Here is a 461373-nt window from a genome sequence, read left to right as displayed (position 1 = left end):
GGCCGCAGGTGATGACGCACGCCGTCTGCCCGGGCTGGGTGCCCACCCGGATGGGCGGCCCTTCCGCGACGGACGACCTCACCGAAGGCCATCGCACTCAGGAATGGCTCGCCACCGCCGCGCCCGGCGACATCACTCCACGCACCGGCGGCTACTGGCACCACCTGACCGTCCGGAATCCGCATCCGGCTACGCTGGAACGCCGCGTCCAAGACGAACTCATCGATGCCCTCGAGAAGCGGACCGGGCTGGTTCTACCTGGCTGAGTGCCTTTGTTCGGTCAGTTGCGTGGCAGTGGGACCCCGGTCCGCTGCGCGTAGGCGTCGAGAAGAGCTTCTTGCGCATCGATGTCGCGCACGGCTCGGTGCACACGAGACTCCGGTTCCCGCTGAAAGAGGAACTCACCCTCGAACTGGGCCACCGGATCGGCGCCTTCGGCGAGCAGAGTTTGGGTCATATATCCCTCACGCAGGTCGTCAGGAGCGTACGGCCCGTTGTGGACGCCCATCAGCGTCGGCACCCATCCCGGCGCGACCGCGTTCACGCGGCAATCGGGCCAGCGCCGGCCGATCGCCATGGCCAGCGTAGCCAGGTGCAGCTTGCTGTCGTGGTAGTTGACGCGAGTGCCTCCGGTGCGCAGTTCGTCGAGTTTGAGGTCGCCACCGAGGTGCAGATCGGAGGTGAGATAGGTCAGCTGCTGAGGCGGTTCCACCAAACTGGTGAGCAGATAGGGCGACAGCGAGTTCGCGTTCAGGATCTCGGCGTCCGGCAGGCCGTACTCGCCGGAATTATGGATGATGACGTCGAAGGTTCCGAGCACGTTGATCTGGGACGCAAGCACCTGCGTCTCCTGCAGATTCAGCAGGTCGCCGACAACGACATCATCGATCTCAGGAAGATCGCGTCGCATATCCGCCGCCCGTTGCTCGTTCCGCGCATGACCGACCACACGATGTCCTCGCCGCAGCAGATACGTGGCGGCGAGCTGGCCGAGCCCACCGGTGGAGCGGGTGATCAGGATGCGCCGACGGCTCCGGCTGAAAACAGCAGAGTCCGTCGGGTCAGCTTGGTCACGCGACGTAGCCCCCGTCGACGGGCAACGCGACGCCGGTAACGAACGCCACCTTTCCGGTGAAGTCATAGGTCACGGTGTCTGTCATCTCTTCCTCGTTTCCATCGTGTGGAGATTTCCCGTCGTTGGGACTCCGGGTCTATTCGGCGAGCTCGATGGTGACCGCACGCGATCCGCTCCAGCCCTTCAGGATCGACACGTCACCATCGATGTGACCGAGCCGGACGATGCCGTTGAAGCGACCGACGTTCGTGTAATACAGAACGAGGACGCCGCCGGGCGCGTAGTAGCCGATCGTTCCGGTCGGTGCGCTCTCCCCCGCGGGCATCCCGGTCATCGTGATCGGCGCAGGCGGTGCGGCGGTCACCTCCTGGCGTCCGTAGTCGGAGAAGTCGAGCGTCAGCGGCAACTGCTCAATCAGCGACCGCGCCGCCGGGTTGTCCGACAACGTCCCATCCAAGGTCTGATCACCGATCACGATGCGGATAGAGGTCCTGCTCATGGTGTCTCCTGACGGTTCAGCGGTGGGCTCAGCTGTGGTCGGCGCCTCGGATGCCGCCGGGGCGGACGTGCTGTTCGCAGAAGGCGCCGGAACCGGGGCATTTGCCGAGCAGGCCGCCAGGCCGAGGAATATGAGCACGAGGGCGAAAGCACCCATGCCCCGCGCCGTCGCCTCCCGCATGCGAAGGAAAGGTCTGCTCATCAGTGGACGACTCCTCATCTGGGGACGACAGCGAGCGCAAGCATGTTTCAACGCTACGGTCACCAGGCACCGCGAGGGAGTCCCTGTCAATACCCCTCTTTCCCAGGTCTCCCTCCTTCAGGTGCCGCGTGCTTCGCTGAACGTTCGGGGAAAACAAAAAAGAAGAGGATCGACAGATGAAGCGCAAGAACCCCCTCAAAATGATGCCCGCAGTGATCACCCTCACGCTCGCGGCCACCCTTGGCTTGTCCGCCTGCACGACCAACTCTCCGGAGGGCCCAAGCCAACCGACAGCGAGCGTTCAACCGCAGGACTCCGGGCTCACCTTCGCCCTCAACGCCGACGTGACACGGACGCCCGTCCGCTACAAGAACCGCTACGGCATCGAGATCGCCGGCGATCTGTACGCGCCGACCGATCTCGATTCATCGGCCAAGCTTCCGGCTGTCGTGATCGGTCCGCCCTACGGCGGTGTCAAGGAACAAGGCCCCGGCGTCTATGCCAATGAACTGGCCCGGCGCGGCTTCGTCGCCCTCGCCTTCGACCCCTCCTACAACGGGGAAAGCGGAGGCGAACCCCGTCACGTCGCGTCCCCGGAGATCTTCACCGAAGACTTCAGCGCCGGCGTCGACCACCTGGGCACCCTTCTCTACGTCGATCGGGAGAAGATCGGCGCGGTCGGCATCTGTGGCAGCGGCGGGTTCTCCCTGAACGCTGCGCAGGTGGACCAGAGGATCAAGGCCGTCGTGACCTCGGCCATGTACGACATCAGCCGTGCTCAGCGCAACGGCTGGGAGGACGTCACCACCGACGCGGAACGGCGCGAGCAGCTTGCCGGTTTCGCGGAACAGCGTTGGGCCGATGTGGACGCGGGACAGCCCGCACTCACTCCGGCGTTCCCGGCTGATTTCAATCCCGAGGGGCTCGACCCGATCACCGCCGAGTTCCACGAGTACTACGTGACCGACCGCGGCCACCATCCTCGCTCGATCGGCGCATTCACGGTGACCAGCTCGATGGCGCACTACAACCACGGAGCCTTGGCGCACGTCGCCGACATCGCGCCGCGTCCGATCATGCTGATCACCGGTGAGAACGCCCATTCCCGCTACTTCAGCGATTCGGTCTACCAGCAGGCCGCCGAGCCGAAGGAACTGGTGGTGGTTCCCGGAGCACGGCACATCGACCTGTACGACCGCACCGACATGATCCCGTTCGACACCATCGAGCGGTTCCTCAACCAGCACCTCAACTGACAACGAGCCGACAAGACCCAAGGTGGCAGGTAGGGGCTACCCGCGTACTTGCGGTTGTAGGCCGTATCGATCCTCTCGTTGAGGGCAGCGTCCGCGATCGGGGCGAACTCGACCTCGTAGGCACGTCCGCCCGCAGTGATCCGTCCGGTGCGCTGGGCGATCGCCGACCGGTACCAGCGCCCACGCGTGTCGTCTATGAACCCCTCCACTACATCAGCCACGGCCTTCACGTGAGAGACCCGGGCGAGAGGGGTATCAAGAGGGACTCCCTGCCCGCGGATCTGATGCCTAACGTGGCGAGCATGAGTGAGAAGACGATGGGGTACGCGCATCTGGGACGTTCGGGTCTGCTGGTCAGCAGGATCGGGCTCGGCTGCATGAACTTCGGCGACGCCACCGGCGAGGCCGACGCGTTCGCGATCATGGATCGCGCCGTCGCGTTGGGCGTGAACTTCTTCGATACCGCAGACGTGTACGGAGGCCCGCAGAGCGCCGGCATGCTGAAGGGATTCGGCACGTCGGAGGAGATCATCGGACGCTGGCTGAAGAAGTCCGGACGCCGCGACGACATCGTGCTCGCCACCAAGGCGTACCAGCCGATGGGGCTCGGCCCGAACGACCGGCGGCTGTCGGCCTACCATCTCAAGCGCGCATGCGAGGCGAGCCTGCGCCGCCTGCAGACCGATCACATCGACGTCTACCAGATGCACCATGTCGACCGCGCCACTCCGTTCGAGGAGATCTGGCAGGCGATGCAACAGCTGGTGACCGAGGGCAAGATCACCTACGTCGGCTCCTCGAACTTCGCCGGCTGGGACGTCGCCACCGCGCAATTGACCGCCCAGCATCGCCACTTCCTCGGCCTGGTGTCCGAGCAGAGCCTGTACAACCTGACCAACCGCGCGATCGAGCAGGAACTCATTCCCGCGCTGCGGCACTTCGGCATCGGCCTGATCCCGTGGAGCCCGCTCGCGATGGGTGTCCTGGCGGGAACGCAGGTGGAACCGGACGCGGTCCGCCGCAAGAGTTCCGGAGCACAGAAGCAGTTGCGTGCTTACGCCGGGCAACTCGCCGCGTTCGAGGCCGTGTGCGCCGGCATTGGTCACTCCCCCGCTGAAGTCGCCCAGGCATGGCTTCTGCACCAGCCGGCGGTATCCACCGTCCTGGCCGGTCCACGCACCGTCGCCCAGCTCGAGGCTGCCGTCAACGCCGCCTCGATCACCCTCGGCACCGACGTCCTGGCCGAGATCGACCGCATCTGGCCCGGCCCCGGCGAAGCCCCTCGGTCCTACGCCTGGTGACCATGACCTCAGACCTACGCATCATCGACCAGCAAGTCCTCACCGGCGAACGTGCCTTGTTCGGCGCCGTCAACACGGTGGTGCGCGACTGCGTCTTCCGCGATGGCGAATCGCCGTTGAAACAGAGCCGGGGCGTCCGAATCAGCGGCAGCCGCTTCGAATGGAAGTACCCGCTCTGGTACGCCACCGACATCGGCCTCACCGGCAGCGCGCTGCTGGACACCGCGCGCTCGGGTATCTGGTACGCCCGCGACCTGCATATCACTCATAGCTCCATCGCCGCCCCCAAGACCTTCCGGCGCTCGACGGGCATCCGCCTGCACGACGTGGACATGCCCCACGCACAAGAGACCCTGTGGTGGTGTGAGGACGTCGATCTCGACCGTGTCTCGGCGCAGGGCGACTACTTCGGCATGCAGAGCCGGCGCGTTCGCGCCCGTTCTCTCCGGCTGAACGGCAACTACGCCTTCGACGGCGCATCCGGCGTCACGGTCGAGAACTCGACGCTGATCTCGAAGGACGCCTTCTGGAACACGACCGACGTGATCGTGCGTGATTCGACGATCGTCGGTGAGTACCTCGGCTGGAACTCCCGCAACCTGACCTTCGTCAACTGCACGATCGAGAGCCTGCAGGGCCTGTGCTACATCGACAACCTGCGGCTGATCGACTGCCGGGTCATCGACACCACCCTCGCATTCGAGTATTCAACCGTCGACGCCACGGTCGACAGCCACATCGACTCGGTATTCAACCCGAGCGGCGGCCGTATCCGCGCCCGGTCGATCGGCGAGTTGACCGTCGATCCCCAGCGGGTCGATCCGGCCGCGACGCGGATCGAGACACCGGAGTTCTCGGATGCCCTCTGAGTTCGACGAGGCACCCGATCGCTTCGGGACGAACTCGATGAAGTGGCAGGTGGGTGAGGGCGAACTGCCGATGTGGGTGGCCGACATGGACTTCCGTACCGCGCCGGTGATCATGGACGCTCTGCGCCGCACGGTCGATCACGGTGTGCTCGGCTACACCATCGTCCCGCGCGCCTACGGCCGCGCCGTCGCCTCCTGGTGGCGCAACCGCCACGGCTGGGACATCGACGAGCGGTGGATCGCTCTGACGACGGGCGTGGTGCCGGCCATCTCCTCCATGGTCCGCACCCTGACCCAACCCGGCGACCAGGTCGCCGTGCTGACCCCGGTCTACAACATCTTCTTCAACTGCATCCGCAACAGCGGACGCGTCCCGGTCTCGAGCCCGCTGGTCACCCGCGACGACGGCGACGAGGTCAACTGGGCCGGACTGGAGGGCGTGCTCGCTCAGCCGCGCACCACGCTGCTGTTGTTGTGCAACCCGCAGAATCCCACCGGAACGATCTGGAGTGCGAGGATGCTCGCGCGGCTTGGGGCGCTGTGCGCCACACACGGCGTCCGCGTCATCTCCGACGAGGTGCACGGTGATCTGACCGCGCCCGGCACACGCTACATCCCGTTCGCGACGGCGTCCGCCACCTGTGAGCGGATCGGGGTGACCTGCCTGGCACCCACCAAGGCGTTCAACATTGCCGGTCTGCAGACCGCGGCCATCGTTGCTGCGGACCCAGAACTCAGGGCGTCCGTCGTGCGCGGGATCAATCGCGACGAGGTGGCCGAGCCGAATGCCTTCGCCGTCGCGGCAACCATCGCTGCGTTCGAGCACGGCAGTCCGTGGCTGGACGAGCTACGGGCCTACTTGTTCGCCAACAAGGCGCATGCGGCGGCGTCCGTCAGCGCGATCCCCGGGCTGAGCGCCTTGGCGACTCCGGCGACCTATCTCCTCTGGATCAAGGCGACCGGCTTCGGCCTGACCGGTATCGAGTTGGCCGAAGCGATCCGTCGGCACAGTGGCCTGGTGCTATCGGACGGTGAGGCCTATGGAGCCGGCCCGGGAACATACCTGCGCATGAACGTCGCCTGTCCTCGCCGCCGCCTCGACGAAGGTCTTGCGCGGCTACGCCGGGCGGTCGACGCCATCCCGCGGCCCTGAAGTACGCTCCGCGTAATGCCGGTGAGTGACCGGGCCCGCCGGTGACCGGTCGCGTCCGGCGACGAATGCGCGGACGCCCTCGGCGGACGGCATGAGGAGGGCATCGTGGAATCGTTACCGCTGATCCTGCAGTTGATCGTTCGCGAGCAATGGCGTGGCCAGTCGCTCCGGGTGGAGCCGGATGCGGTCGTGCCGGGCATTCCGCCGGACGAGGTCCCGTTCGTCGCCGTCGCGGCGGCGCTGGGAGCGGGCGAACCGAAACGCGCCGTCGGGATCCTCGACGCACTCGATGCACACGATGCCCCGGACGACGGTGACCGCGCGGCCGTCCGGCGCGTGCTCCGCAGGTTCGCGATGATGCTGGAGCACAACTGGTTCCCCGGCGGGGCATGTGCGGTGCTGGAACCGGGCCAGGGGGGCCAGTTCGGCGTGCCGGTGCTGCCCGCGGAATCCGGCCGGGTGGGGTTGTACGTCGATGTGATGGACTTCTTCTCGATATTGCCGTTCCTGCGTGCCATGGCGACGAGCAGCCGCCGCGGGTTCGACGAGCCCGGGCAATCGCCCATCGCCGAAGCCGAGTCTCTTCTGCGCCGGCTCCTCGACGCCGAGGAGCAGGCCGCGGCGGCTGCGGTGGCGCTCGCGACCGCGGACCTCCATGTGCAGGCCGGACTCGTGGACCAGGCGATGGCTCCGCTGAACACGGCGCTCCAGCTCTTCACCGAGCTTCAGGACGCGGTGGGAGTCGCAAGCGGCGCGCTCGCGAAGGGCGACTGGTTCGCGCTGCCGCTGTCCCATCCCGAGCTGTTGGGAGAGACCCCGGACTGGCCGCTGGCCGAATCACCGGTCCGCCCGCCGGATCCGGCTCTCGCCGCGGCCCAGTACGCCGAGGAGTTGGCCCGATGCCGCCGTCTCGCCGCCGAGACCGGTGACGGCGCCCTGGCCGCGCTCGCCCTCGTGCACGATGCGCTCAACCGTGTCGATGAGGGCTCCCCGGTCTCGATGGACGCCGTGGCCGACGAGGTGGGCCGGTGGAGCACCTCGGTGGGCAGCCGCAGCTTCGTGCGCGGGCTCGGGCGGCTCTGCGTTGCCCGAGCGCAGCGGCTTCGCGACGCCACACCCCGGGCGCGCCGCGTCCTGCTTCTCGCCGAGGCCCTCAACGACCGGGTCGAGGCCGTCACCGAACCCGCGCTGGTGCGTCGCGAACTCGCGGAACAGTACGGATCGGTCAACTACCGGCGGGCGGCGTTCGTGCTGGCCCACCTCGACCTGGAAGAACTCGGCCACGCCGAAGCGCCGACGATGCCGGAATGGGCCAGAAGGGCCGACCTCGCGATCAGCCTCAGCGATGACGGAATAGCGCTCAAGGATCCGGACGCCCTGGACCAGACACTCCAGCACCTGACCCGGTGCGCGGGCGTGGAACCGGCCGACGGCGATCCGGAGCAGATCTCGTTCCTGCGCAAATTGCTCACCCACCAGGTGAACACCTCGACGGTATTGGCCGACCTCTACCGGGGCGTCAAGGCAGGCGAACGCGGCCACGACGAGTCGGCCGCCACTCGCTTCGAGGCGGCGCTCGCCCTCAGCGAATCGCTCGGCCCCGGAATGAACCCGCTCCGCGTGATCGTGCTGGGCACGATGCGCCGGACGGCCGAGGCTCGCGAACTGGCCGAGAGCATGATCGCCGCCGGGGATCTGCCGCCCGGGCAGGCCGCGTCCCTCCTCACCCGCCTGAAGGCCTACGACCAGGCCGAACGACAGCTGGCCCTGCACGAACGACAAGATCCCGGGCCGGCGCCACAGGATCCTCCCTGGGAACCGCTCGCTCTGCGTGCGGAGATTCTGCTCGGCACCCATCGCGCCGCGCAGGCCGTGCCGATCGCCGAGCAGGCCATCGCCGCCTTCGAGGAGCACCTGGCCTCCCTCTCCCGGGATGTGCTGCGGACGATGGCCAGCGACAGCCCGACGGTCGCCGGTCTCTACACCACCGCGGTGCGCGCGCATTCCGCGCTCGCCGCGCAGGGTGCCGACGGTCACGTCGAGGCCGGTTTCACCCTGTCCGACCGCAGCCGTGGGATCGTGCTCACCGACCTGATCGAACTCGACAAGGACGCCGGCGACGATGACGGCGCCGTCGCCGCGGCGCGGGCGTGGTTGCGGGCGGGGGCAGCCCTGGCCCGGACGATCGAGGGCGTCGACCGCAAGCGCAGCCCGGTGGCGGCCGCGGACGTCCGGCAGCGGATCCGCGACGCCGAACGCGATCTCGATGACGCCGAGGAGGCGCTCACCACCGTCGCCCCCGCGATCCTCACCCGGCGACGCAGCATCCCGCTGACGCGCTCGCTCGCCCAGACCCAGGAACACCTGGACGCCGAAACGCTCCTGATCCAATACCACGCCCACGACGACCAACTCCTCATCTGGGCGGTGACCCGGGACTCGGCCCGCGTCGTGGTCCGCGAACAGGACACCACCTCCCTGACCTCGCAGGTATGGCGTTGTCACCGGACGATCGCCGATCAGTACTCCACCCCGGCCGAGCAGGCGCAGGCGGCCGGACCGCTGGCGGCCCTACTGCTCGACCCGGTCGCCGACGAACTCGCCGCGCACCGGCGCGTGGTGTTCGTGCCCTACGGAGGCCTCGCCGTCCTTCCCCTCCACGTGCTGCCCTTCGCCGGCGCGGACCTGTCCTCCACGCACGAGGTGTCCTACCTGCCGGCCGCGAGCGCGGCGCGCCCGACCGGGGCACGGAAAGTGGGCCAGGACGCGCGTGCTCTGATCGTCGGCGATCCCGACTACGGTGAGCTCAGCACGCTCGGCGCACTCCCCGGCGCCCGCGCCGAAGCGATGGCCATCGCCGGCCTGCGCGGAACCGAACCACTGATCGGCCCGACCGCGACCCGGCAGAACGTGCTCACCGCACTGACCGAGGCGGACGTCGTGCACCTGGCGACGCACGGCCTGTTCTCCGAAGGCCGCCCCGGCACCGGGCGCGAGGCGTCCTAACCCTGCGGCGGCAGGGCCGCGATGAACGGGGCGTCGAAGGTCTGCGGGCCGGTGCGGGCGGCACCGCCGGGCGATCCGAGATCGTCGAAGAACTTGACGTTGGCGTCGTAGTACTCCGACCATTCCTGGGGCAGATCGTCCTCGTAGTAGATGGCCTCAACCGGGCAGACCGGCTCGCACGCACCACAGTCCACGCATTCGTCGGGCTGGATGTACAGCGAACGCCCTCCCTCGTAGATGCAGTCCACCGGGCATTCCTCGACGCACGCCCGGTCCTTGACGTCGACGCAGGGCTGCGCGATCACGTAGGTCATCAATCACCTTTCGGTCGGTACTCGCCCACCACGGTAGAATCTCAAGTGCACTTGAGGTCAAGCCGGGAGGAGGACGTGTGCCATCCAACCGCGACCCCGACGATCTGCTGACCATCGGCGAGATGAGCCGCCGCACCGGCGTGGCCGTCTCGGCGCTGCGCTACTACGAGGACCTCGGCCTGATCGCCTCGCAGCGCTCGGCCGGCAACCAGCGCCGCTTTCCCCGGCACATGCTGCGCCGGGTGTCGCTGATCACGGTCGCGAAGAACCTCGGCATCTCCCTCGACGACGTGCACGAGGCGTTCGAGTCGGTGCCGCTGGACCGCACGCCCAGCCACGAGGACTGGCAGCGGGCCTCGCGCGCCTGGAAACGGCAACTGGAGGAGCGCCGCCGCCGGCTCGAACGCCTGGAGAACGAGCTGACCGGCTGCATCGGTTGCGGATGCCTCGCGCTGAAGGCCTGCACGCTGCTGAATCCCGGCGACGCCCTGGGCGCGACCGGCCCCGGGCCTCGCCGCCTCGAAGAGGTTCCCGACGAATGACCCGGCCGAGACGAACGACACGACCACGGCGATCGGCCGCGCATTTGACCTCGAGTCGGCTTGAGGTCCTACGGTGAGCGTCGACGCGATGAAAGGAACGCCGTGAGTTTCTTCCCCTTTCCCGGCCACCGATCCTCCTCGCCGAGGCGCTGACCGCATGGCCCCGTCGGTCTCCCCGCTCTACGGCAGCTTCGCGCTCTACCCCAGCGGCGTCACGCTGGTCACCGTGCGCGACGGCGACGACCATCAGTTCTTCGTGGCGGCGTCCGTGCTGACCGCATCGGTCGAACCGTTCGCACTGGCGGTCTCCGTCGCGCGGCACCGCATCGGCGCGGACGCGATGATCGCCGGCAAGACCTGGGCGCTGTCAATCCTGGCGACACGGCATCTTCCGCTGGTGCGCAGCATCACCGGGCTGACGCCGCGCACCGACCGTCTGCGCGCCCTGTTCACCGCCGGCGCCGAAGAATCCCCCGAGGGGCCACTGTGGCTGCCGGACGCCCTGGTCACCTTCTGGTGCACCACCCTGTCGGTCACCCCGGTCAACGATCAGCTCCTGATCGCCGGCGGTGTGCTCCGCGGCAGCCCACACCGCGACGGCGATCCGCTGCTGCGCTGGCAGCACAGCTTCCGGGGCATCGGCGACGCGCAGTAGCCGGATCGGCCGGCGTTCGCGCACCCGGGCCGGGCTCGACGCCGTCCGTAGTCACACCGCACTCGCGTTCGTGTTCAACGCGTTCGTCGTCGCCTTGGTGGTCTCGCAGATCGCCACCCTGGTCGCCGCATCCTGACCGCGCCGGCGGCGTCCGTTCTGGAACCACCGCCTCGTACTAGAACGGACGTTCTAGTAAGGTGTGCCTACCGCACCGCGGACGCCGTGCGGACACGACTCGGAGGTACGGGTGACCCACACTCCCTCTCGCGCACGCCAGGCGCCGGCCCTGCCGGACGGCTACGTCGACGGACGGTTGTTCTCCGTGGCCGGCGAAACCATCACCCTGCTCACCGATTTCGACGTGGACGCCTACACGCGTGCGGCGCGCGGTCGGATCCGGGTGAACCCCGCCGAGGTCGACCTCAGCGGCATGGACGTTCGCGACGACCTGGCCTTCCTGTGGCGCCTCGACAGCGCGGCCCTGTCCGAGGCGCGGGCATTCCTGGCCACCTGGACCGGCAACGAGGCGCGGATCACCGCCTTCGTCGCCACCTGGGCCTACGAGCGGCTGTGGCTCGGTCATGCGGTGCGCGACCTGCTCACCGCCGACGGCTCACCGCTACCCGAACCGCTACGCCGCGCCTCGGTGCGCGCCCGCGTCCGTGGCTTCTACGTCGAGCGCGGGCTGCCCTTCATCGCCCCGGTGTGGACCTCCATCGTCGGCGAAGCGGTGACCGTGGGGCACATGGCGCGCCTGGCCATTCAGGAGCGGGCCTTCCAGGCCGCCTATGCGGCGCTGCTCCCCCGGCTCGGCGGCGAGGCCCGCCGGGTCGTCGAAGAGATCATCGGACGCCGCGACGAGATGATCCGGTTCTTCACCCTCGAAGCGACCGCCCGGATCACCCGCTCACCCCAAGAGGCCCGGATGGCGAAACTGTTCCTGCAGCCGTCGTGGCAGCCGTTGCGCATCGTCGGCGTCCCCGACCCGGACGAGGCGCGCGCGCTGGCGTCCGTTTTCCGCACCACCCAGGACCGTGCCCGGCTGCTCGCCGCCGACCGTCCGATCCGCGACCTGCTGGCCATCCGCCCGACCGGGTGGAGTCACGGCGCGTCCGCCCCCACCCCCGGCCTATGGAAGAAGCAGCATCGTGGCGTTCGATCTTGAGAAGTACGCGGAGACCTCGGAGCGGGTGAAGTGGGAGGATCTCGACTTCGAGACCTTCCGCGATAACCCCCTGGACCCCGGTGTGCTGCGCGCGCTGCGCTACATGTGCGATGTCGAATACCACACGTCCTGCTATCTGCGTGACCTGCTGGTCACCCGCTCGCACCGCAAGGACGAGGCGCGCGGCTTCATGACCACCTGGAACCGCGAGGAATTCTGGCACGGCGAAGCGCTGTCGGCCGTCCTGAAAGAGCACGGCATCTTCGTCGACTACGACGAACTCAAAGCCAAGCGAATCAAACTGGGCTGGCAGCTCGCCCTGGGCACCGTCACCCAGGCGGCCGGGTCGAGCATGGTCGGCAACGACTTCATCGCCGTGCACATGACCTGGGGTGCCGCCAACGAACTGTCGGCGGTCGCCGCCTACCGGCGCCTGGCCGGCATGGTCGAGCACCCGGCCCTGTCGCCGCTGCTGGAACGCATCGCCCAGCAGGAGACCCGGCACGTCGCCTTCTACACCACCCAGGCGCGGGCCAAGCTCGACGACAACGAGCGCGCCCAGAAGCTGGTCCGCTTCGCGATGACCAAGCTGTGGAAGCCCGTCGGCTCAGGCGTGATGGACGACGCCGAGGTCGCCCACGCGATGAACCACCTCTTCGCCGGTCAATCCGACGCCGTCGACAAACTCGACCAGCGCGTCCAGAAGTTCCCCGGCATGGAAGACACCACCATCTTCCGCACCGCCTTCGAGCGAATCGGCGTCCCGCTGTAGGGAGTCTGGTCAGCTGCGCGCGTCGAGCGTCGTGTACTCAGAACCAAGCAGGTATCCGTCCGCGGTCAGCAAACACGACTGATCCACGCTTGCTTGAGCGACGAGCATCGCGTCGAAAGGATCGCGGTGCGGGAGCGCCACGTTAGGCAACGCGAGCAGATGCCGGTGCTCGATGGGCAACTCTCGAACACCGAGCGCAGCCACACCCGCCATCAACTCGGTCGCATCGTGCGGGAGTTTCCCCTTGGCGCTCTTCAAGGTCAGTTCCCACAGACTGACCGTGGAGAGCAGCACCTCATCGGCGTCGTCGAGTGCACGCAACGCCTCACGCCCCAGCGACTCCGGAGCGAACAACAACCACAAATACACGTGAGAGTCGATCAACAGCTTCATCGCGGGACAGCCTCATCGATCGACTCTTCGAAGACCTCAGCCAGATCGGCGTCCGGACCAATCACACCGTCGGCGTCGTAGACGAAGTCAGCGTGCCGACGATCCTTCCACACGCCGACCGCGATCCGAGGCCGGGCAGGCACCGGCGCGAGAACCGCTTCAGCCTGCCCGTAGGCACCGAGATAGATGACCTCACCAGTGCTGGCTCGCTTGACCAGCTTGCTCAGGTTGGCCTTCGCTTCTGAGATCGACACGACGTTGGACATGATCCCATCATACGAGTCTGACCAGGACCAGACCAGGTTTGATGCCGGATGCATCAACGCGCTGGCTTCGCGCGCACGACGAAGAATGAACCCCGGCTCGGGTCTACCGGACGAGGGCGCGGCCCCACTCCTGGGCAGCTTCGAGTTCGCCTGGCTTGAGCGGGCCCTTCAGGCCCTCGACCACGAAGGTCTGGGTCTCCACGGTGACGCCGGGGTGGGTCTTCGCGATCAGCTTGGCCGCCCCCTTGGCGGCCGATCCGCTGAGCACGGTGCGGCTACTGGCGGTCGCGAACGCGGCAACCCGCAGGCCCGCGCGGAGGCGTCCGTTGCTCAACCATTCCCGGACGCCGTCGCCGCTGGGCTCGGCGCCGAGGGAGACCGCCTGCTCGCGCGTCGACGGGGTCGGCAGGGTGCGATTGTGGGTCGGCGCGCCGACCACCACCAGGTCGATATCGTCAGGAATGCTCGCCGGGGCATCGTCAGATCCGACGACGGTCACCTCGGCGCCGCGCTCCTCCAGGCCCGCGACCACCGCCTGCGCAACCGCACGAGAGTTGCCGAAGCGCGACTCGACCACGACCAGGACTTTCATCTCCACCTCTCCGCGGGCTCCCGCCCGAACCACACCCGCGCAAGCCTACGCGTGAAAGCACCCGCCCGGACGCCCGGTCGAAGGACGGTCCATTCGGGCCGGCCCTACCGGTAGGCGTGCTCGTTGATCAGCGCCGCGACCTTCTCGGGGGCGGCGAACATGGTGGCGTGCGGGCCTGGGACGGTGGCGAACCAGCCCTCGCGGAACTCGGACGCCAACTGGCGTCCCCACTCCACGGGAACGATCGGGTCGTCCTCGCCGCAGATCACCAGGGTCTTGGCGTGGACGCGTCCGGCGATCTCTTCGAGATCGGTGCCGAGCACGTGCGGGGTCTGTTTGATCATGTAGGGAATGCCCGCGCGCACCACATAGTCGTAGATGGCGATCGCCGACACCTTCGGCGGCTCCTTGAGCCCGTTGGCGAGCAGCAGCGCCGCGACCTTCGGCAGCTCCCGCGCGCTCGGCACCACCACGGGCGCGATCAGCACGATGTGGTCGAGTTCCTCGGGGTGCGCGGCGGCCAGTTCGGCGACCACCTGCGTGCCCATCGAATGCCCGACCACGACCGGATGGTCGAGTTCCTTGTCCTTGAGGTAGCGCGCGATCAGGGCGGCGTGATCCTCGATGGTGAGGTCGCGGTCCGGACGCGGTGAGCGCCCGTAGCCGGCCATGTCGATCAGGTGGACGTCCCCGCGCTTGGCCAACTCGACCGCGGTCGGTCCGTAGGAGCGGGCCGACACCCCGATGCCGTGCACGAGCACGAAGTCCGGCCCGGACTTCTGCGGCACCTGGCACGGGAACCGGTAGGCGACCAGCGAAGCATCGTCGTAGCCGCTGCGGCTGGTGTGGTATTCGACCGTGCCGATGTAGCGCCGCTTGTAGCGAACCTCTTCCCGGGAGACATGACGACGTGCCGACATGCTCCCAGCGTAGTCACACGGTCACGCGGTTGGTGCTTCGCAGACTTGCTGCCTGGGGTGGCCCCGGTCACGCCCCTACGCGGGAACGTTCCTTCAGCAGGAGCAGCAGACGGGCCAGCTGAGTGCCGGCCACGTCGGGATGTTCGGGATGCCATTGGACGCCGATCACCGGCGCGGTCTCGTGCACGACCGCCTCGATGACCCCGTCCGCGGCGCGGGCGGCCACCTTGAGCCCTGATCCGGGGCGGTCGACGGCCTGGTGATGCGAGCAAAGGACCGGCTCGGCGACCAGTTCGGCCGGCAGTCCGGCGTCCGGATCGAGAACCGGACAGGTACCCACGAACCCCGTGCTGATGCCGGAGTGCGAGCCCCGGTGCTGGTCGACGGTGGGCAGATGCTGGACGAGTGATCCGCCGAGCGCCACGTTGATGATCTGGACGCCCCGGCACAGCCCCAGCAGCGGCTGCCCCCGGTCGATCGCGGCGTGCACCACCGCGATCTGGGCGGCATCGGCGTCCGGCTCGTGACGGCCACCACCGGGGTAGTCGGCGCGGCCGCCGTACAGGTAGGGGGTGACGTCCTCGCCGCCCATGATCACCACCACGTCCACCTCGGCGGTCGCCTCCAGCGCGGCCTGCACGGGCAGGCCTCCGCAGGCGATCAGCACCGGCTCCCAGCCGAGTCCGCGCACGGTCGCGACGGTGGCGTCGTTGAGCGCGTCGAGTTCGGCCTGGTAATCGGGATCGTGAGGACGCTCGTCCCGGATGTAGAGGAGCGCTACTCGCATCGGTTCCTCCCTGAGGTGCGCGGGTGAAGCACCCAGAGTGGCGCACGCGGATTACACGCGTGTTTCCGCCTCGGGCTCGATGCGTAGCATGACGCTCATGACCATGCCGGACGCCCCCAGTCACGCACACCAGGCACCGCCGGACGCCTCACCTCGGCTGCTGTTCGTCACCGACCTGAACTATGCCGCCGCCGGACGCCGCTATTGCGACGAAGACATCGCCTTGTCCGGCCGGCTCCGGGAGCATTTTCATGTCGCGCTGTGCCATCCGCGCGACGCCGTGGCGTTCATGAAGGACGCCGACGTGATGCTGGTGCGCAACACCGGCCCGGCCGCGGGGCATCTCGACGCCTACCACGCCTACCGGGCGCAGGCGATCGCCTGGGGCGTCCCAGTGTTCACCGAGTTGACCGGAAAGGCCGACCAGATCGGCAAGCAGTACCTGATCGACCTGTGCGCTGCCGGCTATCCGGTCATTCCGACCATCGACGATCCTGCCCATCTCGGCCGGCTTCCCGAAACGGGCCAGTACGTCGTCAAGCCGAAGCAGGGCGCTGATTCGGTGGGAATGCGCTTCGTGACCCGCGCCGAGGCGTCCGCCGTGCAGGAGCCGGACGTGCTGATCCAGCCCCGGATCGATTTCGCCTACGAAGTCTCGTTCTACTACGTCGATCACGATTTTCAGTACGCCCTCTACGCCCCCGATCCGGACCGGCGCTGGGAGTTGCAGCCCTACGATCCCAGCCCATCCGATCTGGCTTTCGCGCAACGGTTCATCGACTGGAACACCATCGACCACGGCATTCAGCGCGTCGACGCTTGCCGCACCGCCGACGGACGGCTGCTGCTGGTCGAGCTCGAAGACCTCAATCCGTATCTCTCCCTCGACCGCACCACCCCCGATCGCCGGGAGGCGATGCTGGCCGCAATGGTCAGGTCACTCACCGGGTTGAGCGGCGGCCGGGCACCAGCCGCGCGGAGTTGAGGATGAACGCGGTCTCGGAGCCGACGTGGATGAAGGCGGCCAGCACGGGGCCGATCAGCCCGAACGCGGCCAGGGCCATGCCGAGCAGATCGACGGCGATAGTGCCGGCGAAGTTGACCATGACGATGCGCCGGGCCCGCTTCGCGATGTGAAGGGTGCGGGCCAGGTCGTTCAAGTCGGAGCTGATCAACACCACGTCCGCGCTCTCGCGGGCGATGTCGGTGCCGGAACCCATCGCGATGCCCACATCGGCGCGGGCCAGGGCAGGGGCATCGTTGACGCCGTCGCCGACCATCGCGAGGGTGTGGCCGGCCGCGCGTTCAGCGTCGATGACGGCGAGTTTCTGCTCGGGTAGCAGTCCTGCGCGGACGTCCTCGATGCCGAGTTGCGCGGCGACCGCGCGGGCGGTGGCATCTTGGTCGCCAGTGATGATCACCGTGCGCAGCCCGCGGCGGTGCAGGCCGGCGACGGCGTCCTTGGCGGTGTCGCGAATCGTGTCCGACAACAGGATCGTGCCCGCATGGCTGCCGTCGATCCCGATGTGCACCGCGGTCGCGATGCCCTGGCCCTCGACCGTGCGGGGCGCATCCACGACCAGGCCCCGGCTGCCCGCGGCGACGGCCTTTCCGGCGACGGTCGCGGTGACGCCGAGGCCGGGCCGGTAGCCGAAGGCGTCCGCGAGACCGACCGGTAGCCCGCGCTCGCGGGCGTGGGCGACGATCGCCTGCCCGAGCGGGTGTTCGGAGTAGGCCTCGGCGGACGCCGCGAGGATCAGCAGATCGTCCTGGCTGACGTCACCCACGGTGCGGACGCCCGTCACGGCCGGCGTCCCGGCGGTGAGGGTGCCCGTCTTGTCGAACACGACGGTGTCGACCGCCGACAGCACCTCGAGGTGGGCGCCGTCTTTGACGAACGCCCCGGACCGGGCGATCCGGGCGATGGCGGCGAGCACCGCCAGCGGGGTGCCGGCCGCGACACCGCACGCTCCGGCCACCACGACGACCGAGATGGTGGCGGTGAGGTCGCGGGTCAGCAGGTAGGTGATCAGCGCACCACCGAGTGCGAGATAGACCAGCCAGGCGGCAAGACGGTCCGCGAGCCGCTGGACGGGTGGCTCGGACTCCTGCGCCCGCCGCACGGCCTCGACGATCCGGCCGTAGGACGAGGCCTGCCCCACGCGTTCGGCGCGCACCTCCACCGCGCCGACCTGGTTGATGGAACCGGCGAGCACCTCGCTACCCGGACAAATGTCGACCGGCAGCGACTCGCCGGTGATCCGCGACTGGTCCGCCGTCGATTCACCCGCCACCACGACGCCGTCGACCGGGACGCGCCCGCCCGGGCCGACCACGACCACCTGCCCCGGCGCCACCTCGGCCAGCGGCACCGTCACGATGTCGCCACCGCGCCGCACCTGCACCCGCTCGGGCAGGAACGCCATCAGATCGGTGAGCGCGTCACGGCCGCGATCCATCGACAGGTCTTCCAGAATCTCGGCCGCGAGCACGAACGTGGTGATCAGCAGAGAGGTCACCCATTCGCCGATCACCGCGGCGGCGACGATGGCGAGGAGCATCGACAACTCCATGCTCATCCGCCGCTGGCGCGCGTCGTGCCAGGCCTCGGTCAGGATCGGCCAGCAGCCGACGGCCAGGCCCACGATCGCGACAGCCGGCACGGTCGGCCACGGCCAGGTCAGCCCGAGCACGACCGCGAGGGTGCAGGCGGCGACGAACAGCGTCCGGGCCAGATCGCCGCGGTCGACCTTCCGCCACAGACTCGCCGCGCCGACCGGCGCCTGGTCGACAGCGGGTACCGCGGTGGTGCTCATTGCCCTGTGCCGGCGTCGCCAGTACCGGGTGCGGCTTGGTTGATTCCGGGATGGGCGGTGATGGTGCCATCCGCGCCACGATGATGCACCGGGACGCCGCCCACCACATGCTCGGCCTGGAACACGGCATGCTGCACCAACTCGCGGGCGTGCTCGTCGATCAGGCTGTAGAAGACGCGGGTTCCCTCCTGGCGGGCGCTGACGATCTTTCCCCAACGCAGCTTCGCGAGGTGCTGCGACACCACGGTGGGCGACTTGCCCACGCGCTCGGCCAACTCGCTCACCGCGCGTTCCCCGTCCCGCAGCGCCAGGATGATCCTGATGCGCGTCGGATCCGACAGCAGCGAGAACACTTCGGCCGCCAGCTCGACGTACTGGCTCTCGACGCCGAAGCTGCACATCTTCTTACCTTCACGCATACGCAGATATTAAGCTGGTGCGGTCTCGCGCACAAGGGCGGGACGCCACCTCTGGTAGATCGGCACGTTTTCGGGGTCGCTGCACACCGGAACAACCCGTCCTGCCATGAGCGAGGACGACCATGAAAGGGAAAACCACATGAGGCGGCTCCCACTGAGAGCCGACGAGGACGCCGAGTTGGGGACGATCCCCCAGGACGCTACGCGAGCATGACTGCGATCAGGGTTTCGTTGAGGGCGGGGTCGCCGCCCGGCTCGGGTTCGGTGAGGTACTGCTCGAAGGCGACATCACCCGGGGTGTGACCGTGCGCCATCACCCAACCGTAGAGATGCTCGTAGGCTGCGGACAGCAGCGAGAAGTCACCGCGCACCAGCAAGGTGGCGGCGCGTCCGGCCGGAAGGCGCTCGCCCACCACCTCGCCGGCACCGCTGAACGGTTCGGCGACGGGAACGGCGACCGACAGATCGAGTCCCTCGCTCATGTCGCCGTGCATGACGCCCATCGGGGCGGCGGCCGGGGTGATACCCGCCTCAGCGAGGGCCCCGAAGATCAGCGGATAGGCCCGGTCGTAGAGCTGAGGGATCGCGTCGAAGGCGACCTTCTCACGCACCACGGCGAGGTGCTGCGCCTCAAGGTCTTGGATGGTCGGCTCGTCGAACTGGTGCTCAGTCATCACATCAATCTCCCTGTCGTCGGTGCACAGCGTGCCACAACCACTCGACCCTGCACGAGGGGCGCGACTCCCCTCCCCCACCGGCTTCGGCGAAGGCCACCGGAACCCGCCCGCGGCGAGGCGTCCCTTGATAGCCTGACAAAGGCTCCAGGCGAGGAACCCGGTGAGATTCCGGGACGGTCGCGCCACTGTGAAGCGTTCCGCGAGGAACGCTCAGTCAGACCCTCCGCGGGCCGCTGTTCACCACGGACGCGTCATCCGACGGGGCAGGCCTGCACCCGCAAGCACCTCCTCTTTTTCGCGTCCCCGTTCGATGCGAAAGAAGAAGTAATGAGACGACACTCCCGGGCATTGGCCGCCATCGGCGTGCTGATGGCCCTGCTGGTCGGGGGGTGCACACCCGCTGCCGCGCCGAGCCCGAGCGCTCCTGCCACCGACGACACGCTCACCATCTACAACTCCTACAAGATCGCCAGCCTCGATCCGACCCAGTCGGGCACCAACTGGCTGTTCGACTGGGGCGTGGCCGAGAACCTGCTGCAGGTCGACGAGAAGGGCGACATCCAGCCGTGGCTGGCCGAGAAGGTCGAGCGTGTCTCCGACACGCATTGGGCGATCGCGCTGCGCCCGAATGTCACCTTCCAGAACGGCAAGAAGCTGAACGCCACCATCGCGGCCAAGGCGCTCAACCGTCAGGTGACCACCTCGAAGTCGAGCCAGGTGTACATGGATCCGGCGTCGAAGTTCCAGGCGACCGGTGATCTCACCCTCACCTTGACCACGCCCGAGCCGAACGCGATGGTGCCGGCGGCGCTGTCGTCGCGCGACAACTCGTTCCAGATCTACGACGTGGACGCCGTCGAGGCGGCCCAGGGTGATTCGTCGAGGATCGCCGGCGCGGGCGCCTTCACCGGCCCGTACGCGATCACCGCGTGGGATCCCGAAAACCTGGAATCGGTCCGCTACGAGCAGTATTGGGCGGGCAAGCCGGCCATGTCGACGGTCAGCGTGAAGGTCGTCGCCGATGAGCAGGCCCGGATCGCCGGCGTCCAGAGCGGCCAGGCCGACCTGGCCTTCTACCCCTCGCCGGACGCGAAACTGGCGCTGGCCAACGCGACGGACGCCGTCTTCCTCGAGTCCGAGCTCGCGCTGCAGGCGCTGCTGGTCGACATGAACCTGACCGCGCCGCCGTTCGACGACGCGGCCGTCCGCAAGGCCTTCCTGGCCTCGGTCGACTATGCCGAGCTCGCCGATCAGGTCGCCAATGGCGTGTTCGACAAGGCCGAGGGCCTTTACCCGGTCTCGATGCCGTACGCGCTGAAGAATCAGGCCACCGACATCACCCGCGCCAAGACGCTGCTGGACGAGGCCGGCTGGGCCGAGGGACCCGACGGCTACCGCACCAAGAACGACGCCAAGCTGACCGTCCGCTTCGTCACCCAGGCCCAAGGACCGGAGACGCTGGCGCTGGCCAGCGCCATGCAGGCGCAGGTCAAGCAGGCGGGCTTCGATCTGCAGATCAACAACGCCGAGGATTCGGCGAAGGTCAAGGCCGACATGGCAGCGTGGGATTCGTCCATCGGCCTGAACGGGTCGCTGTCGGGCACCGCCGATCCGATCCAGCCGTTCCTGAGCCGGTGGACGACCGGCGGTTCGGCGAACGCGCAGAAGCTGTCCAACCCTGAGATCGACGCGATCGGGCAGCAGCTGAAGGTCACCTTCGACGAGGCCAAGCGGGCCGAACTGCTCCAGTCGGCGCAGAAGATCATCGTCGAGGACAACGCCTACGTGTTCGCGGGCACGTACAAGCGCTTCCTGGTGATCGCCTCGCCGGCCTGGAAGAACTACCGGGTGTCCAACGTCCGCGCCCACCTGCGGTGGAACACGGCCCCGTGATCCACACCTCCTGGTGGCGGCAGTGGTGGTCGCGCCTGATCTTCCGGCGCACCGCCACCGCCGTCGCCGTGGCTTTGGGGGCGAGCGTCTTCATCTGGGCGCTCGTCCCGTTGATGGACGGCGATCCCGCGCGCCTGACCCTGATCGCCCGCGGCGTGAGCGAACCGCCGCCCGCGCAGGTCGAGGCGATGCGGCAGGAACTCGGCCTCGACCGTCCGCTCATCCTGCAATACCTGCACTGGCTGACCGGCGTGGTCACCGGCGACTTCGGTGCCTCCTGGCAGTCCGGACGCCCGGTGCTCGCCGAGTTCGCCGCGCGGCTCGCACCGACGGTGCGCCTCTCGGTGGCCGCCATCGTGCTGAGCCTGGCGGTCGCCCTGCCCGCCGGGCTGATCGCGGCCCGCTACGAGGGCCGCTGGCCCGATCAGGTGCTGCGCGGCGCCGCGATCCTGAGCGCCGCGACACCATCGTTCCTGGTGGGCCTGCTGCTGATCTCGTATGTGGTCGTGCCGCTGGGCTGGAAGACCGTCGTCCTCAACGGGCAGTGGAGCCAGGTGTGGCTGCCGGCCGCCTGCCTGTGCTTCGGCCTGTTCGACGTCTGGTCGCGGGTGTGGCGCGGTGGTCTGGTCAAGGGACTCCATTCCGGTTACGCGCACGTCCTGCACGCCCGCGGCGCGCGTCCCCGCCGCGTCCTGCTGCGGCATGCCGCACCGAACGCGGTCACGCCACTGATTCACATCGTCGCGGTCTCGACCGGCGGGCTGCTCGGCGGTGCGGCGATCATCGAGACCGTGTTCACCTGGCCGGGCATCGGCGCCTACGTGGTCTCCTCGGTGCTGGCCCGCGACCTTCCGGTGGTGCAGGCGTTCACCGTGCTCGCCACCCTCGTCTACGTGCTGTCCAGCCTGGTCGCCGATCTGGCGACCGTCGCCCTCGACCCGCGCCTGCGCGCCCGAGCGGCATGAGGCGTCCCCAAGGCGCGGTGCGCGCCGGTCTCCGCACCCCACTGGGACGCCTCGGGCTCACCATCGTGGCCGTGCTCGCGCTCCTGGTGGCGGTCTCCCCGCTGCTCGGGCTGCCGTCGCCCTCCGCGCAGAACCTGGCCGCCAAACTCGCGGCACCGTCGGCCGAGCATTGGCTGGGCGCCGACCATCTGGGCCGCGACGTGCTCGCGCGCACCATCGAGGCGATCATGCGGTCGTCGCTGGCGGCGGTGCTGGTGCTCGTGGGCGCGCTGACGATCAGCATCGTCGTCGGGGTGGTCGCAGCCGCCGCGGGCGGCGTGGTGGACGCGGTGCTGATGCGGATCGTCGACGTCGTGCTGGCCGTGCCGAGCCTGATCCTCGCGCTGGCCATCGTCGGCCTGCTCGGCCCCGGATTCACCCATCTGTTGATCGCGCTGATCGTCTCCTCGTGGGCGGGCAATGCGCGCCTGGCTCGCGCTTATGCCCTCGGCATCGCCGAACGCCCCTACGTGCAAGCCGCACGGCTGGCCGGTGTCGGACGCCTGCGCATCCTCGGCACGCACGTCGTCGGCGGGGTGGTGCCGCAGATGCTGGTGGTGGCCACCCTCGACCTGGGCGGCGTGGTCGTCCGGCTGGCCGGGCTGTCCTTCCTCGGGCTGGGACCGATGCCGCCCGCCGCCGAACTGGGCGCGATGCTCGGCGAATCCCGCAGCTACCTGACCAACGCGCCCTGGCTGTTCGCGGTGCCGACCATCGCGATCATCGCCCTCACCCTGGCGGCGAACCTGATCGGCGAAGCCATCAGCGACGCCGTGCAGCACCGGGGGCTGACATGACGGTGCTGCACGTGCGCGGCCTGACGGTGCGCTATCCGCAGGGAGTGCGGGCGGTGCGTGGCATCGACCTCACCGTCGCGCCCGGCGAACTGGTGGCGCTGGTCGGCGAGTCGGGTTGCGGCAAGTCGAGCGTCGCCAAGGCGCTGCTGGGCGCGCTGCCCCCGGGAACGCACACCGGCGGCACCCTCGATGTGGACGAGGTCCGGCTCAGCGAAGCGGACGAGGCGACGTGGCGCCGCGTCCGGGGCGAACGGATCAGCTACGTGAGCCAGAATCCCTTCGACGCGATGAATCCCCTGATCCGGGTCGGCGCCAACGTTGCCGAAGCCTGGCGGATCAAGGGCGTCCGGCCTGGGCCCGCGCAGGTGGCGGACGCCCTCGCGCGGGTCGGCATCGATGACGCGGAACGCCGTCTGCGGCAGTACCCGCACGCGTGGTCGGGCGGCATGCTGCAGCGCGCGGAGATCGCGGCGGCCAGCGCCTGGGAGCCCGCCTTCATCGTCGCCGACGAGCCCACCGCGGCCCTGGACGCGGACCTCGCCGACGCGATCATCGTCCGGCTGCGCGAGGCGGCGTCCGCGGTGCTGCTGATCAGCCACGATCTGGCCCTGGTCGCCCGCCATGCCGACCGGGTACTCGTCATGTACGGCGGGCGAGTGGTCGAAGAGGGCACCTGCGCCGACGTGCTGCAACGGCCACGTCACCCCTACTCACGGGCACTGCTCGCGGCGATCCCGCGCCCGGGGCATGGGTTGCCGGTCCCGCTGGAGGGTGCGCCACCCGACCTGTCGCTCGACCTGGCCGGGTGTTCGTTCGCACCGCGGTGCGCGCTCGCCCGGTCCGACTGCGGCGTCCGTGCGCCCGAATTGGTCGGCGGCATCGCCTGCCCGGTCACCGGAGGTGAGCAGCGATGACCCTGTCGGTGACCGACCTGACCTTCGCCTACCCCGGCCAGCCGCCGATCCTGGAGGGAGTGTCGCTCGAGGTGGCCGCCGGCGAGATCGTCGGCATCCGGGGACGTTCGGGCTGCGGAAAATCGACCCTGCTCAAGCTGCTGGCCGGCGTCCTCACCCCCACCGCGGGAACGATCGCCTGGCAACGGCAAACACGCCCCGAGCCCGGCTCGGTCGGCATGGTGTTCCAGGACGCCTCGGGCAGCCTCAACCCGCGCTGGCCGATCGGGCGCAGCGTCGCCGAACCGCTGCTGCGCTGTTCGCCGGCTGAGCGCCGGCAACGGGTGCGGGACGCTCTCGCGGCGGTGCGGCTCGCCGACCTGGACCCGCGTGCGCTGCCCGGGCAACTGTCCGGCGGGCAGTGCCAGCGGGTCGCGATCGCGCGCATCCATGCCAGCCGTCCGCGGCTGTTGCTGGCCGACGAACCCACCAGTGCCCTGGACGCCTCGGTGGGCGCCGGCATCATCCGGCTGCTGCGCGAGCTGGCCGACCAAGGAACCGCCATCGTGCTGGTCAGCCACGACCCCGCGGTGCTGCGCGTGCTGTCGGACCGCCTGTTCATCCTGGACGGCGGCCGGCTTCAGGAGGAACGGATATGAACCAGACCCATCCCACGAGCACCCCCACCGTCCCCGCTGCCCCGACTGGCCCGGCCGCACCGACTGCGCACGACGGGACGGGGGTGCTCGCTCCGGCCGAGGCGCTCACCGCGCTGCGCACCCTCTCCCCCGGCTTCGGGCTCGACATCGGCGGTGTCTGGTACGAGTCGTCCACTCTGATCGACGATCCCGAGACGGTCGCATCCCTGGTCAGCGGGCATGCGGCGTACCGCTCGATCGAAGCCCCGCGCGTGGCGGCGTCCCTGTTCTTCCAGCGCTACTGCCACCGGATGAGCACGGCGGTGATCGGGTCGTGGGTGCTGACCGGGCGCGCCCTGGACGCCTCGGCCGCGCAGGTGCGCCTGTGCGTGCGGGACGCCAGTCCGGTCAGCGTGCACCTGTCCGGGACCTACCGCGACGAGGATTCGCCCGAAGAACTCGTCCGTGGCCTGGTCGACGAGCATCTGCTGCCGCTGGCCCAGCGCTTCGGTGCGCACGGCGTCGGCCTGCCGAACCTGTGGGGCAATATGGCCGCCAGCATGGGCATGGCCGCGCGCCAACTCTCCCGGATCCGGGACGCCAACCTCGTGAGGGCCGCGGTCGAACCCGTCCTCGCGACCCGCCCCCAGCTGAACCGTCTCGGTTCGTTCCGGATCTTGGAAGGCCCGCAGGGACCCCGGTTGTTCTACGACCGCCGCACCTGCTGCCACTGGCATCTGGTCCCCGACGGCGCCTACTGTGGCTACTGCTCACTGCTCAGCGACGACGAAAGGACCGCACGCTACGTCGCTTCCATGCAAGCCGAGTGACCACACTCACCAGCACCCCCGACTCGCGCGATGACCTTGGCGCCGAGTGACCACGCTCACCAGCGCCCTCGACGCGCGCGATGACCTTGGCGGCGCGCTCGGCGGAGGGCCGAACTCACCCCGCGACCGATCGGCGGCGTGTTCGCCCTCGTTCCGCTGCGCTGACCCGGCCAATTTTCGGCAGGTGCCGCCTGCCGATGAGGTGAGGGAGCCTCTCGGACCAAGATATTGTCGTTATGAGCGCGTGCATCGGCGCCCAATGCGGCTTGGACCAAGAAATGGTCGTTATGCGCCCCCTCCACACCCCTCATAAAGACCATTCGCTAGCCCTAAGCCAGTTTCTCTCCGCCCAGTGCCGTGAAAACGACAATTCCTTAGTCCAACCCAACCAGGGGGTGCCCGCATGGCCGCAAAGCGGCCGGATCTGGCTCAGGCTCCTCTCCGGATGGTGCGGGGAGGTCAAAAACCCGGCGAGATGTAGCTCGGTCACCAGAACCAGCACTCCACCGGGACCTCTGTTTCCGAATAGCTCGCACATCCACCCAGCGCGATCAGCGGAAGTCGCGCGAGGTGTGCGGAACCCGGACGTGCAGGGGTTCCAGCTTGTCGGCGATCAGGTTCACCACTCCCTCGGGGGAGCGCTCCAGCTTGCCGCGCACGACCAAGGCGCTCGACTCGCGGGCGACCCGGCGATAACGGGCCCACACCCCGCGCGAGCAGACCACATTGATCAGGCCGTGTTCGTCTTCGAGGTTCACGAACGTGATGCCGGACGCCGTGGACGGCCGCTGGCGGTGGGTCACCACGCCGGCGGCCTCGACCCGTGAATCCGGATCGGCGGTGCGCAGCCCCGCCGAGGTGAGCACGCCGCGCTCGTTCAACGCGGCACGCACGTGCGACAAGGGGTGATCGTCGGTCGAGATCCCGGTCGCCCACAGGTCATCGATCAGGGTCTCCAGCGCGGTCGGCTCGGTGAACAGCGGCGGCTGAATCTCGATCGCGGTGCCGGGCAGGAACTCCTCCTGGTCGAGCGCCGCCGACCCGGCCCGCCACAGCGCCTCGCGCCGGGTCAGCCCGAGGCTTTCCAACGCACCGGACGCCGCCAGCGCCTCCAGCTGAGCGGCGGAGAGCCCCGCCCGCCGGGCCAGATCCTCCATGGAGGTGAATGCTGCCTGGGTTCGGGCGTTCACGATCTTCGCGGCGACCTTGCCGCCGATGCCTCGGACGCCGGCCAGTCCGAGCCGCACCGCGACGTTACCGTCGCGGCGGTGCCGCGCCGACTCGTCCGGTGCCGTCAGGTCGAACTCCCCCACCAGTGGTTGAATCCGCGTGAGGCAAGCCTCCATACCGGTCGTCTCCACCAGCCCCGAGGAACCCCCACTCTCCAGCGGTTCCAAGACGGCGTCCACACCCGAACGGAGCAGACAAGGACGCAAGACGGTGACGCCGTGACGGCGGGCGTCCGCGGTGAGAGTCGCCGACGAATAGAACCCCATCGGCTGAGCCCGCAACAATCCAGCCAGGAATGCCGCCGGGTAGTGCAGTTTGAGCCACGAGCTCGCGTACACGAGCAGCGCGAACGACAGCGAATGCGATTCGGCGAAACCGAAGTTCGCGAACGCCTGGATCTGCTGATAGATCCCATCAGCGGCCGCGCCGGTGAGCCCGTTGCGCGCCATGCCCGCGTACAGCTTGTCCTTCAACGATTCGATCCGCTCGACCCCGCGCTTGGATCCCATCGCCCGGCGCAGCAGGTCGGCGTCCTCACCGGTGCAGTCGCCGATCGCCATCGCCATCTGCATCAGCTGCTCTTGAAACACGGGGACGCCCAGCGTGCGTTTCAGGGCGGGTTCCAGTTTGGGGTGCGGGTAGGTGACCGTCTCGGCCCCGAGCTTGCGGCGCACGAACGGGTGCACCGCGCCGCCCTGAATCGGGCCGGGACGGATCAGTGCGATCTGCACGACCAGGTCGTAGAAGCGGCGCGGCTGCAGCCGGGGCAGCAATCCCATCTGGGCACGCGACTCCACCTGGAACACCCCGATCGAGTCGGCGCGGCAGAGCATGTCGTAGACGGCGGCCTCTTCTTTGGGCAGGGTGGCCAGTTCCCATACTTCACCGGTGGCGTCCCGGATCAGGTCGAACATGTGCTGTAGCGCGGCGAGCATGCCCAAGCCGAGCAGGTCGAATTTGACCAGGCCCATCCAGGCGGCGTCGTCTTTGTCCCATTGGATGACGGTGCGTTTCTCCATCCGGGCATGCTCAATGGGCACCACTTCGCCGACCGGGCGTTCGGTGAGCACCATGCCGCCGGAGTGAATGCCCAGGTGACGAGGGGCTTTGAGCAATTGCATCGCCAACTCGGCGACCTCGTCCGGCAGGCCGTCCTCGGCGCTCACCCCTCCCCAGCGTTCGATGCGCCGCGCGAAGGCGTCCTGCTGGCCGGGACCGTAGCCCAACGCCCGAGCGATGTCGCGCACCGCATTCTTGGGCCGGTACTGGATCACGTTGCACACCTGCGCGGCTCGGTCGCGGCCGTAGCGGTCGTACACGTATTGAATGATCTCTTCACGCCGGTCGGAGTCGAAGTCGACGTCGATATCGGGCTCCTCATCACGCAGCGACGACAGGAAGCGCTCGAACGGCAACTCGTAGTGAATCGAGTCGACCGCGGTGATGCCCAGCAGATAGCAGACGGCACTGTTGGCGGCCGAGCCGCGCCCTTGGCACAGGATGCCGCGGCGGCGGGCTTCGGCGACGATGTCGTGCACGATCAGGAAGTAGCCCGGAAAGTCCTTGGCCTCGATCACGGCCAGTTCGCGCTCGATGCGGGCGGCGTCCGCTTCGCTCAGGTCGGGGTAGCGTTCGGGCACCGCCTGCCACACCAGATGGCGTAGCCAGCTCATCGGGGTGTGCCCGGGCGGCACCTCTTGTGTGGGCAGCGCGGGTTTGGCTCGGCGCAGCGGGAACGCCAGGTCGTCGGCCAGTTCGACACTGCGTTCGAGCGCGCCCGGATAGCGGGCGAACCGGCGCCGCATTTCGGCTCCCGAACGCAGGAATGCCTCCCCCGCCGCGGGCAGCCAGCCGTCGAGGTCGTCCATGCTGCGGTTGGCGCGCACCGCCGCGACCGCCTGGGCGAGCAGGTGCTGGCGCGGGGTCGCGTAGTGCACGTTGCCGGTGGCGACGACCGGCAGTTTCCGGGACGCCGCGAGCGCGGCCAGGGCGTCGTTGTGGGTCGAGTCGAGCGGACCACCATGGTCGGTCAGCTCGACGGTGACCGCCTCGCGGCCGAAGAGGCCGACGAGTTCGTCGAGGGCGCGACCCGCGGCGTCCGGGCCCTCGTTGAGAAGCGCCTGCCGGACGGTGCCCTTGCGGCAGCCGGTCAGGATCGCCCACTGCCCGTCCGCGCGCGCGGCAAGATCGGCCAGGTCGTAGACCGGACGCCCCTTCTCACCCCCGCCGAGTTGCGCGTGGGTGAGCGCGGACGCCAGCCGGTGGTAGCCGTCTTGGCCGCGCGCGAGCACGAGCAGATGGCTGCCGACCGGATCGGGTTCACCGGTTTGCGGGGAGGGCAGTTCCAGCGACAATTCGGCGCCGAACACGGTCTTCACCGCCGTCGTTTCGGCGGCCTCCGCGAACCGGACCACCCCGTAGAACCCGTCGTGGTCGGTGAGCGCCAGGCCGTGCAGGCCGAGCCGCTCGGCCTCCTCGACGAGCGCCTCCGGCGAGGAGGCCCCGTCCAGGAACGAGAACGACGAGTGCGCGTGCAGTTCGGCGTACGGCACGCTCGCTTCCGGGCGTTCGATCGCCGGCGCCTGGTAGGGGCTGCGTTTGCGCGACAGCGGCAGGTCCGCCGCCATGGCCTCGGCTGCCGCACCGGGACCGCTCAGCGTGCGTTCGAGTTGCCGCCAGGTGATCGGCGGATTCGAGAATCCCACTAGTCGTACCTCCCCTCGGCCCACCACACGTCGCGTTCCAGCACCACCAGCCAGGCGGTCTGGTCGGCGTCCAGCACCTGAAAGCGGTAGGCGACGCGGGCGCGCTCCGGATCCCAGATGCGTTCGGCGATCGGCCACGGCCCGGCCCACGCCTCGATCGGGGTCTGCTTGCGCCCCTCGGCGAGCACCGCGGGCGCCGCCGAGATCTCACCGCGCTCGCTCACCCGCACCGGCTGCCCTGCGGCGTCCAGGACGGACACCTCACGCCTGGTCCCGAACACGGTCGCCGGCGACGGCACCGGCGGCGCCCCCGGCCAGGGCCGCGCCCGCGGGGTGACGGACGCCGCCCGCTCCCCCCACGGCACCCAGACTTGGCGCTCGGCCAGCCAGCGCCCACCGGCGAGCACCGGGGTGACGACGCCCTCGTGACCCAGCACCGCTTGCAGGCGTGACAAGGTGTGATGCATCCGGTCGTCGACGCCGGAGTGGAACAGTCCCGGCTCGTGGTGCGCGGCGGCGTCCACCGCGACGGGTTCGAGCCGGACCTGCGCGATCGCCCCGCGCAGATGCTCGGCGGCGGCCAGCTGCCAGCGCACCCGGTCGACCACCGAGGCGGCATCGAAGGACGCCGTGTGCAGCCACACCCGTTCGCTGATCTGCCCGAACTCGTCGGTGCAGCCCACCCGCAACTCGGTGCACACCAACTGGACCGCGCGCAGCCCCGACACGAACGAGTCCGCCATCGTCCGGATCGAGAACGCCACCTGGTCGACCAGTTCCAGCGGCGGCTCGAAGGCCGTCTCGCGGACCAGATCCGGCGGCGGCGTCCGGGCCGCATGCATGCGCTCGTCGCGCCCCGAGGCCAGCGCGTGCAACCGGACCCCGTGCTCGCCCAGCCGTGCCCGCACCCGCGCGACGTCGAGCGCCGCGAACGCACCCAGAGTACGGACGCCGAGGCGATGCAGCAGCGTGGTCAACGCCTCATCCTGTAGGCATGTCACCGGTAGTGGGGCCAAGAATGCGGACGCCTCACCAGGCGGAACAATCCGGATGCTGCCGGCCTGGAACGCAGACGACTGATTCGGCAGGGCGCTCTCGATGCCGCCGGCCTGGCGGGGCGTCGCGGCGGCTCCCACCAAGGTGCGGCTGCTGGCCCGCTGGGCGGCTTGTTCGGCGGTGAACAGGTCGTCGGCGATCCCGACCGTGACCCGCTCGATGCCGAGCCCGGCGACGCCGTTCAGCAACACCTGGGCCGCCTCGTGTTCACCGCCGTAGTAGCGGGCGATGCCGCGTGCGGGCACCGCGCCCGACCCCGGCCGCACACATTGGAACCCCGGGGTGAGCTGTTCCAGATGGTCGAGGACGCCGGCGAACACCCGGCCGTCACGATCCGGATCGGCCGGGACGGTCAACAACTCCGGGCAGCACCCCTGGGCCTCGCGCTTGCGCTGACCCGCACTCACCCCCTCGGCCGCAGCCGCCTCCGAGCAGGCGACCACCCGGCCGGCGTCCATGATGGCCACCGACCCGGACGCCGCCCCCTCGCCCCCTTTGGTGCGCGCCCACGCCGTCACCGCCCACTCGGGGAACCACACCACCAGGCGTCGCGCAGCCCCGGACATCAGACCGCTCCCTTGGTGCTGGTGACGACCGGGAGCAACATACACACGATGTTCGAACTCATGTTCGAATCATGTCAAGGGGGTCTGACAGTTTCCGTCCGCCTCGGATGACCCAGCCACCTGAGATCATGGTGGCCATGAGTTCTGAGGCCACCACATCGCGGAGGGCGGAGGTCGCGGCTGGGGTGAAGGCTTCGCTCGCGGCCGGGCTGGGGATGTTCCCGCTCGGGATCGCGTTCGGGCTGCTCGTCCTGCAGGCGGGCTTGCCGTGGTGGATCGCGCCGGCGCTGTCGGTGACCGCGTACGCCGGATCGCTGGAGTTGCTGCTGGTCGGGATGATGGTCGCAACCACGCCGTTGGCGACGATCGCGCTGACGACGTTCCTGGTGAACTTCCGGCACGTCTTCTACGCCTTCACTTTCCCTTTGAACGTCGTGCGTAACCCGATCGCTCGCGCCTATTCGGTGTACGCGCTCACCGACGAGTCCTACGCGGTCACCGCGGCCGCCCCACGTGAATGGACCTCATGGCGCCTACTGTCGACGCAAATCGCGTTCCAGGCCTATTGGGTCGGCGGCGGCCTGGCCGGCGTGGCGATCGGATCGCTCCTCCCTCAACGAATCGAAGGACTCGAGTTCGCCCTGTGCGCCCTCTTCGTCACCTTGACCTTGGACGCCTGCCGCACGAAGGCACAAGTACCCTCGCTCCTCTTGGCCGGCGCAAGCTTCTCTCTCGCGGTAGTCGCTACCCCCGATTCCGCCTTGTTCACTGGACTATTGCTCTTCGTCGCCACCCTCGCGGTCCGCTACCTGATCAACGGACGCCGAAAGGCCACCGATGCTTGATCCCTGGTACGTCGCAGCCGTCCTGGCGATCGCCTTCATCATCGACCTGGCATTACGCGCACTGCCCTTCGCGATTCTCGAACCGCTGCGCGAGTCACGATTCGTCCGGGCGATGGCGCTGTGGATGCCCGCCGGCCTTCTCGCCATCCTGGCCGCCAGCACTTTCCTCACCTCAGCCGGGGACGGCCACCATCTGATTCACGCCACGATCGCGGTCGTCGTCACTGCCGCGGTCCATCTGGGCGCCGGACGCCGCACGCTCCTCAGCGTCGGAGCCGGAACCCTCACCTACGTCGCACTGATCGCCTTCCTCTAAACCGCCCCGGACGCGCACACCCTCACGCGCACGAGTTGCACCGTCGCGCACGAGTTCTCACTGAAACGTCCGGCCATGAAACCCTTGCGCACGAGTTGCACCGTTACGCACGAAATTTCGTAGGCAACGGTGCAACTCGTGCGCATGGACAGCGCATCACGCGGAGGCGAGCAGGCACATCCAGCCCTTGGGGTGGCGATGCACCTCCACCGACTGGTAACCGATGCGCAGGAGGCGCTGCTTCAAGTCGGCACCGGAGTAGACGGCCATCCCCTCGATGCGATCGGTCCAGGTGGTGTTGGACGGGTCGTCCGCCTCGCAGCAGATGAAGAATGTGCCTCCCGGTTTCAGCACGCGGCGGATTTCCTCGAAGGCGGCATCCACGTCCGGCCAGAAATAGACGGTCTCGAACGCGGTGACACAATCGAGACTGCGATCCGGATAGGGCAGGGCAGCAACATCACCCTGGTGAATGGTGCAGCGCTTCCCGAGATGGGCCGCGTTCGCCTTCCGGCTGTAGGCGACGCTCTCGGCCGAATAGTCCAGGCCGTCGACGGTACTTTCGGGCACGTCCTTCAGCATCGTGGCGATATTCGCGCCACCGCCGCAGCCCACGTCCAAGATGCGATCGCCGCGACGCAAGGTCAGATGCGTGAACCCCCACGCGGCCAACTTCGCATGGCCATGATTCATGCCTCTCAACATCATCTGACCAAGAAACCCCTCGGGCTTCCTCGTGTTCTGAATGACCCGACTGAACATCGACAACGCCTCCTTGGCTGACAAGCAAGAAGTGCGGACGCCGGATCCCCGCGAGCAGCATCGCCCCCACAGACCGGGCACTGACATTCGGGAGCCTCAGCAACACTTTCCGCACCACGACTAAGGCTACCCTAAGTTTTTCGCGGAAGGGGCGCTTGAGCGACGCCACACCGCGGGCCGCATGCCACCCGACCAACAGCTCCGGAGCGTTCTCATGACACCTCCATCCGAACCCGGCGAGGCATCGGCGTCCGCTTCGAGGTGACGGTCACCAGCATCTCGCAGGTGCGCAGGCAGCCGTGCCCTTGACCCAAACCGGACCAGCGTGACTCCGTCGCGCGCAGCGTCGCCTCGGCGCGCGGCCACGCACCGACCGTCAGCATCACCGTCTTACTGTCGCGCAACCGGGCGGCCAGGCGGGCGGCATCGGCGTCCCTGACCCGGCCTGCCGGACGGACGGCGACCAGCGCCATCACGTCAACGAGCGCGGCCGTCGCGCTGAACCAGCGCTCCCCGGGGTGGGGCACGAGCGCCAGCCGCTCGAGGTTCACCCCGGCCTGCGCGGCCGCCTCGGCGCCGAGTTCGGGCATGCCCACGACCCCGCACCACAGGCCCGCGCGCGACGGCTCGGCGAGCAGCGACAGCAGCAACAAACCGCCGCTGGCGAGCGAATACACCGATCCGGGAACGAGCCCTCCGCCGGGTAACGCCTCGGCCAGCACCTCAGGCGTGGGCAGCGGCTTCTCGGCCCAGGGCGTCGACCAGCGCGGGTCGGCTTGGACACGGCGCAGCGCCTCCAGGCGCGCGTCCGCACCTTCGGGAGAGACCGCGGCGAGAGACACCCCTCGATGGTCGAACACATGTTCTAATCGTGTCAAGCTTGCCCCTCCCGCACACGCCACCCCGCAGACACCTACACTCCGGACGGGGCCAGACGTCCCGAGCACGATCCGAAAGGGAACTCCATGGGTGCGGTCTTCGTGACCGGGGCGACGGGAACCGTCGGCTCCGCGGTGGTCGAGCATCTGCTGCGCCACGGCGAGAAGGTGGTGGCCGGCGTCCGGAATGAATCAGACCGCGACCGGCTGCCTTCTCACGTCGAGACCAGGGCCTTCGCATTCACCGCGAAGCGTCCTTCGGCGACGCTGTTCGCCGGCGCCGACCGGCTGTTCCTGATGCGACCACCGGCGATCGCGGATGTGCGCACCTTCCTGTTCCCGCTGATCGACGCCGCGCGCGAGGCCGGCCTCCGGCAGATCGTGTTCCTGTCGCTGCAAGGCGTCCAGGCCAACCGGCGGACGCCACACCACGCCGTCGAGACGTACCTGCGTGACCAGAGCGCGCCGTACACCTTGCTGCGGCCGAACTTCTTCATGCAGAACCTGTCCACGACCTACGCCGCCCAGATCCGCGACCGCGGCGAGATCACCGTCCCGGCCGGACGGTCACGCACGGCTTTCATCGACGCCCGCGACATCGGCCGGGTCGCGGCCGCCGTGTTCACCCAACCCGGACACCTCCGGCGCGCCTACACGCTGTCCGGCGAACAGAGCCTCAGCTACCGCGACGTCGCCCACATCATGACCGAGGTTCTCGGGCGTCCGATCACCTACACCCGCCCCAGCGAGGACGCCTACCTCGCAGCGCTCGCCGCCCAGGGCTACCCCGACGACTATCTCGCCGTACAGAAGATGATCTACCGCGTCGTCCGGCTCAACGTATCGGCCTTCCCCAACCGTGCGATCCGGGAACTGACCGGCCGCCCGGCCACTTCATTCGCCCGGTTCGTCCACGATCATCGCGCCACCTGGACGCCCCCGCCCGGCTCGTCAACGTCACCTGAAAATTGACCGGGCCTCTTCGTCCCGCCCGGGAACCACACCGACGCCCGGGTTACGCACGGTTGGGGGCTATCGCGCTCACGGGATCCCAGGGCGCGCCGCCGGCTCGCCCGGCCCGGTCGTCAGCGCACGTAGCGTCCGCTCACCCGAAACCAACTCGTCGACGAACGCAGGAACGTCCTCGGCGCGGAGCGGCCCGTGCCAGACCATGTCGGGCTGGACCGCCACCACCGGGGCGCGGTTGCATGGGAACAGGCATCCGGTCTGGGTGAGCAGCACCTCGTCGTCGAGCATGCCGCGTGCATACAGTTCGGCGCCGAGGGCGTCGATCACCCGTTCGGCACCCTTGGCTGTGCACCGCGGACCGCGGCAGACCAGCAGATGGCAGCGGACGGGCGGGGCGTCCTGCCAGGTGGGGTTCGTCAGGCCACCCTCCCGCGGCACCAGGGGACGCAGCCCGTCGGCAGACGGCAACGCGGACGGCAGGCCGCGAACGGCGTCCGGGCTGAACAGCACCGTCATCTCACGCTCGCCGACGGCCAGCCACCAGCGCGCGACCCGGCCGATCCAGGACGCGGGAACGCCGTGCGCGCCGAAGGTCACCCCGACCAGGTGCACCGCCGTCACCCCTTCGCCGGACAGGCGCGACAGCCGGTCGGCCAGCGAAGGTCCCTCGCCTTGCAGCACCGCGGCGGCCGCACCGAGTTCGCGGGCGCGCCGGACCAGCGCGGGCCAGTGTTCGGCGTCCGCGTAGGTGAGCGCGACGAACAGGGTCAGCGAGGTCATGGAGTCTCCCGGGGCAATCGTCATGGTGACGTTACAAGCGGACGCGGAGCGGTCGCCAACTCGCACCGACGGGCGGGCTGGCACAATGAGCCCGTGCCGAACGACCTGAGGAAGCGCGCCACCCCCGCGCCCCTGCCCCTCACCACTCGCCTGCGCCTGCGCACGGGCACCCTCGTCGGGGACGCCGCCGCGCTGGCCTCCCGGCTGGCCGGCAAGGGGTCGGGGGCCTCGATCCGCGGGCAGATCCTCACCCGGGTCTGCCCGGACGCCTTCGCCGCCCTGGTGAAGGGACGCCGCATCGCGTCGGTGACCGGCACCAACGGCAAGACCACCACCACCCACCTGCTGGCGGCGGCGGTCCGTGAAGGCCTCGGCCCGGACGCCGCACGCCTGGTCACCAACGCCGACGGCGCGAACCTGCACTACGGCATCGCCTCGGCCCTGGCGAAGGCGCCGACGGCGGACGTCGCCGTCATCGAGACCGACGAGCGGGTGGTGGCGTCCATGCTGGAACACGGGCGCCCCGAGATCCTGGTGCTGCTCAACTTCAGCCGCGACCAGCTCGACCGCAACCACGAGATCAAGTTCCTGGGCCGGGCCTGGCGCCAGGCGCTCGAGCGCGCCGGTGAGGACGGCCCGGTGGTGATCGCCAACTCCGACGATCCGCTGATCACCTGGGCCGCACAGACAGCGCGCAAGGTGATCTGGGTCGACACGGCGTCCACCTGGACCGCCGACGCCGCCCTGTGCCCGGCCTGCGGCGATCTGCTGCGCCGGGACAACCCGGCCGAAGGGTCCACCGGAAGCTGGGACTGCCCCGGCTGCGATCTCACCGAAGCGGCCGCCGACTATGTGGTTCAGCCGGGCGGCGTCCGGCTGCCCGATGGCAGCATCGTGCCGCTGGAACTCAACGTTCCCGGCAAGTTCAACGTCGCCAATGCCGCGATGGCGCTGGCCGCCGCCGTCGAGATGGGCGTCGAAGTGCCGTACGCGCTGCGCGGCTTCTCGACGGTGCGCTCGCCTGCGGGCCGGTTCTCGATCGCCGAATTCGGCGCCACCTCGGCCCGGCTGGTGCTCAGCAAGAACCCGGCCGGCTGGGCGGAATCACTGCCACTGCTGGACACCCCGACGGTCGTGCTCGCCATCGACTCGGTCGCCGCCGACGGCAAGGACGTCTCCTGGCTGTGGGATGTCGACTTCGAGCAGCTGGCCGGCAAACACGTGGTGTGCACCGGCCCGCGCGCCTACGACCTGGCCGTCCGGCTGGAATACGCCGAAGTCGACCATGAGGTCGTCGTCGACTTGGACGATGCGCTGCGCGCGGTCAAGGACGCGCCTCAGCCGGTCGACCTGATCGCGACCTACACACCGTTCCAGAAGCTGCTGAAGAAGGCGGGGCTGCGATGAGCGTCAAGATCGTGCTGGTCTACCAGTCGCTGCTCGGCATCTACGGCGACCAGGGCAACTCGAAGGTGCTCGCCAAGCGCCTCGCCTGGCGCGGCATCGACTCCGAGGTGGTCCTGGTCGAACCGGGTTCGCCACTGCCCGCCGACGGGGCCATCTACCTGCTCGGCGGCGGCGAGGACAATGCGCAGACCACGGCCGTGCGTGAACTGCGCAAGGACGGCGCCCTGTTCTCGGCGCTGGACGAGGGCGCGGTGCTGTTCGCGGTGTGCGCCGGCTACCAGATCTGCGGGCACACGTTCACGATCGGCGAGAACGACGAGGTGCGCGAAGGCCTCGGACTGCTCGACGTCGAGACCCGCCGCGGCGCCCAGCGCGCGGTCGGCGAGATCCTCACCCGATGGACGAAACCGGACGGCACCACCTCGTTGATCACCGGTTTCGAGAACCACGGCGGCTACACCACCCTGGGCCCGGACGCCGCCCCGCTCGCCCAGGTCGAGGTGGGCATCGGCAACGACGGCCAGGGCACCGAGGGTGCCGTCCAGGGCCGGGTGATCGGCACCTACCCGCACGGCCCGGTGCTCGCGCGCAACCCCGAACTGACCGACCATCTGCTCGAGTTGGCACTCGGACGCCGCCTCGACCCCCTGGAGAGGGGCGTCGAGCAGCACGAAGGACTCCGCCGGGAGCGGATCGCGTTCGTCCGCCGCTGAGCCCCGATTCGCGTTCGGGCGGCGGATGGTCTAAAGTTTCTTCCCGCGCACCGCTAGCTCAACTGGCAGAGCAGCTGACTCTTAATCAGCGGGTTCAGGGTTCGAGTCCCTGGCGGTGTACCCCTGTACGAGGCTCTCGACCGTAACGTCGAGGGCCTCTGCCACATCTTGAAGGTCTGAGAGGCTCCACTCGCGACGCCCTCGCCACTTGAGGCTGACAGCCGCCTGTGTGACACCAAGCGCCGCCGCGAGCTCCTTCTGCCGCCACCCTTTCCGGGTCACCTCCACCCGCACGTTCGCCGCCACCCGCGCAGCCAGGCTGTCATCGTCACGATAGATCGCCGAAACCGAAGTCATGTGCCCATGATCGCAACGGCGTAACGATTCGACAACTAAGTTGACCACTTCTCGGCGTGTCGTTACGTCAGATCGCGAATCGTTACGCGAGTGTCCTGCGCATGGATACCTTGACGGCTGCGGCCGATGACCCACGTCCCGACGACCCGGCGGACCGTCCTGCCGAGATCTTCCGTCACCGGCAGGACGGCGACCCGCCCTCGCTCTACTCAGCGTCGCTCGCGCAGCTCGGCGACCTCGAGCTGAAGGGCCTCGAGTTCCCGCACTACCGCCCCGAGGGCGTTGAAGGTGTGGGCGAGCCCGCAGGCGAGGAGCCGCGTCGGGTTGGGGTCGCTCTCGAGGTCGAAGGGCTCGACGGCGCTGCTGTCGCCCTTGAGCGCGGCGTTGATGAGGTTGGTCTGGGTTCGGGCCTTCTCGATGTTCATGGTTCGTCCCTTTCGGTGTCTGAGGGCGCTGGTACGCCCGTCGACGGCACCGTAGGGGCCGCCGCCGACAGTTCGGCGGGCAGCGCGTGCGGGGCGGGTCTCCTTTCCCCGTCCCGCACGCCGGCGGACGTTCCACCGGCGCGGTATCACCGTGAGGCCGCACGGCTGGCGGCGTGCGCGGCCGATCTCCTCGAGGTCGCGCTCGAGCTGTCGCTCGACGATCCGGGCTTCTACCCGCGGATCAACGCCGCGCAGGCTGCCGCTGAGACCTCGCTGGCGTTCTCAGAGCTGGCGCCCCGCGTTCGGGTTGGCTCGCGCCCGCAGCTGGACGCCCGGATCAAGGCCGGCGTCGCGGCCGCGCTGGTCGATCGGGACAAGGCCCGCGTCCGGCAGGCGACAGTGCGGACGGTGGACCTGGCGCCGCCGGCGGCTGTGCCGGATGTCGACTTGCAGCTGACGCTCTCCGACATCTTGATGGCGACGCCGTGGGCGGGCGCTCCGGGGGCGCCTGACTCCAGTAAGCCGCCGTTGATCCTGGCCACGGTTCCGGCTCTCGCCGAGGCGGTCGCCCACGGTCTCGCCCGTCTCGGCTATCGGGTGGTGCGTACCTCATGAGCCTGTTCGACGTCTTCAACGTCGTGGCCGTGGTGCTCGTCGTGGTGTTGGCGTTGCCGGCGCTCGCTGTGGGTGTGGCGGAGCTGTTGGCTTGGGTGTTCGGGCGTGGCGGTCGGCCGTGATCCCGCATGATCAGGTCCGCTATGCCCGCCAGGTGTCCCGGACGGCGACCCGGACGGTGTCCTGTTTGGGCGGCACGGTGTGGTGCACGCAGGTGATCACACCGCGCCAGCCGTACACGGCGTTGCTGGTCGACGGCCGGTTCGTCGGCGCGTGGTGTGGCGAGTGCGCGCGTGTCCTCGGGAGGTCACTGTGACCACGACGACGCCATGTCGTGTGCTGTGGGCGCAACTAGAGGGCATCGAGTCCTACGGCGTCCTGGACGGCCGCCAGTACCGCGGCGTCCGCGACGTCCTCCGCTGCCTGGTGCATCTCCAGTCTGATCGGGCCGTGATCATCACGGCCCGGCAGCTCGCCACCAGGGTCGGGCTCTCGCCGCGGTGGACACGCCGGTGCTTGCACATCCTCGAGGCGCTCCGGCTGATCCGGTGGACACGCGGCCACATCGAGGCCGGACGCCCGCGCCCGGGCTGGATCAAGGTCTACGCCGGCCAGCTCGCCCGCGTCGTCGAGGACGCCCGCCGCCAAGCCCGCTCGGCGCGACGTGAGCACCGCACGTCGACGGCCCACCGCATCCGCCACACAGTGCGGAATCACACGCTATGGCCCCGCAAGACGCATCGCCCCTTGTCAGATCAAGGGGAACTGAGTGCAAGCCTTCCCCTCAGAGAGGGAAAGGAGGACGCCGCCCCACCTGTCCGGCGGCGTCTCCCAGCCGTCGACATACCGCCACGAAAGGAAACCGCGGCCATGCAAGTGTGCATCCACGACATCCCAATCCCGCGACCGGGCGAAGTGCACCCGTGTCCCGCTTGCCGCACCATCCTGCGCCGCAACCCATCGAGGACGGCGGCGTCCCTGATCAGGGAAGTCCCCACCGGGAGCACCGAGGTCGTGGCGGCCGGGCTCGCCGCGACACGCGCAGCACTGCGCGCCGCCCAACTCACCCAGGACGCCCTCGTATGACCCGCCCTCCTGCGCTGAACGTGCTGGCCATCATTCAATGGCTCGTCGTGCTCGGCCTCGTCGCGATGATCGCCGCTGGCCTCGTCCCGGCCATCTGGGCCTGGGTGGTGCTCGTGCCCGTCTCCGGCCTCGTCATCGCGGTCACCCATGAGTAGCGGCTGGATCGGCAGCCAGGGCCCAGCGCTCGCCGCACGCGTCGTCGAGCGCTGGGGCTCGACCTGCTGGCTGTGCCACAAGCCGATCGACCTGACTCTCCCACGCACCCACAAGCAGGGCCTCACTATCGACCACGTCATCCCCCGCGTCCGCCTCCGCCCCCTCCCAGCCGACGAGCGACGTCGCATGGAGCGCGACCTCGGCTACCTCCGGCCAGCACACAAGCGCTGCAACAGCCGCCGACAGGCCAAGCCACACCTCACCCGCGAGCCCTACCTCGCCCCTGCCCTCGCGTTTCTTCGCGACGGCACCCATCCAGGAGACCCCGCGGGCTCTTCTCTCTCTCGGAACCCAGGAAAAAATGGATAGATCGACAAAAATGCGGGAGGTTCAGCCCGATTTGATCCCCGACCCGCGGCCTCGGCCCGGACTCGAGGGGAAAGCCGAGGAACACCTGCGGGCGCTCGTCGAAGAGGGCCTCATCGACGACCCGATCGCCGATGGGGCGCTGTTGCGTTGGTTGGCCGGCGCCGCCGAGCACACGTTCGCCGGTCACGCGGTCGCGAAGCTCGCTGCCGCGATCCTCGAGGAGCTTGAGGCGCTGCCCGCGCCTGCCGCTGAGGACGACGGGATCGCCGACATCCTCGCCGCGGCGTTCGCTCAGCTTCAGGGGGAGTCGTGAGTTTGCGACACGACACCGAGCGGCGTGTCACGCGGCTGCGGGACGCCGGCGCGATCGGCCCGCTGAACGAACTCGTCGTCGCGGTCATCTTGTGGATCTCGGATGCCGCCGACCGTACCCGCGGCGGGTACGCCGCGCAGCTGCTCGCCAAGGTGTACGCCGCCGCCCGCGAGCTGCTGCCCACCCCACCGCCGGTCGACGGCGACCCTCGCCGCGACCTCATCGAGCAGTCCCTCGCCGTCGCCGGCGAACCCGACCCCGAACAGATCGCCGTCCCGCTCCGGTCGACGGCGCCGACCCCCGGCGCCCGGCACGAGGTACGGCTGGTCAAGTTCGTCGGCTGGCTGCTCGGCATCCGGTTCATGCGCTGGCAGATCGACGCCGCCCGCATCCTCACCGAGATCGATCCCAGCGGCGTCGGCTGGCGGTGGAAGACCGTGGTGATCACCGTGCCCCGCCAGTCGGGGAAGACGCTGCTGCTCGCCGTGCTGATGATCCAACGCTGCCTCACCCGCGCCGGCCACCTGTGCCGCTACACCGCGCAGACCGGGAAAGACGCCCGCCTCCGCTGGCTCGAGTGGGTGCGCTGGTTCACCGGCGCCCACCTGCCCCGCAGCGGCGTCCGGAACTTCCTCGCCGGCCTGCTCGTGGGCCGCTCCGCCGAGAAGGGCATCTACCGCGGCGCCGGCAGCCCGGCGATGTTCTTCGCCAACGGCGCCGAGCTCGGCCCGTTCACGCCGTCACCGGCCGGCCTGGACGGCGGGCAGGCCGACACCCTCGTCGTAGACGAATGCTTCGTGCACACCCTCGAGGAGGGAGAGGCGATCCTCGGCTCGATCAGCCCCACCCAGATCACCCGCCCCTGGCGGCAGACGATCATCGTGAGCACGCGCGGCACCGCCGCGAGCACGTTCCTCATCGACTGGATCAACCGCGCCATCGTCGCTCTCGGCGACCCGACCAGCCGGGTCGCGATCATCGACTACAGCGTCGCCGACGACGAGGACCCCTACGACGAGGCCGTGCTCACCCGGCGCCATCCCGCGTTCCATAACCCCGTCATCCGCGAGGCCATCCTTGAGCACCGCTCCGGGCCGTCCAGTCTGTGGCTGCGAGCGTTCTGCAACCGGCAGATCACCCTCGGCGGCGACCTGGTCGTCGACCCCGACGTGTGGGTCGACCAGGAACTCCCCACCACCACCGAACCCGGCACCATCCTCGCGATCGCGCTGTCGGTGGCCCGCGACCGCACCGCCAGCTCGATCGCGGCCAGCTGGCGCGTCGGCGACCACATCCACGCCCAGATCATCGCGACCGCGGCCGGCAGCCACTGGCTGGCCGACACCCTCGCCAGCATCCCCGCCGGCGTCCCCATTGTCGCGATGCCCGCCGGCCCCACCCTCACCGTTCTCGACGCGCTTCCCGCGTACCTCGGCGAACGTGTTCAACGACTCAGCACTCGCGACTACGCCACCTACTGCCAATCCTGGCTTGACTACACGTGGTCCGGCCTCGCCCGACATGTGCAGTCCGCCCACCTCGACGACCAGCTCGCCGGCGCCGTCACCAAAGCCGCCATGGGCTGCCTCGTCCTCGACCCCGACCGCAGCGCCGGCCCCCTCGACCAACTCGAGGCCCTCGCGCTCGCCACCGCGGCCGCCACCCAACCGGCCATCGAACTTCAGGCGTTCTGATGTCCTACTCGATCGACAGCTCTGCCCGCACCCACATCGCGATCTGTGGCGACTGCGGGTACCGGTCCGATCCCGAACCGTCCCGCCTCGACGCGCTCGCCGCTCAAGCCCGCCACGAGCGGCGAGCGCACCCCGGCACGAACGGCGCCTACGAGAGACTCCGCGCCGCGACACGCCGTCGCGACCGATGATGCCGCCCGAACGCGGGTATACCGGGCTGAACATCTCAGGTGTGAGGAACTCGACCGTGCGAGCGTTGCAGCGCCTCGGCCTCGTCCGCGTCACGCGCTCGACGATGCCGGCCGCGATCGCGCCGCCCACCCGTCAGAACGCCAGCCCGATCACCACCCGTGAGTCCGTGGCCGTGCCCGCCATGTACCGCGCCCTCCAGGTCCTCGCGACCTCGGCCTCTCAGCTCGCCCTCGACGTCAAACGCGGCGGCGTCCTGGTCCACCAGGTGCCCAGCATCATCACCAAGCCCGACACCGAGATGAGCCGCGAGGACTGGATCGAGCTGGCCGTCATGAGCCTCGCCGCGACCGGCAAGCTGTTCGTGTACGCGCCCACCGCGCCCGACGGCACCCGCCTCGAACTCACCATCTTGCCGCCGCACGAGGTCTACCTCGTCCAGGAACGCGACCAGCGCGGCATCGTGCGGCTGCGTGGTTTCGACTACGCCGGCGTCCGGTACACCGCCGAAGAGGTGCTCTACGCGCCGCTGCTGAGGCTCCCCGGCGACCACAACGGCCTCGGCCCTATCCAAGCCGCCCAGGCCGGCCTCACCAGCGTCAAGCACATGCGCGCCTACATGGAGCAGTGGTTCGACAACGCCGGCCAGCCGTCCGGCCTCCTCACCAGCGACCAGCCCCTTACCTCCGCTGACGCCCGCACCGCCCGCAACCGGTGGAACGGCCTCGACGACAGCGGCAACCCCATCGACGGAGACACCCCCAACCCGTCACGCATCAAGGTCCTCGGCAAAGGCATGCATTACGACCCGATCTTCCTCTCACCCAAAGACGCCCTGTGGCTCGACGCCCAGGGCTACAACCGACTCGAGGTCGCCCAGCTGATGGGCATCCCCGGAAGCCTCATGCTCGTCGCCCCCGAAGGCGGTTCACGCAGCTACCAGAACGTCGAGCAAGAGTGGATCGGGTTCACCCGCTACACCCTCACCTGGTACCTGTCCAAGCTCGAAGCGCTCCTCACCCGTGTCCTTGTCCGCGGCCAAGCCGCCCGGTTTCGCATAGAGACCCTGCTGCGGTCCGACACCAAGACCCGCTACGAGGCCCACGACATGGCCCTGTCCGGCGGCTGGATGACCCCCGCCGAAGTCCGCGACATCGAGGGCCTAGCACCGCACGCCGACATTCCCGACGCCCCGCGGCCCATCTCCGCCCCCCACCTCGACCAGGAGCAGCCCGCATGACCACCGCCATTGAACGCGCCCAGACCGCCATCGCTGAGCGCACCATCCTCACCCGGAACATCGAAATCCGCGCACTCGCCACCACCGCCCGCGAGTTCGACGGCCTCGGCGTCCCCTGGGACACCGTCGTCGAGCACTGGTTCGGCCCCGAGTGCTTCGACGTCGGCAGCGTCGAGCTCGCCGACCCCGCCCTCGTCATGTGGCGCCACGACGCGCCCATCGGCCGCATCACCGCCGGCGCCGACATCGACACCGGCTACCACATCACCGGCCGGCTCTCCGACACCACCCTCGGCCGCGAAGCCGCCACCCTCCTCGACGACGGCGTCATCACCCGCCTGTCCATCGGCTTCGAACCCGTCGAGTACCGCGTCGACGAAGACGACGTCCTGCACTGGACTCGCGTCATCGCCTGCGAGTTCAGCCTCGTGCCCTTCCCCGCCTACGACACCGCCCGCATCGACACCATCCGCAACCGCAAGGAGACCCAGACCGTGACCACCACGCCCACCGACACCGACCCGGTCACCCGCGCCGACATCACCGCGCTCAACACCGGCCTCGACGAACTCACCCGCCGCATCGCCACCATCAACGCCGGCGGAGCCACCGCCCGGCAGGGGCACCAGTGGCGCACCATGGGCGACTACCTCAAGGCCCTCGCCGCCGGCGATACCGCCGCCGCCGACTTCCACCGCGCCTACACCGGCGGCACCCTCGACGACGCCGCCCTGACCGACACGTTCATCGGCGACTTCATCAAGCTCGTCACCGACCGCCGGTTCTTCGTCAACATGTTCACCACCGGCGCCCTGCCCGACAAGGGCAACAGCGTCGACTACCGCCAGCTCGACACCAACACGATCACTGTCGCCGAGCAGACCGACGAAGGCGACGACCTCACCGGCCCCGGCAAGATCAAGCTCAAGCGCGCCAACGCGCCCGTCAAGACCGACGGCGGATGGTTCCAACTCACTCTCCAAGAGATCCTTCGCGGCAGCGGCATCGAGCTCACCACCAGCTGGGAAGCCGCCGCGATCGCCTACGCCAAGCGAACCAACGAACGCGTCAAGGCGACCTTCCTCGCCCGGATCGCCGCGCTGATCTCGTCCCCCACCACCGGCAGCACCCTCGCCCTGCCGGCCGCGGCAACCGCCGACCAGTGGCTCGACGCCCTCGTCGACGCCGTCGAGACGTTCGACGACCGCGGCTTCAACCTCACCGGCCTGGCCACCAGCAAGGCCGTGTTCAAGACGCTGCTGAAGCTCAAGGACGGCGACCGCCGCCTCATGAACGTCTACGGCGACGGCGTCAACCAGGTCGGAGAAATCAATATCCCCGGCCTGTCCGGCGACATCGCCCGCGTCGGCGTCCGCATGATGCCCAAGGTGGCAGGCGACGTCGCATCGCTCTACGACCAGGTCGCCATCAAGTTCCTCGAGGCGCCCGGCAGCCCCGCCCACCTCCAGGACGACAACATCATCAACCTGTCCAAGAGCTTCAGCCTCTACGGATTCAACGCCACGCTCGAGCCCTTCCCGTCCGCGATCCTGCCCATCGAGTTCGGAGCCTGACCACGATGACGACCGGCACGCCCGAAACCCCGCCGCCCGACCTGGGCCGCTACGTCAAGGCCCCCGCCGGCGACGCCTACGTCGCCGACTGCCTCGCCGAAGCCACCCAGCTCGTCGCCGACCTCATCGGCAGCGTCGAAGGCGTGCCGGACGTCATCCGCCGACGCGCGATCCTCGAGACCGGCGCCGAGCTGTACCACCGCCGGCAGGCCCGCCTCGGCGTCGCCCAGCTCGGCAACGAGGACACCGCACCGATCCGCATCGCCCGCGACCCCAACCTGACCGCCCGCGCCATCCTCGGCGCCTACCTCGGCCCAGGCCTCGCATGAGGACCAAGGCCGCGGCCCTCGCCCTCGCCGCCACAATCACCACCCTGATCGCCCAAGACGACACCCTCGCCGGCTACCAGCCGCTGGTGACCCTCGACCCTGAGGCCGCCGCCGGCGCACTCTCGGCCGACAGCCAGCTCGTCGCCCTCGTCGTCGCACCGACGCTCACCTACACGACCTGGACGTCACTCGACGCCCGGTTCGACGTCCACCTCATCGCCGGGCAGCCCGGCGACATGCTCGCCGCCTGGGACATCCTCGACAACGCCCTCGACGCCCTCGCCACCCCGCTTGGCGCCGACGAAGCCGAACCGGCCAGCTACCCGAACCCGGCCGGCCCACCCTGGCCCGCCTACACCCTGACCCTCACCCAGCCCTACCAACCCTGACGAGAGGACCACTATGCCCACCCAAGCCGATCGGCTCGGCCCCGGACACCTCGTGTTCGGCCAGACCGGCACACTCAAGGAATTCGGCTCCCAAGTCACCAAGGTCGCGCTCGAGCCCGACACCGAAGAAGGCGAAGTCACCACCGTCCTGTCCGGCGAAGAGGTCCGCGACGACGACACCGACAGCTTCAAGCTGACCGGCGAGTTTTTCCAGGACTACACCTCCGGCCTCACCAGCCTCATCGTGTGGTGCAAGACACACAACAACCAGGTGATCGACTTCGAGTTCATCCCGGCCGCCGCCGGAAACCTAGGCGTCCGCGGAAAGTGCCGCATCAAGCCGGTCAAGACCGGCGGCGACGTGAAGAGCCGCAACACCACCGAGTTCAGCTTCCCCGGTGTCGGCGACTACACCTACTTCGAGCCCGACGGAGACTGATGCCCGCCCCGCTGGTGAAAGTCGAGGGCGCTGCACAACTGCGCCGCACCCTCCGCAAAGCCGGCATCGACATCAGCACCCTCAAGGCCGCGCACGCCCAAGCCGGCAAGATCGCCGCCGGCGGTGGCCAAGACCAGGCTCCACGCCGCACCGGACGCCTCGCCAGCACCATCCGGTCCTCCGGCACCTCCACCGGCTCCATCATCCGGGCCGGCTACGCCAGAGTCCCCTACGCCAACCCCATCCACTGGGGATGGCCACGACGCAACATCTCGCCCAACCCGTTCCTCACCGACGGCGCCCAGCAGACCGAACCCGAATGGATCGAGGTCTACCAAGCCGCCATCGACGAGGCACTCAACCAAGTCAAAGGAATCTGAAGATGGCCCTCAACAAGGCATACGCCAACGTCGAACTCCAAGACGGCCGCACCTACACCGACCTGCGCGTCACGTTCACCGACCGCAAGCGCTGGGAAGTCGCCGCCAAGGCCCGCGGCTGGGACGCCGAGCGCCAGCCCGTCACCCTCGCCGCGTTCCTGTCCTGGGCCGCCATGGTGCGCCTGGGCCACTTCACGGGCACCTTCGACGACTTCGTCAACCAGCTCGTTGACGCCCAGCTCGACGCCACCGCCGCCCAGGAGGACCGCGCCGACGACCCTTCCCAGACGGGAGCCTGACCCGCGCAGTGATCGCACTCGCGATCCGCACAGGCATCCCGCCCACCACCTGGTTCGCCCAGCCGCCCGGCTACCTCGCCACCGCCCTCGACCTCCTCACCGACTGAACGGAGCACCCGCTGATGAGCAAGACCGCCATCCTCGCGATCAAGATCATCGGCGACTCCACCGGCGCCACCAAGGCGCTCGGCGTCACCGAGCAGAAAACGAGCAAGCTCGGCGCAGGAATGAAGATCCTCGGCGGCGCCGCCCTCGTCGGCGGCGCCGCCCTGGTCGCCTACGGCGTCCAAGCCGTCAAGGCCGGCGGAAACCTCGAACAATCGATCGGTGCGGTTGACACCGTGTTCAAAGCCAGCGCTGGCCAGATGCACGAGTGGGGCAAGAACTCGGCCGTGAGCGTCGGTCTGGCCCGCACCGAGTTCAACGAGCTGGGAACCCTGATCGGCACCCAGCTGAAAAACGGCGGCACCGCCATGGACCAGCTGGCGCCCAAGACCCACGAACTCATCACCCTCGGCGCTGACCTGTCCAGCATGTTCGGTGGCACCACCGCCGACGCCGTCGGCGCCCTCAGCTCCGCCCTGAAGGGCGAGCGTGACCCGATCGAACGCTATGGCGTGTCCCTCACCCAAGCAGCGATCGACGCCAAAGCGGCCGAGCTCGGATTCCGGAAGGTCGGTGGTGCACTGTCCGCCGAGGCCAACCAGGCCGCGACCCTGGCGCTGATCATGGCCCAGACCACCGACGCACATGGCAACTTCGCCCGCGAATCCAACACTTGGAACCATCAGGTCGAGGTCCTCAAAGCCGGGTTCGGGTCGTTCACCAGCGAACTCGGCCTCAAGCTGCTGCCGGCCTTCACCATGATCGTGGGATTCATCGTCGGTCAGCTCCTGCCCGGGTTCGACCAGGTCCTCACCGGCATCGATCCACTCATCGCCGCTATCAGCTCGCTGGCCAGTGGATTCGGCAGTGCCGCTACCGCCGGCACCCCCCTCACCGCGTTCATCGCGGCCCTGGTCGGTTGGGTCACCGGCCAGCTCATGCCAACCCTGACCGGCCTCGGCGCCACCGTCACCGACGTGTTCACCACCGCGTCCGGGATCATCGGCGGCTTCGTGACCGGCGCCGCGGCCCAGCTCGCACCCCTGCTGCCGACCTTCACCGCCGTGTTCACGACTGCTGGCCAGATCGTGACCAGCAGCATCGACCTGATCGACAGCATCATCCGCCTCGGCCTCGGCGCCGTGCAAGCGTTCTGGTCGACCTGGGGCTCCAGCATCATCAGCATGGTCGGTGTGGTGTTCGGCGCGGTCCTCGGCGTGATCCGTCCCGCCCTCGCCACGATCCAACACATCATCGGGTTTGCCCTCGCCGTCATCCGCGGCGACTGGGGGTCCGCGTGGGATCACCTCCTCGGCGTCGCCCGCGGGTTCCTCGACACCCTGCTCGGCATCTTCGGCGGCGCTAAAGACCTCCTCGTCGGCGCAGGCAAGGCCATCATCGACGGGTTCGTACGCGGCCTCAAGCAGGCCTGGCAAGCGGGCCAGGACTTCATCAGTGGCATCGGCGACTGGATCGCCGCGAACAAGGGGCCGCTCAGCTACGATCGCCGACTCCTCCGACCGGCCGGCACCGCAATCATGACCGGGCTCACCACCTCACTTCAGGCAGGTATGCCGGCCCTCGCCGGCGTGCTCGACGACATCACCGGCCGCATCACAGCCCTGGACGCCAACCCACGCGTCACCCTCCGCGCCACCGCCGGCAGCACCACACCGACGCCTACCACGCGGCCGCTGGTGAACATCACCGTGAACGGCGCTCTCGATCCTCGCGCGGTCGCCGCACAGATCCGCGCGCTCCTCACCAGCGACGCCCGCATCCGCGGCGTCCTGGACCTCACCCAAGGCCTGGCCGTATGAGCGGCCACCCATGGTCGATACCCGTCGACGTCACGCTCACCCTGGGCACCCTTACCATCAACACCACCAGCGCAGACGCCGCACACGAGGGCACGCTCACGGCCGTGGAATCCCTCACCGTGGACTGGGCCCGTCCCAGTCTCCGCGGCCACGAAGAGCCCGGCACACTCACCCTGACACTGCGCCACCCCCGGCCCGGGCTCATCGCGCTGGGCGACCGCATCGCCGCCTGGTGCACCCCCACCGCCACGGCGCCCCTCAGCCTCGGCGCATGGTGGGTCGAGTCCTGCACCTGGGCCCAGGCCCCCTCTGGCGCCTGGATTTATGAAGTGACCGCGACCAACGCCATCGGCCGCGCCTCCGGCGTCCGGCTCGCCGCCTCGCCCTGGCCGTCCGGCTGGGTGCGTCTCGCTGACCGGATCGCGTCGATCAACGCCGCCTCGCCCTTCACCCTCGTCGCCCACGACACCTCGGCCGACACCGCGGTGCTCCTCGGCCGCGACGTCGATTCCGCTGACGCCCTCGACATCATCCAGCGCACCGCCATGTCCTACGGACGGTTCGCGGTCGCCGGCCCCCACAGCATCGCCCTCGCCCGCCCCGCCGCGACCCACGTCCGCATGCCGCGCTACGAGCCGCCACGCCCCCCAGCTGTCCTCGTCGACCGCGGCCGCCCACCGGCGCCGCTGCCCGCATCCCGCGTCGAGAACAGCGGCCGCGAGCTGTCCCGCCGCGGCCTCGTCACCGCCGTCAAAGTCTCATACCACCTCCTCGACCTCGACAGCGGTGACACCACCGAGGAAGCCCGGTCGTGGCGATCGCCGGCCGCACACCTGCCGCCCGCGGCACTGGCGTTCGACACCGACCTCCTCGTCGAAACCTCCGCAGCCGACCCGCTCGACCCTGCCACAGTGCACCTCGGCGCACCCGGCAGCATCGCCGCCGGGATCGCCGCCGAAGGCACCACCCCGCGCCCTCTCCTCGCGCCAGCCCGGTGCGCGGTCGGCCTCGGCGGCCTGCCGCTCACCGACCTCATCGAGATCGGGCACCGCGCCAGCGCCATCCTCACCCTCGACGGCGCGCCGGCCGACCTCGAACGCCTCGTGCACATCGCCGCCAGCACCATCCACATCGCCCGCGGCCGCCTCGCCCTCAGCGTCACCCTGGCCCCCGCCGCGACCGCCGGCGTCCGGCCGCTGCGCTGGACCGACTTCCCGACCCCCACCGACGTGCCCTACCAGCCCGCCACCCTCGACCTCGTCGCGGCACGGTTCGCGCACTGTGGCCCGCTATCAGACCCATTCCCCCCCGCCGACCAACTCCGGATCGGCGACACCGCCGCCGTCGACGCACCCACATTCTGGAAGGCACAGATATGACCATCACCCAACCACCCGGTGACGACACCATCGGCCGGATCGATCCCGGCGGCTGGCCCCTCCTCGGCCCCACCAACTACCTGTACCTCCTGCCCGAGTACACCCGGCTCCTCGCCGAGAAACTCACCTCGGCGTCCGACGCCTCCACCACATGGCTCGCGCAACTCCCGGCCCTGATCGCCGCCGGCCAGCAGATGCAAACCGCGCTGTCCACCGCCGAAGCCATCATGGGCCTCACCGGCGAAGACGACACCGTCGCGCACCTGGTCAACACCGACGCCACCCAGACCGCCACCGCCGTCGGCGACCGCATCAACGCCGTCACCCGACGGCTCCCGATCAACGTCGCGCTCCGCGGCATCTTCGGCGACGGCAGCGACGTCACCGACGCGCTCAACACCCTCTTCACCAGCCTCGAAGAAGGCGACGCCGTCTACTTCCCCCGCGGCAGCTACCTCCACCGCGGCCTGAGCATCATCGGCCAACGCCAATTCGCGCTCCTCGGCGACGGCGCCGAACTCGTCTGCACCAACACCAACAAGCAATACCTCCAGATCTCCGGATGCCGCGACTTCGCCATCAGCGGCATCATCTCCCGCGCCCTCAACCCCACCACCCGCCGCGGCCCCACCCGAGGCATCTCCATCGAATCCTCCGACAGATGGGCCGTCTCACGCTGCTCCACCACCGGCACCGAAGGCGTCGGGATCTACGTCGGATTCGGCAGCACCGCCGGCCGAATCGAAGGCTGCCACATCCGCGACAGCAAAGCCGACGGCATCCACATCACCGGCGAATCCCGCGACATCGCCGTCGTCGGCAACCAGATCGAAACCACAGGAGACGACGGAATCGCCGTAGTCTCCTACCTCACCGACACCGGAATATGCCAATCCGTCAGCATCACCGGAAACACCATCCGACACTCACACAGCCGCGGAATCGCCGTCGTCGGCGGAAACACCATCACCATCGGCGCTAACTCCATCGACACCACCCGCAACGCAGGAATCTACATCGCCGAAGAAAGCTCCTACGGCATCCGCTCAACGACCAACGTCAGCATCACCGGCAACACGATCAACCGCGCCAACACCTACAACGCCACCACCAACTACGCCGGCATCCAAGTCGTCGGCTCCTCACCCGCCAACCCCGTGCGCGCCATCACGATCACCGGCAACACCGTCGTCGGCGCCGCATGGCACGGCATCATGGCCGGCTCCGGCACACCCGGATGCTCCGCCATCACGATCACCGGCAACACCGTCATCGGCGCCGGCGTCACAGGCATCCTCGTCCAAGCCGTCAAAGACACCCTCATCACCAACAACCTGATCAGCAGCTCCGGCAGCTCCGGCCTGCTCCTCACCGGCACCCTGGGCGCCATCATCACCGCGCTCAACGTCATCACCGACTCCTGGACGACCAACACCGCCACCACTCGCCGGTCCATGGCGATCCTCGCCCCGGCCGCCAGCCGAGTCGTCGCGATCGCCAACACCATCACCGACGACGCCACCAGAGCTACCGAACAACTCTCATTCGCGACCACCCCAGCCGTGCTCGCTGTCGCGAACTCGCATCCCGGCCCCGTCGCGAACTACTCGGCCGCAGACGGTCTACCGCTCATCGTGCCCGGCTCAGCACTCATCGCCGGCGCACACGAATCATCCGGACTCGGCGGCGGGAAAGGCGTCCTCGGAATCCGCAACGCCCACACCATCCCATCCGTGAACCCCGCCAGCGGCGGAATCATCTACGTCGAAGCCGGCGCCCTGAAGTTCCGCGGCGCCAACGGAACCATCACCACCATCGCCAACCCCTAAAAGGGAAAGAACACCGAAATGCGCTACGACTACCAACGCGCCGACTGGGGCGCACGACCGGCCAAAAGCCGCACCCTGCTCACCTGGTCACGCGTCCGTAAAATCGTGATCCACTGGCCCGCCTCCATCACCCCAATCGGCGCCACCCCCGAGGCGATCGCCAGCTACCTGCGCGCCTGGCAGCGCTATCACCAGGCCGTCCAAGGCTGGACCGACATCGCCTACGCGGTCGGCGTCGACCAAGCCGGCCGAGTCTGGGAACTCCGCGGCGCCGACGTCCGCGACGGAGCCACCGCCGGCCAAGGCGGCACCACCCAATCCATCCTCGCCATCCTCGCCATCGACGAGACCCCCACCCCCGCCATGCTCACCACCCTGCGCCACATCGCCCACGAGCTCGCCGGCAAGGCAGCCAAGGGCTGCACCATCGTCGGCCACGGCGACGCCGGCAGCACCCGCACCGACTGCCCAGGTCCGCAGCTACGCGCCTGGGTCCGCGCCGGCCTGCCGGCACCCACCCACACCCAGCCCAAGGAAGACATCATGGCCACCAAAGACGAACTCCGCACCATCATCCGCGAAGAGATCACAGCCTTCATGCACGCCCCCATCCCCGCCGGCACCACCGACCGGCCATGGACCACCACCGCCACCGATGCCCTCGCCGCAGCGGCCGAGCTCGAATACATCGCACTCGCCGACGGCACCCGTGTCCGCACCGACGACGCGATCGCCGCGATCTACGAGCGCATCACCAAGACCGCGGCCGGCGAGGAGCCCGCACTGTGAACGCCGACAAGACCATGCCGCTACGCTCCCTCGTCGCCGGCATCATCATGACCGGCCTGTTCCTCGGCGCCTGGCTGGTCGCCGAACAATCCGGCGTCGATTCCTCACCCATCTGGGTCATCGCCGGCCCCGTCATCCTCGGACTCCTCATCGGCGAAGTCGTCGGCAGCGCCGGCCGCCACGCCGCCCAGGCAGCCAACCAGACCAACGGCCAGCTCGACGCCCGTATCAAGGCCGCCGTCGCCGCCGCCCTCGCTGACAGGGACTCCGCCCGCACCCGCCAAGCCCAAGGCGACATCAACTCTGATTCGCCATTCACCGGCATCACCAGTGTGACCGCCAAGCACGGCACCGAGATCGCCAAGAGCGGCGCGTAGCGTCGGCGTCAAGCGGCCCAGCTGACCGCCCCTCGTAGCACGTCCTGCCCGAGACCGATGTAGCCCATCGTGGTCTCGGGCTTGGCGTGCCCAAGCAGCCGCTGCACAGCGATGATGTCGCGCGTGGCGGCGTAGGTCCGAGTCGCGAAGTAGTGCCGCAGCGTGTGACATGTCCAGTGAGCCGGCAGGAGCTCGCTCACGAGCTCGCCGACCCGCGCCGGCGAGAGATGGCCGTCGACGTCGCCCGGGAACGCCCACCCCGGCCCTCGCCGGCGCAGCAGGAAAGCGACGTCGTCGACGAGCGGCACCAGGCGCTCACGGCCACCCTTGCCCCGGACGATCAGCGACCAACCGACGAGATCTCGCATGAGGTCGTCCGAGTACACGCGCGCTATCTCGCCGCGGCGTAGGCCGGCCTTCGAGGCGAGTAGCAGCATCAGCCGTCGCCGCTCGTCTGCTCGAGCGATCGCCGCCTCGACGATATCGGCCAGCGCCGGCCGCGCGACGCGGGCCGGTACTCGCACCTGGACGAGCGTCGCAGCCGGCGACTCCACGAGGCGCCTAGTGGCGACGGCCCAGCTGTAGAAGCTCCGCACCGCGTCGCAGTGGCTCTTGAGGGTCGAGACGGCCCACTCGTGGCCCGCGAGCCACTCCGTCAGTGCGTCGCCATCGACCATGAGGAGATCGCCGACGTCAGCGGCGAGACGAGAAAGCTGGTGCCGGCGCAGTGAGACGGTCTGATCGGTGCGTCCGGACGCCGTGAGCCAGGCACACCACTCCGTCACAAGGAGGTGGGACATGGGTCAGGACGCTAGAGAGTCGACCCATGACCACGTTGCATAAGCCGCCTGCCGCGAGATGCCCAGGCCCCGGCCGATGTCGGCCCAGGACGCCCCACGCGCCCGCTGTCCACGGATGCCTTCAGCGATCGCCGCCTCGACCACCTGTCGCATGTCGCGCAACTCCGACAGGTCCTCCGGATCGGCCTCACCGACCCGACGCCCGTGGGCCATGATCACCCGCCGCACCATGCCGGCATACTCCGGCGTCTCCCGTTCCCTCCGCCGATTGCGCGTCAAGCCAGGTTTGACACTCATGACGCGACCTCGAAGCGCCGCATCCGTTCGCCGCATGCCCGCGCCATCGAGGCCGCCGCGAACGACCAGACCACGGCGTTGTTGCCCACAAGGCCTTCTCCGTAATCAGCGGGTTCAGGGTTCGAGTCCCTGGCGGTGTACCACCGATCACCCGGGCCATCAGGCCCGGGTGATTCACTTTTCGGGCCTGATGGCGACGTCGCGATCAGGAGAGACCCTTCTCCGCGAGCCACACCTTGGCGACGCGGGCCGGGGCGCGGACCAGCCAGGCGTCCACGAGGATCTCCTCCAGGCGATCGGGAGCGATCGCCTCCACGTGCACCAGGACGGCCGGATAGCCATCGAAGTGCGGGATCGTGAAGAAGGCCTCGGGTTCGGCGGCCAACAGGACGTCCTTGGCGTCCAGGCTCTCGACGCGGACGCCGATCACCTCACCGTCGGGCCAGGACCGGCCGAGAGCGGCGAGTTGCTCCAGGTCGCGTCCGCTCGGCCCCCGCACCCAGACGACATCACCCCGAGCGACCCGCCAGGCGGGGGCGCCGGTGTGGCCGCCGACCCGCTCCTCGACCCCGGGCAGTTTCCCGAGGATCCGCCGCACATCATCGATCGTGGGCATCCGCCGCTCCCTCACCTCCGGCCCCTCCGGGCGTTTCGTTCATGGACGCATCTAATGTCATGCGGGATCGCCGCGTCGAGACCACGAGGTTGACGCTGGTGAAGGTGCCGAAGACAGAGGCGGGCACCCGCCGCAGCGCGGGGAGGCCGGCCGCATAGAGAACGATCGATGACATCAGCCCGCATGCGACCGCGAAGCCGAGCACCGTCACGGTCGGGGAGGATGAAGCGTGAACCAGACGATCGCCACAGGCACCCACACCGCCGTGGTGACGATGCTGGCCATCGCGATGCCGAGAGCGGCGCTGGCCGGCCCCGGGTTGGTGGCGAACGCCGCACCGGTCTGATCGAAGCGGAACTGGCGAGCATCAATGCGCTGCCGCACCGCGTCCGCCCGGCGTCGCGGGGTCCGATGCCGACACCGAGGACCGCCCGGCAGGTGCTGCCTCATGCCCGCCGCCTTCTGCACGAGGCGTCCCGATTCACGATAGTTCTGGACGCCGTCATCGTGGCCACGTCGCTGCCGTTCGCCCCGCCGCAGGCCGTGCTGCTGTCGGCCGCGGGCGTCCTGATGGTCGGCCTCAGCGGCGAGCAGAAACAGGTGGTGGCCGGACTCCGAAGAGCCCGGCCACCACCGCTATCAGATCACGACAAGCGTGACTATCCGAGCGTCACATCCGTGATCTGACCCGGCTGAGGTGTGACGGTCCGTTGCGAGCCGTTCTTCATCCGCAGCGTCACCTGCGAGGGCAGCACCTCGACACCGTCGGCCGGGAAGGGCTTCCAGGCGTTGGTGTAATAGCTCTCCACCGAGGCGTCCGGCGACACCAGCTTGCCGGTCTGGAACGCGACGGACGGGACCGAGGCGTTCGGGTTGACCTGCTGACGGGTACCGTCGTACCACATCGCGAAGCTGTGCTTGACCGGCAGCAGCTCCTTGGTGACCGAACCGTCGTCGTTGGTGGTGCCGAACGACTGCCACGATGTCGCGTAGAACTCCGCCGAGCCGCCCTGGATCGGCCGGCCCGCATGATCGGCCAGAGTCAGCGTCACCGGCGCGGTCTGGAAGTAGGCCACCGACTTGCTGGCAAGGTTCTGCTGGGCCAGCTGCTGCTGCGCACCGGAGTAGGTCAGCGCGAACGTAATGGTGGTGGGAGCACCGTCGAACAGCGTCACCCAGGTTCCACCGGGACCGTCGGTCGCGGCGTCCGCCGGCTTGTTCCAGCCGCCCTTGTAGTAGGACACAGCCCCCTGCGAGACTCCGTTGCCCTTGCTGTCGGTGAACCGGACGGCGGCCGCGGTCTTGACCACCTGACCGGGTTCGAGGGTGAGCTTCAGGCCCGGGAAGGTGGCCTTGGCGGTGCCGAGCTTCTTGTCGGGCACCTGGAACTGGAAGCTGTACTCACCGGGGAACAACTCCATGCCGCTCTTGGTCAGCCAGAAGTGCGTCTGGCCCGTCTCCGGGGTGCCGCCCTGGCGGTACTGCACCAGATGGTTGTAGTTCATCACCACATTGGCGGTCTGGAAGCTGCCGTGCGTCTGCGTCGCGGTGTCGTAGGTAGCGCGGGCCGAGGTGTTGTTGATGCTGACCAGCTGGGTGACCTGAGGCGCATTGCCCTCGATCCCATAAGCGAGCAGACCGTTCTCGTCGGTCTTGCGCACCTTGCCGTCGGTATCCTTGACCCAGAACGTATTCGGGCCACCGTCGGTGTTGTAACGAACCGAGACATCCGGCAGACCATTGCCGGCGCCATTCTTGACCTCGGCCACGGCGATGGTTCGAACCGCCGACTTGCCCGTCGTCTGCGTCACCGGCCACGAGACCGGAGCGCTGACCTTACGCCCACCGTCCAACTCCACCCAGAACGTAATGGGGGGGCCGTAGCTGAACAGTTCCATCGAAGGCTTGGCGAACGTTCGGATATCTTCCTTGAGGAGGCCTTGGTAGGTGACCTCACCCGCGGACTTCACCGACACGTTCGTCGTGTAGTAGTCCATCCTCAGCGTCTCACCGGCGGGCACGGTGACCGTTTTCCAGTCGCTGCCCGTTCCGTCCTTGATGACAGCCACGTGAACCTCGGTCCCGGCAGGCAGCACGGACTCGCGGCAGCCGCTCTCCCCCACCGGCCCGACGAAGCCATCGCTGTCCTTGGTCGAGTACAGGGCCTCCTCGCGCACGGGCACAAAGCTCGCCCCCGTGCTCTCGGTGACACAGACGGCGATCCTGCCCTCGTCAGCAGCGTGAGCGACGGCCGGCAGGCCGGCCAGTACGAGCGCGCCGACGCCGAGCGCCACCGCTCCCATGCGAAGCACGCGCAGAGCACCGCGCGTGCGGTGTGTTGTATTCATCGTTCTCCCTCACAGTTACTCAATGTTCGGGATGTGGCCGTCAACGGCCACGAGCAAGCCACCGCGCGCAGTGCTCCCCCCAGTCATATGACTGCGGCCAGCGTTCGGCGACAAAGGTACCGACATGGCGACAGATGTCATCACCATGAATATCGCTCCAATCCGGCCAACCTCGGCCGCGATCAGAGACTCCCCCGGCATCTTCGATGGTGCCCATTCATCCCCCTAGATACGCGGGAGCGACACCAACGATCCCGCGCAAAAGTGAAACTAGCACGAGCCGGATCGGCGGTGGGTTAACTATCACAAAGCCGTCCGGAATGCGGGCAAATCGTCTCCGGACGCCAAAGTCGGGGTCAGCGGCGCGTGAGCGAACGCACTACCGCGAGGAAAGCGATGCTCCCCACGACCGCCACGGCCACGGCGGCGATCTTGGTCACGCGGGGCGTGCCATCAGGTTCGACGAATTGAGCCTTGGCGGCACCAATCTCGCCGGCCACGAACGTTTTGGCGTCCTGAATGCTGCGCGCGGCGATCGCCTTGGGATGGACCTGCAGGATCAGCCCCTCCACATTGCTGGCCAGCCGTGCTCGCGCTGCGGCGACCTCGGCCTGGATCTGCTCCTTGGAGCGGGTGCCGTCTGCCACGGTCGGTCCTCTCTCATTACCGGTTGAGCTCTCGCACACACCCTATGCCATGTGGATAGGCTGGCGGGCATGGCCAGACTCAAGGCGGGCGATCCCGCGCCGAGCTTCTCCCTCACCGACGCCGACGGCGGCAAGGTCACGCTGTCCGACTTCGCCGGACGGCGGGTGATCGTCTACTTCTACCCCGCAGCGATGACCCCCGGCTGCACGACGCAGGCCGTCGATTTCACCACCAACGCGGACGCCATCGGCGACGCCGGCTACGAGGTGGTCGGCATCTCCCCCGACCTGCCCGACAAGCTGGCGGCCTTCCGCGCGAAGGAGGCGATCACCCCCACGCTGCTGTCCGATCCGAGCAAGGACGTGATGAAGGCCTACGGCGCCTACGGCACGAAGATGCTCTACGGCAAGCAGATCGAGGGCGTGATCCGCTCGACCTTCGTGGTTGATGTGGACGCCGCGGGCGCGGGCACCGTCTCGGTGGCGCAGTACAACGTGAAGGCCACCGGGCACGTCAACAAGCTGCGTCGCGATCTGGGTATCTGAGGTAGCCGCAAGCACCTTCGTTCGCCCGCGAGCCGGGTTGAAACCTAGTTGAGCGTGGTACACTCAACTAGGTAACGGCCACCCGCTCACGAAAGGAAAACGAACATGGCTGCTTTCGATCCGTTCCGCGACATGGACCGGCTCCTGGGCGATATCACCCGCACCCCGGCGTCCGTGGCGATGCCGATGGATCTGTACCGCACGGGCGACGACTACATCGCACACATCGACCTGCCCGGCGTCGATCCGTCCAGCATCGACATCGATATGGACGGTGCGACGATCACGATCCGCGCCGAGCGCAAGACCCCGGTCAACGGCGACGCCCAGTGGCTGACCCGCGAGCGGGCGTCCGGCACCTTCGCGCGCCAGCTCACCCTCGGCCGCGGGCTGGCCACCGACAAGATCAGCGCCGACTACTCCGACGGCGTCCTCACCCTGACCATCCCGGTCGCCGAGGCCGCCAAGCCGCGCAAGATCGAGGTGCAGCACTCCGCGCAGACGCGTGAGATCTCCGGCAGCGTCGAGGAGCCGGTGCACGCCTGACCCGCCTCGCCCGCGAACCCCACGAGGGGGTCACCATGTCGGCGGACCTGATTAGGCTGCCCGCATGACGACCACCATCGGCGCGGACGATCTTCTTCGCCTGCGCATGCACACCCAACGCCTGGGCGCGGACGCCGTCGCCGGTCAGATCGGCGGCGGCGTCCCCGAGGCGCGGCCCGCGGAGCGCGTGGCGGCGTCGGTGCGGCACATGCTGGCGATGCAGGGGCAAGACTGGAAAGCGTCACGCTGGGCGGTCGGGATCCGGACGCCGGGCAGCGCCGTCGCCGATGTGGCGGCTGCTTTCAATGAGGGCCTGATCGTGCGGTCCTGGCCGGTGCGCGGCACGATCCACATCGTCGCGGCCGAGGATGTCGGCTGGATGCAGGACGCCACCAACGCGGGGCCGCTCGTCGGGGCGCCGAAGCGACGCGCCTATCTGGGCATCACCGACGCCATGCTGGACCGGCTGGTCGAGGTCTCGATCGAGGCGTTGACGACGCACGACAGCCTCGATCGCGACGAGATCTCCACCTTCTGGGACGAGGCCGGCCTGGAGTGGAAACCGAATTGGCGCTACCACCTGGTCTGGTGGCTGTGCCAGAACGGGCACGCGACGTTCGGCCCGATCGGTGAGACGGGTGAACCGCGGCTCGTGCTCGCCTCCCGCTGGATCCGCTCGCCGCGCTCGCTGACCGGCGATGAGGCCTTCTCCGAACTCGCGGCCCGCTACGCCGCGCCACGCGGCGCCGTCCGTGCCACCGATCTCGCCTGGTGGGCGGGCATCAGCGTCCCGGACGCCCGCCGCGCCCTCACGCTGGCGGTCGAGCGCGGCAGCCTGGTGCCGCTGGTTCTTGACGGGGCCCGCGGCGCGGCGTCCCAATTGTGGGCCGACCCCGAGGCTCTCGACTCCGCCGGCGCGGTACCGGATTGGCTGCTACTGCCGGGATTCGACGAGCATCTGCTCGGCTACAAGGACCGCGACCCGCAGTTCGACGCGGCTGCGCACCTGAACCTCGTGGTTCCGGGGCGCAACGGCGTGTTCCGCGCCACGGTCGTCCGCGACGGCCGCGCCGTCGGCACCTGGCAGCGCAGCACCCGCAAGCGCGAGGGCGTAGCGATCACTCCTTTCCCGGGCGAGCACGTCGATCCGGACGCCCTGCGCCCCCACGTCGATCGCTGGACCGCCTTCCACGACGAACCCGGCATCCCGATCACGATCCGGGAGTTGGACGCGCCCCGCGAGGTCGCTGCTCGGCGTGGACATCAGCGCGCAGCCGCAGAGGCGTCCGCCGAGGCTCGGGAGCGTTACGCCGGAGTGCTCGATCGACTGGGGCAGTGAACGCGCTCAGGTTTGGGATGCGACCAGGCTGGTGACCTCGGCTTCCTTCGGGGGGCCTGGGCGCTTGTGGCGGCGCTCCAGGCGCATGCCCGCAACGGCGACGGCGAACACCGAGGTCAGGATGAGGGCGGACGCCGGCGCGAGCGTCGTCCAGGGGGCGCGCTCGACGTAGTCGATGCCCTCGCTGAGCAGCAGGCCCCATTCGGGGACCGGCGGTTGCGCGCCCAGGCCGAGGAAGCCCAGCGCCGCCAGTGCCAGCGCCACGCCGGGCAGGCGCAGCATGCCGTGACGCAACAACGGTCCCAGGGTGGCGGGCAGCACGTGCCGCAGCCAGATCTCGAGTTTGCCGACGCCGGCCAGCGGCAGCCAGCGCACATGTGGCATCGCGGTCGCCTCATCGATCAGGGACGCCGCGTGCGTGGTCAGCGGCGGCCAGGTCACCCACAGCACGGCGAGCGCGGCGCCGCCGACCGAGGGTCCCATCAGGGCGGCGATGATCACCCCGGCCAGGATGGTCGGGGTCGCGTTGGCGATCTCGGCGGGACCACGGGCGATCTCGCCGAGCACGGCCAGCAGCAGGCCGACGACGACCGCGATCAGCACGATCACCAGCGCGGGCATCAGGGTGCCGATGGTGCCGTGCGCGACGCGGCCGAGCAGGTCGCGACCGGAGGCGTCCGCCCCGAAGGGCAGGGCCAGGCTGGGTGCGGCCAAGCGGGGGTGCGCGATGGCGTAGGGGTTGCGTGGCAGGCCGAAGGCGAGGATGGCCAGCAGTAACGCCAGCGAGATCCCGGCCGTCCAGCGGGCCGCGCGGGCGTCCGAGCGGGCCTCGGGTGGGGGCGGCAGGGCTCCGGGTGGCAGCGGTCCGCCCCGCAGGGCGCGGCGCGCGACGCTGGTGAGCACGCCGACCAGCACCGCGGCCAGCGCCATCAGCAACACGCCCGCCTGCAGCGCGGGCAGGTCCTGGGAGTTGGCCGCACCGAGCAGGTAGCGCCCGAGCCCCGGAATGGCGAAGACCTGCTCGACCGCGACCGCGCCGCCGAGGATGCCGATGAACACCAACCCGAGCTGATCGATGACCGCGGCCGCGGCCCGGCGAAAGACCCCGCCGAGGATCACTGCGGGCGGGGTATCGGCCAGCCGCCACACCATCACCCAGCGTTCCTCGGCGACGCCGGCGATCGCGTCCGACAACAGGCGCCCGAGCAGGCCGCCGGCCGGAATGCCCAGCGACAGAGCCGGCAGGATCGCGGTGTCGAGCCCGGTCCAGCCATAGGGCGGCAGCCACTGCAATTGCACGGCCACCACCACCAACAGGGCGCTGGCCAGCAGGAACTCCGGCAGCGCGGTGAGCGCCACCCCGACCGGGCCGGAGCCCTTCTGCGGCTGGTCACGCAGCACGCGCAGCGATGCGGGCACGACCAGCGCCAGCGTGATCGCCAGCGCGACGATCAGGGCGAACAGGGTCAGCGTCGCCGAGACGCCGAGCGCGTTCCACACGCCGGCGCCGATGGGGCGTCCGCTCACCCAGGACGTGCCCAGGTCGCCGCGCAGCACGCCCGACCACCAGCGCAGGCTGGTCGGAATCGGTCCGCCGGCCAGGCCGAGTTCGGCGCGGATCGCGTCGAGGGCCTCGGGGGTCGGTTCGAGTTCGGCGTAGCGGGCCCGCAGCACGGACGCCGCGGGATCGCGCTGCGACAACCAGGGCAGCGCCCCGGCGACGATCAGCAGCACGACCCCGCTGACGATCCGGGAGACGATCCCGAGCAGGTTACCGTGGCGCATCGAGGTGGGTCTCCGCGGTGATCAGGATGCGCTCGCGCGGATCGCGCGCGGCCTGGTGGACGCCGGCGGCCTCGCCCTGGATCACTCGCTCGTGCAGCATCGGCAGCGCGGCGTCGGTGGCGAGCACCTGCGCCTCGGCGAGCATGATCGCCTGCTGGCGAGCGGGGCCGGCCTCGGTCTCGGACGCGACGCGAATCGCCTCGTCAACCTTCGGATCGCACAGCTGAGCGATGGAGAAGCCGCCCTCGCAGGTGAAGTCGGAGGCCAGGTAGGCGACCGGGTCACCGGAGTCGAGCACGGTGGCGCGGGACAGGATGAACGCGTCGAACTTGCCGTCGAGGGCGTCCGCCTCGATGAACTGGTATTCGCGGACGTCCTGCTTCACCACGAAGCCGACCGCCTCCAGTTGCTGCTGCACCATGACGGCGACCTCGGGCAGTTCGGCCCGGTCGGTGAAGGTGCCCAGCGTGATGGTGACGCCGTCCACCTTCGCGGGCGCGGGACGGGCGGCGAGCACGTCGCGGTAGGCCGATTCCGAGCGCAGCCCGGCGGCCCACGGCACCGCGGGACCGAGCAGGCCCTCGGCCACGTCGGCGCGGCCCTCGTAGACCGAGGCGACGATGGAGGCGCGCTCCAGCGCCTCGCGGGCGGCGGCGCGCACCGCCGGGTCGGCGAACGGCCCGGTCTCGGTGTTCAGGTAGAGCGTGTTGGTGCGCGGCATCGGCACCTCGACGATCCGCTCGGGATCGATCGAGGCCGCCTGCCCGGCCGGGATCGCCTCGACGACGTGCGCCCCACCGGTGCGCAGCGCGGCCGCGCGCGCGGTGCCGTCGGGCACGAAGGCCACATCGATGCCGGACGCCTGCGCCTTCTCACCCCAGTAGCCGTCGTAGCGATCCAGGGTGGCGCCCACGATGCCGTTGACGCTGGTGATCTTGAACGGCCCGGTTCCGGTGCCGACCGGGCTCACCCCGGATTCGGTGTAGGCGTCGGCGTCCAGGATGGCCAACTGCGGGCTGGACAGCCGGTGCGGCAGGAGCGGATCAGGGGTCGCGGTGGTGATCACCACGCCGTCGCCGTCGGAGCGCACGGTGAGCTTGGTGCCGTTGAGGATGCGCGGCACCGGAGTGGCGTCGATGGCGTGCTGCAGCGAGTTGACCACCGATGCGGGCGTGAGCGGATGCCCGTTGTGGAACGTCACCCCTGGCCGGATCGAGAATCGCCAGGTGAGCGTGTCGACACGCTCCCACTCGGTCGCCAGCCCCGGCAGCGCGTTGCCGTCGGCGTCCAGCACGACGAGGGTCTCTGCGGTCGACCAGCGCGACAGCTTGAACGCGTCGTCGCTGAGCGGGGTGAGGCCCGAGCGCGGGGGCTGCAGCATCGCGATCGAGAGGCGGGCGTCCGTCCCCTCGTGCTGATTCGCAGAAGGGGCGGGCGAGGCGAAACAGCCGGTGAGCAGCACGGCGACGGACAGCGGGAGGGCCGCGAGTCCGAGCCGGCGGGAGCGCGCCGAAACGGTCATGAACAGGTTCCTTTCCTTGCAGGACGAGGGGCGGCGCACGGGCGCCGGTCAAGCGGGGTGGGGGCGGGCGAAGCGAAGGGGCGAGGGACGGCGCTAGTGCGCGACGGGCGTGAGCGTCACCGTGCGCGTGCAGCGCCGGGCGAACGCCGGGTCGTGGGTCACCAGCAGCAGCGCCACCTCGGAATGTTCGACGATCCCGAGCAGGGCGGACGACACGGCCTCGGCGGTCGCGCCGTCGAGGGCGCTGGTCGGCTCGTCGGCGACGATCACCGCCGGTCCGGCCGCGATGGCGCGGGCAATGGCCGCGCGCTGGGCCTGGCCACCGGAGACCTCGCTCGGGCGCCGGTCGAGCAATTCCCGCTCCAGGCAGGCGAGTTCGGCGGCCCGGTGGAGTGCGCGCTCGGTGGCGTTCTCCCCCGTCAAGCGCCGGACGGCAAGCTCGATGGAATGGCGCAGCGTCCAGCGCGGCACGAAGGCGGCCGCCGGATCCTGCGGGACGCCCTGCACCAGATGGCGCTTGGCGCGGGCGGGCCGGACGCGGTGCGAGCACCAGTGCTCGCCGCCGACAATGACGTGCCCGCCCTCGGGCGGACGCAACCCCAGCACCACCTCGGCCAGCGTCGACTTGCCGGCGCCGGAGCGCCCGACCACCGCCACGGACTCGCCGCGGTGAATGTCGAAGGTGGTGGGCGCGAGGGTGCGGCGGGCCTGCGCGCCGCGTCCGTGCACGGCCGACACCTCGACCAGCTCGATGACGGGATCGGTGGCGGTCATCCGCGGACCTCCTCGCGGGCGCGGCCGGCGGGAAGTTCGGTGAGGACGCCCCGGCGCACCGCGATCCGGCGGGTGGCCAGGCGTTCGGCGACGGCGCCGTCGTGGGTGGCGACGACGAGCACCTGGTCGGCGTCCACAATGCCCAACAGCAGTTCGAGCACCTGGTCGCGGGTGTCGTGGTCGAGGGCGCTGGTCGGCTCGTCGGCGAGGATCAGCGGCGCGCGGGTCAGCGCCGCCAGCGCGACCGCCGCACGCTGCTGCTGGCCGCCGGACATCTCGGTCGGACGCCGCCGGTGCAGCGCCGGATCGGTGAGCCCGGTTGCGTGCAGCACCTCGGTGACCCGCGCCGGCGTGGCCCCGGTTACGCGGTGCAGCTGGCGCGCGAGCCCGATCAGCGGGTGCAGCGCGTCCAGTCCGCGCTGGGGCACGAAGCCGACCCGGTCGAAGGACGCCGTGCGCTCGCCGGTGAACCGCAACCCCGCGGCCCAACGCCCGGTGAGGGTGCTGAGCAGCATCGACTTGCCGCTGCCGGACGGGCCGGTGACCACGACGCGATCGCCGGGGTATAGCGCGAGATTCGGCACGCTCAGCAGGGTGGTGTCGGCACGGACCACGCTGACCCGGGCGTCGCGCAGGGTGATGACCGGGGCGTCCGGCGCGTGGCCGACGACGGCCGCGCCGGACGCGTGCGGCGCCGGCGAGGGCGCAAAGCTAGGATTTACACTCATACTGATAATCATTTTCAGCGAGAAGGGGCGTGAGTGCAAGTCGAGGACCATCACGGCGAGTCCCGGGCGCCCGGCGCACCCCGGCGAACAGCCGCCGCCCCCTCTCGGACAGCCGCTACCCCGACCCTCCTCGGCGCGCAGTTGCTGTTCAACATCGGCTTCTACGGGGTGGTGCCGTTTCTCGCCCTCGTGCTTACCGATGATTTCGCGCTGGCCGGCACCGCGGTGGGGGTGATCCTCGGCGTCCGCACCTTCGCCCAACAGGGCTTGTTCCTGGTCGGCGGCACCCTGACCGACCGCTTCGGCGCCCGCGGTGTGATCGTGGTGGGCTGCGGCGTCCGGACGGCCGGGTTCCTCACCCTCGCAGCCTCGCTGGAGAGCGCCCCGCCGTCACTGCCCCTGTTCGTCGCGGGCACGGTGCTGACCGGACTGGGAGGCGCCCTGTTCTCGCCGGCGCTCAACACCCTGGTCGCCGCGGCCGACCTGCGCACGACCACGCGTGACCGACGCCGTCCGGCGTCATCGGCCGACGCGACCAGCCGCAGCCCGCGCGCGACGCTGTTCGCCTGGCTCACCGTCACCGGCGAGGTCGGGGCGGCGATCGGTCCCTTGCTGGGGGCGGCACTGCTGGGCTGGGGATTCGCGACCGTCGCCGCGTCCGGGGCCGCGCTCTTCGCCGCGATCGGGGCGATCCTCTGGCACCTCCTCCCCGGAGCGGACCGGCCCACGACACCCCCGGCCATCCACTCACCCCCACCCGAGCCCCACGACTCCGCCGCCACCTCGCCCCCACCCGAGCCCTGCAACTCCGCAACCACCTCGGTGGCGCCCCAGCCCGGCGGCTCCGCCACTACCTCGGCCCGCACTTCGGGCTTGGTCGTGACTCGCACGGCCACACCGCACCGTCGGCTCTGGGCGTCCCTGCACGATCGCCGCTTCGTGAGGTTCGCGGCGCTGCACGCGGTCGATCTGGTCGCCTACAACCAGCTCTACCTATCGCTGCCGCTCGCCCTGGGCCGGGCCGACGAAGGGGCCGCGCTGGTCGGTTGGCTGTTCGCGTGGGTCTCGGTCCTCACCCTCACCCTGCAGTTGCCGCTGGCGCGCGGGTGCGCCCGGTTGGGCCCGGGCCGGTCGCTGCGGATCGGCTACGCGCTGTCGGCGTCCGCCTTCGCGACCCTTGCTCTCGCGGCGATCCTGTCACCCGAGGAGTGGCCGGCCTGGCTGCCGATGCTGGCGGCGTCCCTGATGATCACCGGGCACTTGATCGCCCAGCCGACCGCGCTGAGCACGGTGCCGGCCTTCGCCGCCGGGCGTCCGACGGGATCCTTCTTCGGGCTGCTGTCGACGATGGGCGGCGTGGCGGTCCTGCTCGGCAATCTGGTGGTCGGCTCACTCCTGGACGCCGGCGCGGCCTGGCCACTCGGCGCTGCTCTGCCCTGGGTGGCGCTCGCCCTGCTTCCGCTGATCTCGGCGATCGGGATCGGCCGGGTGATCCCGGCGACGACGCACTCCACCACGGCGCACTGACCACCGCCACGCGCTCGCCCCCGCGGCACACCGATCACCGCCTCACCCCCCTCGCCGCGGCACACCGGTCACCGGCGCGCCCCTCACCGCGCCACGCCGCCCCCCACACCATCCCCCGCATCCCTTGACAGCACCACCACCCGCGTTGCATGGTTAGTTACCCAAGTAAGTAACCATGCAACCGGAGGGGCCATGATCGAAGAAGGCCGCCCCCTGTTCCTGCAGATCGCGGAGAACGTGGAGGACTCGATCATCGACGGCAGCCTCGCCGAAGAGGCGCAGGCACCGTCGACCAACGAACTCGCGGCGTTCTACCGGATCAACCCGGCCACCGCGGCGAAGGGAATCGCCATGCTCACCGACAAGGGAATCCTCACCAAGCGGCGCGGAATCGGCATGTTCGTCACCCCCGGCGCCCGCGAGCTGCTGCTCGCCGAGCGCCGCACCGCGTTCGGCGTCCGCTACCTCGACCCACTGCTCGCCGAGGCCCGCAAGATCGGCCTGGGCCCCGATGACCTCGCCCGCCTGCTGACCGAGCGGGCCGGACAGACCAGCACGGAAGGAGCCACCCGATGACCACCGTGATCGAGGTCCACCACCTCACCAAGCGCTACCGCGACGTGCTCGCGGCCGACGATGTCAGCTTCACCGTCGAGCAGAACACCATCTGCGGGCTGCTCGGCCGCAACGGCGCCGGCAAGACGACCGTCATGTCGATCCTGACCGCCCAGAACTTCGCCACCAGCGGCCAGGTGCGCGTCTTCGGCGAGGACCCGTACGAGAACGCCCGCGTGCTGTCCCGGATGTGCTTCGTGCGGGAGAGCCAGAAGTATCCCGAGGACGCCACCCCCACCCACGCGTTCAGGATCGCGCGGCTGTTCTACCCGCGCTGGGATCAGGCCTTCGCCGACCGGCTCATCGCCGACTTCCGGCTGCCGGTCACCAAGACGATCAAGAAGCTGTCCCGCGGCCAGCTGAGCGCGGTCGGGGTGATCATCGGCCTGGCTTCGCGCGCCGAGATCACCTTCTTCGACGAGCCCTACCTGGGCCTGGACGCCGTCGCGCGGCAGATCTTCTACGACCGGCTGCTCGCCGACTACGCCGAACACCCGCGCACCATCATCCTGTCCAGCCACCTGATCGACGAGGTGGCCAACCTGCTCGAGCGGGTGATCGTCCTCGACGCCGGCCGGATCATCATGGACGCCGCAACCGACGACGTCCGCGATCAGGCGGTGGCCATCGTCGGCGACACCGCCGCGGTGGACGCCTTTACCGCCGGCCGCGAGGTGATTCACCACGAAAGCCTCGGCCGGGTGTCCAGCGTCACCGTGCTCGGACGCCTCGACGCCGCCGACCGCGCCCGGCTGGCCGAGGCCGGCCTCGACGTCGCCCCCGTGTCGCTGCAGCAGCTGATCGTCCGGCTGACCCAGCGCGCCTCGGGGCAGCCCTCCCCGACCGTAGAAGGAGCACTGCGATGAACCGCACCCTGAACGTCGTCCGCATGCAGCTGGTCAACCGGCAGACCTTCATCTGGATCCCGCTGATCGTGCTGGCCGGCGCCTTCGCGATCACGATGGCGATCCATCTGGCCATCACCAGCCTGGGCGGTGAAGTGCAGATCTATCTCGGTGCCCAGACCCCGATGTGGTACTTCGCGATCGTGGGCGCCCAGTCGCTCACCCTCACCTTCCCGTTCGCCCAGGCAATGAGCGTGACCCGGCGCGAGTTCCACCTCGGCACCCTGCTCACGACCGCACTCACCACGCTGGTGCTGACCGCGCTGATGATGGCCGGTGCCCTGGTGGAACTGGCGACCGGCGGCTGGGGCATGGACGCCTTCTTCTTCTACACCCCCGCGTTGTGGGGCGGGCACGTCCTGGTCGCCGGCCTGGGCTATTTCACCTTGACGATGCTGTTCTTCTCGTTCGGTTTCTGGGGCGCGACGATCTACAAGCGCTTCGGCGGTGTCGCGCTCACCACCACCCTGGTCGCCCTCGCGCTGGCGATCGTCGGCGGCCTATGGGTGGCCGGACGCCTGAACGCCTGGTCGCAGCTCGGGGCCTGGTTCGTCGCCCAGGGCGTCCTGGGGCTGTCGCTATGGGGGCTACTGCTCATCGCGGCGCTGGCGGCGATCTCCTCCGTCTCGCTGCGCCGCGCCGTCCCCTGACCACTTCACCAGAAAGCGATCCAGGAGGGTTGTTCGTAACCCCTGGACATGCCCCAGACGATGAGGTTTCCGCGTCACGGCGGTTGGTCGACATGTTCTCGCCGGCATCACCGGCTTCCTGATGATGCTGTTCGGCTTCGTGGCCATCGCCCGGGTCGTGTGACGCAGAAGTTCACCATGACTCAAACGGTGCTCGAGGTTTCCGCATCACGGGGGTTGGTGGGGCGTCGGTGGCCTCATCGAAGGTGGTGCACCGGGCGTCCGCTGACCGAAGCCGACCAGCGCGGCGACGACCCGGTGATCGGCGGAAGGATCGGGCCTGAACACGGGCCCGATCCTTCCCACTTCATCCTCGCTACATCGCCTAGGCCCCCGAATCCGGGGACGTGAGAACAAGCGGGCTGGACTACCAACCCGATCCTTCTCTCATCTCCGCCGGACGCCAGAACTGACAGAGAGATCAGATGCCAGGAGGCACCATCCTTTGGCGCGCAGAAGCCGTCAATGTAGAGACGTGGCGAGTAGACGCACCACGATTTTGCATTGATGGCGCGGACGCCCCCGTGAGGGCGCGGTCTTGCCTGCTTCCCGGCTTAGCCGGTGGCGCTGGCGTCCTGGTGCGGCATGGTGTCGCAATTCATACCTTGCCAGGTAGGTGATGCAGCACCAGACCGCACAGGCAATGACGGATCGGTTCGCCCGCAGGCAACGAGCACTTCTGCTTCTCCGTTCCCGGGGATCGGTGCCGCTGGAACTTTGGTCGGTGAGTCGTTTGTAGCGCTCGACGGGGCTCCAGGGCTGGTTTTCGGGCGTCGAGTGCTACAAACGACTCCCCCGCAGACCCATGTGGCCGAGATTCCACGATATAGCGCCATGTCGCCCAGGCCGCCGGAGGCGGCTGCCCATCGCGATCCACGCGCCGCCTCCGCTTCCACGACATCGCCTCGCGCATCACCTCTCGGAGCCAGTCGTGTTCCGCGCCCGGTCGATCGCGAGAATCAGCCACTCGAGGTCACCCAAGCGGGGGGACAGGACCCTCGAGTGGCAGATTCTTGCGACCCCAGAGGCTAACGCTTCGGCGATTGCCGGCACTGACGCACGGCTCGCAGCGCGAGTCGCCCATAACGGCGTTCACGCATACCCACACCAAACACCAGCCCCTCGGGCTGCGTTCACACCAACCTGCCTCAGCGAGGGTGACGGAGCACACACTCGCTGACGTAGCTCTGCTTACTCGGTGTGGCGCGTGCTGCAGCATGCGCCCGGTGCTCCTTCCTCACGCGCGGCGACCGAGCCTACGCTCCATCACCGGTCAATCAGGTGGACGCGACCACGGCGGCAGCAAGGGCGGCGTCCCCGACGCTGACGCTCTGGTCGGAGGTGCCGCACGCCGCCCGGTTTCCGGACTGTCGCCCTGTTTCCTACCCGGGCGACTGTGACTACACCGGGCGACAGGACGGGCGAACGTGACTAACCCGGGCAACAGCGACCAACCCGGGCGAACGTGAACAGCGCGGGCGGCGAAGGCGGACCACCTTCCCCAGACAGAGTTCCGGGAACCCTTCAGATCTGGCCATCGCGCCCCTCCCGGATCTGAGTGGAGTCGGCCAGAGTGCCGCGTCCCCCGCTCCGGGTTCAACCGGAACGGGGGACGCGGCACTCCAGGATGGCGCGATCAGGCGTCGGCGTCCGCCGGCTTGCGCAGGAAGAAGGACGTGATCACCGCGGCCGTCCACACCGCGCCGGCGCCCAGGAAGGCCCAGTGCGAGCCGGCCAGCAGCGCGGCACCCTCGGCGGCTCCCGCGTCGCGAGCCACCTGGGTCTGCATGGCGAAGACCGTGACGAACAGGGCTGTCCCGGCGGCGCCCGCCACCTGCTGCACCGTGCCGACCGTCGCCGAGCCGTGCGAGTAGAACCGCTTGGGCAGCGATCCGAGCGCGACCGTGAACAGCGGCGTGAAGACGAACGCGAACGACAGGCTCATCGCGACGTGCCCGGCCGTGACGGCCCACCAGGGCGTCGACGGCGCCAGCGTCGAGAAGAACAGGAACACCGCCAGCACCACGAAGCTCGCCGGGATCACCAGCGGGCGCGGCCCGAAGCGGTCGAAGAGGCGTCCCACGATCGGGCCCAGAACACCCATCGCCAAGCCGCCGGGCAGCATCATCAGCCCGACGTGCAGCGGCTCCATCCCGTAGGACCGCTGCAGCAGCAGCGGCAGCATGATGATCGTGCCGAACAGCGCCATCATCGCCAGGGCCATCATCAGCAGCGCGATGGTGAAGGTGGGGTAGGTGAAGGTGCGCAGATCGAGCAGGGCGGCGTCCGACTTCTGCAAGGCGAGCTGGCGGGCGACGAACCCGATCAGGCCGGCCAGGCCGATGCCGACGGCGAGCGGCGCTTCCCAGAAGGGCGCGTTCGCGTCGCCGAACATGCTCAGGCCGTAGATGAGCGGGCCGAAACCGAGGACGGTGAGCAGCACCGACCAGACGTCCAGCGGGGTGTTCTTGGTCTCGCCTGCGTTGCGCAGCTTCCACAGCCCGAGCGCGAGCATGGACAGCGCGATCGGGAGCATGGTGGCGAAGATGAGCCGCCACGAGCCGAGCTGCAGCAGGACGCCGGACAGCGTCGGCCCGACCGCGGGCGCCACCGAGATCACCATCGAGATGGTGCCCATGATGGCGCCGCGGTGCTTGGGGTCGACCAGCCGCATGATGGTGGTCATCAGCAGCGGCATCATGATCGCGGTGCCGGACGCCTGCACGACCCGGCCGGCCAGGAGCAGTTCGAACACCGGAGCGACCGCGCACAGCGCAGTGCCGAGGCTGAACAGGGTCATCGCCGCGGTGAACAGCGCCCGGATCGGCAGCCGGTCGAGCAGCCAGCCGGTGATCGGGATCACCACCGCCATGGTCAGCATGAACCCGGTGGTGAGCCACTGCGCGAGGCGTTCGGTGATGCCGAAGTCGGCCATGATGTTGGACAGTGCCACGTTCATGGTCGTCTCGTTGAGGATGACGACGAACGCGGCCACCAGCAGGATCGCGATGATCGAGCGGTGCGGGTTCTGCGCCTTGCCGACAGCGGACGCCGCGGCGTCCGCTGCGCGGGCTGCGTCGGAGCCCGCCGAGGCGAGGGGTTCTGTGCTGGTGGACACGAGGAGGTCCTTCCGGGAGATCGACCGATGTTGCAGGTCGCCGTCGACCAGACGTTCCATGATACGGCACGGTCCGGCGTGTGACGCCCCCGTGTGTCGCAGGGTTGCGACACGGCTGCGATGGAACCAGCACCACTGCGACGAGGGCGTGCATTAGCGTCGAGGCGACCCCATGAAAGGTACCGATGATGATGCTTCGCCTTGTCACCTGCTGTGCTGCGGCAGCGGCGGCGCCGCGCGCCTGCTCGCCGTCGGCGCACGCCACCACCGTGCGGGGCGACGGTCATGTCGAGTGATCAGGTGATCTCCCCATCGATCCGCCTGCTCCTGGTGGACGACGATGAGGCGATCACCGGGGGCCTCGCGCCGCTGCTGGGCCGCGAAGGCTTCGGCGTCGAGATCGCCGCGGACGGAGGCGCGGCGCTCGCCCGTCTCGCGTCCGGCGGGATCGACATCGTCGTGCTCGACATCATGATGCCGGGCATGGACGGCCGCGAGACATTGCGCCGGCTGCGGGCCTCCGGTTCCTCGGTGCCCGTGGTGCTGCTGACCTCGGTCGGCGAGGCGTCCGAACGGGCGCGGGCGCTCGACGAGGGGGCCGACGACTACCTCAACAAGCCCTTCGACGCCGGCGAACTGATCTCGCGGGTACGCGCGGTACTGCGGCGCGCACGCCCGGGGCGTCCGACGCTGGCCAGCGCGCAGACGCTCGCCGCCGGGCCGCTCACCTGGGACCGGGTCGGACGCCGCGCGCACCTGGCCGGGCGCGAGATCACCCTGACCCCGAAAGCGATGGCGCTGCTCGACTACCTGATGACGCACCCGGACGAACTCATCACCCGGCAGCGGCTGCTCGAGGTGGTGTGGGGATTCGACGACCTCATCGGTACGCGCGCGGTCGATCACCGGATCGCCGAACTGCGCCGCGTACTGGGCGAGGATTCCGCCAACCCGCACTGGATCCAGACGGTCCCGGGCGCGGGATACCGGTTCGTCGCGCCCGTGACGGACGGGCGGTAGACCATGCCGGGTTATGCGCGGACCGCGTTCGGTACCGCACTGGCAGGCACCGTCGTGTCGCTGCTGGTGTGGTGGATGACGCCGGATCTGGTCATCACCGTCACCGCGAATCCCGCGGTGGTCGTTGCGCTGATCGCCGTCGCCGCCGTGATCGCGGTGGCCATTCCCGGCTGGTGGCGTGCGGTGCGCCGCCGCCACGCCGAGGCCCTGGAGCGGCAGCGTGCCGACCTGTGGGCGTGGGCGGGCGCCCGCGAGGCGGCGGCCCGTGACAGCGTCGAGCAGACGCTCACCGCCGAACGTGCCCGCCTGCTCGGCCGCATCGACCACGAACTCAAGAACCCCGTGATGGCGACCAATCTGGCGCTCGACCGGCTGCGCGGCGCCGAGCCGGGCTCAGCCGAGGCGTCCGAGGCGCTGGAGGTGATCGCCACCCAGTCGGAGCGGTTCGCCACGCTATTGCAGAGCCTGCGCAAGATCACCGATGTCGAGCACCGCGAACTCGACCTCGAAAGCGTCGACCTCGCGGCGATCCTCACCGTCGTCCAGGCCGAAGCGGAAGCGACCAGCGCGGGGGCGGCCCGCACGTGGGCGCTCGCCGTGCCTCAAGCGCCGTGGCCGCTGCCTCACGTGACCGGCGACCACGACCTTCTCTATCTGGCCGTGCACAACGTCGTCGACAACGCGATCAAGTACACCCGCCCCGGCGACCGGATCGAGATCCGCGCCGCCGAAGCGGACGGCGGTGTGACCGTCGAGGTCGCCGACACCGGTGCGGGCATCCCCGACGGTGAGATCGCCGGCGTCTGGGATGAACTCTCCCGCGCCTCGACCTCCCGCGGCGTTGCCGGCCAGGGGCTCGGGCTCGCGCTCGTGCGCTCCGTCGTCCAGCGGCATGGCGGACGGGTGTCGCTGCGCTCGCGCGTCGATCAAGGCACCTCCGCCGCCATGTGGCTGCCTTTCGGCGGCCCGACCACCGCACGTCCCGTCCTTCCCTGAACCGTCCCGACCCATCCTTGAGAGGAACCGTCATGAAACGTCTCGCCCCACTCGCGCTGGTCGCGGGCCTCGTCCTGACCGGCTGCACCATCAGCATCGGTGGCACCGCCTCGTCGGCACCGCCCGCGCCCGATACTTCCGTAGGGGCCGGGGCCGCCGGCAAGACGTCCTTCGATCCTGGCCAGGTCGTGCCCGGCTACGCCCCGGGCCAGTTCCCGCCCGTCCCGATGTTCCCGCTCCCCGACACCGCCGTGGTGTCCGAGGGTATGGAGAAGGTGCGCGCCGAGCTCGAGGCGAACCTGCCCGACCTGCCCGGTGTCAAAGTGACGGCGGTCCAGTGCGGCGCCGACGGCAACTATCTCAACCCTGACTCGTCGTTGGTGCTCTACGGCGACGGATCGGGCAGCTACGTCGGTCCGGACGGCAGCTACACCCGGGGTCCGGACGGCTCCGGAACCTCGGTGGGCGGCGAGGTGGTGATCATGCGCGACGGCAACGGTGGCGGTCAGTACGTCAACGGCGATCTGTCGATCACCAGTGACGGCAGCGGATCGGGCGCCTACGTCGACGGCAATGTGACCATCACGCTGGACGGTGAGGGGCCGGCACCTACACCGGACCGCTGGGGTCGATCGGGAACATGGGCAACGGCTCGGGCAGCTACTCCTTCGGCGATGTCGTGATCATCGTCGAGGCCGACGGGTCAGGAAGCTACGTCGACAGCCGGATCACCATCACCAACGACGGCAAGGGAACCGCACACGTGGTCAGCCCCACGTTCGTCGGCGATGTCAAGGCCGATCCCGTGCCGCCGGTTCCGCCGCTCGGCAAGTTCCCGCCGATCGAGCAGTTGCTGCCCACGTCAGACGCGTGCGGTTTCGTCGTGACGGTTGCCGACGGTGTCATGTTCGACTTCGACGATTCCGACATCCGGCCGGACGCCTCCGGCGTTCTGGACGACCTGGCCGCCGCCATGAAGGCGATCAACGCCTCCACCGCCGACGTGAGCGGCCACACCGATTCGGTCGGCTCCGACTCCTACAACCTGGATCTGTCGGAGCGCCGGGCCCAGTCGGTCGTCACGGCGCTGGTCCAGCGTGGTGTGACCACGGCGATGAACCCCAAGGGCTACGGCGAAGCACGCCCGGTGGCACCGAACGAGCTGAACGGCAAGGACAACCCTGCCGGCCGTCAGCTCAATCGGCGGGTCGAGGTCTTCGTCCGGTCCTGACCGGCATCCCGGCGGCGGTCCTCGTTCGAGGGTTCCGCCGCCGGCGTCTCGTCTGCGGCCGGCCGATCAGCCCGATCGTCAGTTCAGCCGATCGCCCAGGTGAGCGTGTTCGAGCAGGCGATCAGGGTGATCACCAGGCCGTTGATCAGGCCTCCTAGGTACGGGTTGTTGGTGACCCGGTAGATCTTGCGCGAGATCACCGTGCTGACCGGCAGGAACACCAGCAGCGGGAACAGCCACACGATGTACATGTTCGGCAGCGGCAGATGCCCGGTGTTGACGAAAGGCACATACTGGGCCAGCAGCAGGATCACCGCCGGCAGCGTGGCGAACACGGCAAGGATCGTGGTGTTCAGCCCTTCGCGCTCGTTCGCGTCGTTGGTCACCTTCACGAAGTTGATCGCATTGGCCGCGATCGAGGCGACGACGTAGAACGATCCGATCAGCAGCATCGGCAGAAGGGATCCCCACACGATATTCGCCGAGAAAGCCTTGACCGGCACCACCCAGATGCGGAAGTCCGTCTTGAAGAAGTAGTCGGCGACGAAGACGGTGGTGTACGCGGCCGCGACCACGAGGACCGCCAGCAGCACGGTCTTGCCGGCCTGCGGCCACGGCATCGCGAGGCCGCGCTCGGCCAGCCCGAGGCCGCGCCTGTTCATGTACGCCGCATAGAAGACACCGAGCACCACCAGGGTGAAGGCGGCGTTGGTGGCCGCCCAGACGCCGATACCGAACGGCGACGTCTGCGCGATGCCCTCGGCCTTGGTGATGTGACCGTGCGCCGCCGTCAGTAACGGCAGATAGACCGCGACCGAGAAGGCCGCACCCAGCACGAGCGTCGCCCACAGCCACACCTTGCCTGCGCGGTCGGTGGTGCGGATCGCCACCGGCTCGGGCGCACGCAGCGAGCCGAAGAACCGCGTCCGGAGCATGGTCTTGGTGAACGCCACCAGGAAGATGCCGAACCCGATCAGGCCGAGGGTGTTGAACGCCACCTTCCCTTGCCAGACCTGATCGCCCCCGGGCAGCGGGGACGGCGCGCCGAGCGCCTGTTCGAAGAACTCGATGGTGGCGTGGGTGGACTGGGCGGAAAAGTGCGACCACGGGTGGATGATCGACGGGTTGTAGATGACGCGCATCGCCTCTGCGCCGTCGACGGTCTGGGTGTAGACGGTCTCGGCGACCCGGGCGTCCTTGCCGGCGGGATCGACGCCGAAATGCAGGAACGACTGGGCGTTGCTGTTCTTGAGGAAGTCACGCGGCGCGGTCTTGTTGCCGTTGGCGTCCGTCTGTGTGAAGAACCACTCGTCGTACTGGCCGGCGACGATGCCCGCGTCGCGGGAGCCGTAGATGTCAGTCCAGACCTTGGTCTTGGAGTCGACGTAGGTCGCGTCGGCCGAGTTGAGCAGCACCGCCGCGATGTAGCGGGTGCCTGCCGCATTGTCCATCGCCACCGCCGCATTGCTCGACATACCGCCGAGCGAGTGCCCGGTGATGCCGATGCGGGTGGCGTCCACGTAGTCGAGCCCGGCGAGCATCTTGGCCGCCTGGTACATGCCTGTGACGATCTCGGTGGTGTTCGTCACGTTGTCGGAGTAGCCGTGGGAGTACATGTCCATCGACAGCACCACGAACCCACGACGGGACAGTTCGACGAAGTTGAGATCCTGCATCTCACGGTTGTTGTACATACCGTGGCTGACGACGACCGCGGGCACCTTGGACTCGGCGCTCACCCCGTCCGGCACGAATAGCAGACCGCTCATCTTGAGCCCGGGCGAGGTCTCCCACTTGAGATCCTTCACGGTGACCCGGCCGCCCGAGGTCTGGATCACCGACGCCCCGATCATGCCGATCAGCATCAGGATGAGGGCACCAACGAGCCACGCCTGTGGTCGCTTGCGCACGCTGTTCATCGTCTCGCCTCCTTGCGACGACTGTCTGGGCTCGGTGCCGCCTGAGACGACGCTGCCCTGTTGGCCTACCCCGTCAGTCAACCGCGCGGACGCCGTCCTCGCCACGGTCCACGACCAGACTGAGAATCTGTCCGGTTGACCGAACAGATCGTGCACGAACGTTCATGGGTGGTGCGCGCCGTGCCGGGATCCGCAGGCACGGACGGCCCCGTCCCAGCGGGCGAGATCGACTCGACCCAGGACGCCCAATAAGACAACCTATCCATGTCGTAATTGAGTAAGGGTTGCCTTACTCTTTCAGCTGCCGGCCCCCTCGGGCCGGACGAGGAACAGGAGAAGCCCCCATGGACATGTCGTTCGAAGTGCCCATGGCGGCCTGCGACCAGCGGATGCGGTCGCTGGTGCATCGGATGCTGGGCGGCTCCGCCGCGGCGTCGCTCGAGGCGTACCAGCTGAACGAGTGGCTGTCCTTCGTGGCGCACGGCACGACACCGCAGGGCTCGCTGGTGATCGCGGCGGCACCGCAGGAGATCCTCGGCACCATCCCGCCGGGGTTCCACGTCGAGGTGCGGCTCGACCTGATCAAGCAGACCCTCGATCCGTCGGTCACCATCCTCGCCGCCGCCGCCCACGTGCTGGGCACGCTCACCTGGGCGACCCCAGGCGAGGCCGCCGAGCACCTCGCCTCCGGACTACTGCCGGAGCGGGTGGTGGAAACCCTCACGGTTCCCGGCGCCCGCCTCGGGTTCATCGAGGTCGACCAGCTGATGCTGCGCGACATGACCGGCGCCGCCTGGCTGCCCGTCGAACTGCTCGACAGGCACACACCGACGGCGATCGAGGACGAGCACGACGCGTTCGGCGTCGTCGCCGAGTACGACAACGAGGCACTCAAAGACCTGTGCCGCGCCGTGATGGGCGGCAGCATCCCGGGCATCGTCACCTACGACCACCCGCTGGCCGGCATCTGCGCCCACACCGCAGGCCGCGTGTTCTGCCTCGACGTCGATACCACCGGCATCACCGTGATGCTGATCAGCCCCCACGAGACCTTGCGGGTGTTCGCCCAGTTCCCCGAGCCGGCCACTTCCCAGTCCGAACTCCCCCACCTGATCGGTTCGGTGATGAGGGCCGCCGCGTCCGTGTGACCTCAGGTCCGGACGCTCCCGGCCCAACGCATCCGTGCGACGCCACCGGCGGCTTCGTCGTGATCCATGCACTGCGATGTGCAGTTTGATGCTGCACAAGCCGGACGCCCCGTCAGGCGACCACCACATCGTCGGGAGCATCTCCCATGCTCGGCAGAACGACCGCGCTCAAGGCGGAGGAATCCGTTCAGATTGTCAGTCAGCGTGCGCGGGGGATACCGGAACCACCGTCAGGCCATGCTCTGGTAGACGAGGTCTCTCTCCAACGTCACCGCGAGGCGATCGTGACCGTCGGCGTCCACACCGTCATGGAAGACGCGCGAATGAACCTGAACCACCACCCCCGCATCGGGAAAGTAGCCGTCGGGTATACCGATGCGGCGTCCGTCGGTCGTGGTCAACGTGGGATTGGCCAGCATGACCGACAGCGAGGAGCCGCCCACCTGGCGGGTTGGGCGGCCGCCTACGCCTGATACTTCAGCGCCGTCGGCCGGGGCGAGGATTCACCACGATGACTTGGTGATGCCCGGCAGTTCGCCGCGGTGGGCCATCTCGCGGAACCGGATCCGGGAGATGCCGGCGACGCGGAGGAATCCGCGCGGGCGTCCGTCGACGGCGTCCCGGTTGCGGATGCGGACCGGGCTCGCGTCGCGCGGCAGTCGGCCGAGTTGGCGCTGGGCGTCCTCGCGCTCGTCGATGCTCGACGCGGTGCGGATGGTTTCGCGCAGCGCGGCGCGGCGCTCGGCGTAGCGGGCCACGGTGGCCTTGCGGCGTTCATTGGCGACGATCTTGGATCGCTTGGCCATCAGCGGGCCTCCTTGAATTCGACGTGCTGGCGGATGACCGGGTCGAACTTGCGCAGGCTCATCCGGTCGGGGTCGTTGCGGCGGTTCTTGCGGGTGACGTAGGTGTACCCGGTGCCCGCGGTGGAGCGCAGCTTGATGATCGGACGGTTGTCCTTGCCCTTCTTCGCCATCAGAGCTTCACCCCTCGTGCGATCAGGTCGCGGACGACCGCATCAATGCCGCGCCGGTCGATGGTGCGGATGCCGCGCGGGCTGACCGTGAGCGTCACCCAGCGGCCCAGCGACGGCACCCAGTACCGCTTGGACTGGACGTTGACGTTCCAGCGGCGGCGGGTGCGCCGGTGCGAATGCGACACGTTGTTGCCAAACGCGGGCTTCGCGCCGGTGACCTGACAGGTGCGGGACATGTCCCTCCTCATGCTAATGTTGATAATCGTTATCAACTAGAGTAGCAGGAGTCATGGCGAACACCGATCCCACCTACCGGCCGGTCGTCTTCCGCGACAAGTCGGCCGGCCTCACCTTCCGGACCCGCTCGACCGTCCAGACCGACGCGACCATCGAGTTCGACGGCGCGACCTATCCCCTGGTCGATGTCGAGATCTCCAGCGCCAGCCATCCGTTCTGGACCGGCCGCGACCGCGTCCTCGACACCGAGGGCCGCGTCGAACGCTTCCAGCGCCGCTACGGGCGCACCGACACCACGTCCACCAGGAGGAATGCACGATGAAGGTCCGCAATTCACTGCGCGCGCTCAAGATGCAGCCAGGCGCCCAGGTCGTCCGCCGCCGCGGGCGCGTCTTCGTGATCAACAAGCGCAACCCGCGGATGAAGGCACGGCAGGGGTGAGCGATGAGTGACGTCTCTGCTCTGAAGGTGCCGGTGATCCTCGTCTCGGGCGTGGACGCCGACACCATGGCCGTCGCATCGGCGGCGCTCGGCTGGGATCTGCCCGACGCCGTCGCCGTCCGCCACGACCTCGACCCGGCGCGCGACGTGCTGGTCCGCACGGTGTCGGACGCCTCCGGCCTGCTCGAGCGTGAGGAGCTCGAACTCGATCACGCCTGCGTCAGCTGCGCGATCCGCGAGGACGTCATTCCCGCCCTGCAGCGCCTGGCCTCCACCGGCCGCTGGTCGGCGATCGTCGCGCAACTGCCCGCCACCGCCAACGCGGCGCAGGTGTGCCGCGTCGCCAGTTGGGAGTCGGCTCGCCTGCCGCATGTGCGGGTCAGCGCCGTCGTCACGGCCGTGGACGCCGCCACGCTCGGCGACGACCTGCTCGGTGAGGAACTGCTCACCGAACTCGAACTGCCGGTGCGCGACGACGACGGCCGTGGCCTCGCCGAAACCCTGTGCGGCATGGTCGAATACACCGACGTGCTGTTCTGCTCCGCAGCACTGGACGCCGACGTCGCCGACCTGATCGGCGTCCTGATGCGCCCCGGCGCGCGCGTGGTCGACTCGGTGTCGCTGCTGGACGCCTCCGCGCTCGTCGGTGGCGTCCACGACTGCGAGGTCAGCGACGCCTGGGTCTGCGAGGTGCGCCGCGGCGCCCTGCCCGAGGCGACCGGTGCGGCGTGGGTGCTCGATGTGCGCTCCGACCGTCCGTTCCACCCCGACCGGCTCAACGAGTTCGTGGAGATCCTCGGCGGCGGGCCGCGCCGCTCCCGCGGCTGCTTCTGGCTGCCGAGCCGCCCCCATCAGGTCTGCGTCTGGGACGGCGCCGGCGGACAGCTCAGCATCGGCGCCGACGACACCTGGGACCGCGACGAGCAACCGCTCACCCGCATCGTGGTCGTGGGCATCGACGGCGGACGCGACGCGCTCGCCGCCGCCTTCCAAGCCTGCCTGCTGACCGACGCCGAACTCGCCGAACGCGGCAAGTACTGGGAGGTCTTCGAGGACGGCTACGAGCCCTGGCTCGGACCGATCCGCCGCGCCGCCTGATCCGCCGCACGCACGGCACCACTCCCCCACCAAGCCCGCACCCGCCCACCGGGTGCCGAAAGAGAAGGACACCATGGCCGTCCCCAAGCGCAAGATGTCGCGCAGCAACACCCGTCACCGCCGCTCGAACTGGAAGGCGACGCCCGCCGACCTGGTGCCGATCACGGTGCGCGGACAGGAGTTCCGCGTGCCACGCCGCCTGGTCCGCGCCGTCCAGCGCGGCCTGATCGACCCGTCCAGCTTGTAACGTGGACTAAGCCCGGAAACCCGCCAGCCGCTGGGCGGCCTCGTCGATCACGGCGTCCGTCTTGCAGGCGGCGAACCGGAGCAGGCTCGCCGCGGACCGGTCGCGCGGATCGGCGAGGAAGGCGCTCACCGGGATCGCCACCACACCGACCTCGTCGGCCAGGCGGTGACAAGCGGCGACGGCGTCGGTCAGCCCCAGGGGTGAGCCGTCGGCGATCTGGAAGTAGCTTCCGTCGGGGCGGTTGACCACGAAACCGGCCGTCTCGAGGGCCGTCGTGATCCGGGCACGGCGGCCGTCCAGACGCGCGGCGGCCGCGGCGAACCAGTCGTCGGGCAGGCCGAGACCGAGCGCCACCGCGGGCTGGAACGGCGCCCCGTTGACGAAGGTGAGGAACTGCTTGACCGCGAGCACCGCCTCCAGCAGTTCGGGGCGGGCGGTGATCCAGCCGATCTTCCAGCCGGTCACGTTGAGCGACTTGGCGGCCGAGGAGATAGTGAGACCGCGCTCGCGTCCGCCCGGGAACGTCGCCAGGCTGCGGTGCGGCCGGGTGAAGGTGAGGTGCTCATAGACCTCGTCGGCCACCACCAGGGCGTCGTGGCGTTCGGCGCGTTCCAGCACGAGTTCGATCGTCGCGTCGGGGAGCATCGCGCCGGTCGGGTTGTGCGGGGTGTTCAGCAGCACCACCGCGGTGCGGTCGGTGATCGCCGCGGCCAGGCGTTCCGGGTCGGGCAGGAAGTCGGGGGCGCGCGCCGGGACGGGCACGAGGCGTCCGCCGGCCAGGCCGACGAGCGCGGCGTAGGCGTCGTAGTAGGGCTCGACCACGACCACCTCGTCGCCGGCGTTCACGAACGCCAACAAGGTGGCGGCCAGCGCCTCGGTCGCGCCGGCGGTGACGAGCACCTCGGTGCCGGCGTCCCAGGACAGGCCGTACCAGTGCCGCTGGTGGGTGGCGATCGCCTCGCGGAGCACGGCCATGCCGCGTCCGGGCGGGTACTGATTCACCCCGCGCGCGATCGCCTCGCGTGCCGCCTCGGCCACCTCGGCGGGCGGATCCTCGTCGGGAAACCCCTGCCCGAGGTTGATCGCGCCACGCTCGGTGGCCAGCGCCGACATCGCCGCGAAGATGGTGGGCGCCATGGTTCCGTCGGCGCCGAGCAGGCCTGCGGCGCGCGCGGTGCGCTGCCAGGGACCGGTCACAGTCATGCGCTCACCCTAGTGGGACGCCACGAAGCGGTTCGCGTCAGCCCACGCCGGCGAGGAACCCTCCGATCGCGTCCGCGATCTGCGCTTCGGCCTGGGCCCGCGAAACCTGCGGGATTCCGTCACCGCTCTGCGGGCCGTAGCGCCCGAAGAAACTGTGCGGCGCACCGTCGATCACCTCCACCCGGGTCGCCGACGGCAGCCGGGTGACCCCGGCCTCGACCTTGTCGGCCGCCGCGATCGCGTCGTCGCCGCCGCGCAGCACCAGCGCGTCGAAGGTCGCGGCGGTGAGGTCGGTGGAGTCCTCGGAATAGGCACCCATCAGGATCAGCCCTTCCACGGCGTCCGGGTGCGCCGCGGCGTAGCGCGCGGCCATCACCCCGCCCAGGGAATGCCCACCGACCACCACCGGCAGTCCGGGCGCGAGCGTGCCCGCGACCGCCTCGGCCCGGTCGGCGCCGGTGACGGCCAGGTCAGCGAGGAACTCAGGGATGAGGGTCCGGACGCCGCGCGCGGCCAGCGCGTGACCGAGCCACTCGTAGGCCTGCGGCCGGACCAGGCCGCCGGGGTAGAGCACGAACGCGGTGGTCACCGGCCGGTTGGTGGGCTCGATCACGAGCACCCGTCCCCCGGCCTCAGCGACAAACGCGCGCGTGCTACCCGCGGGAACACCGTCGACCACGGCGTCCTGCCCCACCACGAGCGGCGAGCGCAGCACGATCGGCTGCGCGACGCCGATCCCGTACCCGAGCAGCCCGACGAGCAGCGCGAGGAGGACGGCCGGCCAGCGCCGGCGTGGGCGCGAGGTGTTCTTGGCGGTCACCGCGCACACGCTACCCCGAGGGCCTACACCGCCGGTACGGTCGGTCGCAGCGCAAGGGTGCGCATTTTGTACTGCTCGTCCCCGGGCATTGTCAGTGGCACTGATGTTCTTGGCGGCGTCTCGCCGTTGAGCAGTACGAAATACCCCTTCAGGGCGGCGCCCACCCTCCCTATAGAATCCGCACCGTGCATGAACAGCCTCACGACGCAGCCCCTGCCACGCGCCCTAGAACCGGACGGTCGATCTTCATCGACGTCGACGGCACCCTGATCGACCATCACGGCCACATTCCGGACAGCGCCAAGGCCGCCGTGCGCGCCGCCAGCGCGAACGGGCACTGGGTCTTCCTGTGCACCGGGCGTTCTCGCCCCGAGTTGTGGCCCGAGATCACCGACCTCGGCTTCGACGGCATGGTCGCCGGTGCCGGTGCCTTCGCGGCGGTGGGCGACACCGAACTGCTGCACCAGCATCTGGACGCCGATCAGATCAACCGCCTGGCCGACTTCTTCACCGGCCAGGGCATCGCCTACACCTTCGAGGGCGCCTACGGGCTTTTCGGCACCCGCACCTTCCGCGATCAACTCGTCAGCAAGATCGCCGAGGAGTACCCGGATCCGGATCGGCTCGCCGAGATGCGCCGCGGCATCCTGTCCTTCATCGACCGGCTCGAGGACGACCCGCGCCCGACGCGTCCGGTCAGCAAGGCGATGTTCATGTTCGAGGGCGGCATCACCTTCGACGAGATCCGCGAAGAGTTGAGCGATTTCCACATCATCGGTTCCTCGATGCCGTCCTACGGCTACTACTCGGGCGAACTGCAGATGGTCGGCGTGCACAAGGCCGCCGGCATGGAGGCCGTCCTGAACCATCTCGGTCTCGATCCGGCGGACTCGGTTGCCATCGGTGACAGCGACAACGATGTGGAGATGATGGGCTACGCGGGCCTGGGCATCGCGATGGGCAACGCCACGCCGCGCATCAAGGAGATCGCCGACGACATCACCGCCTCGGTCACCGAGGACGGCATCGCCAAGGCGCTCCTGCGTCACGGTCTCATCGACTGATCGTGGTGCGATCCCCCTCCTCGCCTCCCGTGACGGGGCGTCGCGCGATCTTCATCGACGTCGACGGCACCCTGATCGGGCGCGACGGACGCGTGCCCGGCAGTGCCCGGGACGCGATCCGCGAGGCCCGCGCGCGCGGCCATCTGGCGTTCCTGTGCACCGGGCGTTCCGGCGCCAAGCTGTGGGACGAGGTCACCGAGGTCGGTTTCGACGGCATGGTCGCGGCCTCGGGCGCGTACGCCGAGGTGGGCGGCGTCGAACTCTTCCATCGGTCGATGAGCGCCGAGCAGATCGACCGGGCCGCCGATTTCTTCGACGCCCACGGGGTCGACTACGGGTTCGAGGGATTGACCGGGGTGTTCGGCACCCGCGCGTTCCGCGACCAGCTCGAGAGCAAGGTGCACGAGCAGTACCCGGACGCCGTCCGCCTCGCCGAGATGCGCCGCGGCATCCTGTCCTTCCTGAACCGGATCGACATCGACCCACGGCCTCGGCGCGAGGTCAGCATGGCCCGGTTCATGTTCGAGGGCGGCATCACCTTCGATGAGATCCGCGCCGAACTCACCGGCTTCCGGGTCGTGGCGTCCTCGATGCCCTACTACGGCTATCACAGCGGCGAGCTCCTGATGCCGGACGTGCACAAGGCGACCGCCATGCAGGTGGTCCTCGCCCATCTCGGCCTGTCGAGCGCGGTCGCCGTCGCCCTCGGCGACAGCGACAACGATCTGGAGATGCTCGCCTATGCGGGGCTGGGGATCGCGATGGGCAACGCGCCGCAGCACGTCAAGGACGCCGCGGACGAGGTGACCGCCTCCGTCGGGGAGGACGGGCTCCGTCTGGCGCTGGCGCGCCACGGTCTGATCTCCTGACGCCTCCGGGACTCACCCGCCCCGTCCCACCGACGCAGCACCCGGGAGCCGATCAAGGTGAGCCACCGGGACGGCTCCCCCTCGGCCGCGTCCACGTCGAACCAGACCCGTCGATGGTCCTCATGCACGCACGTCACGCCCGCGGGCGATTCAGCCTTCACCTACGTCCTTGAGAGCGGCGACGATGCGGGCCTCCTCATCGCTGCCGGTGGTGGCCAGCCTCAGCACGGGCAGGCCAATGGCCGCGCAGAGAGCATCCTTGGTCGCGTCGCGGGCAAGCTGGACCGGATCATTCGCGTGGTGGGCGAAGCCATCGACCTCAATGGCGAGCACCGGGCGGTTGGTGATCCGGTTGTAGATGACGAAGTCGAGGTGCGCGATGGTTCTGACGAAGGCCCGCTGCTCGGCCGAGAGCCGGTCGAGGGAGGCGATGAGGTTGCGGAGCATGACGTGCGACCCGACCTCCAGGTACGCATACTCAGGCTGGTCGAGAAGGTCGCCGAGCAGCGTCCAGACAATGTCTTCCGACCGGTACCGCATGTCGCCGCGGAGCCGCGCGGCGAGCGGCCGGAGATGGTGGGAGTACTCCTGGTAGAGAAGATCGAACACCGACAGGAGGGTGTGGTCGACCTTGACCTCTGCGGGGTAGCGATAGCCGATGTAGCCGGCCAGATCGCGGAGATTGCGTGCACGCGGCAGGTCCTCGTGGTGGGTGACCAGCACTAACTGTTGGACCGCCCGGGACACCGCCACGTTGATCAGGTGCTCGTCGTCGGCGAACTTGGAGGCGATGGCGCCCTGCCGTGTTCCGTCCAGGACGGCGGACATGATCACGATGTCCTTCTCCCGGCCCTGGAACTTGTGCACGGTGTCGACCTGCGATCCCTGGTCGAGAAGCTCGTCGCCGAGCGCGGCAGTGATCGTGCCGACCTGCCGCCGGTAGGGGGTGACGATGCCGATCCGTTCGGGCTCGACGCCGGCGAAGTGCTCGGGGATCACCCGGCGAGCGACGAGTTCGGCCTCCCGCTGGTTGATATTCCCACCGCCGCTGTAGCGCCGCATGTGGTTCCCCGGTGAGGTGCGAATGAGGCGCAGCGGCGTGTCCCCCGGGTTACCCCGGGTGAAAGGGACGAGTTGGTCACGGTAGAACTTCTTGTTGCAGAAGCCGATGATGTCGGGATGGCAGCGGTAGTGCTCGCGCAGCATCGTCCGGGGCAAGGTGTTGCCGTAGAGCGCGACCAGCGAGGTGAGGATGCTGTGCCGCTGGTAGTCGTAGGCGGAATGAGGCGCCTGGCCGGCGTACCGCAGGGCTTCCGTGTTCGAGATCTGTGGGAGTTGCCGTTCGTCCCCGACGACGATCAAAGTGCGGCACACCGACATCGCCAAGGACGCCGTGAGCAGGTCCACTTGGGAGGCCTCATCGATGATCAGGTAGTCCAGCAGGTAGCCATCGGGCAGGTTCCTGCGCAGCGAATGGCACGTGCTCAAGATGACGGGATAGTCGGCGGAGAACCGGGCGAATCGCCTCTTGTACCCTCGCGAGTCGTGCTCGGTCAGCCGCACCTCGCGGTAGCGCTGGTCCAGCGCGGAATACAGGGCACGTAACGACAGCGCACGATGCCGTTCAGCCAGCGTCTCGTAGTCCTCGCGCGCCAGCCGTGTCTCACCCTCCACGATCTCGGCGGTGATCTCTTCGATGCGCTTGCGGTAGAAGACGCGCTGCAACTGCAGCACGGTCTGGATGTCCTCGGGGTCGAGCATGCGCGTCGAACCGAAGAGGAAGTACCCCTTGATCCGCCCGACAAGGCGATCGAAGGCCGTGCCCGCATCGGCATAGTCGGATTCGGCGAGGTAGCGGATGATCCGCTCGGGTGACCGCTTCAGCAGCGGGATCCCGTCCAGTTCGGGGAGGCCTTCGGCCGGGAGGTGCGCCTCGAAATACCGTTGCTCAACGATGTGGGCCGACAGCCGCTCGCGGGCGCGTGCAACGCTGCAGTCGAGTTTTTGGAGAGCGAGCAGGCGTCCTGCCTCCGCAGCGAGTTCGCGCGAATCAACCTCATCGGGTGGTTCCTGAGCGAGGAACTCCCTCACCTGCCGGTTGCGCCCGGACTGAGCCCCGAAGAAGGTCTCGCGCTTGTCCTTGTTCCCCAGCCAAGCGGTGACGAAGCCGAGACCTTCGGCGTCCAGTTTGCTGCGCACGTTGTCGACCGCGGCATTGTTGAACGACACCACGCCGACGGTGGCGCCCGGGATGAGCAGGATGTTCGCCACCAGATTGAGGATGGTCTGGGTCTTGCCCGTGCCGGGTGGGCCGTCGATCACCGACAGCGGGTGCTCCAGCGCCTTCTCGACAGCCTCACGCTGGCTGGGGTTGAACGAGAAGGGGAACACCGGCGACGACGGCGCTTCCTTCGGGACCGAATTGCGCTCGATGGTCCGGGCCTCCAGGTAGCGCACGAGCGCGCTGTCATCGTGGAGGAAGCGCATCTCCCGATAGGGAGGCCGCAGCGGGTCGTCCCCGGGCAGGCCGCCGACGAGGCGCCGGAGGTAGCCGAGCACCTCCGCACCGGCGCCGAGGTGGGCCCTGGGCAGCAGTTCCACCTCGTCGTCCGGGTAGGTGCGGTACGTCTCGGCGCCGTCGCTCAGAATAAACACCCGGAGCCAGGACGCGCCCGCCCCGTCGAAGCGCCAGACCTCGGACGCGTCCTCCTCGACCCGGCCGTTGACGATCACGAGATGGCTCGTAGCGGTGGCGACGGGGGCCGGGTTCTGGAGCAGGAGGAACCCGTCCGCACGGACCGGATATTCCTCGGCCCCTCCCCCTTTGGGCAGGGTCACCCGAACGACGCTGCCCTCGACGCGATAGCCCTGACAGACGCCGGTCTTGTCCTCGAAGGCGGGCCTGCTCCCGAACTTGACCAGGATGGCCACCTGACGCGGGTCATACACCGTCCGACCTCCTGACGGATCGACAGGATGATCTTCACCCTAACCCGGGAACGCCCTGGCCGGGGTCAGGCGCGGAATCGGTAGCCGGCGCCGCGGACGGTCTCGATCCGGTCCTCGCCCACCTTGGCGCGCAGGTAGCGGATGTAGACGTTGACGACGTTGGTTCCCGGGCTGAAGTCGAGCCCCCACACACCGCTGAGCAGTTGCTCGCGGGAGACCACCTGATCGGGGTGGCGCATCAGGTATTCGGCGAGGGCGAACTCGCGCGCGGTCAGGTCGATCCAGCGGCCGTTCACGAGCAGGCGGCGGGTGAGCAGGTTGAGCGTGATGCCGCCGGCGGTGAGCTCGGGGTCTTCCGCGGGCAGGCCGGTGCCGCCGCGCAGCCGCAGCCGGACCCGGGCGAGCAGTTCCTCGAACGCGAACGGCTTGCGCAGGTAGTCGTCCGCGCCGCCCTTCAGGCCTGCGACCGTGTCGGCCACCGTGTCTCGCGCGGACAGGATGATCACCGGCATCGCCGAGCCGCTGCGGCGTAGCTCGGCCAGCACTGCCATCCCGTCCAGGCCGGGCAGGCCGAGATCGAGCACCATCAGGTCGTGCTCGCCGCGTGCCGCATGGGCGAGAGCCGCTGGACCGTCGTGCACCACGTCGACGACGAATCCGGACGCGGTCAGCCCGCGGTGGACGAACTCGGCGATGCGTGGCTCGTCCTCGGCCAGAAGGATGCGTGTCATGCGGCGTCCTCCTCGGGCGAGCTGTGCGCGAACGTCGGGTCCAGCGTAGTCAACGGCAGGCTGATCACGAACGCAGCCCCGCCCAGCGCCGAGTCCTCGATGGCGATGCCGCCGCCGTGCGCCTGCACGATCGAGCGGACGATGGACAGCCCCAGGCCGGTCGAGGTCGACGCCACCCCGCCGTGGTGGAACCGCTCGAAGACGCGCTCACGGTGCTCGGGCGCGATTCCGGGACCGCTGTCCTCCACGATCAGCTGGAGCGCGTCACCGTCGACCCGCGACCAGACATGCACCGCGTCGCCCGCAGCGGTCGAGTCAACCGCGTTGGCGACCAGTTGCATCAGCGCCTGGGTGAGCCGTTGGCCGTCCGCGGTGACGTCGCCGTCGACGGCGAACGGGACGTCCCAGCGGCGGTCGCCCAGCAGTTGCGCCTTGGCGACGACGCCGATGACCAGGTCGGTCAGGTCGACCCGCTCGAAGGTGAGGAAGTCTGGTTTCTCGGCGCGGGCCAGCAGCAACAGGTCGTCGACCAGGCGGTTCATCCGGTCGACCTCCTCCAGCATCAGCAGCCGGTCCTCCTCGGTGCGTTCCGCGCTGGGCAGTTCCAGGTGCCCGCGGATCACCGTGAGCGGCGTCCGGAGCTCGTGCGCGGCGTCGTCGAGCCATTCCCGTTGGGTGTCGAAGGCACGCTGGAGGCGTCCGAGCATGCGGTTGAACGTGCCCGCCAGCAGCGCCACGTCGTCGTGGGGCGCCCCGGACCGGACCGGAATGCGGCGGCTCAGATCGCCCGAATGGATCTCCTCGGCGGTCTCGCGCACCTGGCGCAGCGGTGCCAGCAGCCGGCCGGCGATGAACCAGGACGCCGCGGCGGCCAGCAGCAAAGCGCCCGCGAAGGTGAGCCCCAGGATCCGCACCGTCCACCAGGCCTGGTCGATGCCCCGCTGCGCGTGCTCGACCAGCACCAGGCTGCTGCCGGGCCGGCCGTCGGCGGTGAGCACCGGCACGATCGCGTAGGCCACCGCTCCCATCTCGGACTGCACCTCGCCGGAAACGGGCACGGTCGTGCTGGCGGCCCGGCGCACTACCTCCTGGTCCCGGTCGAGGCGCAGCGCGGTCTGTCCGTGAGTGCGGACGCCGGGGCGACCGTCGACCACGCTGAACAGCAGTTCGCCGTCGTTGGGGGTGACGCCCGCCAAGTAGGCCTCGATCAGCGGCCCGGGCGCGGAGTAGGGCGCTCCGGTGGCGGGCTCAACGGCACGCTCGGTGAACGTGCGGAACTTGGCGATCTCGTGGGTCAGTTCGCCCTCGACCTCGGCCCGCGCCGAGGACAGCAGGATCTCGGCGGTGATCAGCAGCGTTCCCAGCAGCGCGGTGGCCATCACCCCGCTGAACCAGGCCAGAACGCGGGCGCGGGTGGTGAGCGTCCGCCGGCGACGGATGCGGCGGCCGCGCGTTCCGTCAGTCGTCATCGTCGTCATCATCCTCGTCGCCGTCGTCATCGTCGTCGCGGTCGTCGTCATCGTCGTCGTGCAGGCCCGCGGTCGGCCAGGAGGGGCGCGGCAGCTCGCTGGCGCCCGGCCGGGAGGGGGGCGACGAACGGGTCGGTGGCACCTCCACCGGCGGCACTTCGACCGGCGGCGGATCGGACGTGGGCGCCACCGACGGCGTGGGTTCCTCCGACGGGATCGGCTCCACCGAGGGGGCAGCGGTCGGCGTGCCCAGGACGACGGCGTCGCCGAGCGCCGGCGCGTAGCCGCGCGGCCCCTGGCACCCCGCGACGCCCAGCAGCAGGAGCAGGCCGCCGGCCAGACCGATCAAGGTGCGGAGCATCCTTCCACTGTGCCTCATCATGCGCTCCCGGTCACGATCGTGCCGGCCGGCAGAAGGGCCGGTACCCGAGGGCGCCAGCGGGGACGCATCGCGTAGACGCAGCTCAGCCGCAGCAGGGCGGCGTCCTGGAATACCAGCACCCGCTCGGGCGCACAGCCGGCACCCAGCGAGACGGCGTCGATGTGACCGGTCACCCGGGTGGTCTGCTCGGCGGTCCACAGGCCTTGCAGGTGCCGCCACCGGGCATGGGCGCGCAGGTTGCCCAGGTCGATCGCCGGTTCGCCGGCGCACGCCGTGTCGACGTCGAGAAGGCCGGGCCCGGCCACGGCGTCCCAGAGCAGTTGCTTGTCGTGTAGATCGCGGTGGATCGGGCGGGCACCTGCCGGGGATGGCCCGAGGCGGAGCAGGCGGGTGATCGTGCGCTCGCATGCCTCCCTCCACCCGGGAGCCGGGGCTCCGTAGGGGGCTGCCCGGTCGACCCATTCGCTCAGCACGCGGGCCTCGGATTCGGCGTCGTGCACCGGCCAGCCGTCGATGCGGACGCCGCGGGCGACGGCCTCCGCCCAGGCGGCGAGCACCTCGCCCCAGGCGCGGTCCCATTCAGCGAGGGACCAGCCCTCGCCCTCGTGCAGGCTCCGTCCGGGCAGGGCGGCGAAGGCGACCACGGCGTCGTTGTGATCCAGGACGGCCGGCATCCGGAAGGGGCCGTCGAAGGCCGCGGCCCGGGACACTCCCGCGAGCACGCTCGCCGCCCGGCCCGGGCGCACCACCTTGCGGTAGGCGCCGTCTCCCCCGCGGACCACGGCGCGGCGTCCCGGGCGATGCGACACCACCACCCCGGGGGCGCCGCCACGCCGGCAGGCCTCGCCGAGCGCCGGAAGGCGGCCATCGGCGTCCGGTGGCAGCACGGTGAACCGGACGCCGTCCCAGTAGCCGCCGCGCACCCGGCCGTCGCGGCGCAACTCGACCGGCATCGAACCGCGCTCGGCGGCCCAGGCACGGTGGACGGTCCAGCGCGCGCCGTCGAGGTCGGCGGCGAGGGGTGGCAGCACGGCGGTCATCACATCTCCTGGGGCGGGTCGGTCAGGTGGGGCGGGTCGGTCAGGGCTTGGCGGGCGGCACGGACGCGGAAGGCGACCTCGGCTTCCCAGTCCGCGTGCGCGTGCCGGAACGGGTCGATCGCGCAGGCGAGCAGGGCCCGGGCGATCCACGGGCGCAGGTCGGGGACGGGAGCGACCGTCCGGTAGCCGGCCAGGAAGGCCGCGGCGAGATCCGCGGCATCGTGGAGCCGGCACCAGGCGAGCCAGGTGCCGGCGTCGAGCCCGGGATGGCCCGGGCCGGCCCGGTCGAGATCGATGATGCGCAGATCGTCACCGTCGCTCAACACCTGATCGGGCGACAGATCACCGTGGCACGGCACGACGGGCGCCGCGGGCAGATCACGCAGCGCCACGCGCAGCGCCGCGACCTCACCGGTGAGGTGAGGGAGCAGGCCGGTGATCGCGCCCGTCCCCGAGGGGATGGCCGGACAACGGGAGGCCGGGGCGAGAGCGGGAGGTAACTCGTGCGGCGGAACCGCGGCGACCGCGCAGGCGGCCCCCGGGGCGTGAGGGCCGGTGAAGGCGGCCTGCCACGGCAGCGCATGAAGCCGGGCGGTCGCTACACCGGCCGCGCAGGCGATCTTCGTGCTGGGGACGGCGGCCAGATCGCCCTCGCCCCAGAAGTCGGCTGCGGCCGCGGTGGCACGCCGCGCACCGGCCGCGCCGGAGGGCCGGTGCCACCAGCGGTGCGGAAGGGTCGGCACGCCGGCGTCCGCCCAGCGCCGGCTGATCGCGACCAGTCCGGTGAGCGGGCGCGCGGCGATCCGCAGCACGACCGCGCCGTGGGCGTCCTCGGCGGCCAGGATCAGCCGCCGGCCTGGGTTGTAGCGCAGCACCCGGCCCATCGAGGTGACCGGTCGCGCGCCGAGCGCATGCCGGACCGGTGTCGCCAGCCGAGGGTCGGTGCTGAGGTCGCCGCTGAACAGGCCGCCGCCGTGGTCGCGCACCGAACCGGACGCCCGGTCGGCGCGGCGCAGCAGTCCGGCCACCTTGTCGGGGTCGTCGAGGAGCATCGCCCACCCGTGGTCGGCGTCGTCGCCGCGCGGTCGGGTGCGGTCCCAGGACACCAGCAGGCTGCGTCCCGGCTTGGCCCGCACCCGCCGCACCGCCACGGATTCACCGAGCAGGCCCGACAGCCGCTCGGCATCGAGGAGCAGATCGGCGCGCGGCAAGGCGAGCCGCTCGCCAACACTCGGCGAACTCGGGCGCAGGGCGGTCATCGTGCACCCTCGGTCTGAGCGCTGACCCACCGGGCGAACCGGCTGGTGGGATCGGCGGCCAGGTCGGCGGGCGTGCCGTCCTCGACCACCCGGCCACCCTCGATCCAGAGGACGCGGTCGAGGCCGGCGATCATCGCCAGATCGTGCGTGATCGCGATCGTGGTGCGGTCCCGGGTGAGCTCCTGCAGCGAGTCGACCACCTGCGCCTTCACCACCGGGTCGAGCCCGGCGGTAGCCTCGTCGAGCACCACGATGGGCGCGCGCCGGACGATCGCCCGCGCGAGGGCGATCCGTTGCCGCTGGCCTCCTGACAGGGTGTCTCCGCGCTGGCCGAGCACGGTGTCGTAGCCCTCGGGCAGGGTGCGCAGGAAGCCGTCGATGCCGGCGCGCCGGGCGGCGTCCTCAACCTCGGCGTCGGTGGCGTCGAGGCGTCCGAACCGGATGTTCTCCCGCACCGTGGTGGCGAACAGCACCGACTCCTGCAGCAGTACCGACACCTGCTGCCGCAGGCTGGCCTGGGTGGTGCTGGTCACCGGGATTCCGTCGATGAACACCCGGCCGTAGTCGGGCTCGGCGAGCCGGAGCAGGTAGGAGACCAGCGTGGTCTTGCCCGCGCCGGAAGGCCCCAGCACGCCCACCTGCTGGCCGGCAGGAATACGCAGCCCGAGCCGGTCGAACAGGGGACGCCCATGCCCGTCGCGCGCGCTGACCCGGTCGAACCACACCTCGCCACGGACCCGGTACAGCGGCCGGGCCCAGGGGTGATCGGCGATCTCGACGGGCTCGTCGAGCAGGTCGGCGATCCTCTCCCCGGACGCCGCGGCGCGCGCGATCCGCCCGGTGTATTTGGCCACGTCGCGCAGCGGCTTCATCGCGATCTTGAGGTACATCAGGAACAACACCAGGTCGCCGGGCGTCATCTGCTGATGCAGCACCTGCCAGCTTCCGAAGCCCAGCACCACTGCCTGTGCGACACCGACCATGATGTCGGTGGAACGCTCCAGGGCCGCCGCGAGGCGCCGGGCGCGGACACCGGCCTTGAGCGCTTGGGCGTTGCCGTCGGCGAAGCCGTGCGCCACCTCGTTCTCCAGACCGTAGGACTTCACCACCCGGATCGCCGCCAGCGCTTCGGCCGCCGAGCTGACCAGGGCACCCTCACCCTTGCGGGTGGCGCGCGAGGCCCGGGTGATCCGCGGCGAGGCGATCATCGACAGCAGCAGGTAACCGGCGGCCGCGGCGGCGATGACGAGGGTGAGGGCCGGGTCGAGCACGGCCATCACCCCGACGAGGACGCCGATCGTCACGACGTTGCCGACCAGGGGCAGGCCCGCGGTGACTGCGACCTCCTGCAGGCGTCCGATGTCGCCGACGAGCCGCTGCGCGGTGTCGCCCACCGAGGCGCGCGCGTGGTAGCGCATCGACAGCGACTGGACGTGGTGGAAGACGGCCGAACGCAGCTCGGTGGCGACCCGGGCGCCCACCTTGGCGAAGGCGATCGTGGACGCGTAGTTGCCGGCCGCGCGGCCCGCGACGATCACCGCGGTGGCGACCGCGGCGGTGATGATGGTGACGGTCAGGTCCGTGCCCAGCCCGACGGTGTGCGCGATCTCGGCGCCGAGCGCCTGGGTGACGGCGTCGAGGGCGATCTTGAGCGGCCAGGGTTCCAGCACCCGGAAGACGACGTCGAGCAGCATCGCGATCAGCCCGAATACGCACAGTCCGAGGTGGCGCCGCAGATGGGGTGTGAGGACGCCGAGGGTGCGCCGCAGCGGCGAGGAGGCCGAGGGTTTCGTCCGCTTGGTCGCGGCGGACGCCGTGCCTGGGTCAGGAGCGGTGGCCGTGTTGGTGTCGGCGGTCATCGGCCGAGCTCCTCACAGGCAGTGACGATCATCGCGTGGCGTTGCCGCCAGTCGTGTTCGGCGACGGCGATGCGGCGTCCGGCCTCACCGAGCGCACGGCGCCGGGCGGGGTCGGCGGCCAGGGCGGCGAGCGCGGCGCCGAGGGCGTCCTCGTCGCCGGGCGGCACCAGGACGCCGCACTCGGCCAGCAGGCCGAGCAGGCTGCCGATCGCGGAGGCGACGACGGGCAGGCCGGCGGCCAGGTACTCGTACACCTTCAGCGGTGAGAAGTAGTGGTCGCCGGGCGGGTAGGGCGCGACGGCCAGATCGAGGCCGGCGAGCACGGACGGAACCGACTCGGGCGCGACCGCCCCCAAGAACCGGACGCGTTCGGCGACGCCACGCTCGGCGGCCAGCGCGCGCAAGGCGTCCTCTTGCGGCCCGGTGCCGCAGATCACCAGCTCGACCTGGGGTGCGTGAGCGAGGGCGCGCACCAGCACCTCAGTGCCGTGCCACGGCTTCAGCGTGCCGACGAATCCGGCCCGGACGCGTCCGGCCTGCTCCCCCACCGCCGGCGCTGGGGCCTGCCCGGGCTCGACGGCGTCCTCATTCTGATCCGAGCGGAGGGAAGGGCCCACCCGGAAGCGGTCGGTGTTCACGCCGTTCGGCACCACGAGCACCCGCTCGCGGGGGATGCCGTAGCCGGCCACCCAGTCGGCGACCGCGGGGCTCACGCAGGCGATCACGGTGGCGGCGGCGAACTGCGCGGTGGTGGCGTCCTCGGCGTCGGCGGCATTCACCAGCACCCGATGGGCGGCCTGCTCGCTGATCAGCGGAGCGTTCACCTCGAGCACGCACGGCAGCCCACCGGCGACCAGCGCCAGCGTCCGGCTGAACAGCGAGTAGCGCTCGTAGACGCCGTCGAATCCCTCGTCATCGATGAGTGCGGCGATCCGGGCGCTCGCCTCGGCGATGGCGGCCTCGCGGCCGGCGGCGTCGGTGCGCGGCAGCCGGATGCGCCGGACGTCCAGGTCGGCCAGATCGGCGGGAACCTGATCGTCGGCGCGGGTGCAGAACACGGTCACCTGCTGGCCCGCGGCGCGCATCGCGCGGATCATTTCCTGGACGTGAACCGATGCTCCCTTGGTCCCGAACACCCCGATGCCGGGGTCGAGCAACACGTAGGCGATCCTCATGCGGACACCTCCATCGGCGCGCGATCGATCTGGCCGCAAGCCGGGGGAGGATCGGTGACCAGGACGCGCAACGTGGCCGCCTGGGCGCGGGAGTCGTGCATCCGGCGGACCAGGCGCTGGGCGGCATCGGTGATCCTGGCGCTCTCGGCGCCGGCGTTCAGCGCTGCGATGAGGGCGTCGGTGAGGGCGTCGACATCGCCGGTGGGCACCAGCCATCCGGTCTCGCCGTCGCGGATCACCTCGGGCACCGCGGTCACGGCCGCGGCCACGCAGGGGATGCCGCTGGCCATCGCCTCGAGCAGCACGGTGGGCAGACCATCGGCGTTGCCGTCGGAGCCGACCACGAAGGGGGCGACGAACAGGTCGTGCCCGCGCAGCATCGCGCCCACCTCCGACTGGGTGCGCGGCCCGCGCAACCAGACCCGGTCGCTGAGATCCAGCCGGGCGATCTGCTCGGCCAGCGGCTCGCGCAGCGGGCCGTCCCCGACGATGTCGAGGGTGCAGACGATGCCTCGGTCGCGGAGGCGGGCGACGGCGTCCACGAGCAGGGCGAAGCCCTTCTTCTCGACGAGGCGTCCGACCGCGAGCAGTCGCGGAACCGGCGCCGGCTGGGTGCGGGGCAGGTAGGGGAACCGGTCGAGTTCCAGCCCGTTGCGCACCAGGCGCAGCCGCGCGCAGGCGTCCGGGCCGAAGGTGGAGCGCAGATGGCGGCGGTTGTAGTCGCTGATCGTGACGGCGTGATGGGCGTCGCGGAGCTTCGCCTGCAGGTCGGCCGGGTCGACGCCGGCGTGGAAGATGTCCTTGGCGTGTGCGGTGAACGAGTACGGCAGCCCGGCGATCGCCGCCGCCAGCCGGGCGACGGTGGTGGCGGTGGACGCGAAATGGGCGTGCAGATGGGTGACGCCGTGGGCGAGCGCCATCCGGGCCACCGCGATCGCCTGCTCGGCATCATCATGGGCGGCGGCCAGCAACAGGGGCAGCGCGCGGGAGATCCCCGTAGCCAGCGCCGGGTCGTCGCCCGCAGACGCCCAGCTCGCCCAGAACCCGCGGGCGCTGGAGGCACGCGGCACCTGATGGGCGGGCGCCTGCACCCGGGCGAGTTCGGCATGGAACCGGGTACCGGCGGGCGGGCGCAGCGAGTAGACGACGATCTGCTCGCCGGCAGCCTCGCGGGCCAGGATCTCCGACACGATGAAGGTCTCGGAGAAGCGCGGATACATCTTGAGGACGTAGCCGATCTTGGGCGTGGCGGGGGCATCACTGGGCATGGCAGCGCTTCCTGGTGTGGGCGACGGGGGTGCGGTCGAGGAGTGCGGCGGCCAGCTGAGGAACCCGCCGCAGGCCGTCCAGGTCCAAGTGGTGCCGGGTGGTGCGGCGTCCGACGGCGCCGGCCAGCCAGCCGGACAGGTCGTCCGGTGTGACGGCGGCCAGCGGCCGATGGTCGAGAGCGCCGACCGAGGCCAGCCCGCGGGCGCGCAGCTCCTGCTCCAGGCGCCGCTGGGTGCGGGGCAGCACCAGCGCGGGCGTGCTGGACGCCATGATCTCGGTGGCGGTGTTGTAGCCGCACATCGACACCACCGCGGACGCCCGCGCGATCAACTCGGGAACGTTCGGCGCGGTGCGGACGATGGTGGTCCCCCGGCCCCCGGTGGCCTGACGGGCACTCAGTGCGTTGAGGTGCGCAGCATGCTCCGGCGGCAGTTGAGGACCGGTCACCACCAGATGCTCATGCCCCTCCGGGACCTCGGCGGCCACCGCCAGCTCGGCGAGATCACGCCCGTCCGATCCGCCGCCCAACAAGGTGAGCACGTACGGACCCCGCGGAGCCCCACCGGTGGCCGGCGGACGCCCCCGGGCAAGATAGCCGGTGGGAATGGCCTTGTCAGCGAGCACTCCGGGAAGTTCGCCGGTGGTCCGGGCGTCATGGACGCCAGTGTCGCCGTAAAGCCAGACGGCGTCGAAGGCGTCCGCGAGCCGGCGTGCGTCGCCGAGGCGGGCCCATTCGGCGGCGGCCGCGCCGGGGGCGTCCAGGACGTCGCGTAGGCCGAGCACCGTGCGGCATCCGTTATCGCGGAGCCGGTCGAGGACGCCGGCGAGTTCCCGGTCGGCGCCGTAGGGATGCCGGTCGACGACGAACAGATCCGGGTCGAGCGCATCCACGGCGGCCCGCACCACCGAACCGCGCAGTGCCCGCATCCGCGCCGGGCCGGCGTCCAAGGCGCGAGCGACATAGCCACGCGCACCCGTTGAGGTGGTGCCGTGCGTCACCCCGGGCAGCACCAGCCAGTCCCAGCCCGGCGGCAGCGAGTCGCGCGAGGCGTCCGGATGGCCGGCGATCAGCAGCCCGCGAACCGGCTCGCCGATCAAGGCCGGCAATGCGGACGCCAGCGTGAACGCGAGTGCACGATTGCGGCGTGCATGCCCCAGCCCCACGGAGTCGTGCGAGTACAAGACAACGGTCGTCATGGCGGTCACCTCCCTTCCCGCACCAGTCTCGAAGGCGCGGGTGAGATGACGGTGAGGCGTTGGTGAGAAAGCTCTTCGTTAGGACGATCGGGGCTGGTCGCACGCCTAATGTCCCGGCTCATGAAGATTGCAGTGATCGGTGCCGGCTATGTCGGCGCAGCCCTCGCCGTGCTGCTCTCGCAGCGCCATCACGTCGCGGTGCTCGATATCGATGCCGCCCGCGTCGATCGCCTCAACCATCGCCTGCCGCCGGTCGAGGATGCCGGGCTGGCGTCCTTCTTGCGCCACGCCCCGCTGAATCTGCGCGCCTCCACGAGCGCCGCGAGCGCCCTGGCCGGTGCCCGGTTCGTGGTGATCGCGACGCCCACCGACTACGACGAGCGGGCCGGATCCTTCGACACCTCGGCCGTGGAGAGCGCGGCCGCCCAGGTGGCGCGCTGGGCGCCGTCGGCGACGGTGGTCATCCGGTCGACGATCCCGGTCGGCTACACCGAGGACCTCGCCCGGCGCTCCGGCCTGCAGGTGCTGTTCAGCCCGGAGTTCCTGCGCGAGGGCCGCGCGTTGCACGACAACCTGCACCCCTCGCGCGTCATCGTCAGCCCCGACGTGCCAGCCGCGCACGCGTTCGCGTCGCTGCTGGTCGAGGTGTCGGCCCACGCCGAGGTGCCGGTGCGATTCATGTCGTGCGCCGAGGCGGAGTCGGTGAAGCTGTTCGCGAACACCTACCTCGCGCTGCGGGTGGCGTTCCACAACGAGTTGGACACCTACGCGGCCTCGCACGGGCTCAACGCTCGTGCAATCATCGAAGGCGTCGGGCTCGACCCGCGAATCGGCACCCACTACAACAACCCGAGCTTCGGCTACGGCGGCTACTGCCTGCCGAAGGACACCCGGCAGCTGCTGGCCACCTACGACGACGTGCCGCAGACCCTGATCCGCGCCGTGGTGGACTCCAACGAGTTGCGGATGGATTTCATCGTCTCCGAGATCCTTGCCCTGCGTCCATCCGTGGTCGGCGTCCATCGGCTGGCGATGAAAGCCGGCTCGGACAACTTCCGCTCCTCGTCGGTGCAAGGCGTGATGCGGCGCCTGATCGAGCGCGGCTGCCGGGTGATCGTCTATGAGCCGCTGCTGGACGAGCCGCGGTTCTCCGGGGCTCCGGTGGTCGGCAGCCTGGCCGCGTTCAAGGCGCTGGCGGACGTGATCGTCGCCAACCGGATCACCGACGACCTGGCCGATGTCGCCGGCAAGGTCTACAGCCGCGACATCTTCGGCGCCGACTGACGACGGCCCGATCCGGGATTCCGGCCTCCGCGAGCCTTGCGTGGGGCGTCCACGCAAGGACGCCGTGGAAAAGTACCCCGTCGCGCCGTCTCAATCGACGCCAGCACCGGCCATGTTAGAGTCGATCCACCATGCATCCGCCCGCGCCGCCGCCGCAGAAAAAACACTCGAAATGGCCGTATGCCATTCTCCTCTTCGCCATGGTCGCAGGCGTATCAATGGTGGCCTTCGTCATTTTTTCTCTCGCCGGACCGAGCATCAGGATGCGCGCCAGTCAAGGCCAGGTCGAGGCGAACGTGGCGGCGGTCGCCGGCGTGGAAAGCGTGCAGACCGAGACGCGCACCGATGCCGTATCGCGACTGGTCGTGACGGTGACAGGCACGCCCGACCAGAGCATTGAGGACGCCTACGCGACGGTGCGCCAGATCAAGGAAATCGCCGAACCTCTTCGCTCGACCCTTGTTTTCAGGCAGGAATACCACGGCGGCACCATCGAGGCGAGCATCAATCTGGACAGTTCGTTCGATGTGTCAGAAATCCCCCTCGCCGCACTCGCCTCCGAAATCGAAGCCGGAGCCTCGTCCGCCACCACACGCAACGGCTATACCCCCGAGTTCTTCTGCTCGTCGGAATACTCATCCTCCTTGCAGGAATTCGACACGCTGTGGCGGGTGCTTTCCCGACCCGACGGCGGCTGCCCCAACCTGACCCGCGCCGCGACCCTCGACACGCACGCGATCTCGGTCGCCCCCGGCGACACCCTGGCCAGTGTGCCTTCTCGCCAACTCGGCGGCCTGCTGCCTCACACCACGGACCTGGCCGTCGATGCGGTCGGCAACGATCAGGTGCGCTACCACGTGACGCTGGCGGAGATGCCGAGCGCCGAGGCGATCAGCCTGTCCGACCCGGCCATCGCGGCACTCGTATCGTTCCTGGAGGGCGTGCAATACGCCGGCGGCGCGGGCGAGCGCAGCGTCGTCCTCGAGTGGCCGCTCAGCGGACGCCACCACACACTCAGGTTCAGCGGTTCCTCCCTGGACGCCAGCGGCATCTCGTCCGACCAGTACACACCCTCCGATTCAACCGAGAAGATGCGCATGATCATCTCGTTGATGCGCTAGGCGGCCGCACATCGTGACCGATCGGCGTCCAGACTCTGCTCGGCCGGGCACGTCAACTCGCGTGACCAGTGGAGCCGGCCTCCCCCCACGAGCGCAACACAGTGTCGAGAGCATCGATGACTCGATCGAGTGTGGTGGCCAGCGGACGCGGCTGCTTGAACCCTCCGGACAGTTCCAGCGAGATGAACCCGTGCGTCGTGCTGCGAATGAGGCGGACCGCGTCGGTGAGGTCGTCCCCCGACAACGCGTAGGCCCGCAACGCGGACGCGATCACCGCGAGGATCTCACCGGCCGCCGCCTGCCCTTCGGCGTCGTCGAGGTCGGGCGCGACCTGGAGCGCGGCGTAGCGCCCCGGATGGTCGTTCGCCCAGCCGCGCAGCGCCGCGATGATGCCGCTCAGCGCCTCGCGCCCGGAGAGTCCCGCGCAGGCTTTCGACACCACGACGGACGCCTCGTGCGCGGCCAGTTGCCCGATCGCGCCACGCAGATCGGCGACGTCGGTGACATGGCGGTACACCCCGGGTGGGGCGATGCCGAGCGAGCGGCCCAGTCGGGTGAAGGTGACCTGTTCGAGTCCGAGTTCGTCGGCGAGGTCGGCGGCGTACGCGACGACCTTGGCGCGGGTGAGCCGCTCAGCCATGAGCGCCCTCCTCCGCGAGGAACGCCAGCACCTCGGCGAGCACGGCGTCCGCCTGTTCGGCTTGCGGATAGTGCCCGGCACCCGGAATCATCCGGTGCTGACCGCGCAGGGCCTGCGCGATCCAGACGGCTTCGGCCTCGGGATCGCGGAAGTCGGGATCGCGCTCGCCCATGACCACCAGCGCCGGCGACGCCACCCGACCGAGCATCGCTTCGGCGGGAGCATGCGAGGTGCGCGCGGTCTGCTGGAACGCCCGCCACCGCCCCGGACGCCGCAGCAGCGCGTGCGTGCGGCGCAGCTGCTCGTCGTGGTCGTCCGGACGCCGCTCGCCGAACAGCGACGCGTGGTACCTGCTCCACACCGCCGGGCCCCATGGCTTCGCCAGCAGCGCCCGCATCACCCCGCGCATCGCGGCCGGGCCGTGGTCGCGCACGAACGGCCCGATCAGCACCAGGCGACCGACGGCGTCCGGGTTTTCGGCGGCGGCGATCACGGCCGCGGCGGCCCCCATCGAGTTGCCGATCACGGCCGCTGCCCGGCCGCCGAGCGCCTCGATGACAGCCAGGATGTCGCGCGCGGTGGCCGGATCGTCGTAGGCATCGAACTCCACCGCACTGTCGCCGTGACCGCGCAGATCCATCGCGGCGGCGCGATAGCCGGCCGCGGCCAGGCCGGGCAGCAGGTGCCGGAACGACGCCCGCGACTCCCCCATTCCCGGCACGCACACCACCAGCGGGCCATTGCCCTCCACCTCGACAGCGACCTGCCCGAACTCCTGGGAAACTCTCACCACATCCATAGTTATTGATCATAACATTTCGCTACTCATCATAACCATAGGGGGCCGGCGCCTGGGTCTGAGTGCGACGGCCCACTCCGCAACGGCGAAGCCGGCCGAGCGTCCACCATGCTCGGCCGGCTTCGCCGTTTCACGAGTTCCTACTTCAGCATCCACTCATCGGAGACGTAGTCGGTGCGGCCGTCCGCCGCGGTGAAGTCGGTGTAGACGTAGAAGCGCAGGTAGGTGCGCCCCCAGTACTGATAGGTCTTCACCCAGACGGTCTTGGTCGCCCAGCTGTGCACGTACCGCGTCATGTACCAGCCGTCGGACTGCCGGGTCAGCCGACTCGTCCCCCAGTCGCAGTCACTCGGGTGGCACTTGCCGAACGGACGAATGTAGAGCTGGCTGCCACCGCCGCCGGTGCACGGCTCACCGACCGGGCAGAGCACGACATCGTCGCAGCTCTGGCTGACGACCGCCTTGGTCACCGACCTGGTATTCGGATCGACGTTGCTCCACGTACCGGCCAGCGGCGAGGTGATGCAGAGCGCGTGAGCCGGCACCGCGTTGACGACGGTCGCTCCCGCGGCACCGACCACGGCGAGCATGAACGCGATCAGCATCCGCAGCGGAGCGCGCAATGTGGATTTCCCGGTCATGGGTCTCTCCCTTGGTTGACGGCCGTCCTCTCCGGACGCCCTATTGGCAAAGAAGAGGCCACGCCCGCCGTCCGTGATACCTCGGACGCGAGCCACCAGCGGCCACCACCAAGAACGACGCCGACAAGAGGTGAGAACTTTCGGGTCGGACTACCAGCCCGATTCTTCCCACATCAGCCTCGTGACCACGATGTCGCCGCCCCATAGCCCAGCCGGCACCTCCGCCACTAGAGCATCGAAACATCTGCTACATCTCACCCCACCCGAGGCCTACTCCCCTGCCACGCCACTAATCCTCACGCAATGCGACCGAGAGTTGGGCGAAATAGTTGCACTTTTCCCGGCGTGGCGGTCGCCGATCACGTAGAGCCTCCGCTGGGCGCGGCTGACGGCCACGTTAACCAGGTTCACGCTCCCGGATGCCCACGCCTTGGCGCCAGGCTTCGCCGGGTCGCCACCGAGGAGAAGGATCACCACAGGCGCTTCGCGCCCTTGAGCCGTATGGATCGTTCCGGCGCGCAGTCCGGGGTAGCTTGGCGCCATCGCCCGCAGAGCGTCGGCGATCGCCCGAAACGGGGAGATGACGATGATCTTCGATGCCGGGATGAGACTCCGGTAAATGAGGTCGTCCAATATCATTTTCAGCCGAACGATCTCCTCTTTTTGAAGGTGAGTTCCGGGCGTTCGGGCAGGCAGGTGTATCCATCGACTCGTCGCGATGAGCGGACCCATTGACCCGTCGAACAGATCGGGGTTGCCAGGGTCATCAAGACGGCGGATCACACCGTTCACCATGATCCCGTCATAAGCAATCTCGTTGCACAACGAGAACATCGGATCGTCGCAACGGCGGTGGACGCGCAGGGGCGCACTGACCCACATGTCTGCATCTCCTTGCGGAAGCGTCGTACCATAGACGGAGACACGGTCTGCAAGAGTCTGGACAGACGCTTGTGGCGGTATCCACGTCGGTAAGACACCGTAGGTCGCTGCGATATCCCGCTGCACCTTACGCGGGATCGTCACGACAGGTTGCAATTGGAGCGGATCCCCAACCGCAACGACACGGCGGGCACGCCAGATCCCACCAACGGCGTACTGCGGAGAAGCCTGGCCGGCCTCGTCAATGAGCAGCCATCCGATTGACTCTTGTCCGATGTCACCGAACATGCGCCCGAGCGAGGCGAATGTCGTTGACACCATCGGCACAACGAGAAAGAACAACCGCCACGCTGCGACACGTTTCTCGGGAGATAGATCATGGGGCACTATCCCCGCGACCACCTCGGTGGCTGCGCGCAACCAGTCCCGCATCTTCTCCGCGGTACAAGTCAGGAAATCTCGATGAAGCTGAAGCGCGGCAAGGAAAAGTTCCGATCGTGCGGCATCCAGTTCTGAATCAAGCCAAGGGGCGCGCAACTCGCGCTGGTCTCCACCCCCACTCTCGTCCGGATATGCGGCACCAAATCTCTGCCTATCTCCGTCGCAGTCCGCGCTGATCTGAGTCCGGACTTTTCGCGTGTGCGCGAGATCTGATTCGACACCGGAAATAGCGGCCATACTTCCATTTATTTGATCCCGAAGGAGGAGACCATCCGCAACTGACTTTTTGTAGGAACCTTCGGAACGCGACAGGATATCGGACAGCGCTACCGACTTCTCACGCCACTCGATTCGAGCACGACCGAACGTGAGAACGGCCTCAATGACCCCTGACTTGCTTTCCCTATGCCGCTCATAGCGTCCCGCCGCTCGTTCACATTCGGCTCGCAACGAAACTTCCCCTAGCTGATGTGACGCAAGCTCATCTTCGAGACGACGGTAGGTTCCGTTCAGTTGGTCGAGCCACCCCAACAACTGATTTTCGTGGGCGACGGCCTCCATCAGTTGTCGCCTGCGTTGTTGGGCCTGATGTCGCTCATCAATCAGTGCCTGAACCTTCGCTTCGGCTTTCGCGAAGGCACTGCGCGCGTCTGCCCAATTGGTGCGTTCGCCTTCCTTTCCAACCCACGTCTCAAGCGTTGCGTACATGCCTGGCGTACGACCGGCCGCTGAATCATCCGCCTTGTCGGTGGTATCGAACCAGAACCGCCGGCGAAAGTTCGAGCGGTTCCGCTTGTTGCCGAGCCTGGCTGCGACAAGCCCCCAGGCGCGTAACGGCTCACCCTCGCCAGAAACTGGGGCACTGCCTCCAGCACGGAGCACCTCAGTGGCGATATCGGCAAAGTAGTCGACCCCACCCGGCCACCGGCTATCAATCGCTGCGGTGGAGGGAATCTCAACGGTGACGTTGTCGACGGCCGCATTGTTGGCTGATGCCACCACCATTTCGAAGCCGGTCAAATCAGCACGAAGTTCGGGGACTTCCCTCAGATACCCTCCTTGATTCCAGCGGTGCTGCCCGGAGACGAACGCATCATCTGGGCGTCGGAGCGAGGAAAGCCGCCGGGCACGCTCAACCACATTGCCGGCCAGAATATCGCGCAGCATGGTTGTCTTTCCCGTGCCGGGTGGACCATTAACGCCCATCAGCCCACCCGCACCGGCGAGGTCTTTGAGCGCATGATTCACCGCAAACTGCTGGCTCAGCGCAAGAGTGTGCTCAGGGTCAGACGGCCAACGACCCAGCGGGAGTCGGTCGATCGAGACACTGGCGTCCACGACGGAGGGAACTTTAATCACATCAACCCGTCTAGCCACGTCAAGGGAGGCGTCGCCGGTGAGGTACATATTGAGTGCACTACCGCCGCCGTCGTCCGAAATCCGCGATCGAACCAGATTGAGATCTTCAAGGAAGAAGCTGTTAAGGAAGTCCATATCGATCTCATCGTCTGGACGATCCGCAGGCACCATCACACTCTTGATGATCACCCGCTGAGTCGCGAGGTTCTCGACGCCATCAATTCCGGCAGACGCGTGCGCTAGCCGTGTCAACGCATACATCGAGTCCGCGTCAAGAGCAGACTGCTCGGCAGCATCCTCTGCCCGTTCGACCTCGTGGGCATCGAGCATCTTGACGAAGGCATCCTGTGCCGCACTGAATCCATCGGCCCAACCGAGATTCCGCGGACCCAGCGAACGTATCCGCGACACAGCCCACAAAGCGGAGGACAGCACCGCCGAACCCACCGCTATACGACCGTCTTGATCGACAAGAACACCGGCACACGCGCTGGTTCCCCCGGGCCGTTCGTCGTATGCATCCCGGTCATCGTGGAAGAACTGGTGCAATATCTCGTAGGTGTCCTCAAGCTGATAGACACCTAGATACAGCGTGTGTTCCCACACCCACCGCTTTCCGTCACGGAGCTTGGGTGGCTCCAGGCGCTCCCACGGCAACCGCGCGTCGCGTCCCTTTCCCGGCCATTCGATGACCCGCTGATCTGAACCCACCGCCGCAGCCGATGTCGGCTTCGGCACCGGCTGCGGACTGAACAGTTCCAACATCCACCAGAACCGCAGAATGCGCTGCTGTTCGTCAAGCCTTGAGACTGCACCCATGACCCCATCCTGCACTCCGCCACCGACAATGCGCACCACCACAGCGATACTCAGCCAACCGGTCCGGAGACCTCGTCCGATGGATGTGGCAGGATTCGGCCGTGGACTGGCGGGAACGCACCTCCCCCGACCAGGCGCTGGAAGGCGGCGGTGTCACCTCGGGCTGGCCCTCGCCCTTCTACCTACCTGAGGCACGTCCCTTTCAACCTCGGCTGGCCAACCAGCCAAGGTTCTCCACCACGACACCAAGCACCAGGTTCGTCGGGTCGATCAGCTCGTAGTGGCCCACACCGGGGACCCTGACCAGCTTCACCGGGGAACCGGCACGCGCGGCCTTCGCGGCGTAGGACCCACTCACCGACCAAGGGACCTCGTCGTCATCGTCGCCGTGGATCAGCACCACCGGAACAGGGGTTGGCAAGCGGCGGGACGGGTCGGCGTCCGTGTATCGCTCGGGAAACTCCTCGGGCGAACCGCCGATGAACTCGGCCAGCGCGCCGTCACCCAGGTTCAACTCGGCAACCAACCCGAGGTCGACGCAGCCGGCCAACGACACCGCACCCGCGAAGCCCGGCAGCTCCGACAGCGCCCACACCGCCAACTGCCCTCCGGCCGAATGCCCCACCACGACCCGCGGCTCGGGAAACCGCCCATCGGCCACCACAGCGGCCAATCCAATGCGGATGTCGTCCAGCGTGCCGGGGTATCCCCCGCCCGGCATGCCGGTCCGCCGGTATTCGAGCACGGCCGTCGGGTGCCCACGCTCGGCGAATCCCTGAGCTTGGGCGGCCGCATGCGACCGGTCGTAGCAAGCCCGCCAGAAGCCGCCGTGAATCACGACCACGCTCGGCACCCCATCCCCCACCTCAGCAGGGAGACGCACATCGTAGACCTGTGCAGCGTCCGGACCGTAGCTCACCGTGTCGGCGGGTGCACACGCCTGCGACATCGCGGCATCGGGCTCGTCTTTCGCGGACATGCCACCACTGTGCCGCCCCGGTCCTATTGTTCATAACCGGACGAAGGGATCAATGATGACGACGATGACCACCCGCGACGACTGTGTGCTCGCCGATGAGCGCGACCCGCTGGCGGGATTCCGGAGCAGGTTCGTGATGCCCGCGGGCGTCATCTATCTGGACGGCAACTCACTGGGACCGATGCCCACCGACGCTGCACGCCGCGCCGCCGAGGTGGTCACCGAGGAGTGGGGCCAGCAGCTGATCCGGGCCTGGAACACCCGCGGCTGGTTCGACCTGCCCGCCCGGCTGGGTGATCTGCTGTCGCCGCTGATCGGCGGTTCCGAGGGCCAGACCGTGGTCACCGACAGCACCTCGATCAACCTGTTCAAGGCGCTCGCCGCCGCGCTCACCATCCAGGACGCCGACCGTCCCGGCCGCCGGGTGATCGTCTCGGAGCGGGAGAATTTCCCCACCGACCTGTACATCATGCAGGGCATGAGCGCGTTCCTCGACCGGGGCTACGAACTCAAGCTGATCGACGACGACACCACCCTCGCCGAGGTGCTCGATGAGCAGGTCGCCGTCGTCGCGCTCTCGCACGTCAACTACCGCACCGGCGCATTGCACGATATGGACGCCGTCACCACCGCCGCCCACCGGGCCGGCGCGCTGATGATCTGGGACCTGTGCCACACCGCCGGTGCCCTACCGATCGAGTTGTCCGCCTGCGATGTCGATTTCGCGGTGGGCTGCACCTACAAGTACCTCAACGCCGGACCGGGCGCGCCCGCGTTCATCTGGGTCAACGACCGTCACCAGAACCGGTTCTGGCAGCCGCTGTCGGGCTGGTGGAGCCACCAGGCGCCGTTCGCGATGGCGCCCGACTACGCGCCGGCGTCCGGCATTCAACGGTTCCTGTGCGGAACGCAACCCATCGCGTCGATGAGTATCGCCGAGTGCGGGCTGCGGATCGCCGCCGAGGCCGACCTGGACGAGGTGCGCCGCAAGTCGCTGGCCCTGGCCGACCTGTTGATCGACCTGGTCGAGACCCGGTGCGCCGGGCACGACCTCACCCTGGTCACCCCGCGCGAGCACGAACGCCGCGGCAGCCATGTCAGTTTCCGGCACCCCGACGGGTATGCGATCGTGCAGGCGCTGATCGCCCGCGGCGTGATCGGCGACTACCGCGAGCCCGAGATCATCCGGCTCGGCCTCACCCCGCTCTACCTGGGCTATGCCGACATCTGGGACGCCGTCGACATCCTGGCCGGCATCCTCGACACCCGCGCCTGGGATCGTCCCGAATACCGCACCCGCGGCGCCGTCACCTGAGCGGGCCACGTCCGCCACCACGTGACGGGCGCCCCGGCACCGACCGGACGCCCCACTCCTCCCTCCCCCGCACAAAGGAATCTCCGTGAGCAGTTTCGACAAAATCCAACGCCGCGAACAGGGGTTGAGCCGTAGCCTCACCTCGCGCCAGATCGGCATGATCGCGCTCGGCGGCGCGATCGGCACCGGGCTGTTCCTCGGCTCGAAGTTCGCGATCAGCTACGCCGGGCCGTCGGTCATCATCAGCTACGCGATCGGCGCGCTCGTCGCGCTGCTGCTGATGGCAGCACTCGCCGAGATGACCATCCAGCACCCGACGTCCGGCTCGTTCGGCGCCTATGCCGAGCATTACATCGGGCCGATGGCGGGCTTCCTGGTCCGGGTCTCCTACTGGTCGTGCATCGTGCTGGCGGTCGGCACCGAGGTGACCGCGATCGGCACCTATATGGCCTTCTGGCTACCGGATGTGCCCGGACTGGTCTGGATTCTGGGTTTCTCGGCGGCGCTGATCGGCGTCAACATGTTCAACGTGCACACCTTCGGCACGCTCGAGTACTGGCTGTCGTCGATCAAGGTGTTCGCGATCATCGCGTTCATCGCGATGGCGGCCGTCGCGGTGTTCGGGCAGGCCAGCCCGGAGTTCGGGTTCCACAATTACACCGCCGAGGGCGGCTTCATGCCCAACGGTCTGTGGGGCACCTGGGTGGCGGTGATCGTGTCGATCTTCAGCTATCTGAGTGTCGAGATGATCGCGGTCGCGGCCGGCGAAGCCGAAGAGCCCGAGGTGGCCACCCGCAAGGCGTTCCGGACGGTGGTGCTGCGGCTGTTCCTGTTCTACATCTGCACGCTGGCGCTGGTGGTGGCGATCGCGCCCACCAGCAGGATCCTCGAAGGCGGCAGCCCGTTCGTGACCGTGATGACGGTGCTCGGCGTCCCGCTGGCCGACAGCATCCTCAATTTCGTGGTGATCATCGCGGCCCTGTCGGCGATGAACAGCCAGCTCTACACCTCGACCCGGATGGCGTTCAGCCTGTCGCGCAGCGGGGACGCCCCGCCGTTCGTCGGCAAGGTCGCCGCGAACGGCGCGCCGACGAACGCGCTCGTCCTGTCCGCTGTCGGGATCGCGGTCGCGACCATCGTCTACGTGATCAACCCCGAGCAGGCGTTCACCGTGATGATGGCGATCTCGATGTTCGGCGCGATGTTCACCTGGCTGATGATCTTCGTGTCGCACATCTTCTTCCGCCGTGCTCTCGCCGCCAGCGGCGAGCCGCTGAAGTACCGGCTGCCGTTCTACCCGGCCGGCACCTATCTGGGCGCCGGGCTGATGGTGGCGATCCTGATCACGACCGTCTTCACCGACTCGTCGTTCAACATGACGCTGGTCTTCGGCGTCCCGTTCCTGGCGATCGTCAGCGTCTGGTACTGGGTGCGGGTGCGTCCGCGCAAGCTGGCCGAGTCGGCCGACCACGCCGGGCAGGATTAGGCGTCCGCGAGAAAATCCGAACAACAAAGAGAAGAGGAGCGGCACCGTCGGTGTCGCTCCTCTTACTCGAATGGTGGCCGTGGGACCAGCCCGACCATTTCCCGGCTACATCGAGACCTCCGGGATCCCTGGCTGTTCACCGGCCGCTCGTGGGAACGACCGGAGAGAACAGTGCGACAGCGAGCGCCATCGCGGTGGCGACGAGACCAGTGCTGAGCAGCACGACGGCGGACGAGGTGACCGCGCCGTAAACGGCACCGACGAGGACGAGCGGCATCAGGGCGACGGCGATGTTGCCGGCGCGATCGCGGCCGACGATCCTCTTGGAGGCGGCCTCGGTGGCGCGGACGAGAGTGGTGGTGCTCATATGAGTGCTCCTTGACATGTGATGTGCAGGAACACCGACCGTGCCCTGCACGGCTGTGTGCACCCCCAGCGGGGTACCTGCTCAATTATAGTAATAAGGACTACAAATAGGCAAGGGGTGGCCCCGATACCCCATGAGCAGCGGGCCGGCTCGGCGGGTGGGCGTCCGCTGTGCTACAGTCTTCAAAGTCCTACTAAATAGGGCGGCATTAAAGGAGAACCGGATGCTCGTGATACGCCACCGTGCGCAGTCCCCGCTCCCCTCCGCCGACCGCTGTTGTTGTCGCCGGAGCCAGTGAGCCGGACGCCGCACCGCCCCCTGGGGCGTTCTCACGACATTGATCTTCCAGATAGAGAAGGTCGCTCAGCGCTGGAGAATCACGTTTCCCCTCACCCGGACCCTGTTCAGCCTGCCCTGACGAATCCTTCGTCGCCCAGCTGAACCACACCCCATCCCATACCCGCGCGTCCGTACGGCGTGTTCCGCCGGCTGCGCACGCCTGCCCATCCACCAGACCAACCTGGAAGAGACCGATGAAGAAACCCCCGCGGATCCTGTCCGCCCTCGTGATCGCCGTCCTCGCCTCAGCGGGCCTGACCGCATGCGGAAGCACCGGCGCGCCCACCAAGAACGAGCAGACCACGATCCGCTACCAGAGCTATCCGGTGACGCTCGATCCATTCCTGCTGGCCGACGCCATGGGCGAGTTCGAGGGTCTCACCCTTGAGCGGGTCGGTGACATCACCGGCGGACCGCAGGCGCTGCAGGCCCTCGCCTCGAACCAGACCGATATCGGCGGGTCGGCGTTCTACGGCGCGATCGCGCAGTTGGTCGCGACCGGTGCCCCGATCAAGGCGGTGATTCCCTTCTACGGGTCGAACGAGCAGACCAATAGCAAGCTCGTGGTGCTGGAAAGCTCGGGCATCCATTCCGCGCGTGACCTGATCGGCAAGACCATCGCGGTCAACACGCTCGGCGCGAACTCCGAGGCGGTTCTCGACACGTGGTTCGCCCAGCAGGGGCTCACCCCAGCCGAGCAGGACCAGATCACGCTCGTGCCGCTGCCACCGCTCAACACGCCCGAGGCGCTCAGCAAGGGCCAGGTGGACGCCGCGGTGCTCAGCTTCCTCGCCTACCAGCACACCGCGACGCGCTATCCGATCCGGGAGTTGGTGAACGATGTCGAGGTGATCGGCGGGCCTTATGCAGGCGGGGCGATCACATTGCGCACCAGCTTCATCGAGCAGAACCCGAACACCAGCCGCCAGTTGGTGGCCGGCGTCGCCAAAGCGATCGAGTTCATCGAAACCCATGACAAGCAAGAGGTCTTCGATCTCTACTTCCCCTACCTGGAAAAGCACGGCTTCACCGACTACATCGAGCCGATCAGGGCGAACTACCCCGGCACCCTGGGGCTCGCACCCAAGGCGACGATCTCGGACGAGGACATCCAGCGCTGGGTCGACTGGCTGGGCCAGCGCGGCGATATCGATGCCCGCGCACTCGACGTCTCGCGCGTCTACACCAACGATCTCAACCCGAATGCCTGAGGTGACGACCATGAGTTCGCGGATCGCATTGAGCGGCGTCCGGCACACCTTCTGGGTGCGCGGCGATCATGACAAGCAGTTGCGCGAGTTCGTCGCGCTCGATGGGCTGGACCTGGAGGTCGGTGCCGGCGAGTTTCTCACCGTCGTCGGCCCGTCCGGCTGCGGCAAGTCGACCGTGCTCGACCTGATCGCCGGGCTGGCCACGCCAAGAGCCGGACGCCTCACCATCGACGGCCGTCCGATCAGCGGCCCCGGCCTGGACCGTAGCGTGGTGTTCCAGCAGTACACCTTGCTGCCGTGGCGGACGGCGTCCGCCAACGTCGAGTTCGCGCTCGAGGCCAAGGGTGGGTTGTCCAAGTCCCAGCGGCGGGAGGTTGCCCGCGAGTACCTGGAGCTCGTCGGCCTGGCCGAGTTCGCGAACCGGTACCCGCATGAGTTGTCCGGCGGGATGAAGCAGCGGGTGGCGATCGCGCGCAGCCTGTCCTATCAACCCGAGGTGCTGTTGATGGACGAGCCGTTCGGCGCCTTGGACGCCCAAACGCGCGAGCGGCTGCAGGAGGAGTTGCTGGCCATCTGGGCACGCACCGGCACCACGGTCGTCTTCATCACCCACGACATCGAGGAGGCGGTGTTCCTCGGACAGCGCGTCGCGGTGATGAGCGCACGTCCCGGACGGATCAGACAGGTCGTCGATGTCGATCTCGACCGGTCGAGTGCGCAGGAGAGCGATCTGCGCGCTACGCCGGAGTTCGCCCGCTACCGCCACGAGATCTGGTCGTTGCTGCGGGAGCAGCACACCACCACGCACTCCAAGGAGCTTGCCCATGCCTAGCCTGACGGTGGTCGACGAGAAGACCGAGGCCCGCCCGAATCCGCGCCAAGAGGCGTCCGTTCATGCCAAAGGCGTGTCGCTGCGGCGGCGCCGGGCGGTCACCGTCGGACGCGGCATCTCCGGTGTGGTCGCACTGGCGCTGATCTGGGAGTTCGCTCCGCTGATCGGCCTGGTGGACGCCTATTTCATTCCGCCGTTGCATGTGGTGCTCGCCGAGGGGTGGCGCATGGTGAATAGCGGTGAGTTGTGGCAGCACGTCTCGGCCAGCCTGACCCGGTCGGTGATCGGGTTCTCGCTGGCGATCGCCACCGCGATCCCACTCGGCGCGGCCATCGCGTGGTACCGGCCGGCGCGCGAGTTCTTCACGCCCGTGCTGGAGCTTTTCCGCAACACCGCTGCTTTGGCGATCCTGCCGGTGTTCATGCTGATCCTGGGCATCGGCGAGACCTCGAAGATCGCGATCGTGCTGTTCGCCTGCTTCTTCCCCATCCTGCTGGCCACCATCTCCGGCGTCGCGACCGTGGACGCCCACCTGGTGCGTTCGGCGAAAGTGCTCGGGCTGTCACCAGTGGCGACCTTCCGCAAGGTCGTCTTCCCGGCGGCCGTGTCGACGATCTTCACCGGCGTCCGGATCTCGGGTGCCGCAGCCATCCTGGTCCTGATCGCCGCCGAGATGATCGGCGCGACCGCAGGCCTGGGATTCCTCATCAACTACGCGCAATACAACTTCCTCATCCCGAAGATGTACGCCGCAATCCTGACCACCTCCCTCATCGGCGTTGCCGTCAACTACGGCCTCGTCGCCCTTGAGCGTCGCTTCTCGCAGTGGCGCGCCTGACCTCCAAGGAGCCAACCATGTCCTCTTCCTCTACTTCTTCCTCCCCGCGGCAGCTGCACCTCAACGCCTTCCTGATGGAGGCCGGCCACCACGAGGCCGCCTGGCGACTGCCCGAATCCAACCCCCGCGCCGGCCTCGATGTCGCGCACTACATCGAACTGGCCCGGATCGCCGAGGCCGCGAAGTTCGACTCGATCTTCTTCGCCGACGGCGTCGCCGCCCAGGGATCGGGCGCGTTCCGGGTGCCCGGTCAACTCGAACCCTTGACGCTGTTGACCGCGGTGGCGGGCGCGACCGAGCGGATCGGGCTGATCGCGACGGCGTCCACCACCTACAACGAGCCGTATGCCCTGGCGCGCCGGTTCGCGACCGTCGACCATGTCTCGGGCGGACGCGCGGGCTGGAACATCGTCACGTCGGCGTCCGAAGCAGAGGCCGCGAACTTCTCGCTGGCCGAGCGCCCACTTCAGGCGACGCGCTACGACCGGGCCGACGAGTTCGTGCAGGTCGCGAAGAAGCTGTGGGACTCCTGGTCGGATGAGGTGTACCTCGGCGACAAGGAGCACGGCCGATGGGGTGACCCGTCCGGGCTGCGGCCGATCAACCACCGCGGCACCTATTTCCAGGTGGACGGCGCTCTCAACGTGCCGCGCCCGCCGCAGGGCTACCCGCTACTCGTACAGGCCGGGGCTTCGGCGACCGGCAAGGCGTTCGCGGCCCGGTACGCCGAGGCGATCTTCGTCGCCCACCAGACGCTCGCCGAAGCTCAGGCGTTCTACGCCGAGATCAAGCGTCTCGCCGCGGACGCCGGGCGCGACCCGGACACCGTACTGGTGCTGCCCGGGATCGTGCCGATCATCGGTGCCACCGAAAAGGAGGCAGCCGCGCTCGCCGCACAGCTCGATGACCTGCGCGTGCCGGAGTTCGGGTTGCAGATCCTGGCGCACGTCCTGGAGGCGGACCCCTCGGAACTCGTGCTCGACCAAGGGCTGCCGCCGTCGGTCACCCAGCGCACCCACCGAGAAGGGTTCGACTCCCGGTCACGGCTGGTGATCGACCTCGCGCAACGGGAGCAGCTGACCGTCCGCCAGATCCTCGCCCGGCTCGGCGGCGGGCGAGGCCATCACGTGGTCGTCGGGACGCCCGCGCAGATCGCGGACACCATCGAAACCTGGTTCACCACGGGTGCCGCGGACGGCTTCAACATCATGGGAGCCGCCCTGCCGAGTGGTTTGGTCACCTTCGCCGAGACGGTCGTGCCGATTTTGCAGCAGCGTGAGCTATTCCGCACCGAGTACACCGGGACCACCCTGCGCGACCATTACGGCCTCGCCAAGCCCGCCAACCAGTTCGAGGTGAAGGAGGTCGCCGGTGTCTGATTCCACCACCGGACGCCCCCGCGTCGCCGTCGTCGTCGGCAACCCGAAACCCGCATCGCGCACCCTCACGACCGCGCTGTACGTCGCCCGCGAACTATCCGGCGTCGAGCCAGCCGTGGTGGTCGATCTGACCACACTCGGTTCAGGGTTGCTGGACTGGTCGTCGCCCCAGGTCGCCGACCTGGTGACACGCGTGGGGGCGTCCGACCTTGTCGTGGTCGCGTCACCGACGTACAAGGGCACCTACACGGGATTGCTCAAGCTGTTCCTGGACCGATTCCCCGCCCGGATCGGCCTGCGCGGACTCGCCGTGCCCCTGCTCGTCGGCGGTTCACCCCATCATGCGCTCGCGCCGGAACTGACGCTGCGCCCGATCCTGACCGAGTTGGGCGCGACGGTGCCCGGCCGGGGGCTGTACGTGCTCGACACCGAACACGACGACCCGGACGCCTACGAGCACTGGCTCTCGGCGACGCGTCCGCTCGTGCAGACCTGGATCGAGAAGGCAGCATGACCATCGCGTTTCCGACCAACCAGGACCTCGACCCGATCCGGCTCCGGGAGGCGTTCGGCGCCTTCCCGACCGGCGTGGTCGCGGTCGCCGCCCAGGTCGACGGATACCCCGTCGGCCTCGCCGCCAGCAGTTTCACCAGCGTCAGCCTCGATCCACCGCTGGTCTCGATCAACCTTGCCAGCGCGTCCAAGACCTGGCCCGACCTACGCCGGGCCCGCCACTTGGGGCTCACCGTCCTCGCCCACCATCACGGTCCGCTGTGCCGGCAACTTGCCGGTGCCGTGGAACACCGGTTCGACGATGTGGCGGTGACGCTCACCCCTGAAGGCGCGATCCTGATCGACGACGGTCTGGCCCACTTCGACACCACGATCTACCGCGAGGTCGAAGCCGGCGACCACATCCTGGTGCTGCTGGAACTGCATGCGGTCGACCACACCAACGAACTGTCTCCCCTGGTCTTCCACCGCAGCGCATTCGGACGCCTCGCATGAGGGTGCCGCGGACGTTCGTCGTCCAAGTGGCGGACGCGGCACCGATCGGCACCACTTGCACCTCACCGCCGACGATGGTCAATTCGCCTTGCTGGGCGCCGGTGGGCGCTGAGGCCACAGCGCCCCGCTGCGCGTCGGTCAGGCCGTCCTGCGGCCGGGTCAGTTCCTCCGCGAGGGCATGATTCCATGGAGCCAGGAAGAAGGAGGGGCCATGCTGCTCATGCTCAGGTCGTTGTCGCTGGTCACTGCGGGAATGTTGATCGCGGGCTGCACGCTGGCGCCCGCTGGCCCCGACACGCCCCCTGCATCCCTGCCGCGCATGGAACGCCATGCGTCCGGGGGGATGTGCCCGGCCGGGCCGTGTTCGTCCGACCTCGTGGTCACCCCGGACGGCAGCTGGACCCTCGTCACCCAGGAAGGTGAGACCCGGGGGCAGCTATCGCCGGCGCAGAAGTCGCGGCTGGCCTCGGCCTACTCCGCCTCCCCACGACAGGTGACAGCAAACCCTCAGCCGCCCTGCGCGGACGCGCGAGACGGAATCCTCATCATTTACCGGTGGGAGTCCGATGGCATCGCCGGTTCGGCGTCCACCTGCGACCCGGCGCTGGACAGGAGCGATCCCCTGCTACGCGCCTTGGACGAGCTGGCGGATTCGCCGCGCTGAGCCACGGGAGTGGGGCCGCGAGCGCCGGAGTGATTTTTCTCATCGCAGCACTTTCATTGACCCGAGGCGTCCCGGACGCGGTGATGCCCCGATTAGCCGATCCATTCATGGACGCCGCCAGCGAACATGTGCACGTAGCCGCAGCGGCTGCAGATCACCCCGTCAGCGGAACGGTTCAGCCAGTCGAGGTCGAGGAAGGTCAACCCGGTGGTTTGCATCTTGATCTCGCGCTGGATGAATCGGTCATGACCGCAGACACGACAGACGAACGGCGTGCCGAACAGATGGACAGCGCTCCCGGAGACGGTCATGCCTTCATCGTGGCACAACCCGACCTTGACGACACCCTGGCTATCAACCATGCACCAGTTGCGAGACACGCCCCCGGGATACGCCCATGATGGCCGCAGCGTCGGTCACCGAATAGCCGGCCTCACGAAGCTGCCGCGCGACCTCCCGAGATCTGCGAGCGGCGTCCAGACTCGCCGCAGCCGCTTCTTCTGTGGCCTTCCTCGCCGCCACCACTTCCCTACCGAGGGCACCGAGCTCGGGCACGACCGTGATCACCCACTCGGAATGGTCGACATCGGGAACCTCCGTGTCGAGATAGTCCCGAACCTGCTGCTCCGCATCCGCGAGAGTCGAAAACTGAGTCACGTGATCATCGTCAAGCCAAAGCTCCCAGCCACGCTCCCAACGACGCGCAGTCACCGTGACCTCTTTCTTCACGAAGCTCACTCGGCTACCCGGCTCAAGACCAAGGTCGTCCCGGACACCCTTCGGAATGGTGATCTGCCCTCTGCTGGTGACGCTGCCAGTAGCCATGACTTCCTCCTTGCTACCAAGGTAAGGAGGAAGGTACGCCGGATCAACCAGACGACCCGACGGAACGGGCGAGACGGGACTGACAAGATGAGCGCATGGACGATCGCTTCGAGTTGGTCCGGGCTTCCTACGGCGCACGAGCACGCGAGTACATCGACGCACTCGGGAACATCGACCACGCGGACGCCTCCGACCTGGCGCTCATCGAGACTTGGGCGCGCGGCCTCAACGGCCCGGTGCTCGACGTGGGGTGCGGTCCCGGCCAATGGACGCACTTCCTCACCGGTCTCGGGATCGAGACCGAGGGCGTCGATCCGGTGCCCCAGTTCATCGCGAGTGCCAAAACAACCTATCCCGGGGAGCGTTACCGGCTCGGCCGCGCTGAATCACTCGGTGTGGCCGACGGCTCACTTGGCGGAATCCTCGCCTGGTACTCGCTCATCCACACCGAACCCGAGAAAATCGGCACAGCCCTCACCGAGTTCGCGCGCACCATCCGCCCAGGTGGCGGTCTCGCGCTCGGGTTCTTCACCGGACCCCGCCTCGTGCCGTTCGCCCACGCGGTCACCACGGCGTACTCCTGGCCGCTCGACCTCCTCACGACAAAGGTTGAGGACGCCGGCTTCGTCATCACGCATACCGAATCACGACCACTCTCCCCCACCCGGACGCACGGCGCGATCCTCGCTCAACGCGCTTAACCTCGGACCACGACAACTTCGACCGAATACCAAAGCGGATGCACCTAGTACGGCAGCCGTACTAGACCGTCAGCCCGGCGCCTCTGAGATCCTTGAGCACGCCCCGGACCTGGCTCATACACAATCTCAGTCGCACCCCTTGCGGGAGCTTAACAACCGTGCGAATTTCTCCGGGTGGCTCACATCTCGGGTTTCGATCAGCCAGGGCAACCTGTGGGAGCATAGCCTCGGCAACATTGATCGGTGGTCACGGTCCGTAACGGCGCGCCTTGGACACAATGGGAGGAGTTCTTAGTGAAGACGGGGTTGACCTTCTTTCTCCCGGTCACACCGGTGCGCCTACTTGCGACAAGGGCTCACTTCACCGACCGCCTAGATCCGGCGAGCAGCTTCGCCGAGGCCTCCGCCTGGTCAGGTGAGTCGGCGACAGTGCTCGATACGAGCCAGTCACGAACGATCGCCGTGACGGACGGGACCCTGCGAGACCACGGACTTAAGCCATCCCTAACCGATCACCACGGCACACCGTGGTCGACCGAAGATCGGAACCAGTTGATCACGGACGTTGTCTGCTCGGAGGTGAAGTCGCCGCTGCCAGAGTCCTGGCTGGCCCAGACGAAACTGGGTGATGGCTGATGCCTGAGGAGATTCGTGAAGTAGAAGCAAGGATCGCGGCCCAGTTGGCGCAGTTCACATCGCCCGATGCGGTAGCGCGTCGCACGCCGGCACCGTACGTGCGCCGGCACGCGGTGGAGCATGCCGCAGCAGGTCGACGGCTTGATGAGCGCTTCGTGAATACTGCCTTCTTGCCGTTTGTTGACGCCGAACGGCTGCGCTCTATACCGCCCGGAGAGTGGTCGGGGAAGGAGGATGGCGGGCGGTTGCTGGGTGCTTGGCGTCAGATCGCGCATGGCACCCTCTGGGACGATCCAGAGCGGAACCGGGATGCGCTGGCCTACTGGGGTGGAATTCAGCATCTGGATCAGGCATCCCTGCCGACCAAGCGAGTACAGATCTGTTGGGCCAACAGGACTCGCCCACAGGGTGAGATCCTCTGCCACACACATGCGAATGCACTAGCGAACGCCGTGCTGCCCGATGACCGAGTCGTCGTAATCACCGGTGGCAAGGACGGGAGCATTCAGGTATGGGACCTCACTTCTGGCGCCCGCGTCGACCTTCCCGACTTTGGTCACGCCGGCCCCGTGTTGGCGGTAGCCAGCGCGAGACTGCCCGACGGCAGAGTCGTCGCAATCACCGGAAGTGAGGATGGCACCGTTCGAGTATGGGACCTCATTGCCGGCGCTCCTATCGGCGACCCGCTCGTCGGCCACACCGATTGGGTGGAATCTATAACCACGGCGGTGTTGCCCGACGCCCGAGTCGTAGCAGTCGCCGGAGGCCGCGATGGCACAGCTTGGGTGTGGGACCTTCAGACGGGCACCCTCATTGCAAGCCCGCATACGGGTCACACTGGCTGTGTGTGGGCGATTACCACCGCGGTGCTGCCTGATAATCGAGACCGAGTTATCGCAATCACAGGAAGTGAGGATTGCACCGTCCGAGTATGGGACGTAATTACCGGCACACCTATCGGCAATCCGCTTACCGGCCACTTCGGCGAGGTACGGACGATTGCCACCGCGGTGTTGCCAGAAGACGGGGGCCGAGTCGTCGCAATCACCGGAAGCTTTGATGGCACGATGCGAGTGTGGGATCTCTCCACCGGCAAGCCCAGCAGTAGCCAGACCACCGGCTGGGTAGGAGCCATAACCAGCGCGGAACTGCCCGACGGCCGAGTCGTCGCAATCACAGGAGGTGAAGATTCCACCATACGAGTATGGGACGTCTTCACAGGCGCCCCCATCGGCAACCCATTCTCCGGCCATGCTGGCTGGGTAGAGGCGATGACCAGCGCGGAACTGCCCGACGGCCGAGTCGTCGCAATCACAGGAAGCAGCAACGGCACTGTTCAGATGTGGCCCCTCCTCACCAACACTCCACTCACCGCCAACGATTACTCTGCGGAGGCACTGACAGGCGCGGTGCTACCCGACGGTCGCGACGTTGCAATCACAGGCAGCCGGGACGGCACTGTGCGCGTGTGGGATCTTGCCACTGGCGCTCTCACCGGAGATCCACTCACAGAACACATCACCTGGGTTGGGGCGGTAACCAGCGTACGTTTGCCCGACGGTGAGGTCTTTGCCATTACCGGGAGCTATGATCGCACCGTTCGCGTGTGGGACCTGACTACGCGCGAGCCCGTCGGTAGTCCACTTTCCGGACAAGTCGGCGCAGTGGTAGCGGTGGCGAGCGAGGTCCTGCCCGATGGTCGAATCGTTGCAGTCGCGGGCAGCGTCGACGGCACCGTTCAGGTATGGGACCTCACCACCGGAAACCCCATCGGAAACCCACTCACAGGCCACACCGGAAGAGTGCGGGCAGTGTCCAGCGCAGCGCTGCCCAATGGTGAAGTAATCGCCATCACCGGCAGCGACGACGGCACCGTCCAGATATGGGACCTCACCACCGGAAACCCCATCGGCAACCCACTCACAGGCCACACCGGAAGAGTGCGGGCAGTGTCCAGCGCAGCGCTGCCCAATGGTGAAGTAATCGCCATCACCGGCAGCGACGACGGCACCGTCCAGATATGGGACCTCACCACCGGAAGCCCCATCGGCAACCCACTCACAGGCCACACCGGTAAAGTGGAGGCGGTGGACAGCGCGGCCCTGCCCAGTGGTGAGGTTATCGCCATCACCGGCAGCGACGACGGCACGGTAAGAGGATGGGATCTCACGACGATGCAGCCGCGGTTTGTGATTCCTACGAATGATCCAGTGACTGCGGTGGTTACTTGCAAAGTCCGCAACAGCGCAGTGGATGTCCTATTGCTCTCAAACGGGCTTGTTTACATGACCCTGGCCCTTGAAGGCGAGTGAAGGAGTTCCCGGGCGACCCCGCGGCGCGTAGAGCAACCTCCCATTTCGGTGCTTCTCCAGCGATATCGTGACCGCTCACCCTGCCGGTATAGCTCTTACGTCAACATGCGCAATACGAGCGATTCTCTCGGAGATCAATTCCTGACGCCCCCTTCGGCGTGTGATCGGAGCCTTGGACGCGAAAAGTTCTCTCGAATCTTCGGTGCCTGGCTGAGGATGCGCACCGCCACGATCGCTGGCCGACTGGCCGTCGCACTCGACGGCAAAACCGTACGCGGAGCTGGCGACGGTGACGCCCAGCCACCTCACCTGGTCGCCGCCCACACCCATGTCGATGGTCTCATGCTCGACCAAACCCAAGTCGGCCAGAAAATCCAACGAAATCCCCGCCACCCAGCATCTACTAGGCCTGATGAGAATTCAAAGGGGTGGTCGTGACGATGGACACCATGCGCAACCAACGCGATACCGCCCAACAGCTCCTCGACCAAGGCGGCCACTGCTTGCTCACCGCGAAGGGCAATCAGCCGAGCGAGCCTCCGCATCTTCTCAGGTCGTACTCGAGTTGGTCACGGCAGGGGTCGGTGATCGCTACTCACCGTCGAGGAGTTCGCGCCAATGCTCACGCAGGTTGGTGCGGAGGTCGTCGTGGAAGAGGCGGTACACGGTGACATCGTCTTCGCGGTCGGTGACCAGGTATCCACCCATCCTTGTGGAGAGCAGCCACGCGATGTCTCCGTTGCCGTAATGGATCTCGTCGTCGTCAGCGACGGCGTTCGCGACAACCGGCCAAATCTGTCCCCACGGCAGGCCACGGCCATAGGAGAACGCCACGGCTCGCAGCAGATGGATGGCCCGTTCCCGATCATGCCGTTCCGGCAATGTGTGATGCAGATCCTCGCGAAACACGCCGAGGACACCGCGGTGAATGGCGTCCTGCCAAGACGTGTCATCGGGGTCAACGACACTGCGTGCGGCCAGTTGGTTCGCGGCGAGCTTTGCCACCAGGAACGACTTCCCAGCCCCCTCGGTAACACGACGAGCGACGGCATCGACCGCGTCGGGGCGGTCAGGGTAGGGAGAGTCCTCGGTGCCGAGCAAGATACTGGCCACGTACTCCTCCACATCGCCGGAGTCCCACCACGGAGCTTCGTCGACCTGGACCCGATCCTGGACAGGGTCAGCGCCCAGAGTCGCCTGGAGGAGTGCGACGACCTGGCGGTTATGCCCGTCGCGAGGTGTGTCGGCTGGCGTGGCGCCACCGGTGCAGCGGACGCCCACCAGCAGCCGAATCGGATGCATTCGTGAGCCAGCAAGCAGAGGCTGCAGCGCTCCGGTAACCACCTCAGCCGGGTTAGTTGCCTCATCGAGGGCATCAACGACGATGGTTACCGGGTCGGTACGGGCGGCGATCCATGCGTCCCAGGATGTCTTAGCCTCGGCGATCGTCGACGGTGTAGCCGCGGCCGGGATGGCGCCCACCGCCTGACAGACTTGGGTGAAAATCTCAAGTGCGTTCTTGCCTGTGGCGAGCACGGCAACATCAACGACACCCTCCGCCGGAAGCAGGTCAGGATCAACCGCAGCAACCTCAACGGCGTAGTCGTCGCGGAAGGCAGCATCCGACAAAGTGACCAAGCGAGACAACACCGCAGACTTCCCGCTACCGGCACCACCGGTGACCAGCAGCACACCGCTACCGTCCTGAGTGAAATCGATCAGTCGGCGCATGAGCGTGCGACGGCCACTGAACAGCCATCCCGGCTCGTCCGCTCCGGTCACCCCTCGCGCCCGAGGACCCCAATGAGTCGACAGATCCTCCTTGAGTAGCGCTAGGTCACGACGTGCAGGATTGCTCAGAGCAGCCGAGGAGGGCTTGTAATGGGGATTCGGGAGGCATGGGTGAGGCTCCGACTGGGCTGTCGGATACAGTGCTCCGGCGAACTGATCCTCCCCAATATGTTTCTCGATCCCCTGAACGAAATCACCAACAGTTAAGTAGGGACCCCGCCCGTACTGGGCGCCCTCAGGGGAGCGCAACTCTTTCAAGAACGCTGCAATAGCCCCCGACAGGACACCGACACCTGCCTCCTCGTCCTCGGTGGCGCTGGGAAGGATGATCCACGAGATGTCCTTCGGAAGACTCATATCCGACCCGATTCGCCCCGCATGACAAGTGTCAAGGATCAACATGAGATGTTTGATGTCGGTCTCGCGCAGAATTTCGACGAGATGGCTAGTCCCCAGCGCTGTCGTACTAGGTTTCACCTTGTTGGTCCCGTGGAACGCCAACCAATGCTTACCATGCACCCACCCATGCGTCGAGACGAACACTACGGCCGCTGCTGCTTCCGACCAGTCAGTTTCGCCAAGGCTCTGGATGACCTCGTCGAGCGGGGGATCATTCGAGAAGTGTGGATGGGTATTGGCGAAGGCCCGATCGCCCAGCGACGGGTCACACAACCAGTCACGCAGGGCAGCTACCTCGTCTTTGATCCCCTCGAGGATGCCGAAGTTGCTGCTGTCACTGAACGTGGATGTGGCGATCGCTACGAAGTCACGACGCTTCTGAACTGGATCTCGCTGGGCCATCAATCGACTCCCACCTCATCAGTATCGAAGATTAGGGTCGCATAGATGAGCCCCTTTGAGACCAGCAATAGGTCCACCGCTGATTCGCGGACACCACAGACCGCAACCGCAGTTACGGGATCATTGGTAGGAACCACGAGGAGTTGCCTCAGTGCAGTGAGATCCCAAATCCTCAATGTTCGATCCCTGCTGCCGGTAATCGCGATAACTCGGCCATCCGGCAAAACAGCACTAGCTACAGCCTCCACCGCGCGGGTGTGACCCGCTAGTGGGTTCCCGACGGGGATGCCTGTGGCGAGGTCCCAAACCTGAACAGTTCCGTTGTCGCTTCCAGTGATAGAAATGACCTTGCTATCAGGCAACATAGCGCTCGCAATCGCCAGCACCCGGCCTGCGTGGTCGGCGCGTGGATTGCCGACGAGGTTGCCAGTGCCGAGATCCCATACCCGGACAGTGCGGTCCTCGCCTCCGGTGACGGCGATGACCTGACCGTCGGGCAACACCGCGCTGGCCATCGCTCTTACTTTGCCTGCGTGGCCGTTGGGCATGTTGCCGATGGTATTCCCGGTGGTGAGGTCCCAAACCTCAACGACGCCATCATTGCTTCCGGTAACTACAACGACCCGACCGTCGGGCAACACCGCGCTGGCTATGCTATCGACGGCGCGACCGTAGCGAGTGAGTGAGCTGCTGGCGGGAATACCGCCAGTCAGGTCCCATACTCGGATCGTGCGATCGTAGCTTCCGGTGACGGCGATAACCCCACCGTCGGGTAAGACAACGCTTGTGATCGCCTGCACCCAGCCAACGTGGCCCGTGAGTGGGTCGCCGATGGGATCGCCGGTGGCGAGATCCCACACTTGAACAGCGCCGTCGTCGTCTCCCGTGATAGCGACGCCCCGGCCGTCGGGCAACACCGCACTGTCTACCGCTTGTACGCTGCCCGCGTGGTCGGCAAAAGGACTTCCGGTCAGGTTGCCAGGGGCAAGATCCCACACTCGAACGGTGCCGTCATCACTCCCAGTGATAGCGACAACTCGCCCGTCGGGCAACACCGCACTCGCCACTTTCTCTACCCAGTCGGTGTGGCCGATAAGCGGGCTGCTGATAGGCTGACCAGTCACGAGATCCCACACTTGCACCGTGTGGTCTTCGCTTCCGGTGATGGCAACGACTCGATCGTCGGGCAGCACAGCGCTGGTCACAGCCCGCACCTTGCCCGTTCGGCTAGTGAGTATTTTGCCAGCGAGGAGATCCCACACTCGAATGGTGCGATCAAGGCCGCTGGTGATAGCAATGACCTGGCCGTCAGGCTGAACTACTACAGAGACTTCCTCTACCCAGCTCATGTGACCGGTGAGCGGGCCTCTGATCGGCTTGCCGGTCGCGAGATCCCAGACCTGAACGGTGCAATCTTCACCTCCAGCAATTGCTACGACTCGCCCATCCGGAAGCATGGCGCTCGCCACAGCCCGTACTCGGCCAGTGTGACCGGTGAGCGGATCGCACGCGGGCTCTCCAGTCGAGAGATCCCAGACCTGCACACTGCAATTGTCGCGTCCAGCGATAGCGACGACTCGCCCATCAGGCAGTACGGCACTGACCAGATCCCGCACGAGGCCGGTGTGGCCCGTCAGTAGGTCATGGATGAGGTTGCCGGTGCTGAGGTCCCACACTCTCACGGTCTGGTCACCACTCGCGACGACCGCGACCACCCGGTCGTCGGGCAGTAGTGCGCTGGTCAGCGCCTCCACATAACTGACATCGTCAGCGATCGGGTCGCCAACAAGAGTTCCAGCAGCTAGATCCCACATCTGCACGGTGCCGTCATCGCCTCCGATGACCGCCACGACCCGGCCATCGGGCAACACGGCGCTCGCCAGTGCGTTGGCGTAGGTACGACACAAGACCTCTCCTTGAGCTTGAGTCCGCCTCGCCCAGTGGACCTGGACGGCGTCCGTAGGTAGAGGCTCCGCTCCAAGATTCTGAACGCCACCCCAATAGGCTAAAGCGGCCCTGTTCAACTCTGGATTGTCCCAGGTGTTGCGATGCGCGACCTGACGCCATACGGCTAAGAGCCTCCTGCCCTCCTTGCTTCCCGCCCACTGGCCAGGCGGGACGGCGCGGAGTCGCTCAGCGTCCACAAACGGCAAGAACTCGGCATTGATGAAACGCTCGTCCAGCACCCTGCCGGCTGCGGCGTGCTCAACCGAATGTCGACGTATATATGGCACAGGCGTGCGGCGCCCTACCGCACTGGGTGACGTGTAGTGAGCCAGTTGATCCGCGATTCGTGCCTCCACCTCGCGAATCTCGTCGGTCATCAGCCATCACCCAGCTTCGCTTCGGCGTCCGCTATAGCGACTTGCTGCTTCAGCCACTCCAACCGCGCAAAATCAGACGCCGTCGCCGCTAGCCCTGCCGCCAACAATCGTTGCTCGGCAATCGCTGCCTCGCGCCGCAAGCGCGCTAGCTCGTCTTCCTCGCCAGCAGCAACCAGCCCCGACAACGTCGTCCGGGTCCGCTGCGCCGACTCCAATGCAGCCACGGCAGTCGCACCCGCACCGGCAATGCTTCGGGCTGTCGCCGCACCGGTGGCTTCACCGCCGAGTTCCACCCCAGTCAACGCGCCCAGCGGCGACAACTCCACCGCGGTCTTCCGGCGTGCCAGCCACGACTTCCGCAACGGCAAATTCACCTCAATGCAGGCGGCATCCATGATCAGTTCACGCCGCTCACCGGTCATCCACAACTCGCCTTTGTCGTCCTGGTGCACGGTCGCTAGTCCCACCAACCTGGGGCGACGGACCCGCAGCGCCGCACCCGTGGACGGTTCGCCGGGATCCGCTGATGGTCCTGGCCATTCTTCTTCGTTCACACGGGCCAGGACATGCTTGGTGCGCTCGAAAAACTGTTGCACCTCGGCGCCATCGGGGGTCCAAGTCAGTGTCAGACCTCCGTTGTTGGCGACGGAAACCACCGGCAGTGCCGACACCTCCACTGTCACCGCTTCGACGTAGTCAGTCCGGTTCTGGTGCGAGTGCCGCCATGCGTCGAACAACGCCTTTGCCCGCGTGAGCTCCTCAGCCACGTCGGCCACCAGCCGAACTATCCGCCGGTAGTGCGTCCATGCCTCACTCCGGCCAGTCGCGTCGACAGCCAGGTACTGACGACGCGTTTCCGAAAGCCGCGACTGAACGGTGGCGTGCTCATCCTGCAGATCAGCCAACCGCTTCGCCTCGGCGGGATGCTCTGCAGCGTATCGCTGCTCTGCCGCGGAAACCGTCCGCGTCGCGCCAGTGTCGGCCGGGGCGCGGCTAACCCCCTTGGTCACGACTGGGGGAGGCGAAGGTGCCACAAGCGGCATTGGAAGCCGGAACATCACGGCCGCGGCCACGCTCGTCGCCAAACCCGCAGCCGAAGCAAGGACCGTGCCCACCTGTCCGGTCGACTCCACCGAGGCAGAAGCCAACCGGCCGTCGTCGGTCAGAGACAGCTTCAATCCATAGTCCCGCAGGATGCCGCTCTCCACAGCGATCGTGCGCGGCTGGCTCGTGTCGGCCACCGTTACCAGTTCCGCCGACCAAGCAGCGACCTCCGTGATGTTCCTCCCCGGTTCCAATTCGTCCGTGAGCTGAATCATCGCCGCAGATAGGCGCACCCGCGTGACCGGAAGAAAGAAGGTCAACTCCGTCCTCATCACGAACTCCTCCCCATTGCGCCCAAGGTGCAATGCCACCGACCACGGCGACCGCTCGACGCAACCGAGGCCATGCTCCCACAAGCTGCCCTAGCCGATCGAAAGTTGAGCCGTGAAGCCGGCTGCGGTGGGACTGCCCCGGGGAGAATCCTGAGCATCACGTGAACGAGGTGGATGCATGCTATGCCAGGCACCGCGAGTCCATTCCGCCGGTTGGCGCGTTGTAATCAGCTCAACCCGGTGTCAATCAGGATCACGGACGCGCCCGTCCGAACCCTTCGGCAAGAAGATCATCGACCCGGGTCGCGTTGTCGGTACGGCCGTTGGTTGCCGGGCCAGCACCGATCCAGGCAAAAGCATCATCGGAGGGGACCGGGCGGGGCTCGACCCTTCGACGCAACTCCGTCAGCACTTGGTCAATCTGCTCATCAGGCAGCGCATCAATGAGGTTGCGCAGTTCCTCACGGTTCACTGTCATGCCCCCACTGTAAGCGCCAATCCGGTCCCTCGAAACCACCGAAGCTCCCCACCTCGGATCGGTCGGTGCCGGAGAAGGGACTCGAACCCTCACACCTCTCGGTACTGGTACCTAAAACCAGCGTGTCTGCCAATTCCACCACTCCGGCCGGAGCCTGGTCAGTCTATCGGCTCAGGCGCTACGTGCTCGCCCAGCCGGGGCCGGACGGATCGCCGACTGGCCCGGCGGCGTCCGCCAAACTCAACGCGGGGTCGTCGAGGGTGAAGGTGCGCACCGGACCAGGCCCTGACAAGGCCGTTTCGAAGCGGACGGTGACGCGTCCGAGGCCGACGCCCCAGACCCAGCCGCGTCCGTGTTCGGTGTGCTCGACGTCGGCTCCCGGCGAGAACGAGGGCTCGCGCCGGCGCGGGACCGGCGCCTCCCGCTCCTCCACGACCACGCTGGCTTCGGCGTCCGGTTCGAACAACTCCTCTTGGGCGGCCTCGGCGAAACCGGCCACACCCACACCCAGCAGGCGGAAGCCGACATCGATGCCCAGTCCTGCCAGCAGCGAGCGCGCCACGCGGGCGACCACCTCGGCGCGGTCGGTGGCTCCGTTGAGCGTCTGTGAGCGCGACACGATCGTGAAGTCGGGACGTTTCACCTTCAACGTGATCGTCCGCGCGAACAGGCGGTGACGCACCAGCTTGTCGGCGACGATCCGGGCATCCCGGTCGATGATCGCGCCCAACTCGGCGACGTCGGCGATGTCGTGCTCGAAGGTGTCCTCGACCGAGATCGACTTCGCCTCACGCTCAGGCTCCACCGGGCGGTCGTCGCGCGCGAACGCGAGCGCGTACACCCACTCCCCCGACGCCTTGCCCAACTCGCGCAACAACTCGCCATGGCTGAGCGCGCGAATGTCGGCGACCGTCCGGACGCCGAGGCGCGTCAGCCGCTCCATCGTCGCCGGTCCCACTCCCGGGATCGCCCGCGCGGGCAGGTCGGCGATCGTGTCCAGTTCGGTGCCGGGCACGACGACGCGCAGCCCGTTCGGCTTGGCCATCTCGGTGGCCACTTTCGCCATGAACTTGCTCGTCCCCACGCCGATGGACGCCGTCAGCCCACCCGTCCGCTCGACCACCTTCGCCCGCACCTGAGCAGCCAACGCCGCCGCCAAGTCGGCGTCGCGGGCGGCCTCCGCCACCTCACCCGAACCCGCCGCCAGGTCGACGAACGCCTCATCGAGGCTCAGCGGCTCCACCAGCGGCGACAACTCGCGCAGAATGCCCATCACGATCGCCGAACTCGCCCGGTACGCCGAGAATCGTCCCGACAGGTAGGCCGCGTTCGGGCACAGCCAGGCGCGCCTCATGGGTCGGCATCGCCGAATGGACGCCGAACACCCGCGCCTCATACGACGCGGTCGACACCACCCCGCGCGAACCGATGCCGCCGACGATCACCGGCTTGCCGCGCAACGAGGGTTTGTCGCGCTGCTCGACCGCGGCGAAGAACGCATCCAGGTCGAGATGCAGAATGCTGGCGGTCGCCCTCACGCGTGCCCCACCACCGTCACGGCCGCCTACCGGCGCCGGTAGCCGACGAAGTCGAACTCGCCGCGCGGCTCGCGGCGATACTCCTGCCACACCTGGGGATCGACCTCGGGAAACACGACCGAGCCCTCGGCGTCCGCGTGCACCTCGGTGAGGTCGAGTTCATCGAGCGCGTCCCAGGCGGCCCGGTAGATCTGGCCTCCGCCGGCGACGTAGACGGTGTCGTCCAGTGAGCGAGCCAACTCCAGCGCGTCCTCGACCGAACCGACTACGTGCGCCCTCACGCGCGGGTCGTCCGGCAGTTCGACCGAATCGGGGTTGCGGGTGACGATGATCGTCGTCCGGCCGGGCAACCAGCGCCCGATCGCGTCGTGCGTCGCCCGGCCCATGACCATCGGATGGCCCAGCGTCACCTTCTTGTAGCGCGCCCAGTCCTCGGCGAACTCGAACGGCTGCTTCTCGCCGTCCCCCAGCACGCCGTTGCGCGCCACGATAGCGATGGCGATCACACTCATCGGTCCCCCTCGAACAAGGATTCACTACGGCGAACGCCCCTCGGCGACACCGGCGTGGACCACGGTCTCCACCGTGCTCCACGCTGAAGGTGATCGTACTCGGAGCGCCCGACAGTACAGACCAACCAGCCGACACGGCCGAACCGGCGATTGATTGAGCGAGCATGCGCAACTAAAGTTGCGCCCCGATGAGAGGTGCCACGTTCAGCAGAACTCTCCGGGGAGGCAACCATGACGAGTGATGCCGAGATCCTGGCCCGTATCGAGGCCGACGCCGACGAGATCAGGGGAGGCCCTTACTCCGCTGCTCCGCTGCGTGCACTTCGCGCCGCAGCGGCGAACCGGCGCGCCGCTGAAGAGGCCGTCGCTGCTGCGGTCGCAGCCGCCAAAGAGGCGGGAGCTTCGTGGGCGGCGATCGGTTCCGCGATCGGAGTCTCTCGGCAGGCGGCGGTCAAGCGCTACGGACACTAGAGGATCCTTGACGGACCGGCGCCTCCGGCGTCCGATGTGCGGCACAGAGGGGCACGGCGATGATCGGCGACTCCGCCTCAAAACGGCAGTCGCCCCGTAGTCTGCTGTCATGTCGTCGCCGTTTTTCAAAGACCCGCACGCTCAGGCGTTGGCGCAAGCGGGCATCGTCCATCAACCTGGCTGACCGGCTCAGATGCCGACTGACCGGACGCCGCGTGTGCGGTCTGGTGCTGCTTTTCATACCCGGCGGAGTATGTAATGCAGCACCGAAGTGCACACGGCGCCATGCACGGGCGATTGATTAAACGATGAGCCAAGGTGCCCCTGCTGGGGCGCCTGTTCGGGGCGGAGAATGGTTCATTCTCGGACGAGGAGCCACGAACGGTGCACCGCGATCATGGCTGTCGCCACTGGCGACCTCTTTGCGCCGGGCGACCCCACAGCGAACGGCGAGACGCGACTATCGGTCACCGGTGACGAAGCGGTCGATCTCGGTGTGCACCAGATCGGCGACGCCAGCGTCCGCGACCGGGAGGAAGTGACCCTCCATCTGCAGGGTGATGTTGCGCGCGCCCATCAGGGCGCTGCCTTCGGGGATCATCTCGTCCCAGGCGGCGCCGATCGAGGTGATCCGGGCGTTGACGACGCGCTCGGCCGCCAGCGCCAGCAGCACCGCGCCGCGCGGTGAGAACAGGCCCAGCGGCGTCCGCGCGAAGATCGGCCAGGCGAGCTTCGAGCCCGCGAACGGCGTGCACACCGTCACCATGCCGCGCACCCGGGCGACAACGTCCGGCAACAACATGGCCTGTTTGCCGACTAATCCGCCCTTGCTGTGCGCGACCAGCACCACACCGGTCAGGTCGTGCTCGTCCAACACGTACGCCACCACCTCGGCGGACGCGGCCAGGTCGTCGCCGTTGAACCGCAAGCCCGGTACCGGGAACACCGGATGCCCCCTCGCATGCAGCCGCTCGGCAAGAGGACGCAGATAGCGCCACGGTTCCCAGATTCCCGGCAGCATCACCACGGGCACCCCGTCGCCGGACGCCCACGCGTCCACGGGAGTCCGGTCAACGACCGATGCCGGCCAGCGGACGCCGACATGCGCCCAATCGCGCGCGACCAATCCGGCACGCGCTAACCAGCCCCTCACACCGCGATCGGGGCCTTGATGCCCGGGTGGGGGTCGTAGCCCTCGACGGTGATGTCGGACAACTCGAACGCATCGAGCGCGGTCACGGCGGGATTCAGCACCAGCTTCGGCAGCGGACGCGGTTCGCGGGTGAGTTGCAGGCGTGCCTGTTCGAGGTGGTTGGAGTACAGGTGGGCGTCGCCGAAGGTGTGCACGAAGTCGCCGACCTGAAGGCCGACCACCTGGGCGACCATGTGGGTGAGCAGCGCGTAGCTGGCGATGTTGAACGGCACGCCGAGGAACACGTCCGCCGAACGCTGGTACATCTGGCAGGACAGGCGTCCGTCGGCGACGTAGAACTGGAACATCATGTGGCACGGCGGCAGCGCCATCTCGTCGACCTGGGCCGGGTTCCAGGCCACGACGACGTGCCGGCGGCTGTCGGGATTCGTGTGCAGTTGTTCGATCACTTGGGCGAGCTGGTCGATATGCCCGCCGCCGGGGGCCGGCCACGAACGCCACTGCGCCCCGTACACCGGGCCGAGGTCGCCGTTCTCATCGGCCCATTCGTCCCAGATGCTGATGCCGTTGGCGTGCAGCCAGCGGACGTTGGTGTCGCCGCGCAGGAACCACAGCAGCTCACCGAAGATCGACCGGGTGTGCAGCCGCTTGGTGGTCAGCAGCGGGAACCCCTGCGACAGGTCGAAGCGCATCTGGTGCCCGAACACGCTCAGCGTGCCGGTGCCGGTGCGGTCGCTCTTGACCGCGCCCTCGTCGAGAATCCGGGTCAGCAGGTCCAGGTATTGCTTCACGCCCGCGCCTCCTGCTGCGGTGCCGGCGAGGAATCGGGCCCCGCTACCGACCCGGAACCTCCCGCGTCCTGCCGTTGGCCGGCGTTGAGTTCGGCGACCAGCGCCAGCATGGCGCGCACCGCCTTGCCACGATGGCTGATCGCGTCCTTGGCGTCCGGATCCAGCTCGCCGGTGGTCTGCTGGTACCCCTCGGGAATGAACGCCGGGTCGTAGCCGAACCCGTGGTCACCCCGCTTGTCGCGGCCGACGCGCCCCTCCATCGTCCCGCGCAGCACATGTTCGCTGCCATCAGGCAGCACCAGCGCCATCGCGCACACGAACCGGCCGGTGCGTTCGGCGTCCGGCACATCGTCGATCTGGCGCAGCAGCAGGTCGAGGTTGTCGGCATCGGACGCCCCGGGCCCGGCCCAGCGTGCCGAACGCACCCCGGGCATCCGGTTGAGCACGTCGACCTCGATGCCGGAATCATCAGCCAGCGCAGGCATTCCGGTGGCGGACGCCGCGGCGCGCGCCTTGATCAGCGCGTTGCCCTCGAAGGTGCGCTCGGTCTCGGCGGGTTCGGGATAGGACGCGACATCGCCGAGCCCGAGGACGGTGATATCCAGCCCGGCGGCGAGCGTGATGCGCTGCAGTTCGCGGAGCTTCTTGGCGTTGTGCGTGGCGAGCACGAGGGTGTCGATCACCCGCTCACCCTACCCCGGTCCACGCTCCACTCCGCGGCTCCGCCGAGCGCGGCTCAGGCGTACCGCGTCCGGAACTGCTCTTCGAGCTCTTCCAGGCTGTGGTGCTTGGTCTCGGGGACGACCTTCAGGTAGAACAGCAGCGCCACCACGTTGATCGCGCCGAAGATGGCATACGTCCAGGCCGGACCGAGCCGGGCGATCATCAACGGGAACGCGAACGTGACGATCGCGTTCATGATCCAGCCCGCGCCGACGGCGACGCCCTGGACCGAACCGCGGATCCGGGCCGGGAAGATCTCCGAGACCAGCACCCAGTTCACCGTGCCGGACTGCTTCACGAACACGAACACGCCGACCAGGATGAGCACCAGCCAGGGCAGGAATGCGGGCACCGTCGAGGCGATCGCCCCCGATTCGTCCAGGTGCGGCGCGATGCCGAACCCGAACACCAGCGCCAGCGAGAACAGCGCGATCACGATGCCCGTCTCCTGGTAGATGCCCACCTGGCGGCGGGCGAGGCGTCCGACCAGGTAGATGCCGACCGCGGCGCCGATCGTCGAGGCGAGGCCGGTGAACACGTTGAGCGTGATCGCGGACGCCGACGAGAAGCCGGCCGCGGTGAGGATCTTCGGCAGGTAGTACATGGCGGTGTTGATGCCGGTGAGCTGATCGAAGAAGCCCAAGCAGCAGCCGATCACGATCAGCCGGCGCGACCAGCGCACCGACAACGCCTTGCTCAACGACCAGGTCGTCTGGTTCGCCTCCAGGCGCCGCAATTCGACCATGTGGTTGATCTCGTAGGCGACGTTGTCGCGTTCGGGATCGCGGATGCGCTTGAGCGAACCGATCGCCTCCTCGTAGCGCTGCCGGGCGGCATACCAGCGGCTCGACTCGGGCATCATCCGCATGCCCATCCACAGCGCGATCGCCGGCAGCGTGCCGATCACCAGCATCGCCCGCCAGGCATCGCCGTTACCGGCGGCCACCACGAGGTCGTCGATCGTGCGCGCGACATCCCACGGCACCCAGGTTCCGGGCGCGAAGTGCCCGGTCGGGTCGTGCTCGACCTGCACTTGCGGTCCGCCCCGGGACGCCGACACGGCCGCGTTCGCCGAATAGGCCATCAGCTGGCCGAAGACGATCATGAACTGATCGAGCGCCACCAAAGGCCCCCGGATGCGCTGCGGCGCGCTCTCGGACAGGTACATGGGCACAATCGAGGACGCCCCGCCCACCGCGAAGCCGAGAATGAACCGGAACGCGTACAACCAGCCGATGTGCGGGGAATAGGTGCAGCCGAGGGTGCCGATGACGAAGACGACGGCGAGCAGCATGATGTTGTGCCGGCGTCCGTACCGGTCGGCGAGGCGTCCGCCGACGACCGCGCCGGTGGCCGCGCCGAGGGCGAGCAGCCCGCCGACGAGTCCCTCCTCGACGTCGGTGAGCCCCAGCCCGCCCCCCGCACCGGGCATGTACATGAACGGCAGCGCGCCGGCGATCACCCCGGTGTCGTAGCCGAACAGCAGCGCGCCAAACGTCGCGGTGGCGGCGAGCAGGCCGATCGGACGCCGCTTGCCCGACGGTGGTGTTGCGGCGACGAGCGCCTCGATCTCGGCACGCGTCGGCTCGGTGACGCCCTCGACGGGGCGGGAATCGTCCGCATCGTCGCGGAGGGGATCATTCGCCATCGGTGAGCACCTGCCTGCCCGGGTCGTTGCGCCGGGTCAGACCCCGAGCGCGTCTTTCTGCAGTTGGGTGAGTTCGGCGCATCCGGCCTGGCCGAGGTCGACCAACGCATCGAGCACGGCGCGGTCGAACGGCTCGCCCTCGGCGGTACCCTGCACCTCGATCAGTTTGCCCGACCCGGTGCACACCACGTTCATGTCGACCTCGGCGGCCGAATCCTCCTCATAAGGCAGGTCGAGGACGACCTGGCCGTCGACGACGCCGACCGAGATGGCGGCCACCGAGTCCTTCAGCGGCTCGCCGGCCAGTGCGCCGCGGTCGCGGAGGTAGGACACGGCATCCGCGAGGGCGACGTAGGCGCCGGTGATGGACGCCGTGCGCGTGCCGCCGTCGGCCTGCAGCACGTCGCAGTCGATCACGATGGTGTTCTCGCCGAGGGCGGAGTAGTCGATGACGGCGCGCAACGCGCGGCCGATCAGGCGGGAGATCTCGTGGGTGCGGCCGCCGATCTTACCCCGGCGGGATTCGCGGTCCGAACGCGTGTGCGTCGAGCGCGGCAGCATCTCGTATTCGGCGGTGACCCAGCCCAGGCCGCTGCCCTTGCGCCAGCGCGGCACGCCTTCGGTGACGGACGCCGCGACGAGCACGCGCGTCTTCCCGAACTCCACCAGGACCGATCCTTCGGCATGGTCCAGCCAGTTGCGGGTGATCCGCACCTCGCGAAGTTGGTCAGCGTTCCGTCCGTCAGCGCGTCGTTGAGTCACCGCGTCAGTGTAGGGCCTCCGGTCAAGGCGGCCGGCCGTGGTTCAGCGCCCCACGAGCCCCGATTCGGACGTGTCGTCAGGATGAACCCTCAAGGCGATGATTCCCGGGCTGCTTCCAAGAAGCAGGGACACCACTAAGCGCCCATGGTGACGGGCCACGCATGTGGTCTGCCGTCTCTCCGTTGGCCCGGAGCGCTGACGGCTCCGGGCCAACGTGGCGTGCTTGCCCCACGCGGCACCGCGTGCGTGACCTCTCCCATGAATCCTGCGCAAGACTTCCTCCCCAAGAATCGCGCGCAAGCGTCATCCTTCAATGCGCTGCCCGTGAGCGGCACCTCCCCCGAGGCCGCCTACCTAGGAAGACACGGCGATCACGGATCGATGACGCGAACTCCGAAAAGTTTTTCCGGAGATTTTTCCAGGCCCGCGCCGTCGGGTCAGACGGTCACTCGGGTGCCGCCATCGGCGTGACCTCGATGGTGCGGGTGACGCCATCACGGACCACCGTGAGCGTCATCACCTCACCCACGCGTCCTTGACGCACCAGGGACACCAACGAATTCGCCGACGTGACGGGGCGGCCGTCCAGCGCGGTGATCACATCATCGGCGCGCATGCCAGCAGCCTGGGCCGGCGAGGCGTTGTTCACGCCGGTGACACGAGCCCCGGCCGGCTGGTTGCTGTCGGTCACCGTGATGCCGAGCAGCGGACGCCCCACCGGCGGTGCCGGAGTCGGCGTGGGCGTCGGCGACGGGGCCGGGGTGGGCGTCGGCGACGGAGCCGGAGTCGGGCTCGGTGCCGGAGTCGGCGTGGGAATCGGAGTCGGCGTCGGCGTGGGACTCGGAATCGGCGGCGGGGTCGGCGTCGGCGTGGAACTGGGCGTCGGCGTCGGCGTCGGCGACACGGTGGGCGTCGGAGTCGGAAGCACCGGCGTCGGGCTCGGCGAGGGCTCCACGGTCGGCACCACCGACGGCGGAACACTGGGCACGACCGACGGCAGCACGCTGGGCAGCACCGACGGCGGCACGCTGGGCTCCGGCGAGGTCGGGTTGACCGGGACCGGCGCTGCAGACTCGGACGGCGCGATGCGCGCCCCGATCGGCCGAGCCGGGCGCGGTTGGAGTCCAGGAACGATCACGGCCGGAGCCCAGGGCTGCGGCGAAGCCGAGACCGACGGAGCCGGTGCGGGTGCCGGCGCACTCGCGGACGCGCTCGCCGCGGGAACCGGCACGACCGCCGGCGGCGGCGCCACCGTGGCGGGCGACAGCGAGTTGGCCGCGATCACGGCGATCGCCGCCACGGCCACGACTCCCGCTCCTGCACCGGCGACGGTCCGGGCCGAGGTGCGCACCGCGGCACCACCGGCCTTCACCCCCGCCGACGCGCTCTCGCCGCCGATCATCGCGCCCGCGGCACCAGCCGCGTCACCACCGGCGGGAACGAACGCAGCGCCGCCCGCGGCTCCTGCCGCGGTTCCACCGGCAGCACCCGACGCAACGGATCCACCGGAGCCTGCCCCACCGGCCGCACCCGCAGCGGATCCACCCGCGGCACCGGCGCCAGCCGAGCCGCTCGCGACGGCGGTCCCGCCCACGGCCGTTCCGCCGGCAGCACCCGAGGCCGTCCCGCCCGCGCCGCCTGCGGCGGACACCGGGTCGATCCCCGCCGCATGCGTCGCGGCCGCAGCCGTCGTGCCGTCCAGCATGAGCATGGCGGCGAGCGAACCCGCGGAGCCGATGCCGATGAGGCCGGCGATACGCAGCGATACGGCGAGATGGGCGATGCGATGCGTGGCGCGTTCACAGGAGTCACACTCGTCGAGGTGACGGCGAACCCGCTGTTCCTGGGCGGTGCTGAGCGAATGGCGCACGAAGCCGCTGATGTGATCGAGCACCCATTCGCACTCCGGGTCCTCGCTCCGGGAGTCCACGTGCGCCTGCAGCCAGGCGCGTCCGAGCGCGGCACGCGCGCGCTTGGTCAGCGCAGCGGTGCTGTTGGGCGTCAGGTGCAGGCGCTGGGCGACATCGGACGTGCCGTGCCCCTCGACGTCGATCATCCACAGCACGGACCGCCAGCGCTCCGGCAGCGTGTCGAACGCCTGGGAGACCACCTCGTGCTCGGCCATGGCGGCGCTGAAGCCGTCATCGCTGACCGTCGCCGTGCGGCGCATCCAGTGCTCGAGGTGATCGTCCTCGGAGACCTCCTCGCGCTTGCGGGTGGCCTGGTTCGTGGCGATATTGCGCATCGTCGTGCGCAGGTACGGCCCGAACGCCTGATCCGGTCCGCCACCGCCTCGCAGCGCCGACCACGTCCGGGCGAAAGCCTCCGAAGCCAGGTCGTCAGGATCGATGACGCTGGTGATATGCGCCGCGAAGCGCAACGCCCCGGCATGATGCGCCCGGAACAGCAGGTCGAAGGCCTCTTGATCGCCCTCTCGGCAGCGGTCGAGCAGCTCCGTCTCATCCGGTTGGTCGATGACGTCGGGCGTTTCGTCGTCGTACGTGGCCATGCGTGATTTCCCCCAGCGAGCAGACGATCAGAACAGCAGCGGGTCGACGGCCGCTGCGATGAAGACCAAGGACAGGTAACTGTTGGACCAGTGGAACAAGCGCATCGGCGCCAACGCCGCGTCGCGCATGCCTGCGTTCGCGCGCTGCAGCAGCGCGAGCGACTCCCACAACAGCCAGGCGCCCGCGATACCGGCGACCACCGGATACAGCCAGCCGGTGCCCGCCACCGGCCAGAGCGCGAGGCTCGTGACGACGGTGAGCACCGAATAGGCGAGGATGCGGCGCGTGACGTAGGGCGCTTCCTTGACGACCGGCAGCATCGGGACGTCGACCTGCGCGTAGTCCTCGCGGTAACGCAGGGCGAGCGCCCAGGTGTGCGGAGGCGTCCAGAAGAAGACGATCAGGAACAGGATGAGCGGCGGCCAGGCCACCGACCCGGTCACGGCCGTCCACCCGATCAGCGGCGGAAAGCAGCCCGCGACGCCGCCCCACACGATGTTCTGCGCCGTACGGCGCTTGAGCCACAGCGTGTAAATGAAAACGTAATACAGGATTGCGACCACCGACAGCGCCGCCGCCAGCCAGTTCGCGCCGAATCCGAGCATGAGCGTCGACACGATGCCCAGCACGACTCCGAACACGTAGGCCGCCGGGCGGCCCACCTGCTCGCGCACCATCGGACGCCGCCGCGTCCGGCGCATCTGCTCGTCGATGTCGGCATCCAGGATCGAGTTGAACACGTTCGCGGACGCCGCCGACAGCGTGCCGCCCACGAACGTGACGAACGCCAGGATCGGATCGGGGAAACCCCCCGCGGCAAGGAACATCGCCGGGATCGTGGTCACCAGGAGCAACTCGATGATGCGCGGCTTGGTCAGCCCCACGTAGGCTTTCACGGCACCCCACGGGCCGGAGACAGGGGTGGCCGGAGCCTCCGTCCTGACTGAGCGCATCATCGAACCTCCGGCATCCGAGAGTGCAGCCGCGCGCCGATTCAGCGCAGGCCTTCCGCCCATAGTAGTCCACGTCACCGACAACACCCGCCTGGGACTCGTGGGGCGAGGGCCCTCCCCCGGCCTTGATCGGTGCGGCACGCACGAACAGCACGAACCGGGATATCCGTCAAGGCGCCGTACACCACGTGACCACTGTCTCGATGTCGTGGGAGGCGACCTAGGATCGCGCCGTGACCGATGCCCCGTATGTGAACCCGCTGCGCGACGAGACCGATCGCCGGTTGCCGCGCGTCGCCGGGCCGTGCGCCCTGGTGCTGTTCGGAGTGACCGGCGATCTCGCGCGCAAGAAGCTGCTGCCCGCGATCTACGATCTCGCCAACCGCGGTCTGCTGCCCCCCAGCTTCGGGCTGGTCGGCTACGGACGCCGCGACTGGGACGATGAGCAGTTCGCCGACTACGTCTTGGAGTCGGTGCGCGAGCGGGCCCGGACGCCGTTCCGGGCCGAGGTGTGGCGCCAGCTCGCCGAGGGCATCCGCTTCGTGACGGGGGCCTTCGATTCCGACGAGGGATTCACCCGCCTGGCCGACACCCTCAAAGAACTGGACAATGACCAGGGAACCGAGGGCAACCACGCTTTCTACCTGTCGATCCCGCCGGCTGGGTTCGACCAGGTCATCGAGCAGCTCAACCGCCACCAGCTGGTCGACAAACAGCGGCGCAAGCCCTGGAGCCGCGTGGTGATCGAGAAGCCGTTCGGCCACGATCTGGCCAGCGCCCGCGCGCTGGAGGAGAAGGTGTCCAGCGTCTTCAGTTCCGATTCGGTGTTCCGGATCGACCACTATCTGGGCAAGGAGACGGTCCAGAACATGATGGCGCTGCGGTTCGCCAACCAGCTGTTCGAGCCGGTGTGGAACCGCAACTACGTCAGCCACGTGCAGATCACCATGGCCGAGGACATCGGCATCGAGGGACGCGCCGGCTACTACGACGGCATCGGGCAGGCCCGCGACGTCATCCAGAACCACCTGCTGCAGCTCCTGGCGCTGGTCGCCATGGAGGAACCGGCCTCGTTCGAGGCCGGCAACCTGCGCGCGGAGAAGGAGAAGGTGCTCGCGGCCGCTCGCGCCCCCCGCAACCTCAAGTCGCACACCGCGCGCGGCCAGTACACGGCCGGCTGGGCTTCCGGCGAGAAGGTCAAGGGATATCTGGAGGAGGACGGGATCGACCCGTCCACCCACACCGAGACCTACGCCGCGTTCCGGGTCGACATCGACAACCGCCGCTGGGCCGGCGTCCCGTTCTACCTGCGGGCCGCCAAGCGGATGCCGCGCCGGGTCACCGAGATCGCGCTGATGCTGCGCCCGGCGCCGCACCTGCCGTTCAACCTGAACGACACCGAGCAGCTGGGCACCAACGCGCTCGTGATGCGCATCCAGCCCGACGAGGGCATCACGCTGCGCTTCGGCGCGAAGGTGCCGGCGACACCGATGGAGATCCGTGACGTCAGCATGGACTTCAACTACGGCACCAGCTTCGCCGAGTCCAGCCCCGAGGCGTACGAGCGGCTCATCCTCGATGTGCTGCTCGGCGACCCGCCGTTGTTCCCGCAGCACACCGAGGTGGAGTTGTCGTGGAAGATCCTCGATCCGATCCTCGAGTACTGGGCCCGCAAGAAGAACCCGCCCGAGGGCTATCCGGCCGGCACCTGGGGCCCGCCGTCGGGCCACACGATGCTCGAGCTGGACGGCTTCACCTGGCGGCGTCCGTAACCACCGGCGGCAAGGAAAAACATGATCACCACACTCAAGGGCACCACCGCCCGCGACATCCAGAACGCCATCACGCATGCCCGCCAGAGCGTGGGCGTGGCCTCCGGCCTGGTCTTCACGCTGATCGTCGTGGCGCCGGCGTCCGACTACGACGAGGTATTCGATGCCTGCGTCGAGGCCGGCCGCGAGCACCCCTCCCGCATCATCGTGGTCACCGACGGCTCGGCGCGCGCCACCCGGCTGGACGCCGAACTGCACGTCGGCGACGAGGTCCCGGGCGAGATCGTCGCGCTGCGCTTCCATGGCGAGTTGCGCGAGCACAAGGACTCCACCCTGCTACCCCTGCTGCTGTCGGATTCGCCGGTGATCGCCTGGTGGCCGCGCGAGGCGCCCGAGCCGGTCGCGTCCGACCCGATCGGCGCCTTGGCCGGGCGCCGGGTGACCGACGCGATGGGCTGCGCCGATCCGCTCCGCCGGCTGCTGTCGCGCGCGCAAGGCCTCGCCCCCGGCGACACCGACCTGACCTGGACGCGGCTGACGCCGTGGCGGGCGATGCTGGCCTCGGCCCTCGACATCCACCAGCTGCCGGTCACCGCCGCGTCGGTGCATGCCGCCAAGGACAACGCCGCCGGCCTGCTGCTTGCCTCCTGGCTGGGCTCGCGGCTCGGCCTGGACGCCGAGTTCGTCGCCAACGCCGGCCCCGGCATCACCCAGGTGACGCTCACCACGCAGGAGGGCGACATCACCCTGAGCCGCACCGACGGACGGATGGCCACCCTGTCCGCCCCGGGCGCTCCCACGCGCGCCGTCGCGTTGCGCCGCCGCGAGATGAGCGCCTTGATCACCGAAGAACTTCGCCGCCTCGACAGCGATCAGGTCTTCATGACTACGATGAATCATCTGACCGCTTCACAGGTGCCCCAGGGGGACGCCGCGAAGGAGTGATATGGACACCGTCGCGCGCTACGCCACCAGCTCCGACCTGGCCCTCGGCGTCGCCGAGCGGCTCATGCGCCGGCTGGAGGAACTGCAGATCGCCTCGGACGGCCCCGTCCATCTCTGCCTGACCGGCGGCAACATCGCCAACCGGATCTACGAGTCGTTCACCGAGATGATCGCGGGCTCCGGGCTGGACCCGGACCGGATCGTGCTGTGGTGGGGCGACGAGCGGTTCGTGCCCACCGAGGATCCCGACCGGCACGCGGGGCGCACCTTGTCGATCCTGGCGCGCACTTTTGCACTGGCGCCCGGGCAGACCCACCCGATGCCGGCCGCCGACGGCGTGGCCGACAACGACGCCGCGGCAGCCACCTACGCCAAAGAACTCGGCGACACGGCCTTCGACATCTGCCTGATGGGCATCGGCAAGGACGGTCACACGGCGTCGCTGTTCCCGAACCATCCCTCGTTCGACATCGCCACCACGCACACCGTGATCGGCGTCAGCGACTCCCCCAAGCCGCCCGCGGAGCGGATCAGCCTCACCGTGCCGGCCTTCAACCGCAGCCGGGAGGTCTGGTACCTGGTCAGCGGCGCCAACAAGGCGAATGCGGTCGCTCGAGCGCATTCGGGCGACCCGTCGATCCCCAGCGGTGTGATCCGGGGCGCAGAGCGGACGCTGTGGCTGCTCGACCGCGAGGCCGCGGCGAAATTCCCCTACCACGAGTGCAGCTTCTGACCTCGCCCTTGGCCGGGTCCGGCGGCTTCGGTCAGGCCTGAGCGTCCAGGGCACCACGCACCAAGCGCATGGCGTCGGTAGCCGGAAGGCCCAGCTGCCGGATCAGCGCCACGTAGTCGCGTGCCGCCGCGGCGGCCGCCTTCTCGGTCGACTCGGTCGTGCCGGTCACGAACGATCCGGCCCGGCCGCGGGTCTCGATCACCCCGGACGCCTCCAACTCGCGATAGGCCCGCGCCACGGTGTTCGGTGCCAGCCCGAGTTCGGCGGCCAGATGCCGCACCGGCGGCAGCCTGTGGTTGGCCGGGAACTCACCCGAAGTGCGGGCGTCGGTGATCTGCTGTTTGAGTTGCTCGTACGGCGGCGTCGCCAGCGATGGATCAACGATCAGCATCCGCCACCTCCAGCGGCGCCCACAACCGGCGCCGCATCCGGTGCACGCTGCTCAGTTCCAGCGCCAGGAAGACGACAAAGGCCAGTCCGCACAGGGCCAGCCTGACCGCCAGGTCGGCGAAACCGGCGACCGAGAACACGACGTAGCTGGCCATGATGCCGATCGCGAGTAGGCCCACCACGTCCTCGCGGCGGACGGCGTCCGCCCAGGCCAGTTCGATGCCGGACGCCGCGGCCTGCGGCTGGCTGGCCAGCCAGGATGCCATCACCGTGCCTCCGATCGCCACGATGACGACCACCGCCACCACCCACGGCCACCAGGGGGCGCCGTCGGCCAGCAGCACCGTGGCCACGACGGCCACGATCTGGGTGAGGATCACCGCCAGCACCGCCCAGACCGGCACGAAGTCGGCCAGCGTCACCCGCCGGCCACGCGACACCCTGACGCCGGTTCCTGCGGTCCACGCATCCCGGGCGCCGAGCACCGCCGACGCCACCGACCGTCCCAGCAGCCCGGCGATGAACAGGGTGACCAGGGTGGTGTTGATGTTGATCCGGATCAGGACGATGGCCACCACGGCGACCGCCAACGCCACCGCGCTGACCCGGACCGCCGCCCGCTCACGAACGGCCACCCTGGCCTGGAACTCCTCGGGTGCATCGGAGTCGGGGAAGGCCTGGCCCTTGAGGATGCCGTGGCGCAGGAACCGTTCGCTGCGCATATAGTCCGGCAGCAGGGCGCGGTTGTTCATCATCAGGAAGACGAACACCGCCTGCATCGACGTGAACAACCATGCTTCCCAGCTCATGATGCACCGCCCTTCGTACCTACCTTTGTATCAAATGTAGCAGTACAAAGAGCGGCGATCCACCCTCAGCGACGGGCGATCAGGAGATCAGTAGATGACCTCGCCCGCGGCACGGCGGGCCCGCAGGCCGGCGAGCGCCTCGGCCAGGATCGCCTCGGCCTCCTCGTCGGAGCGGCGCTCCTTCACGTACGCGAGGTGCGTCTTGTACGGGGTGATCTTCGGCGGGGGCGGCGGGTTCTCCGAATCGAGATTGGCCGGCAGACCACAACGCATGCAATCCCACACTTCGGGGACCACTGCTTCGGCCGCGAAGGCCGGACGGGTCTCGTGCCCGTTGCTGCAGAAGAACGAGACGTACAGCCGCGGCGCGGAGTCCCCCCGCTCGGCCTCACCCATCGGACCTGCGCCGACGCGGCTGCCTCGGATCGCGCTACCACCAGCCACTGAATGAACTCCTCAGATCAAGAAACGAAGAAGGTGTGAGAGGTGCCGCGCTCAGCCGACCGTGGGTGCCCAGCGATACAACGCGAGCAGGGTCAGGATGCAGACGATCCACAACAGGCCGACGATGATCGTGAGCCGGTCCAAGTTGCGCTCGGCGACCGACGAACCGCCCATCGAACTCGACATGCCGCCGCCGAACAGGTCGGACATGCCGCCGCCCCGGTTCTTGTGCAACAGCACGAACATCGACAGGGCCAGCGACAAGATCACCAGCAGGATCGACACGGTCATGATCGGCCATGTCATCAGGGGCGCAACAATCACCGGGTTAGTCTAACCCACCACAACGCAGGCACCACCACGAGGTGTCCCACGCCGCCTGAGCCCCCCCTTCCCCGGGTAGAACAAGACCGCACGACAAGACCGGGGCCGGCACAAGGCCGACCCCGGTCGAGGTTCGAATCCCCCGAGGGGGAATCAGCTCAGCGCTGGTAGAACAGCACGATCTTGGCGAACTCCTCGGGATCGAGGCTCGCGCCACCGACCAGAGCGCCGTCGACGTCCGGCTTCGCCATCAGCTCGACGACGTTGCCCGACTTGACCGAGCCGCCGTACTGGATGCGCACCGCGTCCGCGGCCTCGGCGCCGACCAGTTCGGCCACGCGGGCGCGAATCGCACCGCAGACCTCCTGGGCGTCCTCGGGGGTGGCGACCTCGCCGGTGCCGATGGCCCACACGGGCTCATAGGCGATCACCAGCGAGCCGACCTGCTCGGCGGACAGATCCGCGAGCACCTTGTCGACCTGCGCGAGCACGAACGGAACCTGCTCGCCCGCCTTGCGGACGTCCAGCTTCTCGCCGACGCAGATGATCGGGATCATGCCTGCGGCCAAGACGACCTTCGCCTTCTCGTTGATGATCTCGTCGGTCTCGCCGTGGTAGTCGCGGCGCTCGGAGTGACCCACGACCACGTAGGCGCAGTTCAGCTTCGCGAGCATGTCGGCGGAGATCTCACCGGTGTAGGCGCCCGAGGCGTGCACCGAGATGTCCTGCGCACCGTAGCTGAGCGGGAGCTTGTCGCCCTCGACCAGGGTCTGCACCGTGCGCAGATCGGTGAACGGCACCATCACGGAGGCCTCGGACTGGGCCGGGTCGTGCTTGGCGTCCTTCAGGCTCCACGCCAGCTTCTGGACCACGCCAGCAGCCTCGACGTGGTTGAGGTTCATCTTCCAGTTACCCGCCATCAGCGGGACACGGTTCGCCACGATTCAGTTCCCTTCGAGAACATCCAGACCCGGGAGCGTCTTGCCCTCCAGGTACTCCAGTGAAGCGCCGCCGCCGGTCGAGATGTGCCCGAAGGCGTCATCGGCGAAGCCGAGCGTACGGACGGCCGCGGCGGAATCGCCGCCGCCCACGACGGTGAAAGCGCCGGTGTCGGCCAGCGCCTGCGCGACAGCCTTGGTACCGTCGGCGAAATCGGCGACCTCGAACACACCCATCGGGCCGTTCCAGAACACCGTCTTGGCGCCCAGGATCGCCTCCGCGTAGGCGGCAGCGGTCGCCGGACCGACATCGAGACCCATCTGGTCGGCCGGAATGGCGTCCGCCGCCACCACGGTCTTCTCGAAGGGGCCGTCACCGGACGGGAAGGCCGGGGACACGACGGCATCGGTCGGGATGAGCAGCTGCTTGCCCGCGGCGGTCGCCTGCTCCATGTACTCCTTGACGACGTCGATCTTCGTGTCGTCGACCAGCGAGGTGCCGATCTCGAGGCCGTTGGCCTTGAGGAAGGTGTAGCCCATGCCGCCGCCGATGATCAGCGTGTCGGCGACCTTGAGCAGGTTGTCGATGACCGACAGCTTGTCGGCCACCTTCGCGCCGCCGAGGACGACGACGTAGGGGCGCTCGGGGGTCTCGGTCAGCTTCTTCAGGACGTCGACCTCCTTCGCCACGAGATGACCGGCCGCGTTCGGCAGCAGCTTGGCCACGTCGTAGACGGACGCCTGCTTGCGGTGCACCACGCCGAAGCCGTCGGAGACGAAGACGTCACCGAAGGCGGCGTACTTGGCCGCGAGGGCCTCGCGCTCGGCGTCCACCTTGGACTCCTCGGCGGGCTCGTAGCGGACGTTCTCAAGCAGGAGGATCTCGCCGTCGGCCAGCCCTGCCACAGCTTCGGTGGCGGCGGGGCCCACCACGTCGCCGGCCAGGGTGACCTTGGCGTCGATCAGCTCACCCAGCCGCTTGGCGGCCGGAGCGAGCGAGTACTTCGGGTTCACCTCGCCCTTCGGGCGACCCAGGTGAGCCATCACCACAACCTTGGCACCGGCCTCCGTGAGCTGCTTGAGCGTGGGCAATGCAGCGCGGATGCGCCCGTCGTCGGTGATCGTCTCGCCATCGAGCGGGACGTTGAAATCGCAGCGGATGAGGACACGCTTGCCCTGCAGATCCCCCAGATCGTTGATGGACTTCACCTGGTTTCGCCTTTCAGGATTCGGATGGTTGGGTGAGGATCAGAGCTTGGACGCGACCAGCGAGGTCAGGTCGACCAGGCGGTTGGAGTAGCCCCACTCGTTGTCGTACCAGGACAGGACCTTCACCAGGTTGCCGATGACCTTGGTCTCGGCGGCATCGAAGATGCTGGAGGCCGGGTCGCCCACGATGTCGGCGGACACGATCGGGTCGGCCTGGTACACCAGGACGCCCTTCAGCGGGCCCTCGGCGGCGGCCTTGACCGCAGCCTGCACGGCCTCGACGGTGACCTCCTTCTCGGCGATGAAGGTCAGGTCGGTCAGCGAGCCGGTCGGGGTGGGAACGCGCACGGCGAGGCCGTCGAACTTGCCCTTGAGCTCGGGGAGGACCAGGGACACGGCCTGAGCCGCACCGGTCTTGGTGGGGATCATGCTGAGGGCCGCGGCGCGGGCGCGACGCAGGTCGCTGTGCGGCGCGTCCAGCAGGCGCTGGTCACCGGTGTAGGAGTGGATGGTGGTCATGATGCCGCGGACGATGCCGAACTCGTCGTTGAGCACCTTGGCCAGCGGCGCGAGGCAGTTGGTGGTGCAGGACGCGTTCGAGATGATGTGGTGCGCGGCCGGGTCGTAGTCGCCGTCGTTGACGCCGATGACGAAGGTCGCGTCGATGTTCTTCGCCGGAGCGGAGATGATGACCTTCTTGGCGCCGCCCTGGATGTGGGCGCCGGCGGACGGGCCGTCGGTGAAGAAGCCGGTGGACTCGATCACGATCTCGACGCCGAGCTCGCCCCAGGGCAGGTCGGCCGGGTTGCGCTGAGCGAGCACCTTGATGTGCTTGCCGTCGACGGTGATGCCGTCGTCGTCATGGGTGACCTCGCCGGAGAAGCGGCCGAGGATCGAGTCGTACTTGAGCAGGTGCGCGAGCGTCTTGGTGTCGGTGAGGTCGTTGACCGCCACCACCTCAAGGTCAGCGCCCTGCTGCAGCAAGGCGCGGAAGAAGTTGCGACCGATACGGCCGAAGCCGTTGATGCCAACCTTGACAGTCATTGAACAGGGTCTCCTTCGTGGGGTCGTCTCGCCCGACGCCGGGCGAGAACTGGACGCCACCCACACTAGCGAAAAAGCCAACGTTACGAAGGTGTTATGACCCGGCTCTGGGACGGATGAACCGCACTCCTAGCCGGAGCGCGTTTCAGTCCCCATCGTCGAGCATGTCAGGGCTGAGGTTCGCCTCGGTACCAGGGATGCCGAGCTCGACCGCCCGCCGGTCGGCGGTCGCCAGCAACCGGCGGATCCGGCCCGCCACGGCGTCCTTGGTCAACGGCGGATCGTGCAGCTGGCCGAGCTCTTCGAGGCTGGCCTGCTTGTGCTCCAGCCGGAGCAGTCCCGCGGTGCGCAGGTGCTCGGGCACCTCCTCGCCGAGGATGGTGAGCGCCCGCTCGACCCGCGCGCCGGCGGCTACCGCGGCCCGCGCCGAACGGCGCAGGTTGGCGTCGTCGAAGTTGGCCAGCCGGTTCGCGGACGCCTTGATCTCGCGGCGCATGCGCCGCTCTTCCCAGGTCAGCAGCGTTTCGTGCGCGCCGAGCCGGGTCAGCATGGTGGCGATCGCGTCGCCGTCGCGGATCACCACGCGGTCGATCCCGCGCACCTCCCGCGCCTTCGCCTGGACGCCGAGGCGCCGGGCGGTGCCCACCAGCGCGAGCGCGGCCTCCGATCCGGGGCAGGTGACCTCCAGCGCCATCGACCGGCCCGGTTCGGTCAGCGACCCGTGCGCGAGGAAGGCGCCGCGCCACACCGCGGTGGCGATATCGGGGCCGCCGGAGATCACCGAGGCGGGCAGGCCGCGCACCGGGCGTCCGCGCGCGTCGATGAGACCGGTCTGGCGGGCCAGCGAATCGCCGTTGCGGATCAACCGCACCACGTAGCGCGTGCCACGGCGCAAGCCGCTCGGCGTCACCACCACGAACTCGCAGGTGAAGCCGAACAGGTCGTCGATCGCGGTGCGCAACCGGCGGGCGGCGGCCCCGGTGTCCAAGTCGGCCTCGACCATGATCGCGCCCCCGGCGATGTGCAGGCTTCCGGCGAAACGCAGCAGCGCCGTCACCTCTGCCTTGCGGCAGGCCGGCTTCGTGACCGGCACCGCGGCCAACTCTGCCTTCACCTCTGCGGTCAATGCCATAACGGCCAGCCTACTCATCAGGCCAACGGTCGGCGATGCGTCACCGTGCCATCAGGTCGGCGAAAAGCACAGCGAGACGGTTCACATCATGGCGGGGGCTGCCGTCGAGCGCCCGCACCGGGGCCACGATCAACTCCGCCCCCAAGGCGGCGGCGTAGCGGGCCAACTGCGGATCGTCCTGTGCGAACGACGGATCGCACAGAATCGCCTCCAGCCGCAGCCGCGGCGCATGGTCGGCGAGCACCTCCAGATGATGGGACGCCGTGAAACCGGCCGTCTCATCGGCCGGCACCAGATTGAGGCACAGCACGCGACGAGCCTGGGTGGAGACGATCGCCTCGGCCAGATCCGGGACGAGCAGGTGCGGGATCACCGAGGTGAACCATGAGCCGGGGCCGAGCACCACATGATCGGCGGTGCGGATGGCGTCCAGTGCCTCCGGGCAGGCCGGCGGATCGGCCGGCAGCAGCCGCACCTCATGCACCGCCCCCGGCGAGCCCGCCACGCGCGCCTGTCCGCGCACCTGGCGCAGTTCGTCGGGATGATCGGGATCCAGGCCCGAGATATCCGCCTCGATTTCCAGCGGCACCGCAGCCATCGGCAGCACCCGTCCGCGGACGCCGAGCAGCTTCGCCACCATGTCGAGCCCGGCCACCGGATCGCCCAGCCGCTCCCAGATGCCGGCGATCAGCAGATTGCCGATGGCGTGCCCGGCCAGCGGGCCCTCGCCGCCGAACCGCGACTGCAGCACGTCGGCCCACACCCGGCCTTCGGAGTCGTCGGAGCATAGCGCCGCCAGCGCCATCCGCAGGTCGCCGGGCGGCAGGATGTCGAACTGGTCGCGCAGGCGTCCGGACGAACCGCCGTCATCGGCGACCGTCACCACCGCGGTGAGCCGGTCGGTCACCCGCCGCAGCGCGCGCAGGGACGCCGCCAGACCATGGCCGCCGCCCAGCGCGACGACCGCCGGCGGATCGTCGTGCGGCCCGCTCATTCCATCCCCAGGTCGCGGTGCACGACATGCACGGCCCGGCCGTCGGCGCGCAGACGCGCGGCCAACTCCTCGGTCATCGCCGTCGAGCGGTGCTTGCCTCCCGTGCAGCCGATCGCGACCGTGGCCAGCCGCTTGCCCTCGCGCTCGTAGCCGGGCGCGAGCACGTCGATCATGTTCTTGACCGCCTCCAGCCACGGGTCCGCGGCAGCCTGGCCGAGCACGTAGCCAGACACTGCTTGCGACAGACCGGTCTGCGGGCGCAGCTCGGGGACCCAGTGCGGGTTCGGCAGGAAGCGCACGTCCAGCACGATGTCGGCGTCGACCGGGATGCCGTTCTTGAACCCGAACGACATCAGCGTCAACCGGAGCGCCCGGTCGTCGGGGGTGTTGAACGCGTGCGCGACCCGGTCGGCGAACTGGTGCACGTGCAGATCGGAGGTGTCGACGACCATGTCGGCGGCCGCGCGCAGCGTGGCCAGTAACTCGCGCTCGCGGCGGATGCCGTCCAGCAGCGGGCCGTCCTCCTGCAACGGGTGCGGGCGCCGCACCGACTCCTGGCGGCGGACGATCACCTCATCGGACGCCTCGATGAACAGGATCTGCGGCCAGATGCCGCGCGCGCCCAACTCGTCGAACGCCGCCGGGATGTCTTCGAACTCCGACCGGGTCCGCACGTCGAGCACGACCGCGACCTTGTCGTAGCCCGATTCCCGTGCCACCTCCAGCAGGTTGGGCAGCAGCGTCGGCGGCAGATTGTCCACGACGTACCAGCCCAGGTCCTCCAGCGTGTGGGCGGCGGTACGGCGTCCGGCCCCCGACATTCCGGTGATCGCGACGAAGCGGGTGGTGGGTGCGCTCATGGCGCCATTATGTCGGTTGGATCTCGCCCGTGGCAGTGTTCAGCGCCTCGGTTGCCTCACGCCCTTCGAGCGCCACCTTGACCGCCTCGGCGGTCTTGCGGCCGATGCCGGGCACCAGCGCGATGTCGTCCACCCCGGCGGCGCGCAGTTTGCGCATGCTGCCGAAGTGCGTCAGCAGGGCTTTGCGGCGCAGCTCCCCCAGCCCGGGAACGCCGTCGAGCATGCTGTCGACCATCGTCTTGCTGCGGCGTCCGCGATGATGCGAGATGGCGAACCGGTGCGCCTCGTCGCGGGCCCGCTGCAGCAGGTAGAGACCCTCACTGCTGCGCGGCAGGATCAGCGGATATTCCTCGTTCGGCAGCCAGACCTCCTCCAGCCGCTTGGCCAGCCCGATCAGCGGAATGTCGCCCACGCCGAGCGCGTCCAGCGCCGCCTGCGCCGCCGCCACCTGGGGGGCGCCGCCGTCGACGACGATCAGGCTCGGCTTGTAGGCGAACTTGCGCGCCACCCCTGTGGTGGCGTCGATCAGCACGGCGTCCTCACCGGTGAGCGAGGCCTGGTCGTCGAGATAGCGGCGCATCCGGCGGGTGATCACCTCATGCATCGCGCCCACATCGTTACTGCCCTCGACCGTCCGGATCAGGAAGCGGCGATACTCCGACTTGCGGGCCAGGCCGTCCTCGAAGACGACCATCGAGGCGACCACCTCGGTGCCCTGCAGATGGGAGATGTCGAAGCACTCGATCCGCAGCGGCGGGGTGTCCAGGCCGAGGGCGTCCTGGAGTTCCTCCAGCGCCCGGTTGCGGGTGGACAGATCCGAGGCCCGCTTGGTCTTGTGCAGCGCGAGCGCCTCGGCAGCGTTGCGGGCGACCGTGTCGAGCAGCACCCGTTTGTCACCACGCTGCGGCACGCTCACCTTCACCTTGGTGCCGCGCACCTCGCTGAGCAGATTGGCCAGTGCGTCGCCGGACGCCGGGGAGACCGGCAGCAGCACCTGGCGCGGGATGCCGCCGGAGATCTCGGCGAGGTCGGGATCGGCGTACAACTGCAGGCAGAAGTTCTCGGCCACTTCCTCCAGCGTCGAGTCGTCGGCCCGGTCGGCGACCCAGCCGCGTTCACCGCGCACCCGCCCGTGCCGGACGTGGAACACCTGGATCGCGACTTCCAACTCGTCGGCGGCCAGGGCGATCACATCGGCGTCGGTCGCGTCGCCCAGCACGATGGCGTTCCGTTCGGTGGCCGACTCGAGCGCGGCCAGCTGATCGCGCAGCACGGCGGCCTTCTCGAACTCGAGCTCCTCGGAGGCGGCCAGCATCTGGGTGCGGATCCGGCGGACCAGGTGGTTGGTGTTGCCGGCCAGGAAATCGCAGACGTCCTCGACGATGGCGCGATGATGGTCGGCGTCGATGCGGCCCACGCAGGGCGCCGAACACTTGCCGATGTAGCCGAGCAGGCAGGGGCGTCCGGACGCCGCAGCGTTGCGGAAGGCGCCATTGCTGCACGAGCGCATCGGGAAGACCCGCAGCAGCGAGTCGATCGTGTCGCGGATCGCCCACGCCTGCGCGTACGGCCCGTAGTAGCGGTTGCCCTTGCGCTTGGCGCCCCGGCCCACGAAGACCCGCGGGAACTCGTCGCCCCAGGTGACGCACACCCACGGGTAGGACTTGTCGTCGCGGTACTTGATGTTGAACCGTGGGTCGTACTGCTTGATCCAGGTGTATTCGAGCTGGAGCGACTCCAGTTCGTTCTGCACCACCGTCCACTCCACCTTGGCGGCCGTGCGCACCATCGTCTGGGTGCGGAAGTGCAGGTTGGCCGGGTCGGCGAAATAGGAGTTGAGCCGCTGGCGCAGGTTTTTGGCCTTGCCGACGTAGATGACCGTGCCCGCCGGATCGCTGAAGCGGTAGACACCCGGCTGGGTGGGGATCGTCCCCGGTGCGGGACGGTAGCTCGCCGGATCAGCCATGCTTTCCAGCCTAACGCGAGGGTCCGACCCTTTTCGCGGGCTCCCGTGCCGCGGGGCGGCTCGGCCGCGGGAGTAAATCACTGCACTCGTCTGGGCGGCGGCCTGGACAACATCAGTCCCACTGATCTTTCCGGGAGCACTGCGGCGACGAGTGCAGTGATTTGCTCTCGCCCCGGACTCCTTCTCTCTAGGCTGCTAGGCATGACGCCCGATCGACGCCAGTTCTTCACCACCGCCGGACTCGCCGCCCTCGCCGTCGGCACCGGAGCGATCACCGGCTGCAGCAGCGGCTCGTCGGCGCCCGCAGGACCTGCGACCCTGTCGATCCCGGCGTCGAGCATCCCCGTCGGCGGCGCGCGCATCCTCGACAACGCCAACTTCGTGATCACCCAGCCCGAGGCGGGCGTGTTCAAGGCGTTCAACAAGATGTGCACCCATCAGGGGTGCCCGGTGTCGGAGGTGGTCGGCACCAACCTGCACTGCACCTGCCACGGCGCCAAGTTCTCGATCGCCGACGGTTCGGTCACCCAGGGCCCGGCGACCAAGCCGCTGCGCGAGGCGAAAGCCGTGCTGGAGGGCGAGGACGTCGTCGTCTCAGCGTCCTGAGGACGCCGGTCACTTCTTGCGCGCCCACGCCACGCTGCCTACCCAGACCGCGGCAATCACCACCAGCGTCAGATAGTGGTGCCATGCAACCGCGCTGCCCGCGGAGAGCATCCTGACGATGTCGATGCCCTTGAAGATCAGGATGATCCCGATCAGGATCGGCGCCATCCCACGGTTGCGTGGATCGGACATGTCGAGGACCTCCGTCGTGACCAGTTGCTCCGGGACACCTCCCGGTCGCCCCAAGGTACCGGGTCGGGCTGAGGGTGATCGGACCCTGTTTGTCGAGTGGAGTCCAGCCACTGCGCCCGGCGCCGTCACCTTGACCCGGGTTAGTCACGTTCGCCCGGGTTACTCACGAAGAACAGGGGCGTTGCGACCATGCGCGGGGCAAAACGTACTGCTCAATCTCGGCCGCGCATCAGGAACATCAGTCCGACTGGCGTTTTTCTGGTCGTACCCGAATTGAGCAGTACGTTTTGCTCCGACCAGCGCATCATCGGCAATCTCGGTCTGGGACGATACGGTCACCAGGGAAAGGCCGGGCATGAGCAGCGCGAAACAGTACGCCGATGAGCTCAGCACTCTGCCGAGCGAGCAGTGGCCCTCCTACCTGAACGAGCACAGCGGACTGCCGGGACGTCGCGCCAATCTCACCCTCATGCAGACGGTCGCGGACACCGGACAGCGGGCGATCTTCGACGACCTGATCCGCAGCGGCGAGGAATACCTGGTGTGTTGCGGCGTGGTCGGACTGGGCGCCGCCCTGGCTGAGGGGGACGACGTCGAGGCGGCGCTCCGGCAACACGCGGCCGACCATCGGTGGCGCGTGCGCGAAGCCGTCGCGATGGCGTTGCAGCGTCTCGGCGACGTGGACGCCTCGCGCCTCACCGCGCTCGTGTTCGACTGGGTCGATGATGACCACCCTCTCGTGCAGCGCGCGGCCGTCGCCGGGATCTGCGAGCCTCGGCTGCTCACGAACGACCGAACGGCCACCGCCGCACGACAGGCGTGTCGCCGGGCGACCGATCACCTTGCCGCGCTGCCGCGCGAGCGGCGCACCGACCCGGATGTGCGCACGCTGCGCCAGGCTCTCGGCTACTGCTGGAGCGTGGCCGTGGCCGCCGCCCCCGAGCCCGGGATTCCGGCATTTCTCGCTCTCGGCGATGCCCCCGACGCCGACGTGGCCTGGATCGTGCGCGAGAACCGGAAGAAGAAGCGCCTGGCGAAACTCCTGGACGCCGGGGCCTCGCCCACCTCAGCACTGCGACCAACCGCTGACAGGTGAGAAGGGGTCAGGCGAGCAGGGGCGCCAGGAACTGGCCGGTGTGGCTGGCCGGGTTGGCGGCGACATCCTCGGGGGTGCCGATCGCGACCACCTGGCCGCCGCCGGATCCGCCCTCGGGGCCCATGTCGATCACCCAATCCGAGGTCTTGATCACGTCGAGGTTGTGCTCGATCACGATCACCGAGTTGCCCTGGTCGACGAGGCGTCCGAGCACGCCGAGCAGCTTGTTGATGTCTTCGAAGTGCAGGCCCGTGGTCGGCTCGTCGAGGATGTAGACCGTCTTGCCGGTCGAGCGGCGCTGCAGCTCGGTGGCGAGCTTGACGCGCTGCGCCTCGCCACCGGACAGGGTGGTGGCGGGCTGGCCGAGCCGGACGTAGCCCAGGCCGACGTCGACGAGGGTGTCCATGTAGCGGCGGATCGCGTTGATCGGCGCGAAGAACTCCGCAGCCTCCTCGATCGGCATGTCGAGCACCTCGGCGATCGTCTTGCCCTTGTAGCGCACCTCGAGGGTCTCGCGGTTGTAGCGCGCCCCGTGGCAGACCTCGCAGGGCACGTACACGTCGGGCAGGAAGTTCATCTCGATCTTGATCGTGCCGTCACCGGCGCAGTTCTCGCAGCGCCCGCCCTTGACGTTGAACGAGAACCGGCCCGGCTGGTAGCCGCGCGCCTTCGCCTCGGGGGTCTCGGCGAACAACTTCCGCACCCGGTCGAAGACACCGGTGTAGGTGGCCGGGTTGGACCGCGGCGTCCGGCCGATCGGCGACTGGTCGACGTGAATTGCCTTGTCGACGTGCTCCAGACCGGTGATCTTGCGGTGGTGGCCGGGCACGTCCTTGGCGTTGTACAGGTGCCGCGCCAAGGCCTTGGACAGGATGTGGTTGACCAGCGAGCTCTTGCCCGACCCGGACACGCCGGTGACCGCCACCGCGCAGCCGAGCGGGAACTCGACGGTGACGTCGCGCAGGTTGTTCTCGGTCGCGCCCACCACGATGAGTTTGTTGCCGTTGCCCGGACGCCGCACCGCCGGCACCGGGATGCTGCGGCGTCCGGAGAGGTAGGCGCCCGTCAGCGAGCGCTCGTTGGCGAGCAGTTCGGCGACGGTGCCCGACACCACGACCTCACCGCCGCGCTCGCCGGCGCCGGGACCGATGTCGACCACATGGTCGGCGGTCCGGATCGTGTCTTCGTCGTGCTCGACGACGATGAGCGTGTTGCCCAGGTTGCGCAGCCGCACCAGCGTGTCGATCAGGCGCCGGTTGTCGCGCTGGTGCAGGCCGATGCTCGGCTCGTCCAGCACGTAGAGGACGCCGACCAGACCCGACCCGATCTGGGTCGCCAGCCGGATTCGCTGCGCCTCGCCACCGGACAGGCTGCCAGCCGCACGCGACAAGGTGAGGTAGTCCAGGCCGACATCGAGCAGGAAGCGCAGTCGCTCGTTGATCTCCTTCACCACGCGGTGCGCGATCGCCGCCTCGCGCTCGGTGAGGGTCAGGGTGCGCATGAAGTCGAGGCAGTGCGCGATCGACAGATCGGCCACCTCGGCGATGTTGCGGCCCGCGATCGTTACTGCGAGCGAGGTCGGCTTGAGCCGCGCGCCGCTGCAGCCGTCACAGGGGGCCTCCCGCATGAAGCCGCCGAAACGATCACGGGCATTGTCGCTCTCGGCTTCGGCGAAGCGGCGGCGCACGTACGGCAGCGCGCCCTCGAACGAGGCGTTGTAGCTGGTGGTGCGGCCGTGCCGGTTCGTGTGCGATACCCGCAGCGTGCCGCGGACGCCGTTGAGGATGAGCGCCTGGATCTTGGCGGGCAGATCCTCCCAGGGGGTATCGAGGGAGAAGTCGTACATGTCGGCCAGCGTGCGGAAGATCGTCTGGAAGTAGCCCGACACGTACACCGAACTCCACACGGCGACCGCGTTCTCCGACAGCGACTTGCTGCGGTCGGGGATGACGAGATCGACGTCGACCTCCATCTTCGTGCCCAGCCCCGAACACACCGGGCAGGCACCCCACGGAGCGTTGAAGGAGAACTGCCGGGGCTCCAGCTCCTCCAGCGAGATGTCGTGGTTGTTCGGGCAGGCCATCTTCTCCGAGTAGCGGCGGTGCCGCTTCGGGTCATCGGCCTCACGGTCGACGAACTCGATCTCGACCACACCGGACGCCAGCACGAGCGCCGTCTCGATCGAGTCGGTGAGCCGCTGCTTGATGGTCGGCTTCACCGCGAGCCGGTCGACGACCACCTCAATGTTGTGCCGGATCTGCTTGTCGAGCACCGGCGGGTTGGTCAGCTGGTGGATCTCGCCGTCCACCCGCACCCGGGTGAAGCCTTGGGTCACATAGGACCGCATCAGGTCGACGTGTTCGCCCTTGCGCCCGCGCACCACCGGGGCGAGCACCATGAACCGGGTGCCCTCGTCGAGTTCGAGCAGCCGGTCGACGATCTGCTGCGGCGACTGCTTGCTGATCGGCTCGCCGCATTCGGGACAGTGCGGACGCCCGATGCGCGCGTACAGCAGGCGCAGGTAGTCGTACACCTCGGTGATCGTGCCGACCGTCGAACGCGGGTTGCGGCTGGTCGACTTCTGGTCGATGGCGACCGCCGGGGACAGGCCTTCGATGAAGTCGACGTCCGGCTTGTCCATCTGGCCGAGGAACTGGCGGGCATAGGCCGACAGTGATTCGACGTAGCGACGCTGGCCTTCGGCGAAGATCGTGTCGAACGCCAGCGACGACTTGCCCGACCCGGACAACCCGGTGAAAACGATGAGGGCATCGCGCGGCAGCTCCAGCCCCACGTTGCGCAGATTGTGCTCGCGAGCACCCGCCACGATCAGTCGTTCAGTCACCCGCACCATGGTAGGTGCGGGGTCCGACAGTTTTTTCGCGCACCGCTCACCGCGACCATTGAACGTTCCAGTACGCCCGTTCGTCCCCCCGGCGCACAGGCTTCGGCGTTACTGTTGCCTCATGCTCGCGATCCTCAACCAGGGCCAGGTCGGACCGGTCCGCAAACGCATCGCGATCGCGACCCAAAGTCTGCTGCGTGACACCCTCACCCTCGACGACGCCGACTGGCGGGCCCCGTCGCTGCTTCCCGGCTGGTCACGAGCGCACGTGGCGACCCATGTCGCCCGCAACGCCGACGCCCTGCGCCGGGTGATCGCGGCCGCCCGCAGCGGCGACCCCGCCCCCCTTTACCCGTCGGCGAACACCAAGTACAACGACATCGAACGCGGCGCCGAGCGCAGCGGCATCGACCTCCAGGTCGACCTGGACACCTCGGCCGGCGAACTGGTCAACCTGGCCGACCGGGTCGAGGACTGGCTCACCCCCGTGCGCTTCCTCGGCGGCGAGTTCCCGCTCTCGGTGATCACGCTGGTGCGCCTGCAAGAGCTGACGATTCACCATCTCGACCTCGACTGTGGGTTCACCTGGGAGGACATCGAGCCCGTGCCCGCGCGGTGGCTGCTGCAGTGGATGCTGCTGCTCATGCGCGACGACCCGATGCTGCCCGCCGTCAACCTGGTCTCCGACACCGGTGAGACCGCCGAGATCGGCGGCGTCGGGGTGCCCCGCGAAGTCAGCGGCCCGGACGCCGCCCTGTGGGCCTGGCTGACCGGGCGCACCTCCGGCGACGGCGTCACCGGCGCCGAGGGCATCACGTTCCCGCTCGCGGGCTGACCTTCGCGGTCGTCGGCGGAGCCGTCCCGCTCGGCGGCTGACACCGCGCGCCGGAACGGGTTGGGCCCGAACGCTTGCGGGTGGCGGCGTCCGAGGCGTAGACACAAGCATGGAGATCACCAGCACCGTCGTCGGCCCGATGTCCAACAACGCTTATCTGCTCACCGATTCCGGCGAGGGTCTTCTCGTGGACGCCCCCGCCGACGCTCTCGCTCTGCTCGCGCTGATCGGTGATACCCCGATCGGCACGCTCGTCACCACGCATCGCCACCACGACCACCTCGGCGCCCTCGCGGAGATCGCCTCGCACACCGGCGCGCGTCTGGTCGCCGGCGCACCAGACGCCGCCGCGATCGAGGCCGCCACTGGGGTGAGCATCGACGACCGGGTCTGGGACGGCGACCACGTCCATGTCGGCGCGGTGAGGCTGGAAGTGATCGGTCTGGTCGGGCACACCCCCGGCTCGGTCACCCTCGCCTGGACGCCCGAGCACGGCGCCGCGCACCTGTTCGTCGGCGACTCCCTGTTCCCCGGCGGCGCCGGGAAAACCACCACGCCGGAGGACTTCCGCTCCCTGATGACCGATCTGGAGGCCAAGATCTTCGGCCGCTTCGGCGACGACACCGTGGTGCATCCCGGTCACGGCGACCCAACCACGCTCGGCAAGGAGCGCCCGCACCTGCGGGAGTGGTGGGACCGCGGTTGGTGAGCGGCGCCGGCGCCACGCCACCTCACTTGGTGGCCTCCACGATCTGGCGGATCGTCTTCTTGAGTTCGGCGATCTCGTCGCGCAGGCGCGCGGCCGTCTCGAACTGCAGTTCCCGCGCCGCCTCGTGCATCTGATCGGACAGTTCGTGGACCAGTTTCGCCAACTCCGAGGTAGGCAACGCCGACAGATCGCGTTCACCGCGCTTGGTGGGCACCGGTGAGGTCGGTTTGCCGCCGCCGAACTCGCCGACCACGTTCCAGGTGTCGGCGTCCTCGCGGGCGAGCATGTCGGTGATGTCGGCGATCTTCTTGCGCAGCGGCTGCGGGTCGATGCCGTGCTCGGTGTTGTAGGCGATCTGCTTGGCGCGGCGACGGTTGGTCTCGTCGATGGCGGCCTCCATCGACGGTGTCATCTTGTCGGCGTACATGTGCACCTGGCCGGCGACGTTGCGGGCCGCGCGGCCGATGGTCTGGATCAGTGAGCGCTCCGAGCGCAGGAAGCCCTCCTTGTCGGCGTCCAGGATCGCCACCAGCGACACCTCGGGCAGGTCGAGACCCTCGCGCAGCAGGTTGATCCCGACCAGCACGTCGTACTCGCCCAGGCGCAGCTCGCGCAGCAGCTCGATCCGGCGCAGCGTGTCGACCTCCGAATGCAGGTAGCGGGTGCGGACGCCGTGCTCCATCAGGTAGTCGGTGAGGTCTTCGGCCATCTTCTTGGTCAGCGTGGTGACCAGCACCCGCTCGTTGCGCGCCACCCGCTCGCGGATCTCACCCATCAGGTCGTCGATCTGCCCGGTGGTCGGTTTCACGATCACCTCGGGATCGATCAGGCCGGTCGGGCGGATCACCTGCTCGACGAATCCGTCCGCCTTCGCCTGCTCGTACGGCCCCGGGGTCGCCGACAGGTAGACGGTCTGCCCGATCCGCTCCACGAACTCCTCGAACCGCAGCGGACGGTTGTCCATCGCGCTCGGCAGCCGGAACCCGTGCTCGACCAGGGTGCGCTTGCGGCTCATGTCTCCCTCGTACATGCCGCCGATCTGCGGAATGCTCACGTGCGACTCGTCCACGACGAGCAGGAAGTCTTCGGGAAAGTAGTCGATCAGACAGTTCGGCGGGGTGCCCGGGCCGCGTCCGTCGATGTGCCGGGAGTAGTTCTCGATGCCCGAGCAGGTGCCGATCTGGCGCATCATCTCGATGTCGTAGCCGGTGCGCATCCGCAGCCGCTGCGCCTCCAGCAGCTTGTTGGACGCCTCGAGCTCGCTCAACCGCTCGCCCAGTTCGGTCTCGATGCCACCGATCGCGCGCTCCATCCGCTCGGGGCCTGCCACGTAGTGGGACGCCGGGAAGACGTACACCTCTTCGTCCTCGCTGAGCACCTCGCCGGTGAGCGGGTGCAGCGTGGACAGCGCCTCGATCTCGTCGCCGAAGAACTCCACCCGGACGGCGTTCTCCTCATACATCGGGAAGATCTCCATCGTGTCGCCACGCACCCGGAAGGTGCCGCGGGTCGGCGACAGATCGTTGCGCGCGTACTGGATCGACACCAGCGAGCGGGCGAGGGCGTCCATGTCGTGACTGTCCCCCACTCGCAGCCGGACCATCCGGTCCACGTACTCCTGCGGGGTGCCCAGGCCGTAGATGGCCGACACGGTCGCCACCACGATCACGTCGCGCCTGGTCAGCAGCGAGTTGGTCGCCGAGTGGCGGAGCCGTTCGACCTCCTCGTTGAGCGAGGAGTCCTTCTCGATGTAGGTGTCGGTCTGTGGGACGTACGCCTCGGGCTGGTAGTAGTCGTAATAGCTGACGAAGTACTCCACCGCGTTGTCGGGGAAGAACTGCCGCAGTTCGTTGGCGAACTGCGCCGCCAGGGTCTTGTTGGGCTGCATCACCAGCATCGGGCGCTGCAGCCGCTCGGCCAGCCAGGCCACCGTCGCGGTCTTGCCGGTACCGGTCGCGCCGAGCAGGACGACGTCGTTCTCCCCCGCCTCGATGCGCCGTTCCAGTTCGTCGATGGCGGCCGGCTGGTCGCCGGCCGGCTCGAAGTCCGCGTGCACCTGGAAGGGGGCCACGCGTCGGGTGATGTCACTGACCGGTCGCATGCGTTCAGCTTAGAAGGGGGCTCCGACAATTCTTCTCCACGCAGGTCTGCGCGCGGGGTCGGTCAGTGCGCGACCAGGACGACCTCGACGCCGGCGTCCCGTGCGGCGAGCACCGAGCGGTTCCCAGCCTCCCCGTCGGTCACCAGGACGTCGACCTCGGCGAACGCGGCCACGTTGGTGAGGAAGACCTTGTCGAGCTTGCTCGCGTCCACGCAGACGATGACGCGATCGGACGCCGCGACCGCGGCCCGCTTGGTGGCGGCCTCGCTGACGTTGTAGTCGGAGATGCCCCGTTCGGCGTCCACTCCCGCCACCGACATCACGTAGGTGTCGAGGTTGTAGGCGGTCAGCGACTGCACCGTCGCCGGGCCGATCAGGCTCATCTCGCCCTGGCGTAGCTCCCCGCCGGTGAGGAACACCGAGGTGTCGGGTTCGTCGACCAGTTGCATGGCGACCAGCAGGTTGGGGGTGAGCACGGTCAGCCCGAGCCCGCGCCCGCGGACGGCCTTGGCGACGGCGAGCCCGGTGCTGCCGGTGTCGATCATCACCCGTGATCCGGGCACCAGCAGGTCGGCGACCGCCCGGGCGATATCCGCCTTCTCGCGTGCCTGCGTCATCACGCGCGAGGAGAACGGCGGCTCGTAGCCGTTGCCCCCGCGGATGCTCATCATCCCGCCCGGCACCCGGCGGACACGGCCCTGCGCCTCGAGCGCCTCGACGTCCCGGCGGATCGTCATCTCGGACACGCCGAACATCGCGGCGGCGTCCGCGAACCCGAGTTCGCCCCCTTCGGCGACACGGTCGGCGAGCAGGAGCCGTCGCTGTTGCCTGTTCACACCGCGCACTCTAGCGGCGCGCCGCCGATGGCGCTCACGAAGCGCCCGACAACGACGGACACCCCGCCGGCACTGCCCGCAGCCCCGCCGCGGTAGGCCCCACCCCACACGTCTGCGAATTTTTCACGTATCTCTTGTGACTCTATCTCACTGATTGCTACAGTCCGTCGTAGACGCCAGCCAACGCGGGCTGGACGACCGGCTCCGGCCTGGCCGTCGGCTCGCCCGAGGAACGCGCCACCGCCATCCCGCTGACCAAAGGAGGCCAGATTTATGCAACGCGACATGATCAAACGGGAGCTGATCCAGTTCGACCTGGAGACCGCGGACCAGCACGACTTCTTCGACCACGCCGTCGACGAACTCCTTCGCCTGGGTTATGTCAAGGAGTCGTTCCGTGAGGCGATCAAGGCGCGCGAGGCACGGTTCCCCACCGCCCTGCCGCTGCAGCCCGAGGCCGTGGCCATCCCGCATTCGGATCCCGAGCACCTGAACGAGCCGTTCATCCTGGCCGCCCGCCTCGCCGCGCCGGTGACCTGGAACGAGATGGGCCGCAACGAGGCCGAGCATCCCGTCCGGCTCATCTTCATGCTCGGGTTCACCCGGTCCGACGGGCACGTCAAGCTGCTGCAGGTGCTGCTGCAGAACCTGCAGGACGCCGAATTCATGAAGGCACTCTCCGACGCCACCACGGCCCAGGAGTATTTCGACATCGTCCACGCCATGCGTGGGTTCGAAGAATAAACAAGAACAATCGAAAGGAAACAACAATGGCTGCCAAGGTTATCGTCGCGTGCGGAAGCGGAGTCGCTACGTCCCAGACCGTCGCGAGCAAGGTCAACCGCATGCTCAAGGAGGCCAAGATCGAGGCCGAGGTCGAGGCCGTCGACCTGAAGTCGGTTGACCGCCATCTCTCCGGCGCCGCCGCCTACATCACCATCGTGCGTGAGGGCAAGGAGCGCGAGATCCCGATGATCAACGGGATCGCTTTCCTCACCGGCATGGGCCAGGACGCCGAGTTCGCCAAGCTCGTGGACGCCATCAAGGCGTTCAACGCCAAGCAGCGGTAGTCGCTCACTTCCCATCGGACGGACAACTAACCATGGAAATTCTCCAGAATTCTATTGACTTCCTCCTGTCACTGGGTGCGGCGATCTTCGTCCCGATCATCATCATCATCGCGGGCCTCATCGTCCGGATGAAGGTCAAGGACGCGATTTCTTCCGGCATCACGCTGGGCGTGGCGTTCTCGGGCATGACGATGCTGATCAGCTACATGAGCGAGGCCATCACCCCGGCCGCGCAGAGCATGGTCGAGACGATCGGCGTGAACCTGCCGATCACCGACGGCGGCTGGACCACCATGTCGACGATCTCCTGGTCGTGGCCGTGGGCGTTCCTGATGTTCCCGCTGGTCATCGGCATCAACGTGCTGCTGATCATCCTCAAGCAGACCAACACGTTCAACGCGGACCTGTGGAACGTCTGGGGCAAGATCTTCACCGCGGTCGCGGTGTACTACATCACCAACAGCGTCGCCTTCGCGTTCGTGATCGCCGGAATCCAGGCCATCTTCGAGCTGAAGAGCGCCGACTTCCACCAGCATCGCATCGAGAAGATGACCGGCATCCCGGGCGTGACCGTCACCCACAAGATGGTCTTCCTGGCCGCGCCGATGTACCCGGTCGACTGGCTGCTGCGCAAGATCCCGGCCCTGAACAAGTCGTTCAACGCCGCCGACCTGCGCGACCGGATCGGCATCTTCGCCGAGAACCACATTCTCGGCTTCATCCTCGGCATCGTGTTCGGCCTGCTGGCCCGCTTCGACGTGGCACAGACCCTCACCCTCGCCATCCAGGCGGCGACCGCGCTCACCCTGTTCCCGGTCATCTCCAAGTACTTCATGCAGGCGCTGGAGCCGATCTCGGCGGCCGTCTCCGACTTCATGCGCAAGCGCTTCGGCGATCGTCAGCTGTTCGTCGGCCTCGACTGGCCGTTCCTGGGCGGCTCGAACGAGATCTGGCTGGCCGTGATCTGGACCGTCCCGGTCACCCTGCTGTTCTCATTCATCCTGCCGGGCAACGGGATCCTTCCGTTCGCTGGCATCATCAACATCGCCATCGCGGTTCCGGCCTACTTCGCGTGCCGTGGCAACATCATCCGCATGCTGATCACCTGCACGGTGTTCGTCCCGGTGTTCCTCTACGTCGGCACGGCCTTCGCCCCGTTCATGACGGAACTGGCCAACTCGACCCAGGCGGTCACCCTCAACCCCGGCCAGCTGATCTCCAATTCGAGCATCGACGGACCGGTCTTCACCTACGCCTTCTCGCACTTCATGAAGGTCACCGAAGGCAACTGGCTGCCGCTGGCGATCATGATCGTGTGGATCGTCTGCTTCGTGTTCTACGCGCGCAGCCTGGTCAAGGAACAGCGTGAGGACGCCGCCGCGCTCGTCACCGCCGCCGCCGAGTAATCCACCCCACCAACGGAAGAGAGTCATCGAACCATGTTGGAAACTCTGAAGAAGGACGTCTGCGTCATCGCCAAGCGTGCCCAGCACGACGGCCTGTGCAAGCACAAGTCCGGCAACTTCAGCGCGCGCGATCCCGAGACCGGTCTCATCGCGGTGACACCGACCGGCCTGGACCGCGACGAGATGAGCCCGCGCGACATCGTCGTGATGGACCTGGACGCGAACGTGCTGGAGAACGAATCCGGCCTGCGGCCGACCAGCGAGGTGCTGATGCACATCGCGCTGTACACGTCGCGTCCGGAGATCAGGGCGATCGCGCACACGCACTCGCCCTATGCCACCGCGTTCGCCGTGCTGAACAAGCCGATCCCGGCCATCGTGTACGAGGTCGCCAACCTCGGACTCACCAAGGCCCGCGTCCCGGTCGCGCCGTACGCCCGTCCTGGCACCCCGGGTCTGGCGGTCAGCGTGTCGCAGGCCGCGGCCGAAGCCGACTGCATCCTGCTGGAGAAGCACGGCGCGGTCGCGGTCGACTCCCGGGACATCTACGAGGCGTTCCTCAAGGCGGCCTACATCGAGGAGTTGGCGGAGTTGTACCACCACTCCCTGACCGCCAACGCCGGCGCGGAGCCGGATTCGTTCCCGCAGGAGGAACTGCAGCGGTGGGCCTACCCGGCCGAGATCAAGTTCCCGAATCGCTGAGCGAAGGAGAGTCCTGATGCGTGTCTTCCTCATCCGTCACGGCCGGCAGAGCGATGCCCGGTGCAACGTCGATGTCGGCCTGGCCGAGGAGGGCAGGCAGCAGGCAGCCCTGACCGGGCATCGGATGAGCGACTGGGGGATCCGCAGGATCATCTCCAGCGATCTCATCCGCGCCCGGCAGACCGCCGAGATCATGAACGAGCATCTCGGCGTCCCCCACCAGATCGTCCCGGAGCTGCGCGAGATCAGCTTCGGCGAGATGGAGGGCCTCACCGACGCCGAGATCGCCGTCCGGTTCGCCGGTTTCAAGCGCCGCCAGGACGCCCTGGATCTCGACCTGCGCTATCCCGGCGGTGAGAACGCGGCCGACCTGCTGCAGCGGGTCGTCCCGGCGGTGAAGGCGATCGTCGAGGCGGGCGAGGGTCCCGTCGCGATCGCCACCCACGGCGGGGTGATCCGGACGCTCGTCTCCTACGTGACCCAGGCCCCGCTCGCCCGCTGGCGCCTGGTGGGCACCAGCCTGGAGAACGGCAGCATCACCGAGCTGGCCTGGAAACCCGGCGCGGGCACGTTCAGCCTGGAACGATTCAATGACCACGCACACCTCGAGGCGTACCCCGCACTGCTGCGGGCCGCCTGGGGCGTCGACGAGAACTGAGCATCACAAGCTTTCGAATGGAGAACAACGTGAAGAAGATCATGAACAGCGCCGACGAGTTCGTGCGCGAAACCATGGAGGGGATCGTCGCCGCGTACGGCGACAAGGTGAAACTCCTCAACGACGACTTCCGCGTCCTCGTGTCGAACTATCCGGCCCGCGAGGGCAAGGTCGGCATCGTGACCGCCGGCGGCTCGGGCCACCTGCCGCTGTTCCTGGGCTACGTCGGCCAGGGCCTGCTGGACGGCTGTGCGGTCGGCGAGGTGTTCGCCTCCCCCGCCGCCGAGAAGATGACCGACATGATCCGCGCCTGCGACCGCGGCGCCGGCGTCCTGTGCCTGTACGGCAACTACAACGGCGACAAGTTCAACTTCGCGATGGCCTGCGAAGAGGTCGAATTCGACGACATCGAGACCCGGCAGGTGCTCGGACGCGACGACGTCGCCAGCTCGCCGAAGGAGAACGCCGACAAGCGCCGCGGCGTCGCGGGCCTGATCTTCGGCTTCAAGATCGCCGGCGCCGCCGCCGACAAGGGGATGAACCTCGACGAGGTCACCGCGATCACGCAGCGCGCGCTCGACAACACCCGCTCGATGGGCGTGGCCATGTCGCCGTGCATCGTTCCGCGCGTCGGCAAGCCGACCTTCTCGATCGAGGACGGCCAGATCGAGGTCGGCATGGGCATCCACGGCGAGGCCGGCATCGAGGTGCGCCCGATGATGACCGCCGACGAGATCGCCGAGGTGATCCTCACCACCATCACTGCCGACATGCCGCTGGCGGCCGGCGACGAGGTGTCGGTGATGATCAACGGCCTGGGCGCCACCCCGCTGGAGGAGCAGCTCATCGTCTACCGCGCGGTGAACGCGATCCTGTCCGATCAGGGCGTCACCGTGGTGATGCCGCACATCGGCGAGTTCGCCACCTCGATGGAGATGGCCGGTGCGTCCATCACGGTGTTCAAGCTGGACGCCGAGCTGAAGGAGCTGCTGCTGGCCCCGGCCAGCACGCCCTTCTACACCAACGCGAACAAGTAGGAGGGATCGATGTTCTCACGCACCACGCTCGCCGGAGCCGTCGCGAGCATCAGCACGCTGATGACGCAGAACCGCGACTATCTGGTTCAGCTCGACCAGGTCAACGGCGACGGCGATCTGGGCATCTCGATGGACGACGGCTTCCGCGCCCTGTCCGCCTCGCTCGAGGCGTCCACCGAGGACGATCTCGGCCAGCTGCTGCGGGCATCGGCGAAGGTGTTCAACCAGTCCGCGCCGTCCTCGCTGGGCACCATCATCAGCTTCGCCCTGATGGGGATGGCCAAGGCGCTGCGCGGCAAGACCGAGGCCGAGTTCGCCGAAATCGCCCAAGCCCTGCTGGAGGGCGTCCACAACATCATGGTCAAGGCCGAGTCGAAGCCGGGTGAGAAGACCATCCTCGACGCGCTGGTTCCCGGTGCCGAGGCGCTCCTCGCCCATGTCGGCCTGGCACCGGCCGAGGCCGCGAAGCTGGCCGCGGACGCCGCCGCCGAGGGCTCGGAGGCGACCAAGCAGATGGTGGCCGTGCACGGGCGCGCCGCCTATTCCGCGGCACGTAGCGTCGGCATCCTCGACGGAGGATCGGTCGTCGGACGCCTCATCTTCGAGGGCATCGCCGACTACCTGAACGCCTGAGAAGGAGCACCATCATGGCGACCACGCACACCGTCACCACCCCGCGCGATCTCGCGATGGCCCAGACCTACGTTGCCTATCGCAACGAGGTGCTGTGGCCGACCCGCAAGCTCCAGCGGGTACTGATGGCCGCGTGCGTGGTCGCCGCCGGCTTCGTCTTCACCCCCGGCACGCTGCGCTACGCGCTCTGGGCCGTGGCTGGCCTGATCCTGGTCTGGACCTTCCTCGGCGATCAGGTCACCGCACGGGTGCGCGCGGCCCGCGCCCGGGGCGGCGACCTCAGCTACGCGTTCTCAACCCAGGGGTTCCGGGACGCCACCTCCGCCGGGGGCTGGCACGACTACGGCCAGATCGTCGCGCTCTACTCCACCGACGCGCACTGGGTGCTGCGGCTGCGCATCGGTGCGGTGGCGATCCTGGCCCGTGACGGCGTCGACGGCGGCGCGATGACGCCGGCCGGATTCGAGCAGTTCCTCACCACCAAGACGAAGCTACGCCCCGAACCGCTGAAGAAGTCGGTCTCGGCCAAGGTCAAGCAGACCCAGGAGGCCCGCCGCGGCTACCTGGAGGAGAACCCGGGCCTGATCGCCCGCACCCTCCGCCAGCGCGCACCCCGCACACCGGACGCCCAGGACTCCTGAGCCCGGTGAGGCGGGGCCAGTACTTCTCCACCTGCGCCTCCAGCCAGGCGAGGTCGCGGTCGTTGGTGATCACCACATCGGCGGCCGCGAGGCGGTCGGCGCGGGTCGCCTGGGCGTTGATCCTCGCGTCCGCCTCCTCGGCGGTGAAGCCGTTGCGGGCCATCAGCCGGCTGCGCTGAAGCTCGACGGGGGCGTCCACCACCACGATCAGGTCGAAGGGGTCGAGGCGTCCGCTCTCGACCAGCAGCGGGATCACCTCGACCACCACCGCGCCGGGGTCGGACGCCAGCGCGGCGGCCCCGCGTGCGGCGGCCAGTTCGCGCACGCGCGGGTGGACGATCGCATTGAGGTCGGCGCGCGCGTCGGCGTCCGCGAAGACGATCGACGCCAACCGCGGGCGGTCGAGGCGTCCGTCGGCGCCGATCACCGCCTCACCGAACCGTGCCCGGATCGCCTCCAGGCCGGGGGTGCCCGGCTCCACGACCTCGCGGGCCAGCACGTCGGCGTCCACGATCACCGCCCCGCGTGCGCGCAGCAGTTCCGCCACCGCGCTCTTGCCGGACGCGATGCCGCCCGTCAGCCCGATCACCGTCACGGCCTTCAGCCTAACCGCCCCCACCGTGATGACCGCCGATGCCGCACCTGGGCATCGTGGGAAAAACGTACTGCCCATTCCGGTGCACGAGCTCAGAACATCAGTGCGACTGAGCTTCCAGGCGGCGCCCGGTGATTGAGCAGCACGATTCGGTCATCTGGTGCCCGAACGAGCTCACAGTCTGCCCACAGGTACCGACCACCTCCGGCACAGGTGGGTCCGCGAGCCTGAGGTCGTTCCCGACGCGACGGAAGGCAGCAGGCGTGAGAAGCCCTATGTCAAGCCGCCTCGGTTTTTGGGGTGAGGTAGGGCTGGAGTGCGCGGTGTTTGGCGGGGTTGTAGGGGGCGTGGTCTTGCCAGCAGTGCCAGATGATGTGCAGCCATGCTCTGGCGAGGATGCGGACGGCGTGGGGGTGGTCGCATCCGCGGTCTCTGGCTCGCTGGTAGAGGTGCGCGGCCCAGGGGTTGGTTTTGACGGTGTCGGCGGCGAAGTCGGTGACGGCGTCGCGGAGTTGCTTGTCGCAGGACCATCGGAAGCCGACGATGTGGGAGCGCCCGGACTGTCTGGTCGAGGGTGCGGCTCCGGCGAGGCAGGTCAGCGACTCGGGGGTGGGGAATCTGGCTCGGCAGTCACCGATCTCGGCGAGCAGGCGGGCGGCGCGGACGCGGCCCGCGCGGGGCAGGCTGGTGAAGATGTGCGCATCGGCGTGGGCGTCCAGCTGCCGGTCGATCTCCTCGGCGAGAGCTTTGATCTGGTCGGTGAGGGTGCGCAGCACGGCGACGTAGCCGGCGGTGATGGGCGCGTGGGTGGTGCCGTGGGCGCCGGTGGCTCCTCGGGGCGCGTCCAGGATGCGCTGGTGCAGCACGGTCGGGCTGACTTTCCCGGAGTAGCCCTGGGCCGCCAGCCAGTGGCCGAGGCGTTTCGGGGAGAGCCAGTCGACCTTGTCTTGGGTGTCGAATCGTTCCAGGAACGTGAGGCTGATCTGCGAGTCGATGTCCTTGAACAGGCCGACCGCGGCGGGCAGTGCGCCCCGCAGGTGCGCGCGGAGCTGGTTCGCGGCGGTGACGCGCTGGTTCACCAGGTCTTTGCGGGCCCGAACGAGGTGACGCAACGCGACCGTGGGATCGGTATCGGGAATCAGCGGCCGCAGCCGTGCCCGGTCGGTGCGAAGCGTGTCGGCGAGAACGTAGGCGTCGAACCTATCGTCCTTGTTGCCTGCCGAACCGTATCGGCCACGGAGGTTCTTGACCTGGTTCGGGGAGATCACCACGACGGTGACGCCCGCGGCCAGCAGCGTGTCGACGACCGGCCCATCGGGGCGTTCGATCGCGACCTCGGCGGCGCCATGACGAGCCAGGAACCCGGTCAGCTCCCGCAGTCCCTGGGCCGTGTGTTCCACGATGGTGCGGGCGATCTCACGTCCACGGCCGTCGACGATGCTCACGGCGTGGTCGTCACGAGCCCAGTCCAGGCCCGCCGTCACATCACGGGGCGGAACGTCCGGCAGAGCCGTGGTTTGCGGGTGTTCGGGTTGTTCGGTGTTCGGTGTGTTGGCAGACTTCATGTCAGCCTCCTCGCTGCTAGTCCCAGTGGGGAGGCACCCTCGTCTCTGGGTGCCGCAGGTGCCGGGACGTGTCTGCCGGTTCGCTCACTGACAGGCGCTCGCCCCCACGCTCGGGTTTGGCGCTCAGCCCTATCGACGGTCCACACGTCCCGGACAACCACCAGACCTCGCGGATCTCACGCTGGACGTCCGAAGCGTCAAGCGAGCAGGGCGATGACCTGGCGGCACCCGGGGTGCATCGACGCTCCATCCGGGAACGCCGACACAAGGAAGGTAGTCCAGTGAGCGACAGCACTGGCGGGACGGTCCCTGAGGCGGACGATGCCGAGACCAGACGAAGCCGACCCCGCCCACGGCGCGGACGCCTGCGCGGGCTGATCCCGGCGAGCCGCCGACGCCGCATCCTCATCGCCGCCGTCGCGGTGCTCGCCGTCACCGCCCTCGGGGTGTGGTTCGTGTTCGGACGCCCGCAGGCCGCACCCACCGCGACCAAGCAGACCCTCACCCTCAGCGCGACCACGCTGAAGCAGACCGTGACGGCGTCCGGAACCCTCGAACCCGAGCGGCGCGCCGACCTCACCCTGCCCGCGGGCACCGTCACCTCGGTGCTGGTCGCCGCCGGCGACGAGGTCACTGCGGGCGAGACACTCGCCACCATCGACCCGGCGGCGCTGACGATCGCGGTCTCCTCGGCATCGGCCGATCTCACCGCGGCGCGGGAGACCCTGGCCGCGCTGCGCGCCGACGCATCGGCCAGCACGGCGTCGGTCAACGCGGCGTCCGCCACCGTGCAGGTGACGCAGAACGCGCTCACCCAGGCCAAGGCGAACCTGGCGTCCGCCACGCTGACCGCACCCTTCGACGGGGTCGTCGCCGAGGTCAACATCGCGGTCGGCGACTCGACGGGGTCGTCGTCCGGGTCGTCGGGCGGCGGCGCCGCGGCCTCGGGCGGGGGCTCCCAGAACGCGATGGGCACCGGACAAGATGCGTCATCGGGGTCGTCGGCGTCAGTGGTGCTGATCAGCAAGGGGGCGTTCACCGTGTCCACTTCGGTCTCCAGCGGCGATGTCGCCTCGGTGAAGAAGGGGCTGCAGGCGGTGATCACGCCGTCCGGGTCGGCGACGACGGTCTACGGCACCGTCGCCTCGGTCGGGGTGATCGCGTCCTCGTCCACCTCCGGATCGTCCACCTTCCCGGTGACCCTCGACGTCACCGGCACGCACGACGAGCTGCGGGCGGGGTCGAGCGTCAGCGTCGAGATCGTCACCAAGCAGCTCACCGACGTGATCGCCGTGCCCACCCAGGCTCTGTCGTCGTCGAACGCCGCCACGACCGTCACCAGGCTGGCCGACGGCCAGGAGGTCGCTACCGCGGTGACCACCGGTGACGTCGTCGGGAGCCAGACCGTGATCACCGACGGGCTCGCCGAGGGCGACCAGATCGTCATGTCCGGGTTCCGGGTCGGCCAGGGCAGCGGCGCTGCGCAGTCCGGGCAGGGCATGAACGGTTTCCCGGGCGGCGGCGGCTTCCCCGCCGGAGGATTCCCCGAGGGCATGCAGCCGCCCGGCGGCGGCCAGGGCGGCGGCGGCCAGGGACGGGGGAACCGATGAGCGGACGCCCGGTCGTCCTGCTGGAGGACGTCACCAAGACCTACACCCAGGGCACCCTCGCCGTGCAGGCCCTGCGCGGGATCAGCATGGCAGTCGGCACCGGCGAATACGTCGCGATCATGGGACCGTCCGGGTCGGGCAAGTCGACGCTGATGAACATTCTCGGCTGCCTCGACGTGCTCAGCACCGGCCGGTATGTGCTCGACGGCGAGGACGTCGCCGATCTCGATGAGGACGCCCTGGCCGAGATCCGCAACACCCGGATCGGGTTCGTTTTCCAGCAGTTCCACCTGCTGCCGGCGCTGCCAGCGTGGCGCAACGTCGAACTGCCGCTGTTCTACGCCGGGGTGCCCGCGGCCGAGCGCAAGCAGCGGGCGCTCGAGGCGCTCGCCCGCGTCGGGCTGGCCGAGCGGGTCGATCATCGTCCCGGCGAACTGTCCGGCGGGCAGCAACAGCGCGTCGCCGTCGCCCGAGCCCTCGTCTCGAACCCGGCGCTCATCCTCGCCGACGAGCCGACCGGCAACCTCGACTCGGCGTCCACCGCCGACGTCCTCGGCCTGATCGACGAAGTGCACGCCGCCGGGCGGACGATCATCCTGATCACGCACGAGGCCGAGGTGGCCGACCGCGCCGAACGCGTCCTGCACGTGCGCGACGGACGCCTGACCGGCGCGATGGGCGTCCGGTGAAGGCGCGCCAGACCCTGCAGGTCGCGCTCGAGGCGGTCCGGCTCAACCGGCTGCGCTCGATCCTGACCGTGCTCGGCATCACCATCGGCATCGCGTCGGTCACCCTCACCGTCGGGCTCGGGCTGGGCGCGCAACAGAAGGTCCGCGACCAGATCAGCGCGCTCGGCAGCAACCTGCTCATCGTGTCGCCGGGCAGCGCCACCACCGGCGGCGTCCGGGGCGGATTCGGCACCGCGACCACGCTGACCAGGGCGGACGCCGAAGCACTGGCCTCCGATGAGGTCGCACCGAGCATCGCGGGCGTCGCCCCGGTGACGAGCACGAGCTCGTCGCTGGCGGCCGGCACCACCACCTGGACCTCGCAGGTGTACGCGGTCACCCCCGCCTGGCAGGAGGTGCGCGCCCGCACCCTGGCCGCGGGACGCTTCCTCACCGACGCCGACATCGCCGGCCGCGCCCGCAGCATCGTGCTGGGGGCGTCCACCGCCCAGGAACTGTTCTCCGGCGGCACACCGCTCAACCAGACCGTGGTGATCAACGACGTGTCGTTCACCGTGGTGGGCGTGCTGGACGCCGCGGGCGGCACCTCGTCGTCGGCCAGCGAGGACGACCTGGTCCTGATGCCGTGGACGACCGCCGCCACCACGCTCGGCACGTCTGCCACCACGGTGTCGACGATCTACCTGCAGGCCTCGGACGCCGCCCACCTGTCGGCGGCCTACCAGCAGGCGACCGCCACCCTGAAGGCGCGGCACCAGATCACCGCCGACGGCACGGCCGACTTCTCGGTGACCACCCAGGAATCGATCGTCGAAGCAGCCACCTCGACCGACCGGACTCTCACCATCCTGCTCGGCGGCATCGCCGCGATCTCGCTACTGGTCGGCGGCATCGGCGTGATGAACATCATGCTGGTCAGCGTCTCGGAGCGGATCCGCGAGATCGGCCTGCGCAAGGCCCTCGGCGCCAAGCCGCGGGCGATCCGCAACCAGTTCCTCACCGAAGCCGCCGTGCTCGGCCTCGCCGGGGGCGTGCTCGGCCTCGGCATCGCCGGGCTCGGCGCGCTCACCCTGCCCGCGCTCATCGACCAGCCCGTGACGCTGGTCTGGTGGGCGATCGCTGGATCGCTCGTCGTCGCGGTCGGGGTGGGTGTCGTCGCCGGCGTCTACCCGGCCGGGCGCGCCGCGCGGCTGGCGCCCATCGACGCGCTGCGACGCGAGTGATCTCCCCTGAACCCAGCCTGAACCTCACACGACAAGGACGATCATGACTCCCTACCGCCCCGCTCTGGCCACCGCATGCCTGGGCGTCCTGCTGCTGTCGGCGTGCTCGGCCGCGCCCGCGGCGTCCCCGTCGGCCGCACCGGCCACCCCGGCCGCTCAGGGGCAGCGCCCGCAGCAGGCCCGGATGAACGGCACCTACGGGCTGATCGCCGACCTCAGCGGGTCGACCTTGCAGGTGCAAGGTTCCTCGGGCCAGACCGCGGTGACCTACACCGGCGCCACGACCTTCACCGAGCAGAAGGCCGGGACGGTCGCCGACCTGGTGGTGGGCAGCTGCGTGATGGTCCGCGGCGAGGCGCCTGCGGGCAGCTCCGACGGCGGGTCGGGATCGGCAGGCACGCCCGAAGGCGGCGCGGGCGACGGCGGAGCCGGGACGCCGGGAGCGGCGGCACCCGGGATGCCCGCCTCCGTGGAGGCGACGTCGATCACCGTTACACCGGCCGAGGACGGCCAATGCTCGGGCATGGGCGAGTTCGGCGGGCAAAGGCCCCAGGGCGGCATGCCTTCGGGTGAACCACCGGCGGGCATGGCGCCGGGCGCGATGCCCTCGGGAGCGCCGTCGGGCCAGGGCGGCGACCGTCCGGACGGCGCTCCCGGGGGCGGCCGCGGCGACGGGACGCGCCCTTCTGGCGCGCCCAGCGGATTCCCGGGCGGGAGCATGGTGAGGGGGATCGTCGAGTCCACCGGCGACGGCACCCTCACCCTGAAGGCGAGCCGTCCGGGGTCGGAGGAGACTCAGACGACGACCGTGACCTATCCAGCTTCGGTCGCGGTGACGACCACCGCGGACGCCACCGCGTCCGCCCTCGCGGTGGGCCGATGCGCCTCCGCCAGCGGTAAACCCGACGACACCGGCGCGGTCGCCGCGACCGCGATCCGGGTGAGCGACGCCGTCGACGGCGCCTGCACCCTGGGCTGACCCCGCCCCACACCGACCACCCTGACCACGATCCCGATTGCGAGGCGAACGCGATGAAGACGACGAAGCCCGGCCGTTCCGGCGGCCCCGCACCTTCGTCCCGGCCTGGGCGCACGGCCCGGCGCCGGCGCGTCCTGATCGCCAGCGTGGCCGCGCTCGCACTGCTCGGAGGCGGCGGGCTCGCCGTCGCCCAGGCGGGCGCCGCGGCGTCCGCGCAACGATTCGTCACCACCGTCGCGACCACCGGCAGTGTGGAGCAGACCCTCACCGGCACCGGGACCGTGAACCCGGTGACGTCGGCGCAGGTGTCCTTCCCGGCCTCGGCGAGGGTGACCGGCGTCTTCGCCCAGGTCGGCGACCAGGTCACCGCCGGACAGGAACTCGCCACGATCGACACCACCGCGCTCCAGGACGCCGTGGACGAGAAGACCCTCGCGCTCGCCCAGGCGGCACTCGCGCTCGACCAGGCCGAGGACGCCGAGGCGAGTGCATCGCCGGAGTCCGGCTCGGCCTCCTCCGGCGGCCAACCGGCCGGCGCTGGCGGGACGCCTGCATCCGGTCCGACCACGTCCGATCTGACCGCCGTCACCGGCGATCTGGCCGCCGCGCAGAAGCAGGTCGACGACACCTGGACCTCATTCCTCGCCTCCCTCGCCCACGCCACCTCGGTGTGCTCGGCCGTCGACCCCACCGCATCCCCCGCGCCGAGCTCCCCGGTCACCCCGACGCCGAGTTCCTCCGTCACGCCCTCGGCGAGCCCCTCCGCCGCGGCGACGCCGAGCCCGGTCGCCGAGCCGACGGTGACGCCCGCGGCCACCCCGACGCCCTCCGCCACCCCGGCGACCGCTCCGAGTGCCGCCTCCAGCACCACCGCCTCGCCGGCACCCGGCACGAGCCCGGCACCACCGGCGACCGGTCTCAAGGTGACCGCGTCGGGACCGGCCGCATGCATCAGCGCCCTCGAAGGGACCGGATCGGCCGAGGCGGCGATGACGACCGCCAAGGCCGCGCTCACCCGGGCGATCGACGCGCTCGTGTCTCTGGCCACCGACGCCGTGAACCATCAGACGGCGGAGGCCGGCGGCTCGCCGTCCAACACCCACGCATCGGGTTCCACCACCCCATCGGCGCCTGACCGGTCTTCGTCCGGAATCTCCTCGTCCGGGTCGGCCGCGGGCGGCTCCTCGCCGACCGTCGCGCAAGCCGAGGCGGCGGTCGAGTCCGCCCAACTCGACCTCAGCAACGCCCAGCGCGCGCTCGACGCCGCCACCCTGGTCGCGCCGCTCACCGGAACGCTGACCGAACTGCCGTGGTCACCGGGTGACACAGCGACCGCCAACCAGACGGCGACGGTCGCCGCCGGAGAAGCCGTGCGGTTCACCATCGACTTCGCCGAAGGATCGATCGCAACCGTCAAACCCGGTCAGTCCGCCATCGTCACCTCGACCACCGGGACCGAGTCCGCGGGCGTGGTCAGCGCGATCGGCCTGCTGCCGTCGAGTTCCTCGGGCTCCGCGGTGACCTATCCCGTCACGATCGCCGTCCAGCAGACCGGCCACGGCCTCACCGAGGGCACCACCGCGAGCGCGGTCGTCACCGTCGGCTCGGCCGAGGACGCCGTCCTCGTGCCGGTTTCCGCCCTCACCTTGACCGGACCGTCCGAGGCAACGGTGACGGTCCTCGGCACCGGCAACAGCACCTCGACCGCACAGGTGAGTCTCGGCGTCCGCGGCGCCACGCACGCCGAGGTGACCGAGGGCCTCAGCGCGGGCACGACGATCGTGCTCGCCGATACCACACAGTCCATCCCGGCCGGGACGTCATCGATCCGCATCCGCGGCGGAAGTTCGCTGACCGGAGGCTCCGGCGGCGTCCCGGGCGGCGGCCTCGGCGGGCCTCCGCGATAGAAAGCGACAGGGGGACCGGCTCAGACGCGCGGGCGGGTGAAGACCCACTCGGGGTCGGTGAGCATCCGGGCCCCGGAAAGCCCGGCGACCATGGCGACCACCACCAGCACGGTCGAGACACCCGACTCGATGGCGGACAAGATGTCGGCTTGGTCGAAGTAGATCAGGGTGCGCAGGGCCGAGGATCCCGGGATGGTCACCAGCAGGGTCGGCACGGTCATGATGATCTTCGTCATCTTGAACCAGCCCGCCACCACCGCGCAGGCCAGGCCCATGATCACGCAGGCGACGAAGGTGGCCACGTGCGGCTTCACCCCGTACTCCAACATGAGCAGGCGGGGAACATTGCCGACGATGGCGACCATGCCGGACGCCGCGGCGGTGCCGAGCGGGGCGTTGAACATGGTGGCCCAGCCGAACACGGCGAGGAAGCTCGCGCCGATCAGCGCCGCCCACACGACCGCCGGATGCCCCTCCAGCGGGGCCACCGGGTCGGGCGAGATCCCCGAGACGGACGCCACCACCCACACGCCGATGGCGATCGCCAGCACCACCATCGCCGCGTACGCCAGACGGGGAATCCCGGCATCCAGGTCGAGCCGGGTGAGGTCGAGCCCGGCCGTCACCAGCGGAAACCCGGGGATCAAGAAGATCGATGCGCACACGAAGCCGGCCGCGAACCGCTCGCTCGGCCCGCCGGCCACCGCGGCCAGCACCTGGGCAAAGGCCACGTACAACCCGGAGGCGACCGCCGCCGAGGTGACCACCACCGCGAGGAAGTTGAACTGTTTGCGGGTCAGGAACCGCTGCAGGGTGTAGCCGAGGGCGGACGCCGGCAGCACCGCGAGCACCTCACGCCATCCACCGTTGGACAACACGGCGACGGACGCGCAGGCGAGCGCGACCAGCGGAATCAACAGCCAGCCGCCGTAGCGCGGCCCCTTGCGCTCGATCACGTCGAGCTTCTCGGCGACCGCGGCCGCCGTCGCCCGCTGCGGCAGCGCATGGATGAACTCGTGCAGCAGCGAGATGCGCTCGGCGTCCACGCGCGGGCGCACCTCGCGCACCTGAGTACGGAAGATGCCGCGGCGCCCGACCGTGAGCACGACCTGGGTGAAGGTGACCTGCGCGTCGATCTGCTGGATGCCGACCGTGCGCCCGACCGCGCTCATCACCTCACGCACCCGCAGCGCGCTGGTGCCCGCGCCGAGCATCATCGTCCCGGCCTGGAGGACGACGTGCGAGCGCCGGATCAGGTGGGTGGGCTCCAACTGATCCTCGGACTCATGCTCGTTGATGACGCTCTGGCCGTCCCTCGCGCGCCCACCGTCCACCTCGCGGTCGTGTTCGCGGTCGGGTTCGCCGGCATCCTCGTGCGAACCGGGATCACCAGGAAGGTCGCGTGCATCATCCACAGACGATCACGCTAGTTCGCCGGTACGGGGCACGGCCGGTACCACCCTGCCGGCGAGACGAGCCGGACGAGCGGCGACGGTGTGGCACGGCGTCCCGGGACGGCCGGCGGCGAGGCGTCCGGAACGCATCAGCGCCCCCGGCCGCAAGACCGGAGGCGCTGATGATTAGGCGATGAAGATCAGCCCGCGGAACGACCCGTGAGCTTCTCGCGCAGGGCCTGCAGGGCCTCATCAGACGCCAGCGAACCCTCGTCGGCGACCTCGGCGGCACCCGCGGAGTAGGACGCCGTGGTGGCGGCCTCCACGGCGGCCTGGGACTCGGCGGCCTCGGCCTCCTCGACCTGCTTCTTGTGAGCCAGCCAACGGGCCTGAGCCTCGGCGTACTGCTGCTCCCAGGCGCGCTGCTGCTCCTCGTAGCCGGGCTTCCACTCCTGGGTCTCCGGATCGAAGCCCTCGGGGTAGATGTAGTTGCCCTGGTCGTCGTAGGAGGCGGTCATGCCGTACAGCGACGGATCGAAGTCGTCCGCGGCGACGTCGACACCCTCGTTGGCCTGCTTCAGCGACAGCGAGATGCGGCGGCGCTCCAGATCGATGTCGATGATCTTGACCATGACCTCGTCGTTGACGCTGACGACCTGCTCGGGGATCTCGACGTGGCGCTCGGCCAGCTCGGAGACGTGCACCAGGCCCTCGATGCCCTCGCCCACGCGGACGAACGCACCGAACGGAACCAGCTTGGTGACCTTGCCGGGCACGATGTGACCGATCTGGTGGGTGCGGGCGAAGGTCTGCCAGGGATCTTCCTGGGTCGCCTTCAGCGACAGCGAGACGCGCTCGCGGTCCATGTCGACGTCCAGCACCTCGACGGTGACCTCCTGGCCGACCTCGACGACCTCGGAGGGGTGGTCGATGTGCTTCCAGGACAGCTCGGAGACGTGCACGAGGCCGTCCACACCGCCGAGGTCGACGAACGCACCGAAGTTGACGATGCTGGAGACGACACCCTTGCGGATCTGGCCCTTGGAGAGCTGGTTGAGGAACGTGTGGCGCACCTCGGACTGGGTCTGCTCCAGCCACGCGCGGCGCGACAGGACGACGTTGTTGCGGTTCTTGTCCAGCTCGATGATCTTCGCCTCGAGCTCCTGGCCCACGTAGGGCTGCAGGTCGCGGACGCGGCGCATCTCCACCAGCGAGGCAGGCAGGAAGCCGCGCAGGCCGATGTCGACGATCAGGCCGCCCTTGACGACCTCGATGACGCGGCCGGTGACGACGCCGTCCTCCTCCTTGACCTTCTCGATCGTGCCCCAGGCGCGCTCGTACTGAGCCCGCTTCTTGGACAGGATCAGGCGTCCCTCCTTGTCCTCCTTCTGCTGAACGAGGGCCTCGATCTCATCGCCGACGCTGACGACCTCGAACGGGTCGACATCGTGCTTGATGGAGAGTTCCTTGGAGGGGATGACACCTTCGGTCTTGTAACCGATGTCGAGCAGGACCTCGTCCCGGTCGACCTTGACGACGGTGCCGGAAACGATGTCACCGTCGTTGAAGTACTTGATAGTGGCGTCGACGGCCAGGGCAAACTCCTCGACGGAGGAGAAATCATCGACGGCGACCTGAGCGGCCTCAGGAGTGGAGGTCATGTAGTAGGGCTCCGATTGCTGGATATCTTGGGTTGGTACCGGTGGGATCCTGCGCGCCCACCCCACTACGTCCGGAGGTGGACAGATCACACCGACTCACCACCTTACGTCCAGGCCCTTACTTTCCGCAAAGCCCGCACGCCCAGCGCACGCCGAAAGGCGCCCCCGGAAACGAATCCGGGGGCGCCTTCGCGGTGATCAGGCGTTCGCGCCGACCAGCGGGCCGTTGCCCTCATCGCGGATGCGGCCGTAGTAGGCGTCCTCGTCGAGGATGCCGTTGCGCTTGGCGACGATGGTCGGCACCAGCGACTGGCCGGCCACGTTGGTGGCGGTGCGGGCCATGTCGAGGATCGGATCGATGGCCAGCAGCAGGCCGACACCCTCCAGCGGCAGGCCGAGCGTCGACAGCGTCAGCGTGAGCATGACGGTCGCGCCGGTGAGGCCGGCGGTGGCGGCCGAGCCGACGACGGCGACGAACGCGATCAGCAGGTAGTGCTGCAGGGTGAGGTCGATGCCGAACAGCTGGGCGACGGTGATCGCGGCCAGGGCCGGGTAGATCGCCGCGCAGCCGTCCATCTTCGTGGTCGCCCCCAGCGGCACGGCGAACGAGGCGTAGCTCTGCGGGACGCCGAGGCTGATCGTGTTGCGCTGGGTCACCGGCAGCGTGCCCACCGAACTGCGGGTGACGAAGGCCAGCGTGATCGACTCCCAGGCGCCGGAGAACCAACGTCCGACCGAGAGGCCATGCAGCTTCAGCAGCAGCGGGTACAGGCCGAACAGCACCAGCGCGCAGCCGAGGTAGACGTCGAGGGCGAACACGCCGAGCGGGCCGACCAGATCCCAGCCGTAGGTGGCCACCGCGCGGCCGATCAGGGCGGCCGAGCCGTAGGGTGCGAGCAGGATGATCCACCAGACCAGCTTCTGGAACACCGCCAGCACCGACTCGGTGATCGCGATGAACGGCTTGGCCTTGTCGCCGACCGCGAGCGCGGCGGCGCCCAGCGCGATGCCGAGCACGACGAGCTGCAGCACGTTGAAGTTGACGCTGGAGGCGACGCTCACCGCGCCGCTGGCGGCCTCGGTCGCCTTGCTGGAGACCTCCAAGCCGAGGAAGTTGACCGGAACGAGCGACTTCAGGAAGTCGAGCCAGGTGCCCTGGGTCGCGACCGCCTTTGCCCCTTCGGTGCCGATGGACGCCGACGCGCCGGGATTGGTCAGGACGCCGAGGCCGATGCCGATGAGCACCGACACCAGCGCGGTGATCGCGAACCAGATCAGGGTCTGGATCGCCAGCCGGGCCGCGTTGGCCACATGCCTCAACTGGGTGATGGAGACGATGAGCGCGGTCAGCACCAGCGGCACGACGATGACGCGCAGCAGCTGCACGAAGATCGTGCCGACCGTGCTGAGGGTGGTGGTGAGCCATTCGAGGCCGAAGCTGCGGGCGACCCAGCCGAGCAGGACGCCGACGGCGAGACCGAGGAGCACTTGGGCCCAGAACGGGATGGACTTCTTACGGGGAGCCGCGGCGGGAGCCGAAGCGGACATGTTGATGCCTTTCACGATGAAAGCCAGGGGATGAGCGCGCGAGCGCGAGCCGGAGATCCGGCGGAGGGCGTCAGGCCCAGGGAGCGGAGGGCGTCCGCGATCCGGCACGGGAACGGATCATGGACCGGGGCGTCAGCCCCGACAGCTACAGGTACCGCGCAGGCACAGGTCGACGGTCAGTCGACGCCAAAAGCCCGGCATGCGGCACCTCCTCAGGTAAGAGAACCCGGCCATTTTAGCCCGTATCGTGTGGGGAAAATAGCTGGGGATCATGCTTCGGGATAGGCTCACGGCCACTCATGTCCTACACTGCGTAGTAGCACATCGCGCGGACGCTCTCCCCCGATGGCCACCCACGGAGATACCGGGCGCGCCGAGAGAGCGGAGCGGCTAGCGTGGAGTAGCCCGAACCGAGGAGAGAAACACATGAGCGGCACCGCCGAAGTTGACCCCACCGCGACCCTGTCGCCGAGCAAGCTCGACCTGCTGGCCGGCTGGCTGCCCCAGCAGTCCTGGTTCGACGGCGATCCCACCGACCTGGAACGCGTCGCGTTCTTCCGTTTCGCCGATCCGGACGACGAGGTCGGCCTCGACTGCATGATCGTGCGCTCGCTGTCCACCGTGTACCACGTCCCGGTCAGCTGGCGCGCCGAGCCCCTCGATGAGGGCGACCTGATCGGCACGCTGGAGCACAGCGCACTGGGCACCCGCTACTGCTACGACGCGACCACCGACCCGGTGTATGTCGCCGAACTGGTGCGCATCATCCGTGAGGGCGACACCGCCGCCGAGATCGTTCCCGTCGGCAGCGATGAGCCCCTCCCGGTCACCATCGCCGTCGCCGGCACCGGCGTCGTCCCCGGCGTGGACGTCCGCGGCCACCTCCGCTTGATCCGCATCCTCGACGAGGAGCACGAAGACACCCATGCCGCCCGCGGCCTGCTGCTCGGCACCTGGACCTACGACGGCACCGAGCGCGAGGACGTGCTCGCCGTCCTGCGCTGATCACACCCAGCACCAAAGGGGGCGGACGCCGGGGGCGTCCGTCCCCTTTTCGCTGCCAGGAATCAGTGCGCGGCGTCGTACCAGGTGCGGCCGACACCGACGCTGACCTCCAGCGGCACGGCCAGGTCGACCGCGTGACCCATCCGTTCGCGGACGAGCGCCTCCAAGGCGTCCGCCTCGCCGGGGGCCACCTCGAACACGAGTTCGTCGTGCACCTGCAGCAGCATCCGTGAGGCCAGCCCGGCCTGGGCGATCCCCCCCTCGACGTCGAGCATGGCGACCTTGATGATGTCGGCCGCGCTGCCCTGGATGGGCGCGTTCAGCGCCATCCGCTCGGCCATCTCGCGGCGCTGCCGGTTGGAGGAGGTCAGGTCGGGAAGGTAGCGGCGACGCCCCAAGATGGTCTCGGTGAAGCCGGTGCGGCGGGCGTCGTCGACGACCCCGGTCAGGTAGTCGCGCACGTGACCGAAACGCTCGAAGTACTCCTCCATCAGTCCCTTCGCCTCGATGGTGGAGATCTTCAGCTGCCCCGACAGCCCGAACGCCGACAACCCATAGGCCAGGCCGTAGTTCATCGCCTTGATCTTGGCCCGCATCGCGCCGGTGACCAGCTCAGGCTCGACGCCGAAGACGCGCGAGGCGGTCACGGTGTGGAAGTCCTCCCCCGAGGTGAACGCCTCGATCAGGCCGGCGTCCTCAGAGGCGTGCGCCATGATCCGCATCTCGATCTGGCTGTAGTCGGCCGTCATCAGCGACTCGTAGCCGTCGCCGACCACGAACGCGGCGCGGATACGGCGTCCGGCCTCGGTGCGGATCGGGATGTTCTGCAGGTTCGGGTCGGTGGAGCTGAGGCGTCCGGTGGCCGCGATGGTCTGGCCGTAGGTGGTGTGCACGCGGCCGTCGTCGGCGATCGACTTCTGCAGGCCCTCGACGGTCTGGCGCAGCCGGATCTGGTCGCGGTGGCGCAGCAGCGCCGCCAGGAACGGGTGCTCGGTCTTGGCGTAGAGCCCTTCGAGGGCGTCCGCGTCGGTGGTGTAGCCGGTGCGGGTGCGCCGCGTCTTGGGCATGCCCAACTCGTCGAACAGGGCGACCTGCAACTGCTTGGGCGAGCCGAGGTTGATCGGCTTGCCGAGTGCGTCGTAGGCGTCGGTTTCGGCCCGGCGCACCTCACCGTCGAACTCCGACCACAGCGAATCCAGTTCGCCGGCGTCCAGCGCGATGCCGGTGCGTTCCATCACCGCCAGGGTGCGCTGCAGGGGCAGTTCGACCTCCTCCAGCAGCGACGAACCACCGGCGGCGGCCAGTTCGGCGTCCAGCGCCCCGGCCAGTTCGGCGATCGCGAGTGCGCGCACCATGGCGTCCTGGCCCAGATCGGGATCGGCGAAGTCGAGCGCCAGTTGGGCATCCGGCGCCCCGGACGCCGACGCGGAGGCCAGTTCGCGGCGCAGATGGCGCACCGCCAGGTCGCCCAGGTCGTAGGTGCGCTGGTCGGGGCGCAGCAGGTAGGCGGCCAGTTTCGTGTCGGAGGCCAGCCCCGCGAGATCCCAGCCGCGCGACCAGAGCGCGTGCAGCGGACCCTTGGCATCGTGCATCGCCTTGCGCCGCTCGGGATCGGCCAACCAGGCGGCCAGCGCGGCATCGTCGCCAGGGCTCAACTCGGCCGTGTCGACGTAGGCCGCGGTGCCGTCCAGCGAGGCGAACGCGAGCCCGGTGAGGTCGCCCTGGCCGGCCTTCCACGAGCCGATCGGCTCGACGCCGGTGAGACCGTGGGCGTGGCTAGCCAGCCATTCCCCCAGCGCGCCGGGCGCCAGCACCTCGCCGGCCACCCGGAACCCGCTCTCGGGCTCGGCATCCTCGGCGGGCAGCGCCTCCAGCAGCCGTTCGCGCAACACCCGGAACTCGAGCGCGTCGAACAGAGTGTGCACGGCCTCGCGGTCCCAGTCGCGACGCTCCAGATCGCCCAGGCCGACCGGCAGGTCGAGGGTGCGCACCAGCGCGTTCAAGCGGCGATTGCGGCGAACCTCTTCGATGTGCACGCGCAGCGACTCCCCCGCCTTGCCGCGCACCGATGCGGCGTGCTCCAGCAGGTTGTCGAGCCCTTCGTACTCGGCCAGCCATTTCGCCGCCGTCTTCGGCCCGACGCCGGGCACGCCGGGCAGATTGTCGGAGGTCTCGCCGACCAGCGCGGCCAGCTCAGGGTAGCGCGCGGGCGCGACCAGGTATTTCTCCTCGACCGTCTCGGGCGTCATCCGCGCCAGGTCACTGACGCCCTTGCGTGGGTAGAGCACGGTGGTCGACGGCTCGACCAGCTGCAGAGCATCCCGGTCACCGGTGCAGATCAGCGTCTGCCAGCCCGCGTCGCGCGCCTGCAGCGACAGCGTCGCGATGATGTCGTCGGCCTCGTAGCCGTCCGCCTCGACGTGGACGATGTTGAGGGCGTCCAGCACCTCTTTGACCAGCGCCACCTGGCCCTTGAACTCCTCCGGCGAGGTGGACCGGTTCGCCTTGTACTCCGGGTACGACTCGGTGCGGAAGGTCTGGCGGCTCACGTCGAACGCCACCGCGACATGCGTGGGCTGCTCGTCGCGCAGCACATTGATCAGCATCGAGGTGAACCCGTAGACCGCGTTCGTGTGCTGACCCGTGCTCGTGGCGAAGTTGTCGACCGGCAGCGCGAAGAACGCGCGATAGGCCACCGAATGGCCGTCGATCAGCAGCAGACGAGGGGTCTCGGACGCCGCGGGCGTAGGTGTCGTGCTCACCCAGGTCACCCTACCGGCCGTCCCCGACAGAAACTCGCGCCCCCGATCACCCACTGTGCGGCTTCGGCCCTGTCCGCGGGCGCCTTCGCCGCCAGTCTCGGCACCCCGCCATCTCGAAGCCAACCCCGCCAGCTCGACCGCTGGCTGACCGATGACGTCACCGTGAGGGTGCCGGAACCCCTGAGCACACACCGCGCGCTGACCAAAACGTGCTGCTCAATTCCTGCAGGGCGTCAGGAACATCAGTCCGACTGTTGTTTTTCTGGTCATGCCCGGATTGAGCAGTACGTTTTACCCCGACCATCGCATCGTCGACAACCTGCTCGTGCGGCCTGATGCTGCAATTCGTACCCACTGGGGTAGGTAACGCAGCATCAGACTGCACAAACGGTGTTCACGCACACCCACGCCAAACACCAGTCCCCCGTAGCGGCGTTCACGCAGACCCACCTCGATGGGACGGAGCGCACGCTCGGTGACGTGGCTCTGCGTACTCGGTGTGTCGCATGTGCCGCACGCCGCCCGGGGTAGTCGCTGTCGCCCGGTTTCGACGCTGTCGCCCGGTTTCCTACCCGGGCGACAGGGCCTACACCGGGCGACATACCGGGCGAACGTGACCAACCCGGGCGGCGTGGTCGGACCACTTCCCCAGACAGGCTGGTGGCGCGGGCGCGCATCGTCTCCGGCCACGCCTCTTTTCGATAACGCTCACAGTCGGGCCAAGGTTCCTCATCACACGCCCTTGTCCTGCGCGGGCTAAGATGTGGTCGTTTTCAGGTGCGTCGCCGCATCGATTTCGCGTAAAGGCCAAGAAGTGGTCGCTATGGGAGGCGGTTGAGGTCTCCATAGCGACCACTTCTTGGCCCTCAGGCTTCAGCATCCCGAAAGCTCGCTTGAATACGACAATTTGTTGGTCCGTGCCTCACGACTCACGACGGGAAACGATATGGCCATCTCGATCAACCATGTGGCGGTGTATGTCGCCGACCTCGAACGCGCGCGACGGTTCTACGAGACCTACTTCGCGGCACGGGCCGGGGACGAGTACCACGATCCCCGGACCGGGCTGCGGACCTACTTCCTGAGCTTCGACGGCGGAGTCCGGCTCGAACTCATGACGCGACCCGGACTATCCGCATCTGCTCCGCAGCCCGCCCATGGCTGGAACCACCTGGCGCTGTCGGTCGGATCGACGACGGCGGTCGACGAGCTGACCGCACGCCTGCGCCACGATGGCTTCGAGATCCTCAGCGGGCCGAGGACGACCGGCGACGGCTACTACGAGAGCGTCGCGGTCGACCCCGAGGGGAACCTGATCGAGATCACGGTGTAGCAGGAACGGCAGGCCCCAGAGCAGCACGGAATCACGAAGCCAGCGGGATGGTCGGGGTGGCGTCGGCGACCAGGATCAAAGCGTCGTAGGCATCGGCGGGAACCATGGTCACCGTGTGCAGCGGCGGCACCCAGGCCATCCAGTCGGCGAACTGGTCGCCGGCGCTGGCCATCGGCACCGGGCGGCGCAGCAGGTCCGCGTTCGCCCCGGTGGCGGAGGCCATCTCCAGGTAGCCGACCCGGGTTCCGGCGAAGATCCCGCGCAGCGGGGTGGGATGGCGCAGGGTGAAGTCACGGCGCTGCCCTTCAGCGTCGCCGGCGCGGAAACGACTCGCCACCACATCGGTTCCGATCACCCGGTAGCCCTGGCCCCAGCGTTGCGCGGCCAGTTCACCCAGGTCCGGCTCGGGGAACGCGGCGCCGGTCTTCTCGACATGCCCCGCATGGGCGAACAGCAGCAGCTGCGGATGCCCGTCGGCGGCCCGCTCCTCCGCGATCCGGGCCAGGTTGGCGGCCATGATCTCCGCGCGCACCGCGGCATAGCGGCCGGTCTCCTGCTGCAGGTCACGCCCCTGCCGCAGCGCCCAAGCGGACGCCAGCGCCGCACGTCCCTCAGGGCTGGACGCCGCCCCGGCCGCCTCCAGCGCCGCCACCAACCGGTCGATCGCCTCCGAGGCGTCCCGGTAGTCAGCCGCGGTGCGCCGATCGTCGGTCAGCCCGGCCAACGCAGTCGCCAGGGCGTCCGCACCCGCCGCATCGGCCCCCGCCAACCAGCCGAGGGCGCGTTGCTTGTTCGCGTCCACCCGCTGCACGTCGATGCCGGCCAGGCGGGTCTGCTCCGGCGCGGGCAGCGAGGCGTTCCGGTCCCGGACGAACTGCAGGAAGCGGGCCATCTGCTCGGTCTGGTTGAGCGCGAAACCGAACCGGGACGCCGCCTGCTCGGCGGTCCCCTGGCCACCCCGCACGTACTCGTCGACCAGCGCCACCGCTCCGGCGTCCTCCTCGAAGACGATGGTCCGGAAGGTAGGCAGCGCGCGGGCGAGACCGGTGCGCAGGTCCTGGAACTCGGCGTTGCCGTGGGTGGCCTCGCCGAGGGCGAGCACCGTGGCGCCGGCCAGAGCGGGACCGATCACGGCGTCGGTGAACTCGGCGGCCTGCGGCTCGCCCTGCGGGTGGGTCGCCCACGCCCGCCAGGCGAACCCGGCCCCGGCCAGCAGCGCCAGGACGAGCACCACGATCTGAGCGGCACGGACGCCGCGGCGCGGCGACGGCTGGCCGGTCATCAACGCACCTCCGCCTTCAGCTCGCGCACCACGCCGATCCCGCCGGGGACGACGATCCACGCGACGACGCTGGTGGCGATCCGGGCCAGATCGAGGGCGGTGGTGCCGGATGCCAGCCGCGCCGTGGCGCTCTGGTCGATCCAGGTGAGCGCCTCGACGGCCCCCGGACCGGCCTGCCCGATCAGGGTGGCGATCATCGGCCAGACCAGCAGGATCACGATCGGCGCCGGCGCATTGCCGCACAGCCACGCCAGCGCCCAGCCGGCCAGAGCGAGCATCACATTCGACGCGGTGAACGCGGCCAGTTCGCGAGCATCCAAGGTCCAAATCACCGTGTGCCCGGTGAGCGCCGCGCCGACCGGCGCGATGATCAGCGCCGCGACGAGCGCGAGCACGGTGACCGCGACGGCCAGGGTCGCCGCGGCGGCCGCCTTGGCCCCGACCACGCGACCGCGCCGCGGGGTGAGCGCGTAGGTGCTGAGCGCGGTGCGATGGCTGCGTTCGCCGGTGACGAGCAGCACCGACGCCACCGCGGCGAGGATGCCGCCCGGCGCACCGGCCATGATGGCCAGGGTGGTCAGGGTCACGTCGTCGCGGTAGAGTAGCACGCCGCCGCCGAAGACACCGGCCAGCACCGCGCCGGTGATGATCAGCGCCACCCCGGCGCGGGTGTCGACGAGCTTGCGCAGTTCGACGAGCCAGGTGCGGACGCCGCCCGGCGCGGGCCGGTCGAGACGGGAGTCCAGGGTGAGAGCGGTCATGACGATTCTCCTTGCGAAGTAGTGGGTGAGGTCTGACGATGCGGAGTGAGGTCCGTGGGTCGGGAGTGAGGTCCGTGGATCGGAATGAAGTCGGTGGATCGGAGTGAGGTCGGTGAGTCACCGGGATGCGGTGGGGCGCAGCCCCAGCCAAGGCCACCCGGTCAGGCGGCGGTGAGATCGAAGTAGAGGTCTTCGAGGCGATCGTGCCGGCCGCGCAGGGCGTCGAGGGTTTCGTCGGCCCGGACGGTTCCCGAAGCGATCACGACGACCCGGTCGGCGATGCGCTCGATCTCGGCCAACGCGTGACTCGACAGCAGGACGGCGCATCCGCGGGCCGCGCGGCCCCGGAGCAGGCCGGCCAGCCAGCGCTGGCCTTGGGGGTCGAGTCCGTTGGCGGGCTCGTCGAGCACGAGCGCGACCGGATCGCCGAGCAGCGCTTGGGCGATGCCGAGGCGCTGCCGCATGCCGAGCGAATACGTGCCGACGCGGCGTCCGGCGGCGCGGGTGAGACCGACCTCCTCCAGCACCTCGTCGGCGCGGGTAGCGGGCAGGCCCATCGTCCAGCAGGCCAGCCGCAGCGACTCGCGCCCGCTCCGGCCGGGGTGGAACGCGTCCGCGTCGAGCAGCCCGCCGGCGACGCGGCCGGGATTCGGCAGGTCGGCGTAGCGGCGTCCGGCAACCAAGGCGGTGCCCGAGTCGGCGTGCCCGAGTCCGAGCAGGACGCGCAGTGCGGTCGATTTGCCGGCTCCGTTGGGGCCGAGGAAGCCGGTGACGGTGCCGGGCGCGACCTGGAAGGAGACGTCGGTGAGAGCGGCGACGCCGGGGTAGGAGACGGTGAGGTGCTTGAACTCGATCATGGCTTCAGCCCATCGCAGCCACCTGGGTCGGCGCGTCCGGCAAGTGGCCGCAGTTGGCCAGCCCATCGGCTGGGGCCGGTTGGCCGATGGGCTGGCGGCGCGGCACCACCGTGGCCGGACGCCTCTGCCAGACTCGGAGCATGACCAGTCCCGTGCCTCACGCCCGCTCCGGTAATCTCGCGGCCTTCGGCGTGGCCGGGCTGTTCTGGGCGTACTACATGACGCCGATGATCGTGCGTGCCGACCGCGGCGCCTTCGCACTGATCGTCGGGCTCCCCGGCCTGATCGCGATCGGCGCCCTGGCGTTGCGGCGCACTCGCCCGGGAATGACGCTCGCCGTGACGGCGGCCTGCCTGGTGCTGAGTTCGGCCGCCACCGGCGCCTGCTTCGTGGCGATGGCCCAGCTGTCCCGCCGCACCGAGCGGCCCGGCGGCGTGGTCGCGGGCGCGGCGGCGCTGCTGGCGGCGAAGACGGTGCAGTTGGCGATCCCGTTCGGCGGCCAGTCCGTCCTGGACGGCATCAACTCCGCGGCCGCCTTCGAGTTCATCGTGCTCAGCTCGGGCCTGGCCATCGCGGTGCTGACCGGACGCCTGGCCCGCAGCCGGGAGCGCGAGGAGGCCAGCCGGGCGGCGTCCGCAGCCGCGCGCGCCGAGGCGGAGCAGGCCCGCCTCGCCGAGGCCCGCCTCGCCGAGCGGGCCCGGATCGCCCGCGAGATGCACGACGTCGTCGCTCACCGGATCTCGCTGGTCGCCATGCGCGCCGGCGTCCTCGCGCACGGCGGCCCGGACGCGCACACCCGCGAGGAGGCGCGGCTGATCCAGGGAACCGCCCGCGAGGCGCTCGCCGAGCTGCGGATCGTGCTGGCCGACCTGCGCGGCGCCGACGCCCCGCCCGAGCCGCCGCAGCCGACGCTGGCCGAACTGCCGGCACTCGTCGCCGAGGCGCGCGACGCCGGGCAGCAGGTCCGCCTCGGTCTCGCGGTCGATGCGGCCGAGGTGCCGGCCCGGCTGAGCCGTCAGGCCTACCGGATCGTGCAGGAGGGCCTCACCAACGCCCGCAAGCATGCCCCCGGCGCGCTGGTCAGCGTCGAGGTGACTGGACGCCGCGGCGACCGGCTCAGCGTCGAGATCATCAATCCGGTGGCCGACCTGGCGCTGCCCGATACCACCGGCGCCGGCCTGGGGCTGGTGGGCGTCGCCGAACGGGTCGCGTTGCTGGGCGGCACCGTCAGCCATGGCGTCACCTCGGGTACGTTCAAGCTCAGCGCATCCCTGCCCTGGACGGAGGCCGCATGATCAGCGTGCTCATCGTGGACGACGACGCCTTGGTGCGTACCGGCCTGCGGATGATCCTCGAACTGGACGCCGGCCTGAGCCTGGCCGGTGAGGCCGGCGACGGCGCCGAGGCGCTGCGCCGGATCGCGGAACTGCACCCCGACGTGGTGCTGCTCGACGTGCGGATGCCGGTGCTGGACGGCCTCGGCGTCCTGGCCGAGCTCGCCCGGCGGCCGGACTCGCCGGCCGTCGTCGTGCTCACCACCTTCAACACCGACGACTACGTGCTGCGGGCGCTGTCTTCGGGGGCGCGCGGGTTCCTGCTCAAGGACGCCGACCCGGCCGAGATGATCGCGGCGGTCAAGGCCGCGCATCGCGGCGATCCGGTGCTCTCCCCCGCCGTGACCGCCACGGTGATCCGGGCCGCCACCGGCACGCCCGGCACCGACCCGGTGGCCGCCGCCATGGTCGCCGAGCTCACCGAACGCGAGCACGAGGTGGCGGCACTGCTGCTCGCGGGCCGCACCAATGCCGAGATCGCCCGTCAGTTGTCGATGGGCCTGGCCACGGTGAAGGCGCACATCACCCGGATCTTCACCAAGCTGGGCGTCGACAACCGGGTGTCGGCGGCGATGGTGCTGCGGGACGCCGGCCTGTAGCCCGACGCAGGTCTGTAGCGCATCGCCGCGGGCCTGCGATGATGGCGCCATGGACCTGAGCGACTGGGACCGGTTCGCCGCCGGCGGGCTGGACGAGAAGATGGGCTTGGAGCTGTTCGAGTTGACCCCGGAACGGGCGCGCGGCCGGATGCCGGTGCAGGGCAATACCCAACCGTTCGGCCTGTGGCACGGCGGCGCCTCGTGCGTGCTGGCCGAATCGCTGGCCTCGCTGGCCGCCGTCGCGGCCGCCGGTGAGGGCGGCACCGCCTACGGGGTCGACATCAACGCCACCCATCACGCCCCGGCCCGGTCGGGCTGGGTGAACGGCGAGGCGACCGCGATCCGCATCGGCGGTTCGCTGGGCACCTGGGAGGTCATCCTCACCGACGATCACGGCCAGCGGCTGTGCACCGCCCGGGTGACCTGCGCGTTGCGGCGTCCGCGGCGCAGCGCCTAGGACTTCGCCTTCGGCTTGCCCTTGCCTTTCGCGGGGCCCTTGCCGGCCTTGGAGTGGTCGATGACGCCCTCGGCGACCTCGCGCATCGACTTGCGCAGGTCCATCGCCGTCTTCTGGATCCAGCGGAACGCCTCGGCCTCGCTCAGGCCGAGCCCCTCCTGCAGCAGGCCCTTGGCCTGGTCGACCGCCTTGCGGGAGGCCAGCCGCTCCTCCAGATCGGCCACCTCGTCGTCCAGGGCGCGGATCTCGGCGTAACGGGCCATCGCCAGCTCGATCGCCGGCACCACGTCGGAGGCGTCGAACGGCTTGACCACGTAGGCCATCGCACCCGCCTCGCGGGCCCGCTCGACGAGCTCGCGCTGGCTGAACGCGGTCAGCATGACGACCGGCGCGATCCGGTCCTCGGCGATCGCGGCGGCGGCGGTGATGCCGTCCATCACCGGCATCTTCACGTCCATCACGACGAGATCGGGTTCCAGTTCGCGGGCCAGCTTGAGCGCCTCGGCCCCGTCACCGGCCTCACCGACGACGTCGTAGCCTTCACCGGTCAGCAGCTCGACCAGATCGAGACGGATCAGCGCCTCGTCCTCGGCCACCAGGACACGGGGGCGGTCGGCGGGGGACTCAGTCGAGTTCACGTGGGATCACCACTTCCTAAGCATCAATTCCGGCGAAACGAGACACTACACCCCGCGAGGGGTACCGCGTACGCCCGGTGCGGCCGTTCGTCCATCGCAGGGGCCAGCGGCGGGCCCCGCCGAGGCCGCATTCCTCCTTGCCGACCGCCATCCGGACGGTTCCGGACGCCGCCGCCGGCGAAGATGTGGCACTATGGTCCACGCACTCGCCGGGGTGGCGGAATGGTATACGCGGACGGCTCAAACCCGTCTGGGCGCAAGCCCGTAGGGGTTCGAATCCCCTTCCCGGTACGTCGGAAAACGACAGATCCCCCGATCCTGGGCCACTGGTGGCCAGGATCGGGGGATCTGTCGTCTCAGCTTGTCTCGATCACGGAATCACGGCGACGCGCACCGAGTTGGTCTTGCCCGCGGCGTGCTTCGGGTTGCCTGCGACGATGACGATCTTGTCGCCGGTCTCCACCATGCCCGAACCCTTCAGCGAGTTCTGCACCGACTCGACCATGGAGTCGATCGAGTAGAACTCCGGCGTCGTGAACGACTTGATGCCCCAGGCGAGCGTCAGCTCCTGGGCGGTCGTCACGTACGGGCTGAACGCGCACACCTGGATCGGCGAGCGCAGCCGGGTCAGGCGCAGCGCGGTGTCGCCGGTCTTGGTGAACGCCACCAGGTACTTCGCACCGACGCGGTTGGCCACCTCGACGGCGGCCTTGGCGATGATGCCCGAAGTGGTGTGCGGATCCCAGTCGATCGGGTGGATGTTCTCCAGCCCGAGGGATTCGGTCTTGCGGATGATCCGGCCCATCGTCTCGACGGTCAGGATCGGCCACTGGCCCACCGCCACCTCGCCCGAGAGCATGACCGCGTCGGCGCCGTCCAGGATCGCGTTCGCGACATCGGACGCCTCGGCGCGCGTCGGTCGGGGCGCGGTGATCATCGACTCCAGCATCTGGGTGGCGACGATCACCGGCTTGGCGACGGTGCGCGCGGCGGTGATGATCCGCTTCTGCACACCGGGGACATCCTCCAGCGGAAGCTCGACGCCCAGGTCACCGCGGGCGACCATGATGGCGTCGAAGGCCATCACGATCTCGTCGAGGGCGGCCACGGCCTGCGGCTTCTCGATCTTGGCGATCACCGGCACGCGGCGGCCGAAGTCGTCCATGATCTTGTGCACGTCGGCGATGTCGCTGGCCGAACGCACGAAGGAGAGCGCGACCATGTCGACGCCGTGCTCGAGGGCCCAGACCAGGTCCTCGGCGTCCTTCTCAGACAGCGCCGGGACGCTGACGGCGACGCCGGGCAGGTTGATGCCCTTGTGGTCACTCACCTTGCCGCCGACGATCACCTCGGTGACCACGTCGGTGTCGGTGACCTCGAGCGCGAGCAGTTCGATGGCGCCGTCGTTGATCAGGATCTGATCGCCGGGGCGGACGTCGTTGGTGATCGTGTGCAGGGTCGTGCCGCTGCGCTCCTGGGTACCCAGGATGTCTTCGGTGGTGATCGTGAACCGGTCACCGGCGACGAGGGTCTCCTCGCCGCGCGCGAAGTTGCCCAAGCGGATCTTCGGCCCCTGAAGGTCGGCGAAGATGCCGATCGGACGCCCGGCGGCCTCGGCCGCCTGGCGCACGTAGTTGAGTCGTTGGAGGTGGATGTCATGAGAGCCGTGGCTCATGTTGAGCCGCGCCACGTTCATGCCGGCATCGACCAGCTCCATGACTTTCTCGAAGGTGTCGGTGGCCGGGCCGAGCGTCGCTACGATCTTGGCACGGCGATTGGGAAGTCCATCATTCTTACGGTCTGACACGCCTACGACAGTACCGCACCCCATCCAGGCGCCCCAGGGTCAGCCCGCCGCGATGATCTGTAACGCATTGTTCAAATCGACAGGGTATGGGGACTGGTAGGTGACCCACTCCCCCGTGCCCGGATGGGTGAACGACAACTCCACCGCGTGCAGCCACTGGCGCTCCAGCCCGAGCCGCGCCGCGAGCACCGGATCGGCGCCGTAGAGCGGGTCGCCGACGCAGGGATGCTTGATCGCGGCCATGTGCACCCGGATCTGGTGGGTGCGGCCGGTCTCCAGGTGCACCTCGAGCAGGGTGGCGGCCCGGTAGGCCTCGATCGTCTCATAGTGGGTGACGCTGTGGCGTCCGCCGTCGACGATGGCCATCTTCCAGTCGTGGCCCGGATGGCGCCCGATCGGGGCGTCGATGGTGCCGGTGAACGGGTCCGGGTGACCCTGGACCAGCGCGTGGTAGATCTTGTCGACCTCCCGGTTGCGGAAGGCCCGCTTGAGCGCGGTGTAGGCGGGCTCGCTCTTGGCAACCACCATCAACCCCGACGTGCCGACATCGAGCCGCTGCACGATGCCCTGCCGCTCGGCGGCCCCCGACGTCGAGATCCGGAATCCCGCCCCGGCCAGGTGCGATACGACGTCGGGACCGTCCCAGCCCAGCGAGGGGTGCGCCGCGACGCCGGCTGGCTTGTCGATGACGACGATGTGGGCGTCGTCATGCACGATCCCGATGCCCTCGACGACCTGCGGGGTGACGGTGGCCACCTTCGGGGCGGGCATCTCCAGTTCCAGCAGGTCGCCACCGGCCACGCGCGCGGATTTGGCGACCACCTCGCCGTTGAGCCGCACCAGGCCCTCGGCGAGCAGTTCGGCGACACGGCTACGGCTCACCCCGGTCATCCGGGACGCGGCGGCGTCCACCCGCTCGCCGGCGAGCCCGTCGGGCACCAGATGCACGCTCATTCCTGCGATGCCTCCGGTCCGGGCGGGCGTCCGGCGTCCGAACCACCGGACGCCTTGGTGGCGCCGGTCTCCTTGGTGGAGCGCCCGTCCAGGTCGACCTGCGCGATCGCGATCTGCCAGACGACCAGGACCGCGGCGAAGGTGATGCACATGTCGGCGACGTTGAAGATGGCGAAGTGCGGCAACTGCAGGAAGTCGATCACGTGCCCGTGCAGGAAACCGGGCTCGCGGAACAGCCGGTCGGTGAGATTGCCGAGGATTCCGGCCAGCAGCAGGCCCGAGCCGAGCACCCAGCCGCGGTGGCGCGCCTTGGGCAGCAGCCATCCGGCCACGAAGAGCAGCGCGGCGATCGAGATCAGGCTGAGCACCACGGTGAAGTTCTCGCCCATGCTGAAGGCCGCGCCCGGGTTGCGGATCAGCTGCAACGTGAGCAGGCCGCCGAGCAGGACGGGCGGGTGCTGCGGATCGAGGGTGGCCAGCGCCCACTGCTTGGTGAGCAGATCCAGGCCGAAACCGGCTGCGGCGGTGCCGGCCCCCAGGGCCCAGGCGGCGCGGGCCGGCAGCACCCCCGGGGCGCCGGCGGCCTGTGGCCCGGTCAGCGCCGCTCCTCCCGCTGCTTGCACGTCACGCACATGGTGGCGCGCGGGAACACCATCAGGCGGTCCTTGCCGATCGGCTGCCCGCACACCTCGCAGGAGCCGTACTGGCCGGCGTCGAACAGCCGCAGCGCGTTCTGGGCCTGGTCGAGGAGGTCACGGGCGTTCTGCACCAACGACATCTCCTGGTCGCGCTCGAAGTTCGTCGAGCCGACGTCGGCGGGATCGCGCCCCGCGCCCTCGGTGCCCTCGTCGAAGAGGCGGGCCAGTTCGCGCTCGGCCGTCGCGATCGCTCGCTCCATGCGCTGGATGTCGAAGACAAGATCCTCCCGAACCTCGGCGAGCTCCTCGTCGGTCCACGGGTCCTCGCCGTCGAGGACCGGGACCACGACCTGCTGGTCGGGCTGGGTCATCGTTTTCTTCCTTACGTGTCAGGGGTGGGTTCCGCTGTTGCGCGCAGACAGTACCACTTGGTTCCCGAAGACCGGGAACCGCCCACGCCCGCGGGCGCGCCGGGGCCCAGAACGCGAGGACGCCCCCGTGGCCTGCTGGCTCGGGGGCGTCCTGAGGGACTGATCAGGCGGCTCAGTTGTCCTTGTTGAGCAGCGCATCGAGGCGGGGCGTCGGCGAGGCGGCACGGTTGCCGTCCTGCAGCAGGTCCGGCACGTCCTCGGGCGCGCGGACCTCGCGGAGGGCCTCGATCTGGCGCTCGAGCGCCGCGGTGAAGGTCTCCCGGTAGCGGTTCTCGAAGGTGCGCAGCTGGTCCACCCGGGTGGCGAACTCGTCGCGCTCGGCCTCCAAGGTGGCGAACACCTCCTCACGTCGGGCGGTGGCGTCCCGGTCGACCTGGGCGGCGCGCTCGTTCGCCTCGGCGGTGACCTTCTCGGCCGTGGCACGCGCCTCGGCCTCGATCTGCTCGCTCAGCGCACGCGCCTCGGCGGTCACCCGCTCGGCCTGCTCGTCGGCCTCGGTCGTCACACGCTCGGCGGTCGCGGTCGCCTCGGACGTCACCTGCTCGGCCGTCTGGTTCGCCTCGCTGGTCACCCGCTCGGCCTCCGCGGCTGCCTCGGTGGTGACCCGCTCCGCCTGCTCGCGCGCCTCGGTGGTGACCCGCTCGGCGTGCGCGTTGGCCTCGGCGGTGACCCGCTCAGCGGTCGCGGTCGCCTCGGCGGTCAGGCGCTGAGCGTCCTGGGTGGCCTCGCCGACCAGTCGCTCGGCCTGCTCGGTCGCCATCTGCAACAGGCGGGTGACGGCCGGGGACGCCTCGGCGGCCGTCCGCACCACGATCTGCTCCGGGGCCTCGCCCGAGCTGGGCGCAGAGAACGCCGCTGGCTCGGCCGATGCGGCGGCCCCGCGCAGCGAGGCGACCTCGGCGCGCAGCCCGGCCAGCTCGGTGGCCCGGTCGGCGAGTTCGGTACGGGTGCTGGCGAGTTCGGCACGCAGGGCGGCCAATTCCTGGTCGCGACCGGCGAGTTCGCCGCGTAGCACGGCCGCCTCGTCGCCGCCCGGCTCAAGGGTGCCGCGCAGGGTCTCGATCTCCTGACGCGTGCGCTCCAACTCGGCGCGCAGGCGTTCCACCTCGGCGTCATCGGTCACCGCAACCGGTTCGCTGGGGGCATCGGTCGCGCCGGAGGTCAGCGTGGCCACCTGCGCCTCCAGCGTCGCCTTCTCCTCGGTCAGCGTCACCAGGGTCGTTTCGACCTCGTCGACGAAGGTGTCGACCTCGGACGGGTCGTAGCCGTTGCGGCGGGCCAGGTGGAATCGCTTCTCGCGCACCTGCTCGATGGTCAGGGTCATCCTTCACCTCATGTGATGCAGTCGGGGGCTACGACGCCCGGCACGGGCGCGCCACCGGCGAGTCTAGTGCACCTGAGGCGCCCGGGCGGCCCGGGTGGGCCGCGATCGAGCGGGGTTCAACTCTGGTTGAAGAAGCCTCCGGCGAGGCGCTCCTTGTCTTCGGCGGTCACGGTGATGTCGGCGGGCGACAGCAGGAACACCTTGCTGGTGATCCGGTCGATCGAGCCGTGCAGGCCGAAGATCAGTCCGGCGGCGAAGTCGACCAGGCGCTTGGCGTCCGCATCCTCCATGTCGGTGAGATTCATGATCACCGGAGTTCCGTCGCGGAAGTGCTCGCCGATCGTGCGCGCCTCGTTGTAGGTGCGCGGGTGCACGGTAATGATGCGGCTCAGGTCGGCCGCGCGCGGCACCGGCGCCGGACGCCGCTGCTCCAGCGTGGTCACGCTGGCGTCCACGGTCGCCGGGACCGCTGCGCTCGTCCGCTCAGGGCGGTCGGCGCGCTCGGCCGGGCGCTCGATGCGCTCCACCGCCTCGGTGGGTTCGCCGTCGCGATCCTCATCGGCGTAGGGAGCGTCAGCCATGAGGCCGAGCCAGACGGCAGCCTTCTTGAAACCTTCGGCCATGGTTCCTCCGTTCGGGTCGGCATCACCCTAGCGCGCCCAGCCGAGGTGCCCCGGCAACGGCACGCCCGAGAGACCCTCCCGGACGGCTGCTAGCGTGGGCCACGGGCTCGATCGGGCCCGCTCGCCCTCCAGAAAGGCATCAGCACCCCATGCGCACGCGCACCTCTTTGATCATCCCGGCTGTCGCCCTGGGCGTCCTGTTCACCGGCTGTTCCGCCCCTGCCACGCCGAAGCAGGTGCTGGCCGACGCGCTCGCCAAGAACGCCGACGCCAGCAACACCAGCATGACCATGAAGCTCGACACCACCGCCGACGATCTGACCAAGCTGATCAAAGCTGCCTCCGGCGATGAGAGCGCCCAAACGATGCAGCAGATCGAAATGATGACGAGAATCCTGCCCAAGCTGACGATCAGCGCGTCCGCGCACGCCCACTCCGGCGCTGTCAGCGCGGTGACCGATCCGGCCAAGGCCGACGCAGCCTTCACCATTGCGGTTGACGGCAAGCCGTTGGAGATGCGCTGGGTCGATGCGCAGGCGTACCTGCGCGCCGACATGGAAGGCCTCGGCCAGGCGACCGGCGCATTCACGGCGACACAGTTGAAGATGATGCTGGCCGACCTCGCCAGTGAGATGCCCTGGGTGAACGAAGTCCTCAACGGCGGTTGGGTGACCCTCGACAAGGCCACCACCGACAAGCTCCTCGCCGACCTGCGCGAGGAGATCGCCATGGCGGCTGAGGTCGCGGCCACCGCCTCGCCGCAGCCGAGCATCGACCCGGTCAAGGCGCGCGACGCGTTCCTGGATTCCTCGGAGGTGACGAAGGTCGACAACGAGACGCTCAAGGTCTCCACCGACTTCAAGAAGTTCGCCACGGCGATCGCCGCGCTCAGCGACGAGGACGACCTCACCAGCGAGCGGGTCGACGAAGTGAGCAAGGAGATCAATGATGGTGCCACCGTCGACACCACGTACACGCTGAAGGATGGCAAGGTGGTCAAGGCCACCGTCGATATCGCCGACATGCTGCGCACGTTCCCCAAGGCGGACGCCGACCGGCCGGAGATCGCCCGGATCGCCGCAACGGAGTTCACGCTGAACGGCGTGGTCGAGATGAGCGATGCCGATCCCAAGATCGAGGCGCCCTCGCCGGCCACCACGATCCCGGCCGACGATCTGGAACGCATGATGGGTCGCTGACGCCGCGCTCCGCAGCCGAAGGCCCGTCCCACCCGTTCGGTGGGGCGGGCCTTCGCCTATCGTCAAGGATTCCGGGCTCTACCCGATCCAGACCAGACCGGTGAGGCGTCCGGCGCTGCCACCGCGGTGCGAATGCAGGCCGGCGTCGTGCAGGGTGCACCCGCCCACGACGGACGCCTCCACGCCGGCCTCGGCCAACTGGGCGAGCGCGGCCGCGCCCAGGTCGAGCGAGGGGGTGCCCCAGCCGGTCGCCGTGCGCGGCACGCCCAGCCGGTCGCAGGAGTCGGCGGCCATCGCCTCGGGCACCTCGTAGCAGGCCGAGCACACGTGCGGGCCGACCCAGGCGCGCAGCACGGCGCCGGTGTGCCGGCGCAGTTCGCCGATCGCGGCCCCGATCACCCCGCTCAGCAGCCCGGCGCGCCCGGCGTGCACGGCCGCGACCGCACCGGCGTCCTCGGCGGCGACGCAGACCGGCACGCAGTCGGCCACCCGCACCGCGAGCGCAACGCCGCGGGCCGTGGTCAGCAACGCGTCCGCCTCGTGGCCGGTCAGGTCGAGCAGACCGCCCGCCTCGGGTCCGCCGTCCTCGCCTGGGCGCTCGGCCACCCGCAACACCGACGCGCCGTGCACCTGCCGGACCACCGCCACCGGCACGCCCACCGAGGCGCTCAGCCGCGCGAAGGCGGCCGCGCGCGACCCAGTGTCCTGCAGGTCGCTGAGGTCGAGTGCCGAGGACGTGAACGCGACCCCGACGCCCAGGCGGGCATCGGGGTCGCGTCGGTAGGCAAACACGGTTCGGGCTCAGCCGAGCGAGGTCACTTCAGGAAGTCGGGGACGTCCAGCTCGTCGTCGTCGAACACCGGCGCCGGGCGGGGAGCCGGGCGCGGCGCGGGCTGCGCGGGAGCGACCGGGGCGGCGGGCGCCGGGGCCGCGGCGGGAGCCGGGTCGGGGCGGGTGGCCGGCTGCGGGCGGTTGCGCAGGTCGGGCTGGCGGGTCACGCCGGGCTGGCGCCGCGGCGGCGTCCCCCCGTCGAAGCCGGCCGCGATGACGGTCACCCGGACCTCGTCGCCGAGCGCGTCGTCGATGACCGTACCGAAGATGATGTTCGCCTCTTCGTGCGCGGCCTCCTCGATCAGGTTGGCGGCGGCCGAGACCTCGAACAGGCCCAGGTCGGAGCCACCCGCGATCGACAGCAGGACGCCGTGGGCGCCATCGATGGAGGCCTCCAGCAGCGGGCTGGACACGGCCATCTCGGCGGCGGCACGAGCGCGGTCCTCACCGCGTGCCGAGCCGATACCCATCAACGCCGAGCCGGCGTTGCTCATCACGGCCTTCACGTCGGCGAAGTCGAGGTTGATCAGGCCCGGCGTGGTGATCAGGTCGGTGATGCCCGAGACGCCCTGCATCAGCACCTGGTCGGCCTGCTTGAAGGCGTCCAGGATCGCGACGTGATGATCGGTCATCTCCAACAGCTTGTCGTTGGGGATGACGATCAGGGTGTCGACCTCTTCGCGCAGGTTCGTGATGCCGCTCTCGGCCTGCGTGGAGCGGCGACGGCCCTCGAAGCTGAACGGGCGGGTCACCACACCGATGGTCAGGGCGCCCAGCGAGCGGGCGATCCGGGCCACCACGGGCGCACCGCCGGTGCCGGTGCCGCCGCCCTCGCCCGCGGTGACGAAGACCATGTCGGCGCCCTTGAGCACCTCTTCGATCTCGTCGGCGTGATCCTCGGCGGCCTGACGGCCCTTGTCGGGATCGGCGCCGGCGCCGAGGCCGCGGGTCAGGTCACGGCCGATGTCGAGCTTCACGTCGGCGTCGCTCATCAGCAGCGCCTGCGCATCGGTGTTGACCGCGATGAACTCGACCCCGCGCAGGCCCGCTTCGATCATCCGGTTGACGGCGTTGACTCCGCCACCGCCGACGCCCACGACCTTGATGACCGCCAGGTAGTTCTGGGATGCACTGACCACTGTCTTACCGTTCTGTTGTCTACCACTGCCAAGCACTCGTGCCCGCTGGCCGAGCGTCCGATGGGGGAAGTCAACGACGCGGAACCGGGGGCGAAGGAAAGATTAGGGGCCCTCGCGCGGGGGCGTCCAACACCCGCCGTCCCCAGGGCGCGCCCCTCAACCTGTGCTTGAGAGTTCTGGTCGAGGGTTCATCCGGGCCTGCCGCACGACGGCCGCGGACGCCTCACTTCGTGGTCGGGTGCGTCGGCGCCGACACGTCGTACTCGCGGGCCTTGACCCCCAGCAGCCCGACGATCACGCTCGCCTTCAGCTCGCCGTCCTCAGCGCTCCCCCACCACACCTGGCGGTTGTCCGACAACGTCACCGTGATGGAATCCACGGTCGCGGCGCGCAGCAGCGTCGCCTGCCGCCGCACCGCCTCGGGCAGGTCGCCGGCGACCCGGGCGAGCGCCACCAGCTTGGCCTCGTCCCCGACGTCCGCCCGCGCCAGCAGCACCCCCTCGGGCCGGTCGGCCGAGCTGTGGAACACCTGGCCCTCACCCGAGACCCACACGAACCGGCGCCCGGCCTCGAGGACGACCACGGGCCGCTCCTCGGTGACCTCGACGGCGAGCGCGTCCGGCCAGGCCCGGCTCACCTTGGCCTCGGCGACGGCCGGCAGTTCACCGACCCGGGCGGCGACCGCGCCGGTGTCGACTCCGGCCAGCGGAGCGCCGATCGGCACCGCCGCGGCCGCCTTGATCTCGTCGACGCTGGTGAGCGCCGTCCCGGTGACCCGCACCTCGCGCACCGCCAGCCAGGGCGAACCGTGGAAGAGCCACACGCCTCCGCCGACCAGCGCCAGCACCACGGTGAGGAAGCCGGCCAGACGCAGCCGGCGGATCAGGCGCGCGCGAGCGCGCCGCTTCCGGGCGCCCGTCACGTCGATGAGCGGTTCACTCACGGCATGACCCCTTCGAGGGTGCCGAGCAGGGCAGGGCCGGCCGTCGTGACGTCGCCGGCGCCGATGGTGAGCACCAGATCGCCTGGTGCCGTCAGGCCGGCGAGGGTGACCGCGGCGTCCGCCGGGCTGCCGGCGAGCGTCACGGCGTGCCCGCGTGCCCGCACCCTGGCGGCGAGCACGTCGGCGGTGACCCCGGGGAAGTCCTCGGCGGTCTCCCGCGCGGGATAGATCGCGCACAGCACCACCTCATCGGCCAGGGTGAGCGCGTCCGCGAAGGCGTCCAGGAAGTCGCGGGTGCGGCTGAACAGGTGCGGCTGGAAGCAGGCCACCAGGCGGCCGCCCTCGGCGACGCGCGGGCGGGCGGCGCGCAGGATCGCGCTCACCTCGGTCGGGTGGTGGGCGTAGTCGTCGTACACGCGGACGCCGCGGGCCTCGCCCTTGAACTCGAAGCGGCGGTAGGTGCCGGCGAAGCCGCCGAGCGCCGCGGCGAGCACGGCCCCGTCCAGGCCGAGCTCGCGGCCCACCGCGTAGGCGGCGGCGGCATTGTGCAGGTTGAACCGGCCCGGCACCGCCAGGTCGAGCCGGACGGTGGCCTCGCCGTCGCGCAGGGTGGCGGCGGTGACCCGGGGGGTCAGTTCGATCCCGTCCAGGCGCAGGTCGGCGTCGTCCGCCTCGCCGACGGTGACCACCCGCTTGCCCGCGGCCCGCAACCGGGAGGCGACCTCGCGCGAGGCCGGCTCGTCGGCCGAGGCGATCACCGTGCGTACCCGTTCGGCGCTGCCGAGGGTGACGAAGCCCTCCAGGTAGCGCTCGGGGGTGCCCCAGTTGTCGAGATGGTCGGCCTCGATATTGGTGATCACCACGATCTCGGCCGGGTATTGCAGGAACGAGCCGTCGGACTCGTCGGCTTCGACCACGAACGCGGGGCCGCTGCCGAGCGCGGCGCTCTCGCCGGAGGCGGCCAGCGGCGAGCCGATCACGTAGCCCGGGTCGGTGCCGGCACCGAGCAGCATGGTCGCGACCATGCCGGTGGTGGTGGTCTTGCCGTGGGTGCCGGTGATCGCGACGCCGCGGCGTCCGAGCATCAGCGCGCCGAGGGCCGCCGAGCGGTGCCAGACGCGCAGCCCGCGGCGGTGCGCCTCGTCGAGTTCGGCGTTGCCGGGCTTGATCGCCGACGACACCACGACGGTGCGCGCATCGCCCAGCTGGGCGGCGTCGTGGCCGACGTGGGCGCGCACGCCGGACGCCGCCAGCTTGCGCAGCGCGGCCGAGTCGTCCCGGTCCGAACCGGAGACCTCGACGCCGAGATCGGCGTAGGCCTGGGCGATGCCGCTCATCCCGGCGCCGCCGATCGCGATGAAGTGCACCGGGCCGACCTGGCCGGCGGGTTCGAGTGCGACGGGTTCGACCAGCGGCATCTCAGCGCTCCCCCGCCTGCTGCAGGACGATCCGGGCCAGGTCGCGGGCCGCGTCGCGCGGCACCAGCCGGGCCAAGGTGGCGCTGATCGCGGCCAGCTTGTCCGGGTCGGTGATCAGCGGCAGCACCTCGGCCACCAGGCGCGGGGCTTCCAGGTCGGCGTTGGGGACGATCACGGCGGCGTCCGCCTCGATCAGGAAGTCGGCGTTGCGCGCCTGCTCACCGTTGCCGTGCGGCAGCGGCACGAACACGGTCGGCAGCCCGACGGTGGCGGTCTCGATCACGGTGCCCGCGCCGGAGCGGCCGAGCATCATGTCGGCGGCGGCGTAGGCGTCCTCCATCGAGTCCACGTAGGCGACCGGAACGTAGCGGGCACCCGTGGCGGCATCGGTGCGCGGTTCGGGGGCCGAGCCGATATTGCGGGGCCCGAGCACGTGCAGCACGCTCACCCCGGACGCCAGCAGCTGCGGCAGCGCGGCCACGGTGGCGTCGTTGATCGCCACCGCGCCCTGGGAGCCGCCGGAGACCAGCAGCAGCGGCCCGTCGGCGCCGAAGCCCCACAGGGCGCGCGCGGCGGTGCGCCGGGCGGCGCGGTCGAGGCCGGTGATGGCGGCGCGCACCGGCATGCCCACGTAGCGGGCGCCCGGCAGCGGGGTGCCGGGGAAGGACACGGCGGTCACCTTCGCGAACCGGGCGGCGACCTTGTTCGCCAGGCCGGGCACCGCGTTCTGCTCGTGGATCACCACCGGGAGCTTGGCCAGCCGCGCGGCCAGGTAGACCGGCAGCGACACATAGCCGCCGAAGCCGACCACGGCGTCCGCCTCGACCTCGGCGAGGATGGCGCGCGCCTGGCGGACGGCGCCGGCCAGGCGGGCGGGCACCGCGAACAGCGCCGGGGTGATCCGGCGCGGCAGCGGCACGGGCGGGATCATCCGCAGCGTCAGTCCCGCGGCGGGGATGACCTTGGACTCCAGCCCCTTGGGCGTGCCCACGCAGGTCAGCAGCACGCCGCCGTCGGTCGCCTCGCGCAGCCGCTCGGCGGTGGCGATCAGCGGGGACGTGTGGCCGGCGGTTCCGCCACCGGCCAGGACGATCGAGACCATGACTCTCCTCACTTGTCCCGGTTGCGGCCGGGAAGGACCATCGACAGCCGTCGGCGCGGGCCGCGGGCAGCGGCGCGGCGCTTCAGCCAGGCGAGGGCCTGCGGCTCCTCGCGGGCGCAGGCGACCAGGATGCCGACCGCGGCCAGGTTGGCCAGCATCGACGAGCTGCCGTACGACAGGAAGGGCAACGGGACGCCGAGCACCGGCAGCATCCGCAGCACCACCATCATGTTGATCAGCGCCTGCAACAGCAGCCAGGCGGTCACGCTGGCGGCGACCAGGCGCCCGAAGAAGGTGCCGGTGCGCAAGGCGATCCGGACGCCGCCCCAGGCCAACACCAGGAAGAGCGCGAACACGATCAAGGTGGCGACCACGCCGAGCTCCTCGCCGATCACGGCCAGCACGTAGTCGGTGTGCGGCGCGTCGGCGAGGCTGCCCCATTTCTGCCGGCTGCGGCCCAGCCCGACCCCGAGCCAGCCGCCGGTGGCCAGCCCGTAGAGCGCTTGCATGGGCTGGTGGTTGACGCCGGTCGGGTCAGCGCTCGGGTCGAGGAAGCCGAAGATGCGCGCGAGCCGGGACTGGTTGCCGGTGGCGAGCAGGATGCCGACGCCGGCGGCGACCAGCGCGAAGATGCTGCCGAGGATCCGCCAGGGCGCGCCCACGCACCACAAGATGGCCATCACGATCGCGCCCATGATCATCGCCGTGCCCAGGTCGTGCTGCAGCACCACCAGGCCGATCAGCAGCAGCGAGAACGGCAGGAACGGCACCAGCAGGTGCTTGGGCTGGTCGAGCAGCCGGCGCTTGTTGGCCAGCACCGAGGCTCCCCACACCACGAGCGCGAGCTTGGCGACCTCCGAGGGCTGGAAGCGCAGCATCGAACTGGGGCCGCCGAGCGCGAGCCAGTTCTTGTTGCCGCCCACCCCGTAACCGAGGCCCGGCACGAAGGTGAGCAGCAGAGCGAACGCCGCCAGCACGTACAGCAGCCAGCCGAGGGAACGCAGCCGCTGCGTGGATGTCCGTGAGGCGACCACGCCGGCCACCAGCGCGATGGTCAGGAAGACCAGGTGCCGCTGCACGAAGAAGAGCGCATTGTCGAACTTCTGGTACCCGATCACGGTCGAGGCCGACCACACCATCAAGATGCCCAGACCGACCAGGATCGCGGTGGGTACCAGCACCAGCGCCACGTCGGCCATCGGGTGGGTCAGCCAGCCGGAGGCACGGTCGGTCACCGACGCGTCCGCACTCCGGACGGACCTGCCCGGATCCTTGCCGGGAGGCCTGCTGGGGGTCAGGATCGCCACCGTCGTCCTCCCGTCTTCTCGCTGTCGTCTACTCGTTCTCGGTCAAGGTGCGGGCCGCGTCAGTGAAGTCGCGGCCACGGGCGCCGTAGCCGGGCCACATGTCCAGACTCGCGCACCCGGGCGCCATCAAGACGGTGTCCCCCGGCTCGGCCAGCCCCGCGGCGATACGCACCGCCTCGGCCATGGTTCCAGTGTCCGGTGAGTCCAGGACGATCACCGGCACATCGGGCGCGTGTCGGGCAAGCGCATCGGCGATCACGCCGCGGTCGACGCCGAGCAGCACCGCGCCCTTGAGCTTGTGGCCGTAGCTGGTGACCAGGTCGTCGAAGGTGGTGCCCTTGGCCTGACCGCCGGCGATCCAGACGATCGACTCGAAGGCGCGCATCGAGGACGCCGCCGCGTGCGGGTTGGTCGCCTTCGAGTCGTCGACGTAGCGGACGCCGCCGGCCTCGGCCACGGTCTGAATGCGGTGGTCGCCGATCTCCAGATCGCGCAGTCCCTGCGCGATCGCCTGCGGCGGCACCCCGAAACTGCGGGCCAGCGCGGCGGCCGCGAGCGCGTTCTCGACATTGTGCGGCGCGAACGGCACCACGTCGGCGAGTTCGGCCAGCGGCATCGCCGAGTCGCGGCGCTGCTCGATGAACGCGCGGTCCACCAGTAGGTCGTCGACGACGCCGAGCATGGACGGCGCGGGCACCTCCAGCCGGAACCCGATCGCGCGGGCGCCCTCGGTGACGTCGGCGTCGGCGACCATCGTCTCGGTGGCCGGGTCGGCGACGTTGTAGACGCACGCGTGCGTCACGCCGTGGTAGATCTTGGCCTTGTCGGCCGCGTAGGCCGCGAACGGGTCGGGGTTGTGCGCGTACCACTCCAGGTGGTCGGGCTGCAGGTTGAGCACGGCGGCCGAGTGCAGCCGCAGCGACTCGCTCCAGTGCAGCTGGAAGCTGGACAGTTCGACGGCGAGCACGTCGTAGTCGACCTCGTCCAGCAGCGCCTCGATGATCGGACGCCCCACGTTGCCGACCGCGCTGGTCTTCAGCCCAGCGGCGTTCAGCATCGAGGCCAGCATCGTCGTGGTGGTGGTCTTGCCGTTGGTGCCGGTGACACCCAGCCACGGCACGATGCGGTCGGGCTGCATCATCCGCCAGGCCAGTTCGACCTCGCACCAGATCGGCAGGCCACGCTCAGCGGCCTGGACCAGCAGCGGCCAGGTGGGCCGCCAGCCGGGCGAGGCGATCACCAGGTCGGCGCCCTCGGGCAACACCGCGGTGGAGCCCGGGCCCAGCCGGACCTCAACGCCCAGATGGGTGAGCAGGGCGGCCTTGTCGCGGTTGGCCGGCGAGTCGGCGTCATCCAGCACCAGGATGCGCCCGGCGCCGAGCGCCATCAACCCGTCGGCGGCGGCGAACCCGGAGGTACCCAGGCCGGCCACCACCACCGACGCCTCGCCCCACGGCGAGAGCCGGTCGGCGGTCTCGATCCAGTCGCGCGCGCTCATCGGGCCAGCTCCGCCCCGGCGAGCCATTCGGCGTAGAACAGGCCCAGGCCTGCGGCGATGAAGATGCCGCAGATGATCCAGAACCGGATCACCACCGTCTGCTCGGCCCAGCCCTTCATCTCGAAGTGGTGGTGCAAGGGCGCCATCTTGAACAGCCGCTTGCCGCCGGTGAGCTTGAAGTAGCTCACCTGCAGGATCACCGACAAGGTGATCAGCACGAACATGCCGCCCAGGATCGCGGCGAGCAGTTCGGTGCGGGTGAGCACCGCCAGCCCGGCCACCGCGCCGCCCAGGGCCAGCGACCCGGAGTCACCCATGAAGATCTTGGCAGGCGAGGCGTTCCACCACAGGAACCCGAAACAGGCCCCGGCCAGCGCCAGCGACACCGCCGCCAGGTCGAGCGGATCCCGCACCTCATAACACTGCGGCCCCGAGGTCGACAGCCGGCTGCACCACTGGCTGTACTGCCAAAAGTTCACCAGCGCGAAGGCCGCGAACACCATCGTGCTCAGGCCGCTGGCCAGGCCGTCCAGACCGTCGGAGAGGTTCACGCCGTTGGAGAAGGCGGCGATGATGAAGATGATCCACACCATCGCGAGCCACGGGCCCAGATGCAGCCACTGGATGTCGCGCAGGAACGAGACCATCTGGCTGCCCGGGGTGTTGCCCCGCGAATCGGGGAATTGCAGGCACGCGTAGGCGAACCCGATCGCCACCGCGGCCTGGCCGATCAGCTTGGCGCGGCTGTTCAGGCCCAGGCTGCGCGCCCGGGAGATCTTGATCCAGTCGTCGAGGAAGCCGACGATGCCCAGGCCGGTGAACAGGCCCAGCAGCAGCAAGCCGGACGCCGTGGGCGGCGTCCACAACACCAGGTGGGACACGAAGTAGGCGACCAGGACGGCACCGATGATGGCGATGCCGCCCATCGTCGGCGTGCCCGCCTTCTTCAGGTGCTCTTTGGGGCCGTCGTCGCGGACGTACTGCCCGTAGCCCTTGCGCACGAGCACGCCGATGGCCAGCCGGGTGCCCACCAGGGCACCGAGCAGGCCGAGCGCGCCGGCCAGCAGGATCAACCTCACGCGCGGGCTCCTTCATCGTCAGGGGCGGCCAGGGCGTCCGCCACGGTTTCCAGGGCGAGGCCGCGCGAGGCCTTCACCAGCACGACATCCGCCGGGCCGAGGGCCGGTGCCAGCAGGCGCACGATCTCCTCCTTGCTCCCTTGATGGTGACGCCCGCCGCCGGAGTCGGCAAACCCGCCGGTCAGCGCGCCGGCGAATTCGCCGGTCGCCCAGAGCTCGTCGATGCCCAGTCCGGCGGCCAGGGCGCCGGTCGCGCGGTGCGCGGCGACCGCGTCCTCGCCCAGCTCCAGCATGTCGCCCAGGACGGCCACCAGGCGTCCGCCCGCGCGGCGCAACCCGTGCAGGCTGTGCAGGGCCGCGCTCATCGAGTCGGGGTTGGCGTTGTAGGCGTCGTTGACGATGGTGAGCCCGTCAGCACGCCGGGCGAGCTCCATCCGCCAGCGCGACACCGGGCCGGCCGCGCTCAGCGCGTCCGCGACCCCGGCCAGCGGCAGCCCGAGGGCCAGCGCGCAGGCCGCCGCGGCGACCGCGTTGGACACATTGTGCGCACCCAGCACGCGCAGGCTCACCGGCGCGCTCCCACAGACCTGGCCGGCGGCGTGCAGGGTGAACGCGTGCCGCTGGGTGTCGTCGGCGGTGACGCCGGACGCCCACACCCGCAGCGCGCCGGCGTCCGGCTCGCCGCGCGCGCTGACCAGTGCCAGCCGGGCGGTGGTCCGGGACGCCATCGCAGCCACCTGCGGGTCGTCGGCGTTCAGAACGGCCCAGCCGTCGGCGTCCAGCGCCTCGACCAGCTCACCCTTCGCGGCGGCGATGCCTTCGACCGAGCCGAACTCACCGAGGTGGGCCGAGCCGACGTTGAGGACGGCGCCGACATCGGGCGGCGTGATCGCGGTGAGGGCGGCGATGTGGCCGGGGCCGCGCGCACCCATCTCGCTGACCAGGTACCTCGTGGTCGCGTCCACCCGGCAGGCGGTGAGCGGGGCTCCGATCTCGTTGTTGAACGATCCCGGCGGCGCCACCGTCGGCCCGAAGGCGCCCAGCACCTGGCTGATCAGGTCCTTGGTAGAGGTCTTGCCCGACGAACCGGTCACCCCGATCACCCGCAGCCCACGCGCGCGCCCGGCGTCGACGACCGTACGCGCCAAGGCGGCGAGGCCGGCCAGCGGATCCTCGACGATCACCTGAGGCAGGTCGGCCTCGACCGGGTGCGCCACCAGTGCGGCCCCCGCACCGGCCGCGGCCGCGGCCCCGACGAAGGCGTGCCCGTCGGTGCGCTCGCCCGGCAGCGCCACGAACAGGGCACCGTCACCGGCCTCGCGCGAGTCGATGACGACCCGCGGGCCGACCAGCGCGCCGGAGTCATCTCCCTCGCGCGGCCGTCCGCCGATCACGGACGCCAGCGCGCCCACCGTGATGCGTTCCATCTCAGTTCCCCCACACTTCGCCGAGCACGACGACGTCATCGAACGGGCTGGTCGCGCCCGCGATCTCCTGGCCGGTCTCATGGCCCTTGCCCAGCACCGCGACCCAGTCGCCAGGCCTTGCCAGGCGCAGCGCGAGCGCGATCGCGTCCCGGCGCGGACCGCCGTCGATGGCCTCCACCCCGGCCACCTCGCGCGCGCCGGCGAGCACGGCGGCACGGATCGCGGCCGGGTCCTCGCTGCGCGGATTGTCGTCGGTGACCACCACCACGTCGGCGCCCTCGGCGGCCGCGCGGCCCATCGGGCCGCGCTTGCTGGCGTCACGGTCGCCACCGGCACCCAGCACGGCGATCCGGCGCCCGGTGCGCGGCAGGGCGTCCAGGGCCGCGGCCACCGCCTGCGGGGTGTGCGCGAAGTCGACGACCGCGTGCGGCGCGCCTTCGCCGAGGTCGACGCGCTGCATCCGTCCGTGAATCTGCGCCGCACCCATGCCGCGGGCGGCCGCGGCGACATCGATCCCGGCTGCGCCGGCCATGGCGAGCGCGGTGACCGCGTTCGCGACGTTGAAGGCCCCCAGCATCGACAACTCGAAGACGGTGGTTCCGCCCGGGTGGGCCAGGCGGACGCGCCATCCACCACTCGGCAGACCGGACGCCTCGAGCACCCGGTAGTCGGCATCATCGGCGTGCACGGTGACCAGCCTCGCCGTACCGTCGGCGCGGACCAGGCCGGCCAGGCGACGGCCCCACGGGTCCGCGGTGTTCACCACGGCCGCCCGGGTGCGCCCGCCCAGGAACAGCTTCGCCTTGGCCGCGAAGTAGTCCTCCAGCGTGTGGTGGAACTCCAGATGGTCCTGGCCGAGCATGGTGAAACCGGCGGCGGCGAAGGTGAGCGCGTCCGCGCGGTGCAGGGCGAGCGCGTGGCTGCTCACCTCCATCGCAACGGTGTCGGCACCGCGTTCCCGCATGATCGCGAGCAGCGCCTGCAGGTCGGGAGACTCGGGTGTGGTGATCGTGGTCCGCGACGACACCAGCGGGGCTCCACCGATCTGAAAGCCGAGGGTGCCGATCGTGCCGACCTGGCGGCCCAGGCCGGTGAGTGCGGCCTCCAGCAGGCACACCGTCGAGGTCTTGCCGTTGGTTCCGGTGACGCCGAACAGGTCCAGCTGCTCACCGGGGCGTCCGTAGACGTCGGCGGCGATCGTGGCCATCACGGCACGCGGGTCGCCCACGACGATCACCGGCAGGCCCGCGTCACCGGCCAGACCAGCGCCCGCGGCGTCGGTCAGCAACGCGACCGCACCCGCGGCCCGCGCCTGCGCGGCGAAGGACGCGCCGTGCGCGCGCGTGCCCGGCAGCCCCACATAGAGGTCACCGGGGCGGACGCCGCGGGAGTCGAGGGTGACGCCCGCGACAACGCCGTCAACCCCCGGCACGAGTTGTGCCAGGGGCAATCCGGGGGCGCTCGAAGGCCTCAGAACCGGCCGGTTCATCGGATGGGGTTACTCCTTCACCAGGGGCAGTGGGGTGTCCACGATGTCATTGCGCGGCTGCACCCCGTAGCGGGGCAGGGCGAGCGCCATGATGTCGCGGTAGACCGGGCCTGCCGTCCCCAGTCCGGCGCCCATGGTATCGGGTCGGCCGACCAGGACGTAGACGAGCACCTGCGGGTCCTCCACCGGCGCCACGCCGATGATGGACGCCACCTGGCCCTGGTAGCCCGAGCCGCCGGCGATCCGCGCGGTGCCCGTCTTGGTCCCGGTGCGGTAGCCCGCGATCTTCAGCTGGTCGGCGGAATCCATCGTGCGCTGTTCCATCATCTCAATGGTCTGGCGGGCGGCCTCGTCGGAGATCACCCGATGCGACGCGGGCGCCGGCGCGGGCGTCCAGCTGCCGTTCACACCGGTCGCCTTGACCAGCGTCGGCTCGGTGTACACCCCGCCGTTGGCGACCGCGGCCACCGCCGCGGCCATCTGCACCGCGGTGGTCGACAGGCCATAGCCGTAGGCCATCGAGTCGGCTTGATAGCGGGGCATGCCGGCCGGCGGGACGCTGCCCGCCGCCTCGCCGGGCAGCCCGAGGTTGGTCTTGGTGCCCAGCCCGAAGCGGAGCATGTAGTCGCGCAGGGCCGCGGGCTCCATCGCCCGGGCCGCGGTGATCGCGCCCACGTTGGACGATTTCACCAGGATGCCGCGGGTGGTGATGTTGACCTTGCCGTGCTTCCAGGCGTCCTGAATCGTGTGATCGCCGATCTTCAGGGTGTCGTCGATCGGGTACGCCGTATCGGGCGTGGTCAGCCCCGCATCCAGCAAGGCGGACAAGGTGAGCACCTTCTGCACCGAGCCCGGCTCGTAGGCGGCGGTGATCGCCCGGTTGCCGAGGTCCTCCTCCTTGGTGCCCTTCAGGTCGTTGGAGTCGAATGACGGATAGTTGGCCATCGTCAACAGCTCGCCGGTCTCCACGTCCATCACGAGCGCGACACCCCAGGTGCCGCCGGCCTCCTGGACGCGTTCGGCCAGCCGGCGCTCGGTCATCCACTGCAGATCCGCGTCGAGCGTCAGCTGGATGTCACGGCCGTTCACCGCGGGGGTGAGGGTCTGGTTGCCGAGCGGGATCTTGCCGTTGGGCGAGGTCTCGTAGGTCTCCCGGCCCGGGACGCCGGCCAGATCGCTTTCGCGGGAGTACTCCAGGCCGAGCAGCCCCTTGCCGGCGCTCATCGCGCCGACCACATTGCTGGCCACCGTGTTCATCGGGTAGACCCGGCGCGGATTGGACTCCCGGAAGACACCGACGAACTTGCCCGCGCTCAGGTCGGCTGTCAGCTCCAGCCAGGCGGTCGAGGGCACCTGCTTGGCGAGCAGCTGATAGCGCACCGCCGTCTCGGCACCGCCGGAGTTCACCGTGGTGGCCTTGCGCAGCTTGTTCTCGATCTCACCGGCGTTGACGCCGGTGTGCTTGGCGATGATCTTCGCCATCTCGGCAGGCGCACTGGCGGCCTTCTGCCGGTCGGAGTCGCGCACCGCCTCCGGCTCCTTGCCGTTGGTGGCGATCATCGACGGATCTGCGATCACGTTGACGGTGGCCTCGGTGAACGCCAGTACCTGGCCGTCGCGCCCGGTGATCGTGCCGCGCTGGGCCGGCACGTCGCGCGCGACCGTCATGGCGGTGGCCGCCTTGGCCGCCATCTCGTCGGCACTGACCACCTGGATCTGGATCGCGCGCGCAGCCAGCACCGAGAACATCACCGCGACGGCCAGCGCGAGGACGCGCAGCCGGAAGGCCGAGGACGCCAGCGGCACCCGGTGCTTGCCGCCCCGGACGCCACCGCTCACCTCGATGCCCCCGTGGCCTTCGCCGACGCGCTCGGCTTCGCGGACGCGTTCGCCTTGGCGGGAGCACTCGCCTTCGCGGGCGCGCTCGCGGACGGTGCCGCGGAGGCGCTCACCTTGGCTCCGGTTGCTGCGGCCGCGGCGGTCGCGTCCGCGGACGCCTTCTCCGCCGCACGCTCGGCCGCCTTGGCCTCGATGTCCTGCTGGGTCATGGTCAGGCTGGGAATCTCGTTACCGCGCACCACCACAGGGTCGCCGATCACGGTGCCGGTGCGCACATCGATGAACACCGCGTGCGGGTTGGGCACCATGCCCAGCGCGGCCGCGCGGCGTCCGAGTTCGGCCGGAGCACCGGCCTTGTTCACCTGCGAGGTGAGGTCGGAGACCCGGTAACCGAGCTCGGTCGCCTCACGCTGGGCGTCGCGCACGGCGAAGCCCTGGTTCTGCAGCGCGGTGGTCAACGCCAGCAGGCCCACCATGCCCGCGATGACGAGCGAGACCAGGGTCAGCGCGAACGGCACCGGCCCGATCCGCCGGGGCGGGCTCGCGATGCTGCGCAGGTGCGGGCGCGCCTGGGCGGCCGCCTCCCCGATGCGCTTGGGCGCGTCCATGATGACTTCCCACGCCGTCATGGCGTCACCTCCCGTTCGATCACGCGCAGGCGAGCGGACGCCGCGCGGGGGTTGACTGATTCCTCGTCCGCGCCGGGGCGCTCGGCGCCGCGGGTGACGAGGTGGAACTGGGCGCGCAACGCCGGCGGCACCACGGGCATGTCCCGCGGCGCACGATCGGTGCTGGCCTCGGCGAAGCACCGCTTGACCATGCGGTCCTCCAGCGAGTGGTAGGCCAGCACGGCGAAGCGCCCGGCGGGCGCGAGCGCGTCGAGTGCGGCGGGCAGCAGGCCCTCCAGCGCCTCGAGTTCGCGGTTGACCTCGATGCGCAACGCCTGGAAGGTGCGCTTGGCGGGGTGCCCGCCGGTGGCGCGGGATGCGGCGGGAATGGCCTCGGCGATCACGGACACGAGGCGCCCGGACGTCGTGAACGGCTCGCTCGCACGTTCGGAGACGATACGCCGGGCGATCCGGTCGGCGAAACGTTCCTCGCCGAAGGCACGCAAGATTCTTGCCAGATTGCGTGCGTCGTAGGTATTGACGACGTCGGCCGCGGTCGGCCCGGAGCTTTGGGTCATCCGCATATCGAGCGGGGCGTCCACCGAATAGGCGAAACCGCGCTCGCGACGGTCGATCTGCAGGCTGGACAGGCCGAGGTCGGCCAGGATCGCCTGCACGCGCGGGGTGCCGTCCTCGGCGAGCACCTCGGGCAGTTCGTCGTAGACGGCCTCGTACAGCGCGACCCGGTCGCCGTAGTCGGCCAGGCGCTCACGGGCGATGGCCAGCGCATCGGCGTCCCGGTCGATGCCGACCAGACGGGCGCCCGGGCAGGCGTCCAGGATCGCGCGGGCGTGGCCGGACAGGCCGAGAGTGCAGTCGACGTAGGTGCCACCGGCGGCGAGCGCGGGGGCGAGCAACTCGGTGATGCGCTCGACCATGACGGGCACGTGTCCCGTCGCGGCGGGCTGCACCATGAGCCGTTCTCCTCATCTGTGTGCCTGGAGCGGGGTTTCGATCCGGGAGGTCCGCCTGGCACCGGGGAAGTGGCGTCAGGAAGGCCGACCGGATCGAAGCCTCGCCTCAGGCGACGTTTCGTCAGGCGCGGGGTTCCGCGCCGGGGAAGATCTCCTCGTCCATCTGGGCGAATGCCTCGTCCTGAGCGGACTGGTACGCCTCCCACGCTGCGAGGTCCCAGACCTCGACGCGGTTGAACGCACCGATCACGGCGATCTCCTTGTGCAGCCCGGCATAGTCCCTCAGGACCGTCGGGATGGTCACGCGCCCCTGCTTGTCGGGCACCTGGTCGGATGCGCCCGAGGCGAACATGCGCTGGAAGTCACGGATCCCCCGCAGGGTGGAGGGCCCGCTCATCGCCGCCTGCGCCTGCCGCTGGAATTCGTCGACGGAATAGATCGCCAGGCAGCGTTCCTGCCCGCGCGCGATCACCAGCCCGTCGCCGAGTTCGTCACGGAATTTCGCCGGGAGAAAGAAGCGCCCCTTCTCGTCCACCTTGGGGAAATGGGTGCCCAGAAACACTGCGACCCCTCCCTCCGGCTGTGCTTGTCCTCCACTATCCCCCACTTTACCCCACCTCACCCCACTTTGGGGTGTTCGAAGCCTGTGTAAAACTCGACCCACTCCCCTTGCTGAGGCACACCTCCGGGCGGCTACCGTGGATGCCGTGACGAATACCGCCTCCGCCGATGTGACGCCCGTGCTGCAGCTCGCCGACCGGCTGCGGTCATCGGTCGGGTCGGTGATCGAAGGCAAGCCGGACGCCGTCGACATCGCCCTGATCGCGCTGCTGGCCGGCGGGCACCTGCTGATCGAGGACGTACCCGGCGTCGGCAAGACGATGCTCGCCCGCACCCTGGCGCGCTCGATCGACGCCACCGCCCGCCGGATCCAGTTCACCGCCGACCTGCTACCCAGCGACATCACCGGCGTGTCGGTGTTCAACCCGCAAACCCGGGAGTTCGAGTTCAAGCCCGGAGCAGTCTTCGCCACGATCGTGATCGGCGACGAGATCAACCGGGCCTCACCCAAGACCCAGTCGGCGTTGCTGGAAGCCATGGAGGAAGGGCGCGTCTCCGTCGACGGCGTCAGCCACGAGCTGCCGAAGCCGTTCATGGTGTTCGCCACGCAGAACCCGATCGAGATGCAGGGCACCTACCCGCTGCCCGAGGCCCAGCGGGACCGTTTCATGGCCTCGGTGTCGATGGGCTACCCCAGCCACGACGCCGAGGTCGCGATGCTGGAGCACCACGGTGCCGCCAACCCGCTGGACGCGCTGACCCCGGTCACCGACGCCGAGGGCATCCTCGCCGCCCGGCGCCAGGTGAGCGGGGTGTTCGTGCACGACGCGCTGAAGGACTACATCGTGCGGCTCGTGGCTGCCACCCGCAGCACCGACGCGCTCCGCCTGGGCGCGTCACCGCGCGCCAGCCTGCAATTGCTCCGCGCAGCGCGGGCGCGGGCGGCCGTGCACGGCCGCGGTTACGTGATCCCCGAGGACGCCTCCGCGCTCATCGTTCCTGTTCTCGGGCACCGGGTCCTGCTCAGCCACCGGGCGCACACCGCCCGGGCGAGCGCGGACGAAGTCCTGACCCGGATTGCCGCCACCGTGCCAGCACCGCGACACACCTGAGCCATGGCCCTGCCCTCACCCACCCCGCGCGCGCTTGCCTTCGTCATCGCGGGCGTCGCGCTGATGCTGACCGGATTCCTGGTCGGCACCCAGAACACCGCCTGGCCAGCGCTTTTCCTCGCCGCGCTGCCGCTGGCCTGCCTCGCCTCGGCACTGCTGGCGCTGCCGCGGATCGGGGTGAGCCGCACGATCACGCCGGGGGTGGTCGCGGCCCGCGAGACCGCCACGGTCACGCTCACCGCGACCGCGGCGCGGCCCAGCGCGAGCGGCACCGCCACCATCGAGGACGACCCCGGCCCCGCGCTCGGCACGCCGCACCGGATGCAGGCGGACGCCTCGGGCCGGGGCCGCAGCACGGTCTCGGAGTACCTGCTCCGTCCCCGGCGGCGGGGGCGCTACACGCTGGACGGGTGCCGCGTCCGGTTCACCGATGTCTTCGGTTTCTGGGTGTGGACGGTGCGCGTCGAGCACGCCACCGTCCTCACCGTGACCCCGCCGGTCGTCGCGCTGCCGCCGCTGCGCACCCACTCCTACGGCATGACCGGCGAGACCCCGATCCCGCACACGGCGATGGCCGGCCCCGACGACGCGATGGTGCGCGAGTACCGGCCCCGCGACGACGTCCGGCGCATCCACTGGCCCTCGACCGCGCGCCTGGGCACGCTGATGGTGCGCCGGGAGGAGGCGGCCTGGGATCCGACGGCCTGGGTCTTGCTCGACACCCGCGCGGACGCCTACCCGGCGGATGCCGCGGGGCGGGCCGGCTTCGAGACGCTGGTCTCGGCGGCAGCGTCGATCGGCCTGCGCCTGCTCGAGGACGGCTGCACGGTGACCCTCGTCGGAGCAGGAGGGCTACGGCAGCAGGTCGCCGCCGACGCTCCCGATGCGCGGGAGTCGCTGATGGAGCCGTTGATCGAGGTCGGCCTCACCGACCTCACCGACCTGAGCGAGGCCACCGTCAACGTGGCACAGGCCGGAGGGGACCAGCTGCTGGTGGCGCTGCTCGGCGTGCTCGATCCGCGGTCGGCCGACCTGCTCACGGCCGCAGGCGGGCCGCGCCAGCAGCGCCTGGCCTTCGTGCTGGGCCCGGACGCCGCACAGCGGGACTCCTTCCAGGAGGCCTCCGAGATACTCACCGCCCACGGCTGGGAGGTGCGCGAGATCACATCACTGTCCGCGCTGCCGCACGCGTGGGCGCCCGAGGCCGGACAGGCCCGATGAGGACGCCGAACGCGCGGCTCACCTTCGCGGTGATGGTGGCCCAGTGCGCGCAGTTGCTGCCGTGGCGCGAGATCACCCTCGATTCCGGGACGCTGGTGGTGGCGGCGCTGGCCATCGTGCTGACCGGTCTGCTGGGCTGGGCCGGTCGCGCGTGGCGGCTTCGGCCCGACGTCCTGGTCGCCGCGCAGGCGACCGGGCTGGCCGTGCTCGCCGTGGGAGGGCTGGCGCTGCTCCACGGCGCGCCGGCCGCGATCCGCGGGCTGATGCTGCTCCCATCGGGGATCTCCTTCATCCAGCGCAGCAGCGTGCCCGTGGCACCGCATCCGGGCGTGACACTGATCCTGATCGTGGCGGTCGGCCTGCTGGCCATCGCGACCGACGTGTTCGCCGTGTCGGGCGGGCGTCCGGTGCTCGCGGTCGCCTCGCCGATCGCGCTGCACTTGGTCGCGGCCCTGCTCCCCACGGCGACGCTGTTCTCGGACTTCGTTCCGCTCGCCGCGGGAATCGGGCTCGTGCTGTGGGCGGGCCTGCGCCCGCAACCCCGGGCATCGGCGTCCGGACGCGCTCTCGTCCTGGCCAGCGCGACCACGGCGACCGTGGCGGCCCTCGGGCTCGCCTGGGCGCTCGCCCCGCTGCTGCCCGCGTTCGAGGCACCCCAGCGACCCGACGCGCTCCAGATGACCGATCCCTCCCTCGACCTCAAGCACAACATCGTCCGGGGCAGCGACGAGGTGGTGATCCGCTACACCACCGACGACGGCACCGGCACCTATCTGAAGATGGCGACGCTGCCCGTGCTCGGCGACCGCGGTTTCAGCCTGGCCGAGGTCAAGGTCGGCACGGGACGGATGCCCGGCGTCCCCGGCTCGCCCCCGGGCCGCCGGCGGACGGCCTCGGTGACCATCGGCTCCTTCGCCAGCGAGTGGTTGCCCGTGCCGCCGGTGCCGACCTCGTTCGACGCCCCCGGCGAGTGGGGGTTCGCCCTGGAGACCCTCGACGTGATGGCGCTGGCCGGCCCTGAGCGTTCCTCGGCCTCGGCAGGCCTCACCTACCAGGTGAACAGCTTGGAGGTTCGGCCGGATGCGGAGACGATCGCTCGGGCGAGCGCCGACCGCGCCCCCGAGCGTGAGCTGACCCTCGCCCTGCCGGACGGCCTGCCGGCCCGCGTGCGCAACCTCGCCCGCACGATCACCTCCGGCGCGCCGACCGCCGGCGCGAAGGCTCAGGCGATCCAGGACTTTCTGCGCTCGTCGCAGTTCACCTATTCCACAGCCCCATCGGTGGGCACCGGCGACTCGATGGCCACGATCGATGAGTTCCTGTTCTCCTCCCGCCGCGGCTACTGCGAGCAGTTCGCCGGCGCGATGGTGATCCTGGCCCGCGAGGCCGGCATCCCGGCGCGGCTGGCGGTCGGCTTCCTGCCCGGCGAACGTGACGACCAGGGGTGGGCGGTCACCACCCGCGACCTGCACACCTGGCCGGAATTGTGGCTGGACGGGCTGGGCTGGGTGGCCTTCGAGCCGACTCCCGGCCGCGGCGCGAACGGGCAAGAGGCGCTGACCCCGACCGCCGAACCGACGCCATCGCCGCCCACCACCCCGCCCGCCACCGCTGCGCCGGCGCCGACCCTCGCCCCGGCCACGCCCCCGCCGGCCGCCCCCGCGGCGCCCGCCGCACCGGGACTTCCCCGATGGCTGCCGTTCGCCGCCGCGGCGACGGTGCTGCTGGTCACCGCGGCGTTCGCTCCTCACTGGTGGCGCGCACGGCGCCGCGCGATCCGCCTGGCCGGGTCGGGCGACGCCCGCGCCGACACCCTCGCTGCCTGGGACGAGGTGCAGGACACGGTGACCCGCGCCCGGATCGCCTGGCCCGAGGGCTCCCCGCGCTTCGCCGCGGAGAAGCTGATCGTGGTCTGGAGCGGGGACGCCGAGGCCGCCCGGGCGCTGCGCACGCTCGCCGCGTCCGCCGAGCGGGCGATGTACGACCAGGCCGAACGCTACGACGGCCCGGGGTACTGGCGGGCCGAGGTCACGGCGATCACCGCCGCGGTGAAAGCGGCCAAAGGTCAGCGACGGGCCGCATCCCGGCCCGGGTTCTGACAGCCTTACCCCCGTGGCCGACATCATTCCTTCCGCAATCAACGCCGAGACCGGGGAGACACAGACCAAACTCAAACGCAGCGTGGGCCCCCTCCTGCTGTTCTTCTTCATCGTCGGCGACACCCTCGGCGCCGGGATCTACGCACTGGTGGGCACCATCGCCCACAGCGTCGGCGGCGCGATCTGGGCGCCGCTACTGCTCGCGCTCGCCCTGGCCTTGCTCACCACCGGCACCTATGCCGAACTGATCACCAAGTATCCGCACGCCGGCGGGGCCGCGCGGTTCGCCGAACGGGCCTTCAACTCGCCGTACCTCACCTTCCTGGTCGGCTTCCTGATGCTCGCCTCCGGCATCACCACCTCGGCGGCCTTGGCGAACGCCTTCGCCGGCGATTACCTGCGCGCGCTGGTCGACCTGCCTCCGATCCCGGTGATCGTGGTGTTCATCAGCCTGCTGATGGCGATCAACCTGCGCGGCGTCCGCGAATCGCTGATGACCAACGTGGTCGCCACCATGATCGAGCTGACCGGCCTGATCATCGTCATCGTGGTCGCCGCGATCGTGCTGGGCAAGGGCGGCGGTGACCTGACCCGGGTCACCGAGTTCGCCGCGGGCATCCCGCCGATGGAGGGCACCCTCGTCGCCGCCGTGACCGCCTTCTACTCCTTCCTCGGCTTCGAGACCGCCGCCAATATGGCCGAGGAGGTCAAGGAGCCGGCCCGCGCCTTCCCCCGCGCCCTGTTCGGCGCCGTGGCCACCGCCGGCGTGGTCTACCTGCTCATCGCGCTGAGCGCCGCCATCGTGGTGCCGACCGACCAGCTCGCCAACTCCCAGGGCCCGCTGCTGGAAGTGATCCACGCCTCCGGCCTGGCGTTCCCGCCGTGGCTGTTCTCGCTGATCGCCCTGGTGGCCATCGGCAACGGCGCGCTGCTGTTCATGGTGATGGCCAGCCGGGCCACCTACGGCCTGGCCGAGGCGGGCCTGCTGCCGCCCCTGTTCGGGCTGGTGCGCCCCACCCAGCGGACGCCGTGGGTCGCGATCCTGGTCGTCGGGGTGTCGATCATGGCGATGAGTTTCGTCGGCGATGTCGGCACCCTGGCCAACACCACGGTGCTGCTGCTGGTGCTGGTCTTCATCTCCGCGCACGTCTCGGCGATCGTGCTGAAGAAGGACGAGGTCGCGCACCGGTACTTCCGCACGCCCACGATCGTCAACGTGCTCGCGCTGATCGCCAGCATCGCGCTGCTGACCCAGCAGAGCATGACGACCTGGCTGATCGGCATCGGTTACCTGGTGGTCGGCTCGCTGCTGTTCTTCATCGCCCGGGCGTACGGACGCCGCGAGATCAAGCCGGTCGCTGGGGACTGACCCGAAAGCGTTCGTGCCGCTGGCCGGGTGTCATCCCGGCAGCGGCACGAAGGTCGAACGCGAAAACTCAGAAGTCGTCGGTGGGGCGGCGTTGCTCGTCGAAGCGATCGGTGAACACGCCGCGGGGATCGGGGAAGTCGTCGTCGCCGGGTTGCCCCTCGACCACCTTCCACGAGTTGAGCGCCACCACGGTCGAGGCGAGCATGATCACGAAGCCGATCACACTGACGATCACACCGATCCACTGGGCCAACTGCATGCCACCGATCAGGGCCGCGAGACCGACGAGGAATCCCACCCCCGCGATCGCGGCCCGGCGCCGATGCAGTTTACGTGGGTGCGCGCCGCGAAGCGTGTTGGCGAGCTTGGGGTCTTCAGCCGCGAGTGCGGCCTCCATCTGCTCAAGGAGCCGCTGTTCGTACTCGGACAGTGCCATCTCGCCCTCCCTTCCTCGGGTGAAGCCACGCCCGTTTCGGACGTGTAACAAGTGTAGGCGTGCGAGGTCGCAAACGGAACTGGGCGGGACCTTCGCTTTCTCCGGGCGAGACCCGCCTGTCAGCCGGGTGCATCAGCTCAGCAGATCACCCGTGCCCCGCGGCGGCGCGGGCACGGGCCCACGGCAGCAGACCGCGGCGGCGGCGTCCGCGCACCGGGCCGGCGCACACGGCGTCCGCCGCCCGGCCTGCGGGCTAGGCCCGATCGTGCGGCTGCTACATTGCCGCCAGTTCATCGCATGAAAGCTGAGACCCCCCTCATGGCTTCCCCCACAATCAGGGCCGCGTTGACGGCCTTCACCATCGCTGTCAGCAGTATCGGCATTGTCGCCACCACCGCGCCCCCGGCATTCGCCTCAGTGTGCGCCTCACTCACCAGCCCCCTCTACCGAAACGTCCATGCCGGACGGGGCGGCGATCTCCTCACCCCCTGGGAGGGTGAATCGAAAGCCGCCGCCACGCGGCACGGATTCACCCAGGATGTCGGGGTGTGGGGCTATGTGGCTCTCCACCCGGGCACCGACCGGACTCCGGTCAGCCGGCTCTACCATTCCCGGAACCAGGATTTCCTCTTCGCCGCCACCGGAAATGACCGGGACGCCGCAACGAAATCCGGGTACGTCACCCAGCACGAGGCGAGCTTCTTCACCGCGGCGACCAGCCAGGATTGCACCGTGCCCGTCCACCGCCTGGTCAAGGGCGGTGCCAGCCGTCACGTGTGGGAGGACGCCGCCTATCAGAGCCTCGTCTCCTCGGGCTGGAGCGACACGGGCGTGGCGTTCCACGTGGTTCCCGGCACCAAGGAGACCCCCGTGCGCGCCGGGGCGGGCGACAAACTCACCCCGCCGCTGACCCCGGCGCCGGGCGGGGAAGGGCCGACGCGAAAGCCGACCCCCCCGGAGCCTCCCGCGGCCCCCAACGACGGCGAGACCTTCAGTATCGCGGTCATCCCCGACACCCAGGGCGAGGTTCACTCCAACTACGACAAGCGCTTCCCCGACCGGACGCAATGGATCGTGAACAACCGGCAGACCTACGACATCCGCTGGGCCCTGCACACCGGTGATGTGACGAACTGGGGCTGGCTCGAACCGGCGCAGCTCACCCGGGCCAAGGCCGCCATGGACGTGCTGTCCAAAGCCGGTCTCCCCTACACGATCGCCGTGGGCAATCACGACACGGCCGCGGTCGGCCATGACGGCGTCCCCGGAAGCAGGGGATTCGGTGGCTCGGCCTATATGAACAACCCCGAATGCCCGATCAAGCTGGGCCGGGAATGCGACACCCGAAAACTCGTCCGCAACACCCAGGCGCTCAATGACACGTTCCCGCTCTCGACGGTGAAGTCGGTGCAAGGCGTCTACGAACAGGGAAAGATCAACAATCTCTGGACTACGTTCGAGGCCAACGGAACGAAGTGGTTGATCCTCAACCTGGAGCTGTGGCCCCGCCAGGGCGCTCTCGACTGGGCGAAGCAGGTCGTCGCCAACCATCCCCGCCACAACGTCATCCTTCAAACGCACCACTACCTCGACGCCGGTGGTCGCGTCTCGGGGTCCAATGACGGCTACGGCGCATTGCCGCCGACCGTCATCCGCGATGAAATCGTGGCCAAGTATCCCAACGTCAAACTGGTCGTTTCCGGGCATACCGGCCGTTTCACGCATCGCAGCGACATCATCAACGGAAATACGGTGGTCGCATACCTGGGCAATGATCTCGGATCCGGCGCGAACCCGGTGCGCATCCTCACGATCAACACCAAGACCGGCGCGGTCACGGGCAAGGTTCACGACCCGATGAACAATCGGACCCTGGACCCGACCAGCCACACGATCACGATCATCCGCTGAGCGAGGACGATCCTCATCGTGGATCGAGGGGAGGGGGCGCGGCCGAGGTCGCGCCCCCTCCCCTCGTCTCTACTGTCACGATGACCGCTTTCGCCGCGGGGTGCCGTTCCTCGGCACGTCAGGATCGAGACCCCGCGAGCCAGCGCCCGAGCAACAGCGCCGCCTTGACCGCCTCGGCCGCGACCAGCGCCCAGAACGCGCCGGCAAGACCCAGGCCCACGACACCGACCAGAAGCCACGACAGCGGCACCAGCACCAACGCGCTGGAGGCCACCGAGTAGACCATCGGCATCGTCACGTCGCTGGCCGAGCGCAACGCCCCGTAGAGCACGGCCGTCGCCGCCGACAGCGGCAGCAACACGACACTGATCAGCAGCGCACCGCGGGCCTGGGCGAGCACCTGCTCATTCGGCCCGAAGAGGGACAACAGGGTGTCCGCTCCCGCCCACAACGCGAGGGTGAGCACCGCCGCGGACGCCGCTGTCCAGCCCGCGGTGCGTAGGGTGAGCCGTCGCGCGGCAGCACGGCGCCCTTCGCCGACATCCCAGCCGACGATCGTCTCGTTCCCCTGCGCGAGGGCCAGAATGACGCCGGTGACCAGCGCGGTGAGGGTCAGCGCGTAGGAGCGGGCATTGATCGTGTCGGTGCCCAGCGGATTCAGCATGGTCACGGCGAAGACGATCGCCCCGTTGTAGACCGCGTTCTCGACGACGGTCGGCAGCGACAACGCAGCCATCCTGGCCGGTCCCGCCTGACCGGGGACGCCGGCGGGCAGGCGTCCGAACACCCGGACGCCGGTGGCGCGGCGCACCAGCCACCACAGCAGCAGCATGCCGGCTCCGCGTACGACCAGTGTGGGCAGCGCCGCGCCCACCACGCCGAGGTCGAGCACCAGCAGGCACACCGCCAACAACCCGACGTCGAGCACGTTCACCAGCACGCCGAGCACCAGCAGGGCCACCGTCCGGCCGTAGGCCCGCAGGACGGCCGAGGCGGTCACGACGTAGGCGTTGAAGAACAATCCGCCGGCGACCACGAGCAGATAGGTGACCGCGTCAGCGACCAGTTCCGGCGGCGTGCGCACGGCGTCCACCAGCACCGGCGCCAGCGCGGCGATGCCGGCGGCCAGCACCACGCCGAGCACCAGTGCCGCGCGCAGGGCGAGGGTGGCGGACCTGCCGGCGGCGCCGAACTCGCCCGCGCCGAGCAACTGCGCGATCACGACCAGGCCGCCCAGGCTGAACACCACCGAGATGTCGTAGACGATCCCGAGCACCTGGTTGCCGGTCGCCACCGCGGCATTGAGTTCCGGCGACGCCATGCTGAGCAGGATGACGTTGCCCAGCGTCGCGAGCAGGGTGAACACCGTGACCAGCAGCAGGGGCCAGCTCAGGCGCAGCAGCCCCTTGCGGCGGAAGGCGGGTGCGACCATCAGGACTCCGATCATGCGCGCAATAAGTGAGGTGAGGCTAGCCTCATTTGCACCGCTCGCTGTCTCGTTCCGCGATCCGTCGCTCAGATCGCGACCGACGTCACCGGCGCAAGCACCCACAGAGCCGGGTTCCGCTCATGCCGGTGCGCGCCCCACTAGGCTGACGGCCATGGAGTTGCTTCCCCTGGTGTTCGCGTCCGGCTGGGCGAGCGGCATCAACGCCTGGGGCACCGTGCTGGTGCTCGGCGTACTGGGACGGTTCTCCGGAATCGAGGGCATTCCCGCGGCCTTCCAGCGCACCGACGTGCTGATCGTCGTCGCGGTGCTCTGCGCCGCGGAGGTGATCGTCGACAAGATCCCGCTGGTCAACAGCGCCTGGGACGCGATCGCCACCTATGTCCGGCCCGTCGCCGGTGCCGCCATCGGCGTGGCCTGGGCGACCGGCATGAACCTCCCCACCCTGGTCGCGATGGGGGTGCTCGGCGGCGCGATCGCCCTGGCCAGCCACGCGATCAGGGATGGCCTGCGCCTGGCCGTCAACGCCACACCGCAACCGTTCACGAACGTGGCGGCGTCCGTCGCCGGGGACGTCGCGGTGACCGGCATCGCCACCTTGATCGCGCTCGCGCCGGTCGCGGCCGCGATCGTCGCCGCGCTGCTGCTGGCGGTCGGAGTGCGGGCGCTCAACCGGGTGGCCGCGCGCGCCCAGGAAGGCCGCGCCCAGGTCGCCGCCTGGCGCGCACGCCGCCGCGGCACGGACGCCTGATGGCGCCGGTCACCGTCCTCGGCGGCACCTTCGCCGGCGTCGCGGCCGCGACCCGGCTCGCCCGGGTAGGACATACCGTCACGCTGATCGCCGCTCCGGGCTGGGCGGACGGCCTGCGTGCCACGCTCGGCGAAACCCTCGACTTTCCCGCCCCGTGGCGTGACCTGTTCAAGAAGACCGGGCGTCCCGCCGCCGGCGCGCTCGGCCTGCACGGCCTCGAACTCGTCGCCGACCCCGACGGGCCGCCCACCGACCGGGCCGGGGTCTGGTACACCGACCTCGAAGCTCTCGGCGAGCCGGCCGCCCGCGCCTGGCGCGACCTGGTGGACGCCGCCGACGGCGTCTGGCAGGCGGTCCGGCCGCTCGGCGTCGAAGCCGAACTCACCCCGGACGCCGTCGCCCGCGCCGGGCTGCATCCCCGCCGCAGCCTCGCCGACATCGCCCGCACGCTCCCCCACCCGGCCTTGGCGGCCCGGCTCGACCGGCTCGCCGCCGCCCGCGGCGTCCCGGCGGCGGATACGCCCGCCTGGCTCACCACACGGCTGGCGGTCGAACGGACTTTCGGGCGGTGGCGGCTGGTGGACTCCACGCGTGCCCTCGTTCCGACCGCCGCCCTCGTCGATGTGCTGCGCGACCGGCTGGACGCCCGCGGCGTCCGGATCGTCGCCGGCGACCCGGCACCCGACGCGGCCGCCTCACCGGCAGGACCGCAGCCGGCGGGCAGTTCGGCGACCGAAGGCGTCCGCCCTGGCCAGGCGGTGATCGACACCCGCGACCCCGGGGTGTGCTGGCACCGACCGCGCCCGCTGCGCCGCCACGACTCCTTCGTGGACCAGCTGCTGGCCCGGCCGGCGCTGTGCACCCCCGGACGGCCCGGGCACTTTCATGCGTCGGCGTCCTCGCCTGCGGGCAACGAGCCCTGGGCGCAACTGCTGTCAGGGGCGCTGGCGGCCTACGCGGCCCACGATTTCCTGACCGGAGAAGACATCCGCCCCACCAACAAGGCGCTTCGCTGACACAAAGATCCACGGCGTTGACACGCGGGGGTAGAGTGGTGGGTCGGTCGAAACACGAGGAAGCCCCTTGAACCACTCCGAACTGCTGGCTCGCGAACTGGCCCGCGAACAGGCCCACGTCGACGCGGTCTACGCACGCCTGGACGAGGCAACCCGGTCCGCCCGCAGTGCCGCGCGCACGGGGCAGCAGATCTTCACCTCCGATCGCGAGACGTGGGTCCGCGAAGAGGACGGCACGGCCCTGTTCGAGCGCGACGCGTTCACCTTCCAGGCGGCCAAGCGACTGGCCGTCCTGGACGCCGAACACGAGGGCCTGGTCTTCGGCCGGCTCGATCTGGCCGACGCCGAGGACCGCGAGGTGCGCTATATCGGCCGCATCGGCGTCCGTGACGACGATTACGAGCCCTTGGTGATCGACTGGCGCGCCCGCGCCGCCGAGCCGTTCTACCGGGCCACGCCCAACCAGCCGATGGATGTGGTGCGCCGCCGGGTGCTGCGCTGCCGCAACGACCGGGTGGTCGGCATCGAGGACGACCTGCTGGACGCCGCCGCCCAGCGCGAGGATTTGCCGATCATCGGCGAGGGCGCGCTGATGGCGTCGCTGTCGCGGGCGCGTGGCACCCGGATGAAAGACATCGTCGCCACCATCCAGGCCGAGCAGGACGAGGCGATCCGCGCCGACTACGCCGGCGTCACCATCATCAACGGCGGCCCGGGCACCGGTAAGACCGTCGTCGCGCTGCACCGCGCCGCCTATCTGCTCTACTCCAACCGGCGCCGCTTCGAGCGCGGCGGCATCCTGGTGGTCGGGCCCGGCCCGGTGTTCATGAACTACATCGAGCGGGTGCTGCCCAGCCTGGGCGAGGACTCGGTCACCCTGCGAGCGATCGGCGCGGTCGCCTCCGACGTGCTGGACGACCTCGACTCCGACCTCGTCGACGACGCCGCCACCGCCGGCGTCAAGGGCTCGCTGCGGATGGTGCAGGTGCTGCGCGCCCTGGTGGAACTTCCGCTGGGCGACTTGGGTGCCGCGCCGCCGGAACTGCTCGTCACGGTCAAGGGCAATGTGCTCAAGCTGGACGCCGCGGCGCTCGCGCGGGTCCGCCGCGACGTCCTCTCCCATTCGCGGATGAACCAGGGCCGGGAGAAGGCCGAAAAGATGCTGGTGGCGATGCTGGCCTCCCAGGTGCCGGCCGACACCGACGTCGATCCCGAGGCCGTCCCCGACCTGATCACCGACTCGGCCGGCTACCGCTCCTTCGTGGCCGCCTGGTGGCCGCCGCTGACCGCCTTCGAGGTGCTACGCCGGCTCGCCGACCCGGCCGTCGTCGACCGGGTGGCCGCAGGCACCCTGGACGCCGAGGAGCGGCGCCTGCTCGCGGCGTCCTACGCGGCCGGCGGGGAGTGGACGGTCGCCGACATCGCCCTGCTGGACGAGCTGGTCGCCATTCTCGGGCCGGTTCCCGAGGAGCCGGACGAGGGCCCCGACCTGTTCCTGGACAGCCTCGGCGAGACGACCGAGTTCGTCACCACCGCCGACAAGCTGCGCCGCACCGTCGAGGTGGATCTGCGCGAGGACCGGCACGAGACCTATGCGCACATGCTGATCGACGAATCCCAGGACATCACCCCGATGCAGTGGCGGATGCTGCGCCGCCGCGGCTCGCAGGCGTCCTGGACCATCGTCGGCGACCTGGCCCAGAGCAGCTGGCCCGACCTGGACGAGGTGGGCCGCGCCGTCCGCGACCTGATCGGCAACGCGCCGCACCGGTCGTTCCGTCTGTCGGTGAACTACCGCTCCCCCGCCGAGGTGTTCGAGCTCGCCGCCCAGGTGGTCAAACGCCACTACCCGAAGGCCGACCTGCCGCGCGCGGTGCGCTCGACCGGGCGCGAGCCAGAACTACTCCGGACGACCGAGGCCGCCCTGGTCTCGGACCTGGTCGACATCGTGGACCGGCTCACCGACGAGGTGGGCGGCACCGTGGGCATCATCGCTCCCCCGTCACGGCAGGCCCGGTTGCAGGAGGCACTGCGCCGGCGGCTGTCGACCCGGATGAACCCGGCCAACCTGAGCCGCGTCCTCTACCCCTCGCCGCTGGAGGCCAAGGGCCTCGAATACGACGCCGTCGTCGTGGTGTCGCCCGACGAGATCGTCGCCGAGAGCCCCGGCGGCGTCCGGGTGCTGTACGTCGCCCTCACCCGTCCCACCCAGGCGCTGGTCACGGTCGACATCGGCGAGAACTCCGGCCTCTGGCGCCCGGTGGGGTGACCTGAGCATCCCGGTACGGGCTTTTTTGGGCCCGGACCGCCCGCCCGCACCGGACACCTCACTCGGACGCCGACTCGTCGCGGCGGGGGCGTCCGCGCGGGCGCATCGGCGCCGGCTTGGGGTCGCGGCCGGCGTCGACGAGGGCACGGCGCAAGACCACCTCGATCTGCGCGTTGACCGAACGCAGTTCGTCGGAGGCCCACTTGGCGATCGCTTCGTGCACGGCCGGGTCGAGGCGCAGCAACACCTGCTTGCGCCCGCCCCGCGCCGGCACACGCTCAGCACCACTACCTTGGGCCGGCTCACTCCCGGAGTCACCATCGCGCGCGCGCCCGGCACCAGCAGCCAGGGCCTGGCCGCCCTCCGCGGTGCCATCCCGCGCGCGCTCGGGCGCCGCGCCCGGCGGACCAGGCGCGGCGCGATCGTCCTGTTCGGGGGGCATGATCGACCGATCAGGCGTAGAGCGATCCGGCATTGATGATCGGCGTGGCCCGCTGCTCGGAGGTGAGCACTACCAGTAGGTTCGAGACCATCTGGGCGCGGCGCTCATCGTCGAAGACGACGATCTCCTCGTCCTCGAGCCGGGTGAGCGCCTGCTCGACCATGGTGACCGCGCCCTCGACGATCAGTTCGCGGGCGGCGATGATGGCGCCGGCCTGCTGGCGCTGCAGCATCGCCTGGGCGATCTCGGGGGCGTAGGCCAGCGTCGAGATGCGCACCTCGACGATCTCCAATCCGGCGATCGCCACCCGGGCGGCCACCTCGGCGGCCAGTTCGGCGCTCACCTCGTCGGTGCCACCGCGCAGCGAGGTCTCCCCCTTCTCCGGCTGGTCGTAGGGGTGGGTGGTGGCGACGTGGCGCAGCGCGGCCTCGGCCTGGGTCTTGATGAACTCCTCGTATTCTTCGACGGCGAAGACCGCGCGGGCGGTGTCGGCCACCTGCCACACCACGATGGCGGCGATGTTGATCGGGTTGCCGTCCAGGTCGTTGACCTTGAGCTCGTTGGTCTCGAAGTTGTGCACCTTGACCGACACCTTCTTGCCGCTGGTCAGCGGCGGCACCAGCACCAGCCCGGTGCGGCGGACGGTGCCGATGTAGCGCCCGAAGAACTGGCGCACCGAGGTCATCCCGGGCGCGATGACGGTCAGGCAGCTGAACGGGATGACGCTGAGCACGATCATGACGATGCCCACCACCACCAGGCCGGCGGGACCGCCGGCGTCCGCCGAGACGGCGCCGGCGATGATCGCGTAAACGCCGTAGCCGAACATCGCCAGGGCGAGCAGCAGGACGCCGAACCCGGCCGCCGAACCGGCCGTGGCCGCCTTCGACTCGGTGATGTCGACCCTGATCCCCGCCTGCCCGACGGGTTGCGTGGCGACGCCCTCCGGTGCGGTGGTGTCGACGGATTCGGTGGGCGATGTCATGGCGTCCTCCTCGGCTCGGGTGGTGCGAGGGGCGCCGCAGGCGTCCGTCGCGATATCAATATGATAGCTATTTTTTGGACGCCGCGTCCAGCCCCTCGTCGAGAAACCCACACGGCGCGTGCCGCGCTGGCCCCGCCCAAATATCGTCGCGACGCCGCCGATGTCGCCTTGGCGCGCCCCCTGTGCGTGGACCCCTGCCTCCAGATCCTCGCAGCGTCGCCGACTTCGCCGTGGCACAGGCCCCGCCTCCAGATCCTCACCACCTCGCCGACATCTCCGTGGCACGAGCCCCTTTGCACGCAGGCAGCCGGCGACGGTGAAGTCGGAGCGGGACCTGCCTACGCACCCCACGTCCTCGCCGTCGCCTACGAACTGAACCGTTGCCTACGAAATATCGTGCGCAAGGGTTCACATCGTGCGCGCGAAGGCCACCCACGCCACACGGGCGAACCCGTCCGCCATTGCCTGTGCGGTCTGGTGCTGCATCACCTACCCGGCAAGGTATGAATTGCGACACCATGCCGCACCAGTCGACGCGCCAGGACACTACCGCCACCGGCTGAGCCGGGAAGCAGGCAACACCGCGCCCTCACGAGGGGCGTCCGCATCATCAATGCAAAATCGTGGTGCGTCTACTCGCCACGTCTCTACATTGACGGCTTCTGCGAGCCGAAGGATGGTGCCTCCTGGCACCTGACCTCTCGATCAGACGGCCACAGATCCAGCCCGCGGCGACCACGGCAACAGAGCGCGCGCTCGGTCACTCGACCTGCGGGGACTTGACTCCCGGATGCCGACGCTTTGGCCGGAGGGGCCGCATATGCCGCCCGGTTTCGGTGCTGTCGCCCTGTTTCCTACCCGGGCAACGGTGACTACACCGGGCGAACGTAACCAACCCGGGCGAATGTGACTAACCCGGGCGGCGTGGCCGAAGGGGCCACGGTGTGCGTCAGCGAACAACTCGTGCGCAACGGCGCATCTCGTAGGCGCGAGTGAACCGGACGCCCCGCCGGCGAGGAGCCGTCCGGACGAGGCGAAGGGCGGCCCGGCGCTGATGCGAACGCCCCCGCGCGAGGGAGGCGGCAAGGTCACGAGCGCCGCATCGAGATCGACGCCGAGCACCCCGCGCGAGAGCCGGAGTGGGTACGAGGCGCTCACGTTGCGCGTCGTTTGGAGCACCCCGCGCGGAGGAGCCGGAGCTCCTCGCGACGACAAACCGGGCTAGGCAGGCAAGGCGTCCGCGGTGGAACGCAGGCGGCTCAGGATGTCGTGGGTGGCGGTGGAGCGATTGAGGGTGAAGAACTGCAGACCGGGGGCGCCGGCGGCGATCACCTGCCGGCACAGGTCGGTGACGAGCTCGATGCCGACCTCGCGGAAACGCGCGCGGTCGTCCGCGACGGACCGCAGTTGCGCCTCGAACGCGGCGGGCATCCCGGATCCGGACAGTGATGCGAACCGTTCGATCTGGCTGGGCACGGTGATCGGCATGATGCCCGCGATGATCGGCATGGTGCCTCCGAGCGCGCGGAAGCGCGCCACCATGGCGGCGTAGGCGTCCGCGTCGAAGAACAGCTGGGTGATGGCGAACTCGGCGCCGGCCCGCTCTTTGGCGAGCAGGATCTCCGCGTCCAGCTCCAGGGTGCTCTCCGGATGGCCGTCGGGGAACGCGGCCACACCGACGGTGAAGTCGCCCAGCGATTTGATCAGCGTCACCAGCTCGGTCGCACTCGTCAGGCCTTCGGGATGCGGCACGAACGACTCCCCGCGAGGCGGGTCGCCGCGCAAAGCCAGGATGTGCGTCACCCCGAGACGCTCGTAGGCCTCGATCGCCCGCACCACGTCGGACTTCGACTGGCCCGCGATGGTCAGGTGCCCGATCAGCGAGGTCGCTGTCTGGCCGCGCAGCGCCCCGACGGCGGAGAAGGTCTTGTACCGGCTGGCACCGGTCGCGCCGTAGGTCACCGACACCCAGTCAGGCTCGAGCGGCTGCAGCGCTTCCAGCGCGCCGAGCAACTGCTGGACGCCCGCGTCGTCTGAGGGAGGAAAGAACTCGACGCTGAAGGTCGGCCCCGTCGAGGAGGCGAGCAGGTCGATGATGTTCTCCGCGGGCATGACCACGCACCCTAGTTCAGCCCCGCGTGCGGCGTCCGGCTAGGCTCACAGCGTGGTCAGCCTGTCGCCCTGTGATCCTGTCTCCTCCGTCTTCCGCGATGCCGTCTCCGGCGCCTTGTCGGCGTTCCTCGACGCCCAGGACGCACCCCTGGCCGCCATGCATCCGGCGACCGCTCCGCTGCTGGAACGCGCCCGGCTGTTCACCGCGGGCGGCAAGCGGCTGCGCCCGGCGTTCTGCGCCTGGGCCTACACGGCGGTCACGGGCGATCCCGCGGTGCCGGACGCCGTGATCCGCGCGGCGGCCTCGCTCGACCTGCTGCACGTCTCGGCGCTGGTCCACGACGACGTGATGGACGCCTCCGACCATCGCCGTGGCGTGAAGGCCGCGCACCGCCAGTTCGAGGCCGACCACCGCGGCGCCGGCTGGCGGGGCGATCCCGAGCAGTTCGGGCGGGCCGGAGCGATCCTGCTCGGCGATCTGCTGCTGATGTGGTCGGTGGAGATGGTCCGCGCCTCGGGCCTGGACGCCGCAGCTCTCGACCGCGCGCACCTCTACCTGGAGCAGGTGCGCGCCGAGGTGACCGCGGGCCAGTACCTCGACATACTCGCCCAGGCCCACGACCCGTACGCGCTCACCCGCACGCCGGCCGACCGCGAGGAACTCGCCGGCCTGATCGCGACGGTGGTCACCTGGAAGTCGGCCTCCTACACGATCCGGCGTCCGCTGCACATCGGCGCGGCGATCGCCGGCGCCTCGGCCGCCCAATTCGAGGCGCTGTCCGCGTTCGGCCAGCCGCTCGGCCGGGCCTTCCAGTACCGCGACGATGTGCTCGGCATCTACGGCGATGCGGCGCTCACCGGCAAGGACTCCGGCGAGGACCTGCGCGTCGGCAAGCTGACCCGCCTGGCCGCGGAAGCGTTCGGCCGGGCGAGCGAGGCCGACGCCCGCGAGCTGGCCGCACTATTCGGCGACCCCGGCCTCACCGAGGCCCAGGTGGAGCGCGCCCGCGCGATCATCGACTCATGCGGAGCCCGCCAGGCCGTCGAGGACGAGATCCACCGCGAGTACGACCAGGCGCTCGCCGCGCTGGCCGACGCCGATCTGGCACCCGCCGGGCGGGAGGGGCTGGCCGCGCTGGCGCGCCTGGCCGTCCGCCGCGACTTCTGACCCAGCACCGCCTCCGCGGACGCCCGCGCCCGGCGGCACCCGGGGGCTCAGCGGGGCGGGTTCGCGCCGCGCGCCTTCAGGTCCGAGGGCAGGTTCAGCGTGGCTTTCGGCCCGAACGCGGCGGCGACGACGGATTCCATCCGCGGATCGTCGTTCCAGGCGGTCCGCAGCCGCTCCTTGAGCACGTGCGCCGCCTCTTCCGGGCGGGAGGCCCGCGTGATCGCGCCACCGACCGCGACGCGCATCGCGCCGGCGCGGATCACCGCGCCCAGCGACTCCGCGGTGATGCCACCGACCGCGAACCACGGCTTGGACCGGGGATCGTGCGCGGGCGCCTTCCGCGCCGCGTACCGGATCCGTTCCAGCCCCGGACCGACCATCAGGAAGTCCACCTCGGGATGCGCGAGCGCGGCGTCGGTGTCGGCGTCCGAGGTGCAGCGGCGCCCGATCATGGTCCACTCGCCGACCAGGCGGCGGGTGCGGACCGGGTCCGCTTCGGCATCGGCGAGGACGAACAGGTCGGGCGACAGCTGAGCGGCTCGCACCGGGCGCCCGAAATAGCCGGTCAGCCCCTGGGTGGCCCGCGCGGCCAAGGTGATGGCGGCCAGGCCGATCTCGGCGGTCTCGTCGGCGATGGCGTCGGCCAGGTCTTCGTCCAGCATCACGATGTCGGCCCCGCCGGCATAACTGGCTTCGGCGAGCGCGCCCACGGCGTCCGGCTCATCGGGCGCGATGTGCATGAGGCGGGCAAGCCGGAGCCGGGCGGCGATCCCCATCAGTGCGGTCACGTGCCCCAGCCTGCCACAACCTCGGCGGGTCGTCTCGGGTCACGCACCACCGGGTGGCCTAAACTCGGGCCAGGCCTGGCATGGCTACTTCCCCAACCTCATGCCGGAGACTCTGTGGTGACGCCCGAACGCAGCACTGGCCCCATCGGCCACGTCCTTGACGACCGGTACGAGGTCGTCAAGAGGCTGGCGCGCGGGGGCATGGCGACCGTCTACGTCGCGCACGACCTGAGGCTGTCGCGCACGGTCGCGATCAAGGTGATGAACGAGGGGGTCGGCGAGGCCGGCGAATCCGCCGAACGGTTCGACGCGGAGGCGCGCGCCGCCGCGCGGCTGACCCACCCCAATGTGGTGAGCGTGTTCGACCAGGGCTCCGACAACGGCCGCCCCTATATCGTGATGGAGTACGTGCCCGGCTTCACCCTGCGCCAGGTGATCACCCGCGAGGCGCCCATGGAGCCCCGGCGCGCTGTCGAGCTGATCGAACCGGTGTGCGCGGCCTTGGCCGCCGCCCACGCCGCAGGGCTGATCCACCGGGATGTGAAACCCGAGAACGTGCTGATCTCCGAACGCGGCCAGGTGAAGGTGGCCGACTTCGGGCTGGCCCGCGCGGTCACCGCACAATCGCATGCGGGCACCGCCGGGCTGGTCATCGGCACCGTGAGCTACATCGCGCCCGAACTGGTCACCAAGGGGCGGGCCGACCCGCGCGCGGACGTGTATTCGCTCGGCATCGTGCTGTACGAGATGCTCACCGGCCGCAAACCGCACAGCGGCGACACGCCGATCCAGGTCGCCTACAGCCATGTGCACAACCAGATCCCGGCGCCGTCGATGGAGGTCTCGACCACCTGGCGCGACGGGCGCGGCGGCATCCCGCCCTACCTGGACGCCCTGGTCACCACCGCCGCCAACCGCGACCGCCAGCTGCGCCCGCGCGATGCCGGCGTGCTGCTGGGGCACCTGCGCGCGGTGAAGGACGCCCTGGCACGCGGCATCGTCGACGACCCGGCCCTGATGGCGCGGGTACGCCGCACCGAGCCGGACGGCCCGAGCGCGGCCACCACGCCGGTGCCGACCCTGCCGCCGCGGGCAGGCGCCGAGCGGCAGTTCACGCCGATGACGCCGGTCTCGCCCACCTTCGACGTGACCGCCGACGGCGCGCCGTTCTACAGCACCGGTCCCACCCCGTACTCGCCGGAATCGCCGCACACGCGTGCCCTGCCGACGCTGGACGGTCCGGCGGCCCTGCCGCCGCGGCGGCGTCCGGTGCCCCGCTGGCGCCGGATTGCGGCGCTGCTCGTCGTGCTCGCGGTGCTCGGCGGCACCGGCTGGTATCTGCTCGAGGGGCGCTGGACGCCCGTGCCCGTCCTGGTGAGCCTCACCCAGGCGCAGGCACAGGAGAAGGTGGCCGGCCTGGACTTCGAGCTCGTCTTCCAGCAGGAATACTCCGAGGACGTGCCGGCCGGGCAGATCATCCGCACCGATCCGCCCGGGGACGGCCGGGTGATCCGCGACCATCAGGTGACCGCGTGGGTCTCGCGCGGCCCCGAGCGGTACTCGGTGCCGAAAGTGACCGGGCTCACCCTCGACGAGGCGACCCGGCTGATCGGCGAGAACTCGCTCACGGTGGGTGAGGTCACCCAGACCTACTACGACACCGTCGCCGAGGGCAAGATCATCTCCCAGGGGGTGACCGCCGCCACGCAGGTGAAGCGGGACACCCCGGTGTCGCTGGTCGTCTCTCAGGGCCCGGCGCCCGTCACCGTGGCCGACTTCACCGGCAAGCCGGCGGCCGAGTTGGAGGCATGGGCCACCGACAACGCGATCAAGCTCACCACGGCGTCCGAGCACAGCGATACCGTGCCCCAGGACGTCGTGATCGCCCAGGAGCCCGCCTCGGGCGATCTGCGCCGCGGCGATTCGATGAAGGTGACCGTGTCGAAGGGACCGGTCCTGGTCACCGTGCCGGACGGCCTGCGCGGGATGAGCTGGGCGGAGGCCAAGGCGGCCGTGGAGGCGGCTGGGCTGGTCGCCGAGCGCGTGGACGTGATCGCGAACGGGCTGGGCTGGGTGGTCGGCACCGAGCCCGGCGAGGGCACCAGCGTCCCGAAAGGGTCGACGGTCACGCTCCGGGTCGTGTGAGCCGATCGATCAGGCGTGAGATGAACACCTCGCACTGGGCGAGCTGATCGGGGTCCACGAACTCGTCGGGCTTGTGCGCCTGCGCGATGTCCCCCGGACCGCACACCACCGTCGAGATGCCGGCGCGCGCGTACACGCCCGCCTCGGTGGCGTAGGTCACCTTCTCCGGCTCGACCGCCAGGCCGAGTTCACGTCCCAGCGCGACCACGGCTGCGTCCTCGCCCGTGTCGAGCCCGACGGTCTGCGCGCGCACGGTGAGTTCGACGCGCGCACAGGCGTCCTCGGCCTGCATCGCGGCCTCGACCTCGCGGCAGCGCGCCCGGAGCGCCTCGACCTCGGCCGCGTCCTGCTCGGGGGTGCCGATCGAGCGGAACTCGAGGGTGAGCGTGCACTGCGCCGGGACGATGTTGACCCCGTTGCCGCCGGTGACCATCGTCACCGCACCCGTGGTGTAGGCGACCGGGTAGGCCTCGTCGAACGGGCCGCCGTCTCGCCAGGCGGCGCACCGGTCGCGCCAGTAGCTGATCAGGTCGGCGGCGTGGTGGATCGTGTTCACGCCGAGGGTGGGCAGCGAGCTGTGCGCGGCCACGCCGTGCAGGTGCACGTCCATCAGGTTGATCGACTTGTGCCCGCGGATCATCCGCATCGAGGTGGGTTCACCGACGAAGCAGACCCGGGGTGCGACGCCGATCGAGGCCAGCGACTCCACCAGCGGCTCGGCGGCCAGGCAGCCGACCTCCTCGTCGTAGGTGAGCGCGAGATGCACCGGCTCGGCCAGCGGCGTGGCGGCCAGGCGGTCCAGCGCGGCGACCACGACGGCGACGAACCCCTTCATGTCGGTGGTGCCGCGCCCGTACAGCAGCCCGTCGCGCTCGGTGAGCCGGTAGGGATCGGAGGTCCAAGGCTGCCCGTCGGTGGGCACCACGTCGGAATGCCCGCTCAGCATCACGCCGCCGGTGGTGTTGCCGTCGGCGTCCGGAACCGTGACCAGCAGGTTGGCCTTGCGGCCGTCCGGGGCCGGGAAGAGGTGCGTGGTCAGCCCGAGTCCGCGCGCGTGCGCCGCGACGAGATCGATCAGCGGACGGTTGGAGTCGCGGCTGGTGGTGTCGAGCGCGACCAGCTGGGCAAGCCAGTCCAAGACGGCGGGCGAAGGGTTCACCATCGCGTCAGGACGCCGGCGTCCACGGCTGCGAGGCACGCAGGTCCTGGACGGTGGTCGGGGTCATCTCGTTGTAGCGGCCGAAGGCCAGCCCCCAGCCGCGCTCGGACAGCAGCGCGTCGTGGATGCCGAAGCCGTGCGGCGCATTCAGCGCACGCAGGAAGTCGACATGTTCCTTCATCGCCGCCCACGGCCCCATCATCGGGATGCCGACCACGTCGACGCCGGCCGGGATCGCCTCCAGGCTGTCGCCGGGATGGAAGAAGGTGGGCTCCCCCGCGGCGGTAACGACCAAACCGACATTGCCGATCCGCGGGATGTCGCGGTGGATCACGGCGTGCAGCCCGCCGACCGCGTCGATCCGGACGCCGCCCAGCTCGACCGAGGTGTCGGCGGCGATGCCCTGGGCGCGCCCGCCCAGGTCGACGGCGTTGAGGACGCCGGGCTCGACCCAGACGGCGGCGTCCGGGTTGTCGGCCAGCAGCGCACCCACATGCTGCGGATCGATGTGGTCGGGGTGCAGGTGGGTGACGACGATGGCGTCCAGGTCGGTCACGCCGTGCCAGCGATCGGAGAAGTTGCCCGGATCGAACAGGATGCGGCGGTCGGCGACCTCGACCAGGACGGCCGAGTGCCCCAGGTGTGTGATCTGCATGCCCCCAGCATAGGGAGCCCGCGGCACCTGGGGGTCGGTCAGCCGAGGATGCCTGCCAGGATGCGGCCGGCGTCCGCGCACTGATCGAGGCTCACATCGCGGTGGGTCACCGCACGCACCAGGCGCGCGCCGACCGCGCTCAGCCGCACGCCGCCCTCCGACGCCCGGGCCACCACCTCGCCCGAGGTCAACGCACCGGTGGGCACGACCACGATATTGGTCTCGGGGGTGGCGACGTCGATGCCGGAGGCGGTCAGCTCGGCGGTGAAGGCGCGCGCCGCGGCGTGATCTTCGGCCAGGGAGGCGACGTGGTGATCGAGCGCGTACAGGCAGGCGGCCGCCAGCAGGCCGGCCTGGCGCCAGCCGCCGCCCAGCCGCTTGCGCAGGATGCGCGCGGACGCCATCTGCTCGGCGCTGCCGACCAGGACCGACCCGACCGGGGCGCCTAGGCCCTTGCTGAAGCAGACGCTGACGGTGTCGAACAACCGTCCGTAGGTGTCCAGCCCGATGCCGGTGGCGACCTGGGCGTTCCACAGCCGGGCGCCGTCCAGGTGCAGGCCGACACCGGCGTCTCGGCACAGCGTGCTGACCGCACCCAAGGCGTCCAGGGGCTGCACGGTGCCGCCACCGAAGTTGTGCGTGTTCTCGACCTCGACGCAGGCCGTCGAGACCAGGTACGGGCCGGCGTCCGGCGACAACAGTGCCTCGACACAGGCCGGATCGACGCGCCCGTCGGGGCTCACCCAGGTGCGCATGGTGACGCCGGTGAGCGCACCGTGCGCGCCCATCTCGGCGCGGGCGATGTGCGCGCCGGAGTCGCAGAGCACCTCCTGGCCCGGGCGGACGTGCTGGGCGACGCCGAGGACGTTGGCCAGCGACCCGGTCGCGCAGAACAGGCCGGCCTCGTGGCCGAGCAGTCCGGCCACCCGCCCCTCCAGGACGGCGATGGTCGGGTCCTCGGCGTAGACGTCGTCGCCGACCTCTGCCTCGGCCATCGCCGCGCGCATGGCGGCGGTCGGAACGGTGACGGTATCGGAGCGCAGGTCGATCATCACAGCTCGTGCGGGGTGAATTCCTGCACCGGGTTCACGCCCCGGCGCTCGATGTCTTCCCGCAGCCGCTCGGCGAGGTAGAACGCCAACTCGATGCCCTGGTTCCGGTTGAGCCGCGGATCGCAGGCGGTCTCGTAGCGGTCGGCCAGATCGGTCTCGTCGAGTTCGTGGACGCCGCCGACACACTCGGTGACGTCGTTGCCGGTCAGCTCGAGATGGACGCCGCCCGGCCAGGTGCCCAGTTCGGCGTGCACATCGAAGAAGCCGTCGACCTCTTCCCAGATCACCGGGAAGGCGCGCGTCTTGTAGCCGCGCTCGGTCTCGTAGGTGTTGCCGTGCATCGGGTCGCACACCCAGGCCACCTTGCGCCCGGTGGCCTCGACCGCCTGGATCAGCGGCGGCAGCGCGTCGCGCACCTTGTCGGCGCCCATCCGGGTGATCAGGGTGAGGCGTCCCGGCTCGCCGTGCGGGTCGAGCCGCTCGACCAGCTCGCGCGCCGTCTGCGGCGTCGTGGTCGGGCCGAGCTTGACGCCGATCGGGTTGCGCAGGGACGCCAGCAGCGCCACATGGGCGCCGTCGAGCTGGCGGGTGCGTTCGCCGATCCACAGCAGGTGGCCCGAGGTGCCGTACGGGGTGCCGGTGCGCGAATCGATCCGGGTGAGGGCGTGCTCGTACTCCATCAGCAGCGCCTCGTGCGAGGCCCAGTAGTGAATGATGCGCAGCGCGTCGTCGGAGACCCCGCAGGTGATCATGAACGCCATGGCGCGCTCGATCTCGGCCGACAACTCCTCGTACTTGGCTTCCACCTGGCTGTTGCGGACGAAGTCGGTGTTCCAGGAATGGACGGTGCGCAGATCGGCGAAGCCGCCGCTCACGAAGGCGCGCACCAGGTTCAAGGTGGCCGCCGAATTGTTGTACACCTCGACCAGGCGGCGCGGATCGGGCACGCGCGAGGCGGCGTCGAAGTCGAGGCCGTTGACCGCGTCGCCGCGGTAGGTGGGCAGGGTGACGCCGTCGCGGGTCTCAGTGTCGGCGCTGCGCGGCTTGGCGTACTGGCCGGCGAGGCGTCCGACCTTCACCACCGGCACCTGGGCGGCGTACTGCAGCACGACCGCCATCGACAGCTGCACCCGCAACGCGTTGCGGATGTTGACCGCGGTCACATTGCCGAACGTCTCGGCGCAATCGCCGGCCTGCAGCAGGAACGCACGACCGGCGGCGACATCGGCGATCCGGGAACGCAGGTCGTCGCATTCGCCGGCGAACACCAGCGGCGGACGGCGGCGCAGCTCGCCCACGGCGTCGTTGAGCGCGGCGGCGTCCGGGTAGGTCGGTTGCTGGGCTGCCCCGAGCGCGTGCAGGTCGGTCAGAGAAGGGATGTTCGGCACCCCGACAGGATAGTGCTCAGGTGCGCGGGGTCGGCGCCGGTCCGCCTCCGGGGCGCGGCTTGGTGCGGCGCTGAGTCTCCTCCGGCGTCATGCCGCCGAACTTCACCGAGGTCGAGTAGGCGTCCACGTACGTCTGACCGGTGAGGGACTGCACCGCAGCCATGATCTCGTCGGTGACCCAGCGCAGCGTGGCACGGTCGTTCTTGGCGCCCGCGTAGGCGGAAAAGTCGAGCGGCTCGCCGAAGCGGACCAGCGGCCTGGTCGCCCACGGGATGCCGAGACGCTTGCCGGTGAACTCGGTGTCGATCACGCCCACCGGAATCACCACCGCACCCGACTCGAGCGCGAGCCGCGCCACACCAGTCTTGCCCTTGAACATGCGGCCGTCGGGGGAACGGCTGCCCTCGGGGAAGATCCCCGCGACTCCGCCGTTGGCCAGCACCTCGAGGATCGGCCCGAGCCCGTCGGCGGACGCTCGCCCTCCTGAGCGGTCCAGCGGCACCTGGCCGACGGCCTTGACGAACCAGGCGACCAGCTTGGGCACGATCCCGCCTTTGCCGCTGAAGATCTCGGCCTTCGCCGGGAAGGTCACCCGGCGCTTGATCAGCGCCGGCATCACGAACGTGTCGGCGGCACCGATGTGGTTGCCGGCCAGGATCACCGGCCCCGTCTGGGGAATGTTCTCCTCGCCCTCGGTGCGCCCGTGATAGCCGTACTTGACCAGCGCCCGAAACGGAACCTTGAAGAACTCGTACCAGCCCATGTGTTGACCTCCTGGCGGGTCAGCCTAGTGCCCGACGCGCGGGTTTCCGAGAACGCTCCCGGGGGCGCGCGACAAAGGGGACGGGTCGGTGGCGCCCGCGTCTAGAGTTGGGGCATGGCGAATCCGGAACATATGCGCGCCTTCCACGCCGACGGCGGGTCCGTCGGCGTCCTGCTCAGCCACGGTTTCACCGGCAGCCCGGCGGCCATGCGGGAGTGGGCCGAACGGCTCCATGCCGCCGGCTACACGGTGGCCGTGCCGCGCCTGCCCGGGCATGCCACCGCCTGGCAGGAGATGAACGTCACCGCCTGGACCGACTGGTACGACTGTGTCGACGCCGAATATCGCACCTTGTCGCAACGTTGCGAGCGGGTGTTCGTGGCCGGCCTGTCGATGGGCGGCTCGCTTGCCCTGCGGCTGGCCGAACAGCACCCCGACGTGGCCGGCCTGATGCTGGTCAACCCGGCGCTGGGCGCCGTCGACCCGATCGCCCGGCTGTCGGGTCTGCTGAAGTACGTGGTGCCCGCGGTGAAGTCGGTCGGCAACGACATCAAGCGCCCCGGCGTCGATGAGGGCGCCTACGAGATGACCCCGGTCGCCGGGGTTCATCAACTCTTCAAACTATGGGCGGACGTGCGGTCCTGCCTCGACCTGATCACCTGCCCGATCATCCTGTTCCGGTCCTCGATCGACCACGTGGTGCCAGGATCGTCCTCCGACGCCATCGTCCGGCTGGTGTCGTCGCTGTCGATCACCGAGGTGGTGTTGGAGAACAGCTACCACGTCGCCACGCTCGACTACGACAAGGAGACGATCTTCGCGCGCTCCCTGGAGTTCCTGGCCGCGATGACCGACGCCCCGGCCCCAACAAGCCGATAGGCCGCAAGCCCATCCCCCACCACCTGGAGTTCCCCGCCACGATGACCGGCGTCCCGGCCGCCTCCGGGTAGCGGAGCGGACTGCCCGCGCGCCCCGCACCCGCGATGCCGGATTTGTCACACGAATCCGGCGCCCGCCCCCGCCGAGACCGGTTTCCTGTGACGATTCCGGCCGTTCTGGCCAACACCCCCACCACTCCACGTTGATCGCCCGCGGCGACGATCGGAGCCCGGGATCCACCGCGGCAGATCCACCGGCAAGGGTGTTTCGGCGTGTTTCGGCGTAAGGACCAAGAAAGTGTCGTTTTCAGAGCGCTGCCCAGGCGGTTTCGACCGTAGGGCCAGGATGTGGTCGCTATGGGACCACCCTGCGGCCTCCATAGCGACCACATCCTGGCCCTTCCCGCGGATCGCGTGGAAAGCCCCCGTCATTCCGACTATTTCTTAGCCCACGCGCCGCAGCCATCCCGGAGAAGACCTCCTCGTGAGTCGGCCATTCCTCTAGGTTCGTTCACCCCGCCGTTGCGCTGCTTCGTCGGTCAGGTTCGGCACGAGCACGTACCGTTCCTCCCACGACGCCGGTTCCACGCGCGGACCGGAGACGGACGTCCCATCGATCTCCACCTTGCTCCTGCGCCACCGCCGACCGGAGACGAGCCAGACCAACTCGGAACGGAACAACCCTCGCACGAGACGCAGCCACTGATCGGCTCCCTCCGTGCCGGCATCACCGAACTCGACCACGCCCTCGTCGCGTCCTGACCCCGCCCGGTTCGTAGTCCACGAGAGAGTGCCGTTCCATCCGTCCGCGGTCTCCCAGTAGAGCACGGCGACCTCCGTGTCGCCGGCCTCCCAGTAGCACTCCACACCGTCGGCATCGACAGTGACCGTCACACCGTCGAGAGCGCCCCACGCCTGGGCCAAGGCCCGCATCTCGCGCAGGGTCACCCGCACATCGTCGGACACGATCCTCACCCCTGTCAGCCGAGCGCTTCGAGCTTTACGACCACGCCCGGAAGTATGGCACCGACCATCGACCGTCCGCGCGAGAGCCTGCGTGATCCTCGTCCCCGCACCCGAAGTGCCAGATTTGTCACACACATCTGCCGCGGGCGTCCGCTGAGCCAGGTTTCCTGTGACGATTCCGGCAGTTCTGTCCAGCCCCCGCTCCCGCCCTCCGCGCCGCGCCGTCGCGCTGGGCTGACGCGCAGGGCGTCCAGAAAACGTCGGAGGCGATCTCTAGCCTGCGGGGCATGAACTCGTCCGCCGCCTACCAGCCCAGCTTCGACGATCTCGGCCGCCACCTGGCGACGACGCCATTCGTGGTGGTCGACCTGGAGACCACCGGCGCGGGCCCGGAGGCGCGAATCACCGAAGTGGGGGCGGTGCGCGTGCAAGGTGGCGAGGTGACCGGCGAGTTCGCGACGCTGGTGAATCCCGACGCGCATATCCCCCCGCTGATCTCGGTGTTGACCGGGATCACCGATCCCATGGTCGCCGACGCCCCGCGCATCGACCAGGTGATCCCGCCGTTCCTGGAGTTCGCCCGCGACGCGGTGCTGGTCGCCCACAATGCCGGCTTCGACGTCGGCTTCCTCAAGCGGGCCTGCGCCGCCCAACAGCTGGCCTGGCCCGGGTTCCCGGTCGTCGACACGGTGGCGCTGGCCCGCGGCGTCCTGCTTCGCGACGAGGTGCCGAACGTGAAGCTGGCCACGCTCGCGCGGTTCTTCAAGGTGGCCGAGGCGCCTAATCACCGGGCGCTCACCGACGCGCGCGCCACCGTGCAGGTGCTGCACGGCCTGCTGGAGCGGGTCGGCAACCGCAATGTGCACACCCTGGAAGATCTGCTCGAGTTCACCCGAGGCGTCTCCGCCGAGCGGCGCGCCAAACGCACCTGGGCGAGTGATGTGCCCGCCTTGCCGGGTGTGTACCAGTTCGTCGCCGACCTGCCCGACCGCGACGGCGTCGTGCGCCGGCAGGTGCTCTACGTCGGCAAGAGCGTGAACCTGCGCGCCCGCGTCCGTAGCTATTTCACCGCCGCCGAGAAACGCCCCCGGATGGAAGAGATGGTCCGGATCGCGACCGGCGTCGAGACCACCGTGTGCCGCACCGCGCTGGAGGCGGAGGTGCTCGAGCTCAGGCTGATCGCCGCGCACGCGCCGCGGTACAACCGGCGGTCGAAGTTCCCCGACCGCCAGCAGTGGATCAAGCTGACCGACGAGGCTTTCCCACGCCTGTCGATCGTGCGGCAGGTCACCGACGACGGCGCCTGCTATTTCGGGCCGTTCTCGTCGCGGGCCGGCGCCGACCAGGTGTGCCTGGCGATCTATGAGGCGTTCCCGATCCGGCAGTGCACCACCAGGCTGAGCGCGCGCACGCCGACCGGCAGGTGCGCGCTGGGCGATCTCGGCCGCTGCCTGGCCCCCTGCGACCGGACGGTCAGCCGCGAGGCCTATCTCGAGGTGACCGACGCCGTGCGCACCAGCCTGACCGTCGATGTCCGCGCGGTCGTCCGCTCACCCCGCGCCCGGCTGGAGCAGCTGATCGCCCAGGAGCGTTTCGAGGAGGCCGGCCGGCTCACCGCCCGTCTGGACGCCTTCGTGCGCGCCTCCACCCGCGCCCGCCGCCTGACCGCGCTGGCGCGCTGCCCTCAGATCGTGGCCGCCTGCCGCGCCGACCGCGGCTGGGAGGTGCACGTCGTGCGCTACGGACGCCTTGCCGCCGCCGCGTTCGCCCGGCCGGGCGAGTGGGTGCCCGGCATCGCCGCCGACGCGGCGGCCGCGGCCGATCGGGTCGCTCCCCCGCTGCCCGGTCAGCCGGCAGCGAGTGTCGAGGAGGTGGAGCGAGTCGCCGCCTGGCTGGAGCGCCCCGGCGTCCGGATCATCGACATCGAGGGCGAGTGGGCCTGGCCGCTGCACGGCAGCATCGCGCCCGACGACCTGCCCCGGCACGCCCTCGCCACCTCAGCGGATGCCGGCGGCCCCGGTCCGGGTTGAACACATCCAAGACCTCGTCGAGATACAGGTACCGCCACCTCAGCGGACGCCGGCGGCCCCGGTGCGGGGGCGCCGGTCGGCCAAGCCGACGCCGACGACCCGGTCCACCCCGTCCCCCGCCGGGCCGGCGGATACTAGGGTGGGCTCATGAACACCGCCATCGTCTTCATCAACACCGAGCCTGCCCGGGTGGGCGAGGTCGCCGAAGAGATCGCCGCGCTCGACGGCGTCACCGAGGTGTACTCGGTCACCGGCGAGGTCGACCTGATCGCGATCGTCCGCACCCGCAGCGTGGAGTCCATCTCGGACGTGGTGGTCGGCACGATCAACAAGGTGCCCGGCGTGACCGGGACCCGCACCCACCTGGCGTTCCGGGCGTACTCGACCCACGATCTCGAAGCGGCCTTCTCGCTGGGCGACTGACCACCGGACGCGACAATCCCGGGGCACCAGGCACGACTACTCCGGCCCACCGGGCACGACAACCCCGGCCCACCGGGCACGACTACCCCGGCCCGCCAGGCACGACGACCCGGGGCTACCGGACACAACACACCCCGGGGCCGTCCGGCTCCCGGGGTGTGCGCGACGAGGACGAACCTCAGGCTTCGGTGACCTCGACCGAGGTGATCACGACCGGCTCGACCGGACGGTCGGCTCGCCCGGTGCGCACCGACGCGATGGCGTCCACCACGTCGCGGCTGGCCTGATCGGCCACCTCACCGAAGATGGTGTGCCGGAAGTTGAGGTGCGGGGTCGGAACGACCGTGATGAAGAACTGCGAGCCGTTGGTGCCGGGGCCGGCGTTCGCCATGGCCAGCAGGTAGGGCTTGCTGAACGCGAGCTCGGGGTGGAACTCGTCGCCGAACTTGTAGCCGGGGCCGCCGGTGCCGACTCCGAGCGGGCAGCCGCCCTGGATCATGAAGCCGTCGATGACCCGGTGGAAGGTGAGGCCGTCATAGAAGTTGCCGGTGGTCGGCGCGCCGGTCTCGGGGTCGCGGTACTCCTTCGTACCGGTCGCGAGGCCGACGAAGTTCGCCACCGTCTTCGGTGCCTGCTCGTCGAACAGGTTGAGGACGATGTCGCCGTGGTTGGTGTGGAGCGTCGCCTGCTGCACGTTGGATTCCTTTCGAGAGGTGCCCTGGCGCCCGCAGGCGCACAGTCATCCACCACGTTACCCAAACCGCTATCGCCCGGGTTCACCACGCGGGTACCGTGGACGCACGCGATCACGCGAACACACCGAAAGTACGGAGGAAGACCGTGAACCGGAAAGACCTCGAGCGCGCCGTCGGCGATACCGCCCACGCCGCGAACGACCTGGGCAAAGAAGCGCTCGCCCAGGCCACCGAATACCTGCAGCAGGCCCAGGAGTACCTGGCCCCGCGCGCGCAGGACGCCATCCAGCAGGTCGGCGAGTACGTCACCCCGCGTGCTCAGGAAGCCAAGAAGAAGGGCGCCAAGCTGGCCGCACAGGCGATGGACGCCGTGCAGCCGGCCCTTGATGACGCCCTCGAGCGGATCACCCCGGCGGTGGACGAGGCCTACTCCAAGCTGGCCCCGGCCCTGGACGCCGGCCGCCAGAAGGTGCAGCACGAGATCCTGCCGGCGTTGAGCGAGTTGCTGCATGATGCCGCCGACGAGATCGCCAAGGTCGAGGTGGCCGAGGTTCCCGCGCCGGCCGCGAAGAAGCGTTCGGGCTGGAAGACGTTCGGCGGTGTCGTGCTCGCCGGTGGCCTGCTGGCCGCGGTCGTGGTGGCGCTGCGCAAGCTGTTCGCCCCGGCGGATTCGGGATGGCAGGCGCACGAGCCGAGTCAGCCCTACGTGCCGACTCCCCCGCAGACGGTCGTGGACGAGGTCGCGCACACCGATGCGGCGTCCGAGCCCGCGGCAGCCGACGATGTCACCACCGAGGACGCGGCCGAGCAGTGGCTCGACGACGGCGGCGAAGTGCTCGGGTCCGACGATCCCACCGAGGAGCCCGCGGGCGACACGGAGGGCGATGCTGCCCCTTTCGCGGATAGCCCTTACGGGGACGGCTCCTACGTGGGGGCCGAGCCGCCGGAGGGCTTCGTGATCAAGGGCAACGAGCGTTCGATGAAGTACCACGTCCCCGGCGGCGGCGGTTACGAGCGGACGATCGCCGACGTCTGGTTCGCCAGTGAGGACGCCGCGACCGCGGCCGGCTTCACCCGGGCCAAGCGCTGAGACAAACCAAGGAGCGGGGCGTGACCGTGAGGTCGCGTCCCGCTTCGCCGTCCGGACCCCGTCGGCGTCGGCCTATTGCAGGGCCGCCGTCAGCCGCAGCACGTTGTCGAGGTATTGGTGGCGCAGCGGGCGGGTCAGCCACTCCTGGAGGACCAGTTCGCGCGACAGGGCCCGGTAGCCGTCGATCACCTGGTTGGTCTGGGCCACCACGTCCCCGCCGGTGAGCAGCACCGAGACCTCGAAGTTGAGCGCGAACGAGCGCATGTCCATATTGGAGGATCCGATCACGGCGACGTCGTCGTCGACGGTGAAGCACTTGGTGTGCAGCACGAAGGGCTCGGGGTAGAGCCAGATCCGGACGCCGTGGCGCAGCAGTTCCTCGTAGTAGGAGCGCTGGGCGTGGAACACCATGAACTGCTCCTTGCCCTCGGAGACGAACAGTTCCACCTCGACGCCGCGCAGCGCCGCCGTGGTCACCGCGTACAGCAGCGACTCATCGGGCACGAAGTAGGGGCTGACCAGCGACACCCGGTGCCGCGCGTTCGCGATGAGCGTCACGAACGCGCGCAGGTTGTTCTCGGCGACCACACCGGGACCGCTCGGGATCACCTGGGCGCACACCTCGCCACGCTCGGGCGGGACGATGGCGATCTCGTCGATCAGCACCTCGCCGGTCTCGGTGAGCCAGTCGGTGGCGAACACCACGTCGAGCGTCTCCACCAGCGGGCCCTCGCAGCGCATCACCAGCTCGACCCAGCGGCGTCCGGCTTTTTGGTGTTTGGGCTTGCCGTAGCTGGGTTCGATCAGGTTCTGCGAGCCGGTGAAGGCGACGGTGCCGTCAACGACGACGATCTTGCGGTGATTGCGCAGGTCGGGCCGCTGGAAGTCGCCGCGCAGCGGCCGCACCGGCATCATCGGGTACCACTCGATGCCCGAGGCGTTGAGGGTGCGCTCGAACCTGCGGTAGCCGGGAATCCGGCTGGTGCCGACGTGGTCGACGAGCAACCGCACCTTCACGCCCCGTTCGGTGGCCCGCACCAGCGCCTCGTACACCGGGGCGGTGGCGTGGTCCCAGGCGGTGATGTAGTACTGCACGTGCACGAACCGTCTGGCCCGGTCGATCTCGGCCGCGATCGCCTCGATCGCCTGCTGATAGCCAGGGATCAGTTCGACCCGGTTTCCGGCCCGCATCGGCAGCGACCCCAGGTTGGTGTTCAGCGTCGCGGCCGCATGCACGTAGTCGGGGGTGCCGGCCGGTAGCGTCGCGGCGGGGATGGTGGGCGCCACCTCGTGCACGCGCGCATTGGCGAGCCGCTGGCGGGCGTCCCGCTTGCGGCCGATGTCGGTGCGGCCGAGCAGCAGGAACAGCACCAGCCCCAGGTAGGGGATCATCACGATGGCGAGCAGCCAGGCCACCCCGGACGCCGGCCGCCGGTTGCGCGGCACCACGCCGAGCGCGACGATCCGGATCGCGAGGTCGATGACGTAGGCGACACCGGCCCAGGTCCACACCAGATCCGCTCCCATGACGAGCACCCTAGACGCTGCCGCGTCCCCGTGGCCCGGCCAAGGTCACCAGCTGGAGTGCAGCGGGCGTCCCTCCTCGTAGCCCGAGCGGGACTGGACGCCGATGGTGGCGCGCGCGTGGAAGTCGGCGAGCGTACGCGCGCCCGCGTAGGTGCACGACGACCGGACGCCGGAGGTGATGAAGTCGATCAGGTCCTCCACGCCGGGACGCCCCGGGTCGAGGTACATTCGCGACGAGGAGATGCCCTCCTCGAACAGGCTCGCCCGCGCCCGGTCGAAGAACGACTGCTCCTTGGTGCGGGCCCGCACCGCGCGGGCCGACGCCATCCCGAAGGACTCCTTGTAGGCACGGTGGTTCGGGTCGGTGAGCAGCGGGCCGGTCGACTCGTGCGTGCCGGCGAACCACGAGCCGATCATCACCGCGCCGGCCCCGGCGGCCAGCGCCAGCGCCACGTCGCGGGGGTGCCGGACGCCGCCGTCGGCCCAGATCGCCCGACCCGCGTCGGCGGCGGCTTCGGCGCAGTCGAGCACCGCGGAGAACTGCGGACGCCCCACGCCGGTCTGCATACGGGTGGTGCACATCGCACCAGGCCCCACCCCCACCTTGACGATGTCGGCGCCCGCCTCGATCAGGTCGACGGTGCCCTCGGCGGTCACCACGTTGCCGCCGACCAGCGGCACCCGGACGCCGGTGGCGCGCGCATGCTCGTCCCGGATCGCGCGCACGGTGGACAGCACCTGCAGCATCCGGTCCTGGTGGCCGTGCGCGGTGTCCATCACCAGCACGTCGGCACCGGCCGCGAGCAGAGTGCGGGCCCGGTCGGCCACCTCGCCGGAGATGCCGACGGCCGCACCGATCCGCAGGCGGCCCGCGGCGTCCAGCGCCGGGGAGTAGATCGCCGACCGCATCGCGCCCTTGAGGGTGAGCACGCCGACCACCTCGCCCGCGGCGTCGACCGCGATCGCGATCCGGCGGCGGGACTCGGTGAGCAGCTCGAACACGTCGCTGGCCGGCGCCGTCGCCGGCACCAGGGTGAGATCGGTGGTCATCGCCTCGTGCACCGGCACGAACCGGTCCAGCCCGGCGGCATCGGACGCCGACAGCAGCCCCACCGGACGCCGGCCTTCGGTCACCACGGCCACGCCGTGGGCGCGCTTGGGGATCAGCGCCAGCGCCTCGGACACCGACGCCTCCGGCGTGGTGCGGATCGGGGTGTCGAAGACCGTGTGGGCACCCTTGACCTTGCCGATGATGGTCTCGACCGCGGAGGCCGCGAGGTCTTGGGGGATGATCGCGATGCCGCCCCGGCGTGCCACCGTCTCGGCCATCCGCCGCCCCGACACCGCGGTCATATTGGCCACGACCAGCGGCGTCGGCAGCCCGAGACCGTCGGTAGAGGACAGGTCCACGTCCATCCGCGAACGCACCGAGGAACGCGTCGGCGACATGAAGACGTCGTCGTAGGTCAGGTCATGGTCGGGCTTGCCGGTGGTGAATCGCACGGCGGTTAGCGTACCCGCTCACCGGGCCCGAGAACGCCGAAGGCCCCCTCCGTGACGGAGAGGGCCTTCGGACTGTTACGGATGCGATCAGTGCGGCAACGCCGGCTTGTCGTCGTCGCCGTGGTGATGCGAATCGGCGATCTCACCGGCGGTCGGCTTGGTCACGTCGTAGCCGGAGTACCACGCCGAGAGCCGTGCCCGGAAGCCGCTGACCCGGTTCGGGTTCTTGATCTTCACGCCGTGCTCGTCGTGCGTGGGCGAGGCCTCCAGCGGCGTGTACTGCCGGTGCTGGGTGAGCGTGAACGCCTCGTCTTCGGAGATCGGCACATGGGGCTCGGAGTAGCCGCCCTGCGGGCTGCGCACCAGGATTCCGGACTCGGATCCGTGCAGCACGCGCTGCTTGTCGGCGCGCTGCAGCGACAGGCAGATGCGCTTGGTGACGATGAAGGCGATCACCGGGCCGACGAAGACCGCGACGCGCAGGAACCAGGTGACCGCGTTCAGCGACACGTTGAACTGCGTGGCGATGATGTCGTTGCCGCCGCCGGCCCACATCAGGCCGTAGAAGGTCACGCCGGCCATACCGAGCCCGGTGCGGGTGGGCGCGTTGCGCGGACGGTCGAGAATGTGGTGCGGACGCTTGTCGCCGGTGATCCACGCCTCCACGAACGGCCAGACGCCCAACGCGGTGTAGAAGATGCCCATCAGCACCGCGAACGGCAGGAAGATGTTCCACGACCAGGTGGTGCCGCCCCAGTGGGATTCCCAGCCGGGCATGATGCGGACCGCGCCCTCGACCCAGCCCATGTACCAGTCGGGCTGCGAACCGGCCGTGACCTGCGCCGGGTTGTACGGGCCGTAGAGCCACACCTGGTTCACCGACATGGTGGCGCCCATCAGGATCAGCACGCCGAAGACGATGAAGAAGAAGCCGCCGGCCTTGGCCATGTAGACGGGGAACAGCGGGTAGCCGACCACGTTGTTCTCGGTGCGCCCGGGGCCGGGGAACTGAGTGTGCTTGTGGTAGACGACCAGCGTCATGTGCGCGGCGATCAGGCCGAGCAGGATCGCCGGGATCAGCAGGATGTGCGCCATGTAGAAGCGGGCGATGATCGCGTCGCCGGGGTACTCCCCGCCGAACACGAAGAACTCCACCCAGGTACCGACCAGCGGCACGGAACGGATCGCGCCGTCGGTGAAGCGCAGACCGGTGCCGGACAGCAGATCATCGGGCAGCGAGTAGCCGGTCATACCGGCGATCATCGACAGCGAGATCAGGCCGATGCCGATCAGCCAGTTCAGTTCGCGCGGCTTGCGGAAGGCGCCGGTGAAGAACACGCGCAGCATGTGCGCGGTCATCGCCGCCATGAACAGGATCGCCGCCCAGTGGTGGATCTGGCGCACCAGCATGCCGCCGCGGACGTCGAAGCTGATGTGCAGCGTCGACTCGAACGCCTGGCTCATCGCCAGGCCCCGCATCAGTTCGTAGCTGCCCTCGTACTCGATCTCGGCCATCGACGGCTTGAACCAGATGGTGAGGAAGATGCCGGTGAGCAGCAGCACGATGAAGCTGTACAGCGCGATCTCGCCGAGCAGGAAGGACCAGTGATCGGGGAACACCTTGCGCAGGCTCGCCTTGCCGATCTTCGCCAGGCCGACCCGGTCGTCGAGCCAGGCGGCGACGCCAGTGACACCCTTGACGGGACCCTGCTGAGTCGGGGCGTGAGTTTGAAGAACCTCGGCCTGTTCGGCCGTGGCAGCGGGCTTCGCCATCACCGATCACCGTCCTTGAAGTCGTTGCGGGAATCGCGCTCGAAGTAGCTGGGGCCGACCGGGACGGTGAAGTCGCTCTGCGCGACCAGGTAACCCTCGGCGTCCACCTTCAGCGGCAGCTGCGGCAGCGCGCGGGCGGCCGGGCCGAACACGACGACGCCGGAGTTGCCCAGATCGAAGGTCGACTGGTGGCAGGGGCACAGCAGGTGGTGGGTCTGCTGTTCCCACAGCGAGATCGGGCAACCGACGTGGGTGCAGATCTTGCTGTAGGCCAGGATTCCGCCCACATGCCAGTCCTTGCGGGACTCGGGGATGCGGATCGAATTGGGATCCATCCGCACCACGATGAGGGCCGCCTTGGCCTTGGCGTTCTGGTACTCCTTGCCGTGCAGCTTGAGCAGGCTCTCGGGCTCGGCGTTGACCAGCTGGCCGATCTCGAGCTCGGACGCCTTGAGCGGCCGGTAGTTGCTGTCATTCACGACGCGGACGCCGTCGGCCCAGATCGTCTTCTCGATCGTCTCCCGGCGGGTGGCGGCGACCGGCCACGGGCCGAGGTCGGCCAAGGTGACCAGCGCAGGAACCGCGACGATGCCGAGCGCGCCGCCCAGCGAGGCGAGCAGCAGGCCGCGACGCTGCACGCCGGCGTCGGCGATGCCGTCGTTCAGCTTCTGCACGAAGCCCGCCTTCTGCTCCTCATCGGAGCTGGCCGCGTGGCGCTCCTCGGCGACCTCGGTGTCGTTCATCAGCTGGCGAGCCCAGTGGATGGCGCCGATACCGATCAGCAGCACGGCCAGACCACCGGTCAGGCCCAACAGCGTGGAGTGCACATGCCAGTTCACGCCCAGCAGGTGGAAGGTCGCGCGAGCGGGAACGGCGAAGTAGATCACCACGAAGGCGATCGCCAGGATCGGCACCAGGCCGAAGCAGGCGAGCACCTGGCGGTAGGCGCGGTTGCCGGCGGCGGCGTCCACATCGCTGTAACGCTCGACATGCTCTTCGATGCCCGGATCGGGCACCGGGTGCAGGGTCTCGTCCTCAGCGGCGACGAGTGCGGTGGAGTGTTCAGGCGTCATTTCGCGCGTGCTCCTCGGGAGGCGATCCAAACGGCGACGAGGCACAGGCCTCCGATTCCGATGACCCAGCCGAAGAAGCCTTCGGTGACCGGGCCGAGCCCGCCGAGGGAGAACCCGGCGGACGGCTGCTCCTCAAGCGTCTTGAGGTAGCCGATGATCGACGCCACGTCCTCGTCGGGGATGGCGCCGGCGGAGAACACCGGCATCTGCTGAGGACCGGTGCGCATGGCCTCGTAGATGTGCAGCGGCTCGACGCCGTGCAACGGCGGCGCGTACTTACCGTTGGGCAGGGCACCGCCCGAGCCGGCGGCCTGGTGGCAGGCCGAGCAGTTGGAACGGAACAACTCGCCGCCGCGGGCGATCGCCTCTTCGTCGAGCTTGCTGTAGTCGTAGGCGCTCGAGGACGGGATGGCCGGGCCGGGGCCGAGCGTCTGGACGAACGCGGCGATCGCCGCGATCTCCTGTGCGGAGTAGGTGACGTTCTTGCGCGGGGCCTGCGCGCCGGGCTTGGCCATCGGCATCCGGTTGGTGCTCATCTGGAAGTCGACCGATGCCGCGCCGACGCCCACCAGCGACGGGCCTTGGGAGGTGCCCTCGCCGTTGAGGCCGTGGCAGGTGGCACAGGTGACCTGGAACAGGCCCTTGCCTTCGGCCACCTGAGCGGACATGCCGGTGTCGGCAGCCACCTGCGTAGCGGGGCTCAGCACTGCGTACAGCGCCCCCATCAGCACCAGGGCGAACGTCACGGCGAGTGGCCGCGCCGCCTTGTGCCGCCTTCGTGAGGATCCGGATCGCATGGATGCGCCTTTCGGAGTCGGGGACGGACGGGTCATCGGATGATGTAGATCACGAAGAACAGGATGATCCAGACGATGTCGACGAAGTGCCAGTAGTACGACGTGACGATCGCATGGACGCGCTGCTCATGGGTGAAGGTACGCGCCACGTACGTGCGCCCGAGCATGAACAAGAAGAGGATCAGGCCGCCGAGCACGTGCAGACCGTGGAAGCCCGTCGCCAGGTAGAAGGCGGAGGTGTAGGCGTTCGTTCCGAGCAGGAAGCCCTCGGAGACCAGCTGGTAGTACTCGAAAGCCTGGCCGCCGATGAAGAACGAGCCCATCGCGAAGGTGAGCACGTACCACTCACGCATGCCCCACTTGGCCACGTTGAGCAGGCCGCCGGTGCGCGAGACGAAGCCGTTCTCGGCCCGCATCACGCCGACCTGGCAGGTCACCGAGCTCAGTACCAGGATGGTGGTGTTGATGATCGAGAACCACGGCAGCTGGATGCCGAACCAGTCCTGCATGAAGTGGGCCGAACCCCACTGCCACATCGTCTGCTGCCCCTCGGCCGCCATCGCGGTGGTGTGGTTGCGCAGGTTGAAGTAGGCCGCGAAGAGCGCGGCAAAGAACATCAGCTCGCTCGCGAGCCAGATGACGGTGCCGACCGCCACCATGTCCGGCTTGCCCTTGATACCGTGCAGGCGCGCGGGCGCGACCGGATGGAGCGCTCCATGCGGGATGGCCGGTACCGTGCTCGACTTCGCTGTATTCGCCACGGGCGCCATTATTGCGGGGAAAGCGGCCCGGGTCACGTTGGGGGTGGGCCGGGACGCAAAATGATGACTGTTCGTGACCTGACCGTGTCTTTTGGCGATTCCGAGCGCGTCTCGATGGCTCCGGACAGGGGTCTGCTACGCCCCGGCGCGGGTTGCCGTGCACGCCCGCGAGCGTGCGGGTTAGGATGGCGGGCATCGACCCTGGGAAAGGTATGAACCCGATGAGCGACGACGCAGCCGACGTGGCCGAGATCACCGAGGCACTGGGGGCCTCCCACGCCGCCGAGGCGTCGGCGCCCGCCCCCAAGGCGACGATCCTGGTCTACTCCGATGATCGCAGCGTGCGCGACCAGGTCCGGTTGACCCTCGGACGCCGCGTCGCCTCCGATCTGCCCGAGATCGAGGTGGTCGAGTGCGCCACCCATCACGCGGTCACCAAGACACTGGATGCCGGCGGCATCGACGCGGTCATCATGGACGGCGAGGCCACCCCGGCCGGCGGCATGGGCATGTGCCGCCAGGTCAAGGACGAGATCGCCAACTGCCCGCCGGTGCTGCTGCTGGTCGCACGCGTGGCGGACGCCTGGCTGGCGACCTGGTCCCGCGCGGACGCCGTCGTCGCCTACCCGATCGATCCGATCCGCCTTCCCGAGGCCGTGGCGGGCATCCTGCGCACCCGCCTGGCCAGTGAGGCGACGGTTCGGTGAGCCGCAGCTGGCCGGACCTGCTGACCGGACTGGTCCAGGGCAAGGACCTCGATCGCGAGTCCACGCTGTGGGCGATGAACGAGATCCTCTCGGGCGAGGCCACGCCGGTGCAGATCGCCGCCTTCATGGTGGCGCTGCAGGCCAAGGGCGCGACGCCGAACGAGCTCACCGGGCTGGTGCAGGGCATGCTCGACAACGCCCGCCCGATCGACCTGCCGCATGAGGCCGTCGACATCGTCGGCACCGGCGGCGACCGCGCCAATACGGTGAACGTCTCGACGATGGCCGCGGTGCTCGCCGCAGCGGCCGGGGCGAAGGTGGTCAAGCACGGCAACCGTGCGGCCTCCTCCAAGTGCGGCACCGCCGACTGCCTGGAGGAGCTGGGCGTCGTGCTCGATCTCTCCCCCGCCGCGCAGGCCGAGGTCTTCGACAAGGTGGGCATCGTCTTCCTGTTCGCCGCCCACTACCACCCCTCGCTGCGGCACGCCGCCGCGCCCCGGCGCGAGCTCGGCATCCGCACCACGTTCAACTTCCTCGGCCCGCTGTCGAACCCGGCTCGCCCGGCCGCGCAGGCGATCGGCGTCGCCGATCCGCTGATGGCGCCGCTGGTCGCCGATGTGCTCGCCTCGCGCGGCAATCGTGGACTGGTCTTCCACGGCGGTGATGGGCTCGACGAGCTGACCACCACCACGGTCAGCGACGTGTGGGTGATGGCCGACGGCGCGGTCGAGAAGGCCACCCTCGACCCGGCCGGGCTCGGCATCGCGCCGGCGTCCGCGGGCGACCTGACCGGCGGTGACCCCGCGTTCAATGCCCAGGTGGTCCGCGATACCTTCGCGGGCGCCCCGGGCGCGGTGCGCGACATCGTCCTGCTCAACGCGGCGGCGGGCCTGCTGGCCTTCGACGGCCCCCGGCACGGGGTGCCGCTGGAGGAGCAGTTGCGCGAACCCATGGAACGCGCCGCCTCCGCCATCGACTCGGGTGTCGCGAAGCACCGCCTTGAGGAGTGGGCCCAGCTCACCCAGTCGCTGGCGGGCTGATCCGCTCCGGCCTCAGCCCATGAGTGCACGGACGCCTAGGGCGACGAACGGCCCGGCGAGCAGGCCGGGACCATAGGGGAAGGCGCCGCGGCGTCCGCCCAGCCGGAACCCGATACCGATCAGCGCGCCGACCATCGTGCCCGCGAACGCCGATACCCAGACCAGATCGGCGTCCACCAGCCCGGTGACCGCCCCGATCGTGGCGGCCAGCCGGACGTCGCCGTAGCCGAACGCCCCACTCAGCCGCCACAGCAGGTGGAATCCCCCGCCAAGCGCGATCGCCCCGGCGGCGGCGCCCAGCACCGGCCAGGCCGAGCCATGGGACACGGCCACGACCGGCACACCGGCGGCCGCGATCACCCAGCCCGCGTGGGACAGGCGGGCTGGAAGCCAGGTCGTGCGGGCGTCGATGACGCAGGCAAGGGCATTGACCGATGTGAGCGCCACCCAGGCGAGCCAATGCTCCGCGGGGAGCGCGCCGAAGGCGATCAGCCCACCGGCCAGGCTCACCGCGCCCACGCCCCACGCGAACCGCGGTGTGGCGAGCGCGGCGTAACCGGGCTTGCCCACGGTGTCCGGACCCATCGGCTCGGGCAGCGCACGCAACACCGCCGGTGTGAGTGCGCAGGTGAGCCCGGCGAGGGTGAGCGCGACGATCGCGGCGGGCCAGGACACGGCGTCAGCCTACGCAGCCTGGCTGCGCGCCGGCACCATCGGGGCACCCGCGCCGCTCGCCTTCGAGCGGTGGGTCAGCTCCTGCCTCACCTGCACCCGCAGCGCGATCTCGATCGTGGTGCGGGTGATCGACCCCGACGCCAGCGCGACGACATGGTCGGCGGTACAGCCCAGCATCGAGGCCAGCGCCGCCGGGGAGGCGCCCGCCGCCAGCATCGCGGTCAGCAGCGCCGCCGTTCCCGCCGCCCAGACCTGGCCGGTGCGGATGCGGGGGCCGTCAGCCGCGGTCAGCCGGAGCAGACGGGTGGCGTACACCGCCGGCAGCTTCTGGCCGACCGGACGGGCTACCACGCGCTCGGCCAGCTTCAGCGGCACCCCCGCGTGCACCGCAAGGACCCGCCAGGGCAGTCGGGTGGCGGCGCTCACGTGCAACAGGTGCGCCCGGAACGGCGCGGCGTCCACCCATGCGTACGTCATCGGTTCTCTCCTTCCACGGCTTCCTATCCAGGAAGGCCTGAGGAAGGCGGTCATTGTGAGCGCGAACGGCGAAAAAGTCCGGCAGCGCCGAACGCGCGCGCGAAACAGCGCTGGGGCGGACCCGGTAACGGATCCGCCCCAGCGCTGCGCGTCAATGACTCAGTGCTTGTAGTCGCCCACGTAGTACTCGTAGGCCCAGCCGAAGGCCGCCCACAGGCCGACCCCGGCGCCGATCAGCGTCAGCCACCAGCCGAACACCACGCCCAGGAACATCACCGCGATGGCCACGGTCGTCCAGAACGGGACGATCGAGGTCGGCGGGAAGAAGCCGAGCGCGCCGGCACCCTCGACGATCTCGGCCTCCTTGCGGTCCTCCGGACGCGGGCCGTTGTTGCGGCCGGTGAGGAACAGCAGGCCCCAGATCATTCCACTCGCCAGCAGGGTGAGCGCCAGCGCCGTGGTGCCGATGACCTCGACCGCGCCGTCCTGGATGTAGGTGATGTAGGCGTAGGCCGGGACGTCGATGAGGAAGAAGACGACCAGGAACAGGAAGATCTTGGCTTCGGTCTTCACCGCTGGCCCTCCTCGGTCTTGGAATCGATGGCGGTGCCGTGACCGGCGTCCACACCCGAGATCTCGGGGTGATGCAGGTCGAACGCGGGAGCCTCACTACGGATGCGCGGCAGGCTGGTGAAGTTGTGCCGCGGCGGCGGGCACGAGGTGGCCCACTCCAGGGAACGGCCCCAGCCCCACGGGTCGTCCACGGTCACCCGGGGCGCGTTCTTGTGGCTGATGTACACGTTCCACAGGAACGGCAGCATCGAGATACCCAGCAGGAAGGAGCCGACGGTCGACACCTGGTTGAGGAAGGTGAAGCCCTCGAACTCGAAGTAGTTCGCGATGCGGCGCTGCATGCCCTCGATGCCCAGCCAGTGCTGGACCAGGAAGGTCAGGTGGAAACCGGCGAACATCAGCCAGAAGTGCAGCTTGGCGAGCTTCTCGTCGAGCATGTAGCCGTAGAACTTCGGCCACCAGAAGTAGAAGCCGGCGAACATCGCGAACACGACCGTGCCGAACAGCACGTAGTGGAAGTGGGCGACGACGAAGTAGGTGTCGGACACCTGGAAGTCCAGCGGCGGCGAGGCCAGGATGACGCCGGTCAGGCCGCCGAACAGGAAGGTGGTGAGGAAGCCGACCGCGAACAGCATCGGGCTGTCCAGACGGATCGAGCCGTTCCACATCGTGCCGATCCAGTTGAAGAACTTCACACCGGTAGGCACCGCGATCATGAAGGTCATGAACGAGAAGAACGGCAGGTTGACCGCGCCGGTGACGAACATGTGGTGCGCCCACACCGAGATCGACAGCGCGCCGATCGCGAGTGTGGCGCCGACCAGGCCGATGTAGCCGAAGATGGGCTTGCGGGAGAACACCGGGATGATCTCGGTGATGATGCCGAAGAACGGCAGCGCCAGCACGTAGACCTCGGGGTGGCCGAAGAACCAGAACAGGTGCTGCCACAACATGGCGCCGCCCGTGCCCGAATCGAGGATGTGCGTGCCGAGGACGCGGTCGCTCAGCAGCACCAGCAGGCCGGCGGCGAGCACCGGGAAGACGACCAGGATCAGGATCGAGGTGACCAGGATGTTCCAGGTGAAGATCGACATGCGGAACATGGTCTGGCCCGGCGCGCGCATCGTGACGATCGTGGTGATGAAGTTCACCGCGCCCAGGATCGAGGACAGGCCGAGCAGGTAGAGGCCGGCCAGCCACAGGTCGCCGCCCACACCCGGGGAGTGGATGGCATCCGACAGCGGCACGTAGGCGAACCAGCCGAACGAGGCCGCGCCGTCCGGGCTGAGGAAGCCCGCGCACGCGATCAGCGAACCGAACAAGTACAGCCAGTAGCTGAACATGTTCAAGCGCGGGAACGACACGTCCGGCGCACCGATGTGCAGCGGCATGAGCGCGTTGGCGAACGCCGCGAACATCGGCGTGGCGAACATCAGCAGCATGATCGTGCCGTGCATGGTGAAGAACTGGTTGAAAGTCTCGTAGTGCAGGTACTGCAGCCCCGGGAACGCCAGCTCGGCTCGGATGGCGAGGGCGAGCAGACCGCCGAAGCCGAAGAACGCCAACGCCGTCCAGATGTACAGCTTCGCGATCACCTTGTGATCGGTCGTGGTCATCCACGACCAGATCAGGGCACCCATCTTCTCCTTGCGCTCCACGCGCACCGCGGATGCGTCAACACGAGCGGTCGTCATGTCAGCCCTCCTGCTTCGGACCGGTGGCCGGGAAGGCCGGCATCTTGGGCTTGGCGCCGCCGAGAGCGGCAATCTCCTTGACCTTCTTGTTGTATTCCGCTTCGGGTAGCACCTCGACGTTGAACACCATCGCGGCGTGGTAGGTGCCGCACAGTTCAGCGCACTTGCCCAGGAAACGGCCTGGCTTGGTCGGCGTCACGTCGAAGCTGTTGGTACGCCCGGGAATCACGTCGAGCTTGAAGTAGAAGTCGGGCACCCAGAAGGAGTGGATCACGTCGGCGGAGTCGAGCTTGAACCGCACCGGCTTGTTCAGCGGCAGGTAGAGCGTCGGAAGGTTCTCCATCGTGCCGATGGTGTGCGCATCGGCACCGATGGCCGGGTTGTCGGCCTCCAGGTAGCTGAACGACCACGACCACTTCTGGCCGATCACGTCGATCTTGTGCACCGGCTGCTGTTCCTCCTTCGCCAGGACGCCGTTTTGGGCCTGCACGGTGAAGAAGAACAGCACGCCGATGATCAGGAACGGCACCAGCGTGTACATGATCTCCATCGGGAGGTTGTACTTGGTCTGGCGCGGCACATGACCGTCGTGGCGGCGGCGGTAGCGGATGAGCGTCCAGAAGATCAGGCCCCAGACGATGACACCGATCACCATGGACGCGATCCAGGCGCCGTTCCACAGGTTGCCGATGAACGGGGCGCGATCGCTCGCGGCCTCCGGAAGCCCCCATCGGCCCCATTGCTCCAACGTTTCCTGCGAGCAGCCGCTGAGAGCCAGCGCGCCGGCAATGGCGGCGGTCAGGCCCACGGCGCGCCGCGCGGCCGAGGAGGAACTGTTCGAAGCCACGTCACACCCTTCCGATGCTTGGAGCCGACCTTCCGCTTGCGGGCAGCGTCCGGTCGAGCTGTCGATGCTCGCCGTCAGACTAACCCAAACGAGCGTCCCGCCGCCTCTCCAGGAGGCGGCGGGACGCTCGTGCTGAGGGGATCGTGCCCCAATCGTGACCTGGTCGGCCGGGCGTCAGTTGAAGCTGTCGCCGCAAGCGCAGGAACCGCCCGCATTCGGGTTGTCGATGGTGAAGCCCTGCTGCTGGATCGTGTCGACGAAGTCGATGGTCGCGCCCGACAGGTAGGGCGCGCTCATCCGGTCGGTGACGACCTTCACGCCGAACCACTCCTTCTCGACGTCGCCATCGAGCTCGCGGTCGTCGAGGGCCAGCTGGTAGCGCAGACCGGCACAGCCGCCGGGCGCCACCGAGATGCGCAGGGCAAGGCCTTCCTCGCCCTCGCTCGCCGAGAGGGCGAGCACCTTCTGGGCGGCAACCTCGGTGAGGATGATGCCGTCGGCCTGGGTCTGCGTGTCAACGCTCATGTGGATGGTTCCTCCGTTGATGCTGGGTGCCGCCTCAACGTCGCGCTCGGCGCGGCGTATTCCGCTGACGTACTACCACAGTTTAGGTCAACCTCAACCACGGACGAACTTCGTCCGTCACCAGGTCCAGCTCCGCGCCACTCCGGCGGCCCGTTCGGTGAGCTCGTCGGCGCTCAGCCCGGCATCGCCACCGAGCGGATAGGCGACCTCGACACCGAAGGTCCGCAACTCGCGCCCCGAGACCGCGACCTCGCGCGCCACCACCACCGCGGGGCGCATCGAGCGCTGTGCGATCGCGGCCATCTCGGGCACCACATGCCCGCCCCGAGTGGCGAAATCGACCTGGTCGGCACCGGTGATCACCACGTCGGCGAGAGCGGCGGTGCGCTCCAGGTGCGCGATCTGCGCGCACAGCGCCGGCCCGCCGGTGGTCCAGGCACCCAGCGCCGTGAGGGCGAGCACCGCTCCCCCGGCTGCGCCGAGCCCCGGGGCGTCCGGGATGCCGAGCGCGGAGGCCAGCGAGCCCAGGGCGGCGTCCGCGGCCAGCATGACGGCCGGGTCGGTGCCCGCGGCACGCCCGCGGCGGGAGGTGAGCCCGCGCAGGCCGAGCAGCAGATCGCCGAGTTCGCCCGGGTCGATGACGGCGACGAGTTCGGTGGCGCCGACACGCTCGCGGGCGAGGGCCAGATCGATCGAGCCCAGCCCGCCGAGCGCACCCACTCCCCGGTCGAGCGGGACGTCGGCGCGGGCACCGAGAGCGGCGAGGATCCCGGCTCCGCCGTCGTGGGTGATCAGCCCGGTCAGGTCGACCACCACGCGCCGCGGCCGCGAGCTCAACGCGGCGGCCAGCGCCTGCCCCACCCCGAGCGAGGTGGAGGCGACATCGACGCCGGTCGGCTCCTCGTCGCCATGCACATGATCGTGATGGACGCCGCGGGTGCGGCCGGCGTCCGGATCGCCGACGACGACCGAGTCGTCGCCCAACGCGGCCAGCGCCGCGGCCAGATCGGGCCCGCCGGAACCCATCGGCACCACCGCGACCTCCACACCCGGGCGGGCCGCGAGGAAGGCGCGACCGAGCGCGGCCCCCGCGTCAGCCGACGCGAGGGCCCCGATCCGGTCCGTGCCGATGAGTACGCGCACTAGGGCAGCAACCCCGAATACGCCGGGTCTTCGCCCATCCAGGTGCGCACCTCATCGACCGTGGCGTCCGCGTCGGGCAGGATCAGGTCGGAGTCGACCAGCAGGTCGGCGTCCAACTCCTCACCCTGGGTGCGGACCTCCTCCAGCAGCCGCAGCAGCGCACGCTTGAGTTCGTCGGCGTCGCCGGCGCGGGCGGCGGACTCCACCGCGTCGTCGAGGGCGTTCAGGATGTCGAGTTCGGCATCGGATAGGCGGTACTGGCCCTCGCCGAGAATCCGGACGATCATCACATTCCCCTCTCAGGCCTGGCCGTTGCCCGGCGCGGGCGGCGTGGTCGGGGTCACCTCGGTGACGTCGGCGTCCACCGGCGTGCCGACAGGCAGCTGCGGCGTGGCCGCCGCGGCGGGACCGGTGCCGATCGCCCCCATGGACGCCTTCAGCGCGGCCAGCTCGTTCTCGACCTGCGACCCCGAGGCCAGCGCGTCGAGTTCGCGGGTGATGTCGTCCTTGTAGGTGTGCGACGGATCCTCCAGCGCACCCGAAGCGAGCAACTCGTCGATGGCGCCGGCGCGGGCCTGCATCTGCGCCGTCTTGTCTTCGGCGCGCTGGATCGCCAGGCCGACATCGCCCATCTCTTCGCTGATTCCGGTGAAGGCCTCGTTGATCCGGGTCTGCGCCTCGGCAGCGGAGTAGGTGGCCTTGATGGTCTCCTTGCGGGTGCGGAAGGCGTCCACCTTGGCCTGCAGGCGGGTGGAGGCGCGGACCAGCTTCTCCTCCTCGCCTTGGAGCTGCGCATGCTGGGTCATCAGGTCGTCGAGCTGCTGCTGCAGGCCCGACTTGCGGGTGAGCGCCTCGCGGGCCAGATCCTCGCGGTTGACCTCGAGGGCGCGCTGCGCCGACAGGGTGAGCTTCTTCATCTCGGCGTCCAGCTGGTTGGCCTGCAGCTCCACCCGCTTGCGGCTGGTGGCGACGTCGGCGACGCCGCGGCGCACCTTCTGCAGCAACTCGAGCTGGCGCTGATAGCTGTAATCCAGCGTCTGGCGCGGATCCTCCATCTTGTCGAGCGCCGCGTCGGCCTTGGCGTTGAAGATGAGCTTGAGGCGTTCGAACAAACCGGCCATGGGGTTCTGAGGTCCTTCCGTGGGACGAGATACGGTCGCCAGCCTACCCGCGCCGCGCGCGTTCCGGCAGGTGAGGGGCCGCTCGGCATTAGACTGGACGCCGATCACCCGACCGACCAGTCCGAAGCCGAGGAACCGTGGCGTTGTTCAAGAAGTCCGAGCCCGTCGAGGAGCCGCAGCCGACGGCGTCCCAGTCAACGCCCGGCGCGAAGAAGGCGGTGCCGACGCCGAGCCGTCGCGAGGCCGAAGCGGCCCGGCGCGCACGGTTGAATCCGCAGCTCTCCCCCAAGGAGGCACGCCGCCGCGAGCGCGAGGCGCAGGCCAGGGCCCGCGAGAAGGCGCTGACCGCCCAAGACGCCGAGCCGGCCCGGGTGCTGCTGCGCGACTTCGTCGACTCCCGCTTCAACCTGGCCGAGTTCGCGATGCCGGTGTTGTTCGCGCTGCTGCTGGTGACGATGGCGATGTCGATGGTGCCCGGGCTCGTCGAGATGTCACAGTGGTTCTTGTTCGTGTCGTGGGGCTACATCGGGCTGATGATGCTCGACACCTTCGTGATGTGGCGCAAGTACAAGGTGGTGCTCGCCGACCGCTACCCTGGCACGCCGTTGCAGGGGCTGCTCAGCTACGGCTTCAACCGCCAGTTCACCTTCCGGCGCTGGCGGCGTCCGGCCCCGCGAGTCAAGCGCGGGGGCAGCTACTGATGGCCTGGCGCTGGGTCAGCGACGGCGTTGTGGACGCCGCGGCCGCCGCCGAGGCGGGCCTGGGCGAGGAGTTCGCCTCGCGCGGGGACGCCGAGGCGTGGCTGAGCGACTACTACGAGGATCTGCTGGACGCCGGGATCACCGAGGTGACCCTCATGGACGGCGACCGGGTCGCGCACGATCCGATGAGCCTGCTGCCCTGAGCTCGCCGGCCACCAGCACGCCGCCGAACGCCGCGAGCACCACGCCGACGCCACCGACGACCGGGCGGGCGCTGCGGTGCGCGGCCAGGCGCTCCTCGTAGGTCTGCTGCTTGGTTCCCTGCGCGTTGACGCAGATGTCACCGGGGCCCATCGTCGCGTCGCGGCAGCTGATCTGCGGGGTGCCCGCGGTCAGCGCCCACACCAGCGCGCCGACCCCGATGACGATCAGCGCGACGTGCGCCCACACCTTGCGCCGGCCCCTCACCGCACCGATCCCGTCACCAGCGGAGCCTTCTCGACGCTGAACGTCTCGACGCTGCGCCGCACCCGGACGCCGACCGTGCCGCCGGGGGTGTAGTCGGGCGGCAGCAGCGCCAGCCCGATGCCGGCCTCCAGCGTCGGGCTGAACGTACCCGAGGTGACCCGGCCGATCACCGCGCCGGCATCGTCCACACATTCCATGCCCGGGCGCGGGATCGCCCGGTCGGCCGCCTTGATGGCGCGCGAGCGCAGCGGCGTCCCCTGGGCGCGGAGGGCGCGCAGGGCGTCCGCACCCCAGAAGGAGGGCTTGTCCCAGCCGACGGCCCAGCCCACGCCGGCGGTGACCGGGTCGATGTCGAGGGAGAGTTCGTGGCCGTGCAGGGCGTAGCCCATCTCGGTGCGCAGCGTGTCGCGGGCGCCCAGACCGCAGGGCGCGATGCCGTGCGCCTGGCCGGCCGCCATCACGGCGTCCCACACCGCGGGCGCGTCCTCGGCGCGGCAGACCAGTTCGTAGCCGCGTTCGCCGGTGTAGCCGGTGCGGCAGACGGTGAGCGCGCGGCCGTCCAGCACCGCCGGGCGGAACTGCATGTAGTCGAAGTCGGCCGCGATGCCGAGCGCGCCGAGCACCGCATCCGATGACGGCCCCTGGACGGCAACGATCGCGTAGTCGGTGTGCTCATTGGCCACGATCACGCCCGCGGGGGCCGCCTCGGCGAGCCGCCGCACCACCTCGGCGGTATTGGCCGCGTTCGGGATGAGCATCACCTCGTCGTCGCTGACCAGGTAGGCGATCAGGTCGTCCACCACGCCGCCGGCCTCGTCGCAGCACAGCGTGTACTGCGCCTGGCCGGGCGCGATCCGGCCCAGGTCGTTGGTGAGACACGCGTTCACGAAGGCGCGGGCGCCCGGGCCCGATACGCGCGCATTGCCGAGGTGGCTGACGTCGAAGATACCCACGCCGGTACGGACGGCCTTGTGCTCGGCGACGACGCCCGCGTACTGCAGAGGCATCGACCAGCCGGCGAACTCGGCGAAACGCGCGCCGAGGGCGACATGACGCTCATGCAGCGGGGAGAGCAGCGGCTCGGTCATGGCGGAAAACCTACCCCACCGCCGGCGCCAAGCTGAGTAGGGTGAAGCCTGAGCCCGAGCCAACAGAGAGGTGTGAAGACCGTGTCTCACGCACTGCCGTCGATCTCCGCCGCTTCCTCCGTCCCCAAGGACGCCGACCTGATCGTGGTCGGCCTCGCCGAAGGATCGAGCGGGCCCTACCTGGTCGGCGTGCCCGACGACCTGGAGGCGCTGTGGGCCAAGCGCCATGCCACGCCGCTGCTCGCCGCCGCGCGCTCGGTCGGCGCGACGTCCAAGCCCGGCACTTGCGTCGTGCTTCCCGGCACGCCCGGCGTGGTCGTCACCGGCCTGGGCGGGGTGGACGTGACCCCCGAGCAGGGCCGGCGCGCCGCCGGGAACGCGGTGCGCGCCGCGGCCGCCGTCGCGGGCGAGCGCACCCTCAAGGTGGCGCTCAGCCTGGAGGCGATCGAGCCCGAGGTCGTCCGCGCCGTCGCCGAGGGCGCCCTGCTGGGCGCCTACGGCTACGCCAAGCACACCGCCAAGGAGGCCTCCCGCCCGCTCGGGTCGCTGGTGGTGGTCACCAAGGCCCGGGACGCCAGGACGCCGATCGCGGAGGCGTCGGTGGTGGCGTCCGCGGTCTGCCAGGCCCGCGACTGGGTGAACACGCCGCCGAACCAGCTCTACCCGGAGACCTTCGCCGACGCGGCGCGCGCGCTGGCCCGCGAGAAGCGCCTCGACATCGAAGTGCTGGACGAGAAGGCGCTCGCGCGCGGCGGCTACGGCGGCCTGCTCGGCGTGGGCGGCGGCTCGCAGCGCCCGCCGCGGCTGGTGAAGCTCAGCTACGCGCCCCGCGGCGCCACCCTGCATCTCGCGCTGGTCGGCAAGGGCATCACCTTCGACACCGGCGGCCTGAATCTCAAGCCGGCCGACGGCATGATCACCATGAAGTGCGATATGGCCGGCGCGGCCGCCGTGATCGCCGCCATCGGCGCGATCGCCGAGCTGAAGCTGCCGGTCAAGGTGACCGCGTGGGCGGCGCTGGCCGAGAACATGCCGTCCGGATCCGCCTACCGCCCCTCCGACGTGCTGACCCTCTACGGCGGCACGACGGTGGAGAACGTCAACAGCGACGCCGAGGGGCGTCTGGTGATGGCGGACGCCCTGGCGCGCGCCTGCGAAGACTCCCCGCAGCTGGTCGTGGACGTGGCGACGCTGACCGGTGCGGCCGTGGTCGCCCTCGGCGAGCGGGTGGCCGCGGTGATGGCGTCCGACGACGAGACCGCCGACGACGTGCTGGACGCCGCCCAGTCCTCCGGCGAATCGTTCTGGCATCTGCCCATTCCCGAGGAGATGCGCACCGGCCTGAGCAGCGAGGTCGCCGACCTGTCCAGCTCCGGCAAGGCCCGCTGGGGCGGGGCGCTGACGGCCGCCGCGTTCCTGCGCGAGTTCGTCACCGACGGCGTCCGCTGGGCCCATCTCGACATCGCCGGGCCAGCCTGGAACAGCGGCGGCGCCTACGACTACGTGCCCAAGGGCGGCACCGGCTCGGCCGTGCGCACCCTGGTGGCGCTGGGCCGCAACCTGGCCTCACGCCCCCGCTGAGAGCCGCCTCGACCGGCAGGACTTCGGCGACACGGCGGAGTCCTGCCGGGCCCAGGATGTGCGCAGCCCGTCCCTAGGGCTAGGCTGGGGCGCGATCAGGCCAGTCATTGATGAAGGAGCCCGCGAGCATGCCGACCAATGTTCCCCTTCCCGCCCTGGGTGAGTCCGTCACCGAAGGCACCGTCTCCCGCTGGCTCAAGGAGGTGGGCGACACCGTTGAGGCCGACGAGGCATTGGTGGAGATCTCGACCGACAAGGTCGACACCGAGATTCCCTCGCCCGTCGCCGGTGTCGTGTTGGAGATCCGCTTCCAAGAGGACGATGTCGCCGAGGTGGGCGCCGTCCTCGCCGTGATCGGCGACCCGAGCGAGGCACCGGCCGCCGCCCCGGCGCCGGCCGCACCCGCTGCCGCTCCTGCGGCTCCCGCTCCCGAGCCCGCCGCGCCGGCTCCGCACCCGCTGCCGCCCCGGCCGCTGCCGCCGGTGCCGCGTCCGGCACCGAGGTGATCCTGCCCGCGCTCGGCGAGTCCGTGACCGAGGGCACCGTCTCGCGCTGGCTGAAGGAGGTCGGTGAGACCGTCGAGGCCGACGAGGCCTTGGTGGAGATCTCGACCGACAAGGTCGACACCGAGATTCCCTCGCCCGTCGCCGGCACCGTCTTGGAGATCCGCTTCCAAGAGGACGACGTCGCCGAGGTGGGCGCCGTGCTCGCCATCATCGGCGACGCCAGCGCCGTCCCGGCTCCCGCGCCTGCACCCGCGGCACCCGCTCCGGCCGCACCGGCTCCCGCCCCGGCTCCTGCGGCTCCGGCCGCACCGGCTCCCGCCCCGGCTCCTGCGGCTCCGCCCGCCCCGGCTCCGGTGGCGGCCGCCCCGACGCCTCCCGCACCGCCCGCTCCGGCTCCGGCCCCGGCGGCTCCGCCCGCCCCGGCGGCCGCACCTGCGGCGTCCGCGGCCCCCGGCTACGTCACCCCGCTGGTGCGCAAGCTCGCCTCGCAGCACGGCGTCGACCTGGGCTCGGTGAAGGGCACCGGTGTCGGTGGCCGGATCCGCAAGTCCGACGTCCTGGCCGCCGCCGAGGCCGCCAAGGCCCCGGCGCCCGCGCCCGTCGCCGCTGCCGCCCCGGCTGCCGCACCCGCGGCGTCCGCACCGCAGGCCGAGGCCGCGGCCTCGTCCAAGCGCGGCACCACCGAGAAGGTGTCCCGGCTGCGGGCCACCGTCGCCAAGCGGATGGTGGAGTCGCTGCAGGTCGCCGCGCAGCTCACCGCGACCGTCGAGGTCGACCTGACCGCGATCAGCAAGCTGCGCGCCCGCGCCAAGGACGACTTCAGGGCTCGCGAGGGCGCCTCGCTGTCCTACCTGCCGTTCATCACCAAGGCGGCCGTCGAGGGCCTGAAGCAGTTCCCGGTGATCAACGCGACGCTCGATCTGGAGGCCGGCACGATCACCTACCCGGCCGCCGAGCACATCGGCATCGCGGTGGACACCCCGAAGGGCCTGATCGTCCCGGTGCTGCAGGACGCCGGTGACCTGAACGTCACCGGCCTGGCCAAGAAGATCGCCGATCTGGCCGCACGCACCCGCGCCAGCAAGATCGGCCCGGCCGAACTGTCCGGTGGCACCTTCACGATCACCAACTACGGCTCGGCGGGCACCCTGTTCGACACGCCGATCATCAACCAGCCGCAGTCGGCGATCCTGGGCACCGGCGCGCTGGTCAAGCGCCCGGTCGTGGTCAAGGATGCGCGCCTGGGTGAGGTGATCGCGATCCGCGACATGATGTACCTGTCGCTGTCCTACGATCACCGCCTGGTCGACGGTGCGGACGCCGCCCGCTTCCTCAGCTTCGTCAAGGCGCGGCTGGAAGAAGGGGCGTTCGGAGCCGAGTTCGGCCTCTGATCCATCTGAACGAAGGGGCCCGTCCGGTATCGACCGGGCGGGCCCCTTCGCCGTTGTCTCAGGAGGAAGCCGCGGGCAGCAGGATGCCGTTGAGGTAGTCCTCCAGACAGGCGCTCACGTCGACCTCGTGGGCGCCGAGCAGCCATTGGGTCTGCAGGCCGTCCCACAGCCCGACCAGGGATGCCGCCGCCCGGTCGACGTCGACGCCGGGACGCAGCCGCCCCTGGCTCTCCAGGGCGCGCAGCTTGCGCGCATAGGACGCCCGCAGCCGGGCGAAGCGATCGGTGAAGAATCCCTGGGCCGGGTGATCTTCGGTGACGGATTCGCCGAGCAGCACCGTGTACAGCTCGATCAGCCCGGGCACCTGTTCGTTGTGGCGGGCCTGATTGAGCACCTCCGCGAGCAGGTCGTGCGGGTCGGCCTGTGCGGTGGCGGGCTTGGCGGAGACGTCGCGTTCGGCCAGCACGGCGAGCAGCAGCGCCTGTTTCGACGGGAAGTAGTGCAGCAGGCCGGTCTGGCTGCGCCCGAGCCGGTCGGCGATCTCCTGGAGTGAGCCGCTGAGGTAGCCGCGTGCGGCGAAAACCTCGAAGGCGGCGTGGACGATCTCCTCGCGCCGTCCGGCGGACTTGGAATAGGGACCCCGGCGCGCCCGCTTTTTCGTCATCACCACCAGTCTATCGCGAGTGCGGCGGCCGTCCTGGTTCTCTAATTTCGAGTGACTACTCGAAATTGTGTTACGCTGCCGCCACTCGAGTCAGTTCCTCCCTCGAGACGAACCACGATGATGTGGAGGCTCATGCGAACACTCACGCGACGCCGGCTCCTCGGTCTGGGGCTCGGCACGGCCACGGCCGGAGCACTGGGCGGCTGCGCGACGCCGGGCACGGCGTCCATCAACGCGCAACCCACGATCCCCGCCAAAGCCGCCGGCGAGACGATCACGCTCACCTACTGGGCATGGCTCAAAGACCTGCAGAAGGTCGCCGACATCTGGAACGTGCAGCGACCGGACATTCAGGTCAAGGTGGCCTGGATCCCGGGCGGCAACGCCGGCGGGTACCAGAAACTCCATTCTGCGCTCGCCGCCAACGGCGGCCCCGACATGGCCCAGATCGAGATGCGCTCCATCCCGGAGTTCATGCTGGTCAACGGCCTGGTCGATCTGACCCGCTACGGGGCGAACGAGTTCGCCTCCTCCTTCGACCCCACCCTGTGGGGGCAGGTCAGCTTCACCGGCGGCGTCTACGGCATCCCGCAGGACTCCGGCCCGATGGGCTGGTACTACCAGCCCGAGATCCTCGACCGCGTGGGCGCACCCGTCCCGAAGACCTGGGACGAGTGGGCCGAGGTCGCCCGGGAGGTCCGCAAGACGCAGGCCTATCTGGAGTGTTTCCCCTTGTCGGATGCCAGCCTGTTCTGCTCGCTGGCCGGCCAGGCCGGTGCCGCGTGGCTGAAGCCGGACGAGAACGGCTGGGTGATCACGATGACCGACGACGCCACCTTGTCGGTGGCTCGCTTCTTCGACAAGGTCGTCGACGAGGGCCTGGTCACCACCGAGTACGCCCCGTACTCGCCGGCCTGGTTCGCCGCCTGTTCCCGCGGCGGGCTCGCCGCGCTGACCGGCGCCAGCTGGTCGGACGCCCTGGTCGAGGGCGTCGCCGGCGGGTCCGGCAAGTGGCGGGTGGCACCGATGCCCCGGTGGAGCACCGGTTTCGGCTCCACCTACCTGGGCGGCTCGACAACCGCGGTGATGGCCAGCAGCGCCCACCCGCGCGAGGCCCTGGAGTTCGCCGTCTGGCTGAACAGCTCCCCCGAGGGGGTGGACGCCCTCATCTCCAACAGCGGCATCGGCTGGTCGGCCAACCCGCACTACATCGGCGCCAGCCGGACGAAGCCCTCGGCCTTCTTCAGCGGCGAACGCTACAACGAGAACGTCTTCGTGCCCGCCGCCCAGCAGCAGAACCCGGACTGGACCTGGTGGCCCATCACCCAGCAGTCGTTCAACATCATCTCCGACGGTTTCCGCCGCAAGGCGTCCGGTGGCACCTTCGTCGACGCCATCGCCCAGGCCGAGGACCTGATCCTGCGCGCCTTCCAGAACAAGGGGCTCACCATCCGAAAGGGGCAGGCATGACCACGTCATCGTCCGTCACCCGGCGCAATCGCGCGGCCGCCCGCGCACCCTGGCTTCTTCTCGCACCCTTCCTGGTGCTGTTCGTGCTCACCTTCATCACCCCGATCGTGGCGGCGGTCGGCTCCAGCTTCACCCGGGTCACCCGCAGCGGCCTGTTCGGCGAGGCGGGTGTGCGGACGGAGTTCGCGGGCTTCGCCAACTACGCCCAGGCGATCGGCGACGGCAACTTTATCGCCTCGCTGGGGCGCATGCTGCTGTTCGGCATCGTCCAGGTCCCGGTGATGATCCTGGCCGCGACGATCCTGGCGCTGCTGCTCGAATCGGCCTCGGCGCGCTGGCCGGGCTTCTTCCGGGCGGCCTACTTCATGCCCTACGGCGTCCCCGGTGTCATCGCGACCATCTTGTGGTCGTTCCTCTACGTGCCCGGCCTGAGCCCGATCATCGACGTGGCGTCCTGGATGGGCATCACCGTCGACTTCCTCGGCGCCGGTGCGGTGCTGTGGTCCATCGCGAACATCGTGACCTGGAGCTACACCGGCTACAACATGCTGATCATCGTCGCCCAGCTCAAGGCCATTCCCGGCGAGCTGTACGAGGCGGCCCGGGTCGACGGCGCCACGCCGTTCCAGATTGCCAGCAAGATCCAGATCCCGCTGATCGCGCCCGCGCTCATGCTGACCACGGTGTTCTCGATCATCGGCACCCTGCAGCTGTTCGCCGAACCGCAGGTGCTGACCAAGGTGGCCCCGGCGATCGACAGCCAGTACACCCCGAACCTGTCCGCGTTCACCACCGCCTTCGCCTACAACGACTACAACGTCGCCGCCGCGCAGGCCGTCCTCATCGCCGTCGTCGCGTTCGTCTTGTCGTTCGCGTTCCTCCGACTCACCAACCGGGAGGGCCAGTGAGCACCACCACCCCGGCGAAAGCCCGCGCCAAGACCCGCGCCGGCGGACACGCCGATCGCTCGGCCGGCCGCACCACCGCCTCCACCATCCTGGTGACCGGCGTGCTGACCCTGGTGGCGATCTACTTCATCGTCCCCGTCTACTGGGTCTTCGTCGCCGCCACCAAGACGAGTGAGGATCTGTTCGCCTCGTTCGGCTTCTGGTTCGCGCCGAACTTCGCCCTGGTCGACAACATCATCCAGGTGCTCACCTACGACGACGGTATCTTCGTCCGCTGGTTCGCGAACTCAATCCTGTACGCGGGCGTGGGCGCGCTGCTGGCGACCTACTTCGCGGCCGCGGGCGGGTATGCGCTGGCCAAGTACAAGTTCAAGGGCAACAACCTGATCTTTGGCCTGATCCTGGGCGGCGTGCTGGTGCCCGGCACGGCGACGGCGCTGCCGTTGTTCCTGCTGTTCAGCCAGATGGGCCTGGCCAACACCTACTGGAGCGTGCTGATCCCCTCGCTGGTCTCCCCGTTCGGCCTGTTCCTGTGCCGGATCTACTCCCAGGCGACCGTGGACGAGGCCCTGCTGGAGGCGGCCCGGCTCGACGGTGCCGGCGAGTTGCGGATCTTCCACTCCGTCGGCCTGCGCATCCTGACCCCGGCGCTGGTCACGGTCTTCCTGTTCCAGCTGATCGGCATCTGGAACAATTACTTCCTGCCGCTGGTCATGCTGGCCGACACCGACCTCTACCCGATCACCCTCGGGCTGAACAACTGGCTCAGCCAGGTCGACCGGCTTCCTGAGTTCTACGAGCTGACCACGGGCGGCGTCCTGCTGTCGGTGATCCCGCTGGCGATCGCCATGATCGTGCTGCAGCGCTTCTGGCGCGGCGGCCTCACGGAAGGAGCGGTCAAGTAAACGCTCACTACGTCGTCGATCCCGGGCCGGGATCCGGTTCACGCACCCCGGCCCGGGCCCGTCTGCGCAGCGATGCGCCCGAGATCGCCCTGGGGGGTGATTGGCGGTTCCGCCTGCTGCCCGGCGTGCCGGGAGGCCCGCTCCGGGTGCTGCCCGACGGCGAGGCGCCCGAGGCCGTCGCCGCGGAGGATTTCGACGACACGGCGTGGGACACCATCCCGGTTCCCGCGCACTGGGTGCTGACCGGGGACGGGCGCTATGGGCGTCCGGCCTACACCAATGTGCAGTTCCCCTTCCCGATCGATCCGCCGCACGTGCCCGACGAGAACCCGACCGGTGACTACCGGCGGCGTTTCACCTTGCCGGACGCCGCGGGCGCGGCCTCCTCGGTGCTGCTGCGCTTCGACGGGGTCGAGTCCCGGTACAAGGTATGGCTCAACGGCGTCGAGATCGGCGTCGGTTCGGGCAGCCGGCTGGCGCAGGAATTCGACATCACCCATGCGGCGCGCGCCGGTGAGAACCTGCTCGTGGTGCGGGTGCACCAGTGGTCGGCGGCGAGCTACCTCGAAGACCAGGACCAGTGGTGGATGCCCGGCATCTTCCGCGACGTGACCGTGCTGCTCCGCCCGGCCGGCGCACTGGACGACGTCTGGCTGCGCACCGGATTCGACGGCGGGCGCGGCAGCATCGATCTCGAGATCGTCGCCGCCCCGGACGCCTACCCGGTCCGGCTGCGCGTGCCCGAGCTGGGCATCGACGTGACCTGGGACTCCCCCGCCGACGTCGCCCCCGTCGAGGTGGGCACCGTCGAACCCTGGACGGCCGAGCGGCCCCGGCTGTACGACGCCACCGTGGCCGGCACCGGCGAGACGGTGTCGCTGCGGCTCGGCTTCCGCACCGTCGAGATCCGCGGCGACCGGTTCTTGGTCAACGGGCGCCAGGTGATCTTCCACGGCGTCAACCGGCACGAGACCCACCCCGATCGCGGCCGGGTCTTCGACGAGGACTGGTCGCGCGAGGATCTCGCGCTGATGAAGCGGTTCAACGTCAACGCGATCCGTACCAGCCACTACCCGCCACACCCGCGCCTGCTCGATCTGGCCGACGAGCTGGGTTTCTGGGTGATCGACGAGTGCGACTACGAGACCCACGGCTTCGAGCCCGGCGGCTGGGTAGGCAATCCCAGCGACGATCTGACCTGGCGCCCGGCCCTGCTCGACCGGATGGAGCGCACCGTCGAGCGCGACAAGAACCACCCCTGCATCGTGATGTGGTCGCTGGGCAACGAGTCCGGCCGCGGCCAGAACCTGGCCGCGATGGCGGCCTGGGTTCACGACCGCGACCCGGGGCGTCCGGTGCACTACGAAGGCGACTACACCGGGACCTTCACCGACGTCTACTCGCGGATGTACGCCCCGGTGCCCGAGGTAGAGGCGATCGGCCGCGACGACTCCGGCGCGCTGCTGCTGGGCTGTTCGGCGGCCGAATCGGCCCGCCAGCGCACCAAGCCGTTCCTGTTGTGCGAGTACGTGCACGCGATGGGCAACGGCCCGGGCGCGATCGCCGACTACGAGGCGCTCGTCGAGCGCTACCCGCGGCTGCACGGCGGCTTCGTGTGGGAGTGGCGCGACCACGGCCTGCGCACCCGCACACCCGAGGGCGTGGAGTTCTTCGCCTACGGCGGCGACTTCGGCGAGGTCGTCCACGACGGCAACTTCGTGATGGACGGCCTGGTGCTGTCGGATGGGACACCCTCGCCCGGCCTGCACGAGTTCAAGCAGGTGGTGGCCCCGTTCACGGTGAGTTTCGGCGAGGGCATTGAGGTGCGCAACCGCCGGCACAGCGCCGACTCCTGCGACGTCCGGTTCCGCTGGCGGGCCGAGCACGACGGTGAGCCGGTCGCCTCCGGCGTGCTGGACGCGCCGGTGATCGCGGTCGGCGACTCGGTCACCCTGCCGCTGCCCGGCACTGGCATCCCGGCACCGTCCGACGGCGAGCTGTGGCTGACCGTCGAGGCGGTGCTCGCCGAGGATGCCCCGTGGGCGCCCGCAGGTCACGTCCTGGTCGCGGCCCAGACGCAACTGTCCGCGGGCCGTCCGGCCACGGTACGGACGCCTCGGGTGCGGCTCGGCGACCGGCTGCCGTCCCGGCTCGGGCCGGCGGAGTTCGACGGCGGCGTCCTGGTCGCCCTGGACGGCCAGCCGGTGGCGGGCCCGCGACTCGAACTGTGGCGCGCCCCCACCGACAACGACCGGGGCGCTGGGTTCGGCAGCTACGACCTGGCCGACCCGACCCTGCCGCCCTGGACGGCGACGCCGGCCCCCGCGCTGGCCGACACCTGGAAGCGGGCGGGCCTGGACCGGCTGACCGGGCGCGTCCTGGAGGTCACCGGCGGCCCGGGCGACCTGCGCGTCGTCACCCGCTGGGCGCCCGCCGATTCGCGCCGCAGCGTGCTGACCGACGTCCGTTGGACCGAGCAGGACGGCGCCGTGATCCTGCGGGCCGACATCGAGCCGGGCGACGGGTGGGACCTGATCTGGCCGCGCGTGGGCGTCCGCTTCGACCTGCCCACCGCCGTCGACGGCGCCCGGTGGTTCGGCACCGGCCCGCACGAGTCCTATCCGGACAGCCGCCGCGCGGCGCTGGTCGGCCGGTACCAGTCGGATCTGGCCGGCCTCGGCGCCGACTACGCGCGACCGCAGGAGACCGGGCACCGCAGCGATCTGCGCTCGGTCACCCTGCGCCGCGGCGGCGCGGACTGGCTGACCTGGGACGCGGTCCCGGATACGGCCGGACGGCTGCCGGGGTTCACGCTGAGCGCGCACACCGCCCAGCAGATCGCCCGCGCCGGGCATCCGCATGAGCTGCCGGCGCCCACCGCCACCCATCTGTACCTGGACGCCGCCCAGCACGGTCTCGGGTCGCGCGCCTGCGGGCCGGACGTGTGGCATGAGTTCGCGTTGCGGCCGCGCGCCTGTTCACTCCGCTTCGTTCTCCGGCGGGGGTGAGGACCGGCGGCTACAGTGCTGTGCGTGCCTCACAGAACCCAACGTCACGGCTTGTCGTTCGACTATCTTGGTTTCGACGGCTCGGTGATGGGCCTGAGCGACTACCAGCAGACCTGGGCCGTGCAGCGCGCCGTCCACGCCGACGTCGCCTCGGGCCAGGTGGGCCCGCAGGTGCTGTTCGTGCAGCACACGCCGGTCTACACGGCCGGACGCCGCACCGAACCGCATGAGCGCCCCTTCGACGGGACGCCGGTCGTCGACGTCGATCGCGGCGGCAAGATCACCTATCACGGGCCCGGGCAGCTGGTCGGCTACCCGATCGTCACCCTCACCCGCAAGATCGGCCCGCTGGAGTACGTGCGCCGCCTGGAGCAGGCGGTCATCGACGTGCTGGCCGGGTACGGCATCGAGGCGGGCCGCGTCGACGGTCGCACCGGTGTCTGGCTGCCCGCCGACTCCCGGCGCGGCGAGCGCAAGATCTGCGCGATCGGCATCCGGGTGGCGAAAATGACGACGATGCACGGCTTCGCCCTCAACGTCACCGCCCAGGCCACCGGGCCTTTCGGCAACATCGTGCCGTGCGGCATCTCCGATGCCGGCGTCACCAGCATGGAGGACGAGCTGGGCCACGCCGCGCCGGAGTTGATGGAAGTCGCCGCCGCGCTGGAACCGCTGCTCACCCGCCATTTGGACTTCGCCTGGGCCCTGGACGCCGCATCCTGAGCCGTGCGGTGAGAAATTCACCGCAGCCTCGCCCACAGGTCACCGTCCGCCTTTAGGCTGACCTCCGTGACCGTACGCATCGGAGTGTTGACGTCAGGTGGGGACGCCCAGGGGATGAACGCGGCCGTGCGCGCCGTGGTTCGTGCCGGGCTGGCATCAGAGGCGGAGGTGTACGGCATCTACGAGGGCTGGCAAGGCGCGGTCGACGGCGGCGACAGCATCCGCCCGCTCAGCTGGGAATCGGTCAGCGGCATCACCACCCGCGGCGGCACCATGATCGGCACCGCCCGGTGCGCCGCCTTCCGCACCGTCGAGGGACGCCGCCAGGCCGCCCTCAACCTGATCCAGAACGGCATCGACCGGATCATCGTGATCGGCGGCGACGGCTCGCTGACCGGCACCGACACACTGCGCGCCGAATGGCCCGAGCATCTCGCCGCGCTGCACGAGGCCGGCGCGATCACCGCCGAGCAGGCGTCCGCGCACGAGAAGCTGATCATCGCCGGCCTGGTCGGCTCGATCGACAACGACCTGGTCGGCACCGATATGACCATCGGCACCGATTCGGCACTCAACCGGATCATCGAGGCGATCGACGCGATCGCGTCCACCGCGGCCTCGCACCAGCGCAGCTTCGTGGTCGAGGTGATGGGCCGGCATTGCGGCTACCTCGCCCTGATGAGCGGGATCGCCGGTGGCGCCGACTACGTGCTGATCCCCGAGCGCCCACCGGCGGAGAACTGGCACGAGCATATGGCGGGCGTGCTGCGCCGCTCGCGCGACGCGGGCCGCCGCTCGTCGATCGTGGTGGTCGCCGAGGGCGCCGCGGACGCCCAGGGCAACCCGATCACCGCCGAGGACGTCCGCAAGGTGCTGGCCGACGAGATGGGCGAGGACGCCCGCGTCACGATCCTGGGCCACGTGCAACGCGGCGGCGTTCCCACCGCCTACGACCGCTGGATGCCCTCCCTGCTCGGCCACACCGCCGTCAAGGCGGTGCTCGACGGCGACCAGGAGGCGCAGGTGATCGGCGTCCGGCGCAACCGGCCGCTGTCGCTGCCGCTCGTAGACGCCATCGCGCGCACCCGCAACGTGGCCACGCTCATCGCGAACGCCGACTTCGACGAGGCGATGGCCTCGCGCGGAAAATCGTTCGTCGAGATGCACCAGGCGTTCCGCCGGCTCTCGGAGGCCCGGACGCACGTAGAGGAAGGCGCCTCTGGCAAGCGGATCGGCATCATGCACGCCGGCGGCCTTGCCCCGGGCATGAACGCAGCCGCGCAGGCGCTGGTCCGCCTCGGGATCGACCGCGGCAACACCATGCTCGGCGTCCGGGGCGGCTTCCCGGGCCTGATCGACGGCGACGTGCGCGAGCTGGGCTGGGACGATGTCGAGGGCTGGATCTCGCTGGGCGGCGCCGAACTCGGCACGCGCCGCTGGATTCCCGAGGAGGAGCACCTCTACGCGCTGGCCCGCTCAGTGGAGAAGCTTGCGCTGGATGCGATCGTCATTGTCGGCGGCTTCAACGCCTACCGCGCCCTGCAGTTGCTGCAGAGCGAGCGCCGGCGCTACCCGTCGCTGAACATCCCGATCGTGATCGTGCCCGCCTCGATCGACAACAACCTGCCCGGCATGCAGATGTCGATCGGCTCCGACACCGCCCTCAACGTGGCCGTCGAGGCCGTCGACCGGATCAAGCGGTCCGCCAGCGCCTCCAAGCGCGCGTTCGTGGTCGAGACGATGGGACGCCGCTGCGGCTTCCTTGCCACGGCCACCGGTCTGGCCGCCGGCGCCGAGCGCGTCTACCTGCACGAGGAGGGCGTCACCATCCAGCAGCTGAGCGACGACATCGACGCGATGATCAAGGCGTTCAGCTCCGGACAGGACTTCTGGCTCGCCATCCGCAACGAGGAGGCGTCCGCCTTCTACACCACCGACCTGATGACCCGCATGTTCGAGGCCGAAGGCGGCGGGCTGTTCAGCGTCCGCGGCCTCGTGCTCGGGCACGTGCAGCAGGGCGGCATCCCCTCGCCGTTCGACCGGATCAATGCGGTGCGGCTGGCCTCCCGGGTCACCGACTGGCTAGGGCGTCAGTTCCGGCACGGCGAGGCCACCTACGCGTGCGCGACGCTGTCGGGGGTTGGCCCGGTCCGCGAGGTGGACGACCTGGTCGACTGGGATGTGCGCCGCCCCAAGGACACCTGGTGGATGCGGCTCAAGCCGGTGATGGTGGAACTCGGAAGCAGGCCGGACACCGTTTAGGATGGCCCGGTGACCGACACCCAGCAGCCCAGGCGCCTGCTGCGCATCGAGGTGCGCAACGCCGAGACGCCCATCGAACGCAAGCCGTCGTGGATCAAGACGAAGGCCGTGATGGGGCCGGAGTATCGCGACATGCAGGAACGCGTCCGCGAGGGCGGCCTGCACACCGTCTGCCAGGAGGCGGGCTGCCCCAACATCTTCGAATGCTGGGAAGACCGCGAAGCCACCTTCCTCATCGGCGGTGGCGTGTGCACGCGCCGCTGTGACTTCTGCCAGATCGCGACCGGGCGCCCGGCCGACTACGATCAGGACGAGCCGCGGCGCGTGGCCGAGTCGGTGCGCGAGATGGGGCTGCGCTACGCCACGGTGACCGGGGTCGCCCGCGACGACCTGCCCGACGGCGCGTCCTGGCTGTACGCCGAGACCTGCCGCCAGATCAAGGCGCTGGTGCCCGGCTGCGGCGTGGAACTGCTCGTCGACGACTTCAAGGGCGGCGACGCCCCGCTGCAAACGGTCTTCGATTCCCAGCCCGAGGTGTTCGCGCACAACGTCGAGACCGTGCCGCGGATCTTCAAGCGGATCCGGCCCGCGTTCAACTACGACCGAAGCCTCGAGGTGCTGGCCAAGGCGCGCGCCTACGGGCTGGTCACCAAGTCGAACCTGATCCTCGGCATGGGCGAGACCCACGACGAGATCAGCCAGGCGCTGCGTGACCTGCGCGACGCCGGCACCGAACTGATCACCATCACCCAGTACCTGCGCCCGTCGCTGAAGCATCACCCGATCGACCGCTGGGTGCAGCCGGAAGAGTTCGCGCAATGGGAGTCCGAGGCGAAGGCCCTAGGATATGCAGGAGTGCTTTCCGGGCCGCTCGTCCGCTCGTCGTACCGCGCGGGAAGGCTCTACCGGCAGGCCATTCAGGCCCGCAAGAAGGCGCCGCAAGACAACAGCGTGGAGTGAACGATGGCTAGCGAGAAGGCGAAGGAACTCGCCGCGAAGCAGAAGGCCGCCCGCAAGGCGGAAAAGGAACGCAAGAAGAACAGCACCGACCCCCGCGACTGGGGCCGCATCCGCCAGATGGTCGAGGCGTACAAGCAGACCGCGAAGGTCGACCCGAGCGTCACCTGGTGGATGATCGGCATCGGCCTGGCGGCCTTCGCCGTCGTCGCGGTGCTCGGCGTCGTGTCCAACATGGCGGTGTGGCTGTGGATCCCGCTCGGCCTGATCACCGGCGTGATGGCCGCGATGGTCGTCCTCACCCAGAAGGTGAAGAGCGCCATGATCAAGCGCTACGAGGGCCAGCCCGGCTCGGCCGAGGTCGCGCTGCAGCTGCTCAACAACAAGAAGTACACCTACGAGATCGGCATCGCCGCGACCCGCCAGCTCGACCTGGTGCACCGGGTCGTCGGCCCGTCCGGCATCGTGCTCATCGGCGAAGGGTCGACCGCCCGGGTCAAGCCGCTGCTCGGCGGCGAGGCCCGCAAGCACGAACAGGTCTCCTACGGGGTCCCGGTCACCCAGCTCTACCTCGGCAAGGGCGAGGGGCAGGTGCCGCTGGGCCAGCTGCAGAAGACGGTCGAGAAGCTGCCCAAGTCGCTGAAGCCGCACCAGGTCACCGACGTCCGCAATCGGCTGCGCGCCCTGGACGCGGTGCGTCCCAAGGCGCCGATCCCGCGCGGGCCGATGCCGTCGCCCAAGGGCGTCAAGCGCGCCATGCGCGGCCGCTGAGCCTTGGCCAACCTGATCAACGCCGAGCGCCTCACCAAAGCGTACGGCACACGGATCCTTCTCGACGACGTCTCCCTCGGGCTCGCCCAGGGGGACGTCGTCGGCGTCGTCGGACGCAACGGTGACGGCAAGTCCACGCTGCTGCGCCTGCTGGTCGGCGACGAAGAACCGGACGCCGGCCAGGTGGTGCGCACCGCGTCCGCCTCGATCGGCTACCTCGCCCAGGCCGAGAACTTCGCGCCGGACGCGACCGTGCGCGACGCGATCGTGGACGGCGAACCCGACCATGTCTGGGCGGCGGACGCCACCCGGCGCGGCATCGTCGAGCACCTCCTCGACGGGCTCGACCTCGACGGGCCGATCGTGCCGCTGTCCGGCGGGGAGAAGCGCCGGGTCGCCCTGGTGGCGCTGATGCTGGGCCACCACGACCTGCTCGTGCTGGATGAGCCCACCAACCATCTCGACGTCGAAGCCGTCGCCTGGCTCGCCCGGCACCTGGCCGAACTGCGCGACCGCGGCACCGCGATGCTGGTGGTCAGCCACGACCGCTGGTTCCTCGACGCGGTCTGCACCCGGGTGTGGGAGGTGCACGACGCGGTGGTGGACGCCTACGACGGCGGCTACGCCGCCTACGTGCTCGCCCGCGTCGAGCGGACCCGGCAGGCGGCGGCCAACGAACAGCGCCGGCAGAACCTGGCCCGCAAAGAGCTGGCCTGGCTGCGCCGCGGCGCGCCGGCGCGCACCTCGAAACCCAAATTCCGGATCGATGCCGCCAACGCGCTGATCTCCGACGTCCCCGAGCCGCGCGACCGGCTCGCCCTGCAGCAGTTCTCGGTGACCCGGCTCGGCAAGGACGTCTTCGATCTGGTCGGCACCACCCTCGACCTGCCCGGCGGACGCCGCCTGTTCGGCCCGCTGGACTGGTCGATCGGCCCCGGCGACCGGATCGGTCTGGTCGGCGTGAACGGGTCGGGCAAGTCGACGCTGCTGCGGGTGCTGGCGCACGAACAGTCCCCCACCGCGGGCCGGATCAAGCAGGGGAAGACGCTGCGGATCGGCCATCTGTCCCAGTCCGTCACCGAACTCGACGACACCGACCGGGTGCTGTCGTCGGTGACCCGGCTGCGCAACGAGACCAAGCTGGCCACCGGCCGGGACGCCTCGGCGTCCTCGCTGCTGGAGGAGTTCGGCTTCACCGGAGACCGGCTCACCGCACGGATCGGCGACCTGTCCGGTGGTGAGCGGCGGCGGCTGCAGTTCCTGCGGCTGCTGATCTCCGAACCGAACGTGCTGCTGCTGGACGAGCCGACCAACGACCTCGACATCGACACCCTCACCGTCATCGAGGACTACCTGGACAGCTGGCCCGGCACGTTGATCGTGGTCTCCCACGACCGCTACTTCCTGGAGCGCGTCTGCGACGTCACCTATGCGCTGATGGGCGACGGACGCTGCGTCCTGCTGCCCGGCGGGGTCGAGCAGTATCTGGAACACCGGCAATCCTCGGGCGCGCCCGGTGGGCGGTCCAGTGGATCTACGGGACGCTCCCCGGGCGGGCCGGGTTCGCATCCGGTCGGGACTGGTGAGCGCGAATCAGGTGGCTCCGATCCGGCCGGTGGCGTTGGTTCCGGCGGGGGCGCGCCTGCGGCGTCCGGATTGACGCCCGCGCAGGAACGCGCGGCCAAGAAGGAGATCGCCCGGCTGGAGGGCCAGCTCACCAAGCTCGCCACCCGGATCGACCACGTGCACCAGAAGATGGCCAAACACGCCTCCGACTACGCGCGCCTGGCCGAACTCCAGGCCACCCTCGCCGAGTTGACCGACGAACAGGACTCCTTGGAGCTGGCCTGGCTGGAGGCAGCCGAATCCCTCGGCTGAGCGCTGACATGAGAAGAATCGGGCGGGTACTCCGACCCGAAAGCTCTCCTATCCGCTTTCATGCGCGCGGCGGAGCATCACTCGTGCACAACTTGGAATATGACTCTTGCACATATCTCAGTATCACTTTTGCATGACTCGATGACGTGCTGGTGCAGCGCCGGAAGGGTTGCCGCCCCGGCATGAAGCGGTGCTCGACGCATCATGGGCGTCGCCGAGCACTCATTGCGAGCCCGGACGGCACAGGCTCGGCTCGTTGCCGGACCGCCTGCGACCCGACTCAACTCGCGGAACGCCGACGCGTATCGTCCGTCATCTTCCCGAACACGGCCTGCGCCCCGCGCGCGTGTGAAACCCTGAACACAGGGCGCTCGCGATGCCCGGCGAACCATCGTCGATGGCCCATACGACGCCCTTGAAGACAGCGTCGTAGATGAGGTGCCTGATGACCGCTCCGTTGCAGTTCGCCACCCGAAGCGAATTCAGGGCCTGGCTGGACGAGACTTCATCGTCGGACGACGGGGTCTGGCTGCTGTTCGGAAAGACCGGCGGACCCAAGACCCTCAAGGCCGGCGAGGCCCTGGAAGAGGCGCTCTGCTTCGGGTGGATCGACGGGCAGCTGAAGAGCGTGGACGCCGGCTCGTACGTCAAGTACTTCTCACCACGGCGGCCCGGCAGCAAGTGGTCGGAGAAGAACAAGACCCTGGTCGGTGTCCTCGAAGAACAGGGCCTGATGACCGACCGGGGACGGGCAGCCATCGCCGAGGCGAAGAAGAACGGCCAATGGGACGCCCTTAAAGCCGATCCCGCCACCGGTGACCAGATCGAAGCGGTCGCCGCGCTACTGAGCGGCGTCGAACCGGCCGCCACGAACTTCGATGCGATGTCGCCTTCGGTGAGGAAGACCTACGCGCGCGCCTACTTCGACGCCAAAACCGACGCCGGCCGTGCCAAGCGACTCGCCTGGATGACCGAGCGTCTCAACCGCAACCTGAAACCCATGTAGACGGCGCGTCGGCGTCACTTGAGCATCGCGGCCAGCTTGGCACGAAGGCAACAGTGCAACATCGTGGCTGGTCTACTCACCACGATGTTGCACTGACGATCGCGCCAGCGCGTGATCAGGCGTCCGCGGCCTCGCTGCGACGGGCGAGCCGCTGCAGGTCGATGCCGCGCAGGTGCGCGAACTCCGCGGTCGCCCCGGTCACCAGCAGGTCGGTGTTCCTCAGGGCCGCCACGTCAGCGGCGCCCAGCAGGGTCAGCAGGGCACGCACCTGGTCGATCCACGACTCCAGCTCACCGATCAGTGCATCCAGCCCGTCCTCGAGCAGGGTGTGCAGGAAGTGCCCGCTCACGCCGACCGCCCCAGCGCCGAGCGCCAGCGCCCGCACCACGTCCAGGGGGGTGCGCACTCCCCCCGATGCCAGCACCTCGACACAGGGTCGGGTCGACGGTGCAGCCCCGTGAACCGAGGACGCATCCGAGTGATGCGACGACGGGGCCAGGCTGCTGTGGCTAGCCCTGGTGGTCGCCGCCGTCCCCGCCGGCCGAGCCGACGACCCGGCGTCCGCCGGCAGGCGGTGCAAGGCGTCCAGTAGGCATTCGACCGTGCTTTGGCCCCATCCGGCGAGATAGCCGCACTCGCGGCCCGCGCGGCGCTGGTTCTCGATGGCGGCGAAGTTGGTGCCGCCGCGTCCGCTCACGTCGACGGTGCGGACGCCGCGGGCGGCGACCTGGGCGATGCTCGCCGCGGACAGCCCGAACCCGACCTCCTTGACGACGACGGGCACGGGTACCGCGGCGACGATGGCCTCGATCCGGTCCAGCCAGCCCCGGAAGTCACGGTCGCCCTCGGGCATGACCAGTTCCTGGGCGGGGTTCACGTGCACCTGCAAGGCGTCGGCGTCCAGCAACTCCACCGCGTGCCGGGCCTGTTCCGGGGTCACCCCGGGGCTGACGTTGGCGAAGAGGAAGGCCTCGGGTGCGTGCTGCCTGATCACCCGGAAGGTGGGGGCCAGCGCCGGATTGCGGAGGGCGACGCTGACCGAGCCGCTGGCCATCGCGACTCCAGTCGCCGCCGCGGCCCGGGACAGGTCGGCGTTGATCCTGCCGGTCATCTCGCTGCCGCCGGTCATCGCGTTGATGTAGAACGGGACGGGCCAGGGGCGTCCGGTCACCGTGGTGCCGAGGTCGACACCGTCACAGCCGAGTTCACCGAAGGAATGGTGCAGGAACCGGACGTCGTCGAAGCCGTTGTGTTGCCGTCCGCGCAGTTCTTCGGAGATGCGGACGTGCTCGTCCTTGCGGTCACTGTCGCGTTGGCTCATGGTCACTCCACCGGCCCTTCGGGTTGATGCACGGACAGGTTGAGCACCCGGATGTCGGCTCGTTCCCACAGCGCGAGGAGTCCGTCGATGCCCGCGTCGGCGTCGATCAGCACGATCCCGCAGTCGCCACCGCCGGCGCCGGAGGTCTTCGCCGCCCCGCCGTAGTCGGCCGCCGTCTCGATGAGATGGCGCAGCGTGGGTGTCTCGATGGTGATGCCGGTGCGCTCGCCGAGTTGTCTCAGCAGTTCCCGGTTGCGCCGGATGCCGGCCAGGACGCCCTCCCGGTCGCCTGCGTTCAGCGCGTCGACGAGCGAGGTGACGCACCGGCGGCTTTCGGCGAGGAAGTGCGCGTAGTCGGTTCCGCCCTGGTCCTTGCGGGACTGCACTCCGCCGACCAGGCGCGAGGTCGAGGCGGGGGAACCCGTCCAGCCGACCAGCAGCCTGAGGCCGTCCGGGGGTGCCACGCGGCGCACCGACAGCCCGGGCCAGTCCAGGGCGAGCAGTTCGGCCAGCGACCGCTGGGCTCGCTCGCGGCGGGCCCAGGCCCGGTCGAAGGCGGTATAGGCGATCCATCCCCCGAACATGCTGGCGGCGATGTCCCCACCGGAGCCGGAGCGTTGCACCTCGGTGCCCGCGAGCAGCGCCAGTTTCAGCTGCTCCATCCGGCTCAGATCGAGTCCGTAGTGCGCGCACAAGGCAGCGACGGTGGCCACGGTGACCGCGGCCGAGGATCCGAGACCGAACTTGCGGCCCGAATCGTCGTCGAGTTCGCTGGTGATGGCGAGGTCGAAGATCCGCAGCGGCTCGCCGAACTCCACCACCACCTCTTCCACGATGCGCATCGCGGCGAGCACGAAGCTGAACAGGGCCTCGTCGGCTTCGATGACCATGTCGCTGTCACGCCGGTACCATTCCAGCCGGCTTCCGGCGTTGAGGTCCGAGATGATGTGCCCGGTGCCGACGGCGTCCCGCACCCGGACCGTGACGTAGCGGTCCACCGCGATCAGCACGGCGGGAATCCCGGGTTCGACGACGGCGTACTCGCCGGCGATGTAGAGCTTGCCCGGCGCCCTGACCTCGGTGGTCCACGGTTGGCTCACCGGGTCACCTGCAATCCCGGGCCGGCGTGCGTGACGATGGTGCGCAGCTGGGGCACGGAGGGTTCCAGTCGTTGACGAAGCCACCGTTCCAGCGCGTCGGCGCGGTCGGCGCTGGTCAGCACCTTCACGTTCGGCCCGGCGTCCATCGTCGCCCAGGCCGGGAAACCGGACGCCCGGGCGTCCGCCACCGCCCGCAAGGCCGCATGGCTCGCCTCGGTCAGGTAGTCGACCGACGGCGTGGCGGCCCGCATGGTGGCGTGCATGCCCAGCGCGTTGGCTTCGGCGACCTCGCCCAGCCGGGCCAGGTCGCGGTGCGCGATGGCGTCCAAGGCCTCGGCCAACTGGCCCGCATGCCCGGCCACCCACGGCTCGTACGCAGGTGAGGTTTCCACGCTCAGGCGCATCGCCTCGCGGCTGGAGACGGTCTTGCGCCCGGCGTCCAGGACGAGCACCACCAGGGCCAACTCGTCGGCGAAACCGCCGCCCTCGGCGCCATCGTGCACCGGTTCGGCGTAGGAGGAGGCGTCGTCGGTGCCGGCATGCCAGATGGCCAGGCCGCCGAAGATCGACCGGGACGCCGACCCGGAGCCGCGCCGGGCCAGCCGGGACAGCTCCCGGGGGCTGAGGTCGAGTCCGGACGCCGCGGCGGCGGCCCCCGCGAGGGCGGCGAAACCGGAGGCGGAACTGGCCAGCCCGGCGGCCGTGGGCACCGTGTTCAACGAGGTCACCTCGGCGGGCGCGCGTAGCCCCGCCCGCTCGCGGACCAGATCGAGCAGTGCCGTGATGCGCTGCAGCGGGCGCCCGGTCACCGGTTCACCGTCGAGCGTGACCCGGTCATCACCCGGCGCGTCCAGGAACCGCACCGTGGTGGTCGTGTACAGCTCATCAAGGGTCAGCGACAGGCTCGAGGTACGCGGCAGAATCAGGGCGTGATCGGCCTTGCCCCAGTACTTGATCAGGGCGATATTGGCATGCGCGGTCGCCGTCGCCGCCCCCGGACGCCTCATGCCGCCACCTCGCCGGCGCTCGGCGCGTGCAGCCAGGTCGCGCGGGCCCCGGCGGCGATCAGCGCCGCCTCCACCCGTTGGGCCTCCTCGCGCGTCGAGGCGAGCGCGATGACGCATCCCCCGCCGCCTCCGCCGGTGAGTTTGGCGCCGAGGGCGCCCGCTTCGAGCGCGGCCGCGACCAGCGCATCGAGGGGCGCGTTGCTGACGCCGAGCCCGGCGAGCAGGCCGTGCGCCTGCGTCATCTTGGCCCCCACCGGTGCGATGTTGCCCGCCCGCAGGTCGTCGACGGCCTCCTCGGTGATGCTGCCCAGGCGCGCCAGCGCCGCCCGGGTGGTCTCGGGTGAGGTCTCGTACAGCGACCGGACGTTCCCGACCGTCTCCCGGGTGCTGCCCTGGATTCCGGAGTCGGCGATGACGATCCAGGCCTCAAGTGCGAAGTCCAGCTCGGTGGTGGTCCCGGCCTGGAAGTGAACCGGGGCGTTCGCCGAGGTGGCCATCGCATCGAGCCCGGAGGGGCGTCCGTGGGCGATTCTCTCGGCCTCCTGGGTGAGGTGGAAGATCTCCTGAGGCGTGGCCGGCACGTCGTAGGCGTCCAGGATCGCCCGGATCACCGCGCCGGCGGCCGCCGCCGAGGAACCGAGCCCGCGCTGGGCCGGGAACTCGGAATGAGTGCTGATATCGATTCCCGCGTCGGGGCGTCCGGCGAATTCCGTCGCGACGGCCACCGCCCGCAGAATGCTGGCGAAATGCGCGGGAGCCTCGGTCATCGGGCCGGACCAACCGAGGCTGGTCAGGGTCGTGCGGCGATTCGGATCGTCGAAGGGTTCGGCGCGAGCGGTCATCCGCAGCGAACGCAACGGCAGCGCGATCGCCGGGTAGCCGTACACCACGGAATGCTCCCCGAAGAGGATGATCTTGGCGACGGCATGGCCGAGCCCGGTGTGTGGAGTCACGAAAGCCTTTCCTAGAGCAGGTTCTGCACAATCCAGGGCGACGCATACAGCGTCATGAACTGCACGCCGTATCCCACGCCCAGTTTGTTGAAGGTGCCGCAGGCCACACCCACGAGCAGGACGCCGAAGATATTGGCCGCGCCGGCGTCCAGGTAGGCCAGCAGCAGAATGAACCCGACGAACAGGCCGAGCACCGCCTCGTGAGGGATGTACCGCATCACGAAGTAGGTGATCTGGTAGGAATACCGCACCGCGATGATATAGGTGACCACCAAGGCCAGCACCGCACCGACCAGCACCGCCGCGATGAACTGACCGGTGCTGAGCATGTGGTGCAGATTGTTGTCCAGCGACAGCACCGGCGGGGCGTTGAACAGCGCCTGGGCGGGCCCGATCGCCACCGGCGACAGCGGGATGCCGACCGCGAGCAGCGGAATGATCGTGCCGGAGAGATAGGCCGCATGCGCGATCCCGTTCATGGCCGTCACCGCCCGGTTCGCCTGGGTGAGCTGGTCGGCGGCGCGTCCTTCGGCGGCCTTGCCGAGCAGGAAGGTCAGCCCGACCGGGCTGAGGAAGAACAGCGGCGTGGTCACCAGGGACAACAGCCCGGTGCGGGCGGCCTCCCCCTTGGTCAGGATGTTGGTCAGCGCCAGCGATTGCCCGCGCATCGCCCGGCGAGAAATGTCCAAGGCGACCGGACGCCGCCGCGGCAGCGCCTCGCGGGTCTTCCGGTTGAGCAACCCCAGGATCGAGACCAGCATCGGGCCGATCGTGATGCCCAGGAAGAAGGACACCGAGATACTGCCACCCTCGGGAATGACGCCCTGATCACGGTAGAGCGAGAGCAATCCCTGGAACAGCAACGACAAGGGAATGATGGCCAGCAAGGACAGCAGCCGGTTGGCCCCCAGCAGGGCGAGCACCACCGCACCGACGACGAACAACAGCGAACCGTGCTGACGCAGCGTTTCCGCATACGGGGTGATCGCCGTCGCGATGGCCAGGCTCACCGGAATGGCCACCACGGTGCCGACCGCGCTTCCGGCCGCCATCTTCTTGATGGTCTCCGCGGCCCGGCCCTGGTCCTTGAGATAGAGCGAATGCTCCATCATCGGGGTGGACAACACCCCGCCGGGCAAACCGACCAGAGCGGTGGGAATGGCATTGGTGAGATTGAGAGTGACGATGGCGGCGATGAAGAAGGTGAGCACCACGATCGGGGCGACACCGGCCAGCACCAGGGCGAGCGTGACCGGAACCAGCACGCTGGTCTCGTCGGTCCCCGGAATGAATCCGATGAAGGTGTACAGCAGGATGGCGGCGATGGCCGCGATCGGCATCTGGATCAGAAGAGCGATATCCATCTCAGGACGCCGACCTCGTCACGCCGCCCCCGGCCGCCGGTGATGCGGCCGAGGCGGGATCGGAGGACTCATCGGTGGCCACGATGCGCACGGTGCGTTTGGGGGCCACGATCACCGCGCAGATGATGAACCCGGCCACCGAACCGGCCAGCCCCCACCCGAACAGGTTGCCCGACAGCACGGTGGCGAGGATCAGCGCGACAGCGGTAGCCCCGCCGCAGGCGACCAGCGACCAGGTCAGGTCTCGTGGCGATACCAGGTCGTTCCACACTTCGATGTACTGGTCTTGGTCATCCATCGGGCGAGCGTCAACGGGGGGTGCTGAGGGCATGGCTCAAGAGGGTAACCAGCCCGCGGGAGGGTGACAACGGCGCATCTCGCGGCACTGCGGGAGTCATCCAGGTGAACCGACCTTTACAGAGCCGTAACCGAGACGCTCCGTGTGCGTGGGTACGACTCGGTACATTCCTCCCGCGACCGCTGATCGAGGAGGAACCGTATGAAGACCCGCGCAGGTCTGCTCGTTCTTCCGGGCATGCTCATCCTGGTGGCGGGCCTGATCGTGCCGGCGATCGCGTTCCTGTTCTTCCCGCGCGGCTCCGGCCCAGGTCAGGTGTTCGCCGCGTTCGCCGGCATGTTCTCCGACCCGTTCATGCTCGCGATCCACGCGCGCACGATCTGGATCGGTCTCGTCGTCACCGCGCTGTGTATCCTGCTCGGCTTCCCGATCGCCTACATGCTGGCCCGCAGCAACTCGCGCTGGGTGGGCATGCTGCTGGCGCTGGCGATCTTCCCGCTGCTGTTGTCGAACGTGGTGCGCACCTTCGGCTGGCTGGTGGTGCTCGGCTCGCAAGGCGTCCTCGGACGCCTGCTGACCGGTCTGGGCCTGGTGGAAACGGCACCGCAACTGCTGGCCAGCGAGTTCGCGATCGTGCTCGGCCTGATCCAGTTGTTCCTGCCACTATCGATCATCTCCAGCTATTCGGCGATCGCCCAGGTGGAGCCGACCCTCGACGAGGCGGCCCGCAGCCTGGGCGCCGGCCCGATCCGCACCTTCTGGAGCGTGGTCGTGCCGCTGTCGATGCCCGGCGTGATCGTGGCGGCGACGCTCGTCTTCGCGGGCGCCTGCACCGCCTACACCACGCCCTACCTGCTGGGCGGGTCGAGCGACAAGATGCTCTCCACCCAGCTCTTCTACTACACCGACACCAACATCAACTGGACGATGGCCGCCGCCGTCGCGATGTCGATGACCATCTTGGTGTTCGCGGTCTCCTCGCTGTCCAGCGTGGCCGGACGCCTCGGGAGGACACAGTGACCAACCGCCACCCGATCGCCGCCACCGTGGCCGTCCTGGGCTACGTGATCATGATCGTGCCGATCTTCTTCGTGGTGGCGATCGCGTTCAATGAGGGGTCGACCCTGTCGTTCCCGCCCACGGGGTTGTCGCTGCACTGGTTCGCGGCGGCCCTGACTTACCAGCGGTTCACCGACGGCCTGGTGATGAGCCTGATCGTCGCCCTCACCTCCACCGCGCTCGGCCTGCTGCTCGGCGTCCCGGCCGCGCTCGCGCTGGCCCGCAGCCGGTTCAAGGGACGCGCCGCGGTGCAGCAGTTGTTCTTCTCGCCGCTGATCATTCCCGAGTTGGTGCTCGGCGCCGCCCTCTACCAGCAGCTGGCGATCCCGTTGCGGCTGCAGAACTACCTGCCGGTGCTGATCCTCGGCCACACCATCTTGATGCTGCCCTACGCGGTGCGAGTGACCGGGGCAGCGCTGGCCAACCTGGACGGCCAAGCCGAGGAGGCCGCCCGGATGCTGGGCGCCTCGCCGGTGCGCGCCTTCTTCGACATCACCTTGCCGCTGCTGCGGCCGGGCATCTTCTCGGCGGCGCTGCTCTCGTTCATCACCTCGTTCAACAACGTGCCCCTGTCGCTGCTGCTCACCAAGGGAAGCTCGACGCTGCCGATCGCGATGCTCGACTACGTCGCCCAGGGCATCGACCCGATGATCGCGGCCATGTCGACCCTGATCCTGCTCGGCACCATCGTCATCGCCTTCATCGCCGAACGGACCGTCGGCTTCGCCCAGATCTTCGGAGGAATCAACCGATGAGCGTCCCTGCAGCACAGTTCGTCCACGTCACCCAGCGGTTCGGCGATCTGGTCGCCGTCGACGACATCAGCCTCGACATCGAGCCGGGCAAGCTGACCACGCTGCTGGGCCCGTCCGGGTGCGGCAAGACCACGTCGTTGCGGATGCTGGCCGGCTTCAACCGTCCGACCTCGGGCCAGATCCTGATCAACGGCGAGGAGTGCACCAAGCTGCCGCCGGAGAAGCGCGGCCTGGGCATGGTGTTCCAGCAGTACGCGCTGTTCCCGCACATGACGGTGCGCGACAACGTCGCCTACGGCCTGAAGCTGCGCAAGGTGCCGCTGTCCGAGCGGCATCGCCAGGCCGATGAGGCGCTGGAGTTGGTCGGGTTGAGCGCGCACGCCGACAAGCGTCCCCGGCAGATGTCGGGTGGCCAGCAGCAGCGCGTCGCGCTGGCCCGCGCCATCGCGATCCGGCCGCGCCTGCTGCTGCTCGATGAGCCGCTGTCGGCCCTGGATGCCCGGTTGCGGGTCGAGATGCGCGCCGAGATCCGCCGGATCCAAGCCGAGACCGGCCTGTGCGTCGTCCTGGTCACCCACGACCAGGACGAGGCCCTGGAGTTGTCCGACCAGATGGTGGTGATGCACGCCGGCAAGATCGAGCAGGCGGGGTCGCCCGAAGAGGTGTTCAACCGTCCGGTCAGCCGGTTCATCGCCGAGTTCCTCGGCTATGAGAACTTCTTCACCCTCGCCGATGGCCAGCTGGTGACGGTGCGCCCCGAACGGTTGCGCCTGGCCGGTCCGGACGCCGCGGGCCCGGGCCTGGTGCTGCCCGGCACCGTCGCCGATGTCGCCTTCCGCGGGGTGGATCTGTTGGTGACCAGCGAGGTCGTCGATCCGTCCGGCGCGCGGGTGCGGCTCACCGCCGACCTGCGCGGCGTCCCGGCCGGCAGCATCACCCCCGGGGACCCAGCCGGTGTGAGCATCGCGCCGGAGCACCTGATTCCGATCGCGTCCTGACCGGCCGCAGAGCAATAGACGACCACGGTCGAGCGACCGGGGACGAAGGAAAGGTAACCAGATATGGCATCCACGAAGCGCCTGGCGATGATCGCGGCTTCCGTCGCGGCGATGGCCCTGCCGCTCGCCGCCTGCGGTGGCACGCCCACCCAGACCGCGGCGACCGCGAACAAGACGCTCAAGGTCAGCACCTTCAGCTTCGGGCTGGAGGCGTATGAGGAGTCGATCATCAAGCCGTTCGAGGCCAAGACCGGCATTGACGTCGAGGTCGTCCACGGCCGCAACGCCGAGCGCCTCAACGAGCTGGACGCGACTGGCAACGCCGCCGGCGTCGACGTGATGATCATCACCGACAACTTCGCCGCCCAGGGCCAGGCCAAGAACCTGTTCCAGAAGGTCGACGCGTCCAAGGTTCCGTCGCTGGCCGACGTCGCCGACTTCGCCAAGACCGCCGACTACAACGGTCCGGCCACCACCTACCAGCTCAACGGCGTCGTCTACGACACCCGCAAGCTGGACGCCGCGACGGCGTCCGACTGGGCGCTGTTCGGCAGCCCCGAGGTGAAGGGCAAGGTTGCGCTGCCTGACATCAGCGCGACCGCCGGCCAGCTGGTGGTCTCCGGGCTGGGCACGGCCTACGGTTCGGGCCCGTTCGACTACGACACCGCGATCGGCAAGCTGGTGGAGTGGAAGCCGGGCGTCCTGAAGTTCTACTCGACCACCACCGAGGTCTCGAACCTGATCACCCAGGGCGAAATCGTCGCGGCCGACTCGATCAGCACGTTCGCGGCCACCCTGATCAGCAGCGACAGCAACTACGCGTTCGCCGTGCCGTCGAAGGGTGCCTACATGGCGACCAACCGGGCGATGATCCCCACGGGCGCCGGGAACGTCGAGGGCGCGCACCAGTTCATCGACTTCCTGATGAGCGCCGAGGCCCAGGAGGCCGCCGCGAAGGCGTACAACGACCTGCCGGTGAACACGAAGGTGACCGTCCCCGACACGCTGGTGAAGGCCCTGGGTGACGTCGCGAAGGACCCGGTCGCCGCCGGCTATCAGGTGCTCGATTCCGAGAAGGTGGCCTCCGGCTACAGCGCCCTCGCCGAGCGGTTCACCCGCGAGGTGACGGGCAGCTGAGCCGTCGCTGAACTATCCTGAATGCCGCCCCGGATCGCCTGATCCGGGGCGGCCTTTGTTTTCTGAACCGTTGGGAGCCGCTGAGCGATGACCGCACCGTCCGCCGACCTTCTCCGGGCGATCCCCAAGGTTGATCTGCACTGCCACCTGATCGGCACCGTGCGGGCGTCCACCTTCGCCGAGCTGGCCCGCCGCGAGGGACTGGATCTGCCCGATACTCCCGAGCAGGTGTACGCGTCCTGCAACTCGTTGCCGCCCGACCCGGCGCTGTACCGGAACACCCGCATCCCGGTGCCGCAGGGCCGCTCGGCCGACGAGCCCGAGGTGTCGTATTCGCTGTTCCAGCTGTCGGGCTGGGTGATCGACGTGCTGCGCGACACCGACGACCTGACCCGGATCGTCTACGAGGCGTTCGAGGACGCGCACCGGCTGTCGAACACCCGGCACCTGGAGGTGTCCTTCGACGAGCTCACCCCCCGGCTGGCCCGGATCGGCTACGCCGCCGTGGTGGACGCCTACGCCGAGGGCATCCGGCTGGCCGAGCGCGACTTCGGCATGACCGGACGCCTGCTCGCCGCCATCGACCGGAGCCGGACCGCCGACGAGGCGTTGGCCTGGGTCCGGACCGTCGCCGATGCTCCGCACGAGTACGTGGCCGGCATCGGCCTGGACAATCTGGAGACCGTCGGCCCCCCGGAGCGGTTCGCCGCCGCCTACCGGCTCGCTGGTCAGGCCGGATTGCGGCGGACGGCGCACTCGTCGGAGCACGTGCCAGCCGCCGCCAACACGATCACCTGCCTGGACCTGTTGGGTTGCGACCGCATCGACCACGGCTACTTCGTGCTCGAGGACGACGCCGTCGTGGCCCGGCTGCGCGCCGAGCAGACCCCAATGACGGTGATCTCGACCACCTCGCGCCGCTCCTGGCGGCCGTGGCGGCGGGCGTCCATCAAGGCGATGCTGGACGCCGGGCTGAACGTGATCGCGGCCTCCGACGATCCCGGGATGTTCCCGACCACGCTGGCCTCCGAATACCGGATCCTCGCCGAGGACCTGGCCGTGCCCTACCAGCGGTTGCGCCAGATGGCGTTCGCCGGCGTCGATGCCTGCTGGCTTCCGGACGCCGAGAAGACCGCCCTGCGGGCACGCTTCGAGCACGAGTTCACCGTACTGGAGGCGGCCGACGCCTGATCGGGCCGTCAGGGCGTGCGCTGAGACAACCGTTGCACCGAGTGCGGGGACAAAACGTACTGCAGTGACGATTCAGATGCGTCGGATCAGCACCACGCCGTCGTCGATCGTCGTCGGCGCGCCGTCAGGAGCGGTCGTCTCGCGCGGACGGACCTCGGCGACCACGACCTGCCACCGCTGCGGATCGAGGGCGAGTTGCTCGACCTCCTCCTGCGGCGTGGCGAACCGGTGGTGGTGCGTGTCAGCGGGGTCGGCCCACGGCGGCGGGCCGACGTGCGAGGTGATCAGCAGGTGCCCACCGGGCGCGACGACGTCGGCTGCCTGGCGGAGGATGTCTTCGCGGGGGAGTTCGGCGGGCGAGTGCAGGAAACTCGCGGTGACCAGGTCGAAGGCACCCGCGGGAACGTGGGCGATGTCGGCGACGACGAACCGTGCATTGCCGGCGACGCGCGCGGCGTCCGCGGCCGCCTGGGCGCGGCCGATGGCGGTCGGCGAGATGTCGGCACCGATCGCGTCCCAGCCGTGCTGGGCGAGCCAGATCACGTCGGCGCCCTCACCGCAGCCCAGATCGAGCGCGCGCCCCGGGGTGAGCGTGGCGGCGACCTCGGCAAGCACACGATTCACCTTGCCGGACCACACTTGCTCCGATCCCGCGTACCGCTCCTCCCAGAAGTCGGCCGACGCCACGGTCGGCCACGATCCACCTTTGTGCGCCTCGCCCTCCGCGGCGTGACCAGGATCGCGGTGATCCGCAGACATCGCCGCGTCGAAATCGGCCGTGACCAGGGCGGCGTTGACGGCGGCTCCGGCGAAGGAGCCGACGCCGATGGACAGCGGCACGTTCGCGCCCGGGTTCACCACGTTGCCGACCGCCCAGATGCGGTCGTCGCTGGTCTGGCCCATCGCGTCCACGGCGAGGAACGAGCCCCAGGGCGTGTCGGTGCGGGCGAGGTCCAGCGGGGCCAGGAAGTCATCGCGCGGTCGCGGTGTTCCGGCGGTGAAGAGGGCATCCATCCGGACCTGCCGTCCGTCGCGCAGCCACACGGATTCGAGAGCGGTACCTTCGCCGAGAAGTCCCACCACCGGTTCGGGTTCGAGGACGATACCGCGTGCGCGCAGCCGTTCGGCGGTCTCGGGCTCGAGCGATCCGAGGCCGGCGGTGAAGACGGTGACCCGGTCGCTCCACTGCCGGATCAGCTCGGCCTGGTGCAGTCCGAGCGGCGAGGTGGTGAGGACGCCGAGGTGCTGGTCGCGGACCTCCCAGCCGTGGCAGTACGGGCAGTGCAGCACGGTGACGCCCCAGCGCTCGGCGAGGCCGGGGATGGCCGGCAGCTCATCGGTCAGCCCGGTGGCGACGATCAGCGCCCGCGCGCGCAGCACGGCGCCGTCGGTGGTCGTGATCCGCAGGCCGTCCGGCTCGCGTTCGACACCCATCACGGCACCGGACAGGCGCTCGACCCCGTAGCCCGCCACCTCATCCCAGCTACGGTCGAGGAGTTCGCCCGGGGGCACGCCCTCTTGCCCGAGGACGCCGTGCATATGGGCGGCGAAGCGATTGCGCGGGCTGCCCGCGTCGATCACCAGCGTCCGCCGGCGGGCGCGTCCGAGCATCAACGCCGCCGACAGCCCGGCCGGTCCGCCACCGGCGACGATCACGTCCCAAGAGTTCTGCTGCATGCTGCCCAGCATGAGCGGCATCCGACTAGAATGCAAACAAGTTTGCGGAATCAGCAAGGAGCATCATGGACGGCGAGCTCGCACAGGTAGGCCCGAGACTGCGCTCGGCACGGCAAGCGCGCGGCCTCACCCTGGAAGAACTGGCCACCGGCGCCGGCATCTCGGCCAGCACCCTGTCGCGACTCGAGTCCGGCAAACGGCAGGCCAGCCTGGAACTCCTGCTGCCCCTCACCAAGCGCCTCGGCGTCACCCTGGACGACCTGGTCCGCGTCCACACCGCGGATCCGCGCGTGCGGCGTCCGGTGATTCGCCGCGACGGCATGGTGATCGCACCGCTCGCGCCGGAGCACTCCCCCGTCCTCACCTACAAGATCACCTACCCCGCCGGCGGTGCGCTACCGGAATTGCGCACGCACGACGGTTTCGAATGGCTGTACGTGCTGCAAGGACGCCTCCGGCTGCGGCTGGGCGACCAGGACCTGATTCTCACTCCGGGCGAGGCCGCCGAATTCGACACCCGGACGCCGCACGCCATGTCGGCGCACGGAGGGCGTCCGGCCCAGGTGATCAGCATTTTCAACGAGGCCGGCGCCCGCATGCACACCCACACCACCGACCCGGCCATGCCGGCCGACGCGGCGGACGTGTGACGGAGCGTACGCTCCGTGTTCGCGCGCGGGAAGTGGTCGCCGCGCGGGTGTTGCAGCATGCGCGCGACGGTCGTTAGCCGCGCCAAGCGACGGAGCGTACGCTCCGTCGAACACCGGCGCTCAAACCCGTCCACGTCGCAGGTAGGACCGCAGGCGGCGCATACCCGCGGCGTCCGGACGCCCACCCGGCGCCTCGGCGACCGCCCGTAGCCGACGCTCGGCGACGTCTGGGTCGAGGTCGGTCCCGATCGCGACCAGTTCGCCGGGCTGCGGCGGCGCGGACAGTGCGTCGACGCCGATCATCGAGCCGACGACATTGACCAGGTAGCCGCGCTCCGCCTTGGGGCCGCGCACGCACACCCGGCCTTTGAGCCGATAGGCACCCGAGGGAGGGTCTTCGAGCAGGTCGATCAGCGCGCTCGGGGATACCGGGCGATCCAGGGCCACAGACGCCGCCCGCGCGTGCAGGTGGTCATGCCCGTCGCCGTGGCCATGCCCAGGCCCGTCGCCGCGACCCTGCCCATCGCCGTGACCCTGACCCTCGCCGTGGCGACGGGACGACTGCTCACGGATCAACTGGGCGATCGGCAACTGGTCTTGCGGGTCTTCGGTGTTGGCGGTGTCGAACACCAGCCGGGGGTCGATGCGTCCCTGCCGGGCGATGAGGACCGGAGCGTGCGGATTGCGCAGGCGCACCCGCTGGCGGATGCGTTCTACCATCGCCTCGCGGCCCGCCTCGAGCAGCAGATCGTCCTTGCCGATCACCACGAGGGTCGCCGCCGCGTAGCGGGCCGGCGGGCGCGGCCACAGGTCGAGGGTGCGGAAGTGTTCGACGGCGTCGATCACCTCGACGATCCCGCCGGGCCGGACGCGGTCGACGCGGCTGAACCGGATCATTCGGGCCAGCACGAGCGGATCGGCCACGCCGCTGGCCTCCACCAGGATCGCATCCAAGCGCAAGCGCGGATGCGCGAGCTTCTCCAGCGCCGCGTCGAGACCGCCGGCGTCCGGCAGGCAGCACAAACACCCGCCCGAGATGGACGCCGCCTCGTCGATCTGGCCACTCACCAGCGCGGCGTCCACATTGAGGGTGCCGAAGTCGTTGACGACCACGCCCAGGCGCGCGCCGGGCGTCCGCAGCAGATGGTTGAGCAGGCTGGTCTTGCCCGCACCGAGGTAGCCGGTGAGCGCGACGACGGGCACGCGTCCCTCGGACACCTCGGGATCTCGTCGCACACTCATTAGATCAGATGATACCCATTATCATTTAGAACGAAGAGGTGGCCCCACCCAGCCGCACGACCCCATCCGCACTCGAACTAAGGCTAGCCTTACTACGGTCGGCGACTCGGCTCCCACCGATAGGAGCACGCTGGACGTCCCCAAGAAACGCGAGGAATCGAATGACCACCCCGATCCCCACCACGCCGTCGGCGAGCGACCCGGCGGCGGCGCGGCCGCAGATCCCGTTGCTGCTCGGGGCGGTGTTCTTGGCGTACCTCGGCCAGCAGACGCTCAATCCCATCATCGCCCCGTTGTCCCGCGAGGTCGGGCTCGCCGAATGGCAGATCGGGGTGACGATCAGCACGGCCGCAGTGATGGTGGTGCTGACCAGCCAGTTCTGGGGGCGGCGTTCGCAGTCGTGGGGACGCAAGCCCGTGCTGGTCGCGGCGTTCGCCCTGACCTGCATCACGATGATCCTCTTCGCGGCCCTGGCCTGGATGGGCATGACGGGCGCCCTCACCGGCGCGGCCCTGTTCGCGTCCTTCGTGCTGTTGCGCGGCGTTGCCTTCGGCACCGCGATCGCGGCGGTGCCACCGACCGCGCAGGCCTACATCGCCGACGTCACCACCGACGAGACCGCCCGGGTCAAGGGCATGTCCGGGGTGGGAGCGGTGCAGGGTATCGCGATGGTGGGCGGCGCGGTGCTCGGGGGCGTCTTGTCGGCGTTCGGCCTGATGGCTCCGCTGATCGCGGTGCCGGTCCTGCTGGCGGCGGGGCTCGCGCTCCTCGCCCTGCGGTTGCGCCGCGAGCCGCGCCATGAACTGATCGAGACCCCGGCACGGGTGAGCCCGTTCGACACGCGGGTATGGCCGTTCCTGGTGGCCGGGTTCGGCATGTTCACCGCGCTCGGTTTCGTGCAGGTGATCACCGGGTTCCTCGTGCAGGACCGCCTCGGCTTGGACGCCTCGTCCACCGGCCTAGTCACCGGCGGCGCGCTGCTCACCGCAGGACTCGGCATGATCGTGGCCCAGGGCGTGGTCGTTCCGCGTAGCGGCTGGGCGCCGGCCACGCTGCTACGCGTGGGCGTCACCACCGCACTCGCGGGCTTCCTCACCCTGATCATGAGAGGCCGGCCCGGTCCCACTGTTCGCCGGCGTCCTGCTCATTGGCCTCGGCCTGGGCATCGCGACGCCCGGCTACACGGCGGGCACCAGCCTGTTGGTCAGCCGCGAGGAGCAGGGCGGCCTGGCCGGGTTGATCGGCGCGACCAACGGACTGACCTTCGTGATCGCCCCCACCGCGGGCACCGCGCTCTACGGCCTCTGGTCGCCTTTGCCGATCATCGCGGGTGCAATCCTGATGGGCGCCGTCGCGGTGTTCGTCTTCACCCACGCCCGATTCCGGCGGATGCCCGTCGGCTGAGGCCGTCCGCCGGGTTCGCTTCCAGGCGGACGCCCCACGCAGCCTGGGCATCCGGCCGCTGGCACCACGCGTCCGGACGTGCGCTCAGGCGCCGGCAACCCGGCGCTTCAGCGCGGCCGCGGCCTTGAACGCGGGCACCTTCGCGGCAGCGATCTCCATCGCTTCGCCGGTCTGCGGATTGCGGCCGGCGCGGGCGGCGCGTTCGCGGCGCTCGAAGGTGCCGAAACCGGCCAGCGTCACGCTCTCACCCCGGGCGAGCGCGGAGCCGATCACATCCAGCGCGGCGGCGATGGTCACCTCGGTCTCGCGTTCGGTCAGCTCGGTGACGGCGGCAACGTCGGCGACGAGTTCGGATCGGTTCATGGGTTACTCCTATCGGTGGGACGGTCCGCGCGAAGGGCCGGCGGAGGAGACACCAACCGTCGGCCATCAGCGAGGACGCCCCGTTGAGAACAGTTCGCAATAAGCCTAGCAGGGCGCCCCTCGGCACCCCGGAGGTGATGACCCGGGCCGCCACCCAGCAGCCGGACGCCGCCCAGCAGGGACGGCCGCCGCTCAGCAGAGATGAACCCGGACCGAGCGGGCCACCTCCCGGCTCAAAGCGGCCGCAGCACCGGAATTACTCAGGTCGACGACGCCGGTGGACTCGCTGTTGCCGGCCACCTCCACCACCGCGCCCGGGGTGAGCCCGAGTCCCTCGAGATGCCGCAGGAGGTCGGGGTCGGAATCGGCGACGCGCACGATCTGCACGCGCGTTCCGGCGTCCACCGTGTCGAGCGTCACATACCCCGCCGCCGGCAGGTGACCGTCGGCGGCCGGGATCGGATCACCGTGCGGGTCGGCGTCCGGATGACCGAGGCGGGCATCCAACCGATCGATGAACAGGTCCGAGACGGAGTGCTCCAGCACCTCCGCCTCGTCGTGCACCTCGTCCCAGCCGTAGCCGAGATAGTCGACCAGGAAGGTCTCGATCAGGCGATGTTTGCGGACGATCGCGAGCGCGATCCGGCGGCCCTCGGGGGTCAGCTCGATCGCACCGTAGCGGGCGTGGGTCAGCAGGCCGCGTTCGGTGAGCTTGCGCACCGATTCCGATACCGAGGACGGCGCCAGCCCCAAGCGCGAGGCGAGCACCGTCACGGTGACGGGACGCTCGGACCACTCAGCGGCGTTCCAGACCGCCTTGAGATAGTTCTCGGTCACCGCGGACTCGGCCATGCTCCTCCTGATCGACGTGCGCACTCTCGGCGTGCGCGCTCCGGGAGCCCGTCGCGGACGCCCGCCGCCGTGCGGCGAACCGGCGGGCGACGAGCCCATGACGGGGAGCGAACAGGAAGGCGGCCGCGAAGGCCACCCCCTGGACGATGACCACCAAACCACCAGGCGACGCGTCGAGCCAGTAGCTGAGGTAGATCCCCACGATCGAGCATACGGCCGACAGGCTCGGCGCGATCACGAGCATCCGCGCGAAGCGGTCGGTCAGCAGGTACGCGGTCGCCCCGGGAATGATCAGCATGGCGACGACGAGGATGACGCCGACCACCTGCAGCGCCACCACCGAGGTGAGCGCGAGCAGGCCGAGCAGCAGCGCGCCCAGCAGCTTGGGCGAGAGCCCGAGCGCATGCGCGTGCGTCGGGTCGAAGGCGTACAGGACCAGGTCCCGGCGCTTGACCAGCAGCACCACGACCACGACACACGCCAGCGCACCGACCTGGGCCAGGTCGCTGCCGGACACGCCGAGGATGTTGCCGAAGATAATGTGATTGAGGTCGGTCTGGCTCGGTGTGACGCTGATCAGCACTAGGCCGAGCGCGAACAGGGTGGTGAAGACGATGCCGATCGCGGCGTCCTCCTTGACCCGCCCCGCACCTTGGACGACGCCGATGAGCGCGACCGCGACGAAGCCGAACGCGACCGCCCCGACCGCGAACGGCGCCCCCAGGATGTAGGCGATCACCACGCCGGGCAGGACGGCGTGCGACACGGCGTCCCCCATCAGCGACCAGCCGATCAGCACCAGCCAGCACGACAGCAGCGCGCAGGCGACCGCGGCGATCACGGTGGTGACCAGAGCCCGGACCATGAAGTCGTAGCCGAGCGGGACGAGGAGGAGGTCGAGCAGGTTCATGCGGCCCCCTCGGCCGGGTCGAGCACGTCGAGGCCGAAGGCAAGGGCGAGGTTCTCCGGGCGGAGCACCTGATCCACGCTCGCGTGCAGCAGCACCCGGCGCATGAGCAGGACGGCCTCGTCGGCCAGCCGCGGCAGCGCGTGCAGGTCGTGCGTCGAGACGAAGACGGTGGTGCCGTCGTCGGCCAGCTCGCGCAGCAGCCGGACGATGGTGGCCTCGCTGCGCTTGTCGACGCCGGCGAACGGCTCGTCGAGCAGCAGTGTCCGGGCGCCTTGGGCGATGCCGCGCGCGACGAACGCCCGCTTCTTCTGCCCGCCGGACAACTGCCCGATCTGCCGGCCGGCATACTCGGCGAGCCCGACGCGGTCGATCGCTTCCCCGACCGCGCGCCGGTCGGCCGCCGTGGGTCGCCGGGTGAATCCCTGGCGGGCGTAGCGGCCCATCATCACCACGTCACGCACGCTGACCGGGAAGGCCCAGTCGACGTCCTCGCTCTGCGGAACGTATCCGAGCAGGCCGGTGGCACGCGCTTCGGCGGGCGGGAGGCCTCCGATCGCCACTGTCCCGCCGTCGGGGCGGACCATGCCCATGATGGCTTTGAACAGGGTGGACTTGCCCGAGCCGTTCACACCGACCAGCCCGATCACCCGGCCGGACGGCACCTCAAGATCGACCCCGTCGAGCGCGAGCACCGGCCCGTAGCGGACGGTGAGGCCAGCGACCGCGATGCCCGCGCTCATGACCGCCGTCCGGTCAAGCCCGCGGCGATGGTGTCCGCGTCGTAGCGGATCAGGTCGAGGTAGGTGGGCACCGGACCGTCCGCGCCAGACAGGGAGTCGACGTACAGCGTGCCGCCGAAGCTGGCACCGGTCACCTCGACCACCTGCCGCATCGGCTTGTCCGACACGGTCGATTCGCAGAACACCGCCGGCACCTCGTTGGCGCGCACGAACTCGATCGTGGACGCGATCTGCTGCGGCGTGGCCTGCTGTTCGGCGTTGACCGGCCAGATGTACTTCTCGGTCAGCCCCGCGTCGCGGGCGAGGTAGGAAAAGGCACCCTCACAGGTGACCAGTGCCCGCTGATTCGCGGGGAGTGCGGCCAGTTCGGCGGTGAGGTCGTCCTGCACCTTCTGGAGTTCGGCCTGGTAGGCGGCGGCGTTGGCCCGGTACTCGGCGGCGTGCGCAGGGTCGAGGTCGGCGAAGGCGTCCGCCATCGTGCCGGCATAGGACTGCACGTTCACCGGGCTCATCCAGGCGTGCGGGTTGGGCTTGCCCGCGTAGGCGTCCTCGGTGATGTCCATCGGCGTCACCCCGTGCGAAACGACGACATGCGGCACGTCGAGACCTTCGACGAACTGGCCGAACCACAGCTCCAGGTTGAGGCCGTTGTCGAGGATCAGGTCGGCATCGGACGCCTTCGCGATGTCTTGCGGCGTGGGCTCGTAGCCGTGGATCTCGGCGCCCGGCTTGGTGATCGACTCGACCACCAGGTGCTCGCCGGCCACATTCTGAGCGATGTCGGCGAGCACGGTGAACGTGGTCAGCACAACCGGTTTCGCGGCGGGGGTGGGGCTCGGCGCCGCGAGGGGTGGCGCCGAGCAGCCGGACGCGAGCAGGGCCGCGAGCGCGACACAGGCGAGGGCGGCACGGAGGGGGGATCGGCGGTGAGCAAGGTTCGGCATACCCGGAACGATAAGTTTTCGGTGCACCGAAAACAAGTTGTCGTGAGCTCGAATCTTAGATCCGAGGACCCGCTTGACACCTCCGCCGAACCGAGGCATGATCACTACATCATATTGAGAATCGTTCTCAACGATAGTTCCGGTGGGCACCGGAACGAGAGGGCAGAGGCGAGGTGAGACATGGGTATCGCTCCGGCGAACCGGTCCGCTCAGCCTGGCCATCACCCTCCGGCCCGGTCACGCTCGTGCCGCGCGACGAACAACCGGCCGGGTGACCACCGCAGGCACGTCCACACCCGCGGCCACCTGGCCGAGCATGGCAGCCTGCGCTGTGGCTGCGGGCCCGAGTCACTGCCCCTCGCCGCCGCGATGCAGGTCGGATGTCCGGCACGCGAGGGGCAGTGGCGCCCGCTGCGCCGCCAGCACACCGGCTTCGTGCTGACCCACTTCATCTATTCGGACCGATGGATCTGACCTCGGCCCCACCGCGCCCGACGAACGTCGCGGCGGCCTGACGTCCCTGCGCAACACGGACGCGGCCCGGCCGAGGTGCCTCCACCCCCCACCGACGCCACCGAGGCCTCGGCGAAGCCCGGCGCGACGCGCCTGATCACGCCGGAACCCTCAGCACCAAAACGAAGGAAACACATCATGTCCGTTCTCACCCCCGACCGTCTCGACGAGACGGCCACCACGCCCCGCAAGGCCCGTCGCGGCATCCTGCGCACCGTCACCACGCTCGCCGCAGCAGGCATCGTGGCGGTCGCCGGTTCCGGCGTCGCGCACGCGGCCCCGATCACCTCCGGCGAATTCGACTTCGTGTCGGCCAGGATCGTCGGCAGCTCGTGGCAGCTCGGGAGTTACGACCACGGCACTGAGCAGCCGATCAGCACGCCGGCCGACGGCTGGCAGGTGCCCGCGTCCCAGAACAATCTGATCCCCGCCGACGACGGCGGCAACCCGACGATCTACCCCCTCTCCGGGGGCGGGCTCCGCAACGAGACGGGCACTGCCGCCAAGCTCACCCTCTACTCGGTCAGCCATCCGGGCACGGGGACGGGCCAGCTCACGATCAAGCTGCCCGGGACGACCGGCGCCACCAAGTACAAGTGGACCGAGACTGGCGGCGTGGTGACCAACAACACCGCGTTGCCGGCCAACTTCCACGACCACTACAACTGGCAGTTCGGTGCCGATGGCGTCTACTACGTCACGTTCAAGGTGGAGTCCGCGTCGGGGACCACCCCCACCGTGGCCTACAAGACGTACAAGTTCGACGTGAAGTGACGCGTTCCCCACTCCGCTAGCGGGCGGAGCGTCGGGGCGGCGGCCATCTCGGCCCGCCGCCCCGATGTTGCCGCCTATCCCCGATCCAGAAGACCCGCCCCTGATGTCCGCAGCACTCTCGTACCGACGGAAAGTCACCACCGGTGAACACTGTTAGCTCCCCACACGCCCGCACGACACTCGCGGTGATCACCACCGCTGTCCTGTTCTGCGTTTCACTTCTCAATCCGGCGGCGGCTTTGGCGGGCGCCGCCGAACCGACACTCAAGGCGGGCGTGGCGGCGTCCGCCGGTGGGATTACGGTGCTGGATTCGGGCGATCTCCGATTCGCCGCCTCCCTCACCAACGGCAGTTACGGCCTACGGCTACTCCGACTCAACAACGACGCAACCTCCGGAGAGTGGTTCAGCCCCGCCACCACCCTGATCTCCCTCCCCACCAGCGAGCCATTCCCCGGCAATGAAGAATCCACCGAATGGAACCGCATGGTTCCCGACCGCCGCGCCATCTGGCGGATCGAGTCCAAGCACAGCACATCCCCCACCAAGGCCAACCCGCTGAGCCTCGACCTCGACACCGGCTACATATCCTTCGATGAGGTCGCACCCGGCTCCACGGCGTTCACCATGAATAAGCTCACCACGACCTCCGGCGGCTACTTCACCACGTATCAGACATTCTCCGATGGCCAGGACGCCTATCCAGACACCTTCGTCGACGTCTGGTCCACCCAGCCCGGGCGCGAACAATCCGACACCAGAAACATCGGCGAAGGCTCCGGCGATGCACCCAGTTCCCCGTTCCCCGGAACCGGATTCGTATTCTCCGCCCCTGGCGTGTACTGCCTCGACCTCAGCACCGTGACCCAGAAAGCGGACGGCTCGGGCGACTACGCCGCGAACAGCGTCTTTACCTTCGCCGTAGGAACCGACCCCGCCACCGTCACCCCGTGCCCCCAACCAGGAACAGACCCAGACCCCATCGACCCCACTGATCCAACTGACCCCGGCACAACCACCACCATCCTCGACTCCGGCGACCTCCGACTCGCCGCCGCCCTCACCAAAGGTCAGATGTCGCAAGGCCTGCTCAACGTCGATGCGACTCGCCGTCGGGTGGCCTGGTCAGATCCCACCTCGACGATCATCTCCATCCCTAACCGGGACCAACACGCCTGGCCCATCGACGGATTCACCTCCGCGAGCCCGGAGGGCTTGGCGATCTCTCGCGCCGTCGGGAACACCGGCGACCATCTATACCGCACCCGTCCTAGTTCGACCGTTGGGCAGACATCAGAGGACGGGTACTACTCCAACTCTCTGAGCGTCGCTACAGATGCAGAGTTCATCAACGCCCCCGACCTCGCCGACGGGGCGGTGTCCTTCGGCATCGGAACGGTCACCGGTCCAGCACCTGATGCTTACTTCACGACCTTCCGAACGAGCGGCGCCGGTCTCGGTGTGACCGACGGAAACGCCTGGGATACCCGTCGTAATGGCTACCGGGGGACGATCAAGCGGCCAGCAGGCCCTGGCTACCTGAATTGGGGAAGCGCGGCGACCACTCGCGAGGGCTTCGCTTTCTCCACACCCGGCCGCTATTGCGTCACCGTGCGTAGCCGAGCAACCCTGAGCGGCCATGAGAATCCGTCCGAGGCCTTCGCCACCTACACCTTCGCGGTGGGAATCAACCCAGCACAGGTCACGCCGTGTGCGCAAACACCTGGAGGCGTGATCGAGCAGGATGCGCCGGAAGAGGGGCTTCTCGACGACGTCGCCTATATCAGCAAGGGACACGTTGATATCGGGCCCACGCTCGGTGAGGATGGTCGTCTCAGATTGAGTCTCTTCCACGACAGGGACGCCGGAATCACCGACGAGTACAGTACCGACGACGCCATCCTCGTGCTTGGGTCGGAATACGGTCGACAGGTGTCGACCGCCGAGGAGTCCTTCTTCGCTCCTGAGGGCAGCGACTACTGGTTGTTCCCGAGCGCTGGCACTTTGCAACATTCGCTGACGTGGCCCGGTTTGTCGACGCTGAAGCTCAAGCAGCCGTTCGAGCGAGGTGTCCAGTTCCGCCTTCTCGGTGTCCGCACACCCGAAGGCGGCCGGGTCGCCGTCTACGACGGCAGCGAAGCGGGTGCGATGTACTTCAGCACCGTGACGGGTCTTCCCGGCACCCGCGAAGTCACGCAGTCGCACATTCACCAGAACTGGGCGTTCACCCGACCGGGCCTCTACTGCCTGACCATGCAGACCTCCGTGCGCGGACTGACCGATCCGAACGCCGAGCACACCGCCATCGGGCAGTTGACCGTTGCTGTCGGCGACATCCCGCTCGCCGGCGTCGAGCCGTGCGGCCGCTCGGAGGAGCCGATCATCGGCGAGCGGCAGCCACTGGCCCTCGACTCGGTCTCCTCGGAGCGTTACATACCGGTCCGCGACGAGGTATTCGTCACGCCTTACCTCACCGAGACGGGTGCCGCAGAGGTTGTCGCGCGAACCCGTCAAGGGATCACGGACACGCCGGCACTCCGCGACATTGAGAGTGTCGTGTTCACCGCTCCCCGCTCGGCCGGTGGACTGTGGATGACCGAGAACGGACTCGTCTGGCAATGGGACGGTCAGTACGCCGAGCACGACACGGCCATCACGCTCGGTGATGTAGACGGGCCTGGGGCATTCCAGTCCAATGTGGTTGACAACCACCTTGACTCGTCAACGACATCCCGTCGCACCACGGTCTGGCGCGACCGCTATCACTATGGCGGCTACACCATGACTGCCCCAGGAACCTACTGCGTTCCCTGGACCTTCGAGATCCCCACGGATACCGGTACGGCGTCGGTGACCAAGACGCTCACCTACGTCGCCGGAAACATCGACCCCGCCACCGTCGAGTTGTGTGCGCAGGGCGGCCACGGCACCGACCCCGGCGGAGAGGAGCCAGGACCGGACGAACGCCGCTGGGAGACACCGAACGGGTCGCTCACCGATTCGGGGGCCACCATCATCAACAACGGGCACGTCGATGTCGCGTCGCTGCTGGAGGACGGCAAGCTCGTCACGCGGATCAAGGATGACACCACCGGTGCCACCGATCCGGTCTTCCGGCCCACGGATCAGACGGTGCTCCAGCTGACACCGTTCACCCAGACGACGATCACCTCACCGGTCCAGTCGTTCATCGGCGCGGTCGGCGACACGATCTGGCAGATCAACGAGTCGCCGCAGGACGGCTTGCTGTGGCCCGGCTGGTCCACCGAGAAGATCCCGCTCGACGCCACCACGGGCGGGGTGAACTGGCGGCTGACCAAGGCTCAAGGGCCCGGTGAGGTGGCGGTATACGCCAACGGGGCGGCTCAGGTGTACTTCAACACTCGCGACGGGATCACTGCCGCGGATCAGTTCGAGATCCCGAAGAACACCCATGCGCACGGCAACTGGGCGTTCACGGCCGAGGGCACCTACTGCCTGGCGTTCACCCGGTCGGCGACGCTGACCAGTGGTGAGACGGTCTCGGACGACTTCACGCTCGCGTTCGCCGTCGGCAACGTGGACGTGAAGAAGGTCGACCCGACCAAGTGCTTCACCGAGCCCACGGGCCAGCCGTCCGAGCCCGACACCACACCGGTCGCCCCGGACACCCTGAACGAGGGCAACACCGGGGGCGTCCAGGTGCTCGCGGGCGGCAAAGGGTTCACGCCCGGTCAGCTCGTCACCGCGCAGGTCGGCAAAGACCGCGCGGGCCAGTGGGTGTCCGCCTGGCTCGACGACACCTCCTGGCTGGGTTGGGTGCAGGTGGGCGGTTCGGGCGCGATCCAGGTCCGGCTGCCCGCGGACGCCGCCCCCGGCGGTCACCAGTTGGTCGTCAAACACCGTGACGGCGCCCTGATCGGCTGGGACGTCCTCAGCGTGATCAACCCGGTCGATCCCGGCGGCAAGGACCCCGACGAGAACAAACCGGGCGGCGAAACCCCGATCCCGGACGCCGTGTGGAACGTCCCCAACGGCACCGTCAACGCCAAGGGCGCCACCGTGCTCAACAACGGACACGTCGACATCGCCTCCCTCATTGAGGGCGACCGGCTGGTCACCCAGGTGAAGGACACCTCGGCGTCCAACGATCCGGTGTGGCGTCCGGTCGGCAAGAGCGTGCTGCAACTGTTGCCGAACGCGCGCGCCACCGTGCCGGCCGGTGATCAGTGGCGGTTCCTGGGGGCGTCCGGGGCTGGGTTCTACCAGGTCTCCCAGACCCAGCAGTCCGGCCTGCTCTGGCCGGGCTGGTCGACCGAGGCGATTACGCTGACCGCGACCACCGGTGGGGTGTCCTGGGCGCTGACCGACAAGTCAGGCCCCGGCGAGTTCGCGCTCTACCTGACCGACTCGGTCGGGCAGCCACAGGTGCTGTTCAACACCCGCGACGGCATCGGCGGCGCCGACCGGTTCACCATTCCGAAGAACACGCACGCGCACGGGTCGTGGGCGTTCTCCCAGCAGGGCAACTACTGCCTGTCGATGCAGCGCACCGCCCAGTTGGCTTCGGGCAAGACCGTCTCGGACCAGTTCGTGCTCGCCGTCGCGGTCGGCACCGCCGACGTGATGCAGATCGATCCCGCCCGCTGCGGCGAGACCGTCAACACCACGCCGGTCGACCTCACTCCCCCGCCGGCCGACCACGGCGGCGGCAATACGGACGCCGTCCCGGCAGTGCGGAACGTCGCCGCGAACCAGTGCGTGGCCCAGGCGACGATCCTGTCGTCGGGACACATCGACTACGCCACCCGCATTCTCGGCGGCAAGGTCGAATCCCTGATCGGCGACGACACCTCGGGCAAGAAGGTGTACCGGCAGCCGTCCGGCACCATCCTGTGGCTCAAGCCGTCCTCGCGCGTCAGCCTGCCCGCCGGCTACGGCGCGGTCGGCTCGGCCGGTGCACGGGTGTGGCAGGTGCCGCAGACCCAGAACCCGAACCTGATCTGGCTCGGCTGGAACACCGAAGCACTGAACGCGGGCAATACCCGCGGCCCGGTGCAGTGGCGGATCAACTCGGTCAACGGGCCGGGGTCGGTGAAGGTGTACCTGTCCGGGCCGTTCGGCGGCGTCCAGCAGATGGTGTTCAACAACGGCGGCAGCTACACGATCCCGCTCGGGGTGCACGCGCACGCCAACTGGGCGTTCTCCGCCGAGGGCATCTACCGGATCAGCATGACCCAGACCGCGACGCTCGCCAACGGCCAGACCTCCTCCGACACCGAAACCCTGACCATCGCGGTCGGGAACGTCGACCCGGCCACCGCGGCGGGCACCGGCACCGGGTGTGGTCCGATCTCGAACGCGATGCTGCTGTCGGACGACCCGGCCGGCACCTTCGAGGCCGCCCAGCAGGCGCTCGCCGAGGCCGCGGCGGCAGCGCGTGACCTGCTGCCGGGCCAGGGCACCCCGCTGCCGCTGCCGAATCCGGTGACCGCCCTCAACGAGGGCGATCCGGTGCCGCTGCTGCTCAGCATTCTGGGCGGGTTGCTGCTCGCCGGAGCCGCGGGCACGGGGACGCTGTGGTGGCGCGGCCGCCGGGGAGGGCTGTGATGAGCGGCGTCCGGGCCGGGGGAACCCGGCGCGCGGGGGTGTGCGGATGAGGCGACCCGTCGCCCTCGCCGCCGCCCTCGCCGCCGGCGTCCTGGCCGTGTCGGGGTGCGCGCCCAAACCGCTGCTGAGCGCGCACCCCGACCGGCTGCAGGTGGTCACCACCACCGGGCTGCTTCGCGACCTGGTGCGCCAGGTCGGCGGCGACCGGGTCGATGTCGTCTCGCTGGTCCCCGACGGCGCCGACCCGCACAGCTACGAGCCGACGCTGCGGGACGCCCGCAACGTCGTGTACGCCGACGTCGCCTTCTCCAACTACGCGCTGCTGGAGGAGCACGGCATCATCAAGACCCTGGACGCCAACCTGCGCCCGGACGCGGTGAACGTGTCGCTCGCCGAGGAGGCGGTGAAGTACGCCGCCGAGATCATTCCGCTGGTCGAGAACGTCAACCTGGACACGGTCTGGCTGGGGCTGCGCGCCCACGGTGACGGCGCCGAACGGTACGGGGCGACCCGTACCTCCGAGGTGCTGCTGTCGGCGATCGCCGCCACCGGACCCGGGCAGGTGTACGGCTACCTGACCGGCACCTTCGGCGACACCGACGTGTACTTCAACTCCTCCGACGGTTTCGATGCCGCCACCGGCTACCGCGACGACACCATGGCGCTGCCCGCCGACGCGCACACCCACCTGTCCTGGGCGTTCACCGCCCCGGGCGTCTACACCGTCACCCTGCAAGCCCGGGTGCAGGCGGACGCCACCGCGCGTCCGCAGCCCGTCGGCGAGGCCACCTTCACCTTCGCGGTCGGCGTCAATCCGGCCGATGTCGCGGGCCCGGACGCCGTGGTGCTGAACCAGGGACACGCCGATCTGACCGCGAACCTGGCCGACGGCGTCCTTGAGGTGCGCTACGACCCCGAAGGCGGCGGCGAGCACACCCAGGTCGCCTACGCCCCCGAGCAGGTGGTCATCGACGTGCCCGCCAAGGCGCTGGCCGAGATCCCCGCCGGGCAGCAGTTCACCTTTCTGGGACGCCCCGGCACGCAGATCTACCAACTGCCGCAGGCGGTGCTCGGCAAGCACGTGCACGGCGAGATCGACCCGCACCTGTGGCAGAACGTCCGCAACGGGATGGCGTATGTGAACCTGATCCGCGACACCCTGATCGGCGCCGACCCGGCCGGTGCCCGCGACTACGCCGCGCGGGCGTCCGCCTATCTCGACGAACTCGACGCCACCGACACCTACGTGCGCGACACCATCGCGCAGATTCCCGAACGCAACCGGCACCTGGTCACCACCCACGACGCGTTCGGCTATCTCGCGCACGCCTACCACGTCCACATCGCCGGATTCGTCACGCCCAACCCGGCCACCGAGCCGTCGATGGCCGACCGCCGCAAGCTCACCGAGACCATCCGCACCCTCAAGGTGCCGGCGGTGTTCCTGGAGCCGAACCTGGCCGCGCGGGCGTCCACGCTCACCGAGGTCGCCGGCGAGCAGGGCATCGCGGTGTGCGCGATCTACGGCGACACCTTCGACGCCACCGTGACCAGCTACGTGCAGATGATGCGGTTCAACGCCGACTCGCTGCGCTCCTGCCTGTCGGGCTGATCCCCATCCCTTCCCCTCTTCCTCCTGACACCGAACGACGTCACACCGAACCACCAGAAAGGCCGACCATGAGGATGTCCGCCCCCGCACGCCGACCGGCGTCGCGGCTGTCCCGGCTGCGCGCCGGAATCGCGCTCCTGACCCTGGCGCTGCTCGCCGGCCCGGCGGCGGTGGCATCCGCCCAGGGACCCGACGACGCGGCGCTCAAGCAGGCACTCTCCCCCGATATGCGGGTCGTCACCGGCGAACGCGTCCTCGATCGCGGGCACGTCGACATGGGGCCTAAGTTCGTCGACGGTGCCTGGAAGTTCCTGATCCACGACGATGTGGCCCGCGCCGACGCCGGCGCGACCAGTGTGTGGCGCTACCCCGATCAGACCGTGCTGCACGTGCTCGATCAGGGCAAGCTGACCGTGCCCGACGACCCGGCCTACGCCTTCCTGGGCGCGAAGCCCGGCGAGCCGGTGTGGGTGGTGCCGCAGACGCAGAACCCGGAGGTGGTCTGGCTGGGCTGGAACACCCAGGATCCCGAGGTGATGCGCACCATCAACCGCGGCATCACGCTGTCGCTGACCGGCGTCCAAGGCCCCGGCGTGGTCACCACCTACCTGCAATCGGGATCCTTCGGCGAGCCGCAGCTGCTATTCGACTCCCGCGTGCCCGGCGCGCAGCCGGCCTGGGTCGACGTGAACACCCACACGCACGCCAACTGGGTGTTCACCCAGCCCGGCGTCTACCTGCTGCGCCTCACCGCGGACGCCGACCTGATCGACGGCACCTCGGTCACCGACACCCAGCTGATCCGGGTCGCGGTCGGCACCGCCACCGCACCCGCGGACGCCCTCGCCGCCACCTGGACCGGGCCTGACGACGCGGGCGCCTCGCCCAGTGCGGCGCCCGGCAGTGGTCAGCCGGCGGCGGACGGGCAGCCCGCGGCGTCCGGCAGCAGCAGCCCGCTGGTGCCGATCCTGATCGGCGCGATCGTGGTCGTCGCCGCCGGCCTGGTCGCCGGCGTCGTGATCGTCGTCGTGCGCGGCAACCGTGCCAAGCGGCGCGTGCTCACCGAGCACCGCACCTCGCCGGCGGACGCCTCACCCGGCACGGCGTCCGGACAGCAGGTGCCCGTTCAGGAACCCGGCACGACGTCCGGCCAGCAGGTGACCCCCCAGGAACCCGGCCCTAGCGATCCGTCCGGCGAGGAGGCGCGATGACTCCGTCCCCCACCCACGCTCAGCAGGCACCCGCCGCGCAGGCTGTCTCCGCACCGGCCGTCCCCACACCGGCCGTCCCCACACCAGACAGCGAGCCCACCCTGGTCGTGGAGAATCTCGCCGTCGAACTCGGCGGACGCCTGGTGCTGCAGGACGCCGGCCTCACCGTCGCCCGCGGTGAACTGGTCGGCCTGCTCGGCCCCAACGGCGCCGGAAAGACCACCCTGCTGCGCACCGTCCTCGGCCTGCTGCGCCCGGCCGCCGGACGCGTGACGGTGGCCGGCCGCGTCGCCAAACCCGGCCGCACCGCGATCGGCTACGTGCCGCAGCGTCACGAGTTCGCCTGGGAATTCCCGGCCAGCGTCGCCGACGTGGTCGGCACCGGGCTCACCGGACGCCTCGGCCTGTTCCGCCGGATGCGCACCGAGCATTGGGAGGCGGTCGCCGAGGCCCTCGACCGGGTCCGGATGACCGAGTTCGCCACCCGTCCGGTCGGGCAGTTGTCGGGCGGGCAGCGGCAACGCGTCCTGGTGGCGCGCGCCCTGGTGCTGCGACCCAGCCTGCTGCTGCTGGACGAGCCGTTCACCGGCCTCGACCTGATCACCCAGGATCTGCTGTCGCAACTATTCGCCGGCCTGGCCCACGAGGGGCACGCCGTGCTGATGACCACCCACGACCTCGTCGGTGCCCTGGACGCCTGCGACCGGGTCGCGTTGCTGAACCGCACCGTGATCGCCGCCGGCACCCCTGCCGCATTGGCCGATGACCCGTCTGTCTGGATGGCCGCCTTCGGCGTAGGCCCCGACTCGGCCCTGCTCCGCGTCCTCAAGGCGGCCGCCTGATGAACCCGCTCGACTTCCTCGCCGACCTGCTCAACCCCGATCTCACCTTCCTGCCCAAGGCGCTCGCGGTCGCCGTGATGTCGTCGCTGGTGTGCGGCGTGGTCGGCTGCCATGTCGTGCTGCGCGGCATGGCCTTCATCGGGGACGCCGTGGCGCACGCCGTCTTCCCGGGATTGGCGGTCGCCTTCGTCCTGGCCGGCAACCTGGTCCTCGGCGGCACCATCGCCGGCGTGATCACCGCCGTCCTGGTCGCGGTGTTCTCCCAAAACCGGCGACTCAAGGAGGACTCCATCATCGGGATCTTCTTCGTCGCCGCCTTCGCGCTCGGCATCGTGGTGATCTCGCAGGCCCCCGGCTATGCCGGTTCGCTGCAGCAGTTCCTGTTCGGTTCGATCACCGGCATCCCCGACTCCGACCTGATCGTGGTCGGAGTCACCGGACTGGCCGTCCTGGCGGCGCTCTTCTGCCTGCACAAGGAGTTCGTCACCATCAGCCTGGACCGCGAATCGGCCCGGGCAATGGGGGTGCCGGTGTTCCGGCTCGACCTGGTGCTCTACGTGCTGGTCACCCTCGCCGTGGTGATCAGCGTGCAGACCATCGGGAACATTCTCGTCCTCGCGTTGCTGATCACCCCGGCGGCCACCGCGCGGATGCTCACCGACCGGCTCGGGGTGATGATGCTGCTCGCCCCCGCCTTCGGCGCGCTCGCGGCCGTGGTGGGCCTGTACGTGTCCTGGTCGTGGGATCTGCCGACCGGCGGCACCGTCGTGCTGGTGCTCACCGCCTTCTTCCTGGCGGCCTGGTTCCTCTCACCCCGCCAGGGCCTGCTCGCCCTCGCACGACGCCGCGCCCTCGCGGGCCACACCGTCGCAGACGGCACCATCGCGGACCGTACCGTCGCCCGCCACACCGTCGCGGACGACACCGCCACGCACGGCACCGCCGCGGCACCTCCGGCAGCGCCCCGTACGCTGTCCGGAGCCGCATCCGATCCCCTCCCCCTCGACAGTGGAGTTCATCCATGACCGCCCATCCCTCGCACCCGAGCCCTCGCCGGACGCTGCTCGCCGCCGCCACCGCACTGCTCGGCGTCCTCGGTTCGGGAGCCCTGATCGCCGCCGCCTTCAGCCCCGACCGCACCCCCGCGCCCCAGCCCCAGGGCAGTGCCTCGGTGACCCCGTCGGCACCTCGTCCGACCGCGGACGCCCCGGCCGTGGGGACCGACCCCGCAGCAGCACCGATCGCCGATCTCGCCGATCCCGCCTGGGTCGCCCGCATCGCGCAGGCGGGCAACATTCCCGAACGGGCGCTGGCCGCCTACGCCGGGGCGTCCTTCGCCGTCGCACGCACCCACCCCGGCTGCGGGCTCGGCTGGAACACCCTGGCCGGCATCGGCCACGTCGAGTCCGAACACGGCACGATCAACGGCTCGTCGCTAGGCCCCGACGGCGTCGCCTCGCCAGACATCGTCGGCGTCCCGCTCACCGGCCAGGGCACGGCGGCGATCCGTGACACCGACGGCGGGATCCTCGACGGGGATGCCACCTGGGACCGCGCCGTCGGGCCGATGCAGTTCATCCCGCAGACCTGGGCCCAGTTCGCGCGCGACGGCAACGGCGACGGCGTCACCGACGTGCAACAGATCGACGACGCCGCGCTCGCCGCGGCGGAGTACCTGTGCTCGTCCGGCACCGATCTCACCCAGCCCGCGAACTGGATCGCCGCGGTGCAGGCCTACAACCCGTCGGTGGAGTACAACAACCGCGTCGCCGACGCGGCCAACCACTACGCCACACTGCGGTGAGGACCATGAATGGTAGGCCCCGAGCTGATGTGTCAGAGTCATGACGTAGGCTTGTGTCTACACTCAGATCGTGGGTCAGGCGGCTTGTAGGTGCGTCCACCCCACGCTGGCATCGAAGAGATAGTTACTGGTACCGAGGGAAGGAGGGCTCATGAGTGTGACCACCGTTTTCGACGTTGCGACTGCGCTGATTGAGAAGTCAGGGCAGACCACGATCAGCACAGTAAAGCTCCAGAAACTCTGCTTCTACAGCTTTGGTTGGTACGCACACCTGACCGGAGAGCACCTCTTCCCGGAAGCCTTCTATGCGATGGAAAAGGGGCCGGTTGTCGGCGAACTCCTGAGTGCTCACGCAGGGCAACGTGAGGTTGGCCACGATGCACTGATGGCGCAGCTAGCCGAGCGTGATGGGTTTCAGGGCGATCTGGGAGCTTACGTTGAGCAGGTTCTTGACGCGATCTGGCGATATTACGGGAGCAAGGATCCCTGGACTCTTGTGGAACTGACCCATCAGGACGAGGTGTGGAAAGACTCCTGGTCGTCCAGGCCGGCCGGCTCGCGACGAGGCGACATGCCGCAACAGGACATCATTGATTTCTTCCTTGGCCAAACCTCTCCAAGAGAGATGGATCTCCCACTGAGCCTTATCTCGTTCGTCTCCCAGACGGACGTAGACAAGATTGAATCAGCTGGCTTCTCGAACAGTTTCGTGGCGGACGTGCGCCGGCTCAGGGCTGCGCAGTGACGGTTGCGGACGTACTTTCTTCTTCGGGGTACTCCTGCCGTCCACTCGACGAAGACCATTACCTGGATGATTTTGAGTGCGGTCATGGCGGCAGCTTGGCCGACTGGCTGCGGCTCAGGGCTCCCCGGTTTCACGCAGAGGACTTATGCAGGGTCTGGATTCTCTCGCCTGAAGATCGCAACGACAAGGTGCTGGGCTTCTATACCCTCTCAGGACACCTGGTAGAGATCGGTTCCATCGCCCGGCGCGAGAGGTACAACGATCGGGACAACGGCAGCATGATCGGTGCGATGGGCCGGGCGCCAGCACAGCTCTTGGGAAAGTTCGCTCTGGATACGACCTGCCAGGGCAAAGGGCTGAGCAAGCTCCTGATGGCCTGTTCATACGCAACCTACCTAGCCGGCGCGGAGCAGGCTGGCAGCAAGTACCTGGTCGTGGAGGCCCGGGGCGCCAGGGTCATCGAGTTCTACGAATCACTGGGCTTCGTGCGCTCCAGCCAGGTCCGCGACGGCCTGACTTCGTTGTACCGAACAACAACCGCCATCAGATGTGAGATGGCCGCGATCCTTGCCTGACGGATCACGGGACGAATCCCCTGCCAGCTTGATGAGAACGGTTCTCAACAAGTACTGTGGGGGACGTACCCAGACCGCCGCACCCGGCGGCCGATCCAAGGAGGCTACGCCCCATGTCCTACCCCGAAATGCTCGCCCGCTTCGAGACCGGCGCCGGATTCATCGCCGCCCTCGACCAGAGCGGCGGCAGCACGCCGAAGGCGCTGAAGGCCTACGGCATCGACGAGTCGCAGTACTCATCCGAGACCGAGATGTTCGACCTGATCCAGGCCGCGCGCGCCCGCATCATCACCAGCCCGGTGTTCACCAGCGAGCGGATCCTCGGTGCCATCCTGTTCGAGGCCACCCTCGACCGGCAGATCGACGGCCTGGGCGTGGCCGCCTACCTGTGGCAGCGCAAGGGCATCATCCCGCTGGTCAAGATCGACAAGGGCCTCGCCGACCAGGCCGACGGCGTCCAGCTGATGAAGGACATGCCCGGCCTCGACGACCTGCTCGCCCGCGCCCGCGAGCTCGGCGTGTTCGGCACCAAGGAGCGCTCGGTGATCGCCACCGCCAACCCCGCGGGCATCCAGCAGGTGGTCGCGCAGCAGTTCGAGATCGGACGCCGCGTGCTGGACGCCGGCCTGATGCCGATCCTCGAGCCCGAGGTGACGCTGACCGCCCCCGATCGCGCCGAGTCCGAAACCCTGCTCAAGGCCGCGATCCTGGAGCATCTGGCCGGCCTCGGTGAGGCCAAGGTGGCGCTCAAGCTCACCATCCCGGTCGTGGACGGCTTCTACACCGAGCTGATCGAGCACCCGAACGTGAGCCGGGTCGTCGCCCTGTCCGGCGGCTACAGCCGCGACGAGGCCAACGAGCACCTGGCCCGCAACCCCGGCCTGATCGCCAGCTTCAGCCGCGCCCTGCTGGACGGCCTGTCCGCCCAGCAGACCGACGAGGAGTTCGACGCCGCACTGGCGTCGGCCATCGAGTCGATCTACGCGGCGTCCGTGGCCTGATCCCCCCGATCAGGGTCCGCCGCCGCGAACAGCTCGGCGGCCACGGCGGCGGCGGACCCTACCCTTCACAGCGGCCCGAGACTCTCGACCACGCCAAGTCCTGCGCAAAGGAGCGCAGGTCAATGCAAAGACCGGGCGCGTCTACTCGCCCGGTCTTTGCATGGACGGGCGTCCGCGACGACATGAGCGGCGTTCAGCCGTGAGCCGAGGGGCCCTCCAGCATCGCGAAGTTGTTGTCGATCGCATGCTGGGCGGCGATGATCGCGTGCGAGTGGTAGATGCCGGACGCCCGCGCGTCCAGCAGGGCCGCCTGTTCGGCGTCCAGCACCATGCGCTGCAATTCGCGGCGCTGTTCCAGACGCGGGAGCGCCCCCGTCCACTCCTCGTGATCGCCCGACGGCGGGGCCGCGGCGAGGCTGCGCCGGCGCACCTCGTCGACGATGGCGGCATCGAACGGCTTGCCGTCGCTGCGGCGCAGGCCGGGATTGTCGAGCAGGGCGCGGGCGGCGTCCCCGAGTTCGGCGACCAGCCGGGTGAACTCGCGGTGCGCCTCCTGCGCGTCGCTGCCCCGGACGCCGAGCATCCGGATCACCGCGGGCAGCGTCCCGCCCTGCACGAGCAGGGTGACGACCGCGACGGTGAAGGCGACCAGGATCAGCTGCGAGCGGTAGGGCAGATCCGACGGCAACGATTGCGCGGCGGCGAGCGTGACCACGCCGCGCATCCCCGACCAGGCGAGCACGGCGCCGCCGCGCCAGCCGAGCCCCTCGCGGGCGTAGAAGGCGGCGTCCGCCTGTTTGCGTTGCAGGAACCGGGTCACCCGCTCGCGGCGCTCGGGAGCGTGGGAGAAGTTGACGGCGTCGATCCGTCCCAGCGCGTCCTCGATGCGTTCGGCCTTCTCGGCGTTGCGGCGCTCGCCGCGGCGCAGCCAGGCGACCAGCGGGATCACGAACACGACCCGGGCCAGCACCAGCACGGCGGTGGCGACCAGGCCGAGGCCGACGGCCAGCCAGACCCCGAAGCCGTCATGCCGAACGTCCTCGATCAGCACCGTCATCTGGTAGCCCATCAGCAGGAAGACGCCGTTCTCGAGCAGCATCTGGATGGTGCGCCAGTTGGTGCGGTCGACGATCCGGTCGCCGGGGCTGAACTTGCGGGCGCTCTGGGCGCCGGTGACCAGGCCGGCGACCACGACCGCGAGGACGCCGGAGGCGTGCAGTTCCTCGGCCGGCACGAAGGCCAGGAACGGGACCACGAACGAGATCGCGGTGGTGAGCACCGGCTGGTCGATCCGGGCGCGGATCTGCACGGTCACGATGCCCACGATCAGCCCGACGCCGGCCCCGACGACGACCGCGATCGCGAAGTCACCCAGCGCGCTGCCGAAGGACACCGCCCCCGCGGTGGCAGCGACCGCGGTGCGCATCAGCACCAGCGCGGTCGCATCATTGACCAGCCCCTCGCCTTCGAGGATCGTCACCAGCCGGGACGGCAGCCCAAGCCGCTTGCCGATCGCGGTGGCGGCCACGGCGTCCGGCGGGCTGATCACCGCGCCCACCGCGACGGCCGCGGCGAACCCGAGGTCGGGCAGCAGCCAGTACAGCACCGCGCCCGAGGCGAACGCGGACGCGATGACGAGCAGCACCGAGAGCGCGCCGATGGCGCCGAAGTCGCGCCGGAAATCGGTGGCCGGCATGTTCACCGCCGCCGCGTACAACAGCGGTGGCAGGACGACGGTGAGGATCCATTCGGGCTCGATCTCCAGGGCGGGGGCGCCCGGGATCACGCTGAGGCCGATTCCCACCACGACGAGCAACAGCGGGGCCGCGACGCCATGCTTCTCGGCGAAGGCGGACACCGCGACGATGAGGAGCACCGCCACGATGGCGAGTCCGGCGATCGGTTCCATGCGGGAATCATCCACCTGCGGGCGCCGTTGGACCAACGTGAGAGCATTCGGATTCTTGTCGTTCGGTCACTACGGCCCCCAGCAGGGCTCGGCCACCCGGACCGCCCGCGACATGCTCACCCAGACTATCGCGCTCGCCGAAGGCGCCGACGAGATCGGCGTCAACGGCGCCTACGTGCGGGTGCACCATTTCGCCCGGCAGGCGGCGTCCCCGATGCCGCTGCTGGCGGCGATGGCGGCCCGTACCCAGCGGATCGAGGTCGGCACCGGGGTGATCGACCTGCGTTATGAGAACCCGCTCTACCTCGCCGAGGAGGCCGCCGCGCTCGACCTGATCGCCGACGGGCGGATCGCGCTCGGGATGAGCCGTGGCTCCCCCGAGACCGCGCTGCGCGGGTACGAGGCGTTCGGCTACACCGGATCGGCCGATCCGCGCGGCGCCGACCTGGCCCGCGACACGTTCGCCCTCTTCCTGCGCGCGATCGACGGCGAGCCGCTCGTGCCGGGCGATCCGCAGATGGTGGGCGCCGGCGTCCGGCTGCCGATCGAACCCCGCTCGGCAACCTTGCGCGACCACCTGTGGTGGGGATCCGGGTCGCGCCCGAGTGCGGTCGAGACCGGCAAGCTCGGCCTCAACATGATGAGCTCGACCCTGCTCACCGAGGCCACCGGGCAGCCGTTCCACGTCTTGCAGCGCGAGCAGATCGACCTGTTCCGGGCCGCCTACCGCGAGGCCGGCCACACCGGACGCCCGCGCGTGTCGGTGAGCCGCAGCGTGTTCCCGCTGGTGGACGCCCGCGACCGCGCCTACTTCGGGCGCGGTACCGATGCCGACCAGATCGGCGTCATCGACGGATTCCGCTCCACGTTCGGCAAGACCTACGCCGCCGAACCGGACGTGCTGATCGAGGAGTTGCTCGCCGACGAGGCGGTGATGGCCGCCGACACCTTGATGCTGACCGTGCCGAACCAGTTGGGCGTCGACTACAACCTGCACGTGCTGGATTCCTTCGCCCGCTACGTCGCCCCCGCGCTCGGCTGGAAGCCGAACACCGCCGGCCCGGTGGAGGGCGACCCGGCCTGAGGGATCGCGTCCGCCCACGGCCGCGGTGCCGGAATCGTCACACAAATCCCGCTCAAGACGGGCGCCGGGCGTGATTCCTGTGACGATTCCGGCACCGCGCAGCTCAGGACACCAGCTGCTCACGCTCGATGATCGCGTCGCGAAGCTCGCGGCGTTTGCGCTGCTCGTCCGGATCGGGAACCGGCACCGCCGACAGCAGACGCTGCGTATACGGGTGCTGAGGACGGGTGACGATGTCGGTGGTGTCGCCCACCTCGACCAGATGGCCGTGGTGCATGACGGCGATCCGGCTGGACACCTGCTCGACGACGGCGAGGTCGTGGCTGATGAACAGGCAGGCGAAGCCGTAGCGTTCCTGCAACTCCTGAAACAGCGTGAGCACCCGAGCCTGCACGGACACGTCGAGCGCCGAGGTCGGTTCGTCGGCGATCAGCAGCCGCGGGTTGAGCGCCAGGGCGCGGGCGATACCGATGCGCTGGCGCTGGCCACCCGATAGCTCGTGCGGGTAGCGGTTGCGCATCGCGCGGGGCAAGTGCACCGAGTCGAGCAGTTCCTCGACCCGCTTGCTCAGCGCGGAGCCACGTAGACCTTCGTGCAACAGCAGCGGTTCGCCGATCGACTCACCGACCGGCAGGCGCGGGTTGAGCGAGCTGCCCGGATCCTGGAACACGATGCCGACCGTCTTGCGGAAGGGCTTGAGCTCCTTCAACGACGCCTTGGTGATGTCGTGGCCGGCGACGGTGAGGCGTCCCTCGCGCACGGGCAGCAGCGCGACCGCGGCGCGCCCGAGCGTGGTCTTGCCCGACCCGGACTCACCGACCAGGCCGATCACTTCGCCGGCATCGACCCGCAGGTTGATGTGCTCGGCGGCCCGGAACTCGGGACGGCGCCCCTGCTTGGGGTAGACGATCGCGACGTCCTCCATCAGCAACGCGGGCGGCTCGGCCGAGGACGACTCGGTCAGCGGCACCGGGCATCCGTCCACCTCGATGAGCGTCTTCGGCGGCCCCTGCCCCTCGTCCACCGCTTCGGCCAGATGCGGCACCGACGCCAGCAGCTGCCGGGTGTAAGGATGGAACGGGCGGTGGAAGATGTCGTCCGCCGTGCCGTGCTCGACGACCTGGCCGTCCTTCATCACGATGATCCGGTCGGCCATGTCGGCGACCACGCCCATATCGTGCGTGATCAGGATGATGCCCGCGCTCACCCGCTCGCGCAGTTCGCGCATCAGCTTCAGGATCTCGGCCTGTACGGTGACGTCGAGCGCGGTGGTGGGCTCGTCGGCGATCAGCAGCTTCGGCTCGCAGGCGAGCGCCTGGGCGATCATGATGCGCTGGCGCTGGCCGCCGGACAACTGGTGCGGGAACTTGTTGAAGCTGTCGGCCGGGTCGGGGATCTCGACGAGCGTCATCAGCTCGATGGCGCGGTCCTTGGCGGCCTTCGGGTGCATCAGGTAGTGGGTGCGCAGGGTCTCCACGATCTGGAAGCCGACCGTGTAGACCGGGTTGAGCGCCGTCATCGGCTCCTGGAAGATCACCGAGATCTCATTGCCACGAATCTCGCGCAGCTCCTGGATCGACATGCCGACCAGTTCGGTGCCCTTCAAATTGGCCGAGCCGCTCGCCCGTCCCGTGCCGGGCAGCAGGCCCAGCAGGCTCATCGACGACTGGGTCTTGCCCGATCCCGATTCGCCCACGATCGCGAGCACCTCGCCGGCCCGCAGCTGGTAGCTCATCTTGTCGACGGCGGTGAACCATTCCTCACCCACCCAGAACCGGACGGTGAGGTCCTTCACGTCCAGGATCACGTCACCGCGGGCGACCGGGCCGCCGGTGTCGCGGCTCAGCTTGATCGCGTCCGTGAACGCCGAACGCGCCCTCTGATCGTCCTTGCCCACGCGGGCGCTACGTTCGGCGTTCACGAGGACACCTCCTTGGTCTCGGTCCGGGCACGCTCGGCCAGCTGGCGCTCAGCCTTCGCCATCGCGCGCGCCGACGGGATCTTCTTGGTGCGCGGGTCGAACGCGTCCCGCAGTCCGTCGCCGATGAAGTTGATCGACAAGGCGATCAACATGATGAACAGGCCGGGCCACCAGAACAGCCACGGACGCGTCGAGAACGCCCCCTGGTTCTCTTGGATCAGCCGGCCCAGCGAGATGGAGGGCGCCTGGATGCCGAAGCCGACGAAGCTCAGCGCCGCCTCCAACGTGACCGCCGAGGACATCAGCAGCGTCGTGTTGACGACGATCACACCGATGCTGTTGGGCAGCATGTGCTTGACGATGATCCTGAAGTCGGACGCCCCGGCCACCCGCGCCGAGTCGACGAACTCACGTTCGCGCAAGGTCAGGAATTCGGAGCGGACGAGGCGGGCCAGACCGGTCCACAGGATGCAGCCGAGCGCGATCGACAGCAGCAGCGGCATGTTCTCGCGAATCCAGGCCGTCACCTCAGGGCCGGCGTTGAGGCGCAGCGGCAGTTTGGCGACCAGGGCGCCCAGCACCGCGCCCATCACGATCACCGGAAGGGTGATCACCAGGTCGGTGATCCGCATCAGCACGATGTCGACCTTGCCGCGGTAATACCCGGCCAACGAGCCGACGGTCACCCCGATGAGCAGCGCGACGAGGCCCAGCACGAACGCCACGAACAGCGAGGTCTGGACGCCGAGCATCACCTGGGCGAAGTAGTCGCGTCCCAGCGAGTCCTGCCCGAAGGGATACAGGCCGATGCTGAACTCGGCGCCGTTGATGCCCGGAATGGTGAGCGTGGGGCGTCCGCCGTTGAGGACGTCGCCGGAGCGCATCTCCTGGTCCCGCCACAGGCCGTCGATCGGGCCGATGCCCATCATCAGGATCGACAACAAGGCGACGAGGCCGATGATGATCAGGCCCATGATGGCGCCGCGGTGGCGGATGAACCGGCTCCACACGATCTGGCCCTGCGACAGGCCTTGGACGTCCTGTCCCTCACCCACCCCCTCACCGCGCCCGTAGGCGTCCGCGCCGAAGGCCTGGGGTTCGTTCTCGGGGAGCGCGTCCTCGATGCGGTCGGCGCCCGAATGCTTGTCGTTGCTCATGCGTCCACCCGAATCCTGGGATCGATGACGGCGTACAGGAAGTCAGCCACCAGGTTGGCGACCATCGCCAACGCGCCGGTGAGCATGATGTAGAACATCACCGGGTCCACCTCCTGGCCGAACAGCGAATCGATGAACAGCCGGCCCATGCCGGCCCAGCTGAAGATGGTCTCGGTGATGACCGCACCACCGATGAGGGTGATGAAGTCCACCGGCACGATCGAGGCGAGCGGCATCAGCGCGTTGCGCAGCGCGTGCCGGACGATGACCACCCGCTCGGACAGACCCTTGGCGCGGGCGGTGCGGATGTAGTCCTGGTTGAGGACCTCCAGCATCGCGCCGCGCTCGTAGCGGGTGTAGGTCGCGAACGAGATCAGCACCAGCGCGACCGTGGGCAGCAACAGGTGCGTCCACCGGTCGAGCTGGCCCATCCAGAAGTCGGCGCGTAGGCCGGGGGTATGGGCGCCGATCGTGGCGATCGGGCGATGGTTGATCTCGGCGGTGTTGAAGTACTGCCCCCAGGTCTGCAGGACGCGGTCGATGAAGATCAGCACGCTGGTGATCAGCGCGACGATCATCGCGCCGCGGGCGGAGACGGCCCGGTCGGGACCGCCGTAGGCCCAGCCGATGCCCACCGCGGCCAGCAGGGCGACGGCGAGCAGGCCGAACATCCACCACCAGTTCATCTCGACGTAGAAGAACAAGAACTGCAGTGGGTACCACACGATCGTGCCGACGACCGCCGTGGTGAGCGCCGAATACAACGCCCGCTTGTTGTTGAGGCCGGCGAACAGCGCGGTGATACCGAACGCCAGGGCGAGCGAGACGACGCCGACCCCCACGATGCCGATCTGCGGGTTCAGCACCCAGCCCGACAGCAGCGTGCCGGCCAGGACGCCGAAGGTGACCACGAGCGCGCCCGCGAACACTTTGAGTTTCTTGTCCCGCCGCCCGCCGAGCGCCCCGGCCCAGAACAGGCCGGACACGATGCTCAACGCGATGACGAGCGGCCAGTTGACGCCCGGATCATTGAGGAAGTCGTTCATGCCGATCGCGAGGAACTGCTTCAGCAGCACCGCCACCCAGAAGATCGGCAGCGAGTAGAGCAGGAACGACGCGAAGGTAATCGTGTAGTCGAAGGTGGTGTATTGCCGCAGCGCGGAGATCACGCCGATGGTGACGCCGAGCAGGATCGCGATGATGGTCGCGGCGAAGACCAACTGCACCGAAGTGACGATGGCGCCGCGCGCGAGCACGCCTACCGGCTGCATCGTGCGCCAGGCGAGTCCGAAGTCGCCCTGGACGAAGCTGGTCAGCCACATCACGTAGCGCTGGTACCAGGGAAGGTCGAGGTGCAACAGCCGGACGCGGTTGGCGATCATCTCCTCCCGGTTGGGTGCTGGGTTCTCGCGCAGGTCGGCGAGAGGATCGAGCGCGAGCTCCAGCAGGCCGTACATCAGGAACGACAACACCAACAGCGTTCCGACGGCCAGCCCGAGCCTTCGGGCGATGAACCGGACCATGGACTACCTCGCAGAGTGGATGATGGGTGAGAGTTTCGGGGTCGGACGCCGCGACCGCAACCCCGTGACCCGCCGGTGGGGCGCCAGGTCTCCCTGACGCCCCACCTTCGGGTCGCGTGTTGGGCCGCGAGACGCTCGCGCGTCAGGACAGCTTCCACTCCCAGAAGTTCCAGAAGTAGTTCGGCGACAGCGGGATCGAGGCGACACCCTTGATCTTGCTGCTGATGCCGGTGATCTCCGGGAACTGGTAGATGGTGATGCCGAACCCGTCGTTCACCAGATGCTTCTCGGCCTCCTCGAGCAGGCGCTTCTGCTCGGCGGGATCGATGGTGACCCCCAGCTCTGCGAACAGGCGATCCACCTCCGCGTTGGAGTACTTGCCGTAGTTGTTCTGGCCGCCCGTGATGTAGTTGGCCGCCGCCTCGTGGACGCCGGTCGAGGTGGACTGCCATCCGAACAACGAAGCGTCATAGAGGCTGGGCTGACGCAGTTCCTGGCCCCAGTCGATGCTGCCGACGTCCTGGACGACGAAGCCGGCCGCCTCAGCGGATTCCTTGATCAGCTGGAACTGCTGCTGACGGCGGGTGTTGTTGGAGGCGTACTTCACGCGCACGGTCGGGGCCGACACACCGGCCTCGGCGAGCAGCGCCTTGGCCTTCTCGACATCGCCGCCGCCGCCGTAGACGTCCTTCATACCGTTGGTGCTGACCATCGAGTCGTAGTTCGGCGCGCCCGGGACCACCGAGTAGGTGTTGCGGATGGCGGCCTCGGGGTTGAGCGGCTTGATGATCGTGTCGATGATCTTCTGCCGCGGGATCGTGTGCAGGAACGCCTGGCGCACCTTGAGCGCCTTGTTCGCATCGCCGCCGTAGGCCGCCGGATCGAACGGACCGCCGTTGGCGAACACCAGGTCGACATGCTCGTAGGTGCCGCCGTCCTGGGTGAGCACCGTGGTGTTCTGCATGCCCTGCAGCTGGGTGAGGATGTCGGCGGTCGACTGCGGCTGCGTGACGAGCACCTCGTCATTGGCCAGCGCGGTCACCGAGGCCTGGGCGTCCGGAATGACACGGACCGTGACCTTGTCGATCGACGGCTTGTGCGAACCCTTGTAGTTGGGGTTCTTCTCCAACACGACGTACTGCTCTTCGGCCAGATCGGTGATGACGTACGGGCCGTTACCGACGAGCAGTTCCTTGTCGTCAGGCATCTTCTTGAAGTTGAAGGCCGTGTTGAAGACGTTGGAGATCTTCGCGAGCGCGGCATTGTCCTTGTTCTTGAACGCCTCGACCAGCGCCTTGGCGGCCTGCGCGTTGTCGTCGATACCGAGCGCCTTCTTGCCCACGATGTGCGCCGGGACGCCGACCGGCTCAGAGGCCAGGATCTCCCAGTCGACGAACGGCTTGGAGTAAACCAGCGTGATCGACTTGCCGTCGGCGGAGATTTCGGGAACGTCGGTGACCAGTTCCAGGCCCGGGTCACTGCCGTTGAAGTAGACGTTCTCGCCGGTGACCTCACCGACGTTGCCCTTGGTGTCCTGCTCGAGCTTGGTGGTGTTGTAGACACCCGACAGCGCTGCCCACAGCAGGAAGGCGTCCGCACCGGTGACGGGGGTTCCATCCGACCAGGTGGCGGTGTCGGCGAAGGTGTACTTGACGGTCAGCGGGCTGTCGGAGAGCTTCTCGTACTTGCCGAAGGACGCGTTCTGCGCGAGCTTCAGATCCTTGTCGTAGTAGGCGATTCGCTCGTTCGCCATGTAGATGATGTTGGCGTTCGCGGTGGCGTTGCCGTAGTCGGTCTCGTCGTTGTAGCTAAAGAACGCCTGGTTCCACGCCACATTCACCGCGGTCGGAGCGGCGGACGTGGTTGCGCCGCTCGGCGGGGTCGGTGGCGTGCAGGCGGTGAACGCCAAGGCACTCGACAGGACGATGCCCGCCGCGGCCAGGAACTTACGCTTGCTCAAGGTGTCCTCCAGTGAGAGTGACGGCGAGACCGATTCCCACGGCCTCGTTGCGATCCAGGTGACCCTGGGTCGTCCGGGCACCTGGGCGTCGTGCTAGCACGGTACACACGCGTTCGATGCCGTCCCAACCGTACGGTGGCAGCCGTGAGATATTCGTTACCTAAGCGTGGCTACGCCTCGCGCCGACGGGAGCAGGACTGAAAGTGATGGCTCAGCGGCGCCGGACCACGACCGTACCGAGCAACAGATCGTCCAAGGCACGGCGGTCGGCACCGACCACGACAGCGGGCAGGACGAGGCCGATCATCACCGCACGCGCCAACGAGCGCCACCAACCGATCGGCGTCCCGTCCACGCGCGTGACGCCCACGCCCGAGATGAGCTGGCCGAAACTGCTCCCGGTCAGCGCGGTAAGCAAGGCCTTCTCGACGACGAACACGGTGAGGATCATCCAGGCGCGCCAGCCGCTCTCGGTGAGGACGCCGCCGCCGAAGGCCCCGACCGCCACCGCCATGCTGGCGCCCCAATCGACGACCAGCGCGCCGAGCCGGCTGCCCCAGGAGGCGAGCGCACCGCGTCCGCTCTCGGGAAGACCGAGGCTTCTGCCGGGGTAGTCGGGGGCGCTCACGGTCCCCCACCCTAGTTCCCAGGCTGTAACACCGCCGAAACACGGACGCAATTGGGCGGTGACCTCGCGCCCCTAACGTCGGGGTGTCAGATTTCTACCTGTACGGAGGATCCATGTTCCAAGGCGCCGATGAGCTCCTGGCCTACATCGAGGAAAACGACATCGAGACGATCGATGTCCGCTTCTGCGATCTGCCTGGCGTGATGCAGCACTTCACCATCCCGGCGAAGTTCCTCACGGCAGACGTGATCGAAGAGGGCCTGTCGTTCGACGGCAGCTCGATCCGCGGGTTCCAGAAGATCCACGAGTCGGACATGGCGCTCCTGCCGGACATCACGTCGGCCTACCCCGACCCGTTCCGCAAGAGCAAGACGCTCAACATGAACTGGTTCGTGCACGATCCGATCACCAAGGAGGCCTACAGCCGCGACCCGCGCAACATCGCGCGCAAGGCCGAGGAGTACCTGAAGTCGACCGGCATCGGCGACACCTGTCTGATGGGCCCCGAGGGCGAGTTCTACGTCTTCGACTCGGTGCGCTTCGAGACCAAGGCGAACGCCTCCTACTACTTCATCGAGTCCGAGGCCGGCGCCTGGGCGACCGGCGCCGAGAGCGATCTGGACGGCCGCGCCAACCGTGGCTACAAGGTGAAGTACAAGGGCGGCTACTTCCCGGTCGCGCCCGTCGACCACTTCGGTGACCTGCGCGACGACATGGTGCGCAACCTGCAGCAGGTCGGCCTGATCATCGAGCGCGCCCACCACGAGGTCGGCACCGCCGGCCAGGGCGAGATCGCGACCCGCTTCGACACGCTGCTGCGCGCCGCCGACAACATGATGAAGTACAAGTACGTCATCAAGAACACTGCCTGGGAGGCCGGCAAGACCGCCACCTTCATGCCGAAGCCGATCTTCGGCGACAACGGCTCGGGCATGCACGTGCACCAGTCGGTGTGGAAGGACGGCCAGCCGCTGTTCGCCGACGAGGCCGGCTACGCGGGGCTGTCCGACATCGCCCGCTGGTACATCGGCGGCATCCTGCACCACGCCCCGTCGCTGCTCGCGTTCACCAACCCGACCGCGAACTCCTACCACCGCCTGGTGCCCGGCTTCGAAGCCCCGGTCAACCTGGTCTACAGCCAGCGCAACCGCTCCGCCTGCATCCGCATCCCGCTCACAGGCCCCTCGCCCAAGGCGAAGCGGATGGAGTTCCGTTGCCCCGACCCGTCGGCCAACCCGTACCTCGCGTTCGCCGCGATGCTGCTGGCCGGCCTGGACGGCATCCAGAACCGCATCGAGCCGCCCGCCCCGATCGACAAGGACCTCTACGAGCTTCCGCCCGAGGAGCACGCCGAGATCGCGCAGGTTCCCGCTTCGCTGAGCGAGGCCATGGACGCCCTCGAGGCCGACCATGACTACCTGCTGGCCGGCGACGTCTTCACCGAGGATCTCATCCAGACCTGGATCGAGATGAAGCGCGAAGACGTGGATGCCCTGCGCCTGCGCCCGCACCCGCACGAGTTCGAGATGTACTTCGACCTCTGATCAACTGGCCTTGTCAGGCGGTTTCGGCTGCCTGCTGAGTCCGCAATGAGTCCGCACGGGCGCCGAATGCTGCTGCAACGGCCGCCCGTGCGGACTCGTCTTTGTCTGGGAACATGTGGCCGTAGATGTTCAGGGTGGTCGTCGCGGACGCATGCCGTAGCCGCGTCTGTACCGTTTTGATGTCCAGGCCTGCGGCGATGAGCAGCGACGCGTAGTAGTGCCGCAGGTCGTGGAACCTGAAGCCCTCAGGCAGCGGCTCCAGGCCGCGCGATGGGTCCGCTGTGATGACCGCCCGGACCTTGCGCATCTCCCGTTCCACGACCCACGGCCCGACGGGCTTGCCGAACATGTCGGTCACCAGCTTCTCTCCGCACCACTCCCGGACGGACGCGGCGAGCATCAGCGACAGATCACTGGGGATGGGGATCGGGGTCTTCGAGGTTTCCGATTTCAGCGGTTCGTCGGGGTACTGCTTGGACGGGGTGATGACACCGCTGGCGAAGTCGGCGTCACGGGTATCCACCGCGACGGCTTCCGCGGTCCGCAGGCCCGCGAAGGCGCCCAGGAGCACCGCGGAGCGCAGCCATGGGGAGAAGGCGTCGTAGAGCGCCCACACCTGGGCTGTGGTCGCGACGTAGGGCCTTGGCTTGGGCTGGCCCGGGGAGGTCTTCCTCGAGCATGGCGACTTGGGGATCAACCCGTCGTGAACGGCGTCGCTCATCAGCTGGGCGAACCGCCGATAGGTCGCGTACACCGTCGAGGGGGCCAGGAGTGCGGACAATTCCGCGGTCCATGCCCTCACGTGCGAGGGCCGGATCGCTGATAGGCGGACTGGCCCGAACTTGGCGCGGATCCGTTTGAGGTCCACGCGAGCCTTCCGGACGGTTGAGGCCCGGCGTGTTCCGTACCCTTCCAGCCACTCGTCACACCATTGATCGACCGTCATCTTCGCCCGGGCGGGGTCAATGTAGGTTCCGGTCACGACCGCGGCCGTCACCTCGTCAAGCCAGCGTTGGCCGTCGGTCTTCCGCCTGAAGTGACGCGCATGCTCCTTGCCCGCGTGGTCACGGTACCGGGCTCGCCACATGCCGTCGGGGCGCTGCTTAATGCTGGCCATCAGTTCTCCTCGATCAGGTGGGCGAGGCGCCTGCGCAGGTACTCCATCTCGATGTCGTTGAGGTGGGTCATGCGGGCTTCCAGTGTTGAGATGTCGACCCACAGTTCGTCGGCGACGTCGTGGGGGTTGAGCGACCACGACAGGGCATCAGCGAGGTCTTCCACGGCGATGAGCTTGCGGGCGGCTGCCGCGTTCACTGCCGCCTCTTCCCGCGCCCGGGCCCAGCGTGGGAACGGCCCGCGGGCGACGTGTTCGAGTTCGTGGGGCCAGCGCGCTGCGGCGTTCGCGTTGTAGTAGTTGGGGGTGGATCAGGATCGTCTTGCTCGGCCAGTACGTTTCGGCACGTGCGCCTGAAGTGGGCGCTTTCCAAACCAACGTCCAGGCCGCGAGGGCGCGCAGGATGCGCCAGGGGTGGTACGGCACGACACGATGGTGACGCTGGGGTCTGACAGTTCAGCGCCGCACTAGCCAGATCGTGATCACGAGGCACACGGCTGGGAGCATTAGATCGGCGATCGGCGCGCCGGCGATGATGCGCAGAACCGAGAACGCGACGGCGCCGACTCCGATGGTGATCGCAGTGAAGCCGAGGACGTTACCCGCCCCCTCCCTCTTCGGTCGGCAATCTCGGCTCATCTGTATCTCGCTTCGGCTGGCGATGCTCGTACACCTGCTCGATGTAGCGACGGTTCTGGCGTCGTCCGCCGCCAGTGAGGTAGGGCTCTTCCCTGACTCTCACTTTGAACTCATCGTAGGCGCCGAGGCTGACGTTTCCGTGATCGGCGCGGGTGAGGAACTCGGCGTCCTCGATTGTTGCACGGAACTTCTTCGAGGCCATCACTACGCCCCACCGGTCTCCGCCGAAGTGCGGCCGGTCGAACGTGACCCAGGTCTCGTAAACCTCTGTCTTGCGGGTTAGGTCGGGCTCCGGCTCGGGGTCCGGGATCTTGCGGGCCTCGTCGCTACTCACACTGATGTTCACCGTCATCGACTCGATGTTGAGCGTCTGGATGCCCATGTACGACAGCGGCGCCGTTACCTCCTTGATCGCCCGTTGGACTTTCGGCTCCTCGGCTGCTTCAGCGACTTCGGGCGGAGCGACGAGCGTGGTGCCGTCGTCGAGGTGGGCTTCGACGTCACCGTTGGCGTTGATCGACTTCGTCTTGATGCGGCGGCCGGCCTTGTCGCGGGCCCACTTCATCGCACCGACAGCAACGCTGACGAATCCGGCCAGGGCCGAGGCGGCCTGAGCGTCGTCGCTGACCAGTACTTCGCGGCTCATAGCCCACCACTCGCCGAGCGCCTGGATGATCAGTTCGATCTCGAATGAGCCTTCTTCGGTGGCGGCGACGCGTACCTCGGGCGCGGAGTGGTCGTCGAACGTGCTGGTATTGGCGACGGCTTGGACCAGGTTCGCCGCCCCTTGGAGCGCTTGGCCCATCGCTCGAGCGTTGATGGTGCCGTCGATGACGTTGTCCCCGTCGAAGCGGAGCGTGATCCGCTCCTGCGAGGTTCGGTGGATCACCGCGGACCCGTCACCGGCGGGAACCACGCCGCCTTCCAGGCCGTCGCCCGTCACTTCATGCCTCCATCCGCCGTCATGCTGCGGAGAATGCGTCCGCGTAGCCAGTCGCGACTGACGGTTTGATGTTGCCGGTGATGCGCAGGAGCGCGGCGCCGTTGAGGGTGTGGTACTCGGTGCCGAACATCGGGGCGTCCTTGAGGACGCCCTGGGTGTACTCCGAGCGCGCCTTCGCCTCGGCTTCGGTCGCGAAGACCTCGACGGTGCCGCCGCAGCTTGTGCCGAGTTGGTCGCAGGACGCGCCGGAGTCGTAGATCACGGCGGCGGTCTTGTAGCCGTTGGGCCGCCCGATCAGGTTGTTGGGATCGTTGTCCTCGGTGATGGTGACGATCTTGGTTGTGCTGCCTTGCTTGGCGAGTTCTGCCCACGCGGTGGCGTCGGCGGGCTTGGCGGGCTTCGCGGATGTGGCCGCGGGGGCTGCCGGCGCCCCGGAGCCTGGAGCGGCCGATGGTGTTGTTGTGGAGCAGGCGGTGAGGGCCAGGGCTGCGATGCCGACAGCGGCGAGCAGTCGAGTGTTCATGGGGGTCCTTCTATCTGTTGGGCGTGGGGTCAGGCGCCGAACTCGGGGCCGTCAGGGTCTTGATGATGGTCATGTTCGTCGAACTGGGCACGAAGCGCTGTTCCCTCGGACGGGTTGCTGTCGGCGGCCCGGTCTACGAGCTGGCCCTGCTCAAGCACCTGCCGATGTCGGCGTTCCTGCATGCTCGCCGGCCCGGACGCCGTGGCGTCCTCGGCGGCCCGGCGTAGTTGGACCATGCGGTAGCCGAGTTCGGCGAGGAGTTCTTCGTCGGTCGCGCTTCGGAGGGTTGGTGTCGTGACGGTCCCATTGGGTGGGTCCGCCTCACCGAGGTGGGGGTCTTCTCCAAGTGCCGCGAGCGTGCCAGGGGTCAGGCCCAACGCAGCCTCGATCTTGGCCAAGGTTTTGAGGATGGGCCATCGCAGGCCGTTCAGGAAGTCGCTCACCGTGTTCGGGTCGACGCCGGACTTTCGCGACAAACTCGACCGCGTGAGTCCCTGGCGTGCCATCGCGGCCGTTACCTCGTGTCGCGCCGCAGCCTTCCCCGCCTCTGTTGGCATGTCGTGTCTCCATGGCTCGATGGTGCGAGACACGCCGAAGGAACATCAAGCGCGCCCTTTGGTCACCCTAGGGCACCCGGTTCGGGAAAACACGCCGGTAGTTACGAGAGTGTAAGACCACGTGACTAGGAGCGTTACGAAACGTTCCTGTCGTTCCTAGGCTTTTGGTTGCTAGGTTCCCTATTGTTCCTCTAGTCTCGTAACCATGAGCGGAACATCTACCAAACGGGCGGAACTCTCCGCCAAGTCGTCCCTTGGTGGCGCCGGCGCTGAGGCGGCCCGTGTTGGGGCCACGATCAAGCACTTCCGAGAGGCGCGTGGCATGACTCAGGAGGACCTCTCCCGGGCGGCGTTGCTGTCCAGGCCTTACGTGGCCAATGTTGAGGCTGGCCGTAAGCGGCCTTCGGTGAGGGCTGTTGCCCGTATCGCTGCGGCGCTCCGTGTCCCCCAGATCGCGCTCATCGCCGAGTCGGCCGGGGTGGCGCCATGAACGTCGGACTGTGGTGGGAGTTCGCCGACGGCCGGACTCGGTCGCTGCCGATGGCGATGTTGACGATGCCTGGCGCGAAGTCCTTGGGTGACTGGATCACGACTTGGCCCGCCGCGCCGGAAGGCGTGGTTCGAATCCGCTCCGGTCTAGGCGAAACGTTTGTTCCCACCGGCGCCCCAAACGAGTGGGTGAAGCCGTCCATCGGACCACGATTTCGGTACTGGTTGCGCCGCCGGGTCGCCAAGTCACTGGCGCAACGGCTCGAAGTCTGGAGCCGGCGGTGACCGCCCCCTCTATGTTGCGCAGCGCGGCTCTTGCTGCCGGCTCGACGATCTCCAGGATGTCCTGGGCGACACCGTCCACCGTGACGCTGACGTCGAACGCGGCGCCGTCTCCGGCATTGGTGAGTTCGAACGCCCAAGTAGGTGGTGTGGTGCGGCGCAGCGCCATGATGTTTTCCTGCACTCGAGCGTCCAGCCCGACGATCATCGGGGCCCATTCGGCGCACGCTCGACTTCGTACCTGCATCCAAACGGTGATGGCCGTCGACCCCAACGCAACGATCGCCGCGACCCACGCCGCGATCGCCGCCCACCCCTCAACCGTCGTGGCCCACTCCATGTTCGCATCATCCCAGCATGTCGAGTCCCCTCGCTCCCGGGCAGGGAGGGCTGCCTGATGGCTTTCGTTGACCTGACCCTGTCGCATGACGAGTTGGCTCTGTTGTTCCAGGCCTGCGCGTGGTTCGCCCGTTCGCATCCAGACGACGAGATTTCAGCCCTGGTAGCGAAGGTCGGCGATCATGCGGCGGTCGGCTGGGCTCTCGCGAATCGGACGTGCGCCGCGTGCGGTGGCCCGCGCCTCACGAGTATCAGCTTGTGCGGGCTGGACAGCCACGCCGGTATCTGTGACCGGTGCGACCCGGACCTTTGCCATGACTCGGTCCGGATGGCGAGGCCCGTATGACGACCATCGCGACCCGGACTCTGCTGACGGTCGCTGAGGCTGCTGAGTTGATGCGGGTGCCGGTTAACACGTTGTACGCGTTCCGTCATCAGGGTAAGGGGCCTTTGTCGGCGAAGGTCGGCCGCCGGGTGGTGTATCGGGAGGCGGATGTGCTCGCGTGGCTTGATGCGCAGTTTGCCGCCGAGGAGGCCGCCCGTGCTCGCCGTGATGGCGAGGTGTCGCGGTGATCTACCTGTTTGACGCGCTGGCCCGTCTTTTCCTTGGTGCGGCTGGCGTTGTCGTCTTCTTCATCCTTCCCGCACTCGCGGGGGATCTGTTCCGAACGAGATAAGGACCTGACAATGACGCTGACCCGCGAAAACGTCGAGAAGATCGTTGCTGAAGCCAGGGCGACGGCTAGGCGCGCGAACCTCGGGGGCGCGAACCTCAGGGGCGCGGACCTCTGGGGCGCGAACCTCTGGGGCGCGAACCTCAGGGGCGCGGACCTCTGGGGCGCGAACCTCAGGGGCGCGAACCTCTGGGGCGCGGACCTCTGGGGCGCGAACCTCTGGGGCGCGAACCTCAGGGGCGCGGACCTCTGGGGCGCGAACCTCGGGGGCGCGAACCTCAGGGGCGCGGACCTCTGGGGCGCGAACCTCGGGGGCGCGAACCTCAGGGGCGCGGACCTCGGGGGCGCGAACCTCGGGGGCGCGAACCTCAGGGGCGCGGACCTCTGGGGCGCGGACCTCTGGGGCGCGAACCTCTGGGGCGCGAACCTCGGGGGCGCGGACCTCTGGGGCGCGGACCTCTGGGGCGCGAACCTCGGGGGCGCGGACCTCTGGGGCGCGGACCTCGGGGGCGCGAACCTCGGGGGCGCGAACCTCTGGGGCGCGAACCTCTGGGGCGCAAAGAGTGCCCCTTCCGTTCTCCAGGTCGGCGGGCTGCGGTCTGGCCTGGCCGTCCTGATGCCGCGACCTGATGGGTGGGAACTCCGCGTGGGGTGCTGGACCGGCACCCCTGATCTTCTGGAGGATCTGATCTCCACTGATGAGGGGTGGCCCGAGGCGACCGGCGGCGAGTGCGCCCGGCGGCGTCCGGGGTTGCAGGCCCTTATCGCGCAGTGCCGCGCCTGGATGGATGACCATCCCGATGCGATCGACGTCGAGGTTAAGCGCTTGGCCGACTTCGAGGCCGCTAAGGCTGAGCGTGAGGCAAGGGTCCGATGACTGACCAGTTCGTGGAGCGCACTTGCCTTAGCTGTGGCCGTACCTACGCCACTCCGGAGTTGCTTCGGCGTCATCTCTACGACCGGTCGGCTCACCGGGGCTTGTGGTGGCCGGTCGGGCAGGCGGTGATCGTGTTCGCTCTCATCGCGGCAGTCGTCTTGCTCGTCTCGGTGGCGGCGGGGGTGTGGAGGTGACTGTCGTTGATGACGCGCGTCGGGCGGTGGCCGATATTGATGCGGCGATTCTGGCGTGTGACGCGCATGTGCGGGCGGCGAGGTTCTCAGACGCCCGCGAAGGGCTGAAAGGCGTCCGCCGCCAGCTCATTGCCCTCGGGAGGTTGCTGCAGCCTTCGCTCCCGGACGACGACGACTTGGTGCGAGCTGCGCGCCGGTTCGTGGAGGCGACGCGGCGTGAGCGCCGGGCTGGTTGGGAGGGCACCAGCCAGTATCAGGCGGCCAGGGCTGCTCGGGAGGCTGCGTTTGATCGTCTCGCTGCTCTGACGGATGAGGGGGCCGATCGTGCGTAGGAGCCGGCCGTCGCGGCGCCGGAGCCGTAAGCCGGATGTGCCGCCGCTCACCCGGGAGCTGTTGCGGCAGCGTGATTTGTGGTGCCGCCGGTGCGGCGCCCGGGCGGAATCGGTCCATCATCGCCGGAAGCGCCGGGCGGAGAATCCGCATTGCCCGTCGAACCTGGTCCGGGTGTGTGGCGATGGCACCCGCGGTTGCCATGGCTGGATCGAGGCTCACCCGGCGGAGGCTGTCGCGTCGGGCTGGTCTATCCGGATGGATGATCCGCGACCGTCGGATGAGGTGCCTCTCACTGATCTGCGTGGGGTCACCGTCCGGCTGGGGGACGACTGGTCGGTCGAAGAAGTCGACCAGTGACGATCCCGCTCGGCCTTCGCTCTGCGGCGGGGGCTCCCTTGACCATCTTCTACTTCACGCCCGGCCTGGGCGTGGTGTTCAACTGACTGATAGGAGTCATCATGAGTCCCGTTGGGGATGTTCCACGCGATCGCGTGCAGCGGATCGTGTCTGATCTTGCGCATGCGAGGCGTACGGCGGCGGCGATCGCGTCCCGTCATGGTGTGACGGTGCAGGTTGTGGAGGCGTTGCGCGAGCAGTATGGCCCGGACGTCGGCGCCTTGTGCGCTGCCGCGGAGGAGTTGGCTAAGCCCGAGCCGCTGGCCCATCCGGAGGAGCCGGCGGAGGTGGCGGAGCATCGCGGTATTGACGGTCTGACGGTGGCGGAGCGGGCGGCGTGCCGGGCGTGGTGTGCCGAGGTGGGCGTGGCCGTGTCCGCGAAGGGCGCGTTGGCTGCGGTCACGGTGAAGGCGTGGCGTGAGGCGCTGGTTGAGGCGTTGCCGGGCTGCCGCGAGGTGGGCTGTGGCGCGTCCGAGGAGCATGGTCACGGTGCTGCGTGCACGGTGTCGTGTCCGTGCGCGGGCATTGATGATGCTGAGGATCCGTCGCCTGCGAGGTTTGCGGAGGCGGCACGGGTCGTGTTGCTGGACGCCGCCGACGAGGTTGGGTGGGCCGCCACTGGCGCGCCGGGTGATCTCTTGGCGCTCATCAGTGCGGTGGAGGGTTTCGTTGAGGGAGTGCGGCGGGAGCGTCGTGTTCAGGGGCGTGTCGCCGTGTTGGCGGATGCTCTCTACGACCGGTTGATGGGCGGCGCCCTTTGCGCTGACCGTGACGACGCCCGCCGGTACGTCACCCGCGTCCCGGGCAAGGAATCCGAGTGCCCTGAATGCACGGAGCCAGTCGAGGTGCTGCCATGACGGCCGTCCAGCTGGATCTCTTCGGAGAGATTCTGGCGGCCGAGGAGGAGTCCAGGACCGTCACTGACGCCGCGCTGGCCGCCGAGCGGCGATGCTCCGAGACCCGCGCATCGCTGACGTACCTGCACCACAGGACGCCCGCCGAGGAGCGCGCCCAGTTCGAGCGTTGGGTCGCCGATGTGAGGGACCCGGCGGACGCCGCGGCGACCACCCACGAAGTTCGCTCCCGGACAGCCGTCGCACGATGGAGCATCGCTCCGATCCCTGGCGGATGGGCCCAGTGCGTCGACTATCGGCTCGACGGATACAGCCAGGGAGCAACCCCCTGGCGAGGCCCTTACCCCACTCGTGACCTGGCCGAGGACGTGGCCTTGGCCAGGCTCATCCGGACCTTCGGGCACCCCAGCAATGCGTCCGGGTACCCAGGCGTCGCCACCGTGCTGCGCCAGCTCACCAGGAGAGCGGAGGCACTCCGATGATGGCGCGAATGCAGCACGTCGACCAGCTCGACCTCTTCGGCGAGATCAAGGCGGGCCTGCACGGGCTCCCCGGCGGCACTCAGTGGGCGTACTCCGTGTGGCGCGATGGCCTGCGCATCGAGCCGGCGGAGACGTGGGGCGGCTGGTTCTGCCGGCCGCGGTGGTGCATAGCGTGGAGCGAGCTGCACGCCATGCGCGACGCGCGCCCTGACGTCACCGAGCGCCTGGCGGTCCTGGCCGAAGGGCACGGGCTGCCGTGGACTCTCGGCTGGCGCTGGTGGATGCTGCCGTTCGCGCTCGATCCGTGCCCGTGGCACCCGAGCTACTACGCGTCTGAGCAGCGTCCCGATTACTACGACAGCGACGCCCGCCCTCAGGCTGCATGGGATGACCGGATCGCCGCGTGGCGGCTCGTCCTTGACGCCGTCACGGCCACCACGCTCAGAGTCGAGGTGCACCAATGATCGACCTTGATCAACTCGAAGCGATTTCCATGGCGGCGTCCGAGGTCGGGGACGACCGCGAGTTCTCCCGTGTGTTCTCCCCGGGTCCTGCTTTGATCCTTGTGCGGGAGGCCCGCCGTTGGCGCCAGGAGCGTGACGCTGCCCGTGATCGGCTGCAGCAGTGGGTCACGACCCGGGTGGAGGCGTCCAGGGAGGTGACCCTGGACGACATCCGTCGGGCGCCTCTGGGCTCGGTGTACACCGACACGACGGGCGACGTGTGGATGCTCGAAGCCCTCTCCAACATCGCGCCTGACGCATGGATGGTCAGTCCGAAAACCAGTCCCCGCCGGGCGTCGGAGGTGCTCCAGAAGTGGGGGCCGCTGACGCTTCGTTGGTCGCCCGACTGTCAGGGGGGCGACTGATGAGCGCCCAGCACGCCCTCTTTGATGTCCCTCTGGCCCAGGCCAGATCGTCGAAGTCTGACGGGCGCAGGGTGGATGAGGCCGGTCTCCGGCGGGTCGCCTTCTGTTACACCGTCACCGCCGCCGGCACCGCTACTGGGATCCGGTTCGGCGCGACGGTAGAAGATGCAATGCGGTGGTGTTCGTCGCCGCTTTCGCGCGGCGTCTTGCACGGCACCGAGTGGATCTATTGCTGGACCAGCGCCTGGAATTACGTCCGCCATTACCGGGGCGATAGCGGCGCCTATGACACGGGCCACGCGTATCTCCTTGACATCCGGGGCCTCCGCGATAACGGCCTGTGGGATGACCGGATTGCCTCTACTGGCTGCAAGCTCTTCCGTCTGGAAGACCTCCCCGGCCTGCTCCGCCCCATGGGCGTCGAGGTGCTCGCCGATCCCTGCTCCTTCTACACCGCCGCCCGTAGACCTCGATTGGGGGCCCACCGATGAGGATCCGTAGCATCAAGCCGGAGTTCTGGCGGTCGTCCGCCATCTCAGCTCTCCCGATCGAGGATCGGCTCCTGTTCATAGGACTTTGGTCCTACGTCGACGACAACGGCGTCGGCCTCGACAAGCTGTCGAGCATCACCGCCGACCTGTTCGCCGACGACCTCGCACGCGACCCTCGCGACACACTCGCGAGGGTGTCGCGAGGGCTCGCGCAGCTTTCCGAAGCCGGTCGCATAGTCCGCTACACCGCCGAAGACGGGTACGAGTACCTCTCCATCACCGGATGGCACCACCAACGCATCGACCGACCCTCGAAACCCCGCTACCCACTCCCGACAAGCCCAAACGTCACAATTCGCGACACACTCGCGAGCCCTCGCGACACACTCGCGAGCCCTCGCGACACACTCGCGCCCGGAACAGGGGAACAGGGGAACAGGGGAACAGGGGAAAAGAACAGTGGTTACGTCCAAGACCAACCTCACCTAGGTAACGCGCGCGTTGTCGATTTTGGGATTGGAGCAAGGCGATGAACAGGATGGAGACCGAGCGTCTGGCTGGCGCCGTCAACAAGCTCCGCCCGGACTGGCCGTGGGCCTCGCTGGTGACCTTCATCGAAACCCACCTCGTCGAGCACGCCTACCAAGACGCCGCTGTAGCGCTTGCCTACATCGCCACCGACGCCACCACACGGACCCCCAAACGCGTCCTGGAGTCCGGCCCATGGTGGCCGACCAGGACGTCCTCGCCGCGGGCCGAACCCGGGATCATCACATACTGCGATCACGGCGAGCCCGGATCCAGCTGCCCGGCCTGCTACCCGCGCCGCCTCGGCGGCTCCGGCGTCGGCCCCACACCCGAACAACGCGCCGCGATGCGCGCAGCCATGCGAGGAGACCTCGATGCCTGACCAGACCGAACGCCTCACCGCGCATCCGACCCGCGAGGAGCTGGAGAAGGCGGGGATCGTGCTCTACGACCCCGCGTCCGCCCGCGCCGGCGAGGACCGCTACCTGCGCCTGATGGGTGCCCTGATCGTCGTGTATCTCGTGGCGGGGGTCATCGCCGGGATCATGGTGGTGGTCCTATGACCGCCCACGAACTAGCGCCTGCGGAGATCGTGGAGGGCGAGGTCGTCACCACGGTTGATCCGGCCCTTGGCCCGGTTCGCCACCCGCGCACCCCTCAGCACATCCTGCCCGGATGGCTCCGCAGCGCTGAGGCGGCCTCTCAGACGCTCCGGTGGGCGGGCTGGCACTATGGTCGAGTCAGCCTCTACCACGCCGTCAGGGGCCCGTGGTACGCCGCTCAGCTCGCATTCTGGGCTCCGCTCGGGTTCATCCGGCTCCTGGTACGGCTGATCCTGTGGACAGCGGACGCCGACAGCCTCCCGGCGTACCGTGACGCGATCCAGGTCGCCTCCCGCGAAAGCCCGGGCACGTACCTGCGGATCCGGCAAGAACGTGCGCACCGCGTCCTCGTCCGGATCCTGTCCGTGACCGCGGTCACCGCCAGCGTGGCAGTGGCTCTCGTGGTGGCGTGGTGGCAGGCCGGTGATGCCGCTGTCGTGCTCGCAGGCGGCGCCGCCCTCACCGTGCTCGGCCTGGCCGGCCGGAGGAGCACCAAGCCGCTCCTGGGCCCGGTGGTCGACCCGTCGGAGGCGCCGCGGATCAACTCGGAGCTGATCGTGCGGGCTCTCGGAGCGCTCGGGATCAGCGAGTTGAACAAGGCGCTACGCCCCGATGGGGAGGGTGTCGGGTTCGCGGGCCCGATCGTGCGGGACGGCGCCGGGTGGCGAGCGGAGATCAACCTTCCCACCGGTGTGACCGCTGGTGCTGTGATCGAGAAGCGCGACGAGATGGCGTCAGGCCTGCGCCGGCCGATCGACTGTGTGTGGTTGGAGCCCGACCACAGCCAGCACGCCGGCCGGCTCGTCATGTGGGTCGCGGACCGGTCCTTGGCGAAGACCAAACCGAAGCCGTGGCCACACGCCGGCGGGGGGCCCTTGAGCCTGTTCGACCCGATCACCCTCGGCTGGGATCCCCGCGGGCGGCCGATCACGGCCACCCTGATGTTCGTCAGCGGCATCATCGGCGCGCAGCCGCGTATGGGCAAGACCGGCGCCGTACGGCTCATGCTGCTCGCCGCCGCGCAAGACCCCAGGTGCGAAATCCATGCGGCGGACCTCAAGGGCGGATCGGACTACCTCCCGCTGGAGGATCTCGCGACGCTGCACATCGGCGACGACCCGGAAACCATCGCGGCGCTCGCCGAGGACCTCCGGCGAGTCCAGGCCGACATGCGCCACCGCTACGAGGTGATCCGGTCGTTGCCCCGCCAGGAGTGCCCGGACTCCAAGGTCACCGACGAACTCGCCAGCCGCGGCATCGGCCTGCACCCACTCGTGTACGCCCTCGACGAATGCCAGCTCGCGTTCCGCGACCCGGTGCTGGGCAAGGAGATCGAGGAGATCGTCGAGGACCTCTCCAGGCGCGGCCCGGCCGCCGGCATCATCATGCTGGCCGCCACCCAGCGCCCTACCAGCAAGTCCATCCCGACGAACATCTCCGCGAACGCGGTCTTCCGGCTGTGCTTCCGGGTCGCCGGCCAACTCGAGAACGACGTCGTGCTCGGCACTGGCATGTACAAGCAGGGCTACCGGGCGAACGGGTTCACCCCCGACGACAAAGGCATCGGCTACCTGATCGGTGGCGAGGGCGAAGCGGTGAACATCGTCCGGTTCGCTTACGTCAACGGCGTCCAGGCCGAGGAGATCGCCGCCAAGGCCCGCAAGCTCCGCCACCCCAAGCCCGCCACCCCGACCCCAGAAGACGACGTCGAGACGGTGATCGACCACGTCCTTGCGGTGTGGCCGGCAGGGGAGCCGGCGGCCTGGTGCGACGCTCTCGCCGCGCTGCTGGCCGACGCCTACCCCGCGCTCTACGCCGGATGGCAGGCCGCTCAGGTCTCGACGTCGCTGCGCCCCCACGTGACCGTCGTGCAGGTCAAGCGTGACGGCGTCAACCGGCGCGGCGTCCGGCACTCAGACCTCCTCCTCGCCGCCCGCAAAGCAGGTAGCAGCACAGGTAGCGGGCGGGTAGCAGACCCATGACAGGTAGCGCTACCGCTACCCGCCTGCTACCCGCCGAAACGCCATCTGGCTAGGCGGGTAGCAGGGTAGCGCTACCTGCTGCTACCTGCCGAGACCAGCCGCTACCCCCACATTCCGACCCCCAGACGAGAGGAGCTACCCCATGACCACCAGCCCCATCCCTCACCCGCCGCCCGGACGTCAAGCCGCCCCCCGCCCGCCCGCAACCAGACCCTCACCTGTCGCCCGCACGGCCGGCGAAGAAGTGTTCTGCGCGGCAGTGTTCGGTGACTCCCGGGGAGAGTTGATCCGCCGCGGCCGTGAGCAAGCCGAGGCGTTCTTCGGGTGCGGCGTCGTCCTGCGGAACGCCAAGTCCGCACACGCCCGGAGCTCCGACAAGTACCGGTACCGCGGCGAGTCCTGGTGGATGCCGCAGGAGGCGCATCGTGGCTGACCTGCCCGTCTGTGACCGCACCGGCCTCGCGCGGCTGTGGTGCTGCTGCCCCGACCACGAGTCCTTCACCATGACACCGGCCGAACGCCACATGGTGAGCGGCGGCGTGCACCATGTGGCAGACCTCGAACGAGCCGCCGGACGCCCGCTGCCCGAGGTGCGTTACACCAGGCGCACGCCGGTGCTGTGGCAGGAACCGCGCCCCCGCTCCACGGTGTGCGACGAGTCGCACTCTCGCCCTCCTGGCGCCGCCCTGTGTCACGAGTGCTCCGACCTCCTGGACCGGCTGCGCGCCGACGCACCGGCGCTGCTCCTCGCCCTCCATGAGGCCGTGATCAAGGACGTCGCGTTCGCTCAGCTGGGCGCGCCCGCAACGCACGCCGACCCTGAGACAGGAGCGCTGATCGAGGAGTCGCCCGTCCCGTTCAACGCCGGTGCCTCGGACGCGCTGCGCGAGGTCAAGGCAGCACTCCAAGTACGGCCGGTCTCTGCCCAGCTGGCCGCGCTGTCCGCGGCGGCGCGGCGAGCCCACCAGGTCGTGGACCGCCCGCGCGACGACATCCGCCTGGGCAAGTGCCCGATGTGCGGCGCCGCGATCAGCATGCCCCGCCCCGGTCACCATGACATCGCCGCCGGTCACGTCATGGTGACCTGCCCGGCCTGCACCTACCGGGCGTCGTGGGCTGATCACCAGCGAGTGATCCTGGACCAGGCCGGCGACACACCACTGACGATTGGCGAGATCGTCGGTGTCCTCACGCAAGGTGGTGAACCTGTCGCCCGCAAACGCATCGAGTACCTCGTCGCCCGGCATGGGCTGCCGCGGGAGAGGATGACGCGGCTGTACCGCCGCGGCCATGAGTTGGTGTTCGGGGAAGTCTGGGTCTACCGCCTCCGGGACGTGCGCGAACTCCAGGCGAAGCTTGACGGCGGCGCGTGACCTGCTAGCGTTGGGTACGAGATGAGGGCGCAGCGCGCCCCGAACCCGATCCTTCGTGGGTCGGGTTTCGTGCTGCATAAGGCCGGGTGATCCGCTCATGGGTAACCCGAGACGCACCAACGGTCACCGCCGTAACCAGGTCCGCGCCGCCGTCCTCGCCGAGGAAACTCACTGCGCGCTCTGTGGCCTGGTCGTCGACAAGACGTTGACGATGGCATGGGGTGAGCACGGGCCGCGGTGCGTTGACCTGGGTTGTCCCGGTTGTGTGCCGCATCCGCAGCGAGCGGAGGTGGACGAGATCGTGCCGGTCAAGTTCGGCGGCTCACCGTACGACCGTGCGAACTGCCGCTTGGCGCATCGGATCTGCAACCAGCGACGCGGCGATGGCACGCGGCCGGCCAGGGCCGAGGTCGTGCGCACCACCTACCCGACCAGCCGCGCCTGGTAGCCACCCGCCTGGTGGTGCCCCCTGGGGAGGGGACCCTCCCCCCGCCCCGGCAGCCCGCCAGCGGCATAGGGCTCTCGCGCGATACCCGTTTTCCCTAGCGTGACGCGTGACAGCACACGCCGTCACGCGAAGGAGGTCGTGACGTCATGCTGAAGCGCTGCGAGTGCGGCTGCGGCGAGACGTTCGAGGCAGCGCGCAGGTCTGCACGATTCGCGTCGGCGGCCTGCCGCCAGCGCGCCAGCCGCGCCCAGCGCACCCGGGGACCGAAGCCTGTTGCCAGCGTCGTACAGCTACCGACCGTGCCCTCCCGGCTGGCGGCGCCCACCTCGGTGTCGGCGGCGGTCGAGTCCGGCGACGAGATCGCGATGCACCATGCGCTGCTCGCGAGGATCACCAAGGCGATCGACGACCCGAACTGCCCACCCCGTGACTTGGCTGCACTGCAGCGCGCAGCCCGCGAGATTCGCCGCGAGATCACGGCGCTCGAGTTGGCGGCGAAGCAGGAAGCCGCCGAGGAGGTCCCCGAGGATGTCCCGATCGACGCGGCGTCTATCTGAGGTTGCTCGCCGCCTGGTCATCCCAGCGGGGATCGAGACCACCGGCTGGCCGGCGGTCGAGTTCTGGCTGAAGAAGCTCGGTCTCCCGTTCGACGGCTGGCAGCAAGGGATCGCCAAGCTGGCGCTCGGGAAGCTGTCGACCGGGGTGTACGCCTGCACGACCGGCGGTGTCTTCCTGAGCATTCCTCGCCAGGTCGGCAAGACGTACATGCTCGGCGGACTGGTCTTCGCGCTCTGCCTGCTCCATCCAGGACTCACGGTCATCTGGACGGCCCATCGGACACGGACGGCGTCCGAGACGTACAAAGCGATGAAGGGCATGGCACGGCGTCGCGCGATCGCGCCGTACGTCGAGAAGACACCGAAGAACAACGACGAGTGGGGCCTGCTCTTCACCAATGGCTCCCGGATCCTGTTCGGTGCACGAGAGAACGGCTTCGGCCGCGGATTCGCGCAGGTTGACGTGCTCGTGTTCGACGAGGCACAGATCCTGACCGACAAGGCCATGGACGACATGATCCCCGCCATGAACGCGAGCAATCAGCCGACTGGCGGCTTGGCGATCTTCGCCGGGACTCCCCCCAGGCCGACGGATGACTCGGAGGTCTTCGCCCGGGCGCGGGAAGAAGCCTTATCGGGCCAGGCGACCGCGACCCTGTGGGTCGAGTTCGCGACGAAGAAGGCGGTGGACCCGAAGACATGGCCCGCGGGCTATGTGGACTTCGAGGCGTTCGAGGAGGCGAACCCGTCATTCCCTGATCGGACACCGGAGGCGTCGATCATCAGGATGACGAAGATGCTGAGCCGTGAATCCCTGCGCCGCGAAGGACTGGGAATCTGGGACGAGAAGGCGGTCACACTGCTGCCCGTCTCAGCCGCAGCCTGGTCGGCTGGGCTCGTCCGGGAAGCCCCCGAGGGCCCACCGGCATACGGCGTCAAGTTCAGCCCCAATGGGCTCTCGGTGGCGGTAGCAGCCGCCGTCCTGGACGGCAACAGCGTTCACGCTGAGGTCATCGCCCGCCTGGCGGCCGATGACCTCGTGCTGCAGGACATGCCGCTCGCGCACTGGCTGGCAGCTCGGTTCGCGACCTCGGTAGCGATCGTCATAGATGGCAAGGGGGGTGCGGGCGCCCTCATCGACCAGCTGAAGGATCTCGGCGTCCACGGCCCCCTCGTCGTCGGCCCGACACCCGATCAGGTGATCACCGCGCACGCACAGATCCTCGCCTCGATCAACGCCGGCACGTTCACCCACATCGGCCAGGCCGAACTCAACCAGGTCGTGAAGGTCGCGACCAAGCGGCCCATCGGAACTCGGGGCGGCTGGGGATGGCAGTCGATCGACGGCACTGATGTCGTCGACCTCGACGCCGTCACCCTCGCCGCCTACGGCGCCCGCCTGTTCCCACCCCGCAAGCCGATGAGAGGACGGGTGATGCTATGAACCTCACCGCACCCCTGGTGCTCTCCGACCTCGCCGACACCTCGACACGAGGGAAGATCGACGCGATGCTGCAGCGCCTCGACGCGACCCGCCGCAGCAACCAGCTCAAGCAGGCCTACTACGACTTCGAGGCGCGCATCCCGCGGTCCCCGGTCCTCCCGATCGCGTGGCAGGAAGCCCGGCAGGTGTGCGGGTGGCCGGCAACGGTCATCGACGTACTGGAAGAGCGTCTCGATCTGCTGGGGTGGCGCGGCGACAAGTCCGGAACCCTGGAGGCGCTCTTCCGGACCGGTGGGATCGACCTGGAGGCGACTCTCGGGCACCTCGATGCTCTGCTGTACGGAGTAGCGTTCCTGCAGATCGACCCGCATGCGGTCGCTGACGGGCGCCCGGACCTGGTCACGGCCGCCTCTCCACTCACCACGACCGGCATCTGGGACGGTCAACGCCGACGCCTGGTCGCTGCGCTGACCATCGTTGAGCGTGACAACACCACCGATCAGCCCAGGGTGATCGCATACGCCGACGATGAGGTGACCGGCAGCCTGCAGAAGGTCGCCGGCGTGTGGCGGTGGGTCGACCGACGACTGAACCCGCTCGGCCGCACCCCGGTCGTTCAGATGGTCAACCGCCCCCGAGCATCACGACTCGGCGGCCGGTCCGAGATCACCCGCCCAGTGCGCTCCTACACCGACCAGGCGGTCCAGACGCTCGCCGGGATGCGCGCCAACCGTGACTTCTACGCCTACCCGCAGCGCTGGGCCGAGAACGCACCCGACGACCTGTTCGCCGACGACGACGGCACGCCCAAGCCCGGCTGGGTCACCGCGATGGCCGCCATGCTCACATCCGGCCAGCCAGGCCCGGGCCAGCAGCCAGTGCGGTTCGGGTCGTTCGCCAGCAGCCCGCCCACACCGTTCCTGGACCAGATCAGCGGACTCGCGACGCAGCTGGCCGGCGAAGCCGCGATCCCGCCGCACTACTTCGGGCTCCTCACCGACAATCCTGCGAGCGCAGAAGCCATCCGGAACATCGAGTCACGGCTCGTGAAGCGCACCGAGCGCCGCCAGACCAGCTTCGGCTGGGCGTGGAGGGAAGTCGGGACGCTGGTCCTCGCAGCACACGGCCAGGACGCCAACGGCATCTCGGTGCACTGGCGGGCCGCCGACACCCCAACCGTCGCCGCCGAGGCCGACGCCACCGTGAAGCTGGTCCAGGCCGGCGTCCTGCCCCCGCGCTCGAGCGTTACCTACGACCGGCTCCGCATCACGCCTGAGGATCAGAAGCAGATCGCCAGCGACTGGGTCTCCAATCAGGGCCCGCTCGCTGCTCTCGCGAGCGCGGTCACCAGGCAGGCGGGCCCCGCCGATGGCGCCGCCTGATCTGCTGATCCGCCAGCATCGGACCGACCAGATCAGGAACGGCGTCCTGGCTGCAGCGCTCACCATCGAGCTGGGCCACCTGTTCCTCGCAGGCCAGCTCACTCGTGACGAGTTCGTTGGCGGGCTCGTCGCGAGTGACAAGCTGACCCACGACGCCGCGGTGAGGACCGCAGCACGGTTCATCACCGCGCTGCGCGAAGCAGAAGACGCTGACGGGGTACTGGTTGAAGCCGAGTTCGACGGCGGCGCAAGCTACGGGCGAGCGATCGGAGCCGTGCGCGACCTCGACGCCGCGCAAGCCCGCCTCGACGAACGCGACTGGGACGCCGAGTTCCGCCGGATCATCGAGCACCTCGCTCTCCGCGCCGACCTCGCGGCGAAGAACTCCGGGCGCAGGACCATCGTCGAGTCCGCCGAAGCCTCCGGCCGCGCCTGGCGCCGGGTCAGCGACGGGAACCCGTGCACGTTCTGCGCCATGCTGATCGGCCGCGGCCCGGTCTACCGGAGTGCCGCATCCGCCGGCGCCGTCGTCGGCAGTGAACGACGTCACGCCCGGCATGGCGTCCAGGAAGGCCGGGGACGTACCCGCGGCACCCAAGGGCTCGGCGAGAAGTACCACACCTCATGCGGGTGCACCGTCGTCGAGCAGATCGGTACATGGACGCCCACCGCCGAGGAACAGCACTACGTCGACGCCTACGATGCCGCAGTCGCTTCGATCAGCGGCCCAGCGGACGCCACGAAGATCCTCTCCCACATGCGCGAGCACGGCGAGTTCAACGACTCGCCGAAAACGCAGACCGGTGGGGCTGGCGGCGGCGGTAACCCGCCTCGTCGTGGTGCGGGCCCGTTCAAGGAGATGGGCGACCCGCCAGACCGGGACGATCGCGCAGCCTGGAGCACGTACTGGATTGAACGGCAGAACGCGACCGGCGTGGACTTCAAGGGCGAGTACCTGGAGTCTCACGAGGTCGAACTCGTCGAACGTCTACTACGGGCGGGCCAGTCGATCGAGTGGATCCAGCGCCGGCGCAGCATCCCGACCAGCGACTTCGTGTGGGTCAACCATGGGGTGCCCGTCGAAGCGAAGTCGACCAAAGCGAAGTACGAAACCATCCGCGCCCGCATCGCCGACGCCGTCCGGCGCGCGGCGAGACACGGCGTGGCGAAGGAGTACTTCGTGATCGACCTCGGCGCCGAACCGCTCACCCCTGAACTGCGGGCCGCGCTCGCCAATTACAACCATGACCGCAGCAGGTACGCGATCCGCAGGCTGTGGGTCCTGTCCAGCGATGGCGACATCGAAGAGATCACCCTGGCGTGAAAAGCGAGGGAGCCGGTAACCCCCGCGGTGCGGGGGTGGCTCCCTCGTGAGTCCAGGTTACTACCACCACCCGGGAAGGGGAATCACCTCATGAGCGAGGGAACCAATCAGCAGCCTGCCAGCCCGGCCGCCTCGACTCCGGCGACCGGTCAACAGCAGGAGGCCGCTACCGGCGCGCAGACCGGGGATAGCCGCACGTTCTCCCAGGAGGACGTCAACCGGCTCCTGGCAGCCGAGCGGCGCAGCCAGGAGCAGAAGTTCGCCGACGCTGTCACCAAGGCGGCCCAGTTCGACGAACTGGAGAACAAGAACAAGACCGAACTGCAGCGGTCGACCGAGCGCGCCGAGAAGCTGGAGAAGGAACTGGCGGCTGAGCGGACGTCACGGCTCCGGCTGGAGGTCGCTCAGGCGAAGGGGTTGCCCGCAGCGATGGCGGCCCGCTTGCAGGGTTCCACCAAGGAGGAGCTGGAGGCTGACGCCGAAGCCCTTGCCCGACTGCTGCCCGCGCAGCAGGCACCGAACACCTTCCGCGACGCGCAGGGCAGACCTGCCGGCGCACCCACCTCCGGCGACTGGCTGCGCGACAGCCTCGCTCGCCGCTGACCCCCTGAGAGGAACCACCACTCATGGCCGGATACGACCAGATCGTCGGCCGGGCTGACGTCGCCGAGGCGATGATGCCCGACCAGGTGATCACCGAGATCATCCAGACCACCCCCGAGGACTCCGTCGTCCTCACCCGCGCCAAGAAGGTGCGGCTGTCCGCGAAGAAGGCCAAGCAGCCGGTCCTCGCCACCCTGCCCGAGGCCTACTGGGTCGACGGCGACACCGGGCTCAAGCAGACCACCAACGTCACCTGGTCGGGCCTCTCGATCACCGCCGAGGAACTCGCTGTGATCGTCCCGATCCCGAACGCGGTCGTCGATGACTCGAATGTGCCCCTGTGGGAGCAGGTGAAGCCTCTCCTGAAGGAGGCCATCGGCAAGGCCGTCGACCGCGCCGCGCTGTTCGGCGTCAACAAGCCGGCTTCGTGGCCGGCCGGTATCATTCCCGCCGCCATCGCCGCCGGGAATGTCGCAAAGGTTGGTGCGTTTGTCTCTGGCACGACCGGCCCGACCCACGACCTGGCGTCCGCGTTCCTCACCGTCGCCGAGAAGGCATCCGCCAAGGGCTTCGCAGTCAACGGGTTCATCGCGCGGCCCGGCCTCAACTGGCGCCTCCGCGGGCTCAAGGACAACCAGGGACAGTACCTGTTCGGGGCGGCGACCCAGGGCGGCAACGCCAGCCTGTTCGGCTTCAACCTCGACGAGGCACGCAACGGCGCCTGGGATGCCGCCGTGGCCGAAGGCATCGCGATCGACTGGTCGAAGTTCGTCGTCGGTGTGCGCCAGGATGTCACCTACGACCTCTTCAGCGAAGGCGTCATCTCCGACAACACCGGCAAGGTCGTCCTCAACCTGATGCAGCAGGACTCCAAGGCGCTCCGTGTTGTCATGCGCGTCGGCTTCCAGACGGCCGTGCCCCGCACCCGTCTCGACGGCGGCACGTTCGCCTACCCCGCCGGCGTCGTCACCCCGGCGGCCTGACCATGCCCCGCCGCACCGAGGCCCAGAACGACGTCACGCCCGACACCGAGGCCCAGAACGACGTCACACCCGACAAACCCGATGGGCCGACGTTCATGGTGTCACCCGACGGAGACGGGCACGAGATCGTGCCGCAGGGAGTCCAGGCGCTCCTGGCGCTCGGCTGGACGATCGGCTGACCATGGCGCTCGTCATCGACCCGGAAAAGCTGGTCACGCTACGTCCAGAACTGTCTCCGGCGATGGCCGCCATCATGCTGCAGGGGGCGATCGCGCGTGCCGCCCGCATCGCCCCCTGCATCATGTCCGACGCGTTCCCCTACGGCGACGCCGCTACCTCCATCATCCTCGACGCCCTGGTGCGCCGCTTCGATGGAGGTAGCGGGGTGGTGACGCAGCAGACCGCGGGCATGTTCTCGCAGTCCACTGACGGCCGAGCGTCCATGAACCTCTTCACCAGCCAGGAGCGCGCCGATCTGGCTGCGATGTGTGCCCAGTCCACGGCGCGGACGTTGAACACCGCGCCGGTCGGAGCGCTCAACGAATGGTCGAGGGGTCGCGTCAACGGCGCCCTCGGCGCCGGCCCGGGCGGACTGTGATGGACATCCCGACTCGCCCAATCCTCGTCCAGGCCTACACGCCAGGCATCAACGATCACCGGGCACCTGTCGACGGATGGGGCCCCGCTGTCAGCATCGCGGTGTACTGCTGGCAGCCCGCCGCTATGACCCAGGCCCCTGAGGGCAACCGGCACCCCATCGAAGCCGAATACGACGTCCTCGCACCTCCCGGCACCGATACGCATCCCCGCGACCGCTGGCACCTGCCCATCGGCGTATGCGAGCAGGTCGGGCATCCTCGCGACTACACCGGTGGGCCCTGGTGGCCCGACCCAGGGGTCGCCGTCCGCGTCCGACGAGTGGAGGGATGACGCATGGGCACCCGATTCCTGTGGCGACAGCCATACGCCGCAGCCCGGTTCGCTCCCGGCGTGCTGGCCGTTCTCGACGATCTCGCGCAACGGAAAGCGGCGCAGTGCGGCGAGGGCTACGAGGCGAAGCCCGCCCACCAGGGCACGTTCGGCGGCGGCCGCGTCATCGTCTTGACGGTCACCCGCAGGGCGATGGTCGCCGAGGCGAAGTATCACAACCTGGCGAGGCCGTGATGTGGGCCGACGCCGAGAAGATGACGCTGGACTACCTCGCCGCCGCGCTCCCTGGGCGCCTCGACGAGGACGTCGTCCTCAGCACCACGGTGCCCTCGCCTCTCCCCGATTGCCTGGTGCGGGTCATGTCATCGGGGTCCGAGCGGCGCACCATCGTGCACCGCGACTCCCGGATCACCGTCGAATGCTGGTGGCCCGGCGACGAATCGAGAGCATCCCGGCTCGCCGAGATCGTCTACGAGACGCTCGACGAATGGGAGCTGCTGCCCGCCTTCGATGGCTGGCCATCTGGCCCCTACCCGCAGCCTGACCCGACAACTGGGTGCCCCCGATACGTCATGACCTGTGTTGTGCGACACCGAACGGAGACCTGATGGAGCTCTACCACCCCCTGACCAGGCAGGAGATCGAAGTCTCCGACGCCGAGCCATGGATTGATGCCGGATGGCTCACGACGCCCCCGGACGCCCCCGAGACCCCCACCGACCAGAATGAGGAGGGCTGATGCCCAACAAGAACAACGTCGTCGTCGGTAAGCCGAAGGTCGCCGGCGCGATCTTCCGAGCCCCGGCAGGGACCGCGCTGCCCACCGATGCCACCGCACCGCTCGCCGCCGCCTACAAGGAGCTGGGATACGCCAGCTCCGACGGCTGGGGGCGCCAGATCGAGAAGGCGTTCGAGACGATCGCCGCCTGGGGCGGTGACGAGGTCAAGCGCAGCCGCACCGAGCACTCGGTCGGCGTCACCGTCACTCTCATCGAGAACCTCAACGAGGCAACCCAGACGGCGAAGTGGGGCACGGCCGCCGTGACCGTCACCCCAGCGAATGCCACCCACGGTAAGCAGATCACCGTGGCCTATGCCGGCGACGACACACCCTCCGGGGTGTGGGTGTTCGACATGTACGACGAGGGCCGGTTGCACCGCACCGTGTTCCCGGACGCGCAGGACACCACAGAGAGCTTCGAGCAGACGTTCAGCGACGGCAGCCCGATCGGTCTGCCGTTCGAGCTGACCGCCTACCGCGACCCGATCACCGGGAAGTACTTCTACGACTACCTCGACGACGGAAAGAAGACCGCCTGATGGCCAAGAAGAAGAACAAGAGCGGCAACCCCGCCAAGCGGAACCTGCCTGCCACCCACGACCACCAGCCGAAGGCCCCGGCGGTCACCACCATCGACGTCGAACTCGACGGCAACACGATCACCGTCGATCTCGCACCGGTCCGCAACGTGCGGCTGATGCGACGGCTCAAGAACGAGGACGTGGGTGCGCTCGTCGAGTTCTTCGAGGGCACGTTCGGCGAGCAGCTCGACGAGCTGGAGGAGCGATACAACCTCGTCGACATCGACGAGTACCAGGCCCTCCTGTCCCGCGTGATGGAGAAGGTGGCCGCGGCCAACCCAAACTCCCGGTCCTAGTAGCGCTCTTGGTGGAGTACCGCGACCACCTGGTCGCGGACTTCTGGCGCTACTACGGCCGGGGCCTCGACGACCTGCTCGACGCCGGCGTACCGCTCGCGGACGTAGCAGCCATGGCCGCCACGCTCCCCCGAGAATCGGCCACCCTCCTCGCCGTCCACCCGCGCGAGGAAATCGAACTATGGGATCCCGCCGCCTACCTCCTCGCCACAGCCGTCGACCAACTCGCCGGCGGCAACTGGCAGCGCGGCGGCGGGAAGGGCGCCCGCCCCAAGCCCATCAAACGCCCCACGGTGCAAACCAAGGGGAGCCAGGACGACGGGTCGTCAATCGACGACTTCGCAGCCTGGTACGCCGCCCGCCCCGGCGGCAGGCCGCTCGCGGCCACAACTGAATAACAACTGAACAGCCCGTCACGACACCAACCCTTACCCCCCGTCTGGTGGTTGGTGTCGTGACGGGCACCCCCGTGTGGAGGTGACGCGATGGCCACCGAGATCGGCACCGCTTTTCTGAGCATCGTCGCCTCCACCAAGGGCATGGCCAAGGACATCCGCAAGGCGTTCGGCGAAGCCGAGGACGTCGCCAGCAAGTCAGGCAAGGGCTCCGGCCAAGGCTTCCTGTCAGGGATCAAGGGCACCCTGCTGAAGGCCGGCGCCGTCGTCGGTGTCGGTGCGCTGGTCGGCAAGACGATCTCGCTCGGCATGCAGCGCGCCATCGCGATCGAAGGCAGCCAGAAGAAGCTCGAGGGGCTCGGTCACTCGGCGTCCTCGATCAGCTCGATCATGGACTCGGCGCTGAAGTCGGTGCGCGGCACCGCTTACGGCCTGGGTGACGCCGCCTCCGTGGCCGCGATGATGGCCGCCGCCGGCGTGAAGAACGGCGACGCGATGACCCGGACGCTGTCCACGGTCGCCGACGTCGCCGCGATCTCGGGCCGATCCCTCACCGACATGGGCACGATCTTCGGCAGCGTCGCCGCCCGCGGCAAGCTGCAGGGAGACGACCTGCTGCAGCTGATGTCCTCCGGCATCCCCGTCCTGCAGATGCTGGGCCAGCACCTCGGCAAGACCTCCGCCGAGGTCTCCGACATGGTCTCCAAAGGCAAGATCGACTTCGCGACCTTCGAGGCCGCCATGCACGCCGGCATGGGCGGCGCCGCGCTCAAGTCGGCCGAGACCTTCTCCGGGGCACTCGCGAACGCCCAGGCCGCGCTCGGACGCCTGGGTGCGGCGGCGATGGGCCCGGCCCTCACCGCGGCCAAGCCCATCCTCATCGGGCTGACCGGGCTCATTGATGGCATCACCTCCGCAGTGAAGCCCGCCGCGGAAGCCCTCGGCATCAAGATGGTCGGTGCCGCCGAGGAGGCCGGCGCCAAACTCTCCCAGCTCGGTGAGATCATCGTCGGCGCCGGCGACCTGTGGAACCTGGTCACGAAGGCCTTCGGCGACGCCGCACCGGTCCTGAATTTCGCCGCGGCCCTCTCGCCGCTCAACCTCGCTTTCAAGGCGCTCCAGCCGGTCCTACCCCAGATCGCCGACGCCGTCGTCCAGATCATCAAGGCCCTCGCCCCCGCGGTCCCCACCCTCGCATCCGTGGCCGCCCAACTCGCTGTCGTGGCCGCTCAGATCGGCGGGCAGCTGGTCACCGGCCTCGCGGCAGTCCTCCCCGCGCTCATCCCCATCGTGGTGAAGCTCGCCGAACTCGCCGCCGCGCTGCTGTCGAACGAGCCACTCGTCATGGCCGTCGCCCAGGCGTTCATCGGCTGGAAACTGATCAGCGGAGTCATCCCGCTGGTGACCGGGGTAGCGTCGTCCGTGTCCGGGCTGATGGCCGGCATGAAGGCAGTCACGCCGCTGATCAGTGCCTTCGGGCTCGGCGTCCGCGGGGGCTTCGCGCCGCTGGTCGGTGCCGCCAAGACCGCGCAGCTACTTGGTCACGCGATCGCCAGCCCGGGCACCGCCATGCAGGGCTTCGTGCGAATCGTGACCGACGGGCTCGCCGGCGCGCGCACCACGATCAGCGCATTCGTCAGCGCCGCCTCAACGGCCCTGCGCGGCCTCTGGGCAATCCTGGCGGCGAACCCGATCGGGTTGGCGATCGCTGCCGTTGCAGCCCTGACGGCCGGCCTGGTGTGGTTCTTCACCCAGACCGAGACCGGCCGTCAGGCGTGGGCAGCGTTCACCGACTGGCTGGCGGGTGCCTGGACTGGGCTCGTGTCGATCGCGACCGGCGTGTGGGAGTCGATCGTGTCCGGCGTCACTGGCGCCGTGTCGGCAGTCACATCCGCCTGGAACGCGGTCCCTGGGCTCTTTGCTGGGATTTGGGCATCGATCATGTCCGGCGCCACCGGTGTGTGGACTGGGATCGTGTCGTCGGCGTCGTCGGTGGCGACCGCGGTGCTCAACGCGTGGACTGGCTTCACTACTGCGCTCGCTGGGATCTGGTCGGGCATCGTCACGACCGCCACGACGATCTGGGCGTCGGTCGGGCCAGTCATCACCGCTCCCCTCCAGATGTGGGTCGAGGCCTTCACCGCGGTATGGGAGTCCATCAAGGCAATCGCCGCAGCGGCATTGCTGATGCTGGTGGGAATCTTCACCGGCAACGGCGAACTGATCGCCTCAGCGATGCAAGGACTGTCCGGCACGCTGGCGGCAATCTGGACCACCGCGCTGGGGAACATCCAGCTGATCGCCACCAACGCCTGGTTGGCGATCTCGGGGGCCTGCGCCGCCGCGTGGGCTGCTATCACCGCGACGCTCTCGTCGGCGTGGGCGGCGATGGTCGCGGTCGTGTCCGGCGGCGTCAACACCGCGATCGCGTTCGTCGCGGCCCTGCCTGGACGTGCGGCCGCAGCCTTGTCCTCACTCGGCGGCACGATCACAGGCATCGCGTCGTCGGCGTGGGCCAGCTTCACTCGCACGGTCAACTCCGGCGTCAGCCAGGCCACCAGCTACGCCCAGCAGCTCCCGGGCCGTGCCGCGTCGGCGCTGTCGGCGCTGGGCGGCCTCATCTCCGGGATCGCACGCTCGGCGTGGGCGGCGTTCACGAGCGCGGTGTCGTCGGGCATCTCGTCGGCGATCTCCCTGGTCGCTTCGCTCCCGGGCCGCGCCGCATCCGCGCTCAGCGGCATCGGTGGCGCTCTCGTGGGCGCCGGCGGCCAGCTCATTCAGGGCCTGATCAACGGCATCACGGGCGCGGCCGGCGCGATCGCGGGCAAGGTCCGGGGTGTGGTCGAAGGCGCGATCGCCGCCGCGAAGAACGCTCTCGGCATTCACAGCCCGAGCCGGGTGTTTGCCTTGATCGGCGAGCAGACCGGGCAGGGGGTGGTGCAGGGTCTCGCCGCAATGGAGGGCGCTGTCAGCCGTGCCGCCTCGGCGATGACGGCGGCGGCCATTCCGCAGCACCCGCTGCAGATCCCCGTCGATCTCGCTCTCGCTGATCTGTCGAGCCGGGTGCATACCTCGGTGCAGGCAAAGTACGACGCCATCGCCACACGGATCGGGTCCCCCGGACCCCAACCAGGGAGCGCCGCAACGCCCCCGCCAGCCCAGGGCGCCCGTGAGCTCCACCTACACAACCCCGTCTTCAATGTCACCGCGAAGGACATCGAGGGCGTCGCCGCACTGCTCCGTTTCTTCGAGCGGCTCCCGCTGCTGTCGCTGCTGCCAGAGGAGGTGTGATCGATGCCGGAGAAGTCGTGGGGCAACTCGGTCGGATCAGGATCTGGCGCCACCCTGTCGCTCATCTACGACCGCATCGCCGACGACGGTGTCAACGCGTGGCTGGTGAATCCTCGCATCCAGTTCTCCTCCAAGCCTGGGTGGAACGACGCAACGAACTGGATCGACACCGGCGGCCAGCTCGTCACCGCCGGGCGCGTCCACACCGGCAGCCCCCTTAACGGTGGTACCCGGACGTGGAACGTCTCGGCGAAGAACGTCGCCATGACGTACGCCGGGGTGCAGGTGCTCACATGGACTGCCACCGTTTACGGCGTCAGTTTCTTCAACGGCGATCAGGCCACCACGACCTACACGTTCGAGATCCAGATCCCGCGGCGCCCCTACTCCAAGCCGCTTCCAGCAAACGGGTTCACGGTTACAATCAACGCTGACCTGAATCGTGCCGAATGCGTATGGCAGGGCAACTACACGGGCGCGGATGGGGCACATCCGTGGGTGAACCAGTTCGTCGAGGCCTCGACCGATAATTGGGCCACGGTCGTGTCGTCGGCGGCCTTGCTCTGGCCGGCGACGACGTACAACTGGGCGCACCTCGCGGGCAACTCGCGCTACCATTTCCGCCACTCCGCAACCAACGCGGCCGGCCGCAGCGAGTACCGGACGAGCGGCCCGTTCTTCACTCCACCAGCGAAGCCCGGGAAACCCGTGGCCGCGAAGCGGCAGGACGGCGCGATCGTCATCACCGCAGAGAACCGGGCACCGTGGGCCAACCAGTTCGCCATCCGCGACTCCTCGGACGGGCAAACGTGGACGGTCATCACGGACGCCGCCACGTCGCTGCCCTACGTCCACCAGGGCCCATCGTCGGCGGTGACCCACCGGTACCAGGTCGCCGCCCGCACCCCGAACGGCCACTGGTCGCCGTGGTCGGACGCCTCGAACACGGTCGCCCTCCTCGCCGCGCCCGCCCGTCCAGTCTGGCGTCCGGCGAACTCGGCCTTCGACGCGTCGCTCCCGATCGCGGTGGCATGGGACCACACCCCGGTGGACACGACGGCGCAGACGGCTTACGAGATCCGCTGGCAGTCAGGCGGATCGTGGGTGACGTCGGGCAAGATCGTCACGACATCATCGTCGCATACCTTCGCGGCAGGGACGTTCGCGCAGGGTGTGGTGATCGGCCGGCAGGTTCGCACGTGGGGGCAGCACGCCGACCCGTCTGCCTGGTCAGCGACAGCGACGTTCGCGACGTCGGCGCGACCGCTCGCTGGGATTGTGAGTCCCACCCCCGGATCGGTGATCCCGGGACGGCGTCTGAGGGTGGCCTGGGCGTTCTTTGACCCTGCTGGTGACCAGCAGTCATCTTGGGAGGTGCGGCTGTGCCGCGGCCAGGATGCTGCCCCGATCGGTGTGTGGGCGGGCGTTGGTGCGGCGCGCGACTTCACCGTTCCGTACGACCTGGAGGACGCCACGAGCTACACCGTGGACGTCCGCGTCCGCGATGGTGTGGGGCTGTGGTCCGATCGGGTGTCGTCACAGATCGAGGTCGTATATGCGCCACCCCGGCCGCCCGTCGTCCACTACGAGTGGGACGTCGCGCGAGCAGCTGTCGTGCTGGAGATCAGCAACGCCGGTCAGGTCGGGTCTTCGTCGATCACCTCCGATGACGACTGGGGGTTCTACTTCCTCGACTCCGCCGATGTCTCGCCGGCGGAAACCACAGGCTTCTACTACGTCTCCGACGATGGCGCCTATACGGTCAGCCCAGCCGAGAACGCAGGCCTCTTCTGGGTGGAAGGCAATCAGGCCGACGCTCCCCCGGTCGACTTCCACAACATCTACCGCGACGGTCAGCTCGTCGCGACGGGCATCGGCGTGAACACCACATGGGTCGACCCCCTCCCGAACATCGCTGGCGCGACTTACCGGGTCGAAGCGGTCTCCGCTCTCCCCAGCCAATCCGACACGGCCATTGAGGTCCAGCCAGACACCGCGGTGCTCCGCCGGGTCTGGCTCAACACGGGGCCCGGCTGGGAGGTCGTGGCGAGCTGCTGGGGAAACCTCCGCCGGACCCAGACCCGCGGGCGCATCCGGTCCCTCGACCGGTACTCCGGCCGCGAACTCCCCGTCGAGACGATCGGCGAGGGACGCATCAACGAGCTCAGCATCCAGGGAACGCTCATCACCGCCGACGACTCACCTGCCGACTTCTGGGCCGTCGCCGAAGATGACCACGGCAACACGTGCTACCGCGACCGCTACGGTTCCTGGTTCGTCACCATCGAGCCGGTCCCTGTCAGCCAGACCGGCTCGGCGACCGCAGAAGTCGCCGTCACCCTGACCGAGACCGGCTATCGCCCGGAGGTGCTGTGATGGTGGACTACGCCGCATCCGGCCTGAAACAGACGATGCGCTTCGAGCGGCTGACGCGCGATCGGAAGACCCTCGACGCCCTCACAGGCGTCGCTAGCTTCTCCCGCGAGCGCAACCAGCACGCCTCACCATCCACGGGCGCCACGATCAGCATCGACCAGCAAGCACCCGACGACTGGCGGCGCGGCGCAATCCGCGCTCTCGCCCAGTCCTCGTTCGCGGGCAAGACCGAGATCGTGCCCGTCTTCACCGGGATCCCCGTGCTGACCGGCGACCGGCGAGCGTCACGCCAGAGCAAGGTGACCCTCCGCCTCCTCGACTACACGACCCTGCTCGACCGGCCACTCGGCCGCCCCGTCTACCTGCAGGCCGGCGGCAGCTACACCGCCCTCGTGCGGCAGCTCTACAGCACTGCGGGCGCCACGGGGCACGCCATCACCGACTCGGCCGCGGTGAGCGCCTCGGGCGCACGCTGGCCGGCCACCAAGACCATCCGGCAGGTGTGCACCGAGATCGCCCGGGCCATCGGATACCGGGCGACCTGGGCCGACGAGCTCGGCGCCCTCCACTTCGAGCCCTACATCGCTCCCGGCCACCGGCCCGTTGACCCCGACCTCGGGTTCGTGCACGGACATACCTGCACCTACCGGCCAGACGTCGACGTCGACGTCGATTTCAGCGACACCCCGAACATGAGCCTTGTGACGGCTCGATCCCCCTGGGATCGCGTGGAAGGGGTGGCCGCGACCGCGTTCTTGCCCGACCGGCATCCCCTCTCGGTGGCCTCCCGGGACGGTTATGTGGTGCCGCTCGTCGAGGAGGATGTCGACCTGGGCGTTGAGATCACCCCAGGGTCGACCTGGGACGACCCCGACGATGTCACGATCGACTGGTGGCGCGGCTACATCCAGCCATTCGCCGACGCGTACGCCGCCAGAATCCTCGAGCAGAAATCAGCCATCGCGCTGTCTTACACCGTCGAGAACCGTTTCCGCCCCTTCGCGCTGATGTCCGCCACCAGGCTCCTCGTCCCCGCTACGGACGCCGCGCCCGAGATCGACACGACCGTGACGATCTCGAAAGACACACTCGAGTATCAAGCAGGGGCTGTGCCAACCATGACGACCACACTGACGGAGGTACAGGCATGAAGATCCGTGTGATGGAGGTCGGCCCGGACGGTTTCGCGCCGCCAGCCTTCCGCGTTCACGCCAGCCAGGTGGTCGGTCTCCCCACCGCCGCCCTTGACGAGGCCGCCGTCCTCGACCTGATCTATGGGCCAATGGTGCAGCGCTCGCTCGGCATCGTCGAGCAGCGGCCTACCGACCTCCAGGAGGGCGACCTCTGGTTCGAGGTGGAGGGGTGAGCAATTTCGGCGGTTTTGTGAGGCGCCAGGGTAAGATCATCCGCCTGTTTGGCGACGGATCGCGATCCGAGGACGCCCGCCCCGACGAAGGAGCAATCGACCCCTTCACCGGCGTGCCGTATGTCCGGTACGAGACTTTGTACCGGACATCGCACTCGTCTGTGACTGAAACGCTCAACACACTCGCGACCAAGGCGGTGGTCACGTTCCCGGAAGATGAATTCCTTCTGCACGACTTCGCCGCGCTCGATAAGGGTGGCGCTGTTACGCACTCCGCGCTGAACCTTGAAAAGTCAACTGTCTGTGGGATCGTCGGATACCGCCGGACCCGCTTCCGGCTGGTCGAGGGATCATCAACCCGTGGCGGGACCCCCGTGGCGCCTGCTCAGTCCTCGGGCGGCACAACCCAGGCCAGGATCATACGGTCAGTCGACGCGACGGGCCCCCTGACGATCCGCAACATCGAAGTCCTGGGGACGCCACAGCCGTACTCAAAGGACGGCACGAACTATCGCAGCCACAACTACCATGCCCTCGAAATCTTCCGGCCGATGGGACCGGTGCAGGTCACCAACGTCCAGCTCCGGGGATGGCATGGTGACCACGGCGCCCCCCCGGGGGAAACGTCGGGGCTCGCGGTCACGATGGGCTCCCCACAACCACTCACCATCCAAGATATCGACGCGGATGGCCGGTTCGCCGATAGTTCCGATATTGCCGGGACCGTCGGCGTCCACGTCCTTCGCGCAATCAGCCCCCGAATGAAGCACATCAGGACGCACCACCAGCGCGCAGCCGCGAGTGCCGTCAATTATCACACATTCGACGCGCAATGGGAAGATTGCATCTTCGGCGAGGGGTCCATCGACAGCCCCGAGCTGAACAAAAAGGCCTGGGCGTTTAATGGCGAATGCAACGATGGCGTCATCCTGAAGGATTGCACATTCAGCAAAGCGAACGACGGATTTCATATCTCGCATTCCAACGGCTCCCATGAAATCATGCCCGGGCAGCCGTACACGAGCATTAACGGAAGCCTGACGGTCATAAACCCAACCTTCACTACCCCCTCCCTCGGTAACCTTCTTGCAATTCACACCTGGCAGAGGGGAATTGATGGACAGGATACGGTTGGCGCGAGCACCATCCCCACACCGCCCACTCGGATGCGAGTAGTGGACAGCATGGGCCGCGGCCAGCGGTTCTACTTTGTGCAGAACACTCACCACACCATTCAATCTGACGATCTCCCCCAAGGAGGGCTGTAGTCATGGCGATCTACAAGGTCGGCTTCGAGTCCGGCACCGACGGCGCTGCACTCACGGCTGCTCTCGCTGGATTCTCCACACGGTCAGTGAACGGCGGCACCCACACATTCAGTGCTGCCATGGCGGCACGCGGAGCACTTGGCGCCTCATTCCAGTGCGCCGCGAATGCTGGGACTTTTTGCCGCTGGACACCTCCGGCCGACATGCCACCTTCCTCGAAGGTGTCGTTCTCGGGGATTGTAACGCTGCCAACAACACCATTCACTGGGGACGTGACGATTCTTGGATTCCCAAATGCTGCCGGGTCCTACAACTCTCAGCGGGTCATCTCGGTGCGAGCGAATGGCGGATTCTATGCGCTGAATTCGCAAGCCATCCCCGGGACGGTTGGCGCCAATCTTTGGGGGCAACGCATCAGGGTCGCGGTCGCCCTCGACCTCACCGCGAAGACGGTCACCGCGCGAGCGTATGCGGCAGCCATCCCCGGCTCATGGACATCACCGCTCGGCGAAACCCTCGAACTCACAGGGCTGGCGCTCACCTCCGACCAAGTCGTCGGCATGGACGTAGGCATCCCCGGCCCCAGCGGAGGGCCCTACGTGCTGGGCTGGGACGAGCTGCAGCTTTTGATGGGGCAGGCAGTCCTGATCGGCGACAATCAGCAGGAGGAGCTACTCCCGACGCCCGTGTTCGCTCAGGCAGCCATCACCCAACCATCACGCTTTGGCGCCAAGGACGGCACGATCGCGGTGGCATGGAACGACGCGGGCGCTCCGGCGGTCTACGAGGTGTCGGTAGTGCCCGGAGATGTGGATGTCGCACCGATCCAGCGCACAGGCGTGCGCAGTCCGCAGATTTTCAGCGGACTGGAGGCGGGGACGCACACGGTGTTCGTTCGCAGGACGTCCTAAATATGGCCAGCCCTTCCGAGTGGGCACGCCAGCTCGTAGATGTTCCCCAACCCCCTCTCCCCGCCAGCTCCACATGGGGGCGGACGCTGATACTTATCCCGGCCCCCAGCATTCCGATTCCATCGCTCTGGGCGCGGGCGCTGGTCAACCTGAAGATCACCTCGCACCTTTACGTCTACCGCGACGGTCGGCCGCGCCGCCTCCGCCCTCACCTCTACCTCGATGGCCAGATCCTCGACCCAGACAGCCAGCCCCCCGCCTCGCCAAGCACGCCAACCCTCCCGGCCGGCGTGACCCTACGCCCCCTGCCAGGCGGCGGCCCCGAATTCTGGGCACAGTTCGAGGGGTCCTCTTACCCGGCCGACCCGGCCTTTTTCCCGATCATCGCCTGGTATCAGGGCGCGCGCTCGGTCCAGGAAGTCCAGGTGATGCGGGACGCCGGAATCAATACGCTGATGGCCCTCACCACCGACTCGCGCGGCGATTATATCCGCCAGGTGCCGGGAATGTACTCCATCCCTGACTACTCGGCGATGTACCAGAATCCAGGCTCCGAGGTGGTCATGTACCTCACTGGCGATGAGCCAGATATGGGGCCTCCAAATGGATGGTGGGGCGCCCCGTCTGCCGAGCAGATGCAGCACGTGCTTGACAGGCAGGCCGGGGCACCATCCGACCGCCCGACCGCGACCAATTTCGGCAAGGGCATCCTGTTTTGCTTCCTCAGCAAAGAGGCGGACGCGTCGTCCATGCTCGGCATTCCCACTGGCATGCTCGGCTATGACGTGTACTACCACACGGACGACAACGTGAGAGGCGCAAACGAGGGAGGCGCTCTCATCGGGATTACGCGGGACATGACTCCCGACGAGATTGGCCGCTCTCATCACTACGGGATGTCCATCGAAAAGCTACGCCGTCTATCGCAGGACAGGGTTCCGATCTTCGGATTTGTTGAAGCAGGTGGACCTTTTTCCTACAACGAAGCGCCCGACTTGATCGAAGCCGGCGACGACACGAAGGTGCCGTACATTACCATCCCAGCAATGTTGTCGGCGGCGTGGCATACGATTATTGCTGGCGCACGCGGCATCGCTTGGTTCTTGCACACCTTCGGCGGAATCGGCGAGACCACGCAGATCCTGCACCAATCCTATTATGCCCCGGTTCGGGAGGCGATCACACAGTTCAACTCTCGAGTCCACGAGCTTGCGTCGGTCCTGAATCGCCCCGAAGCGATCGGTCTGGTTTCTACTAGCGGGCACGTCCGGCATTCGTCACGCTGGACTCCAGAAGGCATATATCTCATGGCTGGATGGGCTGTGCCCGTCACGATGCAGCCCAACCCGAATCCCCCTCCGGGGCCAGTGACGGCCACCTTCACAGTCGCTGGAAAAACGTCGGCTGTCGTGGAAGTGCTATACGAATCCCGCACTCTTCAGATGTCCGCGGGATCGTTTACGGACGTATTCGCAGACAAGCACGCGATCCACCTTTACCGAATCCCGCACTAAAGAAATCGGAGCGTCAAAATGATCCCGAAATCGGCCTACCTACTCGCCGCCATCCGGCGTATCGCGACCACAGGGCCCGCCCCGGCGGCAGAGGGTGAGGGTGCCTGGGGGTGGGGAACCGTGGTGTCTCTCACCCCGCTCCGGATCAAGCTGGACGCCGACCACGGCGAAGTCATGCCCTTCGCCCCATCATGCCTCGTCCTGCCGGACGAGGTCGGACAGCGAGTGTGGGTCCAGACCCTCGGCCAGCGCGTCATCATCCACGGCATCAGCCGCGGTGAGGCCGCCCAGCCGACGGCGCCGACGACATCGGTGAAGGCCGCGACGTGGAACATCAAGTACGCGTTCGACGACACCTCTGGACCACGGGCCTGGGCCGTCCGGAAGCCCCTGCTGGCCGCCAGCGTGCGCGCCTCCGGAGTCAGCGTGCTGGCAATCCAGGAGATCGCCTACCAGGGCACTCAGCAGGACACCGGCATCGAACTCGCGGCAGCGATCGGCGCCGCGTGGCGCTCGTTGTCGTTCGGGACTCGCCGCGGCGTGGTGTTCGACGCAGGAGTGTGGGATTGGACCGGGTTCGGCGCACGCTACGGCCAGGAGGGCGTGTGGGTGCTCCTCCGTCATCGCGCGGACGGCACCAGGGTGATCTTCGCATCCGACCACTGGCACCCCGACGATGCGGCCGTGCGGCTCTCCCAAGCACGCGCGGCTCGGAGTGCGCTCATCGATGTGAGCCGGACCCACCGGGCGAGCGTTGTGCTCGGATGCGACACCAACGACTACGGCGCGACTCAGGGCCAGCCGCGCGCTGCCATGTGCGCCGATGGCGCCTTCGGGGATCTGTGGCAGGCCCTGCCTGGGGCGTCCGGGCAGAGCCTGCCCACGTGGACCGACTGGCTTACCGGCCCACCGTTTCCTGCAGCCGGTCAATCGCGTGCCGAGAAGCTGGACACCATCTTCGTGTCGAGCGGAGCCACATTCACCGCGGGCGGGATCTTCAACGCCACCCCGCCATTCCCCACCCCGGCGCCGTCGGACCACCACCTGATCACCGCGTCGATCAACGTGGCCGGCACCGCGGCGCCGGACCTCCGCCAGGACACCGGATGGCGCCCTCACGGCGGTACCCTCGCGAACGGCTACACACAGGCCGACGACGACCCGGTGATGTACCGCATCCGGGACGGCGTCTGCTTCTGGCGCGGTCGCGTCACCCGCATGGCTGGCGCCACCACGGGGAACATCATCACCGGCTTAGCCGCAGAAGCCCGCCCCACCACAGGACAGGCCCTGTCGATCGCGCACGGAGACCTCGACCTCGGCACCCTCTCGGTCGGGGCCTACCCGGACGCCGGCGGATCGCTGTGGGCATGGGCTCACGCGTGGACATCGCCCGGCATCACATCCTTCCGCCTCGGCGGCTCCTACCCACTCTCGTAGCACCCCGATGCTCACACCCGAGCTGATCATCGCTGCAGCCACCGCGCTCACCGCGCTCACCGGTGCTCTCGGCGCACTGGTCAAGCAGGCAGCCGAGTCGGCGAAGATCAGGGCCGAGTCCGAGAAGACCCGTGCCGAGATCGAAGCCGTGCGCGCTGACCTCCAGCAGTCCGCGCTCATCATCACCGCGACCCACCATCAAGTCGTGCCGAACGGCGGTGGATCGCTGATGGACTCCTCCGCTCGAACAGAGGTGAAACTCGACGAAGTCCTGGCGGCTCTCGCCGACCAGCGAGACCATCTCGGCCGGCTCGACGAGAGCGCGCGCAACACGGCCGCCGACGTCCGAGGCCTCCGCCGCGACGTCGGCCGGCTCGCCGACGCCGACCAGCAACTCGCAGCCGCGGATCATGCAGCCCGCGAGGCAGCCGCGAAAGCACACGATGCGCTCAACCGGCGCATCGATGAGATCGCCGCCCGCCCATAGCCCGCGACCCCCGTTCGCCACGCAGACCCGTACCCATGCCCCGAGGAGGCACCCGTGACCCTGACCATCAGGCCCCGCACCACGTGGGGCGCGAAAGCCGCCACCCGAACCACCCGCATGCCGTGGGGCAAGGTCGTCGACGCCGCCCTGCACTGGCCCGGCGCCGAGAAGACCGCTCCCACGACGGACGCCGAGGTCGGCGCGAGGCTCCGTCAGTACCAGGCGTTCCACCAGAACAGCCGAGGATGGAGCGACATCGCCTACAACCATGCCGTCGATACGCGCGGCAACGCCTATGAGCTGCGCGGCTTCGACCGCCAGGACGGCAGCATCTCCGGCCGAGGTGGCCGCGTCTACAGCGTGCTCTACCTCGACGGCACCGGCACCGAGGTCACCCCGGCCGCCCAGCGCACCATCCTCGCGCTGGTTGCCGAAGCCGACCGGCGCGCCGGACACCGCCTCGCCCGCATCGGCCACCGTGACCGGTCATCCACCGACTGCCCCGGCAAGGGCGCCTACAAGTGGGTCCGCGCCGGCTTCCCCACACCCAACACCACCCTGAAACAGGAGGACATCATGGCCACTCTCGACGACGTCAAGACCGCGGTCGACACCGCTTTCGACCGCTTCCTCGATCGCCGCATCACCGTCAGCGGCGACGACCCCGACCGCTCGTGGGAAACCACGATCCGCGGCTCGCTCGCCCTCGCCGCCGAAACCGGCAAGGTATCGATGCCCGGCATCGGCCCGATGCGCACCGACGACGCCATCACCCACCTGGCAACCAAGACCGACATCGCCATCGAGCTGCTGCTCAAGATCACCGACCTCCTCGCCGACCTCATTGCGCCCGACAACACGCCGGACACCCCTGACGGCACGCCGCCCCACGCGGCCTGAGTCGTGCCGGGACCTCGCCGCACCACCGCACGGGGCCTCGGCACCCCCTCCCCAACCCTTTCGAAGGAGTCCCTCCCATGGAGCCCATCACCCTGCTCACCCCCGCCGCCATCATCGCCCTGGTCACGCTCCTGCGCGACGTCGGGCTGCCGCCGAAGCTCGCACCGTTCGCGGCAATCGGGATCGGCGTCGCGCTGTCCGCCGCCACCCAGCTGTGGGGCGACAACACCCTGTGGCAGGCCGCCACCCACGGCCTGCAGCTCGGCCTCGCCGCCTCCGGCATCTACGACGCCGCGAGACTCGTCGGCGGCAAGCTCCAGCCCACCGAGCGCACCCCCTGAGGAGTACGGGCCGGGCTTTGCCCGGTCCCACCCCCGCCCGACATGGCCCCGCCCTCTCCGGAGGGCGGGGCCATCGTCTGCGTTCGGAGTCCGCGGGAAGTCCGCAAGATTGCCGAAAGTAACCAGAGTCAGCCGTGCATGTCGAGCCGCTGTTCACCTGGTCAACCCAAGGTTGCCGAGGATGTCCAACCCCACCAAAGACGGGAGGAGAGTTCGAAATGTACTTCGACCTCTGATCGGCCCACGAAGCCCCTCGGTGACGGCAACGTCCCCGAGGGGCTTCGTCGTGTCCGCGTCCAAAATCGGCAACGACCCCGAGGACTTCGTCGTGTCTGCGCCCATATCAGCAACGACCCGGGGGCGTCGTGCCTGGGTGGCTAGTCGCCCGGTTTACGCACAGTCGCCCGGGTTGAGCACGTTCGCCCGCCACACCGCCCGGTGTAGTCACCGTCGCCCGGGTTGCACCCCGGGCGACAGCACGGAAACCGGGCGACAAGTACGACGACACCGAGGGAGTTGCCCGTGAGCGGACTCGCCCTCCGTCGGTGGTGAAGAACGTGAGAAGAACCGGGCCGGTAGTCCAACCCGATTGTTCTCATTTCTCCACGTCCAAGGGCAGACAGGCGCCGGAAGGAAGGCGCCCGCACAGCCCGCCATCCGGCCACGCCGCGCCTCTCGACGATCAGGCTAAAGTCTCCTTGTGATGTCGACGCCGGTGTGGGAGCAGTACATGGCTCCGTCGTTGCGAGTGCTGTCGGACGGACAAATCCATCGCGGGCGCGAGATCGTCGAGGCTGCAGCCGATTTGCTCGGCCTCACCGCCGAACAGCGCCAGGTTATGATCCCCTCCGGGAAGGAGCAGTACCGCAACCGGGGTACTTGGGCCCTGTCATACCTGTCACGCGCGGAAGCCATCGAACGCCCCACCCGGGGTCACTATCAGATCACCGAAACCGGCCGAAAGCTGCTTATCGCGCATCCCGACGGCATCACCGAGAAGCACCTGCACGCGCTGTACGGCGAACGAGGCACTCCTCGTGCCAGAAGACGCCTCTCTCAGAACTCCACCCCCACCGAGGCGCCATTCGAGATAGAAGAGGCGACGGCGCTCGATCCCGACGAACAGATCGCAGCAGGCATCGCTCGCATCACCAGCGACGTCGTCGATCAACTCCTCATCCGCATCATGGGCCGTGAGCCGGTATTTTTCGAACAGGCCGTCCTCGATCTGCTTCTCGCCATGGGCTACGGCGGAGCGGAAGGATCAGCGACGCGCACGCAACTGTCGAACGACGGCGGAATCGACGGGATCATCGATCAGGATGCACTCGGGCTAAGCCGAATCTATGTCCAGGCCAAGCGCTATTCCGCCGACAGTGTCATCGGGCGACCCGCCATCCAAGCTTTCGTCGGCGCCCTCGCCGGTCAGCAGGCGAACCAGGGTGTGTTCATCACGACGAGTCGCTTCAGCGCAGACGCCACAATGTACGCTGCACAGGTGCCTGCCCGGGTTGTCCTGATCGACGGCGACCGTCTCACCAGGCTGATGATCCGCTACGGCGTCGGCGTCCAGGTGAAACGCACGATCAAGATCGTCGAGATCGACGAGGACTTCTTCGAGTAAGAGCCAGCCCCTCCGGGCTACCCACTACTGCCGGACGACCACCTTGACCACGTACGATGTCACCATGGTCGACAAGGCGCTGCTTGAGCGGGTGATGCAGTTGGATGAGCACTCCCGCCTTGAACTGCGGGACGCCATAGAAGAGTCCGTCGGCCTGTCGGCCCTGTCGCCGGAGGATCAAGCGCTGCTTGATGAACGGGTCGCAGAGGACGATGCGGCGGACTGGAACGACTACCCCACGCTGGCAGCGGACGAGGCCGAGGTTCGCGCACGCCGGCGAGTAGCGTGACATACGTTGTCCGGCTCGGCCCGAACGCCCGGCGCGACCGCGACCGGATCGTCGCTTGGTACGACGACCCCGAGCGCCGCCAAGGTGATCGATTCCTGGACGCCTTCTACGAAGCGGCCCACCAGTTGGAGCGGCAACGCTACTCGGGCACATCATCCAAGGTGACGTCCGGAGTTGGCACCTGCCAGGGTTCCGGTATCGGCTTTGGTACCGGGTAGACCACGACCTCCGACTCGTACGCATCATCGCGGTGGTGGGCGACAGGCAGGACCACGGACAGTTCGGTGATCGTCTTCGCTAGCTATGGCAGGCCCTCATCGCGCGAGGAACAAGGTGAAGTCCGGGCCTCCGCTGGATCTCGTCCGGTTCGCAGACAAGTCGATGCGGAACCCGATCCCCACCAGGGGCACCGTGGCTAGTCGCCCGGTTTACGCACAGTCGCCCGGGTTGAGCACGTTCGCCCGCCACACCGCCCGGTGTAGTCACCGTCGCCCGGGTTGCACCCCGGGCGACAGCACGGAAACCGGGCGACAAGTACGACGACACCGAGGGAGTTGCCCGTGAGCGGACTCGCCCTCCGTCGGTGGTGAAGAACGTGAGAAGAACCGGGCCGGTAGTCCAACCCGATTGTTCTCATTTCTCCGGTTGCGGGACGCGCGTAGTGACGTAGACTGATAGCAAATGAGCTGACTGATATCAGCAGGGAGGTGCGATGCCCGCGATCACGGTGCGGAATCTGTCCGCAGAAACCCACCGCGCGCTCAAAGCGCGCGCCGCCGCGCATGGCCGCAGCACCGAAGCCGAGGTGCGAGAGATCCTCGACGCCGCGGCGGCCGAAGGTCCCCGCCTCGGCACGTTGCTCGCATCGATCGGACGCGAAGCGGGTGGGGTCGACCTACCGATCGTCCGCGACCAGACTCCACGTGAACCGATCGATCTCTCATGATCCTTCTCGACACGAACGTGGTGTCGGAACCGCTGCGCCTATCACCGCACCCTGGCGTGGTGACGTGGCTCGACGCCCAGCATCCGGCCACGCTCTATCTCTCGGCAATCAGCGTCGCTGAGATCCGCTATGGCATCGCTTCACTGCCCGTCGGAAAGCGTCGCACCACACTTGCTGATCGCTTCGAACGCGACGTCCTTCCCGTCTTCGACGTCAGGATTCTGAGCTTCGACGAACCGGCCGCCGACCACTACGCCGCCATGCGGGCCGAGATGCGGTCGCGCGGCCGCGCCATCGGGGATCTCGACGCCATGATCGCAGCCATCGCCCTCTCGCGGCGGCTCACGATATCCACCCGAGACACGACGCCCTTTCTGGACGCCGGACTCAAGGTGATCAACCCGTTCAATGGGGCGGAGTTGACGTCCCGCCAGTCACATCCAAGCTGATCCAGATCACCACCATCCTCCAGCACGTCGTCGACAGTGACACCCAAGCACATGTGAAACCACCGTTCGCCTACGTGCTCGCCTGACCGGCACCTTCTGATCGCGTCAGCCGCCCACCGCCGCGGGACGGTCGGTCGCCGAGTACGCCGACCATGATCCCGGGTAGAGGCGGGCCTGTCCGAGGCCTGCGTATTCGATGGCGAGCAGGTTGTGACAAGCGGTTACTCCTGAGCCGCAGTAGACGATGGCGTCGCGATCCGGGGTCACGCCGACCGCCTCGAAGCGGGCTCGCAGCGCCTCGGGTGCCAGGAAGTGACGGGCGGCGTCCAGGTTGCCGCCGAACGGCACGTTGACCGCACCCGGAATGTGACCGGCTCGCGGATCGATGGGTTCGGTGTCGCCGCGGTAGCGCTCGGGTGCGCGGGCGTCGATCACCACGGCGTCCGCGGCACCGGCGGCCTCATCCATCGTCGCCAGCCGATCGAGCGGCCAATCGCGAGCGGTGAACGTCCCGGCGGCAACGGGCGATCCCTCGCCGGTCACCAGATCGCCGTCCCAGGCAGCGAGCCCGCCGTCGAGCAGGGCCGCCTCGACGCCGAGAACGCGGAGCATCCAGACCAGGCGTCCGGCGGACATCCCGCCCGCGCCGTCGTAAGCGACCACCACGGAATCATCCGAGATGCCCGCCGCACGCATGCCGGCCGCGAAGACGTCAGGATCAGGCAACGGGTGACGGCCGGCCTGGGGCGTCGCCGGTGCGGCGAGCACGGCGTCCAGATCGACGAAGACCGAACCGGGGATGTGACCCGAGGTGTGTGCGGCGAGTCCGGAGCGCCCGTCGAGGTACCAGCGGACGTCGGCGATCACCGCCTCGGGATGGTCGGCGAGCCAAGAGACGGAGACGACGGGTGCGATCACAACGCGAGCCTAACGCCCTCGAAGGCGGATCAGATCGGCAGGCGCTTGAAGATCGGCGCGGGAATGTGCTGCAGCACGTGCATGACCAACTCGAACGCGGGCGGCGTCCAGATGATCGACTTGCCCTTGCGGGCGGCGTCCACCACCAGACGGGCCAACTCGTCGGGGTTGATGGTGAGCGGCGCCTCCTTGACATGCGCCGACATGCGCGTGCGCACCTGCCCCGGGCGCACCACCAGCACCTTCACCCCCGACGACTCCAGGGCCTGGCCAAGGTTGGTGTAGAAGCCGTCGAGGCCGGCCTTGGTCGAGCCGTAGACGAAGTTCGACCGGCGCACCTTCAACCCGGCCGCCGAGCTCATCGCGATGATCTGCCCGAACCCTTGGGCCTTCATCCGCTGCCCGAGCAGGACGCCGACGCTCACCGCGCCGGTGTAGTTGATCTGCGCGGCGGCGACGGCCTTGGCCTGGTTCTGCCACTGTTCCTCGTTGTCACCGAGGATGCCGAAGGCGACGATCGCCACATCCACGTCTCCGCCGGCCCAGGCCTGCTCGATGAAGGCCGGGTGCGCATCAAAGTCGGTCGCGTCGAAGTCGTAGGCCTCGACGCCGGTCGCACCCTGGTGCCGCAGCGCGTTCACGGTCGCCTCGGTGCGGTCGTCACCGGGCTGCACGCCGAGGATCACCCGCGCCGGCGCGTGCGAGAGGTACTCCCCCACGATCGCCAGCCCGATCTCGGAGGTGCCGCCGAGCAGCAGGATGGTGCGGGGATTGCCGGTTGCGTCGATCACATCAACTCCAGTCGTCGGGCCATGTCGGAGGCGAACACACCGGTCGGGTCGATGGCGCGCCGGGTGGCGATCCACGAGCCGATCTCGGGGTACATCGCGTGGAAGGTGGACGCCTGCGTGCGGGAGTCCTTGGAGGTGTAGAGGCGTCCGCCGAACTCCAGGATGCGGGCGTCCAGCCCGGCCAGGAAGTCGGACAGGCCTGCCTTGATCGGGAAGTCGACGCACACATTCCAGCCGGCCATCGGGTACGACAGCGGCGCGCGGTTTCCTTCACCGAACAGCTTGAACACATTCAGGAACGAGTAGTGCCCGGACGCCTGGATCGAGGCGATGATCCGCTTGAATTCCTCGACCGCCGACGGCGGCACCACGAACTGGTATTGCAGGAATCCGTGCGAACCGTAGGCCCGGTTCCATTCACCGAACATGTCCAGCGGATGGTAGAAGCCGGTGAGGCTCTGAATCTTGTTGGTATACGTGCCCGATTTCGCGAACCACGCCTGGCCGAGCAACCCGAAGGTGAGCTTGTTCGCCAGCCCGTTGGGAAAGACGTCCGGCAGCGTCACGAACGTTTTGCCGTTGAATTCCAGCGGACGATCGGCGAGCTTGGGCGCGTACTCGCGCAGTTCGTCGAGGGTGGCCAGCGAGCCGCGGCTGATCGCCGCGCGGCCCAGTTTCGGTGCCGGCGCGATGGCGTCGAACCAGGCACTGGAGTAGTCGTAGCGGGATTCGGATCCATCCGAGTGCACCGCGATCGTCTCGTCGAGGGTGTGCGTGACGACGCCGTCGGCGAGGAACCAGGCCGTCTCGGTGCGGGTCATGTTGAGCGTGACCCGGACGATGATGCCGGTCAGCCCGATGCCGCCGACGGTCGCCCAGAACAGTGCGGCGTCCGGGTCGTCGGCGCTGCCCTCGGGCGTGAGGGTGAGGACGCGGCCGTCCGCCACCAGCAGATCCATGGACGCCACGTGGTCGCCGAAGCTGCCGGCCGAATGGTGGTTCTTACCGTGCACGTCGTTGCCGATCGCGCCGCCGACCGTCACCTGGCGCGTGCCCGGCAGCACCGGCACCCACAACCCGTACTGCAGCGCGGCCTTCATCAACTCATCGAGGCTGACGCCGGCTTCGACGGTGACCTGGGCGTTATCGGGGTCGATGTTCAGGATGCGGTCGAGCGCGGTCATGTCGACCACCAGTCCCCCGCCGTTCTGCGCCACATCGCCGTAGCTGCGGCCGAGCCCGCGGGCCAGTACCCCGCGCCCCTGACCGGACGCCCGGCGCTCGGCTTCGCGGGCCACCGCCTGGGCGATCACGTCCACGTCGGGGGTGCGCAGCACGTGCGCCGTCGATGCCGCCGTGCGCCCCCAGCCGGTCAGTCTCGTCGGGGTGGTCGTCAAGGTGGTGTCGCTCACTCGTCCCAGGGTAGTCGCGCCGGGGAGGCCCGGTGCGTGAGGCGCCTCAGATGGTCAGGATGCATCCCCGGTTTCCGTGCCGTTCGTGGTCGGCCCCCACCTCGTGCTCCGACCACGCACCGGGGCGCTCAAGCAGGACCCATGGTGGTGGATTCGACACCCCAGAAGACGCGGTCCATCACTTCGCGCGAGCGGCGGGCCGCGCGCGTCCAGGCATCGATGAACATCGACGTCTCACCCTTGTCGTAGCCGAGCATCTCCGCGACGGCGGAGCGTTCCCGCGCGTCGGTCGGGATAGTGTCGAGCGGACGCCCGCGCAGCAGCATGGTCGCGTTCCGGATCCGGGACGCCAGGGTCCAGGCGTCGCGCAGTGCTTCGGCGTCCTCGGCCGAGATCAGTCCGGCGGCCTCTTCGGCGGCGAGCGCGTCGAGGGTGCGCGGCGTCCGGATCGACGGCACATCGTGGCCGTGTTCGAGCTGCAGCAGCTGGATGCACCATTCGACGTCGGTCAGCCCGCCGGGGCCGAGTTTGACGTGGCGGCGCGGGTCTTTGCCGCGCGGCATCCGCTCGTTCTCCATCCGCGCCTTCAGCCGGCGGATGTCGGTGATCTGCCGTGAGGAGAGTCCGCCGAGCGGGTAGCGCAGCCGGTCGACGACCGCGAACAGGGACGCCGACAGTTCCGGATCGCCGGCCCCGTGCGAGGCGCGCACCAGCGCCTGCGCCTCCCAGGTGGACGCCCATTTCTCGTAGTAGGCGGCATATGAATCCAGGGTACGCACCATGGCGCCACTCTTGCCCTCGGGGCGCAGATCCAGGTCGAGCTCGACGGCCGGGTCGTGCCCGGGCTGGCGCAGCAGTTCGCGCAGCCGGGTGATCACCTTGATCGCCCGCGCCAGCGCCTCGGCCCCCAGACCGTCCGGAATGACGACCATGCCGTCGGCGTCCGAGGCGTACGACAGTTCCTGCCCGCCCCAGCGCCCGAGCGCGATGATGGCCATCGGCGGCATCTCGTCGATGCCGCGCTTGGCGACCTCCAGCGCGGCGTCCAGGGTGGCGGCCATCACCTCGCTCAAGCCGAAGCCGACCTCGGTGATGTCGGCTTGGCCGAGCAGGTCGGCGATGGCGATCCGGAGCAGTTCCTTGCGGCGCACCGCGCGGATCGCCTCGACCGCATTCCTCGGGTCGTCGTGCCGGCGCGCGCTGAGCGTCATCTCGTGCAGCATCTCGTCGCGGCCGCGCAGCTCGACCGTCCGCGCGGCCAGCAGGTGTGCGGTGTGCGGGGCACGCAGCAGCAGGTCGACCGCGTACCGGCTGGACGCCAGGACGCGGGCCAGGTTCTCGGCCATGGCGTCCTCGTCGCGGAGCGCGCGCAGGTACCAGGAACTGCTGCCCAACTCGGTCGAGACCTGCCGGAACGCCAGCAGGCCATGGTCGGGGTTGGGGCCGGCGGCGAACCAGCCGAGCATTGCGGGCAGCAACTGCCGCTGGATCTCGGCCTGGCGCGACATGCCCGTCGACAGCGCCTCGATGTGCCGCAGCGCCGCCTTGGTGTCGTTGAAGCCGAGCGCGCGCAGCCGCACCTCGGCGGCCTCGGAGGTGAGCCGGACGGCTTCGGTCGGGATCCGGGAGACGGCCTCCAGCAGCGGCGAGTAGAAGATGCGCTGGTGCAGGCGCAGCACCTTGCGGGTGGACGCCCGCCACCGCTTGGTCAGCGTCGCGGCGTCCACCAACCCGACACTGCGCGCGATCCGGCGCAGGTGGATCTCGTCGGTCGGCATCAGGTGGGTGCGGCGCAGGTTGAACAGCTGGATGCGGTGCTCCAGCACCCGCTGCAACCGGTAGGCGTTCTCCAGCTCGCGGCCGTCCGCGCGCCCCACATAGCCCGAATCGACCAGGGCGTGCAGCGCGTCGAAGGTGCCGCGCATCCGCAGCCGCTCGTCGGCGCGTCCGTGCACCAACTGCAGCAACTGCACGCTGAACTCGGTGTCGCGCAGCCCGCCCGCACCCAGCTTGATCTCGTGTTCGGCCTCGCGTTTGGGCAGCAGCGAGATCACCCGTTTGCGCATCGCCTGGGTCTCGCCGACGAACTGCGGATCGTCCGACACCGACCACACCCGGGGCGCGACCAGGGCGACGAACTCCTCACCGAGCGCGCGATCCCCCGCCATCGGCCGGGCCTTGAGCAGCGCCTGGAACTCCCAGTTCTTCGCCCATTTCTCGTAGTAGCTGCCCATGGACGCCAGCGACCGCACCAACTGGCCGGCCTTGCCCTCGGGGCGCAGGTTGGCATCGACCTGCCAGATGGTGCCGGACGCCGTGTGCGCCGAACAGGTCCGCGCGATGGACGCCGCCAGCTTGGTCGCGATCGCGATCGCCTCGTTGCCGGAACAGGCCGGCTCCCCGGCCTCATCAAGGGCGGGTTCGGCGACATAGATGACGTCGACGTCGGAAACGTAGTTGAGTTCACGCGCCCCGCACTTGCCCATCGCGAGCACCGCCAGCCGCACCCGCTCGTGCCCGGCCACCTCTGCGCGGGCCAGGGCGAGCGCGGACTCGACGACGGCGTCCGCGAGGTCGGCAAGTTCGCGCGCGATGCTGTCGACGATCTCGATCGGGTCGGGCGCCGTCAGGTCACGGGCGGCGATGCGCAGCACGGCGCCGCGGTAGGCGACACGCAGGGCGTCCGAGGTGCCCGGGGTGGCGACCGGCGCCGGCGAGGACGGGTCGGCGCCGACCGCGAGCAGCAGTTCGCGGCGCAAGGCGTCCGGCGTGCGCGGGTAGGGGTCGTCGTCGAGTTCGGCGATGGAGCCGGGCGTGACCACCATGTGCTGGTTGAGTGCCACCGAGGCGCCCATCACCCGCGCCACCCGGTGGATGCGCCCAGGATCGGCGAGCACCCGGCAGAAGGCGGCCCGGTGATCGGACGCCAGCCGCGCGAAGCCGCTCATGGCCAGGTCGGGGTCGTCGCTGGCGAGCACCTCGTCGACCAACCGCTCGACGGCGTCCTCGTTCTCGACCGCGTCCATCCAGTCGTCAATGACTTCGACGGCGCGGTGAGGGTCTCCGAATCCTCGGCGAGCCAAGCGTCCCGACGGCGTCGACATCCGATCCATGGGTGCGATGGTAATGCCGCGCGCCGACACTTCGCTCGCTGCCGCGACGCGGTGACGCTGTTCGTTCACGAACTGGTCCCGTGGTTCCGGTTCAGTCCACGTAACGCTTGAGGGCCTTGATGGGCACCATCAGGTGCAGGTCGTCGACGGGCGACTGCAAAAAGTCGCCATTGCGCAGGTAGAAATCCCTCGCTTGATCATCACGGCAGTGAATCAGCACAGCCGCTGCGCCGATGCTGTCACTCAGGACCACAGCACGCAGCAAGGCATCCCGGAGCAGTTCCCACCCCAAGCCCTCACCTTGGCACGATCGATCCACCGCCAGCCGCGCCAACAAGAGGCAGGGGATCAACGGTGGGCGTCCCTTCTGCAGCACGACCGGTGCGCGGTCCTTCCCGTAAGCGGACATCGCGATCGCGTAGTAGGCGACCACCCGTTCACTATCGGTGATGACGTAAGTGGTGGCATTGTTCGCCTGCTGGTTCTGCCACGCGTACTTGATCAGCCAATCATCCAGTTCGTTGGCACCACTGATGAAGCCGGCGCGAACGTCTGTGCGCTGCAGCTTCCGCGGCCGAGAGTACTCAGCCCGCATCGTCCGCGAAGCGCGATCGCCGGGCAAACAGTTGATCGAACTTGCTGGTGGTGGGCAAAGGCGCATCCAGCAGCCGCTCGAACTCGGCGAACCGCTCGTCCGATGCGGTGAACCACCGCCTATCTGCCAGCACTCTCTCGGCCTGCTCGACCGCGCTCCCCAGAACGAAATCTGTGAGCGTCCGATCGGTTGCCTCGGCAGCACGGCGCAACAACGCCTCTTGCCGTTCTGTGGCGCGAAGGTCGATGCGCTGACTCTTCGCGCGTCGGCTGATCCCCGTCGTTGCCACCATCACGCCTCCTCTCGTGTGCACATCGTACGTACATTCGTCCCGCAGATCAAGGCGTCAGCGCGGCACGAATCAGGGCGACGACGCCGAAGGCGACCAGGCCTCCGGCGGCGTACCAGAGCATGTCCTCCCAGGCGAAGGTGGAACCGAACACCCAGCGCAGCGCAGGTGCGGCGCCGACCAGGGTCCGCGGGATCGGCGTGAGCTGCAGAAGTTCGACGGCCACGCTGGCCCCGGTCGCAACGGACGCCGCGACGACCGGACGGACCGCGGGCCACACCAGGGCGATCAGCAGCGCGATCAAGACCGTGTAGGCGATCCCGCCGAGTGCGTTGCCCACCCACGGCAGCGACCGCCCCACCATGCCGACGGCGATGGTCGCCACCACCGCCACCCCCACGCGGATCCGCACTCGTCCCCTATTCATGCGTTCCACGGTAGGCGCTGCCTCGGCGGGCTCGTGGAGTGACCGGCAAGCCGCGGACTCGCGGTACACCCCAGGCCCCGCCCGGCAGGCCTATCGCGATCGTGAGACCACACCGCGGCGGAAGGCGGACCATGCGAGCGACCCTGTACGGCGGCGCGCACGACATCACCGTCGGCGAGCGGCCCGACCCGCGCATCGAGCAGCCGACGGACGCCGTGGTGCGCGTCCTGATGGACTGCGTGTGCGGATCCGACCTCTGGTACTACCGCGGGGTGTCCCCGCACGCGCTCGGCCCGATCGGGCACGAGTTCATCGGGATCGTCGAACAGACCGGCGGCGAGGTGCGTGACGTCGCCGAGGGTGATCTGGTGATCGCGCCCTTCCTGTGGAACTGCGGACAGTGCCGCCCGTGCGCGAACGGATGGCCTTGTCATTGCGTGAACGGCGGATCGTTCGGCAATCATCGCCTTGTCGCGGCACGAAACCCGCCAACAGGTGGCGCGCGCGTTCGGCGCCACCGACATCGTTCCCGAGCGCGGCCAGGACGCCGTCGACCGCATCCGCGATCTCACCGATGGCTACGGTGCGGACGCCGTGATGGAATGTGTCGGCACCGGCCAGTCCATGGACACTGCCTACAAGATCGCCGCCGTCGGCTCGACCGTGGGCTCGGTCGGCGTCCCGCACGACGTCACCCTGCCGGTGAGCACGATGATCTTCCGCAACCTCGGCTTCTCCGGCGGGGTCGCGCCGGCCCGCAAGTACATTCCCGACCTGCTCCCCGATGTGCTGTCGGGCGCGATCAATCCCGGGCTGGTGTTCGACTTCGAGACCGATCTCAACCACGTCGCGGACGCCTACCGCGCCATGGACGAACGCCGAGCGATCAAGTCCCTCGTCCGGATGAACGGCTGACCTCCCCTAGCCGGCGTAGACCTCTTTCGCCATCCGGAACGCCGCCCACGCCTTCGGCCAGCCCGCATAGAACGCGGCATGGGTGAGCAGTTCGGCCATCTCCTGCGCGGTCACGCCGTTGCTCTGGGCGCGCTCGATGTGGTGCCGGAGCGACCCGTCAAGTACACCGCTCGCCATCAGGGCGGTCACGGTGATCATGCTGCGATCGCGAGGGGAGAGTTCCTCCTCGCGGCTCCACACCTCACCGAACAGGACGTCGTCGTTGAGTTGGGCGAACTTCGGCGCGAACTCGCCCAGGGAGTCGCGGCCCGCGGTTACCTTCTGCATCGTTGCTGCCTTTCGATCACTTGCCGCTGTAGACCGGGAAGAAGCTGTGCTCGCCATAGTCGGTGTGCTCAAGGTTCTTCAGCGCCGCCATGTCGTCGGCGGAGATCTCGAAGTCGACCTGGGCATTGGCGCGCATGTGCTCGGGGTTTCCGGTCTTCGGCAACGACTGGGTGCCGAGCTGCAGCGTGTAGCGGATGCACAGCTGCGGGACGCCGACGCCGTATTTCGCGGCCATCGCGGCCACCTCCGCATTGCCGAGGATCGCGCCGTGCGCGATCGGCGAGTACGCCTGCACCAGGATGTTCTGGGCCGCGCAGTAGTCGAGCAGTTCGGCGGGCGTGTTGCCCGCGTGCACCAGCAGCTGGTTCACCTGCGGGGCGACCGTGCAGGCGTCCAGGATGTTCTCCAAGTCGGGCCGGGTGAAGTTCGAGACGCCGATCGCGCGTAGCTTGCCTGCGGCGTAGGCGTCCTCAAGCGCGCGCCAGGCCTCGCGGTTGCCTTCGGCGTAGTCGCCGCCGCGGAAATCGCTCCACGGCTGCGGGCTGTGGATCAGCATCAGGTCGACGTAGCCGAGTCCCATCGTGGCCAGCGAGCCGTCGATGGCGGCGACCGCCGCGTCATAGTCCTTGATCTCGGCGGCCAGTTTGGTCGACACGAACAGTTCCTCGCGCGGCACGCCGCAGGTGCGGACGCCTTCGCCCACCCCGCGCTCGTTGCCGTACGCCTGCGCGGTGTCGATGTTGCGGTAGCCGATCGCGACGGCGTCCCGGACGGCCTGCGCGGCGACCGCGTCGTCGATGAACCAGGTGCCCAGCCCCAGTCGGGGGATCTCGACGCCGTTGGCCAGGGTGTAGCTCTCGTGGAGGATCATGCGTTTCTCTCTCCTGTTTCGGGTTGCGTCTACTTCAAGGTGGCGTAGTGCTCGTCGGTGACCGGCTCCAGCCATTCGTTGCTGGTGTTCTCGCCGGGCACCGCGATGGCGAGGTGGCTGAACCACGCGTCGGCCTTGGCGCCGTGCCAGTGCTTCTGCCCGGCCGGAATGCTCACCACCGAGCCCGGTTCCAGGCTGACCGGCTCCTCGCCGTCCGCCTGGTACCAGCCGCTGCCCGCGGTGCACAGCAGAATCTGCCCGCCTCCGGAGGTCGCGTGGTGGATGTGCCAGTTGTTGCGGCAGCCGGGCTCGAAGGTGACGTTCGAGACGGCGACACCCTCGGTGGTGAGCGGCGCCAGGTAGCTCTGGCCGATGAAGTACTGCGCGTAGGCGTCGTTGGTTGCCCCGCGCGGGAAGATGCTGTCGAATCGGTCAGCCATGGGTTGGTCCTTCCGTTGGTTTCTTCGTGAGATCGGTGGTGGCGGACGCCTGCGCGCGCTCCCCGCGCCCGTGCGCGTCCGCGGCCGTCCAACTGGCCAGCAGGTTCAGCCGTTCCTCGCTGACCGACCCCGGCTCGGCGGTGTAGATCAGGAACGACAGGCCGGGTTCAGCGGTCAGTTCGAGTCCTTCGTAGGTCAACGTGAGGTCGCCGACCAGGTGATGCCGGAAGTGCTTGGTGCCCGAGCCATGGCGGCGGACGTTGTGCGCGCCCCACCGCGTCCGGAACTCATCCGAACGCGTGGACAACTCACCGACCAGGTCGTGCAACTGCTTGTCGCGCGGATCCCGTCCCGCCTCGGTGCGCAGGATGGCGACGGTGACATCGGCGGCCGGCGGCCAGTCGGGATAGAAGTCGCGGGAGCGCTCGTCGAGGAACTGGAACCGGGCCAGATTCCCCTCGCCGGGACCGTCGAACACCTGGTCGTAGAAGGCGCGGCCGAGCGCATTGGTGGCCAGGACGTCCATCCGTCCGTTGCGGACGAACGCCGGACCGGCCGTGATCGCCTCCAGCGCGCGGAGCAGGCTCTCGCGCGCCACCCACTGCTTCGGCTTGCGGCGCCGCACCGGCTCCACTCCCCCGTGCGCGACCCTCGCCAGATCGAACAGGTGCTCGCGCTCGGCGTCGTCCAGCCGCAGTGCCCGCGCGACCGCTTCGAGGACGCCGTCGGACACCCCCGCGAGGTGGCCGCGCTCGATCTTGGAGTAGTACTCGATGCTGACGTCGGCGAGCATGGCGACCTCGCTGCGCCTCAGCCCGGCCACGCGCCTGGTGCCCGAGGCGGCGATGCCGGCTTGGTCGGGGGTCAGTTTCGCGCGGCGGGACATGAGGAACTCGCGCACTTCGTCCCTGTTGTCCACGGCGTCCACGCTACGTCGCCGGCCGCCGATGAGGGATGCTCTCTCGGTACACCCTTCACCAGAGACTCCCTGCGTGCCCCCGTTCGCGATGTGATGGGCTCGGCCTTGCCGACGCGGGCCAGTCGAGCATGCCCGCTCCCCCGACGCCGAGCACCAGCAGGCCGCGTCAGGCCCCCGGTACTCCGCACGAACACCGAGCACGAAAGAAGACGAAAGAAGATGTCATGAGCACCTCCTTCACCGCGGTGTCCGCATCGGCGAACCGGACGCCGTGGGGCACGGTGGGCATGTTCGCGGCGGCGGGATTCTTCACGATGACGACCTCACTGATGACCGCCGGACTACTGCCCGCCATGGCGCGCGAGTTCGGCGTGCCCACCGGCGTGGCCGGCACGCTCACCTCGGTGTTCGCGCTCGCCATCGTGGTGACCGTGCTGCCCGGCACCCGGTGGAGCATGCGGTTCACCCGCCGTGCCGTCGTGGTCGCCACCGTGCTCGCGCTGATCGTCAGCAACCTGATCGTCGCGGCGTCCGGATCGCTGCCGGTGGCGCTGGCGGGACGGTTCCTCGGCGGAGCCTCCCACGGACTGCTGGTCTCGACCATGCCCGCCATCGTCGCCCGGATCGTTCCGCCCCGCGACGCACCCAAAGCGATGGGGATCGCGCTCGCCGGCAACAGCGCCGGCCTCGCCGTGGGCGCACCGCTGACCGCGGTCTTGGCCGGCACGGTGGGTTGGCGCGGCTCGTTCGTGATCGCCGCGGGGTTCGGCGTGGTCGTCGCGGTGGCACTGTTCTTCCTGGTGCCCGTCTTCCGGGTCGATCCCGAGGACTCGGGTTCGGTGCGCGACGCGGTGCGCACCCCCGGCGTCCTGCGGATGGCCGCCAGTTGGGCGACCGTCCTGCTCGGCCACTACGCGGTGCTCACCTTCGTGGCCCCGGTGTTCCTCAACGCGGGCGGCACCGAGGAAACCGTCGGGCTCCCCCTGATGGTGCTCGGCGTCGCCGGCATCGTCGGCGTGCTGGCCGGCGGACGCCTGCGCCCCGCGCGGGTCTTCACCGGCGCGATCGCCACCAGCAGCCTGGTCGCGCTCGCGTTCGTGGTGCTGTGGCTGCATCCGCCGATGCCGGTCGTCTACGCCCTGCTCGTGGTGTGGGGAGCCGGGTCGTCGGCGTCCCTGCTGCTCAATCAGCAGTGCGTCCTGCTCGCCGGGTTCCGGACGCCCGAACTCGCGATGAGCCTCGGCGTCCTGATCACCCAGTTCGGCGTCGCGCTCGGCTCGTCCCTGGGCGGTCTCACCCTGCAAACCCTCGGCCCGAGCACCGTCCCCCTCGCCGGAGCCCTCGCGATCGTCGCCGCACTGCTGATGCTGCCGGGCATGCGCGCCATCCTGACCCGCGCCCTGGCCGAACGGACGGTGGCAGAGACGTCAGAAACTCCGACGCGGTAACGAGCCCGCCCGGCGAAGTGACGAGATGTGTGTCGGCGTCCACGAGGGAATCAAGGCCACCATGCCGGAAACGTCACACGAATCCGCACGCGAAGGCAGCTGGCGCCCGATTCATGTGACGTTTCCGGCGACACGGGGCTACTCGATGCTGTCAGTGCTGATGATCGCATCGCTCCAGCGGTGGATCTCGGCGACTGCACTCACTCGAAGAACGCACGGTGCTCGCGAGTCCACCGGACCCGGTCGGCGGTCGTGTCGAGAAAGCCGGTCTGCTGCCACTCGGCTTGCGGCTGCATGCCCTGCGCGGCGAGCCGGCGGGCCCGGTCCCAGACGGCGTGTTGCTGGGTAACGACCTCGTCCACCAACCCCTCGGCCGAGGCCAGTCCATACGCCTCGGCGAAGAGTTCCAGCCGGCGGCGCCGGTCCGGCGCGCTCGGGTAGGCGAACCACCGCAGACACGACTCGTCGTCGCGGAAGGGCGCCACATACTCGAGCGCATAGGCGACATCGTGAAGCGGACGCCCCGGCCAGGCGTAGTCCCAGTCGATGATGCCGATCGGCTGGACTCCGCGCCACACCAGGTTCCACGGCCCGAAGTCACCGTGCAAAATCAGCTCACCTCCGCCTTCGCCCTCACCCGAGCACCCCGCCCAGCCGGACGCCGCGACGGGACGGAACCCACGAACGGCATCGTGATACTCGCGCAGCAACCGGGCCATCGCCACCAGGCCACGCTCGTCGACGACCTTCGCCCATCCGTCCGTGCCCGACTCGCCGTCGAGGAAGGTGAGCACCTCGCGGCCCTCGTCATCGATCCCCTTCACCCGCGGGCTGTACGGGAACCCGATGGACTCCAGATAGTTCAGCAGTTCATGGACCCTGGCCGACCACGGCTGCAACGGCCTGCGCACGGTGTCGCCAACGCGCACGACGGTGCGGTGCGGTTTGTCCTGCAACATCTCGGGCATCTCCACCGCCCCGACGGTAGCAACAGCCCTGGTCACCAGGTCAGCCCTCTTGGTATCGGCGAAGGTACTCAGCAGGCGGGATGATCATGGGATCGCCGACTCCAGCCTCCAAGAGATCCCGATCACCCGTCACCAGGACATCGCACCGCGCAGCCCTGGCGCCACGGAGCACCGGGCGATCCTTGTCGTCGCGAACGGCCTCCTCATCCGCTGCCGGGGAGTCCGGGGTCACGGCCACGACAGAGAACTCGACGACGGCATCAAGGAACTCCTCAACCACACCACCGCGCGCTGGAAACTTCTTCTGCGTAACGCGCCGAACCTCATCGAGGACGTAGTCAGAGACGACGAGTGAATGCTCGTTCACCACTGAGCGAAAGCACTCCGCCGTCGCGCCGCGAGGCCATAGCGCGGCAGAGATCAGCACGTTGCTGTCGAGGAAGACCTTCATCGGTTCCGAGACTCGGCCCGTAGATCGCTGATGTACTCGGCGATGTCCTCCTCCGAGTCGAATCCGGCTTCCTCCGCCGCGCCCTTCATGGCGTCCTGAACCTTCTTGAGCGCGAACACGGCAGCATTCATCAGCACGACCTGGCCGTTGTCCCAGATCAGCACCAAGCGGTCTCCCGCCTCGACACCCAGCTTCTCCCGGATGTCCTTCGGCAAAGTGATCTGCCCCTTGGACATCACTTTCGCGCCTTCAACGATCGGAGCAGACATGCCATCCTCCTACTTTCCCTACTAGTAGGGTACACATGATCTATCTGCCAACCGTAGTCATGAAGTCTCTTCTAGCGGACGAAGGGGTCAGAGCGGGGCGCGGACCACCGCGAGGGGGTCGTCGGTGGCGGCCAGGCTGCCGAGCAGTTTCAGGCGTTCCTCGCTGGGTGTGCCGGGTTCGGCGGTGTAGCCGAACATCAGCCAATCGGGGTTGGCCGGCAGGTCCATCGCCTCGTAGGTCAGCTCCAGGTCACCGACCAGCGGATGGCAGAAGCGCTTGACGCCGGTGCGATGGTGGCGGACGTTGTGGGCAGCCCAGCGCACCCGGAACGCCTCGCTACGGGTGACCAGTTCACCGATCAGGTCGGTGAGCGGACGGTCGCGCGGGTTCTGCCCGGCATAGCCACGCAGGGTGGCGACCAGTTGGTCGGCGCTGCTCTCCCATTCGGGAAAGAACGTGGCAGCGGCCGGACTGAGGAAGGTGAACCGCGCGGTGTTCCCGCGAGCCTCGGGGTCGTCCAGGATCGGCGCGTACAGCGCGCGTCCGAGCGCGTTCGCGGTGACCGCGTTCATCCGGCGGTCGCGGACCCACACCGCGGCGCCCATCGAGTCGATCAGCCGCTGCAGGCTGGGCCGCACCACCTGATCGCCACGCGACCCCGGACGCCGTCGCGCCGGCCGCGGTTCCGCGGCCCGGGCCAGGTCGTACAGGTGATCGGTCTCGGCCTCATCCAAGCGCAAAGCGCGGGCAATGGCGTCCAGGATCTCGGGTGAGACCCCGCGCAGATCGCCGCGCTCCATCCGCGCGTAGTAGTCGACGCTGATGTCGGCGAGCGTCGCGACCTCTTCGCGGCGCAAGCCGGGGACGCGGCGGCGTCCGCCCCCGATCATGCCCGCCTGCTCCGGGGTGATCCGGTCACGGCGCGACCGCAGGAACGCCGTCACCTCGTCTCGCTGATCCATGCCGCCCACGGTAGGACGCTGTTGGCGATTCTGGGGTGTACTGCCCGTACACCGCTCGCCGGTCTCCGTCCCCTCGCGCGGCCCGCCTGCACCGCGTCCGTCCTTGCCCTGGGCATGGGCCATCGTCCGTTCGCATGCGCCGACCGGCCGTTGCGCACGATCAGCACCGTTGCGCACGAAATATCGTGCGCATCCGTTCAGATCGTGCGCGTGAGCAGGCCGCCCACCCGGGCTTACGATGATCAGGACCGTTCTTACGGAGGCATCATGCGCGCACTCCCCTACGTTCTCCCTCGCCGGAAGCTGTCCTGGGGGCCACCACTGGCCGCGATCGTGCTGCTCACCGGATGCACCGCATCCTCGCCGGCGCCGAGCACGGCTCCTGCGCCGAGCCCCGCGATAAGCACGACCCCCACCACGAACGCGCCGAGCGGTGAGGCGTCCGCCTATGGGGTCGACCCGTCGGTGGTGGCCGAGGTGCGCGCGCTCTGCACGCCCGGGCCCGGCAAGACGGTCGAAGACCTTCCCGATGTCGAGATCCCGGCCGTCACCTGGGCCGGCCTGTCGGTTCCCGAGCAGCGCGTGGGCGCGAAGACCGTCCCTGCTCTCGACATTCCCGCCGTCGACAGGCCGGCGACCACCGCCGAGGCGGGCTGCCTGGTCACCTTCGACGCGCCCGCTGGCTGCCTGCCTGCGGTGACCATCTCCGCGGGATGGATTCCCGGCTACCGCATCGAGGGGTACACCTACGTCGACGGCTCCGGCAACACCATCACCGTCGAGCCCCTCGAGAACGATGCCGCGATCGCCCTCGGGGCGAGCACCGAGCAGCGATGCCAGGTGGAAACCTCGGGACAGTACGTGAGCGCGATCTACCGGCCCGCCATCTACCGCGGCGCTGCGTACCAGAGCGCCGCCTACCGCAGCACCTATTACCGCAGCAGCATCTACGACGGGACCGAGGTCGCACCACCGGTCACCATCCCCGGACTCACCGTGCCCGGCGTCACCCTGCCGGGGACGTCCATGGAAGGCGCCTCGCTGCCGTCGCGCCAACTCACCCAGAACGTCACCGCCGTCGAGAACGAGACGGCGGTCGCCTACGAGGCGTCCGAGGCGGTGCTGTTCGCCTACAACCAGTCCACACTCTTGCCGGACGCGGCACAGGCGCTCGACGCCATCCTCGCCGACGCCGGCGCCAAGGGTTTCGCGGGGGCGGTCCGGGTGGAGGGTCACACCGACGACACCGGCGACGACGCCCCTAACCAGCGGCTGTCACAGGCTCGCGCACAGGCGGTGGCCGACTACCTGACCGGCCACGGCATCGCCGCCGACCGCATCACGGTGAGCGGACGCGGCGAGACCGCTCCCGCCTACCCGAACGACACCGACGAGAACCGCGCCAAGAACCGCCGCGTGGTCATCGAGTTCCGCCAGAAGTGAGGAGAGGGCGTCCGTTCGGGCAGCCCGCTCACGACCGTCCGCGCACCCGGACCGAGGCCGTTCTCACCGAGCATCTCTGGGCAGCCCACTCACGACCGCGCGCGGAGCAAAACGTACTGCTCAATCTCGGCCTCGGGTCCAAAAAATCAGTCGGACTGGTGTTTTTCCGATCGGGCCCGGATTGAGCAGTACGTTTACCCCCTTCGCGCCTGTCAGTATCCGGATCCGGCGGGCGCCGCGTCCTCCGTGACGCCGAGAACGACCGGGGTGGAGCGGTAGCCGATGCCCATCCGGTCGATGCCGGCATCGATCAGGCGCAGGAAATGTTCCCGGTCGCGGATCGAACCCGACCCCTTCACGAAGCTGCGGCCGGCGGCGGCGTCCATCATCAGCGCGACCATCTCGTCGGACGCCCCGGTCTTCGCGTGCTGCGTGTCGCCGGTGTAGAACCCGGTCGAGGTCTTGACGTAGTCGGCGCCGGCCGCGATCGCGGCATCGACACCGGCGCGCACCTCGGCCTCGGTGAGGGCGTCCGTCTCGAGGATCACCTTCACCGGCACGTTGTTCGCGCGGCATTCGGCGATCACCGCGTGTAGGTCGGCTTCGACGCGATCGAGAAGCCCGGAGCGGATCCAACCGTAGTTGGCGACGATGTCGACCTCGTCGGCGCCCTCGGCGAGCACCTCGCGGGTCTGCGCCACCTTCGAGGCCGTGGACGAGGCGCCGAACGGGAAGTCGACCACGACGCACACCCCGGTGGCGGTGTCGGCGCAGATCGGGACGGCGATCCGCATCGAGGCCGGGTTGATGCAGACGGTCTTGCAGCCGTACGCGACTCCGGCGCGGATCTCGCGCTCGATGTCGGCCACGGTGAACTCCGGCTTGAGCACCGAATGATCGATGTAGGCGGCGAGTTCGGCCACCGTCATCTCGCGGGCGGACTTGGTGGGCTTCATGGTCGGTTCCTTTCGTTGAGGGTGAGGCCTCGGACGGCGATCGCCGGCCGGTATCACCCCGCCGCTCCTGTCGTGGGGTGAAGCGTCGTGCATCCGGGATCAGCTATCCATCTAGCTGTCTAGACCGATAGCTTAGCAGGCATGTCGGCTAGACAGCTAGACTGATGAACGGCGTCCGCCGCCCGGCGAACCGCGATTCTCGGAGGTGGAACGTGACATCGACTGGCCGTCACGACCGGTTCACGCCGCGCTACTTCGCCATCGAGCAGGCCCTCCGCGCGCGCATCGCCGCACTGCAGCCGCACGACGCACTGCCCAGCGACGCCGATCTGTGCGCCGAGTTCGGCGTCAGCAGGATGACCGCCAGGGCCGCGGTGCAGAAGCTGGTCCAGGACGGCCTCGTCTACCGCGAACCCGGGCGCGGGACGTTCGTCGCCGCACCCGTCGTCGACCGCCAGCTGACGAATCTGCGCGGCTTCTCCGCCGAGATGACCGCCCGCCGCCTGCATCCGTCCTCAACCGTGCTCGACGCACGGCTCGCGGACGGGACCGACGCGCAAACCCGCGCATTGGACGCCGCCGCGGGCAGTCGCGTGGTGACGATCCGGCGCCTGCGCCTGGCCGACAACATCCCGTTGGTCCTGGAACGCACCACGTTGACCGAGCGCTGCGCCGGCGTCCTGGAGGCCGATCTGGCGAACGGCTCGCTGCACGAGGCGCTGATCGCGCAGGGCGTGATCCCCGCCACCGGCACCAGCACCATCACCGCCGAACTCGCCACCGCCGACGACGCCGAACACCTGTCGGTCAAGCGCGGATCGCCTCTGCTCGTGGAGCGCCGCCTCATCCGTGACGTGACCGGCGCCGCGTTCGAATGGACCGAGAGCCGCTACGTCCCCGAGCGCTACAGCATCACCGCCCAGTTCACCGTCGAGTTGCCACCCCTGGCTCACTGACCACGGCGGCGCCCATTCCACCGTTGGCGCGGCGCCCCCGACCGGCGCGGGGCGATACCCTGAGCGCCGCGCGCCGGAACGTTGCGTGACGACGCCATCATCCACGGGGGGGGAAACAAGCCCAGGCGTGACGTTGGCCCGGAGTGCTGTCAACTCCGGGCCAACGAGGCGTCTTCCACCTCTGCAAGCAGTTGCCTTACCGCAACGCCCTCCCGCGACGTCCCTCCCCCGAGTAACGTCTTACCTACAGCGTTGTCCTCCCCGACCACGCCGCCTGCAGTGCGACCCTCCCCCGAAGGCCGCCTATCCAAGAAGACCCACCCGGACGCCGATGATGACGCGAACCCAGAAGTTTTTTCCGGGATTTTTCTGACACGCCGGACTCCGGCCTCACCTCGGCCCAGCTCAGGCCGGACGACTAGGGTGAATGCACCTGCGCCCTGGAGGAGATCGGTAGTGAGCAACGACAACGTGATTCCGTTCCCCCGATCGGGGGAACAGCCCAGTGCACCCAACCTCGCCGACATCCGGCAGTGGATCGCTTCGCTCAGGGCGTCCATAGATGACCCGTTCGCCCCGGAGCCGCTCAAGCTGCTGCGCAAGCGCAACAAGAAGGCCGCCTACACCCCGTGGCCTTCTCGGTAGATGAGGTCAACGACGCGCTCACTGCCGAGCCGCTGTCGGCCTCGGAGATTCCTCCGATCCTGCTCGATCTGCTCGTCAAGACCGGAGCCTCCCCGCTGTCACCGGTGGCCGCGCTGGTGCGAGACGCCCTCGCCAGCCCGCCGCTGGCCGAAGCTCAGATCGCAGACGCCGTCCGCGGGTATCAGCTGCTGCTCGACGATGTCGGGGACGGCCTCACCCTCACCGCGGCCGGATACCTGCCACCGCGCATCGTCGAAGCACTGTTCACCCAGCTCGGCTTGGACGGGCGCTGGATCGGCAAGGGCAATCGTGAGGACATGACGCTGCCGGTCCTGGAATTGCGGGAGTCGGCGACAGCGCTCGGCCTGCTCCGCAAGGCCAAGGGCAAGCTCACCCGCACCGCGGCCGCTCGCCGCCTCAGTGGGAACCCCTCCGCCCTCATGGCACACATCTCGTCACGCCTGCCGCTCGGCAAACGGCACGAAGCGGACGCCGGCAGCGTGGCGCTCCTGTTCGTCGCCGCGGGCAGGGACTGGTACTCGAGCCTGAGTGATGCCGCCGAGATCATGGGCTCGATCGGCTGGGGCGTGACCAACGGACGCCTCGACCTCGCGCTCAACGAATCGAGCCGTCCGACCATGAGCGTCGTACACAGCCTCGCCGGACGCCTCACCACACCTGAGCATCGCGCCGCCGTCGCGTGCACGTTGCTCCAGCCAAGGGAGCAGTAGCGCTGGACAAGAGGCGCCAACAATCCCTCACACTGACTGCCGAAAATCCGCAAGTTCGCTTCCGAAAATCCACAAGTTGAGGCCGGACGGCCGCACGCCAGGCCGCCCCCGGGCTAGGGGCTACCGTTGCCGAACAATGGTCAAGTCCGCGCCAGCTCCGAAGGTTCCGACTCCAGCACCAAAGGCGTGGTCAGCGCTCAAGTGCCAAGCGGACCATCGCAACGCCAGGCGCGTCAGCGGACAGCCGCCGAAGTGCCTGCTCCAGTCGGGCGCGCTGCGACGCGGCAAGTTCCACCCGGAAGTCCGAAGGCCGCGCCAGTCCACAGAGAAACGACAGGTCATCAAGGTGCCGCCGCGGACGCACGTCCGATGAGTTGAGCAGCGCAGATGCCTTGGCTACAAGCGCTCCAACAAGGCCGGGAACGGGGACTTCAAAGACATCCTGCCCAACCCGCACGGAATGAACCTCGGATAGATCGGTTGCCCACTGGACGCCCCTGGACTGGACGCCGGGGGCACCGTTGATCGACCGCCTGGCGCGCTGCCCGAGGTTCGACGGCAGCAACACGTCGATTTGGATCGATGCACCCGGCTGAGTCTCGCTGTCTCGAACCCACCGATGCTCGATGCCACTGTCGTGTTGCACGGCGCGGAGTCCAAGATCCTGAAGCGCGGCGGTCAACACCGGGAACGCGTCGGGGTGGCTGCGTGCAGCGATGCCAGCGTCAAGGTCGGTCGTTACGCGGCCTGGAACCACACCCATCCGCCAGCCGTGAAACTGGACCATCTGACCCCCTACGATGGTCCAACCGTTCGGGACCTCCGCGAAGAGGCGCCCGGCAAGCTGCCAGACTTCGCGCTGGACAGCAGGAACGCTCGCTGGAATCTGAACGCTCATCGAGCCAAGACCTCCGCCACCACGGCGTCATTGCGTGGCCCGCCGGATTGGGCGATGTCGACCAGACAGGCGGCAAGATCGGTTCGCACGGAGGGCTCGACATGGACGATGACGTCACCCGCGGGATCAGCAACGAGCAAGTGCTCCCATACAAGATCGTCGATGTCGGACTGCGCGACGTGCAGATCGGCAGGCCCGCCGGACAGAGGAAGCTCGGCATGATGAGATCCCCCAGGAACAACGCGAGCATCCCCCAACAACTCCGCCATCTCGCCCCTGAACGCGTAGACACGCCGCTCAGACCGATGCGGCAGCCACGATCGCAAGAGCGGAGCCGGATCGTCGGCCAGTAGAAGCCGTCGAAGATGGTCGCTGAGACGCGTACGCCCACGATGTTCCACCGCCGACCAAGCAGCCCCGGGTGATGCACCGAGGTGCTGACCGATCAGGTCGATCATCGCCCTCGCCATCACCGCAGACATCGGACGCCCCGCGAGACGGCGCGCATCCGCGGCCGCCTCGACAGCAGCACGATCCACAATCCAGACCTTGCCTACCTTGCAACCCGCCAACTGCCCTGAGCTGAGCATGCGCCGCACACGGACTTCCTGCACACCCAGCGCAGAAGCCGCTTCCGAAGTCGACATCAACGACATGACACAATAGTAGTGACAACGATCCTATTATGGCTACACATCGGCAACTCCTCCTGCGTAGCGGTCGGCAAGGAACGCTGCCACCGGAAGACCGGCACGTTGGCTCCGAAAGTCCGCAAGTTCAAGCGCTTCACGGCTGCTGAGACGCCACGATAGGAGCGACGCTCATCCAGCCTCAGGCATCCAACGACATACGACTCGGGAGCAACCATGGCGAAGGTCCTTTGGGACGAAGCAGGACGCGAGCATCAGGTCGATCCAGGGGTTGACGCGTACCTGGCTTCGCTCAACGAAGCGGACGTCCGCATGCTCGCGCTCGAACTGGCGACGACGACCACCGAGGGATACCACCTCGTCAAAGCCCGCGCCGCCCGCGAGATCCCCGACGCGAACGACGGCATGGCCCTCGCCGATCAGTACGTCGCCCGCGTCCGGGCTCAACTCGCGTTCGGGGAGGTCATTTACTACGACGATGCCTACACCGTCGCAGCGGCGGCGTCTGAGGTGCTGACCGAACTGGAGTATCAACTCGATTCGGGGCGAGCGGACGCCGTGGCTCCCGCCCTCCTCGAGGCGACCGTCCTGCTGCGGGACTTGGTGGAGCGCGCAGACGATTCCGATGGTGAGATCGGTGACGCCTGCCAGCAGGCGCTCGACTTGTACGCGCGGGCCTGCCGGGAAGGGAATCCGAACCGGGTCCAACTGGCGTACTGGCTGTCCACGTTCCGCGTCCCTTCGCCCGGCTGGCCCGAGGTGACGCTGAGCGATTTCGTGGACGCATTCGATGACGAGGCGATGGACGCCTACCGCGCGGCGGTTTCCCTCTTGGCGCTGACGTACGAGGACACGGACGAGTGGGGCGCCCTTGGGGAGATACGCCGCATGCAACTCGAGTTGGCCGACCATGACGGCGATGTCGATGAGGCGATCCGCATTCTGAGTCGGCCCGACCGGGCTGACTACGGCGGTATCGTCCGGCGACTCCGCACAGCAGGGCGCGAGGACGAGGTCGCGGCATGGATCGATCGCGCCGTCGAATCCGACGCCGTCTCTGCTTGGGGCGCATCCGGCAGACAACTGGGCGCCCTCGACGTCGCCGAGTTCTACCTCGCCCACGACCGGGCGGACGACGCTCTCACGATGCTACGCACCCTGTTCAGCGGACGCCCCAGCCTCGACGCCTACCGGATTCTCTGCGACATTGCCGGACGCCTCGGCCGCGCGGACGCCGAACGCGCGTGGGCGATCGGCGTCGTGGCGGCGTCCGCCCCGCACGAGAAAGGCGCGCTGCTGGTCAGCTTCGCGCTGGCGGACGATGACCTCGACCGCGCCTGGACCGCCGCAGATGAGTATGGACCGGGACGGCAGTGGCAAGCACTCGCGGCGGCGTCCGAGTCGACCCATCCGCGGCGCGCGGCCGACCTGTACCGGCCGTCGCTCATGGCCAGCCTGGTCACCCCGAACACCCGCCTCTACCCCGGCATCGCCCGCACACTGGCCACCATGCGACGCCTCTACGCGGCAGCCGGCCTGGGCGAGCAGATCGACGCGGAGATCCGCCTCCTCCGCGAGCAATACCGGCGCCGCTCAGCCCTCATGCGAGAGTTGGACGCCCAGCGGTTGCCGTGAGTCAGACTATGACTATGAATCCCCAGTCATAGTTGCACTTTTCGCCAGTGTGTACACGGTGTCCTGTCGCCCCTGGCTTCCACTCATCTCGACGAGGCCTGCATCAAGTGAGTGCGCGAGGGCATAACGCACCTGGTTCACGGTCAGCCCGGTCGCCACCTGCAACTCCCGGAGGGACGCGGCCCCTCGATCGGCGAGCACCTTGAGGATGGCCGGCTCGTTCCTGGTCAGGCTCTGTCCTGTGGCTGCCGCCCGCCCAGGCTGTGAAACCGGCGCCTCGGCGTCCCTCTCATACGGCGGGGAAACGCGGGGCGACATCGACTCAGCTATCGGAGCGCGCTGCGGCCCACCGTGGGTGAAGTGGCACAAGTCCCGGTTGCGGACGCCGCCGGGGTCGCCGTACACCTGGACTGCTGCCGTCACGGTCAGACTGGGAAACGTGGCTCGACAGTCATTTGCAGCGAGTTCTCACCCGCGATGCGGCGCAACTCCCGTCCGGTAGGCAGACGCGACGCCTTCGCGGGACGCCGAACCTGACCAAGCGCGGGATCGGTCGCCCCAAGTCGTTCGTTTCGGACCCCGCCCTCGATGGCCGGGCCATCGCGATCGAGGTCAAGGCGTCCTCCACCTACCGCGCCGAGCATTTCGCAGCCACAGTTGACCCTGGACCATGCCGGGGCGGGCGTGGGCTACCCAGCCGGATGCCGCCACAACGCCCAGATCGGCAGGACGTGCAGCCACCCGCGCAGGTGGGCCACGTGCGGGCCGGTGTGCAACACGACACCCGCACGGACGCGGTCACCGAGTTCGGCCTTGAGCGTGGACAGTTGCTCCCAGCTTGAGGCGTCCACGCCTCGGGAGGCCTTGACCTCGATCAGGAGCACCGATCCGTCCGCTAGCTCGACCACGTAGTCGACCTCGGTCGAGCGATGCCGGTAGTGGTAGACGCGATAGCGCTGCGCGCTCCACTCGGCCTGCTTGGTGAGCTCACCACCGACGAACTGTTCCAGCAGCGTCCCGAAGTACTCTCGACCGCCGATCGACGTTGCCCGCTCAGCCGTGAAGGCAGACAGATGGCTGGCCAGTCCGGTGTCGAGGAGACCCACCTTGGGACGCCGCGTCTCACGTCCGAGGGTTCCGAGCCCCCACGACGGGAACGTTTGACCGAGGAACATGCTCCAGAGCAGCCGAAGGTAGCGGTCCGCGGTGCTCTCGGAGACCGACAGGTGCCGTGCCAGACGAGCCTTCACCAGTTCGGTCTGGCCCTGCGCCGCCAACCAGCGCAGCGTGGACAACAGGTGGTCTGCGAACGGCCCATCGCTGAGTTCGGTCGCGTCGTGCTGAACGAGGGTGTCGACATAGTCGGCGAACCAACGGTCGGCACGGCGTCCAGGACCTCGTTTCACGGGTTCGGGAAAGCCGCCCTGGGTCACCAGGCTCGGCAAGTCACCGGTCGTATCGATGCCGCCCTCCGCGCCGGCGGCCACCCAGGCCACGAAGTCTTCGGGACGCGATCGGCGCTCCACCTCACCCTGGCTGAACGGGTACACGCGGACGGTCTCCTTGCGACCGGCAAGCGAGTCCCCCAGACCGGGCGTCTGCAGCAGATCGACCGAACCAGTCAGCAGGAAGCGGCCGGGGCGACGGTCGGCGTCAACCGTCGCCTTCAACGCCAACGCGAGTTCAGGTGCCCGTTGGGCCTCGTCGATGACCAGTAGCCCTCCTGGGTTCTGCAGGACGAACTGCTCGGGATCGTCCTGCGCGAACCCACGCGTGAGCCGGTCATCGAGCGTCACGTGCCGTGCCGAGGACCCGGCGATCTGGCGCGCCAGCGTCGACTTTCCCACCTGTCTCGCCCCTTGCAGGACAAGGATCGGCGTGTCTTCCAACACCTCTCGACACAGCGGCAGGAGGTGACGGACAACCTCATCGGACATGCGGGGATCCTACCGCAAACTTGGAGATTCACCACGCCCTACTTGGAGTTTTGCCAGACGCCGCTTGGAGGTTTGCCATCTCGAACTTGAGGATTTTCCAGCCTCTGCCTGGAGATCCGCCGCCAGCCGTGCACTCGACTGGGACGAGCGCGGTGGAGCCGATGCGCCCCGACAAGACGAACACGCCCTCGTAGACCAGTGCCCCGAGATGACGTCAACCAGACTAGCTGCCGGGTCGATCCGAGCAACTGGCTCGACGTCGACGATGCCCCCTACCTGCCCATGGGACGCCGTCCGCGATACCGCTGCGGGAACGCGAACGCGGGCGGCTCCCAGCCCGGACGGACGTGAACCCGAACTCCTCGGACCGCTCGATGCACGGTGTCCGCGCCAACGAGCGACCAGGCTTCGGCGTCCGCCTCCAAGCCAAGGAGAAGCTTGTTGGTGTTGGCACGCATCGACTTGGACGGCGGCTCGACGCCTCGCGCGAGTTGCGTCCCTGATAGTGGTGTAGCGCGGTTCGTGTGATCGTCTCCGGCATGTCGCCGGGACGGGGCGCGGCCATCGCGTGATTCTTCGGGTGAACATCTCCCAGCACTCTCGATTAGGAACCATCACGATGACCGCTCCTCATATTGTCGATCCCGCGCGGCTGTTGGGGGGATGTGCGAGCCACCACCGGAAGCGGGCGTCCTAAAGTAGTGGCATGCCTGGCGCAGATTCATGGGCCTCAAGCCCGGGACGACGGCGCAACATGCAGGGGATCCGCTCGCAGGACACCAAGCCTGAGCTTGCTGTCCGTCGGGCGCTCCATAAGCTCGGGCTTCGCTATCGAGTGGGGATCGCACCCGACCCTGGTCTCCGGCGGCGCGCTGACATCGTCTTCCCCCGGGCGCACATCGCCGTGTTCATTGACGGCTGCTTCTGGCATGGATGCCCAGAGCATGGCCGATCAAGCTTCAACCACAATGTCGACTACTGGCCAGCGAAGATCGCCACCAACATCGCTCGCGATGCCGATACCAACGCGCGGCTTCGCGAGGCGGGCTGGATCGTGCTGCGCTTCTGGGAGCACCAGGACACGACCGAGGTCGTCGACAACATCCGAGAAGCGGTTCGCGATCAGACCGTCAGATCCAAGGCCAGATCTGCGATGTCTCGCAGACGCTGACCGTTCACCAACATGTCGAGCATCGCCTTTGCCTCGTCGTTCCCACAGGCGTCCACCGCGTCGATCAACTCCGGCAAGGCGAAGTGGTACACCATGTCCAAGTCGCCCGTACCCAACGCCAAAGACGCCAGTCGCGACGGAGTTGGCTCGCCTGTCACCACCACGATGTGTGGAGTGCGGCCCTTACGATTTCGGATGATGTTCAGCGCCTCGCTACGGGCGTTCTGGGCTCGGTCAGAGCGAAGCGTCCACTTGCATGAGACCACCGCGTGAAGGATCCGCACGTCCTGGTTCGCCTCGCGGATGATCGAGCGTCGTCCAGTCTGGTCATCGACGAGGTCATCGGACTCATTGATCACCGCGTCAGGCTCAGGTTCTCTGGTCACCAGAACGTCCGGCGAGATGTCGTAGCTGTTGCCCAGCACCGAAGCCAGCTCAGGCGTCGCCTGAATCGCACGAGCCAACTCGTCCAGATGACGGTAGGGCTCGAACATCGCAACATGGTTCACAGCGCGCTGGCCACCGACACGATGCACATCCCAGCGCCCGGGCCTGAGCATCGGGAACTGGCCGACCGTCGCATAGAGGAACTCGCGCACAGCAATCTCGAATTGGTCACCGGCCGTCTGCCCGGAAAGCTTGCTTTCAACGGTGGCCGCACCCAGCGCTTCAGCCATGTGGGCTGCAATGGCCCGGCTCGTCCGCTGACCGCCGTCGGCATTAGAAGCAACCCCTTTGGCATCAACGCATAACGTCTGGTCATTTACCAGTGAATGGTGGAACTCTTGCCGGGACCGGGTGAGAAGGGAGGTCACGCCGACTCCCGCGCAAGCTCCGCGACCAGCGGATGCGGCGTCCGGATAGGCAGTGCGACCGGTGTTCCCACACCAGCAGCATCCCCGGCCTTCAGCGCGTCCGCGATGGCCTTGCCCACTGCTCTCGCCACAGGCGGTGGGAAGGCGTTGCCAACCTGGCGGTAGGCGTTCGTCTTGGCGCCGGTGATCTGCCAGTCGTCAGGGAAGCCCTGCAAACGGGCAGCCATCCTCACGGTGAGACGAGGCATCCCGACGAAGTCGCGATCCGGAGCAGCCTCCGCGATCGTGCTCCCGTTGACGCCGAGCTCGGCCCACGCCCGCCGCGCACGCGTGGGTCCCAAATCGGGACCACCATGCTTCTTGGAACCACCGACGAGCGTGGGGGCGATCGTCCTCGCCTTCTCACACCATTCGGCCAGACCGAGCCACCCCGCGTCCCCCATCAAATCCTTGAGAGCTTCACCCACCGTCGGCGCATCACCAGAGCCCTCCGGCCACACGAAGTGGGGCGCGTACTGCTCGCGAAGCGCGACCAGGATGGCTCGCGGGCGCAACTGCGGCACACCGAAATCAGATGCATGGAGCAGCCGCCACTCGCCGACGTAGTTCATGTCCGCCAGTTGATCGAGGATGTGGCGGCGGTAGTCGGCAAAAACCGGATCCAGCAGGCCACGGACGTTCTCAAGCATCACGGCTCGCGGCTGAAGCAACTTCACGAGCGTGAGCGCTGCCGGGAAGAGATCACGTTCATCGTCGGCGCCACGCTGTTTACCCGCCTTCGAGAAAGGTGGGCAGGGGACGCCGCCTGCAAGCAGGTCAAGATCCTGCCCCCGGAGATCAGCGGACGGGCGCCAGTCGAGGAGGTCTTCCTGCTCCACTCTCCACTCCGGCCGGTTCGTACGAAGCGTCCGGCACGCGTGAGTGTCGATCTCGACCAACGCTAGGTGGTCGAACCCGGCCTGCTCTAGGCCGAGCGCTTGACCGCCCGCCCCCGCACATATCTCGAGCGACGTCAGCGCCATCGCCGTCCTCCTCTCAAGACACCTGCAAGGCAGCTTCACGCCCTTCGGCGCACTGCATAGCGTAGGCGAGCCCTCCGACAATTCTGAAATACCTTGTCAAGCGCATGATCAGGCATCTCTTCCATCGATCTCAGACCAACGGTGCAGACTCGCGCCAGACCAACTGGCAGGATGATCCCATGCCGGAGGAGATCATCCCGTTCACCGACCTCGCAACCGCTGACCTCATCCTGGACCGCGTGTACCAAGGCGGGACACTCGGCAGCATGGGCGACGACGCGATCGCGAAGTTGCTGCCGGTCGGCAACCAGGGCGGCTTCCGGTTCAGCGGGAGCGTCGCCAAGAGAACCGTCCGGCTTGTCGTGTTGTATACATCCGGCACAGAGGTCGACTGGCCCGATCACATTGAGCCGACCACCGGGGACTTCACCTACTACGGCGACAACCGGAAGCCCGGCAAGGACCTCCATGACACACCTCGCGGAGGCAACCGCCTCCTCCGAGATATCTTCGCCGCGTCGCGCGCTGAGGCAGCTGACCGCGGACGCGTTCCTCCCCTCTTCCTCTTTGAACGAGTTAGCGGACGAGACGTCAGGTTCCGGGGCCTCCTCGCACCCGGTCCGCCTCGTCTGACCAGCGACGAAGAACTCGTGGCCGTCTGGCGCACGACCCAGAACCTGAGGTTCCAGAACTACCGCTCCCATTTCACTGTGCTCCAGACGAGCCGCGTGTCGCGCAACTGGATCACGGAGATACTGGCTGGCAAGACGATGGGCCCAGCCTGCCCACCTGAGTGGCGAGCCTGGGTGCATGCTCGCATCTACCGGGCGCTCGAAGCTCCGAGGAACGTCACGATCCGTAGCAAGGCAGAGCAGTTACCCAAGCCGGAGGACATGTGGATGGCGGTCAAGGTGCACCAGCATTTCGCAGCAGATCCCGTGCAGTTCGAGACCTTCGCTGCGGAAATGTGGGTTCAGTCCGACCCGCATGTCGCCTCCATCGAGGTGACGCGCCCCAGTCGCGACGGCGGGCGGGACGCCATCGGCGAGTACCGGCTGGGGCCCGTTGAGGATCCCGTACGACTCGAGTTTGCGCTCGAAGCCAAGTGCTTCGATCCGAACGGTGGCGGTGTTGGCGTTCGCATGGTCAGCCGCCTCATCTCTCGCATCAAGCACCGCCAGTTTGGAGTGTTTGTTACGACGGCATTCGTCGCGTCCCAGGCGTACCGCGAGGTCAGGGAGGACCAACACCCTGTTGTATTCATGACTGGGCAGGACATCGTCCGCATCCTCAAACGGATGGGACTGGCGACCGAACAGTCGCTGCACGAGTACTTGGCTCTGAAATTCCCAGTCGATCAGGATCAACGAGCTCGCGTTGATATCACCGAAATGGACGCCATGACGGTCGCCGTCGATATACCGATGCAAGACCACTGCACGCATACTCGCCGTGTTGGCACCGCGGGCGCAGCACCTCTCTAATAGCCCGCCCTCCCCGACCCGATTTAGCTCGGCGATGGGACGCGACGCCAGCGACGAAGCCACGCCGCCGGCCGCTACGACCAGGTTCTTGGCGAGATCGGTCGTCGTCAGCATCGGTTCGATTGGCTGCTCGGCGACCCAGGAATTAGCGGACGCTACGTCCGACTACCAGTCGACGGCTACTGGCCGGAAGCTAACATCGTGGTCAAATAGCACGAGCGGCAGCACGGCGAATCGATGCCCCCCAGCCCAGAGCAACCCGCCAGCTTCCCGCGGTTACGGTATCGCTGCATTGCGGACCTGCGCCTACTCTTGCCCCATGACCGGAACGGACGCAGCACAGCAAAAGCGCCCGGTGTTGCCCTTCCCCGCAGACCAGGCATGGTTCTGGGAAGAGCGCTGGCAGGAGCGTGAGCGCAAGGTCGAGGAGTTCCTCACCGCCGGTGAGGTAACGACGTTCGAGGACGCCGAAGACTTCCTCGCCTATCTCGATGACATGGCACAGCAGCCCGTTCCCTCGGACCACCAGCCGTGATTTTCGGCGTTCCCCGCATTCACCACTGACCTTCGACGGCTCAAGCCAAACACCACAGCGTCTTCCGCTCGCCCTGAGCGCCCCACGTGCGACACTCGGACCCATGGCGCACAATCTGTCCAGAGTCTTCAGGATGCCGTTCGCGAGCATCTATCCGCTCTACGTCGAGAAGGTGACCAAGAAGGGCCGGACGACCGACGATCTCGATCTCGTGCTCACCTGGCTCACCGGCTACGACGAGGCCGGCCTGCAGAAGGCCATCGCGGACGAGGTGACCCTGGAGGAGTTCTTCGCCGCGGCACCGCAGATGAACCCGAACACCTCGCTGATCACCGGTGTCATCTGCGGCTACCGGGTCGAGGACATCGAGGATCCGCTGATGCAGAAGATCCGCTACATGGACAAGCTCGTCGACGAGTTGGCGCGCGGCAAGAAGATGGCGTCGATCCTCCGCAGTTGACCCGCAGGAGCACCCCACACAGGTCACCCGACGGGGTCGACAAGGCGTCCCTCGACGAAGTGCTGGCGGCGCTCGCTCCAGCTGGTGATCAGCGAGCGGATCGACGCCCTCAGAACCTGGCGGCGTCGAGGGCAATGTACTTGGTCGACAAGTACTCGTTGATCCCTTCGAAGCCTCCTTCACGGCCGATCCCGGACGCCTTCACGCCGCCGAACGGGGCGGCGGCGTTCGACACCAGGCCACGATTCAGCCCGACCATGCCGGTCTGGAGGGCTTCGGCCACCCGGAAGGCACGGTTGAGGTCGTTGGTGAACACGAACGCGGTCAGGCCGAACTCGGTGTCGTTGGCCATCGCAATGGCTTCGCTCTCCTCGGAGAACACCGTGACGGCGGCGACCGGGCCGAAGATCTCCTCGCGCGCGATCCGCGCGGTCAGCGGCACTCCGGTGATCAGCGTCGGTTCGTAGAAGTAGCCGTCGCCGGGCCGCGCCACGCCACCCAGCCGCAGTTCTCCACCGCAACGAACGGCGTCCTTCACCAGGGTGTCGACATGACGCCGCTGCTTGTCTGTGATGATCGGGCCCACCGTGGCGGCCGGGTCGAGGCCGTCCGCGGCAACCACCTGACGCATCCGCTCCTCCAGGGCCGCGGTGAACCGCTCGGCGACGCCGGCCTGCACCAGGATCCGGTTGGCGGCCACGCACGACTCCCCGCCGTTGCGGAACTTGGCCACCATGGCGCCCTCGACCGCCTGGCCGACGTCGGCGTCGTCGAAGACGATGAAGGGCGCATTGCCACCCAACTCCATTGAGGTGCGCACCACGTTTCGGGCCGCGCCCTTGAGCAGGGTGCTGCCCACGCCGGTCGACCCGGTGAACGACAGTTTGCGCAGCCTCGGGTCGGCGAGCAGCGCCTCCGACATCCGGCTCGAATGGCTGGTCGGCAGCACATGCAGCACCCCGGCGGGGACGCCCGCCTCGACGAACACCAAGCCCATCAGCAGGCAGGTGAGCGGGGTCTGGTGCGCCGGCTTCACGATCATCGTGCATCCGGCGGCGACCGCGGGCGCCACCTTGCGGGCGATCATGCCGAGCGGGAAATTCCACGGCGTGATCAGCAGGCACGGACCCACCGGCTGGCGCATGGTGACGATGCGGGTGTCCCCCGCGGGCGCCACCCGGTACTCGCCGTGGATGCGCGTGGTCTCCTCGGCGAACCAGCGCACGTAGTCAGCGGCATACAGCACCTCGCCGCGGGATTCGGCCAGCGGCTTGCCCATCTCGAGGGTGATCAGCGCGGCGAACTGGTCGATGCGGTCGAGCATCAGCTGGTAGGCCCGCCACAGGATGTCGGCGCGCTGCCGCGGGGTCGTCCGCGCCCACTCACCACCGACGCGCGTGCAGGCGTCCAGTGCGGCGAGCGCGTCGCCGACGGAAGCGTCCGCCACCAGGGCCAAGTCGGCGCCGGTGGCCGGGTTGATCACCGCGAAGCGTTGCTCGCGGGGCTGCCACTGACCGTCCAGCAGCAGGTCGACGGGGACGCCGGCCAGCACCTGGGCCACGCGGTCGCTCGCTTCGGTCATCTCAGATCTCCTCGGGCAGGCAGGAACACGTGCACCCTAGCGGCCGCGCCACCCGCCGAGGAGACCCCCAGGCTCCGCCGGCGCGCGGCGTCCGGTGCCGCTGAGCGTCTACGCTGGACCCATGAGTTCAAGCATCGTCGCTTGTCCCGCATGCAGCGCCAAGAACAGAGTGCCCGCGGCGGCGTCCGGATGCCCCCAGTGCGCGAAATGCCACGCTCCCCTGCCATGGCTGGTGAACGCGAGCGACGACACCTTCGCGTCCGCCACCGCCACCGATCAGCTGGTGCTGGTCGATCTGTGGGCACCCTGGTGCGGCCCCTGCCGCATGGTCGGGCCTATCGTCGAACGGCTCGCCAAGCGGTACGCCGGACGCCTCAAGGTGGTGAAGGTCAACGTCGACGACAACCGGCGCACGGCGTCCCGTTACGGAGCCCAGAGCATCCCCACCCTGGTGTTGTTACGCGACGGCGAAGTGGTCGACCGCATCGTGGGCGCCCAGCCCGAGCACGTGATGCGCCAGCACGTGGACGCCTACCTCGGCGGGTAGCCCATCACGGCCGGGATCTCGACGCGCACCGCCTCCACAGAAAGCGGTCGAGCACGCCACGCCGGATGCGGCCGAGCACGCGGGGCGAGGGAGCGATTCCGGCCGCGCGCTCCGCCCGTGCCATACTGGACCAAGGGCGCGACCATCGTCGCCCCGGCATCGCACCTGCTTCCGCACCGCGCCGGCGTCCACGCCGATGAACGCGAGCGGACTTGGACCGTGGTGCATCCTTCTTCGAAAGCAGTCTTTCTTCGTGTCACAAACTGTCACCGCCCGCGCGTCCTTCGACTCGCTGGGCGTCCCGCCCGTGCTGCTCGCTCCGCTGGCGGCGCGCGACATCACCAGCCCGTTCCCGATCCAGGTCGCGACCCTGCCCGACACGCTCGCCGGGCGCGACGTGCTCGGCCGCGGGCGCACCGGCTCGGGCAAGACCCTCGCCTTCGCGCTGCCGCTGGTCGCCCGCCTCGCCGGACTGGTGCCGTCGGCGTCCGGCCTGCCCCGGCGCACCCAGCCCGGTTCGCCGCGCGGACTCGTGCTCGCCCCGACCCGCGAGCTGGCCAACCAGATCATGGCCACCATCGAGCCGCTCGCCCAGGCCGCCGGGCTGCGCGCCATCACCATCTTCGGCGGCGTCAGCCAGGGCCGCCAGGTGCAGGGCCTGCGCTCCGGCGCCGACCTGGTCATCGCCACTCCCGGACGCCTGGAGGACCTGATCGCCCAAGGTCACGCCCGCCTGAACGCGGTCGCGATCACCGTGCTCGACGAGGCCGACCACATGGCCGACCTCGGCTTCCTGCCCGGTGTGACCCGCATCCTCAAGGCCACCCCGCGCGGCGGCCAGCGGCTGCTGTTCTCGGCGACGCTCGACAACGGCATCGACAAGCTGGCGAACCAGTTCCTGACCAAGCCGCTGCTGCACAGCGTGGACGGCGCCGAGTCGCCGGTCACCGCGATGAGCCATCACGTCTTCCTGGTGCCGGACGCCTCACAGAAGCGCGCGGTCGTCCGCGAGCTGGCCTCGGGGCGTTCGCGCCGGCTGCTGTTCACCCGCACCAAGCACCAGGCTCGCAAGCTGGCGCGCGACCTGACCGCGAGCGGGATCCCGGCGGTCGAGTTGCACGGCAACCTGTCCCAGAATGCGCGTGAGCGCGGCCTGCGCGCGTTCGCCGACGGGCGCGTCCGGGTGATGGTCGCCACCGACATCGCCGCCCGTGGCATCCACGTTGACGACGTGGAACTCGTGGTGCACGTCGATCCGCCGGCCGAGCACAAGGCGTACCTGCACCGTTCCGGCCGGACGGCGCGCGCCGGTCACGACGGCGACGTCGTCACGCTGGTGCTTCCCGAGCAGCGCAAGGACTTCGCCGGCCTGGCCCGGGCCGCCAAGATCTCGGTGCAGCCGACCCCGATCCAGCCCGGCGATCAGCGCGTCCTCGACGTGGCCGGGGAGCCCGCCGCGGCCGTGGCGGCGTCCGACATTCCGCAGGAGGCCGCCCGCGCCGTGCCCAAGCAGGCGCGCGGCACCGGCTCCAAGCCGCGCGGCGCCACCCCCAAGCAGGCGGCCCGCACCGCCCCGGCCAAGAACGGAGGGCGCCCCACCAGCGCACCGGCCGGGCGTCCCGACGCCGCAGGTGCCGGACGGCCCGCGACCGAGCCCACCGGCCGGCGCCGCCGGCGCGCACGCCGCGGATAACCCACTCACGCGGCGCTTCGGCGCCGAAGAATGCCTTCAGCGCGCCGGTGGCCCAACCCCGACCACCGGCGACGCCTGTCTCCGCCCTCACCCAGCCAGCCAGACGCGCCAGTGCTGGTTCATGGTCTGAGTTCGAACCAAAGACCAACGCTGAGGCTCCCCCACCTCCTGCGGACGAGACTGCGGAGATGCTCACGACGTCCGTACGCCGACGGGGTTCGGGATAGACGTACGACGTTCAGGACGGCCGGAACGGAGGGCTGCCGCTGCCCTAGAGACCTGGATGCTGGCGAACGGGTGCGAGGCCGGATTATGCGATTTCATCGCATTAGCAATGAAAACTAGACGCAGTCGATACCCCAATATTGGGTAATTCGAGCAGCCGCCTCGGCAGGTGCGATGACGCCACGTTCCAACTCTGAGCGGACCTTCTCACGACGACTCCAATATTCGCTCATCCTCGCCCGGCTCACGGCATGATCCGCATATCGAGCCGACTCGGCCTTGCGGGGGCACACAGCCCAGCACCAGCCGGCGAACACGCCGAGAAGCAGACCGGCGACCGGCCAGCCGAGATCGACACCGGCCATCGCCTGGGTAGCTCCCTGCAGTGCCTGCGCATGCGGGACGACACCACTGGCGATGATCCCCAGAAGAGCACCAATCACGGCTCCGACAAGCAGAGACGTCACTGGGGGCCGGCGTCGCGACGCACTCTCGACCGGGAAGGGGCAAGCCACGCGCGGGAGCCGGCCAAACGACTGAAGATGGCGTAGATCCTCGGCGATCACCGGACGAATCCGGTTGGGCGACCAGTTTCCCGACGAGACCACGTGCGCATGGGCGGCGACTTCGGCGGCAGCCTCATATCCGGCGGCCCAGCCCTTGTCGTCCATCACCATGCTCCTCTCGGTCGAGAATGCGCCCCGCGTACGCCAAGAACAATAGCGACTCAAACCTGAATTTCGAGTGCGACCGCAGACTTTATTCTCATGCACCCACGGTCGGCGATAAAGCGCGGCCCGGAGCTACGCGGTCGCCGCCGCACCGTCCGCCTCGGCGCCGCGGAGCCGAACCGTCGAAAACACCGGTTCGATCAGCACCGTTCGATCGGTGCCGCCGGAGTCGAGACCGCCCACTCAGCCGGCACCACCGGAGTCGAGACCACCGGTTCAGTGGGCGTCGCCGGAGAAGTTATCCACAATCTCGCGGCCCCGGGTGTCATGGCGACCTTGTCACACAGCACAGTGGTCCTGTGCGTACACCTACCCCCATGCCGCTTCCGCCTCGGCCGACCACCCGGCAGGCACTACTCGAAGCGGGCGCCACGCCACGGATGCTGCGAACACAGGTCGCGGCCGGCCGACTCGCCGTCGTGCGCCGTGGCGTCCTGCTCTCGGCCGATCGCTGGCCCGATGACCCCGCCCAGCAGCACGTGCTCCGCGCTCGCGCAGAGGTGACGGTCCACCCGGACGCCGTAATCAGTCACCAGTCAGCCGCCACCATCTGGGGGTTGCCCACGACGAATCCCGGCAACTGGTGGGAGGCCCCTCCCTCGATCACGCTCCCACCCGAACACCACCGCTCCCAGATGCGGTCGGTCACGCATCATCACCGCGGTGTTCTCGAGGCCGGTGAGGTGCAGACCGACGACGAGGGGTACCCGGTCACCAGCCCTGCGCGGACCGCCGTCGACCTGGCGCTCGATGAGGAACTACCCGGCGCGCTGGTGCTGTTGGACGCCGCGGCTCGGATCATCATCGGTTCGATGGTCACGAACCCCCGGCGCCAGCACTACGGCGCACCCCGGCTGGTCGAGGAGGCACGCCATCTCGTCAGGCGCTCGGCCGCGATCCGACGCGGTGGATCGCGGCTGGTCACGGCCATCGACGCGATCGATGCCCTGCGCGAGTCTCCGGGAGAGTCGCTCTCCGCCGGACACATGATCCTGGCCGGCCTGCCGAGGCCGGAATGCCAAAAGGAGATCCGCACCCCGGCCGGGCGGTTCCACCCCAACTTCTACTGGCGGGGTCCGGCCCACCGGAACGGCCCTGGTCTCGTCGGCGAGTGCGACGGAACGATCAAGTACCGCGATCCCGCGGCGTACGCCGCCGAGAAGCGCCGGGAGCAGGTGCTGCGCGACCTCGGCTACGACGTGGTGCGCTGGCAGGTCAGCGAGATCATGCACAAGCCGCACATCGTCATGGATCGGATCGCCCGAGCACTCGGCCTCTGAGGCCTCACGGGTAAGGACCAAGATGTGGTCGTTCTCAGGGCACAGATCAGGCCCGACAGCCGCAAGGGCCGAGAAGTGGTCGGTATGACGCCTCATCCACCAGCTCATACCGACCACTTCTTGGCCCATAGCTACCGGTGCCGCTCCGACCCGGCTGAGAACGACCATTCGTGAGCCATCCATCTCCTCGAGGCTCTCGAGTCGCCAGGAGGGGCAGGGGCCTCGGGCCGAGTGGCCCCGGACAGAGCGGCTCCGGCAGAGCAGCCTCGGAGGCGACCACCTCCCCTCGGGGCCTTCGAGTCCACCGAGGAAAGACCGGCCTTCGCCACGCTCGGGGCCTGACGTAGGCTCGCCGCCATGGATTCGCTGGGCTACCGCGAGGAACAACCCGATCGCGCCGACATCGACACCATGCCGGGCGCGACCCTGCTGGTGTTCGGGACGAACTGGTGCGGCTATTGCCGGGCGGCGCACCGTCCGCTGGAGACGGCGCTCGCCGAGTACCCCCAGATGCGGGTGGTCAAGGTCGAGGATGGACCGGGGCGCTGTCTGGGCCGCTCGTTCCGGGTGAAGCTGTGGCCGACGCTGGTCTTCCTGCGCGACGGCGTGGAGGTGACCCGCCTCGTCCGCCCGCACAAGGCCGAGCCGATCACCACCGCGCTCCGCGAACTGGCATCCAGGCCAAGCAGCTGACCGCACCCCGGTGACGTCGTCGGTGTGAACCATGACGTTCTGGTGGGCCCACTGGGGATCGAACCCAGAACCCGCGGATTAAAAGTCCGCTGCTCTGCCAGTTGAGCTATAGGCCCCGGCCAGACAGTCTAGGACCGGTCGCCGCAGTGCGCACGTACGCTGGCACCATGACGCCGCCGCAATGGGGAATCCCGGTCGTGCTGGCGCTCGGCGTCGTCGTGATCGCCGCCGGCTGGTGGTGGGACCGCCGCCGCTACCGCCGGCTCGGCGAGGGGTTCACCACCGAGGAAGACCTCGCCAAGCTCCCCACGAGCGCCGCCACGGACGACGCCTCCGTCGACCCCCTGCTCGCCCGGCGCCCAGCCGTACCGACACTGCCTGCCGGAGTCGCCGATCCGGCCTTCCTCACCCACCCGGCACGAAACCTCGCCGTAGCGGGCCACCCGCTGGTTCTCGTCACCGACGCCGCGCTGAGCGACGACCGCCTGCTCATTCCTCTCCTCGCCCAGGCCCGCGAACACGAGCGGCCGCTGGTCTTGGTCGCGCCCGACTTCAGCACCGAGACACTCGGCATGTTGCGTGCCAACCTGCTCACCGAGAGGGTGCGTACGCTGCCGATCCACGCCGACCCAGCACTGCTCCCGCGGGCCGCCGAGGCCTGCGGTTGTCTGGTGGTGCCGGACGCCGACCTGCGCGCGGGGTGGCTGCCCGCCCAGGCGTGGGGCGCCGCCACCGCATGGGTGGCCGACCTCGATCAGTCATGGGTCATCGACGACGCGAGCGAGCTCTCAGCCAACACTCAAGGCTGAGAAACCTCAACCTCTCGTTGAGGTTTCTCAGCCTTTTCGACTAGTTCCTTAGCCTCATCGCCATTTCCGCTTGAACTCCCCCGGCACACGGGCTTCCATGGTCGTGGCCAACCGCAGCGGGCGGGTCGTACCCCGATGAAACAAGGGAGTTCCACCAGTGAGACGAACAGGCCGCCTGAAGCTGATGGCAGCAGGCGTAGGAATGTCACTCATCACGCTGACTACGGCAGGAGTAGTGTTCAGCAACCAGGCGTTCGCGAGCCAGCCAATGGCTGCGACCACCTGGGTGAATATGCGCTCCGGTCCCGGAACCGGGCATGGCGTGCTCACCGTGCTCGCCCCGTCACAGGCCGTCACCACCACCGGCCAGACCAGCGGGGGGTGGTACCAAGTAACTACTACTTCCGGGCAGACCGGCTGGGTGTCTAAGACGTACCTGAAGAGCACCGGCACCAGTTCCGGCTCCTCCGCGTCCTCGTCGCCCACCGCGTCCGGGTCGGCCACCACGATCGCGGCGGTCAACGTCCGCTCGGGCCCCGGCACCGGTCACACGGTGCTCGGGGTCGCCGCCAAGGGCACCACCCTCCCGACGACGGGGAAGACGTCGGGAGGATGGACCGAGGTGATCCGCAACGGTTCGGCCGCCTGGATCTCGACCTCCTACCTGACCCGCGGCGCGGCGAGCGGCTCCTCCGCACCGGTGTCCGGCCAGGTGCGCACCACTGCCAATCTCTACCTACGGGTGGGCGGAAGCATCAAGCACGCCGCTGACGGCGTCCTGCCCGCGTACTCGGTGGTGGACACGACCGGTGCGACGTCGGGCGACTACACCGAGATCATTCACCAGGGCGAGCGCCGCTGGATCGCCACCCGCTACCTGAGCGCCACCACGTCGGGCCCGTCGGTGCCGAGCACCCCGGCCGTCACGGGCAGCGTGTGGGTCGACGTGGAATCGCTCTACGTGCGGGCGACCTCCAGCCCGAACAGCGCCGTGGTCGCGACCCTCCGCCGGGGCACCGAGCTGAAGACGACCGGTGTGGTCGCCGGGGACCGCCTGCAGGTGATCTACAACGGCGCCGCGCGCTGGGTGTTCCGGGCGTACACCACCTCGACGGCGCCCGGAGTGTCGTCCTCACCGCCGACCGCCTCGCTGACTCCGATGAACACCTCGGTCAGCCTGCCCGGATACTCGGGCCTGAAGAACAACGCCAAGGTCGCGGCCCAGCACGTCATCGACTCCTATCCGGCGATCCGGACGATCGGCGGCTGGCGTTCGGGGAGCGCCTACTCCTCCGACCACCCCAACGGCCGCGCGATCGACGTGATGGTCCCGAACTGGGGATCCTCCACCGGCGTCGACCTGGGCGACAAGATCGCCGCTGACTTCCAGGCGAACGCCGCGAAGTACAACGTCAGCTACATCATCTGGCGGCAGCAGCAATGGAACGCCGCCTACCCGCAGCGGGGATGGCGCTGGATGGAGAACCGCGGTTCGGTCACCCAGAACCACTACGACCACGTGCACGTCTCGTTCAAGTCCTGAACCGAGCCGGACGCCTCATCGTCACGACCCCGCCGACCTTCTGGTCGGCGGGGTCGTTCGGTTCAGACGGTCGTGAGTGAGGCAGGCGCTCAGGACACCGGCGCGAGGGTGGACGCGAACGCCTCCAGCGCCTCGTAGGGCAGGTCACCGCTGACGATGGTCACCGTGTCGTCGGACGTGGTCACGAGCGAATGGGTGCGGCCGTCCTCGGACACGTAACGCTCCCAGGTGCGGCCACCGGCCTGGGAGGAGCCGTCCACCTTGCCGCGGCGAGTGACGTCGTCGACGAACACCGGCGTGGCCGGTCCGCGCTGGTCGAGGCCCAGGTAGGACCGCTCGGCCGTCAGGACGCCGAACTGCCAGGTGTCGGCGGGCACCGGATCGCCGCCGATGCCGCGCTGGCCTGCGGGGATCCAGCGTGCGCGGGTCACCACCCAGCTCTCCGGCAGGTTCTCGGGCGCCACCACCGCGAACGACGCCTCGTCGGCGGCCGCCTGGGCCACCGGGCGCCAGTCGATCGGGTTCACCGGCGGCTCGGGGTCGATCGTGAACAGCCGGGTGATCAGGATCGCCGGGATGAAGATCACCAGCATCGCCACGATCATCTGAACAACGGTGGCGTTTCTGCGCGGTGCGGCCATGAGGGGAATCTTCCCACGGAACCCAGGCCTCATTTGCCCCGTGAGCACCGCGTGCCGTAAGCAAGGGCCCATGACGCGCGCGACCGCCCACATTCCCCAGACTCGTCCGATCGCCGATCCCGCGCAGGTGGTGAGCGGGCCAAACTGGCGCATCACCGTGCTGACGCCGCGGTTGCTGCGGCTGGAATGGTCCGACGACGGCGTGTTCGAGGATCGCCCCACCCAGGTGGTGTGGAACCGCGCCCTGCCGCCGGTGCCGTTCCAAGTGACACGCTCCGGCGACGGCCTGCGGCTCACCACCGAGGCATTGCAGCTCGACTATGACGGCGCGCGCTTCAGCGCGGGCGGGCTGACCGTCCGCCAACTCGTCGGCGCCCAGAATCACTCGCAGTGGCACTACGGGCTCGACCTTCCCGTTCAGCCGCGCGAACCCGCCTGGCTGCAGGGCAACCTGGGCGGCACCGCGCGCACCCTCGACGAGGCCGACGGCGCCGTGCCACTCGAGCCCGGCCTGCTCGCCACCCGCGGCTCCACCACGCTGGACGACTCCGGTTCGCTGGCGCTGGACGCCGACGGCTGGCCCACCCCGCGCGTCGGCGACATCGATCTCTACCTGTTCGGTCACGGCCACGACGCCCAGGGCGCGCTCGACGACTTCTACGCGATCACCGGGCCGACCCCGCTGCTGCCGCGCTGGGCGCTGGGCAACTGGTGGTCGCGCTACCACGAGTACAGCGCCGAGGAGTACCTGGCCCTGATGGACCGCTTCGCCGCCGAGAACCTGCCGTTCTCGGTCGCCGTGGTCAACATGGACTGGCACTGGGTCAACCTCGAGCCCGGCCTCGGCTCGGGCTGGACCGGGTTCTCGTTCAACACCGACCTGTTCCCCGACCCGGACGCCTTCCTGGCCGCCCTGCACGAGCGCGGCCTGACCGTGTCGCTCAACCTGCACCCGGCCGACGGCATCCGCCGCCACGAGGACGCCTATCCGCGCCTGGCGAAGCGGCTCGGCCTCGATCCCGCCACGGGGGAGGCCATCGCGTTCGCCGTCGAGGATCCCGAGTTCATCCGCGCCTACCTCGAAGAGGTGCTGCACCCGCTGGAGGAGGCCGGCGTCGACTTCTGGTGGCTCGACTGGCAGCAGGGCGGGGCGTCCGGCATGCCCGGGCTCGACCCGCTGTGGCTGCTCAACCACGTGCACTTCCTCGATTCGGCGCGCACCGGACGGCGTCCGCTCACCTTCAGCCGGTACGCCGGGCCGGGGTCGCACCGCTACCCGGTCGGCTTCTCCGGCGACACGATCACCACCTGGGAGAGCCTGCACTTCCAGCCCTACTTCACCGCCACGGCGTCCAATATCGGCTACGGCTGGTGGAGCCATGACCTGGGCGGGCACATGATGGGCGAGCGCGACGACGAGATGGTGGCCCGCTGGCTGCAACTGGGCGTCTGGTCACCGATCATGCGGCTGCACTCGTCGGCGAGCCCGTTCACCGGCAAGGAGCCGTGGAACTTCGGCGCCCGCGCCGCCGCGGTGATGGCCGACAGCCTGCGGCTGCGGCACCGGCTGCTGCCCTACCTATACACGATGAACGAGCGCGCGCACGCCGCCGGGGTGCCGCTGGTCCGTCCGCTGTACTGGGAGGATCAGCGCGCCGAGACCGTGCTGACCAGCACCGGGACCTTCCTGTTCGGCAGCGAACTGCTCATCGCGCCGCTGACCACCCCGGCCGACCGGCGCACCGGCTGCGCCCGCGTCCGCACCTGGCTACCCGCGGGCACCTGGACCGACTGGTACTCCGGCCTGCGCTACACCGGCGGCCGGTTCGTCGAGTTCGGCCGCCCGCTGGAGACCTACCCGGTGCTGGCCCGGGCCGGCGCGATCGTGCCGCTGACCGCCGGCGACGACCTGGGCGTCGGCAACCCGGCCGCGCTGCAGGTGCGGGTGTTCGCCGGCGCTGATGGATCCTTCGAGCTGTACGAGGACGACGACGCGGCCGAGCCGGTCACCGCGCGGACGCCGCTGCGCTGGGAGCAGGCGAGTGGCACCTTCACCATCGCGCCGGTGATCGGGGACGCCGCCGTGCTGCCCGCCGAGCGCCGCTGGACGGTGGCGATCACCGGTGTCGCGCCCGCACAGGCGCCCGGTGTGGAGAGCAGCTACGACGAGGAGACCGGCACGCTCACCCTCGATCTGGGTGTCGTCGACCCCGCTCAGGGACGCGTCGTGCGCTTCGCCGAGGCTCCGCGGCCGTCCGACCAGCGCCTTGAGGCCCGCGTGTTCGCCCTGCTCCACCAGTTGCAGGTGCGCTACGACGACAAGCATGTGCTGTGGGACATGCTGACCCGGACGCCCTCACCAGCCGGACGCCTCGCGGCCCTCGCCGCGCTGCCGGTCGCCGACGACGTCAAGAACGCGATCACGGAACTGCTGATCGCCGAGGTGTAAGGCCTGCGGGCGCGGCGGAGGGATTCACCGCCGCGCCCGAGCTCCCCCGGCCCGGGTCACGGCCGCCGGGCGTCAACGCCCGTAACGGCGCTCTCGGTTGGCATAACTGCGCAGAGCGCGCAGAAAGTCGACGCGGCGGAAGTCTGGCCACAAAGCCTCGCAGAAATAGAACTCGCTGTGCGCCGACTGCCACATCATGAACCCAGACATCCGCTGTTCGCCGGAAGTCCGGATGATCAGGTCAGGGTCGGGCTGGCCCGCGGTGTAAAGATGCTCGGCAATGTCGTCGATCTCGAGGGTTTCGGCGACCTCCGCCAGCGGCGTCCCCTTTTCGGCTTCGGCCGCGAGCAGTTTACGGACCGCATCGCGCAGTTCGTGGCGCCCGCCGTAGGCGATGGCCACGTTGATCTGCATGCCATCATTGCCGGCACTGAACGCCTCGGCGCGAGCCAGGTTGGCGGCCATCCGTTCGGGCAGCATCGTGACGTCGCCGACGCACTTGACCCGCCAGCGCTTCGAACCGGCGAGTTCGACGAACAGCCGCTCGATCACCCCCAGGAGGGGGCCGACATCCTCGGTGTGGCGGGTGAGATTCTCGGTCGACAGCACCCACAACGTCACCACCTGGATGCCGGCCTCGTCGCACCAGGTCACGAACTCGCGCAGTTTTTCCGCCCCCGCGCGGTATCCGGCCACCAACGGGCGGTCGGGGGCGTTCAGCCGGGCCCACCGGCGGTTGCCGTCGGCGAGGACGGCGACGTGGCGGGGCAGCCGCTCGCGGTCGAGTTCGGCGAATAATCGCTGCTCGTAGGTGGAGTACAGCAGCCCGGCCGGGCGCAGCCGTTCTGCGGCCTCGCGAAGCCGGTCTTTCCAGGGGGGGGTGGTCATGACTGAAGGCTAGCGAGGGACGACATTTATCAGCGGCTGCCCCGCGCGAAGTCGCGCGAGATTGGCGTTGAACAGCTCGTTCGAGCCGTGCGCGACCCCGCCGGCCATGTGCGGCACGATCACCGTGTTCGGGGCGTCCCACAGCGGGCCGTCGGCCGGGTAGGGCTCGGGGTCGACCACGTCGAGCGCGGCGCCGCCGAGGCGTCCGGCGTGCAGTGCCTCGGCCAGCGCGTCCCCGTCGACGGTGACGCCCCGGCCCACGTTCACCACCCAGGCCCGCGGCGGCAGCAGCGCGATCCGTTCGGCGTTGAGCGCGTGCCGGGTCTTCGGCGAACTGGGCAGCACCATCACCAGGATGTCGGTCTCGGGGAGCAGCCGGGGCAGGTCATCCTCGGTGAACACCTCGAACCCGGCGCGCTCCCCCGCCGTCTGCGCCACCCCGCGCACCCGTGCCGACAACGCCTGGAACAGGCTCGCCGTCTGCTGGCCGATCGATCCGAACCCCCAGATCAGCACGTTGGTGTCGATCACCGAGCCCAGCCGGCCGGGGGCGTGCAGGGGGCGCCAGTCGCCGAACTCGTCGTGCTCCCAGCGGTGTGCGCGCTGGGCGGCGAGCATCTCGGGAAAGCGCAGGATTCCGGTGAGGGCCAGCGCGACCGCCGTCTCGGCGACCGTCTTGTCATGCAGCCCGCGCCCGTTGGTGATGGTGACGCCGGGCCCAAAGCCCGCGGCCAGCACGCCGTCGGGGCCTGCAGCCAGCGTCTGCACCCAGCGCAACCCGGACGCCTCGCGCGCGAGCTGGCTCGCGGCCGGTGACGTCCAGCCCTGCAGGATCACGCCGTCGGCGTCGAGGTGCTCGGCCGCGACGGCCTGGGTTTCGTCGATGCGGACGACCTCGACGTCGGAAGGCGGTTCGAACTCGAACGGAGCGTTGGAGGTCACGAGCAGCTTCATGCGTGCACACGTTACTCCCGATGCGCCTGCGCGGTACCCCCACGCCGGGTACGCCCGGCGCGGGGGTACCCGGCGTGGGGGGTTGCATCCGTCTCCGGCCCGACCTACGCTTACCTACGTGACCGTAAGTTACGCATCGTCAAGTAAGGGATCGGCGATGAATACGACCCCCACCAAGCCCAAACTGCGCGGCTGGTTCCACCTCGGCATGGCACCCACGGTGCAGCTCGCCGGGCTGATCCTCATCGTGGCCGCACCCAGCCTGCTGGCCCGCATCGGCATCGCCGTCTACCTGGTGTCGGCGACCCTACTGTTCGGCACCTCGGCGATCTACCACCGCGGCAACTGGGGCGAGAAGATGGGCGCCTTCCTGCGCCGGCTCGACCACACCAACATCTTCTTGTTCATCGCGGGCACCTACACCCCGCTCGCGCTGATGCTGCTGGACGGCGCCAGCCGGGTCACCGTGCTCGCGCTGGCCTGGGGCGTCGGCGTGCTCGGCATCACCGTCAAGATGGGCTGGATGAACGCGCCGCGCTGGCTCTACACCGCCCTCTACCTGATCATGGGCTGGGTGGCGGTCGGATGGCTGCCCGCGTTCTGGGTCTCCGGCGGTCCGCTGATCGTGATCCTGATCGCCCTGGGCGGCCTGATCTACTCCGGCGGCGCGGTCGTCTACGCGCTCAAGCGCCCCAACCCGTCGCCGGCCTGGTTCGGGTTCCACGAGATCTTCCACGCCTGCACGATCCTGGCGGCGATCTGCCACTTCGCCGCAATCGCGCTGGCCACGCTGCGCTGAGCCGAGGGCTGAGGCCTCCGGATCAGGCGCGGCTCCACAACGCACGCCGGACGTCCTGCACCGTGCGGGCGGGCGCGAAGCACACCTCACCGCGGCACACGTAGACGGTGTGATCGAGCCCGACGATCTCGTGTTCGTCGTATTCCTCGACCGCGCCGGTCGCCGCGATCCGGGCGGCCAGGCACATCGATGGTGGTGCGGTTCTCGAAATGGTGCGCGAAACCGGTGGTGCCCGGACGCCCCGAGACGACGACCGTGCCGGCGGGCATCATCCGCCACACGGCGCGGGCGGCGTCGTTGAGCGGATCCGCGTCCTCGTCCAGCACCACCGCGACCGCCGGGCGCAGTCCCTTGCGGGCCTCGTCGGCCGCCAGCAGGTCACCGAGCGCGGCCGGCGCGAAGCGCGGGGCTGCGGCCACCATGCCCCAGGTGGTCCGGGCGGCGGCGTCCGCACGGGCCAGGAAGTCGGCCCGGCCGGCCAGCGCACCGGCCGTCCGCAGCGCGGCGACCAGCGCCATGGTTCCCGACGGCGCCGGGTTGTCCTGCACATCGCGCGGCCGCGAGAACAACACACCGGACGCCGCATCGTAGAAGCCACCGTCCTCGGCGCCGAACCGCTCGATCGCCTGATCGAGCAGCAGCACGGCACGGTCGAGCCAGGCGGATTCGCCCAACACACCGGCCAGGCGGGCGAAGGCGCCCGCGACGGCGCCGTAGTCCTCGGCGACGCCCGGGGCATCCCCCACCACCCCGTCGAGGGAGGTGCGGGCCAGGCCGTCGGCGGTCCAGTGCACCGACCACAGGTGGTCGGCGGCGCGGTGCGCCAGGTCGATCCACGACCGCTCACCGAAGATCAGCCCGGCCCAGAGCAGGTTCTCGATCATCCAGCCGTTCCAGGAGGCGATCACCTTGCCGTCGCGCGGCGGCGGGAACCGGTTGGCCCTGACCTGGAGCAGGCATTCGGAGACCTCGGCGAGGCGGTCGGCGTCCGGCGCCCCCCGCAGTTGCAGGGTCGACAGGCCGTGTTCGAAGGTGCCCGTCTTGGTGACGTGGAATGCTTCGGCAGCCCATTCGGCGTCCTCGCCGAGCGCGTCGGCGAGCAGTTCGGGGTTCCACACGTAGTAGATGCCCTCGTGGGCCATGCCGCGGATGTCGGCCGAGTCGGCGTCCAGCGAGGCGGCGAACCCGCCGGCCGGGGTGGTCATCTCGCGCTCGACCCAGCCGGCGATGCCGCGCGCCACCCGCTCGAACAGGGCGCGCAGCGGCGCCTCATGCTGGGGGGTGCGCCGCCAGCCACGCGCGTAGGCGCCGAGCAGCAACGCGTTGTCGTTGAGCATCTTCTCGAAATGCGGCACAACCCAGCCTGCGTCCACGGCGTAGCGGTGGAACCCGCCGCCGATCTGGTCGTGGACTCCGCCGCGCGCCATCGCCTCAAGGGTGCGCTGGGCCAGATCGAGCGTGCCCGCCTCGCCCTTGACCAGCAGCGCGTCGACCAGCAGCGGCGAGGGGAACTTGGGCGCGCCGCCGAACCCTCCGTGCATCAGGTCGAAGTCGGCGCTCACGGCGTCCAAGAGCTCCCAGATGCCGGGCGGCTCGTCGGCCGTCGGCAGCGCGTTGATCTCGGCGAGTTGGCCGACGATCGCCGACGCCGAGGCGAGCACCTCGTCGCGGCGCTCCCGCCAGGCCTCGCCGAGCGCGCCGACCAGCTGGGTGAACGACGGCTGCCCGGCGGTGGGCTCGGGCGGAAAGTAGGTGCCGGCGAAGAACGGGTCGCCCTCGGGCGTGGCGAAGACGGTCATCGGCCAGCCGCCCTGCCCGGTCAGCGCCTGGGTGGCGCGCATGTAGACCGCGTCGACGTCCGGCCGCTCCTCGCGGTCGACCTTGATCGCCACGAAATGCTCGTTGACCAGCGCGGCCGCCGCGGCGTCCTCGAACGATTCGTGCGCCATCACGTGGCACCAGTGGCAGGCCGAGTAGCCGATCGAGATCAGCACCGGGACGCCGCGACGCCGGGCCTCCTCGAACGCCTCGGGCCCCCAGGGCCACCAGTCGACCGGATTGGTCGCGTGCTGAAGCAGATACGGGCTCGTGCAGGACGCCAGACGGTTCGCCATAGTGCCCCTACTCTCTCATGCCGCCCCGGACGCCCACGCGCAGCCTCGTCCGCGACGCCTGACTTCACCGGCACCACCCCAAGCTGAAACGTACTGGAACAATGTTCCAGTAGATTGCGCCACTGAGGTCTCCGCCCACCGCGCAGCGCGGGACGACGGCCGTTGACCGGCCGCCGTCCCCTGCTTCACACCAGGGCGGCCCGTGAGGGCGGGAGCGCGTACTCGTCGCGTTTGCTGGTGCCGACGTTCATCCGGCTCATTGCGGCGGCCAGGCCGACCGCGGCGGCGACGCCGTCCACCACCGGGACGCCGACCCGCTCGGCGAGGTGACCGCACAGGTCGGCCATCCCGGCGCAGCCGAGGACGATGGCGTCCGCGCCGTGCCGGGCGACGGCGTCCGTGCAGTGCTGGGCGATCGTGTCGATGTCGCAGGGTGCGGCGTCCTCAAGATCGAGCACCGGGATGCCGGTGGCCGACATCGACACGCAGGCGGTCACCATGCCGTAGCGGTGCAGCAGATCCTGGGCGCGGCCCAGGGTGCGGCTCAGCGTGGTGACGATGCCGAAGGAGCGTCCTGAGATGGCCGCGACGTGCATGGCCGCCTCGGCGATGCCGACCACGGGAACCTCGACGAGTTCGCGGGCGGCGTCCAGGCCCGGATCGCCGAAGCAGGCGATCACGTAGGCGTCCGAACCACCCATGGCCAGGTCAGCTTCGATCGCGCGCACGATGGCGACGGCGGCGAACGCCTCGTCGGTGTGGCTTTCGATCGCGGCCGGGGCCTCGCCCGGCTCGGGGCAGACCGCGGCGATCTCGACACCGGGCCCGGCCACCGCCCGGGCGGCGTCCGCGATCTTCGCGGTCATCGCCCGGGAGGTGTTCGGGTTGATCAGCAGGATCCTCACCGCGGCGCGCCCGCCGCCGCGAGCTCATCGTCGGCATGATCGGCCGGCACGTAGTCGTAGCCGGTCCGGCCGTCCTGCGTACCGTAGGAGACGCCGGGCGACCCGGCGTCGGTGAAGGTCGGCACCCGCGGGTTGGCCCGCTCGAACGCCACCAGCAGCACGAAGCCCAGGCCACAGCCGATGAACCAGGTGTAGTTGCCGATCCAGGCGAAGTCGACGATGCCGAGGTCGGCCAGCAGCTTCGGGAACACCGCCAGCGCCACCGTCGGGACGCCCGCCAGGACGAGCGCCCAGATCGCGTTGGGGTTGTAGCCGTTCTTGTACCAGTAGGCACCGGTGGGGCTGGCCGTGTACATGTCGTCGGTCTTGATCCGCTGCTTGGAGACGACGTAGTAGCCGGCGATCAGGATGCCGAACAGCGGCCCGATCAGCGCGGCCAGCACGCCGAGCGAGTAGTGAATCGCGTCATCGTTGGAGTACCAGTTCCACGGCAGCAGGAACACCGAGCCGACGGCGGCGATCATGCCACCCATCCGCCAGGAGATCTTCTTCGGCGCCACGTTGGAGAAGTCGAACGCCGGCGAGATGAAGTTGGCGACGATGTTGATGCCGACGGTCGCGGTGACGAAGGTCAGGCCGCCGAGCAGGATCGCCACCGGAGTGTCGATCCGCTCCACCGTGTGGATCGGGTCGGTGATCAGCTGGCCGAACACGGGCACCGTGGCGGAGGCCGTGATGACCACCAGCAGCGAGAAGAACAGGAAGTTGACCGGCAGACCCCAGAAGTTGCCGCGCTTGACCGCCTTGAAGTCGCGTCCGTAGCGGGCGAAGTCACCGAAGTTGAGCATCGGTCCCGAGAAGTAGGCGACCACGATCGAGATGGCCATCGCCATGGTGCCGATCGTCTCGCCCAGCCCGAACTCGTGATCGCTGGAGGACAGGTCGAGGCTCACGTTGCCGATGCCGGCCTTCGAAACCAGGTAGACCGCGAGGATGATCATCACGACATACACCGCGGGGCCGGCCCAGTCGATGAAGCGGCGGATCGCCTCCATGCCGTTCCAGAACAGCGCCACCTGGGCGACCCACAAGATGGCGTAGCTGATCCAGCCCAGCGCCGACAGGCCGAGGAACCCGACATCCAGCAGCGCCGCGCTGCCCGGGATGAACTTCAGGAAGATGATGTTCAGCGACTGCGCGGCCAAGAAGGTCTGGACGCCGTACCAGGCGATCGCGATGATGCCGCGGATGATGGCCGGCACGTTGGCGCCCTTGATGCCGAACAGGAACCGGTTGACCACCGGGTAGGGGACGCCGGTCTTCTGGCTGGGCTTGGCGACCAGGTTGGTGAACACCTGCACGATCACGATGCCGACCAGCAGCGCGACGAGCACCTGCCAGGCGGCCAGGCCGAGCGCGAACAGTGACCCCGCGGTGACGTAACCGCCGACCGAGTGCACATCCGACATCCAGAAGGCGAAGATGTTGTACCAGCTCCACTTCTGCTCGCGCAGCGGCGCGAGATCCTCGTTGGCGAGGTTCTCGTCGTAGTGGGGCTTCATATTGCCGGAGCCGACGGGATGCCCTGCGGCCTCGACGGTGTCCTGTGGTTTACCGGACGGGACGCCGGGGGCGACCTCCGGACTGGAGTGGGTATTCATGGCCAGACGACCTTCCTGGGAGCGAGAACCGCGTCGTGGCGCACGGTGGCCAAGGCCGAAGCCCTGGTCAGCGCTGCACGCAGGAAATTCCAGCGTCCCCGAGGACGCCCCAGGTTTCTGTCCGGTAAAGGGTCTGTGACGGTCCTCGCACCGGACCCGGGATGAAAGGGCGCGTCAACGCACGACCGGGATCACCCACGGTCGTGCGTGCGAGGGGAAACCTCAGAGGTCGGCGGGCGAGTGCGGCGACTCGGCGGCGTGCGTCTGGGTGGCCTCTTCGTTGCGCTCGTTGATCTTCAGGTGCCGGCGCATGCTGAACCACAGCAACGCGAGCGCGACCAACATCACGACGGCGACGCCGAGCGGCGCCCATCCCGGCGCCAGGGCCGAACCCAGACCTAGATCGAGTAGAACCACGCGTCCACACTACTCCCGTCGTGGGTGTCGATCCCGGCGAACAGGTCATCCTCGGGAACGAAGGTCGGCACCCGCGACTTCACCAACTGGTAGTCCTCGGTCGGCCAGGCCCGCTGCTGCAGCGCCAGCGGTACCGCGAACCAGAATCCGTCCGGATCGATCTGGGTGGCGTGCGCGCGCAGCGCGTCGTCGCGGACGGCGAAGTAGTCGCCACACGGCACGAAGGTGGTCAGCCGGGCGGCCTGGGTCGGATCCTCCGGCCAGCCCTTCAGCCGCTCGCGGTAGGGCGAATCCAGCCCGTGCTCGTGCATCACCTCATCGAGCGCGACGGCCCGCGAGCGGTGGAAGGTCATGTGGTAGTAGACCTTCAGCACCTGCCACGGCTCCCCCTCGACGCCCGCGGCGTCCGGATCGGCGGCCAGATCGACCGCCGGCAGACTGATGTTGTGCGTCTGCACGTGATCGGGGTGCGGATAGCCGCCGTTCTCGTCATAGGTGGTCAGCACATGCGGCCGGAACCGCCGGATGATCGTGGCCAGCCGCGACGCCGCCTGCGTGACGTCGGCGAGCGCGAAACAGCCCTCCGGCAGCGGCGGCAGCGGATCGCCCTGCGGCAGGCCGGAGTCGACATAGCCGAGCCACTGCTGCTGCACACCCAAGATCTCGCGGGCGCGCGCCATCTCCGCCTCGCGCAACGTCGCGATGTTCTGCCAGTTCTCGGGGGTGTCGAGGGCCGGGTTGAGGATGTCGCCGCGCTCGCCGCCGGTACAGGTCACCACCAGCACCTGGACGCCTTCGCTCACGTAGCGCGCGACCGTCGCGGCGCCCTTGCTCGATTCGTCATCGGGATGAGCGTGCACGGCGAGCAGGCGCAGCGGCTCACCCGCGGCGTCCACGCGCAGGGGCTGGGGATCAGACGGCATGCGGGCCATTGTCGCGGTGATCTCGGCGCCGGACAAACCCCGTCCGCGCCAAAAGGGCAGAATGGTCGGGTGACTTCGCCCACCGATACGGACGCCGCCGCCCGCCTCGCCCGCCGCTATCCGCCCAGCCGGACGCCACGCTGGCTGTGGGTGGCGATCGCGGTGACGCTGGCCGTGGTCGGGGGCGGCTGGATGATCTGGGCGGCCCTGCACGGCGCCAATCCCGCCGTGTCGGCGAAGATCGTCAGCTTCAGCGTCACCTCCGACCAGACCGTCGACGTGCACGTGACCACCCAGCGTCCCGACCCGTCACGTCCGGGCGTGTGCACGGTGATCGTGCAGGCCGAGAGCTACGACACCGTCGGGCAGTACCCGATCGAGCTCGCCCCCGGCACCGAGACCCTCGAAGACCACCACGTCACCGTGCGCACGTTCAAACGCGGGACGTCCGCCTCGATCCGCTCCTGTGAAGCACGCTGAGCTAGGCTGGCGCAATGTCTGACGCAGCACAATCGACGGTCTGGCTGACCCAAGAGGCCTACGACAAGCTCAGTGGTGAGCTGGAGTACCTCAAGGGTGAGGGCCGCAAGACTGTCTCGGCCAAGATCGCCCAGGCCCGCGAAGAGGGAGACCTCTCCGAGAACGGCGGCTACCACGCCGCACGCGAAGAGCAGGGGCAGCAAGAGGCGCGCATCCGGCAACTCGAGGCGATGCTCCGCGACGCGCACATCGGTGAGCCGGCCTCGGCCGGCGATGCCGTCACCCCGGGCATGACGGTCACCATCTGCTACGACGACGACCCCGAGGACACCGACACCTTCCTGCTCGGGTCGCGCGAGCTGATCGGCGTCACCGACAGCAAGATCGACGTGTTCAGCCCGCAGTCGCCGCTCGGCGCGGCCGTGGTGGGCGCCAAGAAGGGCGACACCGTCTCCTACACGGCCCCGACCGGCAAGACGATCGAGGTCACCGTCTTGGAGTTCTCGGTCTTCACCGGCGCCTGACCCCTGCTCGATCCGCCGGAAACGTCACAGGAATCGACCCCGCGAGATGATTCGAGACCGATGAGTGTGACGTTCCCGGCAATCAAGCAGCCGGAGCCGGCCTGAACCCGGCTGGAGTGAGACCGGCTCAGGCCTTCGCGATCAGCGGAGGCGTCCGAGCAGGTCGGCCGCGACCGCCGGGGACAGGATTCCCGCAGCGACCTGGGAGAGAACCTGGTCGCGGACGGCATCTGCCCCTTCCGAGACCGGGGCGTCGGTGGTGTCGCGGGGTCCCGTCTCGTGGGCGGCGCTAGCGCTCCCACGTTGCGAGGAACCCGGCTCCGCGTCGGCGGCGCCCGGCTCGCCGGCAGGCTCGGCCGGTGCTCCGGTGAGGTCTTCCGAGACGTCCGGCACGGCAGGGTCGGGATCGGGGGCGTCGGTGAGCCAGCCCAGGCGATCCAGGACGGCGTTGAACCGCGCTCGCGCGGTCGGGTAGCTCACCTGCAGGTGCTTCTCGAGCTCCTTGAGGTTGCCACGGCTGGTCAGGAAGACCTTCAGCAGGTCGAGGTCGGCGGCGTCCAGTGCGCAGAACGGGCACGAGGCGAACGACCCGACCAGTTCGGTGCCACACCCGGCACACCCGAGCCGGGTGGTGGTCAACGCATCACCGCAGACGGGGCATTCGGAAGGCGCATGGTGGGTGTGGGCGCGGTGCGCCCGCGAGGGCGCGGTCATGCGTCGGCCTTCTTCACGCTCACCGAGCCCATCACGACCTCCAGGTCGAGGCGGGCCGCGCCGGCGCCGACCACCAGTTCGTCGGGGGTTCCGGCGTCCTCGGGCCAGGACACCCTGCCCAGCTGGGCCTGTGCCCGCACGGTCACCGACGCCCGCGGCGTCAATGCGACGTTCAACGAGCCCGATTCGACCTTGATCCGCGAACGGCCGGCGTTGAAGCTGCCCTCGAAGTTGCCCGACCCGGCCTGTACCAGCGCGTCACCGACCCGGCGCACCCCCTTCACGCCCGCACCGCCCGCGGTGATCCGCAGGCGTCCGAGGAAGGGCACATCGGATACCGACAGGCTGCCCGCGGTCAGTTCGACGTCGACCTCGATCGCCGGGTTCACCCGCACGGTCAGCCCGCGCGCGAAGGTGAGCCCGCGCAGGTCGTCGAGGCTCTTGGGCGGGTTGAGGACGCTGAACCCCTCCAGCTTCGGGCCCACCTCGCCGTCGGCCGAGACCTCCAGCACATTGCCGTTGCGGCGCAGCACGTGCTCGCCGGTCACGGACGCCGTCGCCACCGTTGCGTCGCCGACCACGGTGACCCGGCGCCCGACGGCGCGGATCACCACCCGGTCGGTGCCCTTGACGCCGGTCGGGCCGGCCTGCATCGATGAACGGTTCGCCGTCGGCGGCACCGCCCCGGGCGGCCTCGATGCGCCGGGCCGCCTCGGTGGCGTCGATGCGCCCGGCGGCAAGATCGGCAAGAATCTGCGTCAGATCAGGATCGCTCATGCCAAAATGATAGACGGACTTTACAAATGAGGAAGTGCCTCGACCTCATCGTTGCGCAACGACGACACGAACGCCACCAGGAACGCCAGCGTCGGAATGGCCAGCAAGGCCCCCAGGATGCCGCCCAGCACACCGCCCACGGTGATGCCGAGGATGACGGCGAGCGCGTGCAGGTTGACCGCCTTGCCCATCACCAGCGGCTGCAGCAGATTCGATTCCAGCTGCATCACCAGGATCACCGCACCCAGCATGATCAGCGCCGATACCCAGCCGTGCGAGACCAGCGCCAGCAGCACGGCGACGGCCCCGGCGGTCACGGCACCGACGATCGGGATGAAGGCCAAGAAGAAGGTGAGCGCGAACAGCGCCGACACCAGCGGCACGCCCAGAATCATCGCCGCCAGCGCGACGCCCGCGGCGTCCACCAGCGCGACGATCACGGCGGCCCGCATGTAGGCGACCAGGGAGGTCCAGCCGCGCTGGCTGGCGGCGTCGGTCTGGGCGCGGTAGCGGCGCGGCACCAGCAGGCCGAGCGCGCTGGTGAAGATCGTCCGGCCCTGGCCGAGCAGGAAGAAGGTGGTGATCAGGCAGGTGAGCAGGCCGACGGCGAAGTTGCCGAACGCGATACCAGCGGACGCCACGCCCGAGGCCAGCGCGGTCGCCTGGGTGCGCAGCCAGTCCAGGCCCTGCTTGATCCAGCCGTCGAGCGAGGACTGGTCGACGGCGAACGGCAGCGTGCGGATCCACTGCATCAGGCTGTCGATGCCGGCGCCGAACATGTCCACCAGTTGCGGGCCCTCCTGGGCGACCTGCGCGCCGACGAAGGTGAGCACGCCGGCAATGAACACGATCATCCCCAGCAGGGTCAGCGCGGAGGCCCCCATCGGCGGCACCCTCAGCCGCACCAGCAGTTGCTTGACCGGGTCGAGCATCGCCGCGAGCAGGACGGCCAGCACCACCGGCACCGTGACCGCCGAGAAGTAGCCGGCCAGCCACATCACGCCGAGGACGAACGCCGCGATCACCAGCAGCCGCCAGGAGAATCCGGCCGCCACCGTGAGCCCGCGCGGAACATAGGGCTCGAGCGCGACCGGTTGCGGTGCCGGCGCGACGGGCTCGACGTTGCCGCCGCGCACCTCAAGGTCGAGATCCTCCGCGGCGCGAGCGGACGCGACCGGTGGTGCGTCCGCTCCGGCAGGATCGGACGCCGCGCCGGTCGAGGCGGCAGGGCCGGCGAGCATCCGCCGGAACGCATCGGCGACAGCCATGGGACACTTCCTTCGACAACGAGAGCCTGCGGAGGAGGACCTTCGGGGAGGGGCCTTCCGGGACCGGCCCCTTCCGGGACCGGCGTGGCCAGCGTATCCGCTAGCGTGAAGGGGTGACACCGCGTCCCCCTGCCGAATTGATGGCGCCCGACTGGGCCGAGGCCCTCGCCGGCGTCAGTGACCAGATCACCGCCATGGGCGCCTTCCTGCGCTCCGAGATCGCCGCCGGCCGCAACTATCTGCCCGCCGGCGAGAACGTGTTGCGGGCGTTCAGCCGTCCGCTCGCCGAGGTGAAGGTACTCATCGTCGGCCAGGACCCCTACCCCACCCCCGGCCACCCGGTCGGGTTGTCGTTCTCGGTGGCGCGCGATGTGCGCCCGCTGCCGCGTTCGCTGGTGAACATCTATCAGGAGTTGAACGCCGACCTCGGCATTCCGCCCGCCCCGCACGGCGACCTGTCGGCGTGGTTCGGCCAAGGCGTCCTGCTGCTCAACCGGGTGCTCACCGTGCGGCCGGGCGCGCCGGCCTCGCACCGCGGCAAGGGGTGGGAGCAGGTGACGGACGCCGCCATCGACGCGCTCGCCGCCCGCGGCGGGCCGCTGGTGGCGATCCTGTGGGGACGCGATGCGCAGAACCTGCAGCCGCGGCTGGGCGGCGTCCCCTGCATCACCTCGCCGCACCCGTCCCCGCTGTCGGCGAGCCGCGGATTCTTCGGTTCGCGGCCGTTCAGCCGCGCCAACGAGGCGCTCGTCGCCCAAGGCGGCCAGCCGGTCGACTGGCGGCTGGCCTGAGGGCGTCCGTCACGTATTGAGACGCCGGTGTTCGGACGCCGGACGGCGCGGTGTTGATTCCCCGTAGACTGCGCCGCCTACACTTCATCCGATCAGTAGAGTTGGCCGCCTGCGCGCGAGACGCCTGGCGGGACACGCTGTCCTCGTTCCTTCCTCGAAAGGTCCTCCATGGAAGTTACGACCACTACGTGGATCGTTACCGCCCTCGTCATCGCCGGTCTGCTGGCCTTCGACTTCTTCTTCCACGTCCGCAAAGCCCACATCCCGACCATCAAGGAATCGGCGATGTGGACGTCCATCTACGTCTCGATCGCCATGCTGTTCGGCGTCTTCGTCTGGACGACGATGGGCCACCAGTCCGGCCTGGAGTACTACGCGGGCTACATCACCGAGCTCTCGCTGTCGGTGGACAACCTGTTCGTGTTCCTGATCATCATGGGCAGCTTCAAGGTGCCGCGCGCCGAGCAGCAGAAGGTGCTCATGTTCGGCATCGTGGTGTCGCTGATCTTCCGCACCGGGTTCATCTTCCTGGGTGCCGCGCTGATCAACAGCTTCGCCTGGGTGTTCTACATCTTCGGCGCGATCCTGCTGCTCACCGCCGTCAACCTGGTCAAGCCCGAGGGGGGTGAGGGCGAGGCCGACGAGGCGAACAACTTCATCATCCGCCTGGCCAAGCGGTTCATGCACACCACCGACTACTACGACGGCGACAAGCTGTTCACCATGGTCGACGGCAAGAAGGCCATGACGCCGATGCTGCTGGTGATGATCGCGATCGGTGGCACGGACGTGATGTTCGCGCTCGACTCGATTCCGGCCATCTTCGGCCTCACCCAGAACACCTACATCGTGTTCACCGCGGTCGCGTTCTCGCTGCTCGGCCTGCGCCAGCTCTACTTCCTGATCGACGGCCTGCTCGACCGCCTGATCTACCTCAAGTACGGTCTGGCGATCATCCTGGCCTTCATCGGCGTCAAGCTGATCCTGCACGCCCTGCACGAGAACAACCTGGCGTTCATCAACGGCGGGCAGCACGTGCCGGTCATCGAGATCAGCACCCAGTTCAGCCTGATGGTCATCGTCGGCACCCTGATCGTGGTCATCGTGATGTCGCTGATGTCGCCCAAGGGCAAGGCGCTCACCACGCTGAGCGAGGTGCGCCGCCGTGCGCACGCCTACCTCGATCCGGATCTGTCGCACGACGCGGCCGCCCGCGAGGCGCACTACGCCGGGCTGATCAAGGCGCAGGGACGCATCGGCACGCTGCTGCCGCGCTACGAGTCGCTCCTGGAAGAGCAGCAGAGTCTGTTCGACCTGCTCGATGAGGCCTACGAAACCCGCGCCGCGCAGGTGTCGGGCGATCCGGCGCAGTTCCCGGCCGGGGATCCGCTGCGCGACGAGCCGCGATTCGACTACGCGCGCTACCGTCGCGGCACCAGCCACTAAGCGAGGAGCAGACGATGGGCCTGTTCGACATTCTCCGTCCCGGCGACGTGCGCGCCACGCGTTCGGCTCTCGATGAGGCGAACGCACCCGACGGCACCGACGACGCGATCACCGTGGTGATCAAGCGGATCCTGTCGGTCGGCATCGACGGCGTCCGGGGCTACCCGGGGGCGGTCAGGGTCGCCGAGAAGGCGCTCGCCGCCTCCGGCGGGAATGTCGAACGGGCCATCGGCTCGGTGATCAACCAGCACTACCGGGGAGCCGGCACCACCGGCTTCCTGACCAGCCTGGGCGGCTTCTTCACGATGGCGGTCGCCGTGCCGGTGAACGTGTTCGCGTTCTACGTGCAGGCCACCCGGATGACGGCCGCGATCGCGCACCTGCGCGGGTACGACATCGCCGACCCCACCATCCGGACGGCGGTCCTGCTCGCGGAGGTCGGCTCGAACGCCTCCGACATCCTCCGCAACGTGGGCGTGGGCCCCAGCCTCGGCACGACGGCCGCGCTCACCGTGGCCGGCCCGGCACTGCCGCGCTCGGCGATCATGGTGATCCAGAAGGCGGTCGGCTTCCAGCTGCTGCGCTCGGTCGGACGCCGCGCGTTCGTCGGCGCCGGGCGTTTCGTTCCGGTCGCCGGCGGCGCCTTCGGCGCCGGCATCGACCTGGCGATGATGAAGCGGATCGCCGATCAGGCGCGGATCGAATTCCCGCCGGCGCACTAGCCGGCCCGATCACCCCGGCCGGTTGGCCAGGCACGTCACCGGGGCGGTGAAGCTCGGGCGTCACCCCGGCCGGGTCAGTTCCCGCCCAGCGCCTGGACGCGGTCCAGGCCGGCGCGCAGGTCGGCGACCAGATCGGCGGCGTCCTCGATACCGACGCTCAACCGCACCAATCCCGGCCGCAGGCCCGCGGCCTGCTGCACCTCCGGTGGCATCGCCGCGTGCGTCATGGAGCCCGGGTGACAGATCAGCGACTCCACCCCGCCGAGGGACTCGGCGAGGCTGAAGTGGGTCAGCCCCTCGACCAGCGCGGCGACCCCCGCCTCGCCGTGGGCGGTCTCGAACGACACGATCGCCCCGAACCCGTCCATCTGCCGGGCGGCCAGTTCGTGGCCCGGATGCTCCGCGAGCCCCGGGTAGTGGACCCGCTCGACCGCCGGATGGCCGACCAGGGCGTCCACGACTGCGGCCGCGTTCTCCAGATGGGCTTGCATCCGGACGCGCAAGGTGCGCAGCCCGCGCAAGGTCAGGTAGGAGTCGAACGCGCCACCGGTCAGGCCGAGGCAGTTCGCCCACCAGGCCAGTTCCTCGGTCAGTTCGGTGCTGGACGCCGTGACCACGCCCGCCACCACGTCGGAGTGGCCGTTGAGGTACTTCGTCGAGGACTGCACGACGGCGTCCGCCCCGAACGCGATCGGCCGCTGCAAGGCCGGGGAGCAGAACGTGTTGTCGACCACCATCCGGCCGCCACCGGAATGCACGGCGTCGGCGAGCGCGGCCAGATCGCTGATCCCCAGCAGCGGGTTGGACGGCGTCTCGACCCAGAGCAGATCCGGGGCCAACTCAGCGACGCGCGCGGCGGCGTCCGGGGCGGTCAGATCGATCAGGTCGAGCTGGTATCCCACCTTGTCGCGCAGCGCGACCAGCAGCCGCCAGGTGCCGCCGTAGGCGTCGTGCGGCGCCACCACCCTCTGGCCGGGGCCGGTCATCGCCATCAGGCAGGTGGTGATCGCCCCCATGCCGGACGCCGTCACCACCGCCCCCGCGGCGCCGTCGAGCTCGGCGAGCGCCTCGGCCAGCACGCTGCGGGTCGGATTGCCGGAGCGGCTGTAGTCGAAACCGCGCGGCGTCCGGAAGGCAGCGAAGCTGTAATTCGTCGACAAGTAGATCGGCGGCACCACCGATCCGTGCGCCGGATCCGTGTCGATTCCGGTCCGCACCGCGGCCGTCCACCTCGATCGTTCCACGCCCACTCCCCTCTCGCCGGTGCGGTCGATCATAGGCCCATCGGGGCCGAACGCTGGCGGGTCCCGCGTTCAGCAGGTACCGTCCGAGCATGAAGCTCGAAGACGTGATCCGTAGCAAGGGAACCTCTGTGGTGACCATCGCGCCGACCGCCTCCGTGACCGAGCTGGTCTCGCTGATGGCGGAATACAAGATCGGCGCCGTGGTGGTCTCCTCCGATGGCACGCACATCGACGGGATCGTGAGTGAGCGCGACGTGGTCCGCGGCCTCGCCCAGAACGGCGCCGCCGTCACCGAGTCCACCGTCGCCGACCTGATGACCACCGACGTGCATGTCGGCAAGCCCGAGGACCGCATCGAGGAGACCGCGCACACCATGACGGTCAAGCGGGTGCGGCACATTCCGGTGGTGGTCGACGGCAATCTGCGTGCCATCGTGTCGATCGGCGACGTGGTCAAGTACCGCATCGATCAGCTGACCGACGAACGCAACCATCTGCTGGAGTACCTGCACACGTGAGCGACGAGACGGTCCGGGCGATGGTCCGGGTGGACGGGCTCGTGCAGGGCGTCGGTTTTCGCTGGTGGGTGATGCGCCACGCCGAACGCCTCGGCATCGTCGGCTACGCGCGCAACCGTCTCGACGGTTCGGTCGAGGTGGACGCCCAAGGACGCGCCGCCGACGTCTACGAACTGGTCCGGTTGCTGACCAGCCCGCGTGAGTTCCGGCGTCCGGGGCGGGTGAACGAGTTCCTGGTCGAATGGACGACCCCCGACCCCGCGATCTCGGGGTTCGACGTGCGCTGAGGCCCGCACCTTCACAGGAAACGCACAGCGTGGGCATAGCGGGATGGTGGTCTGGGCTGAAACTCTTGTTGTCATGAGCAGCCCCGACCGCCAGCAGTTGACCCGCCCCGACGGCACGCCGATCCGCGTGCTGACCGTCGACGACGAGCCCGCGATCACCGAGTTGCTGCGGATGGCGTTGCGTTACGAGGGGTGGGAGGTCACCACCGCCGACTCCGGGCTCGGTGCGGTGCAGGCAGCCCGCGAGGTGCGCCCCGACGTGATCGTCCTCGACATCATGCTGCCCGACTTCGACGGGCTGGAGGTGATGCGCCGCATCCGCGCCGACCAGCCGGACGTACCGGTGATCTTCCTCACCGCCAAGGACGCCGTCGACGACCGGATCTCGGGACTGACCGCCGGCGGCGACGACTACGTCACCAAGCCGTTCTCGCTGGAGGAGCTGGTCGCCCGGCTGCGCGGGCTGCTGCGCCGCTCGGGCGCGACCACCGCGCGCCCCGGGTCGGAGCTGGTGGTGGGCGATCTGCGGATGGACGAGGACTCCCACGAGGTGACCCGGGCCGGCGAACCGATCCACCTGACCGCGACCGAGTTCGAGCTGCTGCGCTTCCTGATGCGCAACCCGCGCCGGGTGCTCAGCAAGGCGCAGATCCTCGACCGGGTGTGGAACTACGACTTCGGCGGCCAGGCCAACGTGGTCGAGCTGTACATCTCCTACCTGCGCAAGAAGATCGATTCGGGGCGCGAGCCGATGATCCACACCCTGCGCGGGGCGGGGTACGTCCTGAAGCCGGCCGCATGAGGCCCGGCCGACGGCCGTCGGCGTCCGCCGGTGAGAGGCCGGGGCAGACGAGGATGACCGACACGAGGACGGCCAGCACGAGAGAGGGGACGCCGTGGGCGGCCAGGGCACGCTGAGTCGGCAGTTGGTGCTGCGGGTGACCGCGCTGGTGGCCGCGGTCGCGATCGCGCTGTCGGCGCTCACCGCGCTGGCGGTCAACCAGATCCTCACCGACCAACTCGACCAGCAACTGCGCTCCACCGGGCAGCGGCTGCGTGATCCCGGGACGCGCGGGCCGCTCAAACCCGCCGGTGACCCCGGCCAGATCCAGGGCCTGCTGCGCTACATCCCCGACATCGGCGGCATCATCCAGGAGGGGCGCGACTACACCGCCCTCACCGTGGAACAGACCGCCCCGCTCGACGAACTCACCACCACCGGCCCCCTCACCGTGCACCTGCCCGGGGTGGGCTCCTATCGCGTCCAGGTGATCAGCGTCGGCGGCACCGCGATGGCGATCGGGCTGCCGACCGCCTCGCTCACCGCGACCATGCTCAGCCTGCTGCTCGCGGCGACCGCCCTCACCCTCACCACCATCGTCGCCGCGTTCTGGGCGGCGCGCGCGGTGGTCGAACGCAGCCTACGTCCGCTCGCCCAACTGGCCGAGACCGCCCGGACCGTATCCGCCCTCGATCTGCACTCCGGCGAGGTCGCCGTGCCGGTGCGTGTGCCCGACAGCGGGCTGGCCCCGACGAACGAGGTCGCCCAGGTCGGCGCGGCGCTCAACGTGATGCTCGACAACGTCGAAGGAGCACTCGCCGCGCGTCAGCACTCCGAGACCAAGCTGCGCCAGTTCGTCGCCGACGCCAGCCACGAACTGCGCAACCCGCTGGCGTCCATTCGCGGCTATGCCGAACTGACCCGCCGCGAACGCGCCGACGTCCCCGAGACCACCGCGCACGCGCTGGGCCGGATCGAGTCCGAATCCGAGCGGATGTCAGGCCTGGTCAACGACCTGCTGCTGCTCGCCCGGCTCGACTCCGGACCCACCCTGCAGGCGCGCCCGGTCAGCATGGGTGCGCTGCTGGCCAACGCGGTGTCGGACGCCGAAGCCGCCGGTCCCGGGCATCGCTGGGAACTGACGCTGCCGGACGAGGAAGTGCTCGCGCTCGGCGACGAGTCGCGGGTGCAACAGATCGTCGCCAACCTGCTCGGCAACGCCCGCACCCACACCCCCGCGGGCACCCTGGTGCAGACCGCGCTGGCCCGCGAGGGCGCCTGGGCTGTCGTCACGGTGACCGACAACGGCCCCGGGATCCCCGAGAACATCCGCGACCGCGTCTTCGAACGGTTCATGCGCGCCGACACCAGCCGCGTCCGTACCGGCAGCGGCCAATCGACCGGACTCGGCTTGGCCATCGTCGCCGCCGTGGTCGGCGCGCACGGCGGCCAGGTCGGCGTCGAGTCGCGTCCCGGGTTCACCCGATTCACCGTGCGGCTCCCCTTGGTGCGCTAATCCTGCCGGGGCGTCCGGTTTTCGCAAGGATCGACCACTCGACGCCCCTTGGGTGCCTCCTCGTGCCCGTCGAGTGGCTGATTCGTGCGATGTCGTCGCCGATGACATTCGTCATGGGCGGGTCATGGGGGTTTCACATCAAGCGGTGAGGGACCGCACTACGGCGGACGCCGGGTGGGCGGGAAGGTGGAGGCATGACCACGACAGCCCCACACTTTGCCTCACGACTCCACTCACCCGGCCCCGGCAGCGCAGACGTGCTCACGCTGTCCGGCGTCCGGCGCAACTACCTGACCCGCGGGATCAACCCGCTCACCGGACGCCGCGGGCGCGGGCCCGGGTTCGAGGCCGTCCGCGGTATCGATCTCAGCCTCGGACGCGGTGAGCTGTTCGCGCTGCTCGGCACCAACGGCGCCGGCAAGACCTCGACCGTCGAACTCGTGCAAGGGCTCGCCTCGCCGTCGGCGGGCAGCGTCCGCGTGTTCGGGCACGACCCGGTCGCCGAGCGGGCGGCCGTCCGGCACCGCACCGGGGTGGTGTTGCAGAACTCGGGATTCCCGCCGTCACTGACCGTCGCGGAGATGGCGAACGCCTGGCATGACACGCTCAGCCATCCGCTGCCGGCGGCCGCCATGGTGGACGCGGTGGGGCTCGCGCACCGCGCGGACGTCGAGATCGCGAAGCTGTCCGGCGGCGAGCGGCGCCGGCTCGACATCGCGCTGGCGTTGATGGGTGACCCTGATTTGTTGATCTTGGACGAGCCGACCACCGGTCTGGATCCTGAGAGCCGGCGCACGGTGTGGTCGCTGATCCGGGAACGGGTCGCCCACGGCACCTCGGTGCTGCTCACCACCCACTACCTGCCCGAGGCCGAGGATCTCGCCGACCGGATCGCCATCATGCACGCCGGGGTGATCGTCACCCAGGGCACCTTGCCCGAGATCGTCGCGGGCACGCCGTCGCGGATCACCTTCGCCCGCCCGGCTTCGCTGGCGCTGTCCGACCTGAGCCTGCCCGGGGCGCGCGTGGAGGCGTCCGGGCTGGTCACCGTGACCACCACCACCCTGCAGGACACGCTGCGCCGCGTCCTGGACTGGGCCGGCGACACCCCGCTCGCCCGCCTCGAGGCCCGCTCCGCGTCGCTGGAGCAGGTCTTCCTCTCGATCGCCGACACATCCGCCGAGGAGCTGTGATGACCATCCAGACCGCCACCCGTCCCGTCGTCCCCACCCGCCCCAGCACGGCCGCGCGCCGGTTCGCCGCGCTGGTCCGCGCCGAGACCACCATCCTGCTGCGCAACAAGACCGCGGTGTTCACCGCCGTCGCCCTGCCGTTCATGATGGCGTTCGCGTTCAGCGGCATGGCGCTCGACCCGGTCTCGCTCGGCATCCTGCTGAGCACGATCCTGCTGGGCACCGGACTGCTGTTCGTCGTCTACTACACGATGGTCACCTCGCTGGTCGGACGCCGTGAGCAGCTCGTCCTCAAGCGGCTACTGGCGGGTGAACCGACCCGGTGGGAGATCCTGCTCGCTCCGGCCGTGCCCCTGTGGGTGCTGCTCGTCGTGCAGGCCGGGGTCGGCGTCGGCGCGGCGGTGTTCTGGTTCGATGCGCCGATGACGCACCCGTGGGCGCTCGTGCTCGCCGTCGCCGGCGGCGCCTCGGCCTGGACCGCCCTCGCCATCTGGAGCGCCACCTGGACGCGGACCGTCGAATCCGCCCAGCTCACCACCATGCCGCTGATGCTGGTCTCGATCCTGCTGTCGGGATTCTCGATCCCGCTGTCGGCTTTGCCCGCACCGGCCGAAACGGCCGCCCACTGGCTGCCGATGGCTCCGGTCGTCGACCTGCTCACCTTCGCCTTCACGGGCATGGGTCTGGGCGGGACGCCGGTCACCGGGCCGGCCGAGATCCTCGCCGCCGCCGCGACGATGCTGGCACCGCTGGTGCTGTGGACCGCGCTCGGTCTGTGGGCCGGGCTACGTTCCTTCCGCTGGGACGCCCGCTCATGAGCAGGCGGTGCGCCCCCTCCCTCCCACTACCCTGCTCACCAGCCGGCCATGTCACCGATGCCGGTTGAACCGAAGGACGAACGATGACCGCAACCACCGCAGGCGTGGCCCGCACCGAGAAATACGCTCAGCAGTCCCTGCACTGGGGTGTGGTGACGGGATTCTTGGTCGCCTTCTTCTACGCGCTGAGCAACTGGTCGGACGGGCTTCGCGGGGACGCGACCTTCGCGGCCTTCGTGGGGTCCTCCGCCGTCGCTAGCTGGGCCGGGGTGACCGTCCTGCACACCGGCATGCGGACCTGTGGCGATCTCGGCCCCGTCGGCTGGGACCGGCTCTTCTACGCGCCGACACTGCGGCGTCCGGCGATCGCCGTCTGGCTCGTCGCCTCGGTGGCCGCGTGCGCGCTGCTGTCGTTCCTGATTCCGCCGGAGGTTCCCAGCGAGCCCGGCTTTCCCCTGCTGGACTCGCTGGTGCTCTCGCTGTTCGCCGCCGGGCTGTCCTTCCCCGTCCTCGTGTTCGGCCGGCGCGCCTTCCTCAGCTACGGGTGCGCCCTCGGGTTGGCGGCGGTCTGCCTGATCGCCTCGCCCGATCCCACCACGGTGACGGTCAGGATCGTCATCGCATTCCCGACGCTGATCTGGTCGGTGATGTGGGTCGCGTTCACCTCGATGATGCTCAATATGCTGCGCACCACCAAGCAGCTGGAGCGGTCCCGGCACGATTCGGCGCGGCTGGCCGTCGCCGAAGAGCGGCTGCGGTTCTCCCGCGACCTGCACGATGTCTTCGGGCGGACGCTGTCCGCGGTCGCGCTCAAGGCCGACCTGGCCGCTCAGCAAGCCGAGTTGGGGCGTCCGGACGCGGTGGGCACCATGCGCGAGGTGCGCGCCATCGCCACCGACGCCCTGGACGAACTGCGCGGGCTGGTGCGCGGCTACCGCGAGACCGACCTCGCCTCGGAACTGGCCGGCGCCCGGTCGCTGCTCGAATCCGCGGGGATCACCGTGACCACCGTCGTCGAGGCGTCCGCACTGCCCGCCGCGGTGACCCGCTGCCTCGGCTGGGTGGTGCGCGAGGCGACCACCAACGTGTTGCGGCATGCGGACGCCACCCGCGTCGACCTCGCCCTCACCCGCGACGGCGGCGGCGTCCGCCTGAGGGTGGTCAACGACGGGGTCGCCGTCCGCACCGGCTCAGCACCGGAATCGGGCGTGCTGGGATCGGAGACCTCAGCAACGGGCCATGCGGGGTCGGCAGGCGGCGGCTCCGGTCTCGCCGGGCTGGCCGAGCGCCTCGCCGAGATCGGCGGCACGCTGCAGACCGGCGCCGCTGTGGGCGGGCACTGGCGCCTGATCGCCCGCGTGGACGCCGGCCCCCTCGCCCGCCTGGACGCGGCAGGATCGTAGCCATGAGCATCGCTCCCATCCGCGTCATCGTCGCCGAGGACGAGCACCTGATCCGTGAGGCGCTCGTCTCGTTGCTGGGACTCAGCGACGGCATCGAGGTGGTCGGCGAGGCGGCATCCGGCGACGAGGCGCTCGCGCTGCTGCGGCAGCGGCATCCGGACGTGGCGGTGCTCGACCTGCAGATGCCGGGACTCTCCGGCATCGAGGTCGCCGCCGCGTGCGCGGACGAGGTGCCCGCCTGCGCGTGCGTGATCGTGACCAGCCATGGACTGCCGGGGCACCTCAAGCAGGCGCTCGCCCACGGCGTCCGCGGGTTCCTGCCCAAGACGGTGTCGGGACGGACGCTGGCCGAGGTGATCCGGACCGTGCACGCGGGCGGCCGCTATGTCGATCCCCAGCTGGCCGCGGACGCCATCGCCGCCGGCGACTCGCCGCTGACGCCGCGTGAGGCGGACGTCCTGCACGCCGCCGACGACGGCGCTCCCGTCGAAGAGATCGCGCGCCGGGTGTCACTCTCGCCGGGGACCGTCCGCAACTACCTCAGCTCGGCCATCGGCAAACTGCACGCGGGCACCCGTCACGAGGCCGTCCGCATCGCCCGCGAGCGCGGCTGGATCTGACCTGGCTCGGCCTCAGAGGCCGGCGCGGCGCATCAAGCGCAGCCCGCCGGCGACAAGCCGGGCGAAGGCGTCCTCGGCCATGCCGTCGGGGGCGGACAGGCGCATCACATGCTGGGTCGCGACCGCCTGGGTGTCGGTGAAGCGCAGGATTCCCTCGGGGCCCTGGCGGCGTCCGAGGCCGGAGTCGCGGCGTCCGCCCATCGGGGCGCTGATCGAGGCCATCGTGGCGGCGTAGCACTCGTTGATGTTGACCGTGCCCGACACGATCCGTGCGGCCAGTTCTCGTGCGCGCCGGGTGTCGCGGCTCCACACCGAGGCGTTCAGTCCGTGCGCGGAGTCGTTGACCGCCTCGATCGCGGCGTCCTCGTCGTCGAAGGGGTAGAGCGCGACCACCGGGCCGAAGGTTTCGTCGCGCCAGCACTCCATGCCGGGGCGGACGCCTTCGAGCACGGTCGGCTCGACGCTCCACGGGGCCAGATCGGGACGGTGCCGCCCACCGACCAGGACGCGGGCACCCTGGGTGCGGGCGTCCTCGAGGTGACGGGTCACCTTCTCCAACTGGGCCGGGCTGACCAGAGTGCCGACCTGGCTCGACCAACCGTAGCCGGGCGCGAGTTCGAGGCGTCCGACGGCCTCGACGAACCGATCGGAGAACACGTCGTAGATCTCGCGGGCCACATAGAGCCGCTCGAAGCTCACGCACAGCTGGCCGGCGTTCGCGAAGCAGCCGCGCAGGGCTCCGGCGACGGCGGCGTCCAGGTCGGCGTCGGCGCACACCACCATCGCGTTCTTGCCGCCCAACTCCAGGCTGGAGCCGATCAGCCGCTCGCCGGCCCGGGCTGCGACGAGGCGTCCGGTGCGGGTCGAGCCGGTGAAGCAGATGTGGTCGACCCGGTCGATCAGCGCGCCGCCGATCATGTCACCGGGACCGGCCACGACCCGCCACGCGTCCTCGGGTACCCCGGCCTCGCGCAGCAACTCGACCCCGGCGAGTGCGGTCAACATGGTTTGGGCGTCCGGTTTGGCGACCACCGTGTTGCCGGCCGCGAGCGCCGCGACACCGTCGGCCATCGCCATGGTGAGCGGATAGTTCCAGGGCGTGATCAGCCCGACCACCCCCTTGGGATGGTGGTGCACATCGATGCGGATCAGTCCCCGCACCAGGCCCGGACGCCGCTCGTCACGCAGCACCCGCTCGGCCATGGTCGCGCAATAGCGCGCGGTCAGCGCGAGATGGACGACCTCGTCGTAGGCATCCCGGCGCGCCTTGCCGGTCTCGGTGATGATCAGATCGGCGAGGCGATCCTGGTGGTCCAGCAGCAGATCATGGAACCGGGTCAGCCGTCGCCCGCGCTCGCGTGGCCCGAGCGCCGCCCATGCGGGCTGTGCCCGGCGCGCCGTCGCCACGGCCGCATCGACGTCCGCTGAGTTCGACTGCGGCACGCGGGCGACCGGACGCCCGTCCAGCGGTGAGACGGTCTCGGACGCCTCACCGCTGGACGCGGTCAGCAGCGCCAACAGCCGGCCGATCTCGGACGGAGCCGGCACGCGCCGCTCGGAGCGATCATCGGTGTGCTGGTCGTAGGCAGGAGCGGTCGCCGTCATGGATGTCTCCTTCGTGAAGCCGCCGTGGCGACCCCACAGTAGCCGGGCCGGCGTGACCCGTAGCGGTCGGCGGATGGAGACCTGAGAAGGGTCGGGTCTGACCAAAGATCGTGCCGTGGCACGGGTGAGCGTCATCAATGTAGAGATGTGGCGAGTAGACGCACCACAACTTTGCATTGATAACGCGGACCGTCCTGGGGTTGAAGCGTGCGCGCAACGACAGTTGGACCTGCCAAGTGACCGAGCCGGTCGATCCCCGCTTGTAAGGACTAGGCTGACCCGGGTCCGTTCAGCGCCGCGCCGACCCAGGAGGCACCCATGACCCTCACCCGCACCGCACTCGCCGCCCTGGTCGACCACACCCTGCTCGCCCCGACCGCGACGCCGGCGCAGGTGGAGGCACTCGCCGCCGAGGCGTCCGCGCTGGGCACCTATTCGATCTGCGTGTCGCCGTCGATGCTGCCGCTGCCGTTCGCGCCGGGGGTGAAGGTGGCCACCGTGTGCGGGTTTCCCTCGGGCAAGCACACCCCGGCGGCCAAGGCGTTCGAGGCCGCCGAATCGGTGCGGCACGGCGCCGACGAGGTCGACATGGTGATCGACGTGGGCGCGCTCAAGGCCGGGGACGCGGCACACACCGAGGCCGAGATCCGCGCGGTCCGCGCGGCGATTCCGGCACCGGCCGTGCTCAAGGTGATCATCGAATCGGCCGCGCTCACCGACGACGAGATCGTCGCCGCCTGCCGGGCCGCCGAGGCCGCGGGGGCCGACTTCGTGAAGACCTCCACCGGTTTCCATCCCGCCGGTGGGGCGTCCACGCACGCGATCGCGCTGATGGCCGCCACGGTCGGCGGACGCCTCGGCGTCAAGGCGTCCGGCGGCATCCGCGACTGGGCCACCGCGCAGGCGATGGTGGACGCCGGCGCCACCCGGCTGGGTCTGTCCGGAACCCGTGCCGTCCTGGACGGCGGCACCGCCGAGGGCTACTGACCCACCGGCGGGCTCCTGACCGCATCCCGGATCGGCTCCGGGGCGCGGCCGATCGGCTAGGCCGGCAGGTTCGCGTCCACCAAGGCCAGGATCGGGCGTAGGTCCTCCACCGGCACCTGGCCGGGCGCGGAGGCGCGTCCGACCATCGCGAAGGTCGCGCACGAGCCGAAGACCTGCGCGGCGGCGCGGGTGATCACGCCCAGGCCGGACATCGACATGGTCAGCACCGGGGTGGTGGGGTGTTCCTCGGCCATGGTCACGGTCGCGTCGAGCAGGGTGACCAGATCGGCACGGCAGGTCGGCATCACCGCCATCTTCGCCACGTCGCAGCCGCGTTGCTGCATCGCTACCAGCCGGGCGACGATCTCGCCGGCGTCCGGGGTGGCGAAGAAGTCGTGGTTGCTGCCCACCACGGCGACACCGTGCTGGTGCGCCACCGCGATCACCGCATCACCCGCAGCAGTATCGAAGAACAGTTCGACATCAACAGCATCGATCAGGCCCGAGGACACCAGCGCGATGTTCAAGGCCGCGTAGGCGTCCGGAGCGATCGCCTGCTCCCCACCCTCCCCTTTGGTACGGAACGTGAACAACACCGGCTTACCACCCAATGCCGCCACCACTTTCCCGGCTGCCGCGAGCACCGCGCCGGTATCGAGGGCGTCGGTGAAGTAGTCCACCCGCCACTCGACGATATCGAGTTCGTGCCGGGCGAGTTCGGACGCCTGCGCGACCAACTCTGCGGTATCACGTCCCGTGATCGGGACGATCACCTTCGCCGGGCCGACACCCAGCGTCACGTCCTTCACCTGCACCGTTGCCATGATTCCCCCTCTCTCCGTACGGTTTACGCGTTCTGGGCCACGGCGTGCTGCCGCTGGCTCATCATCAACACGGTGAAGAAGCTCACCACCGCACCCAACACGATGTACCAGGCCACGCCCGGCGCGCCCAGCCCCAGACCGCCCTCATCGCGGGGTCCTTGGATCCAGGTCGCGACCATCGGGGTGAAACCACCCACCACGACCGCGGCCACCTGGTAGCCGAAACCAGCACCCGAGTACTGATGCTTCGCGCCGAACAACTCAGTGATCAACGGCTGCTGCACCGACACCGCCGCATCATGAGCGATGTTCACCAGCACCAACGCGAACACCCAGGTCAGGATCAAGCTGCCGGCCTGCAACGCGTTGAAGAACGGGAACGCCGCCAGGCCACCGACCACCGCACCAGCCAGATAGATCGGTTTGCGGCCGAACTTGTCCGACATCAACGCGAACACCGGAATCGTGATCAGGCTGATCGCGCCCACCGCCACCGAAATCCCCAGGAACGTGCTCGACTCCCACTTCAGGATGTTGGCCGAGTACTGCAAACCGAACGTGGTCACGATGAACATGGTGAACATCTCCACCGCACGGATACCAATGATCTGGAAGAACGCGACCGGGTCCTGGGTCAGCGCCTCCACCAACGGCCGCTTCGCCCGCTCACGCTGAGCAGCAGCCTTGACCGCACCATCAGCAACATCAGCATGATGGATGTCGGCCACACCGTTACGCACCCACAACCCCACCAGCGTCAACAAGCCCGCGAAGAAGAACGGGATCCGCCAACCCCACGCGATCATCGCCTCGTTACCAATGATCGCCATGATCAACAAGAACATGCCGTTGGCCAACACCAACCCCACCCCGTAGCCCATCTGGACACCCGAGGAGAAGAACGCCTTGCGGCCCTTCGGGGCCTGCGAGGTCGCCATCAACGCCGCCCCGCCCCACTCGCCGCCGACCGCGAAACCCTGGATACAACGCAACGCCACCAACAAGACCGGTGCTGCCATCCCAATGTTGTGGTAGGTCGGCAACACACCAATCCCCGCGGTGGCCGCACCCATGATCACGATCGTCCACAACAACATCCGCTTCGGGCCGAGCTTGTCACCGAAATGCCCAAAAAAGGCGCCGCCCAACGGACGGAACACGAAACCAAGAGCGAACGTGCCGAACGCCGCGATCTGACCGATCGTCGGGTTCAAGTCAGGGAAGAACGCCTTACTGAACACCAACGCGGCCACCACGCTGTAGATCAGGTAGTCATACCACTCCACCACCGCACCCACGAAACTACCCAACGCCGCACGCCGGGCCATCTGAGGTGTGATCACCGGCGCGCCGCCAGCGGGCGCGGTGGGGGTGTGACCGGACATCGTCGTCCTTTCGTGCATGGGTACCGACCGAACGATCCAGTCCGGTCACTTGCTCGGCAGTCTAGACCTCACACCGAGCGCCGGTGTGCGACTCTTGCCTGATTGCCTCACGGTTCCGGCGCTTTTTTCCGCCCGGCCGACGGCGCGCGTTACCATCCGGCATGCGCAGGCTCACCCTTACCGCCATGGCGGCGGTCACGCTCGCCGTCCCCACCGTGCTCGCGGCCTCCCCTGCGGCGGCCGCGCCCACGCTGGACCGTACGGACAAGGGCGCCGTCGCCGTCGCCTACCAGGACTTCCTGCCGTCGCTGGATGTGACCCCCCAGTGGACGGGCGACACCACCCGCTGCGTGAGCGGCCAGCACGATATGCAGCCGGCCGCGGCGATCGGCACCCAGTCGGAGGCCTCGAGGCAGGCCACCTTCGCGGCGATCAACTTCTACCGGGACATGGCGGGCCTCCAGCCGGTCAAGGAGCGGCCCGGAGCCTCCGCCATCGCCTTGCAGGCCGCGCTGATCATGCAGGAGAGCCGCGCCCTGTCGCACGATCCAGGCCGGGACTGGCCCTGCTACAGCCTGCAGGGGGCCTACGGCGCGAGCACCTCGAACCTCGCCATCCAGTCCCCGTGGCCGAAGGCCGAGGCCGCACCCGGCCGGGCGATGGCGATGTACATGGACGACTTCGGCCCGGCCAACCAGCATGTCGGGCACCGGCGCTGGCTGCTGTATCCGCCGGCGTCCGAATTCGGCACCGGCTCGACCGCCACCGCGAACGCCCTCAAGGTGATCAGCGAGAAGCAGGACAATCCGCGGCCGTCCGGGGCGACCACCTGGCCGTCGGCCGGCTACTTCCCCTGGGAGATCATGCCCACCAGCAACCGCTGGTCCTATTCCCTGGCGCGCACCGGTGAGCCGAGTTTCGCCAACGCGACGGTCAGCGTCACGCTGCGCGGCGCCCCGATCGCGGCGACCGTGGTCGCCCGCGACGGCCTGTTCGGCGATCCCGCCCTGGTCTGGGAGGTAACCGGCCTCAACCCGCCGCAGACCGGCGAGGTCGACACCTACACGGTGCGGATCGCGGGCGTGACCCGCGGGCCCTCGAACACGCCGGTCCCGGCCGTCGAATACCAGGTCAAAGCGTTCAAGGCCGCGTGCACGTTCGGCGACGTGCCGCCTGGGCTCGCCTTCCACCGCGAGATCTGCTGGCTGTCCGCGATGGGGATCAGCAGGGGCTACGAGGACGGCACCTTCCGCCCGGTTCAGCCCGTCAACCGGGACGCGATGGCCGCCTTCATGTACCGGCTGGCGGGCAGCCCGGCGTTCGACCCGAAGGGCCGGCGGACCTTCACCGACGTCAGCCCCAGCACGCCGTTCTACAAGGAGATCGAGTGGCTCGCCTCCACCGGCATCTCCACCGGGTGGGTCACCCCTCACGGGAGGCGGTTCCACCCCTACGCACCGGTGAACCGGGACGCCATGGCCGCCTTCCTCTACCGCCTGCACGGCTCGCCGTCCTACACCCCGCCCGCCACGTCCCCGTTCACAGACGTGCGGCCCTCGACCCAGTTCTACAAGGAGATGTCCTGGCTCGCCGCCCACGGCATCAGCACCGGCTGGCCTGTAGGCGGGGGCGCCGAGTTCCGGCCGGTCACTCCCGTCAACCGGGATGCGATGGCCGCGTTCATGTACCGCGGCCACCAGAAGTGGGGCACGCCCACGCCCTAGCCGGCCCGCAAGCCGACGGACGCCGCACCGCCGGCTCCGGCCTCACGGACACGGCGCGAGGGCCCCGGGGGTATTCCCCGGGGCCCTCGTGTGATGTGTCAGCGGATCACTTGTTCAGCAACGCCGCGCGCGCCGCCGCGAGGCGGGCGATCGGCACCCGGAACGGCGAGCAGGACACGTAGTCCAGCCCCGCATTGTGGAAGAACTCCACCGACGCGGGATCGCCGCCGTGCTCGCCACAGATACCCGTCTTCAGCGAGGTCTTGGTGCTGCGGCCCTTCTCGACGCCGATCTGCACCAGCTGGCCGACACCGTCCTGATCGAGCCCCTCGAACGGGTTGCGCGCCATCACCTCGGTGTCGACGTAGTAGCCGAGGAACCCGGCTTCCGCGTCGTCACGGCTGATGCCGATGCCGGTCTGGGTCAGGTCGTTGGTGCCGAAGCTGAAGAAGTCCGCATGCTCGGCGATCTGATCGGCGGTCAGCGCCGCACGCGGGATCTCGATCATGGTGCCGACGGTGTAATCGAGGGTCTTGCCGGCCGCGGCCAGCTCCTCCTCGACAGCCTTCTCGACGATCGCGCGCTGCACCTGCAGCTCCTTGGCGATCACGACCAGCGGAATCATGATCTCGACGCCGACGGTCTCGCCCTCGCGCTCCAGCACGGCCAGCGCCGCACGGATGATGGCGCGCGCCTGCATCTCGGGGATCGACGGGTAGAGCATCGCCAGGCGGCAGCCGCGGGTGCCGAGCATCGGGTTCTGCTCGTGCAGCTTCTTGACCTGGCCCAGCAGAGCGCGCTCGCGCTCGACGTCGGCCTCGTCGGCGCCGGTGAGCTCCAGCTTCTGGACCAGCAGCGACTGCTCGACCAGGTTGGGCAGGAACTCGTGCAGCGGCGGGTCGAGCAGACGCACGGTGACGGGCAGGCCCTTCATCGCGGTGAAGATCGCCTCGAAGTCCTTCTGCTGCATCGGCAGGATCTCGGCCAGAGCCGCTGCGCGCTCCTCCTCGTTGTCGGCGAGGATCATCTTGCGGACGGCCGGCAGCCGGTCGGGCGCCATGAACATGTGCTCGGTGCGGGCCAGGCCGATGCCTTCGGCCCCCAGCTCGCGCGCCTTGGAGGCGTCCTCGAAGTTCTCGGCGTTCGCGCGGACGCCGAGGCGACGGGCGGCGTCGGCCCATTCGCCGACCTTCTCGAAGTCCTCGTTGATCGCCGGCGGGACCAGCGGGGCCGCCCCGTCGAACACCTCACCGGTGGAACCGTTGAGGGTGAGCACGTCGGAGGTGCCGTAGACCTTGCCGTTGATGGTGACGGTCTCGGCCTTGACGTCGATCTTGATGCCGGGGGCACCCGCGACACAGGTGATGCCCATGCCGCGCGCGACGACGGCCGCGTGCGAAGTCATGCCGCCGTGGGCGGTCAGGACGCCCTGGGACACCATCACGCCGGCGATGTCGTCGGGCGTGGTCTCGTAGCGGACCAGGATGATCTTCTCGCCGCGGCCACCGCGCTCGGCGGCGTCCTCGGCGTCGAAGGAGAGCGCGCCCACGGCCGCGCCCGGCGAGGCCGGCAGGCCCTTGACGATCGCGACGCCGTCGAAGTCGGGGTCGATGCCCGGGTGCAGCAGCGCGTCCAGGTCGGAGGGGTTGATCCGCAGCAGCGCCTCTTCGGTGGTGATCAGGCCCTCGTCGACCATGTCGACGGCGGTCTTCACCGCGGCGGCGGCGGTGCGCTTACCGTTGCGGGTCTGCAGCATGAAGAGCTTGCGATCCTCGATCGTGAACTCCATGTCCTGCATGTCCTTGTTGTGCTTCTCCAACCGCTCCATCGTCTCGAGCAGCTCGGTGAAGGCCTCGGGCAGGACGGCCTCCATCTCCTCCAGCGGGCGCGGGGTGCGGATGCCGGCCACGACGTCCTCGCCCTGGGCGTTGGTGAGGAACTCGCCGTAGAGCTCCTTGGCGCCGGTGGACGGGTTGCGCGAGAAGCAGACACCGGTCGCGGAGGTCTCGCCGCGGTTGCCGAACACCATCTCCTGCACGTTCACGGCGGTGCCCAGATCGCGGGAGATGCCCTGGCTCTTGCGGTACACTTCGGCGCGCGGGTTCAGCCAGCTCTTGAAGACGGCGTTGACGGCGCGGAGCAGCTGCTCCTTCGGGTCGGTGGTCCAGTGGCCGCCCAGCGCCTCGTTGGCGAGGCTCTTGAACTGCTGGGTGAGTTCCTTCAGGTCGGCCGCGGTCAGGTCGGTGTCCAGCGCGACGCCCTTGGACTCCTTCATCTCGGTCAGCGCATCCTCGAACACGTTCGGTGCGATGCCCTCGACGACCTCGCCGTACATCTGCACGAAGCGGCGGTAGCAGTCCCACGCGAAGCGCTCGTTGTCGGCCAGCTGGGCGACGGCCTCGACGGTGTCGTCGGAGATGCCCAGGTTGAGGATCGTGTCCATCATGCCGGGCATCGAGAACACCGCACCGGAGCGGATCGACACCAGCAGCGGGTTCTCGGCCGAACCGAGATTCTTGCCGGTGCGCTCCTCGAGACGGGCCAGGCCCGCGTCGATCTGCTCGGCGAGACCCTCGGGCCATTCGCCGTCGTTGTTCATCGACGCCACGCAGGCCTGCGTGGTCACGGTGAAAGCGTCCGGCACGGGGACGCCGATGCGATGCATCTCAGCGAGGTTGGCACCCTTGCCACCCAGCAACGGCTTGAGCGATGCGTCGCCCTCGTTGAGGTCGTAGACCCACTTCGTCTGATCGGTCATTGAACAGGCTTCTCCTTCATATGCTCCGTGACACGACGACGTGCTGGGCCCGGAGGGGACCCGCGGGCGGCGGAGCAGCCCGCCCGATCTCTGCATACCCAACCGTAGTCGAACTCCGCCGCCCTCCCGCGTCGTCGCCAAACTTTGTCCACCGATACGATGGCGGGTATGCCCCTCGATCCCGTCGCCGCACTCATGCTCGATGAAGCGGGCGCCGTGGAAGGACGGGTGCTCGTCGTCGACGACGCCGGCGGGGCGCTGACCCGGGCCGCTGCGGACGCCGGCGCCGAGGTGCTCACCTGGTGCGACGATCTGCGCCAGATGAGCGAGGTGCCGCCCGAGCACCGCATTCTCGCGCTGCCCCGCGGCTGGGTGCCCGACCTGGTGCTGTGGCGGTTGCCGCGCGCGGTGTCGGCCGTCGAGCACTACGCCGAGCACCTGGCGCCCCGGGTCGCACCGGGCGCGCGCATCATCGCCGGCGGCCGGATCAAGCACATGACGCCGGCGCAGAACACGGCGCTGGCACGGCAGTTCACCGAGGTGTCGGCCAGCCTCGGCCGGCAGAAGTCGCGCGTCCTGCGCGCATCCGCGCCACGGCCACGGCCCCCGCGCTGGCCGCAGCGCCGCTACCTGCGCGAGATCGGGCTGACCGTGATCGCGCACGGCTCGGTGTTCGCCACCAACCGGCTCGACGACGGCACCCGCCTGCTGGTCCGCACGCTCGCGCGCGTCGCGGGCGAGCCGGACGCCGCCGCCTCGCGCGGGGTGGCCCTCGACCTGGGCAGCGGCTCGGGCATCCTGGCCGCCTGGCTCGCGCAGCGAAACTGGGCCACCCAGGCGATCGACGTGACGGCGTCCGCGGTGGCCTCCACCCGGCTGACCGCCCGCGCCAATGGCGTCCAGGTCGCGACCCGACGCGGCGACGGGCTCACCGGCGTGGCCGCCGAATCGGTCGACCTGCTGGTCAGCAACCCCCCGTTCCACGTGGGCGGCGCCAAGGATTCCACCCCCACCCTGCGGATGATCGAGCAGGCGGGCCCGGTGCTGCGCCCCGGCGGCGAGCTGTGGCTGGTCTTCAACGCGCACCTGCCCTACCTGCCGCTGCTGCGCAAGCACGTCGGCATCACCACGATCGAGGCCCAGGACCGGCACTACCTGGTCACCCGGTCGCTGAAGGATCCCGGCTAGTGGCCCGGCGCAAACCCGGCTGGATCCCCGATCAGCACGGCGCGTGGGCGATGCTCACGCTGCCGTTCGCGCTGGGGGCCGCCGAGGCGGTCCGCGCGGGTGTGGCCGGCTGGTGGATCGCGCCATTGTTCGCGTTCTGGATGCTCGGCTATTTCGCGTTCCATGCGGCGTCCGGCTGGCTGAAGGCGGCGCCACGGCGGCGTCCGGCCTACCTGAAACCACTGGTGACCTACGCGGGGGCGTCCGCGGCGGCGGGCGTGGTGACGCTCGCCCTGGGCGGCCTCGGCATGGCCGGATGGGTGCTGGCCTACCTGCCGCTGCTGGTGCCCGCGCTGTGGCTGGCCTCCCGCCGCCGGGAACGCGCCACCCTCGGCGGCGCGCTCACCGTGGCCGCGGCCTGCCTGATGACGCTGGTGCTGCGCTTCCCGCACCCGCAGGCCCTGCTCACCGCAGGCCCGGACGCCGCCGCTGCGGCCCTGCTCGCGGCTGGGCTGTTCGCCTATTTCTTCGGCACCGTGCTCTATGTGAAGACGAACATCCGCGAGCGGGGCTCGCGGGCGTTCCTGATCGCCTCGATCGGCTGGCATGCCGCCGCCACCCTCGCGGCGGCGGTGCTCGCGGCGTCCGGTCTGGCCGCCTCGTGGTGGACGGCGTTCTTCGCGGCGACCACCGTGCGCGCGGCCGCGGTGCCGGGCCGGGGCTGGACGCCGAAACGCATCGGCCTGATCGAGGCCGGCTTCTGCGTCGTGTTGTGCGTGTGCGACCTGGTGTGGTGATCAACCGCGCACGGTGACGCGTGGCCCTATCGCCCGTCGTCACCCGGCACTACCTTTACGCCATGGCATCTGGGCTGGCACGGCGTAACCGCTGGACCTTCGCGGTCGGGACGATCGGCCGCGACATGGTGTATTCGCTGATGGCGCTCTTCCTGATCGTCTACCTCACCGAGGTGCTCGACCTGGACGACGCGACGCTGTGGTGGGTGAACGGCATTCTGCTCGGCGTCCGGCTGTTCGACGCCTTCATCGACATCTTGATGGGCGGCATCATCGACAACACCCGCTCCCGCTGGGGGCAGTACAAGCCGTGGATCACCCTCGGCGCACTACTGGTGGGCGCGCTGACGATCCTGCTGTTCACCGACTTCGGGCTGCGGGGCGGTCCGTACGTGGCGCTGTTCACGGTCGTCTACCTCGCCTGGGGGCTGTCGTTCACGATGAACGACATCGGCTACTGGTCGATGCTGCCCGCCTTGTCGCTCGACCAGCGTGAACGGGAGCGGATCAGTTCGCTGACCAAGCTGTTCGCCACGATCGGCCTGTTCACCACCGTCGTCGGCATCGTGCCGATCACCAACGCGCTCGGCGGGGATGCCCGCGCCTGGCAGCTGTTCTCGATCGGCGTGGTGATCGTAATGCTCGCCGGCCAGGTGGTGACGCTGATCGGCGTCCGCGAGCCCCGGATCGCCACCACCACGCCGCGGACCAGCCTGCGCGAGATCGTCGCGGTGGTGGCCAGCAACGACCAGTTGCTGTGGGTGGCCGCCGCGATGGTGCTGTTCCTGATCGGCTACAACACCACCACCAGCTTCGGGGTCTACTTCTTCAAGTACGCCTACCGCGACGAGGCGATGTTCTCACCGTTCGCGGCGATCCTCGGCGTCGGGCAGTTGCTCGGCTTCGCGCTGTTCCCGCTGCTGCGGCGCCGGATCAGCCGCAAGCGCCTGTTCACGGTCGCCATGGCGCTGGTGGCGGCCGGCTACGTGGTGTTCTTCTTCGCGCCGATGGACATCGTGATCATCGGCATCGCCGGGCTGCTGCTGTTCGTCGGCCAGGCGTTCGTGGTGGTGTTGATGATCGTCTTCCTCACCGACTGCATCGAGTACGGCCAATGGAAGCTCGGACGCCGCAACGGGGCGGTCACCTTCGCACTGCAGCCGTTCATCAACAAGGTGGCCGGCGCGATGGGGACCGCCATCGTCGGCGCGACGCTGATCGTGACCGGCATCAACGCCGCGCAGACCCCGGACGAGGTGACCGCGGGCGGTCTACTCGGGATGAAGATGATGATGATGGCGTTCCCGCTGGTGATGCTCGCGATCAGCTACCTGCTGTACCTGCGCTTCTACCGGATCGACGAGGCCTTCCATGCCCGCATCGTCGCCGACCTGCGCGCCCGCGGCCAACTCGAGCAGCTGTGATGCGCCGGGGCCGGCGCGCACGCAGCGACACCGGCCCCGACTCCCACCAGGATCCTCACCGCGGCGAGGATCCTGAGCCTCATCCCGCGGATACCGTGATCGTGAACAGCTCCTTGGCGCCGCCCACCGCGATCTCGACCTGGAACGTCCCGTGGCTGAGCACGGTGGCGGGGAAGAACAGCATCCCGTCCGCCACCGCGGCGAACGCGATCGTTCCGCCGTCCTGCCACTCGACGACCGTGTCCCCGGTCAGGATCGTCCCGGTCGCCGTCACACCGTCGGCGACACCGGTCACGCTGAACACCAGCGGAATCGGGTCCCCCACGTCGACGCCTTCGAACGGCCCGCTCACCAACTCGATGCTCGCGGCCGTGCTCGCCGCCGCCGCGGGCGAGGCGACCGCAAGCGCGATCACCGGTGCGGACCATGCACCCGCCTTCAGCACCGTACGCCGCGACGTCGCTTTCCCCATCGCGCCACGCGCGCCCGGGTCCCCCCCAAGCTCCGACTCCATCTGGCTCTCCTTGTCTCGTTTCCTGTGCATGGTCAACGCGCCTGGTAGCTGGCGTCGACCACGGCCGTCCCGGTGGCGTTCGACACCGTGGCCGTCACGGTGCCACCCCCGATCGCCCCCATGAACGTCTTGAACGTGTGGCTCACCGTGCCCCCGGCAGCGACCCCGGCGAACGTCTTCGAGCCGTACTTGGTCTTCAGCACGATCGTGGCCGGCGCCGAGCTCGTGTTGGTCGCCGTCACGGTGAGGACCACCTTGCCGGCCACCACCGAGGGCTGCGCCGCGAGGTCTGCCGTCAGCCCCGCCGCCGGAGCGACGACATGCACGGTCGGCAGGGTGACCTGACCGCCGGTGTAGGCGGCGCGGATCACCAGGTCACCGGCCGCGGTGGCCGATGCCTGCGGCGCGACCGCGATGCCCGCGGCGTTGGTCAGCGCCTGGACGCTCGTTCGCCCGCCGGCGAACGTCCCGCCCGTGATCGTGAAGGTCACCGGCAGTCCGCGCACGGTGGCACCGTTCGCATCGACCAGCCGGACGCCGTAGCCGAAGGCCTGATCGCCGGCCAGGACGGTGCGCTCGCTGCCCAGCGCCGTGGCGCTCAGCGCGCCGGACGGTGCCGTGGCCGCCACGGCGACCGCCCCGACCGCGCTCGTGTTGCCGGCGACGTCACTCGCGCGGTACTCGACCCGGTGCCCGGCCGTGCCCGGCACGGTGAGTGGTGCGGTGTAGGCCTGCCAGGCGCCGCCGTCGATGCGGGTCTCGATCCGGCTGACGCCGGAGCCGGCATCGGTGGCAGTGACGGTCACCGTGCGCTCGGACACCTTCGCCGACACGACCGGAGGCGTCCGGTCGGCCGCCGCGGTGATGGTGAACTTCGCCGACTCCTTGGAGCGGGACTCGTCCCCGGGCTTGAGGTTGCCGGTCAGGAAGCGCAGCGAGAACCCTTCGCCCGGCGCGAGCGCCGGGTTCGAGCCCAGCGTGTCGCCGTTGTCGGCAGTGGTCCCGTTCGGGATCGGCATGTCGGTGGAGAAGTTGCCGAACTCATCGGCCTCGACGATCCACCAGATGGTCCGGTTCGCGTGCAGCGAGGTATCCAGCCGCGAGTAGGCGCCTTCGTTGATCTTGATCGCGATGCGCGAACCCTCGGTGCCGTTCGGGTGCCGGAAGCCGGTGCCCGTGACCCGGAGGGTGCCACCGATCTCGGCGGTCTCCGCGACCGTGACGGACGCGGTGGAGGGGATCTCCAGGGTCAGCGTGCGCGGCACCGTGTTGGTGCCGTCGCTGAAGGTGACCTCCAGCGCACCCGGCTGCAGGCCGGGCGGCAACTGGACGCGGGTGAAGGCGTCACGCGTGGTGTCACCGTTGGCGTCGAGCTGCCAGGCCTTCTCGGAGGCGCTGATCTGCCCGGGGCCGCTCAGCGTGACGGTCTCCCCGCCGATCCGCGCGGTCGCGGTGAGCTTCGCGTTGGGCGCGAAGGCGACGGCGTGGAACGTCCAGGTGCCGCCGAGCTGGACCAGCAGATCCTCGGCCCCGCCGGCATGGTCGCCGGGGTTGTACACGTTCCGGGTGGCCGCGGTGACGGTCACCGGGCCGGACGTGGCGAGCACCTGGTTCGTCGCGGTGTTGCGCACGCGCACCGTGTAGTTGGCGGCCGGCGTGGCACCGCGGGGAACCGTCACCTTGCGGTAGGTCTGCCCGTCGGGGTTGGCGGTGTTGCCGTCCTCACCGATGGTGAAGCCCTTCGACGCCACGGTCTGACCGGCGCCGTTGGCCAGCTCGACGGTCACGCCCGTGCGCGCCTCGAAGCCGCTCAGGTTGAACCAGACGTCGCCGTGCTGGGCCGCCTGGGTGCTGGTCAGCGCCACCTTGGGGGTCACCGGCGCGGGGCCGGTCGCCTCGTCGACGATCGTGAAGCGCACCGAGATGCCACGCTGGTAGTCACCTTCCAGCAGCGAGCCGGTGAGGATCCGGACGATGTGCTGCGAGCCCGCGCTCCAGTTCGAGGTGAAGAAGGCCGCGTCGCGGTCGGTGTTCGACGGGGTCGGCCACGGGATCTCCATCCGCCAGGTGCCGTCGGCGTTGGCCTGAACGATGCCGTGCGAACGCGTGTCGGCGAAGACGGCGCCGGTGGCCGGATTGGTGATGGTGCGGGTCGACCGCAGCGTGTTGGGGTCGCCGGAGTAGGACGCGTCCACCATGAAGTTGGCCACCGAGCCGCGCACGCCGTCGGGGTGCTTGTAGCCGGTGCCGGTGATCACGATGGGCTGGCCCTTCACCAGGGCGTTCGGCGCGGTGACGCTGAACGGCTGGTTGGGGGTGACGGGGCCGTAGGACTCGGCCGAGACCGTCACCGGGGCGTTGGTATCCAACTTGCTGAAGAACCGCAGCTGGGCCGGGTAGCTGTAGTCCGTGCCGGAGGCGTTGGTGAACGCGGCCCGGTAGAAGGTGCCGTGCTGGGCGTCCGCGTCGGTGCCGGTCACGGTCAAGGTCGCGCCGGTGGCACCGGCGACGTTCTGCCAGGTCGCGGCGTCGGCTTCGCCGTTCGGCAGCGCCGCGCGGGTCGACTGCCACTGCACGGTCATCGGCAGGTCGCTGGTCGCGGCTGCGGAGAAGGTCGCGGTACCGCCGACGTTGATGGTCTGGCCGACCGAGTTCGGGTGCTCGGTCACCTTGGGCGCGGGCAGGATGCTCAGCTTCACCGGGTTCGTGGTGACGGTGGCGCCGGCGGCGTCGGTGAAGATCGCGCGGTACCAGCGGTTGTTGGCGTTGCTGCTCTGGCCTGCGACGACCCGCAGGGTCGGCTGGGCCTGGCTGCCGCCGACGGCCGCGTCGGCGGGCAGGTCGACGAAGCGGTTGTCCTGCGGGGCGGTCGTGCTCGCGTTCGTGCTGCGCTGCCAGCGCACCGTCACCGGCGCGGTGCCGCCGCCGGCGGCCGCGGTGAAGGACGCCTCGGCGCCGTTCCCGGCCGAGGCGGCCTGCGGCTGCTGAGACACCGCCAGCGGCGTGGCCGGCTCGTCGGCGACGACGGTGAAGGTCAGGTTGACGGTGCGGGACACGTCGGGGCGGGTCGCCTCGCAGGCCGAGTTGGCGCACACCTTGTTGCCGTACAGCGTTCCACCCAGGAACTGCAGGCTGAAGGTGTCGCCGGGCTTCAGGTTCGGCGCGTTGGTCGCCCCTGCGGCCGCGGTCGGCCAGGGGATCTCCTGGCGCCAGCTGCCGTACGGGGCGCCGTCCCACCAGTCGCCGGTGCCGGCGGCCTGGATGACCTCCCACACGTCAGGGCTGGCGTAGTCGGTGTCGCCATTCCACGGGTTGGTCGGCTTCGGGTTACGGACGACGGTGCCGCCTGTGCTCGGCATGAACTTCACCCCGACGATGGAGCCTTCGTCGCCCTCCATCACGTCGGCGTGACCGGACTTGGTGGTCCAGTTCGTGCCCGACAGCACGATCGGCTCGCCGGCGACGACACGGTCGTTGTAGGTGATCGTGGCGCCGTCGCCGTGCGTGTACGTCCTCTCGGCGGCATAGGCAGGAGTGGTCAGGACGACGCCGGCACCGGTCAGCGCGACCGCGGCGGCGACGAGGCCGGCCAACGTTCGACGCCAGGGCCGGGCCAGTGTGGAGGAGCGTGGAGCACCCATGGAAAACCTCTCGGAGACGGCGCGGTCAACCCCCCGGTCAACGCCGCGCAGAAGAGCGGAGCGATAGATTCGCCCTGAGAAAGGTTAGCATAACCTTGCCTAATTCTCAGGCGTCCAGATCGAGGGGAAGGACGAGCGGACGCCCGGTCACCGGGTCCGGAATGACCCGGCACGGCAGGTCGTAGACCCGCTCGATCAGCTCGGCCGTGACGACGTCCTCGGGGCGCCCGTGCGCCACGATCTGACCCTCGTGCATCACGATCAGATTCGTGGCGTAGCGGAAGGCGAGGTGCAGTTCGTGGAGCACCAGCACCACGGTGCGCCCAGCGCGTTGCAGGCGGCGGGTCAGGCCCAGCACCTCCACCTGGTGCGAGATGTCCAGGTAGGTCGTCGGTTCGTCCAGCAGCAGGATCGGCGTCTGCTGCGCCAGCGCCATCGCGATCCAGACCCGCTGCCGCTGGCCACCGGACAGCTCGTCCACGTTGCGGGCGGCGAGATCGTCGACGTTGGCGTCGATAAGGGCGTCCACGACGGCCTGCTCGTCGGCCGGCGACCACTGCCGCAGCAGGGTCTGGTGCGGGTAGCGGCCCCGCGCCACCAGATCGGACACGGTGATGCCGTCCGGAGCGGTCGGCCCCTGCGGCAACAGTCCCAGCGTGCGCGCGGCGGCCTTCGGCGGGTAGCTCTGGATCGGCTGGCCGTCGAGCAGCACGCTGCCCGAGCGCGGCGCGAGCATGCGGGCGAGCGTCTTCAGCAGGGTCGACTTGCCGCAGGCGTTCGGGCCCACGATGACGGTGAGCTCCCCCTCGGGGATGAGCACGTCGACACCGTGCAGGATCTCGCCGTCGCGTCCGTAGCCGACGCGCAACTCCTGCCCGGCCAGCCGCGCCGTGGTGGGGGTGACGGTGGAGGTGGCGGTCATAGACGCTTCCTTTCGATGGCGAGCAGCCACACCAGGTAGAGGCCGCCGATCGACCCGGTGATCACGCCCACCGCCAGTTCGGTGGGCGCGAACAGCCGGCGCGCGATCAGGTCGGAGACGAGCACGAGGACGCCGCCCATCAGCGCCGAACCGGCCAGCGGGACGCCGGGGGTCCGGGTGAGCCGGCGGACGAGGTGGGGGGCGGCGAGCGCCACGAAGGCGATCGGGCCGGTGGCGGCGGTGGCGACGGCCATCAGTGCGACCCCGACCAGGATCAGGATCGCCCGCGAGCGCTCGACGCGCACGCCCAGACCGGTCGCGGTGGCGTCCCCCAGCGGCAGTTGGGCCAGCGGGCGGAACTGCCAGGCGGCGACCGGCGCCAGCACCGCCAGCGCGATCCCGACGGCCGCCACCTCGGGCCACAGCGTGGCGTTCAGCGAACCGGCCAGCCACTGGGAGGCGGTCTGGGCCGACTCCAGCGAGGCCCGCACCACCAGCAGCGAGTTGACCGCCCCGAGCACCGCGCTCACGCCGATGCCGACCAGCACCAGCCGGAACCCGGCCACCCCGCGCTGCCAGGCCAGGCCGTAGACCAGCGCCGCGGTGACCAGGCCGCCGAGGACGGCGCCGAGGGCGATCGCCAGCGTGTCGCCGCCGAACAGGACGATCTGCACCAGCGCGCCGGTGGCCGCCCCGGTGGTGAAGCCGATGATGTCGGGGCTGCCCAGCGGGTTGCCCGACAGGGTCTGGAAGATGGCGCCGGACATCCCTAGCGCCGCCCCGACCAGGAGCGCCCCGACGGCGCGGGGCAGCCGCACGGCGGTGACGAAATAGCGCGCCAGCGGGTCGTCGCCGCCCCCGGCGAGCGCGGCGAAGGTCTGGTCCAGGGTGATGCCGTAATCGCCGATCAGGATGCCGGCGATACCGGTCACCACGGCGACGGCCAGCAGCAGCACCGCGACGACGGCGCCGCGCCGCTCGAACCGGAAGCGCACCGCGCCGGCGCCGAGGGTGGCATGCCGGCTGTGCAGCGCGCGCCGCACGGCGTCCGCGCGGGCTTGGTGCCGGTCGGTGGTGGGAGCGGTCATAGCGCGGCGATCCTCCTGCGCCGGACGATGAGCACGAACACCGGCGCGCCGATCAGGGCGGCGATGATGCCGACCTGCACCTCTTGGGGCCGGGTGATCACCCGGGCGAGCACGTCGGCGAGCAGCAGCCAGCTGGGGCCGAGCAGCGCGCAGAAGGCGACCACCCAGCGCTGGTCGGATCCGACGATGAGCCGGGCGACGAACGGCACCGCGAGGCCGACGAACGAGATCGGCCCCACCGCGGCCGTCGCAGCGCCGCACAGCAGCGTGATCGCGGCCATGGTCAGCCCACGGGTGGAGCGCACCCGGACGCCGAGGGCGCGGCCGGTGTCCTCGCCGAGGGCGAGGGCGTTCAGCGCCGGGGCGAGCAGGACGGCGATCGCCAAGCCGGCCAGCACGAACGGGACGATCATGCCGATGACCGGGTAGAGCCGCCCCTCCAGGGAGCCGGCCACCCAGAAGCGGAACTCGTTGTAGGCGGCCTGATCGGCCAGGATGATCGTGGTGGTGAGCGCTTGCAGGGCCGCGCTGATCGCGACGCCGGCCAGCGCCAGCCGCACCGGGGTGGCCGCGTGCCGGTGCGCGGATCCGAGCGCGTAGACGGCCACCGACGCCGTCGCGGCGCCCGCGAAGGCGAACCACAGGTAGAAGCCGATCCCGCTCACCCCGGTCAGCGCGACCGCCAGCACCACCGCGACGGACGCCCCGGCGTTGACGCCCAGGATGCCGGGGTCGGCGAGCGGGTTGCGGGTCAGCGACTGCATCAGCCCGCCGGCCACGCCGAGCGCGGCACCCACGACCAGGCCGAGCAGCGTCCGCGGCATCCGCAGATCGTGCAGCACCGTCGAGGAGGTGGAGCCGTCGGGCGCGAGCAGCAGGCGCCAGGTGTCACCCAGAGGGATGTCCTTCGATCCCAGCGACAGCGACAGCAGCACGGTCACCGCCAGCAGCGCGACGGCGGCCAGCACCGCGCCCGCCTTGACCGCACCCGGCCGGTTGACCTGCGGCTGCGCGCGCGCCCCGACGACCTGCCGATCCTCGGAGCGGACGCTCACGCCTGCTCGCCCGATGCGGCCGCGGCCATTCTGCGCCGGTGCACCAGTGCCCACGCCAGCGCGCCGCCGCCGAGGACGACCGAGCCGCCGAGCACGGCGATCCCGACGACAGGCACCGACGACGAGGCGGCTTCGGGCTGCACCCCGTTCGTCCCCGCCCCGTCGGTGGAGCTCACCGCCACGGCATCGGGAGTTTCGGTCGTCGCCACGGGCGCGGCCGTCGCGGTCTGTTGGCCGGCGCCGCCGTCCTGGCTGGGTTCGCCGAGCGACACCGAGCCGCCGGCGACGGTGCCGTTCGAGGTCGTGCCGGCTCCGCCCTGCTGAGCGGTCGTGCCGCCACCGGCCTGAGTGCCGGCGCCTGCCCCCGTGCTGCCGCCGCCGGTCGCGGCGCCGCCCGCGACGACGGTGAAGTCGTTGCCACCGCGGCGGGTGTAGCCGTCGTAGCCGAGCTTCTCACCTGTCTTGGCGTCGAAGACGTCGCCGGTGGCGAGCATGCGCAGCCAGTGCTTGCCGGGTGCGAGCTGGGGCACCACGATCGAGCCGGTGGCGCGGCCGTTGCGGTCGAGCTTCTGCGTGGCGTACACGCAGGCGCCGTGCGAGGTGTCGGAGCAGGCGAGCCCGTCGTCGATCTTGATATAGACGACCTCGTTGGCCGGGTAGCCGGACACCTCGAAGTTGAGCCGGTCGCCCACCTTGACCTGGGCGGGCCACACCCGCGACTTCGTGCCCTTCGTGTCCGGGCCGGCGCCGTCCGGTGGCAGGGCCACGGCCACCGCGCCGGGGAGGAGGAACCCCGCGGTCAGCAGCAAGGCGGCGGCGATCCGCGTCGCGACGCGCACAGGCGTCCGTGGTGTCTTGGTCGTCGTCATCTCTTCTCGGTCCTTCACGGTGTCGGTTTCCATCAGTTCGCGCGCCGGGAGGCGGGGGTGGGAGCGGGAGTGCGCAGCAGGATCACGCCGGTGGCCGATCCGGCGAGCACGAGCAGGCCGAGCCCGATCAGGACCAGCGTCATGGTCGGGTCGGCGCCGGCCGCGGCAGGTGCGAGGGCCGGCAGTCCGGCCGCTGCGGCCTGTGCCGCGGGTGCCGCCAGGGCGAGCGGCCGCGGGCCGTTCACGGTGACCCAGCCGACCAGTTGCGCCGCCTCGTCCACGAAGGCCAGCTTGTGGCTGCCGTCGGGCAGGACCCCGGTCTCGACGGTGACGGTGTGGTCGGTGCCGACCTGCACCCAGTCGACGGCGCGCACCGCGCCGGTCTCGGTGTAGAGGTAGAGGAACACCCAGCGGCCGCCCTCGATGCCCGGGAGCGTGACGACGACCTTCCCGTCCGCCTCGACGCCGGTGGCGCCACCGAGATTGGCCTCGGTGAGGTCGGCGTACGTCGCGACCGGGGCCGCCGGGACGATCGTCGGCTTGGGCTGCGAGGTGACCGACTTCAGCTGTGCGGTCACCCCGGCGGACGGGCGCGGGATGGGCAACGGCACCGGCGGTGCGTCCCGGATCGGCGCCGGCTCGGCGACCCGCACCGTCGTCCAGCCGAGGATCCGGCCGGCCCGGTCCTGCACCGAGAGCTTGTTGACCCCCACCGGCAGCGTCACGCCCGCCAGCGGCAGCGCGATCGTGCGATCGGCCGCCACCTCGAACCACTCCGCGCCCCAGGGGAACCGGGGCGAGGCGCCCTCGTACACGTTGGCGTACACCCAGTCCCCGGGCTGGGCGCCCGGCACGGTGACGATCCAGCGGTCGCTGCGCTGATCGACCTGGACGCCTCCGCTCACCGCGCCGGTGAGGTCGTCGGTGGCGTGCAGCGGATCGGGCGGC

At 69.1% G+C, this 461373-nt stretch carries 440 protein-coding genes, 4 tRNA genes, 7 pseudogenes and 1 riboswitch (2 of these 452 cut by a window edge); of the genes and pseudogenes, 234 read left to right on the top strand and 217 right to left on the bottom strand.

Annotated elements, in window-relative coordinates; translation table 11 throughout:
- On the top strand, positions 1-266 hold the final stretch of the coding sequence (locus tag QM708_RS13820) for an SDR family NAD(P)-dependent oxidoreductase (RefSeq protein ID WP_415109672.1). 478 nt of this gene lie to the left of the window's left edge; only the last 266 of its 744 coding nucleotides appear in the window; its start codon lies beyond the left edge, outside the window; its stop codon occupies positions 264-266.
- Positions 267-280: 14 nt separating this feature from the next.
- On the opposite strand, the gene QM708_RS13815 is transcribed toward QM708_RS13820, so the two are convergent.
- Positions 281-1015, bottom strand: coding sequence for a hypothetical protein (locus QM708_RS13815; RefSeq protein WP_415111442.1), 735 nt, complete (start codon positions 1013-1015; stop codon positions 281-283).
- Between the two features lie 196 nt (positions 1016-1211).
- On the bottom strand, positions 1212-1574 hold the full coding sequence (locus QM708_RS13810) for a cyclophilin-like fold protein (RefSeq protein WP_415109669.1): 363 nt from the start codon (positions 1572-1574) through the stop codon (positions 1212-1214).
- Between the two features lie 377 nt (positions 1575-1951).
- Between QM708_RS13810 and QM708_RS13805 the strand changes: the two genes are divergently transcribed.
- Positions 1952-3031 (top strand): alpha/beta hydrolase, encoded by a 1080-nt coding sequence (locus QM708_RS13805; RefSeq protein WP_415109666.1) that lies wholly within the window; start codon positions 1952-1954, stop codon positions 3029-3031.
- A 26-nt stretch (positions 3032-3057) separates the two neighbouring features.
- Here the strand turns inward: QM708_RS13805 and QM708_RS13800 are convergent.
- Positions 3058-3363 (bottom strand): annotated as a pseudogene (locus QM708_RS13800) (DUF2255 family protein); the annotation flags it as partial.
- Here QM708_RS13800 and QM708_RS13795 point away from each other — a divergent pair.
- The 4 genes from QM708_RS13795 to QM708_RS13780 all read left to right on the top strand — a co-directional run bounded on the left by QM708_RS13795 (position 3334) and on the right by QM708_RS13780 (position 9360).
- On the top strand, positions 3334-4332 hold the full coding sequence (locus tag QM708_RS13795) for an aldo/keto reductase (RefSeq protein ID WP_415109663.1): 999 nt from the start codon (positions 3334-3336) through the stop codon (positions 4330-4332). The pseudogene QM708_RS13800 and the gene QM708_RS13795 overlap by 30 nt on opposite strands.
- A 2-nt stretch (positions 4333-4334) precedes the next feature.
- Positions 4335-5201, top strand: coding sequence for a DUF3737 family protein (locus QM708_RS13790; RefSeq protein ID WP_415111439.1), 867 nt, complete (start codon positions 4335-4337; stop codon positions 5199-5201).
- On the top strand, positions 5191-6354 hold the full coding sequence (locus QM708_RS13785) for a MalY/PatB family protein (RefSeq protein WP_415109660.1): 1164 nt from the start codon (positions 5191-5193) through the stop codon (positions 6352-6354). Before QM708_RS13790 ends, QM708_RS13785 begins: the two co-directional genes overlap by 11 nt.
- A 105-nt stretch (positions 6355-6459) precedes the next feature.
- A complete protein-coding gene (locus QM708_RS13780) occupies positions 6460-9360 on the top strand; it encodes a CHAT domain-containing protein (RefSeq protein ID WP_415109657.1) in 2901 nt (966 codons plus the stop codon).
- On the opposite strand, the gene fdxA is transcribed toward QM708_RS13780, so the two are convergent.
- Positions 9357-9674: a ferredoxin gene (gene fdxA / locus QM708_RS13775; RefSeq protein ID WP_415109655.1), complete on the bottom strand. Its 318-nt coding sequence runs from the start codon at positions 9672-9674 to the stop codon at positions 9357-9359. The two genes, QM708_RS13780 and fdxA, sit on opposite strands and share 4 nt — an antisense overlap.
- A gap of 77 nt (positions 9675-9751) precedes the next feature.
- Here fdxA and soxR point away from each other — a divergent pair, with 77 nt between their 5' ends.
- The 4 genes from soxR (at position 9752) to QM708_RS13755 (ending at position 12808) form a co-directional block, all read left to right on the top strand.
- Positions 9752-10216: a redox-sensitive transcriptional activator SoxR gene (gene soxR / locus QM708_RS13770; protein WP_415109652.1), complete on the top strand. Its 465-nt coding sequence runs from the start codon at positions 9752-9754 to the stop codon at positions 10214-10216.
- 157 nt (positions 10217-10373) lie between these two features.
- A complete protein-coding gene (locus QM708_RS13765) occupies positions 10374-10871 on the top strand; it encodes a flavin reductase family protein (RefSeq protein WP_415109649.1) in 498 nt (165 codons plus the stop codon).
- Positions 10872-11118: 247 nt separating this feature from the next.
- Positions 11119-12036 (top strand): hypothetical protein, encoded by a 918-nt coding sequence (locus QM708_RS13760; protein WP_415109646.1) that lies wholly within the window; start codon positions 11119-11121, stop codon positions 12034-12036.
- Complete coding sequence (locus tag QM708_RS13755) at positions 12020-12808, top strand: ferritin-like domain-containing protein (protein ID WP_415109644.1); 789 nt, start codon at positions 12020-12022, stop codon at positions 12806-12808. The genes QM708_RS13760 and QM708_RS13755 overlap by 17 nt, the downstream gene beginning before the upstream one ends.
- A 9-nt stretch (positions 12809-12817) precedes the next feature.
- Here the strand turns inward: QM708_RS13755 and QM708_RS13750 are convergent, their stop codons facing one another.
- From QM708_RS13750 to QM708_RS13730, 5 genes are all read right to left on the bottom strand, one after another.
- Complete coding sequence (locus QM708_RS13750) at positions 12818-13201, bottom strand: type II toxin-antitoxin system VapC family toxin (RefSeq protein ID WP_415109641.1); 384 nt, start codon at positions 13199-13201, stop codon at positions 12818-12820.
- The gene (locus QM708_RS13745) at positions 13198-13467 is read right to left on the bottom strand and encodes a type II toxin-antitoxin system Phd/YefM family antitoxin (RefSeq protein ID WP_415109638.1); all 270 of its coding nucleotides are present in this window, start codon (positions 13465-13467) and stop codon (positions 13198-13200) included. Before QM708_RS13745 ends, QM708_RS13750 begins: the two co-directional genes overlap by 4 nt.
- A 103-nt stretch (positions 13468-13570) precedes the next feature.
- Positions 13571-14059 carry a flavodoxin family protein gene (locus tag QM708_RS13740; RefSeq protein ID WP_415109635.1) on the bottom strand — a complete coding sequence of 163 codons (489 nt, stop codon included), beginning with the start codon at positions 14057-14059 and terminating at the stop codon, positions 13571-13573.
- A gap of 104 nt (positions 14060-14163) precedes the next feature.
- Positions 14164-14979 (bottom strand): alpha/beta fold hydrolase, encoded by an 816-nt coding sequence (locus QM708_RS13735; RefSeq protein WP_415109632.1) that lies wholly within the window; start codon positions 14977-14979, stop codon positions 14164-14166.
- A gap of 67 nt (positions 14980-15046) precedes the next feature.
- On the bottom strand, positions 15047-15766 hold the full coding sequence (locus QM708_RS13730) for a gamma-glutamyl-gamma-aminobutyrate hydrolase family protein (protein ID WP_415109629.1): 720 nt from the start codon (positions 15764-15766) through the stop codon (positions 15047-15049).
- A gap of 97 nt (positions 15767-15863) precedes the next feature.
- Between QM708_RS13730 and QM708_RS13725 the strand changes: the two genes are divergently transcribed.
- On the top strand, positions 15864-16751 hold the full coding sequence (locus tag QM708_RS13725; RefSeq protein ID WP_415109626.1) for a hypothetical protein: 888 nt from the start codon (positions 15864-15866) through the stop codon (positions 16749-16751).
- Here the strand turns inward: QM708_RS13725 and QM708_RS13720 are convergent.
- The 3 genes from QM708_RS13720 to QM708_RS13710 form a co-directional block, all read right to left on the bottom strand.
- Positions 16708-18582, bottom strand: a complete 1875-nt coding sequence (locus tag QM708_RS13720) for a heavy metal translocating P-type ATPase (RefSeq protein WP_415109623.1) — start codon at positions 18580-18582, stop codon at positions 16708-16710. The two genes, QM708_RS13725 and QM708_RS13720, sit on opposite strands and share 44 nt — an antisense overlap.
- The gene (locus QM708_RS13715) at positions 18579-19001 is read right to left on the bottom strand and encodes an ArsR/SmtB family transcription factor (RefSeq protein WP_415109620.1); all 423 of its coding nucleotides are present in this window, start codon (positions 18999-19001) and stop codon (positions 18579-18581) included. Before QM708_RS13715 ends, QM708_RS13720 begins: the two co-directional genes overlap by 4 nt.
- A gap of 200 nt (positions 19002-19201) precedes the next feature.
- Complete coding sequence (locus QM708_RS13710) at positions 19202-19675, bottom strand: GyrI-like domain-containing protein (protein ID WP_415109617.1); 474 nt, start codon at positions 19673-19675, stop codon at positions 19202-19204.
- A 96-nt stretch (positions 19676-19771) separates the two neighbouring features.
- A riboswitch (cobalamin riboswitch) is annotated at positions 19772-19921 on the top strand.
- A gap of 84 nt (positions 19922-20005) precedes the next feature.
- Between QM708_RS13710 and QM708_RS13705 the strand changes: the two genes are divergently transcribed.
- From QM708_RS13705 to QM708_RS13680, 6 genes are read left to right on the top strand one after another with little or no spacing between them, the layout of a single operon-like run.
- A complete protein-coding gene (locus QM708_RS13705; RefSeq protein WP_415109614.1) occupies positions 20006-21571 on the top strand; it encodes an ABC transporter substrate-binding protein in 1566 nt (521 codons plus the stop codon).
- Positions 21568-22536, top strand: a complete 969-nt coding sequence (locus tag QM708_RS13700) for an ABC transporter permease (RefSeq protein ID WP_415109611.1) — start codon at positions 21568-21570, stop codon at positions 22534-22536. Before QM708_RS13705 ends, QM708_RS13700 begins: the two co-directional genes overlap by 4 nt.
- Positions 22537-22553: 17 nt before the next feature.
- On the top strand, positions 22554-23372 hold the full coding sequence (locus QM708_RS13695; protein ID WP_415109608.1) for an ABC transporter permease: 819 nt from the start codon (positions 22554-22556) through the stop codon (positions 23370-23372).
- Positions 23369-24286 (top strand): ABC transporter ATP-binding protein, encoded by a 918-nt coding sequence (locus tag QM708_RS13690; protein WP_415109605.1) that lies wholly within the window; start codon positions 23369-23371, stop codon positions 24284-24286. Before QM708_RS13695 ends, QM708_RS13690 begins: the two co-directional genes overlap by 4 nt.
- Positions 24283-24924: an ABC transporter ATP-binding protein gene (locus QM708_RS13685; protein ID WP_415109602.1), complete on the top strand. Its 642-nt coding sequence runs from the start codon at positions 24283-24285 to the stop codon at positions 24922-24924. Before QM708_RS13690 ends, QM708_RS13685 begins: the two co-directional genes overlap by 4 nt.
- The gene (locus QM708_RS13680) at positions 24921-25733 is read left to right on the top strand and encodes an IucA/IucC family C-terminal-domain containing protein (protein WP_415109599.1); all 813 of its coding nucleotides are present in this window, start codon (positions 24921-24923) and stop codon (positions 25731-25733) included. Before QM708_RS13685 ends, QM708_RS13680 begins: the two co-directional genes overlap by 4 nt.
- A gap of 551 nt (positions 25734-26284) precedes the next feature.
- Here QM708_RS13680 and QM708_RS13675 read toward each other — a convergent pair.
- Together QM708_RS13675 and QM708_RS13670 are read right to left on the bottom strand one after the other, a co-directional pair.
- Positions 26285-29668, bottom strand: coding sequence for an error-prone DNA polymerase (locus QM708_RS13675; protein ID WP_415109596.1), 3384 nt, complete (start codon positions 29666-29668; stop codon positions 26285-26287).
- A complete protein-coding gene (locus QM708_RS13670) occupies positions 29668-31290 on the bottom strand; it encodes a DNA polymerase Y family protein (RefSeq protein WP_415109593.1) in 1623 nt (540 codons plus the stop codon). The genes QM708_RS13675 and QM708_RS13670 overlap by 1 nt, the downstream gene beginning before the upstream one ends.
- A 137-nt stretch (positions 31291-31427) precedes the next feature.
- On the opposite strand from QM708_RS13670, the gene QM708_RS13665 reads away from it, so the two are divergent.
- On the top strand, positions 31428-32135 hold the full coding sequence (locus QM708_RS13665) for an AzlC family ABC transporter permease (RefSeq protein WP_415109590.1): 708 nt from the start codon (positions 31428-31430) through the stop codon (positions 32133-32135).
- Positions 32128-32451: a branched-chain amino acid transporter permease gene (locus QM708_RS13660; RefSeq protein WP_415109588.1), complete on the top strand. Its 324-nt coding sequence runs from the start codon at positions 32128-32130 to the stop codon at positions 32449-32451. The genes QM708_RS13665 and QM708_RS13660 overlap by 8 nt, the downstream gene beginning before the upstream one ends.
- A 156-nt stretch (positions 32452-32607) precedes the next feature.
- On the opposite strand, the gene QM708_RS13655 is transcribed toward QM708_RS13660, so the two are convergent.
- Positions 32608-33213: a class I SAM-dependent methyltransferase gene (locus QM708_RS13655; protein WP_415109585.1), complete on the bottom strand. Its 606-nt coding sequence runs from the start codon at positions 33211-33213 to the stop codon at positions 32608-32610.
- A gap of 212 nt (positions 33214-33425) precedes the next feature.
- Entirely contained in the window at positions 33426-34055 is a 630-nt protein-coding gene (locus tag QM708_RS13650; RefSeq protein ID WP_415109582.1) for a hypothetical protein, read from the bottom strand.
- Positions 34056-34178: 123 nt separating this feature from the next.
- On the opposite strand from QM708_RS13650, the gene QM708_RS13645 reads away from it, so the two are divergent.
- Entirely contained in the window at positions 34179-35063 is an 885-nt protein-coding gene (locus QM708_RS13645) for an SDR family oxidoreductase (RefSeq protein WP_415109579.1), read from the top strand.
- A gap of 69 nt (positions 35064-35132) precedes the next feature.
- On the opposite strand, the gene QM708_RS13640 is transcribed toward QM708_RS13645, so the two are convergent.
- A complete protein-coding gene (locus QM708_RS13640; protein ID WP_415109576.1) occupies positions 35133-35840 on the bottom strand; it encodes a (2Fe-2S) ferredoxin domain-containing protein in 708 nt (235 codons plus the stop codon).
- A gap of 243 nt (positions 35841-36083) precedes the next feature.
- Between QM708_RS13640 and QM708_RS13635 the strand changes: the two genes are divergently transcribed.
- The 3 genes from QM708_RS13635 to QM708_RS13625 all read left to right on the top strand — a co-directional run bounded on the left by QM708_RS13635 (position 36084) and on the right by QM708_RS13625 (position 38080).
- Positions 36084-37247 (top strand): MurT ligase domain-containing protein, encoded by a 1164-nt coding sequence (locus QM708_RS13635; protein WP_415111436.1) that lies wholly within the window; start codon positions 36084-36086, stop codon positions 37245-37247.
- Positions 37244-37960 (top strand): type 1 glutamine amidotransferase, encoded by a 717-nt coding sequence (locus QM708_RS13630; RefSeq protein ID WP_415109573.1) that lies wholly within the window; start codon positions 37244-37246, stop codon positions 37958-37960. The genes QM708_RS13635 and QM708_RS13630 overlap by 4 nt, the downstream gene beginning before the upstream one ends.
- 47 nt (positions 37961-38007) lie before the next feature.
- A tRNA-Lys gene (locus tag QM708_RS13625) sits at positions 38008-38080 on the top strand.
- Here QM708_RS13625 and QM708_RS13620 read toward each other — a convergent pair.
- Together QM708_RS13620 and QM708_RS13615 are read right to left on the bottom strand one after the other, a co-directional pair.
- Positions 38042-38317, bottom strand: a complete 276-nt coding sequence (locus tag QM708_RS13620) for a helix-turn-helix domain-containing protein (protein WP_415111433.1) — start codon at positions 38315-38317, stop codon at positions 38042-38044. The genes QM708_RS13625 and QM708_RS13620 overlap by 39 nt on opposite strands.
- A gap of 209 nt (positions 38318-38526) precedes the next feature.
- Positions 38527-38742: a hypothetical protein gene (locus QM708_RS13615; RefSeq protein ID WP_415109571.1), complete on the bottom strand. Its 216-nt coding sequence runs from the start codon at positions 38740-38742 to the stop codon at positions 38527-38529.
- Positions 38743-38757: 15 nt separating this feature from the next.
- Between QM708_RS13615 and QM708_RS13610 the strand changes: the two genes are divergently transcribed.
- From QM708_RS13610 to QM708_RS13520, 19 genes are all read left to right on the top strand, one after another.
- Complete coding sequence (locus QM708_RS13610) at positions 38758-39357, top strand: hypothetical protein (RefSeq protein WP_415109568.1); 600 nt, start codon at positions 38758-38760, stop codon at positions 39355-39357.
- Positions 39354-39479, top strand: coding sequence for a hypothetical protein (locus QM708_RS13605; RefSeq protein WP_415109565.1), 126 nt, complete (start codon positions 39354-39356; stop codon positions 39477-39479). The genes QM708_RS13610 and QM708_RS13605 overlap by 4 nt, the downstream gene beginning before the upstream one ends.
- Positions 39476-39673 carry a hypothetical protein gene (locus tag QM708_RS13600; protein WP_415109562.1) on the top strand — a complete coding sequence of 66 codons (198 nt, stop codon included), beginning with the start codon at positions 39476-39478 and terminating at the stop codon, positions 39671-39673. Before QM708_RS13605 ends, QM708_RS13600 begins: the two co-directional genes overlap by 4 nt.
- Positions 39670-40443, top strand: a complete 774-nt coding sequence (locus QM708_RS13595) for a hypothetical protein (RefSeq protein ID WP_415109559.1) — start codon at positions 39670-39672, stop codon at positions 40441-40443. The genes QM708_RS13600 and QM708_RS13595 overlap by 4 nt, the downstream gene beginning before the upstream one ends.
- Entirely contained in the window at positions 40440-40598 is a 159-nt protein-coding gene (locus QM708_RS13590; RefSeq protein ID WP_415109557.1) for a hypothetical protein, read from the top strand. Before QM708_RS13595 ends, QM708_RS13590 begins: the two co-directional genes overlap by 4 nt.
- Before the next feature lie 380 nt (positions 40599-40978).
- Positions 40979-41281, top strand: a complete 303-nt coding sequence (locus tag QM708_RS13585) for a hypothetical protein (RefSeq protein WP_415109554.1) — start codon at positions 40979-40981, stop codon at positions 41279-41281.
- Positions 41278-42975, top strand: coding sequence for a hypothetical protein (locus QM708_RS13580; RefSeq protein ID WP_415109551.1), 1698 nt, complete (start codon positions 41278-41280; stop codon positions 42973-42975). The genes QM708_RS13585 and QM708_RS13580 overlap by 4 nt, the downstream gene beginning before the upstream one ends.
- A gap of 247 nt (positions 42976-43222) precedes the next feature.
- A complete protein-coding gene (locus tag QM708_RS13575; protein ID WP_415109549.1) occupies positions 43223-44404 on the top strand; it encodes a phage portal protein in 1182 nt (393 codons plus the stop codon).
- Complete coding sequence (locus QM708_RS13570) at positions 44401-45978, top strand: HK97 family phage prohead protease (protein WP_415109546.1); 1578 nt, start codon at positions 44401-44403, stop codon at positions 45976-45978. Before QM708_RS13575 ends, QM708_RS13570 begins: the two co-directional genes overlap by 4 nt.
- A gap of 5 nt (positions 45979-45983) precedes the next feature.
- Positions 45984-46307, top strand: coding sequence for a hypothetical protein (locus tag QM708_RS13565; RefSeq protein ID WP_415109543.1), 324 nt, complete (start codon positions 45984-45986; stop codon positions 46305-46307).
- Positions 46304-46696, top strand: coding sequence for a hypothetical protein (locus QM708_RS13560; RefSeq protein WP_415109540.1), 393 nt, complete (start codon positions 46304-46306; stop codon positions 46694-46696). Before QM708_RS13565 ends, QM708_RS13560 begins: the two co-directional genes overlap by 4 nt.
- A gap of 13 nt (positions 46697-46709) precedes the next feature.
- On the top strand, positions 46710-47135 hold the full coding sequence (locus QM708_RS13555) for a hypothetical protein (protein ID WP_415109537.1): 426 nt from the start codon (positions 46710-46712) through the stop codon (positions 47133-47135).
- Positions 47135-47515 (top strand): hypothetical protein, encoded by a 381-nt coding sequence (locus QM708_RS13550; RefSeq protein WP_415109534.1) that lies wholly within the window; start codon positions 47135-47137, stop codon positions 47513-47515. The genes QM708_RS13555 and QM708_RS13550 overlap by 1 nt, the downstream gene beginning before the upstream one ends.
- Before the next feature lie 2 nt (positions 47516-47517).
- The gene (locus QM708_RS13545; RefSeq protein WP_415109531.1) at positions 47518-47814 is read left to right on the top strand and encodes a hypothetical protein; all 297 of its coding nucleotides are present in this window, start codon (positions 47518-47520) and stop codon (positions 47812-47814) included.
- 122 nt (positions 47815-47936) lie between these two features.
- Complete coding sequence (locus QM708_RS13540) at positions 47937-49739, top strand: phage tail protein (RefSeq protein ID WP_415109528.1); 1803 nt, start codon at positions 47937-47939, stop codon at positions 49737-49739.
- Positions 49736-51118 (top strand): hypothetical protein, encoded by a 1383-nt coding sequence (locus tag QM708_RS13535; protein ID WP_415109525.1) that lies wholly within the window; start codon positions 49736-49738, stop codon positions 51116-51118. The genes QM708_RS13540 and QM708_RS13535 overlap by 4 nt, the downstream gene beginning before the upstream one ends.
- Positions 51115-52947 (top strand): right-handed parallel beta-helix repeat-containing protein, encoded by a 1833-nt coding sequence (locus QM708_RS13530; protein WP_415109522.1) that lies wholly within the window; start codon positions 51115-51117, stop codon positions 52945-52947. Before QM708_RS13535 ends, QM708_RS13530 begins: the two co-directional genes overlap by 4 nt.
- 18 nt (positions 52948-52965) lie before the next feature.
- On the top strand, positions 52966-53736 hold the full coding sequence (locus QM708_RS13525; RefSeq protein ID WP_415109519.1) for a peptidoglycan recognition family protein: 771 nt from the start codon (positions 52966-52968) through the stop codon (positions 53734-53736).
- Positions 53733-54113, top strand: a complete 381-nt coding sequence (locus tag QM708_RS13520; protein WP_415109516.1) for a hypothetical protein — start codon at positions 53733-53735, stop codon at positions 54111-54113. Before QM708_RS13525 ends, QM708_RS13520 begins: the two co-directional genes overlap by 4 nt.
- 8 nt (positions 54114-54121) lie before the next feature.
- On the opposite strand, the gene QM708_RS13515 is transcribed toward QM708_RS13520, so the two are convergent.
- From QM708_RS13515 to QM708_RS13500, 4 genes are all read right to left on the bottom strand, one after another.
- Complete coding sequence (locus QM708_RS13515) at positions 54122-54913, bottom strand: tyrosine-type recombinase/integrase (protein WP_415109513.1); 792 nt, start codon at positions 54911-54913, stop codon at positions 54122-54124.
- Positions 54914-54916: 3 nt separating this feature from the next.
- On the bottom strand, positions 54917-55210 hold the full coding sequence (locus tag QM708_RS13510) for a hypothetical protein (protein WP_415109510.1): 294 nt from the start codon (positions 55208-55210) through the stop codon (positions 54917-54919).
- 205 nt (positions 55211-55415) lie between these two features.
- Entirely contained in the window at positions 55416-55826 is a 411-nt protein-coding gene (locus QM708_RS13505; protein WP_415109507.1) for an MmcQ/YjbR family DNA-binding protein, read from the bottom strand.
- The gene (locus QM708_RS13500) at positions 55810-56037 is read right to left on the bottom strand and encodes a hypothetical protein (protein ID WP_415109504.1); all 228 of its coding nucleotides are present in this window, start codon (positions 56035-56037) and stop codon (positions 55810-55812) included. The genes QM708_RS13505 and QM708_RS13500 overlap by 17 nt, the downstream gene beginning before the upstream one ends.
- 200 nt (positions 56038-56237) lie before the next feature.
- Between QM708_RS13500 and QM708_RS13495 the strand changes: the two genes are divergently transcribed.
- Positions 56238-56513: a hypothetical protein gene (locus tag QM708_RS13495; protein WP_415109501.1), complete on the top strand. Its 276-nt coding sequence runs from the start codon at positions 56238-56240 to the stop codon at positions 56511-56513.
- On the opposite strand, the gene QM708_RS13490 is transcribed toward QM708_RS13495, so the two are convergent.
- Both QM708_RS13490 and QM708_RS13485 read right to left on the bottom strand, forming a co-directional pair.
- A complete protein-coding gene (locus tag QM708_RS13490; protein WP_415109498.1) occupies positions 56486-58174 on the bottom strand; it encodes a hypothetical protein in 1689 nt (562 codons plus the stop codon). The two genes, QM708_RS13495 and QM708_RS13490, sit on opposite strands and share 28 nt — an antisense overlap.
- Before the next feature lie 356 nt (positions 58175-58530).
- Entirely contained in the window at positions 58531-58821 is a 291-nt protein-coding gene (locus tag QM708_RS13485; protein WP_415109495.1) for a DUF3618 domain-containing protein, read from the bottom strand.
- 69 nt (positions 58822-58890) lie between these two features.
- On the opposite strand from QM708_RS13485, the gene QM708_RS13480 reads away from it, so the two are divergent.
- The 3 genes from QM708_RS13480 (at position 58891) to QM708_RS13470 (ending at position 61252) form a co-directional block, all read left to right on the top strand.
- Positions 58891-59367, top strand: coding sequence for a peroxiredoxin (locus tag QM708_RS13480; protein WP_415109492.1), 477 nt, complete (start codon positions 58891-58893; stop codon positions 59365-59367).
- Positions 59368-59472: 105 nt separating this feature from the next.
- Positions 59473-59913, top strand: a complete 441-nt coding sequence (locus QM708_RS13475) for an Hsp20/alpha crystallin family protein (RefSeq protein ID WP_415109489.1) — start codon at positions 59473-59475, stop codon at positions 59911-59913.
- 64 nt (positions 59914-59977) lie between these two features.
- On the top strand, positions 59978-61252 hold the full coding sequence (locus QM708_RS13470) for a winged helix DNA-binding domain-containing protein (protein WP_415109486.1): 1275 nt from the start codon (positions 59978-59980) through the stop codon (positions 61250-61252).
- Between the two features lie 6 nt (positions 61253-61258).
- On the opposite strand, the gene QM708_RS13465 is transcribed toward QM708_RS13470, so the two are convergent.
- From QM708_RS13465 to QM708_RS13450, 4 genes are all read right to left on the bottom strand, one after another.
- Positions 61259-63037, bottom strand: a complete 1779-nt coding sequence (locus QM708_RS13465; protein ID WP_415109483.1) for an ABC transporter permease subunit — start codon at positions 63035-63037, stop codon at positions 61259-61261.
- Complete coding sequence (locus QM708_RS13460; RefSeq protein ID WP_415109480.1) at positions 63024-64559, bottom strand: ABC transporter substrate-binding protein; 1536 nt, start codon at positions 64557-64559, stop codon at positions 63024-63026. The genes QM708_RS13465 and QM708_RS13460 overlap by 14 nt, the downstream gene beginning before the upstream one ends.
- Before the next feature lie 93 nt (positions 64560-64652).
- Positions 64653-65333, bottom strand: a complete 681-nt coding sequence (locus QM708_RS13455) for an ATP-binding cassette domain-containing protein (protein WP_415109477.1) — start codon at positions 65331-65333, stop codon at positions 64653-64655.
- Complete coding sequence (locus tag QM708_RS13450) at positions 65330-66061, bottom strand: ATP-binding cassette domain-containing protein (protein ID WP_415109474.1); 732 nt, start codon at positions 66059-66061, stop codon at positions 65330-65332. Before QM708_RS13450 ends, QM708_RS13455 begins: the two co-directional genes overlap by 4 nt.
- A 33-nt stretch (positions 66062-66094) precedes the next feature.
- Here QM708_RS13450 and QM708_RS13445 point away from each other — a divergent pair, with 33 nt between their 5' ends.
- The 4 genes from QM708_RS13445 to QM708_RS13430 all read left to right on the top strand — a co-directional run bounded on the left by QM708_RS13445 (position 66095) and on the right by QM708_RS13430 (position 69758).
- Positions 66095-67588 (top strand): MFS transporter, encoded by a 1494-nt coding sequence (locus QM708_RS13445; RefSeq protein WP_415109471.1) that lies wholly within the window; start codon positions 66095-66097, stop codon positions 67586-67588.
- 192 nt (positions 67589-67780) lie between these two features.
- On the top strand, positions 67781-68164 hold the full coding sequence (locus QM708_RS13440) for a GntR family transcriptional regulator (protein ID WP_415109468.1): 384 nt from the start codon (positions 67781-67783) through the stop codon (positions 68162-68164).
- Positions 68161-69069, top strand: coding sequence for an ABC transporter ATP-binding protein (locus QM708_RS13435; protein WP_415109465.1), 909 nt, complete (start codon positions 68161-68163; stop codon positions 69067-69069). Before QM708_RS13440 ends, QM708_RS13435 begins: the two co-directional genes overlap by 4 nt.
- The gene (locus tag QM708_RS13430) at positions 69066-69758 is read left to right on the top strand and encodes a hypothetical protein (protein ID WP_415109462.1); all 693 of its coding nucleotides are present in this window, start codon (positions 69066-69068) and stop codon (positions 69756-69758) included. Before QM708_RS13435 ends, QM708_RS13430 begins: the two co-directional genes overlap by 4 nt.
- Before the next feature lie 1675 nt (positions 69759-71433).
- On the opposite strand, the gene QM708_RS13425 is transcribed toward QM708_RS13430, so the two are convergent.
- Complete coding sequence (locus tag QM708_RS13425) at positions 71434-72915, bottom strand: MDR family MFS transporter (protein ID WP_415109459.1); 1482 nt, start codon at positions 72913-72915, stop codon at positions 71434-71436.
- Positions 72916-73200: 285 nt separating this feature from the next.
- Between QM708_RS13425 and QM708_RS13420 the strand changes: the two genes are divergently transcribed.
- The 4 genes from QM708_RS13420 to QM708_RS13405 are packed head-to-tail and all read left to right on the top strand — an operon-like array spanning position 73201 to position 76162.
- Positions 73201-73935 (top strand): response regulator transcription factor, encoded by a 735-nt coding sequence (locus QM708_RS13420; protein ID WP_415109457.1) that lies wholly within the window; start codon positions 73201-73203, stop codon positions 73933-73935.
- A 3-nt stretch (positions 73936-73938) separates the two neighbouring features.
- Entirely contained in the window at positions 73939-74931 is a 993-nt protein-coding gene (locus QM708_RS13415) for a sensor histidine kinase (protein ID WP_415109455.1), read from the top strand.
- Between the two features lie 32 nt (positions 74932-74963).
- The gene (locus QM708_RS13410) at positions 74964-75614 is read left to right on the top strand and encodes a hypothetical protein (RefSeq protein ID WP_415109452.1); all 651 of its coding nucleotides are present in this window, start codon (positions 74964-74966) and stop codon (positions 75612-75614) included.
- Entirely contained in the window at positions 75572-76162 is a 591-nt protein-coding gene (locus tag QM708_RS13405; protein WP_415109449.1) for an OmpA family protein, read from the top strand. The genes QM708_RS13410 and QM708_RS13405 overlap by 43 nt, the downstream gene beginning before the upstream one ends.
- An 83-nt stretch (positions 76163-76245) precedes the next feature.
- On the opposite strand, the gene QM708_RS13400 is transcribed toward QM708_RS13405, so the two are convergent.
- The gene (locus tag QM708_RS13400; RefSeq protein ID WP_415109446.1) at positions 76246-78081 is read right to left on the bottom strand and encodes an alpha/beta hydrolase; all 1836 of its coding nucleotides are present in this window, start codon (positions 78079-78081) and stop codon (positions 76246-76248) included.
- A gap of 344 nt (positions 78082-78425) precedes the next feature.
- Between QM708_RS13400 and QM708_RS13395 the strand changes: the two genes are divergently transcribed.
- The gene (locus QM708_RS13395; protein ID WP_415109443.1) at positions 78426-79229 is read left to right on the top strand and encodes a hypothetical protein; all 804 of its coding nucleotides are present in this window, start codon (positions 78426-78428) and stop codon (positions 79227-79229) included.
- 230 nt (positions 79230-79459) lie between these two features.
- Here the strand turns inward: QM708_RS13395 and QM708_RS13390 are convergent, their stop codons facing one another.
- From QM708_RS13390 to rpmB, 4 genes are all read right to left on the bottom strand, one after another.
- Positions 79460-79648, bottom strand: a complete 189-nt coding sequence (locus tag QM708_RS13390; RefSeq protein ID WP_415109440.1) for a hypothetical protein — start codon at positions 79646-79648, stop codon at positions 79460-79462.
- An 84-nt stretch (positions 79649-79732) separates the two neighbouring features.
- Positions 79733-80035, bottom strand: coding sequence for a 30S ribosomal protein S14 (gene rpsN / locus QM708_RS13385; protein WP_415109437.1), 303 nt, complete (start codon positions 80033-80035; stop codon positions 79733-79735).
- Positions 80035-80205, bottom strand: a complete 171-nt coding sequence (gene rpmG / locus QM708_RS13380; protein ID WP_415109434.1) for a 50S ribosomal protein L33 — start codon at positions 80203-80205, stop codon at positions 80035-80037. The genes rpsN and rpmG overlap by 1 nt, the downstream gene beginning before the upstream one ends.
- The gene (rpmB, locus tag QM708_RS13375; RefSeq protein ID WP_415109431.1) at positions 80205-80441 is read right to left on the bottom strand and encodes a 50S ribosomal protein L28; all 237 of its coding nucleotides are present in this window, start codon (positions 80439-80441) and stop codon (positions 80205-80207) included. Before rpmB ends, rpmG begins: the two co-directional genes overlap by 1 nt.
- A gap of 53 nt (positions 80442-80494) precedes the next feature.
- Between rpmB and QM708_RS13370 the strand changes: the two genes are divergently transcribed.
- The 4 genes from QM708_RS13370 to rpmF all read left to right on the top strand — a co-directional run bounded on the left by QM708_RS13370 (position 80495) and on the right by rpmF (position 82228).
- Positions 80495-80764 carry a type B 50S ribosomal protein L31 gene (locus QM708_RS13370; RefSeq protein WP_415109428.1) on the top strand — a complete coding sequence of 90 codons (270 nt, stop codon included), beginning with the start codon at positions 80495-80497 and terminating at the stop codon, positions 80762-80764.
- Positions 80761-80883, top strand: coding sequence for a type B 50S ribosomal protein L36 (ykgO, locus tag QM708_RS13365; protein WP_275702890.1), 123 nt, complete (start codon positions 80761-80763; stop codon positions 80881-80883). Before QM708_RS13370 ends, ykgO begins: the two co-directional genes overlap by 4 nt.
- Positions 80884-80886: 3 nt before the next feature.
- The gene (locus QM708_RS13360) at positions 80887-81981 is read left to right on the top strand and encodes a CobW family GTP-binding protein (protein ID WP_415109424.1); all 1095 of its coding nucleotides are present in this window, start codon (positions 80887-80889) and stop codon (positions 81979-81981) included.
- Between the two features lie 73 nt (positions 81982-82054).
- The gene (gene rpmF, locus QM708_RS13355) at positions 82055-82228 is read left to right on the top strand and encodes a 50S ribosomal protein L32 (protein WP_415109421.1); all 174 of its coding nucleotides are present in this window, start codon (positions 82055-82057) and stop codon (positions 82226-82228) included.
- A gap of 6 nt (positions 82229-82234) precedes the next feature.
- Here the strand turns inward: rpmF and QM708_RS13350 are convergent, their stop codons facing one another.
- The gene (locus QM708_RS13350; protein WP_415109418.1) at positions 82235-83431 is read right to left on the bottom strand and encodes an aminotransferase class I/II-fold pyridoxal phosphate-dependent enzyme; all 1197 of its coding nucleotides are present in this window, start codon (positions 83429-83431) and stop codon (positions 82235-82237) included.
- Positions 83432-83468: 37 nt separating this feature from the next.
- Entirely contained in the window at positions 83469-84251 is a 783-nt protein-coding gene (locus QM708_RS13345; protein WP_415109416.1) for an alpha/beta fold hydrolase, read from the bottom strand.
- Between the two features lie 185 nt (positions 84252-84436).
- Here QM708_RS13345 and QM708_RS13340 point away from each other — a divergent pair, with 185 nt between their 5' ends.
- Both QM708_RS13340 and QM708_RS13335 read left to right on the top strand, forming a co-directional pair.
- Positions 84437-85315: an HAD family hydrolase gene (locus tag QM708_RS13340; RefSeq protein WP_415109413.1), complete on the top strand. Its 879-nt coding sequence runs from the start codon at positions 84437-84439 to the stop codon at positions 85313-85315.
- 29 nt (positions 85316-85344) lie between these two features.
- Positions 85345-86184, top strand: a complete 840-nt coding sequence (locus QM708_RS13335) for a Cof-type HAD-IIB family hydrolase (protein ID WP_415109410.1) — start codon at positions 85345-85347, stop codon at positions 86182-86184.
- Positions 86185-86334: 150 nt separating this feature from the next.
- On the opposite strand, the gene QM708_RS13330 is transcribed toward QM708_RS13335, so the two are convergent.
- The 10 genes from QM708_RS13330 to QM708_RS13285 all read right to left on the bottom strand — a co-directional run bounded on the left by QM708_RS13330 (position 86335) and on the right by QM708_RS13285 (position 99514).
- Positions 86335-89133 (bottom strand): AAA domain-containing protein, encoded by a 2799-nt coding sequence (locus tag QM708_RS13330; protein WP_415109407.1) that lies wholly within the window; start codon positions 89131-89133, stop codon positions 86335-86337.
- Positions 89134-89198: 65 nt separating this feature from the next.
- Positions 89199-89864, bottom strand: coding sequence for a response regulator transcription factor (locus QM708_RS13325; RefSeq protein ID WP_415109404.1), 666 nt, complete (start codon positions 89862-89864; stop codon positions 89199-89201).
- The gene (locus tag QM708_RS13320) at positions 89861-91333 is read right to left on the bottom strand and encodes an ATP-binding protein (RefSeq protein ID WP_415109401.1); all 1473 of its coding nucleotides are present in this window, start codon (positions 91331-91333) and stop codon (positions 89861-89863) included. Before QM708_RS13320 ends, QM708_RS13325 begins: the two co-directional genes overlap by 4 nt.
- Positions 91323-91694 carry a hypothetical protein gene (locus tag QM708_RS13315; RefSeq protein ID WP_415109399.1) on the bottom strand — a complete coding sequence of 124 codons (372 nt, stop codon included), beginning with the start codon at positions 91692-91694 and terminating at the stop codon, positions 91323-91325. Before QM708_RS13315 ends, QM708_RS13320 begins: the two co-directional genes overlap by 11 nt.
- 17 nt (positions 91695-91711) lie before the next feature.
- The gene (locus QM708_RS13310) at positions 91712-92755 is read right to left on the bottom strand and encodes a hypothetical protein (protein WP_415109396.1); all 1044 of its coding nucleotides are present in this window, start codon (positions 92753-92755) and stop codon (positions 91712-91714) included.
- The gene (locus tag QM708_RS13305; RefSeq protein WP_415109393.1) at positions 92755-94014 is read right to left on the bottom strand and encodes a phosphotransferase; all 1260 of its coding nucleotides are present in this window, start codon (positions 94012-94014) and stop codon (positions 92755-92757) included. The genes QM708_RS13310 and QM708_RS13305 overlap by 1 nt, the downstream gene beginning before the upstream one ends.
- The gene (locus QM708_RS13300) at positions 94011-95873 is read right to left on the bottom strand and encodes an ABC transporter ATP-binding protein (RefSeq protein ID WP_415109390.1); all 1863 of its coding nucleotides are present in this window, start codon (positions 95871-95873) and stop codon (positions 94011-94013) included. Before QM708_RS13300 ends, QM708_RS13305 begins: the two co-directional genes overlap by 4 nt.
- Positions 95870-97048: a glycosyltransferase gene (locus QM708_RS13295; RefSeq protein ID WP_415109387.1), complete on the bottom strand. Its 1179-nt coding sequence runs from the start codon at positions 97046-97048 to the stop codon at positions 95870-95872. Before QM708_RS13295 ends, QM708_RS13300 begins: the two co-directional genes overlap by 4 nt.
- Positions 97045-98316, bottom strand: a complete 1272-nt coding sequence (locus QM708_RS13290; RefSeq protein ID WP_415109384.1) for a glycosyltransferase family 4 protein — start codon at positions 98314-98316, stop codon at positions 97045-97047. The genes QM708_RS13295 and QM708_RS13290 overlap by 4 nt, the downstream gene beginning before the upstream one ends.
- On the bottom strand, positions 98306-99514 hold the full coding sequence (locus QM708_RS13285) for a glycosyltransferase family protein (RefSeq protein WP_415109381.1): 1209 nt from the start codon (positions 99512-99514) through the stop codon (positions 98306-98308). Before QM708_RS13285 ends, QM708_RS13290 begins: the two co-directional genes overlap by 11 nt.
- A 120-nt stretch (positions 99515-99634) precedes the next feature.
- On the opposite strand from QM708_RS13285, the gene QM708_RS13280 reads away from it, so the two are divergent.
- Positions 99635-100798 (top strand): nucleotide sugar dehydrogenase, encoded by a 1164-nt coding sequence (locus tag QM708_RS13280; protein WP_415109378.1) that lies wholly within the window; start codon positions 99635-99637, stop codon positions 100796-100798.
- Between the two features lie 131 nt (positions 100799-100929).
- Entirely contained in the window at positions 100930-101919 is a 990-nt protein-coding gene (locus tag QM708_RS13275; protein WP_415109376.1) for a hypothetical protein, read from the top strand.
- Positions 101920-101971: 52 nt separating this feature from the next.
- On the opposite strand, the gene QM708_RS13270 is transcribed toward QM708_RS13275, so the two are convergent.
- From QM708_RS13270 to QM708_RS13250, 5 genes are all read right to left on the bottom strand, one after another.
- Complete coding sequence (locus tag QM708_RS13270; protein ID WP_415109374.1) at positions 101972-102559, bottom strand: TetR/AcrR family transcriptional regulator; 588 nt, start codon at positions 102557-102559, stop codon at positions 101972-101974.
- Entirely contained in the window at positions 102552-103349 is a 798-nt protein-coding gene (locus QM708_RS13265; protein WP_415109371.1) for an alpha/beta fold hydrolase, read from the bottom strand. Before QM708_RS13265 ends, QM708_RS13270 begins: the two co-directional genes overlap by 8 nt.
- 149 nt (positions 103350-103498) lie before the next feature.
- On the bottom strand, positions 103499-103999 hold the full coding sequence (locus QM708_RS13260; RefSeq protein ID WP_415109368.1) for a hypothetical protein: 501 nt from the start codon (positions 103997-103999) through the stop codon (positions 103499-103501).
- A gap of 270 nt (positions 104000-104269) precedes the next feature.
- On the bottom strand, positions 104270-107539 hold the full coding sequence (locus tag QM708_RS13255; RefSeq protein WP_415109365.1) for a DEAD/DEAH box helicase: 3270 nt from the start codon (positions 107537-107539) through the stop codon (positions 104270-104272).
- A 163-nt stretch (positions 107540-107702) separates the two neighbouring features.
- Positions 107703-108479: an alpha/beta hydrolase family protein gene (locus tag QM708_RS13250; protein WP_415109362.1), complete on the bottom strand. Its 777-nt coding sequence runs from the start codon at positions 108477-108479 to the stop codon at positions 107703-107705.
- Between the two features lie 55 nt (positions 108480-108534).
- Here QM708_RS13250 and kynU point away from each other — a divergent pair, with 55 nt between their 5' ends.
- Together kynU and QM708_RS13240 are read left to right on the top strand one after the other, a co-directional pair.
- Positions 108535-109794 carry a kynureninase gene (kynU, locus tag QM708_RS13245; protein ID WP_415109360.1) on the top strand — a complete coding sequence of 420 codons (1260 nt, stop codon included), beginning with the start codon at positions 108535-108537 and terminating at the stop codon, positions 109792-109794.
- Positions 109795-109879: 85 nt separating this feature from the next.
- Positions 109880-111280 carry an amino acid permease gene (locus tag QM708_RS13240; protein ID WP_415109357.1) on the top strand — a complete coding sequence of 467 codons (1401 nt, stop codon included), beginning with the start codon at positions 109880-109882 and terminating at the stop codon, positions 111278-111280.
- A gap of 136 nt (positions 111281-111416) precedes the next feature.
- Here QM708_RS13240 and QM708_RS13235 read toward each other — a convergent pair whose 3' ends face one another.
- On the bottom strand, positions 111417-111647 hold the full coding sequence (locus tag QM708_RS13235; RefSeq protein WP_415109354.1) for a hypothetical protein: 231 nt from the start codon (positions 111645-111647) through the stop codon (positions 111417-111419).
- A 533-nt stretch (positions 111648-112180) separates the two neighbouring features.
- On the opposite strand from QM708_RS13235, the gene QM708_RS13230 reads away from it, so the two are divergent.
- From QM708_RS13230 to QM708_RS13200, 7 genes are all read left to right on the top strand, one after another.
- A complete protein-coding gene (locus QM708_RS13230) occupies positions 112181-113197 on the top strand; it encodes an ABC transporter substrate-binding protein (RefSeq protein ID WP_415109351.1) in 1017 nt (338 codons plus the stop codon).
- 10 nt (positions 113198-113207) lie between these two features.
- Positions 113208-114029: an ABC transporter ATP-binding protein gene (locus QM708_RS13225; RefSeq protein WP_415109348.1), complete on the top strand. Its 822-nt coding sequence runs from the start codon at positions 113208-113210 to the stop codon at positions 114027-114029.
- Complete coding sequence (locus QM708_RS13220; RefSeq protein WP_415109345.1) at positions 114022-114867, top strand: ABC transporter permease; 846 nt, start codon at positions 114022-114024, stop codon at positions 114865-114867. The genes QM708_RS13225 and QM708_RS13220 overlap by 8 nt, the downstream gene beginning before the upstream one ends.
- A gap of 17 nt (positions 114868-114884) precedes the next feature.
- Positions 114885-116246, top strand: a complete 1362-nt coding sequence (locus QM708_RS13215; RefSeq protein WP_415109342.1) for an LLM class flavin-dependent oxidoreductase — start codon at positions 114885-114887, stop codon at positions 116244-116246.
- On the top strand, positions 116239-116760 hold the full coding sequence (locus QM708_RS13210; protein WP_415109339.1) for an NAD(P)H-dependent oxidoreductase: 522 nt from the start codon (positions 116239-116241) through the stop codon (positions 116758-116760). The genes QM708_RS13215 and QM708_RS13210 overlap by 8 nt, the downstream gene beginning before the upstream one ends.
- Positions 116757-117254 (top strand): flavin reductase family protein, encoded by a 498-nt coding sequence (locus QM708_RS13205; protein ID WP_415109336.1) that lies wholly within the window; start codon positions 116757-116759, stop codon positions 117252-117254. The genes QM708_RS13210 and QM708_RS13205 overlap by 4 nt, the downstream gene beginning before the upstream one ends.
- 211 nt (positions 117255-117465) lie before the next feature.
- Complete coding sequence (locus QM708_RS13200; RefSeq protein WP_415109333.1) at positions 117466-117918, top strand: hypothetical protein; 453 nt, start codon at positions 117466-117468, stop codon at positions 117916-117918.
- Between the two features lie 92 nt (positions 117919-118010).
- Here the strand turns inward: QM708_RS13200 and QM708_RS13195 are convergent, their stop codons facing one another.
- Both QM708_RS13195 and QM708_RS13190 read right to left on the bottom strand, forming a co-directional pair.
- Positions 118011-118229: a zinc ribbon domain-containing protein gene (locus tag QM708_RS13195; protein ID WP_415109330.1), complete on the bottom strand. Its 219-nt coding sequence runs from the start codon at positions 118227-118229 to the stop codon at positions 118011-118013.
- Between the two features lie 43 nt (positions 118230-118272).
- Entirely contained in the window at positions 118273-118743 is a 471-nt protein-coding gene (locus QM708_RS13190) for an AbrB/MazE/SpoVT family DNA-binding domain-containing protein (RefSeq protein ID WP_415109327.1), read from the bottom strand.
- A gap of 95 nt (positions 118744-118838) precedes the next feature.
- On the opposite strand from QM708_RS13190, the gene QM708_RS13185 reads away from it, so the two are divergent.
- Entirely contained in the window at positions 118839-119444 is a 606-nt protein-coding gene (locus QM708_RS13185; RefSeq protein ID WP_415109324.1) for a class I SAM-dependent methyltransferase, read from the top strand.
- A 635-nt stretch (positions 119445-120079) separates the two neighbouring features.
- The gene (locus QM708_RS13180) at positions 120080-122392 is read left to right on the top strand and encodes a WD40 repeat domain-containing protein (RefSeq protein ID WP_415109321.1); all 2313 of its coding nucleotides are present in this window, start codon (positions 120080-120082) and stop codon (positions 122390-122392) included.
- Positions 122393-122983: 591 nt separating this feature from the next.
- On the opposite strand, the gene QM708_RS13175 is transcribed toward QM708_RS13180, so the two are convergent.
- The 7 genes and pseudogenes from QM708_RS13175 to QM708_RS13145 form a co-directional block, all read right to left on the bottom strand.
- The gene (locus QM708_RS13175; protein ID WP_415109319.1) at positions 122984-124984 is read right to left on the bottom strand and encodes a hypothetical protein; all 2001 of its coding nucleotides are present in this window, start codon (positions 124982-124984) and stop codon (positions 122984-122986) included.
- Complete coding sequence (locus QM708_RS13170) at positions 124984-127308, bottom strand: WD40 repeat domain-containing protein (RefSeq protein WP_415109316.1); 2325 nt, start codon at positions 127306-127308, stop codon at positions 124984-124986. The genes QM708_RS13175 and QM708_RS13170 overlap by 1 nt, the downstream gene beginning before the upstream one ends.
- Positions 127308-128684, bottom strand: coding sequence for a hypothetical protein (locus tag QM708_RS13165; RefSeq protein ID WP_415109313.1), 1377 nt, complete (start codon positions 128682-128684; stop codon positions 127308-127310). The genes QM708_RS13170 and QM708_RS13165 overlap by 1 nt, the downstream gene beginning before the upstream one ends.
- A 253-nt stretch (positions 128685-128937) precedes the next feature.
- Positions 128938-129162 (bottom strand): hypothetical protein, encoded by a 225-nt coding sequence (locus QM708_RS13160; protein WP_415109310.1) that lies wholly within the window; start codon positions 129160-129162, stop codon positions 128938-128940.
- Between the two features lie 66 nt (positions 129163-129228).
- Positions 129229-129310: transfer RNA gene (locus tag QM708_RS13155), tRNA-Leu, on the bottom strand.
- Positions 129311-129340: 30 nt separating this feature from the next.
- A pseudogene (locus QM708_RS13150) lies at positions 129341-130700 on the bottom strand (DNA polymerase IV).
- Positions 130701-130726: 26 nt separating this feature from the next.
- Positions 130727-131212: a dihydrofolate reductase gene (locus tag QM708_RS13145; protein WP_415109308.1), complete on the bottom strand. Its 486-nt coding sequence runs from the start codon at positions 131210-131212 to the stop codon at positions 130727-130729.
- A gap of 231 nt (positions 131213-131443) precedes the next feature.
- On the opposite strand from QM708_RS13145, the gene QM708_RS13140 reads away from it, so the two are divergent.
- Entirely contained in the window at positions 131444-131683 is a 240-nt protein-coding gene (locus QM708_RS13140) for a hypothetical protein (RefSeq protein ID WP_415109305.1), read from the top strand.
- A 460-nt stretch (positions 131684-132143) separates the two neighbouring features.
- On the opposite strand, the gene QM708_RS13135 is transcribed toward QM708_RS13140, so the two are convergent.
- From QM708_RS13135 to QM708_RS13105, 7 genes are all read right to left on the bottom strand, one after another.
- Entirely contained in the window at positions 132144-132809 is a 666-nt protein-coding gene (locus QM708_RS13135) for an esterase/lipase family protein (RefSeq protein WP_415109302.1), read from the bottom strand.
- Positions 132810-132832: 23 nt separating this feature from the next.
- Complete coding sequence (locus tag QM708_RS13130) at positions 132833-133627, bottom strand: thymidylate synthase (protein WP_415109299.1); 795 nt, start codon at positions 133625-133627, stop codon at positions 132833-132835.
- On the bottom strand, positions 133624-134307 hold the full coding sequence (gene rdgB / locus QM708_RS13125; RefSeq protein WP_415111430.1) for an RdgB/HAM1 family non-canonical purine NTP pyrophosphatase: 684 nt from the start codon (positions 134305-134307) through the stop codon (positions 133624-133626). The genes QM708_RS13130 and rdgB overlap by 4 nt, the downstream gene beginning before the upstream one ends.
- 56 nt (positions 134308-134363) lie before the next feature.
- Positions 134364-135998: an MFS transporter gene (locus QM708_RS13120; protein ID WP_415109296.1), complete on the bottom strand. Its 1635-nt coding sequence runs from the start codon at positions 135996-135998 to the stop codon at positions 134364-134366.
- A gap of 36 nt (positions 135999-136034) precedes the next feature.
- Complete coding sequence (gene rph, locus QM708_RS13115) at positions 136035-136760, bottom strand: ribonuclease PH (protein WP_415109293.1); 726 nt, start codon at positions 136758-136760, stop codon at positions 136035-136037.
- Positions 136761-137205: 445 nt separating this feature from the next.
- On the bottom strand, positions 137206-139269 hold the full coding sequence (locus tag QM708_RS13110) for a sigma-70 family RNA polymerase sigma factor (RefSeq protein ID WP_415109290.1): 2064 nt from the start codon (positions 139267-139269) through the stop codon (positions 137206-137208).
- A gap of 27 nt (positions 139270-139296) precedes the next feature.
- Complete coding sequence (locus tag QM708_RS13105) at positions 139297-140226, bottom strand: heme o synthase (protein ID WP_415109287.1); 930 nt, start codon at positions 140224-140226, stop codon at positions 139297-139299.
- Positions 140227-140534: 308 nt separating this feature from the next.
- Here QM708_RS13105 and zwf point away from each other — a divergent pair, with 308 nt between their 5' ends.
- Genes zwf through pgl form a run of 3 tightly spaced genes read left to right on the top strand, consistent with a single transcriptional unit; the run spans position 140535 to position 143673 of the window.
- On the top strand, positions 140535-141995 hold the full coding sequence (gene zwf / locus QM708_RS13100) for a glucose-6-phosphate dehydrogenase (RefSeq protein ID WP_415111428.1): 1461 nt from the start codon (positions 140535-140537) through the stop codon (positions 141993-141995).
- Between the two features lie 21 nt (positions 141996-142016).
- Complete coding sequence (locus QM708_RS13095) at positions 142017-142940, top strand: glucose-6-phosphate dehydrogenase assembly protein OpcA (RefSeq protein ID WP_415109284.1); 924 nt, start codon at positions 142017-142019, stop codon at positions 142938-142940.
- Between the two features lies 1 nt (position 142941).
- Positions 142942-143673, top strand: coding sequence for a 6-phosphogluconolactonase (gene pgl, locus QM708_RS13090; RefSeq protein ID WP_415109281.1), 732 nt, complete (start codon positions 142942-142944; stop codon positions 143671-143673).
- A 31-nt stretch (positions 143674-143704) separates the two neighbouring features.
- On the opposite strand, the gene QM708_RS13085 is transcribed toward pgl, so the two are convergent.
- From QM708_RS13085 to uvrC, 11 genes are all read right to left on the bottom strand, one after another.
- A complete protein-coding gene (locus QM708_RS13085; RefSeq protein ID WP_415109278.1) occupies positions 143705-144064 on the bottom strand; it encodes a GntR family transcriptional regulator in 360 nt (119 codons plus the stop codon).
- Positions 144051-144872 carry a hypothetical protein gene (locus QM708_RS13080; RefSeq protein WP_415109276.1) on the bottom strand — a complete coding sequence of 274 codons (822 nt, stop codon included), beginning with the start codon at positions 144870-144872 and terminating at the stop codon, positions 144051-144053. Before QM708_RS13080 ends, QM708_RS13085 begins: the two co-directional genes overlap by 14 nt.
- 87 nt (positions 144873-144959) lie before the next feature.
- The gene (locus tag QM708_RS13075; protein ID WP_415109273.1) at positions 144960-145316 is read right to left on the bottom strand and encodes an RNA polymerase-binding protein RbpA; all 357 of its coding nucleotides are present in this window, start codon (positions 145314-145316) and stop codon (positions 144960-144962) included.
- A 51-nt stretch (positions 145317-145367) separates the two neighbouring features.
- Positions 145368-145622 carry a preprotein translocase subunit SecG gene (gene secG / locus QM708_RS13070; RefSeq protein ID WP_415111425.1) on the bottom strand — a complete coding sequence of 85 codons (255 nt, stop codon included), beginning with the start codon at positions 145620-145622 and terminating at the stop codon, positions 145368-145370.
- A 176-nt stretch (positions 145623-145798) separates the two neighbouring features.
- On the bottom strand, positions 145799-146560 hold the full coding sequence (gene tpiA / locus QM708_RS13065; protein ID WP_415111422.1) for a triose-phosphate isomerase: 762 nt from the start codon (positions 146558-146560) through the stop codon (positions 145799-145801).
- Positions 146561-146584: 24 nt separating this feature from the next.
- Positions 146585-147787, bottom strand: a complete 1203-nt coding sequence (locus QM708_RS13060; protein ID WP_415109270.1) for a phosphoglycerate kinase — start codon at positions 147785-147787, stop codon at positions 146585-146587.
- Between the two features lie 39 nt (positions 147788-147826).
- Entirely contained in the window at positions 147827-148831 is a 1005-nt protein-coding gene (gene gap, locus QM708_RS13055; RefSeq protein ID WP_415109267.1) for a type I glyceraldehyde-3-phosphate dehydrogenase, read from the bottom strand.
- A gap of 145 nt (positions 148832-148976) precedes the next feature.
- Positions 148977-149963 carry a DNA-binding protein WhiA gene (gene whiA, locus QM708_RS13050; RefSeq protein WP_415109264.1) on the bottom strand — a complete coding sequence of 329 codons (987 nt, stop codon included), beginning with the start codon at positions 149961-149963 and terminating at the stop codon, positions 148977-148979.
- A 40-nt stretch (positions 149964-150003) separates the two neighbouring features.
- Positions 150004-150957 (bottom strand): gluconeogenesis factor YvcK family protein, encoded by a 954-nt coding sequence (locus tag QM708_RS13045; RefSeq protein WP_415109261.1) that lies wholly within the window; start codon positions 150955-150957, stop codon positions 150004-150006.
- A complete protein-coding gene (gene rapZ, locus QM708_RS13040) occupies positions 150954-151817 on the bottom strand; it encodes an RNase adapter RapZ (RefSeq protein WP_415109258.1) in 864 nt (287 codons plus the stop codon). The genes QM708_RS13045 and rapZ overlap by 4 nt, the downstream gene beginning before the upstream one ends.
- 7 nt (positions 151818-151824) lie before the next feature.
- Positions 151825-153783, bottom strand: a complete 1959-nt coding sequence (gene uvrC / locus QM708_RS13035) for an excinuclease ABC subunit UvrC (RefSeq protein WP_415109255.1) — start codon at positions 153781-153783, stop codon at positions 151825-151827.
- Between the two features lie 201 nt (positions 153784-153984).
- On the opposite strand from uvrC, the gene QM708_RS13030 reads away from it, so the two are divergent.
- Positions 153985-154389, top strand: a complete 405-nt coding sequence (locus QM708_RS13030; RefSeq protein WP_415109252.1) for a Rieske (2Fe-2S) protein — start codon at positions 153985-153987, stop codon at positions 154387-154389.
- 9 nt (positions 154390-154398) lie between these two features.
- Here the strand turns inward: QM708_RS13030 and QM708_RS13025 are convergent, their stop codons facing one another.
- Positions 154399-154581: a hypothetical protein gene (locus QM708_RS13025; protein ID WP_415109249.1), complete on the bottom strand. Its 183-nt coding sequence runs from the start codon at positions 154579-154581 to the stop codon at positions 154399-154401.
- A 355-nt stretch (positions 154582-154936) separates the two neighbouring features.
- Here QM708_RS13025 and QM708_RS13020 point away from each other — a divergent pair, with 355 nt between their 5' ends.
- Positions 154937-155677, top strand: a complete 741-nt coding sequence (locus tag QM708_RS13020; RefSeq protein ID WP_415109246.1) for a HEAT repeat domain-containing protein — start codon at positions 154937-154939, stop codon at positions 155675-155677.
- Positions 155678-155687: 10 nt separating this feature from the next.
- On the opposite strand, the pseudogene uvrA reads toward QM708_RS13020, so the two are convergent.
- Positions 155688-158531 (bottom strand): annotated as a pseudogene (uvrA, locus tag QM708_RS13015) (excinuclease ABC subunit UvrA); the annotation flags it as partial.
- A 112-nt stretch (positions 158532-158643) separates the two neighbouring features.
- Here uvrA and QM708_RS13010 point away from each other — a divergent pair.
- Both QM708_RS13010 and QM708_RS13005 read left to right on the top strand, forming a co-directional pair.
- Entirely contained in the window at positions 158644-159357 is a 714-nt protein-coding gene (locus QM708_RS13010; protein ID WP_415109243.1) for a maleylpyruvate isomerase family mycothiol-dependent enzyme, read from the top strand.
- Positions 159358-159466: 109 nt separating this feature from the next.
- Entirely contained in the window at positions 159467-160066 is a 600-nt protein-coding gene (locus QM708_RS13005; protein WP_415109240.1) for an MBL fold metallo-hydrolase, read from the top strand.
- A gap of 22 nt (positions 160067-160088) precedes the next feature.
- On the opposite strand, the gene uvrB is transcribed toward QM708_RS13005, so the two are convergent.
- Both uvrB and QM708_RS12995 read right to left on the bottom strand, forming a co-directional pair.
- Positions 160089-162167: an excinuclease ABC subunit UvrB gene (uvrB, locus tag QM708_RS13000; protein ID WP_415109237.1), complete on the bottom strand. Its 2079-nt coding sequence runs from the start codon at positions 162165-162167 to the stop codon at positions 160089-160091.
- A gap of 62 nt (positions 162168-162229) precedes the next feature.
- Complete coding sequence (locus tag QM708_RS12995) at positions 162230-163003, bottom strand: DeoR/GlpR family DNA-binding transcription regulator (RefSeq protein ID WP_415109234.1); 774 nt, start codon at positions 163001-163003, stop codon at positions 162230-162232.
- 285 nt (positions 163004-163288) lie between these two features.
- Here QM708_RS12995 and QM708_RS12990 point away from each other — a divergent pair, with 285 nt between their 5' ends.
- From QM708_RS12990 to QM708_RS12955, 8 genes are read left to right on the top strand one after another with little or no spacing between them, the layout of a single operon-like run.
- Positions 163289-163747 carry a PTS sugar transporter subunit IIA gene (locus tag QM708_RS12990; protein WP_415109231.1) on the top strand — a complete coding sequence of 153 codons (459 nt, stop codon included), beginning with the start codon at positions 163289-163291 and terminating at the stop codon, positions 163745-163747.
- Positions 163748-163773: 26 nt separating this feature from the next.
- Entirely contained in the window at positions 163774-164073 is a 300-nt protein-coding gene (locus QM708_RS12985; RefSeq protein ID WP_415109228.1) for a PTS sugar transporter subunit IIB, read from the top strand.
- A 32-nt stretch (positions 164074-164105) separates the two neighbouring features.
- A complete protein-coding gene (locus QM708_RS12980; protein ID WP_415109225.1) occupies positions 164106-165479 on the top strand; it encodes a PTS galactitol transporter subunit IIC in 1374 nt (457 codons plus the stop codon).
- A gap of 33 nt (positions 165480-165512) precedes the next feature.
- Complete coding sequence (locus QM708_RS12975) at positions 165513-166181, top strand: class II aldolase/adducin family protein (RefSeq protein ID WP_415109222.1); 669 nt, start codon at positions 165513-165515, stop codon at positions 166179-166181.
- 16 nt (positions 166182-166197) lie between these two features.
- Complete coding sequence (locus QM708_RS12970; RefSeq protein ID WP_415109219.1) at positions 166198-166839, top strand: histidine phosphatase family protein; 642 nt, start codon at positions 166198-166200, stop codon at positions 166837-166839.
- Between the two features lie 29 nt (positions 166840-166868).
- On the top strand, positions 166869-167876 hold the full coding sequence (locus QM708_RS12965) for a dihydroxyacetone kinase subunit DhaK (protein WP_415109216.1): 1008 nt from the start codon (positions 166869-166871) through the stop codon (positions 167874-167876).
- Positions 167877-167885: 9 nt separating this feature from the next.
- Positions 167886-168509 (top strand): dihydroxyacetone kinase subunit L, encoded by a 624-nt coding sequence (locus QM708_RS12960; RefSeq protein WP_415109213.1) that lies wholly within the window; start codon positions 167886-167888, stop codon positions 168507-168509.
- A gap of 14 nt (positions 168510-168523) precedes the next feature.
- Positions 168524-169150: a hypothetical protein gene (locus QM708_RS12955; RefSeq protein WP_415109210.1), complete on the top strand. Its 627-nt coding sequence runs from the start codon at positions 168524-168526 to the stop codon at positions 169148-169150.
- Here the strand turns inward: QM708_RS12955 and coaE are convergent.
- Together coaE and QM708_RS12945 are read right to left on the bottom strand one after the other, a co-directional pair.
- Positions 169041-169745, bottom strand: coding sequence for a dephospho-CoA kinase (gene coaE / locus QM708_RS12950; protein ID WP_415109207.1), 705 nt, complete (start codon positions 169743-169745; stop codon positions 169041-169043). The two genes, QM708_RS12955 and coaE, sit on opposite strands and share 110 nt — an antisense overlap.
- A gap of 278 nt (positions 169746-170023) precedes the next feature.
- A complete protein-coding gene (locus QM708_RS12945) occupies positions 170024-171310 on the bottom strand; it encodes an IS110 family transposase (RefSeq protein WP_415107680.1) in 1287 nt (428 codons plus the stop codon).
- Between the two features lie 281 nt (positions 171311-171591).
- On the opposite strand from QM708_RS12945, the gene QM708_RS12940 reads away from it, so the two are divergent.
- The 5 genes from QM708_RS12940 to QM708_RS12920 are packed head-to-tail and all read left to right on the top strand — an operon-like array spanning position 171592 to position 177718.
- Positions 171592-172920: an efflux RND transporter periplasmic adaptor subunit gene (locus tag QM708_RS12940; RefSeq protein ID WP_415109204.1), complete on the top strand. Its 1329-nt coding sequence runs from the start codon at positions 171592-171594 to the stop codon at positions 172918-172920.
- The gene (locus tag QM708_RS12935; protein ID WP_415109201.1) at positions 172917-173609 is read left to right on the top strand and encodes an ABC transporter ATP-binding protein; all 693 of its coding nucleotides are present in this window, start codon (positions 172917-172919) and stop codon (positions 173607-173609) included. Before QM708_RS12940 ends, QM708_RS12935 begins: the two co-directional genes overlap by 4 nt.
- On the top strand, positions 173606-174832 hold the full coding sequence (locus tag QM708_RS12930; protein ID WP_415109198.1) for an ABC transporter permease: 1227 nt from the start codon (positions 173606-173608) through the stop codon (positions 174830-174832). The genes QM708_RS12935 and QM708_RS12930 overlap by 4 nt, the downstream gene beginning before the upstream one ends.
- Before the next feature lie 43 nt (positions 174833-174875).
- Entirely contained in the window at positions 174876-175811 is a 936-nt protein-coding gene (locus QM708_RS12925) for a DUF5666 domain-containing protein (protein WP_415109195.1), read from the top strand.
- Positions 175812-175864: 53 nt separating this feature from the next.
- Positions 175865-177718: a biotin/lipoyl-binding protein gene (locus tag QM708_RS12920; protein WP_415109192.1), complete on the top strand. Its 1854-nt coding sequence runs from the start codon at positions 175865-175867 to the stop codon at positions 177716-177718.
- Positions 177719-177738: 20 nt separating this feature from the next.
- Here QM708_RS12920 and QM708_RS12915 read toward each other — a convergent pair whose 3' ends face one another.
- The 3 genes from QM708_RS12915 to QM708_RS12905 all read right to left on the bottom strand — a co-directional run bounded on the left by QM708_RS12915 (position 177739) and on the right by QM708_RS12905 (position 182321).
- Positions 177739-179133, bottom strand: a complete 1395-nt coding sequence (locus QM708_RS12915; RefSeq protein ID WP_415109189.1) for a threonine/serine ThrE exporter family protein — start codon at positions 179131-179133, stop codon at positions 177739-177741.
- 179 nt (positions 179134-179312) lie between these two features.
- Positions 179313-180773, bottom strand: a complete 1461-nt coding sequence (gene rpsA / locus QM708_RS12910; RefSeq protein WP_415109186.1) for a 30S ribosomal protein S1 — start codon at positions 180771-180773, stop codon at positions 179313-179315.
- Positions 180774-180971: 198 nt separating this feature from the next.
- Positions 180972-182321 carry a dicarboxylate/amino acid:cation symporter gene (locus tag QM708_RS12905; protein ID WP_415109184.1) on the bottom strand — a complete coding sequence of 450 codons (1350 nt, stop codon included), beginning with the start codon at positions 182319-182321 and terminating at the stop codon, positions 180972-180974.
- Between the two features lie 426 nt (positions 182322-182747).
- Here QM708_RS12905 and QM708_RS12900 point away from each other — a divergent pair, with 426 nt between their 5' ends.
- Positions 182748-183326 (top strand): maltokinase N-terminal cap-like domain-containing protein, encoded by a 579-nt coding sequence (locus tag QM708_RS12900; RefSeq protein ID WP_415109181.1) that lies wholly within the window; start codon positions 182748-182750, stop codon positions 183324-183326.
- Between the two features lie 62 nt (positions 183327-183388).
- Here the strand turns inward: QM708_RS12900 and polA are convergent, their stop codons facing one another.
- Positions 183389-186088 (bottom strand): DNA polymerase I, encoded by a 2700-nt coding sequence (gene polA / locus QM708_RS12895; RefSeq protein WP_415109178.1) that lies wholly within the window; start codon positions 186086-186088, stop codon positions 183389-183391.
- Positions 186089-187034: 946 nt separating this feature from the next.
- On the opposite strand from polA, the gene QM708_RS12890 reads away from it, so the two are divergent.
- A complete protein-coding gene (locus QM708_RS12890) occupies positions 187035-187421 on the top strand; it encodes a VOC family protein (RefSeq protein ID WP_415109175.1) in 387 nt (128 codons plus the stop codon).
- A gap of 31 nt (positions 187422-187452) precedes the next feature.
- On the opposite strand, the gene QM708_RS12885 is transcribed toward QM708_RS12890, so the two are convergent.
- The 3 genes from QM708_RS12885 to QM708_RS12875 form a co-directional block, all read right to left on the bottom strand.
- Positions 187453-188703, bottom strand: a complete 1251-nt coding sequence (locus QM708_RS12885; protein WP_415109172.1) for an erythromycin esterase family protein — start codon at positions 188701-188703, stop codon at positions 187453-187455.
- Positions 188703-189464 (bottom strand): hypothetical protein, encoded by a 762-nt coding sequence (locus QM708_RS12880; RefSeq protein WP_415109169.1) that lies wholly within the window; start codon positions 189462-189464, stop codon positions 188703-188705. Before QM708_RS12880 ends, QM708_RS12885 begins: the two co-directional genes overlap by 1 nt.
- A 161-nt stretch (positions 189465-189625) precedes the next feature.
- Positions 189626-190321 (bottom strand): ABC transporter ATP-binding protein, encoded by a 696-nt coding sequence (locus QM708_RS12875; RefSeq protein ID WP_415109166.1) that lies wholly within the window; start codon positions 190319-190321, stop codon positions 189626-189628.
- A gap of 140 nt (positions 190322-190461) precedes the next feature.
- Between QM708_RS12875 and QM708_RS12870 the strand changes: the two genes are divergently transcribed.
- Genes QM708_RS12870 through QM708_RS12860 form a run of 3 tightly spaced genes read left to right on the top strand, consistent with a single transcriptional unit; the run spans position 190462 to position 192711 of the window.
- Positions 190462-191616, top strand: a complete 1155-nt coding sequence (locus QM708_RS12870; RefSeq protein WP_415109163.1) for a sensor histidine kinase — start codon at positions 190462-190464, stop codon at positions 191614-191616.
- Positions 191613-192254, top strand: coding sequence for a response regulator (locus QM708_RS12865; protein WP_415109160.1), 642 nt, complete (start codon positions 191613-191615; stop codon positions 192252-192254). The genes QM708_RS12870 and QM708_RS12865 overlap by 4 nt, the downstream gene beginning before the upstream one ends.
- Positions 192255-192303: 49 nt before the next feature.
- Complete coding sequence (locus QM708_RS12860) at positions 192304-192711, top strand: PaaI family thioesterase (RefSeq protein ID WP_415109157.1); 408 nt, start codon at positions 192304-192306, stop codon at positions 192709-192711.
- Here the strand turns inward: QM708_RS12860 and QM708_RS12855 are convergent.
- Positions 192708-193349, bottom strand: coding sequence for an ANTAR domain-containing response regulator (locus tag QM708_RS12855; RefSeq protein WP_415109154.1), 642 nt, complete (start codon positions 193347-193349; stop codon positions 192708-192710). The genes QM708_RS12860 and QM708_RS12855 overlap by 4 nt on opposite strands.
- A 208-nt stretch (positions 193350-193557) precedes the next feature.
- Here QM708_RS12855 and QM708_RS12850 point away from each other — a divergent pair.
- Positions 193558-193640: transfer RNA gene (locus QM708_RS12850), tRNA-Leu, on the top strand.
- A gap of 79 nt (positions 193641-193719) precedes the next feature.
- Here the strand turns inward: QM708_RS12850 and pyk are convergent.
- From pyk to QM708_RS12820, 6 genes are all read right to left on the bottom strand, one after another.
- Positions 193720-195156: a pyruvate kinase gene (gene pyk, locus QM708_RS12845; protein ID WP_415109151.1), complete on the bottom strand. Its 1437-nt coding sequence runs from the start codon at positions 195154-195156 to the stop codon at positions 193720-193722.
- Positions 195157-195195: 39 nt separating this feature from the next.
- Complete coding sequence (locus tag QM708_RS12840; RefSeq protein WP_415109148.1) at positions 195196-196110, bottom strand: RluA family pseudouridine synthase; 915 nt, start codon at positions 196108-196110, stop codon at positions 195196-195198.
- A complete protein-coding gene (locus tag QM708_RS12835) occupies positions 196107-196676 on the bottom strand; it encodes a signal peptidase II (RefSeq protein ID WP_415111419.1) in 570 nt (189 codons plus the stop codon). Before QM708_RS12835 ends, QM708_RS12840 begins: the two co-directional genes overlap by 4 nt.
- Positions 196677-196705: 29 nt before the next feature.
- On the bottom strand, positions 196706-197119 hold the full coding sequence (locus tag QM708_RS12830; protein WP_415109145.1) for a TraR/DksA family transcriptional regulator: 414 nt from the start codon (positions 197117-197119) through the stop codon (positions 196706-196708).
- A 172-nt stretch (positions 197120-197291) separates the two neighbouring features.
- Entirely contained in the window at positions 197292-198503 is a 1212-nt protein-coding gene (locus tag QM708_RS12825) for a DivIVA domain-containing protein (RefSeq protein WP_415109141.1), read from the bottom strand.
- 116 nt (positions 198504-198619) lie between these two features.
- Positions 198620-199126 (bottom strand): cell division protein SepF, encoded by a 507-nt coding sequence (locus tag QM708_RS12820; protein WP_415109138.1) that lies wholly within the window; start codon positions 199124-199126, stop codon positions 198620-198622.
- 149 nt (positions 199127-199275) lie between these two features.
- Here QM708_RS12820 and QM708_RS12815 point away from each other — a divergent pair, with 149 nt between their 5' ends.
- Positions 199276-200325 carry a hypothetical protein gene (locus tag QM708_RS12815; protein WP_415109135.1) on the top strand — a complete coding sequence of 350 codons (1050 nt, stop codon included), beginning with the start codon at positions 199276-199278 and terminating at the stop codon, positions 200323-200325.
- Between the two features lie 78 nt (positions 200326-200403).
- Here the strand turns inward: QM708_RS12815 and QM708_RS12810 are convergent, their stop codons facing one another.
- From QM708_RS12810 to mraZ, 14 genes are all read right to left on the bottom strand, one after another.
- Positions 200404-201117, bottom strand: a complete 714-nt coding sequence (locus QM708_RS12810; protein WP_415109132.1) for a laccase domain-containing protein — start codon at positions 201115-201117, stop codon at positions 200404-200406.
- A gap of 23 nt (positions 201118-201140) precedes the next feature.
- Positions 201141-202295 (bottom strand): cell division protein FtsZ, encoded by a 1155-nt coding sequence (ftsZ, locus tag QM708_RS12805; protein ID WP_415109129.1) that lies wholly within the window; start codon positions 202293-202295, stop codon positions 201141-201143.
- A 223-nt stretch (positions 202296-202518) separates the two neighbouring features.
- Positions 202519-203238, bottom strand: a complete 720-nt coding sequence (locus QM708_RS12800) for a cell division protein FtsQ/DivIB (protein ID WP_415109126.1) — start codon at positions 203236-203238, stop codon at positions 202519-202521.
- On the bottom strand, positions 203235-204656 hold the full coding sequence (gene murC, locus QM708_RS12795) for a UDP-N-acetylmuramate--L-alanine ligase (RefSeq protein ID WP_415109123.1): 1422 nt from the start codon (positions 204654-204656) through the stop codon (positions 203235-203237). Before murC ends, QM708_RS12800 begins: the two co-directional genes overlap by 4 nt.
- Before the next feature lies 1 nt (position 204657).
- Entirely contained in the window at positions 204658-205758 is a 1101-nt protein-coding gene (locus QM708_RS12790) for a UDP-N-acetylglucosamine--N-acetylmuramyl-(pentapeptide) pyrophosphoryl-undecaprenol N-acetylglucosamine transferase (RefSeq protein WP_415109120.1), read from the bottom strand.
- Between the two features lie 8 nt (positions 205759-205766).
- A complete protein-coding gene (gene ftsW / locus QM708_RS12785; RefSeq protein WP_415109117.1) occupies positions 205767-207065 on the bottom strand; it encodes a putative lipid II flippase FtsW in 1299 nt (432 codons plus the stop codon).
- 28 nt (positions 207066-207093) lie between these two features.
- Positions 207094-208590 (bottom strand): UDP-N-acetylmuramoyl-L-alanine--D-glutamate ligase, encoded by a 1497-nt coding sequence (gene murD, locus QM708_RS12780; protein ID WP_415109114.1) that lies wholly within the window; start codon positions 208588-208590, stop codon positions 207094-207096.
- The gene (gene mraY / locus QM708_RS12775) at positions 208560-209642 is read right to left on the bottom strand and encodes a phospho-N-acetylmuramoyl-pentapeptide-transferase (RefSeq protein WP_415109111.1); all 1083 of its coding nucleotides are present in this window, start codon (positions 209640-209642) and stop codon (positions 208560-208562) included. The genes murD and mraY overlap by 31 nt, the downstream gene beginning before the upstream one ends.
- Positions 209639-211069 (bottom strand): UDP-N-acetylmuramoyl-tripeptide--D-alanyl-D-alanine ligase, encoded by a 1431-nt coding sequence (locus QM708_RS12770; RefSeq protein WP_415109108.1) that lies wholly within the window; start codon positions 211067-211069, stop codon positions 209639-209641. The genes mraY and QM708_RS12770 overlap by 4 nt, the downstream gene beginning before the upstream one ends.
- Before the next feature lies 1 nt (position 211070).
- A complete protein-coding gene (locus tag QM708_RS12765) occupies positions 211071-212558 on the bottom strand; it encodes a UDP-N-acetylmuramoyl-L-alanyl-D-glutamate--2,6-diaminopimelate ligase (protein ID WP_415109105.1) in 1488 nt (495 codons plus the stop codon).
- Positions 212559-212567: 9 nt separating this feature from the next.
- Positions 212568-214397: a peptidoglycan D,D-transpeptidase FtsI family protein gene (locus tag QM708_RS12760; protein WP_415109102.1), complete on the bottom strand. Its 1830-nt coding sequence runs from the start codon at positions 214395-214397 to the stop codon at positions 212568-212570.
- Entirely contained in the window at positions 214394-215026 is a 633-nt protein-coding gene (locus QM708_RS12755; protein ID WP_415109099.1) for a hypothetical protein, read from the bottom strand. Before QM708_RS12755 ends, QM708_RS12760 begins: the two co-directional genes overlap by 4 nt.
- Positions 215023-215979: a 16S rRNA (cytosine(1402)-N(4))-methyltransferase RsmH gene (gene rsmH, locus QM708_RS12750; RefSeq protein WP_415109096.1), complete on the bottom strand. Its 957-nt coding sequence runs from the start codon at positions 215977-215979 to the stop codon at positions 215023-215025. The genes QM708_RS12755 and rsmH overlap by 4 nt, the downstream gene beginning before the upstream one ends.
- 121 nt (positions 215980-216100) lie before the next feature.
- Positions 216101-216541 carry a division/cell wall cluster transcriptional repressor MraZ gene (mraZ, locus tag QM708_RS12745; protein WP_415109093.1) on the bottom strand — a complete coding sequence of 147 codons (441 nt, stop codon included), beginning with the start codon at positions 216539-216541 and terminating at the stop codon, positions 216101-216103.
- 136 nt (positions 216542-216677) lie between these two features.
- Here mraZ and QM708_RS12740 point away from each other — a divergent pair, with 136 nt between their 5' ends.
- From QM708_RS12740 to QM708_RS12725, 4 genes are read left to right on the top strand one after another with little or no spacing between them, the layout of a single operon-like run.
- Positions 216678-217652 carry an AAA family ATPase gene (locus QM708_RS12740; protein WP_415109090.1) on the top strand — a complete coding sequence of 325 codons (975 nt, stop codon included), beginning with the start codon at positions 216678-216680 and terminating at the stop codon, positions 217650-217652.
- 3 nt (positions 217653-217655) lie between these two features.
- Positions 217656-218873, top strand: a complete 1218-nt coding sequence (locus QM708_RS12735) for a DUF58 domain-containing protein (RefSeq protein ID WP_415109087.1) — start codon at positions 217656-217658, stop codon at positions 218871-218873.
- Positions 218870-220972: a transglutaminaseTgpA domain-containing protein gene (locus QM708_RS12730; protein WP_415109084.1), complete on the top strand. Its 2103-nt coding sequence runs from the start codon at positions 218870-218872 to the stop codon at positions 220970-220972. Before QM708_RS12735 ends, QM708_RS12730 begins: the two co-directional genes overlap by 4 nt.
- 13 nt (positions 220973-220985) lie before the next feature.
- Complete coding sequence (locus QM708_RS12725; RefSeq protein ID WP_415109081.1) at positions 220986-222341, top strand: APC family permease; 1356 nt, start codon at positions 220986-220988, stop codon at positions 222339-222341.
- Positions 222342-222408: 67 nt separating this feature from the next.
- Here QM708_RS12725 and QM708_RS12720 read toward each other — a convergent pair whose 3' ends face one another.
- Positions 222409-222777 carry a DUF3040 domain-containing protein gene (locus QM708_RS12720; RefSeq protein ID WP_415109078.1) on the bottom strand — a complete coding sequence of 123 codons (369 nt, stop codon included), beginning with the start codon at positions 222775-222777 and terminating at the stop codon, positions 222409-222411.
- A 297-nt stretch (positions 222778-223074) separates the two neighbouring features.
- On the opposite strand from QM708_RS12720, the gene QM708_RS12715 reads away from it, so the two are divergent.
- Positions 223075-224688, top strand: coding sequence for a metallophosphoesterase (locus QM708_RS12715; protein ID WP_415109076.1), 1614 nt, complete (start codon positions 223075-223077; stop codon positions 224686-224688).
- A 118-nt stretch (positions 224689-224806) separates the two neighbouring features.
- Here QM708_RS12715 and QM708_RS12710 read toward each other — a convergent pair whose 3' ends face one another.
- Positions 224807-226120: an MATE family efflux transporter gene (locus QM708_RS12710; protein ID WP_415109073.1), complete on the bottom strand. Its 1314-nt coding sequence runs from the start codon at positions 226118-226120 to the stop codon at positions 224807-224809.
- A 169-nt stretch (positions 226121-226289) separates the two neighbouring features.
- On the opposite strand from QM708_RS12710, the gene QM708_RS12705 reads away from it, so the two are divergent.
- From QM708_RS12705 to QM708_RS12695, 3 genes are all read left to right on the top strand, one after another.
- A complete protein-coding gene (locus QM708_RS12705; RefSeq protein ID WP_415109071.1) occupies positions 226290-226886 on the top strand; it encodes a DUF4126 domain-containing protein in 597 nt (198 codons plus the stop codon).
- Complete coding sequence (locus QM708_RS12700) at positions 226886-227902, top strand: hypothetical protein (protein WP_415109068.1); 1017 nt, start codon at positions 226886-226888, stop codon at positions 227900-227902. The genes QM708_RS12705 and QM708_RS12700 overlap by 1 nt, the downstream gene beginning before the upstream one ends.
- 67 nt (positions 227903-227969) lie before the next feature.
- Positions 227970-230171 carry a HelD family protein gene (locus tag QM708_RS12695; protein ID WP_415109065.1) on the top strand — a complete coding sequence of 734 codons (2202 nt, stop codon included), beginning with the start codon at positions 227970-227972 and terminating at the stop codon, positions 230169-230171.
- 58 nt (positions 230172-230229) lie between these two features.
- Here QM708_RS12695 and QM708_RS12690 read toward each other — a convergent pair whose 3' ends face one another.
- The 3 genes from QM708_RS12690 to QM708_RS12680 all read right to left on the bottom strand — a co-directional run bounded on the left by QM708_RS12690 (position 230230) and on the right by QM708_RS12680 (position 233710).
- Positions 230230-230613 carry a hypothetical protein gene (locus QM708_RS12690; RefSeq protein WP_415109062.1) on the bottom strand — a complete coding sequence of 128 codons (384 nt, stop codon included), beginning with the start codon at positions 230611-230613 and terminating at the stop codon, positions 230230-230232.
- 10 nt (positions 230614-230623) lie between these two features.
- Positions 230624-231598 (bottom strand): SPFH domain-containing protein, encoded by a 975-nt coding sequence (locus QM708_RS12685; RefSeq protein ID WP_415109059.1) that lies wholly within the window; start codon positions 231596-231598, stop codon positions 230624-230626.
- Positions 231599-232819: 1221 nt separating this feature from the next.
- Positions 232820-233710: a methylenetetrahydrofolate reductase gene (locus QM708_RS12680; RefSeq protein WP_415109057.1), complete on the bottom strand. Its 891-nt coding sequence runs from the start codon at positions 233708-233710 to the stop codon at positions 232820-232822.
- Between the two features lie 52 nt (positions 233711-233762).
- Here QM708_RS12680 and QM708_RS12675 point away from each other — a divergent pair, with 52 nt between their 5' ends.
- Complete coding sequence (locus QM708_RS12675) at positions 233763-234878, top strand: polyprenyl synthetase family protein (RefSeq protein ID WP_415109054.1); 1116 nt, start codon at positions 233763-233765, stop codon at positions 234876-234878.
- A gap of 47 nt (positions 234879-234925) precedes the next feature.
- Here the strand turns inward: QM708_RS12675 and QM708_RS12670 are convergent, their stop codons facing one another.
- Positions 234926-235666 carry a thiamine phosphate synthase gene (locus tag QM708_RS12670; RefSeq protein WP_415109051.1) on the bottom strand — a complete coding sequence of 247 codons (741 nt, stop codon included), beginning with the start codon at positions 235664-235666 and terminating at the stop codon, positions 234926-234928.
- A 117-nt stretch (positions 235667-235783) separates the two neighbouring features.
- Here QM708_RS12670 and pknB point away from each other — a divergent pair, with 117 nt between their 5' ends.
- The gene (gene pknB / locus QM708_RS12665) at positions 235784-237811 is read left to right on the top strand and encodes a Stk1 family PASTA domain-containing Ser/Thr kinase (protein WP_415109048.1); all 2028 of its coding nucleotides are present in this window, start codon (positions 235784-235786) and stop codon (positions 237809-237811) included.
- On the opposite strand, the gene argE is transcribed toward pknB, so the two are convergent.
- The 5 genes from argE to QM708_RS12640 are packed head-to-tail and all read right to left on the bottom strand — an operon-like array spanning position 237792 to position 242828.
- Entirely contained in the window at positions 237792-239009 is a 1218-nt protein-coding gene (argE, locus tag QM708_RS12660) for an acetylornithine deacetylase (protein WP_415109046.1), read from the bottom strand. The two genes, pknB and argE, sit on opposite strands and share 20 nt — an antisense overlap.
- The gene (locus QM708_RS12655) at positions 238978-239625 is read right to left on the bottom strand and encodes an MBL fold metallo-hydrolase (protein WP_415109043.1); all 648 of its coding nucleotides are present in this window, start codon (positions 239623-239625) and stop codon (positions 238978-238980) included. The genes argE and QM708_RS12655 overlap by 32 nt, the downstream gene beginning before the upstream one ends.
- Before the next feature lie 38 nt (positions 239626-239663).
- On the bottom strand, positions 239664-240677 hold the full coding sequence (locus tag QM708_RS12650) for a threonine aldolase family protein (protein ID WP_415109040.1): 1014 nt from the start codon (positions 240675-240677) through the stop codon (positions 239664-239666).
- The gene (locus QM708_RS12645; RefSeq protein ID WP_415109037.1) at positions 240677-242065 is read right to left on the bottom strand and encodes a class II 3-deoxy-7-phosphoheptulonate synthase; all 1389 of its coding nucleotides are present in this window, start codon (positions 242063-242065) and stop codon (positions 240677-240679) included. The genes QM708_RS12650 and QM708_RS12645 overlap by 1 nt, the downstream gene beginning before the upstream one ends.
- A 16-nt stretch (positions 242066-242081) precedes the next feature.
- Complete coding sequence (locus QM708_RS12640) at positions 242082-242828, bottom strand: lysophospholipid acyltransferase family protein (protein ID WP_415109034.1); 747 nt, start codon at positions 242826-242828, stop codon at positions 242082-242084.
- 114 nt (positions 242829-242942) lie between these two features.
- Between QM708_RS12640 and QM708_RS12635 the strand changes: the two genes are divergently transcribed.
- Entirely contained in the window at positions 242943-243707 is a 765-nt protein-coding gene (locus QM708_RS12635) for an alpha/beta hydrolase (RefSeq protein ID WP_415109032.1), read from the top strand.
- 500 nt (positions 243708-244207) lie between these two features.
- Here QM708_RS12635 and QM708_RS12630 read toward each other — a convergent pair whose 3' ends face one another.
- On the bottom strand, positions 244208-244672 hold the full coding sequence (locus QM708_RS12630; protein ID WP_415109029.1) for a hypothetical protein: 465 nt from the start codon (positions 244670-244672) through the stop codon (positions 244208-244210).
- 287 nt (positions 244673-244959) lie between these two features.
- Between QM708_RS12630 and QM708_RS12625 the strand changes: the two genes are divergently transcribed.
- Complete coding sequence (locus QM708_RS12625) at positions 244960-246702, top strand: DEDD exonuclease domain-containing protein (protein ID WP_415109027.1); 1743 nt, start codon at positions 244960-244962, stop codon at positions 246700-246702.
- 147 nt (positions 246703-246849) lie between these two features.
- The gene (locus QM708_RS12620) at positions 246850-247125 is read left to right on the top strand and encodes an Lrp/AsnC family transcriptional regulator (protein WP_415109024.1); all 276 of its coding nucleotides are present in this window, start codon (positions 246850-246852) and stop codon (positions 247123-247125) included.
- 178 nt (positions 247126-247303) lie between these two features.
- On the opposite strand, the gene QM708_RS12615 is transcribed toward QM708_RS12620, so the two are convergent.
- Positions 247304-247819, bottom strand: a complete 516-nt coding sequence (locus tag QM708_RS12615) for a peptidylprolyl isomerase (protein WP_415109021.1) — start codon at positions 247817-247819, stop codon at positions 247304-247306.
- A 146-nt stretch (positions 247820-247965) separates the two neighbouring features.
- Between QM708_RS12615 and QM708_RS12610 the strand changes: the two genes are divergently transcribed.
- On the top strand, positions 247966-248910 hold the full coding sequence (locus QM708_RS12610) for a hypothetical protein (RefSeq protein ID WP_415111525.1): 945 nt from the start codon (positions 247966-247968) through the stop codon (positions 248908-248910).
- A 72-nt stretch (positions 248911-248982) separates the two neighbouring features.
- On the opposite strand, the gene cls is transcribed toward QM708_RS12610, so the two are convergent.
- The 6 genes from cls to QM708_RS12580 form a co-directional block, all read right to left on the bottom strand.
- Positions 248983-250437, bottom strand: coding sequence for a cardiolipin synthase (gene cls, locus QM708_RS12605; protein ID WP_415109018.1), 1455 nt, complete (start codon positions 250435-250437; stop codon positions 248983-248985).
- Positions 250438-250482: 45 nt separating this feature from the next.
- Positions 250483-251940 (bottom strand): GuaB1 family IMP dehydrogenase-related protein, encoded by a 1458-nt coding sequence (locus QM708_RS12600; RefSeq protein WP_415109016.1) that lies wholly within the window; start codon positions 251938-251940, stop codon positions 250483-250485.
- Between the two features lie 87 nt (positions 251941-252027).
- The gene (locus QM708_RS12595) at positions 252028-253713 is read right to left on the bottom strand and encodes a cytochrome b (RefSeq protein ID WP_415109013.1); all 1686 of its coding nucleotides are present in this window, start codon (positions 253711-253713) and stop codon (positions 252028-252030) included.
- A complete protein-coding gene (locus tag QM708_RS12590; protein ID WP_415109010.1) occupies positions 253713-254786 on the bottom strand; it encodes a Rieske 2Fe-2S domain-containing protein in 1074 nt (357 codons plus the stop codon). Before QM708_RS12590 ends, QM708_RS12595 begins: the two co-directional genes overlap by 1 nt.
- Positions 254783-255583, bottom strand: a complete 801-nt coding sequence (locus tag QM708_RS12585; RefSeq protein WP_415109007.1) for a c-type cytochrome — start codon at positions 255581-255583, stop codon at positions 254783-254785. The genes QM708_RS12590 and QM708_RS12585 overlap by 4 nt, the downstream gene beginning before the upstream one ends.
- A 32-nt stretch (positions 255584-255615) precedes the next feature.
- Positions 255616-256242 carry a cytochrome c oxidase subunit 3 gene (locus tag QM708_RS12580; RefSeq protein WP_415111416.1) on the bottom strand — a complete coding sequence of 209 codons (627 nt, stop codon included), beginning with the start codon at positions 256240-256242 and terminating at the stop codon, positions 255616-255618.
- Positions 256243-256565: 323 nt separating this feature from the next.
- On the opposite strand from QM708_RS12580, the gene QM708_RS12575 reads away from it, so the two are divergent.
- Both QM708_RS12575 and trpD read left to right on the top strand, forming a co-directional pair.
- Positions 256566-257051 (top strand): response regulator, encoded by a 486-nt coding sequence (locus QM708_RS12575; protein WP_415109004.1) that lies wholly within the window; start codon positions 256566-256568, stop codon positions 257049-257051.
- On the top strand, positions 257048-258091 hold the full coding sequence (gene trpD / locus QM708_RS12570; RefSeq protein ID WP_415109001.1) for an anthranilate phosphoribosyltransferase: 1044 nt from the start codon (positions 257048-257050) through the stop codon (positions 258089-258091). Before QM708_RS12575 ends, trpD begins: the two co-directional genes overlap by 4 nt.
- Before the next feature lie 12 nt (positions 258092-258103).
- Here the strand turns inward: trpD and QM708_RS12565 are convergent, their stop codons facing one another.
- The 9 genes from QM708_RS12565 to QM708_RS12525 form a co-directional block, all read right to left on the bottom strand.
- Positions 258104-258766: a prepilin peptidase gene (locus QM708_RS12565; RefSeq protein ID WP_415108999.1), complete on the bottom strand. Its 663-nt coding sequence runs from the start codon at positions 258764-258766 to the stop codon at positions 258104-258106.
- A 9-nt stretch (positions 258767-258775) separates the two neighbouring features.
- Positions 258776-259243: a hypothetical protein gene (locus QM708_RS12560; RefSeq protein ID WP_415108996.1), complete on the bottom strand. Its 468-nt coding sequence runs from the start codon at positions 259241-259243 to the stop codon at positions 258776-258778.
- Between the two features lie 159 nt (positions 259244-259402).
- Entirely contained in the window at positions 259403-259816 is a 414-nt protein-coding gene (locus QM708_RS12555) for a cytochrome c oxidase subunit 4 (RefSeq protein ID WP_415108993.1), read from the bottom strand.
- A complete protein-coding gene (gene ctaD, locus QM708_RS12550) occupies positions 259813-261510 on the bottom strand; it encodes a cytochrome c oxidase subunit I (protein ID WP_415108990.1) in 1698 nt (565 codons plus the stop codon). Before ctaD ends, QM708_RS12555 begins: the two co-directional genes overlap by 4 nt.
- Position 261511: 1 nt before the next feature.
- Complete coding sequence (coxB, locus tag QM708_RS12545) at positions 261512-262357, bottom strand: cytochrome c oxidase subunit II (protein ID WP_415108987.1); 846 nt, start codon at positions 262355-262357, stop codon at positions 261512-261514.
- A gap of 174 nt (positions 262358-262531) precedes the next feature.
- On the bottom strand, positions 262532-262882 hold the full coding sequence (locus tag QM708_RS12540; protein WP_415108984.1) for a HesB/IscA family protein: 351 nt from the start codon (positions 262880-262882) through the stop codon (positions 262532-262534).
- A gap of 117 nt (positions 262883-262999) precedes the next feature.
- Positions 263000-264025, bottom strand: coding sequence for a glycerate kinase (locus QM708_RS12535; protein ID WP_415108981.1), 1026 nt, complete (start codon positions 264023-264025; stop codon positions 263000-263002).
- Entirely contained in the window at positions 264025-264312 is a 288-nt protein-coding gene (gene pspAA / locus QM708_RS12530; RefSeq protein ID WP_415108978.1) for a PspA-associated protein PspAA, read from the bottom strand. Before pspAA ends, QM708_RS12535 begins: the two co-directional genes overlap by 1 nt.
- Before the next feature lie 12 nt (positions 264313-264324).
- The gene (locus tag QM708_RS12525) at positions 264325-265146 is read right to left on the bottom strand and encodes a PspA/IM30 family protein (protein WP_415108975.1); all 822 of its coding nucleotides are present in this window, start codon (positions 265144-265146) and stop codon (positions 264325-264327) included.
- Between the two features lie 137 nt (positions 265147-265283).
- Between QM708_RS12525 and QM708_RS12520 the strand changes: the two genes are divergently transcribed.
- Entirely contained in the window at positions 265284-265847 is a 564-nt protein-coding gene (locus tag QM708_RS12520; protein WP_415108972.1) for a DUF3043 domain-containing protein, read from the top strand.
- Positions 265847-266050 carry a hypothetical protein gene (locus QM708_RS12515; RefSeq protein ID WP_415108969.1) on the top strand — a complete coding sequence of 68 codons (204 nt, stop codon included), beginning with the start codon at positions 265847-265849 and terminating at the stop codon, positions 266048-266050. Before QM708_RS12520 ends, QM708_RS12515 begins: the two co-directional genes overlap by 1 nt.
- Here the strand turns inward: QM708_RS12515 and QM708_RS12510 are convergent.
- Both QM708_RS12510 and gcvT read right to left on the bottom strand, forming a co-directional pair.
- Positions 266001-266315, bottom strand: coding sequence for a hypothetical protein (locus QM708_RS12510; protein ID WP_415108966.1), 315 nt, complete (start codon positions 266313-266315; stop codon positions 266001-266003). The genes QM708_RS12515 and QM708_RS12510 overlap by 50 nt on opposite strands.
- Complete coding sequence (gene gcvT, locus QM708_RS12505; RefSeq protein ID WP_415108963.1) at positions 266312-267403, bottom strand: glycine cleavage system aminomethyltransferase GcvT; 1092 nt, start codon at positions 267401-267403, stop codon at positions 266312-266314. Before gcvT ends, QM708_RS12510 begins: the two co-directional genes overlap by 4 nt.
- Before the next feature lie 81 nt (positions 267404-267484).
- Between gcvT and QM708_RS12500 the strand changes: the two genes are divergently transcribed.
- Both QM708_RS12500 and sucB read left to right on the top strand, forming a co-directional pair.
- The gene (locus tag QM708_RS12500) at positions 267485-268984 is read left to right on the top strand and encodes a leucyl aminopeptidase (protein ID WP_415108960.1); all 1500 of its coding nucleotides are present in this window, start codon (positions 267485-267487) and stop codon (positions 268982-268984) included.
- Between the two features lie 128 nt (positions 268985-269112).
- Positions 269113-270881: pseudogene (sucB, locus tag QM708_RS12495) on the top strand (2-oxoglutarate dehydrogenase, E2 component, dihydrolipoamide succinyltransferase).
- A 58-nt stretch (positions 270882-270939) separates the two neighbouring features.
- Here the strand turns inward: sucB and QM708_RS12490 are convergent.
- The gene (locus tag QM708_RS12490) at positions 270940-271545 is read right to left on the bottom strand and encodes a TetR/AcrR family transcriptional regulator (RefSeq protein WP_415108957.1); all 606 of its coding nucleotides are present in this window, start codon (positions 271543-271545) and stop codon (positions 270940-270942) included.
- A gap of 132 nt (positions 271546-271677) precedes the next feature.
- Between QM708_RS12490 and QM708_RS12485 the strand changes: the two genes are divergently transcribed.
- From QM708_RS12485 to QM708_RS12440, 10 genes are all read left to right on the top strand, one after another.
- Complete coding sequence (locus QM708_RS12485; RefSeq protein WP_415108955.1) at positions 271678-273015, top strand: extracellular solute-binding protein; 1338 nt, start codon at positions 271678-271680, stop codon at positions 273013-273015.
- A complete protein-coding gene (locus tag QM708_RS12480; protein ID WP_415108953.1) occupies positions 273012-273923 on the top strand; it encodes a carbohydrate ABC transporter permease in 912 nt (303 codons plus the stop codon). Before QM708_RS12485 ends, QM708_RS12480 begins: the two co-directional genes overlap by 4 nt.
- Positions 273920-274828 (top strand): carbohydrate ABC transporter permease, encoded by a 909-nt coding sequence (locus tag QM708_RS12475; protein ID WP_415108951.1) that lies wholly within the window; start codon positions 273920-273922, stop codon positions 274826-274828. The genes QM708_RS12480 and QM708_RS12475 overlap by 4 nt, the downstream gene beginning before the upstream one ends.
- Before the next feature lie 125 nt (positions 274829-274953).
- Positions 274954-277836, top strand: coding sequence for a glycoside hydrolase family 2 TIM barrel-domain containing protein (locus QM708_RS12470; RefSeq protein WP_415108948.1), 2883 nt, complete (start codon positions 274954-274956; stop codon positions 277834-277836).
- Between the two features lie 24 nt (positions 277837-277860).
- Complete coding sequence (lipB, locus tag QM708_RS12465; protein ID WP_415108946.1) at positions 277861-278559, top strand: lipoyl(octanoyl) transferase LipB; 699 nt, start codon at positions 277861-277863, stop codon at positions 278557-278559.
- A gap of 66 nt (positions 278560-278625) precedes the next feature.
- Positions 278626-280821: a 6-phosphofructokinase gene (locus tag QM708_RS12460; protein WP_415108943.1), complete on the top strand. Its 2196-nt coding sequence runs from the start codon at positions 278626-278628 to the stop codon at positions 280819-280821.
- Between the two features lie 9 nt (positions 280822-280830).
- Positions 280831-281781 (top strand): lipoyl synthase, encoded by a 951-nt coding sequence (lipA, locus tag QM708_RS12455; RefSeq protein ID WP_415108940.1) that lies wholly within the window; start codon positions 280831-280833, stop codon positions 281779-281781.
- Between the two features lie 3 nt (positions 281782-281784).
- Entirely contained in the window at positions 281785-282549 is a 765-nt protein-coding gene (locus tag QM708_RS12450) for a DUF4191 domain-containing protein (protein ID WP_415108938.1), read from the top strand.
- Between the two features lie 3 nt (positions 282550-282552).
- A complete protein-coding gene (locus QM708_RS12445) occupies positions 282553-284427 on the top strand; it encodes an ABC-F family ATP-binding cassette domain-containing protein (RefSeq protein WP_415108936.1) in 1875 nt (624 codons plus the stop codon).
- Positions 284428-284884: 457 nt separating this feature from the next.
- Entirely contained in the window at positions 284885-285433 is a 549-nt protein-coding gene (locus QM708_RS12440; protein ID WP_415108934.1) for a YdeI/OmpD-associated family protein, read from the top strand.
- A gap of 115 nt (positions 285434-285548) precedes the next feature.
- Here QM708_RS12440 and fni read toward each other — a convergent pair whose 3' ends face one another.
- Genes fni through QM708_RS12410 form a run of 6 tightly spaced genes read right to left on the bottom strand, consistent with a single transcriptional unit; the run spans position 285549 to position 291476 of the window.
- Positions 285549-286754, bottom strand: coding sequence for a type 2 isopentenyl-diphosphate Delta-isomerase (gene fni / locus QM708_RS12435; RefSeq protein WP_415108932.1), 1206 nt, complete (start codon positions 286752-286754; stop codon positions 285549-285551).
- Between the two features lie 2 nt (positions 286755-286756).
- The gene (locus QM708_RS12430) at positions 286757-287854 is read right to left on the bottom strand and encodes a phosphomevalonate kinase (protein ID WP_415108929.1); all 1098 of its coding nucleotides are present in this window, start codon (positions 287852-287854) and stop codon (positions 286757-286759) included.
- Positions 287851-288861 (bottom strand): diphosphomevalonate decarboxylase, encoded by a 1011-nt coding sequence (gene mvaD / locus QM708_RS12425; RefSeq protein ID WP_415108926.1) that lies wholly within the window; start codon positions 288859-288861, stop codon positions 287851-287853. The genes QM708_RS12430 and mvaD overlap by 4 nt, the downstream gene beginning before the upstream one ends.
- A complete protein-coding gene (mvk, locus tag QM708_RS12420) occupies positions 288858-289814 on the bottom strand; it encodes a mevalonate kinase (RefSeq protein WP_415108923.1) in 957 nt (318 codons plus the stop codon). The genes mvaD and mvk overlap by 4 nt, the downstream gene beginning before the upstream one ends.
- A gap of 11 nt (positions 289815-289825) precedes the next feature.
- Positions 289826-291178: a tripartite tricarboxylate transporter permease gene (locus QM708_RS12415; RefSeq protein WP_415108921.1), complete on the bottom strand. Its 1353-nt coding sequence runs from the start codon at positions 291176-291178 to the stop codon at positions 289826-289828.
- A 1-nt stretch (position 291179) separates the two neighbouring features.
- A complete protein-coding gene (locus tag QM708_RS12410; RefSeq protein WP_415108918.1) occupies positions 291180-291476 on the bottom strand; it encodes a hypothetical protein in 297 nt (98 codons plus the stop codon).
- 201 nt (positions 291477-291677) lie between these two features.
- Between QM708_RS12410 and QM708_RS12405 the strand changes: the two genes are divergently transcribed.
- The 5 genes from QM708_RS12405 (at position 291678) to QM708_RS12385 (ending at position 296616) form a co-directional block, all read left to right on the top strand.
- Complete coding sequence (locus QM708_RS12405) at positions 291678-292496, top strand: ABC transporter permease (RefSeq protein WP_415108915.1); 819 nt, start codon at positions 291678-291680, stop codon at positions 292494-292496.
- Positions 292493-293290: an ABC transporter permease gene (locus QM708_RS12400; protein WP_415108912.1), complete on the top strand. Its 798-nt coding sequence runs from the start codon at positions 292493-292495 to the stop codon at positions 293288-293290. The genes QM708_RS12405 and QM708_RS12400 overlap by 4 nt, the downstream gene beginning before the upstream one ends.
- Positions 293287-294288, top strand: coding sequence for an ABC transporter ATP-binding protein (locus tag QM708_RS12395; protein WP_415108909.1), 1002 nt, complete (start codon positions 293287-293289; stop codon positions 294286-294288). Before QM708_RS12400 ends, QM708_RS12395 begins: the two co-directional genes overlap by 4 nt.
- A 63-nt stretch (positions 294289-294351) precedes the next feature.
- Positions 294352-295425 carry an ABC transporter substrate-binding protein gene (locus tag QM708_RS12390; RefSeq protein WP_415108906.1) on the top strand — a complete coding sequence of 358 codons (1074 nt, stop codon included), beginning with the start codon at positions 294352-294354 and terminating at the stop codon, positions 295423-295425.
- A gap of 87 nt (positions 295426-295512) precedes the next feature.
- Positions 295513-296616, top strand: coding sequence for an adenosine deaminase family protein (locus QM708_RS12385; protein WP_415108904.1), 1104 nt, complete (start codon positions 295513-295515; stop codon positions 296614-296616).
- Positions 296617-296688: 72 nt separating this feature from the next.
- Here the strand turns inward: QM708_RS12385 and QM708_RS12380 are convergent, their stop codons facing one another.
- The gene (locus tag QM708_RS12380) at positions 296689-298314 is read right to left on the bottom strand and encodes an FAD-dependent oxidoreductase (RefSeq protein WP_415108901.1); all 1626 of its coding nucleotides are present in this window, start codon (positions 298312-298314) and stop codon (positions 296689-296691) included.
- Positions 298315-298358: 44 nt separating this feature from the next.
- Between QM708_RS12380 and QM708_RS12375 the strand changes: the two genes are divergently transcribed.
- The gene (locus tag QM708_RS12375; RefSeq protein WP_415108898.1) at positions 298359-298943 is read left to right on the top strand and encodes a helix-turn-helix domain-containing protein; all 585 of its coding nucleotides are present in this window, start codon (positions 298359-298361) and stop codon (positions 298941-298943) included.
- A 120-nt stretch (positions 298944-299063) separates the two neighbouring features.
- Here the strand turns inward: QM708_RS12375 and QM708_RS12370 are convergent, their stop codons facing one another.
- Complete coding sequence (locus tag QM708_RS12370) at positions 299064-300185, bottom strand: CobW family GTP-binding protein (protein ID WP_415108896.1); 1122 nt, start codon at positions 300183-300185, stop codon at positions 299064-299066.
- Positions 300186-300346: 161 nt separating this feature from the next.
- Between QM708_RS12370 and QM708_RS12365 the strand changes: the two genes are divergently transcribed.
- A complete protein-coding gene (locus QM708_RS12365) occupies positions 300347-301717 on the top strand; it encodes an MFS transporter (protein WP_415108893.1) in 1371 nt (456 codons plus the stop codon).
- Here the strand turns inward: QM708_RS12365 and QM708_RS12360 are convergent.
- The 5 genes from QM708_RS12360 to QM708_RS12340 form a co-directional block, all read right to left on the bottom strand.
- Complete coding sequence (locus QM708_RS12360) at positions 301674-301952, bottom strand: HU family DNA-binding protein (protein WP_415108890.1); 279 nt, start codon at positions 301950-301952, stop codon at positions 301674-301676. The two genes, QM708_RS12365 and QM708_RS12360, sit on opposite strands and share 44 nt — an antisense overlap.
- Positions 301953-302144: 192 nt before the next feature.
- Positions 302145-302804, bottom strand: a complete 660-nt coding sequence (locus QM708_RS12355; RefSeq protein ID WP_415108887.1) for a metal-dependent transcriptional regulator — start codon at positions 302802-302804, stop codon at positions 302145-302147.
- On the bottom strand, positions 302749-303714 hold the full coding sequence (locus QM708_RS12350) for a metal ABC transporter permease (RefSeq protein WP_415108884.1): 966 nt from the start codon (positions 303712-303714) through the stop codon (positions 302749-302751). Before QM708_RS12350 ends, QM708_RS12355 begins: the two co-directional genes overlap by 56 nt.
- Positions 303711-304454, bottom strand: a complete 744-nt coding sequence (locus QM708_RS12345) for a metal ABC transporter ATP-binding protein (RefSeq protein ID WP_415108881.1) — start codon at positions 304452-304454, stop codon at positions 303711-303713. The genes QM708_RS12350 and QM708_RS12345 overlap by 4 nt, the downstream gene beginning before the upstream one ends.
- Positions 304451-305398: a metal ABC transporter substrate-binding protein gene (locus QM708_RS12340; RefSeq protein ID WP_415108878.1), complete on the bottom strand. Its 948-nt coding sequence runs from the start codon at positions 305396-305398 to the stop codon at positions 304451-304453. The genes QM708_RS12345 and QM708_RS12340 overlap by 4 nt, the downstream gene beginning before the upstream one ends.
- Before the next feature lie 651 nt (positions 305399-306049).
- Here QM708_RS12340 and QM708_RS12335 point away from each other — a divergent pair.
- From QM708_RS12335 to QM708_RS12290, 10 genes and pseudogenes are all read left to right on the top strand, one after another.
- A complete protein-coding gene (locus tag QM708_RS12335; RefSeq protein ID WP_415108875.1) occupies positions 306050-306685 on the top strand; it encodes a hypothetical protein in 636 nt (211 codons plus the stop codon).
- 185 nt (positions 306686-306870) lie between these two features.
- Positions 306871-312273 (top strand): TIGR03773 family transporter-associated surface protein, encoded by a 5403-nt coding sequence (locus tag QM708_RS12330; RefSeq protein ID WP_415108872.1) that lies wholly within the window; start codon positions 306871-306873, stop codon positions 312271-312273.
- A gap of 46 nt (positions 312274-312319) precedes the next feature.
- Positions 312320-313885, top strand: coding sequence for an anchored repeat ABC transporter, substrate-binding protein (locus tag QM708_RS12325; RefSeq protein WP_415108869.1), 1566 nt, complete (start codon positions 312320-312322; stop codon positions 313883-313885).
- Between the two features lie 68 nt (positions 313886-313953).
- Positions 313954-315096, top strand: coding sequence for a choice-of-anchor M domain-containing protein (locus QM708_RS12320; protein WP_415108866.1), 1143 nt, complete (start codon positions 313954-313956; stop codon positions 315094-315096).
- On the top strand, positions 315093-315938 hold the full coding sequence (locus tag QM708_RS12315; RefSeq protein ID WP_415108863.1) for an anchored repeat-type ABC transporter ATP-binding subunit: 846 nt from the start codon (positions 315093-315095) through the stop codon (positions 315936-315938). The genes QM708_RS12320 and QM708_RS12315 overlap by 4 nt, the downstream gene beginning before the upstream one ends.
- Positions 315935-316846: pseudogene (locus tag QM708_RS12310) on the top strand (anchored repeat-type ABC transporter permease subunit); the annotation flags it as partial. The gene QM708_RS12315 and the pseudogene QM708_RS12310, both read left to right, overlap by 4 nt.
- 113 nt (positions 316847-316959) lie before the next feature.
- Positions 316960-317742, top strand: coding sequence for a lytic murein transglycosylase (locus QM708_RS12305; RefSeq protein WP_415108860.1), 783 nt, complete (start codon positions 316960-316962; stop codon positions 317740-317742).
- A 151-nt stretch (positions 317743-317893) separates the two neighbouring features.
- Complete coding sequence (locus QM708_RS12300; protein ID WP_415108857.1) at positions 317894-318487, top strand: Panacea domain-containing protein; 594 nt, start codon at positions 317894-317896, stop codon at positions 318485-318487.
- A complete protein-coding gene (locus QM708_RS12295; RefSeq protein ID WP_415108855.1) occupies positions 318484-319062 on the top strand; it encodes a hypothetical protein in 579 nt (192 codons plus the stop codon). The genes QM708_RS12300 and QM708_RS12295 overlap by 4 nt, the downstream gene beginning before the upstream one ends.
- Before the next feature lie 113 nt (positions 319063-319175).
- Positions 319176-320063: a fructose bisphosphate aldolase gene (locus QM708_RS12290; RefSeq protein WP_415108852.1), complete on the top strand. Its 888-nt coding sequence runs from the start codon at positions 319176-319178 to the stop codon at positions 320061-320063.
- Between the two features lie 193 nt (positions 320064-320256).
- On the opposite strand, the gene QM708_RS12285 is transcribed toward QM708_RS12290, so the two are convergent.
- Positions 320257-321972, bottom strand: coding sequence for a cation:proton antiporter (locus QM708_RS12285; RefSeq protein WP_415108849.1), 1716 nt, complete (start codon positions 321970-321972; stop codon positions 320257-320259).
- 37 nt (positions 321973-322009) lie between these two features.
- Here QM708_RS12285 and QM708_RS12280 point away from each other — a divergent pair, with 37 nt between their 5' ends.
- Entirely contained in the window at positions 322010-323056 is a 1047-nt protein-coding gene (locus tag QM708_RS12280) for an LLM class flavin-dependent oxidoreductase (protein WP_415108846.1), read from the top strand.
- Between the two features lie 103 nt (positions 323057-323159).
- On the opposite strand, the gene QM708_RS12275 is transcribed toward QM708_RS12280, so the two are convergent.
- The 5 genes from QM708_RS12275 to QM708_RS12255 all read right to left on the bottom strand — a co-directional run bounded on the left by QM708_RS12275 (position 323160) and on the right by QM708_RS12255 (position 330245).
- A complete protein-coding gene (locus QM708_RS12275) occupies positions 323160-324977 on the bottom strand; it encodes an ABC transporter ATP-binding protein (RefSeq protein ID WP_415108843.1) in 1818 nt (605 codons plus the stop codon).
- Entirely contained in the window at positions 324974-326134 is a 1161-nt protein-coding gene (locus QM708_RS12270; protein ID WP_415108840.1) for an ABC transporter permease, read from the bottom strand. Before QM708_RS12270 ends, QM708_RS12275 begins: the two co-directional genes overlap by 4 nt.
- Complete coding sequence (locus QM708_RS12265) at positions 326131-327657, bottom strand: ABC transporter permease (RefSeq protein WP_415108838.1); 1527 nt, start codon at positions 327655-327657, stop codon at positions 326131-326133. The genes QM708_RS12270 and QM708_RS12265 overlap by 4 nt, the downstream gene beginning before the upstream one ends.
- 142 nt (positions 327658-327799) lie before the next feature.
- A complete protein-coding gene (locus QM708_RS12260) occupies positions 327800-329617 on the bottom strand; it encodes an ABC transporter family substrate-binding protein (protein WP_415108835.1) in 1818 nt (605 codons plus the stop codon).
- A gap of 211 nt (positions 329618-329828) precedes the next feature.
- A complete protein-coding gene (locus QM708_RS12255; protein WP_415108832.1) occupies positions 329829-330245 on the bottom strand; it encodes an RDD family protein in 417 nt (138 codons plus the stop codon).
- A gap of 113 nt (positions 330246-330358) precedes the next feature.
- Here QM708_RS12255 and glnA point away from each other — a divergent pair, with 113 nt between their 5' ends.
- Positions 330359-331789: a type I glutamate--ammonia ligase gene (glnA, locus tag QM708_RS12250; RefSeq protein WP_415108829.1), complete on the top strand. Its 1431-nt coding sequence runs from the start codon at positions 330359-330361 to the stop codon at positions 331787-331789.
- Positions 331790-331802: 13 nt separating this feature from the next.
- Here glnA and xerC read toward each other — a convergent pair whose 3' ends face one another.
- The 5 genes from xerC to QM708_RS12225 form a co-directional block, all read right to left on the bottom strand.
- Positions 331803-332771 carry a site-specific integrase gene (gene xerC, locus QM708_RS12245; RefSeq protein ID WP_415108826.1) on the bottom strand — a complete coding sequence of 323 codons (969 nt, stop codon included), beginning with the start codon at positions 332769-332771 and terminating at the stop codon, positions 331803-331805.
- A 134-nt stretch (positions 332772-332905) separates the two neighbouring features.
- On the bottom strand, positions 332906-333103 hold the full coding sequence (locus QM708_RS12240) for a hypothetical protein (protein WP_415108824.1): 198 nt from the start codon (positions 333101-333103) through the stop codon (positions 332906-332908).
- 398 nt (positions 333104-333501) lie between these two features.
- The gene (locus tag QM708_RS12235) at positions 333502-334485 is read right to left on the bottom strand and encodes a hypothetical protein (RefSeq protein WP_415108822.1); all 984 of its coding nucleotides are present in this window, start codon (positions 334483-334485) and stop codon (positions 333502-333504) included.
- A 19-nt stretch (positions 334486-334504) separates the two neighbouring features.
- Positions 334505-335008, bottom strand: a complete 504-nt coding sequence (locus QM708_RS12230; protein WP_415108819.1) for a hypothetical protein — start codon at positions 335006-335008, stop codon at positions 334505-334507.
- 29 nt (positions 335009-335037) lie between these two features.
- Positions 335038-335514 (bottom strand): helix-turn-helix domain-containing protein, encoded by a 477-nt coding sequence (locus tag QM708_RS12225; protein ID WP_415111413.1) that lies wholly within the window; start codon positions 335512-335514, stop codon positions 335038-335040.
- 256 nt (positions 335515-335770) lie between these two features.
- On the opposite strand from QM708_RS12225, the gene QM708_RS12220 reads away from it, so the two are divergent.
- Complete coding sequence (locus QM708_RS12220) at positions 335771-336055, top strand: helix-turn-helix domain-containing protein (protein WP_415108816.1); 285 nt, start codon at positions 335771-335773, stop codon at positions 336053-336055.
- Positions 336056-336151: 96 nt separating this feature from the next.
- Here the strand turns inward: QM708_RS12220 and QM708_RS12215 are convergent, their stop codons facing one another.
- Positions 336152-336676 carry a hypothetical protein gene (locus QM708_RS12215; RefSeq protein WP_415108813.1) on the bottom strand — a complete coding sequence of 175 codons (525 nt, stop codon included), beginning with the start codon at positions 336674-336676 and terminating at the stop codon, positions 336152-336154.
- Positions 336677-337017: 341 nt separating this feature from the next.
- Here QM708_RS12215 and QM708_RS12210 point away from each other — a divergent pair, with 341 nt between their 5' ends.
- From QM708_RS12210 to QM708_RS11995, 44 genes are all read left to right on the top strand, one after another.
- Entirely contained in the window at positions 337018-337248 is a 231-nt protein-coding gene (locus QM708_RS12210; RefSeq protein WP_415108810.1) for a helix-turn-helix domain-containing protein, read from the top strand.
- 114 nt (positions 337249-337362) lie between these two features.
- Positions 337363-338226 (top strand): pentapeptide repeat-containing protein, encoded by an 864-nt coding sequence (locus QM708_RS12205; RefSeq protein ID WP_415108807.1) that lies wholly within the window; start codon positions 337363-337365, stop codon positions 338224-338226.
- A 985-nt stretch (positions 338227-339211) separates the two neighbouring features.
- Positions 339212-340006 carry a histidine phosphatase family protein gene (locus QM708_RS12200; protein ID WP_415108804.1) on the top strand — a complete coding sequence of 265 codons (795 nt, stop codon included), beginning with the start codon at positions 339212-339214 and terminating at the stop codon, positions 340004-340006.
- Complete coding sequence (locus QM708_RS12195) at positions 340003-340485, top strand: hypothetical protein (protein ID WP_415108801.1); 483 nt, start codon at positions 340003-340005, stop codon at positions 340483-340485. The genes QM708_RS12200 and QM708_RS12195 overlap by 4 nt, the downstream gene beginning before the upstream one ends.
- Before the next feature lie 8 nt (positions 340486-340493).
- Positions 340494-340949 (top strand): hypothetical protein, encoded by a 456-nt coding sequence (locus QM708_RS12190; RefSeq protein WP_415108798.1) that lies wholly within the window; start codon positions 340494-340496, stop codon positions 340947-340949.
- The gene (locus QM708_RS12185; RefSeq protein ID WP_415108795.1) at positions 340946-341353 is read left to right on the top strand and encodes a hypothetical protein; all 408 of its coding nucleotides are present in this window, start codon (positions 340946-340948) and stop codon (positions 341351-341353) included. Before QM708_RS12190 ends, QM708_RS12185 begins: the two co-directional genes overlap by 4 nt.
- Complete coding sequence (locus QM708_RS12180) at positions 341353-341844, top strand: hypothetical protein (RefSeq protein WP_415108792.1); 492 nt, start codon at positions 341353-341355, stop codon at positions 341842-341844. Before QM708_RS12185 ends, QM708_RS12180 begins: the two co-directional genes overlap by 1 nt.
- Before the next feature lie 529 nt (positions 341845-342373).
- Positions 342374-342754 carry a hypothetical protein gene (locus QM708_RS12175; protein ID WP_415108789.1) on the top strand — a complete coding sequence of 127 codons (381 nt, stop codon included), beginning with the start codon at positions 342374-342376 and terminating at the stop codon, positions 342752-342754.
- Positions 342747-342935: a hypothetical protein gene (locus tag QM708_RS12170; protein WP_415108786.1), complete on the top strand. Its 189-nt coding sequence runs from the start codon at positions 342747-342749 to the stop codon at positions 342933-342935. The genes QM708_RS12175 and QM708_RS12170 overlap by 8 nt, the downstream gene beginning before the upstream one ends.
- Positions 342932-344956: a cell division protein FtsK gene (locus tag QM708_RS12165; protein WP_415108783.1), complete on the top strand. Its 2025-nt coding sequence runs from the start codon at positions 342932-342934 to the stop codon at positions 344954-344956. Before QM708_RS12170 ends, QM708_RS12165 begins: the two co-directional genes overlap by 4 nt.
- Before the next feature lie 142 nt (positions 344957-345098).
- A complete protein-coding gene (locus QM708_RS12160; RefSeq protein WP_415108780.1) occupies positions 345099-345389 on the top strand; it encodes a hypothetical protein in 291 nt (96 codons plus the stop codon).
- Entirely contained in the window at positions 345382-346329 is a 948-nt protein-coding gene (locus QM708_RS12155; RefSeq protein ID WP_415108777.1) for a hypothetical protein, read from the top strand. The genes QM708_RS12160 and QM708_RS12155 overlap by 8 nt, the downstream gene beginning before the upstream one ends.
- Before the next feature lie 289 nt (positions 346330-346618).
- Entirely contained in the window at positions 346619-346777 is a 159-nt protein-coding gene (locus QM708_RS12150) for a hypothetical protein (RefSeq protein WP_415108774.1), read from the top strand.
- Positions 346778-346923: 146 nt separating this feature from the next.
- Positions 346924-347334 carry a hypothetical protein gene (locus tag QM708_RS12145; RefSeq protein WP_415108771.1) on the top strand — a complete coding sequence of 137 codons (411 nt, stop codon included), beginning with the start codon at positions 346924-346926 and terminating at the stop codon, positions 347332-347334.
- Positions 347306-348778: a hypothetical protein gene (locus QM708_RS12140; RefSeq protein WP_415108768.1), complete on the top strand. Its 1473-nt coding sequence runs from the start codon at positions 347306-347308 to the stop codon at positions 348776-348778. Before QM708_RS12145 ends, QM708_RS12140 begins: the two co-directional genes overlap by 29 nt.
- Complete coding sequence (locus QM708_RS12135) at positions 348775-350160, top strand: phage portal protein (protein WP_415108765.1); 1386 nt, start codon at positions 348775-348777, stop codon at positions 350158-350160. Before QM708_RS12140 ends, QM708_RS12135 begins: the two co-directional genes overlap by 4 nt.
- Positions 350147-351484 carry a hypothetical protein gene (locus QM708_RS12130; protein ID WP_415108763.1) on the top strand — a complete coding sequence of 446 codons (1338 nt, stop codon included), beginning with the start codon at positions 350147-350149 and terminating at the stop codon, positions 351482-351484. The genes QM708_RS12135 and QM708_RS12130 overlap by 14 nt, the downstream gene beginning before the upstream one ends.
- 90 nt (positions 351485-351574) lie before the next feature.
- Positions 351575-352087: a DUF4355 domain-containing protein gene (locus QM708_RS12125; RefSeq protein ID WP_415108760.1), complete on the top strand. Its 513-nt coding sequence runs from the start codon at positions 351575-351577 to the stop codon at positions 352085-352087.
- 23 nt (positions 352088-352110) lie between these two features.
- The gene (locus QM708_RS12120; protein WP_415108757.1) at positions 352111-353070 is read left to right on the top strand and encodes a phage major capsid protein; all 960 of its coding nucleotides are present in this window, start codon (positions 352111-352113) and stop codon (positions 353068-353070) included.
- A gap of 2 nt (positions 353071-353072) precedes the next feature.
- Positions 353073-353249 (top strand): hypothetical protein, encoded by a 177-nt coding sequence (locus QM708_RS12115; RefSeq protein WP_415108754.1) that lies wholly within the window; start codon positions 353073-353075, stop codon positions 353247-353249.
- 2 nt (positions 353250-353251) lie between these two features.
- On the top strand, positions 353252-353668 hold the full coding sequence (locus QM708_RS12110) for a hypothetical protein (protein ID WP_415108751.1): 417 nt from the start codon (positions 353252-353254) through the stop codon (positions 353666-353668).
- Positions 353669-353793: 125 nt separating this feature from the next.
- Entirely contained in the window at positions 353794-354000 is a 207-nt protein-coding gene (locus tag QM708_RS12105) for a hypothetical protein (RefSeq protein ID WP_415108748.1), read from the top strand.
- Between the two features lie 3 nt (positions 354001-354003).
- The gene (locus tag QM708_RS12100) at positions 354004-354234 is read left to right on the top strand and encodes a hypothetical protein (RefSeq protein ID WP_415108745.1); all 231 of its coding nucleotides are present in this window, start codon (positions 354004-354006) and stop codon (positions 354232-354234) included.
- Positions 354234-354608 (top strand): hypothetical protein, encoded by a 375-nt coding sequence (locus QM708_RS12095; protein WP_415108743.1) that lies wholly within the window; start codon positions 354234-354236, stop codon positions 354606-354608. The genes QM708_RS12100 and QM708_RS12095 overlap by 1 nt, the downstream gene beginning before the upstream one ends.
- Positions 354608-354739 carry a hypothetical protein gene (locus QM708_RS12090; RefSeq protein ID WP_415108740.1) on the top strand — a complete coding sequence of 44 codons (132 nt, stop codon included), beginning with the start codon at positions 354608-354610 and terminating at the stop codon, positions 354737-354739. Before QM708_RS12095 ends, QM708_RS12090 begins: the two co-directional genes overlap by 1 nt.
- Positions 354739-355320, top strand: a complete 582-nt coding sequence (locus QM708_RS12085; RefSeq protein ID WP_415108737.1) for a hypothetical protein — start codon at positions 354739-354741, stop codon at positions 355318-355320. Before QM708_RS12090 ends, QM708_RS12085 begins: the two co-directional genes overlap by 1 nt.
- Positions 355320-355658: a hypothetical protein gene (locus QM708_RS12080; RefSeq protein ID WP_415108734.1), complete on the top strand. Its 339-nt coding sequence runs from the start codon at positions 355320-355322 to the stop codon at positions 355656-355658. The genes QM708_RS12085 and QM708_RS12080 overlap by 1 nt, the downstream gene beginning before the upstream one ends.
- Before the next feature lie 11 nt (positions 355659-355669).
- Entirely contained in the window at positions 355670-356056 is a 387-nt protein-coding gene (locus tag QM708_RS12075) for a hypothetical protein (protein WP_415108731.1), read from the top strand.
- Between the two features lie 87 nt (positions 356057-356143).
- Positions 356144-359344: a tape measure protein gene (locus QM708_RS12070; protein WP_415108728.1), complete on the top strand. Its 3201-nt coding sequence runs from the start codon at positions 356144-356146 to the stop codon at positions 359342-359344.
- 3 nt (positions 359345-359347) lie between these two features.
- Positions 359348-361720: a hypothetical protein gene (locus QM708_RS12065; RefSeq protein WP_415108725.1), complete on the top strand. Its 2373-nt coding sequence runs from the start codon at positions 359348-359350 to the stop codon at positions 361718-361720.
- Positions 361720-362871, top strand: coding sequence for a hypothetical protein (locus QM708_RS12060; protein ID WP_415108722.1), 1152 nt, complete (start codon positions 361720-361722; stop codon positions 362869-362871). Before QM708_RS12065 ends, QM708_RS12060 begins: the two co-directional genes overlap by 1 nt.
- Complete coding sequence (locus tag QM708_RS12055) at positions 362868-363086, top strand: hypothetical protein (RefSeq protein WP_415108719.1); 219 nt, start codon at positions 362868-362870, stop codon at positions 363084-363086. The genes QM708_RS12060 and QM708_RS12055 overlap by 4 nt, the downstream gene beginning before the upstream one ends.
- On the top strand, positions 363083-364354 hold the full coding sequence (locus QM708_RS12050; protein ID WP_415108716.1) for a hypothetical protein: 1272 nt from the start codon (positions 363083-363085) through the stop codon (positions 364352-364354). The genes QM708_RS12055 and QM708_RS12050 overlap by 4 nt, the downstream gene beginning before the upstream one ends.
- Positions 364355-364356: 2 nt before the next feature.
- On the top strand, positions 364357-365265 hold the full coding sequence (locus QM708_RS12045; protein WP_415108713.1) for a hypothetical protein: 909 nt from the start codon (positions 364357-364359) through the stop codon (positions 365263-365265).
- A 2-nt stretch (positions 365266-365267) separates the two neighbouring features.
- On the top strand, positions 365268-366779 hold the full coding sequence (locus QM708_RS12040) for a hypothetical protein (RefSeq protein ID WP_415108710.1): 1512 nt from the start codon (positions 365268-365270) through the stop codon (positions 366777-366779).
- A gap of 18 nt (positions 366780-366797) precedes the next feature.
- Complete coding sequence (locus QM708_RS12035) at positions 366798-368219, top strand: endonuclease/exonuclease/phosphatase family protein (RefSeq protein WP_415108707.1); 1422 nt, start codon at positions 366798-366800, stop codon at positions 368217-368219.
- Between the two features lie 7 nt (positions 368220-368226).
- Positions 368227-368706, top strand: coding sequence for a hypothetical protein (locus tag QM708_RS12030; protein ID WP_415108704.1), 480 nt, complete (start codon positions 368227-368229; stop codon positions 368704-368706).
- Positions 368707-368760: 54 nt separating this feature from the next.
- Complete coding sequence (locus QM708_RS12025; protein ID WP_415108701.1) at positions 368761-369606, top strand: hypothetical protein; 846 nt, start codon at positions 368761-368763, stop codon at positions 369604-369606.
- 77 nt (positions 369607-369683) lie between these two features.
- Positions 369684-369947 carry a hypothetical protein gene (locus QM708_RS12020; RefSeq protein WP_415108698.1) on the top strand — a complete coding sequence of 88 codons (264 nt, stop codon included), beginning with the start codon at positions 369684-369686 and terminating at the stop codon, positions 369945-369947.
- A 703-nt stretch (positions 369948-370650) separates the two neighbouring features.
- A complete protein-coding gene (locus QM708_RS12015) occupies positions 370651-371571 on the top strand; it encodes a restriction endonuclease (RefSeq protein ID WP_415108695.1) in 921 nt (306 codons plus the stop codon).
- Between the two features lie 64 nt (positions 371572-371635).
- Positions 371636-371860 (top strand): hypothetical protein, encoded by a 225-nt coding sequence (locus QM708_RS12010; protein ID WP_415108692.1) that lies wholly within the window; start codon positions 371636-371638, stop codon positions 371858-371860.
- On the top strand, positions 371857-372078 hold the full coding sequence (locus QM708_RS12005) for a hypothetical protein (protein WP_415108689.1): 222 nt from the start codon (positions 371857-371859) through the stop codon (positions 372076-372078). Before QM708_RS12010 ends, QM708_RS12005 begins: the two co-directional genes overlap by 4 nt.
- A 494-nt stretch (positions 372079-372572) precedes the next feature.
- Positions 372573-372806: a FitA-like ribbon-helix-helix domain-containing protein gene (locus tag QM708_RS12000; RefSeq protein WP_415108686.1), complete on the top strand. Its 234-nt coding sequence runs from the start codon at positions 372573-372575 to the stop codon at positions 372804-372806.
- Positions 372803-373255 carry a type II toxin-antitoxin system VapC family toxin gene (locus QM708_RS11995; protein ID WP_415108683.1) on the top strand — a complete coding sequence of 151 codons (453 nt, stop codon included), beginning with the start codon at positions 372803-372805 and terminating at the stop codon, positions 373253-373255. Before QM708_RS12000 ends, QM708_RS11995 begins: the two co-directional genes overlap by 4 nt.
- A gap of 105 nt (positions 373256-373360) precedes the next feature.
- On the opposite strand, the gene QM708_RS11990 is transcribed toward QM708_RS11995, so the two are convergent.
- The 7 genes from QM708_RS11990 to QM708_RS11960 form a co-directional block, all read right to left on the bottom strand.
- Complete coding sequence (locus QM708_RS11990) at positions 373361-374173, bottom strand: sulfurtransferase (protein WP_415108680.1); 813 nt, start codon at positions 374171-374173, stop codon at positions 373361-373363.
- A 29-nt stretch (positions 374174-374202) separates the two neighbouring features.
- A complete protein-coding gene (locus tag QM708_RS11985) occupies positions 374203-374964 on the bottom strand; it encodes a decaprenylphospho-beta-D-erythro-pentofuranosid-2-ulose 2-reductase (protein ID WP_415108677.1) in 762 nt (253 codons plus the stop codon).
- Positions 374961-376376 carry an FAD-binding protein gene (locus tag QM708_RS11980; RefSeq protein ID WP_415108674.1) on the bottom strand — a complete coding sequence of 472 codons (1416 nt, stop codon included), beginning with the start codon at positions 376374-376376 and terminating at the stop codon, positions 374961-374963. The genes QM708_RS11985 and QM708_RS11980 overlap by 4 nt, the downstream gene beginning before the upstream one ends.
- A gap of 128 nt (positions 376377-376504) precedes the next feature.
- Positions 376505-379489 carry a bifunctional [glutamine synthetase] adenylyltransferase/[glutamine synthetase]-adenylyl-L-tyrosine phosphorylase gene (locus QM708_RS11975; protein ID WP_415108671.1) on the bottom strand — a complete coding sequence of 995 codons (2985 nt, stop codon included), beginning with the start codon at positions 379487-379489 and terminating at the stop codon, positions 376505-376507.
- A gap of 91 nt (positions 379490-379580) precedes the next feature.
- The gene (locus tag QM708_RS11970) at positions 379581-380084 is read right to left on the bottom strand and encodes a GNAT family N-acetyltransferase (protein WP_415108668.1); all 504 of its coding nucleotides are present in this window, start codon (positions 380082-380084) and stop codon (positions 379581-379583) included.
- Positions 380074-380376 carry a DUF1778 domain-containing protein gene (locus QM708_RS11965; RefSeq protein WP_415108665.1) on the bottom strand — a complete coding sequence of 101 codons (303 nt, stop codon included), beginning with the start codon at positions 380374-380376 and terminating at the stop codon, positions 380074-380076. The genes QM708_RS11970 and QM708_RS11965 overlap by 11 nt, the downstream gene beginning before the upstream one ends.
- A 46-nt stretch (positions 380377-380422) precedes the next feature.
- Positions 380423-380800, bottom strand: coding sequence for a DUF2809 domain-containing protein (locus tag QM708_RS11960; RefSeq protein WP_415108662.1), 378 nt, complete (start codon positions 380798-380800; stop codon positions 380423-380425).
- A gap of 131 nt (positions 380801-380931) precedes the next feature.
- Between QM708_RS11960 and QM708_RS11955 the strand changes: the two are divergent.
- Together QM708_RS11955 and QM708_RS11950 are read left to right on the top strand one after the other, a co-directional pair.
- Positions 380932-381219 (top strand): annotated as a pseudogene (locus QM708_RS11955) (alcohol dehydrogenase catalytic domain-containing protein); the annotation flags it as partial.
- A gap of 49 nt (positions 381220-381268) precedes the next feature.
- Complete coding sequence (locus tag QM708_RS11950) at positions 381269-381715, top strand: zinc-binding dehydrogenase (protein ID WP_415108659.1); 447 nt, start codon at positions 381269-381271, stop codon at positions 381713-381715.
- Positions 381716-381721: 6 nt separating this feature from the next.
- Here QM708_RS11950 and QM708_RS11945 read toward each other — a convergent pair whose 3' ends face one another.
- The 4 genes from QM708_RS11945 to QM708_RS11930 are packed head-to-tail and all read right to left on the bottom strand — an operon-like array spanning position 381722 to position 384272.
- Positions 381722-382042, bottom strand: coding sequence for a carboxymuconolactone decarboxylase family protein (locus QM708_RS11945; protein WP_415108656.1), 321 nt, complete (start codon positions 382040-382042; stop codon positions 381722-381724).
- Positions 382043-382058: 16 nt separating this feature from the next.
- Entirely contained in the window at positions 382059-382913 is an 855-nt protein-coding gene (locus QM708_RS11940; RefSeq protein WP_415108653.1) for an aldo/keto reductase, read from the bottom strand.
- A 29-nt stretch (positions 382914-382942) separates the two neighbouring features.
- Positions 382943-383353: a cupin domain-containing protein gene (locus tag QM708_RS11935; RefSeq protein WP_415108650.1), complete on the bottom strand. Its 411-nt coding sequence runs from the start codon at positions 383351-383353 to the stop codon at positions 382943-382945.
- Positions 383346-384272 carry a helix-turn-helix transcriptional regulator gene (locus tag QM708_RS11930; protein ID WP_415108647.1) on the bottom strand — a complete coding sequence of 309 codons (927 nt, stop codon included), beginning with the start codon at positions 384270-384272 and terminating at the stop codon, positions 383346-383348. Before QM708_RS11930 ends, QM708_RS11935 begins: the two co-directional genes overlap by 8 nt.
- 224 nt (positions 384273-384496) lie before the next feature.
- Between QM708_RS11930 and QM708_RS11925 the strand changes: the two genes are divergently transcribed.
- Complete coding sequence (locus tag QM708_RS11925) at positions 384497-385720, top strand: MFS transporter (protein ID WP_415108644.1); 1224 nt, start codon at positions 384497-384499, stop codon at positions 385718-385720.
- A 200-nt stretch (positions 385721-385920) separates the two neighbouring features.
- Here the strand turns inward: QM708_RS11925 and QM708_RS11920 are convergent, their stop codons facing one another.
- The 4 genes from QM708_RS11920 to QM708_RS11905 form a co-directional block, all read right to left on the bottom strand.
- Positions 385921-386688 (bottom strand): aminoglycoside phosphotransferase family protein, encoded by a 768-nt coding sequence (locus QM708_RS11920; protein WP_415111410.1) that lies wholly within the window; start codon positions 386686-386688, stop codon positions 385921-385923.
- A gap of 40 nt (positions 386689-386728) precedes the next feature.
- Complete coding sequence (locus QM708_RS11915; protein WP_415108641.1) at positions 386729-387139, bottom strand: putative toxin-antitoxin system toxin component, PIN family; 411 nt, start codon at positions 387137-387139, stop codon at positions 386729-386731.
- A complete protein-coding gene (locus QM708_RS11910; protein ID WP_415108638.1) occupies positions 387136-387408 on the bottom strand; it encodes an AbrB/MazE/SpoVT family DNA-binding domain-containing protein in 273 nt (90 codons plus the stop codon). The genes QM708_RS11915 and QM708_RS11910 overlap by 4 nt, the downstream gene beginning before the upstream one ends.
- Before the next feature lie 87 nt (positions 387409-387495).
- The gene (locus QM708_RS11905) at positions 387496-388371 is read right to left on the bottom strand and encodes a helix-turn-helix domain-containing protein (RefSeq protein WP_415108636.1); all 876 of its coding nucleotides are present in this window, start codon (positions 388369-388371) and stop codon (positions 387496-387498) included.
- Positions 388372-388638: 267 nt separating this feature from the next.
- Between QM708_RS11905 and QM708_RS11900 the strand changes: the two genes are divergently transcribed.
- A complete protein-coding gene (locus tag QM708_RS11900; protein WP_415108633.1) occupies positions 388639-389814 on the top strand; it encodes an OmpA family protein in 1176 nt (391 codons plus the stop codon).
- Between the two features lie 212 nt (positions 389815-390026).
- Here the strand turns inward: QM708_RS11900 and deoC (QM708_RS11895) are convergent, their stop codons facing one another.
- Entirely contained in the window at positions 390027-390770 is a 744-nt protein-coding gene (gene deoC, locus QM708_RS11895) for a deoxyribose-phosphate aldolase (RefSeq protein WP_415108630.1), read from the bottom strand.
- A 212-nt stretch (positions 390771-390982) separates the two neighbouring features.
- On the opposite strand from deoC (QM708_RS11895), the gene QM708_RS11890 reads away from it, so the two are divergent.
- The 3 genes from QM708_RS11890 (at position 390983) to QM708_RS11880 (ending at position 393102) form a co-directional block, all read left to right on the top strand.
- Positions 390983-391726 (top strand): GntR family transcriptional regulator, encoded by a 744-nt coding sequence (locus QM708_RS11890; RefSeq protein WP_415108627.1) that lies wholly within the window; start codon positions 390983-390985, stop codon positions 391724-391726.
- A gap of 456 nt (positions 391727-392182) precedes the next feature.
- Entirely contained in the window at positions 392183-392371 is a 189-nt protein-coding gene (locus QM708_RS11885) for a hypothetical protein (RefSeq protein ID WP_415108625.1), read from the top strand.
- Positions 392356-393102: a hypothetical protein gene (locus tag QM708_RS11880; RefSeq protein ID WP_415108622.1), complete on the top strand. Its 747-nt coding sequence runs from the start codon at positions 392356-392358 to the stop codon at positions 393100-393102. The genes QM708_RS11885 and QM708_RS11880 overlap by 16 nt, the downstream gene beginning before the upstream one ends.
- Positions 393103-393292: 190 nt before the next feature.
- On the opposite strand, the gene QM708_RS11875 is transcribed toward QM708_RS11880, so the two are convergent.
- Both QM708_RS11875 and QM708_RS11870 read right to left on the bottom strand, forming a co-directional pair.
- Positions 393293-394000 carry a hypothetical protein gene (locus QM708_RS11875; protein WP_415108620.1) on the bottom strand — a complete coding sequence of 236 codons (708 nt, stop codon included), beginning with the start codon at positions 393998-394000 and terminating at the stop codon, positions 393293-393295.
- Positions 393997-394656, bottom strand: coding sequence for a helix-turn-helix domain-containing protein (locus QM708_RS11870; protein WP_415108617.1), 660 nt, complete (start codon positions 394654-394656; stop codon positions 393997-393999). The genes QM708_RS11875 and QM708_RS11870 overlap by 4 nt, the downstream gene beginning before the upstream one ends.
- A gap of 210 nt (positions 394657-394866) precedes the next feature.
- Between QM708_RS11870 and QM708_RS11865 the strand changes: the two genes are divergently transcribed.
- On the top strand, positions 394867-396285 hold the full coding sequence (locus QM708_RS11865) for a hypothetical protein (protein WP_415108614.1): 1419 nt from the start codon (positions 394867-394869) through the stop codon (positions 396283-396285).
- A gap of 689 nt (positions 396286-396974) precedes the next feature.
- Here QM708_RS11865 and QM708_RS11860 read toward each other — a convergent pair.
- A complete protein-coding gene (locus QM708_RS11860; protein WP_415108612.1) occupies positions 396975-398222 on the bottom strand; it encodes an ATP-binding protein in 1248 nt (415 codons plus the stop codon).
- 706 nt (positions 398223-398928) lie between these two features.
- On the opposite strand from QM708_RS11860, the gene QM708_RS11855 reads away from it, so the two are divergent.
- A complete protein-coding gene (locus tag QM708_RS11855; RefSeq protein ID WP_415108610.1) occupies positions 398929-399393 on the top strand; it encodes a very short patch repair endonuclease in 465 nt (154 codons plus the stop codon).
- Here QM708_RS11855 and QM708_RS11850 read toward each other — a convergent pair.
- Together QM708_RS11850 and QM708_RS11845 are read right to left on the bottom strand one after the other, a co-directional pair.
- On the bottom strand, positions 399345-400208 hold the full coding sequence (locus tag QM708_RS11850; RefSeq protein ID WP_415108608.1) for an NgoMIV family type II restriction endonuclease: 864 nt from the start codon (positions 400206-400208) through the stop codon (positions 399345-399347). The genes QM708_RS11855 and QM708_RS11850 overlap by 49 nt on opposite strands.
- Positions 400205-401230, bottom strand: coding sequence for a DNA cytosine methyltransferase (locus tag QM708_RS11845; protein WP_415108605.1), 1026 nt, complete (start codon positions 401228-401230; stop codon positions 400205-400207). Before QM708_RS11845 ends, QM708_RS11850 begins: the two co-directional genes overlap by 4 nt.
- A gap of 179 nt (positions 401231-401409) precedes the next feature.
- Between QM708_RS11845 and QM708_RS11840 the strand changes: the two genes are divergently transcribed.
- From QM708_RS11840 to QM708_RS11830, 3 genes are all read left to right on the top strand, one after another.
- Entirely contained in the window at positions 401410-402714 is a 1305-nt protein-coding gene (locus QM708_RS11840; RefSeq protein ID WP_415108600.1) for a restriction endonuclease, read from the top strand.
- Positions 402715-403033: 319 nt separating this feature from the next.
- A complete protein-coding gene (locus QM708_RS11835) occupies positions 403034-403249 on the top strand; it encodes a hypothetical protein (RefSeq protein WP_415108597.1) in 216 nt (71 codons plus the stop codon).
- Between the two features lie 133 nt (positions 403250-403382).
- Positions 403383-403709: a DUF2200 domain-containing protein gene (locus tag QM708_RS11830; RefSeq protein WP_415108594.1), complete on the top strand. Its 327-nt coding sequence runs from the start codon at positions 403383-403385 to the stop codon at positions 403707-403709.
- A gap of 109 nt (positions 403710-403818) precedes the next feature.
- On the opposite strand, the gene QM708_RS11825 is transcribed toward QM708_RS11830, so the two are convergent.
- Positions 403819-405291, bottom strand: a complete 1473-nt coding sequence (locus tag QM708_RS11825; protein ID WP_415108592.1) for an NAD-dependent succinate-semialdehyde dehydrogenase — start codon at positions 405289-405291, stop codon at positions 403819-403821.
- A gap of 121 nt (positions 405292-405412) precedes the next feature.
- On the opposite strand from QM708_RS11825, the gene trxA reads away from it, so the two are divergent.
- Positions 405413-405838, top strand: coding sequence for a thioredoxin (gene trxA / locus QM708_RS11820; protein WP_415108589.1), 426 nt, complete (start codon positions 405413-405415; stop codon positions 405836-405838).
- Between the two features lie 253 nt (positions 405839-406091).
- Entirely contained in the window at positions 406092-407531 is a 1440-nt protein-coding gene (locus tag QM708_RS11815; RefSeq protein ID WP_415108586.1) for a DEAD/DEAH box helicase, read from the top strand.
- Between the two features lie 341 nt (positions 407532-407872).
- On the opposite strand, the gene QM708_RS11810 is transcribed toward QM708_RS11815, so the two are convergent.
- Positions 407873-408427: a hypothetical protein gene (locus tag QM708_RS11810; protein ID WP_415108583.1), complete on the bottom strand. Its 555-nt coding sequence runs from the start codon at positions 408425-408427 to the stop codon at positions 407873-407875.
- Between the two features lie 377 nt (positions 408428-408804).
- Here QM708_RS11810 and QM708_RS11805 point away from each other — a divergent pair, with 377 nt between their 5' ends.
- Together QM708_RS11805 and QM708_RS11800 are read left to right on the top strand one after the other, a co-directional pair.
- Positions 408805-409767 carry a hypothetical protein gene (locus tag QM708_RS11805; protein WP_415108580.1) on the top strand — a complete coding sequence of 321 codons (963 nt, stop codon included), beginning with the start codon at positions 408805-408807 and terminating at the stop codon, positions 409765-409767.
- Positions 409768-410124: 357 nt separating this feature from the next.
- Positions 410125-410460, top strand: coding sequence for a thioredoxin family protein (locus QM708_RS11800; protein WP_415108577.1), 336 nt, complete (start codon positions 410125-410127; stop codon positions 410458-410460).
- Between the two features lie 40 nt (positions 410461-410500).
- Here QM708_RS11800 and QM708_RS11795 read toward each other — a convergent pair.
- Positions 410501-410576, bottom strand: a tRNA-Lys gene (locus QM708_RS11795).
- Positions 410577-410627: 51 nt separating this feature from the next.
- On the opposite strand from QM708_RS11795, the gene QM708_RS11790 reads away from it, so the two are divergent.
- The gene (locus QM708_RS11790) at positions 410628-411269 is read left to right on the top strand and encodes a hypothetical protein (RefSeq protein WP_415108574.1); all 642 of its coding nucleotides are present in this window, start codon (positions 410628-410630) and stop codon (positions 411267-411269) included.
- A 268-nt stretch (positions 411270-411537) separates the two neighbouring features.
- On the top strand, positions 411538-412812 hold the full coding sequence (locus QM708_RS11785) for an SH3 domain-containing protein (RefSeq protein WP_415108571.1): 1275 nt from the start codon (positions 411538-411540) through the stop codon (positions 412810-412812).
- An 89-nt stretch (positions 412813-412901) separates the two neighbouring features.
- Here QM708_RS11785 and QM708_RS11780 read toward each other — a convergent pair whose 3' ends face one another.
- Positions 412902-413453 carry a DUF4245 domain-containing protein gene (locus tag QM708_RS11780; protein ID WP_415108568.1) on the bottom strand — a complete coding sequence of 184 codons (552 nt, stop codon included), beginning with the start codon at positions 413451-413453 and terminating at the stop codon, positions 412902-412904.
- A 70-nt stretch (positions 413454-413523) separates the two neighbouring features.
- Here QM708_RS11780 and QM708_RS11775 point away from each other — a divergent pair, with 70 nt between their 5' ends.
- On the top strand, positions 413524-415902 hold the full coding sequence (locus tag QM708_RS11775; RefSeq protein WP_415108566.1) for a TIM-barrel domain-containing protein: 2379 nt from the start codon (positions 413524-413526) through the stop codon (positions 415900-415902).
- A gap of 72 nt (positions 415903-415974) precedes the next feature.
- Here QM708_RS11775 and QM708_RS11770 read toward each other — a convergent pair whose 3' ends face one another.
- A complete protein-coding gene (locus tag QM708_RS11770; RefSeq protein ID WP_415108563.1) occupies positions 415975-416790 on the bottom strand; it encodes an isoprenyl transferase in 816 nt (271 codons plus the stop codon).
- Between the two features lie 9 nt (positions 416791-416799).
- The gene (locus tag QM708_RS11765) at positions 416800-417744 is read right to left on the bottom strand and encodes an NAD(P)-dependent oxidoreductase (protein ID WP_415108560.1); all 945 of its coding nucleotides are present in this window, start codon (positions 417742-417744) and stop codon (positions 416800-416802) included.
- 157 nt (positions 417745-417901) lie between these two features.
- Between QM708_RS11765 and trhA the strand changes: the two genes are divergently transcribed.
- Entirely contained in the window at positions 417902-418543 is a 642-nt protein-coding gene (gene trhA, locus QM708_RS11760; RefSeq protein WP_415108557.1) for a PAQR family membrane homeostasis protein TrhA, read from the top strand.
- A gap of 22 nt (positions 418544-418565) precedes the next feature.
- On the opposite strand, the pseudogene QM708_RS11755 reads toward trhA, so the two are convergent.
- The 5 genes and pseudogenes from QM708_RS11755 to mca all read right to left on the bottom strand — a co-directional run bounded on the left by QM708_RS11755 (position 418566) and on the right by mca (position 424563).
- Positions 418566-420657, bottom strand: a pseudogene (locus QM708_RS11755) (thioredoxin domain-containing protein).
- 185 nt (positions 420658-420842) lie between these two features.
- The gene (locus QM708_RS11750) at positions 420843-421562 is read right to left on the bottom strand and encodes an aspartate/glutamate racemase family protein (RefSeq protein ID WP_415108554.1); all 720 of its coding nucleotides are present in this window, start codon (positions 421560-421562) and stop codon (positions 420843-420845) included.
- On the bottom strand, positions 421559-423223 hold the full coding sequence (locus QM708_RS11745; RefSeq protein WP_415108551.1) for an NCS1 family nucleobase:cation symporter-1: 1665 nt from the start codon (positions 423221-423223) through the stop codon (positions 421559-421561). The genes QM708_RS11750 and QM708_RS11745 overlap by 4 nt, the downstream gene beginning before the upstream one ends.
- A gap of 222 nt (positions 423224-423445) precedes the next feature.
- Positions 423446-423640, bottom strand: coding sequence for a hypothetical protein (locus QM708_RS11740; RefSeq protein WP_415108548.1), 195 nt, complete (start codon positions 423638-423640; stop codon positions 423446-423448).
- The gene (gene mca, locus QM708_RS11735) at positions 423622-424563 is read right to left on the bottom strand and encodes a mycothiol conjugate amidase Mca (protein WP_415108545.1); all 942 of its coding nucleotides are present in this window, start codon (positions 424561-424563) and stop codon (positions 423622-423624) included. Before mca ends, QM708_RS11740 begins: the two co-directional genes overlap by 19 nt.
- A 69-nt stretch (positions 424564-424632) precedes the next feature.
- On the opposite strand from mca, the gene QM708_RS11730 reads away from it, so the two are divergent.
- Both QM708_RS11730 and greA read left to right on the top strand, forming a co-directional pair.
- The gene (locus tag QM708_RS11730; protein ID WP_415108542.1) at positions 424633-425043 is read left to right on the top strand and encodes a DUF4307 domain-containing protein; all 411 of its coding nucleotides are present in this window, start codon (positions 424633-424635) and stop codon (positions 425041-425043) included.
- A 14-nt stretch (positions 425044-425057) separates the two neighbouring features.
- Positions 425058-425567: a transcription elongation factor GreA gene (gene greA / locus QM708_RS11725; protein WP_415108539.1), complete on the top strand. Its 510-nt coding sequence runs from the start codon at positions 425058-425060 to the stop codon at positions 425565-425567.
- Between the two features lie 141 nt (positions 425568-425708).
- Here greA and QM708_RS11720 read toward each other — a convergent pair whose 3' ends face one another.
- The 3 genes from QM708_RS11720 to QM708_RS11710 form a co-directional block, all read right to left on the bottom strand.
- Positions 425709-426281: a DUF2089 domain-containing protein gene (locus QM708_RS11720; RefSeq protein WP_415108536.1), complete on the bottom strand. Its 573-nt coding sequence runs from the start codon at positions 426279-426281 to the stop codon at positions 425709-425711.
- The gene (locus tag QM708_RS11715) at positions 426278-426934 is read right to left on the bottom strand and encodes a hypothetical protein (protein ID WP_415108533.1); all 657 of its coding nucleotides are present in this window, start codon (positions 426932-426934) and stop codon (positions 426278-426280) included. The genes QM708_RS11720 and QM708_RS11715 overlap by 4 nt, the downstream gene beginning before the upstream one ends.
- Before the next feature lie 144 nt (positions 426935-427078).
- Positions 427079-428326 carry an AI-2E family transporter gene (locus tag QM708_RS11710; protein WP_415108530.1) on the bottom strand — a complete coding sequence of 416 codons (1248 nt, stop codon included), beginning with the start codon at positions 428324-428326 and terminating at the stop codon, positions 427079-427081.
- Between the two features lie 113 nt (positions 428327-428439).
- On the opposite strand from QM708_RS11710, the gene QM708_RS11705 reads away from it, so the two are divergent.
- The 3 genes from QM708_RS11705 (at position 428440) to QM708_RS11695 (ending at position 431285) form a co-directional block, all read left to right on the top strand.
- Positions 428440-429117: a uracil-DNA glycosylase gene (locus QM708_RS11705; RefSeq protein WP_415108527.1), complete on the top strand. Its 678-nt coding sequence runs from the start codon at positions 428440-428442 to the stop codon at positions 429115-429117.
- Positions 429118-429285: 168 nt separating this feature from the next.
- On the top strand, positions 429286-430563 hold the full coding sequence (locus tag QM708_RS11700) for a TerC family protein (protein ID WP_415108524.1): 1278 nt from the start codon (positions 429286-429288) through the stop codon (positions 430561-430563).
- Positions 430564-430577: 14 nt separating this feature from the next.
- A complete protein-coding gene (locus QM708_RS11695) occupies positions 430578-431285 on the top strand; it encodes a hypothetical protein (RefSeq protein WP_415108521.1) in 708 nt (235 codons plus the stop codon).
- A 74-nt stretch (positions 431286-431359) separates the two neighbouring features.
- Here the strand turns inward: QM708_RS11695 and metB are convergent, their stop codons facing one another.
- On the bottom strand, positions 431360-432529 hold the full coding sequence (gene metB / locus QM708_RS11690; RefSeq protein WP_415108518.1) for a cystathionine gamma-synthase: 1170 nt from the start codon (positions 432527-432529) through the stop codon (positions 431360-431362).
- Between the two features lie 89 nt (positions 432530-432618).
- Between metB and QM708_RS11685 the strand changes: the two genes are divergently transcribed.
- From QM708_RS11685 to QM708_RS11650, 8 genes are all read left to right on the top strand, one after another.
- A complete protein-coding gene (locus tag QM708_RS11685) occupies positions 432619-433047 on the top strand; it encodes a CBS domain-containing protein (RefSeq protein WP_415108515.1) in 429 nt (142 codons plus the stop codon).
- Positions 433044-433334, top strand: a complete 291-nt coding sequence (locus QM708_RS11680) for an acylphosphatase (protein ID WP_415108512.1) — start codon at positions 433044-433046, stop codon at positions 433332-433334. Before QM708_RS11685 ends, QM708_RS11680 begins: the two co-directional genes overlap by 4 nt.
- A 73-nt stretch (positions 433335-433407) precedes the next feature.
- Complete coding sequence (locus QM708_RS11675; RefSeq protein ID WP_415108510.1) at positions 433408-434136, top strand: response regulator transcription factor; 729 nt, start codon at positions 433408-433410, stop codon at positions 434134-434136.
- Between the two features lie 94 nt (positions 434137-434230).
- Complete coding sequence (locus tag QM708_RS11670; RefSeq protein ID WP_415108507.1) at positions 434231-435631, top strand: sensor histidine kinase; 1401 nt, start codon at positions 434231-434233, stop codon at positions 435629-435631.
- Positions 435632-435825: 194 nt separating this feature from the next.
- Positions 435826-436824 (top strand): ABC transporter ATP-binding protein, encoded by a 999-nt coding sequence (locus QM708_RS11665; RefSeq protein WP_415108504.1) that lies wholly within the window; start codon positions 435826-435828, stop codon positions 436822-436824.
- Positions 436824-437642 (top strand): ABC transporter permease, encoded by an 819-nt coding sequence (locus QM708_RS11660; protein WP_415108501.1) that lies wholly within the window; start codon positions 436824-436826, stop codon positions 437640-437642. Before QM708_RS11665 ends, QM708_RS11660 begins: the two co-directional genes overlap by 1 nt.
- Before the next feature lie 83 nt (positions 437643-437725).
- The gene (locus tag QM708_RS11655; RefSeq protein WP_415108498.1) at positions 437726-439045 is read left to right on the top strand and encodes a sensor histidine kinase; all 1320 of its coding nucleotides are present in this window, start codon (positions 437726-437728) and stop codon (positions 439043-439045) included.
- Positions 439046-439047: 2 nt separating this feature from the next.
- On the top strand, positions 439048-439665 hold the full coding sequence (locus tag QM708_RS11650) for a response regulator (RefSeq protein ID WP_415108495.1): 618 nt from the start codon (positions 439048-439050) through the stop codon (positions 439663-439665).
- A 12-nt stretch (positions 439666-439677) separates the two neighbouring features.
- On the opposite strand, the gene QM708_RS11645 is transcribed toward QM708_RS11650, so the two are convergent.
- Entirely contained in the window at positions 439678-441270 is a 1593-nt protein-coding gene (locus QM708_RS11645; RefSeq protein ID WP_415108492.1) for a succinic semialdehyde dehydrogenase, read from the bottom strand.
- Between the two features lie 318 nt (positions 441271-441588).
- Between QM708_RS11645 and deoC (QM708_RS11640) the strand changes: the two genes are divergently transcribed.
- Positions 441589-442257 (top strand): deoxyribose-phosphate aldolase, encoded by a 669-nt coding sequence (gene deoC / locus QM708_RS11640; RefSeq protein ID WP_415108489.1) that lies wholly within the window; start codon positions 441589-441591, stop codon positions 442255-442257.
- Positions 442258-442313: 56 nt separating this feature from the next.
- Here deoC (QM708_RS11640) and aroD read toward each other — a convergent pair whose 3' ends face one another.
- Positions 442314-443081: a type I 3-dehydroquinate dehydratase gene (gene aroD / locus QM708_RS11635; protein WP_415108486.1), complete on the bottom strand. Its 768-nt coding sequence runs from the start codon at positions 443079-443081 to the stop codon at positions 442314-442316.
- A gap of 23 nt (positions 443082-443104) precedes the next feature.
- Positions 443105-444466, bottom strand: a complete 1362-nt coding sequence (locus QM708_RS11630) for an MFS transporter (protein ID WP_415108480.1) — start codon at positions 444464-444466, stop codon at positions 443105-443107.
- A 161-nt stretch (positions 444467-444627) separates the two neighbouring features.
- On the opposite strand from QM708_RS11630, the gene QM708_RS11625 reads away from it, so the two are divergent.
- Positions 444628-446190: an S-layer homology domain-containing protein gene (locus QM708_RS11625; protein WP_415108477.1), complete on the top strand. Its 1563-nt coding sequence runs from the start codon at positions 444628-444630 to the stop codon at positions 446188-446190.
- 106 nt (positions 446191-446296) lie between these two features.
- Here QM708_RS11625 and ppdK read toward each other — a convergent pair whose 3' ends face one another.
- Positions 446297-448948: a pyruvate, phosphate dikinase gene (ppdK, locus tag QM708_RS11620; RefSeq protein WP_415108474.1), complete on the bottom strand. Its 2652-nt coding sequence runs from the start codon at positions 448946-448948 to the stop codon at positions 446297-446299.
- A 168-nt stretch (positions 448949-449116) separates the two neighbouring features.
- On the opposite strand from ppdK, the gene QM708_RS11615 reads away from it, so the two are divergent.
- From QM708_RS11615 to QM708_RS11605, 3 genes are all read left to right on the top strand, one after another.
- A complete protein-coding gene (locus tag QM708_RS11615) occupies positions 449117-450136 on the top strand; it encodes a class I SAM-dependent methyltransferase (protein ID WP_415108471.1) in 1020 nt (339 codons plus the stop codon).
- On the top strand, positions 450136-450912 hold the full coding sequence (locus QM708_RS11610) for a YwiC-like family protein (protein ID WP_415108468.1): 777 nt from the start codon (positions 450136-450138) through the stop codon (positions 450910-450912). Before QM708_RS11615 ends, QM708_RS11610 begins: the two co-directional genes overlap by 1 nt.
- Before the next feature lie 62 nt (positions 450913-450974).
- Positions 450975-452336 (top strand): glycoside-pentoside-hexuronide (GPH):cation symporter, encoded by a 1362-nt coding sequence (locus QM708_RS11605; RefSeq protein WP_415108465.1) that lies wholly within the window; start codon positions 450975-450977, stop codon positions 452334-452336.
- Positions 452337-452415: 79 nt separating this feature from the next.
- Here QM708_RS11605 and QM708_RS11600 read toward each other — a convergent pair whose 3' ends face one another.
- From QM708_RS11600 to QM708_RS11570, 7 genes are all read right to left on the bottom strand, one after another.
- Entirely contained in the window at positions 452416-452850 is a 435-nt protein-coding gene (locus QM708_RS11600; protein WP_415108462.1) for a hypothetical protein, read from the bottom strand.
- A 32-nt stretch (positions 452851-452882) separates the two neighbouring features.
- Positions 452883-456491: an OmpL47-type beta-barrel domain-containing protein gene (locus tag QM708_RS11595; protein WP_415108459.1), complete on the bottom strand. Its 3609-nt coding sequence runs from the start codon at positions 456489-456491 to the stop codon at positions 452883-452885.
- A 106-nt stretch (positions 456492-456597) separates the two neighbouring features.
- A complete protein-coding gene (locus QM708_RS11590) occupies positions 456598-457413 on the bottom strand; it encodes an ABC transporter ATP-binding protein (protein WP_415108456.1) in 816 nt (271 codons plus the stop codon).
- Positions 457410-458501: a FecCD family ABC transporter permease gene (locus QM708_RS11585; RefSeq protein WP_415108453.1), complete on the bottom strand. Its 1092-nt coding sequence runs from the start codon at positions 458499-458501 to the stop codon at positions 457410-457412. The genes QM708_RS11590 and QM708_RS11585 overlap by 4 nt, the downstream gene beginning before the upstream one ends.
- On the bottom strand, positions 458498-459556 hold the full coding sequence (locus QM708_RS11580; protein ID WP_415108450.1) for a FecCD family ABC transporter permease: 1059 nt from the start codon (positions 459554-459556) through the stop codon (positions 458498-458500). Before QM708_RS11580 ends, QM708_RS11585 begins: the two co-directional genes overlap by 4 nt.
- Positions 459553-460425: a hypothetical protein gene (locus QM708_RS11575; RefSeq protein ID WP_415108447.1), complete on the bottom strand. Its 873-nt coding sequence runs from the start codon at positions 460423-460425 to the stop codon at positions 459553-459555. Before QM708_RS11575 ends, QM708_RS11580 begins: the two co-directional genes overlap by 4 nt.
- 32 nt (positions 460426-460457) lie before the next feature.
- Positions 460458-461373, bottom strand: partial view of a hypothetical protein gene (locus tag QM708_RS11570; RefSeq protein WP_415108444.1) — the 3' portion only. The gene runs 3494 nt beyond the window's last position; the window shows 916 of its 4410 coding nt (coding positions 3495-4410); the start codon falls outside the window, past its right edge — the gene reads right to left on this strand; its stop codon occupies positions 460458-460460.

This window comes from Propioniciclava sp., from assembly GCF_047602245.1.
Taxonomy (GTDB): Bacteria; Actinomycetota; Actinomycetes; order Propionibacteriales; family Propionibacteriaceae; genus Propioniciclava.
Note: the sequence above shows the minus strand (reverse complement) of the source record. Positions and strands in the feature narration are given on the sequence as shown.

Coding starts and splice junctions, on each gene's coding strand:
- QM708_RS12540 (WP_415108984.1), bottom strand. CDS start 262,882: ATGAGCGTTGACACGCAGACCCAGGCCGACGGCATCATCCTCACCGAG.
- QM708_RS11710 (WP_415108530.1), bottom strand. CDS start 428,326: ATGGCTGTCGCCGATGCGTTCCGGCGGATGCTCGCCGGCCCTGCCGCC.
- QM708_RS11840 (WP_415108600.1), top strand. CDS start 401,410: ATGCCGGAGGAGATCATCCCGTTCACCGACCTCGCAACCGCTGACCTC.
- QM708_RS13670 (WP_415109593.1), bottom strand. CDS start 31,290: ATGTCCGGGGCTGCGCGACGCCTGGTGGTGTGGTTCCCCGAGTGGGCG.
- QM708_RS13120 (WP_415109296.1), bottom strand. CDS start 135,998: ATGGCGAATGATCCCCTCCGCGACGATGCGGACGATTCCCGCCCCGTC.
- QM708_RS12450 (WP_415108938.1), top strand. CDS start 281,785: ATGGCTAGCGAGAAGGCGAAGGAACTCGCCGCGAAGCAGAAGGCCGCC.
- QM708_RS12700 (WP_415109068.1), top strand. CDS start 226,886: ATGGCGCCGGTCACCGTCCTCGGCGGCACCTTCGCCGGCGTCGCGGCC.
- QM708_RS11865 (WP_415108614.1), top strand. CDS start 394,867: ATGGCGAAGGTCCTTTGGGACGAAGCAGGACGCGAGCATCAGGTCGAT.
- QM708_RS11625 (WP_415108477.1), top strand. CDS start 444,628: ATGCGCAGGCTCACCCTTACCGCCATGGCGGCGGTCACGCTCGCCGTC.
- QM708_RS12190 (WP_415108798.1), top strand. CDS start 340,494: ATGCAGCACGTCGACCAGCTCGACCTCTTCGGCGAGATCAAGGCGGGC.
- QM708_RS13085 (WP_415109278.1), bottom strand. CDS start 144,064: ATGCTGATCGTTGATCCATCGCTGGCGACGCCGCCGTACGAGCAACTC.
- QM708_RS12650 (WP_415109040.1), bottom strand. CDS start 240,677: ATGATCGACCTGCGCTCCGATACCGTCACCGTTCCGACCGCCGCCATG.
- QM708_RS12920 (WP_415109192.1), top strand. CDS start 175,865: ATGAAGACGACGAAGCCCGGCCGTTCCGGCGGCCCCGCACCTTCGTCC.
- mvaD (WP_415108926.1), bottom strand. CDS start 288,861: ATGAGGCGTCCGGGGGCGGCGACGGCGACCGCGCATGCCAATATCGCC.
- QM708_RS12215 (WP_415108813.1), bottom strand. CDS start 336,676: ATGGAGTGGGCCACGACGGTTGAGGGGTGGGCGGCGATCGCGGCGTGG.
- QM708_RS12870 (WP_415109163.1), top strand. CDS start 190,462: ATGACCAGTCCCGTGCCTCACGCCCGCTCCGGTAATCTCGCGGCCTTC.
- rapZ (WP_415109258.1), bottom strand. CDS start 151,817: ATGAGCGCACCCACCACCCGCTTCGTCGCGATCACCGGAATGTCGGGG.
- QM708_RS13710 (WP_415109617.1), bottom strand. CDS start 19,675: ATGACTGAGCACCAGTTCGACGAGCCGACCATCCAAGACCTTGAGGCG.
- QM708_RS13605 (WP_415109565.1), top strand. CDS start 39,354: ATGAGCCTGTTCGACGTCTTCAACGTCGTGGCCGTGGTGCTCGTCGTG.
- QM708_RS12525 (WP_415108975.1), bottom strand. CDS start 265,146: ATGGCCGGTTTGTTCGAACGCCTCAAGCTCATCTTCAACGCCAAGGCC.
- QM708_RS12490 (WP_415108957.1), bottom strand. CDS start 271,545: ATGACGAAAAAGCGGGCGCGCCGGGGTCCCTATTCCAAGTCCGCCGGA.
- QM708_RS13165 (WP_415109313.1), bottom strand. CDS start 128,684: ATGAGGACGGAGTTGACCTTCTTTCTTCCGGTCACGCGGGTGCGCCTA.
- QM708_RS11715 (WP_415108533.1), bottom strand. CDS start 426,934: ATGCAGGCCGGCCCGACCGGCGTCAAGGGCACCGACCGGGTGGTGATC.
- QM708_RS12825 (WP_415109141.1), bottom strand. CDS start 198,503: ATGACCCTGACCATCGAGCAGGTGCGCGAGAAGCGATTCCACCTGGCC.
- QM708_RS12230 (WP_415108819.1), bottom strand. CDS start 335,008: ATGAACACTCGACTGCTCGCCGCTGTCGGCATCGCAGCCCTGGCCCTC.
- QM708_RS12060 (WP_415108722.1), top strand. CDS start 361,720: ATGGTGGACTACGCCGCATCCGGCCTGAAACAGACGATGCGCTTCGAG.
- QM708_RS13515 (WP_415109513.1), bottom strand. CDS start 54,913: ATGTCCCACCTCCTTGTGACGGAGTGGTGTGCCTGGCTCACGGCGTCC.
- QM708_RS12820 (WP_415109138.1), bottom strand. CDS start 199,126: ATGGCCGAAGGTTTCAAGAAGGCTGCCGTCTGGCTCGGCCTCATGGCT.
- QM708_RS12575 (WP_415109004.1), top strand. CDS start 256,566: ATGAGCGACGACGCAGCCGACGTGGCCGAGATCACCGAGGCACTGGGG.
- QM708_RS12635 (WP_415109032.1), top strand. CDS start 242,943: ATGGCGAATCCGGAACATATGCGCGCCTTCCACGCCGACGGCGGGTCC.
- QM708_RS13620 (WP_415111433.1), bottom strand. CDS start 38,317: ATGACTTCGGTTTCGGCGATCTATCGTGACGATGACAGCCTGGCTGCG.
- QM708_RS12325 (WP_415108869.1), top strand. CDS start 312,320: ATGAGGCGACCCGTCGCCCTCGCCGCCGCCCTCGCCGCCGGCGTCCTG.
- QM708_RS11810 (WP_415108583.1), bottom strand. CDS start 408,427: ATGGACGACAAGGGCTGGGCCGCCGGATATGAGGCTGCCGCCGAAGTC.
- QM708_RS12815 (WP_415109135.1), top strand. CDS start 199,276: ATGCGCACGCGCACCTCTTTGATCATCCCGGCTGTCGCCCTGGGCGTC.
- QM708_RS12865 (WP_415109160.1), top strand. CDS start 191,613: ATGATCAGCGTGCTCATCGTGGACGACGACGCCTTGGTGCGTACCGGC.
- QM708_RS13810 (WP_415109669.1), bottom strand. CDS start 1,574: ATGAGCAGGACCTCTATCCGCATCGTGATCGGTGATCAGACCTTGGAT.
- QM708_RS13405 (WP_415109449.1), top strand. CDS start 75,572: ATGGGCAACGGCTCGGGCAGCTACTCCTTCGGCGATGTCGTGATCATC.
- QM708_RS12405 (WP_415108915.1), top strand. CDS start 291,678: ATGAAGACCCGCGCAGGTCTGCTCGTTCTTCCGGGCATGCTCATCCTG.
- QM708_RS12875 (WP_415109166.1), bottom strand. CDS start 190,321: ATGATCGAGTTCAAGCACCTCACCGTCTCCTACCCCGGCGTCGCCGCT.
- QM708_RS13190 (WP_415109327.1), bottom strand. CDS start 118,743: ATGGCTACTGGCAGCGTCACCAGCAGAGGGCAGATCACCATTCCGAAG.
- QM708_RS11870 (WP_415108617.1), bottom strand. CDS start 394,656: ATGTCGTTGATGTCGACTTCGGAAGCGGCTTCTGCGCTGGGTGTGCAG.
- QM708_RS12340 (WP_415108878.1), bottom strand. CDS start 305,398: ATGCCGAACCTTGCTCACCGCCGATCCCCCCTCCGTGCCGCCCTCGCC.
- secG (WP_415111425.1), bottom strand. CDS start 145,622: ATGACATGGCCGATCATGACCGTGTCGATCCTGCTGGTGATCTTGTCG.
- QM708_RS12975 (WP_415109222.1), top strand. CDS start 165,513: ATGTTGGAAACTCTGAAGAAGGACGTCTGCGTCATCGCCAAGCGTGCC.
- QM708_RS13105 (WP_415109287.1), bottom strand. CDS start 140,226: ATGATGCGCTCAGTCAGGACGGAGGCTCCGGCCACCCCTGTCTCCGGC.
- QM708_RS12120 (WP_415108757.1), top strand. CDS start 352,111: ATGGCCGGATACGACCAGATCGTCGGCCGGGCTGACGTCGCCGAGGCG.
- QM708_RS13720 (WP_415109623.1), bottom strand. CDS start 18,582: ATGAGCACCACCGCGGTACCCGCTGTCGACCAGGCGCCGGTCGGCGCG.
- QM708_RS13310 (WP_415109396.1), bottom strand. CDS start 92,755: ATGACCGCCGTGCTGCCACCCCTCGCCGCCGACCTCGACGGCGCGCGC.
- QM708_RS12180 (WP_415108792.1), top strand. CDS start 341,353: ATGAGCGCCCAGCACGCCCTCTTTGATGTCCCTCTGGCCCAGGCCAGA.
- QM708_RS11770 (WP_415108563.1), bottom strand. CDS start 416,790: ATGACCACCCCCCCCTGGAAAGACCGGCTTCGCGAGGCCGCAGAACGG.
- QM708_RS13315 (WP_415109399.1), bottom strand. CDS start 91,694: ATGCTCCGCACCTTGATCGGTCTGGCCGGCGGCCTGCTCCTGCTGCTG.
- QM708_RS11830 (WP_415108594.1), top strand. CDS start 403,383: ATGCCGTTCGCGAGCATCTATCCGCTCTACGTCGAGAAGGTGACCAAG.
- QM708_RS13095 (WP_415109284.1), top strand. CDS start 142,017: ATGATCACCACACTCAAGGGCACCACCGCCCGCGACATCCAGAACGCC.
- QM708_RS11785 (WP_415108571.1), top strand. CDS start 411,538: ATGGCTGCGACCACCTGGGTGAATATGCGCTCCGGTCCCGGAACCGGG.
- QM708_RS12345 (WP_415108881.1), bottom strand. CDS start 304,454: ATGAGCGCGGGCATCGCGGTCGCTGGCCTCACCGTCCGCTACGGGCCG.
- uvrC (WP_415109255.1), bottom strand. CDS start 153,783: ATGGCTGATCCGGCGAGCTACCGTCCCGCACCGGGGACGATCCCCACC.
- QM708_RS13005 (WP_415109240.1), top strand. CDS start 159,467: ATGGAGATCACCAGCACCGTCGTCGGCCCGATGTCCAACAACGCTTAT.
- QM708_RS13350 (WP_415109418.1), bottom strand. CDS start 83,431: ATGACTGTGACCGGTCCCTGGCAGCGCACCGCGCGCGCCGCAGGCCTG.
- QM708_RS11655 (WP_415108498.1), top strand. CDS start 437,726: ATGACCGCAACCACCGCAGGCGTGGCCCGCACCGAGAAATACGCTCAG.
- QM708_RS13420 (WP_415109457.1), top strand. CDS start 73,201: ATGTCGAGTGATCAGGTGATCTCCCCATCGATCCGCCTGCTCCTGGTG.
- QM708_RS13400 (WP_415109446.1), bottom strand. CDS start 78,081: ATGAACAGCGTGCGCAAGCGACCACAGGCGTGGCTCGTTGGTGCCCTC.
- QM708_RS12035 (WP_415108707.1), top strand. CDS start 366,798: ATGATCCCGAAATCGGCCTACCTACTCGCCGCCATCCGGCGTATCGCG.
- QM708_RS12935 (WP_415109201.1), top strand. CDS start 172,917: ATGAGCGGACGCCCGGTCGTCCTGCTGGAGGACGTCACCAAGACCTAC.
- QM708_RS13215 (WP_415109342.1), top strand. CDS start 114,885: ATGTCCTCTTCCTCTACTTCTTCCTCCCCGCGGCAGCTGCACCTCAAC.
- QM708_RS12125 (WP_415108760.1), top strand. CDS start 351,575: ATGAGCGAGGGAACCAATCAGCAGCCTGCCAGCCCGGCCGCCTCGACT.
- QM708_RS13510 (WP_415109510.1), bottom strand. CDS start 55,210: ATGAGTGTCAAACCTGGCTTGACGCGCAATCGGCGGAGGGAACGGGAG.
- QM708_RS13390 (WP_415109440.1), bottom strand. CDS start 79,648: ATGCTGGCCAATCCCACGTTGACCACGACCGACGGACGCCGCATCGGT.
- QM708_RS12830 (WP_415109145.1), bottom strand. CDS start 197,119: ATGACCCAGCCCGACCAGCAGGTCGTGGTCCCGGTCCTCGACGGCGAG.
- QM708_RS11805 (WP_415108580.1), top strand. CDS start 408,805: ATGCCGCTTCCGCCTCGGCCGACCACCCGGCAGGCACTACTCGAAGCG.
- QM708_RS13545 (WP_415109531.1), top strand. CDS start 47,518: ATGGCCCTCAACAAGGCATACGCCAACGTCGAACTCCAAGACGGCCGC.
- QM708_RS12945 (WP_415107680.1), bottom strand. CDS start 171,310: ATGAAGTCTGCCAACACACCGAACACCGAACAACCCGAACACCCGCAA.
- QM708_RS13805 (WP_415109666.1), top strand. CDS start 1,952: ATGAAGCGCAAGAACCCCCTCAAAATGATGCCCGCAGTGATCACCCTC.
- QM708_RS12710 (WP_415109073.1), bottom strand. CDS start 226,120: ATGGTCGCACCCGCCTTCCGCCGCAAGGGGCTGCTGCGCCTGAGCTGG.
- QM708_RS13140 (WP_415109305.1), top strand. CDS start 131,444: ATGACGAGTGATGCCGAGATCCTGGCCCGTATCGAGGCCGACGCCGAC.
- QM708_RS12270 (WP_415108840.1), bottom strand. CDS start 326,134: ATGAGCAACGACAAGCATTCGGGCGCCGACCGCATCGAGGACGCGCTC.
- QM708_RS13640 (WP_415109576.1), bottom strand. CDS start 35,840: ATGACCTCGCTGACCCTGTTCGTCGCGCTCACCTACGCGGACGCCGAA.
- QM708_RS11945 (WP_415108656.1), bottom strand. CDS start 382,042: ATGCAGAAGGTAACCGCGGGCCGCGACTCCCTGGGCGAGTTCGCGCCG.
- QM708_RS13300 (WP_415109390.1), bottom strand. CDS start 95,873: ATGACCGCCGACACCAACACGGCCACCGCTCCTGACCCAGGCACGGCG.
- QM708_RS12300 (WP_415108857.1), top strand. CDS start 317,894: ATGAGTGTGACCACCGTTTTCGACGTTGCGACTGCGCTGATTGAGAAG.
- QM708_RS13735 (WP_415109632.1), bottom strand. CDS start 14,979: ATGTCGGCACGTCGTCATGTCTCCCGGGAAGAGGTTCGCTACAAGCGG.
- QM708_RS12030 (WP_415108704.1), top strand. CDS start 368,227: ATGCTCACACCCGAGCTGATCATCGCTGCAGCCACCGCGCTCACCGCG.
- QM708_RS13260 (WP_415109368.1), bottom strand. CDS start 103,999: ATGACCGGGAAATCCACATTGCGCGCTCCGCTGCGGATGCTGATCGCG.
- deoC (WP_415108489.1), top strand. CDS start 441,589: ATGACCCTCACCCGCACCGCACTCGCCGCCCTGGTCGACCACACCCTG.
- QM708_RS13745 (WP_415109638.1), bottom strand. CDS start 13,467: ATGTCCAACGTCGTGTCGATCTCAGAAGCGAAGGCCAACCTGAGCAAG.
- QM708_RS13290 (WP_415109384.1), bottom strand. CDS start 98,316: ATGCCCAGTGATGCCCCCGCCACGCCCAAGATCGGCTACGTCCTCAAG.
- QM708_RS11825 (WP_415108592.1), bottom strand. CDS start 405,291: ATGACCGAAGCGAGCGACCGCGTGGCCCAGGTGCTGGCCGGCGTCCCC.
- QM708_RS12220 (WP_415108816.1), top strand. CDS start 335,771: ATGAGCGGAACATCTACCAAACGGGCGGAACTCTCCGCCAAGTCGTCC.
- QM708_RS12515 (WP_415108969.1), top strand. CDS start 265,847: ATGGCCTGGCGCTGGGTCAGCGACGGCGTTGTGGACGCCGCGGCCGCC.
- QM708_RS13145 (WP_415109308.1), bottom strand. CDS start 131,212: ATGAGTGTGATCGCCATCGCTATCGTGGCGCGCAACGGCGTGCTGGGG.
- QM708_RS11920 (WP_415111410.1), bottom strand. CDS start 386,688: ATGCCCGAGATGTTGCAGGACAAACCGCACCGCACCGTCGTGCGCGTT.
- mca (WP_415108545.1), bottom strand. CDS start 424,563: ATGCCGTCTGATCCCCAGCCCCTGCGCGTGGACGCCGCGGGTGAGCCG.
- QM708_RS12485 (WP_415108955.1), top strand. CDS start 271,678: ATGCGAACACTCACGCGACGCCGGCTCCTCGGTCTGGGGCTCGGCACG.
- cls (WP_415109018.1), bottom strand. CDS start 250,437: ATGGGAGCGGATCTGGTGTGGACCTGGGCCGGTGTCGCCTACGTCATC.
- QM708_RS12175 (WP_415108789.1), top strand. CDS start 342,374: ATGAACAGGATGGAGACCGAGCGTCTGGCTGGCGCCGTCAACAAGCTC.
- ctaD (WP_415108990.1), bottom strand. CDS start 261,510: ATGACGACCGCTCGTGTTGACGCATCCGCGGTGCGCGTGGAGCGCAAG.
- QM708_RS13370 (WP_415109428.1), top strand. CDS start 80,495: ATGGCGAACACCGATCCCACCTACCGGCCGGTCGTCTTCCGCGACAAG.
- gap (WP_415109267.1), bottom strand. CDS start 148,831: ATGACTGTCAAGGTTGGCATCAACGGCTTCGGCCGTATCGGTCGCAAC.
- QM708_RS13785 (WP_415109660.1), top strand. CDS start 5,191: ATGCCCTCTGAGTTCGACGAGGCACCCGATCGCTTCGGGACGAACTCG.
- QM708_RS11645 (WP_415108492.1), bottom strand. CDS start 441,270: ATGACGGCGACCGCTCCTGCCTACGACCAGCACACCGATGATCGCTCC.
- QM708_RS13615 (WP_415109571.1), bottom strand. CDS start 38,742: ATGAACATCGAGAAGGCCCGAACCCAGACCAACCTCATCAACGCCGCG.
- QM708_RS11585 (WP_415108453.1), bottom strand. CDS start 458,501: ATGACCGCTCCCACCACCGACCGGCACCAAGCCCGCGCGGACGCCGTG.
- QM708_RS12840 (WP_415109148.1), bottom strand. CDS start 196,110: ATGAGCGTGCATCTGGTGCCCGACGGGCTCGCCGGCGAGCGGGTGGAC.
- QM708_RS12010 (WP_415108692.1), top strand. CDS start 371,636: ATGGTCGACAAGGCGCTGCTTGAGCGGGTGATGCAGTTGGATGAGCAC.
- QM708_RS11720 (WP_415108536.1), bottom strand. CDS start 426,281: ATGACCGCGCCCTCGCGGGCGCACCGCGCCCACACCCACCATGCGCCT.
- QM708_RS11905 (WP_415108636.1), bottom strand. CDS start 388,371: ATGGATCAGCGAGACGAGGTGACGGCGTTCCTGCGGTCGCGCCGTGAC.
- QM708_RS11900 (WP_415108633.1), top strand. CDS start 388,639: ATGCGCGCACTCCCCTACGTTCTCCCTCGCCGGAAGCTGTCCTGGGGG.
- ppdK (WP_415108474.1), bottom strand. CDS start 448,948: ATGACCGATCAGACGAAGTGGGTCTACGACCTCAACGAGGGCGACGCA.
- trxA (WP_415108589.1), top strand. CDS start 405,413: ATGAGTTCAAGCATCGTCGCTTGTCCCGCATGCAGCGCCAAGAACAGA.
- QM708_RS12080 (WP_415108734.1), top strand. CDS start 355,320: ATGGCCAAGAAGAAGAACAAGAGCGGCAACCCCGCCAAGCGGAACCTG.
- QM708_RS12000 (WP_415108686.1), top strand. CDS start 372,573: ATGCCCGCGATCACGGTGCGGAATCTGTCCGCAGAAACCCACCGCGCG.
- QM708_RS13725 (WP_415109626.1), top strand. CDS start 15,864: ATGACCATGCCGGACGCCCCCAGTCACGCACACCAGGCACCGCCGGAC.
- QM708_RS12720 (WP_415109078.1), bottom strand. CDS start 222,777: ATGGCACTGTCCGAGTACGAACAGCGGCTCCTTGAGCAGATGGAGGCC.
- QM708_RS12015 (WP_415108695.1), top strand. CDS start 370,651: ATGTCGACGCCGGTGTGGGAGCAGTACATGGCTCCGTCGTTGCGAGTG.
- QM708_RS13230 (WP_415109351.1), top strand. CDS start 112,181: ATGAAGAAACCCCCGCGGATCCTGTCCGCCCTCGTGATCGCCGTCCTC.
- QM708_RS11700 (WP_415108524.1), top strand. CDS start 429,286: ATGGAAGTTACGACCACTACGTGGATCGTTACCGCCCTCGTCATCGCC.
- QM708_RS12090 (WP_415108740.1), top strand. CDS start 354,608: ATGGAGCTCTACCACCCCCTGACCAGGCAGGAGATCGAAGTCTCCGAC.
- QM708_RS12020 (WP_415108698.1), top strand. CDS start 369,684: ATGGAGCCCATCACCCTGCTCACCCCCGCCGCCATCATCGCCCTGGTC.
- QM708_RS11630 (WP_415108480.1), bottom strand. CDS start 444,466: ATGTCCGGTCACACCCCCACCGCGCCCGCTGGCGGCGCGCCGGTGATC.
- QM708_RS12960 (WP_415109213.1), top strand. CDS start 167,886: ATGTTCTCACGCACCACGCTCGCCGGAGCCGTCGCGAGCATCAGCACG.
- QM708_RS12390 (WP_415108906.1), top strand. CDS start 294,352: ATGGCATCCACGAAGCGCCTGGCGATGATCGCGGCTTCCGTCGCGGCG.
- QM708_RS13715 (WP_415109620.1), bottom strand. CDS start 19,001: ATGCGTGAAGGTAAGAAGATGTGCAGCTTCGGCGTCGAGAGCCAGTAC.
- QM708_RS13705 (WP_415109614.1), top strand. CDS start 20,006: ATGAGACGACACTCCCGGGCATTGGCCGCCATCGGCGTGCTGATGGCC.
- QM708_RS13435 (WP_415109465.1), top strand. CDS start 68,161: ATGACCACCGTGATCGAGGTCCACCACCTCACCAAGCGCTACCGCGAC.
- QM708_RS12585 (WP_415109007.1), bottom strand. CDS start 255,583: ATGCGATCCGGATCCTCACGAAGGCGGCACAAGGCGGCGCGGCCACTC.
- QM708_RS13460 (WP_415109480.1), bottom strand. CDS start 64,559: ATGACCGTTTCGGCGCGCTCCCGCCGGCTCGGACTCGCGGCCCTCCCG.
- QM708_RS12130 (WP_415108763.1), top strand. CDS start 350,147: ATGGCGCCGCCTGATCTGCTGATCCGCCAGCATCGGACCGACCAGATC.
- QM708_RS11575 (WP_415108447.1), bottom strand. CDS start 460,425: ATGACGACGACCAAGACACCACGGACGCCTGTGCGCGTCGCGACGCGG.
- QM708_RS11775 (WP_415108566.1), top strand. CDS start 413,524: ATGACGCGCGCGACCGCCCACATTCCCCAGACTCGTCCGATCGCCGAT.
- QM708_RS12580 (WP_415111416.1), bottom strand. CDS start 256,242: ATGGTGGCGGTCGGCACCGTCATCTGGCTCGCGAGCGAGCTGATGTTC.
- pgl (WP_415109281.1), top strand. CDS start 142,942: ATGGACACCGTCGCGCGCTACGCCACCAGCTCCGACCTGGCCCTCGGC.
- QM708_RS12655 (WP_415109043.1), bottom strand. CDS start 239,625: ATGCAGATCACACACCTGGGGCACTCGGCCGTCCTGGTCGAGGTCGCC.
- QM708_RS12680 (WP_415109057.1), bottom strand. CDS start 233,710: ATGCCCGCGGAGAACATCATCGACCTGCTCGCCTCCTCGACGGGGCCG.
- QM708_RS12625 (WP_415109027.1), top strand. CDS start 244,960: ATGAACTCGTCCGCCGCCTACCAGCCCAGCTTCGACGATCTCGGCCGC.
- QM708_RS13690 (WP_415109605.1), top strand. CDS start 23,369: ATGACGGTGCTGCACGTGCGCGGCCTGACGGTGCGCTATCCGCAGGGA.
- gcvT (WP_415108963.1), bottom strand. CDS start 267,403: ATGACCGAGCCGCTGCTCTCCCCGCTGCATGAGCGTCATGTCGCCCTC.
- QM708_RS13220 (WP_415109345.1), top strand. CDS start 114,022: ATGCCTAGCCTGACGGTGGTCGACGAGAAGACCGAGGCCCGCCCGAAT.
- QM708_RS11915 (WP_415108641.1), bottom strand. CDS start 387,139: ATGAAGGTCTTCCTCGACAGCAACGTGCTGATCTCTGCCGCGCTATGG.
- QM708_RS11695 (WP_415108521.1), top strand. CDS start 430,578: ATGGGCCTGTTCGACATTCTCCGTCCCGGCGACGTGCGCGCCACGCGT.
- QM708_RS13630 (WP_415109573.1), top strand. CDS start 37,244: ATGAGCGTCAAGATCGTGCTGGTCTACCAGTCGCTGCTCGGCATCTAC.
- QM708_RS11970 (WP_415108668.1), bottom strand. CDS start 380,084: ATGCGGGCTGAGTACTCTCGGCCGCGGAAGCTGCAGCGCACAGACGTT.
- QM708_RS12385 (WP_415108904.1), top strand. CDS start 295,513: ATGACCGCACCGTCCGCCGACCTTCTCCGGGCGATCCCCAAGGTTGAT.
- QM708_RS12900 (WP_415109181.1), top strand. CDS start 182,748: ATGAGCGGCACCGCCGAAGTTGACCCCACCGCGACCCTGTCGCCGAGC.
- QM708_RS12890 (WP_415109175.1), top strand. CDS start 187,035: ATGGCCATCTCGATCAACCATGTGGCGGTGTATGTCGCCGACCTCGAA.
- QM708_RS13455 (WP_415109477.1), bottom strand. CDS start 65,333: ATGACCGCCACCGATCCCGTCATCGAGCTGGTCGAGGTGTCGGCCGTG.
- QM708_RS12730 (WP_415109084.1), top strand. CDS start 218,870: ATGAGGACGCCGAACGCGCGGCTCACCTTCGCGGTGATGGTGGCCCAG.
- QM708_RS13505 (WP_415109507.1), bottom strand. CDS start 55,826: ATGCCCACGATCGATGATGTGCGGCGGATCCTCGGGAAACTGCCCGGG.
- QM708_RS12380 (WP_415108901.1), bottom strand. CDS start 298,314: ATGCCGCTCATGCTGGGCAGCATGCAGCAGAACTCTTGGGACGTGATC.
- QM708_RS13110 (WP_415109290.1), bottom strand. CDS start 139,269: ATGGCCACGTACGACGACGAAACGCCCGACGTCATCGACCAACCGGAT.
- QM708_RS12990 (WP_415109231.1), top strand. CDS start 163,289: ATGATCAAACGGGAGCTGATCCAGTTCGACCTGGAGACCGCGGACCAG.
- QM708_RS13415 (WP_415109455.1), top strand. CDS start 73,939: ATGCCGGGTTATGCGCGGACCGCGTTCGGTACCGCACTGGCAGGCACC.
- QM708_RS12370 (WP_415108896.1), bottom strand. CDS start 300,185: ATGAGTGTGCGACGAGATCCCGAGGTGTCCGAGGGACGCGTGCCCGTC.
- QM708_RS13645 (WP_415109579.1), top strand. CDS start 34,179: ATGGGTGCGGTCTTCGTGACCGGGGCGACGGGAACCGTCGGCTCCGCG.
- QM708_RS12885 (WP_415109172.1), bottom strand. CDS start 188,703: ATGACCGGCCAGCCGTCGCCGCGCCGCGGCGTCCGTGCCGCTCAGATC.
- QM708_RS13665 (WP_415109590.1), top strand. CDS start 31,428: ATGAGTTCTGAGGCCACCACATCGCGGAGGGCGGAGGTCGCGGCTGGG.
- rpsN (WP_415109437.1), bottom strand. CDS start 80,035: ATGGCCAAGCGATCCAAGATCGTCGCCAATGAACGCCGCAAGGCCACC.
- QM708_RS12320 (WP_415108866.1), top strand. CDS start 313,954: ATGAGGATGTCCGCCCCCGCACGCCGACCGGCGTCGCGGCTGTCCCGG.
- QM708_RS11965 (WP_415108665.1), bottom strand. CDS start 380,376: ATGGTGGCAACGACGGGGATCAGCCGACGCGCGAAGAGTCAGCGCATC.
- QM708_RS12305 (WP_415108860.1), top strand. CDS start 316,960: ATGACCGCCCATCCCTCGCACCCGAGCCCTCGCCGGACGCTGCTCGCC.
- QM708_RS12970 (WP_415109219.1), top strand. CDS start 166,198: ATGCGTGTCTTCCTCATCCGTCACGGCCGGCAGAGCGATGCCCGGTGC.
- QM708_RS13790 (WP_415111439.1), top strand. CDS start 4,335: ATGACCTCAGACCTACGCATCATCGACCAGCAAGTCCTCACCGGCGAA.
- QM708_RS12620 (WP_415109024.1), top strand. CDS start 246,850: ATGAACACCGCCATCGTCTTCATCAACACCGAGCCTGCCCGGGTGGGC.
- QM708_RS11925 (WP_415108644.1), top strand. CDS start 384,497: ATGAGCACCTCCTTCACCGCGGTGTCCGCATCGGCGAACCGGACGCCG.
- QM708_RS12755 (WP_415109099.1), bottom strand. CDS start 215,026: ATGACGGCGTGGGAAGTCATCATGGACGCGCCCAAGCGCATCGGGGAG.
- QM708_RS13010 (WP_415109243.1), top strand. CDS start 158,644: ATGCTCGCGATCCTCAACCAGGGCCAGGTCGGACCGGTCCGCAAACGC.
- aroD (WP_415108486.1), bottom strand. CDS start 443,081: ATGGCAACGGTGCAGGTGAAGGACGTGACGCTGGGTGTCGGCCCGGCG.
- QM708_RS11845 (WP_415108605.1), bottom strand. CDS start 401,230: ATGGCGCTGACGTCGCTCGAGATATGTGCGGGGGCGGGCGGTCAAGCG.
- QM708_RS13795 (WP_415109663.1), top strand. CDS start 3,334: ATGAGTGAGAAGACGATGGGGTACGCGCATCTGGGACGTTCGGGTCTG.
- QM708_RS11650 (WP_415108495.1), top strand. CDS start 439,048: ATGAGCATCGCTCCCATCCGCGTCATCGTCGCCGAGGACGAGCACCTG.
- QM708_RS12055 (WP_415108719.1), top strand. CDS start 362,868: ATGAAGATCCGTGTGATGGAGGTCGGCCCGGACGGTTTCGCGCCGCCA.
- ykgO (WP_275702890.1), top strand. CDS start 80,761: ATGAAGGTCCGCAATTCACTGCGCGCGCTCAAGATGCAGCCAGGCGCC.
- QM708_RS11800 (WP_415108577.1), top strand. CDS start 410,125: ATGGATTCGCTGGGCTACCGCGAGGAACAACCCGATCGCGCCGACATC.
- murC (WP_415109123.1), bottom strand. CDS start 204,656: ATGCCGCTGGTCGAACCCGTCGCACTCGAACCCGCCGGCCAGGTCGGC.
- QM708_RS13730 (WP_415109629.1), bottom strand. CDS start 15,766: ATGCGAGTAGCGCTCCTCTACATCCGGGACGAGCGTCCTCACGATCCC.
- QM708_RS12925 (WP_415109195.1), top strand. CDS start 174,876: ATGACTCCCTACCGCCCCGCTCTGGCCACCGCATGCCTGGGCGTCCTG.
- QM708_RS13160 (WP_415109310.1), bottom strand. CDS start 129,162: ATGACAGTGAACCGTGAGGAACTGCGCAACCTCATTGATGCGCTGCCT.
- rsmH (WP_415109096.1), bottom strand. CDS start 215,979: ATGGTGCAGCCCGCCGCGACGGGACACGTGCCCGTCATGGTCGAGCGC.
- QM708_RS13030 (WP_415109252.1), top strand. CDS start 153,985: ATGACGCCCGATCGACGCCAGTTCTTCACCACCGCCGGACTCGCCGCC.
- pspAA (WP_415108978.1), bottom strand. CDS start 264,312: ATGATCGTCCGGATTCTCGGCGAGGGCCAGTACCGCCTATCCGATGCC.
- QM708_RS13450 (WP_415109474.1), bottom strand. CDS start 66,061: ATGAGTGTAAATCCTAGCTTTGCGCCCTCGCCGGCGCCGCACGCGTCC.
- QM708_RS11600 (WP_415108462.1), bottom strand. CDS start 452,850: ATGGAGTCGGAGCTTGGGGGGGACCCGGGCGCGCGTGGCGCGATGGGG.
- QM708_RS13180 (WP_415109321.1), top strand. CDS start 120,080: ATGCCTGAGGAGATTCGTGAAGTAGAAGCAAGGATCGCGGCCCAGTTG.
- QM708_RS13565 (WP_415109543.1), top strand. CDS start 45,984: ATGACGACCGGCACGCCCGAAACCCCGCCGCCCGACCTGGGCCGCTAC.
- QM708_RS12350 (WP_415108884.1), bottom strand. CDS start 303,714: ATGAACCTGCTCGACCTCCTCCTCGTCCCGCTCGGCTACGACTTCATG.
- QM708_RS13305 (WP_415109393.1), bottom strand. CDS start 94,014: ATGACCGCCCTGCGCCCGAGTTCGCCGAGTGTTGGCGAGCGGCTCGCC.
- QM708_RS12365 (WP_415108893.1), top strand. CDS start 300,347: ATGACCACCCCGATCCCCACCACGCCGTCGGCGAGCGACCCGGCGGCG.
- QM708_RS12395 (WP_415108909.1), top strand. CDS start 293,287: ATGAGCGTCCCTGCAGCACAGTTCGTCCACGTCACCCAGCGGTTCGGC.
- QM708_RS11855 (WP_415108610.1), top strand. CDS start 398,929: ATGCCTGGCGCAGATTCATGGGCCTCAAGCCCGGGACGACGGCGCAAC.
- QM708_RS13495 (WP_415109501.1), top strand. CDS start 56,238: ATGCCGACACCGAGGACCGCCCGGCAGGTGCTGCCTCATGCCCGCCGC.
- QM708_RS12065 (WP_415108725.1), top strand. CDS start 359,348: ATGCCGGAGAAGTCGTGGGGCAACTCGGTCGGATCAGGATCTGGCGCC.
- rpmF (WP_415109421.1), top strand. CDS start 82,055: ATGGCCGTCCCCAAGCGCAAGATGTCGCGCAGCAACACCCGTCACCGC.
- QM708_RS11685 (WP_415108515.1), top strand. CDS start 432,619: ATGAAGCTCGAAGACGTGATCCGTAGCAAGGGAACCTCTGTGGTGACC.
- QM708_RS13740 (WP_415109635.1), bottom strand. CDS start 14,059: ATGAAAGTCCTGGTCGTGGTCGAGTCGCGCTTCGGCAACTCTCGTGCG.
- QM708_RS13275 (WP_415109376.1), top strand. CDS start 100,930: ATGCATCCGCCCGCGCCGCCGCCGCAGAAAAAACACTCGAAATGGCCG.
- QM708_RS12335 (WP_415108875.1), top strand. CDS start 306,050: ATGTCCGTTCTCACCCCCGACCGTCTCGACGAGACGGCCACCACGCCC.
- QM708_RS12735 (WP_415109087.1), top strand. CDS start 217,656: ATGGCCCTGCCCTCACCCACCCCGCGCGCGCTTGCCTTCGTCATCGCG.
- QM708_RS12715 (WP_415109076.1), top strand. CDS start 223,075: ATGAAAGCTGAGACCCCCCTCATGGCTTCCCCCACAATCAGGGCCGCG.
- QM708_RS13205 (WP_415109336.1), top strand. CDS start 116,757: ATGACCATCGCGTTTCCGACCAACCAGGACCTCGACCCGATCCGGCTC.
- QM708_RS11860 (WP_415108612.1), bottom strand. CDS start 398,222: ATGTCCGATGAGGTTGTCCGTCACCTCCTGCCGCTGTGTCGAGAGGTG.
- QM708_RS13475 (WP_415109489.1), top strand. CDS start 59,473: ATGGCTGCTTTCGATCCGTTCCGCGACATGGACCGGCTCCTGGGCGAT.
- QM708_RS11675 (WP_415108510.1), top strand. CDS start 433,408: ATGAGCAGCCCCGACCGCCAGCAGTTGACCCGCCCCGACGGCACGCCG.
- QM708_RS13395 (WP_415109443.1), top strand. CDS start 78,426: ATGGACATGTCGTTCGAAGTGCCCATGGCGGCCTGCGACCAGCGGATG.
- QM708_RS12955 (WP_415109210.1), top strand. CDS start 168,524: ATGGCGACCACGCACACCGTCACCACCCCGCGCGATCTCGCGATGGCC.
- rpmG (WP_415109434.1), bottom strand. CDS start 80,205: ATGGCGAAGAAGGGCAAGGACAACCGTCCGATCATCAAGCTGCGCTCC.
- QM708_RS11780 (WP_415108568.1), bottom strand. CDS start 413,453: ATGGCCGCACCGCGCAGAAACGCCACCGTTGTTCAGATGATCGTGGCG.
- QM708_RS12765 (WP_415109105.1), bottom strand. CDS start 212,558: ATGAACCGGCCGGTTCTGAGGCCTTCGAGCGCCCCCGGATTGCCCCTG.
- QM708_RS11745 (WP_415108551.1), bottom strand. CDS start 423,223: ATGAATACCCACTCCAGTCCGGAGGTCGCCCCCGGCGTCCCGTCCGGT.
- QM708_RS13555 (WP_415109537.1), top strand. CDS start 46,710: ATGCCCACCCAAGCCGATCGGCTCGGCCCCGGACACCTCGTGTTCGGC.
- QM708_RS13660 (WP_415109588.1), top strand. CDS start 32,128: ATGCTTGATCCCTGGTACGTCGCAGCCGTCCTGGCGATCGCCTTCATC.
- QM708_RS13430 (WP_415109462.1), top strand. CDS start 69,066: ATGAACCGCACCCTGAACGTCGTCCGCATGCAGCTGGTCAACCGGCAG.
- QM708_RS11665 (WP_415108504.1), top strand. CDS start 435,826: ATGACCACGACAGCCCCACACTTTGCCTCACGACTCCACTCACCCGGC.
- QM708_RS12790 (WP_415109120.1), bottom strand. CDS start 205,758: ATGGTCTCGATCGTCCTGGCCGGTGGCGGAACCGCCGGCCACACGTCC.
- trhA (WP_415108557.1), top strand. CDS start 417,902: ATGAATACGACCCCCACCAAGCCCAAACTGCGCGGCTGGTTCCACCTC.
- QM708_RS12225 (WP_415111413.1), bottom strand. CDS start 335,514: ATGGCACGCCAGGGACTCACGCGGTCGAGTTTGTCGCGAAAGTCCGGC.
- QM708_RS12265 (WP_415108838.1), bottom strand. CDS start 327,657: ATGGTCCGGTTCATCGCCCGAAGGCTCGGGCTGGCCGTCGGAACGCTG.
- QM708_RS13200 (WP_415109333.1), top strand. CDS start 117,466: ATGCTGCTCATGCTCAGGTCGTTGTCGCTGGTCACTGCGGGAATGTTG.
- QM708_RS12640 (WP_415109034.1), bottom strand. CDS start 242,828: ATGGGCTGGTACGAGTTCTTCAAGGTTCCGTTTCGGGCGCTGGTCAAG.
- greA (WP_415108539.1), top strand. CDS start 425,058: ATGTCTGACGCAGCACAATCGACGGTCTGGCTGACCCAAGAGGCCTAC.
- QM708_RS11940 (WP_415108653.1), bottom strand. CDS start 382,913: ATGATCCTCCACGAGAGCTACACCCTGGCCAACGGCGTCGAGATCCCC.
- QM708_RS12145 (WP_415108771.1), top strand. CDS start 346,924: ATGCTGAAGCGCTGCGAGTGCGGCTGCGGCGAGACGTTCGAGGCAGCG.
- QM708_RS13465 (WP_415109483.1), bottom strand. CDS start 63,037: ATGCGCCACGGTAACCTGCTCGGGATCGTCTCCCGGATCGTCAGCGGG.
- deoC (WP_415108630.1), bottom strand. CDS start 390,770: ATGAAGCCCACCAAGTCCGCCCGCGAGATGACGGTGGCCGAACTCGCC.
- QM708_RS12375 (WP_415108898.1), top strand. CDS start 298,359: ATGGACGGCGAGCTCGCACAGGTAGGCCCGAGACTGCGCTCGGCACGG.
- QM708_RS12690 (WP_415109062.1), bottom strand. CDS start 230,613: ATGCCCCCCGAACAGGACGATCGCGCCGCGCCTGGTCCGCCGGGCGCG.
- QM708_RS11935 (WP_415108650.1), bottom strand. CDS start 383,353: ATGGCTGACCGATTCGACAGCATCTTCCCGCGCGGGGCAACCAACGAC.
- QM708_RS13225 (WP_415109348.1), top strand. CDS start 113,208: ATGAGTTCGCGGATCGCATTGAGCGGCGTCCGGCACACCTTCTGGGTG.
- QM708_RS13530 (WP_415109522.1), top strand. CDS start 51,115: ATGACCATCACCCAACCACCCGGTGACGACACCATCGGCCGGATCGAT.
- QM708_RS12410 (WP_415108918.1), bottom strand. CDS start 291,476: ATGGATGACCAAGACCAGTACATCGAAGTGTGGAACGACCTGGTATCG.
- QM708_RS13360 (WP_415109424.1), top strand. CDS start 80,887: ATGAGTGACGTCTCTGCTCTGAAGGTGCCGGTGATCCTCGTCTCGGGC.
- tpiA (WP_415111422.1), bottom strand. CDS start 146,560: ATGGCGGGTAACTGGAAGATGAACCTCAACCACGTCGAGGCTGCTGGC.
- QM708_RS12355 (WP_415108887.1), bottom strand. CDS start 302,804: ATGGCCGAGTCCGCGGTGACCGAGAACTATCTCAAGGCGGTCTGGAAC.
- QM708_RS12045 (WP_415108713.1), top strand. CDS start 364,357: ATGGCGATCTACAAGGTCGGCTTCGAGTCCGGCACCGACGGCGCTGCA.
- QM708_RS12860 (WP_415109157.1), top strand. CDS start 192,304: ATGGACCTGAGCGACTGGGACCGGTTCGCCGCCGGCGGGCTGGACGAG.
- QM708_RS12185 (WP_415108795.1), top strand. CDS start 340,946: ATGATCGACCTTGATCAACTCGAAGCGATTTCCATGGCGGCGTCCGAG.
- QM708_RS11960 (WP_415108662.1), bottom strand. CDS start 380,800: ATGAATAGGGGACGAGTGCGGATCCGCGTGGGGGTGGCGGTGGTGGCG.
- fdxA (WP_415109655.1), bottom strand. CDS start 9,674: ATGACCTACGTGATCGCGCAGCCCTGCGTCGACGTCAAGGACCGGGCG.
- QM708_RS13750 (WP_415109641.1), bottom strand. CDS start 13,201: ATGAAGCTGTTGATCGACTCTCACGTGTATTTGTGGTTGTTGTTCGCT.
- QM708_RS12560 (WP_415108996.1), bottom strand. CDS start 259,243: ATGACGTACGCATGGGTGGACGCCGCGCCGTTCCGGGCGCACCTGTTG.
- QM708_RS13410 (WP_415109452.1), top strand. CDS start 74,964: ATGAAACGTCTCGCCCCACTCGCGCTGGTCGCGGGCCTCGTCCTGACC.
- QM708_RS13590 (WP_415109557.1), top strand. CDS start 40,440: ATGACCCGCCCTCCTGCGCTGAACGTGCTGGCCATCATTCAATGGCTC.
- QM708_RS13320 (WP_415109401.1), bottom strand. CDS start 91,333: ATGACGACTGACGGAACGCGCGGCCGCCGCATCCGTCGCCGGCGGACG.
- QM708_RS12315 (WP_415108863.1), top strand. CDS start 315,093: ATGACTCCGTCCCCCACCCACGCTCAGCAGGCACCCGCCGCGCAGGCT.
- QM708_RS13270 (WP_415109374.1), bottom strand. CDS start 102,559: ATGGCTGAGCGGCTCACCCGCGCCAAGGTCGTCGCGTACGCCGCCGAC.
- QM708_RS11615 (WP_415108471.1), top strand. CDS start 449,117: ATGCCCCTCGATCCCGTCGCCGCACTCATGCTCGATGAAGCGGGCGCC.
- QM708_RS12135 (WP_415108765.1), top strand. CDS start 348,775: ATGAACCTCACCGCACCCCTGGTGCTCTCCGACCTCGCCGACACCTCG.
- QM708_RS12480 (WP_415108953.1), top strand. CDS start 273,012: ATGACCACGTCATCGTCCGTCACCCGGCGCAATCGCGCGGCCGCCCGC.
- QM708_RS12140 (WP_415108768.1), top strand. CDS start 347,306: ATGTCCCGATCGACGCGGCGTCTATCTGAGGTTGCTCGCCGCCTGGTC.
- QM708_RS12100 (WP_415108745.1), top strand. CDS start 354,004: ATGGGCACCCGATTCCTGTGGCGACAGCCATACGCCGCAGCCCGGTTC.
- QM708_RS12980 (WP_415109225.1), top strand. CDS start 164,106: ATGGAAATTCTCCAGAATTCTATTGACTTCCTCCTGTCACTGGGTGCG.
- QM708_RS11910 (WP_415108638.1), bottom strand. CDS start 387,408: ATGTCTGCTCCGATCGTTGAAGGCGCGAAAGTGATGTCCAAGGGGCAG.
- QM708_RS12110 (WP_415108751.1), top strand. CDS start 353,252: ATGGCGCTCGTCATCGACCCGGAAAAGCTGGTCACGCTACGTCCAGAA.
- QM708_RS13685 (WP_415109602.1), top strand. CDS start 24,283: ATGACCCTGTCGGTGACCGACCTGACCTTCGCCTACCCCGGCCAGCCG.
- murD (WP_415109114.1), bottom strand. CDS start 208,590: ATGGCTCGCCGGGGCGGAGCTGGCCCGATGAGCGCGCGCGACTGGATC.
- QM708_RS11590 (WP_415108456.1), bottom strand. CDS start 457,413: ATGACCGCCACCTCCACCGTCACCCCCACCACGGCGCGGCTGGCCGGG.
- QM708_RS11595 (WP_415108459.1), bottom strand. CDS start 456,491: ATGGGTGCTCCACGCTCCTCCACACTGGCCCGGCCCTGGCGTCGAACG.
- QM708_RS12880 (WP_415109169.1), bottom strand. CDS start 189,464: ATGACCGCTCTCACCCTGGACTCCCGTCTCGACCGGCCCGCGCCGGGC.
- QM708_RS11765 (WP_415108560.1), bottom strand. CDS start 417,744: ATGAAGCTGCTCGTGACCTCCAACGCTCCGTTCGAGTTCGAACCGCCT.
- QM708_RS13175 (WP_415109319.1), bottom strand. CDS start 124,984: ATGGCCCAGCGAGATCCAGTTCAGAAGCGTCGTGACTTCGTAGCGATC.
- QM708_RS12095 (WP_415108743.1), top strand. CDS start 354,234: ATGTGGGCCGACGCCGAGAAGATGACGCTGGACTACCTCGCCGCCGCG.
- whiA (WP_415109264.1), bottom strand. CDS start 149,963: ATGGCATTGACCGCAGAGGTGAAGGCAGAGTTGGCCGCGGTGCCGGTC.
- QM708_RS13655 (WP_415109585.1), bottom strand. CDS start 33,213: ATGTTCAGTCGGGTCATTCAGAACACGAGGAAGCCCGAGGGGTTTCTT.
- QM708_RS13570 (WP_415109546.1), top strand. CDS start 44,401: ATGACCACCGCCATTGAACGCGCCCAGACCGCCATCGCTGAGCGCACC.
- QM708_RS12985 (WP_415109228.1), top strand. CDS start 163,774: ATGGCTGCCAAGGTTATCGTCGCGTGCGGAAGCGGAGTCGCTACGTCC.
- QM708_RS11660 (WP_415108501.1), top strand. CDS start 436,824: ATGACCATCCAGACCGCCACCCGTCCCGTCGTCCCCACCCGCCCCAGC.
- QM708_RS13325 (WP_415109404.1), bottom strand. CDS start 89,864: ATGACACGCATCCTTCTGGCCGAGGACGAGCCACGCATCGCCGAGTTC.
- QM708_RS13440 (WP_415109468.1), top strand. CDS start 67,781: ATGATCGAAGAAGGCCGCCCCCTGTTCCTGCAGATCGCGGAGAACGTG.
- QM708_RS12595 (WP_415109013.1), bottom strand. CDS start 253,713: ATGGCGAAGCCCGCTGCCACGGCCGAACAGGCCGAGGTTCTTCAAACT.
- QM708_RS13540 (WP_415109528.1), top strand. CDS start 47,937: ATGAGCAAGACCGCCATCCTCGCGATCAAGATCATCGGCGACTCCACC.
- QM708_RS12360 (WP_415108890.1), bottom strand. CDS start 301,952: ATGAACCGATCCGAACTCGTCGCCGACGTTGCCGCCGTCACCGAGCTG.
- QM708_RS13170 (WP_415109316.1), bottom strand. CDS start 127,308: ATGACCGACGAGATTCGCGAGGTGGAGGCACGAATCGCGGATCAACTG.
- QM708_RS12070 (WP_415108728.1), top strand. CDS start 356,144: ATGGCCACCGAGATCGGCACCGCTTTTCTGAGCATCGTCGCCTCCACC.
- QM708_RS12105 (WP_415108748.1), top strand. CDS start 353,794: ATGACCCAGGCCCCTGAGGGCAACCGGCACCCCATCGAAGCCGAATAC.
- QM708_RS12115 (WP_415108754.1), top strand. CDS start 353,073: ATGCCCCGCCGCACCGAGGCCCAGAACGACGTCACGCCCGACACCGAG.
- QM708_RS13025 (WP_415109249.1), bottom strand. CDS start 154,581: ATGTCCGATCCACGCAACCGTGGGATGGCGCCGATCCTGATCGGGATC.
- QM708_RS12210 (WP_415108810.1), top strand. CDS start 337,018: ATGACGACCATCGCGACCCGGACTCTGCTGACGGTCGCTGAGGCTGCT.
- QM708_RS12195 (WP_415108801.1), top strand. CDS start 340,003: ATGACGGCCGTCCAGCTGGATCTCTTCGGAGAGATTCTGGCGGCCGAG.
- QM708_RS13045 (WP_415109261.1), bottom strand. CDS start 150,957: ATGAGCGGGCCGCACGACGATCCGCCGGCGGTCGTCGCGCTGGGCGGC.
- QM708_RS13585 (WP_415109554.1), top strand. CDS start 40,979: ATGCGGGAGGTTCAGCCCGATTTGATCCCCGACCCGCGGCCTCGGCCC.
- QM708_RS12685 (WP_415109059.1), bottom strand. CDS start 231,598: ATGACATCGCCCACCGAATCCGTCGACACCACCGCACCGGAGGGCGTC.
- QM708_RS13250 (WP_415109362.1), bottom strand. CDS start 108,479: ATGTCCGCGAAAGACGAGCCCGATGCCGCGATGTCGCAGGCGTGTGCA.
- QM708_RS13560 (WP_415109540.1), top strand. CDS start 46,304: ATGAGGACCAAGGCCGCGGCCCTCGCCCTCGCCGCCACAATCACCACC.
- QM708_RS11605 (WP_415108465.1), top strand. CDS start 450,975: ATGGCATCTGGGCTGGCACGGCGTAACCGCTGGACCTTCGCGGTCGGG.
- QM708_RS11995 (WP_415108683.1), top strand. CDS start 372,803: ATGATCCTTCTCGACACGAACGTGGTGTCGGAACCGCTGCGCCTATCA.
- QM708_RS12705 (WP_415109071.1), top strand. CDS start 226,290: ATGGAGTTGCTTCCCCTGGTGTTCGCGTCCGGCTGGGCGAGCGGCATC.
- QM708_RS13535 (WP_415109525.1), top strand. CDS start 49,736: ATGAGCGGCCACCCATGGTCGATACCCGTCGACGTCACGCTCACCCTG.
- QM708_RS13680 (WP_415109599.1), top strand. CDS start 24,921: ATGAACCAGACCCATCCCACGAGCACCCCCACCGTCCCCGCTGCCCCG.
- QM708_RS12040 (WP_415108710.1), top strand. CDS start 365,268: ATGGCCAGCCCTTCCGAGTGGGCACGCCAGCTCGTAGATGTTCCCCAA.
- QM708_RS12170 (WP_415108786.1), top strand. CDS start 342,747: ATGCCTGACCAGACCGAACGCCTCACCGCGCATCCGACCCGCGAGGAG.
- QM708_RS12200 (WP_415108804.1), top strand. CDS start 339,212: ATGAGTCCCGTTGGGGATGTTCCACGCGATCGCGTGCAGCGGATCGTG.
- QM708_RS11875 (WP_415108620.1), bottom strand. CDS start 394,000: ATGAGCGTTCAGATTCCAGCGAGCGTTCCTGCTGTCCAGCGCGAAGTC.
- rpmB (WP_415109431.1), bottom strand. CDS start 80,441: ATGTCCCGCACCTGTCAGGTCACCGGCGCGAAGCCCGCGTTTGGCAAC.
- QM708_RS12770 (WP_415109108.1), bottom strand. CDS start 211,069: ATGGAACGCATCACGGTGGGCGCGCTGGCGTCCGTGATCGGCGGACGG.
- QM708_RS13080 (WP_415109276.1), bottom strand. CDS start 144,872: ATGAGCTGGGAAGCATGGTTGTTCACGTCGATGCAGGCGGTGTTCGTC.
- rpsA (WP_415109186.1), bottom strand. CDS start 180,773: ATGACCTCCACTCCTGAGGCCGCTCAGGTCGCCGTCGATGATTTCTCC.
- uvrB (WP_415109237.1), bottom strand. CDS start 162,167: ATGCGACCGGTCAGTGACATCACCCGACGCGTGGCCCCCTTCCAGGTG.
- QM708_RS13295 (WP_415109387.1), bottom strand. CDS start 97,048: ATGAGGATCGCCTACGTGTTGCTCGACCCCGGCATCGGGGTGTTCGGG.
- QM708_RS13525 (WP_415109519.1), top strand. CDS start 52,966: ATGCGCTACGACTACCAACGCGCCGACTGGGGCGCACGACCGGCCAAA.
- QM708_RS12415 (WP_415108921.1), bottom strand. CDS start 291,178: ATGGATATCGCTCTTCTGATCCAGATGCCGATCGCGGCCATCGCCGCC.
- QM708_RS13470 (WP_415109486.1), top strand. CDS start 59,978: ATGACGACCACCATCGGCGCGGACGATCTTCTTCGCCTGCGCATGCAC.
- QM708_RS13185 (WP_415109324.1), top strand. CDS start 118,839: ATGGACGATCGCTTCGAGTTGGTCCGGGCTTCCTACGGCGCACGAGCA.
- QM708_RS12290 (WP_415108852.1), top strand. CDS start 319,176: ATGTCCTACCCCGAAATGCTCGCCCGCTTCGAGACCGGCGCCGGATTC.
- QM708_RS11835 (WP_415108597.1), top strand. CDS start 403,034: ATGACCGGAACGGACGCAGCACAGCAAAAGCGCCCGGTGTTGCCCTTC.
- QM708_RS13490 (WP_415109498.1), bottom strand. CDS start 58,174: ATGAATACAACACACCGCACGCGCGGTGCTCTGCGCGTGCTTCGCATG.
- QM708_RS13550 (WP_415109534.1), top strand. CDS start 47,135: ATGCCCGCCCCGCTGGTGAAAGTCGAGGGCGCTGCACAACTGCGCCGC.
- QM708_RS13235 (WP_415109354.1), bottom strand. CDS start 111,647: ATGAGCACCACCACTCTCGTCCGCGCCACCGAGGCCGCCTCCAAGAGG.
- QM708_RS11975 (WP_415108671.1), bottom strand. CDS start 379,489: ATGGATCGGATGTCGACGCCGTCGGGACGCTTGGCTCGCCGAGGATTC.
- kynU (WP_415109360.1), top strand. CDS start 108,535: ATGACGACGATGACCACCCGCGACGACTGTGTGCTCGCCGATGAGCGC.
- QM708_RS12590 (WP_415109010.1), bottom strand. CDS start 254,786: ATGACGCCTGAACACTCCACCGCACTCGTCGCCGCTGAGGACGAGACC.
- QM708_RS13480 (WP_415109492.1), top strand. CDS start 58,891: ATGGCCAGACTCAAGGCGGGCGATCCCGCGCCGAGCTTCTCCCTCACC.
- QM708_RS13195 (WP_415109330.1), bottom strand. CDS start 118,229: ATGACCGTCTCCGGGAGCGCTGTCCATCTGTTCGGCACGCCGTTCGTC.
- QM708_RS12165 (WP_415108783.1), top strand. CDS start 342,932: ATGACCGCCCACGAACTAGCGCCTGCGGAGATCGTGGAGGGCGAGGTC.
- QM708_RS12285 (WP_415108849.1), bottom strand. CDS start 321,972: ATGGAACCGATCGCCGGACTCGCCATCGTGGCGGTGCTCCTCATCGTC.
- glnA (WP_415108829.1), top strand. CDS start 330,359: ATGTTCCAAGGCGCCGATGAGCTCCTGGCCTACATCGAGGAAAACGAC.
- QM708_RS11790 (WP_415108574.1), top strand. CDS start 410,628: ATGACGCCGCCGCAATGGGGAATCCCGGTCGTGCTGGCGCTCGGCGTC.
- QM708_RS12205 (WP_415108807.1), top strand. CDS start 337,363: ATGACGCTGACCCGCGAAAACGTCGAGAAGATCGTTGCTGAAGCCAGG.
- QM708_RS13285 (WP_415109381.1), bottom strand. CDS start 99,514: ATGACGACCGTTGTCTTGTACTCGCACGACTCCGTGGGGCTGGGGCAT.
- QM708_RS13765 (WP_415109649.1), top strand. CDS start 10,374: ATGGCCCCGTCGGTCTCCCCGCTCTACGGCAGCTTCGCGCTCTACCCC.
- fni (WP_415108932.1), bottom strand. CDS start 286,754: ATGAGCCAACGCGACAGTGACCGCAAGGACGAGCACGTCCGCATCTCC.
- QM708_RS13280 (WP_415109378.1), top strand. CDS start 99,635: ATGAAGATTGCAGTGATCGGTGCCGGCTATGTCGGCGCAGCCCTCGCC.
- QM708_RS12160 (WP_415108780.1), top strand. CDS start 345,099: ATGACCACCAGCCCCATCCCTCACCCGCCGCCCGGACGTCAAGCCGCC.
- QM708_RS12085 (WP_415108737.1), top strand. CDS start 354,739: ATGCCCAACAAGAACAACGTCGTCGTCGGTAAGCCGAAGGTCGCCGGC.
- QM708_RS12905 (WP_415109184.1), bottom strand. CDS start 182,321: ATGTCCGCTTCGGCTCCCGCCGCGGCTCCCCGTAAGAAGTCCATCCCG.
- QM708_RS13020 (WP_415109246.1), top strand. CDS start 154,937: ATGAGCAGCGCGAAACAGTACGCCGATGAGCTCAGCACTCTGCCGAGC.